The sequence below is a fragment of the Puribacter membranae genome, from assembly GCF_055380425.1.
Genome location: NZ_AP040167.1, coordinates 1,492,094 through 1,953,466 on the forward strand (window position 1 = coordinate 1,492,094; position 461,373 = coordinate 1,953,466).

Annotated in this window: 422 protein-coding genes, 12 tRNA genes, 1 other RNA gene, 6 pseudogenes and 2 riboswitches (2 of these 443 only partly in view); of the genes and pseudogenes, 170 read left to right on the top strand and 271 right to left on the bottom strand. The window is 53.6% G+C overall.

Translation table 11 applies throughout. From position 1 onward, the window contains the following. Together ndk and ACZ41M_RS07220 are read right to left on the bottom strand one after the other, a co-directional pair. Positions 1-284, bottom strand: partial view of a nucleoside-diphosphate kinase gene (ndk, locus tag ACZ41M_RS07215; RefSeq protein WP_464731807.1) — the 5' portion only. 121 nt of this gene lie to the left of the window's left edge; the window shows 284 of its 405 coding nt (coding positions 1-284); the start codon lies at positions 282-284; its stop codon lies off the left edge, out of view. A 627-nt stretch (positions 285-911) separates the two neighbouring features. Beyond that, positions 912-2,072 carry an ammonium transporter gene (locus tag ACZ41M_RS07220; protein ID WP_464732181.1) on the bottom strand — a complete coding sequence of 387 codons (1,161 nt, stop codon included), beginning with the start codon at positions 2,070-2,072 and terminating at the stop codon, positions 912-914. Between the two features lie 337 nt (positions 2,073-2,409). Here ACZ41M_RS07220 and ACZ41M_RS07225 point away from each other — a divergent pair, with 337 nt between their 5' ends. The 5 genes from ACZ41M_RS07225 (at position 2,410) to ACZ41M_RS07245 (ending at position 6,387) form a co-directional block, all read left to right on the top strand. Then, positions 2,410-2,742, top strand: coding sequence for a YbjQ family protein (locus tag ACZ41M_RS07225; protein WP_464731806.1), 333 nt, complete (start codon positions 2,410-2,412; stop codon positions 2,740-2,742). Between the two features lie 2 nt (positions 2,743-2,744). Further along, positions 2,745-3,233: a YbjQ family protein gene (locus ACZ41M_RS07230; protein ID WP_464731805.1), complete on the top strand. Its 489-nt coding sequence runs from the start codon at positions 2,745-2,747 to the stop codon at positions 3,231-3,233. A 17-nt stretch (positions 3,234-3,250) separates the two neighbouring features. Further along, complete coding sequence (locus ACZ41M_RS07235) at positions 3,251-4,084, top strand: M48 family metallopeptidase (protein ID WP_464731804.1); 834 nt, start codon at positions 3,251-3,253, stop codon at positions 4,082-4,084. Positions 4,085-4,092: 8 nt separating this feature from the next. Then, positions 4,093-5,391: an MFS transporter gene (locus ACZ41M_RS07240; protein WP_464731803.1), complete on the top strand. Its 1,299-nt coding sequence runs from the start codon at positions 4,093-4,095 to the stop codon at positions 5,389-5,391. A 105-nt stretch (positions 5,392-5,496) separates the two neighbouring features. Further along, positions 5,497-6,387: a Tim44 domain-containing protein gene (locus ACZ41M_RS07245; protein WP_464731802.1), complete on the top strand. Its 891-nt coding sequence runs from the start codon at positions 5,497-5,499 to the stop codon at positions 6,385-6,387. Positions 6,388-6,510: 123 nt separating this feature from the next. Here the strand turns inward: ACZ41M_RS07245 and gcvP are convergent, their stop codons facing one another. The 4 genes from gcvP to gcvT all read right to left on the bottom strand — a co-directional run bounded on the left by gcvP (position 6,511) and on the right by gcvT (position 11,561). Continuing rightward, entirely contained in the window at positions 6,511-9,342 is a 2,832-nt protein-coding gene (gene gcvP / locus ACZ41M_RS07250) for an aminomethyl-transferring glycine dehydrogenase (RefSeq protein WP_464731801.1), read from the bottom strand. 48 nt (positions 9,343-9,390) lie between these two features. Continuing rightward, positions 9,391-9,921: a hypothetical protein gene (locus ACZ41M_RS07255; RefSeq protein ID WP_464731800.1), complete on the bottom strand. Its 531-nt coding sequence runs from the start codon at positions 9,919-9,921 to the stop codon at positions 9,391-9,393. 77 nt (positions 9,922-9,998) lie between these two features. Beyond that, a complete protein-coding gene (gcvH, locus tag ACZ41M_RS07260) occupies positions 9,999-10,379 on the bottom strand; it encodes a glycine cleavage system protein GcvH (protein ID WP_464732180.1) in 381 nt (126 codons plus the stop codon). A gap of 78 nt (positions 10,380-10,457) precedes the next feature. After that, the gene (gcvT, locus tag ACZ41M_RS07265; protein WP_464731799.1) at positions 10,458-11,561 is read right to left on the bottom strand and encodes a glycine cleavage system aminomethyltransferase GcvT; all 1,104 of its coding nucleotides are present in this window, start codon (positions 11,559-11,561) and stop codon (positions 10,458-10,460) included. 61 nt (positions 11,562-11,622) lie between these two features. Continuing rightward, a riboswitch (glycine riboswitch) is annotated at positions 11,623-11,741 on the bottom strand. Positions 11,742-11,754: 13 nt separating this feature from the next. Then, positions 11,755-11,853: riboswitch (glycine riboswitch) on the bottom strand. A 487-nt stretch (positions 11,854-12,340) separates the two neighbouring features. On the opposite strand from gcvT, the gene ACZ41M_RS07270 reads away from it, so the two are divergent. From ACZ41M_RS07270 to pta, 3 genes are all read left to right on the top strand, one after another. Further along, entirely contained in the window at positions 12,341-13,102 is a 762-nt protein-coding gene (locus ACZ41M_RS07270; RefSeq protein WP_464731798.1) for a GNAT family N-acetyltransferase, read from the top strand. Between the two features lie 413 nt (positions 13,103-13,515). Further along, on the top strand, positions 13,516-14,730 hold the full coding sequence (locus tag ACZ41M_RS07275) for an acetate kinase (RefSeq protein WP_464731797.1): 1,215 nt from the start codon (positions 13,516-13,518) through the stop codon (positions 14,728-14,730). 76 nt (positions 14,731-14,806) lie between these two features. Continuing rightward, positions 14,807-16,309 (top strand): phosphate acetyltransferase, encoded by a 1,503-nt coding sequence (pta, locus tag ACZ41M_RS07280; protein ID WP_464731796.1) that lies wholly within the window; start codon positions 14,807-14,809, stop codon positions 16,307-16,309. An 87-nt stretch (positions 16,310-16,396) separates the two neighbouring features. Here pta and ACZ41M_RS07285 read toward each other — a convergent pair whose 3' ends face one another. Together ACZ41M_RS07285 and ACZ41M_RS07290 are read right to left on the bottom strand one after the other, a co-directional pair. Further along, on the bottom strand, positions 16,397-16,774 hold the full coding sequence (locus ACZ41M_RS07285) for a hypothetical protein (RefSeq protein ID WP_464731795.1): 378 nt from the start codon (positions 16,772-16,774) through the stop codon (positions 16,397-16,399). Positions 16,775-16,792: 18 nt separating this feature from the next. After that, a complete protein-coding gene (locus tag ACZ41M_RS07290; protein ID WP_464731794.1) occupies positions 16,793-17,344 on the bottom strand; it encodes a VUT family protein in 552 nt (183 codons plus the stop codon). Between the two features lie 208 nt (positions 17,345-17,552). Here ACZ41M_RS07290 and ACZ41M_RS07295 point away from each other — a divergent pair, with 208 nt between their 5' ends. Together ACZ41M_RS07295 and ACZ41M_RS07300 are read left to right on the top strand one after the other, a co-directional pair. Further along, complete coding sequence (locus ACZ41M_RS07295) at positions 17,553-18,548, top strand: hypothetical protein (RefSeq protein WP_464731793.1); 996 nt, start codon at positions 17,553-17,555, stop codon at positions 18,546-18,548. 21 nt (positions 18,549-18,569) lie between these two features. Next, the gene (locus ACZ41M_RS07300) at positions 18,570-20,162 is read left to right on the top strand and encodes an NAD(P)H-hydrate dehydratase (protein WP_464731792.1); all 1,593 of its coding nucleotides are present in this window, start codon (positions 18,570-18,572) and stop codon (positions 20,160-20,162) included. A gap of 21 nt (positions 20,163-20,183) precedes the next feature. Here the strand turns inward: ACZ41M_RS07300 and ACZ41M_RS07305 are convergent, their stop codons facing one another. The 7 genes from ACZ41M_RS07305 to ACZ41M_RS07335 all read right to left on the bottom strand — a co-directional run bounded on the left by ACZ41M_RS07305 (position 20,184) and on the right by ACZ41M_RS07335 (position 28,985). Further along, positions 20,184-20,963 carry an alpha/beta fold hydrolase gene (locus ACZ41M_RS07305; RefSeq protein ID WP_464731791.1) on the bottom strand — a complete coding sequence of 260 codons (780 nt, stop codon included), beginning with the start codon at positions 20,961-20,963 and terminating at the stop codon, positions 20,184-20,186. A 205-nt stretch (positions 20,964-21,168) separates the two neighbouring features. Continuing rightward, positions 21,169-22,710, bottom strand: a complete 1,542-nt coding sequence (locus tag ACZ41M_RS07310) for a phospholipase D family protein (protein ID WP_464731790.1) — start codon at positions 22,708-22,710, stop codon at positions 21,169-21,171. A 44-nt stretch (positions 22,711-22,754) separates the two neighbouring features. After that, positions 22,755-24,230: a 4-hydroxy-3-polyprenylbenzoate decarboxylase gene (gene ubiD / locus ACZ41M_RS07315; protein WP_464731789.1), complete on the bottom strand. Its 1,476-nt coding sequence runs from the start codon at positions 24,228-24,230 to the stop codon at positions 22,755-22,757. 44 nt (positions 24,231-24,274) lie between these two features. Continuing rightward, positions 24,275-24,679, bottom strand: coding sequence for a hypothetical protein (locus ACZ41M_RS07320; protein ID WP_464731788.1), 405 nt, complete (start codon positions 24,677-24,679; stop codon positions 24,275-24,277). 7 nt (positions 24,680-24,686) lie between these two features. Beyond that, a complete protein-coding gene (locus tag ACZ41M_RS07325) occupies positions 24,687-26,732 on the bottom strand; it encodes an ABC transporter ATP-binding protein/permease (RefSeq protein ID WP_464731787.1) in 2,046 nt (681 codons plus the stop codon). A gap of 276 nt (positions 26,733-27,008) precedes the next feature. After that, entirely contained in the window at positions 27,009-28,433 is a 1,425-nt protein-coding gene (locus ACZ41M_RS07330; protein WP_464731786.1) for a DASS family sodium-coupled anion symporter, read from the bottom strand. Positions 28,434-28,661: 228 nt separating this feature from the next. Next, complete coding sequence (locus ACZ41M_RS07335; RefSeq protein WP_464731785.1) at positions 28,662-28,985, bottom strand: hypothetical protein; 324 nt, start codon at positions 28,983-28,985, stop codon at positions 28,662-28,664. A 261-nt stretch (positions 28,986-29,246) separates the two neighbouring features. On the opposite strand from ACZ41M_RS07335, the gene hemA reads away from it, so the two are divergent. After that, complete coding sequence (gene hemA, locus ACZ41M_RS07340; protein ID WP_464731784.1) at positions 29,247-30,629, top strand: glutamyl-tRNA reductase; 1,383 nt, start codon at positions 29,247-29,249, stop codon at positions 30,627-30,629. 139 nt (positions 30,630-30,768) lie between these two features. Then, positions 30,769-31,848 (top strand): peptide chain release factor 1, encoded by a 1,080-nt coding sequence (gene prfA, locus ACZ41M_RS07345; protein ID WP_464731783.1) that lies wholly within the window; start codon positions 30,769-30,771, stop codon positions 31,846-31,848. Between the two features lie 76 nt (positions 31,849-31,924). Here prfA and ACZ41M_RS07350 read toward each other — a convergent pair whose 3' ends face one another. From ACZ41M_RS07350 to ACZ41M_RS07380, 7 genes are all read right to left on the bottom strand, one after another. Continuing rightward, positions 31,925-32,440, bottom strand: coding sequence for a C40 family peptidase (locus tag ACZ41M_RS07350; protein ID WP_464731782.1), 516 nt, complete (start codon positions 32,438-32,440; stop codon positions 31,925-31,927). A gap of 341 nt (positions 32,441-32,781) precedes the next feature. Beyond that, positions 32,782-33,048, bottom strand: a complete 267-nt coding sequence (locus ACZ41M_RS07355; protein WP_464731781.1) for an oxidative damage protection protein — start codon at positions 33,046-33,048, stop codon at positions 32,782-32,784. Positions 33,049-33,075: 27 nt separating this feature from the next. Further along, entirely contained in the window at positions 33,076-34,431 is a 1,356-nt protein-coding gene (gene argA, locus ACZ41M_RS07360; protein ID WP_464731780.1) for an amino-acid N-acetyltransferase, read from the bottom strand. A gap of 243 nt (positions 34,432-34,674) precedes the next feature. Then, entirely contained in the window at positions 34,675-36,333 is a 1,659-nt protein-coding gene (recN, locus tag ACZ41M_RS07365; RefSeq protein ID WP_464731779.1) for a DNA repair protein RecN, read from the bottom strand. 18 nt (positions 36,334-36,351) lie between these two features. Beyond that, entirely contained in the window at positions 36,352-37,272 is a 921-nt protein-coding gene (locus ACZ41M_RS07370) for an NAD(+)/NADH kinase (RefSeq protein ID WP_464731778.1), read from the bottom strand. A 91-nt stretch (positions 37,273-37,363) separates the two neighbouring features. Continuing rightward, the gene (gene mgrA / locus ACZ41M_RS07375; RefSeq protein WP_464731777.1) at positions 37,364-38,353 is read right to left on the bottom strand and encodes an L-glyceraldehyde 3-phosphate reductase; all 990 of its coding nucleotides are present in this window, start codon (positions 38,351-38,353) and stop codon (positions 37,364-37,366) included. A 68-nt stretch (positions 38,354-38,421) separates the two neighbouring features. Continuing rightward, positions 38,422-39,105, bottom strand: coding sequence for a Dph6-related ATP pyrophosphatase (locus tag ACZ41M_RS07380; RefSeq protein ID WP_464731776.1), 684 nt, complete (start codon positions 39,103-39,105; stop codon positions 38,422-38,424). Positions 39,106-39,267: 162 nt separating this feature from the next. Here ACZ41M_RS07380 and hrcA point away from each other — a divergent pair, with 162 nt between their 5' ends. From hrcA to ACZ41M_RS07395, 3 genes are read left to right on the top strand one after another with little or no spacing between them, the layout of a single operon-like run. Next, positions 39,268-40,290: a heat-inducible transcriptional repressor HrcA gene (gene hrcA / locus ACZ41M_RS07385; RefSeq protein WP_464731775.1), complete on the top strand. Its 1,023-nt coding sequence runs from the start codon at positions 39,268-39,270 to the stop codon at positions 40,288-40,290. 35 nt (positions 40,291-40,325) lie between these two features. After that, entirely contained in the window at positions 40,326-41,360 is a 1,035-nt protein-coding gene (hemH, locus tag ACZ41M_RS07390; RefSeq protein ID WP_464731774.1) for a ferrochelatase, read from the top strand. A gap of 44 nt (positions 41,361-41,404) precedes the next feature. Continuing rightward, on the top strand, positions 41,405-42,655 hold the full coding sequence (locus ACZ41M_RS07395; RefSeq protein WP_464731773.1) for a multidrug effflux MFS transporter: 1,251 nt from the start codon (positions 41,405-41,407) through the stop codon (positions 42,653-42,655). 50 nt (positions 42,656-42,705) lie between these two features. On the opposite strand, the gene rapZ is transcribed toward ACZ41M_RS07395, so the two are convergent. Genes rapZ through ACZ41M_RS07410 form a run of 3 tightly spaced genes read right to left on the bottom strand, consistent with a single transcriptional unit; the run spans position 42,706 to position 45,093 of the window. After that, positions 42,706-43,593 (bottom strand): RNase adapter RapZ, encoded by an 888-nt coding sequence (rapZ, locus tag ACZ41M_RS07400; RefSeq protein WP_464731772.1) that lies wholly within the window; start codon positions 43,591-43,593, stop codon positions 42,706-42,708. A gap of 30 nt (positions 43,594-43,623) precedes the next feature. Further along, positions 43,624-44,589, bottom strand: a complete 966-nt coding sequence (gene hprK, locus ACZ41M_RS07405; RefSeq protein ID WP_464731771.1) for an HPr(Ser) kinase/phosphatase — start codon at positions 44,587-44,589, stop codon at positions 43,624-43,626. Positions 44,590-44,619: 30 nt separating this feature from the next. Next, positions 44,620-45,093, bottom strand: coding sequence for a PTS sugar transporter subunit IIA (locus ACZ41M_RS07410; RefSeq protein ID WP_464731770.1), 474 nt, complete (start codon positions 45,091-45,093; stop codon positions 44,620-44,622). A gap of 307 nt (positions 45,094-45,400) precedes the next feature. Here ACZ41M_RS07410 and ACZ41M_RS07415 point away from each other — a divergent pair, with 307 nt between their 5' ends. Beyond that, complete coding sequence (locus tag ACZ41M_RS07415; protein WP_464729991.1) at positions 45,401-46,072, top strand: IS1595 family transposase; 672 nt, start codon at positions 45,401-45,403, stop codon at positions 46,070-46,072. 27 nt (positions 46,073-46,099) lie between these two features. Here ACZ41M_RS07415 and rplI read toward each other — a convergent pair whose 3' ends face one another. The 6 genes from rplI to trhP all read right to left on the bottom strand — a co-directional run bounded on the left by rplI (position 46,100) and on the right by trhP (position 49,260). Beyond that, on the bottom strand, positions 46,100-46,552 hold the full coding sequence (gene rplI / locus ACZ41M_RS07420; protein WP_464731769.1) for a 50S ribosomal protein L9: 453 nt from the start codon (positions 46,550-46,552) through the stop codon (positions 46,100-46,102). Positions 46,553-46,584: 32 nt separating this feature from the next. Next, positions 46,585-46,860, bottom strand: a complete 276-nt coding sequence (gene rpsR / locus ACZ41M_RS07425) for a 30S ribosomal protein S18 (protein ID WP_464731768.1) — start codon at positions 46,858-46,860, stop codon at positions 46,585-46,587. Positions 46,861-46,888: 28 nt separating this feature from the next. After that, entirely contained in the window at positions 46,889-47,200 is a 312-nt protein-coding gene (gene priB, locus ACZ41M_RS07430) for a primosomal replication protein N (protein ID WP_464731767.1), read from the bottom strand. Between the two features lie 13 nt (positions 47,201-47,213). Then, a complete protein-coding gene (gene rpsF, locus ACZ41M_RS07435; RefSeq protein ID WP_464731766.1) occupies positions 47,214-47,594 on the bottom strand; it encodes a 30S ribosomal protein S6 in 381 nt (126 codons plus the stop codon). A gap of 98 nt (positions 47,595-47,692) precedes the next feature. Beyond that, a tRNA-Ser gene (locus tag ACZ41M_RS07440) sits at positions 47,693-47,786 on the bottom strand. 136 nt (positions 47,787-47,922) lie between these two features. Then, a complete protein-coding gene (gene trhP, locus ACZ41M_RS07445; RefSeq protein WP_464731765.1) occupies positions 47,923-49,260 on the bottom strand; it encodes a prephenate-dependent tRNA uridine(34) hydroxylase TrhP in 1,338 nt (445 codons plus the stop codon). Between the two features lie 197 nt (positions 49,261-49,457). Here trhP and ACZ41M_RS07450 point away from each other — a divergent pair, with 197 nt between their 5' ends. Beyond that, entirely contained in the window at positions 49,458-50,900 is a 1,443-nt protein-coding gene (locus ACZ41M_RS07450; RefSeq protein WP_464731764.1) for a dihydrolipoyl dehydrogenase, read from the top strand. A gap of 255 nt (positions 50,901-51,155) precedes the next feature. Here ACZ41M_RS07450 and ACZ41M_RS07455 read toward each other — a convergent pair whose 3' ends face one another. The 3 genes from ACZ41M_RS07455 to sbcB all read right to left on the bottom strand — a co-directional run bounded on the left by ACZ41M_RS07455 (position 51,156) and on the right by sbcB (position 55,150). Next, positions 51,156-52,658, bottom strand: a complete 1,503-nt coding sequence (locus tag ACZ41M_RS07455) for a CoA-acylating methylmalonate-semialdehyde dehydrogenase (RefSeq protein ID WP_464731763.1) — start codon at positions 52,656-52,658, stop codon at positions 51,156-51,158. A gap of 106 nt (positions 52,659-52,764) precedes the next feature. Then, positions 52,765-53,640 carry a 50S ribosomal protein L3 N(5)-glutamine methyltransferase gene (prmB, locus tag ACZ41M_RS07460; RefSeq protein ID WP_464731762.1) on the bottom strand — a complete coding sequence of 292 codons (876 nt, stop codon included), beginning with the start codon at positions 53,638-53,640 and terminating at the stop codon, positions 52,765-52,767. Positions 53,641-53,656: 16 nt separating this feature from the next. Then, a complete protein-coding gene (gene sbcB, locus ACZ41M_RS07465) occupies positions 53,657-55,150 on the bottom strand; it encodes an exodeoxyribonuclease I (protein WP_464731761.1) in 1,494 nt (497 codons plus the stop codon). A 154-nt stretch (positions 55,151-55,304) separates the two neighbouring features. Here sbcB and rsmB point away from each other — a divergent pair, with 154 nt between their 5' ends. From rsmB to ACZ41M_RS07485, 4 genes are all read left to right on the top strand, one after another. Next, on the top strand, positions 55,305-56,942 hold the full coding sequence (rsmB, locus tag ACZ41M_RS07470) for a 16S rRNA (cytosine(967)-C(5))-methyltransferase RsmB (RefSeq protein WP_464731760.1): 1,638 nt from the start codon (positions 55,305-55,307) through the stop codon (positions 56,940-56,942). Between the two features lie 92 nt (positions 56,943-57,034). Further along, on the top strand, positions 57,035-57,625 hold the full coding sequence (locus ACZ41M_RS07475) for a DUF4390 domain-containing protein (protein WP_464731759.1): 591 nt from the start codon (positions 57,035-57,037) through the stop codon (positions 57,623-57,625). 22 nt (positions 57,626-57,647) lie between these two features. After that, the gene (locus tag ACZ41M_RS07480) at positions 57,648-59,945 is read left to right on the top strand and encodes a sensor histidine kinase (RefSeq protein ID WP_464731758.1); all 2,298 of its coding nucleotides are present in this window, start codon (positions 57,648-57,650) and stop codon (positions 59,943-59,945) included. 64 nt (positions 59,946-60,009) lie between these two features. Continuing rightward, entirely contained in the window at positions 60,010-60,768 is a 759-nt protein-coding gene (locus tag ACZ41M_RS07485) for a response regulator (RefSeq protein ID WP_464731757.1), read from the top strand. A 63-nt stretch (positions 60,769-60,831) separates the two neighbouring features. On the opposite strand, the gene ACZ41M_RS07490 is transcribed toward ACZ41M_RS07485, so the two are convergent. Together ACZ41M_RS07490 and ACZ41M_RS07495 are read right to left on the bottom strand one after the other, a co-directional pair. After that, complete coding sequence (locus ACZ41M_RS07490) at positions 60,832-61,695, bottom strand: sterol desaturase family protein (RefSeq protein WP_464731756.1); 864 nt, start codon at positions 61,693-61,695, stop codon at positions 60,832-60,834. Positions 61,696-61,733: 38 nt separating this feature from the next. Further along, a complete protein-coding gene (locus ACZ41M_RS07495; RefSeq protein WP_464737489.1) occupies positions 61,734-62,375 on the bottom strand; it encodes a YdcF family protein in 642 nt (213 codons plus the stop codon). A gap of 104 nt (positions 62,376-62,479) precedes the next feature. Here ACZ41M_RS07495 and ylqF point away from each other — a divergent pair, with 104 nt between their 5' ends. Together ylqF and nhaA are read left to right on the top strand one after the other, a co-directional pair. Then, the gene (gene ylqF, locus ACZ41M_RS07500; protein ID WP_464731754.1) at positions 62,480-63,433 is read left to right on the top strand and encodes a ribosome biogenesis GTPase YlqF; all 954 of its coding nucleotides are present in this window, start codon (positions 62,480-62,482) and stop codon (positions 63,431-63,433) included. Positions 63,434-63,457: 24 nt separating this feature from the next. Then, positions 63,458-64,645 carry a Na+/H+ antiporter NhaA gene (nhaA, locus tag ACZ41M_RS07505; RefSeq protein ID WP_464731753.1) on the top strand — a complete coding sequence of 396 codons (1,188 nt, stop codon included), beginning with the start codon at positions 63,458-63,460 and terminating at the stop codon, positions 64,643-64,645. Between the two features lie 81 nt (positions 64,646-64,726). Here the strand turns inward: nhaA and ACZ41M_RS07510 are convergent, their stop codons facing one another. The 14 genes from ACZ41M_RS07510 to xerD form a co-directional block, all read right to left on the bottom strand. Next, positions 64,727-66,778 carry a UvrD-helicase domain-containing protein gene (locus tag ACZ41M_RS07510; protein ID WP_464731752.1) on the bottom strand — a complete coding sequence of 684 codons (2,052 nt, stop codon included), beginning with the start codon at positions 66,776-66,778 and terminating at the stop codon, positions 64,727-64,729. Positions 66,779-66,895: 117 nt separating this feature from the next. Continuing rightward, on the bottom strand, positions 66,896-67,855 hold the full coding sequence (locus tag ACZ41M_RS07515) for a hypothetical protein (protein ID WP_464731751.1): 960 nt from the start codon (positions 67,853-67,855) through the stop codon (positions 66,896-66,898). A 104-nt stretch (positions 67,856-67,959) separates the two neighbouring features. Beyond that, positions 67,960-68,625: a class I SAM-dependent methyltransferase gene (locus tag ACZ41M_RS07520; protein WP_464731750.1), complete on the bottom strand. Its 666-nt coding sequence runs from the start codon at positions 68,623-68,625 to the stop codon at positions 67,960-67,962. A gap of 16 nt (positions 68,626-68,641) precedes the next feature. Next, positions 68,642-69,742 (bottom strand): tRNA 2-thiouridine(34) synthase MnmA, encoded by a 1,101-nt coding sequence (gene mnmA / locus ACZ41M_RS07525; RefSeq protein ID WP_464731749.1) that lies wholly within the window; start codon positions 69,740-69,742, stop codon positions 68,642-68,644. A gap of 1 nt (position 69,743) precedes the next feature. Further along, positions 69,744-70,232, bottom strand: a complete 489-nt coding sequence (locus ACZ41M_RS07530) for an NUDIX hydrolase (protein ID WP_464731748.1) — start codon at positions 70,230-70,232, stop codon at positions 69,744-69,746. 153 nt (positions 70,233-70,385) lie between these two features. Then, on the bottom strand, positions 70,386-72,302 hold the full coding sequence (feoB, locus tag ACZ41M_RS07535; RefSeq protein WP_464731747.1) for a ferrous iron transport protein B: 1,917 nt from the start codon (positions 72,300-72,302) through the stop codon (positions 70,386-70,388). Continuing rightward, positions 72,299-72,598: a FeoA family protein gene (locus ACZ41M_RS07540; RefSeq protein WP_464731746.1), complete on the bottom strand. Its 300-nt coding sequence runs from the start codon at positions 72,596-72,598 to the stop codon at positions 72,299-72,301. The genes feoB and ACZ41M_RS07540 overlap by 4 nt, the downstream gene beginning before the upstream one ends. Before the next feature lie 373 nt (positions 72,599-72,971). Beyond that, entirely contained in the window at positions 72,972-73,697 is a 726-nt protein-coding gene (locus ACZ41M_RS07545) for an ABC transporter ATP-binding protein (RefSeq protein ID WP_464731745.1), read from the bottom strand. Positions 73,698-73,705: 8 nt separating this feature from the next. Continuing rightward, entirely contained in the window at positions 73,706-74,482 is a 777-nt protein-coding gene (locus tag ACZ41M_RS07550) for an ABC transporter ATP-binding protein (RefSeq protein ID WP_464731744.1), read from the bottom strand. Positions 74,483-74,493: 11 nt separating this feature from the next. Next, a complete protein-coding gene (locus tag ACZ41M_RS07555) occupies positions 74,494-75,645 on the bottom strand; it encodes an ABC transporter permease subunit (protein WP_464731743.1) in 1,152 nt (383 codons plus the stop codon). Between the two features lie 12 nt (positions 75,646-75,657). Beyond that, positions 75,658-76,572, bottom strand: a complete 915-nt coding sequence (locus ACZ41M_RS07560) for a branched-chain amino acid ABC transporter permease (protein WP_464731742.1) — start codon at positions 76,570-76,572, stop codon at positions 75,658-75,660. A 262-nt stretch (positions 76,573-76,834) separates the two neighbouring features. Next, positions 76,835-78,049 (bottom strand): branched-chain amino acid ABC transporter substrate-binding protein, encoded by a 1,215-nt coding sequence (locus tag ACZ41M_RS07565; protein ID WP_464732179.1) that lies wholly within the window; start codon positions 78,047-78,049, stop codon positions 76,835-76,837. A 281-nt stretch (positions 78,050-78,330) separates the two neighbouring features. Next, positions 78,331-79,044: a VTT domain-containing protein gene (locus ACZ41M_RS07570; RefSeq protein WP_464731741.1), complete on the bottom strand. Its 714-nt coding sequence runs from the start codon at positions 79,042-79,044 to the stop codon at positions 78,331-78,333. A 186-nt stretch (positions 79,045-79,230) separates the two neighbouring features. Beyond that, the gene (xerD, locus tag ACZ41M_RS07575) at positions 79,231-80,151 is read right to left on the bottom strand and encodes a site-specific tyrosine recombinase XerD (RefSeq protein WP_464731740.1); all 921 of its coding nucleotides are present in this window, start codon (positions 80,149-80,151) and stop codon (positions 79,231-79,233) included. A 484-nt stretch (positions 80,152-80,635) separates the two neighbouring features. Between xerD and ACZ41M_RS07580 the strand changes: the two genes are divergently transcribed. Continuing rightward, the gene (locus ACZ41M_RS07580; protein ID WP_464731739.1) at positions 80,636-81,604 is read left to right on the top strand and encodes a TerC family protein; all 969 of its coding nucleotides are present in this window, start codon (positions 80,636-80,638) and stop codon (positions 81,602-81,604) included. 78 nt (positions 81,605-81,682) lie between these two features. Here the strand turns inward: ACZ41M_RS07580 and ACZ41M_RS07585 are convergent, their stop codons facing one another. The 6 genes from ACZ41M_RS07585 to ACZ41M_RS07610 form a co-directional block, all read right to left on the bottom strand. Continuing rightward, positions 81,683-82,177 (bottom strand): methylated-DNA--[protein]-cysteine S-methyltransferase, encoded by a 495-nt coding sequence (locus ACZ41M_RS07585; protein ID WP_464731738.1) that lies wholly within the window; start codon positions 82,175-82,177, stop codon positions 81,683-81,685. Beyond that, positions 82,174-82,410, bottom strand: coding sequence for a helix-hairpin-helix domain-containing protein (locus tag ACZ41M_RS07590; protein ID WP_464731737.1), 237 nt, complete (start codon positions 82,408-82,410; stop codon positions 82,174-82,176). The genes ACZ41M_RS07585 and ACZ41M_RS07590 overlap by 4 nt, the downstream gene beginning before the upstream one ends. Before the next feature lie 95 nt (positions 82,411-82,505). Next, on the bottom strand, positions 82,506-83,747 hold the full coding sequence (locus ACZ41M_RS07595) for an exo-beta-N-acetylmuramidase NamZ family protein (RefSeq protein ID WP_464731736.1): 1,242 nt from the start codon (positions 83,745-83,747) through the stop codon (positions 82,506-82,508). Then, positions 83,744-84,340: a DOMON-like domain-containing protein gene (locus ACZ41M_RS07600; RefSeq protein WP_464731735.1), complete on the bottom strand. Its 597-nt coding sequence runs from the start codon at positions 84,338-84,340 to the stop codon at positions 83,744-83,746. The genes ACZ41M_RS07595 and ACZ41M_RS07600 overlap by 4 nt, the downstream gene beginning before the upstream one ends. Positions 84,341-84,372: 32 nt before the next feature. Then, positions 84,373-85,359, bottom strand: a complete 987-nt coding sequence (gene ispH, locus ACZ41M_RS07605; protein WP_464731734.1) for a 4-hydroxy-3-methylbut-2-enyl diphosphate reductase — start codon at positions 85,357-85,359, stop codon at positions 84,373-84,375. Beyond that, on the bottom strand, positions 85,359-85,832 hold the full coding sequence (locus ACZ41M_RS07610; protein ID WP_464731733.1) for an FKBP-type peptidyl-prolyl cis-trans isomerase: 474 nt from the start codon (positions 85,830-85,832) through the stop codon (positions 85,359-85,361). Before ACZ41M_RS07610 ends, ispH begins: the two co-directional genes overlap by 1 nt. Before the next feature lie 121 nt (positions 85,833-85,953). Here ACZ41M_RS07610 and radC point away from each other — a divergent pair, with 121 nt between their 5' ends. The 4 genes from radC (at position 85,954) to ACZ41M_RS07630 (ending at position 88,213) form a co-directional block, all read left to right on the top strand. Further along, positions 85,954-86,643, top strand: coding sequence for a RadC family protein (radC, locus tag ACZ41M_RS07615; protein WP_464731732.1), 690 nt, complete (start codon positions 85,954-85,956; stop codon positions 86,641-86,643). Between the two features lie 356 nt (positions 86,644-86,999). Next, a complete protein-coding gene (gene rpmB, locus ACZ41M_RS07620) occupies positions 87,000-87,233 on the top strand; it encodes a 50S ribosomal protein L28 (protein ID WP_464731731.1) in 234 nt (77 codons plus the stop codon). A gap of 11 nt (positions 87,234-87,244) precedes the next feature. After that, complete coding sequence (gene rpmG, locus ACZ41M_RS07625; RefSeq protein ID WP_114562497.1) at positions 87,245-87,400, top strand: 50S ribosomal protein L33; 156 nt, start codon at positions 87,245-87,247, stop codon at positions 87,398-87,400. A gap of 198 nt (positions 87,401-87,598) precedes the next feature. Next, positions 87,599-88,213, top strand: a complete 615-nt coding sequence (locus tag ACZ41M_RS07630; RefSeq protein WP_464731730.1) for a lytic transglycosylase domain-containing protein — start codon at positions 87,599-87,601, stop codon at positions 88,211-88,213. Between the two features lie 59 nt (positions 88,214-88,272). Here the strand turns inward: ACZ41M_RS07630 and ACZ41M_RS07635 are convergent, their stop codons facing one another. The 8 genes from ACZ41M_RS07635 to ACZ41M_RS07670 all read right to left on the bottom strand — a co-directional run bounded on the left by ACZ41M_RS07635 (position 88,273) and on the right by ACZ41M_RS07670 (position 93,427). Then, complete coding sequence (locus tag ACZ41M_RS07635) at positions 88,273-89,199, bottom strand: LD-carboxypeptidase (RefSeq protein WP_464731729.1); 927 nt, start codon at positions 89,197-89,199, stop codon at positions 88,273-88,275. A gap of 45 nt (positions 89,200-89,244) precedes the next feature. Then, positions 89,245-90,846, bottom strand: coding sequence for an ABC-F family ATPase (locus ACZ41M_RS07640; protein ID WP_464731728.1), 1,602 nt, complete (start codon positions 90,844-90,846; stop codon positions 89,245-89,247). Between the two features lie 78 nt (positions 90,847-90,924). Continuing rightward, positions 90,925-92,478: a SurA N-terminal domain-containing protein gene (locus ACZ41M_RS07645; protein ID WP_464731727.1), complete on the bottom strand. Its 1,554-nt coding sequence runs from the start codon at positions 92,476-92,478 to the stop codon at positions 90,925-90,927. A 185-nt stretch (positions 92,479-92,663) separates the two neighbouring features. Further along, positions 92,664-92,740: transfer RNA gene (locus ACZ41M_RS07650), tRNA-Asp, on the bottom strand. Positions 92,741-92,767: 27 nt separating this feature from the next. After that, positions 92,768-92,843: transfer RNA gene (locus ACZ41M_RS07655), tRNA-Val, on the bottom strand. Positions 92,844-92,952: 109 nt separating this feature from the next. Beyond that, positions 92,953-93,029, bottom strand: a tRNA-Asp gene (locus tag ACZ41M_RS07660). A gap of 36 nt (positions 93,030-93,065) precedes the next feature. Beyond that, a tRNA-Val gene (locus tag ACZ41M_RS07665) sits at positions 93,066-93,141 on the bottom strand. Between the two features lie 13 nt (positions 93,142-93,154). Further along, positions 93,155-93,427 carry an HU family DNA-binding protein gene (locus ACZ41M_RS07670; protein WP_464731726.1) on the bottom strand — a complete coding sequence of 91 codons (273 nt, stop codon included), beginning with the start codon at positions 93,425-93,427 and terminating at the stop codon, positions 93,155-93,157. A gap of 424 nt (positions 93,428-93,851) precedes the next feature. Here ACZ41M_RS07670 and argH point away from each other — a divergent pair, with 424 nt between their 5' ends. Both argH and ACZ41M_RS07680 read left to right on the top strand, forming a co-directional pair. Beyond that, complete coding sequence (gene argH / locus ACZ41M_RS07675; protein WP_464731725.1) at positions 93,852-95,276, top strand: argininosuccinate lyase; 1,425 nt, start codon at positions 93,852-93,854, stop codon at positions 95,274-95,276. 248 nt (positions 95,277-95,524) lie between these two features. Continuing rightward, on the top strand, positions 95,525-95,827 hold the full coding sequence (locus ACZ41M_RS07680) for a metal-sensing transcriptional repressor (protein ID WP_464731724.1): 303 nt from the start codon (positions 95,525-95,527) through the stop codon (positions 95,825-95,827). Between the two features lie 111 nt (positions 95,828-95,938). Here the strand turns inward: ACZ41M_RS07680 and ACZ41M_RS07685 are convergent, their stop codons facing one another. The 15 genes from ACZ41M_RS07685 to ACZ41M_RS07755 all read right to left on the bottom strand — a co-directional run bounded on the left by ACZ41M_RS07685 (position 95,939) and on the right by ACZ41M_RS07755 (position 111,311). After that, entirely contained in the window at positions 95,939-97,729 is a 1,791-nt protein-coding gene (locus tag ACZ41M_RS07685; protein WP_464731723.1) for an acyl-CoA dehydrogenase, read from the bottom strand. 335 nt (positions 97,730-98,064) lie between these two features. Then, positions 98,065-98,994 (bottom strand): electron transfer flavoprotein subunit alpha/FixB family protein, encoded by a 930-nt coding sequence (locus ACZ41M_RS07690; protein WP_464731722.1) that lies wholly within the window; start codon positions 98,992-98,994, stop codon positions 98,065-98,067. A 37-nt stretch (positions 98,995-99,031) separates the two neighbouring features. After that, the gene (locus ACZ41M_RS07695; protein WP_464731721.1) at positions 99,032-99,784 is read right to left on the bottom strand and encodes an electron transfer flavoprotein subunit beta/FixA family protein; all 753 of its coding nucleotides are present in this window, start codon (positions 99,782-99,784) and stop codon (positions 99,032-99,034) included. Positions 99,785-100,248: 464 nt separating this feature from the next. Next, entirely contained in the window at positions 100,249-100,974 is a 726-nt protein-coding gene (locus ACZ41M_RS07700) for an HAD family hydrolase (protein WP_464731720.1), read from the bottom strand. Positions 100,975-101,112: 138 nt separating this feature from the next. Further along, entirely contained in the window at positions 101,113-101,634 is a 522-nt protein-coding gene (locus ACZ41M_RS07705) for a MerR family transcriptional regulator (RefSeq protein WP_464731719.1), read from the bottom strand. A gap of 112 nt (positions 101,635-101,746) precedes the next feature. Then, the gene (locus ACZ41M_RS07710; RefSeq protein ID WP_464732178.1) at positions 101,747-102,067 is read right to left on the bottom strand and encodes an integration host factor subunit alpha; all 321 of its coding nucleotides are present in this window, start codon (positions 102,065-102,067) and stop codon (positions 101,747-101,749) included. 103 nt (positions 102,068-102,170) lie between these two features. Continuing rightward, positions 102,171-104,630, bottom strand: coding sequence for a phenylalanine--tRNA ligase subunit beta (gene pheT / locus ACZ41M_RS07715; protein ID WP_464731718.1), 2,460 nt, complete (start codon positions 104,628-104,630; stop codon positions 102,171-102,173). Between the two features lie 529 nt (positions 104,631-105,159). Beyond that, positions 105,160-105,789, bottom strand: a complete 630-nt coding sequence (locus ACZ41M_RS07720) for an FMN-binding negative transcriptional regulator (RefSeq protein WP_464731717.1) — start codon at positions 105,787-105,789, stop codon at positions 105,160-105,162. 66 nt (positions 105,790-105,855) lie between these two features. Further along, positions 105,856-106,905: a phenylalanine--tRNA ligase subunit alpha gene (gene pheS, locus ACZ41M_RS07725; RefSeq protein ID WP_464731716.1), complete on the bottom strand. Its 1,050-nt coding sequence runs from the start codon at positions 106,903-106,905 to the stop codon at positions 105,856-105,858. A 186-nt stretch (positions 106,906-107,091) separates the two neighbouring features. Next, positions 107,092-107,448, bottom strand: coding sequence for a 50S ribosomal protein L20 (gene rplT, locus ACZ41M_RS07730; protein WP_464731715.1), 357 nt, complete (start codon positions 107,446-107,448; stop codon positions 107,092-107,094). 27 nt (positions 107,449-107,475) lie between these two features. Next, positions 107,476-107,673 (bottom strand): 50S ribosomal protein L35, encoded by a 198-nt coding sequence (gene rpmI, locus ACZ41M_RS07735; protein WP_464731714.1) that lies wholly within the window; start codon positions 107,671-107,673, stop codon positions 107,476-107,478. Between the two features lie 207 nt (positions 107,674-107,880). Then, positions 107,881-108,390, bottom strand: a complete 510-nt coding sequence (gene infC, locus ACZ41M_RS07740) for a translation initiation factor IF-3 (RefSeq protein WP_464731713.1) — start codon at positions 108,388-108,390, stop codon at positions 107,881-107,883. Between the two features lie 159 nt (positions 108,391-108,549). Further along, the gene (gene thrS / locus ACZ41M_RS07745) at positions 108,550-110,466 is read right to left on the bottom strand and encodes a threonine--tRNA ligase (protein ID WP_464731712.1); all 1,917 of its coding nucleotides are present in this window, start codon (positions 110,464-110,466) and stop codon (positions 108,550-108,552) included. A gap of 191 nt (positions 110,467-110,657) precedes the next feature. Then, positions 110,658-110,734, bottom strand: a tRNA-Val gene (locus ACZ41M_RS07750). Positions 110,735-110,813: 79 nt separating this feature from the next. After that, positions 110,814-111,311, bottom strand: coding sequence for a disulfide bond formation protein B (locus ACZ41M_RS07755; RefSeq protein ID WP_464731711.1), 498 nt, complete (start codon positions 111,309-111,311; stop codon positions 110,814-110,816). A gap of 140 nt (positions 111,312-111,451) precedes the next feature. Between ACZ41M_RS07755 and purD the strand changes: the two genes are divergently transcribed. After that, positions 111,452-112,723 carry a phosphoribosylamine--glycine ligase gene (purD, locus tag ACZ41M_RS07760; RefSeq protein WP_464731710.1) on the top strand — a complete coding sequence of 424 codons (1,272 nt, stop codon included), beginning with the start codon at positions 111,452-111,454 and terminating at the stop codon, positions 112,721-112,723. Positions 112,724-112,731: 8 nt separating this feature from the next. Further along, positions 112,732-113,436, top strand: a complete 705-nt coding sequence (gene nadD, locus ACZ41M_RS07765) for a nicotinate (nicotinamide) nucleotide adenylyltransferase (RefSeq protein ID WP_464731709.1) — start codon at positions 112,732-112,734, stop codon at positions 113,434-113,436. Between the two features lie 453 nt (positions 113,437-113,889). On the opposite strand, the gene ubiA is transcribed toward nadD, so the two are convergent. From ubiA to ACZ41M_RS07800, 7 genes are all read right to left on the bottom strand, one after another. Continuing rightward, positions 113,890-114,738, bottom strand: a complete 849-nt coding sequence (gene ubiA, locus ACZ41M_RS07770) for a 4-hydroxybenzoate octaprenyltransferase (RefSeq protein WP_464732177.1) — start codon at positions 114,736-114,738, stop codon at positions 113,890-113,892. 23 nt (positions 114,739-114,761) lie between these two features. Then, complete coding sequence (locus tag ACZ41M_RS07775; RefSeq protein WP_464731708.1) at positions 114,762-115,721, bottom strand: LysR substrate-binding domain-containing protein; 960 nt, start codon at positions 115,719-115,721, stop codon at positions 114,762-114,764. A 20-nt stretch (positions 115,722-115,741) separates the two neighbouring features. Continuing rightward, positions 115,742-117,832, bottom strand: a complete 2,091-nt coding sequence (gene recG / locus ACZ41M_RS07780; RefSeq protein WP_464731707.1) for an ATP-dependent DNA helicase RecG — start codon at positions 117,830-117,832, stop codon at positions 115,742-115,744. A 172-nt stretch (positions 117,833-118,004) separates the two neighbouring features. After that, positions 118,005-119,219, bottom strand: coding sequence for a PQQ-dependent sugar dehydrogenase (locus ACZ41M_RS07785; RefSeq protein WP_464731706.1), 1,215 nt, complete (start codon positions 119,217-119,219; stop codon positions 118,005-118,007). A 32-nt stretch (positions 119,220-119,251) separates the two neighbouring features. Next, positions 119,252-120,733, bottom strand: a complete 1,482-nt coding sequence (ccsB, locus tag ACZ41M_RS07790) for a c-type cytochrome biogenesis protein CcsB (RefSeq protein ID WP_464731705.1) — start codon at positions 120,731-120,733, stop codon at positions 119,252-119,254. A gap of 79 nt (positions 120,734-120,812) precedes the next feature. Then, positions 120,813-122,918 carry a cytochrome c biogenesis protein ResB gene (locus ACZ41M_RS07795; protein ID WP_464731704.1) on the bottom strand — a complete coding sequence of 702 codons (2,106 nt, stop codon included), beginning with the start codon at positions 122,916-122,918 and terminating at the stop codon, positions 120,813-120,815. A gap of 262 nt (positions 122,919-123,180) precedes the next feature. Next, positions 123,181-123,993 (bottom strand): c-type cytochrome, encoded by an 813-nt coding sequence (locus ACZ41M_RS07800; protein WP_464731703.1) that lies wholly within the window; start codon positions 123,991-123,993, stop codon positions 123,181-123,183. 281 nt (positions 123,994-124,274) lie between these two features. Here ACZ41M_RS07800 and yihA point away from each other — a divergent pair, with 281 nt between their 5' ends. From yihA to gshB, 3 genes are all read left to right on the top strand, one after another. After that, complete coding sequence (gene yihA / locus ACZ41M_RS07805) at positions 124,275-124,931, top strand: ribosome biogenesis GTP-binding protein YihA/YsxC (protein WP_464731702.1); 657 nt, start codon at positions 124,275-124,277, stop codon at positions 124,929-124,931. Between the two features lie 131 nt (positions 124,932-125,062). Continuing rightward, a complete protein-coding gene (gshA, locus tag ACZ41M_RS07810) occupies positions 125,063-126,352 on the top strand; it encodes a glutamate--cysteine ligase (protein WP_464731701.1) in 1,290 nt (429 codons plus the stop codon). An 82-nt stretch (positions 126,353-126,434) separates the two neighbouring features. After that, positions 126,435-127,379 carry a glutathione synthase gene (gene gshB, locus ACZ41M_RS07815; protein WP_464731700.1) on the top strand — a complete coding sequence of 315 codons (945 nt, stop codon included), beginning with the start codon at positions 126,435-126,437 and terminating at the stop codon, positions 127,377-127,379. Positions 127,380-127,417: 38 nt separating this feature from the next. Here gshB and ACZ41M_RS07820 read toward each other — a convergent pair whose 3' ends face one another. The 6 genes from ACZ41M_RS07820 to hutU are packed head-to-tail and all read right to left on the bottom strand — an operon-like array spanning position 127,418 to position 133,866. Then, on the bottom strand, positions 127,418-127,837 hold the full coding sequence (locus tag ACZ41M_RS07820; RefSeq protein WP_464731699.1) for a DUF6691 family protein: 420 nt from the start codon (positions 127,835-127,837) through the stop codon (positions 127,418-127,420). After that, positions 127,837-128,301 (bottom strand): YeeE/YedE family protein, encoded by a 465-nt coding sequence (locus ACZ41M_RS07825; protein WP_464731698.1) that lies wholly within the window; start codon positions 128,299-128,301, stop codon positions 127,837-127,839. Before ACZ41M_RS07825 ends, ACZ41M_RS07820 begins: the two co-directional genes overlap by 1 nt. A 58-nt stretch (positions 128,302-128,359) precedes the next feature. After that, positions 128,360-129,586 (bottom strand): imidazolonepropionase, encoded by a 1,227-nt coding sequence (gene hutI, locus ACZ41M_RS07830; RefSeq protein WP_464731697.1) that lies wholly within the window; start codon positions 129,584-129,586, stop codon positions 128,360-128,362. Further along, on the bottom strand, positions 129,579-130,544 hold the full coding sequence (gene hutG, locus ACZ41M_RS07835; protein ID WP_464731696.1) for a formimidoylglutamase: 966 nt from the start codon (positions 130,542-130,544) through the stop codon (positions 129,579-129,581). The genes hutI and hutG overlap by 8 nt, the downstream gene beginning before the upstream one ends. Positions 130,545-130,592: 48 nt before the next feature. Beyond that, positions 130,593-132,152: a histidine ammonia-lyase gene (hutH, locus tag ACZ41M_RS07840; protein ID WP_464731695.1), complete on the bottom strand. Its 1,560-nt coding sequence runs from the start codon at positions 132,150-132,152 to the stop codon at positions 130,593-130,595. A gap of 19 nt (positions 132,153-132,171) precedes the next feature. Next, positions 132,172-133,866, bottom strand: a complete 1,695-nt coding sequence (hutU, locus tag ACZ41M_RS07845) for a urocanate hydratase (protein WP_464731694.1) — start codon at positions 133,864-133,866, stop codon at positions 132,172-132,174. A 190-nt stretch (positions 133,867-134,056) separates the two neighbouring features. On the opposite strand from hutU, the gene hutC reads away from it, so the two are divergent. After that, entirely contained in the window at positions 134,057-134,764 is a 708-nt protein-coding gene (gene hutC, locus ACZ41M_RS07850; RefSeq protein ID WP_464731693.1) for a histidine utilization repressor, read from the top strand. 20 nt (positions 134,765-134,784) lie between these two features. On the opposite strand, the gene ACZ41M_RS07855 is transcribed toward hutC, so the two are convergent. The 3 genes from ACZ41M_RS07855 to ACZ41M_RS07865 are packed head-to-tail and all read right to left on the bottom strand — an operon-like array spanning position 134,785 to position 137,107. Next, positions 134,785-135,669 (bottom strand): 1,4-dihydroxy-2-naphthoate polyprenyltransferase, encoded by an 885-nt coding sequence (locus ACZ41M_RS07855; RefSeq protein WP_464731692.1) that lies wholly within the window; start codon positions 135,667-135,669, stop codon positions 134,785-134,787. A 46-nt stretch (positions 135,670-135,715) separates the two neighbouring features. Beyond that, on the bottom strand, positions 135,716-136,279 hold the full coding sequence (locus ACZ41M_RS07860) for a YqiA/YcfP family alpha/beta fold hydrolase (RefSeq protein WP_464731691.1): 564 nt from the start codon (positions 136,277-136,279) through the stop codon (positions 135,716-135,718). Positions 136,280-136,315: 36 nt separating this feature from the next. After that, positions 136,316-137,107, bottom strand: a complete 792-nt coding sequence (locus ACZ41M_RS07865) for a FadR/GntR family transcriptional regulator (RefSeq protein WP_464731690.1) — start codon at positions 137,105-137,107, stop codon at positions 136,316-136,318. Between the two features lie 372 nt (positions 137,108-137,479). Between ACZ41M_RS07865 and ACZ41M_RS07870 the strand changes: the two genes are divergently transcribed. The 4 genes from ACZ41M_RS07870 to ACZ41M_RS07885 all read left to right on the top strand — a co-directional run bounded on the left by ACZ41M_RS07870 (position 137,480) and on the right by ACZ41M_RS07885 (position 142,347). Then, on the top strand, positions 137,480-138,280 hold the full coding sequence (locus tag ACZ41M_RS07870) for a (Fe-S)-binding protein (protein WP_464731689.1): 801 nt from the start codon (positions 137,480-137,482) through the stop codon (positions 138,278-138,280). Then, positions 138,277-139,014 (top strand): LutC/YkgG family protein, encoded by a 738-nt coding sequence (locus tag ACZ41M_RS07875; protein WP_464731688.1) that lies wholly within the window; start codon positions 138,277-138,279, stop codon positions 139,012-139,014. Before ACZ41M_RS07870 ends, ACZ41M_RS07875 begins: the two co-directional genes overlap by 4 nt. Beyond that, on the top strand, positions 139,011-140,468 hold the full coding sequence (locus ACZ41M_RS07880) for a LutB/LldF family L-lactate oxidation iron-sulfur protein (protein WP_464731687.1): 1,458 nt from the start codon (positions 139,011-139,013) through the stop codon (positions 140,466-140,468). Before ACZ41M_RS07875 ends, ACZ41M_RS07880 begins: the two co-directional genes overlap by 4 nt. A 226-nt stretch (positions 140,469-140,694) precedes the next feature. Next, a complete protein-coding gene (locus tag ACZ41M_RS07885) occupies positions 140,695-142,347 on the top strand; it encodes a lactate permease LctP family transporter (RefSeq protein ID WP_464731686.1) in 1,653 nt (550 codons plus the stop codon). Positions 142,348-142,429: 82 nt separating this feature from the next. On the opposite strand, the gene mpl is transcribed toward ACZ41M_RS07885, so the two are convergent. Both mpl and ACZ41M_RS07895 read right to left on the bottom strand, forming a co-directional pair. Next, the gene (mpl, locus tag ACZ41M_RS07890; RefSeq protein WP_464731685.1) at positions 142,430-143,800 is read right to left on the bottom strand and encodes a UDP-N-acetylmuramate:L-alanyl-gamma-D-glutamyl-meso-diaminopimelate ligase; all 1,371 of its coding nucleotides are present in this window, start codon (positions 143,798-143,800) and stop codon (positions 142,430-142,432) included. A 176-nt stretch (positions 143,801-143,976) separates the two neighbouring features. Then, complete coding sequence (locus ACZ41M_RS07895) at positions 143,977-144,933, bottom strand: NAD(P)H-dependent flavin oxidoreductase (protein WP_464731684.1); 957 nt, start codon at positions 144,931-144,933, stop codon at positions 143,977-143,979. Between the two features lie 376 nt (positions 144,934-145,309). Here ACZ41M_RS07895 and aceE point away from each other — a divergent pair, with 376 nt between their 5' ends. The 3 genes from aceE to lpdA are packed head-to-tail and all read left to right on the top strand — an operon-like array spanning position 145,310 to position 151,225. Beyond that, the gene (aceE, locus tag ACZ41M_RS07900) at positions 145,310-147,991 is read left to right on the top strand and encodes a pyruvate dehydrogenase (acetyl-transferring), homodimeric type (RefSeq protein WP_464731683.1); all 2,682 of its coding nucleotides are present in this window, start codon (positions 145,310-145,312) and stop codon (positions 147,989-147,991) included. 24 nt (positions 147,992-148,015) lie between these two features. Continuing rightward, a complete protein-coding gene (gene aceF / locus ACZ41M_RS07905; RefSeq protein WP_464731682.1) occupies positions 148,016-149,371 on the top strand; it encodes a dihydrolipoyllysine-residue acetyltransferase in 1,356 nt (451 codons plus the stop codon). Between the two features lie 12 nt (positions 149,372-149,383). Beyond that, entirely contained in the window at positions 149,384-151,225 is a 1,842-nt protein-coding gene (gene lpdA, locus ACZ41M_RS07910; protein ID WP_464731681.1) for a dihydrolipoyl dehydrogenase, read from the top strand. A gap of 63 nt (positions 151,226-151,288) precedes the next feature. On the opposite strand, the gene ACZ41M_RS07915 is transcribed toward lpdA, so the two are convergent. From ACZ41M_RS07915 to ACZ41M_RS07925, 3 genes are all read right to left on the bottom strand, one after another. After that, on the bottom strand, positions 151,289-151,864 hold the full coding sequence (locus ACZ41M_RS07915) for a hypothetical protein (RefSeq protein WP_464731680.1): 576 nt from the start codon (positions 151,862-151,864) through the stop codon (positions 151,289-151,291). A 102-nt stretch (positions 151,865-151,966) separates the two neighbouring features. Next, entirely contained in the window at positions 151,967-153,061 is a 1,095-nt protein-coding gene (locus ACZ41M_RS07920; RefSeq protein ID WP_464731679.1) for a Cj0069 family protein, read from the bottom strand. Between the two features lie 111 nt (positions 153,062-153,172). Further along, a complete protein-coding gene (locus tag ACZ41M_RS07925; RefSeq protein ID WP_464731678.1) occupies positions 153,173-154,042 on the bottom strand; it encodes a DMT family transporter in 870 nt (289 codons plus the stop codon). Positions 154,043-154,199: 157 nt separating this feature from the next. Here ACZ41M_RS07925 and dinB point away from each other — a divergent pair, with 157 nt between their 5' ends. The 4 genes from dinB (at position 154,200) to ACZ41M_RS07945 (ending at position 156,712) form a co-directional block, all read left to right on the top strand. Continuing rightward, on the top strand, positions 154,200-155,273 hold the full coding sequence (gene dinB / locus ACZ41M_RS07930; protein WP_464731677.1) for a DNA polymerase IV: 1,074 nt from the start codon (positions 154,200-154,202) through the stop codon (positions 155,271-155,273). A 223-nt stretch (positions 155,274-155,496) separates the two neighbouring features. Next, positions 155,497-155,826, top strand: a complete 330-nt coding sequence (locus ACZ41M_RS07935) for an ElaB/YgaM/YqjD family protein (protein ID WP_464731676.1) — start codon at positions 155,497-155,499, stop codon at positions 155,824-155,826. A 96-nt stretch (positions 155,827-155,922) separates the two neighbouring features. After that, on the top strand, positions 155,923-156,384 hold the full coding sequence (locus ACZ41M_RS07940; protein ID WP_464731675.1) for a phage holin family protein: 462 nt from the start codon (positions 155,923-155,925) through the stop codon (positions 156,382-156,384). Next, positions 156,377-156,712, top strand: a complete 336-nt coding sequence (locus ACZ41M_RS07945; RefSeq protein ID WP_464731674.1) for a hypothetical protein — start codon at positions 156,377-156,379, stop codon at positions 156,710-156,712. The genes ACZ41M_RS07940 and ACZ41M_RS07945 overlap by 8 nt, the downstream gene beginning before the upstream one ends. 38 nt (positions 156,713-156,750) lie before the next feature. Here the strand turns inward: ACZ41M_RS07945 and lpxC are convergent, their stop codons facing one another. The 16 genes and pseudogenes from lpxC to ACZ41M_RS08025 form a co-directional block, all read right to left on the bottom strand. Then, the gene (gene lpxC, locus ACZ41M_RS07950) at positions 156,751-157,719 is read right to left on the bottom strand and encodes a UDP-3-O-acyl-N-acetylglucosamine deacetylase (protein ID WP_464731673.1); all 969 of its coding nucleotides are present in this window, start codon (positions 157,717-157,719) and stop codon (positions 156,751-156,753) included. 408 nt (positions 157,720-158,127) lie between these two features. Further along, positions 158,128-159,444 carry a cell division protein FtsZ gene (gene ftsZ / locus ACZ41M_RS07955; protein WP_464731672.1) on the bottom strand — a complete coding sequence of 439 codons (1,317 nt, stop codon included), beginning with the start codon at positions 159,442-159,444 and terminating at the stop codon, positions 158,128-158,130. A gap of 83 nt (positions 159,445-159,527) precedes the next feature. After that, a complete protein-coding gene (ftsA, locus tag ACZ41M_RS07960; protein WP_464731671.1) occupies positions 159,528-160,814 on the bottom strand; it encodes a cell division protein FtsA in 1,287 nt (428 codons plus the stop codon). After that, entirely contained in the window at positions 160,811-161,596 is a 786-nt protein-coding gene (locus tag ACZ41M_RS07965) for a cell division protein FtsQ/DivIB (RefSeq protein ID WP_464731670.1), read from the bottom strand. The genes ftsA and ACZ41M_RS07965 overlap by 4 nt, the downstream gene beginning before the upstream one ends. A gap of 15 nt (positions 161,597-161,611) precedes the next feature. Beyond that, positions 161,612-162,586, bottom strand: coding sequence for a D-alanine--D-alanine ligase (locus ACZ41M_RS07970; protein WP_464731669.1), 975 nt, complete (start codon positions 162,584-162,586; stop codon positions 161,612-161,614). Between the two features lie 10 nt (positions 162,587-162,596). Further along, entirely contained in the window at positions 162,597-164,012 is a 1,416-nt protein-coding gene (gene murC, locus ACZ41M_RS07975; protein ID WP_464731668.1) for a UDP-N-acetylmuramate--L-alanine ligase, read from the bottom strand. Positions 164,013-164,033: 21 nt separating this feature from the next. Beyond that, a complete protein-coding gene (gene murG, locus ACZ41M_RS07980) occupies positions 164,034-165,134 on the bottom strand; it encodes an undecaprenyldiphospho-muramoylpentapeptide beta-N-acetylglucosaminyltransferase (protein ID WP_464731667.1) in 1,101 nt (366 codons plus the stop codon). Next, entirely contained in the window at positions 165,131-166,357 is a 1,227-nt protein-coding gene (gene ftsW / locus ACZ41M_RS07985; protein ID WP_464731666.1) for a putative lipid II flippase FtsW, read from the bottom strand. Before ftsW ends, murG begins: the two co-directional genes overlap by 4 nt. An 82-nt stretch (positions 166,358-166,439) precedes the next feature. Beyond that, complete coding sequence (gene murD, locus ACZ41M_RS07990; RefSeq protein ID WP_464731665.1) at positions 166,440-167,942, bottom strand: UDP-N-acetylmuramoyl-L-alanine--D-glutamate ligase; 1,503 nt, start codon at positions 167,940-167,942, stop codon at positions 166,440-166,442. A gap of 21 nt (positions 167,943-167,963) precedes the next feature. Further along, positions 167,964-169,130, bottom strand: coding sequence for a phospho-N-acetylmuramoyl-pentapeptide-transferase (gene mraY, locus ACZ41M_RS07995; RefSeq protein WP_464732176.1), 1,167 nt, complete (start codon positions 169,128-169,130; stop codon positions 167,964-167,966). Between the two features lie 31 nt (positions 169,131-169,161). After that, a complete protein-coding gene (locus ACZ41M_RS08000; RefSeq protein ID WP_464732175.1) occupies positions 169,162-170,589 on the bottom strand; it encodes a UDP-N-acetylmuramoyl-tripeptide--D-alanyl-D-alanine ligase in 1,428 nt (475 codons plus the stop codon). 72 nt (positions 170,590-170,661) lie between these two features. Beyond that, positions 170,662-172,179: pseudogene (locus ACZ41M_RS08005) on the bottom strand (UDP-N-acetylmuramoyl-L-alanyl-D-glutamate--2,6-diaminopimelate ligase); the annotation flags it as partial. Then, on the bottom strand, positions 172,179-173,924 hold the full coding sequence (locus ACZ41M_RS08010) for a peptidoglycan D,D-transpeptidase FtsI family protein (RefSeq protein WP_464731664.1): 1,746 nt from the start codon (positions 173,922-173,924) through the stop codon (positions 172,179-172,181). The gene ACZ41M_RS08010 and the pseudogene ACZ41M_RS08005, both read right to left, overlap by 1 nt. Then, on the bottom strand, positions 173,921-174,262 hold the full coding sequence (gene ftsL / locus ACZ41M_RS08015) for a cell division protein FtsL (RefSeq protein ID WP_464731663.1): 342 nt from the start codon (positions 174,260-174,262) through the stop codon (positions 173,921-173,923). The genes ACZ41M_RS08010 and ftsL overlap by 4 nt, the downstream gene beginning before the upstream one ends. A gap of 36 nt (positions 174,263-174,298) precedes the next feature. Beyond that, the gene (rsmH, locus tag ACZ41M_RS08020) at positions 174,299-175,231 is read right to left on the bottom strand and encodes a 16S rRNA (cytosine(1402)-N(4))-methyltransferase RsmH (protein WP_464731662.1); all 933 of its coding nucleotides are present in this window, start codon (positions 175,229-175,231) and stop codon (positions 174,299-174,301) included. A gap of 5 nt (positions 175,232-175,236) precedes the next feature. Then, positions 175,237-175,665, bottom strand: a complete 429-nt coding sequence (locus ACZ41M_RS08025) for a division/cell wall cluster transcriptional repressor MraZ (RefSeq protein ID WP_464731661.1) — start codon at positions 175,663-175,665, stop codon at positions 175,237-175,239. A gap of 442 nt (positions 175,666-176,107) precedes the next feature. Here ACZ41M_RS08025 and ACZ41M_RS08030 point away from each other — a divergent pair, with 442 nt between their 5' ends. The 5 genes from ACZ41M_RS08030 to ACZ41M_RS08050 all read left to right on the top strand — a co-directional run bounded on the left by ACZ41M_RS08030 (position 176,108) and on the right by ACZ41M_RS08050 (position 180,136). Continuing rightward, positions 176,108-176,728: a YqgE/AlgH family protein gene (locus ACZ41M_RS08030; protein WP_464731660.1), complete on the top strand. Its 621-nt coding sequence runs from the start codon at positions 176,108-176,110 to the stop codon at positions 176,726-176,728. Then, positions 176,728-177,150, top strand: coding sequence for a Holliday junction resolvase RuvX (gene ruvX, locus ACZ41M_RS08035; RefSeq protein ID WP_464731659.1), 423 nt, complete (start codon positions 176,728-176,730; stop codon positions 177,148-177,150). Before ACZ41M_RS08030 ends, ruvX begins: the two co-directional genes overlap by 1 nt. A 96-nt stretch (positions 177,151-177,246) precedes the next feature. Then, on the top strand, positions 177,247-177,816 hold the full coding sequence (pyrR, locus tag ACZ41M_RS08040) for a bifunctional pyr operon transcriptional regulator/uracil phosphoribosyltransferase PyrR (RefSeq protein WP_464731658.1): 570 nt from the start codon (positions 177,247-177,249) through the stop codon (positions 177,814-177,816). Next, positions 177,813-178,835 carry an aspartate carbamoyltransferase catalytic subunit gene (locus tag ACZ41M_RS08045; RefSeq protein WP_464731657.1) on the top strand — a complete coding sequence of 341 codons (1,023 nt, stop codon included), beginning with the start codon at positions 177,813-177,815 and terminating at the stop codon, positions 178,833-178,835. Before pyrR ends, ACZ41M_RS08045 begins: the two co-directional genes overlap by 4 nt. Further along, positions 178,832-180,136, top strand: a complete 1,305-nt coding sequence (locus tag ACZ41M_RS08050) for a dihydroorotase (protein ID WP_464731656.1) — start codon at positions 178,832-178,834, stop codon at positions 180,134-180,136. Before ACZ41M_RS08045 ends, ACZ41M_RS08050 begins: the two co-directional genes overlap by 4 nt. A gap of 142 nt (positions 180,137-180,278) precedes the next feature. Here the strand turns inward: ACZ41M_RS08050 and ACZ41M_RS08055 are convergent. From ACZ41M_RS08055 to ACZ41M_RS08070, 4 genes are all read right to left on the bottom strand, one after another. Continuing rightward, positions 180,279-180,372 (bottom strand) — tRNA-Leu (locus ACZ41M_RS08055). An 8-nt stretch (positions 180,373-180,380) separates the two neighbouring features. Beyond that, a tRNA-Cys gene (locus ACZ41M_RS08060) sits at positions 180,381-180,454 on the bottom strand. A 101-nt stretch (positions 180,455-180,555) separates the two neighbouring features. Continuing rightward, positions 180,556-180,631: transfer RNA gene (locus ACZ41M_RS08065), tRNA-Gly, on the bottom strand. Between the two features lie 188 nt (positions 180,632-180,819). Next, complete coding sequence (locus ACZ41M_RS08070; RefSeq protein WP_464731655.1) at positions 180,820-181,320, bottom strand: YhbY family RNA-binding protein; 501 nt, start codon at positions 181,318-181,320, stop codon at positions 180,820-180,822. A gap of 235 nt (positions 181,321-181,555) precedes the next feature. Between ACZ41M_RS08070 and ACZ41M_RS08075 the strand changes: the two genes are divergently transcribed. The 3 genes from ACZ41M_RS08075 to ACZ41M_RS08085 all read left to right on the top strand — a co-directional run bounded on the left by ACZ41M_RS08075 (position 181,556) and on the right by ACZ41M_RS08085 (position 186,556). Beyond that, a complete protein-coding gene (locus ACZ41M_RS08075) occupies positions 181,556-182,188 on the top strand; it encodes an RlmE family RNA methyltransferase (RefSeq protein ID WP_464731654.1) in 633 nt (210 codons plus the stop codon). A gap of 150 nt (positions 182,189-182,338) precedes the next feature. After that, entirely contained in the window at positions 182,339-184,465 is a 2,127-nt protein-coding gene (gene ftsH / locus ACZ41M_RS08080; protein WP_464731653.1) for an ATP-dependent zinc metalloprotease FtsH, read from the top strand. A gap of 42 nt (positions 184,466-184,507) precedes the next feature. After that, entirely contained in the window at positions 184,508-186,556 is a 2,049-nt protein-coding gene (locus ACZ41M_RS08085; protein ID WP_464731652.1) for a chorismate-binding protein, read from the top strand. Here the strand turns inward: ACZ41M_RS08085 and ACZ41M_RS08090 are convergent. The 40 genes from ACZ41M_RS08090 to cysK all read right to left on the bottom strand — a co-directional run bounded on the left by ACZ41M_RS08090 (position 186,534) and on the right by cysK (position 219,437). Further along, entirely contained in the window at positions 186,534-187,832 is a 1,299-nt protein-coding gene (locus tag ACZ41M_RS08090; RefSeq protein WP_464731651.1) for a hypothetical protein, read from the bottom strand. The genes ACZ41M_RS08085 and ACZ41M_RS08090 overlap by 23 nt on opposite strands. Positions 187,833-187,855: 23 nt before the next feature. Next, a complete protein-coding gene (pyrE, locus tag ACZ41M_RS08095; RefSeq protein WP_464731650.1) occupies positions 187,856-188,524 on the bottom strand; it encodes an orotate phosphoribosyltransferase in 669 nt (222 codons plus the stop codon). Positions 188,525-188,553: 29 nt separating this feature from the next. After that, positions 188,554-189,327: a twin-arginine translocase subunit TatC gene (gene tatC / locus ACZ41M_RS08100; RefSeq protein ID WP_464731649.1), complete on the bottom strand. Its 774-nt coding sequence runs from the start codon at positions 189,325-189,327 to the stop codon at positions 188,554-188,556. Positions 189,328-189,414: 87 nt separating this feature from the next. Beyond that, positions 189,415-189,912 carry a Sec-independent protein translocase protein TatB gene (gene tatB, locus ACZ41M_RS08105; protein WP_464737490.1) on the bottom strand — a complete coding sequence of 166 codons (498 nt, stop codon included), beginning with the start codon at positions 189,910-189,912 and terminating at the stop codon, positions 189,415-189,417. 45 nt (positions 189,913-189,957) lie between these two features. Next, complete coding sequence (gene tatA / locus ACZ41M_RS08110) at positions 189,958-190,182, bottom strand: Sec-independent protein translocase subunit TatA (protein WP_464731647.1); 225 nt, start codon at positions 190,180-190,182, stop codon at positions 189,958-189,960. 33 nt (positions 190,183-190,215) lie between these two features. Further along, the gene (locus tag ACZ41M_RS08115; RefSeq protein ID WP_464731646.1) at positions 190,216-190,584 is read right to left on the bottom strand and encodes a histidine triad nucleotide-binding protein; all 369 of its coding nucleotides are present in this window, start codon (positions 190,582-190,584) and stop codon (positions 190,216-190,218) included. 56 nt (positions 190,585-190,640) lie between these two features. Next, complete coding sequence (locus ACZ41M_RS08120) at positions 190,641-190,958, bottom strand: phosphoribosyl-ATP diphosphatase (RefSeq protein WP_464732174.1); 318 nt, start codon at positions 190,956-190,958, stop codon at positions 190,641-190,643. A 2-nt stretch (positions 190,959-190,960) separates the two neighbouring features. After that, a complete protein-coding gene (gene hisI / locus ACZ41M_RS08125) occupies positions 190,961-191,392 on the bottom strand; it encodes a phosphoribosyl-AMP cyclohydrolase (RefSeq protein ID WP_464731645.1) in 432 nt (143 codons plus the stop codon). Positions 191,393-191,452: 60 nt separating this feature from the next. After that, positions 191,453-192,223 (bottom strand): imidazole glycerol phosphate synthase subunit HisF, encoded by a 771-nt coding sequence (gene hisF / locus ACZ41M_RS08130; protein WP_464731644.1) that lies wholly within the window; start codon positions 192,221-192,223, stop codon positions 191,453-191,455. After that, complete coding sequence (hisA, locus tag ACZ41M_RS08135; RefSeq protein ID WP_464731643.1) at positions 192,223-192,969, bottom strand: 1-(5-phosphoribosyl)-5-[(5-phosphoribosylamino)methylideneamino]imidazole-4-carboxamide isomerase; 747 nt, start codon at positions 192,967-192,969, stop codon at positions 192,223-192,225. The genes hisF and hisA overlap by 1 nt, the downstream gene beginning before the upstream one ends. A gap of 52 nt (positions 192,970-193,021) precedes the next feature. Then, a complete protein-coding gene (gene hisH / locus ACZ41M_RS08140) occupies positions 193,022-193,660 on the bottom strand; it encodes an imidazole glycerol phosphate synthase subunit HisH (protein ID WP_464731642.1) in 639 nt (212 codons plus the stop codon). 14 nt (positions 193,661-193,674) lie between these two features. Beyond that, on the bottom strand, positions 193,675-194,298 hold the full coding sequence (locus tag ACZ41M_RS08145) for a MarC family protein (protein WP_464731641.1): 624 nt from the start codon (positions 194,296-194,298) through the stop codon (positions 193,675-193,677). A gap of 6 nt (positions 194,299-194,304) precedes the next feature. Beyond that, complete coding sequence (gene hisB, locus ACZ41M_RS08150) at positions 194,305-194,916, bottom strand: imidazoleglycerol-phosphate dehydratase HisB (RefSeq protein WP_464731640.1); 612 nt, start codon at positions 194,914-194,916, stop codon at positions 194,305-194,307. Positions 194,917-195,018: 102 nt separating this feature from the next. Further along, complete coding sequence (gene hisC, locus ACZ41M_RS08155) at positions 195,019-196,125, bottom strand: histidinol-phosphate transaminase (protein WP_464731639.1); 1,107 nt, start codon at positions 196,123-196,125, stop codon at positions 195,019-195,021. 153 nt (positions 196,126-196,278) lie between these two features. Beyond that, positions 196,279-196,773: a hypothetical protein gene (locus tag ACZ41M_RS08160; protein ID WP_464731638.1), complete on the bottom strand. Its 495-nt coding sequence runs from the start codon at positions 196,771-196,773 to the stop codon at positions 196,279-196,281. Then, positions 196,766-197,482, bottom strand: a complete 717-nt coding sequence (locus ACZ41M_RS08165; RefSeq protein ID WP_464731637.1) for a DUF3800 domain-containing protein — start codon at positions 197,480-197,482, stop codon at positions 196,766-196,768. The genes ACZ41M_RS08160 and ACZ41M_RS08165 overlap by 8 nt, the downstream gene beginning before the upstream one ends. 48 nt (positions 197,483-197,530) lie before the next feature. Beyond that, entirely contained in the window at positions 197,531-198,844 is a 1,314-nt protein-coding gene (gene hisD / locus ACZ41M_RS08170; RefSeq protein ID WP_464731636.1) for a histidinol dehydrogenase, read from the bottom strand. A gap of 25 nt (positions 198,845-198,869) precedes the next feature. After that, positions 198,870-199,544 carry a GNAT family N-acetyltransferase gene (locus ACZ41M_RS08175; RefSeq protein ID WP_464731635.1) on the bottom strand — a complete coding sequence of 225 codons (675 nt, stop codon included), beginning with the start codon at positions 199,542-199,544 and terminating at the stop codon, positions 198,870-198,872. Positions 199,545-199,561: 17 nt separating this feature from the next. Beyond that, positions 199,562-200,221, bottom strand: coding sequence for an ATP phosphoribosyltransferase (hisG, locus tag ACZ41M_RS08180; protein WP_464731634.1), 660 nt, complete (start codon positions 200,219-200,221; stop codon positions 199,562-199,564). A 136-nt stretch (positions 200,222-200,357) separates the two neighbouring features. Next, positions 200,358-201,692: a UDP-N-acetylglucosamine 1-carboxyvinyltransferase gene (gene murA, locus ACZ41M_RS08185; RefSeq protein WP_464731633.1), complete on the bottom strand. Its 1,335-nt coding sequence runs from the start codon at positions 201,690-201,692 to the stop codon at positions 200,358-200,360. Between the two features lie 64 nt (positions 201,693-201,756). After that, complete coding sequence (locus ACZ41M_RS08190) at positions 201,757-202,017, bottom strand: BolA family protein (RefSeq protein WP_464731632.1); 261 nt, start codon at positions 202,015-202,017, stop codon at positions 201,757-201,759. Positions 202,018-202,038: 21 nt separating this feature from the next. Continuing rightward, the gene (locus ACZ41M_RS08195) at positions 202,039-202,800 is read right to left on the bottom strand and encodes an ABC transporter permease (protein ID WP_464731631.1); all 762 of its coding nucleotides are present in this window, start codon (positions 202,798-202,800) and stop codon (positions 202,039-202,041) included. Beyond that, the gene (locus ACZ41M_RS08200; RefSeq protein ID WP_464731630.1) at positions 202,797-203,804 is read right to left on the bottom strand and encodes an ABC transporter ATP-binding protein; all 1,008 of its coding nucleotides are present in this window, start codon (positions 203,802-203,804) and stop codon (positions 202,797-202,799) included. The genes ACZ41M_RS08195 and ACZ41M_RS08200 overlap by 4 nt, the downstream gene beginning before the upstream one ends. Before the next feature lie 231 nt (positions 203,805-204,035). Beyond that, positions 204,036-204,608 carry an MlaC/ttg2D family ABC transporter substrate-binding protein gene (locus ACZ41M_RS08205; protein ID WP_464731629.1) on the bottom strand — a complete coding sequence of 191 codons (573 nt, stop codon included), beginning with the start codon at positions 204,606-204,608 and terminating at the stop codon, positions 204,036-204,038. A 119-nt stretch (positions 204,609-204,727) separates the two neighbouring features. Then, positions 204,728-205,861, bottom strand: coding sequence for an MlaA family lipoprotein (locus ACZ41M_RS08210; protein WP_464731628.1), 1,134 nt, complete (start codon positions 205,859-205,861; stop codon positions 204,728-204,730). A gap of 31 nt (positions 205,862-205,892) precedes the next feature. After that, on the bottom strand, positions 205,893-206,411 hold the full coding sequence (gene mlaD / locus ACZ41M_RS08215) for an outer membrane lipid asymmetry maintenance protein MlaD (protein WP_464731627.1): 519 nt from the start codon (positions 206,409-206,411) through the stop codon (positions 205,893-205,895). 26 nt (positions 206,412-206,437) lie between these two features. Continuing rightward, a complete protein-coding gene (gene mlaE, locus ACZ41M_RS08220) occupies positions 206,438-207,223 on the bottom strand; it encodes a lipid asymmetry maintenance ABC transporter permease subunit MlaE (protein WP_464731626.1) in 786 nt (261 codons plus the stop codon). Next, complete coding sequence (locus ACZ41M_RS08225) at positions 207,220-208,014, bottom strand: ABC transporter ATP-binding protein (RefSeq protein WP_464731625.1); 795 nt, start codon at positions 208,012-208,014, stop codon at positions 207,220-207,222. The genes mlaE and ACZ41M_RS08225 overlap by 4 nt, the downstream gene beginning before the upstream one ends. Before the next feature lie 163 nt (positions 208,015-208,177). Next, complete coding sequence (locus ACZ41M_RS08230) at positions 208,178-208,597, bottom strand: F0F1 ATP synthase subunit epsilon (protein WP_464731624.1); 420 nt, start codon at positions 208,595-208,597, stop codon at positions 208,178-208,180. Between the two features lie 104 nt (positions 208,598-208,701). After that, positions 208,702-210,081: a F0F1 ATP synthase subunit beta gene (gene atpD, locus ACZ41M_RS08235; RefSeq protein WP_464731623.1), complete on the bottom strand. Its 1,380-nt coding sequence runs from the start codon at positions 210,079-210,081 to the stop codon at positions 208,702-208,704. Between the two features lie 388 nt (positions 210,082-210,469). Next, entirely contained in the window at positions 210,470-211,348 is an 879-nt protein-coding gene (gene atpG / locus ACZ41M_RS08240; protein ID WP_464731621.1) for a F0F1 ATP synthase subunit gamma, read from the bottom strand. Positions 211,349-211,366: 18 nt separating this feature from the next. Beyond that, positions 211,367-212,908: a F0F1 ATP synthase subunit alpha gene (gene atpA / locus ACZ41M_RS08245; protein ID WP_464732173.1), complete on the bottom strand. Its 1,542-nt coding sequence runs from the start codon at positions 212,906-212,908 to the stop codon at positions 211,367-211,369. A gap of 69 nt (positions 212,909-212,977) precedes the next feature. Beyond that, a complete protein-coding gene (locus tag ACZ41M_RS08250; RefSeq protein ID WP_464731620.1) occupies positions 212,978-213,511 on the bottom strand; it encodes a F0F1 ATP synthase subunit delta in 534 nt (177 codons plus the stop codon). Positions 213,512-213,524: 13 nt separating this feature from the next. Continuing rightward, positions 213,525-213,995, bottom strand: coding sequence for a F0F1 ATP synthase subunit B (locus ACZ41M_RS08255; RefSeq protein ID WP_464731619.1), 471 nt, complete (start codon positions 213,993-213,995; stop codon positions 213,525-213,527). 126 nt (positions 213,996-214,121) lie between these two features. Then, positions 214,122-214,364, bottom strand: a complete 243-nt coding sequence (atpE, locus tag ACZ41M_RS08260) for a F0F1 ATP synthase subunit C (protein WP_464731618.1) — start codon at positions 214,362-214,364, stop codon at positions 214,122-214,124. A gap of 77 nt (positions 214,365-214,441) precedes the next feature. Continuing rightward, the gene (gene atpB / locus ACZ41M_RS08265; RefSeq protein WP_464731617.1) at positions 214,442-215,296 is read right to left on the bottom strand and encodes a F0F1 ATP synthase subunit A; all 855 of its coding nucleotides are present in this window, start codon (positions 215,294-215,296) and stop codon (positions 214,442-214,444) included. A 9-nt stretch (positions 215,297-215,305) separates the two neighbouring features. Continuing rightward, positions 215,306-215,641, bottom strand: coding sequence for an ATP synthase subunit I (locus tag ACZ41M_RS08270; RefSeq protein WP_464731616.1), 336 nt, complete (start codon positions 215,639-215,641; stop codon positions 215,306-215,308). A 306-nt stretch (positions 215,642-215,947) separates the two neighbouring features. Then, the gene (locus ACZ41M_RS08275; RefSeq protein WP_464732172.1) at positions 215,948-217,483 is read right to left on the bottom strand and encodes a YifB family Mg chelatase-like AAA ATPase; all 1,536 of its coding nucleotides are present in this window, start codon (positions 217,481-217,483) and stop codon (positions 215,948-215,950) included. 98 nt (positions 217,484-217,581) lie between these two features. Continuing rightward, entirely contained in the window at positions 217,582-218,286 is a 705-nt protein-coding gene (locus tag ACZ41M_RS08280) for a class I SAM-dependent methyltransferase (protein WP_464731615.1), read from the bottom strand. A gap of 161 nt (positions 218,287-218,447) precedes the next feature. Further along, the gene (gene cysK / locus ACZ41M_RS08285) at positions 218,448-219,437 is read right to left on the bottom strand and encodes a cysteine synthase A (RefSeq protein ID WP_464731614.1); all 990 of its coding nucleotides are present in this window, start codon (positions 219,435-219,437) and stop codon (positions 218,448-218,450) included. Between the two features lie 375 nt (positions 219,438-219,812). Here cysK and ACZ41M_RS08290 point away from each other — a divergent pair. The 4 genes from ACZ41M_RS08290 (at position 219,813) to pth (ending at position 222,403) form a co-directional block, all read left to right on the top strand. Continuing rightward, positions 219,813-219,889 (top strand) — tRNA-Gln (locus ACZ41M_RS08290). Between the two features lie 195 nt (positions 219,890-220,084). After that, positions 220,085-221,041 (top strand): ribose-phosphate pyrophosphokinase, encoded by a 957-nt coding sequence (locus ACZ41M_RS08295; protein WP_464731613.1) that lies wholly within the window; start codon positions 220,085-220,087, stop codon positions 221,039-221,041. Positions 221,042-221,182: 141 nt separating this feature from the next. Beyond that, on the top strand, positions 221,183-221,737 hold the full coding sequence (locus ACZ41M_RS08300) for a 50S ribosomal protein L25/general stress protein Ctc (RefSeq protein ID WP_464731612.1): 555 nt from the start codon (positions 221,183-221,185) through the stop codon (positions 221,735-221,737). 75 nt (positions 221,738-221,812) lie between these two features. Beyond that, positions 221,813-222,403: an aminoacyl-tRNA hydrolase gene (pth, locus tag ACZ41M_RS08305; protein ID WP_464731611.1), complete on the top strand. Its 591-nt coding sequence runs from the start codon at positions 221,813-221,815 to the stop codon at positions 222,401-222,403. 113 nt (positions 222,404-222,516) lie between these two features. On the opposite strand, the gene ACZ41M_RS08310 is transcribed toward pth, so the two are convergent. The 6 genes and pseudogenes from ACZ41M_RS08310 to ACZ41M_RS08335 all read right to left on the bottom strand — a co-directional run bounded on the left by ACZ41M_RS08310 (position 222,517) and on the right by ACZ41M_RS08335 (position 229,337). Further along, positions 222,517-223,605 (bottom strand): baeRF3 domain-containing protein, encoded by a 1,089-nt coding sequence (locus ACZ41M_RS08310; protein ID WP_464731610.1) that lies wholly within the window; start codon positions 223,603-223,605, stop codon positions 222,517-222,519. 172 nt (positions 223,606-223,777) lie between these two features. Then, a complete protein-coding gene (locus ACZ41M_RS08315) occupies positions 223,778-224,824 on the bottom strand; it encodes a DUF475 domain-containing protein (RefSeq protein ID WP_464731609.1) in 1,047 nt (348 codons plus the stop codon). Positions 224,825-225,013: 189 nt separating this feature from the next. Beyond that, positions 225,014-225,895 (bottom strand): succinate--CoA ligase subunit alpha, encoded by an 882-nt coding sequence (sucD, locus tag ACZ41M_RS08320; protein ID WP_464731608.1) that lies wholly within the window; start codon positions 225,893-225,895, stop codon positions 225,014-225,016. 42 nt (positions 225,896-225,937) lie between these two features. Next, positions 225,938-227,080, bottom strand: coding sequence for an OmpA family protein (locus tag ACZ41M_RS08325; RefSeq protein WP_464737502.1), 1,143 nt, complete (start codon positions 227,078-227,080; stop codon positions 225,938-225,940). 42 nt (positions 227,081-227,122) lie between these two features. Continuing rightward, positions 227,123-228,277, bottom strand: a pseudogene (sucC, locus tag ACZ41M_RS08330) (ADP-forming succinate--CoA ligase subunit beta); the annotation flags it as partial. A 391-nt stretch (positions 228,278-228,668) separates the two neighbouring features. Then, positions 228,669-229,337, bottom strand: coding sequence for a DUF2889 domain-containing protein (locus ACZ41M_RS08335; RefSeq protein ID WP_464731607.1), 669 nt, complete (start codon positions 229,335-229,337; stop codon positions 228,669-228,671). A gap of 188 nt (positions 229,338-229,525) precedes the next feature. Here ACZ41M_RS08335 and ACZ41M_RS08340 point away from each other — a divergent pair, with 188 nt between their 5' ends. Both ACZ41M_RS08340 and pyk read left to right on the top strand, forming a co-directional pair. Next, complete coding sequence (locus ACZ41M_RS08340; protein WP_464731606.1) at positions 229,526-231,034, top strand: DEAD/DEAH box helicase; 1,509 nt, start codon at positions 229,526-229,528, stop codon at positions 231,032-231,034. Between the two features lie 96 nt (positions 231,035-231,130). Then, entirely contained in the window at positions 231,131-232,549 is a 1,419-nt protein-coding gene (gene pyk / locus ACZ41M_RS08345; protein ID WP_464731605.1) for a pyruvate kinase, read from the top strand. A 72-nt stretch (positions 232,550-232,621) separates the two neighbouring features. Here pyk and ACZ41M_RS08350 read toward each other — a convergent pair whose 3' ends face one another. From ACZ41M_RS08350 to apbC, 9 genes are all read right to left on the bottom strand, one after another. Continuing rightward, a complete protein-coding gene (locus ACZ41M_RS08350; protein WP_464731604.1) occupies positions 232,622-234,235 on the bottom strand; it encodes a peptide chain release factor 3 in 1,614 nt (537 codons plus the stop codon). Between the two features lie 105 nt (positions 234,236-234,340). Then, positions 234,341-235,468, bottom strand: a complete 1,128-nt coding sequence (locus ACZ41M_RS08355) for an NAD(P)/FAD-dependent oxidoreductase (protein ID WP_464731603.1) — start codon at positions 235,466-235,468, stop codon at positions 234,341-234,343. A 108-nt stretch (positions 235,469-235,576) separates the two neighbouring features. Continuing rightward, positions 235,577-235,687: a cytochrome bd-I oxidase subunit CydX gene (gene cydX, locus ACZ41M_RS08360; protein ID WP_464731602.1), complete on the bottom strand. Its 111-nt coding sequence runs from the start codon at positions 235,685-235,687 to the stop codon at positions 235,577-235,579. Between the two features lie 29 nt (positions 235,688-235,716). Further along, positions 235,717-236,853, bottom strand: coding sequence for a cytochrome d ubiquinol oxidase subunit II (cydB, locus tag ACZ41M_RS08365; protein WP_464732170.1), 1,137 nt, complete (start codon positions 236,851-236,853; stop codon positions 235,717-235,719). Positions 236,854-236,863: 10 nt separating this feature from the next. Then, positions 236,864-238,399 carry a cytochrome ubiquinol oxidase subunit I gene (locus ACZ41M_RS08370; RefSeq protein ID WP_464731601.1) on the bottom strand — a complete coding sequence of 512 codons (1,536 nt, stop codon included), beginning with the start codon at positions 238,397-238,399 and terminating at the stop codon, positions 236,864-236,866. Next, positions 238,396-238,620 carry a cytochrome oxidase putative small subunit CydP gene (gene cydP, locus ACZ41M_RS08375; RefSeq protein ID WP_464731600.1) on the bottom strand — a complete coding sequence of 75 codons (225 nt, stop codon included), beginning with the start codon at positions 238,618-238,620 and terminating at the stop codon, positions 238,396-238,398. Before cydP ends, ACZ41M_RS08370 begins: the two co-directional genes overlap by 4 nt. Before the next feature lie 342 nt (positions 238,621-238,962). After that, a complete protein-coding gene (locus ACZ41M_RS08380; RefSeq protein ID WP_464731599.1) occupies positions 238,963-239,460 on the bottom strand; it encodes an Rrf2 family transcriptional regulator in 498 nt (165 codons plus the stop codon). Between the two features lie 90 nt (positions 239,461-239,550). Beyond that, on the bottom strand, positions 239,551-240,027 hold the full coding sequence (locus ACZ41M_RS08385) for a hypothetical protein (protein WP_464731598.1): 477 nt from the start codon (positions 240,025-240,027) through the stop codon (positions 239,551-239,553). A 155-nt stretch (positions 240,028-240,182) separates the two neighbouring features. Then, a complete protein-coding gene (gene apbC, locus ACZ41M_RS08390) occupies positions 240,183-241,262 on the bottom strand; it encodes an iron-sulfur cluster carrier protein ApbC (protein WP_464731597.1) in 1,080 nt (359 codons plus the stop codon). A 141-nt stretch (positions 241,263-241,403) separates the two neighbouring features. On the opposite strand from apbC, the gene metG reads away from it, so the two are divergent. Further along, entirely contained in the window at positions 241,404-243,461 is a 2,058-nt protein-coding gene (metG, locus tag ACZ41M_RS08395; protein ID WP_464731596.1) for a methionine--tRNA ligase, read from the top strand. 78 nt (positions 243,462-243,539) lie between these two features. Continuing rightward, a tRNA-Thr gene (locus ACZ41M_RS08400) sits at positions 243,540-243,615 on the top strand. Between the two features lie 357 nt (positions 243,616-243,972). Here ACZ41M_RS08400 and ACZ41M_RS08405 read toward each other — a convergent pair. Both ACZ41M_RS08405 and ACZ41M_RS08410 read right to left on the bottom strand, forming a co-directional pair. Next, a complete protein-coding gene (locus ACZ41M_RS08405; protein ID WP_464731595.1) occupies positions 243,973-244,659 on the bottom strand; it encodes a sulfite exporter TauE/SafE family protein in 687 nt (228 codons plus the stop codon). 362 nt (positions 244,660-245,021) lie between these two features. After that, a complete protein-coding gene (locus ACZ41M_RS08410; protein WP_464731594.1) occupies positions 245,022-246,650 on the bottom strand; it encodes a M10 family metallopeptidase in 1,629 nt (542 codons plus the stop codon). Positions 246,651-246,903: 253 nt separating this feature from the next. Between ACZ41M_RS08410 and ACZ41M_RS08415 the strand changes: the two genes are divergently transcribed. The 6 genes from ACZ41M_RS08415 to ACZ41M_RS08440 all read left to right on the top strand — a co-directional run bounded on the left by ACZ41M_RS08415 (position 246,904) and on the right by ACZ41M_RS08440 (position 253,609). Beyond that, positions 246,904-248,571: an ABC transporter substrate-binding protein gene (locus ACZ41M_RS08415; protein WP_464732169.1), complete on the top strand. Its 1,668-nt coding sequence runs from the start codon at positions 246,904-246,906 to the stop codon at positions 248,569-248,571. 202 nt (positions 248,572-248,773) lie between these two features. Beyond that, on the top strand, positions 248,774-249,796 hold the full coding sequence (locus tag ACZ41M_RS08420) for an ABC transporter permease (protein WP_464731593.1): 1,023 nt from the start codon (positions 248,774-248,776) through the stop codon (positions 249,794-249,796). A 167-nt stretch (positions 249,797-249,963) separates the two neighbouring features. Next, entirely contained in the window at positions 249,964-250,635 is a 672-nt protein-coding gene (locus ACZ41M_RS08425) for an IS1595 family transposase (protein ID WP_464729991.1), read from the top strand. A gap of 63 nt (positions 250,636-250,698) precedes the next feature. Further along, positions 250,699-251,625, top strand: coding sequence for an ABC transporter permease subunit (locus ACZ41M_RS08430; RefSeq protein WP_464731592.1), 927 nt, complete (start codon positions 250,699-250,701; stop codon positions 251,623-251,625). Continuing rightward, complete coding sequence (locus ACZ41M_RS08435; RefSeq protein WP_464732168.1) at positions 251,625-252,644, top strand: ABC transporter ATP-binding protein; 1,020 nt, start codon at positions 251,625-251,627, stop codon at positions 252,642-252,644. The genes ACZ41M_RS08430 and ACZ41M_RS08435 overlap by 1 nt, the downstream gene beginning before the upstream one ends. After that, on the top strand, positions 252,641-253,609 hold the full coding sequence (locus ACZ41M_RS08440) for a peptide ABC transporter ATP-binding protein (RefSeq protein ID WP_464731591.1): 969 nt from the start codon (positions 252,641-252,643) through the stop codon (positions 253,607-253,609). Before ACZ41M_RS08435 ends, ACZ41M_RS08440 begins: the two co-directional genes overlap by 4 nt. Positions 253,610-253,754: 145 nt before the next feature. Here the strand turns inward: ACZ41M_RS08440 and ACZ41M_RS08445 are convergent, their stop codons facing one another. From ACZ41M_RS08445 to ACZ41M_RS08515, 15 genes and pseudogenes are all read right to left on the bottom strand, one after another. Continuing rightward, a complete protein-coding gene (locus tag ACZ41M_RS08445; protein WP_464731590.1) occupies positions 253,755-253,946 on the bottom strand; it encodes a 2-hydroxymuconate tautomerase in 192 nt (63 codons plus the stop codon). 19 nt (positions 253,947-253,965) lie between these two features. Further along, the gene (dmpH, locus tag ACZ41M_RS08450) at positions 253,966-254,754 is read right to left on the bottom strand and encodes a 2-oxo-3-hexenedioate decarboxylase (RefSeq protein ID WP_464732167.1); all 789 of its coding nucleotides are present in this window, start codon (positions 254,752-254,754) and stop codon (positions 253,966-253,968) included. A 13-nt stretch (positions 254,755-254,767) separates the two neighbouring features. Next, positions 254,768-255,802 (bottom strand): 4-hydroxy-2-oxovalerate aldolase, encoded by a 1,035-nt coding sequence (dmpG, locus tag ACZ41M_RS08455; protein ID WP_464731589.1) that lies wholly within the window; start codon positions 255,800-255,802, stop codon positions 254,768-254,770. Between the two features lie 26 nt (positions 255,803-255,828). Further along, on the bottom strand, positions 255,829-256,746 hold the full coding sequence (locus tag ACZ41M_RS08460; protein ID WP_464731588.1) for an acetaldehyde dehydrogenase (acetylating): 918 nt from the start codon (positions 256,744-256,746) through the stop codon (positions 255,829-255,831). A gap of 129 nt (positions 256,747-256,875) precedes the next feature. Beyond that, the gene (gene dmpE, locus ACZ41M_RS08465) at positions 256,876-257,658 is read right to left on the bottom strand and encodes a 2-oxopent-4-enoate hydratase (protein ID WP_464731587.1); all 783 of its coding nucleotides are present in this window, start codon (positions 257,656-257,658) and stop codon (positions 256,876-256,878) included. 22 nt (positions 257,659-257,680) lie between these two features. Further along, positions 257,681-259,135, bottom strand: coding sequence for a 2-hydroxymuconic semialdehyde dehydrogenase (locus ACZ41M_RS08470; protein ID WP_464731586.1), 1,455 nt, complete (start codon positions 259,133-259,135; stop codon positions 257,681-257,683). An 85-nt stretch (positions 259,136-259,220) separates the two neighbouring features. After that, on the bottom strand, positions 259,221-259,670 hold the full coding sequence (locus ACZ41M_RS08475) for a GlcG/HbpS family heme-binding protein (protein WP_464731585.1): 450 nt from the start codon (positions 259,668-259,670) through the stop codon (positions 259,221-259,223). 60 nt (positions 259,671-259,730) lie between these two features. Next, positions 259,731-260,675 carry a catechol 2,3-dioxygenase gene (locus ACZ41M_RS08480; RefSeq protein WP_464731584.1) on the bottom strand — a complete coding sequence of 315 codons (945 nt, stop codon included), beginning with the start codon at positions 260,673-260,675 and terminating at the stop codon, positions 259,731-259,733. A 10-nt stretch (positions 260,676-260,685) separates the two neighbouring features. After that, positions 260,686-261,042, bottom strand: coding sequence for a 2Fe-2S iron-sulfur cluster-binding protein (locus ACZ41M_RS08485; protein ID WP_464731583.1), 357 nt, complete (start codon positions 261,040-261,042; stop codon positions 260,686-260,688). A 9-nt stretch (positions 261,043-261,051) separates the two neighbouring features. Continuing rightward, a pseudogene (locus ACZ41M_RS08490) lies at positions 261,052-262,104 on the bottom strand (2Fe-2S iron-sulfur cluster-binding protein). Positions 262,105-262,165: 61 nt separating this feature from the next. Further along, positions 262,166-262,516: a phenol hydroxylase subunit P4 gene (locus tag ACZ41M_RS08495; RefSeq protein ID WP_464731582.1), complete on the bottom strand. Its 351-nt coding sequence runs from the start codon at positions 262,514-262,516 to the stop codon at positions 262,166-262,168. A gap of 12 nt (positions 262,517-262,528) precedes the next feature. Continuing rightward, positions 262,529-264,079: an aromatic/alkene/methane monooxygenase hydroxylase/oxygenase subunit alpha gene (locus ACZ41M_RS08500; RefSeq protein WP_464731581.1), complete on the bottom strand. Its 1,551-nt coding sequence runs from the start codon at positions 264,077-264,079 to the stop codon at positions 262,529-262,531. Between the two features lie 15 nt (positions 264,080-264,094). Continuing rightward, entirely contained in the window at positions 264,095-264,364 is a 270-nt protein-coding gene (locus ACZ41M_RS08505; RefSeq protein WP_464731580.1) for an MmoB/DmpM family protein, read from the bottom strand. A 28-nt stretch (positions 264,365-264,392) separates the two neighbouring features. After that, the gene (locus ACZ41M_RS08510; RefSeq protein WP_464731579.1) at positions 264,393-265,376 is read right to left on the bottom strand and encodes a ferritin family protein; all 984 of its coding nucleotides are present in this window, start codon (positions 265,374-265,376) and stop codon (positions 264,393-264,395) included. Continuing rightward, positions 265,366-265,668, bottom strand: a complete 303-nt coding sequence (locus ACZ41M_RS08515; protein ID WP_464731578.1) for a phenol hydroxylase subunit — start codon at positions 265,666-265,668, stop codon at positions 265,366-265,368. Before ACZ41M_RS08515 ends, ACZ41M_RS08510 begins: the two co-directional genes overlap by 11 nt. A gap of 216 nt (positions 265,669-265,884) precedes the next feature. Between ACZ41M_RS08515 and ACZ41M_RS08520 the strand changes: the two genes are divergently transcribed. Both ACZ41M_RS08520 and ACZ41M_RS08525 read left to right on the top strand, forming a co-directional pair. Next, positions 265,885-266,781, top strand: a complete 897-nt coding sequence (locus ACZ41M_RS08520) for a LysR family transcriptional regulator (RefSeq protein ID WP_464731577.1) — start codon at positions 265,885-265,887, stop codon at positions 266,779-266,781. 161 nt (positions 266,782-266,942) lie between these two features. After that, complete coding sequence (locus ACZ41M_RS08525) at positions 266,943-268,241, top strand: DUF937 domain-containing protein (RefSeq protein WP_464731576.1); 1,299 nt, start codon at positions 266,943-266,945, stop codon at positions 268,239-268,241. 470 nt (positions 268,242-268,711) lie between these two features. Here ACZ41M_RS08525 and ACZ41M_RS08530 read toward each other — a convergent pair whose 3' ends face one another. Beyond that, complete coding sequence (locus ACZ41M_RS08530; protein WP_464731575.1) at positions 268,712-270,160, bottom strand: S41 family peptidase; 1,449 nt, start codon at positions 270,158-270,160, stop codon at positions 268,712-268,714. Positions 270,161-270,373: 213 nt separating this feature from the next. Further along, a complete protein-coding gene (gpmA, locus tag ACZ41M_RS08535) occupies positions 270,374-271,120 on the bottom strand; it encodes a 2,3-diphosphoglycerate-dependent phosphoglycerate mutase (protein ID WP_464731574.1) in 747 nt (248 codons plus the stop codon). Between the two features lie 186 nt (positions 271,121-271,306). Here gpmA and ACZ41M_RS08540 point away from each other — a divergent pair, with 186 nt between their 5' ends. From ACZ41M_RS08540 to ACZ41M_RS08555, 4 genes are read left to right on the top strand one after another with little or no spacing between them, the layout of a single operon-like run. Next, positions 271,307-271,717 carry a rhodanese-like domain-containing protein gene (locus ACZ41M_RS08540; RefSeq protein ID WP_464731573.1) on the top strand — a complete coding sequence of 137 codons (411 nt, stop codon included), beginning with the start codon at positions 271,307-271,309 and terminating at the stop codon, positions 271,715-271,717. A 3-nt stretch (positions 271,718-271,720) separates the two neighbouring features. Beyond that, on the top strand, positions 271,721-271,987 hold the full coding sequence (grxC, locus tag ACZ41M_RS08545; protein WP_464731572.1) for a glutaredoxin 3: 267 nt from the start codon (positions 271,721-271,723) through the stop codon (positions 271,985-271,987). Positions 271,988-272,027: 40 nt separating this feature from the next. Beyond that, positions 272,028-272,474, top strand: coding sequence for a protein-export chaperone SecB (gene secB, locus ACZ41M_RS08550; RefSeq protein ID WP_464731571.1), 447 nt, complete (start codon positions 272,028-272,030; stop codon positions 272,472-272,474). Between the two features lie 12 nt (positions 272,475-272,486). Further along, positions 272,487-273,503 (top strand): NAD(P)H-dependent glycerol-3-phosphate dehydrogenase, encoded by a 1,017-nt coding sequence (locus ACZ41M_RS08555; protein WP_464731570.1) that lies wholly within the window; start codon positions 272,487-272,489, stop codon positions 273,501-273,503. On the opposite strand, the gene ACZ41M_RS08560 is transcribed toward ACZ41M_RS08555, so the two are convergent. The 6 genes from ACZ41M_RS08560 to ACZ41M_RS08585 all read right to left on the bottom strand — a co-directional run bounded on the left by ACZ41M_RS08560 (position 273,490) and on the right by ACZ41M_RS08585 (position 279,949). Further along, positions 273,490-275,121: a GMC oxidoreductase gene (locus ACZ41M_RS08560; protein ID WP_464731569.1), complete on the bottom strand. Its 1,632-nt coding sequence runs from the start codon at positions 275,119-275,121 to the stop codon at positions 273,490-273,492. The two genes, ACZ41M_RS08555 and ACZ41M_RS08560, sit on opposite strands and share 14 nt — an antisense overlap. Before the next feature lie 369 nt (positions 275,122-275,490). Continuing rightward, entirely contained in the window at positions 275,491-276,270 is a 780-nt protein-coding gene (locus tag ACZ41M_RS08565) for a DUF2971 domain-containing protein (RefSeq protein WP_464731568.1), read from the bottom strand. 247 nt (positions 276,271-276,517) lie between these two features. Then, positions 276,518-277,654, bottom strand: coding sequence for an aminotransferase class V-fold PLP-dependent enzyme (locus tag ACZ41M_RS08570; protein ID WP_464731567.1), 1,137 nt, complete (start codon positions 277,652-277,654; stop codon positions 276,518-276,520). Between the two features lie 102 nt (positions 277,655-277,756). After that, the gene (gene ttcA, locus ACZ41M_RS08575) at positions 277,757-278,656 is read right to left on the bottom strand and encodes a tRNA 2-thiocytidine(32) synthetase TtcA (RefSeq protein WP_464731566.1); all 900 of its coding nucleotides are present in this window, start codon (positions 278,654-278,656) and stop codon (positions 277,757-277,759) included. A gap of 87 nt (positions 278,657-278,743) precedes the next feature. Next, the gene (locus ACZ41M_RS08580; RefSeq protein WP_464731565.1) at positions 278,744-279,145 is read right to left on the bottom strand and encodes a dihydroneopterin aldolase; all 402 of its coding nucleotides are present in this window, start codon (positions 279,143-279,145) and stop codon (positions 278,744-278,746) included. Positions 279,146-279,154: 9 nt separating this feature from the next. Continuing rightward, positions 279,155-279,949 carry an SDR family oxidoreductase gene (locus ACZ41M_RS08585; protein WP_464731564.1) on the bottom strand — a complete coding sequence of 265 codons (795 nt, stop codon included), beginning with the start codon at positions 279,947-279,949 and terminating at the stop codon, positions 279,155-279,157. Between the two features lie 46 nt (positions 279,950-279,995). On the opposite strand from ACZ41M_RS08585, the gene ACZ41M_RS08590 reads away from it, so the two are divergent. The 4 genes from ACZ41M_RS08590 to ACZ41M_RS08605 all read left to right on the top strand — a co-directional run bounded on the left by ACZ41M_RS08590 (position 279,996) and on the right by ACZ41M_RS08605 (position 283,237). After that, positions 279,996-281,234 carry a class I SAM-dependent methyltransferase gene (locus ACZ41M_RS08590; protein ID WP_464737491.1) on the top strand — a complete coding sequence of 413 codons (1,239 nt, stop codon included), beginning with the start codon at positions 279,996-279,998 and terminating at the stop codon, positions 281,232-281,234. 17 nt (positions 281,235-281,251) lie between these two features. After that, positions 281,252-282,205 carry a D-2-hydroxyacid dehydrogenase gene (locus ACZ41M_RS08595; protein WP_464731562.1) on the top strand — a complete coding sequence of 318 codons (954 nt, stop codon included), beginning with the start codon at positions 281,252-281,254 and terminating at the stop codon, positions 282,203-282,205. A gap of 1 nt (position 282,206) precedes the next feature. Next, positions 282,207-282,656, top strand: a complete 450-nt coding sequence (locus ACZ41M_RS08600) for an N-acetyltransferase family protein (RefSeq protein ID WP_464731561.1) — start codon at positions 282,207-282,209, stop codon at positions 282,654-282,656. An 80-nt stretch (positions 282,657-282,736) separates the two neighbouring features. Beyond that, positions 282,737-283,237 (top strand): REP-associated tyrosine transposase, encoded by a 501-nt coding sequence (locus tag ACZ41M_RS08605; protein WP_464731560.1) that lies wholly within the window; start codon positions 282,737-282,739, stop codon positions 283,235-283,237. A gap of 105 nt (positions 283,238-283,342) precedes the next feature. Here ACZ41M_RS08605 and ACZ41M_RS08610 read toward each other — a convergent pair whose 3' ends face one another. After that, a complete protein-coding gene (locus ACZ41M_RS08610) occupies positions 283,343-284,005 on the bottom strand; it encodes an acetyltransferase (protein WP_464731559.1) in 663 nt (220 codons plus the stop codon). Positions 284,006-284,118: 113 nt separating this feature from the next. Then, positions 284,119-285,639 carry a B12-binding domain-containing radical SAM protein gene (locus tag ACZ41M_RS08615; protein ID WP_464731558.1) on the bottom strand — a complete coding sequence of 507 codons (1,521 nt, stop codon included), beginning with the start codon at positions 285,637-285,639 and terminating at the stop codon, positions 284,119-284,121. A gap of 56 nt (positions 285,640-285,695) precedes the next feature. On the opposite strand from ACZ41M_RS08615, the gene ACZ41M_RS08620 reads away from it, so the two are divergent. After that, positions 285,696-286,085, top strand: coding sequence for an ACT domain-containing protein (locus tag ACZ41M_RS08620; RefSeq protein WP_464731557.1), 390 nt, complete (start codon positions 285,696-285,698; stop codon positions 286,083-286,085). A 9-nt stretch (positions 286,086-286,094) separates the two neighbouring features. On the opposite strand, the gene ACZ41M_RS08625 is transcribed toward ACZ41M_RS08620, so the two are convergent. Beyond that, a complete protein-coding gene (locus ACZ41M_RS08625) occupies positions 286,095-286,565 on the bottom strand; it encodes an Lrp/AsnC ligand binding domain-containing protein (RefSeq protein ID WP_464731556.1) in 471 nt (156 codons plus the stop codon). A 123-nt stretch (positions 286,566-286,688) separates the two neighbouring features. On the opposite strand from ACZ41M_RS08625, the gene putA reads away from it, so the two are divergent. Continuing rightward, on the top strand, positions 286,689-290,216 hold the full coding sequence (putA, locus tag ACZ41M_RS08630; protein WP_464731555.1) for a bifunctional proline dehydrogenase/L-glutamate gamma-semialdehyde dehydrogenase PutA: 3,528 nt from the start codon (positions 286,689-286,691) through the stop codon (positions 290,214-290,216). Between the two features lie 338 nt (positions 290,217-290,554). Here the strand turns inward: putA and ACZ41M_RS08635 are convergent, their stop codons facing one another. Both ACZ41M_RS08635 and ACZ41M_RS08640 read right to left on the bottom strand, forming a co-directional pair. Continuing rightward, on the bottom strand, positions 290,555-291,736 hold the full coding sequence (locus ACZ41M_RS08635; protein WP_464731554.1) for a branched-chain amino acid ABC transporter substrate-binding protein: 1,182 nt from the start codon (positions 291,734-291,736) through the stop codon (positions 290,555-290,557). Positions 291,737-291,885: 149 nt separating this feature from the next. After that, entirely contained in the window at positions 291,886-292,677 is a 792-nt protein-coding gene (locus ACZ41M_RS08640; RefSeq protein WP_464731553.1) for a class II glutamine amidotransferase, read from the bottom strand. A gap of 232 nt (positions 292,678-292,909) precedes the next feature. Here ACZ41M_RS08640 and ACZ41M_RS08645 point away from each other — a divergent pair, with 232 nt between their 5' ends. Beyond that, positions 292,910-294,025, top strand: a complete 1,116-nt coding sequence (locus ACZ41M_RS08645) for a TRAP transporter substrate-binding protein (RefSeq protein WP_464731552.1) — start codon at positions 292,910-292,912, stop codon at positions 294,023-294,025. A gap of 128 nt (positions 294,026-294,153) precedes the next feature. Here the strand turns inward: ACZ41M_RS08645 and ACZ41M_RS08650 are convergent, their stop codons facing one another. Both ACZ41M_RS08650 and ACZ41M_RS08655 read right to left on the bottom strand, forming a co-directional pair. After that, positions 294,154-295,989: a TRAP transporter large permease gene (locus ACZ41M_RS08650; protein WP_464731551.1), complete on the bottom strand. Its 1,836-nt coding sequence runs from the start codon at positions 295,987-295,989 to the stop codon at positions 294,154-294,156. A gap of 18 nt (positions 295,990-296,007) precedes the next feature. Beyond that, positions 296,008-296,622: a TRAP transporter small permease subunit gene (locus tag ACZ41M_RS08655; RefSeq protein WP_464737492.1), complete on the bottom strand. Its 615-nt coding sequence runs from the start codon at positions 296,620-296,622 to the stop codon at positions 296,008-296,010. A 355-nt stretch (positions 296,623-296,977) separates the two neighbouring features. Here ACZ41M_RS08655 and pyrC point away from each other — a divergent pair, with 355 nt between their 5' ends. Genes pyrC through ACZ41M_RS08680 form a run of 5 tightly spaced genes read left to right on the top strand, consistent with a single transcriptional unit; the run spans position 296,978 to position 300,997 of the window. Continuing rightward, positions 296,978-298,030, top strand: a complete 1,053-nt coding sequence (pyrC, locus tag ACZ41M_RS08660) for a dihydroorotase (protein WP_464731549.1) — start codon at positions 296,978-296,980, stop codon at positions 298,028-298,030. After that, a complete protein-coding gene (locus ACZ41M_RS08665) occupies positions 298,030-298,215 on the top strand; it encodes an NF038104 family lipoprotein (RefSeq protein ID WP_464731548.1) in 186 nt (61 codons plus the stop codon). Before pyrC ends, ACZ41M_RS08665 begins: the two co-directional genes overlap by 1 nt. 9 nt (positions 298,216-298,224) lie before the next feature. Then, complete coding sequence (locus ACZ41M_RS08670; RefSeq protein WP_464731547.1) at positions 298,225-299,085, top strand: DUF3025 domain-containing protein; 861 nt, start codon at positions 298,225-298,227, stop codon at positions 299,083-299,085. A 35-nt stretch (positions 299,086-299,120) separates the two neighbouring features. Continuing rightward, positions 299,121-300,344 (top strand): bifunctional glutamate N-acetyltransferase/amino-acid acetyltransferase ArgJ, encoded by a 1,224-nt coding sequence (argJ, locus tag ACZ41M_RS08675; protein WP_464731546.1) that lies wholly within the window; start codon positions 299,121-299,123, stop codon positions 300,342-300,344. Positions 300,345-300,367: 23 nt separating this feature from the next. Then, positions 300,368-300,997: a hypothetical protein gene (locus tag ACZ41M_RS08680; RefSeq protein ID WP_464731545.1), complete on the top strand. Its 630-nt coding sequence runs from the start codon at positions 300,368-300,370 to the stop codon at positions 300,995-300,997. A 51-nt stretch (positions 300,998-301,048) separates the two neighbouring features. On the opposite strand, the pseudogene ACZ41M_RS08685 reads toward ACZ41M_RS08680, so the two are convergent. Then, positions 301,049-302,160: pseudogene (locus tag ACZ41M_RS08685) on the bottom strand (IS3 family transposase). A gap of 81 nt (positions 302,161-302,241) precedes the next feature. On the opposite strand from ACZ41M_RS08685, the pseudogene ACZ41M_RS08690 reads away from it, so the two are divergent. From ACZ41M_RS08690 to ACZ41M_RS08740, 11 genes and pseudogenes are all read left to right on the top strand, one after another. Further along, positions 302,242-302,526, top strand: a pseudogene (locus tag ACZ41M_RS08690) (hypothetical protein); the annotation flags it as partial. 148 nt (positions 302,527-302,674) lie between these two features. Beyond that, positions 302,675-305,890 (top strand): autotransporter outer membrane beta-barrel domain-containing protein, encoded by a 3,216-nt coding sequence (locus tag ACZ41M_RS08695; RefSeq protein ID WP_464731544.1) that lies wholly within the window; start codon positions 302,675-302,677, stop codon positions 305,888-305,890. Positions 305,891-305,950: 60 nt separating this feature from the next. Then, the gene (locus ACZ41M_RS08700; protein WP_464731543.1) at positions 305,951-306,460 is read left to right on the top strand and encodes an OmpA family protein; all 510 of its coding nucleotides are present in this window, start codon (positions 305,951-305,953) and stop codon (positions 306,458-306,460) included. A 246-nt stretch (positions 306,461-306,706) separates the two neighbouring features. Then, the gene (gene rfbB / locus ACZ41M_RS08705; protein ID WP_464731542.1) at positions 306,707-307,765 is read left to right on the top strand and encodes a dTDP-glucose 4,6-dehydratase; all 1,059 of its coding nucleotides are present in this window, start codon (positions 306,707-306,709) and stop codon (positions 307,763-307,765) included. Beyond that, positions 307,755-308,669, top strand: a complete 915-nt coding sequence (gene rfbD, locus ACZ41M_RS08710) for a dTDP-4-dehydrorhamnose reductase (RefSeq protein WP_464731541.1) — start codon at positions 307,755-307,757, stop codon at positions 308,667-308,669. The genes rfbB and rfbD overlap by 11 nt, the downstream gene beginning before the upstream one ends. Before the next feature lie 14 nt (positions 308,670-308,683). Then, positions 308,684-309,571 (top strand): glucose-1-phosphate thymidylyltransferase RfbA, encoded by an 888-nt coding sequence (rfbA, locus tag ACZ41M_RS08715; protein ID WP_464731540.1) that lies wholly within the window; start codon positions 308,684-308,686, stop codon positions 309,569-309,571. 81 nt (positions 309,572-309,652) lie between these two features. Next, complete coding sequence (locus ACZ41M_RS08720; protein WP_464730024.1) at positions 309,653-310,597, top strand: IS30 family transposase; 945 nt, start codon at positions 309,653-309,655, stop codon at positions 310,595-310,597. A 74-nt stretch (positions 310,598-310,671) separates the two neighbouring features. Then, complete coding sequence (locus ACZ41M_RS08725; protein ID WP_464731539.1) at positions 310,672-311,571, top strand: ATP-binding protein; 900 nt, start codon at positions 310,672-310,674, stop codon at positions 311,569-311,571. A gap of 78 nt (positions 311,572-311,649) precedes the next feature. Further along, entirely contained in the window at positions 311,650-312,084 is a 435-nt protein-coding gene (gene mutT, locus ACZ41M_RS08730) for an 8-oxo-dGTP diphosphatase MutT (protein WP_464731538.1), read from the top strand. A gap of 161 nt (positions 312,085-312,245) precedes the next feature. Beyond that, the gene (ggt, locus tag ACZ41M_RS08735; protein ID WP_464731537.1) at positions 312,246-314,003 is read left to right on the top strand and encodes a gamma-glutamyltransferase; all 1,758 of its coding nucleotides are present in this window, start codon (positions 312,246-312,248) and stop codon (positions 314,001-314,003) included. Positions 314,004-314,165: 162 nt separating this feature from the next. After that, positions 314,166-315,977 carry an ABCB family ABC transporter ATP-binding protein/permease gene (locus ACZ41M_RS08740; protein ID WP_464731536.1) on the top strand — a complete coding sequence of 604 codons (1,812 nt, stop codon included), beginning with the start codon at positions 314,166-314,168 and terminating at the stop codon, positions 315,975-315,977. Positions 315,978-316,002: 25 nt separating this feature from the next. On the opposite strand, the gene ACZ41M_RS08745 is transcribed toward ACZ41M_RS08740, so the two are convergent. The 5 genes from ACZ41M_RS08745 to rsmD form a co-directional block, all read right to left on the bottom strand. Further along, positions 316,003-316,788: a ChbG/HpnK family deacetylase gene (locus ACZ41M_RS08745; protein ID WP_464731535.1), complete on the bottom strand. Its 786-nt coding sequence runs from the start codon at positions 316,786-316,788 to the stop codon at positions 316,003-316,005. Further along, a complete protein-coding gene (locus tag ACZ41M_RS08750; protein ID WP_464731534.1) occupies positions 316,785-317,207 on the bottom strand; it encodes a GtrA family protein in 423 nt (140 codons plus the stop codon). The genes ACZ41M_RS08745 and ACZ41M_RS08750 overlap by 4 nt, the downstream gene beginning before the upstream one ends. Further along, entirely contained in the window at positions 317,204-317,575 is a 372-nt protein-coding gene (locus ACZ41M_RS08755; protein WP_464737508.1) for a hypothetical protein, read from the bottom strand. Before ACZ41M_RS08755 ends, ACZ41M_RS08750 begins: the two co-directional genes overlap by 4 nt. Further along, positions 317,494-318,153 carry a glycosyltransferase family 2 protein gene (locus tag ACZ41M_RS08760; protein ID WP_464731532.1) on the bottom strand — a complete coding sequence of 220 codons (660 nt, stop codon included), beginning with the start codon at positions 318,151-318,153 and terminating at the stop codon, positions 317,494-317,496. Before ACZ41M_RS08760 ends, ACZ41M_RS08755 begins: the two co-directional genes overlap by 82 nt. A 230-nt stretch (positions 318,154-318,383) precedes the next feature. Next, positions 318,384-318,998 (bottom strand): 16S rRNA (guanine(966)-N(2))-methyltransferase RsmD, encoded by a 615-nt coding sequence (rsmD, locus tag ACZ41M_RS08765; RefSeq protein ID WP_464731531.1) that lies wholly within the window; start codon positions 318,996-318,998, stop codon positions 318,384-318,386. A 129-nt stretch (positions 318,999-319,127) separates the two neighbouring features. Here rsmD and ftsY point away from each other — a divergent pair, with 129 nt between their 5' ends. The 3 genes from ftsY to ACZ41M_RS08780 are packed head-to-tail and all read left to right on the top strand — an operon-like array spanning position 319,128 to position 322,554. After that, positions 319,128-320,459: a signal recognition particle-docking protein FtsY gene (gene ftsY / locus ACZ41M_RS08770; RefSeq protein WP_464731530.1), complete on the top strand. Its 1,332-nt coding sequence runs from the start codon at positions 319,128-319,130 to the stop codon at positions 320,457-320,459. Between the two features lie 2 nt (positions 320,460-320,461). Continuing rightward, entirely contained in the window at positions 320,462-321,052 is a 591-nt protein-coding gene (locus ACZ41M_RS08775; protein WP_464731529.1) for a hypothetical protein, read from the top strand. Then, on the top strand, positions 321,049-322,554 hold the full coding sequence (locus ACZ41M_RS08780) for a Ppx/GppA phosphatase family protein (protein ID WP_464731528.1): 1,506 nt from the start codon (positions 321,049-321,051) through the stop codon (positions 322,552-322,554). The genes ACZ41M_RS08775 and ACZ41M_RS08780 overlap by 4 nt, the downstream gene beginning before the upstream one ends. Before the next feature lie 234 nt (positions 322,555-322,788). Here the strand turns inward: ACZ41M_RS08780 and deoD are convergent, their stop codons facing one another. The 4 genes from deoD to deoC all read right to left on the bottom strand — a co-directional run bounded on the left by deoD (position 322,789) and on the right by deoC (position 327,091). Next, positions 322,789-323,523, bottom strand: coding sequence for a purine-nucleoside phosphorylase (gene deoD, locus ACZ41M_RS08785; protein WP_464731527.1), 735 nt, complete (start codon positions 323,521-323,523; stop codon positions 322,789-322,791). A gap of 7 nt (positions 323,524-323,530) precedes the next feature. Further along, a complete protein-coding gene (locus tag ACZ41M_RS08790; RefSeq protein WP_464731526.1) occupies positions 323,531-324,790 on the bottom strand; it encodes a phosphopentomutase in 1,260 nt (419 codons plus the stop codon). A gap of 180 nt (positions 324,791-324,970) precedes the next feature. Next, positions 324,971-326,287 carry a thymidine phosphorylase gene (gene deoA, locus ACZ41M_RS08795; RefSeq protein WP_464731525.1) on the bottom strand — a complete coding sequence of 439 codons (1,317 nt, stop codon included), beginning with the start codon at positions 326,285-326,287 and terminating at the stop codon, positions 324,971-324,973. A gap of 33 nt (positions 326,288-326,320) precedes the next feature. Beyond that, the gene (gene deoC, locus ACZ41M_RS08800) at positions 326,321-327,091 is read right to left on the bottom strand and encodes a deoxyribose-phosphate aldolase (RefSeq protein WP_464731524.1); all 771 of its coding nucleotides are present in this window, start codon (positions 327,089-327,091) and stop codon (positions 326,321-326,323) included. A gap of 360 nt (positions 327,092-327,451) precedes the next feature. Between deoC and deoR the strand changes: the two genes are divergently transcribed. The 3 genes from deoR (at position 327,452) to ACZ41M_RS08815 (ending at position 329,691) form a co-directional block, all read left to right on the top strand. After that, the gene (gene deoR, locus ACZ41M_RS08805) at positions 327,452-328,222 is read left to right on the top strand and encodes a DNA-binding transcriptional repressor DeoR (RefSeq protein WP_464731523.1); all 771 of its coding nucleotides are present in this window, start codon (positions 327,452-327,454) and stop codon (positions 328,220-328,222) included. A 277-nt stretch (positions 328,223-328,499) separates the two neighbouring features. Next, positions 328,500-329,372, top strand: coding sequence for an RNA polymerase sigma factor RpoH (rpoH, locus tag ACZ41M_RS08810; protein WP_464732166.1), 873 nt, complete (start codon positions 328,500-328,502; stop codon positions 329,370-329,372). A gap of 79 nt (positions 329,373-329,451) precedes the next feature. Next, the gene (locus ACZ41M_RS08815; protein ID WP_464731522.1) at positions 329,452-329,691 is read left to right on the top strand and encodes an accessory factor UbiK family protein; all 240 of its coding nucleotides are present in this window, start codon (positions 329,452-329,454) and stop codon (positions 329,689-329,691) included. A gap of 149 nt (positions 329,692-329,840) precedes the next feature. Here ACZ41M_RS08815 and ACZ41M_RS08820 read toward each other — a convergent pair whose 3' ends face one another. Next, positions 329,841-331,199, bottom strand: coding sequence for an agmatine deiminase family protein (locus tag ACZ41M_RS08820; RefSeq protein WP_464731521.1), 1,359 nt, complete (start codon positions 331,197-331,199; stop codon positions 329,841-329,843). 116 nt (positions 331,200-331,315) lie between these two features. Here ACZ41M_RS08820 and ACZ41M_RS08825 point away from each other — a divergent pair, with 116 nt between their 5' ends. Beyond that, the gene (locus ACZ41M_RS08825; protein ID WP_464731520.1) at positions 331,316-331,666 is read left to right on the top strand and encodes a hypothetical protein; all 351 of its coding nucleotides are present in this window, start codon (positions 331,316-331,318) and stop codon (positions 331,664-331,666) included. A gap of 19 nt (positions 331,667-331,685) precedes the next feature. Here ACZ41M_RS08825 and ACZ41M_RS08830 read toward each other — a convergent pair whose 3' ends face one another. The 3 genes from ACZ41M_RS08830 to ACZ41M_RS08840 all read right to left on the bottom strand — a co-directional run bounded on the left by ACZ41M_RS08830 (position 331,686) and on the right by ACZ41M_RS08840 (position 334,618). Continuing rightward, entirely contained in the window at positions 331,686-332,141 is a 456-nt protein-coding gene (locus tag ACZ41M_RS08830) for a DUF494 family protein (RefSeq protein ID WP_464731519.1), read from the bottom strand. A gap of 267 nt (positions 332,142-332,408) precedes the next feature. Continuing rightward, entirely contained in the window at positions 332,409-333,602 is a 1,194-nt protein-coding gene (gene dprA, locus ACZ41M_RS08835) for a DNA-processing protein DprA (RefSeq protein WP_464731518.1), read from the bottom strand. Continuing rightward, entirely contained in the window at positions 333,599-334,618 is a 1,020-nt protein-coding gene (locus tag ACZ41M_RS08840) for a hypothetical protein (protein ID WP_464731517.1), read from the bottom strand. Before ACZ41M_RS08840 ends, dprA begins: the two co-directional genes overlap by 4 nt. Positions 334,619-334,703: 85 nt before the next feature. On the opposite strand from ACZ41M_RS08840, the gene def reads away from it, so the two are divergent. Together def and fmt are read left to right on the top strand one after the other, a co-directional pair. After that, on the top strand, positions 334,704-335,213 hold the full coding sequence (gene def, locus ACZ41M_RS08845) for a peptide deformylase (protein WP_464731516.1): 510 nt from the start codon (positions 334,704-334,706) through the stop codon (positions 335,211-335,213). 9 nt (positions 335,214-335,222) lie between these two features. Then, positions 335,223-336,185 carry a methionyl-tRNA formyltransferase gene (fmt, locus tag ACZ41M_RS08850; RefSeq protein ID WP_464731515.1) on the top strand — a complete coding sequence of 321 codons (963 nt, stop codon included), beginning with the start codon at positions 335,223-335,225 and terminating at the stop codon, positions 336,183-336,185. A gap of 64 nt (positions 336,186-336,249) precedes the next feature. Here fmt and ACZ41M_RS08855 read toward each other — a convergent pair whose 3' ends face one another. Beyond that, positions 336,250-337,038 (bottom strand): gamma-glutamyl-gamma-aminobutyrate hydrolase family protein, encoded by a 789-nt coding sequence (locus ACZ41M_RS08855; RefSeq protein ID WP_464731514.1) that lies wholly within the window; start codon positions 337,036-337,038, stop codon positions 336,250-336,252. A 453-nt stretch (positions 337,039-337,491) separates the two neighbouring features. Here ACZ41M_RS08855 and ACZ41M_RS08860 point away from each other — a divergent pair, with 453 nt between their 5' ends. The 10 genes from ACZ41M_RS08860 (at position 337,492) to ACZ41M_RS08905 (ending at position 347,217) form a co-directional block, all read left to right on the top strand. After that, entirely contained in the window at positions 337,492-338,106 is a 615-nt protein-coding gene (locus ACZ41M_RS08860; RefSeq protein ID WP_464731513.1) for a c-type cytochrome, read from the top strand. 484 nt (positions 338,107-338,590) lie between these two features. Then, a complete protein-coding gene (locus ACZ41M_RS08865; RefSeq protein WP_464731512.1) occupies positions 338,591-338,947 on the top strand; it encodes an ArsR/SmtB family transcription factor in 357 nt (118 codons plus the stop codon). A gap of 31 nt (positions 338,948-338,978) precedes the next feature. Beyond that, on the top strand, positions 338,979-340,460 hold the full coding sequence (locus ACZ41M_RS08870) for an efflux transporter outer membrane subunit (protein ID WP_464731511.1): 1,482 nt from the start codon (positions 338,979-338,981) through the stop codon (positions 340,458-340,460). Positions 340,461-340,531: 71 nt separating this feature from the next. Next, complete coding sequence (locus ACZ41M_RS08875; RefSeq protein ID WP_464731510.1) at positions 340,532-341,764, top strand: EmrA/EmrK family multidrug efflux transporter periplasmic adaptor subunit; 1,233 nt, start codon at positions 340,532-340,534, stop codon at positions 341,762-341,764. 106 nt (positions 341,765-341,870) lie between these two features. Continuing rightward, positions 341,871-343,514 carry a DHA2 family efflux MFS transporter permease subunit gene (locus tag ACZ41M_RS08880; RefSeq protein ID WP_464737493.1) on the top strand — a complete coding sequence of 548 codons (1,644 nt, stop codon included), beginning with the start codon at positions 341,871-341,873 and terminating at the stop codon, positions 343,512-343,514. Positions 343,515-343,547: 33 nt separating this feature from the next. Beyond that, the gene (locus ACZ41M_RS08885; RefSeq protein WP_464731509.1) at positions 343,548-343,790 is read left to right on the top strand and encodes a hypothetical protein; all 243 of its coding nucleotides are present in this window, start codon (positions 343,548-343,550) and stop codon (positions 343,788-343,790) included. A 78-nt stretch (positions 343,791-343,868) separates the two neighbouring features. Then, positions 343,869-344,960, top strand: a complete 1,092-nt coding sequence (ychF, locus tag ACZ41M_RS08890) for a redox-regulated ATPase YchF (RefSeq protein ID WP_464731508.1) — start codon at positions 343,869-343,871, stop codon at positions 344,958-344,960. A 72-nt stretch (positions 344,961-345,032) separates the two neighbouring features. After that, entirely contained in the window at positions 345,033-345,671 is a 639-nt protein-coding gene (locus tag ACZ41M_RS08895) for a LysE family translocator (protein ID WP_464731507.1), read from the top strand. A 255-nt stretch (positions 345,672-345,926) separates the two neighbouring features. Further along, entirely contained in the window at positions 345,927-346,799 is an 873-nt protein-coding gene (locus ACZ41M_RS08900; protein ID WP_464731506.1) for an EamA family transporter, read from the top strand. Positions 346,800-346,827: 28 nt separating this feature from the next. After that, positions 346,828-347,217 (top strand): DUF599 family protein, encoded by a 390-nt coding sequence (locus ACZ41M_RS08905; RefSeq protein ID WP_464731505.1) that lies wholly within the window; start codon positions 346,828-346,830, stop codon positions 347,215-347,217. Between the two features lie 6 nt (positions 347,218-347,223). Here ACZ41M_RS08905 and ACZ41M_RS08910 read toward each other — a convergent pair whose 3' ends face one another. Continuing rightward, entirely contained in the window at positions 347,224-348,960 is a 1,737-nt protein-coding gene (locus tag ACZ41M_RS08910; protein WP_464731504.1) for an AmpG family muropeptide MFS transporter, read from the bottom strand. 38 nt (positions 348,961-348,998) lie between these two features. Further along, the gene (locus ACZ41M_RS08915) at positions 348,999-349,787 is read right to left on the bottom strand and encodes an exodeoxyribonuclease III (protein WP_464731503.1); all 789 of its coding nucleotides are present in this window, start codon (positions 349,785-349,787) and stop codon (positions 348,999-349,001) included. Positions 349,788-350,163: 376 nt separating this feature from the next. On the opposite strand from ACZ41M_RS08915, the gene ACZ41M_RS08920 reads away from it, so the two are divergent. The 5 genes from ACZ41M_RS08920 to ACZ41M_RS08940 all read left to right on the top strand — a co-directional run bounded on the left by ACZ41M_RS08920 (position 350,164) and on the right by ACZ41M_RS08940 (position 359,639). After that, positions 350,164-352,629 (top strand): glycogen/starch/alpha-glucan phosphorylase, encoded by a 2,466-nt coding sequence (locus tag ACZ41M_RS08920; protein WP_464731502.1) that lies wholly within the window; start codon positions 350,164-350,166, stop codon positions 352,627-352,629. Between the two features lie 190 nt (positions 352,630-352,819). Then, positions 352,820-354,883 (top strand): 1,4-alpha-glucan branching protein GlgB, encoded by a 2,064-nt coding sequence (glgB, locus tag ACZ41M_RS08925; protein WP_464731501.1) that lies wholly within the window; start codon positions 352,820-352,822, stop codon positions 354,881-354,883. Between the two features lie 47 nt (positions 354,884-354,930). Beyond that, positions 354,931-356,202: a glucose-1-phosphate adenylyltransferase gene (gene glgC / locus ACZ41M_RS08930; protein ID WP_464731500.1), complete on the top strand. Its 1,272-nt coding sequence runs from the start codon at positions 354,931-354,933 to the stop codon at positions 356,200-356,202. A gap of 98 nt (positions 356,203-356,300) precedes the next feature. Then, positions 356,301-357,968: a glycogen synthase GlgA gene (gene glgA / locus ACZ41M_RS08935; RefSeq protein ID WP_464731499.1), complete on the top strand. Its 1,668-nt coding sequence runs from the start codon at positions 356,301-356,303 to the stop codon at positions 357,966-357,968. 30 nt (positions 357,969-357,998) lie between these two features. Next, positions 357,999-359,639 (top strand): alpha-D-glucose phosphate-specific phosphoglucomutase, encoded by a 1,641-nt coding sequence (locus tag ACZ41M_RS08940; RefSeq protein ID WP_464731498.1) that lies wholly within the window; start codon positions 357,999-358,001, stop codon positions 359,637-359,639. A gap of 87 nt (positions 359,640-359,726) precedes the next feature. Here the strand turns inward: ACZ41M_RS08940 and ACZ41M_RS08945 are convergent, their stop codons facing one another. The 3 genes from ACZ41M_RS08945 to ACZ41M_RS08955 all read right to left on the bottom strand — a co-directional run bounded on the left by ACZ41M_RS08945 (position 359,727) and on the right by ACZ41M_RS08955 (position 363,206). Further along, on the bottom strand, positions 359,727-361,397 hold the full coding sequence (locus ACZ41M_RS08945) for an NAD-dependent malic enzyme (RefSeq protein WP_464731497.1): 1,671 nt from the start codon (positions 361,395-361,397) through the stop codon (positions 359,727-359,729). A gap of 118 nt (positions 361,398-361,515) precedes the next feature. Further along, positions 361,516-362,262: a hypothetical protein gene (locus tag ACZ41M_RS08950; protein WP_464731496.1), complete on the bottom strand. Its 747-nt coding sequence runs from the start codon at positions 362,260-362,262 to the stop codon at positions 361,516-361,518. Positions 362,263-362,282: 20 nt separating this feature from the next. Continuing rightward, positions 362,283-363,206, bottom strand: a complete 924-nt coding sequence (locus tag ACZ41M_RS08955; RefSeq protein ID WP_464731495.1) for an alpha/beta fold hydrolase — start codon at positions 363,204-363,206, stop codon at positions 362,283-362,285. A 309-nt stretch (positions 363,207-363,515) separates the two neighbouring features. On the opposite strand from ACZ41M_RS08955, the gene ACZ41M_RS08960 reads away from it, so the two are divergent. From ACZ41M_RS08960 to ACZ41M_RS08970, 3 genes are all read left to right on the top strand, one after another. Further along, a complete protein-coding gene (locus ACZ41M_RS08960; protein ID WP_464731494.1) occupies positions 363,516-364,475 on the top strand; it encodes an AEC family transporter in 960 nt (319 codons plus the stop codon). Then, the gene (locus tag ACZ41M_RS08965; RefSeq protein WP_464731493.1) at positions 364,475-365,029 is read left to right on the top strand and encodes an AAA family ATPase; all 555 of its coding nucleotides are present in this window, start codon (positions 364,475-364,477) and stop codon (positions 365,027-365,029) included. Before ACZ41M_RS08960 ends, ACZ41M_RS08965 begins: the two co-directional genes overlap by 1 nt. A gap of 389 nt (positions 365,030-365,418) precedes the next feature. Further along, positions 365,419-366,747, top strand: a complete 1,329-nt coding sequence (locus tag ACZ41M_RS08970; protein WP_464731492.1) for an ammonium transporter — start codon at positions 365,419-365,421, stop codon at positions 366,745-366,747. A gap of 64 nt (positions 366,748-366,811) precedes the next feature. Here the strand turns inward: ACZ41M_RS08970 and ACZ41M_RS08975 are convergent, their stop codons facing one another. Further along, complete coding sequence (locus tag ACZ41M_RS08975; protein WP_464731491.1) at positions 366,812-367,156, bottom strand: hypothetical protein; 345 nt, start codon at positions 367,154-367,156, stop codon at positions 366,812-366,814. Positions 367,157-367,247: 91 nt separating this feature from the next. Here ACZ41M_RS08975 and ACZ41M_RS08980 point away from each other — a divergent pair, with 91 nt between their 5' ends. Together ACZ41M_RS08980 and ACZ41M_RS08985 are read left to right on the top strand one after the other, a co-directional pair. Continuing rightward, positions 367,248-367,856 carry a glutathione S-transferase N-terminal domain-containing protein gene (locus tag ACZ41M_RS08980; protein WP_464731490.1) on the top strand — a complete coding sequence of 203 codons (609 nt, stop codon included), beginning with the start codon at positions 367,248-367,250 and terminating at the stop codon, positions 367,854-367,856. Between the two features lie 140 nt (positions 367,857-367,996). Beyond that, on the top strand, positions 367,997-368,773 hold the full coding sequence (locus ACZ41M_RS08985) for a ferredoxin--NADP reductase (RefSeq protein ID WP_464731489.1): 777 nt from the start codon (positions 367,997-367,999) through the stop codon (positions 368,771-368,773). A 274-nt stretch (positions 368,774-369,047) separates the two neighbouring features. Here ACZ41M_RS08985 and ACZ41M_RS08990 read toward each other — a convergent pair whose 3' ends face one another. From ACZ41M_RS08990 to ACZ41M_RS09005, 4 genes are read right to left on the bottom strand one after another with little or no spacing between them, the layout of a single operon-like run. Further along, a complete protein-coding gene (locus ACZ41M_RS08990) occupies positions 369,048-370,442 on the bottom strand; it encodes a TolC family protein (RefSeq protein WP_464731488.1) in 1,395 nt (464 codons plus the stop codon). A gap of 32 nt (positions 370,443-370,474) precedes the next feature. Next, positions 370,475-370,684 (bottom strand): YgaP family membrane protein, encoded by a 210-nt coding sequence (locus tag ACZ41M_RS08995; protein WP_464731487.1) that lies wholly within the window; start codon positions 370,682-370,684, stop codon positions 370,475-370,477. Between the two features lie 21 nt (positions 370,685-370,705). Further along, positions 370,706-374,044 carry an efflux RND transporter permease subunit gene (locus ACZ41M_RS09000; RefSeq protein WP_464731486.1) on the bottom strand — a complete coding sequence of 1,113 codons (3,339 nt, stop codon included), beginning with the start codon at positions 374,042-374,044 and terminating at the stop codon, positions 370,706-370,708. A gap of 27 nt (positions 374,045-374,071) precedes the next feature. Beyond that, complete coding sequence (locus ACZ41M_RS09005; protein ID WP_464731485.1) at positions 374,072-375,130, bottom strand: efflux RND transporter periplasmic adaptor subunit; 1,059 nt, start codon at positions 375,128-375,130, stop codon at positions 374,072-374,074. A gap of 127 nt (positions 375,131-375,257) precedes the next feature. Here ACZ41M_RS09005 and ACZ41M_RS09010 point away from each other — a divergent pair, with 127 nt between their 5' ends. Then, positions 375,258-375,620, top strand: a complete 363-nt coding sequence (locus ACZ41M_RS09010; RefSeq protein ID WP_464731484.1) for an ArsR/SmtB family transcription factor — start codon at positions 375,258-375,260, stop codon at positions 375,618-375,620. A 71-nt stretch (positions 375,621-375,691) separates the two neighbouring features. On the opposite strand, the gene ACZ41M_RS09015 is transcribed toward ACZ41M_RS09010, so the two are convergent. The 3 genes from ACZ41M_RS09015 to ACZ41M_RS09025 form a co-directional block, all read right to left on the bottom strand. Continuing rightward, positions 375,692-375,886 carry a YgaP family membrane protein gene (locus tag ACZ41M_RS09015; RefSeq protein ID WP_464731483.1) on the bottom strand — a complete coding sequence of 65 codons (195 nt, stop codon included), beginning with the start codon at positions 375,884-375,886 and terminating at the stop codon, positions 375,692-375,694. Positions 375,887-376,007: 121 nt separating this feature from the next. Then, positions 376,008-376,358: a carboxymuconolactone decarboxylase family protein gene (locus ACZ41M_RS09020; protein ID WP_464731482.1), complete on the bottom strand. Its 351-nt coding sequence runs from the start codon at positions 376,356-376,358 to the stop codon at positions 376,008-376,010. 138 nt (positions 376,359-376,496) lie between these two features. After that, the gene (locus tag ACZ41M_RS09025) at positions 376,497-377,063 is read right to left on the bottom strand and encodes a PadR family transcriptional regulator (protein ID WP_464731481.1); all 567 of its coding nucleotides are present in this window, start codon (positions 377,061-377,063) and stop codon (positions 376,497-376,499) included. Between the two features lie 135 nt (positions 377,064-377,198). Here ACZ41M_RS09025 and ACZ41M_RS09030 point away from each other — a divergent pair. The 3 genes and pseudogenes from ACZ41M_RS09030 to ACZ41M_RS09040 all read left to right on the top strand — a co-directional run. Continuing rightward, a pseudogene (locus ACZ41M_RS09030) lies at positions 377,199-379,211 on the top strand (oxidoreductase); the annotation flags it as partial. 162 nt (positions 379,212-379,373) lie between these two features. Further along, a complete protein-coding gene (locus ACZ41M_RS09035) occupies positions 379,374-380,660 on the top strand; it encodes an enoyl-CoA hydratase-related protein (RefSeq protein ID WP_464737503.1) in 1,287 nt (428 codons plus the stop codon). A 32-nt stretch (positions 380,661-380,692) separates the two neighbouring features. Then, the gene (locus ACZ41M_RS09040; protein WP_464731480.1) at positions 380,693-381,430 is read left to right on the top strand and encodes an SGNH/GDSL hydrolase family protein; all 738 of its coding nucleotides are present in this window, start codon (positions 380,693-380,695) and stop codon (positions 381,428-381,430) included. A gap of 865 nt (positions 381,431-382,295) precedes the next feature. Here ACZ41M_RS09040 and ACZ41M_RS09045 read toward each other — a convergent pair. From ACZ41M_RS09045 to ACZ41M_RS09065, 5 genes are all read right to left on the bottom strand, one after another. Next, on the bottom strand, positions 382,296-383,375 hold the full coding sequence (locus tag ACZ41M_RS09045) for a DUF927 domain-containing protein (protein ID WP_464737504.1): 1,080 nt from the start codon (positions 383,373-383,375) through the stop codon (positions 382,296-382,298). Continuing rightward, entirely contained in the window at positions 383,338-384,156 is an 819-nt protein-coding gene (locus tag ACZ41M_RS09050; RefSeq protein WP_464730411.1) for an integrase core domain-containing protein, read from the bottom strand. The genes ACZ41M_RS09045 and ACZ41M_RS09050 overlap by 38 nt, the downstream gene beginning before the upstream one ends. Positions 384,157-384,200: 44 nt before the next feature. After that, positions 384,201-385,442, bottom strand: coding sequence for a DUF927 domain-containing protein (locus ACZ41M_RS09055; RefSeq protein WP_464731479.1), 1,242 nt, complete (start codon positions 385,440-385,442; stop codon positions 384,201-384,203). Continuing rightward, a complete protein-coding gene (locus ACZ41M_RS09060; RefSeq protein ID WP_464731478.1) occupies positions 385,393-385,683 on the bottom strand; it encodes a hypothetical protein in 291 nt (96 codons plus the stop codon). Before ACZ41M_RS09060 ends, ACZ41M_RS09055 begins: the two co-directional genes overlap by 50 nt. 110 nt (positions 385,684-385,793) lie before the next feature. Further along, on the bottom strand, positions 385,794-386,054 hold the full coding sequence (locus ACZ41M_RS09065) for a helix-turn-helix transcriptional regulator (RefSeq protein WP_464731477.1): 261 nt from the start codon (positions 386,052-386,054) through the stop codon (positions 385,794-385,796). 254 nt (positions 386,055-386,308) lie between these two features. Between ACZ41M_RS09065 and ACZ41M_RS09070 the strand changes: the two genes are divergently transcribed. Together ACZ41M_RS09070 and ACZ41M_RS09075 are read left to right on the top strand one after the other, a co-directional pair. Next, positions 386,309-386,593 carry a hypothetical protein gene (locus ACZ41M_RS09070; RefSeq protein ID WP_464731476.1) on the top strand — a complete coding sequence of 95 codons (285 nt, stop codon included), beginning with the start codon at positions 386,309-386,311 and terminating at the stop codon, positions 386,591-386,593. Between the two features lie 23 nt (positions 386,594-386,616). After that, entirely contained in the window at positions 386,617-386,982 is a 366-nt protein-coding gene (locus ACZ41M_RS09075; protein WP_464731475.1) for a hypothetical protein, read from the top strand. Between the two features lie 639 nt (positions 386,983-387,621). Here ACZ41M_RS09075 and ACZ41M_RS09080 read toward each other — a convergent pair. From ACZ41M_RS09080 to hpf, 4 genes are all read right to left on the bottom strand, one after another. Further along, complete coding sequence (locus ACZ41M_RS09080) at positions 387,622-388,992, bottom strand: tyrosine-type recombinase/integrase (protein ID WP_464731474.1); 1,371 nt, start codon at positions 388,990-388,992, stop codon at positions 387,622-387,624. Between the two features lie 285 nt (positions 388,993-389,277). Beyond that, positions 389,278-389,362: transfer RNA gene (locus tag ACZ41M_RS09085), tRNA-Leu, on the bottom strand. Positions 389,363-389,420: 58 nt separating this feature from the next. After that, positions 389,421-390,962: a glucose-6-phosphate isomerase gene (gene pgi / locus ACZ41M_RS09090; RefSeq protein ID WP_464731473.1), complete on the bottom strand. Its 1,542-nt coding sequence runs from the start codon at positions 390,960-390,962 to the stop codon at positions 389,421-389,423. 264 nt (positions 390,963-391,226) lie between these two features. Continuing rightward, the gene (hpf, locus tag ACZ41M_RS09095; RefSeq protein WP_464731472.1) at positions 391,227-391,544 is read right to left on the bottom strand and encodes a ribosome hibernation-promoting factor, HPF/YfiA family; all 318 of its coding nucleotides are present in this window, start codon (positions 391,542-391,544) and stop codon (positions 391,227-391,229) included. A 378-nt stretch (positions 391,545-391,922) separates the two neighbouring features. On the opposite strand from hpf, the gene ACZ41M_RS09100 reads away from it, so the two are divergent. The 3 genes from ACZ41M_RS09100 (at position 391,923) to ACZ41M_RS09110 (ending at position 394,908) form a co-directional block, all read left to right on the top strand. Continuing rightward, positions 391,923-393,590 carry an AMP-binding protein gene (locus ACZ41M_RS09100; RefSeq protein WP_464731471.1) on the top strand — a complete coding sequence of 556 codons (1,668 nt, stop codon included), beginning with the start codon at positions 391,923-391,925 and terminating at the stop codon, positions 393,588-393,590. Positions 393,591-393,719: 129 nt separating this feature from the next. Continuing rightward, positions 393,720-394,044: RNase P RNA component class A (gene rnpB, locus ACZ41M_RS09105), an RNA gene on the top strand. Positions 394,045-394,113: 69 nt separating this feature from the next. Next, positions 394,114-394,908: a class I SAM-dependent methyltransferase gene (locus ACZ41M_RS09110; RefSeq protein ID WP_464731470.1), complete on the top strand. Its 795-nt coding sequence runs from the start codon at positions 394,114-394,116 to the stop codon at positions 394,906-394,908. Between the two features lies 1 nt (position 394,909). On the opposite strand, the gene ACZ41M_RS09115 is transcribed toward ACZ41M_RS09110, so the two are convergent. Beyond that, complete coding sequence (locus ACZ41M_RS09115) at positions 394,910-397,009, bottom strand: cation:proton antiporter (protein WP_464737494.1); 2,100 nt, start codon at positions 397,007-397,009, stop codon at positions 394,910-394,912. An 87-nt stretch (positions 397,010-397,096) separates the two neighbouring features. Between ACZ41M_RS09115 and ACZ41M_RS09120 the strand changes: the two genes are divergently transcribed. The 7 genes from ACZ41M_RS09120 (at position 397,097) to ACZ41M_RS09150 (ending at position 403,475) form a co-directional block, all read left to right on the top strand. Further along, positions 397,097-398,080, top strand: coding sequence for a KpsF/GutQ family sugar-phosphate isomerase (locus tag ACZ41M_RS09120; RefSeq protein WP_464731468.1), 984 nt, complete (start codon positions 397,097-397,099; stop codon positions 398,078-398,080). Positions 398,081-398,165: 85 nt separating this feature from the next. Next, positions 398,166-398,792, top strand: coding sequence for a KdsC family phosphatase (locus ACZ41M_RS09125; RefSeq protein ID WP_464731467.1), 627 nt, complete (start codon positions 398,166-398,168; stop codon positions 398,790-398,792). Beyond that, positions 398,792-399,421 (top strand): LPS export ABC transporter periplasmic protein LptC, encoded by a 630-nt coding sequence (gene lptC / locus ACZ41M_RS09130; protein ID WP_464731466.1) that lies wholly within the window; start codon positions 398,792-398,794, stop codon positions 399,419-399,421. Before ACZ41M_RS09125 ends, lptC begins: the two co-directional genes overlap by 1 nt. A gap of 68 nt (positions 399,422-399,489) precedes the next feature. Continuing rightward, entirely contained in the window at positions 399,490-400,080 is a 591-nt protein-coding gene (gene lptA, locus ACZ41M_RS09135; protein ID WP_464731465.1) for a lipopolysaccharide transport periplasmic protein LptA, read from the top strand. Next, complete coding sequence (gene lptB, locus ACZ41M_RS09140) at positions 400,077-400,856, top strand: LPS export ABC transporter ATP-binding protein (RefSeq protein ID WP_464731464.1); 780 nt, start codon at positions 400,077-400,079, stop codon at positions 400,854-400,856. The genes lptA and lptB overlap by 4 nt, the downstream gene beginning before the upstream one ends. A 192-nt stretch (positions 400,857-401,048) precedes the next feature. After that, positions 401,049-402,068 (top strand): UDP-glucose 4-epimerase GalE, encoded by a 1,020-nt coding sequence (gene galE / locus ACZ41M_RS09145; protein ID WP_464731463.1) that lies wholly within the window; start codon positions 401,049-401,051, stop codon positions 402,066-402,068. Between the two features lie 129 nt (positions 402,069-402,197). Then, the gene (locus ACZ41M_RS09150) at positions 402,198-403,475 is read left to right on the top strand and encodes an aspartate kinase (RefSeq protein WP_464731462.1); all 1,278 of its coding nucleotides are present in this window, start codon (positions 402,198-402,200) and stop codon (positions 403,473-403,475) included. A 77-nt stretch (positions 403,476-403,552) separates the two neighbouring features. On the opposite strand, the gene ACZ41M_RS09155 is transcribed toward ACZ41M_RS09150, so the two are convergent. After that, the gene (locus tag ACZ41M_RS09155) at positions 403,553-404,773 is read right to left on the bottom strand and encodes an MFS transporter (protein ID WP_464731461.1); all 1,221 of its coding nucleotides are present in this window, start codon (positions 404,771-404,773) and stop codon (positions 403,553-403,555) included. A 226-nt stretch (positions 404,774-404,999) separates the two neighbouring features. On the opposite strand from ACZ41M_RS09155, the gene uvrA reads away from it, so the two are divergent. The 3 genes from uvrA to ACZ41M_RS09170 are packed head-to-tail and all read left to right on the top strand — an operon-like array spanning position 405,000 to position 409,541. Then, positions 405,000-407,867, top strand: a complete 2,868-nt coding sequence (gene uvrA, locus ACZ41M_RS09160) for an excinuclease ABC subunit UvrA (RefSeq protein WP_464731460.1) — start codon at positions 405,000-405,002, stop codon at positions 407,865-407,867. Positions 407,868-407,915: 48 nt separating this feature from the next. Next, positions 407,916-408,539: a lysophospholipid acyltransferase family protein gene (locus tag ACZ41M_RS09165; protein ID WP_464731459.1), complete on the top strand. Its 624-nt coding sequence runs from the start codon at positions 407,916-407,918 to the stop codon at positions 408,537-408,539. 21 nt (positions 408,540-408,560) lie between these two features. Continuing rightward, positions 408,561-409,541 (top strand): phosphatidate cytidylyltransferase, encoded by a 981-nt coding sequence (locus ACZ41M_RS09170; protein ID WP_464731458.1) that lies wholly within the window; start codon positions 408,561-408,563, stop codon positions 409,539-409,541. A 9-nt stretch (positions 409,542-409,550) separates the two neighbouring features. Here the strand turns inward: ACZ41M_RS09170 and ACZ41M_RS09175 are convergent, their stop codons facing one another. Beyond that, positions 409,551-410,477 carry a DMT family transporter gene (locus ACZ41M_RS09175; RefSeq protein WP_464731457.1) on the bottom strand — a complete coding sequence of 309 codons (927 nt, stop codon included), beginning with the start codon at positions 410,475-410,477 and terminating at the stop codon, positions 409,551-409,553. A 402-nt stretch (positions 410,478-410,879) separates the two neighbouring features. On the opposite strand from ACZ41M_RS09175, the gene dapD reads away from it, so the two are divergent. The 4 genes from dapD (at position 410,880) to dapE (ending at position 414,461) form a co-directional block, all read left to right on the top strand. Next, positions 410,880-411,704: a 2,3,4,5-tetrahydropyridine-2,6-dicarboxylate N-succinyltransferase gene (gene dapD, locus ACZ41M_RS09180; protein ID WP_464731456.1), complete on the top strand. Its 825-nt coding sequence runs from the start codon at positions 410,880-410,882 to the stop codon at positions 411,702-411,704. Positions 411,705-411,732: 28 nt separating this feature from the next. Continuing rightward, the gene (locus tag ACZ41M_RS09185; RefSeq protein WP_464731455.1) at positions 411,733-412,650 is read left to right on the top strand and encodes a DUF5655 domain-containing protein; all 918 of its coding nucleotides are present in this window, start codon (positions 411,733-411,735) and stop codon (positions 412,648-412,650) included. Positions 412,651-412,677: 27 nt separating this feature from the next. Beyond that, on the top strand, positions 412,678-413,022 hold the full coding sequence (locus ACZ41M_RS09190; RefSeq protein WP_464731454.1) for an arsenate reductase: 345 nt from the start codon (positions 412,678-412,680) through the stop codon (positions 413,020-413,022). Positions 413,023-413,300: 278 nt separating this feature from the next. Then, positions 413,301-414,461: a succinyl-diaminopimelate desuccinylase gene (dapE, locus tag ACZ41M_RS09195; RefSeq protein WP_464731453.1), complete on the top strand. Its 1,161-nt coding sequence runs from the start codon at positions 413,301-413,303 to the stop codon at positions 414,459-414,461. Here dapE and gluQRS read toward each other — a convergent pair. Continuing rightward, the gene (gene gluQRS / locus ACZ41M_RS09200; RefSeq protein ID WP_464731452.1) at positions 414,441-415,397 is read right to left on the bottom strand and encodes a tRNA glutamyl-Q(34) synthetase GluQRS; all 957 of its coding nucleotides are present in this window, start codon (positions 415,395-415,397) and stop codon (positions 414,441-414,443) included. The two genes, dapE and gluQRS, sit on opposite strands and share 21 nt — an antisense overlap. Before the next feature lie 63 nt (positions 415,398-415,460). Here gluQRS and dnaE point away from each other — a divergent pair, with 63 nt between their 5' ends. Beyond that, on the top strand, positions 415,461-418,967 hold the full coding sequence (gene dnaE, locus ACZ41M_RS09205) for a DNA polymerase III subunit alpha (protein WP_464731451.1): 3,507 nt from the start codon (positions 415,461-415,463) through the stop codon (positions 418,965-418,967). 132 nt (positions 418,968-419,099) lie between these two features. After that, positions 419,100-419,978: a cupin-like domain-containing protein gene (locus ACZ41M_RS09210; protein WP_464731450.1), complete on the top strand. Its 879-nt coding sequence runs from the start codon at positions 419,100-419,102 to the stop codon at positions 419,976-419,978. Positions 419,979-419,988: 10 nt separating this feature from the next. Here the strand turns inward: ACZ41M_RS09210 and ACZ41M_RS09215 are convergent, their stop codons facing one another. Together ACZ41M_RS09215 and ACZ41M_RS09220 are read right to left on the bottom strand one after the other, a co-directional pair. Continuing rightward, positions 419,989-420,165, bottom strand: coding sequence for an AbrB family transcriptional regulator (locus ACZ41M_RS09215; protein WP_464737505.1), 177 nt, complete (start codon positions 420,163-420,165; stop codon positions 419,989-419,991). 297 nt (positions 420,166-420,462) lie between these two features. Further along, positions 420,463-421,074: a hypothetical protein gene (locus tag ACZ41M_RS09220; RefSeq protein WP_464731449.1), complete on the bottom strand. Its 612-nt coding sequence runs from the start codon at positions 421,072-421,074 to the stop codon at positions 420,463-420,465. A gap of 211 nt (positions 421,075-421,285) precedes the next feature. On the opposite strand from ACZ41M_RS09220, the gene ACZ41M_RS09225 reads away from it, so the two are divergent. Next, positions 421,286-422,500: an MraY family glycosyltransferase gene (locus ACZ41M_RS09225; RefSeq protein ID WP_464731448.1), complete on the top strand. Its 1,215-nt coding sequence runs from the start codon at positions 421,286-421,288 to the stop codon at positions 422,498-422,500. Positions 422,501-422,507: 7 nt separating this feature from the next. Here ACZ41M_RS09225 and ACZ41M_RS09230 read toward each other — a convergent pair whose 3' ends face one another. The 6 genes from ACZ41M_RS09230 to ACZ41M_RS09255 all read right to left on the bottom strand — a co-directional run bounded on the left by ACZ41M_RS09230 (position 422,508) and on the right by ACZ41M_RS09255 (position 428,059). Continuing rightward, entirely contained in the window at positions 422,508-423,443 is a 936-nt protein-coding gene (locus tag ACZ41M_RS09230) for a glycosyltransferase (protein WP_464731447.1), read from the bottom strand. A 64-nt stretch (positions 423,444-423,507) separates the two neighbouring features. Further along, entirely contained in the window at positions 423,508-424,632 is a 1,125-nt protein-coding gene (locus tag ACZ41M_RS09235; RefSeq protein WP_464731446.1) for an acyltransferase family protein, read from the bottom strand. Between the two features lie 9 nt (positions 424,633-424,641). Then, a complete protein-coding gene (locus ACZ41M_RS09240) occupies positions 424,642-425,670 on the bottom strand; it encodes a glycosyltransferase family 2 protein (protein WP_464731445.1) in 1,029 nt (342 codons plus the stop codon). An 18-nt stretch (positions 425,671-425,688) separates the two neighbouring features. Further along, positions 425,689-426,543 carry a UTP--glucose-1-phosphate uridylyltransferase GalU gene (galU, locus tag ACZ41M_RS09245; RefSeq protein ID WP_464731444.1) on the bottom strand — a complete coding sequence of 285 codons (855 nt, stop codon included), beginning with the start codon at positions 426,541-426,543 and terminating at the stop codon, positions 425,689-425,691. Between the two features lie 18 nt (positions 426,544-426,561). Continuing rightward, positions 426,562-427,275, bottom strand: coding sequence for an ABC transporter ATP-binding protein (locus tag ACZ41M_RS09250; protein WP_464731443.1), 714 nt, complete (start codon positions 427,273-427,275; stop codon positions 426,562-426,564). A gap of 13 nt (positions 427,276-427,288) precedes the next feature. After that, the gene (locus ACZ41M_RS09255) at positions 427,289-428,059 is read right to left on the bottom strand and encodes an ABC transporter permease (protein WP_464731442.1); all 771 of its coding nucleotides are present in this window, start codon (positions 428,057-428,059) and stop codon (positions 427,289-427,291) included. A gap of 170 nt (positions 428,060-428,229) precedes the next feature. On the opposite strand from ACZ41M_RS09255, the gene ACZ41M_RS09260 reads away from it, so the two are divergent. Beyond that, the gene (locus ACZ41M_RS09260) at positions 428,230-429,087 is read left to right on the top strand and encodes a symmetrical bis(5'-nucleosyl)-tetraphosphatase (protein WP_464731441.1); all 858 of its coding nucleotides are present in this window, start codon (positions 428,230-428,232) and stop codon (positions 429,085-429,087) included. Positions 429,088-429,149: 62 nt separating this feature from the next. Continuing rightward, a complete protein-coding gene (locus tag ACZ41M_RS09265; RefSeq protein WP_464731440.1) occupies positions 429,150-429,881 on the top strand; it encodes an Eco47II family restriction endonuclease in 732 nt (243 codons plus the stop codon). Here the strand turns inward: ACZ41M_RS09265 and dcm are convergent. The 3 genes from dcm to ACZ41M_RS09280 all read right to left on the bottom strand — a co-directional run bounded on the left by dcm (position 429,775) and on the right by ACZ41M_RS09280 (position 433,266). Continuing rightward, complete coding sequence (gene dcm, locus ACZ41M_RS09270) at positions 429,775-431,103, bottom strand: DNA (cytosine-5-)-methyltransferase (RefSeq protein ID WP_464731439.1); 1,329 nt, start codon at positions 431,101-431,103, stop codon at positions 429,775-429,777. The genes ACZ41M_RS09265 and dcm overlap by 107 nt on opposite strands. A gap of 73 nt (positions 431,104-431,176) precedes the next feature. Next, positions 431,177-432,085, bottom strand: a complete 909-nt coding sequence (locus tag ACZ41M_RS09275; RefSeq protein WP_464731438.1) for a pseudouridine-5'-phosphate glycosidase — start codon at positions 432,083-432,085, stop codon at positions 431,177-431,179. Positions 432,086-432,135: 50 nt separating this feature from the next. Next, positions 432,136-433,266 carry a carbohydrate kinase gene (locus ACZ41M_RS09280; RefSeq protein WP_464731437.1) on the bottom strand — a complete coding sequence of 377 codons (1,131 nt, stop codon included), beginning with the start codon at positions 433,264-433,266 and terminating at the stop codon, positions 432,136-432,138. Between the two features lie 205 nt (positions 433,267-433,471). Between ACZ41M_RS09280 and clpB the strand changes: the two genes are divergently transcribed. Continuing rightward, positions 433,472-436,063 carry an ATP-dependent chaperone ClpB gene (gene clpB / locus ACZ41M_RS09285; protein ID WP_464731436.1) on the top strand — a complete coding sequence of 864 codons (2,592 nt, stop codon included), beginning with the start codon at positions 433,472-433,474 and terminating at the stop codon, positions 436,061-436,063. A 135-nt stretch (positions 436,064-436,198) separates the two neighbouring features. Here the strand turns inward: clpB and ACZ41M_RS09290 are convergent, their stop codons facing one another. From ACZ41M_RS09290 to ACZ41M_RS09305, 4 genes are all read right to left on the bottom strand, one after another. Then, positions 436,199-438,073 carry a calcium-binding protein gene (locus tag ACZ41M_RS09290; RefSeq protein WP_464731435.1) on the bottom strand — a complete coding sequence of 625 codons (1,875 nt, stop codon included), beginning with the start codon at positions 438,071-438,073 and terminating at the stop codon, positions 436,199-436,201. Between the two features lie 199 nt (positions 438,074-438,272). Next, positions 438,273-439,193 (bottom strand): low temperature requirement protein A, encoded by a 921-nt coding sequence (locus ACZ41M_RS09295; RefSeq protein WP_464731434.1) that lies wholly within the window; start codon positions 439,191-439,193, stop codon positions 438,273-438,275. 9 nt (positions 439,194-439,202) lie between these two features. Further along, a complete protein-coding gene (locus tag ACZ41M_RS09300; RefSeq protein ID WP_464731433.1) occupies positions 439,203-439,373 on the bottom strand; it encodes a hypothetical protein in 171 nt (56 codons plus the stop codon). Positions 439,374-439,425: 52 nt separating this feature from the next. Then, complete coding sequence (locus tag ACZ41M_RS09305; protein WP_464731432.1) at positions 439,426-439,716, bottom strand: hypothetical protein; 291 nt, start codon at positions 439,714-439,716, stop codon at positions 439,426-439,428. 261 nt (positions 439,717-439,977) lie between these two features. On the opposite strand from ACZ41M_RS09305, the gene argS reads away from it, so the two are divergent. From argS to ACZ41M_RS09370, 13 genes are all read left to right on the top strand, one after another. Then, complete coding sequence (gene argS / locus ACZ41M_RS09310; RefSeq protein ID WP_464731431.1) at positions 439,978-441,636, top strand: arginine--tRNA ligase; 1,659 nt, start codon at positions 439,978-439,980, stop codon at positions 441,634-441,636. Positions 441,637-441,753: 117 nt separating this feature from the next. Continuing rightward, positions 441,754-442,539, top strand: a complete 786-nt coding sequence (locus ACZ41M_RS09315; RefSeq protein WP_464731430.1) for an SPOR domain-containing protein — start codon at positions 441,754-441,756, stop codon at positions 442,537-442,539. A 70-nt stretch (positions 442,540-442,609) separates the two neighbouring features. Beyond that, entirely contained in the window at positions 442,610-443,278 is a 669-nt protein-coding gene (locus ACZ41M_RS09320) for a thiol:disulfide interchange protein DsbA/DsbL (protein WP_464731429.1), read from the top strand. Between the two features lie 199 nt (positions 443,279-443,477). Continuing rightward, positions 443,478-444,242: a thiol:disulfide interchange protein DsbA/DsbL gene (locus ACZ41M_RS09325; RefSeq protein WP_464731428.1), complete on the top strand. Its 765-nt coding sequence runs from the start codon at positions 443,478-443,480 to the stop codon at positions 444,240-444,242. Positions 444,243-444,400: 158 nt separating this feature from the next. Further along, positions 444,401-445,222, top strand: coding sequence for an SDR family oxidoreductase (locus ACZ41M_RS09330; protein WP_464731427.1), 822 nt, complete (start codon positions 444,401-444,403; stop codon positions 445,220-445,222). Positions 445,223-445,242: 20 nt separating this feature from the next. Next, positions 445,243-447,033, top strand: coding sequence for a bifunctional isocitrate dehydrogenase kinase/phosphatase (gene aceK / locus ACZ41M_RS09335; protein ID WP_464731426.1), 1,791 nt, complete (start codon positions 445,243-445,245; stop codon positions 447,031-447,033). 11 nt (positions 447,034-447,044) lie between these two features. Further along, complete coding sequence (mltB, locus tag ACZ41M_RS09340) at positions 447,045-448,364, top strand: lytic murein transglycosylase B (RefSeq protein ID WP_464731425.1); 1,320 nt, start codon at positions 447,045-447,047, stop codon at positions 448,362-448,364. 9 nt (positions 448,365-448,373) lie between these two features. Then, positions 448,374-449,444, top strand: coding sequence for an asparaginase (locus ACZ41M_RS09345; RefSeq protein WP_464731424.1), 1,071 nt, complete (start codon positions 448,374-448,376; stop codon positions 449,442-449,444). A gap of 18 nt (positions 449,445-449,462) precedes the next feature. After that, a complete protein-coding gene (locus tag ACZ41M_RS09350; protein WP_464731423.1) occupies positions 449,463-450,260 on the top strand; it encodes a sulfite exporter TauE/SafE family protein in 798 nt (265 codons plus the stop codon). 147 nt (positions 450,261-450,407) lie between these two features. Next, positions 450,408-452,351: a tRNA uridine-5-carboxymethylaminomethyl(34) synthesis enzyme MnmG gene (mnmG, locus tag ACZ41M_RS09355; protein ID WP_464731422.1), complete on the top strand. Its 1,944-nt coding sequence runs from the start codon at positions 450,408-450,410 to the stop codon at positions 452,349-452,351. Further along, complete coding sequence (gene rsmG / locus ACZ41M_RS09360; protein ID WP_464731421.1) at positions 452,344-453,051, top strand: 16S rRNA (guanine(527)-N(7))-methyltransferase RsmG; 708 nt, start codon at positions 452,344-452,346, stop codon at positions 453,049-453,051. The genes mnmG and rsmG overlap by 8 nt, the downstream gene beginning before the upstream one ends. Before the next feature lie 25 nt (positions 453,052-453,076). Continuing rightward, positions 453,077-453,841 (top strand): ParA family protein, encoded by a 765-nt coding sequence (locus tag ACZ41M_RS09365; RefSeq protein ID WP_464731420.1) that lies wholly within the window; start codon positions 453,077-453,079, stop codon positions 453,839-453,841. 12 nt (positions 453,842-453,853) lie between these two features. After that, complete coding sequence (locus ACZ41M_RS09370; RefSeq protein WP_464731419.1) at positions 453,854-454,762, top strand: ParB/RepB/Spo0J family partition protein; 909 nt, start codon at positions 453,854-453,856, stop codon at positions 454,760-454,762. A 143-nt stretch (positions 454,763-454,905) separates the two neighbouring features. On the opposite strand, the gene ACZ41M_RS09375 is transcribed toward ACZ41M_RS09370, so the two are convergent. The 3 genes from ACZ41M_RS09375 to ACZ41M_RS09385 are packed head-to-tail and all read right to left on the bottom strand — an operon-like array spanning position 454,906 to position 455,679. Next, positions 454,906-455,133 (bottom strand): LapA family protein, encoded by a 228-nt coding sequence (locus ACZ41M_RS09375; protein WP_464731418.1) that lies wholly within the window; start codon positions 455,131-455,133, stop codon positions 454,906-454,908. A gap of 28 nt (positions 455,134-455,161) precedes the next feature. Beyond that, on the bottom strand, positions 455,162-455,473 hold the full coding sequence (locus ACZ41M_RS09380) for a hypothetical protein (RefSeq protein WP_464731417.1): 312 nt from the start codon (positions 455,471-455,473) through the stop codon (positions 455,162-455,164). Between the two features lie 35 nt (positions 455,474-455,508). Continuing rightward, positions 455,509-455,679 (bottom strand): DUF6693 family protein, encoded by a 171-nt coding sequence (locus tag ACZ41M_RS09385; RefSeq protein WP_464731416.1) that lies wholly within the window; start codon positions 455,677-455,679, stop codon positions 455,509-455,511. Between the two features lie 115 nt (positions 455,680-455,794). Here ACZ41M_RS09385 and ACZ41M_RS09390 point away from each other — a divergent pair, with 115 nt between their 5' ends. Beyond that, a complete protein-coding gene (locus ACZ41M_RS09390) occupies positions 455,795-456,385 on the top strand; it encodes a 3'-5' exonuclease (RefSeq protein WP_464731415.1) in 591 nt (196 codons plus the stop codon). On the opposite strand, the gene ACZ41M_RS09395 is transcribed toward ACZ41M_RS09390, so the two are convergent. The 5 genes from ACZ41M_RS09395 to rnpA form a co-directional block, all read right to left on the bottom strand. Further along, positions 456,386-456,787 (bottom strand): cytidine deaminase, encoded by a 402-nt coding sequence (locus ACZ41M_RS09395; protein ID WP_464731414.1) that lies wholly within the window; start codon positions 456,785-456,787, stop codon positions 456,386-456,388. 116 nt (positions 456,788-456,903) lie between these two features. Continuing rightward, positions 456,904-458,427 carry a BCCT family transporter gene (locus tag ACZ41M_RS09400; RefSeq protein ID WP_464731413.1) on the bottom strand — a complete coding sequence of 508 codons (1,524 nt, stop codon included), beginning with the start codon at positions 458,425-458,427 and terminating at the stop codon, positions 456,904-456,906. 356 nt (positions 458,428-458,783) lie between these two features. Beyond that, positions 458,784-460,442 carry a membrane protein insertase YidC gene (gene yidC, locus ACZ41M_RS09405; RefSeq protein WP_464731412.1) on the bottom strand — a complete coding sequence of 553 codons (1,659 nt, stop codon included), beginning with the start codon at positions 460,440-460,442 and terminating at the stop codon, positions 458,784-458,786. Between the two features lie 143 nt (positions 460,443-460,585). Next, positions 460,586-460,882 (bottom strand): membrane protein insertion efficiency factor YidD, encoded by a 297-nt coding sequence (yidD, locus tag ACZ41M_RS09410; protein ID WP_464731411.1) that lies wholly within the window; start codon positions 460,880-460,882, stop codon positions 460,586-460,588. Between the two features lie 4 nt (positions 460,883-460,886). Then, positions 460,887-461,373, bottom strand: partial view of a ribonuclease P protein component gene (gene rnpA / locus ACZ41M_RS09415; RefSeq protein ID WP_464731410.1) — the 3' portion only. 38 nt of this gene lie beyond the right edge of the window; only the last 487 of its 525 coding nucleotides appear in the window; the start codon falls outside the window, past its right edge; its stop codon occupies positions 460,887-460,889.

Sequence of the window (461,373 nt, forward strand, 5' to 3'; positions counted from 1 at the left end):
GGATTGGTCGCGCCCATCAATTCGCGGTTTTTGGCAACGGCGTTTTCGCCTTCCAACACCTGAATCATCACCGGACCGGAGATCATGAATTTCACCAAGTCGCCAAAGAAAGGACGCTCTTTGTGTACTGCGTAGAAGCCTTCTGCATCGGCTTGGCTCAAATGTTTCATTTTCGCTTCAACGATTTTCAAGCCCGCGTTTTCAAAACGGCTGTAAATTTGACCGATGACGTTTTTTGCCACTGCGTCCGGTTTGATGATAGATAAAGTGCGTTCGATTGCCATGTTGCCATGCTCCTGTACAAATAATGAATGAATAACTGCTGAATCAAGCCGCAACCCATGCCTCGCATGGATTCACGTTGAATGATGATGACCGATGGGCGATTCCGTAAAAAACCGATCAGCCGTGCTTAAAATCACTTGCAACTGTTTAAAAAATAGACAAAATGCCTTTAAACAACGCCGCGCATTATACCACAGCATTTATCCGCAAAGCATTGAATTAACGACCAAAGCCGATTTTTTTGCCCACTTTTGCCACCCCATTCTTCACATCTTTTTGCAGGCTATTTAAGGAAGCACGGAACAATCCAAACCAGTCTGCGTTCTGAGCAAAAACATTCAGAACGCGGCGCAGGATAGGGGTCGTAGTTATTCTACGACAGCCCCTATGCTGCAACAAAGTTCTGGATGCTTTTTGCCAGAACCCGAAGGGCTGGTGATTGGCGCGTGATTAACTTTGTTGTGACACTTGTCTAGGGAATGACCATAGACTGCGCGCCACGCCTCGTTACTCATCGCGCCAACCAACCAGCGCAGACGGTAGGGGTTATTCCGTGCTTCCTTAAGCTCATAAGGGTACAAAAAAGCCCCGAGTGCAATCGGGGCTGATGCAGTATAAGTATTCGCTCACGCATCCGAAGTCGAGGCAATTTTGTGAATGCTTAAATCCGCGCCGTTATATTCCTCTTCGTGCGTCAAACGAATGCCCATCGTTGCCTTGAGCGCACCATACACCAGTGCACTGCCCAACACCGCGACCACAATACCCAACAGCGTACCGAACAATTGAGAGAAAAAGCTCACGCCGCCCAAGCCACCGAGCGCCGTTTGCCCGAAAATCCCCGCAGCAACGCCGCCCCAAGCGCCGCACAGACCATGCAAAGGCCACACACCGAGTACATCGTCGATTTTCAAGCGGTTTTGCGTCAGGGTAAACATATAGACAAACAAGGCACCCGCAACCGCACCCACGAACAAAGCCGCGATGGGGTGCATCAAATTCGAACCGGCGCACACTGCGACCAAGCCTGCCAAAGGACCGTTGTGGATAAAACCCGGGTCATTTTTGCCCGCGACCAAAGCCGCCAACGTCCCGCCCACCATCGCCATCAATGAGTTCACCGCGACCAAGCCGGAAATGTCGGCGATTTTTTGTGCGCTCATCACGTTAAAGCCGAACCAGCCAACCGTTAGCGTCCACGCGCCCAAAGCCAAAAACGGAATATTGGACGGCGGATGCGCCGCAACACGCCCTTCTTTCGAATAGCGTCCACGACGCGAGCCGAGCAACAGCACCGCGACCAAGCCCATCCAGCCGCCGACCGTATGCACCACGACCGAACCGGCAAAATCCTTGAACTCCTCGCCAAACCATGCCTTGAACACGCCCTGCACACCCAGATTGCCGTGCCACACCATACCCTCAAAAATCGGGTAAATCAGTCCGACCAGCAAGGAAGTTGCGATCACCTGCGGCAAAAATTTCGCGCGCTCGGCAATCCCACCGGAAATAATCGCCGGGATCGCCGCGGCAAACGTGAGCAAGAAGAAAAAGCGCACCAGCTCCACGCCGTTATTCTGCACCATCGTCTGTGCGCTGCCGAAAAAGTGCTCACCATACGCAATGCCAAAGCCAACCAAAAAATACGCCAAAGTGGACACGCAAAAATCCACCAAGATTTTCACCAGCGCATTCACCTGATTTTTGCGACGCACCGTACCCAGCTCCAAAAAAGCAAAGCCTGCGTGCATCGCCAGCACCATTACAGAGCCGATGAGCAAAAACATCACATCAACGCCACTTTGCAACTGTAAAAATTGACTAATACTCACCGCTTGATTCGATGACTCCACCATAGGCTCCTTATCCAGACATTCAATCCACACCTCGCGACAGCGAGATTCCAATCAACGCGTGCATGGTAAATTCATGTCGGAGCACCCAACAGCCCAAAATAACACAAGGCCGCGTCTAAATCGGTGCAACTGATGTATTTTGAAATATTTTGGTGCAACCCCTCGCTTGTTCAGGAAAAACCATTGCCATGCAATCCCACAACCCCATAGCGAAACAAAACAGACCGAGGAATGTATAATGAACCCATCATTCAACCAAGGAAAACCCATGCTACTGAGTAATTTAGAAACCCTGCCCGAACACCGCATCGTCAAACATCTGGGTCTGGTGCAAGGCTCCACCGTGCGCAGCAAACACGCCGGACGCGACCTCATGGCCAGCGTGAAAAACGTGTTCGGTGGCGAATTGCGCGGCTACACCGAGTTGCTCGAAGAGTCACGCAAAGAGGCCATCGCGCGCATGCAGGAACAGGCACGCCAACTCGGCGCCAACGCCGTTTTAAATATCCGCTTTTCCACCTCGGCGATCACCGCCGGTGCAGCCGAGATTTTTGCCTACGGCAGCGCCGTGGTGATTGAACCGCTCCACTCGGCAGATTAAACATGGATGCACTGTTTCAATTGATCGTCTTTATCGGCATGATGCTGCTCGGCTTTTTCTTTGGCCGACGCGCCGAGCGCAAACATTACCAAAGCATTTTGGCGCGCGAAGAAGCCTTGCGCCACATCCTGCTCACCAGCGTAAAAGAGCCGCCCGCCGAACTACAAAACGCACAATTGGTGATGGGCAGCGTCGTGGTCGCATCGGATTATTTCAAGCAATTCGTCGCGTGGCTGCGCAGCCTGTTTGGCGGACACGTCGCCTCATTTGAAAGCCTGCTGGATCGCGCACGACGCGAAGCGATTTTGCGCATGAAAGAAAACGCCCAAAAGCAAGGCGCAAACATCATCTACAACGTCAAATTCACCACCGCCTCGATCAACAAAGACGCCTCCAGCTCCTCAACCGTGGAAGCCATGGCATTCGGTACGGCAGGCTATCTGCCACCGTCCGAAACGCCAGCGACAGACCGCACCACCGCCACTGCCTAATAAACAACACCGATACCATGCAGATTGAAAATCCCAAACTCGACGAGCGACACAACCCCAACATCACGCACGAGCCGGCCTCGCGCGAACTGTGGCAACTGTTGGTGCAAGTTGGCTTGCTTTTGCTCATCCTATTTGGTCTTGCGCGCGCATTGGCTTGGGGCATCGGCCAATATTTACCGTATGCCTATGAACAACGCTACCTCGCGCCGCTGGCGCAGGCTTTGCTCGAAGGCACGCACACGGACGACAAACTACAAGGTCTGGCCGACCAACTGGCGCGCAACATGAATCTACCCGACGGGATGCAGGTCAAAGTCCACGTCAGTCCCGAGCCGGACGTAAACGCATTCGCCACCTTCGGCGGCAATATCGTCGTCATGCAAGGTTTGCTCGAAAAAGCCCCGACCGAGCAGGCACTGAGCATGGTATTGGCGCATGAAATGGCGCATTTGCAGCACCGCGATTCACTCAAGGCTGTCAGCCAAACCGCAATGCTTCAGCTCGCCCGCGCTGCGATTTTCGGCCAACAAAGCGCGATCGACCAAAGCCTCATGCTCGGTATGCTCTCCTACAGCCGCGAGCAAGAAACTGCCGCCGACGAAACCGCGCTCGGCACGCTACACGCGCACTACGGCACGGTCGCGGGCGGCATCGAGATGTACCAGCTTTTGGCGGACGAAGAGAGTAGCCACAGCACACGCCGCTGGCTACCGCAATGGCTCGCCACCCACCCCGATACCGCACAACGCCAAACCCATCTGCGCCAATACGCCCAAAGCAAGGGCTATCCGACCGAAGGCAAAACCACGCCGAATCCGTGGTTCAAGGCCAAGACGCCCCAACCATAAACCACCGCATGAATCGCGTTTCACGACCTGCCGCTACGCTGTGGCACAAATACCTATTGATTGCCGGGCTGTATCTCGCGCAAGGATTGCCCGGCGGTCTGATCGCCTACACCCTACCCGTGCTGATGCGCGAGCAAGGCGCGGCACAAATCTGGATTTCCGCATTTAGCCTGATCGGTATTCCGTGGTCGGTGAAATTACTTTGGTCGCGCGTGCTGGATCAATCACCGAGCAAGGCGAGCTACATCGGCTTATCCTTCATTCTGACTGCTTTATGCTGGCTCGCTCTGAGTATTCAGCCGATCGCCACCGCATTTACCGAGCAGAAAACCACCCTGATGGTATTGATTCTGCTGTTAATGGCCAATTTCATCATGGCCAGTCAAGACATCCTCACCGATGGCCTGACTGTGCGCCTGCTGAACGATGAAGAGCGCGGCTTTGCCAACAGCCTACAAGTGGTGGCCTACAAGCTGGGTATGCTTATCAGCGGCGGCCTATTTTTGAGCCATTACTCCGAGTTGGGCTGGCAAAGCGGTATGCAATTGATTGTGCTGATTTTGGCGATGGGTTATCTGCCGGTGCTGTATCAATTGTGGTGGCGACGCGATGCGGCATTGCACCATTCGCTCCGCTCAACGAGTCAAACGCAGTCACCGTCCGAACACAAGGCACAATCATTGTGGCGCATCATCCAAGGCTTTGTGCGCACAACGGGCGTGCCGTATTGGCTGCTGCTGTTGATCGCGTACAAACTGCCCCACGGCTTGATTTCCACCGTGGTACGCCCTTTTGCCGTGGATTATGGCATGAGCAAAGCCACCATCGGTCAGGCTGCGAACTATGCGATTATTTTTGGCGGCATCGCGGGACTATTCGCCGGATTTTTATGGCGTTGGCAGCGCAAGCATTATCAAAAACTGCTGCTGTTGCTCGCCTGTATGCAACTGCTATCCAATATGGGCTATGCCGCCTTGACCTATCTGCCGCCCACGCCGAGTCTATGGTGGGCAGTCAGTTTGTTTGAGCCGGTGGTGGACACCATGTCCACCGTCATTTTATTTGCCGCAATGATGCATTATGCCCGCCGCGCCTACGCCGGCGTGGATTACACCTTCCAAGCCACGCTATTTGTCATCGCTGCCAGCAGTATGCATCTGATTGGCGGCTGGCTGACCGACGCTTTCGGTCACCGTGCGGTCTTTGGGATGGCAATGCTGCTATCGCTGGTGACAATCGGATTGATCTTGAAACCATTGCAGCATTTTGGTTCTGACGACGCAAACGAGCAGCCTGTGATGGAGTAAATCAAGCCGCTATTTGGGCAGCGCATACGGGTTTAAACAACTTCAGATACAATGCCCACATTGCTCAATCCAAATGAGCTGTTTTTTGATACAAGGAGTCTATGAGTGAAATCATTGTTTAAACATGCCGTTGTCGCCTTCAGCGTCGCCGTAATCAGTTTAGTGGGCGTGATCGATGAGGCGCAAGCCGCTCGACTGGGAGGTAAAAAATCCAGCGGTATGCAGCGCACCACGCAGCAAACCACCCCGAATTCTGCCCAAAATCCAACGGCCAACACGCCTGCGCGCAATCCGCAAGCGAACGCCAGCACACCCAACAACGCCCAAAAACCCAGTGCCGCTCGTCGCTGGATGGGGCCGTTGGTCGGCATTGCCTCTGCTTTGGGTATTGTCGCCTTGCTCTCGCACTTTGGTCTGGGCGAAGGCTTTGCCAGCATGGTCACTTTATTGTTAATGGTATGGCTCGGTTTCATGTTGTTGCGCATGGCGTTGAACCTGTTTCGTGCAAAACAACCGCAAGCGGCAGGAGCCCACGGTTACAACCGTTCAGCCGAACCAAGCGCGCGCAGCTCATCACCGTTTGCAACCGACACCGGCTCCACCGCTCAAACCCAAGTGACGAGCACGGCCAGCCATGTCAATCAAGATGAATTTTTGCGCATTGCCAAAAGCTTTTTCATCCGCCTGCAAGCGGCCAATGACAAAAAGGATCTTGACGATTTGCGCCGTTTCCTCACGCCGGAAATGTTCGCCGAGGCACAATTGCAAATCATGGAACGCGGCAACACTGAGCAAACCACCGAGATCACACAATTGAACGCCACCGTGTTAAATATCGTCACCGAAGGCACGCACGATATCGGTTCCGTGCGCTTTACAGGTCAAAGCAAATGCAGCGATCAGGTCATGGCGGAGCCTTTCTCCGAAGTGTGGCACTTCACCAAATGGAGCAACCACCCTGACCAATGGTCATTGGCGGGCATTCAGCAAGACTAAAAACCACTGTGCGTACAATGTAGATACAAGGTATGCCAAGCAAAAGGGGCAAAACCAATGGTTTTGCCCCTTTTGCTTGTGATGCGGACTTACGATAAACCATCTGCCCAATAACGCATTGCCTTAATATTCGCTCACCGGCACACACGCACAGAACAAATTGCGGTCACCGTAGACGTTATCAATGCGCGCCACAGGCACCCAGTATTTGCTCTGACGCAAGCTGTCCACCGGATAGGCGGCTTGTTCGCGGCTGTACGGGTGCGCCCAGTCGGCGCTCATGAGCATTTGCGCAGTATGCGGCGCGTGTTTGAGCGGGTTGTCATCCTTGCTGATTTCGCCTTTTTCGACTGCGGCGATTTCGGCACGAATGGTTTTCATCGCGGTGATGAAACGATCGAGTTCTTCCAGCGGTTCGGATTCGGTCGGCTCAATCATCAGCGTGCCCGGCACGGGGAAGCTCATGGTCGGTGCGTGGAAGCCAAAATCCATCAGGCGTTTGGCAATATCATCCACGGTGATGCCCGCCGTGTCTTTCACGCCGCGCGTATCGAGAATACATTCATGCGCCACCAATCCGTTGGCACCCGAATACAGCACCGGAAAGTCGTCTTTGAGCGCGTGCGCGATGTAGTTGGCCGAGAGCATGGCGACTTTACTCGCCTCGGTCAAACCGGCTGCGCCCATCATGGCGATGTACATCCAGGTGATCGGCAATACGCCCGCGCTGCCATACGGCGCAGAGGATACGCCGCTGATGCCGTTCGGATTGCGCTCGTAACCAACGCTGGTGAGATTCGGCAGAAACTCGGCCAAATGCGCGCCAACAGCAACCGGCCCTACGCCCGGACCGCCACCGCCATGTGGAATAGCGAAGGTTTTGTGCAAATTCAGATGCGATACGTCGCCGCCAAACTGCCCCGGCGCGCACAGACCGACCATCGCGTTCATGTTCGCGCCATCGACGTAGACTTGACCACCGTGTTGATGCACGATGTCGCAGATTTCGGTTACGCGGGTTTCAAACACACCGTGCGTGGACGGATAGGTGATCATCAGCGCGGCCAAGTGATCACTGTGCTGTTCGGCTTTGGCGCGCAAATCATCCACGTCGATATTGCCTTTATCATCGCACGCCACGACCACCACTTGCATATTGGCCATCGACGCTGAGGCCGGATTCGTGCCGTGCGCAGAGGATGGAATCAGGCAGATATTGCGGTGCGCTTGACCACGGCTGGCGTGGTATTTTTGGATAATCAGCAGACCGGCGTATTCGCCTTGCGAACCAGCATTCGGCTGCAAGCTCACCGCCGCGTAGCCGGTACATGCAACCAACATCTGCTCCAATTCGGCAATCATGCTGCGATAGCCTGCGGTCTGCGCATCGGGCGCGAACGGGTGGATATTGGCAAATTCCGGCCAAGTGATCGGCAACATTTCCGAAGTCGCGTTCAACTTCATGGTGCATGAGCCGAGCGGAATCATACTGCGATCCAGCGCCAGATCTTTATCGGCCAATGAGCGCAAATAGCGCAGCATGGCGTGCTCGGAATGATGCGAGTTGAAAATCGGGTGGGTCAAATAGGCACTGGTACGTGCCAACTCGGCAGGAATGCTATTGAGCGACGGCACTTCATTCAGTTGCGCCGCGCCAAACAGCGCCAACACCGCATTGACCGTATCCAAATCGCTGGTTTCGTCAAATGAAATACCGACGTGCTGCGCATCGATCACGCGCAAATTCAGACCTTTGGCATACGCGGCCGCATGAATGTCTGCGGCGTTGTTGACGCTCACCATCAACGTATCAAACCACGTTTGATTAACCAGCTTCACACCGTGCGCGGTCAACTGCTGCGCCACCGCCGAAGTGAGCGCATGCACCCGCTGGGCGATTCGTTTCAAGCCATCCGCGCCGTGATACACCGCATACATGCTCGCCATAATCGCCAGCAGAGCCTGCGCGGTACAAATATTTGAGGTCGCTTTTTCGCGGCGAATGTGTTGTTCGCGGGTTTGCAGCGCCAAACGCAAGGCTTTTTTGCCCTGCGCATCGACCGATACGCCAACCAAACGACCCGGCATGCTGCGTTTGAACGCATCACGCGTTGCCATGAATGCGGCGTGCGGACCACCGAAGCCAAACGGCACGCCGAAGCGCTGCGAATTGCCAATCGCAATGTCCGCGCCCCATTCGCCTGGCGCTTTGAGCAAAGTCAAGGCGAGTAAATCGGTCGCGGCAATGATGGTTTTGCCCTGCGCATGGAGTTTTTCCGCCCACGCGCTGTAGTCAACGGTCTCGCCACTCGCGCTCGGGTACTGTACCAGCACGGCGAAACAGTCGTTGTTCAAACTTTCCTCGCCGCTGACGCAGGTGCGCACCTCGATGCCCAGCGGCTTGGCGCGGGTTTCGATGATTTCGCGGGTTTGCGGGAAAATGTCTGCGGCCACATAAAACACGTTTGAATCGCTTTTCGATTGGCGCATCGCCAAGGTCATCGCCTCTGCCGCCGCCGTGCCTTCGTCCAGCATCGAAGCATTGGCAATGTCCATCCCCGTCAAATCCATCACCATCTGCTGGTAATTGAGCAAGGCTTCCAAACGACCTTGCGAAATTTCCGGCTGATACGGCGTGTACGCGGTGTACCACGCCGGATTTTCGAGGATGTTGCGCAAAATCACCGCAGGCGTATAGGTACCGTAGTAACCCTGCCCGATCAGGCTGGTGTTCACGGTGTTTTGTGCGGCGTGCGCGCGCAAACGCTTGAGCGCGGCTTCCTCAGACAAGCCCGCGCCGAACGCGCCCAAATCAAAGTCTTTGCGGCGAATATTCACAGGAACGACGGCATTAATGAATGCGTCCAAGGTATCGTAGCCCAAGGTCTTGAGCATCTGCGCCTGCTCGGTTTCGTTCGGACCGATGTGGCGATTGGTGAAAGTGGTGGAGGTCATGATCAAACACACCTTAAAAAATAATTAACAAATTGAATAGATTTGGACTTATTCAGAACCGTCGATGATTTCAAGCTTCACTTCGGGAAATTTCGTATCTTTAGGTAGATCTGGATACAATAATTCGGTCAACTTGGGATTTTTGGCTAAACCCGACCCTTCGACAAACTTCCAAACACCATCACTGTTTTTAACAGCCAAAAAGAAACCATTCATTCTTCCTGTGTGGTTACTCATCGACATAGTCTGCACTTTAGGTATTAAGCGGAACACTCGGTTCTGCCCTTGGATCTCGGGCCATGGCTTTTCAAATTGGAGCTCTTTAACAACGGTGCCATCCTCTGTGAGGGCTTGCATAGCGGCACTCGTCATGGCATAAAAAGTCTTATATCCAACGAGATTTTTGATGGCATCGTCGGTATAGTCAACAACACCTTGTGCGTTATTTTGTTGAACAAACACACCGATCTCATGAGCGCGCTTCATCATCACTTCCTCATCTGCAGAAGTGCTTTGCGCGTGCGCCGTCAGACCAAAACTCAACAACAGCCATATCACCAAAAGCTTTAATGTACGCATCAATCCATCCTATTGATCGCAACAGAACCTCATATGCAGACAAGGTATTGACTGCATATGAGTGTAAAAAACCGCAATTACGCGTTTTCCGCTTCGTATTGTTCGGCGGTCAACAAGCCTTCTACATCCGCCGGATTGGCCGCTTTGATTTTGAACATCCAGCTACCGAAGGCGTCGCTGTTGACGTTTTCCGGCGTGTCAGCCAACGAGTCGTTGGTCTCGACGATTTCACCGGAGATCGGCGCGTAGATGTCGCTGGCGGCTTTAACCGATTCGACCACGGCCACAGCTTCTTCGGCCTTGACCACGCGGCCGACTTTAGGGAATTCCAAAAATACGATGTCGCCCAAGGCTTCTTGTGCGTGGTTGGAAATGCCGACGGCAAATACGCCGTCGCCTAAATCCTGAACCCATTCGTGGCTGGATGCGTATTTCAATTGTGCGGGTGAAGTCATGATGTTCTCCTCTTTGTTGGGTGTGTTGATTCAATCAATCAGTTACTGCTGATGTTGGGTTAAAAAATTAAATAATCAAATTTAAACGGTTGCCAAAATAGCGCCATTGCGCACAAACGGCAGCTTGACCACTTTGGCATCCAATTGTTTGTCGCGAATCGCCACCTGTACGGTATCGCCCAGTGCGACGCCCACCGGCACGCGCGCGATGGCAATGGATTGCTGCATGGTGGGGCTGAAGGTGCCGCTGGTGATTTCGCCTGCGCCGTGTGCGGTATGGACCACTTGATGTGCGCGCAAAACGCCTTTGTCGAGCAGAATCAGACCAACGACTTGCGCCGTTGCGCCATCCTTGACCAAAGCGGTTTTGCCGATGAAATCGCGTTCGGATTTGAGATCCACCGTCCATGCCAAACCTGCGTTCAGCGGGCTAACGGTTTCGTCCATGTCTTGACCGTATAAATTCATACCGGCCTCCAAACGCAAAGTGTCGCGCGCGCCCAGACCCGCCGGTTGGACACCTGCGGCGACCAATGCGTCCCAAGTGACTTCGACCAAATGGGCGGGCAAGGCAATTTCAAAGCCATCTTCGCCGGTGTAGCCGGTGCGTGCGATCATCCACTGTGCACCGTCGTTGTCGACGAACGCAGCGTTGAACGGTTTGAGCGATTCGGATGCAGCTTGGATAAACGGCAGGGCTTGCCACACTTTGGTGCGGGCATTCGGGCCTTGTACCGCGATCAGTGCCATATCGGGACGCGGGGTGATGGTTAAACCGTAAACACCGGCGCTATTTTGTTCATTCAGCCAAGCGATGTCTTTGTCTGCCGTGCCGGCGTTGACCACCAAGCGGAAGTAGTCTTCAGCAAAAAAATAAACGATCAGATCGTCAATCACGCCGCCTTCGGGGCGCAACATGCATGAATACAGGGCTTTGCCGGAGGTTTGTACTTTATCGACGTTGTTCGCCAAAACATAACGCAAAAAGTCGCGCACTTTGGCTCCGTGAATATCAACCACGCGCATGTGCGAGACATCGAACATCCCTGCATCTTTACGCACGGCGTGGTGTTCTTCGATTTGCGAACCGTAGTTCACGGGCATATCCCAGCCGCCAAAATCAACCATACGCGCACCGGAGGCGATGTGCTTGGCATGCAATGGGGTGTGTTTGAGTGTAGACATGGTATTCGTCCAAAATAGGTCATAAAACATTTGCAACGATGGCCACGCCATCACCGCACGGATTCCCTATTCTGTCCCTGATACCTGAGAGATTGTGGCAAATGCAGCATTTGCGCGCCCCTTCGGTGGTTTTGCCTGCGCTATACCGCTGCGCCGAAAACGCTCTCCAGAAATTATTCCAACCCGTTTGGGTTTCAACCTGCCAGTCCTTTTGCCTGAGAGTTTTTGGGGTACACCTTCGGCGATCACGCGGCTCAAAACGCACGGCGCAATGCTCTCCCAGCAGGTGGCGTAACTCTATCGGTAAAGGTTGTTTTTGTCAATTCGTGTATCCGGTTTCACGACGCTTTCGGGCGTACTGACACGTCCGATCGCGATTTTACGCCGATGAACCACTCGCTCATCATCGAATCATCTTCCTGTGTGTCAACGAATGTGACTTGATTGGCATTGCTTTAGACAACTCAACCAGACCATTGAGCAATAGGATATGCAGCGCAACACCCCATCCATGATTCATAAGCATTTTTTAGACCACGTCATTGGGCAAACCGAGTGGATATCGTTCTATACAACCGAATTGCCGACACATTGTCATTAAATCGAAAGCGAAAATCACAAAATAAGTGGCGCGGAACTGATAAAATACACGACTAAAAATACCGATTACAGATGGCAGGTCAAAAATCGCAGATGTCATGGTCAAACGTCGTGAATGCACTATCCCATCGATTAACCACGTACAGCCCATCCGCACAGAGGAGTGAACCTTGGTTCCTATGAATACCGCACAACAACAAACCATAAACGCGCCGTTGGAACCGTTTTCCGTTCACTGGGCACAAACCACCGCTGAAATTGAAGAAGTACAACGCCTGCGCTATAACGTCTTCGCCGACGAACTGGGCGTGAAATTACAGGGTGAACACGGTTTGGATCGTGACCAGTTTGACGCCTACAGCCGCCACCTCTATGTGCGTGACAACCAAACCGGCGAAGTCGTCGGCACCTATCGCATCATCACGCCCGACGTGGCACAAAAAACCGGTTGGTACACCCAACAAGAATTCGACATCTCCGACCTGCTCCAATCCGACGAAGCATCCACGCTGATGGAGGTCGGACGCGCCTGCGTGCACAAAGACTTTCGCAACGGCTCAGTGGTCTTGCTCCTGTGGAAAGCCACGCTCAATTTTGCCAAAGAAAACGGCTACACCATCATCATGGGCTGCACCAGCGTACCGATTGGCGCGCACGCACCGGCGATCGCTGATGTCAAAGAATTACTCAAAGAATCCGGCGCATTTACCGAGCGCTTTCACATCACGCCACACATTCCGTTCACACCCGAGCAACAAACGGCGGTCCATCCCGACGTCAAAGTGGTTTTACCGGCTTTGTTCAAAGGCTATGTGCGTTTGGGCGGTAAAGTCTGCGGCGAACCGGCCTATGATGCGGACTTTCACTGCGCCGATTTTTTCACCTATTTGCGCATGGACGACGTATCCCGTAAATACGCCCGTCATTTTGAGGTCGCTTAAAAACAAGCGCTTCAAAACATACATAAATAAAAATCTTCTGACGCATATCCATCAGATCACACAAAAACACACGCATTAAAGGCTGCAACACAGTGAACACTCTCAATAAAACGCCGTCATGCCCACGCAAGCGGGCATCCGGTTGTGATTCTAATTTATTGTTTTTAGTGGCGATTCCGGACACCTGCTTATGCAAGTATGACGGCATACTTCTTAAATCGTGTACTGAAGTTTAATATGACCCTATTGATCAACCATCTGAAACACAAGCATTTGTTTTATCAGGATTTTTTCATGCTCATTCTTAGTAAGTAGTCCGTAAGTATCGGCATGCTACTATTTTTCAGTTTCTATGGCCAAAAGTCCAATCCATTCTGCGTTTACGCATCATTATCTATTACAAGGAGAACCTCATGATTTTAGTCATCAATTGCGGCAGTTCATCGGTCAAATTTGCGGTCATGGAACCGCTCGAACAGGTCATGCTGGTCAGCGGTTTGGCCGAAAAATTGGGTAGTGACAACGCAGAAATCGCCATCAAAATCGGCGAAGAAAAAGAAGTGTACAAACTCGGCAATGCCGCGCACACCGAAGCGCTGGCCAAATTGGTTGAGGTCTTGAGAGCCCACGGCTTGCTCGAAAAATTGACCGCAATCGGTCATCGCACCGTACACGGCGGCGACTATTTCAGCGACTCTGTGCTGATTACGCAAGAAACGGTCGACAAAGTCACCGAATGCAATGCCTTGGCGCCATTGCACAACCCTGCCAACCTGCTCGGTATCGCAGTCTGCGCGGAGCAATTGCCCAACTTGCCACAAGTCGCCGTATTCGACACCGCATTCCACCAAACCATGCCGGACTACGCCTACCTGTACGCCACGCCGCGTTCATGGGAACGCGACCACCATGTGCGTCGCTACGGTTTCCACGGCACCAGCCACCGCTACATCACGCAAAAAACCGCTGAATTGCTCGGCAAACCACAGTCCGACCTGAACATCATCAGCGCCCACTTGGGCAATGGTTCGAGCGTTGCCGCCGTAGTAGGCGGTAAAAGCGTGGACACCTCGATGGGTTTCACACCATTGCCGGGTTTGATCATGGGCACGCGCACCGGTGACATTGATCCGGCCATCATCACCTATATGATGGAGCGTCTGAACGTTTCTGCCGAAGCGGTATTGGATTTGATGAACAAAAAATCCGGCTTGCTCGGTATTTCCGAGTTGACCAACGACTGTCGCGAGTTGACCGAAGCGGCGAACAAAGGCAATTCCGCAGCACAATTGGCATTGGACATGTTCTGCTATCGTCTGGCCAAATACATTGCCGAATACATGGTTCCGTTGCAACGCATTGACGCGCTGGTGTTCACCGGCGGCATTGGCGAAAACTCTGCCATCATCCGTGAAAAAGTATTGGGGCATCTGCGTTTCCTCGGCTTCATCGTTGACGCTGCGGTCAATGACAAAACCTACGGCGGCAAAACCGCTGTCATCACCACCGCCGGCAGCACGCGCGCGATGGTCGTGAACACCAACGAAGAACTGATGATCGCGCTCGACACCTACCGTCTGACCCGCACCTCGGGCAAGGCAGAGCATGTGAGCTTTGAAAACTATTGATTGAATGAAACGGGTGCGTGAACCTTGATACAATCAAGTGTTCACACACCCTTATTTTTTGACAAAGGACACTAAAATGTATGCATTGTATGTCGCGCCAATGGGCGCAGGTTCGGACATGAAACCCGTGGTGAACGGCTTGGTCACCGAATTACAAAATACAGGCTTAAAAGTCACCCCATTCAAACCGATTGGCCAAGGCGTTGCGGTTGAAAAAGCCGCGCAATTACTCGCCACTGGCAACAGCGACCAATTGATGGAAGACATTATCGTCGCCTACTACGCCGCCGCAGCCGACGCACAAGTCGTCGTGGTTGAGGGTGTGGTCGCGGATTTTGAACAAGCCGGCGCACTCGCGCCCTACGCCGCACAATTGAACGGCCAACTGATTCGCAATCTGCAAGCCGACGTCGTATTCGTCGCAGCCAAACCAGAGCACGTACAAGCCATCTGCACCGATTTAGCGGTACAAAACCTGCACGTTGCCAAAGGCAAAGTCATCGGCTCAATTGACCAAACCGCCGCTGTCGCCAGCGCATTGAACATCGCTGACATCAAAGCGCGCGCGACTGCCGAGACCGAACAATTCTTCTCCCCACCCGAGTTCCGTCACCTGCTGATCGAAAAAGCACGTCAGGCCAACAAACGCATCGTACTGCCCGAAGGGGACGAACCGCGCACCGTCAAAGCCGCCATCATCTGTACCGAGAAAAAAATCGCGCGTTGCGTTTTGATGGCCAAACGCGAAGATGTCGAGCGTGTTGCCGCCGAACAAGGCTTGACCGTACCGGCAGAACTCGAGTGTATGGATCCGGCATTGACCCGTGAAAACTACGTTGCCTCATTGGTCGAAATGCGCAAAGCCAAAGGTATGACGCCAGAAAAAGCACTGGAAGAATTGCAAGACACCGTGATGCAAGGCACCGTGATGATGGCTCTGGACGAAATCGACGGTCTGGTCTCCGGCGCGGTACACACCACCGCCAACACTGTGCGCCCAGCACTGCAAATCATCAAAACCGCGCCGGGTGCGAACATCGTCTCCAGCGTATTTTTCATGCTCATGCCCGATCAAGTGCTGGTCTACGGTGACTGCGCGATCAATCCGAACCCAACCGCTGAACAATTGGCCGACATCGCAATTCAATCCGCCGACTCCGCCAAAGCATTCGGCATCGAGCCGCGCGTCGCGATGATCTCCTACTCCACCGGCACATCGGGCGCAGGCCCTGAAGTGGAAAAAGTGGCCGAAGCGACCAAAATCGCGCAAACCCAACGTCCTGATTTGGCGATTGACGGCCCGTTGCAATACGACGCCGCCTCGGTCGAATCGGTTGGTAAATCCAAAGCACCGAATTCCAAAGTCGCCGGTCGCGCCACCGTGTTTGTCTTCCCAGACCTGAACACCGGTAACTGCACCTACAAAGCGGTACAACGCTCGGCCAACGTGATTGCGGTTGGCCCGATGTTGCAAGGTCTGCGCAAACCGGTGAATGACTTGTCACGCGGTGCACTGGTGGACGACATCGTCTTCACCATTGCATTAACGGCGATTCAAGCGGTACAAAAATCAGCTTAATGATTGATTAAACTGCTTAAAAACGATAGGGGCGCATCACAGCGCCCCTATTTGTTTTTCCTATGTGTGTGTTTCTCATCGAAACACTTACGAACCCGCACACACCCGAATATTTTGCCCCATGCTCAAGCCGTTGTAGCGAATACGACCGACGCACTCGACCGGCACTTCGAGTACCCGCGCGCATTCGGCGGCAATGGTTTGCACGAAAAATTCCATATCGCGCACCACTGTGTGGCCGATGTAGGCTTTGATGTAGGCATCCAGTGCGAACAATTCGAGAATGCGCTCAGTCGGTGTGTAGGCAATACTCAGGGTGCTGCCGTGCGCGGGATTTTGGCTGCGCAGACACAGGATCGGCAGGTCAATCACATGCTCAATCTGGGTCTGCAATTCGGGCGCAGCGTTGCTAATGGTTTTCAGCGGCGCAGCGACGTGCGCGGAATCGTGTGTTTGCCAAGTCATAGCTTTAAACCGATCTATTTATACGGCCAATTTAGCCGCGCCGCTGCGCTTTTTTAAGCCGAAATGCACCGCCAATGCCACCAACGTCGCCACAATCGCTTTAAAAATCAAATCGGCATAGACGATTTGCACCATTTCCGCCGTGCTCATGATGCCGTAAAACGCCAGCAAGGTGAACAAAATGGTATCCAGCGGAATGCTGATCGCGTTGCTCGACAACGCGCGCGTGAGCCAAGAGCGCTGCATCATATTGTGGTAAATCACGGTATCGGTCAACTCGCTGATCAAAATCGCGCTGAATGAGGCAAATAGAAAACGCAGTCGATGCGGCTCGTCTGCCATCAAAAACCAGCCTGCCGTGGCATTCACCAGCAAAGCCAAGGCAATGGCAAGATACACCGCCTTCAGGCCAAACATGTGCAGACGATCGCGCAAGGTAAACACCGCACCGAAAAACAGCGTACCGATGCTGAGCAAACCGTAGCCGCCGGGCAGCGTAATGAAATGATTCAAAGTAAGGTTAGCGAGCAAAATCGCCAAGACATATAAAGCAGTCCAAATGACAACCATGATAGAGACTCCAAAGTCCGCAAAATAGGCGGAGGGAAAATTAAGAAAGCCCGACGGAAACAGTCCGAAAGCGGCGCGAATTGTAACACAAACTGGACTCAAAGCCAGCACAAAGTCAGCGCATACCCACAAGATGCGCGAAGATTCGCGCGCAGAGCGATGGAGGCGGCGTATAATAAAAGTATGATTAAACCGCTTGGAGGATCTCATGAAACACAGCAAACAACTGTTTATACACTACACCACCCTGTGGGCGCGATTGTTGCAACAGGCGGCCGGCTCATCCGATCCTGCGACCTATCTGCTCGAACACGACGCGCGCACGCCGCTGTTTTATTTGGAAGGCATGAGCCGCGTGCTGATGAGCGCACAAGATGACAAAAAAATGGCGCGCCTGAACGAGCAGTTTAAAGCGCTCGAAGACGGTTTGGGCGTGATGGATTACTACACGGGCTTGCTCAAGGATTTCAAAAAAATCAAGCAGTTACCTGAATTTCAACAAAATTTGGAAACCCATCGCACGATCGCCGCCGCGCAAATGAATACTCTGTTGGAGCAATACGGTTGGCTCGATAACTTCGACACCACCGCAACCGATGGCGCCGAGGCGCAATCTGATCGCCTGAAAAAAATTCAAAAGATGTACAAAAAAATCGACTGGCTCAGTGATAAAAAAATGCGCAAGGCATTGAAAAAGCACTACAAAGGCGCGCTGGCCGAGTTGAAGCAACAACTCAAACGCCCGATCACAGAAGTTGAGCGTGACATGCATGAGCTGCGCCGCGACGTGCGCTGGTTGAGCATCTATCCGCAGGCGTTCAAAGGTTTTATCAACCTCGCGCCGAGCGAACCGATGCCGGAAGCATTTGCCAAATACGCGACCGAGACCATCGTCCAATCACCGTTCAATCAATTGCCGCAGGTTGAGGGCATGACGCACATCCTGTATCTGAATACCCATGCGTACTACGCCATGAGTTGGCTGATCGCCGAACTCGGCGCACTCAAGGATCAAGGACTGCGCCTGCTCGCATTGACCGACTGGCTGGTTGAGCATAAAAAACTCTCGCCATCGCAGGCCAATCAAGCCGTCGTGATGATCATTGGCAACGATCAATTGGGTGTGGAAAAACTGTTGGCAAAAGCGCAAGAAGCCGTGGATCAAATCCGTCAAGATAAAGTGTTTTCACAACTTTTAGCGTAAATTGTTTGGAAATAACCCATTGTGAATCCAGCCAACGCGTCCATACTGACCGCCGCGCAAATGCGCGCGGTGGACAGCGCCACCATTCACGACGAACCGATTGCCTCGATAGACCTGATGGAGCGCGCGGCATTGGCCTGCGTGGACTGGCTGCTGGCACACATGCCGAGCAACACGCGCTACCACATATTTTGTGGACTGGGTAATAACGGTGGCGACGGTCTGGCGATCACGCGATTGTTACGCGCGCGTGGTCAAACCGCATGCGCCTATCTGATTGACCACAGCACCGGAGATGCGTTGATGAGCGCCATGAGTTCCGACGCTGCGAACAATTGGCAGCGTTTACAGACGTTGGCAAACCAACAGAACGCCTCCACAGAGCATATCATTGAATGCATGATTGAGCGCATTCAGCACATAGCCGAGTTACCCGAACCCTGCGCATTCACTGAGCGCGATTGCCTGATCGATGCATTGCTGGGAACGGGTACGACGCACGCGGCGGAGGGGTTGTTGGCACAGGTGATTGAGCGTCTGAATGCACACACCGCGGCCGCACTCATTGCCATTGATCTACCCTCGGGTTTACTGAGCGACGCGCATACGCCTGCAGATTGGCCAGTGATACACGCCACACACACTGTGACCTTTGAATGCGCCAAGCCCGCCTTGCTCTGGCCGGAGAATGCCGAGCGCGTCGGCGACTGGCAGATTTTACCCATCGGCTTGAGCCAGCAAGCCATCACCGCGCAACACAGCGCGATGCAATGGGTGACGAGCGAATGGGCGCAAGCACAGCGCACAGCACGCGGCAAGTTTGCGCATAAAGGCACATTCGGCCACGCATTGCTCATCGCGGGTGCGCACGGAACCATCGGCGCGGCGATTTTGGCGGCGCGAGCGTGTTTGCGCAGCGGTGTGGGATTATTAACCGTTCACAGTTCGAATTGCGGCTATACGTCACTGCAAACCGCCGCGCCCGAGGCCATGGTACACACCGATGCGAATGAGCGCGTTTGGAGCGAGACCATTAATGCCGCGTCATACGACGCCATTGGAATCGGCTGCGGCATCGGTCAATCTGCCGAAACCCGCCATGCCTTGCGCGCGTTATTGCACAGCCTCGCCCAACAGCCCAAACCACCCAAGCCTCTTGTTCTGGATGCCGACGCATTAAATATCATGGCGAGCGAGCCGGATTTATTGGCATTGCTACCACCGAACAGCATCCTCACGCCGCACCCGAAGGAATTTGAGCGCTTGGTCGCGCATTTGCATTGGGATATCTCAACCAACGCGCTGCGCCAGCAGGCACAACTCATGTTTGCACAGCGCTACGATGTGATTATCGTACTCAAAGGAGCGCATACCTGCACCGCCCTGCCCGACGGGCGCAGTTTTTACAACACCACGGGCAACCCGGGTATGGCCAAAGGCGGTAGTGGCGATGCGCTCACTGGTGTGATTTTGGCGCATTTGGCACAGGGCTATGCGCCAGACATCGCCGCAATTTTAAGTGTCTATCTACATGGCGCAGCGGGTGATCGGGCGGCTGAGCTATTCGGCCAAACAGCGATGTTACCCAGTGATTTGATTGCGTGCTTGCGCTAAAGCGCAAGGCTCCACGCATTCTTAGTCCGCATCAGGCGTGCGTGCCAACCACTCACGTACAATGCGATTGAATTCATCCGGCGCATCCACCATCATCCAATGCCCCGCACGCATAGCGGTGACCTGACTGTTCGGTAGAGCAGCAATTTTCTGCGCCCACTCTGGCGCAAAGAACTGAAACGGCTTGCGCGTGCCATAGACAAACAGCATCGGACAAGGCGGGATGAACTCCGCTGATGACCGATAGCGCGCCTTGCCGCCGAACCACGCCTGAAAATAAGGGAAATTCATACCCTCATGAATAGATTCAGGCGCAGCAGGCGCGCGTAAAACCCGTGCAATCCGACGCGTGAGCGGCGTCGCCCAACGGCGCGGCAAACGATAGGACACAGCCAGCGGTAATTGATAACCCAACATCATCAACTTGTGCTTGAGCGGCAAACGACGCGTAAACGCCTCCGACGTATCGCCAATATCCAGACCGATCAGGCGCGCTACACGCTCAGGATGAGCGCGCACATAAGCATAAGCAAAAACCGCACCCCAATCATGCGCCATCAAAATCACGGGGCGATCACTCACAGACCGAATTGACTCATCCAACCACGCCACCACCTCATCCATGCTCAACGCCCGACTTTGCTCATCCGCGGCAAAACCCGGCAAGGTGAGCCGCACACAGCGATAATCCGCCTGTAAATCCGCCACCTGCCGCGCCCACAGCGCGCCAGTATCCGGCCAGCCATGGAGCATGACGATGGTGTCTTCGCCCTGCCCATCAATTTGAATATGGGTATTCATAGGATGTACTCCACTCAATCTCCTAAGCATTAAACAGCGAAAATGCAGCAATTCTTATTCACTACAATCCCGAATCCACTCACCACCCATCAACTTTAATGTTCATGCAGTAGAAAATCTCAGGCAAACAGCGTAAAAGCTCAGTATTTACTGAGCATGTGAGACGTTAGAAAAGCCATCGTAATATTGCTTTGTTACCCGCCGCTCAGAGCATCCGCTCCAAAGGCAGCCACGATAAAAATTGCACCCACGCCCGTTTGAGCACACCTGTTTCAGGCTCGTGTTCGAGCATGATATCTTGTCCTTGCGCTGTACGTGTTTGCCACGTCAGATTGCCTTGTGCGTCTTGCTTGACTTGATAGGCAAGGTCAGGCATTTGTGCGTGCAGTTGCGTCGTCATATTTTGCGCCAGTTGCGGATGTTCTGCCACGATCCCCATTTCGGTATTGAGCCGAGCCGAGCGTGGATCTAAATTAAAGGAGCCGATAAAAACACGCTGACCGTCCACGGAGAATGTTTTGGCATGTAAACTTGACGCTGAATTACCAGTCAAAAATCGATCACGACCTACTTTGCCGGATACCGTTTTTTTCAACTCGAATAGCTGCACTCCTGAATCCAAGAGCGCGTGGCGATATTTGATATAGCCGGAATGAACGATTGAGACATCCGTCGCATCCAATGAGTTGGTCAGCACCGATACGTGAACCCCCTTGGCACGAAGCTCCTTAAATGCGTCCACCCCTGATTGCGTAGGAACAAAATAAGGAGAAACCAAAAGCAACTCACGTTGAGGCTCTTGCAATACCTCTTTAATCTTTGCACCAATGGCGGTTTCGGGGTTATCCAAGCCCAAACCTTTTGCCGGATCATCGCTGATTAAACGGATGGGCACCCAATCAAATGCGACACTGCCGTTTTGTAGCTCAATGCCTAATTGTGATTGATGTAAAGCCTCGATATAAGCGCGCGCTTTAGTCGTTTCTTGCTCTTGCACACTCAAATCAAGCGCTTGCTCGGGTACATCTTTGGTCACAATAGAGGCCAAGGGATAGACCGAAGCGCTATACCAATAGCGATTAAAATCGGCCGTTATCTCGGGTACGACTTGCCCTGCCACCAAAGCATCCAAATCCACAAACTGCGTGCCGTCACCCACCTCAAAATACTCATCGCCCACATTGCGCCCACCCACCACGCTCACCTGATTGTCCGCAGTAAACGATTTATTATGCATACGGCGATTCAAGCGCGGAAAATCGGTTAAATAACCCAGCGCACGAAAATCGCGATTAACAAATGGATTGAACAGACGAACTTCAATATTCGCATGGCGATCCAAAGTCTGTAACGTCGGATCCATACCTCGCGTGTTATTGTCGTCCAACAACAAACGCACCCGTACCCCGCGATCAGCCGCCTGTTTCAAGGCGTGAAACAGCATCTTGCCGGAGATATCGTTATGCCAAATATAATATTGAACATCCAAGGTATGTTGCGCAGCGGCAGCCAGCGAAGCACGCGCCACAAAAGCATCGTAGCCGCTGCCCAAAGGATACAAACCCGACAAATTCGGATGCGCGTTCACACTCGGCGCCAAAGCCCGCGACAAAACAGAATCCTTATTCTGGTGTGCAGGTTCGGTATTTTGAGACTGCTCAAACGCAGGCAATCGGCTCATTGCACTCCAAACAAACAAACCGGCAATCAGCACCGCCCCAGTCAATAACCATTTGTTTTTTCGCATCACTCAACCCTTTTTCGAATCATCACGCCACGGCTGATCGATAATCACAACCCCAAATCTGCCCAGAGTCCGTCAATTTTACTTTTCACCGCCGCATCCATGACAATCGGCGTACCCCACTCGCGCGTGGTTTCGCCCGGCCATTTATTGGTCGCGTCCAGCCCCATTTTCGAACCAAGCCCCGACACCGGAGAGGCGAAATCGAGGTAGTCAATCGGTGTGTTGTCCACCAGCGTGGTGTCGCGCGTCGGATCCATGCGCGTCGTGATCGCCCAGATGACTTCATTCCAGTCGCGTGTGTTGATGTCGTCATCGACCACAATGATGTATTTGGTGTACATGAATTGGCGCAGGAACGACCACACGCCGAACATCACGCGTTTGGCGTGACCGGCGTATTGTTTTTTGATCGACACGATCGCCATGCGGTACGAGCAGCCTTCCGGCGGTAGGTAAAAATCGACGATTTCGGGGAATTGTTTTTGCAGCAGCGGCACAAACACTTCGTTGAGCGCCACACCAAGCACAGCTGGCTCATCCGGCGGTTTGCCGGTGTAGGTGCTGTGGTAAATCGGATTTTTGCGCATGGTGATGCGCTCAACGGTAAACACAGGGAAAGTTTCCTGCTCGTTGTAGTAACCGGTATGATCGCCAAACGGCCCTTCGAGCGCGGTTTCGTTCGGGTGCAAAACACCTTCGAGTACGATTTCGGCATTCGCGGGGACGGTCAAATCATTACCGATACATTTCGTCAAAACCGTACGGCCGTGGCGCAGCAGTCCGGCGAATTGATACTCGCTCAATGTGTCAGGCACAGGTGTGACCGCACCGAGTATGGTCGCAGGGTCACAGCCGAGCACAACGCTGATCGGGAACGGCGTATTCGGATGCGCGAGACAATGATCGCGAAAATCGAGCGCGCCACCGCGATGCGCGAGCCAGCGCATGATGAGTTTATTGCGCCCGAGTACTTGTTGGCGATAAATACCGAGGTTTTGCCGAGCTTTATGCGGCCCTTTGGTCACGACCAAGCCCCACGACAGCAGCGGCGCGATGTCACCCGGCCAGCAGTGCTGGATCGGCAGTTGTGTCAGATCGACGTCGTCACCTTCGAGGATGATTTCATGCACCGCCGCGTGTTTTTCCATTTTCGGACGCATGTCCCAAACCGCTTTGGCCATTTCACCCAGCTTGCCGATTTCTTTCAGCCCTGCGGGCGGTTGCGGCTCTTTCAAATTCGACAGCAGTTGACCAATCGCGCGCAGCTCGCTCACATCCTGCGCACCCATGCCGAGTGCAACACGACGCGGCGTGCCGAATAAATTCGCCAAAACGGGGTAGTCGTATTTTTTGCCTTCATGCACGACGTTTTCATAGAGCAGCGCCGGCCCGCCCTTGCGCAAGGTGCGGTCGCCAATCTCGGTCATCTCCAGCACCGGTGAAATCGGCTGGTGGATGCGTTTGAGTTCACCCATTTTTTCGAGTTGGGTCATGAAGTCACGTAAACCGGTGTATTGCATAAAACAAATCGTCCACAAAATTGAATCGTCTGATAAACAGGCTTTTACTTCATCTTAAATACTGAAAAATAACCGAGAATCGCTGTCGTCATTATCGCAATGAGAACATCCATACTCACAACGCTTAGCGTCATTTTTTCATCAGCCAACGGATTGACCAAGAACCAAAGATAACTGGCAAAGGCGCTGAAACCAATCAGTAACACATAGTTAACCATCGGCTTTTTGAAGCGCAACACACTGGCAAATATGCCAACAATCAGTGCAGGCACAATCGCCAAGACATAACCACCAATAGCAAACACAGGCAGCGAAAGCAGCATCAATGCAAACAACTCAACAGATGACAATCCTGGCTGATTGAAAAAAGACACTCCAAGCAAAAAACCCAAGAAAATCAAAGTCCCTAAGGGTGGCGCGAGCAATGTGAACAGCAATACTTTCTTCATCTCACCATCAAATCACAGACTGAATCGGTTTAAAGCTACCCGCCCCGTCTTTTTCCAAATGCAAACGTTTGTGGTGGAACTGCGTCAACTGCGGGTGGTGCGACACGCTGACCAGCGTCATATCGGGCAAAAATGCCAGCATGGTTTGGTACAGTGTTTTCTCGTTTTCCTCGTCCAGTGCGCTGGTGGCTTCGTCCAAAAAGACGTATTGCGGCCGTTGCAAAAACAGTCGGGCAAACGATAAACGCTGCTGTTCGCCGCCGGAGAGCAGCCACGACCAGTTATTGTGCTCATCCAGCCGCCCAGCCAAATGCGATAACTGCGCCATTTCCAGCGCGGTTTCATACGCCGCGTCATTGAACCGCTCCGGCGCATCGGGATAGGACAGCGCCTCGCGCAATGAGCCGATTGGCATATAGGGTTTTTGTGGCAGGAACAGCATTTTGCCTTTGCTCGGCACATCGATATGGCCTTGGCCAAACGGCCACAGATGCGCAACCGCTCGCAAAATCGTGCTTTTGCCCGAGCCGGATGCGCCGGTCACGAGCCAACGCTCGCCCTGAGTGATTTGCCAGTCCAGATCAACCACCTGCGGCAGTTCACTCAAACGTCCGTCTTCGGTCTTTTGCGGGCGCGCCAGCGTCGCGTGGGTCAGCGCCACGCCGCCGACATTGTTCACCGCGACGTGCAGATTCGACTGGGCGTGCAGTTGATCCACTCGATTTAAATCTTTATCCAGATTGAAAATCCGCGTGCTGGAGCCGCGTAATTCCGCCCAAGTACTGTAATTATCAATGAACCAACTGAGTGCCTCGCGCAGCTCGCCAAAGGCGCGCAGCACCTGCATGATCGCGCCAAAAGTGATTTGCCCCGAAAAATAGCGTGGCACGGCAACAATCACCGGGAAAATAATCCCAATTTGTCCGTAAATATTTTGAGAAAAACCCAGCGCCTTAATGCGGTACATATAGTGATACCAGTTGGCGCGGATGATGGTGAAAAAATGACGCGCGCCGCGCAGGTGATGCGCATCGCCTTGCAAAAAGCTGATGCCCTCCGCGTACTCGCGCGCACGAATCAGGTGGTAACGAAAATCAGCGTTGTAGCGTTCGCGCAGTACATTGATTTTCACCAATCGGCGACCGATAAAGTGAATCGCCACCGAGCCGATGATGGTGTAGACAATCACCGCCCAAAACATATAGTCGGGAATGTGAATCGCATGGCCGAATACGGTGGTATCCAAATCGCCAGACAGTTTAAGCATGGCTTTGGAGTATTCATACACCGACAACGAGGCCAAATAAAAACCAAAAAACAGCCCGATCGCCATATCGGTCAGGCGGTTTAAATCCTCGGCAATTCGTTGATCGGGGTTGTCCTGACCGTGAATTTGCTCCAGATGATAAAAACGATTTTGTGAAAAATAGCGCTCACTGAACTGCTCGGTGAGCCATGTGCGCCAGCGAATTTGTAGTAACTGGCTGAAAAAGATGCGATACACGCCGACCAAAATTCCTGCGAAGGCCAGCTTGGCAAACCAAATCAGGCCGGGGATAAACGCCGCAACGTTTTTATTTTTCACATCCTCCCAAAACACGCCCGACCATTCGATCAGCTCGACACCGATTTTCACATTGATCGTTGCCAGCAACAGCACCAAAAACGACAAACCCCATGCGTGAATACGCTCGGCGCCGATTTTCGTATAGCGCAGCAGCCCATAATACACCGCCCCAATCGCTGCCAATGCAGCCAGCACCGCAAAAATGCGCTTGGCAAACGAACCCCATGCGCCCGCACTCAAAGCCGCATCAGTAGCGATCACATAGGTACGCGCCCAGTTGTACACCGCGTCATTGGTCACCAATAAAATCAGCGCCAAAATCAATAACGTGGCGATCAGCAATGCACCAACGCCCCCCCAATATTGACTGGCAAAGCGCACAATATCCTTGAATTTGGCCAAACTGGCACTGTCCAAAGCAGTTTCATTCTGCCGGACATCCGGCAAAGGCTGCTCGATCCATGCCAACTCGTCATCTGTGTTCAAAGCGCTATGAGTTTTTTTTGTCGTTGTCATTCTGTGTTATTCAGCTCAGTGGGTTGATTATCGTCAATGCGCCGATCGCCGGATCGGCAAGCATTCAGCCTGTTTGGGACAAATTGGAGCAAATTGCACTATTGGGGGCAGATTGTACCATGCCCATTCAGCCGTGTTATCAAGGAAATCGGGCTGATAGGAGCGTTAATCCCGGCCGTCATCATAAAAAATCCGAGGCTCGCCAAAGCCTCGGATTGTTTGTCTCATACGAACTCGTTTGCCGCATCAAGCGATCATGCGATACACCAGCAAAATCCACGCCGTACCAACGGTCAAAAACAGCACCGTATTGAGCAGCGTCACCAAGCCGCCGTACCAATAAATCTCGCTGGTGGTCAGGTAGCCACTACCGGCAAACAGCACATTGGCACTGGAGCCTTGCGGCGTAATCGCGGAGTTAAAGTTGGTGGCGAGCAGCAGCATCATGGCCAACAGCGTCGGATTCACACCCGAAGCGATACCCACCGCTAAAAACACGCTGAACAGCGCCATCATCTGTGCGGTCTGGCTGACAAACAGGTAGTGGATCAGCACATAGCCGACCACCAAAATCACATACACCCAGACCCACGGCATGCCGGTAACGTAGTTGGTCAAAATTTTGCCCGCGTAGCTCATAAAGCCCGAGCTATTCAATCCGGTGCTGAGTGCGTACAGCAGAGCAAACCAAATGAAGGTGGTCAAAGCCGTACCTTGCTTTTTCAAATCATCGTCATTAAACGCTTTGGCAATCAGCAATATCGCCAAACCGAGCAAAGCAACGGCGGTGCGCTCAATGTTCAGATTCGGGAACATTTTGTTGATTTGGTCGGTGAACGCCCAGCAAAACACCATCAGCACAAAGATCAAAGCCGTGAGTTTTTCCAAACGCGACATCGGCCCCAACTCAGCCAGCATTTTTTTCGCCATGATCGGCGCTTGCGGTGTGGCTTTTAATTCCGGCGACATCACTTTGAACAAAAACCACGGGATCAGGATAAAGCCGGCAATGGAAGGCACCAAGGCATACAGTAACCAACTGAGCGGCGTGATGTTGACGCCGAGCGCCCTGGCCATTTCCACACCGGCCAGATTCGCCGCCATCGCCGTCACCCACATCCCTGAGGAAATGGTCAACCCGGCAAGCGAGAGCATCATCAAATAGCTGCCCAAGCGTTTTTGCGTGCCGCGCTCAGGGTCGGAGCCGCTGTCCATCGCCAGCGACAACGCAATCGGATACAGCACGCCCGAGCGCGCGGTGTTGCTCGGGAACGCAGGCGCCAAAATCATGTCCGTCGCCATCAGCGAGTAGCCCAATCCGAGGCTGGACTTGCCAAACCATTTGATCATCGTCAGTGCGATGCGTTTGCCCAGACCTGTTTTAACCACCACATTGGAAATCATAAAGGCGACGACAATCAAAATCACGAAACCTTGCGAAAAGCCCTCATAGGCTTTGGCTGCGGGCATGGCTTTGGTAAACACCACCACCGCCGTGGCGATCAAAGAGGCCGCCAAAATCGAGGTCGCGTTGATAATGATGGCCAAAATCGCCGCGATAAAGGCCACGAAAATATGCCATGCCTGATCGGTTAAGCCCGCCGGATGCGGCACAAACCACAAAATCACCGCCAGAATCAATACCCCGATCAATTTTACCGACTGACTCATGATGAACACTCCTTGTTATTTGAATTTATGCGAGTCTTTTTGGGCAGAAAAAGGGGAACGAAGCCCCGCTGCCCAGTTGTTATTCTTATGAAACAGCATACATCGTAGCACCATGACGGTGCAAATTCAAAGTCAATCCAACCAAAAGAAACGGCGGTTTTATGCCGATTTACCAATAAAACCGAGAGAATAGAAAATTATCGCGAAAAGGTCATTCCGCCAACCGCCTCAACGGTTTTTCGCCTTGCTTGACGTGGTACGACGATCAGTTTTTGTGGTTTTATGGGATTTGCCCGCTTGATTCGCACCGGTTCGGCTGCCGATGACCACTTTGGCTGCGATCAGCGCCGCCAGAGCCGTCACCGCCAACCCGAGGGGATCGGAAGGAAAAAACAGTTGTGTCAACATGCCCAATTCGCCAACGATCAGGCTGAACAGGCACGACCACAGCGCGATGGATTTGTACGCTACCGGCGATTGATTGGTTTTTTGCACCACCTTCGCGACAATCAGGCCGACGATGATGAGCCACAACTCTTGTTGAAAAAACATGTCACACATTCCTTGAGGATATTGAGGCAAACATTCGGCCGTCATTGAATTGGCGACATCAGACATAAGCCCATGCGCCTGCACAGTTTCTCGAATAAAGAGGCATGATTGCGCATAGCCGTTTGCTCATTTGGCGGGTATAATACCAAGTTTCGTCAAAGCCTTCTCGGGCTTTTGGTTGATTGGGCGCAAAAAGCATTGGATCATCACCTAGTTTTCGCCCCCCTGTTTTCGTCCTCTATCGCAGTCACACATCACTTTATGGCTTTGTTCGTTATCGGCTTAAATCACACCACCGCTCCGCTGGCCTTGCGCGAGCGGATCGCGTTTGCGCCGTCCGAGCTGAACCATGCGCTGCCTGAGTTGCAAAACAGCCTGAACGACCCCAACGACACACAGGCGAATCAGCCCCCTGCGCAACTGGCCGTATTGTCCACCTGCAACCGCATGGAGGTGTATCTGAGCCATGCACACGAACACAAGCACCCGGAGCGCGCGATTTTGCAGTGGCTGGCGACCTACCACGATGTGCCCCTGAGTGAGTTGACCGAGCACATGTATATTTTGCAAGACGAATCCGCGCTCAATCACGCGTTCGCCGTCGCCAGCGGCATGAACTCAATGGTGCTGGGTGAGCCGCAAATTTTGGGACAAATGAAACAAGCCGCACGCATCGCGTTCGAGGCCAACACCATGGGCAGCGAGCTGCGACACTGGTTTGAAAAAAGTTTCGCCGTGGCCAAAGACGTGCGCACCAACACCGCGATTGGCGAACACTCCGTATCCATGGCCGCCGCTGCGGTCAAACTGGCCAAACGTGTCTTCGAAGACTTTCACCGCCTGCATGTGCTGCTGGTCGGCGCAGGTGAAATGATGGATGTCGTCGCCGCACACATCGTCGGTGCGCAGCCGAAAAGCCTCACCGTCGCCAATCGCTCGCTCGAGCGCGCGCAGGCATTACTCGCCGCGCACCCGACGCCCAATGCACAAGCGATTCGCCTGACCGAACTGGCCGAACAATTGGCACGCTTTGACGTCGTGGTCACCTGTACCGCCAGCACCCTACCGATCATCGGTCTGGGCATGGTCGAATCGGCGATCAAAGCACGCCGTCGCCGTCCCGTGGTCATGGTGGATCTGGGTGTACCGCGCGACATCGAGGCAGCCGTGAGCCAGTTGGACGACGCCTACGTCTACACCGTGGATGATTTGTCCAACATCGTTGCACACAACAGCGCACAGCGCACTGCCGCATTGGCCGACGCGCAAAAAATCGTGAACGCGCAAGTACAACAATTCATCGAAGAACAAAAACGCCGCACCCACCGACCGCGCGTCCTGAATCTGCGTGCGCGCGCCGAACGCGTGCGCCAAAACGAATTGGAACGCGTCTTAGGCTCGCTCAACAGCCTGCAAGAACGCGGCGAGTTATCAAGCGAAACGCACAAAACCCTGCAAAATCTCTGCGCGCAACTATCGCAACGCCTGACCAACAAACTCTTGCACGAGCCGACCGTCGGCGTGCAAAACCCCGACGAAACCGTGCGCCAAGCATGGCAACTGGTCTCCAACCACTGGCTCAACGATCCGCACACAGAGCCGAGCAATGACACCCCCGCCAACAATGACAATGGCGAGCATTAGCCAGTCTGCTCAGTCCAAACCATTTCGTATTATTGCGTACCACAGTGCCCATCGTATCATCTGACGCAGCCTATTTAAGCCCCAGTGGCGCGCACGCTTTGACCCCACGAACCGCAACTCAACCCCAATTCAGACGCTTATGAAACCCTCCATGCGCGACAAGCTCAATCAACTGATTGATCGCCACCTCGAAATCAACCAATTGTTGCAATCACCCGACGTCACCGACGACATCGACAACTACCGCAAACTCACGCGCGAGCTATCCGAAATCACGCCCGTGGTCGAAACCTTTCAACAATACACACAAACCGAAGCCGACATCATCAGTGCCGAAGAGATGCTCGCCGATCCCGAGATGAAAGCCTTTGCCAATGAAGAGATTCAAAACGGCAAAGAGCGTCTGGAACAATTGCAAGTGCAATTGCGCACCATGCTGATCCCCAAAGACGAAAACGACACGCGCAACGTCATGCTCGAAATTCGCGCCGGAACGGGCGGCGAAGAATCCGCACTGTTCGCAAGCGACCTGCTGCGCATGTACAGCCGCTACGCCGAGCGACGTGGCTGGCGCGTCGAACTGATGAGCGAATCACCGTCCGATTTGGGCGGCTACCGCGAAGTCATCGTCGAGCTGTCCGGCACCGACGTATACGCCACCATGAAATTCGAGTCCGGCGGCCACCGCGTTCAGCGCGTCCCCGAGACCGAAACGCAAGGCCGCATTCACACCTCCGCCTGTACCGTCGCAGTCATGCCCGAAGCGGCCGAAGTCGGCGAAGTCGAACTCAATCCGGCGGATTTGCGCATTGACACCTTCCGCGCGTCCGGCGCAGGCGGTCAACACATCAACAAAACCGACTCCGCCGTGCGTATCACCCACATCCCGACCGGCACTGTGGTCGAATGCCAAGACGACCGCAGCCAACACCGCAACAAAGAAAAAGCCATGAGAGTCTTGGTGACGCGCATTCGCGACGCACAGGTTCAGGCGCAGCACGCCGAGCAGGCCGCCACGCGCAAATCGCTGGTCGGCTCGGGCGATCGCTCAGAGCGCATCCGCACCTACAATTTTCCGCAAGGACGCATCACCGACCACCGCGTCAATCTGACGTGGTACAAAATCGATGCGATGATGGAAGGCGACTTGGACGATATGTTCAACGCTTTGGCCGCAGAATATCAGGCCGAACAGTTGACCGCATTGGGCGAGGATTGAGCAGGATTCATTCGGTCGCTCATCAAACAAAAAACCCGACGCGACGTCGGGTTTTTATTGATACTGCAAACGGGTATTACATACCCTTAGGCATATTGTCATAGAACGCCGACTTGCTGGCCGGAGCGCTCACACGACGCACACCCGTGAATTTGGTTTTCCAGTAGCCGGATTCCAAAGTGTCAAAACGCACACGCGAGCGCGAATTCGGCGCATGAACAAACATACCATTACCGACATAAATACCCACATGCGAATTGCTAAAGCCACGGGTATTGAAAAACACCATGTCGCCCGGACGCACTTCCGAGGTCGCAACGCGCTCACCCATTTGCGCTTGCTGCGCCGCCGTACGTGGCAAATTTACACCGACTGAAGATTTGTATACGTATTGAACATAACCGCTGCAATCCAGACCGGTTTCAGGGTTGGTACCGCCAAAACGGTATTTCACACCAATCAATTGCATGGCTTTGCCAAGTAATTTTTGTGCAAAACCATCATCAGCAGCCATTGCCGACGTGCTGCCCAAGCTCAAACTCAGAGCCGTTGCCACGACCGCAGCCGCTTTCATCCATTGTTTTAAAATCATTTGTTCTTCCTACGGCCACTGTTGCACCACGACGCGACAGAAAAAGTGTTTCGCGCCAACACACAGCAGCTTTGTTGTTCGATACGAACCACCAACCTCCCAATCGGCTTCGTTCGCTCCATCAACCTCTAAAAATTACGCCAAAATCATAGACTTAGCAAATTAACTGGGCATTTTACTCCCCCAAAAGAGGGTTGTCAAACCGAAGGCCGATTTAATTGCCTCTTTTGCATGAAAGTTTGGTTGCAAAACCGAGCATAATCATCAAAACAATCGGCTCACCCGATGCCGGATGAGCCGATAATTTTTGATTAAAATCAAAAAGTTGCGTAAAAATCAGATTACTGCGGCACATAACCGGCGGCAGCGTCCGCGCCATCACCAAAGAAAAAAGCTTCGCATTGTTTGAGCAGATACTGACGTGCGCGCGGATCGAGCATCGACAGGCGGTTTTCATTGATCAGCATGGTTTGGTGTTTGAGCCATTGCTGCCAACCTTCTTTGGAAATATTCTCAAAAATCTTTTGTCCCAATGCGCCCGGCACCGGTGGAAAATCCAGCCCTTCGGCCTCAGTACCCAAACGCAAACATTGAACCATGCGAGCCATAGTCACTCCCCTTTATTTTGAAATGGATTAAATTTTCTTCACAAAAATTTGTGAACGACGTTGCCAATTATAAATCTTCTGCCGATTATCGGGCAAATCATTGACCGTACCGGGCACAAATCCGTGCTTGAGGAACCAATGCGCGGTACGCGTGGTCAGCACGAACAATGCTTTCATACCCTCGCGACGCGCACGCGCCTCAATGTGTTCGAGCATCCGCTCGCCAAAACCCATGCCTTGCATCGACGGATCGACCGAGAAACAGGCCATTTCACCCATTTGTTCTTCTTTGAACGGATACAGCGCGGCACAGCCGAAAATCACATTATCGTACTCAAGTACGCTGAAAAATGGTAATTCGGCCTCTAATTTTTCGCGCCCGCGCGGAACCAGCGTCCCATCCTGCTCCAACGGAGCGATCAATTGCAAAATCCCGCCCAAATCATCGACCGTGGCCACACGCAGACTTTCCAAACTGTTCTGCGTGACCATACAGCCAACGCCATCGTGTTGGAACAATTCGAGCAACACACCGCCATCGAGCTTGGCCGGTACGATGTGCGCGCGCGGTACGCCCGCGTTGACCGCATCGCACACCGCCGCCAGCGTCTGGCGCAGGAAGCTGCCCACCGGCAAGGTTTCTTCCAGAGCCTCGGCCTGACGCACGTCCAAGGTTTGAATCTGTTCGCCGTGCTCATCCAGTACATCCTCGTGCGAGAGAATGATCAGTTTGTCGGCATGAATCTGACTGGCGACCGCTGAGGCCAACTCCGGCGTGGAGAGGTTAAACACCTCGCCCGTCGGTGAGAAGCCCAAAGGTGAGAGCAACACCACCTGATCGGCCTTGAGTTGCGCCTCGATCGCTTCGCGGTTGACCTTGCGCACCACGCCCGCGTGTTGGTAATCCACGCCATCCAGTACGCCAACCGGTTTCGCGGTGATGAAGTTGCCCGACACCACATGGATGGATGAGCCGGCCATCGGCGTATTCGGCAGCCCTTGGCTAAACGCCGCCTCGACCGACAGACGCACCGCACCGCAGGCCTCTTTGACCGCCTCCAGCGTATCGGCACTGGTGACGCGAATGCCGTTGACGAATTCGGATGGAATCTGGCGCAGCATCAATTGTTTTTCAATCTGCGGGCGGGCGCCCGGAATCAGCACAATGCGCATACCCATCGCAATCAGCAGGCTGACATCGAACACCAAATCCTGCAAATCGCCGTTGTCAATCAATTCACCGCCAAAAGCAATGACAAAGGTTTTGTTGTGAAAGGTATGTACATACGGCGCGACATCGCGCAGCCACTGCACGAACTGATGCGGCAGTACCGTTCGCATTTCTGCCACGGTAGTTTCAGTAGCGGGGGTGATCGGGGTCATGGGCATATCTATCGAATGAGCGGTAACAATTCAGCAGGCAAAACGAGTGCAAATGAGTGCATTGAGCACTGCCGCGCGGCCATCAGGTATCAAAGCAAATATAAAAATGGATTGAGGGCGAAGACTTTGTATTGTAAAACAAAGCGTTTTAAAAAGTGGATATTTTCCGACCGATCGCATCTATCTTTCGGCGAATGATCTATCTCCGCGTAGAACAGCAGTCCAACAAACAACGCCTGCGCCTTAGCCCAAACGCGCGCCGAGCATTTCCTGTGCGTGCTCACGCGTGGCGCTGGTGATGGTCACACCGCCCAACATACGGGCGATTTCGTCGATGCGCTGCGTCTCATCCAGCACATCGATGGTCGAATACGTCGCACCGTTCGCCGTGGCTTTCGAGACGCGCCAGTGGTGCGTCCCCTGCGCCGCCACCTGTGGTAAATGCGTCACACACAGCACTTGGCGACTGGCGCCAATTTGTGCGAGCAGTTTGCCCACGACCTCGGCGACTGCGCCGCCAATACCCGAATCCACTTCGTCAAAAATCAGCGTCGGCACCGGATTGACCGCGCTGGTGATCACCGACAAAGCCAAACTGATGCGTGCCAATTCGCCACCGGAGGCGACTTTGTGTAAAGCTTGCAGCGCCACGCCCGCGTGACCGGCCACTTGAAATTCAATCGCGTCCATGCCGAACGCCGATGGCGCTGCGTCGCTGATCGCGATATCAAAGCGCCCGCCGGTCATGTTCAGCGTCTGCATGCTCGCGGTTACGGCTTTGGCCAATTGTTTCGCGGCTTTTTGCCGCGCTTGGCGCAATTTGAGGGCATGTTGCTCAAACGCGGCGTAGGCATTTTGCTCGGCCAATTGCAGCGCGTCCAAATCCATGCCGTGTTGCAATTGCGCCAGTTGACTTTGCAAATCGTGCCAATGCGCGTGTAAATCCTCCGGCTCCACCCGCAATTTGCGCGCCTGCTCGTGCCACGCGCTCATGCGACGGTCGATTTCGTCCCAACGCGACTCGTCTAAATCGGCGCGCTGGCTGTAGTGATTAAGTGCATGACCGGCCTCTTGAATCTGAATCAAAGCCGAATCCAACAATTCAAGCGTTTCGTTCAGCCGTTCATCCAGTCGCGCCAACGCCGATACCGCATTCATCTGCTCGCGTACTTGGTCAGCCAGCGCGCGGTCATCCTCCACCAAAGCGTGCGCCGCCGCCGAACTGCCTTGGATCAAGGTGCTGGCATGTGCCAAGCGCGAATGCTCGGCGGACAGCGTTTCCCACTCGTCCGCCTGCGGCGCGAGCGTGTTCAGTCCATCCAATTGCCAGTTGAGCGCGTCGATGCGCTCACCCATGTGGGCGCTGTCCTGCTCGGCTTGCACACGCGCTTTTTGTACGTGTTGCCAGTGTTGGTAGGCGGCGCGCACGGCGACACGCAGCTCGCCCAGTTGCGCGTGGTTGTCCAGTAAATCGCGTTGTGACACGGGTTTGAGCAGTAATTGATGCGCGTGCTGGCCGTGAATGTGTACCAGTTGCTCACCCAAATCGCGCAATTGCGTCAGGGTCACACTCACACCGTTGACAAACGCGCGGCTCTTGCCCTGGGTGTCAATCGTGCGACGAATCAAGAGTGTATCCGCTTCATCCCCACTCAATTCCTGCTCGTCCAGCCACGCGGCGACTTCCTTTGAAATGCTCAATTCGGCGGTGATGTCGGCCTTGTCGGCGCCCTGCGCGACCAAACTTGCATCGGCGCGCTCGCCCAACAGCAAGCCAATCGCGTCAAGCAAAATCGATTTGCCCGCGCCCGTCTCGCCCGTGAGTACGGTAAAGCCCGACTCGATGTCCAAATCGAGGGCTTTCACAATGACGAAATGACGCAGACTGAGACGCACCAGCATGGTTAGCTCACTATTGAATTACAGAGGACGCGACGGATTGAGCTGCCAATTGAGTTTTTGGCGCAAAGTCGCAAAGTAGTTGTACGACAGCGGATGCCAGAACACCGCCTGATGCGGCGCGAGGCGGATGTGCAGTTGATCGCCCTGCACCGCGTAGGAAAACACTTGGGTATCGCAGTGAATCGCCGCTTCGCGTTTGGATGTAATTTCAAGCTGAATCCGACACGAATTCGGCAGAACAATCGGGCGATTGGACAAAGACTGCGGCGCCACCGGCGCAAGCGTGATTCCCGCCAACTGCGGGTGCAAAATCGGGCCGTTGGCTGCCAGCGAATACGCGGTCGAACCGGTCGGCGTGGCGATGATCAGCGAATCGGCGCGCTGGCGGTACATGAACTGCTCATTCACATTCACGTTCAGCTCCAGCATCCCTTCGACACTGCGCCGCGCCACCACCACGTCATTGAGCGCGGTTCCGGTGAACAGCACTTCATTCTCACGCACGACTTTGACCTGCAACATATCGCGCGCTTCCACCTCAAAACGCTTGTCTACGAGGATTTCGCGCAAAGCATTCGGCGCATCGGCCAGTGCAATATCGGTAATGAAGCCCAAATGCCCCTGATTCACGCCGATCAACGGCAAACCATACGGCGCGACCTCGCGCGCCACGCCCAGCATCGTACCGTCGCCACCGACCGAAATCAGCACATCAGCGGTCTGCGCGATCTGATCAAGCTCCACTCGCGGGTAATCGGTGAGCTGGAAATAATCATGCGTGCGCGCCTCAATCACCGCCTGCTTGCCCAAATCCGCAATGATGCGCAACACCTGCAACAGCGGCTCGGGCGAAGTGTCCGGCGCAAGCCGACCCACCACGGCGACCGTGCGAACGTCTAAATCATAGGAGCAATGGGGAAGGGTGCGGTTTGAATTCATGCGCGCATTGTAAAGCATTGCGTCAGTCGAAACAATCTGAACGCGGTACGACGTCGCGCAAAGCCAACTCAATGCAACCCAACGCGCTCATTTACGCCAAAATCGCCTCAATCGCACTCAACTCATCCGCCGCGAAGTCCAAACGCTGCAAGCACGCCAGCGAATCACGCAACTGCTCCGCACTGCTCGCGCCAACCAACACCGAAGTGATGCGCGGGTCTTTGAGCAGCCACGCCAGCGCCATTTGCGCCAGACTTTGACCGCGCGCCTGCGCCAACTCATTCAGCGCCCGAATCTGCGCCAATCGCGCCTCGGTAATTTGATCGCTTGTCAGAAAACCATGCGCCTTACCCGCACGCGAATCGGTCGGAATGCCGTGCAAATAGCGATTGCTCAACATCCCCTGCGCCAACGGCGAAAATGGAATGCAGCCAACGCCTTTATCCGCCAGCACATTGAGCAAACCCTCCTCCACCCAACGGTCCAACATCGAATAACGCGGCTGATGAATCAGACACGGCGTGCCCAATTCGCGCAGCATGTCGATCGCCTGCGCAGCCAACGGCGCAGGATAATTCGACAAACCGACGTACAACGCCTTACCCTGCCGCACCATCAAATCCAGCGTACTCATGGTTTCGTACAGCGGCGTGTCGGGATCGGGGCGATGATGGTAAAAAATATCCACATAATCCAGCCCCATGCGTTTCAAACTCTGATCCAAACTGGCGACCAAATACTTTTTCGAGCCAAAATCCCCATACGGTCCATCCCACATGGTGTAACCGGCTTTGGACGAAATAATCAATTCATCCCGATACGGGCGAAAATCGCGTTTGAGGATGGCGCCGAAGTTCTCCTCCGCCGAGCCGGGCGGCGGCCCGTAATTATTCGCCAGATCAAAATGCGTCACACCGCAGTCAAACGCCGTGCGCAGGGTCTGCCGATAATGCTCAAAGCTGTCCACGCCGCCAAAGTTGTGCCATAACCCCAAGGAAATCGCAGGCAGCTTCAACCCGCTGCGACCGCAACGGCGGTATTGCATGTCCTGATAACGATGTGCTTGTGCCTGATAGTTCATTGATATGCTCCCAATAAATGAAGTGATTAACAAATGCTCTCACCTCTTGGTGAGAGACTGAAATACAGTCACAGTAATAAATCCGTAAACACAAAACCGTCGCGCGCCACCGTTTCGCCCAGCGTAAAATCCACCGCCTGCGCAAACATGGGCCCGTCAAAAGCAAAGCTGTGAAATTCGCCGTTTTCACCGCACGGATCAACATCTGCGGGCAAGTCGCGCAACAGCGTTGCATCGAATATACGCCCCGCAAAGTCTTTGGACAATTGTTTCGGGTCAACACAGGTCAGCACCGATCGCAAACCCGCCACCACCATCGTTTGTGACAGTTCACGCGTATCCGAACCCCAGAGCGGGAAAATCGGGCTGATGCCCGTACCCTGCAAGCGCTCCTCTCGGTAGCGGCGCACGTCTTCGAGAAACAAGTCACCAAAGGCGAAATGCGTCACGCCCGCCGCCCGCGCCTGAGTGACGAATTCGCTCATGACTTGCGCGTATTGCTCGTTACTGCACGGATAGGGAATGTAGATGATCTGCAACGGCAAACCCAAACGGTCGGCCTGCCGTTGCAGCAGCTTGACGCGCACGCCGTGCATGGCGACGCGATTGAACGCTTGGTTCACTGTGCAAAACAGCCCCGCCAGTTCGATCTGCGGGTCTTGACGCAAGGTGTGCAGCGCCCACGCGCTGTCTTTGCCACTGCTCCATGACAGTAGGGTTTTGTGTTTGCTTTCGTTGATTGCATTGTGCATCGCTGTCCTTTGGGCGCAGTGTTTGGTTGCACTGTGTTTGGTTGCGCCGTATTTTGTATTGATAACATCGGCTCACACTATCACTGCGTGCGCGGTATTGTCAATCACACATCCCGCCAGTTTGTTACAATACGTCATACTTTTTTATGCACTTGATTTGACATGAGCTTAGACGAACGCGCCAGTCGGCTGCTAACCACTTTGGTACATCAGTACATCGCACAGGGCACGCCTGTGGGATCGCAGATGCTCACGCACAGCGCGGGGCTGGCGCTCTCGCCCGCAACCGTGCGCAATGTGATGGCCGAGCTGGAGCATCTGGGATTTATCACCAGCCCACACACTTCGGCCGGACGCATTCCGACACCGGCGGGCTATCGTTTTTTTGTGGACAGCATGATGACGGCAGGGCAATTTGCCGCCGAGGACACCGCTGAGTTCGCCACGCCGGAATTTTCCGCCGACACGCCAACGCGCATGGCGAACCAAGCGGCGCAAACATTATCGCAGTTATCGCAATTTGCGGGCATCATTGCCACGCCGAAACGCTCGCAGGTATTCGGCCACATTGATTTTCTGCAACTCTCGCCCAACCGCATCCTCGTGGTGATGGTCACGCCGGAGGGCGATATTCAAAACCGCTTGTTGCAGTTGAGCCAGAGCTTCACGCCCAGCCAATTGGTCAGCGCGGCGAACTATCTGAACAGCCACTACACCGGTAAAACCTTTGAGCAGATTCGCCTCGAACTCACGCACGAATTGCACCACCTGCAACGTGACGTGTCGTTTTTGATGCAGCAGGCACTCGCACAGTCCGAAAGCAGCGCCCACGACGACGAAACGCTGATCGTCAAAGGCGAGCGGCATTTGCTCGACGTGTCTGAGTTCACCAACAATATGGAACGGCTGCGCATGACCTTTGACCTGTTTGATGAGAAAACACGCTTGTTGCAGCTGCTCGAACACACGCGCACCGCAGGCGGCGTTCAGGTATTTATCGGCGGCGAATCTGAGGTTTTGCCGTTTGATGGCGTGTCGCTGATCTCCGCGCCGTACACGGTCAACAACCAAGTGATCGGCACGCTCGGCGTGATCGGTCCGTCGCGCATGGCGTACGAAAAAGTGATTCCGCTGGTTGATGTGACCGCCAAATTACTCTCGCGTGCGATGCAAAATTTCAATTGATTGAATTCATTTAAACCCAAAATACAAAGCTTTTCATGTCCTCACGCATAACCCAAGCCATTTTATTGATCAATTTAGGTTCACCCGATGCACCGACTGCGCCTGCGATTGCGCGCTATTTGGCGGAATTTCTCGGTGATCGCCGCGTGGTCGATATCCCCAAATGGCTGTGGTATCCGATTTTGCACGGCATCATTTTACGTCGCCGTCCGGCGCGGCTCGTACCGCTGTATGAGATGATTTGGAACCACGACGTCGCGCCCGAAAATGGCGCACCGCTCAAGGCCATCACGCAGGCGCAGGCGAGCGCCTTGCAGCAGCATTTGGACGCGCATCACGGCGCGCAGGCATTCAAAGTATATTGGGCCATGCGCTACCAAAATCCCGCCATCGGCGCGGTACTGCAACGCATCGCTGATGAAGGCATACAGGAAGTCATCGTCCTGCCGCTGTATCCGCAGTACTCGATGACCACCACCGAAACGGTGTTTGACGAAATAGATCGGCAGATTCGCGCGCGTGGCTTGACGCTCCAACAACGGCGCATCACCGAGTACCCCACGCATCCGCAGTACATTCAGGCTTTGGTTCAGTCGATTCAGGCATATTGGCAAACGCACGGGACGCCGGATTTTGCTGCCGGTGACCGAGTTTTACTCAGTTTTCACGGTTTGCCTGAGCGCAATGTCCGCCTCGGCGACCCGTATCAGGCGCAGTGCAATGCCACGCACCGAGCGCTGACCGAAGCCCTACGCGATGCACTCGGCGTACCGCCCTCTGCGGTGCATATTGCCTATCAATCGCGCTTTGGCGCGCAAAAGTGGATCCAACCGTATGCGATGGAGGCGCTGACGCAGTTGGCACAATCGGGCGCACGTCGCGTGGACGTGCTGTGTCCGGGTTTTTCCGCCGACTGTTTGGAAACATTGGAAGAGGTCGCGCATCAGCTCAAAGCGGTGTTTTTAGAAGCGAGCGGCGCACAGTACCACTACATCCCGTGTTTGAACACGGACAGCGCGCACATCGAAATGATGGCACAATTGACGCAAGCAACCTCATCGACCCCATAGATTGAATCAGATCTCAGCTAAAGAACAACAATAGAAAGTTTCCCTTGCCGTTTAAAACCTATCCGAACGAACACATCGGCCGCCTCGAATTCATCATCCTAATTGCATTGATGATGGCGATTGGCGCTCTGTCGATTGACACCATGCTGCCTGCGTTTCCGCGCATGACCCATGATTTTGGCCTGCAGGCCGAACAAGCCAACCATATTCAATGGGTGGTCTACGCCTATATGATCGGCTTTTCTTTTGCTCAGTTGATTTACGGTGCGCTCGGTGATTATTTCGGTCGTCGACCGATAGTCCTGCTCGGCTTGAGCATTTTTGCGCTGGCTTCGATCGGCGCCGCGCTTTCGCCCAGTTTTTACTTCCTGCTCGCCATGCGTGTCCTGCAAGGGATCGGGCTGGCCGCGATGCGCGTGCTCACCGCCGCGATGGTGCGCGACCGCTTTTCGGGACACGCGATGTCGCAGGTGATGTCGATGATTATGATGGTGTTCATCATCGTGCCGATTATCGCGCCGAGCTTGGGGCAATTGCTGTTGTTTCGCTTTGAGTGGCACAGTATTTTTTGGGGCTTGCTGTTGTATGCCGTGCTTTTGGGCGCGTGGTTTACCTCGCGCATGCCGGAAACGCTGGATCCGAATTTTCGCCGTCCGATCTCACTCGCCAGCATGTGGGACAGTCTCAAACAATGCGTTCACAATCGTTCGACCTTGGGCTATGCGACCGCGGTCGGTCTGATGCAGGGTGTGCTGATGGCCTACATCGGCTCGTCCGAGCAGATTTTTCAGCGCGATGTGTACCAGCTCGGCGAGCACTTTCCGCTGATGTTTGGCGCGATTGCCATGTCGATGGGCTTGGCGGCGTTCACCAACTCGCGCTTGGTCGCGCGCTTTGGCATGCGACGCATGGCGCACAGCGCGCTGTGGCTGTTTTTAACGCTCACCAGCGTTTTGACGGTGTGTGCGTGGGCTTTCAACGGTCATCCGCCGATTGCTCTGTTTGCCCCCTTATTGGCGGCGTGTTTGTTCTGCTTTAGCATCATGATGCCGAATTTCAACACGATTTCGCTGGAGCCGATGCGTGCGATTGCTGGCTCCGCATCATCATGGACCGGTTTTTACACCAGCTTGATCGGTGCGATTTTGGGCAGTTTGATCGGGCAGGCGTTTAACGGCACGGTGCTGCCGTTAGCGCTTGGTTACTGGCTCATCGGCCTGCTGGTGTTGGCCACGGTATTTTGGACGGAACGACGCTTGCCACTGCATTTGGGTTCGGACGACGCGCATCACTGATGTGCGCATCGCACTCTATAAAAAAATCGCTCCTTTAAGGGAGCAATTTTTTAATGTGCATCTATAGTTTTCATGGTTCGATGGCGCACCAATACTTGATTTTCGTGTAAAAAACCGTTTGCAACCATGCGCTGCGCCAAAGTCTGCGCAATATACACCGAACGATGTTGTCCGCCGGTACAGCCGATGGCGATGGTAACGTAGCTGCGGTCATCCTGTTCAAATTTCGGCAACCAGCGTTGCAAAAATTGCTCAATGTCCCCAATCAGTAATTCGGTATCTGACTGCGCTTGCAAAAACGCCTGTACCGGCGCATCCAAACCGGTCAACGGCCGCAAATTCACATCATAAAACGGATTGGATAAAACCCGCGCATCAAACACAAAGTCGGCATCCAGCGGGACACCATGTTTGAAGCCGAACGACTGAAACAGCACGGTCAATCGGTCATTTGGCAAGCTCAACACCTCGTGGATGTACTGTTGCAGTTGCTTGGCTTTCAACTGACTGGTGTCAATCACCACCGATACCTCAATCAACGGCATCAGGCGCGTGCGCTCCAGATCAATGCTGTCCTTGAGCGACTGATCGGCGCCATCAGCGGACGCTGCCAAGCGTGATAAAGGATGACGTCGACGCGTTTCGGAATATCGCTTAACCAAAGCGCTGTTATTGGCGGTCAAAAATAGGCTGTGTACCGCCTGACCTTGCGCGCGCATGGCCACAATCTGATCACGCAGTTTTTCAAAATCCGCAGACGAGCGCGCATCAATGCTGATCGCCAAGCGCGGATACGTCGCGCGATTCATTTCTGCAACCAAGGATTCCAACAAATTGGCTGGCAAATTGTCGACGCAGTAGTAGCCCATGTCCTCCAAATGCCGCAAGGCCACGCTTTTGCCTGATCCGGATAAACCGGTGATGAGTACCAAATTCATAATCAATACGCGCTTTTTGCCCGATAAAATTTAAATTTCGCCCTGTATATTGTGGCTGGATCGATCCACACGCGTCTCATCCATCGCCTGTCGTTGGCGCATCATGAATTCTTGCAAAGTGTTAATCCCGCGCAATTTGAGCACCGTATCGCGCACAGCCGCCTCGACCAAAACCGCCAAGTTACGCCCTGCCGCGACCGGCAACACCACTTTGTGAATATCCACCCCCAAAATGTTTTCGGTCAAATGCTGCATCGGCAAGCGCTCGTATTTCGTATCCATCTCGTTGCGCTTAATCAGTTGGGTAATCAGACGCAATTTGATTTTGCGGCGCACCGCCGTTTCACCAAAAATCGTTTTGATATCCAGCAAGCCAATGCCGCGCACTTCCAACAGATTTTGCAATAACGGCGGGCAACGACCTTCGATAAAATCCGGCGCGACACGCGCGAAATCCACCTGATCATCGGCCACCAAACCATGTCCGCGCGAAATCAACTCCAACGCCAATTCGGATTTACCCAACCCCGATTCGCCCGAGATCAGTACACCCACGCCCAACACGTCCATCAGCACACCGTGGCGCGAGCAGCGCTCGGCAAACAGGCGGTTAAAGTACACGCGCAAATATTCAATCACCCGCGCAGACGTTTCTGCCGAGCAAAACAGCGGAATCACATGCTCTTCACACCATTGAACCAAAAAATTCGGCGGTTCTACGCCATCGGCCATGATTAAGGCTGGCGGCTCGCCGTGGTGCAAAAAGTCGTTGAGGTATTCGAGCCTGCGGGTTTCACTCAGCCGGTCAAAAAAATCACTCTCCGCTTGCCCGATCACCTGAATGCGCGAAGCGTGAATCAAGTTCAAATGCCCGACCAGCTCTGCCGATCCGGCGTGCGAATCGGACAAAATACGAAATGCGCCATCCAATCCCGCACGCCACTTGAGTCCAAGCGGCGCTGAAACATCGTTGTATAAAGTAGCGATTGATTGCATGGCAAATCCTGTCTGCGAAATCAGGAGCGCTTACGCCAAACTGCGACGAGCCGGTTCCCAAGTTTGTACCCGTTGCAGCACCTCACCGGCAGACTCTGCCGCCATCAAGGTCTCGCGGTTATTTTTATCACTCAGAAACTCGGCCAACTCCGACAGAATCTCCAAGTGCTGCTGCGTGGCCTGCTCAGGCACCAGCAAAAACACCATCAGGCTCACCGGCTGCGCATCAGGCGCATCAAACGCCACCGGCGTATTCACACTCACCACGGCGGCCACAGCTTCTTTCAAGCCCTTGATCCGTCCATGCGGAATCGCCACACCCTTGCCCAGCGCGGTCGAACCCAGACGCTCACGCGCCAACAGGCTGTCAAACACTTTCGAGCGCTCCACGCCCTGATTGTTTTCAAACAAAATGGAGGCGTATTCAAACACGCGCTTTTTGCTGGACGCATCGACGTTTAGCTCGATGTTTTGAGTCGGTAAAAGCTTGGCAAGTAAATTCATAAATCTGCCTTTAATTGAGTAAATATTAAGCTGATGTAGAAGGTGCATTATAGCCATGCACCGCCATAAACACAATGAAAAGCCCTTGTGCTTTGCGCGACGATTTTCCGAATCAATACAATCCGCCCAAACGCCCGTCACAAGCGCCATCAAACCTCAGTGAGCAACCACAATCACCCAAAACAAAACCCCGCTGTTATGACAACAACGGGGTTTTAACAACAGGGTGCGCTCTTGCGCAGTTCATAAATGGATAGGGTCTTAGGAAGCAAACGCATTAAAATAAGCGCTAAGCTCTTGAGACCAAATGAAAAACAAGTACTTCAACCATTCAAAAATTAGCGAAGCAAAGTTTCGTCAGATTTTAAGGTATTTTGCTCTAGATTTGACAGCAACCGAATGTGCCGCATTAAGCGGTATATCCGTCCGTTCAATCAACAGCATATACCTCAAGATTCGTCGTCGCTTGGCGATTGTTTGCCAGCAAGCCTCACCGCTTAAAGGCGAATTAGAAGCCGACGAATCTTACTTTGGTCCGCATCGAGTACGTGGTAAACGCGGACGAGGTGCTTCAGGTAAAACCATCGTGTTTGGCTTGCTCAAACGCGATGGAAACATCTACACTGAGATTGTGCCGAATGCTTCAAAAGCCAGTCTGCAAGCTATTATCCGTGGAAAAGCAGATATTAATAGTATCATTCACACCGATGGCTGGCGTGGTTATGATGGCTTGGTGGATATCGGCTTTGATAAACACTTTCGGGTCAATCACGGTGCAGATGAGTTTGTGAATGGTTCTAATCATGTAAATGGGATAGAATCATTCTGGAGTTATGCCAAACGTCGTTTGATGCAGTTTAACGGCGTTCCGAAAAACACTTTTTTACTACACTTGAAGGAAACTGAATTTAGGTTTAATCACCGTAAGACTGATTTATATAAAGTCATTCTTAAATTACTTCGTGATCAACCTTTGTAGCATTCTGCTTCCTAAGACCCATGGATATTAAGCCAATTCAGGAACAACGTTCAAAGCGATGGTTGCGTTCACATCGGTAAACAAAGCCACAGCCACTGAGTATGCGCCGACGGCTTTCACATTGCCTTCGATCACGCGAACTTGTGATTTAGTCACTTCAAAGCCTTTGGCTTTCAATGCTTCAGCGATATCCGCATTGGTGATCGAGCCGAACAAACGACCATCTACGCCCGCTTTAGAAGCGATCTCAATGCTCTCGCCTTCCAATTTTTCAGCAACTGCTTGCGCCGCCACCAATTTTTCGGCTTGAACTTTTTCCAGCTCTGCACGACGCGCTTCAAACTCAGCCATCGCTGTTTTGGTCGCACGACGCGCTTTACCTTGAGGAATCAAATAGTTACGCGCGTAACCGTCTTTGACTTTGACCACGTCGCCCAATTGGCCAACGTTCAATACTTTTTCCAATAAAATAATTTGCATGATTTATCCTTTCGTTATCCAATACGCGAGCATTATTTGTGGTTGTCGCAGTATGGCAACAGAGCCAAGAAACGCGCACGTTTGATGGCAGTGTTCAACTGACGTTGATAAATCGCGCGAGTACCGGTCAAGCGCGCCGGAATGATTTTGCCGTTTTCAGCGATAAAATCTTTTAATGTATCAACATCTTTGTAGTCGATTTGTTCAACACCGGCAACGGTGAAACGGCATACGCGTTTGCGTTTGAACAATGGGTTTTGTTGTTGACGGCGTTCTGGACGACCGTTTTTGCTACGTGGAGCTGCCATGATGCATTTCCTTTTTCAAAAATTTCAATTAATCAATCACCGGGCTGATGTGCGTGATGTGCAACCGTAATTTGACACTTTTTAAGCTTTTGCGGTTTAAAAATCCTTGTACCTTGTAGTATGCACCCACCGTACAAGCATCCACCGCCACCGCCGCATCCCCCATTGCCACAGCGGCAATTTCAAACTGGGTTTGGCGCGGGCTTCCGACTTCTGTTTGCATCGAATCGTGCGTTAACACCAACTCGACAATCGGACAACCGGCTAAATTTTTGCGCATCGGTGTTTTGTCCACCAAACACGCTTCTAATGTCAATCGATTTACGTGCGACGCGCTCATCAGCCGTCACATATTACTGAGCAGATTCTTCGGCTGAAGCAACTGGTTTGTCAGCAGACTTTTCAGCGGCTTTCTCAGTTGACTTGAGCATCACAGACGCGCCAGTTTCGGCTTTGTCCAACTTAACAGTCAAATGACGCAAGATCGCATCATTAAAGCGCAAGTTGTGCTCCAACTCATCCAATGTCTCTTGCGAGCATTCGATGTTCCAGCACAGGTAATGTGCTTTGGCCAATTTTTGAATCGGGTAAGCCAATTGACGGCGACCCCAGTCTTCAAAGCGATCCACTTTGCCGCCTGCCGCAGTGATTTGAGTCGTGTAACGCTCCATCATCGCAGGGACTTGCTCGCTTTGGTCAGGATGTACGATCAGTACAATTTCATAATGACGCATAGATTCTCCTTGTGGATAAAAACCCTCCGACGCGTCGTTGCCGGTAGGGTAAGAAAGAAAACGGTGATTGCCAAACAGCAATCACCGCAATCGCTAACTGGCGGAGACGGAGGGATTCGAACCCTCGATACAGGTTTAAGCCCATATGCTTCCTTAGCAGGGAAGTGCCTTCGACCTCTCGGCCACGTCTCCTAATCTCACACTGGTTTGACCCTGAGTGCAAAATAGACCGTAATTATAGTTAAAAACCATCGCTCAAGTCAATTAAATCCGAATGATCTTGAGCAATGTTGGTATTTGGCAATGTTTGAGTGTCTGTTTATGGCCATTACAGAATCACGGTCAACAGCGCTTTGTCTTTGCCTTGCATATTCGGAATCGCGACAATGTGTCCGCCTCCGGCGGCTTCCTGTACCGCAATGCCTTCTTTGCGCATTTCGCCCAAGGTCACGATTTGATTGCCCGACGGATGGATGATTTCGAGCGTATCGCCCACGCGGAATTTATTTTTCACGTCAATGGTTGCCCAGCCATCGGCGTCTACGCTCATGACATCGCCGACGTATTGGCTGGTTTTCGCGCTGGAATAGCCGCTAACGTAGTTTTGCATCTCGTGCGATTGGTGACGCTCAAGGAAACCATCGGTGTAGCCGCGATTGGCCAGCCCTTCGAGTTCCGCGTATAGCTCGGGGTTGAACGGACGACCGGCGAGCGCATCGTCAATCGCGCGACGGTAGGTCTGCGCCGTGCGTGCGACGTAGTACAAAGATTTGGTGCGGCCTTCGATTTTGAGCGAATCCACGCCGATCTTGATCAATTTTTCGACGTGTTGTACCGCGCGCAAATCTTTTGAGTTCATGATGTAGGTACCGTGTTCGTCCTCCATAATCGGCATCATTTCGCCGACGCGCGTGGCCTCTTCGATCAGATAGACTTTATTGGCGAGCGGATGGCGTTTGATTTCGGTGGAGGAGAAGCTGTCATTGGCTTCATCCCACGCTTGTTGCACGTCAAAATTGATTTTCTGCACATCGCCCGCGTCGGTGTCGGCGGTGTCGTGCATTTTGTAGTCCCAGCGACATGAATTGGTGCAGGTGCCTTGATTCGGGTCGCGGTGGTTGAAGTAACCGGATAGCAGGCAACGCCCTGAATAGGCAATGCACAGTGCGCCGTGCACAAACACTTCCAGCTCCATATCGGGGCATTCTTGGCGAATTTCGGCGATTTCATCGATCGACAATTCGCGCGACAAAATGATGCGCGACACGCCCATTTTTTGCCAAAATTTCACGGCCGCGTAATTGACCGTATTGGCCTGAACGGACAGGTGAATCGCCTGCTCCGGCCACTTTTCGCGCACCATCATGATCAAACCCGGATCGGCCATAATCAACGCGTCGGGCTTCATGGCGATCACCGGCTCAATGTCGGCCATATAGGTTTTGATTTTGCTGTTGTGCGGCAGCAGATTGGAAGCGACGTAGAATTTTTTGCCGCGTGCGTGCGCCTCAGCGATACCCGTTTTCAGTGCATCGAGCTTGAATTCATTGTTGCGCGCGCGCAGCGAATAGCGTGGTTGCCCCGCATATACGGCGTCGGCGCCAAAATCATAGGCGGCACGCATCTTGTCCAGCGTACCCGCTGGAAGTAATAGTTCGGTTTTCATGTCATCGTCCTTAGCAAGAGGAAGGCCGGGTTAATTCCCTGTTGAGCCTGTTTCAAATGAGGCGGGCATTTTAGCACACATGGCCGGATGCTTATTGCGGGCATTTGATGCGCTTGACTCCACATTCCCTCTTGACAAGGTCTGTATGATGAAACCAACTAAACACGATTGATATCAATAAAAATGAGGGAGTTCGTATGAAAACAATCCATGCAGAAGTGGTGATTTTAGGTGGCGGAACGGCGGGAATGGGCGCGTATCGCGCCGCACGCGCCCATACAGAGAATGTGTATTTAATTGAAAACCACGCCTTTGGCACGACTTGCGCGCGCGTCGGCTGTATGCCGTCAAAACTACTGATTGCTGCGGCTGAAGCCGCGCATCAGGCGCAGCACACCGCACCGTTTGGCGTACATATTGAGGGTGCGGTTCGCATTGACGGTACAGAAGTCATGAGCCGTGTGAAATCCGAGCGCGACCGCTTTGTCGGTTTTGTCGTGAGCGATGTTGAGGAATGGCCGGCGGACAAACGCATCATGGGGACTGCCCAATTCATTGACGCGCACACCATCCAAGTGGACGAACACACGCGCATCCACGCCAAGCGCATCGTGATCGCTACCGGTTCACGCCCGCACATCCTGCCCGAATGGCAGGCGCTGGGCGACAAATTGATTGTCAACGACGATGTCTTTGACTGGAACACTTTGCCCAAACGGGTAGCGGTGTTTGGACAAGGCATCATCGGCTTGGAACTGGGGCAAGCACTCGCGCGACTGGGTGTACAGGTGGATATTTTTGGTCGCAGCGGCAATTTGGGCGGCATCACCGATCCCGTGGTATTGGCCGAAGCCAAAACCATTTTTCACGAAGAATTGAACCTGCATTTGAACACGAAAACCCATGTAGATTTGGACGAACAGGGGCAAGTGGTGGTGCAGTTCGAGGAGAATGATCAAAGTCACCAAATCACGGCGGATTACCTACTGGCCGCGACAGGACGCACGCCGAACACGGACAACATCGGTCTGGAACATTTAAACATTGAAATGGAGCGTGGCGTACCCAAAGCCGATCCGTTGACCATGCAAACCAGCATCCCGCACATTTTTATCGCCGGTGACGCCTCTAATCAATTGCCCCTGCTGCACGAAGCGAGCGACCAAGCGCGCATCGCCGGTCATAATGCGGGCGGCTTTCCTAACATAGAGCCGGGCTTGCGCCGCAGCCCGATCGCCGTGGTGTTCAGCGATCCGCAAATTGCCGTGGTCGGCACGCGTTTTGCGCAACTGGCAGCACAATTTGACCTCCCGAATGAAGTTCTGATCGGCGAGGTATCCTTCCGCAACCAAGGGCGCAGCCGCGTGATGTTGAAAAACAAAGGCCACCTCCGCGTGTATGCCCAGCAAGGCACAGGTTTATTTTTAGGAGCGGAAATGGTCGGCCCTGCGGCGGAACACATCGCGCACCTGCTCGCATGGGCGCATCAGCAAAAAATGACCATCCAGCACATGCTCGACATGCCGTTTTACCATCCGGTGATCGAGGAAGGTCTGCGCACCGCCCTGCGTGACGCGCACAAGCAGCTCAAATTAATCACATCAGCGGACGAAGCACGCGAGCATTGCCCGGGCGAATAATGCTCAGTGACTCCTGAGCGCACGATCAAGCATAAAAACCCGCTCATCTGAGATGAGCGGGCGAGTTCATTCAAACCGATTTAAGAAAACGCGGAATAAAATGTTTTTCAGCTCAAGAATTGATATAGGTAAGCACAGCTGACAGCATCCGCAATTTTAATATTTTGATTTTGTTCAAATTTTGTCAGGGTTTCCCTGACAAAATTTCCAATGCTAAGCACGGAAAAAGTAGGGTTTTACTTTTTCCGTAGTGCCTTAACTGGTGGTCGGCATGATAAAGGCATTGCCTTTTTGCGTCGTGCTGGACCAGCGTTGCGATACCGCCTTGACCTTGGTATAAAAACGCACGCCTTCCGTGCCGTACACATGATGGTCACCAAACAAACTGCGTTTCCAGCCGCCAAAGCTGTGGAACGCGAGCGGTACCGGAATCGGCACATTCACGCCCACCATGCCCACTTGCACGCCATCAACGAACGCACGCGCCACCGCACCATCGGCGGTGTAAATACTCGTGCCGTTGCCGTATTCATGATCATTGATCAATTTCAATGCCGAGGCGAAATCCGGTTCGCGCACCACGCACAGCACCGGGCCGAAAATTTCTTCTTTGTAAATCGTCATCTCCGGCGTGACGTGGTCAAACAGCGTACCGCCCAGGAAATACCCCGCCTCATTCACAATCGGATGCGCACGACCATCGACCACCAGCGTCGCGCCCTCTTTCTCGCCCTGCTCGATGTAACCCGCGACTTTCGCTTTATGCGCCGCTGTGATCAACGGCCCCATGTCTTTACCGGTGTCTTTGTTATCCGCGCTGATGCCATTGCCAATATTTAAGGTGCGCGCACGTTCGGCCAAGCGATTGACCAACTCATCGGCCACATCACCCACCACCACCGCAACCGAAATCGCCATGCAGCGTTCGCCCGCCGAGCCATACGCCGCGCCGGTCAAGGCATCGGTCACCGCATCCATATCCGCGTCCGGCATGACGATCATGTGGTTTTTCGCACCGCCCAGCGCCTGCACACGTTTGCCGTGCGAAGCCGCCGTTTCATAAATGTACTGCGCAATCGGCGTGGAACCGACGAAGCTCACAGCCGCCACATCCGGATGCGTGAGCAAGGTATCGACCGCAACTTTATCGCCGTTGACCACGTTAAACACACCATCAGGCAAGCCGGCTTGCTTGAGCAAATCAGCCAAAAACAAACTCGCCGACGGATCGCGCTCGGACGGTTTCAGCACAAAAGTGTTGCCACAGGCAATCGCCATCGGGAACATCCACATCGGCACCATCGCCGGGAAGTTAAACGGTGTAATCCCCGCGCACACGCCCAGCGGCTGGCGGAAGCTGTACAGATCAAAATCCGCCGCGACTTGGCTGTTGTACTCGCCTTTCATCAATTGCGGAATGCCGGTGGCGAACTCGACCACCTCAATGCCGCGCTGAACCTCGCCCATCGCATCGGAGAATACTTTCCCATGCTCGCGTGTAATCAATGCGGCCAATTTTTCCGCGTTTTGATTGAGCAATTCGTAAAACTTAAACATCACGCGCGCGCGTTTGAGCACCGATTGGTGCGACCAGCTCGGGAACGCCGCTTTTGCCGCCGCAACCGCCGCGTTTACATCAGCCACATCGGCCAACGCCACCTGAGCGGTGACTTCGCCCGTCGCGGGATTGAATACGTCTTGGGTGCGTGAATTTGGGGAGCGGACTGTTTGCCCGTTGATGTAATGCGAAATTGTCATAAAACTTCCACTCATGTTATTTGGTTAATAATGGCCTAATTATGCTGAATTTTATGCAATATCAATAGAGCCATTTTCTGTGTCGTAGTCACAACAACTCAGCCAATCACGATATTTTGTGTAAATCGTTGTACGTCAGCAAAAACACCCCGTCCTCCGAACCGCTGATATCGAGCCACGTCAGCGGGAGATGTGAAAATGCGCGCATGGCGTGTTCGTACTCGTTGCCGATTTCCACCACCAAAATACCGTTGGGTTTGAGGTAATTTTTCGCCTGCGCCACAATCGTGCGCACCAAATCCATGCCGTCTTCACCACCGGCCAGCGCGATGTGTGGCTCGGCACGGTATTCGTCGGGCAAGGCCGCCATACTTTTGCTGTTCACATACGGCGGGTTGGAAAAAATGATGTCGTACTGTTTCCCTGACGGAATCGCTTGGTACAAATCCGATTCGATCAGTTGTACCCGATCCGTCAGTTTGTACTGCGCGACATTCTGCCGCGCGACCGCCAACGCGTCGGCGGAGATATCCACCGCATCGACCTGCGCATCGGCAAACACATCCGCCGCCATGATCGCCAAACAGCCCGAACCGGTGCATAGCTCCAGAATATCGGTGACCGCATCGGGATCCACCCACGGTACAAATTCATCCAGAATCACTTCGGCAATGAAGCTGCGCGGCACAATCACGCGCTCATCGACATAAAATTTGTAGCCGTATAAATACGCTTCATGCGTCAGATATGCCAGCGGTACTTTGCTCTGACAGCGCATCGCGACCAAGCTTTCCAAACGCGTTTGCGCATCCATCGGATATTCTGTGTGCCAATCCGGCTCTAAATCAACTGGCAAACCGGCACAAAACTGCGCCGCATACACCGCTTCATCGTAGGCATTGCTCATGCCATGACCGTGATACAAATCGGCTTGGGTCAACTGTTGTTCAGCCTGCAAGACCACTTGTTCAAAGGTTGCCATCCCTGCTCCTCATTGATTATTCCAGCCCGTCGGCCAAGCTTTGTCCGTATTCATATACGGTTTGCAGCAGCGCTAATTGATCGGGCTGATCGCTGTACTGTTGCCCCAATTCATTCAACTGCGCCAGCCACACATCCATCTGCCCATCACCGATCAGGCGCTGCGCGCGCCAGTCGTGCCAACGCGCCTGCTCATCCGCCGAGAGTGTGTGCGGGAAGTGCCGCGCGCGGTACAACCACCACAATTCGACCAAACGCGCGTCTTTGAAATTCGGCTGCTTGCCATTCGGCTGCATGTCTCGTGGCTGACGCTGCGCATCCATCGCCTGCTCCGCAGCGCGATAATCGCTGTCCGGTACAAAACCGCCGCCGTACAGCATTTCCTCGGCGCTGCGCCCCGCGTCGTCATACTCACGCTCAAACACCGCCGCCCAGTCGATTTTTTGCAGCGCGGCAAAATGCCGAACCGCGTTCGACTCGTGCTGCTCCACCGCTTCCCAATCCACGCCACAAGCGGCCGACTGCGTGTCGTTCAAGGTCTTTAACTGCGCAATCACGACGGGTGATTTATTGATGTGAATCGTTTTGATCGGTAAACGCGTCAAGCCGCGCTCGCCCAACTCCGCCGCAGACGTGAACAGGCGCTCGCGAATCTGTGCCACCGACAAGCCCAGCAACAGCGCCGGATCGGCGGCCAAATCCCAAACAATCAACTCGTTTTTATTGGTCGGATGCGGCGCAAGCGGATACACCACCGCAAGGTAGCGCCGTTCCGCACCAAACATTCCCGAAACATGCAAAAACGGCTTCGGTGATTTTTTTAAGTCAAACGGCCAGCCGATTTCGTCCTGCACCGCCTTTTTTTGCCGCAATTTCAGCGCAAATTCAAACAGACGCGGTTGCGTGTTTCTTAACAATCGCGCAAACGCAATCGTCGCACGCACATCCGAGAGCGCATCGTGCGCACTCTCATGCGCGAGGCCATTGGCCGCGGTCAAATGCTCCAAACGCAAACTGGTTTTCCCCGTTTCCGCATCGGTCGGCCAAACAATCCCCTCGGGGCGCAAGGCATACGCGCAGCGCACCACATCAATCAAATCCCAGCGGCTACAACCGTTTTCAAACTCGCGTTTATACGGCGGGAACAAATTGCGCCACAGCATAAAACGCGTCACTTCATCATCAAAACGAATCGTGTTATAACCCACGCCGATGGTATCCGGCGCAGCCAACTCACGCACAATCGTCTGCGCAAACTGCGGCTCCGGCACGCCACGCTCATTGCACAACTGCGGCGTGATGCCGGTAATCAGTGTCGATTCGGGCGAGGGCAAATAATCCGTCGGCAACTGGCAATACAGCATCAGCGGCTCGCCAATTTCATTCAAATCCATATCGGTGCGCACGCCCGCGAACTGCGCAGGGCGGTCTTTGGCAGGCGACAGGCCGAAGGTTTCGTAGTCGTGCCAGAAAAAAGTAGAGGAGGTTGAGGTATTCGTATCGGTTTTCATGCGCGCATTTTAGCCCAAACTGTGCGGCGCCATCCGTGGATTCAGCCGATTCCGTGGAATATCCACCCAACAATACATCCCTGACAAGCAACCGCGTGATTTATAATGGGGTTTTGAACAGCAAAATACCTTGCCAACCACTCAATAGGCCAACATGAACACCGAATCCAAACGCAGCACCCTCAGTCTGAAAGACAAACCTGCCACAAAATCAACCGAGGGTAAAGCCAAAAAACCGCTGCGCAGCGGTGCGAAATACGCACCCAAAAAGCCGAATGCGCCTCGCACAAATCATGCCGCAGGCGCAACAGCTCCGACCGGCGCGCGCGGAAAACCACAGAACAGAACATACGATAAACCTCGCAATTCTGCTGCGACTACTGCGGCGCGAGCTCACACCAGAACCCCCAACACAACCCATGCGGAGAAACCCGCGGACAGCGCCCGCTTGGACATTGACAAGCTGCACGTCTACCGCCTGCCGCCGAGCGGATTGGCCTATCAGATTTCATGGGCGGCGCATTTGCTGGTCGCGGTGGGAGAAGGCTATTCCCTGCAACAACTGTTTGCCCAGATTCGCATGGATGAGCAGGCACGCCCGAACGTACAACGCCTGACCTTTGACGCACTGCGTCACTGGGGCACGACGCAGTTTTGGCTCAAAAACCACATTGCCACCCCGCCTGCCGAATGGATTCAGGCCGTGCTCTGTGTCGCGCTGACGCAACTGTTGTTGCAAGAAGAAAACGAATTCACGCTGGTCAACGAAGCCGTGTTGGCGATTGACAACAATAAACCCCACGCCAAAGGCATGGTGAACGCGATTTTGCGGCGCTTCCTGCGCGAGCGCGAGGCGTGGCTGGCTCAGGCGCAAGAAAACGAAGTCGCGCGCTACAACCATCCGCAATGGTTGATTGACCTACTCAAAGCGCAGTATCCGAACGATTGGCAAGCGATTTTGCGCATCAACAACAGCCATCCGCCGATGACCTTGCGCGTGAATACGCAACAATACAGCGTGCCGCAGTATCAAGACATGCTCACCGCCGCCGGTCACGGCAGCCAACCGTCGGATTTGTCGCCACAGGCCTTGTTGCTGGATACGCCCTGCGCCGTGACGGCTTTGCCCGAGTTTGCCAAAGGCGCAGTCTCGGTGCAGGATGCGGGTGCGCAATTGAGCGCGCAGTTGATGGATATTCGCGCAGGACAACGCGTGCTGGACGCTTGCGCCGCCCCGGGCGGCAAAACCGCACATTTGTTGGAACAATACAACGACATTGCCTTGACCGCGATTGAAAAAGACCCCGCGCGCGCGCAGCGCATCCATGACAACCTGAATCGTCTGGGTTTATCCGCACAGGTTTTGGTGGTGGATGCAAACAATGTGCATCAGTGGTGGGATGGTCAGCCCTTCGAACGTATTTTGCTCGACGCGCCGTGTTCGGCCAGCGGTATCGTGCGCCGCCACCCCGATATTCGCTGGCTGCGCCAAGCGGATGATTTAGACAGTTTGGCTCAACAACAGAGCGCACTTTTGCGTACAATGTGGAAAGTATTGGCAGTCGGCGGACGTTTGGTGTATTGCACATGCTCCATTTTTCTACCAGAATGTGATGGCATTATTGAGACGTTTATGCAACATACGCCCAACGCACGTCGCGTGTACCCAAGCGTATTGACGCAACTTCAGCAAACCGAACGCATCGGTCAGCTATTGCCCAATACGCAAGCGGCACGCAACCACGATGGATTCTTTTACGCTGTGCTGGAAAAAACCGATACACTTGGATAAAGTACGGCGTATACAATACCGATGAGCGGCAGAATAGCGACTCATCGGAATCAATCAGAGATCATTGAGCGGATGAAATGACACAGTTTTGGATGAAGGCACTCAGACACAAAGCGGCACGCGACAGCGTGTACGGTTTGGTCTGCGCGTTCATTCTGTCTATCGGCTTGCTCGGCGCTGCAAGCAGCGCCCGCGCCGACATCACCACCCAATACGCCACCATGACACGCCAATCCGATGGCGTCTACGCGCTCAACGCCGACTTTCGTCTGAATATGCCACAACAGCTACAGGACGCGATCAACCACGGCACACCGGTGTCGTTTCAAGTGGAATTCCGAATCAATCGCCCGCGTTGGTATTGGTCAAACGAAAATTTAGTATCCACCAGCCGCGAACAACGCATTTCGTTCAACAGCCTCACGCGCGAGTACCGCGTCAATTCCGGCGTCAATCAGTACCGCTACAACACGCTCAACGAAGCCCTGCTCAATGTCTCCCGCGTCAGCCAATGGCGCGTGCTCTGGCCGAATCAGTACAGTGCTGGCGAGCCGCTCGAAGGCTCGGTACGCATCAACCTCAACACCTCCAGACTGCCGCGCACCTATCAGCTCAACTCTCTGACCAACCAAGGTTGGGGCTTGAACTCGGGATGGTATACCTTCAATTTCACACCGCGCTAATCAGGAACTGACGGATTAGCATATGGCCAAACATTTCAAAGCACTGCTGGTTCTGATTATCGTGCTCGGCGTCTCCCTGCTGATCGCACTGGCATTGGCCACGCGCAGTACCGACTCGTTCGCATACAATTACACCACTCTGCTGTACCTGAACATCGCCGTGATTTTCACCATGTCAGCCTTGCTGCTCATGCTCGGCTACTGGCTGTTTCAGCGTTGGCGTAAAAATGTCTTCGGTACGCGGCTGCTGACGCGTTTTGCCTTTTCATTTGTCTTGCTCGCCGTGGTTCCCAGCGTCTTGCTGTTCTTCATCTCCACCCTCTTCGTCTCGCGCACCATCGACTCATGGTTTGGCTTAAAGCTCGACAGCGCACTCAACGCCGGTATTGATTTTGGCCGTGATCGACTGCTGCGCACGCGCGATTTGACGCAGGAGCAGTTGGCGCGTTTGGTCACCCAAAATCCCAACGCCTTGAACAACCCCAACAATGCCGAAGCGCAAGCTTGGCTGCAAAGTAACGGCTGGCGCACCATTTTGGGCATCAACGCACAAGGCGTCATCACCTGGCGCATTGACCAAACCGGCAGCGATGAGGCCAATATCACCCAGCATTTGCCCATCTTTAATCAAGACACTTTGAGCAAAGTCGGCACGCAGTGGGTATTGATAGAGGACGATGCGGACAACCTCATCGACCCGAACGACACCGCCGTACCACGCCAATACATTCACGCGATTCAAGCGCTCGGCACCTCCGCCAAAACGCCGCAGACAACCCGCTGGATTTACGCGCAAAAGGTCATGCCGAGTGATTTCTCCAGTCGCGTGCGCGATATTCAAAACGGTCTGCGCGACTATCAGGCCACCGAAGTCTCGCGCATCAGCCTGCGCCAACTGTATCGCGTCACCTTGGGCATCATTTTATTGGTGACTTTGCTGGCTGCACTGGCTGCAGCATTCCTGATTGCGAACCGCATGATTCAGCCGATTCTCTGGCTGGCGCAAGCCACACGCCAAGTGGCTTCAGGACATTACGCCCTCGTGCCGCAGCGCGTCAAAGGCTCGGACGAAATGCTGCAATTGGTTGACTCCTTCGGCGACATGGCGCAAAAACTCAACGTAACCCAAACAACCTTGGCACACAACCAGCACGAGCTTGAATCGGCCAAAGCCTACTCCGAAGCGGTGCTGGACAACCTCTCATCCGGCGTTCTGGTATTCAACCAAAACCTGCAACTGCAATCGTTCAACCAGACCGCGCAACGCATGTTTCACACCGATTTGACGCAATACGTGCAGCAAAACCTGCGCGACATCGAGCCGCTGTCCGCGCTGCAATCGGCGATTGAAAATCAAATGCAGACGCAATCGACACCGGAGACCGGTGTGCAAAACGACGCTTGGCGCATTCAGCAATCGCTCGCCAATCCGGCCTCGCCGCACCACGACGACATGACCCTATCGATTCAAGGCTCGCGTTTTTTGGCACAGGACGAAACCTACAGTTGGGTGCTGGTATGCGACGACGTCACGCCGATCATTTCCGCACAGCGCACCTTGGCGTGGGGTGAAGTAGCGCGTCGTCTGGCACACGAAATCAAAAATCCGCTCACGCCGATTCAACTCTCCGCCGAGCGCCTGAATGTCAAACTGTCGAAAAAACTCGATACCGACGGCCAAGCCTTTCTCGAAAAAAGCACGCGCACCATCGTCAATCAAGTCGCCGCACTGCAAAACATGGTGGACGAATTCCGCGACTACGCGCGCACGCCCGAAGTACAATTCGCCCATGTCGATTTGAACCATTTGATCGAAGAAATTCTCACGCTCTATGAAAGCGGGCAAAACCAACGCTACCGAATCGAAATGCAATTGGAAGCCGGACTGCCCGGCATTTGGGCGGATGCACAACAACTGCGCCAAATCCTGCACAACCTGATTAAAAACGCCATCGAAGCCTACCCGAGCAATGCCGACGGCTTGCCGATCATCCAGATTCAGACCGAAGCCACCACCTTGCAAGCGGACAGCCTGATGCCGACGCAGGCGGTCAAACTCACCATCCGCGACAACGGCAGCGGCTTTGCCGAATCCGTATTGGCACGCATGTTCGAGCCGTACAATTCCAACAAAACCCACGGCACAGGACTGGGCTTACCCATAGTGAAAAAGATTCTTGATGCGCACCACGCACAGATTCGCATCAAAAATATCGTGGAAAAAGACAAAGACGGGCAGATTTTGGGAGCGCAAATTGGTATACTATTTCTCAACCTCACGCACGAAGACGCACACACAACGAGCGCACAGTTGCTATAATGCGACCCATGCAATCAACGCTCTATCAACAGCAGATGACGATCAGTAAGAAAACGGTACAACCATGGCAAACATTTTAGTAGTTGACGATGAGATGGGCATTCGGGAGTTGCTCTCAGAAATTCTCTATGACGAAGGTCACGTCGTAACACTGGCGGAAAATGCCGAACAAGCCAGACAAGTGCGCCAACGCATGCGTCCTGATTTGGTACTGCTGGACATCTGGATGCCCGACACCGACGGCGTCACCCTGCTCAAAGAATGGGCACTCAACGGTCAACTGACCATGCCGGTCGTTATGATGAGCGGCCACGCCAGCATAGACACCGCTGTGGAAGCCACGCGCATCGGCGCATTGGACTTTTTGGAAAAGCCAATCACGTTGCAACGTCTGCTGCACACCGTCGCGCAAGGCCTCTCGCGTTCATCCGCGCCCGACATCAAAGAAGTCGTCACGCAGATGTCTGCTCCGTCGATCAAAGCCAAAGCGGAACACGGCGCACAGTCAGCCGAACACCTGAACAACAGCACCGACACATCTGAGATTTCACTGACACAAACCCATACTCTGGGCGAATCGGCACCGGGTTTGGTACAAACCACCTTACTCTCACCCACCGAGCAGTTGTTGGCAAATATTGACTTGACCTTGGATTTACGCGAAGCACGTGATCGCTTCGAGCGCATCTATTTCGAGTTTCATCTGGAACGGGAAAATGCCAACATCACCCGCGTCGCCGAACGCACCGGCTTAGAACGCACACATTTGTACCGCAAACTCAAACAATTGGGCATTCCGATTGTCAAAGCCAGCAAACGGTAAAGCGACGCATCGACCACAAAAACGGCAAGCGTGTGCTTGCCGTTTCTTTTATTTCTTCCGTGATTATTTCTTCCGTAACTCAGAAGGCGACCAATCGGGGTGATGCCACAGATAACGAATATCCTTATTGCGCCAGATCGTTTTGATTAAATCAGCCAGCTCCTCAAAAATCATCACGAACACATGATTCGTGCGCACCGGACGACTTTTAACGCCGTATTCAATCGTTCCCGCGTCGCGCTCATCGACAAACGTGCCAAACAGCCGATCCCAAATAATGAACACGCCCGCGTAATTGCAATCAATCTGTTTTTCGCCACAGCCATGATGCACGCGGTGATGCGACGGTGTATTGAAAATCAACTCAAACCACTTGGGCAAGCGCTCAACCGCGCGCGTATGAATGAAAAACTGGTAAAACAAATTCAATTCATACAACAACGCCACCACGCGAAAATCCACGCCTAAAAAAGCAAACGGCGCCCAGACGACAAAGCCGATGCCGAACAGCGGAATCGGTGCAAGCAAAGACTGGCGCAACGCCACACCGAAATTAAAATGATTCGAGCTGTGGTGAATTTTATGCGACACCCATGCAAAACGCATTTTGTGCGCCACCACATGAAACAGCCAAAAACAAAAATCTTGGAAAATGAAGATCAGCACATAGGTCCACCAATGATATTGGATATCCAGTTGCAAACCGTGATGCTGCACCCACGTCGCCAGCGCCCCGACAAATAGGATGATGTACACCGCATCGGTGGACTTATACAGCACCGAGCTCATCATATTGGCCAAGGTTTCACGCACATCGTACGCATCCTTACCCTGCCGGATCAGCACGCGATTTTCCCACCACATCAGCGTGATGAACACAACGCCAAAACCCATAATAATCAGCAAGGCATGAATAATTTCCTGCATCGTATCCTCTATTGTCTATTGTTTATTGTTTAATTTAATCAAATACCAAACACCGCATACGCCCAGCGCGTCCACAACTCGCGCCAAATAAATTTGGCCTGATGCCACGGCGAGCGATACACCGAATAAGGCGTCGGCGCAGGCACCACCGGCAAGTCCAAATCGCGCGCCATCGCCTGCGCCCGCGCCAAATGCCAGCGATCACTGACCAAAGCCACCTGCGCAAAACCCTGCGCATTCACAATGGCTTGTGCCTCACGCAGATTCTCCAGCGTCGTGGTGGAGCGCTGCTCAATCCAAATGCGCTGCGTCGGCACGCCGCGCTGCACCGCATAATCACGCGCCAAAGCCGATTCCGACTGCTCTCGCGCAGGATCTTTATCACGAAAACCGCCGGTGAAAATCACCGCGCCGACTTGCCCTGTTTGGTACAGCTCAATCGCGTAATCAACCCGCGCACGCAAGGCATTCGACATCACATTATCTTTGGTTTTTGCACCCAAAACCAGCGCTGCACGTTGCTCCAGCGGCACTTCAGTCAGATGGCCACTCAACCGATAGGGCGGGTAATCCTGTATAATTGCACGGATTGTCAGAATCACGCTCAATGCTGTCAACAGTATAAACAGTACAAAAACCCATATCCACCATTGGCGACGTATCGTTAAATTGAGATTCATGGATCAATTGTAAAGGATTCTCAATCGTCTTCACAATAAATCAACAACGATACCGTATTATGGTGCGTCGCCCATCCCTTAAATTTTCAACACGGACAAACAGCATGGCAATTCAATGGTTCCCCGGACACATGAACTCGGCGCGCAACAAGGCCGCCGAGACCATGGAAATCACCGACTTGGTGATTGAGGTCGTGGACGCCCGTTGTCCGATGGCTTCGAGCAATCCGATGGTAGAAGAAATGCGCCTGTTTCGCCAGCGCCCCTGTCTGAAAATCCTGAATAAAGCCGATTTGGCCGACAGCAAGGTGACGCAACAGTGGCTGGACGCGCTGAACGCACAGAAAAATACCCGCGCCATTGCGATGAACACCAAAAATCCGGGCGCGGTCGGACAAATCCTGCCGACCTGTCGCCAGCTTGCGCCGCACCGCAATGACGCGACCAAACCGCTGCGCATGATGATTATGGGCGTGCCCAACGTGGGCAAATCCACTTTGATGAATGCCCTACTCAAGCGGCGCGTGGCCAATGTCGGCGACGAACCGGCGGTGACAAAAACCCAGCAGCGCATCGAATTATCCAGCGACATGGTTTTGACCGATACGCCGGGCATGCTCTGGCCGAAAATCGAGCTGGACAGCGACGGTCTGATGCTCGCCGCCAGCCACGCGATTGGCGTGAATGCGTATTTTGAGGACGAAGTAGCGATTTTTGTCGCAGAAATATTGCGTACACGCTATCCGCAAGCACTGAAACAGCGTTACAAAATCACGCAGGCTGCTGATTTGGACGACGTGGGCGTGATTGAGCAAGTCGCGGCCTACCGTGGCTATCGCGCCAAGGGCGGCAAAATTGATTTTGAGAAAGCCGCGCATACGCTGTTGCAAGACTATCGCGATGGCGCGCTGGGCGGCATCAGCCTCGAAACGCCCGACAGCCGCGCACAGATTATGGCCGAACACGCCGAACAGCAGCGCATCAAAGCCGAACAAAAAGCCGAACGTGAACGCAAACGGCAAGAGTTTTTAGAAAACAACCGCCGCAGCAATCTTTAAATTAAATCAAGGAGAACAATAAATATGCGTACAAAAGTCACCCATTTATTTAAAGAGTTTTTATCGAATGAGCAATCATCCGGTATCGTTCTGATCATTGCGACGATCATCTCTTTGCTGATCGCCAATTCAGGCATTGGCAGCAGTTATGTTGAATTTTGGCAAACCAAAGTCGGTACGAACGCCGGCGGCGTGTATCTGAATCTGTCGGTGGAACATTGGGTTAACGATGCCTTGATGGCGATTTTCTTCCTATTGATTGGGCTGGAAGTGGAACGCGAAATCTACATTGGCGAATTATCCAATCTGCGCAATGCGATGTTACCGATTTTTGCAGCGATCGGCGGGATGCTGGTTCCGGCAGGGTTTCACTATTTTTTCAATGCGGGTACGCCAACCCAAGGCGGCTTCGGCATTCCGATGGCAACCGACATTGCGTTTGCGCTCGGCGTTTTGGCGCTGCTCGGCGACCGCGTGCCGATGAGTTTGAAAATTTTCTTGACGGCGCTGGCGATTATTGATGATTTGGGTGCGATTTTGATCATTGCACTGTTTTATGTGGGCGATTTCTCAGCCACCTATTTTGGCTTGGCGATGGCGATTTACGTACTGCTGTTGGTGTTTAACCGCATGGGCATCACCCGTTTGTGGTTCTACTTCATCCCCGGTATTTTCATGTGGTATTTCATGTTGCGCTCGGGCGTGCATGCGACCTTGGCCGGTGTGCTGTTGGCATTCGCCATTCCGTTTGGCAACGGTGACAAGCATTCGCCGTCGTATCACTTGCAACACGCCCTGCATAAGCCGGTCGCATTCATCATCATGCCGATTTTCGCCTTGGCCAATACCGGTATCATTTTGTCGGGCAACTGGTTCAGCGGACTGGGTTCGGACAACAGTTTGGGGATTATGAGCGGTCTGTTACTCGGCAAACCGATCGGCGTGGTGTTGATGACTTGGATTGCGGTGGCCTTCGGCATTTCCAAATTACCCGATTCGATCAACTGGCGCCACATCATCGGCACCGGATTTTTGGCGGGGATTGGTTTTACCATGTCGATTTTCATCACGCTGCTGGCTTTTGATAATGCCGCGACGGTGCAAATGTCAAAAATCACCGTCTTGCTTACCTCACTGTTGGCCGGTGTCGCTGGGTTTTTGATCCTGCGCTCCGCACCCAAAGTGACGGAGGAAGTGGTCGAAGAAGGTTAATTAACTCAGCAAGAACAACGGGAAGCTTCGCTTCCCGTTTTTTTATATATTGTTTCGGCATGCCGTTTTGGCCTATCGCCATTATTTTTCCTCGGGGAAAATCTCCTGCTGCCCCGCTTGTTTGGCCAGCATATTTTTCAGCATTTCGATGCGCTGTTTCGGTGTCATCTGCGGTTTGGCGGAGTGGTTGTCATGTTCATGCAAACCGTGTTGCATTTCTTTGATGAAACGCGAGGCTTGGCGGTTTTCAAAATCGCGCCCACGGCGGCGTTTTTGACACCAGGTGATATGCAAACTCAGGCGCGCGCGCGTAATGCCGACATACATCAGCCGCCGCTCTTCCTCAATGCGCAAGGGGCTTTCGAGCAACTCGTCGCGCGGCATGTGCGGCAGCAACCCTTCCTCCACGCCCACCAAAAACACATGTGGGTATTCCAGCCCTTTGGCTGCGTGCAGTGTGGACAGCCGCACCGCGTTGTCCTCGCCTTCGCCTTTGTCCATCATGCTGATCAGCACCATCGATTGAATCACCGCAGACAGCGCCAAATCGTCTTCTACCGCGCGGCGTTTGACCCAGCCAATGAAGTCGCTGACGTTGCTCCATTTGCTCTGCGCTTGCCGCTCGTCAAAGTGGTCGTATAAATAACGCTCATAGGCGATGGTTTTGAGCAACTCATCCAGCAGCGCGCCGGCCTCTTCGCCTTTGGCATGCTCGGCTCGCGCTTCAAAGGTGTTAATCAACTCGCCAAATTCATGCAAAGGCTCCAACTGCCGTGGCGTGGCGCGATTGGCAAAGCCCAACTCAAACAACGCCTCAAATAGGGAAGTGTTGCGCTCGCCCGCATAGTTGCCCAGCAGCTCTAATGTGGCCGCGCCGACACCGCGCTTGGGCGTAGTCACCGCGCGAATGAAGGCCGGATCATCCTTGACATTGTTCATCAGGCGAAAATACGCCATCAGGTCGCGAATTTCAGCGCGATCGAAAAACGATTGTCCACCCGACATCACGTACGGAATGCGCTCCTTACGCAAAAACTGCTCGAATACGCGCGCTTGATGATTGCCTCGGTACAAAATCGCGTAATCGGAGAATTTCGCCTGATGCGAGATTTTGTGCGCTTGCAGTCGCATCAACACATTTTGCGCCTCCAGCTCCTCGTTCTCCATCGGGATCACGCGAATCGCCTCACCCTCGCCGTGTTCCGACCACAGTTTTTTCTCAAACAGCTTCGGATTATTCGCAATCACCGCGTTGGCCGCATTCAAAATCCGCTCGGTCGAGCGATAATTTTGCTCCAGTTTGATCACCTTGATCTGCGGAAAATCGGTTTGCAACAATTTCAAATTGTCCAAGGTCGCACCGCGCCACGCATAAATCGCCTGATCGTCGTCGCCCACGGCGGTGAACATCGCGCGCGTGCCGGTCAGCAGCTTGATCAGCTCATACTGCACCGTGTTGGTATCCTGATACTCGTCCACCAAAATATAGCGGATTTTCGTCTGCCAGCGCTCGCGTACCTCGTCGTTGCTGCGCAGCAACTCCACCGGCAAACGAATCAAATCGTCAAAATCCACCGCCTGATACGCCTGTATCGTCGCGTTATAATTCACATACACGCGCGCAAATTGCAACTCGCGCTCATCGGCCGCGATACGCAGCGCCTGCTCGGGCGTGACCTGCGCATTTTTCCACAGTGAAATCGTGCCCTGCATGGCTTTGAGCAAGGCTTTGTCCGTGGTGGCGCTCAACTCCTGCAAAATTGAAAAACAGTCATCCGAATCAAGGATGGAAAATTTCTCCTTCAGACCCAAATGCTTGCCCTCGGCGCGCAAAAATTTCACGCCGAAGGAGTGAAAGGTTGAGATATTCAGATTTTTAATTGATGCATCCGAGACATTGCCTAATAGCTTTGCCACGCGCTCGGCCATCTCCTTGGCCGCCTTGTTCGTAAAGGTCACCGCCAAAATATGCTTGGCCTCGTAACCACAATCCTGAATCAGATGCGCGATTTTGCGCGTGATCACCCCCGTTTTACCACTGCCCGCACCGGCCAGAACCAGACACGGCCCGCCCATATAATCCACGGCAGCCTGCTGTTGGGGGTTGAGGGTGTTTTTTGTTTGCTTACTCATAAATCCAATAAAAAACACTCGCAGAAAAACCCCGAGTGTCTGTCCAATAATATGCGCTATTTTAAACGAGGCGGCGTGGGTTTGCCCACCCAAATAGAGAAAAGAAACGACGATCGGCTACTGCAAAAAACCGGATGCCAAAATCGCCAATCCGACCCAAAGCAAATACACCGCATTCATCATGCCCGAAAACGCATTCACATAAGCCAAGCGCTGCGACGTAGCACCTGCCTGTGCCACCATGGCAGGCAGCAAAGAACTCGGCGGCATGGCGGCCAACACCCCAAACACCAGCCAAACAGGATGCGTCCAATCAATCCACCGTACTGCCAGCACCATGATCGACAATACCGCAAGCAGACGTACCACCCACAGACCGAGCATATCGTAAGCCAAGCTGAACCAACGCACCTTTTGAAAACGCAAGGACAAAGCAAAAAACGCCAAAAAAGAAAACAACCACTTGCGCTCCGCTTGCGTCGCCGACATTAGCTGTTCAAGCTGCGGAATGTGCGCGCTCACCGCGAAGTAAACACCCACAACCAATAGCGTAATCACCGCATAATTATTGAGCAATTGCCGCCAACGACCGGCCACAATCGAAACAGATGCAGCGCTGCGATACGAACGTCTGATCCATACCGTCAACACCGTTAGCAAAGCCACAAAACTACCCAAATCAACGAACACAAACCACTTCAGATACTCATACATTCGCCCGGACGAAGCCGTCAACAGCAAAATAATGATCGAGCCACGGCTCCCCCCGCCAAAGGTCGCACTCATCAGTGCCAAATCAGGTGAAAAGCGCTCTGTGCGCTGCGCCAAACCAAGTCCCAGCAACAGCACCACACAAGGCAAAGCAAAACCGATCACAAAAGCCAATAAAAAATCAGCAGGCTTATTCACCAACCTCAGCGACTCGATGACAAACAGCGGTAAAAGCACCTTCAGCACTGCAAATTCCGCCCATTGCGCGAGCTGAATTGCTCGGCTTTTGGCAAAAAATCGAACCAAAATCGCGGCCACAATAGCCAAAACGATTGGCCATAAAATAGTTAATAAACGATCAGCCATTCACCACCAACCATGATATTCGACATCAAGCCCCCAGCTATGTGTAACGACCAATCTATTGGTACGGATCATACGACCCACGCTAATTCAGGTCACAAACGCTATTACGCGACACTCGCCCAGTAAAAATAACGCGAGCCGGGCGCACCATGGGTTTGTCCATGATACGCATTGACCCGATGCAACCAATCGCCCTGCACCTCTTCAAAACCCGCGCAGCGCAGCATATACGCCAGCGTCGCACGCGTCTGCACGCACGCCAAAGGCAAAGCATCCACCAACGAATCATCCGACCAGCTCGTTCGCGACCAAATACCCTCGATGATCAACACACGCCCGCCCGGACTCAGACGACTGCGCAAATCAGTAAACGTAGCGATCGGATCGGGGAAATAACACGCCGACTGGCGCGCGGCGATCAAATCAAACCCGCTCAAACCCAAATCCTGCAACTGCTCCGCCGCTCCCACCACAAAATCCATCGGTGGCAAATCAGCGTTGTCGCCATGCACACGCGCATGCTCCAGCATCGTCGCCGATGGCTCCACTGCCGTCACGGCATATCCGTGTTTGGCCAAAAATCGTGAAAACACCCCCGTGCCTGCGCCCAAATCCAAGGCGCGTCGATGAGTCGCATCAATAGAAAAAACCGCAGACAAATCCGCCGCCCATGCGTCGAATTCGTCTGCGGCAATCGAGTGTCCATCCTGCGCTTCGTAATCGGAGGCGCCGACGTCGTATAGGGCGTTGACGCGCTGTTGTTGTGTCATGATGATGTGAGCGACGTCAAAGTGGAGATAAATCCGCATTTGCCGATGCAATTACCCCGCCGCCCAAACACACCTCACCATCATACAGCACGGCGTATTGCCCCGGAGTGACCGCCCACTGCGGCTCGGGGAAATTGAGGGTGAAGTGTTGCGCATCCTGCACGGTCAATCGGCACGGCGCATCGCTCTGACGGTAGCGGGTTTTGGCGGCAATATCCAAATTCTGCGGCGCATGACCGGCGATCCATGAGGCGTCTTCGGCGTGCAACTGCGTGGACAATAAGGCCGGATGGTCGTGCCCTTGCGCAACGTAGAGAATGTTGTTTTCAATGTCTTTGTGCGCAGCAAACCACGGCTCGCCGGTGCCTTTTTTGTCGCCACCGATACCGATGCCCTTGCGTTGTCCGTAGGTATAGAACGACAGACCGACGTGCTCGCCGACGGTGCGTCCGTCCAGCGTTTTCATCGGTCCTGGATGCGTCGGCAAGTAGCGATTGAGAAAATCGCGGAATGGACGCTCGCCGATGAAGCAAATGCCGGTGGAGTCTTTTTTCGCGGCATTGGACAGGCCGAGCTGATGCGCGATATCGCGCACTTGGGTTTTCGGCATTTCGCCCAGCGGAAACAGGGTTTTGGACAACTGCGCTTGATTCAGACGATGCAGAAAGTAGCTCTGGTCTTTGCTCGCGTCCAAGCCTTTGAGCAGTTGATAGTGGCCATTCACTTCGCGCACGCGCGCATAGTGGCCGGTGGCGATCAGCTCCGCGCCGAGGCTCATGGCGTAGTCGAGAAAGGCTTTGAATTTGATTTCGGCGTTGCACAGCACGTCGGGATTCGGGGTGCGTCCTGCGCTGTATTCGCGCAGAAATTCGGCAAATACGCGGTCTTTGTATTCGGCGGCGAAGTTGACCGCTTCGATGTCCACACCGACGGTATCGGCGACCGATGCGGCATCAATCCAGTCCTGCCGCGAGGAGCAGTACTCGGAGTCGTCATCGTCTTCCCAGTTTTTCATGAAAAGACCGATGACCTCGTAACCCTGTTGTTTGAGCAACCACGCGGTGACGGATGAGTCCACACCGCCTGACATGCCCACGACGACGCGCGGCTTGCTCATTTTATTGTCCTCGTAAATCGGTCAACTGCTCTAAATCAAGGCGGCGACCGGCTTGATAATCGCGCAGACATTGCGCCACGATTTTGTTGCGATGCATGGATTCGTTGGCCATGATTTCGTCGTAGGTCAGCCATTCCGCGCCGATGATGCCTACATCCAAATCATGTGACACGGCATTTTCGCTGACTGTACCGATGAAGGTGAAACGCAAATAGGTGATATCTTTGTCCCAGCGATCCGATACATAAATGCCGAGCAGTGCACTGGGTACAAAGGCGTAACCGGACTCTTCCAAAACTTCGCGTTGAACCGCCTCGATCAGGCTTTCGTTGGCCTCCCAGTGTCCGGCGGGTTGATTGATTTTGACGCCGCGACGGGTTTCTTCGCGCACCATCAAAAAGCGCTTTTCGTCGCCAAACATGCGTTCAACCACAGCGGCCACAGTCACATGCGGCGTCCAAACGGGGAAATTTCTACGGATTTTGTGCATATCGTTCACTTTGCAGGGTTCGTTCACGACGGGCGTGAACCAATTTAAATTAACCGCTTATTTTACCACACTCGCCTGTTTCAAAGACATGACAGACGTCAGAACCCTGCTGATAGTGACCCGATACGTGTACAAATGGCACCACTTTTGAGCTTACAACCACGCAAGTGCAACACGATAAGTGATGAACGAGGCCAAATACGCCAGCACGAACAAATATCCCATCGTGATCAACGGCATTTTCCAGCCGCCGGTTTCGCGCTTGATCGCCGCAATCGTCGACAAACACTGCGGCGCGAACACAAACCACGCCAAAAGTGAATACGCCGTCGCCAGCGACCACTGCTGTGCAATGATGGACGACAGTGCAGCACCCGCATCATCGCCTGCGATCGAATACACCGTGCCCAGCGCGCTGACCAGCACCTCACGCGCCGCCAATCCGGGAATCAGCGCCACACTGATTTGCCAATTAAAACCAATAGGCGCGAACACATAATTGAGCACATGGCCGATCATACCGGCGAAGCTGTACTCAATCGCCGGCCCCGTCGCGCCATCCGGCGCGGTTGGGAACGAAGCCAAAAACCACATGATAACGGTCAAGGTCAAAATAATGCCACCGACCCGACGCAAAAAGATCGCCACGCGTTGCCACAGACCGAGCAATAAGTTTTTCCAACTCGGCGCATGATAATCCGGCAACTCCAGCATCAAGGTGCGACGGTGTTTGTTTTGCCCAAACCACTGCAACACCCACGCCACCACAAACGCACCGATAATGCCCGCGAAATATAGGATGAACAAAGCCACGCCCTGCGCGTTTACACCCCAGCCGAACTCACGCGCCGGAATAAACGCACCGATCAGCAAGGCATATACCGGCAGCCGCGCCGAGCAGGTCATCAGCGGCGCAATCAAAATCGTCACCAAACGATCGCGCGGATTGGCAATCGTACGCGTCGCCATGATCCCCGGAATCGCGCAGGCAAAGCTCGAAAGCAGCGGAATAAACGAGCGTCCCGACAGACCCACCGTCCCCATCACGCGATCGAGCAGCAGCGCCGCGCGCGGCAAATAGCCCGTTTCCTCCAACAGCAAAATAAAGAAAAACAGCACGATGATCTGCGGCAAAAACACCAATACCCCGCCGACACCGGCCACCAAGCCATCCACCACAAAGCTGCGCAAGATGCCGTCAGGCAACAAACCGCCGAGCCACTCGCCAACCGTCGTGGTAGCCGTTTCGATCAAACCCATCGGCCATTCAGACCACGAAAAAACCGCTTGGAAAATCACAAACAGCAACAAAGCCAGCGTGACCGAGCCGAACAGCGGATGCAACACCCAGCGATCAATCTGATCCGAAAGTGTCATCGGCATGGCTTGTTCCAAATTCAATTCGCGCAAAATCGTGCGTACCTGCGCCTGATCGTCATGATGTTCTGTATGAGGATTCTCGTGCGAGGCTACGCGTAGGTCGCCCCCATGCTCTGCATGCTGATGAAGCGGATGCGCGGGCGGCGGCGTGAGCTGTTTCACATCCGATAAAACCGTGACCAATTCGCCCACGCCACCGTTTTTCACTCCGACCGTTTCCACCACAGGCACACCGAGACGACGACTCAATACCGCTTTATCAATCGTGATACCGCGTCGTTTCGCCACATCGCTCATATTCAACGCGACGATCATCGGGATGCCCAAACGTTGTACCGACAACACCAGACGCAAACCTCGGCGCAAATTGGTCGCATTCAGCACGCAGACCACATAATCGGGACGTTTCTCACCACGCGCTTTGCCCGCCAGCACATCGCACGTCACCTGCTCATCGGGTGAGCGCGGATACAGGCTGTAGGTGCCGGGCAAATCGAGAATACGCAGGGTTTGTCCAGACGGCGCGGTAAAGCGCCCTTCTTTGCGCTCTACCGTGACACCGGCGTAGTTCGCTACTTTTTGACGGCTGCCAGTCAAAGCATTAAAAATCGCGGTCTTGCCGCAATTGGGATTGCCCACCAAGGCAACCAAAGCACCGCTGGGAAATAAATGAATCGTTTGTTCGGTCATACGCGGCTTTCGGAATTCGGTTCGACAGAGTCTGTATTTGCATCATGATCCAGCACGTCTACCCAAATGCACGCGGCCTCCTCGGGATGCAACGCAAAGGTCGAGTGACCGATGCGCACCACCACCGCGCCTTTGCGCAGCAGTGAGCGCCGACGAACGGTGACGTGTTCACCTTGTAAAAAGCCGATTTCCTCCAGCCACGGTTGCCAATCGCGCGCATCGGTAGGCACGCGCAGTTGTCGGATGATCAGATCCTGACCAACCGGCGCTTGGTTTAAATTGAGTAATGAAGTCATAGTCGCTTGCTGCCAGCAGGCATGTGGTGCTTACATAATGGTGGCATTACGAGAGGTCAGTCGAGGTAAAGGCGGCCTTCTTCGGTGATTGAATGCGAGCAAGTGCATGAAGCAGAATAATCAACCAGAACGATCCAACGAACCATCAATCCGCGCAATACCCTCTGTAACGCCAAGGTTATTTTCGACGCTATTATAGCGCAAGCGCGCCTTGATATAAATGCAAATTATTATCATTAACCGTGTTGTTGTTTGGGTTTATGCCAAAAAACAACGTTTGTTCATGAACAGCACCTCGTCGCTCCCCAATAAGCAAAACCCCCACAAACAGGTGGGGGTTTTGTTGACCAATCAGACTTGAATCTATCAAAGATCAAGCGCCCAGATAGGCCTCTTGAACCTTCGGATCGCTGAGCAATGCCTGCGCATCACCGGTCATAATCATATTGCCCGAATCCATCACATAGCCACGGTCTGCCGCTTGCAGCGCCAGATTCGCGTTTTGTTCCACCAAGATTACGGTCATGCCCTCTTTGGACACTTTATCAATCACTTGGAAAATAGTTTCGGTCAACACAGGCGACAAGCCCATAGACGGCTCATCGAGGATCAACAGCTTCGGTTGGCTCATCAGCGCACGCGCCATCGCCAACATTTGCTGCTCACCACCGGACATCGTACCGGCCAATTGGTTCGCACGCTCTTTCAATCGTGGGAATGTGGTAAACGCATAGTCCACACCGCGATCAAACGCCGCTTTGTCGTCGTGCAAATACGCGCCCATTTGCAGGTTTTCCACGATGGTCATGCGTGCGAATACACCACGCCCCTCCGGAACCATGACCAAACCTTGCTTGAGCAATTCCCACGTCGGGATGCCTTTGATCGATTTGCCTTGGAAACTGATGTCACCGTTTTTGTACGGCAGCAAGCCCATCAATGCCTTGAGCGTCGTCGTTTTGCCCGCGCCATTCGCACCGATCAGCGTGACCAGTTCACCTTGATACACATCCATATCCACGCCTTTGACCGCTTGGATACCGCCGTAGGCCACTTGCAGACCTTTGATGCTCAATAAAGGTTGTTGATTTGTATTCATAGCTGTACTCATGCGTGATGCCCTCCCAAATACGCCTCGATCACTTTCGGATCTTTACGCACATTTTCAGGCAGACCTTGTGCCAAAATTTTGCCGTAATCCAATACGGTCATTTCGTCGCACAAGCCCATAACCAGTTTCACATCGTGTTCGATAATTAAAATCGTCACGCCGTCATTGCTGATTTTGCGCAACAATTGGGTCAACTCGACTTTCTCGGTCGCGTTCATCCCCGCTGCCGGTTCATCCAAAGCCAATAATTTCGGTTCAGTCGCCAAAGCGCGGGCGATTTCCAAGCGGCGTTGATGACCGTAGGACAGATTTTTCGCCACGTAGTCGTGGTATTTGCCCACGCCCACATAGTCGAGCAATTCCATCGCACGCGCACGAATCGCTTTTTCTTCATCGCGCACGGATTTCAAGCCCAAAATCGAGCCGAGCACACCACCGTGCGTGCGCACATGACGCCCGACCATGACGTTTTCGACCGCCGTCATTTGACCGAATAAGCGGATGTTTTGGAAGGTACGCGCAATACCGGCTTTGGCCACTTCATGCACCGCGGTCGGCTCGTACGGCTTGCCATCCAAAATAAATTCGCCTTGATCCGGCTCGTACAGACCGGTGATTACGTTAAAAAATGTGGTTTTACCGGCACCGTTTGGCCCAATCAGGCCATACACGGTATTTTTCTTCACTTCGATGCCCACATCGGACAAGGCTTTCAAGCCACCGAAGCTTTTATGTACGCCCTTCACTGAGAGCATGACATTGTTTTGACTCATCATTCTCTCCTTCACGCGACGGTTTTGGGTTTATTGGCGACATTTTTGCTGATGTCGTCATCTTTTTTATCATTGCGCTCCGGCGTTGGCCACAATCCTTTCGGACGGAACAACATGATCAACACCATACACAAGCCCAAAATCAACTGACGCAAAATCGCGGTATCGATCAACAATTTACCAAACACCGCCTTTTGCATCGGCTCAACGGTAAAGCGCAGAAACTCGGGCAAGAAATACAGCACGACCGCACCCAAAACCACGCCCGGAATGTGCCCCATACCGCCCAAAACCACCATGGTCAGCACCACGATCGACTCCATGAACGAGAACGATTCCGGTGAAATGAAGCCTTGGAACGCTGCGAACATACCGCCCGCCACACCGCCGAAGGTAGCGCCCAAGGAGAAGGCCAGCAATTTCACGTTACGCACGTTAATACCCATCGCCTTGGCCGCAATATCATCCTCACGCAGCGCCATCCACGCACGACCCAAGCGAGAGTATTGCAAACGATAGCAAACAAAGATTGTGACCGCAGCCAAAATTAGGAATAAGTAGTAGTACAAAAATTCCTTGGTGAACTGAATACCGCCAATGGTTAACGTTTTATCCAACGGATAGCCAAAGATACTCACGGGATCAATACGATTAATCCCACGCGGACCGTTGGTCAAGTTGAACTCGTTTTTACCCAAGTTGTTCATGAAAATACGGATGATTTCACCAAAGCCCAAAGTCACGAGCGCCAGATAATCGCCACGCAATTTCAAAATCGGCGTACCGAGCATAATCCCAGCAATCGCCGCCAAACCAGCGCCCAGTGGAATAATCACCAGCAGCGGAATATGCAAGCCATCAGGGAAATGTTGCTGAAAAAATGCAAAGTTATCCGACAAATGCGACGATGACAGCAAAGCCACCATGTACGCACCCACCGCATAAAACGCAATGTAACCCAAGTCCAACAGACCGGCAAAACCCACCACAATATTCAAACCCAGCGCCAGCATGACATACAGCAAAGCCATATCAATAATGCGCACCCAAGTCGTACCACCCAACTCTCGGGCGATAAATGGCAAAACAGCCAACAAAACAATGCACAAAATCACCCCAATCATGGAGTCTTTCGGGCTTAATTTTCGTAAAAATCCCATCATATCCTCCTCGACTTAAGCGCGGTCTGCGACACGTTGACCCAACAACCCGGACGGACGGAAAATCAGCACCACCACCAGTACGACAAACGCGAATACGTCTTCATACTCCGCACTGATATAGCCTGCGCCCATCGCCTCGACCAGCCCCAAAGCCAAACCACCGACCAATGCACCCGGAATATTGCCAATACCGCCCAAAACCGCCGCGATAAATGCCTTCATCCCCGGGATAAAGCCCATATAAAAATGCACTTTGCCACCATAATTCGAAGCGAACAAAATACCCGCCACCGCAGCCAAAGCCGCACCAATCATGAAGGTAGCAGAAATAACGCGGTTTGGATTCACGCCCATTAAAGCGGTTACATTCACATTCTCAGAAGTCGCGCGCATCGCCCGACCCAGCTTGGTATGGTTCACCAAAACAAACAGGCCGCCCATCATAATCACCGACACAATCATGATGATAATCTCACGCATGGTGATACCGACATTGCCAAACAAATTGATGCGATCTGCAGGGAATACATCAGGGAATGGGAAATGCTCACGCCCCCAAAACTGCATGGCCAAAGCTTGCAAAATGAAAGACACACCGATTGCGGTGATCAGCGGCGCCAATTTCGGCGCATGACGCAACGGACGATAGGCCAAACGCTCAACCAAGAAGCTGGTGATCATACATGCCACCATCGCGGCCAAGGTCGCGATCAATAACGCAAGCACGGGCCCCAAGCCCGCTTTGACCAGTAAAGTAGTAACCGTCATCGCCACCATCGCGCCGATCATGAATACTTCACCGTGGGAAAAGTTAATGATGCCCAAAATACCATATACCATGGTATATCCCAGGGCAATCATGGCGTACAAGCTCCCCTTAATCATGCCATTAATGAACTGTTGTATAAACAGATCGAATGCACTCATCGTCGCACTCCTCTTTTTTTAATAAAAACCCTATGATATGGCGAGCATATCGTCGTGATTTGTGTGTGATACAGACTGTTGCAAAGAAATGTGGAACGGGTGACGGGACAAAAATTATTATGTTGTTGTCTCTACCCAGCCCTTGCAAAAATCCCATCTAAAAATAATAACGGTGAATCGCCTCTGCCCCAAAGCCCTGAACACAAATTCAAGCTCAATGGAGAACCCCAGCATTATTCAATGCTGGGGTTATTTGGAGATATTACTTAATGATGTCAACAACTTCCAACTTGTCTTTTACTTCAAAAATGGAGATTGCACCACCTTTGATGTCACCGATTTGATCAAATGCGATTTGACCAATCAGACCTTCGAAGTTGACTTTTTGCATTGCCGCAGCAATCGCTTCTGGGTCAGTTGAGTTAGCAACCTTCATTGCTTCTACAATCGCATAAGTAGCGTCATAGGAGAATGGAGAATAAATCTGAACTTTTTGACCTGGGAAAGCTTTTTCGTAGTTGGCAACAAAGTCTTTGCCTTTAGCCATTTTTTCCAAAGGCATACCGGCTACCGAGCAAACAGTACCTTTACCAGCTGCAGCGGACAACTCAACGAATTTATCGGTACACGCGCCATCAGCCGCAACCAATTTCGCAGTCAAGCCCAACTCTTTCATTTGTTTGACCAATGTCGCTGCGGTGTCGTCCATACCGCCCCAGAATACGAAGTCCGGATTCAAGCCTTTGATTTTGGTCAACACAGCTTTGAAGTCGGTGGTTTTGTCGGTTGCCGCTTCGCGGATGGCCACAGTAGCGCCGCCCTCTTTCATGGTTTTTTCCACTTGATCGGCCAAACCTTTACCGTATTGAGTCGCGTCATCCAAAACCGCAATGGTTTTGCCGCCTTTACCCAACATGTATTTAGCCAATGCAGGACCTTGTTGCGCATCGGTCGCCACTACGCGATATGAGCTAACAGAACCTTTAGGAGTTTTGTTGCCTTTGAGGGTGTAGTCAGGGTTGGTTGAAGAAGGAGAAACCTGTACCAAGCCGGCTGTAGCATAAACGCTGTTCGCTGGGATAGAAACGCCTGAGTTCAAGTGACCCACCACGCCCACGACTTTAGCATCCACCAGTTTTTGCGCTACCACAGGACCTTGCTTCGGATCGCCCGCGTCGTCTTCACCGACCATGGCCAATTTCACTTTTTTACCGCCGATAACCAAATTGCCTTTGGCATTGATTTCGTTCACGGCCAGTTGTACGCCGTTTTCATTGTCTTTGCCCAAGTGTGCGATACCGCCGGTTTTCGGTGCACCGCTACCGATTTTTACGCAGACTTCGTCAGCCGCCAATTTACCACAGGCGCTGTCGCCGCCAGCGGCTGCGCCGCCTGCTGCTTTATCTGCGCCGCCGCCACAAGCTGCCAAAGCAATTGCGGCGGTCAAAGGCAATAATTTAAACATGTTGTGCATCAGTTTTCTCCAAAAGTTAGATTCAAGTACAAAATAAATACTTAATCATATAAATATAGTTAAAGTGTCGTGTTTAATTGACCAGTACAGCAAACGCGACATGGCGAGATTATTATTCAGCCCTTGATGAAAAGCAAGCCGAAATTGCACAATTTCGCCACTTTTTGTCATGGCGTGGTGCGTTATTGATGCAAAATTCCGCAAATGTGCGCAACAATAAATAAGCCCGAATCGCATGGCGCGGTTTCGGGCTTATTTTGCTGCGTATGGCGAATGAAACTTACTTATTTCACCCCTTCTTTAGAAACGACATTCTGAGTCTTATTCTGCTTGCTTGATTTGTGGGTGAACAACCGCCACAACACACCAGAAACCACGGGGACAAATGCTGCGGCGAAACCAACCAAAGCGATCGTGCTCAAATGATCGCGAACCGCAATATGATAGCCAAACAGATTGACCTCCAGCGAGCCAAAGAAATAACCACCCCACACAAAGGTAATGACCCAAAGCACCGCGCCGATGATATTCCAACGTTGAAACTTCGCCATAGTCATATTCGAGATACCGGCCACAAACGGCACGAAAGTACGAATCACCGGCAAAAACCGCGCGATGACCAAGGCCTTACCACCATGCTTTTCATAAAAGTCATGGGTTTTACGCAAATGTTCATGCGAGAACCACGGCGTGTCGATTTCATAAGCCTTATTCCCGACTTTTCGACCAATCCAATAATTCACGGTATTGCCCAACACTGCGGCAGAAATTAACAAAAACGTCAGCACCCATGCATTCATCAATCCGTCTGCAGACAAGGCGCCCGCCAAAAATAATAAGGAATCGCCCGGCAAAAACGGAAAAATTACCAAGCCGGTTTCACCGAAGACCACCGCAAACAAAATCGCGTAAATATAGTTACCGTACTGCAAAATCAAAGAACGCAACTCCTGATCAATGTGCAGCATCAAGGTTAACAAACTGTGTAGGGTTTCCAAAATAATCCTTGTGATAAAAAGTTCAACGACGCACGCTCAAACATATATTCAAGCATATGTTTAAACGCATATTCAAACGCGCGCATCATAACACAGCGCAGTCCGTTGATTATGAATGGATTAAGGACAGAAAGCCCCTATCGTCTGTGTCGAGAGCCATGGTTTTCCACGCGTCCTTATGCGTCCTTATAATTGCCCGCGTGGATGATGTTGCGCATGCACATTTTTCAAACGTTCCTGCGCCACATAGGTATAAATCTGCGTGGTCGATATATCCGCATGCCCCAACAACATTTGCACCACGCGCAAATCTGCCCCATGATTGAGCAAATGCGTGGCAAACGCATGACGCACCGTATGCGGCGAAATCAGGCTCGCAGGAATGCCCGCCGACAACGCATATTTTTTAATCACATGCCAAAACATCTGCCGCGTCATCGCACTGCCGCGCGCGGTGACAAACACCTCATCGCACGAGCGTCCGCGCAGCAGCGCGATGCGCGCCGTGTCCAAATACTGCTTGAGCGTCTCGCCCGCCTCTTCGCCAAACGGCACCAAGCGGGTTTTATTGCCCTTGCCCGTCACGCGTACCACACCGTCGTTCAGACTCACATCCAACATACGCAAGCCCACCAGCTCGGACACGCGCAAACCACTGGCGTACATCAGTTCCAGCATTGCGCGGTTGCGCACGCCCAAATCAGTTGCATCGGGCGCGGCCAGCAGCGCCTCCACTTGCGCCTCAGACAGATTTTTCGGCAAGCGTGCCGTGGGTTTGGCCAGCATCAGCCCCGCAGTCGGATCGTCCGTGCGCAGATTGCTTTGCAACAACCACTGGTAAAAACGTTTGAAGCAACTGATTTTGCGATTACTGGAGGTGCTTTTTTTGACGGTTTTGCTGGTGAACAATTCAGCCAAATACGCCTGTAAATCTGCCGTGTCCGCTTGCACCAACGATTGGTGTCGCACGTGCATAAAACGCGCCAATTGCCGCATATCCGAGCCGTAGGATGCGAGCGTATTTTCGCTCAGGCCGTGCGCCAGCCACAGTTGGCTGGTGAACTGGTCGATTAAATCCTCATCGTTGGGGTGCATGGCAGATGGCATGGCTATTCAGTATGTGTAATAAACAAAAATAAAAAGCATGCGGCGATTATCCCACAGTCCGCCGCGCATCCGAACCATTTACCCAAAATAAGCCCCCTAAAAGTTGACTAAATTAATCAACTTTAGTATCATTTCGTCATCAAAGGGAGTAGCCCCTAAAGCAATGCGTCGTCAATACAGTGCTGTTTTTTCTTCGCACTCGGCGTATTGTGCGTTCAACGTTTCGCTGTTTTCAAAAATGGCGACACATCTCGGCAACCATGCCTTGATGTGACAGCACATGTGACACCGTACGCGGGCAAGACTTTGACTTGTTTCTGATGACAACAGGTCAGAGTTTGCCGTATGTACTTATCCGAGTTCACACATCCTCACTCATACACCTGTTTCCGCATCTGAAGCGCATTCAAACCTAACCTTTTGAAACAGGAGTTGTCATGCAACACACACATCTATTCTCGTTCCCTCACCGCACGGAGGTGCTATGACTTTAACCAGCATTGGCACGCCGACGATGTGGGTCGGCTTTATCATCCTCGTCTTAATTGTTTTGGCCATTGACCTGTGGGGCTTAGGCGGTAAAAAAGCGCACCGCGTCTCACAAAAAGAAGCGCTCGCCTGGACCATCGTCTGGATTCTGCTGGCGTTTGCTTTCGGTGGCGCATTGTGGTGGTATCTGCTGCAACAAGGCCACGACCCTGCTTTTGCCAAAGATAAAACCATGGAGTTTTTCACCGGTTATCTGATTGAAAAATCGCTGTCGGTGGATAATATTTTTGTATTCCTGATGATTTTCAGCTTCTTTGCCGTACCGCCTGAGTATCAGCGTCGCGTGTTGCTCTACGGTGTGTTGGGCGCAATCATCATGCGTGCGATCATGATTTTTGCCGGCGTCGCATTGGTGACCAAATTCCACTGGCTGATGTATGTATTTGGCGGATTCTTGCTGTTAACCGGTTTGAAAATGCTGTTCATGGCCGATAAGGAATCCGATTTGAACAACAATCCGTTGCTCAAATGGCTGCGCTCGCATTTACGCATCACCAATGAATTTCACGAGGAAAAATTCACCGTGCGCATCAACGGCGTGCTGTGGTTCACCCCACTGTTTTTGGTGTTACTCATGGTCGAGCTCTCGGATTTGATCTTCGCGGTGGACAGCATTCCGGCGATTTTCGCAATCACCACCGATCCGTTCATCGTGTTCACCTCGAATATTTTTGCGATCATGGGCTTGCGCGCGCTGTACTTCCTGCTGGCTGACTGGAACGAACGTTTTCACCTGCTCAAATACGGTCTGGCCATCGTCTTGCTGTTCGTCGGTACGAAAATGTTGCTGCTGGACATCTACAAAATCCCGACCAATGTCTCGCTTGGCGTCGTCGGCGCGATCATTGGCAGCTCGATGATCATCAGCTGGATGCACACCGGCAGAAAGCACAATACCGAGTAACCAGCGCATAAGATTGCGCTTCATATAAAAAAACGGCAGATCATTCTGCCGTTTTTTTATTGCTCTGTTTTCGGTGATTTATTCGTACACAATGCCCTCGTGTGCCAATAACCAGCGTTTCACGCCGATATAAAAACCATCATCATGCTGTGCAAAACCGCCAATGCCATTCGCACCGACCACGCGGTGGCACGGCACGATCAACGGATATGGATTTGCGCCGCACGCACCGCCGACTGCTCGTGGCGCACCGCATTGAATGAGTTGCCCCACTTGTTTGTAGGTGAGCACTTGCCCCGCTTCCAATCCGCTGATCACGCGCCAAACTTTTTTCTGAAATGCCGTACCCTGATCCTGCAAGGGTAAATTGAAATGAAACGATGGATTCGCAATATACGACTCAATCTGTCGGCACACACGTTGAGCCAAATCACAATCAGACGCCAATTCCTGTGTGTGCGACGGTAAATACACCAATTCCAGCACATGCGTACGCGCGTCATTCAAACGCACACCGATCGCACCAAATGGCACATGAAGAATGGCGTTATAAGCCGTTGCTAAAGGATTCATGATTGTTCTTTTGCCAAGTCAATAATGGCATTAATGGCGGAACGTGCTTGCGGACTATTGTGCCAACAAGTTGACCCCATGCGCTCAGAAATCGCGCGAGTAATCACCGCCGCGTCTTCATCAACCAGCTGACGCAAGGAAGAAAAACCCAACTCCTCCAAGCGTCGAACCACCGTTGGTCCCACGCCTTTCAACGCGCACATCAAGTTAAACTCATCCTCGGGAAAAGGCATAACACACTCCTTTTGAAATTAATGATGATGGCGCAACATCATCAAGATGGGCAGCCCCGCGTAATCATGTGACTCGCTTTCTGCTCAACTCCCACTTACCGATACAACTTAAATTCCTCAGTCTCTTTAAGCCAACGCGCCTCGTCCACGCTTGCCAAATGTTCCAAATCCGCAGGCGTAGTCGTCGCATCATCCACCCATTCGCGCAACAGTGGCGAGCCATTGATGAGATCAATGGCGAGGCGGTCAAATTCGTATTCATACCCAAAATCACGCCACAGCGGATAGTCTGGGTGAACCGTGCGAATGGCTTTGAATGCCAACGCCATCAAGCGCCACGGGCGAAACGCCTCATGATCGTACGCCGGATGATCGACGTGAATTTGTATCCCTTGGCACAGTTGACCTTGATGTTTGTGGAAGGTTGGCTCAAACCAGCAGGTGCGTAAAATACAACCGTTTAACCACTGCGGTGCGGTTTTTTGCATATACGCCAAGACCGCCTGCGCATTGATATCTGGCGCACCGAATAATTCCAACGGTCGTGTCGTACCGCGCCCTTCAGACAAGATCGTACCCTCCAACATCACCGTACCCGCATAAGCGCGCGCCATCGACAAATTCGGCGCATTCGGACTCGGATTGATCCAGCTGCGTTGGTGTTGTGGCCAACCATAATCCGGCGCCGACTGCGTATCCCAGCCCTGCATCGGAATCACGCGATAATCCACATCTAAATGGAAGGTGCGCACAAACCAGTGCGCCAATTCACCCAAGGTCAAACCATGCCGCATCGGCATTTCGCCCGCACCGACAAAGCTTTCCCAACCTGCGCGCAAGCTCAACCCCTCAACGGGACGCCCCGCCGGATTCGGCCGATCCAAAATCCAAACCGATTTACCATGCTTCGCCGCAGCTTCCAGCACATAGCGCAAGGTCGTGATAAACGTATAAATACGACAGCCCAAATCCTGCAAGTCCACCAACAGCACATCAAAGCTCGCCATCATCGCATCGGTCGGCCGACGTACTTCGCCATACAGACTAAAAACAGGAATACCATGCGCAGGATCGGTGTAATCAGGCGACTCCACCATATTGTCCTGTTTGTCACCGCGCAAACCATGCTGCGGGCCAAACGCCGCTGACAGCTTGATTTCAGGTACTTTCGCCAATGCGTCCAAGGCGTGATCCAGCTCCGGCGTGACCGACGCCGGATGCGCCAAAAGCGCCACTCGGCGACCGCGCAACTCGCGCTGCAAAGCGCTGTCGGACAGCAGTCGATCCAGTCCAAATACTGTGTTCTGAGGGTGAGATGTGTTGAGGGTTGAATTCATAGTGTGTTTATCAATGTTGATACGTGCAAGGGTAATAAAAATTGTGTGCGTACATGAAAATCGGGCTTTTCAAGCTCATCGTGTCGAATGGCCCAATAGCTTTTGCGATGATCTGTGGTTTCCATAATGGCGGACAAACCGATCTGCCACGTTGGATGCTGTGGCCACCGAGACAACAAATCTGCGGGCGAAACCGTTGCCGTCAGTTCGAATCCCTGCGCATGCTGTTTCAATGCGATGCTCGGCGCTGACGAACACTGAAAAGACTCATCCCGAATCCGATAATCATTGAACCGATACACCGCCCAGCAGCCTGAAGGCGCAAAATTAAATTCAAAATAATCGTCCGCGCCCGGCACAGAAACAAAGGCTTCGCAACAGGTATGCTGCCACAGATTATCACACGCGACGGGCGCAGTTGGCGCTGGCAACGCAATACCGATTGCGCGCTGCTGATCGGATTGAGGGTGCGGTTGATAACGGCAGTGAAACGAAAAAACCAAAAATCCATCGGCGCGTACAGCAACACCCGCCTCAACCGCCATCGGAATGGCGGGAATATACGCGGGGTGATGGTGAAGCGTCAGCATCATTAAATAGAAAATCGGTGGGGTACGCGCACGGATTACAGCGACTCGACCCGCACCTCAATGCTTTGCAAACCGCTCAAACCTTTGGGCAGCGGGAAACGCACGGATTCCTCGACACCCTCCAGCACGCTGACCGAGCGCGCGCCCAATTCTTTGATGCGATCCAGCACCGACTCGACCAACACTTCCGGTGCCGACGCACCGGCCGTCACGCCGATTTTACGCGCATTGGCAAACCACGCCGGTTGCAGATCATTCGCATTGTCCACCATATACGAAGCCACGCCCATTTTCTCGGCCAGCTCGCGCAGACGATTCGAGTTTGAGCTATTCGGACTGCCCACCACGATCACCACCTCCACCTGCGGCGCGAGTACTTTCACTGCGTCTTGGCGATTTTGCGTGGCGTAGCAAATGTCCGCTTTTTTCGGCTCAGTGATCAGCGGGAATCGGGTTTTCAGCGCCTCAATCACGCCCTTGGTATCGTCCACCGACAGCGTGGTCTGGGTGACGTAGGCCAGATGATCCGGCGTTTTCACCTGCAATTTGGCGATGTCCGCTTCGGTTTCGACCAAATAAATACCGTCCGCGACCTGCCCCATCGTGCCTTCCACTTCCGGATGTCCTTTGTGGCCGATCATGATGATTTCAAAGCCACGCTCGCGCATGCGCTTGACCTCGACGTGCACCTTGGTCACCAGCGGGCACGTCGCATCGAAAATATGCAAATCGCGTCGTTGCGCTTCGGCACGCACCGCCAGCGATACGCCATGCGCGGAGAAAATCACGGTGCTGCCATCGGGTGCTTCGTGCAGCTCCTCGATAAACACCGCGCCTTTATTTTTCAAATCATCCACAACATATTTATTGTGAACGATTTCGTGGCGCACGTAGATCGGCGCGCCGAATTGCTCCAATGCGCGCTCGACAATGCTGATGGCGCGATCAACACCGGCGCAAAATCCGCGCGGCTGTGCCAATACAATAGATGCGTCCTGCATCATGGATGATTTATCTGACATCACAACACCCCAATCACTTTGAATTCTAAACGCAATGGCTTGCCCGCCAATGGGTGGTTAAAATCCACCACCGCGCCACTTTTATCGTCGTTCCAGCCCATGAATTGCCCGCTCATACGGTAACCGTTCGGCATGGCAAATTCCACGAAATCGCCTTCGCCAAAAGTATCTACCTGCGGATTGCCCTCGAGCAACAACTGACGCGAAACCACTTGGCGCAGTTCCGAGTTATAGTCGCCAAACGCCTCATCCGCCGCCAGGTCAAATACCTCATGCGCACCCTCGCTCAAACCCAGCAGTTTCTCCTCCATAAACGGCGCGAGCTGTGCCTGACCGACGGCGACCGTTGCCGGATTGCCGTTAAACGTCGTTAAAAAATCGCTGATTTCCTGCCCATTGGCATCCAAAACCGCCAAGCGGTAATGCAACGTCACGTGCGAATGCGCCTCAATGGCTTGCTTAAACTCTGACATTGGTGTTTAATCCTGTAAAAAAGAGACACGGAACCCGTCCGATTTCTAAAAAGTCATTGAATCATAAAGGCAGCGCAACACAACTCACTCGCCCTATTTTCACAGCAGGATTATAAACGATATGTCCATCACCGATTGGCCTGTTCACGACCGACCGCGCGAGAAATTGCTCAACAGCGGCGCCGGAGCCTTGACCGATGCCGAGCTACTCGCAATTTTCCTGCGCGTGGGCGTTCACGGCAAAAGCGCGGTCGATTTGGCACAAGAATTGATCACACATTTCGGTACGCTGGCGCAACTGTTCGCCGCGCCTTTGGACGAATTGTCGCAAATCAAAGGCATGGGACAAGCCAAATATGTGCAACTGCAAGCCGTATTTGAAATGAGCCGCCGCGCACTCGCCGACAGCGCCAGCCAACACACGGTCATCGCCGATTTGCCCGCACTCAAAACCCTGATTCAATTGCATTTACGCAACGCCGCGAGCGAGCAATGCATCGCCCTGTTTCTCGACCCATCACTGCGACTGATACACATCGAAACCCTATCCGAGGGCACGCCGACCACGCTCAATCTGCATGTACGCACGCTGGTACAACGCGCACTGAGCGTGAATGCCCACGCCATCATCCTCGCGCACAATCATCCGAATGGCAGCGCACAGCCGTCCGAAGACGACATTCATACCACTCAGGCATTACAAGAGCACCTACGCCCGCTTGGGCTGTACTTGATTGACCACTTCATTGTTGCCGACGGGCAAACGCCGTACAGTCTGGCCGAAAACGGCTGTATAAGCACATTATTTTGAGCACCGCCCCATGTATTGATGCGTATTTGGATCAAATCCTATGCCAATATCGCCACACTTTCAGCACGAACGCGACGAAGCACTTGTTTTCAAAACCAAATTCCCGTATAATTGCGCGTTCTGGAAACACTTTTTGCCATATTCACCCTACAGTCGCGGCAATACGTACATTCATCGTACGCGAATTCACTGAGGGCTGGACAGATTCACCGGCGAAGTGTGCGAACCTTTAAATTAACCGAATCACTTTGACTTGAGTCGTTCACGTTGTTCTAAGCAGTCGTCTCGACTACGCGACACCAAAACAACGATTTAACCGCCATCGGGTCATATTCACAAGCATCAAAGGAACTTTCATGGCACGCGTATGTCAAGTAACGGGTAAACGCCCAATGTCTGGGAACAATGTTTCTCACGCGAACAATAAAACCAAACGTCGCTTTTTGCCAAACTTGCAAAGCCGTCGTTTTTGGGTAGAGTCAGAAAACCGCTACGTGCGTTTGCGCGTATCAAACGCCGCTTTGCGCACCATCGATAAAAACGGCATCGACGCCGTATTGGCCGATTTGCGTGCCCGTGGCGAAATCTAAGGAGAACCATCATGCGCGATAAAATCAAACTCGAATCCACTGCAGGTACCGGTCACTTCTACACGACCGATAAAAACAAACGCAACATGCCAGAAAAAATGGAAATCAAAAAATTTGATCCCGTGGCACGTAAGCATGTGATCTACAAAGAAACCAAAATCAAATAAATCATTGATGACTTGATTCTGTTTCTGGGTAAAAATGACCTGCGAAGCACCTGTAAAAACCACCTGAGAAGGTGGTTTTTTATTTCGCCCTATACACACTTTCGCCAACGATCCGCACAGAAAGTATATGATTTTCCGCTACAATACGCGTTTTGATATGGCGCAAGCAAGCCAACGAACCATCTATCGCAAACCATTATGACCCGCATACAGACCAACACTCCGCGCAAGCACATCCAGTGGCTACTCATGGCCACTTTGGTGGCGTTGGGCCTGTTCATCCTCTGGCCGATCTTGCGTGAGTTAGGCTATCGCTCGGGCGATGACGCGATCGCATTGCGCGTATACGAATGGCGCGACGAATTGAAGCTTGAGGCATTGGAACAACAATACGATCTACCCAAAGGCCTGCTGTCCGCCGTCATGCATCAAGAATCCGCTGGCAACCCGACCGCAGAGAGCTATCGCGGCGCCCAAGGATTGTTTCAATTCATGCGCGCCACCGCGAAAGACATGGGCCTGGATGATCGCACGCACCCGCAGGACTCTGCTCAGGCGGCGGCCAAATACCTGAATATGCTGTATTTGCGCTACAACAAAAATCTGGAGCTGACCTTGGCCGCCTACAACTGGGGTTTGGGTAACGTTGACCAGTATATCAAACCGAACCCCCGCAGCAAAAACAGCAAGACCAAAAAGAACGACGATGGCGAGAGCAATTACAGTACATTTCGCCTGACCAAGATGCCGAACGAAACGCAGAATTACATCTCGCGCATCAAAATGTTGCGCACCACTTATTATCTGCGCTGACCATTTCAGCCACAAAAAAAGCAAGCCTGCGGCTTGCTTTTTCTACGCTCGATGCGCACTTACTCGCAACGAATGGCTTTGACTTTCAGCTCGTAACCTTTTTCCGCCTCAACCAATAACTGCGCGTTTTGACCAACCGGCAAGGTGACTTTATCGCGCACATGTCCAAACGGCAAACCGGTCAGAATCGGCACGCGGCACCGCGCGCGCAAATGCGCCACCATTTCATCAAAATTGTAGCCATTGTCGCTGTCGTACAATTGATAACCATTGAACTGGCCGAGCACAATCGCTACCTGGCTTTCTAAAATCCCCGCGTCGCGCAATTGATACAGATTGCGCTCAATGCGGTACGGATGCTCGTTAATATCCTCTAAAAACAAGATACCGCCCTTAATATTCGGCAGATACGGCGTACCGACCAATTGATTGATCATGGTCAAATTGCCGCCCCACAAAATACCGTCGGCTTCAAAGCGATACGGCTGCGGCCGTTTCACCGTGATGATATCCTCGCCCGCTTGAATCAGATTCCAAAAATGCTTGAGCATGAATGGCGACGGCGTTTCCGGCCCAAAATCAAAACTGAGCATCGGCCCATTGTACGAGGCGCAGCCGGTTTTAGCGTAGTACGCCAAATTAAACGCAGTAAAATCACTGTGTCCCATCAAACACAACTTCGTCTGCGCAATGCCGTCAAAATCAATGTGCTCCAACAAACGCGACAGGCCGTAGCCACCGCGCAAAGCCATTACCAAATTGGGGCGTTTGGCTTTGATGTCCTCGCTCGGATTGATAAATCGAGTCAATGCATTGATTTCATTCAAACGCTCTTCATCCGTTCCGGCGAACCGCTGCATCTGACGCAAAGCGCACGCCTGACCGGTCACGCGCCAACCTTGGCGAACAAAATAATCCACGCCACGCGCGATGGCATTGCGGTCTTGCGGATTACTCGACGGCGCGATCAGTTGCAATACGGGCATGATGATCTCCTGCTTTATTGAGTTGATGGCATTATTTTACGCCACTTACCCTTCAATTCCCTGACTGTCCAAATATTCTTCGTAATCGCCTCTGTAATCCACAATCTGACCATCCCCCTTAACCTCGATGATGCGTGTGGCGACATTACCAATGAATTGACGGTCGTGCGAGACGATGAATACCGTTCCGGCGTATTTTTCCAAAGCCAACTGGAGCGACTCGATCGACTCCATATCCAAGTGATTGGTCGGTTCATCGAGCATCAATACATTGTGACGCCCCAAAATCAAGCGACCAAAGCTCATGCGGTGTTTTTCACCACCGGATAAAACACTCACCGGCTTGACCACGTCTTCACCGGAGAACAGCAGTTTACCGAGCACGCCGCGAATCACCTGATCGTCGTCACCCGGCTGACGGTAGTTGCCCATCCATTCCATCAGGTTTTCGCTCGAATCAAAATGCTCGGCCACATCTTGTGCCATATAGCCAATGTCGGCATTTTCCGACCATTTGACCGTACCGCTGTCCGCTGCCAAATCACCCTCAAAGATACGCAACAAGGTGGTTTTACCCACGCCATTGCCACCGATGATGGCAATTTTGTCACCCGCTTCAATCATCGTGGAGAATTTGCTGATGATCGGACGATCAAAGGTTTTGCTGATATGCTCCACCTCAACCGCCAAACGATGCAACGGTTTATTTTGCTCAAAGCGAATAAACGGATTTTGGCGCGATGATGGTTTCACCTCAACCGTATCCGCCTTGATCTTCTGAATCATTTTTTGACGGGAAGTCGCTTGTGAGGCTTTCGATTTATTGGCCGAGAAACGCGCCACAAACTCTTGCAGCTCGGCAATACGCTCTTTCGCCTTGCTGTTTGCTGCCATTTGGCGCGCGCGCGCCTCCGCCGAAGCGAGGCTGTAATCGTCGTAGTTGCCAGCATACACGGTCAGCGTGCCATAGTCCATATCGGCCATGTGCGTACAGACCGCATTCAAAAAGTGTCGGTCATGCGAAATAATCACCATGGTCGAGTCGCGCTCATTGAGCACACCTTCGAGCCAGCGAATCGTATCGATGTCCAAGTTATTGGTCGGCTCGTCCAACAGCAACACATCAGGATTGGAGAACAATGCCTGCGCCAACAGCACACGCACCTTTAAGCCCGGCGCAACGGCGCTCATCAAGCCTTGATGCAATTCCAACGGCAAGCCCACACCCAGCAGCAGCTCGCCCGCGCGCGCCTCAGCCGTGTAGCCATCGTACTGCGCAAACACGCTCTCCAGCTCCGCCGCGTGCATATAGTCGTCCTCGGTCGCCTCCAGATTCGCATAAATCGCATCGCGTTCGGTCATGGCCTGCCACATTTCCGTGTGCCCCATCATCACCACGTCCAGTACGCGCATATCTTCGAACGCAAACTGATCCTGACGCAATTTACCCAAACGCACGTTTGGCTCGATCACCACTTGACCGGAGGATTGCTCCAGATCGCCACCCAAAATTTTCATAAAGGTTGATTTACCGCAACCATTCGCACCGATCAAACCGTAACGATTGCCCTCACCAAACTTCACATTGATGTTTTCAAACAATGGCTTTGCGCCAAACTGTTGAGTAATATTGACTGCTGATAACACACACACTCCATCCGACAAACTGATAAAAAATCCAAAACAAAACACGCTAAATGAGCCATTTAGCGTGCATCGTCCAACTTATTCCTGCGCGACCTTAATACGTTCGGGATACAACTTCACCCCCATGCGCTCACGCAACGCCGCCATATACGCGCTCGCCGCCAAATTTTCATTCGGCGTATTCCACACGCTTTGCGCCCACTGCGTCATTTGTGCCAATTGCGGCGGCGGCAAAGACTCCTCTTTCACCACGCGAATCAGATCCACGCGATCGGTGTCCGCCACCACGGCCAACGCAGGCAAATTCGCCAGCGGCAGATTCATCGCCTTCACCGCAATCGCCGGTGTCGCCACGTCGCTACCGAGCCAGCTTAAATACTGCGCATTGCCAATGGACGCACTCGCCGACTGATTGGCCAGATTTTTCTGCGCGTCTTCGCTCGCTTTGGCCACAGCCGCCTCACGACGCAATTGCTGCTCAACCTCGGCCTTCACCTCATCAAAGCTGCGCACGCCCGCCGGACGATAGTTCACCACACGTGCCACCAACAAATCACCCGTCGGTAACGCCATCACCGGCGCAATGTTTTTTGATTCCGCTTGTGTCGCGTTGAGCAAAGCCTCGCGGACTTTTGGATCTTGGAACACCACCGGTTCATTCGGCATCGCTTGACGCAGAATGCCTTTGCCCTGCTCGACCTTCGCATTAAACATGTTTGCCAATGCGGTCAAATCCTGTGGCGCTTTGGTGATCTGCGCATCCAAGCGCTCCGCCAATTTCTTTTGCACCACTTTTTCCAACACCACTTTGGACTGATTCGGATCTTGACGCACCTTCGCCAACTGCTCCGGTGTCGCATCGGCACCAAACACCGCCTTAATATCCTCATCACTTAAACTGGATGCGGCGCCACCGCCACCCGCAACCGGAATCACAGCGTAATCCACATCGAACGCATCCGGCACATTGAACTGCGACTTGTGCTGGTCGTAATAAGCCTGAACCTGATCGGGCGAGACCGATACCTGCGCCATATACGGCGTCAAATCCACCGATTTAATCTCCACCAAGCGTGCGCGACCAAAGAATTTGGTCATAAATTCGGCGCTCACCGGCAAATTCAACGCACGGTAGGCCGGAACCACTTGCTCTTTCACCAAATCCGCACGAACACCCGCCTGATGCATCGCCGGTGTCAAACCCTGCTGTGCCAATGCAGCTTTATACGCCGCCTCATCAATGCCACCTTGTGCATTTTTCGGCATGCCCTGCATCTGCGCAAGCGCTTGAACCAACTCCGCATCACTGACCGTCATTTTGCCGCTCGCGAGCAAATCCTCAAACAACACGTCATTGCTCATTTGCGTCAGAAACGCCGCTTGCGCTTCCGGTTTTTGATAATACGCGGCATCAAAATGATCACCCATCTGCTGGCGCGCATTGTCCACGAAACGACGATAGCTCGCGTTAAACTCCTGCTGTGTGATTTCGCGCTCGCCCACTTTGGCCAAAGCCGTGTCGCTGGCAGAGCTATTAAATGAAGCAACGCCGGTCAAAACAAATGCCGGCAAGATCAGCAAAAGCAAAATAAATTGGAGCCAACGTTGATGTGTTCGCACAAAATCAAACATAACAAACCCTTAATAAATATGGATGCCGCCCAATACGCATAGACACGCGCAAGCACGCAGTAACACACAAACCATACGAGCTTGCCAAAATGCAATCACCGATCGCCATGCGGCCAAAGATAAGCTCGTATTATAAAGGAGCACAAGAAAAAAGGCGAACCGAAGTTCGCCTTTGATCGATTTATTGGCGGAGCGGACGGGACTCGAACCCGCGACCCCCGGCGTGACAGGCCGATATTCTAACCAACTGAACTACCGCTCCAATATTCATCGCCAGACTCAATATGCGTGGTGGGTGTTGAGAGGGTCGAACTCCCGACCTACGCCTTGTAAGGGCGCCGCTCTACCAACTGAGCTAAACACCCGCATATTGTTCTGCTATTTCCCAAAAACCTCTTGGATTTTTGAGAACAAAAAAACGAGCTAAACTCGCTTTTTTGCACGCACACTTAAACTGCTCTGTGCGTTTTGTTTTGGCGGAGCGGACGGGACTCGAACCCGCGACCCCCGGCGTGACAGGCCGATATTCTAACCAACTGAACTACCGCTCCAAAACCGTTTGTACTGCTATGTCACTTTTTTAAGACTGGTGGGTGTTGAGAGGGTCGAACTCCCGACCTACGCCTTGTAAGGGCGCCGCTCTACCAACTGAGCTAAACACCCAATCTTAAAATAATTAGTTTACAGCATCTTTCAATGCTTTACCAGGACGGAATTTAGGCACTTTAGCTGCCTTAATTTTGATTTCCGCGCCAGTTTGTGGGTTACGACCAACACGCGCTGCACGTTTGCCCACAGAGAAGGTACCGAAGCCAACCAAAGTTACAGTACCGCCTTTTTTCAAAGTTTTCTTAACCGCTGTAGTTACAGCGTCTAATGCACGACCAGCCGCGGCTTTTGAAATTTCTGCTTCACCAGCAATGAAATCCACCAATTCTGACTTATTCATTTATTAATCTCCACCAGCTAAGTTATTGCAATCCCCGATGTCACCAATCGTTCATCCAGTACAGCGAGGGCTATAGGTCATTCACAACGGGGCGAATTTAACCATAGTTTTCGCACGCCCGTCAAGCGATTTGCCAATTTTTATTTTCGCCCAAGCCAGCAAGCACAGGACTTTACAGCCAAAAACGCCCTGAAACCTGCTTAAAATCAGGGGCTTAGCTTTCACATTAACACCTTATTCGAGTTTTCAAGCACGCCCCTATTTTTTTCTGCTTGCCGCACCTGTTGCGCTGATAAAACACCCGTAATGAGCAATTTTAAATCGCTTGATGATGCCGTGCTGCTATGTTTTACGGCGCTTTTGCTTTAGAATGAAGGTTTATTTTTGCCATTCCCATAGATAGAAATTTGACAGAAAGTACCGCATGAGTCATTCCAATCATTCTCAATTGCACAATAAGTCTGCCGGCTGGTCCGCACTGTTTTCCGAACCGATGAGCGAGCTGGTCAAACGCTATACCGCATCGGTATTTTTTGATAAGCGCTTGGCCTTGTTTGATATCCAAGGCTCGCTCGCACATGCACAAATGTTGTCCGAGCAAAATATTATTTCTGCGCAGGATTTGGCGGATATTCAGCGTGGATTGACGCAAATTCGCGCGGAAATTGAGGCGGATCAATTTGAATGGCAGTTGGATTTGGAGGACGTGCATCTGAATATCGAAGCACGATTAACGCAGTTGGTCGGTATGGCGGGCAAACGCTTGCACACCGGCCGCTCGCGCAACGACCAGGTGGCGACCGACATTCGCCTATGGCTGCGCGCGCAGATTGATGACATCGTGGTGGCGCTGGGCAATTTGCGCAGCGGCTTGCTGGACGTGGCCGAGCGCGAGGCGGCCACCATTTTACCGGGCTTCACACATTTGCAAGTGGCTCAGCCGATCACCTTTGGCCATCATTTATTGGCGTATGTGAATATGTTTGCGCGCGACGCCGAACGTATGCTCGATACCCGAAAACGAGTCAATCGTTTGCCGCTGGGCGCAGCAGCATTGGCAGGGACAACGTATCCGATTCGCCGCGAACGCGTGGCGGAGCTGTTGGCTTTTGACGGTGTGTGCGAAAACTCGCTGGATGCGGTATCGGATCGGGACTTTGCCATTGAATTTTGTGCCGCCGCGTCTTTGATCATGATGCATGTCTCGCGCTTATCCGAAGAGTTGGTCAACTGGATGAGCCCACGCGTTGGCTTCATTGATCTGGCCGATCGTTTCTGCACCGGCTCCTCCATCATGCCACAAAAGAAAAATCCCGACGTACCCGAATTGGCGCGCGGTAAAACCGGACGCGTTTACGGCGATTTGATGAGCCTGCTCACATTGATGAAGGGCCAACCGCTGGCCTACAATAAGGACAACCAAGAGGACAAAGAGCCATTGTTTGATGCCGTAGACACCGTACTGGAAACCCTGCTGATTTTCACCGAAATGGTACAGGGCATCACGGTCAAGGCTGACAATATGCGTGCGGCAGCGTTGCAAGGCTTCTCGACCGCCACCGATTTGGCCGACTACTTAGTGAAAAAAGGCTTGCCATTCCGTGATGCACACGAAGCGGTCGCGCATGCGGTCAAGATATGCACGCAAAAAGGCTGCGACTTGGCGGATTTGACGCTCGATGAATTGCGCTCGGCCACCGACTTATCCACCGAACAACAAGCGTTGATTGAAGCCGATGTATCGCATTGTCTGACGTTGGAGGGCAGCGTTGCCGCGCGCAACCATATCGGCGGAACAGCACCAGAGCAGGTGCGTACCGAGATTCAAAAATGGCGCACGCGTCTGTGAAACATCAAGAACACATCTGATGAATACAAAAAGCGGAGTACTCCTCCGCTTTTCTTTTTGTTCACATCAGCATTTAAAATCAATTAAAACCACCTAAAAGTACGCTCGTTTCATTTTTTTCGGGTATTCAATTGCGAACGACAGCAATAAACAATATACTTATTCGCATTAAGCACCGTGGCGAGATTTAATTATCCAACGTCATTTTTAGTCATTACTACATTTCACCCAACCAAGCGAATACAATCATGCCCCATTCGATAGAAGACAAAAAACGCGCCATTACACGCCTGCGCCGCATCAAAGGCCAAGCAGAGGCGCTGGAGCGCGCTGTTGCCGACGGCGTCCAATGCGGCCCCCTGCTGCAGCAATTAGCCGCCATACGTGGCGCCATCAACGGCCTGATGGCCGATGTGCTTGAGGGGCATCTGCTGGAGAGCTTTGGCCACGCCGACTGCTCCATCACCGACATCAAAACCAATCCGGATCACGAACGCATCCACGACACCATTGATGAAGCCGTCACCTTGATTCGTTCCTACCTCAAATAATTCTGCGCTGACAAAGTAACGAACCCAAGCGTCGCACATCATAAAAAAAGCAAGCGTTGATTCACGCTTGCTTTTTTACATCATGGACTGAAATGCTCAGTCATTCACGCATCAGAACTGCGCCACGTCAAAATTACCCGCGCCCTCGCCCGCGTGCAAAATCGCCTGTGTCAGCGCCTGCGCCTGCGGCAACAAAGCTTGGATATAAAACGCGGAGGTTTGCACTTTGCTGTTCAAGAACACCGTATCGTTATTGCCCGCATCCAATTGCGCCTGCGCCGCCAATGCCGCGCGCGCACTGTGCCACGCGCTCACGACCAAACCGGCCAATTTGAGGTACAGCACCGAGCCGGCAAACACGTTGTTCGGTGCGGTTTTGACGTTCGCCAAGACAAACGCCACCACTTCGCGCAGATTTGCGTTTGCCTGCGCCAATGGCGCGGCCAAAGCTTTGAGCGCATCGTGCGCGCTCGCTTGCAACTGCGCCACCGTCGCGTCAATGTGCGTGCAGAATTGCTCGGCCACGGCGCCGCCATCGCGCGCGGTTTTGCGCCCCACCAAATCGTTTGCCTGAATCGCGGTCGTGCCTTCGTAAATCGGTAAAATACGCGCGTCGCGGTAGTATTGCGCCGCGCCGGTTTCCTCGATAAAGCCCATACCGCCGTGTACCTGCACGCCCAGACTGGCCATTTCCACCGATTGTTCGGTCGAGTAGCCTTTAACCAATGGCACCATGAATTCAAACTGCGCTTGCGCCTGCGCACGGGTCGCTTCGTCCGCATGACGATGCGCGATGTCGTTCAAACCGGCGGTGTGCAGCGCCATCGCACGACAGGCTTCCACGGTCGATTTCATGGTGAGCAGCATGCGTTTGACATCCGGATGGTGAATGATCGCCACCGCTTCGCGCGCCGAGCCATCCACCGGACGACTTTGCACGCGCTCTTTGGCGTATTGCACCGCCTTTTGATACGCACGCTCCATGATGCCGATGCCTTGCACACCGACACCAAAACGCGCCGCGTTCATCATGATAAACATGTATTCGAGGCCGCGATTTTCTTCGCCGACCAGCTCACCGAGCGCACCACCGTTGTCACCGAACTGCAACACTGCCGTCGGGCTGGCTTTGATGCCCAATTTGTGCTCCAACGACAGGGTTTGCACGTCATTGGCGGCCCCCAGACTACCGTCTTCGTTAATCAGGAATTTCGGTACGATGAACAGCGAAATGCCTTTGATGCCTTCGGGCGCATTCGGCGTGCGCGCGAGCACAAGGTGCATGATATTGTCGGTGTAATCATGGTCGCCAAAGGTGATGAAAATTTTGGTACCAAAAATTTTATAGCGACCATCGGCTTGCGGTTCGGCACGCGAGCGAATCAGTGCCAAATCGGAGCCGGATTGCGGCTCGGTCAGATTCATCGTGCCGGTCCACTCACCGGAAATCAGACGCGGGATGTAGGTTTGTTTTTGCGCGTCGCTACCGGCAGTCAGCACCGCTTCAATCGCGCCGTCGGTGAGCAAGGGGCACAGGCCGAACGAGGTATTCGCGCCATTGATCATCTCATTACACGCCGTGGCGATCAGTTTAGGCAAATCTTGCCCACCCACGGCTTCAGGGTGCGACAGACCTTGCCAGCCGCCTTGCACATATTGCTCAAACGCGGCTTTAAAACCCGGACTGGTGGTGACTTTGCCATCCTTTAGGAATGACGGCTGCTCGTCACCCACGCGGTTGGTCGGTGCGATCACGTCCTGATTGATTTTCGCCGCTTCATCCAAAATCCCCGCGACGGTGTCCATGTCTAAATCCATCGCCGTGTCCTGCATGATTTGTGGCATCTGGGCAATGTGTTCCAAGGCAAACAACATATCTTTTTGGGGTGCGATGTAGCTCATGATTCAACCTTTTTTAAAAATGTGCATCAAGTAACAACGACTTTTTCGTCATTCAATCAGCCATAAATGGCTCTGCTGTTTTAAGAAAACGCGGAATAGTATGTTTTTCAGCTCAAACATTGATATGGGCAAGCATACTTGACTGCATCCGCAATTTTAACATTTTGATTTTGTTCAAATTTTGTCAGGGTTTCCCTGACTAAATTTCTAATACTCAGCACGGAAAAAATAGGGTTTTACTTTTTCCGTATTTCCTTAAAAAAGTCCAGCGCCATGCGGTCACTGGACTTGTTTGCTATGTTTTGCTTTATGTGATTTGTACGCTCATTCGATCATCAAACCGCCGCGGTCAACTGCGGTACGATTTCAAACAAATCGCCGACAATACCGTAATCCGCAATTTGGAAAATCGGCGCGTCCGGGTCTTTATTGATCGCCACGATGACTTTGGAATCCTTCATACCCGCTTGGTGCTGAATCGCGCCGGAAATACCCACCGCAATGTACAACTGCGGCGCAACGATTTTACCGGTTTGACCGACTTGCAAGTCATTGGCCACAAAGCCCGCATCCACCGCAGCGCGTGACGCGCCCATAGCGGCATTGAGTTTATCAGCCAAAGCTTCGATGATTTTGAAATTCTCAGCGCTGCCCAAACCACGGCCACCCGATACGACCACATTGGCCGAAGTCAACTCAGGGCGATCTGATTGGGCCACTTCGCGTGATACGAATGTCGCACCGTTGCCTGCCGCTTGCACCGCTTGCGCCTCAACCGCAGCCGAGCCACCGCTCGCTGCCGCAGCATCAAAGCCGGTGGTACGCACGGTGATGACCTTGATCGGGTCAACCGATTGCACGGTCGCCATCACGTTACCTGCGTAAACAGGGCGCACGAACGTATCGGCCGATTCCACCGCCACGATTTCGGAAATTTGCGCCACGTCCAGTTTGGCCGCCACGCGTGGCAACACGCTTTTCGCCATCGAGGTCGCCGGTGCAACGATGTGGCTGTATTGGCTCGCCACACTCAAAATTTGTGCCGCTACGGCTTCGGATGTTTGCTCGGCCAAAGCCGCGTCGTCAAAGCTCAATACCTTGCTCACGCCTGCGACACCTGCTGCCGCTTGCGCCACCGCGCCGACGCCGCTACCGATCACGGCCACATGAATGTCGCCACCGATTTTTTGCGCCGCAGTCACGGCATTTAAAGTTGCGCCTTTGAGCGCTTGATTGTCGTGTTCTGCAATTACTAAAACAGTCATTTTGTTCTCCTATTCATTCCGCTGATTACGTCAACGATCAACCCAGCACTTTGGCTTCGTTGCGCAGTTTTTCAACCAAGGTCGCTACATCCGGCACGATCACGCCCGCGCTGCGCACTGGCGGCTCGGACACTTTCAAGGTTTTCAAACGCGGCGCCACGTCCACGCCCAATGCGTCCGGCGTGGTGGTGTCCAACGGTTTTTTCTTCGCTTTCATGATATTGGGCAAGGTCGCGTAGCGCGGCTCGTTCAAGCGCAAATCCGCCGTTACAACGGCTGGCAAACTCATGCTGATGGTTTCCAAACCGCCGTCGACTTCGCGGGTCACGGTGGCTTTGCCATCGGCAACGACCACTTTCGAGGCAAAGGTCGCTTGCGGAATGTCCAACAAGCCCGCCAACATTTGGCCGGTTTGATTCGCGTCGTCGTCAATCGCTTGTTTGCCCATGATGACCAACGATGGATTTTCTTGCTTCACCACCGCCGCCAATAGTTTTGCCACCGCCAAAGGTTGCAATTGCTCGGTGGTTTCGATCAAAATCGCGCGATCCGCGCCCAGCGCCAAGGCACTGCGCAGAGTTTCTTGGCATTGCGCCACGCCCGCAGAAACCGCTACGATTTCAGTTGCCACACCTGCTTCTTTCAAGCGCACGGCTTCTTCCATCGCGATTTCATCAAACGGATTCATCGACATTTTTACATTCGCAATGTCCACATCCGAACCATCGGCCTTCACACGAACCGAAACGTTGTAGTCAACCACGCGTTTGACCGGTACTAAAACTTTCATATTTCGCCCCCATCAATAGGAATCTATAAAATCAAGCCATCGACGATGGCCGGTTTGGATCGAACAAGCGGTCATTCGGCTGTCCATCAGCCTAAACCCCTCACGAAATCGCACATGCATTATACGCATTTTTGTAGGCATTCTGAGTCGCCTCGCGCTCCAATCCCAGCAAAAAAACTTAAATGCATCCCGAGCGATGATTCATACATCGCCATCAATCCGAAAAATAGCACACTCGTTCTTTTTTTTCAAATGTTTTTTTATTTTTTCACCATTTATGAAAGTTTTTTAAAAATTGGAACCATTTTCATAAAAAACTACGGCACACATTGGCTCCATACCGTCCAATCCACAAACACCATCAGCAAAAAACCCCGCTCATTGGCGGGGTTTATTTCTAAGCAGTGCAGAGGAGTGGCATCAATATCAATAGACCGCCATACGCCCAATCGGATGAAGCGACCTCAGCCCAACAGTAAACGCCCCAATTCCTCAACACTGTGCGCCACGGCACTCGGTTTACTCGCCAGCAAGTGGCGGTAATCGTGCGCCCCGTAGGTCACGGCAATGCTGCTCATGTGCGCGTTGTGCGCCATGTCAATGTCATAGCTGGTATCACCGATCATCACGGCGGATTCAACCGGCACATCCAGCTCCGATAAAATCTCATGCAACATCAACGGGTGCGGCTTAGAGACCGTTTGATCGGCGGTTCGGGTGGCGATAAACAACTTTTTCAACTCAGGACGCGTTTCAAACACATGGTTCAGCCCTATGCGCGACTTACCCGTGGCCACCGCCATATAGCGGTTTTGTGCACGCAACCTTTCCAGCAACGACCACACGCCATCGTACAAACTGACCTCCAATTCGGCGGTAAAGTAATACTGACGATAGCGCGCCATAAACGCCTGCATTTCGCTGTCGGACAAGGTGCGGCCGACCAAGCCGTTGGCCGCTTCGGCAAAGCCCAAACCGATCAGTTGCTGCGCTTGTTGCTTGGTGTATTCGCCCAAACCCAACTCGCTCGCCGCGCGACACAGGCTCTGTGAAATCATGGCAGTGGAGTCGAATAGCGTGCCATCCCAATCAAAAATAATCAGTTTGCTGTGCGCGAACGGTGGCTCCGTTGCGGTTGAAATGGATTCGGCGGATGGTTGATGCAATGAGTTGTGTGATGAATGAGACATCAGGTTTTTCTCCCGTTTTGTTTATTATGATGACGCTGGCACGCACCGTGCTTTTCACTCAAAAAGCGTCCAGCAACGCCAATGGCGTCCCATCAAAAAGATCGCCGATGGGCTGTTAGGCAAACTTCCTGAAGATATTTATCCGCGCAGCAAGGCACTGATCGCGCGCAATTCCTCCAGCACGCCGTTCATATCGGATACATCCGCCGGCTCCACCCATGCTTGCGTGGGCGCGGGGGTATCGTGCGCGATGTGGGTGCTTGGGTCGGCGGCGGTGTACGCAGCCGTTGATGCCGACGTGATTTCGCTTTTGCTGGCGCCCTTTGACGCAGAAGCGGCCACATCGGGCGGTGATAATTCAAACGACATCACATCTTCGGCCGCTTTTTGCTCCAATTGCAAACGCGCACCGGCGATGGTGAAGCCTTGTTCATACAGCAGTTCGCGGATTTTACGCACCAATTGTACCTCGTGCAATTGGTAATAGCGACGATTGCCACGCCGTTTCATCGGCCGTAGCTGCACGAATTCTTGCTCCCAATAGCGCAGCACATACGAGCGCACGTCACACAGCTGGCTGACTTCACCGATGGTGAAGTAGCGCTTGGCCGGAATCGGCGGCAGGTCGCGGGTGAGCACGTAGCCTTGGGGTTGCGTCATGGTTGTCCTATGGGTGTCGCGCGCGGATGCGCTCAGGTGACACGGTTCGGTTATTATTGTACACAATCAATGTGTTGCTGGGGCGTAAAACCGTCGTTATTAACGAGGCGAGTTAGACGCTCGCGCTCACCACACCGGATTTTTCAACCTGTTCTTTGAGTTTTTGACTGGCGTGAAAGCTGACCACGCGGCGCGCACTGATGGGCACGACTTCACCGGTTTTCGGATTGCGCCCCGGACGCGAGGCCTTGTCACGCACGGAAAAATTACCAAAACCCGATAATTTGACCATATCGCCTGATTCCAAACCCATACGGATTTCCTCAAAAAACGCTTCGACCATTTCTTTGGCTTCGCGCTTATTCAAACCCACTTGCGCAAACAGCAATTCGGCCAACTCGGCCTTGGTCAAGGTGAATGAGCCGTCCTCCATTTTGGCTTCTTCGATCAGTTCGTTGAGCGTGTCTAAAATCAGTTTATCGTCTTGGTTCATACCGCATCCTGCTTTGATTGTATTTATAAAATGTCCGCCTTAGTTAGCGCAAACGTGCGCCCAGTTGGCTCTGTAATGGTTCCAAAATCTGCGCCATCACCTGCTCGATTTGCGCGTCTTGCAAAGTGCTGTTCATGTCCTGCAAACGCACCCGATACGCCATGCTTTTTTCGTCCGGCGCGACGCGCTCGCCTTGATATACATCGAACAATTCCACCGACTGAATGATCGCGCACTCTGCACTGCTTTGGCGCAAATTGAAGATAAGTTCTTGAATTTGCTGCGCTAATATATCACGTTTCACGATAATCGCCAAATCGCGCGTGACCACTTGCTGTTTAGACACCGCCTGCGCCACCGGCAATTGACGGGCAAACACCGCCTGCGCATCCAACTCAAACAGAATCGGCGCACGCGGCAAATCGTGCGTTTGCTGCAAACGTGGGTGCATTTGCCCGAGCCAGCCGATTGCCTGCCCGTTCAAAAACACTTTGGCGCAGCGCCCCGGATGCGCCGCCGGATGAGCAAACGCCTCAAACGCCAACGTCGCAGGCGCGAACAAGCGCTCCAAATCGCCTTTGACATCGAAAAAGTCCACGTCAACGGTTTTCGCCGACCACTGCTCCGGCTGTACCGAACCATACGCCAACCCGGCCAAACGCAACGGTTGCGCGATATTCGGCACGGTCGATTCGGTCGCCTGTACGCTCGCATCACGGTGGAATACTTTCGCAATTTCAAACACACGCACGCGGTTTTGTGAGCGCGCCAAATTGGTTTTCAAATTGTGCACCAGCGAGCCGATCAACTGCGTGCGCATCACCGCCAGCGACGCGGCAATCGGGTTGAGCAATTCAATCGCCACCTGCTCCGGCACAGCAAAATCACGCTCCAATGCGGGATCGACGAAGCTGTAGTTCACCACCTCTTGATAATCCATCGCCACCAGCGCATCGCGTACCGCGTCCGCCGGACGCACCGCCTCGGGGCTGTCCAGCACCGTCAGGCGCGCCAACGGTGCGTGGGTCGGAATGTTGTTGTAACCGAACAGGCGAACAACCTCCTCGATCAAATCCTCTTCGATCGCCATGTCAAAGCGATACGACGGCGCCTGAACGTGCAGCACCTCACCGCTTGGCGTGTGTTCGCGCTCAACCTGCAATTGCAAACGTGACAAATCCGCCACCATTTGCTCGGCGGGAATCTCCACGCCAATCACTTTGCATGCACGCGCCACGCGCATTGAAACCGTTTCGCGTTGGGGCAGCTCGCCCACCACTTCGGAAACCGGTCCGATTTGTACGGGGTTTTCGTCACCCTCACCACCGCAGATTTGCTGCACCAAAGCCGTGGCGTACTCCAACGCCTCGATTTGCCCCATGAAATCCACACCGCGCTCAAAACGATGCGCCGCATCCGAGGTGAATTTGTAGCGGCGGGTTTTGCCCTGAATCACCTCAGGTGCGAAAAACGCCGCCTCAAGGAAAATATTCTTCGTGGACAATTCCGCCTTGCTGTCCCAGCTGCCCATCACGCCCGCCATGCCGACCGCTTTTTCGTCGTCGGCGATGACCAGCACATCGTCCTGCATTTCGTGGGTTTGCTCGTTCAGCAACTTGATCGACTCGCCGGCTTTGGCCATGCGCGCGGTCAAACCGCCGCTCAAACGATCCAAATCATAAACGTGCATCGGCTGACCGAGCGTGAGCATGACGTAATTGGTGATGTCCACCAGCGCGGAAATCGAACGATGACCCGCGCGCTCCAAGCGCTGAATCATCCACTGCGGCGTAGGCGCAGCCGCATTCAGATTCTTAATCACACGCCCCGTGAAGCGACCACACGCCGTCGGCGCGTCAATGCGAATCGGTAAAGTCGCGTCGCAATTCGGCGCCACCGGCTCGATCACCAACGGCGTCAACGACACCGCTTTTTCACCGCCGACCAGCGCACACACGTCGCGCGCCACGCCGCGCACCGACAAGCAATCCGCGCGGTTCGGCGTGAGTTTGATCGTATAAACCGTGTCGTTCAGATTCAAATAGCTGCGAATGTCCTCGCCCACCGGCGCCGCATTGTCACCACTCGCCGGCAATTCATACAAACCGCTCGCGTCGGGGTTAATCCCCAATTCCTTGGCCGAACACAACATCCCGCTGGACGCCACACCGCGCAATTTCGCATTTTTGATTTTAAAATCACCCGGCAATACCGCACCCACCGTCGCGCACGGCACACGAATACCCACACGCGCATTCGGCGCGCCACAAACGATTTGCAATGGCTCGGCTTGACCGATATTCACCTTGCACACATTCAATTTATCCGCATCAGGGTGTTTGTTGCACTCGATGATCTCACCCACGACGACACCCGTAAACGCGGGCGCGGCCGGCGCCATCTCCTCAACTTCCAAGCCCCCCATGGTCAATACATCCGCGAGCGCCTCGCTGGAAATATCGGGATTAATCCACTCGCGTAACCAATTTTCTGAAAATTGCATGTTTTCTCCAATCGAAAAAAGTACCAATCGACTTTTTTCGGTTTAAAACCCAATCTAAATTTTTTAGCGTCGCCTGCAAAGCCCATTACTCAACGCTTCTCAATACTTATCGTCATCCCCGCGCAAGCGGGAATCTACAAAAACCATTATCCATCCAACCATCACTGGATTCCCGCTTGCGCGGGAATGACGGCTGATATTTAAATACCGATCCGACCCAATGCGAATCAACTCGGATACGATATTCAATATTTACTTGTTCGGCGCAAATTGCTCAATCATCCGCACCATCGTTTCATTCTGTCCGCCAACTTCACTGCGCAACTGAATTCAATACTTCGTCATTGCGGGCTTGACCCGCAATCTCCTTGCCGCACCTCAAACACAATGAATTATTTCGGTGCAAATTGCTCAATCATCCGCGCCATCGTTTCATTCTGTCCGCCCACTTCACCGCGCAACTGAATTCAATACTTCGTCATTGCGGGCTTGACCCGCAATCTCCTTGCCGCACCTCAAACCCAATGGATTATTTCGGTGCAAATTGCTCAATCATCCGCGCCATCGTTTCATTCTGTCCGCCCACTTCACTGCGCAAGCCCTGACAGACCGTCTCGCGGTTGGTCTGCGGATGGTTTTGACTCACCTTCCACTTACCCACCACCTGCTTTACTTCAATTTCTATCCCTACCAACGCGCGCAAATTCGCCGCAATATACGCCTCGGACGCGTCATTCAAACCCCACGGCGTCGGCATCTGCTGCTCATGCTCGGCGGTCAAATCGGTGAGCAAGGTACGCAACCACGCCTCATCCTCATGCACCACCAATCGCCCCGACACATGCACCGCCGCATAATTCCACGTCGGTACCGCTTTGTGATCCACCGCTTTGCTCGCATACCAGTTCGGTGAAATATACGCATCCGCGCCTTGAAACACCAGCAACACATCCGAGTTCGCCGCCTGCCACATCGCATTCGCTCGCGCCACATGCCCACGAATCAACCACGCATCGTTTTTGCGCTCCACCAACAGCGGAATATGATTCGCCTGCAAACCTGCTTCGGTGTGCTGCACCACCGCCGCCAGCGGACATGCTTGCATCAGCGCAAGACATTCATCGGCGTCATTGACTGCAAAATGTTTGGGGATGTACATCGGACACCTTCAGTGTTATCTACTGCGTTTTTATCGCGAGCCAATCTTCGTTGACTTTTTCACGAATTAATTAAATTGAGCCAAAAACCGCAAATCATTTTCGTAGAACAGACGCAAATCATTCACGCCGTAGCGCAACATTGCCAAGCGCTCCAAGCCCGAACCGAAGGCAAAGCCCATATACTGTTCGGGATCAAGGCCAAAATTGCGAATGACGCTCGGATGCACTTGCCCCGCGCCGGAAATTTCCAGCCATTTACCCGCATTCGGCCCTGTGCCAAACGCCATGTCGATTTCAACCGACGGTTCGGTGAACGGGAAGTAGGACGGACGGAAACGCACTTGCAAATCGGTGGTTTCAAAGAATTTTTGTAGGAAATTGGTGTACACGGCCTTGAGGTCGGCAAAGCTCACCGACTCGGCAATCCACAGCCCTTCGACCTGATGAAACATTGGTGAATGCGTCGCATCGGAGTCCACGCGATAGGTGCGCCCCGGCGCGATGACTTTGATCGGACTGCCGGCTTTGAGCTCGCCCGACTGCATTTTCGCCACTTGGGTACGCGCATAGCGCACCTGCATCGGCGAGGTATGCGTGCGCAGCACCAGCGGATGGCCGCGTTCGTCTTTGTCGGCTACGTAGAAGGTGTCTTGCATCGAGCGCGCCGGATGATTTTCAGGGCTGTTCAATGAGGTGAAGTTGTACCAGTCGTTTTCAATCTCAGGCCCGTCCGCGACGTCAAACCCCATGGAGCGGAAAATCGCTTCGACGCGACGGGTGACGCGGCTCACGGGGTGAATACCGCCACGCGCCAGACCACGTCCGGGTAAGGTGACGTCCAGTTGCTCAGTCGAGAGACGTTCGTTTAGCTCAGCATCGGCGAGCGCTTGACGCGCTTCATTCAGCAGTTGTTCCACTTGCTGACGCACGGCGTTGACCTGCGCGCCACGCACTTTTTTCTCTTCCAAGGCCAAACTGCCCAGCGCCTTTAGCTCGCGGGTCAAGCTGCCCTCTTTACCCAAAAATTTGGCTTTGACATCTTCCAAGTCCGCCGGACGTGTAGCAGCTTTGAAGGCGGTGCGCGCCAATTCAACTATTTGATTTAAATCGCTCATGAAACCCTCATCGGATATGAATTATTGCGGATTGATTGTTTTAAAACGCTCGACAGTCATACCAAGCGGCTTAAAGCAATGAACCCAAACGCGGTTGTACAACAAAAAACGAGGCAAAACCACACGGCTTTGCCTCGCCTTTTTCAACGTTATTGTTACGATAACAACTTCGTTTACCCAATCGACTTACGCCAATGCGGCTTTAGCCTTAGCAACAATCGCGGCAAAAGCCGGTTTGTCAAACACAGCCAAATCGGCCAAGACTTTACGATCCATTTCGATCGCGGCTTTTTTCAAGCCGTAGATGAATTGGCTGTAAGTCATGTCGTTTTGACGTGCCGCCGCATTGATACGGGCAATCCACAAAGCGCGGAATACACGTTTTTTATTGCGACGATCGCGGTAGGCGTATTGACCTGCCTTCATCACCGCCTGTTTGGCGACGCGATAGACATTATTACGACGACCACGGAAACCTTTTGCGAGGTCTAAGACTTTTTTATGACGGGCCCGCGCTGTGACCCCACGTTTGACTCGAGGCATAGTATGCTCCTTTGTTTATGTTAGGGTTTAAGCGTAAGGCATCATCGCGCGGATTGCTTTTACATCAGAATCCGCTACGTTGGTAATACCGCGCAATTGACGTTTGTTTTTAGTGGTTTTTTTGGTCAGGATGTGACGTTTGAACGCTTGACCGCGTTTCACGGTGCCACCCGGACGAACCACGAAGCGCTTTTTGGCGCTGCTTTTGGTCTTCATTTTAGGCATAACAACTCCGTTTTTTCATATGAATCAAGGTGGTTTTGCGTGTACAAAACACTTGTTAACCCCATTCACTTTTTATGTCGAATCCACCACAGGGCATAGCCTGCCGTGGTGTTTTCGTTGATTTAAACCGTCCTGAACAAGGCTCCATCGGGTTTAAATTGGGGCAATACGCTGATCGGTACAACTGATCAGCGCGTCGCATCATTCTTATTTCTTGCGTGCCGGCGCCAGCATCATCACCATCTGACGACCTTCGAGCTTGGGCATGGATTCAACTTGAACCATCTCTGCCAGCTCTTCGCGAATTCGTTCCAACTGACGCATACCGATTTCCTGATGCGCCATTTCACGTCCGCGAAAGCGCAAGGTGACTTTGACTTTGTCGCCATCTTCGATAAAGCGCTTGATGTTACGCATTTTCACTTGGTAGTCATTTTCATCGGTACCCGGGCGCAACTTAATTTCTTTAACCTGAATAATTTTTTGCTTGGCGCGCGCTTCGGCGGCTTTTTTCTGTTCTTGATACTTGAACTTGCCGTAATCCATCAAGCGACACACCGGCGGCGTGGCATTCGGGGAAATTTCCACCAAATCGGTATCGGCTTCTTCGGCCATTTTCAGCGCTTCACGCCCCGACATGATGCCGATAATTTCGCCATCCGTACCAATCAATCGCACTTCACGTGCAGTGACTTCACCATTGATGCGATGTTGCATCTTTGCTTGCGTAACGATACTTTACTCCTGTCTAATCGATATTTTGGTAAGCAAAAAAAGCCCAAACGCTGTGTTTCAGCGTTTAAGCAGGCGATATGCTTACGATTGTGCCTCAGTTTGCCCGCTGTCGCGACCCAATTCTGTCGCGCCCATACGATTTTACGCCTCGACACCTTTTCGCTCGACATCGCGCACAATGTGTTCGATGAAGGCTGACACCGGCATCACGCCCATATCTTGATTGCCTCGTGCTCGCACGGCAACGGAATGGGCATCGCGCTCTTTGTCCCCAACCACGAGGATATAAGGCACTTTTTGCAAACTGTGTTCGCGAATTTTATACGTAATCTTCTCATTACGCAAATCTATTTGCACCCTAAGTCCTTGTTTTTCCAACTCTTGTGCCACTTGCGCGACATATTCGGCCTGAGATTGGGAAATATTGGCGATCACGACCTGCACCGGCGCGAGCCAAGTCGGCAATGCACCGGCATGGTTTTCGATCAAAATACCGATGAATCGTTCCAACGAGCCGACAATCGCGCGGTGTAACATCACCGGCGTTTGGCGTTGATCGTTTTCGTCAATATAGGTCGCGCCAAGGCGCTCCGGCATGAAGTAGTCGACCTGCATGGTTCCGCACTGCCACGAACGGCCGATGGAGTCTTTCAAATGGTATTCGATTTTCGGCCCGTAGAATGCGCCCTCGCCCGGCAGCTCTTCCCACGTTACGCCGGATGCGCGAATCGCTTCGCGCATGGCGTTTTCCGCCTTGTCCCAAGTTTCGTCGGAACCGATGCGGTCGCTCGGACGCAACGCCAATTTGATCGCGACGTCATTAAAGCCGAAATCCGCGTAAACCTTGCGAGTCAATGCGTTGAACGCCGCCACTTCGGACTGAATCTGATCCGGCGTACAGAAAATATGACCGTCGTCTTGGGTAAAACCGCGCACGCGCATGATGCCATGCAGCGAACCAGAAGTTTCGTTGCGGTGGCATTGACCGAACTCGCCAAAACGCAACGGCAAATCTTTGTAGCTGTGCAGTCCGTGGTTGTAAATCTGAATATGCCCCGGGCAGTTCATCGGTTTGAGCGCGTAGCTGCGGTTTTCCGACTCAGTGGTGAACATATTTTCTTTGTAGTGTCCCCAGTGACCGGTTTTCTCCCACAGGCTGCTGTCCAAAATTTGTGGCGCTTTGACCTCTTGGTAGCCGTTTTCACGATACACGCGGCGCATGTATTGCTCGACCTCTTGCCAAATCGACCAGCCTTTGGCGTGCCAGAACACCAAACCAGGGGCTTCTTCTTGCATGTGGAATAAGTCCAGCGCCTTGCCCAGTTTACGGTGATCGCGCTTTTCTGCCTCTTCGAGCATGTGCAGGTAGGCCGCCTGGTCCTCTTTTTTCGCCCAAGCCGTGCCGTAAATGCGTTGCAGCATTTCATTTTTTGAGTCGCCGCGCCAATACGCACCCGCGACTTTCATCAATTTAAACACCTTCAGCTTGCCAGTAGACGGCACGTGCGGTCCGCGGCATAGGTCAATGAATTCGCCCTCGCGGTACAGGCTGATTTTTTCGCCCGCCGGAATCGCGCCGATGATTTCAGCTTTGTAGTCTTCGCCCTGCGCCTTGAAAAAAGCGACCGCCTCGTCGCGATCCCAGACTTCGCGCGTGACTGGCTCGTCTTTTTTCGCCAATTCCGTCATTTTGTTTTCAATCGCGACCAAATCCTCCGGCGTGAACGGGCGCTTGTAGGCAAAATCGTAGTAAAAACCGTTCTCAATCACCGGCCCGATGGTCACTTGCGCATCGGGATACAGCGATTTGACCGCATACGCGAGCAAATGCGCGGTCGAATGACGAATGACGTCCACGCCATCGGCGTCTTTATCGGTGATGATTGCGAGCTGCGCGTCGGCATCCATCAGGTACGAGGTATCCACCAACTCGCCATTGACTTTGCCGGCCAGCGCGGCTTTGGCCAAACCGGTGCCGATGCTCTGCGCGACTTGAGCGACCGTGACCGGCGCGTCAAAACTGCGAACCGAACCGTCTGGGAGCGTGATGTTTACCATGATAATCCTCTGTTTAAACCATTAAAAAAACGAGCGTTGATACAAAAAAAGACCCACTTGCGTGAGTCTTTTACCTAATTTTACATGCTGCCCAAGGCGACTCACCGCGTCACAATTATCGTTGTGCCCGTTGTTGTGGTGATCGCGGTGGTGGCGCTGATAAACAACATCATAAATTCAATCAAAATTTTTGGTAGGCGATATTGGATTCGAACCAACGACCTCCACGATGTCAACGTGGCGCTCTAACCAACTGAGCTAACCGCCTATACAGGAAAGGTGCGCATTATAGCACGCTGCAAACGTTTTGACAAATATCGCTCACGAACGATGTATCTAAAAACGCATCAACGCCGCCTGAACCACAAAACAAACCATAAAAACGCCGTCACCGACAAGGTAATCAGCCCCCACATCGGAAAGGACAAGCCGAAAATCAGTGGCAGTTTGGCATTGCAAAAACCACTTGCAGCGAACATCTCCGGCCACCATTGTGCCATTGGCAGACGATTGACAAAATTCTCCACCGGATCAATGCCGCACTGCGCCGAGGGTCGCATCAAAATCGACACGTGGTACGCCGCCACCGCAGCCCCAGCCAGACCCGATAACGCCGCCAAAAAATCCGCCCAGCGCGGCAATCGCCCCAGCAGCAGCCCGAACAAGGCAAACAAGCCCATCACCCAAAAACCATAGCGCTGCATCACGCACAGCGGACACGGCGCAATGTCAAGCCAGCGCTGCAAATACTCCGCAGCCGCCAGTGGCGCAACGCACATCAGCAGCAGAGCGGCATACCACAGGCGGTATGAGATTGGTCGTTGACTAAAACGCAATTTTCCCATCGAATCTCTTTCTGTATCAATTTGCCATCAATCTGAATATTCTTAGCGCAAACACGCGCAACTGTACAAGATATTTCAGACCGACTCCAGATAAACCAGTAAAATAACGCTTGTTTTTGCAAAAATTTAGGATAAACGCAATGAAAGTATTGGTCATCGGATCGGGTGGGCGCGAACACGCCTTGGCATGGAAACTGGCACAATCGAACAAAGTGAGTGCGGTGTTTGTGGCACCGGGCAACGCCGGCACGGCAAAACTGCCGAAAACCGCCAACATCACGCAGGTGGATAACGCCGCACTGGTGCAATTTGCCAAGACCAACGCCATTGACCTGACCGTGGTGGGCCCCGAAGCGCCGCTGGCCAAAGGTGTGGTGGACGCATTTCGCGCCGAAGGATTGGCGATTTTCGGCCCGACCAAAGCCGCCGCGCAGCTCGAAAGCTCCAAAGCCTTTGCCAAAGACTTCATGGCGCGTCACAACATCCCAACCGCCTTCTACGGCGTCTTCACCGATGCACAAGAAGCACATGATTACGTGAACCAACACGGCGCACCGATTGTCGTCAAAGCCGACGGTCTGGCCGCAGGCAAAGGCGTGGTGGTTGCCATGACCGAAGCCGAAGCACACAAAGCAATCGACGATATGCTCGGAGGCAATCGCCTCGGCGATGCCGGTGCGCGCGTGGTCATCGAAGAGTTTTTAGCGGGCGAAGAAGCCAGCTTCATCGTGCTGTGCGATGGCGAGCACGCGCTGCCATTGGCCACCTCTCAGGATCACAAACGCCTGCTGGACGGCGACCAAGGCCCGAACACTGGCGGCATGGGCGCGTATTCGCCTGCCCCCGTGGTCACACCTGCCGTATACGAGCGCGCGATGAACGAAGTGATTTATCCAACGCTAAACGGTATGAAAGCCGACGGCATCGTATTCACCGGCTTTTTATACGCAGGCCTAATGATTTCACCCGACGGCTCGATCAAAGTATTGGAATTCAATTGCCGTATGGGCGATCCAGAAACACAGCCCATCATGCGCCGCCTGAATTCCGACCTGTTTGATGTGCTGTTGGCGGCGACGCAAGGCACACTCAACGAAGTGCAATTGGATTGGAGCAACAACGTCGCGCTCGGCGTGGTGTTGGCCGCCGAAAAATACCCGGACACGCCGCGCATCGGCGACGTACTGAGAATCGCAGAGGACAGCGACACGTGCGTGACCTTCCACGCCGGCACACAAATCAACTCCGAAAATATGCCCGTCACCAGCGGCGGCCGCGTGCTGTGTGTCACCGCCACCGCACCGACCTTGCGCGAAGCGCAGGCGCTGGCCTACGCGCACATTGAAGACATCCGCTTTACCGGCATGCAGTACCGTAGCGACATCGGCTACCGCGCCGTGGATTTGATCTGAATGCAATGATGAGTGCCGCCGAACATACGCCATCCGTGATTTTATTCGGCGGCAGCTTCAATCCGCCGCATCGGGCGCATTTTCGCATCGCCCACGCAGCATTGGATGCATTCGCTCCTGCGTGTATGCAAATCATCCCGAGCGGCCAACCGTGGCAAAAGCCGCACGTCGCGCCTGCCGAGCACCGTTTGGCCATGCTGCGATTGGCTGTGGTCGACGATCACGCGGATTGGTCAGCCCATGGACAGGCAAATCATACGAGTGCGTATCCGATTACCATCAATCCGTTGGAAATCGAGCGCGATCAGCCCTCCTACACCATTGATACCGTGCGCACACTGCGAAAATCCGCGCCCGACACACGCTTTATTTGGCTGATCGGCTCCGACCAACTGGCCAATTTTCACACCTGGCGCGACTGGCGCGACATCCTCACCTACACCCACATTGCGGTGGCGCAGCGCGCAGGGCACGAGATCAGCTACGAACAACTGAGCGATCCACAACTGTGCGATTACTACCGCCAAAACCACTGTGAGGTCTCAGATTCAGTTTGGCGCCAACAACGCAGCGGCCTCTTCATCGAGTTCCCCGCACCAGCCATTGCCGTCTCATCGACACAGATTCGCGCACAAATCCGCACCGGTCAGACCACACCGGACATCACAAAAAGTGTAGAAAAATACATACTCGAACACGATCTATACAAATAATCCAAAATTTTATGTTGCGTCGCAACATAAAACAATAATCGTTAATGACATAAATACATTAAAAAAATATTCATAACTCATTGATTTAATTGAAAATACAATCAAAATATCTTAATCCAACCAGATACGCCTCGACTGAAATCGTTTTATTACACTGCGACGCAACAACGAAAGATACAAAACACCGCTTGTCAAGCCAAAAAACCCTTGATATAGTCACGGCACCTTCACACACGCAAGTGTTTGAGCATGTCGCAAATCGATTGACTCACGCCTGATAGGCGTTCACTTCGCAACAGTCGGTTTGAGCATATCGCTGAATTCGTAAAGAAGTTTGGCAGGAGACAACCCTAGCAAGCATGTACTTGCTAAAAAACAATAAGAAACAAAAGGCGACCCCGAAACGGGTCGCCTTTTACATTCATATGGGATCGCTTTCAACCTATCGCATCCCTACCAAGTCCCCAACACCACTCCCGCAAACACCGCCACACCGAGCCAGTGATTGTGCAAAAATGCCTTGAAACACGCCATGCGCTCGCGCCCACGAATCAAGGTGTAATGGTACGCCGCAATGCCCATAGCCACCAACAAGCAGACAAAATACAACTCATTCCAACCCGCTTGCATCCCCAGCAGCCACATCATCACGAAAAACAGCGCATAGCAAATCATCACCGCCGCCACATCGTATCGACCAAAGGTAATCGCTGAGGTTTTGATACCGATTTTCAGATCATCGTTTTTATCGACCATGGCATATTCGGTGTCATACGCAATCGTCCAAAACACATTGGCGATCAGCAGCCACCACGCCACTGCCGGAACCTGCCCCTGCACCGCCGCAAACGCCATCGGAATACCAAAACCAAAGGCAATGCCCAAATATGCCTGTGGAATCGCGAAGAACCGCTTGAAAAACGGATACGAACCCGCCAAGATCGCCGCCACCAAGGACAATTTCACACTCAACGGATTGAGAAACAGCAGTAAAAACGCAGCCATCAAAGTCAGAGCCAAAGCCAGCAGCAACGCCTCACGCGTTGTCACCTTGCCCGAAGTCAGCGGACGATTGACGGTACGCTCAACGTGTCGGTCAAAATCACGGTCGGCATAGTCATTAATCACGCAGCCGGCCGAGCGCATCAGTACCGTACCCAGCACAAAAATCACGATCAATTTAAATGACGGCCAGCCGCCCGCCGCCCACCACAGCCCCCACAGCGTCGGCCAGAGCAACAATAAAATCCCAATCGGTTTATCCAAACGTGCCAACTGCACGTACAAACGCAAACGCTCCACAACACACCCATTCATTTAAACAATCACACAGCCATCGGCGTGTGCAACATCTGCACGCCATGCAAACCGCTTTCGCGCACCGCTTGCGCCAGCGCACGACACGCCGCCTCACGGCTGAAATTTTTACGCCAGATCAGCACCACGCGACGATGCGGCACATGCGTATCGGACTTTTTGCCATGCACCAGCGGTACATACGACAGCGGATAGTCCTCGCTTTGGATTTTTGGCACGGCCAAGGCGGGCAGAACGGTGATACCAATCCCTGCCGCCGCCATGTAGCGCAGCGTTTCGAGCGAAGAGCCTTCAAAATTGCGCTGCAAACCATCTTCTTCCACCTTGTACAACGGCGCATCCGGCGTCGCTTCCAACACATGATCGCGGAAACAATGCCCTGCGCCCAATACCAGCAAGGACTCTTTGCGCAGCTCATGACTGTTGATCTGCGCCTTTTTCGCCAGCGGATGCGCCTGCGGCAAAGTCACGAAAAACGACTCATCGTACACGGGTTCGACTTCCAAACCCGCCTCGGCAATCGGCAGCGCCAAAATCGCCGCATCCAGCCGCCCCTGTTTCACCCATTCGATCAAATGGTGCGTGTACTCCTCCTGCACGATTAGCGGCATCTGCGGGTAATGTTTAAACATATGCGACATCAGGTGCGGCAACAGGTACGGCGCGATGCTGTAAATCACGCCAATATGCAGCGGCCCGGCCAACGGGTCGCGCCCATGCACGACCATATCCTTGATCGCCGAGACCTGCGAGAGCACCTGTTGCGCCTGCGCCACCACCTGCTCGCCGACGGCGGTCACGCTCACATCCTGCATGCTGCGCTCAAACAAAGTCACACCCAATTCCGCTTCGAGTTTGCGAATCGCCACCGACAGCGTGGGTTGACTGACAAAGCACGCCGCCGCCGCACGGCCAAAGTGTTTTTCGCGCGCCAGCGCGACCACATAGCGCAATTCCGTTAAAGTCATCACCCCTCCTTGTATTTATTTTAAACCGACAACAATTCCGCGCGATTACCGAGCCAACGTTGCAAATGCATGTGCGCGGCATTGACATCATTCGCCATCAGCCAATCGGCCGCATCACGCGCCAACTCCAGCAGTGTCACATCGGTTTCCAAATCGGCAAAACGCAACAGCGGCAAGCCGGACTGACGCACGCCGAGAAACTCACCCGCACCGCGCAAATGCAAATCGCGCCGCGCCACCTCAAAGCCATCGGTGGTCTCGTACATCACCTTGAGCCGCTCTTTCGCAATCGGCGAGAGCGGCGTTTCAAACAGCAAAATACACTGACTTTTCGCCGCACCACGCCCGACACGCCCGCGCAATTGATGCAACTGCGCCAAGCCAAATCGTTCCGCGTGCTCGATCACCATCACGCTCGCATTCGGCACATCCACACCCACCTCGATCACCGTGGTCGCGACCAATACGTCCAGTTCGCGCGCTTTAAATTGCGCCATGACTTCGCGCTTCTCCGCCGCCTTCATTTTACCGTGAACCAGACCGACCCGCGCGTGCGGCAGCTGCGCACTGAGATTCTCAAACGTATCAATCGCAGTCTGCAATTCCAACGTTTCCGACTCCTCAATCAGCGGGCACACCCAGTACACCTGCTTGCGCTCAGTCACATCCTGCGCCACTTTCGCCACCACCTCGTCGCGTCGCCGCACGTCGATCAACTGCGTTTTCACCGGCGTGCGATTCGGCGGCAACTCGTCAATCAGCGCCACATCCAGATCGGCAAAGTACGACAGCGCCAGCGTGCGCGGAATCGGCGTTGCACTCATCATCAACTGATGCGGCGCGTATTGATCCGCACGCTTGCGCCCCACGCCGAGCACGCTTTCGCGCATTTTGCTGCGCAGCGCCAAACGCTGCTTCACACCAAAACGATGCTGCTCATCAATCACCGCCAAACCCAGATCATAAAAACGCACACCCTCTTGAATCAGCGCGTGCGTACCGACCACGATTTGGATTTCGTTGCGCTCCAGCGCCTCGTACACCTTTTGTTTATTCTTTTTCGTCACGCTGGAGGCCAGCCACGCCACCGTCACGCCCAGCGGCGTGAACCACTCGTTCAGTTTATAAAACAACTGCTCGGCCAAAATCTCCGTCGGCGCCATCACCGCTGCCTGCAAACCCGCGCCGACACACTGTGCGCAGGCCAAACCCGCCACCACGGTTTTGCCCGAACCAACATCGCCTTGCAGCAATCGATGCATCGGCAAGTTTTGTTGCACATCATCGCGTATGCTCGCCCATGCGCGCTGTTGCGCCCCCGTGAGCGTGAAACTCAATTGGGCTAAAAAACGCTGTACCAGCTCATTGTCCGGCAGACTGGGCGCGACCTCCTGCAAACGCGCCGCGCGCGCCTGACGCAGGGACAACTGCTGCGCCAATAACTCTTCAAATTTAATGCGCGCCCACGCCGTATGCTCGCGCTCGATCAAGGCATGCGGATGCACGTCCGGTGGCGGCGCGTGCAACAATCGCACCGCATCCTGCAAACTGCCCCACTCCGGTTGCAGAACATGCGCGGGCAAAATCTCTGGCAGCGCCACCGTTGCCAACGCACGCTCAATCAATTTGCGCCACGTCGGCTGCGTCAGCCCCTCCACCGTCGGATAAATCGGCGTGAGCGTCTGCGCCACCGGCGTATGCTCGGACACCTTCTCCACGCGCGGATGAATCATCTCCGTGCCAAAAAAGCCATGCCGCGCCTCGCCTTTGACCCGCAGCAATTGACCCGGCTTAAACGCAGCCAACTGCGAGCTGTAAAAATTCACATAACGCAGCACCAAAACCTCGCCCGCTGCGTCCTGCGTGGTCACCACCAGCTGACGGCGCGGACGGAATTTCACCTCATGTTCGATCACCGTCACCTGCGCCTGCGCAAACTCACCCAAACGCAGACCCGACACCGGCGTGATGCGCGTCTCATCCTCATAGCGCAGCGGCATGTGCAGTAAAATATCCTGATCGTTGCGCACGCCCGCTTTGGCCAATTTTTCAGCCAAAGACGGAGTGATTTTCAATGCGGCGGAAAAGCGCGCGGCGACGGTATTGTTCATAGCATCGAATTTTACTGTATTCAACCGCGCGCTAAAACCCAAAGTGCCGAAAAACGCGAACTATTTATTCAGCCAGGTTAATTGATATTGGCTATGACCCAACCCGTTCAAATGCCCGAGCACCTATCACGCACAGGCAAAGTTGCTGCACGGCAGGCGTATTCGATACCCATCAGCGAATATTGGATAGCCGCAACAATGCATCGTTGCGATCGTCGGTGATGTAGATTTTGCCCGACGGTGCGACGCGCGCTTCCACCGGCGCGCCCATCGGCTGGCTCGCGGTGCGTCCCCATGCCGAAATCACGTCACTGGTTTTGCCTGCGGGACGTCCGGCGGCATTGGCACCGATGGCAATCAGCCGATGACCGGTATCACGATAACCGTGCAAGGCGATGAGGTAGCGTCCGCGCAACGCAACAACGCTGCCGTCATTCGGATAGCGCGTGATGCCAAGCGGCGCGCTGTGTGCGGGCAGCAAACCCGTCGGTGCGATTTTTTGGCGACACACCGCCGCATGGCTGCGGTATTCGGGACTGGCGCGGTTGTTGTCAAAGCAATACGGCCAGCCGTAGTCGCCGCCCGCTCGAATCACATTCAATTCGTCATGCGGCAGGCGCGCGTCGCTCAATCGGCGGTCCGCTTGGTGAATGTTGTCGCGGCCATTTTCGGTCGCAATCAGTTCGCCTTGCGCGCTCCACGTCATGCCCATGGCGTTGCGCAGACCACGCGCATAGACGGTGGTTTTCGGTTGATTCAGCGGCGAGGTGATTTTCCAAATAGAGGCCGTTGCGCGCGCGCCGCTCGATTCTGCGCAAGGAAACTGCGGTGGCGTGCCGTTGGCATTTTCACAATTATTGGTTTTAGCGCCCATGCTCAGGTAGATGTTGCCATTGTTATCCAACAGCAGCTGTTTGAGCGGATGATGACCGTCGTCGGGCAGGCGATCAACGACGACTTGCGGGGTGATTTTGCCCGCGTCATTGAGGGATTGAGGATTCACGCGAATGATGCGGCTGGCTTCGCCGATGTACACCCAGCCGTCTTTGCCGAGCTGTATGCCGTGCGGCCGATCGAGTTTATCGAGAATCGTACTGCGTTGGTAGCGACCATTGTGCCAAGTCAAACGCGATAGTCGTCCGCTGTTGCGCTCCCACGCGCCCATTTCCGTGACCCAAATGTCGCTATCGGATAACGGCAGCACGCCGCGTGGCATTTTTAAGTCAGACGCCACCACGCCGACGCAGGTGCCACTGGGTGTTTTAACATTGACCTTGGACAAACCGTCGCACGCACCCGCCGACGGGTAGGGATTGCCCGCCTGCGCAATGCCAGCCCAGAGCACGCACAGTACGCCACTTCCGAGTAAATATGAGCGTTTTTTCATGATTCCCCCGAAGTGTTAAGTCCATCAAATGGTTAGAGCGCGCCGTAGGAATGTAAACCGGAAAGGAAGATATTCACGCCCAAAAACGCAAAACCGGTAATCAGCAGCCCAACCAGCGCCCACAGCGCGCTGCGCGTACCACGCATACCCGCCATCAGGCGCAAATGCAACCATGCGGCATAGTTCAGCCAGACGATCAGCGCCCATGTTTCTTTCGGATCCCAGCTCCAATATTTACCCCACGCATCGGCCGCCCAAAGCGCACCCAAAATCGTGGCGATGGTGAAAAATACGAAGCCGATTGCAATGGCTTTGTACATGATGTCGTCCAACACGGCAAAATCCGGCAGGCGTTTGGCCAAAGCCTTGCGCCCCAACAAAATGAAGCCGACCGCCGCCAGTCCCGTACCAAAATACAGCGCCCAGTAAGTCGAAATATATTCGGCGGTCACGCCTTTGCGGAACACCAGCGGCTCGATGAACAGCAATGCGCCGAGCACCCACAATGCGATGGTCAACCAGCGTGTGCGGCGTGCGTGACGCGCAGTCGCGGTAGCAAGCGCTTGCTCCGCGCCCGGAGCGTCCGCCTCCCCAGCCTTAGGCAATGCGCCGTAGGCCGATTGAAACGCCGGAGGCAGTTCGCTAAACGGCGTACCCACAAATTTGACCAAATAGGCAAAACCCACCATCGCGGCAATGGAGAATGTACCGTAGCCGACGAAATTCGCCGGTACGTGAATTTTCATCCACCACGATTGCAGCGCCGGAATCAGCGGCTTGATTTCGTGTTGCCCGCGATCAAGGCTGTACCACAGCAAAAAACCAATCGCCGCGACCACCACCAGCATCACGAACGCGCCCAATTGTTTCGTATCGTAATGCTCTTCGTAATATAGATAAAACGCCGTGGTCAGCAACGCAAACAGGATGAACACCTCGTACAAAGTCGACACCGGAATATGTCCGACGTCCGGCGCGATCAGATAGCTTTCGTACCAGCGCACCATCAATGCCGCCGAACCCATAACCAAACCGGCGTAGGTCAATTTACTACCCAGCCATGATATCGTGGTCAATTTTGGCCAAATCAAGCCAACCCAATACGCCACAGTCGCCAAGATAAACAGCACGCTCATCCACATCACCAGCGGTTGGCTGGCGAACATATATTTCAGCCCAAACACCGTTTCGCCGCGCGTCAAATCACCGCCGTACCACGATACCGCAAGCAAACTGATCGCTGCCACTACGGCAAAAATCCATTGCAACGGGCGCCAGAACCAGCCCAGCAAAACGATGGACAGCACGCTGAACACCAAGATGACTTCCTCGTACACATCCATCAAGTCACGATTTTTCAGGCCACCATAGGTAAACAGCGCGATCATCAGAACAGCGAACACGCCGTCGCGCCAACCCAAGCTCGACCAAAACGATGGTTTGCGCGTCGAAGCGTGTTGATGCACCGTCAAATCAATCGGCGTGAGATTGGGGTTGTTTACACTTGATCCCATGAGTCCATCCTTTAAATATTGCTAACGTTTAAACCACATCAAACTGAACATTCTAATGCGCGAGGCTACCGCGCTCTGCCTATGATTGCGTCGTCGGCGCAGACTCCTGCCGAGTCGATTCACCCTTCGCGCTATCCACACCCTCATTCACCGCACCAGCCACCTCGTTTTGCAGGCTTTGCCAATGTTGCAAATAATCATACGTTCGGCGTGTGCTGCTCATTGCCAAGGTCACTTGGTTGCCTACGCCATCCGGTGTAATGTGCAACCACACGCGGCGTTCGCGAATGAAAGCCATCGCCAACGTACCGATCACCAACATCAGCGAGCCAAGGTAAACCCACCATTGACCGGGCGAGCGCGTGGCCTGCAAGCCGCTGGCCTGTTTAATATCCATCCCTGCCAGTTCAACCAATACCGGCGAGCCGAAATTACGGTACTCGGACAGGCTATACAGCGCCATGCGCGTGAATTTTTGATGCTGCTCATCCCACGTCAATTCGGGCAATTGCGCTTGCGCGCGCGCTTCTTGCAAACCTTCCCACAATGCACCTTCGAGCAAACGCACGATTGATGTCGCGATTTTATCACGCTCTTGCGCAGAGACCGTAGACTCGATTTGCTGCCCCAAGGCTTCCAGTCCGCCGTTGGCATACGCATCCAAGGTTTTCAGCACCCCGCGCACCATTTCCTCGGTCGGCACATTGGAATTGACGTAACGCGCGGCGTAGCGTTGGGCAATTTTCATGCGCATCTGCGGATCGGCCAGCGCCGCACGCAAGCGCATGAAATCACCCACACCCATATTGTCGTCCGCCGGAATGCGGAAATAGCTGAAATCCTGCTCCAGACTGTCGCGCTGTGCGCTGATGATGACCGGTACACCGTCAATATCGACTGGCGACGCATATTGAATATACTCCGACGCATTGCCGCTGTCGTCACGCAACACGTAAGTTACGCTCGGACCGAAATTCTGAAACTCTTTTTTCTCGCCAGTCGGACGCATGGCGTGACTGAACATATCTTTGGCGCTTGGATTCGTGGCCTCATTGATCGGAAACACATTGATCGGTTTGAACTCGCGCCACTCAAGGGTGTAGTTTTTATTATTGAACGGAAACTCGCTTTTCCCGCCGACTTTGGCATCCAACGCCTTGCTCTCGCTGTGTGCGCCGAACAGCGGATGCACCTTCAAATGCATCATGGTCTCGTTCGCGTCAAAGCTGGCCTGATACAGCGCCACGCCTTTGTAGCGCAGCGGATGATTCACGCTGATGGTTTGGCTGAACTGCTCGCCGGTTTCCTTGTCCTGCACCGTCACTTCAGAGGCAAAATGCTTGGGCATACCGGTGCTGTAATATTCGACAATGAATTTGTCCAAGCGCACCCAAAACGGTAAATCCTGTAATAAAAATGAATTTTGGCTGTACGGCAATTCGACGAAATCCGCCGCTTGTCCTTCGGCAATGCGCACCGTGCCGCGATAGCTCAAAGTCGCATCCGACAGCACACCGCTGGCGGGTACGTCTTTATATGTCGTCGCATTTGCCAACGGTTTTTTACCCATGAACCAGACCTGCGCGCGAATCGACAGCTCCGAATCCATCAAACCGCCCAAACAAATCACCACAATCGCCAGATGCGTGAAAATATAACCCAAGCGATTGAACCGGCCGCGTTTGGCCGCGAAATACACACGCTTTTGCCCATTCGCCTGCGCTTGGCTGGCGCGCACCTGATAACCCAAACGCTCGAACAATTGCGCCATGCGCGCGGTCAACGTATCGACGTCCTGCGCCGAATGCCACTGCGCATGTTCCTTCATGTGGCGCAGGCTGTTGGTGCGATTGTGCAGTTTGAAACTGTGCATATCGTGCAGCATTTTCGGTGTATTGCGAATCAAACAAATGCTGGTGGACGCCAGCAAAAAAACCAGCATCGCCACAAACCACGCTTGATTATACACATCGTGTAAGCCCAAAACCTCGAACACACCCGCCCAAAAAGCGCCAAATTGATCAACATAGTTCAAACGGCTTTCATTTTGTTTGATGATCGTGCCAATCGCACTGGCAATGGCCACCACCGTCAGAATACTGACGGCAAAACGCATGGAGCCGATAAAATCCCACAAGCGCGAAGCAAACGAGGAAGCGGATGATTGAGAACGGTTTGAGCTCATTAAAAATAATGTACTTATTTAGTATAAAAGGGACACAGCAGGGTGTGTATTTCGGCGGCGGCATTGTCTCACCAACACCTGAAGAAACCCTGACAGGCGCTTATTTTCAGACACAACGGCAGAGATTTTAGCCATAAAAAAACGGGCAGTCGAAACCGCCCGTCATTGTAGCTTGTCACACGCGAAAAATTGTGTAGTTAATCAGTATATGCGCGCTCATACCACACAGCACTTCGCGAGACTGAATGCGACCTTGGAATGATTAACGCACACCCGCCATGTAGTCGGACACGGCTTTGATTTCCGCATCAGTCAGGCGCTTGGCGATGTCCTGCATTTGGTTTTGCGGACTGTTGGTGCGCACATCCTCGCGGAAGGCTTTGAGCTGCTGTACTGAATAGTCCGCAAACTGACCGGAAACGCGTGGGTATTTGTTTGGAATGCCCGCGCCGGTTGGGCTGTGGCAGCCTGCGCACGCTGGTACGCCTTTGCTCACGATACCACCGGTGTAAATGCGTTTACCCAAGTTTGAGCTGGCCGGATCGGGATTGGAAGCAGATGCCGGAACGAGCTTTTGTGTGTTGAACCACAACGCCAAGCTTTTCACGTCGTTATCAAATTGTTTCGGATCTTTGGACAGCAATTCGACCTGCGCACCCATCGTTGAAATGGTCGCATTGCCTTTGTCATCGAGCATTTTGCCACGCAAAGGCTCTTTGGCACCCTCTGCCGTTTTAAAATCATGCATTTGTTTTTCCAAATAGGCCATGTGTTGGCTGGCCAATTTCGGTTGCAGTGGCACAACGCTGTTACCGTCGGCATTGTGACACGCCGCGCACAGACCTTCGGCGATCATCTTACCGCGCTCAACGCCTACCGGCATATTTTGTACTTGTTCAATGGAGAACGGTGCCGCAGCGGCCGCTGGTGCAGCTTCTGCAACCGCAGGCGCAGGAGCTGCCGCAGCAGGAGCGGCTGCTGGAGCCGGCGCAGTGGCTTGTTGAGCGATGGCTACACCTGAAATCACAGCAACGATGCCTGCTGTTGCCAACAAATATGCATAAGAACGTTTCATAATTAGATCCATACTAAAGAGAAAGGTGGGACGGCTATTTTGAACCGAAGTTTAACAACCGAGATGTGACAACCGAGGCTGAATCAAATCAAGGTCAATTTTGGATGATTTGGGACAAACGCCGCGACCATCCGCCACGATTTATACAAAATTGCCGTTTTGCTCATTTGGCATTGTACAATAGAGCCGCCAAGAAACCAACAAATATCCTTAATTCTTACATGGATACTGGCTACATTGCGCAGCGTTGCCACCCATTTCCATTATCTGAAAGTTTTTTCATGTCGATTTTGCACCACAGTCAGTTTTTTACCACAGTAAATCACTATCAGGATTTACCGAGCGAGCCCTATCCTGAGGTGGCCTTCGCGGGACGCTCGAATGCGGGTAAATCCAGCGCCATCAATGTGCTGTGCAATCAAAAGCGTCTGGCGTTTTCGAGCAACACACCGGGCAGAACCCAGCACATTAACTATTTCACCGTGGGGCGTCGAGGTGAGACCTACGGCTATTTGGTCGATTTGCCTGGCTACGGTTATGCGCAAACACCGCTGTCGGTGAAGGAACATTGGAACCGCCTGCTGTCCAAATATTTGCAGGAACGCGATCAGCTCAAAGGCTTAGTTCTGATGGTGGACATCCGTCGCGGGCTGACGGAATTGGACGTGCAAATGGTACAATGGTTCGTGCCGTTGGCTCGACCGATTCATGTGCTATTGACCAAATGCGACAAATTGACGCGCAACGATGCGAACAAAACGTTGTTTGCCGTGCGCAAACAGTTGCAGGAGTTAGCTGGCGACTGGGGTACGGTGCAACTGTTCTCCTCAACCAACCGAGTGGGACTGGAGCAAGCGGGTGAAATCATTGGACAATGGATCATGCAAGCGCGACCGGAATCCAACACGACCGAATCGGGGCGCACCGAGCCAAACTGACATACAGTCGCATTGATTCAGCCGTTCTTAAAGCACTCTTGAGTTTAGAAAAATCGCCCCAATGTGAAGCACAAACCAAACATCAAATCAATTAAACTCATACCTCACTATACTATCCCTTAGGACAAATCATGGTTCCTCATCTCCGCACCGCTCTGAACGGCCCGCTTTTTGAACTCGAAAAATTGCTCTTGGACGCCACTCCGATGATTGAGCGCTGGTTCCGCTTGGAATGGCAGGAGCACACACCACCGTTTTACAGCTCGGTGGACGTGCGCAACGCAGGTTTTAAAGCGGCGCCGGTGGACACCAATTTATTCCCGGGCGGCTTTAACAATCTGGCCGAAGAAATGTTCCCGCTGGCCACACAAGCGGCCATGGCGGCGATTGAAAAATACTGTCCTGACGCGAAAAACCTGCTGATCATCCCCGAAAAGCACACGCGCAACCAGTTCTACCTGCAAAACGTCGCGCAACTGTCCAAAATCATGCGCCTGACCGGCCTGAATGTGCGCCTTGGCTCGCTTTCACCTGAGATTACCGAGCCAACCACACTGGAATTGGCCAACGGCGACACCCTCACGCTGGAACCACTGGAGCGCAATGGTCGTCGCCTGACCGTGGGCAACGGCTCGTTCGACCCCTGCACGATTTTGCTCAACAACGACCTGTCCAGCGGCCAACCGCTGATCCTCGAAAACATTCGTGAACAACACCTCCTACCGCCGTTACACGCAGGCTGGACCGTGCGTCGCAAATCCACGCACTTCACCGCCTACGATGAAGTGGCGAAAAAATTCGGCAAATTCCTCGGCATTGATCCATGGCTGATCAACGCCTACCACACCAGCCTCAAAGGCGTGGATTTCCACGAGCGCGTGGGTGAAGATGAGTTGGCGAGCGCCGTCGAAGCCACATTGAAAAAAATCACCAAAAAATATAAGGAATACGGCATCAAGGACGACCCGTTCGTCATCGTCAAAGCCGACGCCGGCACCTACGGCATGGGCATCATGACCGTGCGCAGTCCCGATGATATTCGCGCGCTCAACCGCAAACAACGCAACAAAATGGCGGTCATCAAAGAAGGTTTGGAAGTACAAGACATCCTGATTCAAGAAGGCGTACCGACGATCGAGCGCTGGGAAGGTCACATGGCCGAGCCGGTGGTATACATGATCGATCGCTACGTCGTCGGTGGCTTTTACCGCGTCAATTCGGAAAAAGGTCACGACGAAAACCTCAACTCATCCGGCATGCGTTTTGAGCCGCTGTCCTTCATTCCCGAGTACGAGCACGACCCAGAAGACAGCAACACCCTGTACAACCGCTTTTACCAAGCAGGCGTGGTCGGGCGACTGGCCATGCTCGCCGCTTCATTAGAGTTAGAGCGCACCGACCCGGAACGCGAAGAAGTCTAACCCCCTATCCCTCAAAGCCCCTCGCCCACTGGCGGGAGAGGGGTTAGGGAAAAGGCAAACAACCGAATCCGAGTGAAATACCATGGACATCCTCTTTATCGCCGACCCGCTGAGTCAATTCAAAATCCACAAAGAAACCACCTACGCAATGATGCGCAGTGCGCAAGCGCGCGGACACCGGATTTGGACGTGTTTGGCCAATGACTTACGCTCGGATGGCGCGGTACGCGCACACGCCCAACGCATCGAATTGATCGAACCGGCCTCGCAAACACATTGGCATAACGTCATGGAGCAAAGCGAGCAAGCCTTGTCCGAATACGACGCCGTCATCATGCGCAAAGACCCTCCGTTTGACGTCAACTACGTCACCGACACGTGGCTACTGGATGCCGCCGTGCGCCAAGGCGCCCGAGTATTTAACTCGCCCTCAGCAATTCGCAACCACTCTGAAAAAGTCTCGATCTTAGAATTTCCCGAGCTCACCGCGCCGACGCTGATCGCCAGCGACAAAACCAGCTTCCAACGCTTTCATGCCGAGCATCACGACATCATCCTCAAACCACTGGACGGCATGGGCGGCGCAGGCGTGTTTCGCGTGACCGAAAACGGCATGAACCTCGGCTCGGTGGTTGAAGTGCTCAGTGAAAACGGCGCACGCCCAATCATGGGGCAAAAATTCCTACCCGAAATCGCGCAAGGCGACAAACGCATCCTCATCATCGGCGGGCAAATCGTACCGCACGCGCTCGCGCGCATCCCACAAAACGGCGAAGTGCGCGGCAATATGGCCGCCGGAGGCAAAGCCATCGCGCAAGCCATGTCTGAGTCCGACTGGCGCATCGCACAAACCCTCGCCCCGATTCTGTGGCAACGCGGGATTTTATTGGCCGGCTTGGATGTGATTGGCGACTGCCTGACCGAAATCAACGTCACCAGCCCGACCGGGTTCCAAGAGATTTACAACCAAACAGGGTTTGATGTGGCAGGATTGTTTATTGAGACGTTGGAGCACGCGGTTAAATAACGCTTCACGCCAAGCACATCTGATAAAAAACAATCAACTTAATCTCGTGCGCTTGATGCCTGCGCCCACCAGCCGTGCACACCCGCGCCGATAAAAATCGCCGCCAGCACCACCAGCATACGCCAGTTACCCGTCCCTAAGCCCGCGAACGCAGGCGCAGGACACACGCCGCAAATTCCCCAACCGAGGCCGAACAGCACGCCGCCGAGCGCCGTTTGGCGGGTCAATTGAAAGGGACGCGACTCAAACGCATCGCCCGACAAGGAGGCTGCACGCCAACGCGGTACGAGTTGAAACACCAGCAGATTCACGCCAACGGCCACACCCAAGACCAGCAACAACCCCAAATCCTGAAACGTCAAAAACGCCAGCACAGTTTCAGGCCGAATCATGCTCGAATACGCCAAGCCAAAACCAAACAGCACGCCACTCGCCAGCGTCCAAAGCACCTTCATCATCACACCACCCCCAAAGCATTCATCAGAAGCGCGGTCACAATCGCCGTACTCAAAAATACCGCCACCATCCACATGGAGCCAACGGACAACGAAGCCATGCCGCAAATCCCATGGCCCGAGGTACAACCACCGCCCAAACGCGCGCCAAAACCGATGAGCAATCCGCCCACCGCCAGTCGCCACGTCGCAATGTCCGAGCCCTCCACCGGCAGACCGGCGAGCACGTACACAACGCCGCCCAGCAGCATACCGAGCGCATAGATCGCCCGCCAGTTGCGCGAATCGCGTAATGATGATTGTTGGAAAAACGGTAGCCGTGAGAACCACGACCACGTTGCACTGAACACGGTACTTGCGCCACCGAGCCGACCGGTGGTGACGAACAGCACCGCCACGCCTACACCGATGGCCAAACCACCGACGAGGTATCGTTCAAAACCATAGGGGAAAAATTCGTGCCACATACGCTACGCACCTCAAAGAAACAAAGGAGCGCAGGCTATCACACTTTCGCGAGGGCAATCAATCCACAGCGTGCACCTGCCCGCCACACACCGTAGCGACGCAAGGATTCAGCCCCATGGCGTAACTCAAATCCGCCGGACGCGCGATGTCCCACAGCGCAAAATCCGCCGCATAACCAACCGCCAATTGCCCAACCGAGTCCTGCAACCCCAACGCGCGAGCCGCATGACACGTCACCCCCGCGAGCGCCTCCTGCGGCGTTAGGCGAAACAGCGTACACGCCATATTCATCGCCAGCAAAATTGAAGTCAGCGGCGAGGTACCCGGATTACAGTCGGTCGACACCGCCATCGGCACGCCCGCCGCACGCAGCGCCGCAATCGGCGGCAACTGCGTTTCACGCAGAAAATAAAACGCACCGGGCAACAGCACCGCCACCGTACCCGCCTGCGCCATCGCCGCCACGCCCACCTCACTCAAATACTCCAAATGATCGGCAGACAAACCACCGCAGCGCGCGACCAACTCAGCGCCACCCTGATCGGACAACTGCTCGGCGTGCAGCTTCACCGGCAAACCCTGCGCTTGCGCTGCGGCAAACACCCGCTCGGTTTGCGCGGCTGAAAAACCGATGCGCTCGCAAAATGCATCGACCGCATCCACCAAACCCATGCGCGCCAACGCCGGCAACATCTCCTCCACGATATGCGTCACATACGCATCCGAATCACCCTCAAACTCCAATGGCACCGCATGCGCACCCAAAAAAGTCGTGCGCACACGCACACCATAATCCATGCCCAGACGACGCGCCACGCGCAGCATTTTGGCCTCATCCGCCAGCGTCAAGCCGTAACCTGATTTGATTTCCAACGTGGTCACACCTTCACTGAGCAAACGTCGCACACGCGGTACACTCTCCGCATACAGTTGCGCTTCACTCGCCGCTCGCGTCGCGCGCACCGTCGCACGAATGCCGCCGCCTTGACGCGCGATTTCCTCATACGCCACGCCGTTAAGCCGCGCTTCAAACTCATCGCTGCGACTGCCCGCATACACAATGTGCGTGTGACAGTCGATCAAGCCGGGCGTGATCCACGCGCCTTGAGCATCGTGCACCGTCTGCGCGCGCCAACCGACAGGCAAATCCGCCTGCGCGCCCACCCACGCAATGGCACCGTCACGCACCGCGAGCGCACCGTGTTCAATCGCACCATAATCAGCGCCGACCATCGTCGCCAAATGCGCGTTCAGCCAAATCGCATCCCACTGTGCTTCACTCATCTTTTTTCTCCAGCCGTGAAACCATGCGTGCCGCCAGACGTGCCACCACTCTCGCCGTATGTCCGTCCACATCAAATTCGGGGTTGAATTCGGCCAAATCCGCCACGCGCAATTTCCCCGAAGCACACACGCGATCCGCCACCGCCTCGACCACCGCGAGCGGCACGCCCAGCGCCGACGGCGCGCTCACACCGGGCGCAACCGCAGCGGGCAAAACATCCAAATCAATGGTTAAATAAATCGCATCCAGCGGCGCGATAAACGCCTCCACCTGCGCCAAAATCTCTGGCAAATGGCGCTCCTGCATCTGCTCATCCAATCGCCAATTCGCGCCCAACGCACCCGCCCGTTCAAACAGCGCCGCCGTATTCGCAAACTCGCTCACGCCCAAGCACAGGTAGTGAAACGCCCAGCCGCGCCGCGCGCACTCGTTCGCAATTTGTAAAAACGGCGTGCCGGACGAAGCGCGCTCATCACGCCGCAAATCAAAATGCGCGTCCAAATTGATGATGCCAATATTCGGCGCACGCTCAGCGTTGCGACTCAAATGCTCGGCCAAACCGCCAAAACTGGCGTAGGCAATTTCGTGTCCGCCACCCAAGCCGATGGGGAAAACGCCTTGAGCCAACAGCGCCGCCATGCGCGCTGAAAACTCAGCTTGCGCCAACTCCAGCTCATCGCCGATGCACCGCACATCGCCCGCATCCCACAACGCACCCGCCTGACCGGACACCGGAATATTCGCCAGAAATCGCCGAATCTGCGTCGGTGCAGCGCGTGCGCCGATGCGCCCGTGGTTGCGCTGTACACCCGCGTCACACGCAAACCCCAGCAACGCCACGCCGCCACGGCTGTGTTCATCCGCCAACGCGATGCGCTGATGCCAGCGCGCGCCCAGCTCGCCTTCGAGCGCATCCACGCGCCCCTGCCACACCGAGCGATCCACTGCCTGATTCATGCCTGCTCCTTTGTCATTCACTGAGCCATTCGATGCGCCGACGTTCAATTACGCCGACACCACGTCCGCAAATAATTCCGCACAATGCGCCACCAAGCCACCATACAGCACCAGTCCTTTGGCCGCCTCAATGTCCGGCGCGAACAATCGGTCTTCGCCATAGCGCGTCACCTGCGTGCGCAACAATTCGTGTGCCTGCTCCAAGCACGCCGAACTGCGCAGCGGGCGATGAAAATCAATACCCTGCGCCGCCGCGAGCAACTCGATGCCGACGATAGTCGCGGTGTTGTGCGCCATCTCGTGCAAACGCCGTCCGGCGAAAGTCGCCATGCTCACGTGATCCTCTTGATTGGCCGAGGTGGGCAAGCTGTCCACGCTCGCCGGATGCGCCAGCGATTTATTCTCCGAAGCCAACGCCGCAGCGGTGACATGCGCGATCATAAAGCCCGAGTTCACACCCGGATTATCCACCAAAAATGCCGGCAAACCCGACAAAGTCGCGTCAATCAACAGCGCCACACGACGCTCGGACAGCGCACCGATTTCCGCAATCGCCAAGGCCAAATTATCCGCTGCGAACGCCACTGGCTCGGCGTGGAAATTACCACCGGACAAAACATGTACGTCCTCTTGCTCACGGAAAATCAGCGGGTTATCGGTCACGGCGTTCGCCTCGATCAACAGCGTGCGCGCGGCGTTGTGAATCAAGTCCAAACACGCGCCCATCACCTGCGGTTGGCAACGCAAGCTGTACGGGTCTTGCACACGATCATCTTCCACCTCATGCGAGCGGCGAATTTCACTGTCGGTGAGCAAACGGCGATACAGCCGCGCGCTGGCGATTTGCCCCGCTTGTCCGCGCACCTCGTGAATACGCGGGTCAAACGGCGCGTCGCTGCCTTTGGCCGCATCAATCGCCATTGCGCCGACCACCACGCCCGCTTGATACAGGCGTTCAGCCATGAACAAGCCCTGCAACGCGAGCGCGGTCGAGACCTGCGTGCCGTTAATCAGCGCCAAGCCTTCTTTCGCCGCCAGCACCACCGGCGCGATGCCCGCTTGCGCCAGTGCGGTTTTCGCATCGACCAGCGCACCGTTTACAAACACCTGTCCTTCGCCCATGATCGCCAGCGTCATGTGCGACAGCGGCGCGAGATCGCCCGACGCACCGACCGAGCCTTTGGCTGGAATCAGCGGCGTGATGCCCGCGTTAAAAACGGCGATCATGCTGTCGATCACTTCCGCGCGAATGCCGGAGTAGCCGCGCGCGAGGCTGGCGATTTTCATTAGTAAAATCAATCGCACCACCTCAGGCGAAAGCGCCTCACCCGTTCCGACGGAATGCGACAAAATCAAATTGCGCTGCAACTGCATCAACTGCTCGGACGGAATGCGTTTTTTCGCCAACAAACCAAAACCGGTGTTGATGCCGTAGGCTGCCGCATCGCGTGATAAAACCTGCTCAATCGCCTGCGCCGAGGCATGGATCGCATCGTAGGCCTCATCGGCCAAGCGAATGTGCATCGGCTGCTGCCATACTTGGCGCAGCTCGGCCAAAGTCATGCGCCCCGGTTGGATAATGAGTGTGTTTGCTGTGTGTTGGGTCATCGTTAATATCCTCTTTTAATTATTTGATCATGGGCAAATTCAAACCGTTGCGCTGTGCGCAGGCAATCGCGCTGTCGTAGCCCGCGTCAGCATGACGCATCACACCCGAGCCGCAGTCATTGACCAGCACGCGCGCCAAACGCTGCGCCGCCGCATCCGTACCATCGGCGACAATCACCACGCCGGAGTGCTGCGAGTAGCCCATGCCGACGCCGCCGCCATGATGCAGCGACACCCACGTCGCGCCGCCTGCCGTATTCAGTAACGCGTTGAGCAATGGCCAGTCGGACACCGCGTCCGTGCCATCCTTCATGCTTTCGGTTTCGCGGTTCGGCGAGGCGACCGAGCCGGTATCCAGATGGTCGCGACCAATCACAATCGGCGCTTTCAGCTCTCCGTTTTTCACCATTTCATTGAATGCCAAACCGGCGATGTGGCGTTCACCCAAACCGAGCCAGCAAATGCGCGCCGGTAGTCCTTGAAACGCGATGCGCTCTTTCGCCATGTCCAGCCAGTGATGCACGGATTTATTTTCAGGGAATAGCTCTTTGATCTTCGCATCGGTTTTGTAAATATCCTCGGGATCGCCCGACAGCGCCACCCAGCGGAACGGCCCTTTGCCCTCACAAAACAGCGGACGAATATAGGCGGGAACGAAACCGGGGAAGTCAAACGCATTGCGCACGCCTTGATCGAAGGCGACTTGGCGAATGTTGTTGCCATAGTCCACGGTCGGAATGCCCATCGCGTGAAAAGCCAGCATGGCTTGCACGTGCTGCGCGCACGATTGCGCCGCCTGCTCGCTCAGGCGCGCGTGTTGTGTGTGATCGGCTTGTGCCGCTTTCCACTGTTCGACCGTCCAGCCGACCGGCAGATAACCGTTGATCAAATCATGCGCCGAGGTTTGGTCGGTGACCAAATCGGGCTTGATGCCGCCCTGCTGTGCGCGTTTGACCAACTCGGGCAAAATCTCCGCCGCATTGCCAAGCAAGCCAATGGACACCGCTTCGCCGCGCTCACAGTGATGTTTAACCAGCGCCAGAGCGTCGTCCAAATCCTTCGCCTGTTTATCGAGATACCGCGTGCGCAGGCGAAAATCAATGCTGCTTTGTTGGCACTCGATGTTCAACGACACCGCGCCCGCGAGCGTCGCCGCCAGCGGCTGTGCGCCACCCATACCGCCCAAACCGGCGGTCAAAATCCAACGCCCCGTCCAGTCGCTGCCAAAATGCTGACGCCCCGCCTCGACAAAGGTCTCATACGTACCCTGCACAATGCCCTGCGAGCCAATGTAAATCCAGCTACCGGCGGTCATTTGGCCGTACATGAACAGTCCCTTGCGATCCAGTTCGTTAAAATGTTCCCAATTCGCCCATTTCGGCACGAGGTTCGAGTTCGCCAGCAGCACGCGCGGCGCATCGGTATGGGTTTTGAACACACCGACCGGTTTGCCCGACTGCACCAACAGCGTTTCATCCTCATTCAGATTTTTCAGCGTCGCCAAAATCGCGTCATAGCACGCCCAGTCGCGCGCCGCACGACCGATGCCGCCGTACACCACCAAATGCTGCGGATTCTCCGCGACTTCGGCGTCCAAATTATTTTGAATCATGCGGTATGCCGCTTCGGTCAGCCAGTTTTTACAGTTCAGCTCCGTACCGCGCGGGGCGCGAATCACGCGCGTGGTGTCCAAACGGGGATCGTGTATGCTCATGGTGTGCTCCTGATTTTTATGGGGTGTTATGGGGCATATCCACGATGGTGAAGATCATGTCCTCGCATCGCGAAAATTTGTATAGACAACTTTAATTAGGTTTGAATCAGATGTCAATACTTATTTCTGCACCCGATGAAGCAATTTTGTACAATGCGAATATGAAACGAACCCACACCGCAGAACCCATATGACGCAAGAGCCCCACATTCCCGCCTTTCAGCGCATCAAAAATCTCATCCTCGAATCCATCCAAACCGGCGTGTGGAAACAGGGACAAGCCATTCCATCTGAGCTCGCACTGGCCAAACAATTCGGCGTCTCACGCATGACCGTGAACCGCGCCATGCGCGAGCTGACGCAGGAGCAAGTGCTCACGCGCGTGCAAGGCTCCGGCACCTTTGTCGCACAACAAAAATACCAAACCACGCTGGTCGAGATCAACAGTATCGCCAAAGAAATCCGTGCGCGCGGCCATGCGCACCGCAGTGAATTATTTTTACTGGAAAAAAGCAAAGCGAGTGAAGCGCTCGCCGCTGAGTTCGGCGTCGCAGCGAACACCTATTTGTATCACTCGGTGATGCTGCATTTTGAAAACAACGAACCGATTCAGGTCGAAGAGCGCTGGGTCAATCCGAGCGTCGCCCCCGAATACCTGCAACAGGATTTTTCACGCACCACACCCAATGAATATTTATTAGAAAATGTGCCGCTACAATCCGGCGAATACACCGTCGAAGCCCTGCCCGCACCGGAGGCCATCGCCGAGATGCTGCACATCAAAAAGCACGAAGCGTGCTTGGTGTTGCAACGCAAAACCCTGTCCATGAACCAAGTCGCCACACTGGTGACCATGTGGCACCCAGGTGCGCGCTATCAGTTTTCGGGGAAAATTTAGTGGCGGAATGGTAGCGCTGATCACGGGAACAGCAGCGCCCCCATCAACAATACCGCAAAAACCCATTGCAACTGGGCGGTCGCCGCGAGCAGCGCATTAAATGCCACCCCTTGCGCCGCACAAAACCGTCGATAGAGCGCAACGGCCAGTACGCCCGCGATCACGGGCCATGTCATCCGCCAAGCGAGATTCGTTTGCACGGCGAACCACGGCAGCAATACAAACGGCAGCAGCAGCTCAAGCGCATACACTGTATTCATCGCCGAGCGCCCCAAACGCACGGCGAGTGTGCGTTTTTGCACCACCGCATCGGTCGGAATATCGCGCGTATTGTTCACCGTGATGACCGCGGCGGCAAACGAGCCGAGCATGACACCGGCGAGTAGCGCCGCAAGCGACAGCGAAAAAGTCTGTAAATAATACGTCCCGCCCACGGCTGCCACGCCAAAAAACATCAGCACAAACAATTCGCCCAGCAGTGAATACGCGATCGGCCAACGCCCACCGGTATACGCCCAGCCGGAGATCAACGAGGCAATACCAATCAATAAAATCGGCCAGCCGCCCCACGCCACGAGCGCCGCCCCCATCAGCAATGCCAGCGCAAACGCCGCGCGTGCACCGCGTCGCACGGCACGCGCCGACAGCCACGCCTGCGCGGTTGCGCGCGGCGGGCCGAGACGCTCGGCAGTGTCTGCGCCGCGCTCAAAATCACCGACATCGTTGTACAAATTCGTACCGATTTGAATCAACATAGCCGCCAACAACGCTGCCAGCGCCGGCCACCACAACAGATGGCCTTGCTCAAAATAAGCCAAAGCCGTTCCGAATACAACCGGTACGGCACAAACCGATAGCGTTTTGGGCCGTATCGCCAGCCACCAAGCCGTGCATGGTTTCATCATCTTTTTATATCACAAAGTGAGCGCTGCACATCGAAGAACGCCCGTATCATTCACCCTGTACAAACCGCATTAACTCATCCAAATGCCCGCCAAAATCACTCATGGCGTGATCACCCTCGGGCACAATGATCTGTCGCGCAGCGATCAAATGACGGCGCATCTGTTCCGGGTCGAGCACTTCGTCGGCCAGCCCGATCAAAGCAAGGAAGCGCTCAGGATGCGTTAACGTCGGCGTGTAGTACGGTTTGAGTTGATCAACGTAATGACCGTTGACCTCTAAATCCAGCTCGTCTATCTCATAGCGCTCATGATTCTTGGACTCTTCCATATCGACCCACGGCGTAATCGCGGGATTGATCAGCCCGCAGCGCAAGCCATATTTTTCAGCCAAGTACAGCGCGTAAAATCCGCCGAGCGAGGAGCCGCACACGGCGGTGATGGCGTGCTGTGCAATCAGTTGTTCACACAGTTGAATCGATTCGAGCGGTGAAATCGGCAACTGCGGCATGATCGGCGCATTCAGGCCATTCTTTTGACAATACTGCGCCACCGTCAGCGCTTTATCCGACTGTGGTGACGAACGAAATCCGTGCAAATATAGTAAACGCACACGCCCTCCTTTGATCTTGTGATGGTTGCATGATGATTATTTGCCCGAGCGCAATTTTTTGACTCGGTCTTTGTGCGCCAGTGCTTGCGCGCGCGATTCGCGGGCGCTGTGCGCACGCGCCTGACGCAGGGTGGATTCGACATAGGCGATGTGCGCCTGCGCCTGCGCCGTAGCACGTGCCGCGTCACGCGCGGCGATGGCGTCATAGATGGCTTGATGCTGCGTACGCAATTTCTGCTTGTCGCCGCCCGCGCTGAACATATTGGCCAGATTTTTCTGCGTATGGCGGTGCAACATGGTCAGCAGGCTGTTGGACAGATGGCTAAATAGGACGTTGTGGCTCGCTTCGGCAATGGCTTGGTGAAAGCCGACATCGGCTTCGGATTGCTGCTCCAGATTGTGCGTCTGCGCCGCCACATCCATCTGCTCCAAACACGAGCGAATGCGTTCCAAATCGGTTTCGGTCGCGCGCTCGGCAGCCAGCCCCGACATCATGCTCTCGAATGCACGGCGAAATTCGAGTACGTCAAATTCCATGTAGTCGTGGCGCGAGAGCAGGCTTTGCCACAGCGATAAAAAGTCCGAGTGCAATCGCTCGGATACATAATGTCCGCCGCCGTGCCGCGTTTCAATCAGGTTGCGCGCGGCCAATGTACTCAGCGCGCCACGCACGCTCGGGCGTGAGACACCGTAGTCCTCAGCCATCTGTCGCTCGGACGGCAAACGTTCGCCGACCGCGTACACGCCGTCTAAAATGAGTTGCTCCAAACTCTGCGCGAGCTGCTCAGAGAGTTTGCTGGAGTGAATCCGAGGGGTTTGGGAAGCCATACGATGCCGACGCCTTTATCAATATATTTCGACACTGCCACACAACAATCATGCGGATATGTTGCAGCGCACACTTTATCGCTCATTATAGTTTTTCGCAGCGCGGGTATAAAGCCTTAAATGCTGCAAATACGCCTTCCACGCAGAGACACCACACCCGCATGCACATAATTTCACTCAAATAGGGAGAGAATAGTTGACCAATTGGGTAAAAATCTTGTACATTATCGCTCACGCTTTTTAATTGGTATGACCAATTTACCATAAAATACAAAATCATTCTGCATGAATCACCGTGTCACGTGTCGCGCCGTTTCGTTTCACCGCCCACGATGAACCCATGCACCGACGAAGCGATGATAGGAGACCACCATGCGCATGGACATCAATGCCACTGCTGCACCGTCAGTAACACCTGCGACACCTGTAGCACCGCCGAGCGATGTGTACCTGTTCGGCACTTGCGTGTTGGATATTTTCATGCCCGAAGCGGGCATGGACGCGATCACCCTGCTTGAAACGCAAGGCATCCGCGTGCATTATCCGCAGGCGCAAAGCTGCTGCGGCCAACCGGCCTACACCTCGGGGCATCCGCAAGAGGCGTTTGAGGTCGCGCGCCAGCAATTATCCCTGTTTGGGCAACCGTGGCCGATCATCGTGCCATCCGGCTCGTGCGGCGGCATGATGAAGCACCACTGGCCGACCTTGTTTGCCGATAGCGAATATGCCGGCGCCGCCAACGATATTGCCAGCCGCGTGGTCGAATTCTCCCAATTTTTATTGCACACGTTAAATTATCAACCTCAGGACAAGGGCACGCCGATCAACGTCGCCGTACACACCAGTTGCACTGCGCGTCGTGAAATGGGCGTGCATGAATCCAGTTGGGCGCTGGTTGAGCGCCTCGCCAATGTCACCCGCGTGGTGCACGACCACGAATCCGAATGCTGCGGTTTCGGCGGCACCTTCTCGATGAAACACCCGAATATCTCCGGCGCGATGGTCAGCGATAAAGTCGCCGCGCTCAAGGCCACGCAAGCGACCGAAATCATCAGCGCAGACGCAGGCTGTATGCTCAACATCGGCGGCAAAATCGCCAAAGACGAGCCGAACATGCCGCGACCGAAGCATTTGGCAACGTTTTTACTCGAACGCACGGGAGGCAAAGCATGAGCACTCCTTTTGACCTCAAACGCACATCGCAAACCGCGCGCGAACGCATTTTTGCCAAACTGAACGCCTCGCAGCGCGCGCCGATGCCGGAGCCGGATACCGCCGCTTACTACGCACAAGCCACACCGAAATGGTCGAATGAGATTGACCGACTGAAGCACTGGGCGCGCACCATGCGCCGCTTCAACACGCAGATTCATTGGGTCAATGCAGACAATTGGACAGAAGCCTTGTGTGCGGTGGTGCGCGACAAGCAGATTGGCAACATCCTATTGCCGATGAACACCGCTCATGGCCAAGCGGCGCATCAAGCCTTGGCTCAACACGCGCCCGAAATCCAATCCTGCGGTTTTGAACGTCCGATTGAGGATTGGAAAGACGAATTGTTTGATCGGGTTGACGCGGGCTTCACCAATATTTGCGCCGGCATTGCCCAGACCGGCACGCTGCTGCTGTGGCCGGATGCGCAGCAACCGCGCAGCATGAGCTTGGTGCCGCCGATCCACATTGCGCTGTTTGACACCACGACGCTGCACGATGATTTTTTCAGCGCGATGCAGTCGCTGAGACTGGCGCACAACACGCCGAGCAATCTGGTGTTGATCTCCAGCCCATCCAAAACCTCGGACATTCAGTTGACCTTGGCCTTTGGCGCACACGGACCGCGCGATTTGGTGGTGCTGGCGCAATTGCCCGCGCATATTGCGCTGGCCGACGTGGAGGAAGCCGCATGAAAACGCAGACGATTCATTTTCACCCCAAAGCGCACCCCAAAAGCGAAACCTTCAAAGCCAACGCCTCCGACGCACTGGCCGATGCGCCGCTGCGCAAAAGTCTGCGAACGGCGATGGACGGCCTGATGGCTAAGCGCAAATCCGTCCTGTCCGACGAGCACGAACTGCAAACCCTGCGCGATTTGTGCGAACACATCCGCCAGCGTTCACTGGCGCAATTGCCCGAGCTGCTCACACAGTTGGAAACGAACCTGACACGTTTGGGCGTGCAGGTGCATTGGGCGGAAACCACCGAACAGGCCTGCGCCATCATCCATCAAATCATGTTGGATAAAAACAGCACCTTGATGGTCAAAGGCAAATCGATGGTCAGCGAGGAAATCGAGCTAAACCACTATCTCGCCGAACGCGACATCGAGGCCATCGAGAGTGATATGGGCGAATACATCGTGCAAATGGCGGGCGAAAAACCGACGCACATCGTCATGCCCGCGATTCACAAAACCAAGGAGCAGATCAGCACGCTGTTTCACGAACACCTGCACACCACCGAGACGCACGATGTGGACGAGTTGATCCAAATCGGTCGTCACGCGCTACGCAGTGTTTATCGTCGTGCGGACGTGGGGCTGTCAGGTGTGAATTTCGCCGTCGCCGAGACCGGCACGCTGTGTTTGGTTGAAAACGAAGGCAATGGCCGCCTGTGCACCACCGTGCCACCCGTGCATATTGCGATCACAGGCATTGAAAAAGTCGTGGCGAAACTCTCCGACGTCGTGCCGCTGTACAGCCTGCTCACGCGCAGCGCGGTCGGCTTGGACATCACCACCTATTTCAACCTCATCACCGGCCCGCGTCGCTCGGGCGAGCTGGACGGCCCGCAGGAAATGCACTTGGTGCTGCTGGACAATGGCCGCACGCAAGCCTACGCCGACGAGCAAATGCGCAAAACCTTGCAATGCATTCGCTGCGGCGCGTGCATGAACCACTGCCCCGTGTACAGCCGCATCGGCGGCGCGGCCTACGGCACAACTTACCCAGGGCCGATCGGCGAAATTATTTCACCGCACATGATGGGATTGGAGGCGACCCGCGATCTGCCAACCGCCTCCAGTCTGTGCGGCGCGTGTGCCGAGGTCTGTCCCGTGCGCATCCCGATTCCGGAGCTGTTGATTCGCCTGCGTACCGAGGCGCAACGCGCGCCCGACGAGGTGGTTGAGCACGCCGTGCGTGGCCAAGGCGCATCGCACACATTGAGCGAGCAGATGGCTTGGCGCGCCTTCACAGGGATTTTCGCGCACAGCAAACGCTACAAACTGTTCAGTTGGGCCGCGACCCGTTTTCGCGCCCTCACGCCGAGCCAAAAGGCATGGGCGCAAAACCACACGCCGCTCAAACCAGCGGCAAAAACCTTGCACCAACTGATGGCTGAGCGCGAGCGACAGAATCCATAAATGCGCATCCGCACCAGCCAACCGAATTGACGGGGGTGTGTCGTGGCGAATCACATAGGGCAGACGACCCAAATCACACACACCACGGCACGCCCCGTTCAATCTGCGTCGTTGTTCATCGCATTTCGCACCGACGGCGTAGTCACACAACACCTAAACAGCAGTCTTGGCAGTACCACCGCAGTTATAGGTGAATTTTATATGTAGCCCTAAAGGAGACTCTTTCATGCAAACTTGGTTGCAAAACTACACGGCCGTCGGGGACAGCTTATGGCTGACTGCGGCGATTGCCGTCCTACCGATTGTGTTTTTCTTCGTTGCGCTCGCCCTATTGCGTTTAAAAGGCCATGTCGCAGGTTTTTTCACCTTGCTCATTGCACTGGGCGTCGCAATTTTCGCCTATAAAATGCCGGTCAGCATGGCGGTTTCTGCCGCTCTGTACGGTTTTGCCTACGGCTTGTGGCCGATCGCATGGATCATCATCACCGCCGTATTTTTGTACAAAATCACGGTCAAAACCGGTCAGTTTGACGTGATTCGCGCCTCGGTCGTGTCAATCACCGAAGACCAACGGCTGCAAATGCTGCTGGTCGGTTTCTCCTTCGGCGCGTTTTTAGAGGGTGCGGCGGGCTTTGGCGCACCTGTGGCGATTACCGGCGCGCTGTTGGTCGGGCTGGGCTTTAATCCGCTGTACGCCGCCGGTTTGTGCTTGATTGCCAATACCGCACCCGTGGCATTCGGCGCGATGGGCATTCCGATCACCGTCGCCGGTCAAGTGTCCGGCCTCGACCCGTACCACATCGGTCAATTGGCCGGTCGCCAACTGCCGATTTTGTCGGTGATCGTGCCGTTTTGGTTGGTTGCGATGATGGATGGCATGCGCGGCATTCGCCAAACATGGCCGGCGATTTTGGTCGCGGGCGTGTCGTTTGCGATTACTCAGTTTTTGACCGCCAACTTCATCGGGCCGGAATTGCCGGACGTGACCTCGGCCTTGGTCAGCTTGATCTGTTTGTCGCTGTTCCTGAAAAAATGGCAGCCGGAAGAAATTTTCACCTTCGATGGCATGCGCCAACCCAAACTGATCGGCTCCGCTGCCAAACAGTACACCACCGGCCAAGTGATCAAGGCATGGTCACCGTTTGCGATTTTGACCGTGTTCGTGACCATCTGGACGATCAAACCGTTCCAAGCGTTTTTGGACAGCTTCAGCACGTTTAAATTTGCGTGGCCGGGTTTGGATAAATTGGTGTTGAAAGCCGCACCGATTGTCGCCGCACCCAAGCCGTATGAAGCGGTGTACAAATTGAACCTGCTCGGCGCGGTCGGCACAGCGATTTTGCTCTCTGCCATCGTCTCGATCATCATTTTGAAAATGAAACCGGCGGACGCACTCAAAACCTTCCGCGAAACTCTGTACGAATTGCGCTTCCCGATTTTATCGATTGGCTTGGTATTGGCCTTCGCCTTCGTCGCCAACTACTCCGGTTTGTCATCGACATTGGCCTTGGTTTTGGCGGGCACAGGCGTCGCGTTCCCGTTCTTCTCTCCATTCCTCGGCTGGCTGGGCGTGTTCTTAACCGGATCGGACACCTCGTCCAACGCGCTGTTCGGCTCCTTGCAGGCGTCCACCGCACACCAAATTGGCATTGACCCGAATCTCACCGTCGCGGCCAATACCACCGGCGGCGTGACCGGCAAAATGATTTCACCGCAGTCCATCGCCGTGGCGTGTGCCGCCGTCGGCTTGGCAGGCAAAGAATCGAACCTGTTCCGCTTCACGGTCAAACACAGCCTGATTTTGTGTACGATCGTCGGCATCATGACGGTGTTACAAGCGTATGTGCTGCCGTGGACTTTGCATTTGTTTACTAAATAATAACCACATCAACACAAAAACAAAGGGGCTGAATCATTCAGCCCCTTTTGTATGTCACTCATTGTATGTCACTCAACTGCACTCAATCCAAGGCATCCAGCAGCTTTTGATGCACGCCGCCAAAGCCTCCGTTGCTCATCACCAAAATCTGATCGCCCGCACGCGCCTGCGCCTTGACCGCCTGCACCAACTCAGTCAGATCATCAAACGCACGCGCCTTTTCACCCAGCGGCGACAAAGATTCGGCCAAATCCCAGCCGAGTGCATCCTTGCCCTCGCTTGCTCCGTAGCCAAATACCAAATCCGCGTCACGCAAAGATTCAGGCAGTTGCGCCTTCATCACCCCGAGTTTCATGGTGTTGGAGCGCGGCTCCAGTACCGCCAAAATACGCGCTGAACCAACGCGTTTGCGCAGCCCTGCAACCGTGGTGGTGATCGCCGTCGGATGATGCGCGAAGTCGTCGTACACCGTGATGTCGTTGACCACGCCTTTGATCTCCATGCGGCGTTTGGGCATACGGTAGCGCGCAAACGACTCAATCGCGGTTTTCGGCTCCACACCCACATGACGCGCAGCGACAATGGCGGCCAAGGCATTCAGGCGATTGTGCTCGCCCGTGACATCCCAGTGTACGCGCCCTTGTAGCTGCCCTTCAAACAACACGTCAAAGCTGTCGTCCGCACCGACATTGGCGATCTGCCAATCGGCTGGCACACGCGCATCAGCAAAGCGCGTAATCGGCGTCCACGCCCCTTTGGCGAGCGTTTCATCCAGCGCGGCTTCATGCGCATTGGACACGATCAAACCATTATTCGGAATCGTGCGCACGAGGTGGTGAAACTGCGTCTGAATCGCTGCGAGGTCAGCGAAAATATCGGCGTGATCGAATTCCAAATTATTCAAAACCGCAGTGCGCGGACGGTAATGCACGAATTTACTGCGCTTGTCAAAAAACGCGGTGTCGTACTCGTCCGCCTCAATCACGAAAAACGGATCGTCGGTCAAACGCGCGGAAATGCCAAAGTTATTCGGCACGCCGCCAATTAAAAAACCCGGGTTCAGTCCTGCATCTTCGAGTAGCCAAGCGAGCATCGAGCTGGTGGTGGTTTTGCCGTGCGTACCCGCCACCGCGAGCACCCACTTGTCGCGCAGAACGTGTTCACCCAACCACTGCGGGCCGGAAATATACGGCAAGCCCTGATCCAAAATCGCCTCCATCAGCGGATTGCCGCGCGACACCACATTGCCAATCACGAATACATCCGGTTTGAGGTCAATCTGCGCGGCATCAAAGCCGCTGATGAGTTCAATGCCTTGCTCTTCTAACTGCGTGCTCATCGGCGGATAAACGTTTGCATCGCAGCCGGTGACGCGGTAGCCCGCCTGTTTCGCAATGGCGGCGATTCCGCCCATAAACGTGCCGCAAATGCCGAGAATGTGTATGTGTTGCATGCCAGTATCCGTGTGATTGGTGGGGTTCAAATAAGGCGATATTGTAACGCATCGCGGTGATTAAAAACATCGCAGGCGGCATTGGTGACTGTGTTGACAAGAAAATGGCATGTCCGTGACATGCCATACTCTACATACTCTACATACTCTAAATAAAGGAGCCGTTGCTCAAAAGATCATAGACCCAGACGCGCACGCGCTGCGCGATACTCCGCTTCCAGTTGATCGACCAATTGCGCCGTCGGCAAAATTTCGTCAATCACCGCAACGCCTTGTCCCACGCCCCAGATGTCCTTCCATGCTTTGGCAGCGGTATTGCCGCCCGAGCCGAAGTTCATTTTCGATTTATCCGCCACGGGTAAGTTATCAGGATCCAAACCTGCAGCGACGATGCTCTGACGCAGGTAATTGCCATGCACGCCGGTGAACAGATTGGTGTACACCACATCCGACGCGCTGGCCTCGGTGATGCCGTGTTTGTAGCCCTCGGACGCATTCGCCTCGGCGGTGGCAATAAATCGCGTGCCCATATAGGCCAAATCCGCACCCATCGCCTGTGCCGCCAGCACCGCCGAGCCATTGGCAATGCTGCCGGACAACACGATCAGGCCGTCGTAAAACTGGCGAATTTCACCGACCAAGGCAAACGGGCTGAGTGTACCGGCATGACCGCCCGCACCCGCCGCCACCAAAATCAAGCCGTCCACGCCCGCTTCCAGCGCTTTTTTCGCATGGCGTGCATTGATCACGTCGTGTAGCACGATGCCGCCGTAGGCATGTGCGCCGTCGATCAACTCTTTCGGCGGTGCTTGCAAGCTGGTGATGAACACGGGTACTTGGTGCTTCAAACACACCGCAATGTCCTCGGCCAAACGCCCGTTAGACGGATGTACGATTTGATTGACCGCAAACGGCGCAGGCTTTCCACCCGCAGCACGATCAGCTTCCAAATCGGCTTTCAATTCCGTGAGCCAAGCATCCAGCGCACCATCGCCACGCGCATTGAGCGCGGGAAACGAGCCGACGATACCGGCTTTGCACTGTGCTTTGACCAACTCAAGGTTGGACACGATGAACATGGGCGAGCCAATAATGGGCAAACGTAGCTGGGACAATGCGTGCGGCAAACTCATAAGGTCTCCTGAAATGATAGTGTTCAATGGCTGGGCAAAATACCTGCCACCACGGCCAATTTTTGAACGACCGTTCGGCGATTATAAACACAGCGCGCACCCGCGACAACCATAAATCAACCATAAAGAATGGGTACAGTAGCCAAACGAGTATACAGAAATGCGAAAAAAGCCACCTTCGTTGTCTATTTCGCGCTCACCACCTCCTCCATCGGTTAAATTTTTATATTATGAAATTAAAAATCGTAAAATGGAAAATAGCTTGCGCCATTAGTCACATTCACATACAATTATTTGAGTAGAATAGATATCTGCTGTGGCATCACACATCCAATCATAAATCGGAGCCAACGCCCATCTCTAAAGGAGCCATCACATGACCGCACTACAAGCCGAAGTCAATAAAAACTTTCTCGATACCGATCCGCAAGAAACGCAAGAGTGGATTGAAGCGCTGGACAATGTCATCGACAACCACGGCTCCGAACGCACCGCGTATCTGATTGACCAACAAATCGCGCATGCCCGTACCAACGGCGTTTTGCACGCATTCCATACCGAAACGCCGTACATCAATACCATCAGCGTGGAGCAGCAACCTCCACTGCCGGGCGATCAGGGCATTGAGCACAAAATCCGCTCGTATGTACGCTGGAACGCCATGGCGATGGTTCTGCGCGCGAACAAAACCACCAACGTCGGCGGCCACATTGCCTCATACCAATCCGCCGCAACCCTGTACGAAGTTGGCTTTGGCCACTTCTGGCACGCACCGTCAGCCGAGCACGGCGGCGATCTGATTTTTATTCAAGGTCACTCTGCGCCGGGCGTATATTCCCGCGCCTTTTTGCTCGGTCGTCTGACCGAAGAGCAATTGGTCAATTTCCGCCAAGAGGTTGATGGCAAAGGCATTCCGTCCTACCCACACCCTTGGCTGATGCCTGATTTTTGGCAATTCCCGACGGTATCGATGGGCTTGGGACCGATCATGGCGATTTACCAAGCGCGTTTCATGAAATACCTGCACAGCCGTGGCTTGATTGATACCGAAAACCGCAAAGTTTGGGCGTTCTTGGGCGACGGCGAAACCGACGAACCCGAATCACTCGGCGCCATCGGCATGGCCGGTCGCGAAAAACTGAATAACCTCGTGTTCGTCATCAACTGTAATTTACAACGTCTGGACGGACCGGTACGCGGCAATGGCAAAATCATTCAGGAGCTCGAATCCGAATTCCGTGGCTCCGGCTGGAATGTCATCAAAGTCGTCTGGGGTCGCAAATGGGATGCGCTGTTCGCCCGCGACAAAAAAGGCTTATTGGTCAAACGTTTGGGTGAAATGGTCGATGGCGAATTCCAAACCATGCGCGCGAAAAACGCACAGTACATCCGCGACACCTTATTCAATACGCCTGAGCTGAAAGAATTGGTCGCCGACTGGGACGATGACGACATCTGGGCGCTCAATCGCGGCGGCCACGATCCGTTCAAAATCTACGCGGCGTTCAAAGCAGCCACCGAATCGGTTGATCGTCCGACCGTCATTCTCGCGCATACCATCAAAGGCTACGGCATGGGCGGCTCGGGCGAGGCGCAAAACTCGACCCACCAACAGAAAAAAATGCACATCGACGACGTGCGCAATTTCCGCGACCGCTTCTCGATTCCAGTGTCCGACGAAGATTTGGAGAAACTGCCATTCGTCACCTTCCCTGAAGGCTCGCCTGAATTGGAATACATGCGCAATGCGCGCCAGAAACTTGGCGGCTATTTGCCACAGCGTCGCAGCACCTCCGACGAATCGCTGGTGATTCCTGAATTGGGCGCGTTTGACTCCTTCCTCAAAGCCACCGAAGAAGGCCGCGAAATCTCCACCACCATGGCGTTTGTGCGCATCCTCGGCCATTTGCTCAAAGACAAAAACCTCAAGGATCGCATCGTCCCGATCGTACCGGACGAATCGCGCACCTTTGGTATGGAAGGCTTGTTCCGCCAACTGGGCATTTGGAACCAAGAAGGTCAAAAATACCTGCCGCAAGACCACGAACAATTGATGTTCTACAAAGAATCCAAAACCGGTCAAGTATTGCAAGAAGGCATCAACGAAGCGGGCGCCATGTGTGACTGGATTGCTGCGGCGACCTCGTACTCAACGCACAACCTGCCGATGATTCCGTTCTACATTCTGTACTCCATGTTCGGCTTCCAACGCATTGGCGACTTGTGCTGGGCGGCGGGCGATATGCGCGCGCGCGGCTTCATCCTCGGCGGCACAGCCGGTCGCACCACGCTCAACGGCGAAGGTTTGCAACACGAAGACGGCCACAGCCTGCTGCTCTCATCCACCGTACCAAACTGCGTATCCTATGACCCAACATTCTCCTACGAGTTGGCCGTGATTATGCAAGACGGCTTGCGCCGTATGTACCGCGAGCAAGAAGACGTGTACTACTACATCACCGTGATGAACGAAAACTACGCCCATCCGGCCATGCCAGCAGGCGCGGAAGCGGACATCCTCAAAGGCATGTATTTGTTCCAAGCGGGTGCGAAAAACGCTGCGAAGAAAGTTCGTTTGATCGGCGCCGGCACGATTTTCAACGAAGTCATCGCCGCTGCACAATTACTCAAAGACGACTGGGGCGTGGACGCCGATTTGTATTCCGCACCAAGCTTCACCGAATTGGCACGCGAAGGCCAAGCGGTTGAGCGCGAAAATATGCTCCACCCGACCTCGCCGCGCAAACTCTCGCACGTCGAAACCCTGTTGCAAGACTCCGACGCACCGGTGATCGCCGCGACCGACTACATGCGCGCCGTGGCCGAGCAAATCCGCGCCTACGTGCCATCACGCTACACCGTGCTCGGTACCGACGGTTATGGCCGCTCCGACACCCGCGAAAAACTGCGTTACTTCTTTGAAGTGAACCGTCAGTGGATCACGGTTGCCGCACTCAAAGCACTGGCCGATGACGGTGTTATTGCCTACGAAGAAGTAGCCAAAGCCATCGCCAAGTACAATTTGGACGTCAACAAACCGGCGCCGTGGACTGTGTAATTATCGTCATAGAGAGGAAAAATCATGAGCAATCTCATCGAAGTCAAAGTCCCCGATATTGGCGACTATAAAAACATCCCTGTGATCGAGGTATACGTCAAAGCCGGCGACAGCGTCGCCGTCGAAGACACGCTGGTCACACTCGAGTCCGACAAAGCGACACTGGACGTGCCGTCATCGCACGCAGGCGTGGTCAAGGAAGTCAAAGTCGCTGTGGGCGATAAAATTTCCGAAGGCTCCGTAGTCGTGATGCTTGAATCCACAGCCGCCGCAGCCGCAACAACCGATGCCGCCCCTGCGCCAGCACCTACGCCGACTGCCGAAGCCGCTGCGCCAGCGCCTGCCGCACCGGTGGTTCAAGAACAATCGGCTGAAGCAAAACCAGCCGTGGCAACACCCGCAGTGACCAACGCCGACAGCGCGCCTGCCTATCCTGCACAACCGCTATCGAAAAACACCTACGCTTCACCATCCGTGCGTCATTTTGCACGCGAGTTGGATGTGAATTTGGACAACGTCGCAGGCACAGGGCCGAAAAACCGCATCACGCACGAGGATGTGCGCGCCTACATCAAAGCGGTCATGAACGGCGCAGCCGCTTGCCCAACGACGAATGTGGCTCAATCGTCCGCTTCGCTTGGCGGCGGTTTGGATTTACTGCCGTGGCCACAAATCGACTTCACCAAATTCGGCGAAATCGACGTACAGCCATTGTCACGCATCAAGAAAATTTCAGGTCAAAATCTATCGCGCAACTGGGTCATGATTCCGCATGTGACCAATAACGAAGTCGCCGACGTGACCGAGCTGGAAGCCTTCCGCGTACAGCTGAACAAAGAGCACGAAAAAGCGGGGATCAAATTCACCATGCTCGCATTTATCATCAAAGCCTGCGTGCAAGCCTTGAAAAAATTCCCTGAGTTCAACGCCTCTCTGGACGGCGATAACCTCGTCTACAAAAAATACTACAACATCGGTTTTGCCGCCGACACACCGAACGGCCTCGTCGTTCCGGTCATCAAAGCAGCCGATACCAAATCCATTTCTGAAATCGCGGTGGAAATGTCCGAGCTGGCGAAAAACGCGCGCGAAGGCAAACTCAAACCGACCGATATGCAAGGCGGCTGTTTCTCCATTTCGTCACTCGGCGGCATTGGCGGCACCTCATTCACCCCGATCATCAATGCACCTGAAGTCGCCATCCTCGGCGTTTCGCGCTCAAGCATGCAACCCGTTTGGAACGGCTCTGAATTCGTACCGCGCCTGATGTGTCCGTTGTCACTGTCCTACGATCACCGCGTGATTGATGGTGCAGCAGCGGCGCGATTCAATGCCTATCTCGCCAGCGTATTGGCCGATTTTCGCCGTGTGCTGATTTAAAGGGAGCACCTTATGAGTCAAATCATTGAAATCAAAGTCCCCGACATCGGCGACTATAAAAACATCCCCGTCATCGACATTTATGTCAAAGTCGGCGACACCATCGCGGTTGAAGACGCATTGGTCACGCTCGAATCCGACAAAGCCACTTTGGACGTACCGTCCTCGCACGCAGGTGTGGTGAAGGAAATCAAGGTCGCTGTGGGCGATAAAATTTCCGAAGGCAGTGTGGTTGTACTGTTGGAAGCCGCTGAAACAGCCGAAGCGACCTCAACACCCGCACAAACGACCGAAAGCAAACCAGCCGAAACGCCAGCAGCATCTGCCGCAGCACCCGCAGCTTCTGCACCCGCCAGCGCGCCCGCACCTGCGGCCAGCACATACAATGGCAACGTGGACATCACCTGCGATATGCTGGTACTCGGCGCAGGCCCGGGCGGCTATTCCGCTGCATTCCGTGCTGCCGATTTGGGCATGGATACGGTTTTGGTGGAACGCTACGCCACCTTGGGCGGCGCGTGTCTGAATGTCGGCTGTATTCCGTCCAAAGCCCTGTTGCACACCGTCACCATCATGGAAGAAGCGCTGTCCATGAGCAATCACGGCATCAGTTTTGCCGCGCCACAAGTGGATATCGACAAACTGCGCGACTACAAAAACTCAGTGGTCGGCAAACTCACCACCGGCCTCGCGGGCATGGCAAAAATGCGTAAAGTCAATGTCGTACGCGGCATCGGCTCCTTCATCGATGCACACCATTTGGAAGTCACAGAAACCACTGGTACCGGCTCAGAAACCACCTCGGTGAAAAAAGTGATTCGCTTTGAAAAAGCCATCATCGCAGCAGGCTCGCGCGTGGTCAAATTACCGTTCATTTCCGAGCAAACATACGCCGACCCACGCATTGTGGATTCGACCGGTGCGCTCGCCTTGCCATTCATCCCGAAAAAAATGTTGGTCATCGGCGGTGGGATTATCGGCCTCGAAATGGGCACGGTATACTCTGCACTCGGCGCCAAGATCGACGTGGTAGAGATGATGGACGGCCTGATGCAGGGCGCGGATCGTGACCTCGTCAAGGTCTGGCAAAAATACAATGCGCATCGCTTTGAAAACGTCTATATCAACACCAAAACCGTGGCGGTTGAGGCCAAAGACGATGGCATCTACGTCACATTCGCCAAGGCCAATGAGCAATCCACCGCACCGGCTGAAGCCCAACGTTACGACTTGGTGTTGGTCGCCGTCGGTCGTGCGCCGAATGGGCTGCTGATCGGCGCGGACAAGGCTGGCGTGGCGGTGAGCGAACGCGGTTTCATTAACGTGGACGCACAAATGCGCACCAATGTACCGCACATTTTCGCCATCGGTGACATCGTTGGCCAACCCATGCTCGCGCACAAAGCGGTACACGAGGGCCACGTCGCCGCCGAAGCCGCACATGGCGAGAAGGCCTACTTTGACGCGCGTCAGATCCCATCGGTCGCCTACACCGATCCCGAAGTCGCATGGGCGGGCGTAACCGAAGACCAAGCCAAAGCGCAAGGCCTGAACTACGGCAAAGCGATGTTCCCGTGGCAAGCCTCGGGTCGCGCGATCGCAAACGGACGTGACGAAGGTTTCACCAAACTGATTTTCGACAACGACAGTGGTCGCATCATCGGCGGGACGATTGTCGGCACCGGCGCAGGCGATTTGATTTCCGAAGTCTGCTTGGCGATTGAAATGGGCGCGGACGCAGTGGACATTGGCAAAACCATTCACCCGCATCCGACACTGGGTGAGTCAATCGGCATGGCGGCGGAAATATTCAAAGGTACTTGTACCGATGTGCCGCCACAACGTAAGAAATAGGATTGACCTCACAAAAAAACGCCACCGAATTCGGTGGCGTTTTTATTCAGTTTGATTACGCTTCTATTGTACACGTCGCAAATCTGAAACGATCTGTAACAAATGCTTTTCACTCACACGGCTCCAAACATTGTATAAGCAGCTTTGCCCTGCCACCCTCACATAGGCCAAATACGCGGGGCCAACCCCGCCTTCCAAACCATATCCCATGCGGCTGCCATCAGCCCATGCTTTTTGTTTTGGCCACGCATATTCAGTAGTATTACCAACCGAGGTACCCGTTCCGGCCACACCATAGGCGCTTTTTAAGCTTGTTGTATCGTATGCCACTGCCCATCCACCCGAAAATTGTGCGCGACGCACTCCTGCACCGCTAACTTGCGCCGCACTGTCTTTGGGTAAAGCCAACAGTGCGCAACTGCGCCGATTTTCGGCCTTTTTCCATTCATTCAAATAAACCGGCGCAATCTGCTCTTTACTAACCGTTTGCCCCCAAGGAGGCGTCGTCAGATTGTGTGACGGACTACGATCAATCTCAGGTTGAGATTGGTTTTTAGGAGACTCCACCGAAGCGCACGCCGACAGTGCAAGCGCCACCGAAGCAACCAACATTTGGACCATAAAGATTTTTTGACGCATCGCTCACCCCCATTTATTACTATCAATGATGTTTCAGTATAACAGAGTCGCGCCAACCATAGGTCTGTTGAGCCTACCGCCAGCGACATCCAGCCAATCAAACTAAACCCAATGTGCATACGCCCACTGATTATCACTGGCAAATGCAGACCAGCGTTTATTCACCACCGATTCAGCATCGAGCAGTCGCAGCACTTCATCGGCAATCGCATCACTCAATTCAAGGTGTGTGGAAAAGCCCACACAAGACGCATTGATTTCGCCAAGTACATAGCGATCCGCACCGTTGTGATCAGTGTCGAGAATAAAATCCGCCGTCCAAATCAAAGGTAAATCATAGTCACCCAGTCGCTCGCGCAACTCGGGCAGCGAGCGACGAATCACCGCCACCAAATCCGGCCACTGCTCCGGCGTGTCGTAGCGATATTGCGCGCCGGAAAACAGCGTGGCGGAGAAAGCATCTGGCGTATCGGCCGGTTTTTTATGCACGATATTGACGACTTGGTCGCGCAGCATCAACACACGGATTTCACCTTCCTTAATGCGCGGTAAAAATGGCATATCGAGCAGCATGCCGTTCGCACCTTCGAGATAGCGAATGCAAAATTCCAAAAATTCTTGCAGGGATTTTTCTTCGGTATGGTTGTCTTTCGCTTCAGTGAGCTTGAGGCGCGCATCCCATGGAATATCGTCGTGGTATTGCTCTGGATGCAGCACCTCCACGCGCCAGATGCCTTCGCCGGTCGAACCGCGATTTTGTTTGATCACACGCACGCCGCGTTTAAGTGTTTTTGGCAAATTGTCTTTGAGCGCATCGAAGTGGTAGTAGGTGTAGACGTCTTCCGGTACGAACGCCGTGCCTTTGAGTCGTTCAATCGCGCTTTTCGCACCGTAAGCGATCATCGCGTCGGGATGTGGTAAGCCTTTGACACCCTGCATCACCAGCTCGCGTAGCATTTGAAAATATCCGACCTCGTTCCCCAAATTACCCGGATTGACACGACTGATGTAAGCATCGGCTTTGGTCAGGGTGTGCCGATAGATTTCACCTCGATTGACATCATCATAAAAAATAATTTCAGCCGTCCAGCCGCGCTGTTTGAGTGCATCAATAATCGCTTTGGAGTCCTTGCGAAAGCCGAACTCGCCTTTGTCCGTGCCCCCGCGTGCTTCAAAAATAACCACATGATTTTTCATCCGTTCCTCCTTTGAAAGGATATGCAGATGAAAAATATAATCGGCTTTTATGACCCAACCATGACAGATGACATCTGTGTCATATGATTTCGTTAAACTCAATCCGCGCGGTTACCCCGCATACGCAATTAAACCAATCGCCCCCAACGCCAGCGCGATACCGATTTTTTGTAGCGCATTGGTGCGCTCTTTGAGCAACCCAATCGCCAGCGCGATGGTGAACAGCGGGTACAGCGACACCAACACGCTGATGATCGAGACAAACGCACCCCGAAACGCATAATACATCGCCACATTCGCCACCACATCCAGCACACCGACCGCAGCAGCATAGCGCAGCAGCGATGCGTCATGCGACATACGGACGTGACCGAAACGCAGAGCGATCAACAGTGTCACCACCGACGCCGTGGCTTTGCCCGCAAACATCGGCCATAGTCCGGCTCGGTTTTCACCGATTTGATGAATCAGAATAAAGCTCAAGGCAAACGCAACACCCGTGCCAACAGTAAACAGCAAAACGCGCCGATTCAAGCGTTTCGGCTGCTCGCTAGCCAACAGGTGCGGCGCAGAATGTTTCCCCTCCTGACTGATCAGCACAATCGCCACCACCGCGAAGGCAATGCCCGCCAGCACACCGACACTTAACTGCTCACCCGTCATCAAACCAAACAACACCGGAATCAACGCAGCCAGCACCGAGGTGATCGGCGAAACCACGCTCATCGTTCCCTCAGCCAGCGCGGTGAAAAACCACCAACCCGCCAATGCCGAAGTGAGACCGGAGGCCGCGCCAAAGGCAATCGCGCGCGTATCCCAATCACCGCCGATCAGCCACGACAACAGCAGCAAAACCACGGCTGAGACTGGAAATGCCCACAAAACCACTTGCAGCGCCGGATGTCGGCGCGCGGCCAAACCACCCACAAAATCACTCACCCCATAAGCGGCCGCAGAAACCAAAGCCAAAATCAAATTCATACCGATTCTTTCAAATATTCGCCCATTGAGTATCGATTAAGTATCAATTAAGCGTCAAAACAGTGGGGGCAAACATAGCATAGATTCATCCGAATCACCTTGGAATTTCACTATAAAATGCAGTCTTGACTGAACACATCTGATCTCAATACGCTTTATGCCCGCCACGCCCACCGTTCGCAAAATCATCCACTTTGACGCCGACTGCTTTTACGCCGCCGTGGAAATGCGCGACGATCCGTCACTGCGCGGCAAACCGATCGCCGTCGGCGGAACCACGGCGCAACGCGGCGTGATTGCGACCTGCAACTACGAAGCGCGCGCATTCGGTGTGCGTTCGGCACTGCCGACCCGCCGCGCGCTGGAGTTGTGTCCGCAGTTGATTTTGCTCAAGCCGGACTTTCCACGCTACCGCGCGGCATCGCAGGCGATTTTCCGCATTTACCGCGATTATTCCGAGCTAATCGAGCCGCTATCGCTGGATGAGGCGTATGTGGATGTGAGCACTTGCTCTGCGCATCGCGGCAGCGCGACGCTGATCGCTCGTGCGATTCGTGCGCGGGTACACGAGGAAGTCGGCTTGACGGTTTCAGCCGGTGTCGCGCCGAATAAATTTTTGGCCAAAATCGCCAGTGACTGGCACAAACCGGATGGATTATTCGTCATCCGACCGCAGGATGTAGATGCATTTGTACGCGAATTGCCGGTAGAAAAACTATTCGGCGTCGGTCCGCGCACGGCGGAGAAAATGCACCGACTCAAATTATTCACCTGCGCCGATGTGCGCGAGCGCGATTTACCGTTTCTGATCGCGCAGTTTGGTAAACTCGGCTCGTCTTTGTATCAGGCGGCACGCGGCATCGACTCACGTGCTGTGCACCCACAGCGCCTGCGAAAATCAATCAGCGTCGAAACCACATTTGCGCATGATTTGCATGGCTTTGCGGATGCGACCACCCCCTTAGGCGAGTTGCACGCCGATTTATTGACGCGAATTGAGCGCCATCGCGCTGAAGCCTTGGTGCAAAAAACCTTTGTCAAGCTGCGCATGGCGAATTTTAAAATCCATACGCTGGAGATGAACAGCAACGATCTGTCACGCCCGCATTTTGAACAACTGCTCGCCAGCCTGTGCCAAAAACACGTCGGCGCGATTCGCCTGCTCGGTGTGGGCGTGCGCCTGCGCGAGCCGGATGGCGCGACGCAGTTGGATTTACTGAGTACATCGTGATCGTTAGCGCACACAATCAACGCACCCGAGCATCGACAAACCGACCTGCCGTTTTTAACCATTTTTGAACCAGGGCTTTATGTTAGAATGAATTTAGACCTTTGAATTGACAGAGATTTTTCAATAATCAAAGGCACTTAAAGTACCATCTAAAGCACCGCTTTAAGTTGCATTGCGTAGTCCTTCCCATGTGTGTCATAACCACCTCAGAAAGGAGTTCATCATGCCTGCTACACTCAAATCAGAACACGACCTCGTGCAAGAAAAAGAACGCTTGATCGCGGACATTCAACAATTATTGACCGATGCCCAAGGCATACTCACCGATGCGAGCGAGCACGCGGACGATCATGTGAGTCGATTGCGCGCGAAACTATCCGACAATGTGGACAAGGTCAAAGACTCATTGCATTCGGCCAAAAAACACACCCGCAAAAAGGCACGCGAAGCCGCCGATGCGACCGATGAGTACGTACACGACAATCCGTGGCAATCGGTTGGTGTCGCTGCAGCAGTCGGCTTTTTGCTCGGCTTGCTGGTATCCCGCCGCTAACATCGCGACGCTTAGATTATCCATGTCATCACGGCGCAAGCGTGGCTCTACGCCACACTTACGCCTACGCCGTCATTGATCTCATAGGAGCAGCCCTTGGCACAAACCACAGAATCCGATCACAGCAAGCCGCACAACCCAACAGGCGGCGCATCCTCAGCGTTTGAATCCCTCACCTCGAAAGTGGGGGCTTTGTTGCTCAATCGCATGGAACTACTGTTGCTGGAGGCTGGCTCGGCCAAACACACGATTTGGGCTGGCGTGGTTTTGAGTTTATTGGGTGTATTGTCGGTGTTCATGGCCGCGCTATTCACCCTGATATTGATTATTCTGGTGGTGCCGGAATCATGGCGCATCGGTCTACTCGGCGGTTTTTCGTTGTTTTTTATACTGTTCGCTTTGCTCGCATTTGGGTGGGTGCGTCGTGCGGTTCGCGCACCGTGGTTCGCCTCCAGCATGGGCGCGGTCAAAGAGGATTGGCAAACCTTAACCGAGCAAGTACCGCCGGTTCAAACCACTGAGCGTCGCCCATCGGTTCAGGAGAACGCCCATGAATAAAGCGGAATTGAATGCACGCAAAAAACGGCTGCTGTTGGAAGGCGAAGTTCTGCGCCTGCAACTGCTCAAAGACAAATTGCAGTTTCAGCACAATCTGCGCGCCAGCCACGCGGATGGCGCACTCAATATTCGAGGTTTGCGCGGCATACGGCGCTTGTTCAACCAAGGTTGGCTCAATCAGCCGCAGATTTTGAACACGGCTTTGTTGCTGTTGACCCGTTGGTTACCTGCCAAGCGCAACAGCCTGCTCACACGACTGCTCGTGCCACTGCTGCGCGGCCTCATCGTATTAAATGCGTTGAGAAAATCTAACCGCCCGCGCTCGTAACTTCAGCTCAAACCACACACAGCGCACTACCGATGAATTTATGACGCTGCGCGCACGGTCGCCTTCGATGCGAGCGCGTCGCCGTGGATGCCCGCATAGCTCGGCGCATCCGCCTCATCCGCAAACGTCACGTATTCATAGTTCGCTTCGTCGGCCAACACCGCGCGAATCAGTACATTATTCAACGCATGGCCGGATTTGTACGCCGTATATGCACCCAAAATCGGCGCGCCAATCACATACAGATCGCCAATCGCGTCAAGGATTTTGTGTTTGACGAATTCGTCGGTATAGCGCAGCCCTTCGGGGTTGAGGATTTTGTATTCGTCCAGCACAATCGCGTTGGCCAAATTACCGCCTTGCGCCAGTCCCAAGCCACGTAAAGCTTCCACATCCTGAATAAAGCCAAAAGTGCGCGCACGGGAAATCTGCCGCACATACGCATCACCGGTGAAATCGATCTCGCAGTGCGTGCCGGTATCGTCAATCGCCGGATGGTGAAACTCGATATCGAACAAGGCTTTAAACCCAAAATACGGATCAAGGCGTGCGCGCTTGTCACCCTCGGTCACTTCCACCGATTGCTTGATGCGGATGAAGCGGCGCAATTCGTTCTGCGCGACCAAACCGACGCTACTGATCAAATAGACAAAGCTCGTGGCGCTGCCATCCATAATCGGAATCTCCGGCGCATTGACCTCAATGATGATGTTGTCCACGCCCAGACCGGCGAGCGCCGACATCAAATGTTCAATGGTCAACACGCGCGCCGCAGGGTTCGCCGGATGCGCCAAGGTCGTCGCCATACGCGTGTCGATCACGTGTTCGGGCAGACAGGTAATATCAAGGTTGGCATCCACATCGGTACGGCGAAACACCACGCCGGTATTGACCGGTGCGGGCTTGAGGGTCAGTTTAACCTTGCGCCCTGAATGCAGGCCGATGCCCGTGGTTTCAATTTCCTGCGCAATGGTTTTTTGTACGATGGAATGAGCGGTTGTTCCCATGGCGGCTCCAAAAATTTCTTTGTCAATTAAGGAAATGCGGAATAACCCCTACCGTCTGCGCTGGAGATTGGTTTGGGTTGTTCCATGCTTCCTTAAATATCAATCACACTGTAATGATACCGTAAAAAAACAAACCCCATCACGATGGTGATGGGGAAAGAACTACTCAATCAATAGTTATTATCGGAAATCGAAACAGCGAATCAAGCGCTCAGACGACAGCAGAATAGGGTTACTCGCAACAGAACTCACCGACACGACGGCATCGGTAAGGCGATGGTGAAGGGGACACCACAACCATACCGACGCGACGATCCGGTGCGCGCCGCAGCTAACGGCTGAAACTGCTGAACGAGCTTGACTTCATAGTGCGAACTCGTCGTTCACCTGAGTTCGCGTTAGTCCGCCTTAGTCTGCTTGGCGGCGCAAAAATGCAGGCACATCCAAGTCCTCAAAGAACGCATCGCCGTTCACCGCACGTTGTTGTGTGGCTTGTGGTTCGCGTTGACGCGCCCAAGTCGGCACGTCCAACTCGTTGTAGTCGCCAAAGGTTGGAATGCTCGTGCGACGTGGTGCGGGTTCAGCCACGTTTTGTACGCTCGGCTGTACCCAGTCATTCACCGCAGATGGGGTCACTGCCGCATGGGCATTTGCATAGGCCGCAGACTGGATGGATGCGAGGTCTTCTACCGGTGCTTGAAAGGCAGGCGCCGCCGCAGCCGGTGCGCTGTGCAACACGCGTGTGCCGACATTATCGGTTTCTACCGCGCGCGCGCCGCCCAAACCGGTTGCCACCACGGTCACACGCAGTTTGTCGCCCAAGCTGTCGTCGTACACGAAACCGTAAATCACAGTCGCGTCATCAGAGGCGCTTTCACGGATGATGCTCACCACTTGGCGGGTTTCACGCGCTTTCAAGGTGTCGTGTGATGCGGAGATATTGATCAAAATACCGCGCGCACCGGCCAAATTCACGCCATCGAGCAACGGGCTGGCAACGGCTTCTTCCGCTGCAATGCGCGCACGATCCGCACCGGAGGCGGTCGCTGTACCCATCATCGCGCGGCCTTGTTCGCCCATCACGGTTTTCACGTCGTTAAAGTCGACGTTGATGTGACCATCGACGTTGATGATTTCGGCAATACCGGCTACGGCGTTGTTCAACACGTCGTCGGCAGCTTCAAATGCTTCTTCCATGCTGATGTCGTCGCCCAAAATTTGTTCGAGTTTTTCGTTCAAAATGATGATGAGCGAGTCCACTTGCTGTTCCAATTGACGCAAGCCTTCTTCGGCCACGCGCATACGGCGAGGGCCTTCGTATTCAAATGGTTTAGACACAACCGCAACGGTCAAAATACCCAATTCTTTCGCCACTTCCGCGATCACCGGCGCCGCACCTGTGCCCGTGCCACCGCCCATACCGGCGGTGATAAACACCATATTCGCATCGCGCAGCATATCGGCAATGCGTTCGCGGTTTTCTTCCGCCGCCGCACGACCGACTTCCGGTTTTGCGCCCGCGCCCAAACCGGACTCGCCCAGCTGCAATTTATTCAACGTCGAAGAGTGACGCAATGCTTGCGCATCGGTATTGGCGACGATGAATTCCACCCCCTGTACGCCTTTGGTGATCATGTGTTGGATGGCATTGCCGCCTGCGCCACCAACGCCAACCACTTTAATGACTGTTCCTTCTGGCGCTTCATTTAACATTTCAAAGCTCATGGTTTTCCCCTTTAAAGTGTTCCGTTACCGGAACGTGATACACAATTAAAACTACTTAAAACTAAACCCATCGCAAGTGATCGTCAGAATGTTTTGACGAACCAATCGCGCATGACTTTCAAAATCGAACGCTTCGTACCATCGTTCGCTGATGATTTTTCCGCTGCTTTTTTGCGCGAAACGCCACCACCACGGTGATCGCTCAAACGTGCTTCGACTTCGCCACGCTTTTCACGCGCCGACATCAGCAAACCCACTACCGTTGAGTAGCGCGGGTTGCATACGATATCGGCCAAATTGCCGTCGTACATTGGCTGGGCAATGCGCACCGGCTTCATAAATACTTCTTCGGCCAACTCGGTCACGCCCGGCAACAAGCTGGTACCACCGGTCAATACCACGCCCGAGGCGATCAGGTGTTCAAAGCCGGCTTCTTGCAAATTGCGTTGTACCAGTACGAATAACTCTTCCAAGCGCGGCTCAATCACAGCGGCCAACGATTGACGTTTCACACGACGCGCCACGCGATCGCCCACACCCGGAATCTCAACCACGCTCTCGGACGGCACCATGCCTTGCTTGGCCACGCCGTAGCGCAGTTTCAATTCCTCCGCTTCGGCGGTCGGCGTGCGCAGGGCCATCGCAATATCGTTGGTCACTTGATCGCCCGCAATCGGAATCACCGCCGTGTGGCGAATCGCGCCATCAACGAACACCGCGATGTCGGTCGTACCGCCACCGATGTCCACCAATGCCACGCCGATGTCTTGCTCGTCTTGGGTCAAAGTCGCGGTGCTGGAGGCCAAAGGCTGCAAACGCAAGTCGGACACTTCCAAGCCACAGCGACGGATGCATTTAACGATGTTTTGCGCCGCAGACACCGAGCCGGTGATGATGTGTACTTTCACTTCCAAGCGCATGCCGGTCATGCCGATCGGCGTGCGAATACCGTCTTGGTCATTGACTTTGTACTCTTGTGGCAAGACGTGCAAAATCTGTTGATCCGCCGGAATGCTGACCGCACGCGCGGTGTCGAGCACGCGCTCGATATCGTTTTGCGTGATTTCGGTGTCTTTCACCGCGACCATGCCGCTGGAGTTGAAGCTGTGAATATGGCTGCCCGCGATACCGGTGCACACGCTGCGCACGGTGAAGCCTGCGCGCAGTTCCGCTTCCTTAATCGCATACTGAATGGTTTGAATCGTTTCTTCGATATTCACCACCATGCCGCGCTTCATACCACGCGACGGGTGGTGGCCGATGCCGATGACATTGAATCCATTGTTCGGCAAAACTTCGGCAATCATGGCCACCACTTTTGATGTACCAATGTCCAACGCCACAATTAAATCTTTAGTCGGTTCGCTCATAGTTTTCCACCTGTGTTAATCATCGTCTCTGTATTCACACGATGCAATTTTTCGGAACGCATCGCAAATCCGTTGGGGTAGCGCAGGTCAATGTAGCCGCCTGCCTCCCCGATGTTGTCTTTCACAAAATCACCCGATTTGATCAAGCGCTGTACCCGCTCTTCAATCGCCGTCGGCGTGTCCGCACGTCCCATTTCAATCACCAAGCCATTGCTCAATGTCACCTGCCAGCTATAACGTTGTGACAGGCTGACTTTTTTCACTGTCCACCCCAAAGGCGCCAACCACTGCTGAAACAAAGGCAACTCTTGCGCCATCAAATTGGCCGCCTCGTCCGGCCCCTCAGTTTCCACCAGTTTGGCGCGCTGCGCCTCATCTACCTGTGCGTGGAACAACTGCCCCTCGGGGCTGAGATAGCGGTCTTTCCAAATCGCCAGCGGCTGATGCGCCGCAATACTGACCTCGATTTCATGCGGCCATACTCGGCGAATCGAGGTGCTTTTAACCCAAGAAATTTGTTGCAAGCTGTCCTGCACTTGGTACAAATTCATCGAGAAAAAACCACCGGCCAAACCGTGATCCAAATTACTCTGAATCAGATCATGCGTTTGCTTTTGATCCAACTGCTGCACATCGCCGACAAAACGAAACTGATTGATCGAAAAGTACGGACGCTGCAACAGCCAGCCCACGCCTGCGACGAACAGCAAGGCACAGGCCGCCCACACCATCATGCGGGTGACTGCTTGCATCAAATCGAGATCGTCCCAAAACGCTTGCATACCAAACTACCTTGTTTATTTATTCCGCTCAGGCGTGCGCTGCACATGCAGGCGCGCATCGGCCAAAATCGTCAAAACCAAATCTTCGTAACTCATACCTGTCGCACGCGCCGCCATCGGCACCAGCGAGTGATCGGTCATGCCAGGAGCGGTATTCATTTCCAACAAAAACGGCTCTTGGTCGCTGTCACGAATCAATACTTCCCCACGTCCCCAGCCCGCACAACCCAATGCGCGGTACGCCTGTACAAACATGCTTTGAATGCGCTGCGTCAAAGCATCCGGTAGCTCTGCCGGACACACGTACTGTGTATCGTTCGATAAATATTTGTGTTCAAAATCGTAGTTGCCATTCGGCGCTTTGATCTCCACCAGTGGCAAGGCATGCGCGCCGCTGCTCGAACCCAATATCGCGCAGGTCACTTCGCGTCCTTCAATGCATTGCTCAATCAAAGCGTGCGTGTCGTAGCGCCATGCCAATTCACACGCGGCCTGCAGTTGATCGGCAGTAGAAACTTTGCCCGCGCCGACAGTAGAACCTTCGAGTGGCGGTTTGACAAACAGCGGCAAACCCAGTTGCGCCACAATCGCGTCCGTGTCCACCTGTTCGCCACGCGCAAGCACCACGTATTTCGGCGTTTGCAAACCGTGTTGCAACCAAATTTGCTTGGTGCGTACCTTGTCCATCGCCAAGCTGCTGGCTAACACCCCACTGCCGGTGTACGGAATGCCGAGCAATTCCAGCGCGCCTTGCACCGTGCCATCTTCGCCAAAGCGACCATGCAAAATAATGAACGCACGGTCAAAACCTTCACGTTTCAGGTCAAACAGCTCACGCTCTTTGGTATCGAACAAATGCGCGTCCACGCCCTGTTTCACCAGCGCCGCGTGCACCATCGTGCCCGATTTGATCGACACTTCGCGCTCGGCGGAAATCCCGCCGTACAGCACCGCTACTTTGCCCAGTTGTTTCACGTCGATATTCATCATGTCCCCAATCTCACGCCTGACCCAATAATTCCACGACTTTTGCCGCCACACCACCGATCGAACCTGCACCCATGGTAATTACGATGTCACCGTTCTGCACATAGTCGGCAATCGCCTGCGGCATCTGCGCCACCTGCTCAACAAATATCGGCTCGACCTTACCCGCGACACGCAAAGCGCGTGTCAATGCACGACCATCCGCCGCAACAATCGCCGGTTCGCCTGCCGAATACACTTCACTCAACAGCACGCCATCCGCGCCCGAGAGCACACGCACAAAATCCTCAAAGCAGTCGCGCGTGCGGGTGTAGCGGTGCGGCTGGAATGCCAGCACGATGCGCTGATTCGGAAACGCACCACGCGCCGCGCTCAAGGTCGCCGCCATTTCCACCGGATGATGACCGTAGTCGTCAATCAGGGTGAACTCACCACCGCCTCGTTGCTCAGGTACTTTCACCTGACCGTAGCGCTGAAAACGACGACCCACGCCATTGAACTCCGCTAAAGCTTTCAAAATCGCCGCGTCATCCACATCCACCTCGGTACCGACAGCGATCGCCGCGAGCGCGTTGCGCACATTGTGTAAACCCGGCAAATTCAGCGTCACATCCAACACCGGCAACTCTTCGCCAAAGCCCGTGCGGCTGACTTTGAAGCGCATTTTGCCGTGCGCATCAACCACGTCATACGCGCGCACCTGTGCGTCCTCGCTCAAGCCATAGGTAATCACCGTTTTTTGTAAATTCGGTACGATTTCGCGCACATTCGCATCATCAATACACACCACCGCCGCGCCGTAGAACGGAATGCTGCGGGTAAACGCCACAAACGCGTCTTTCAGTTTGTTAAAGTCGTGCCCATAGGTGTCCATGTGGTCTTGGTCAATATTGGTAATCACCGCAATCACCACCGACAAATGCAGGAACGACGCATCGGATTCATCCGCTTCAGCCACGATGTAGTCACCTTGCCCCAAACGCGCATTCACGCCCGCGCTGGTCAATTTGCCACCGATCACGAAGGTCGGATCCAAACCGCCCTCACCCATCACACTGGCAACCAAGGAGGTCGTGGTGGTTTTGCCATGCGTGCCGGCAATGCCGACCCCATGACGAAAACGCATCAACTCTGCCAACATCACCGCACGCGGCACGATCGGAATCTTGCGTTCACGCGCCGCGACCAATTCAGGGTTGTCCTCAGAAATCGCGGTGGACACCACCAATACATTGCTGTTTTGCACATTCTCTGCCGCGTGCCCCAGGTACACCGTCGCACCCAGACTGCGCAGGCGTTTCACATTCGCACTCTCAACCGCGTCCGAGCCGGACACCCGATAGCCCAAATTCAAAAGCACCTCGGCGATGCCGCTCATACCCGCGCCACCAATGCCGACAAAATGAATGTTTTTGATGTTATGTTTCATTTTTTGCTTTCAGTTCAAATTTTATAAATCCCGCACACCGGCGACCTGCAAACACACTTTGGCCACATCCGCCGTTGCATTCGGCTTGGCCACCGTGCGTGCATTCGCCGCTTGTTGGCTCAGTTGTTCGCGGTTCAAACCGCGCAACAGCTCCGCCAAATGCGCCGGTGTCAATTGCGTTTGCGGCAACAATTGCCCCGCACCCGCATCCACCAATAATTGTGCGTTCGAGGTTTGGTGGTCATCGACCGCCGCCGGAAACGGCACCATGATGCTCGCCACGCCCGCCGCGGCCAATTCGGATACCGTCATCGCGCCCGCGCGGCAAATCAACACGTCCGAATCAGCGTACAAAGCCGCCATATCGTCCACGAACGGCACGCATTGCGCCTGTACACCAGCCTCTTGATAATTGCGACGCAGCGCATCAATCAACTTTTCACCCGCCTGATGCACCACTTCGGGACGCTCGTTGTCACTCAACAACGCCAGTGCTTTCGGCACATTTTCGTTCAAAGCCTGCGCGCCCAAGCTGCCGCCGATCACCGCCAATTTCAATGCGCCTGAGCGCGTGGCAAAACGTTCTTGCGGTGCGGGCAAATCAGCAATCACGCTTTTCACCGGATTACCAACCCATTCGCCATCCTCAAACACGTTTGGAAAACCGGTCAGTACGCGAGCCGCCATCTTGGCCAACAATTTATTCGACATACCCGCGATGGAGTTTTGCTCATGCAACACAATCGGAATACCGGTTAATTTCGCGGTCAAGCCACCCGGCACGGTGATGTAACCGCCCATGCCGAGCACCACATGCGGACGCACTTTTTGCAACACTTTGCGCGTCTGTACAATCGCTTTGAGTAGGCGAAATGGCGCCAGAGCCAAAGTTTTCACACCCTTGCCGCGCACACCGCTGAAATCCACACTATTAAATTCATAGCCGTATTTCGGCACGAGACGCGCCTCCATCGAATCCGCCGCACCACCGAGCCATGACACTTTGTGCCCCGCATCTACCAAAGCCTGCGCCACCGCCAGCCCCGGCATGATGTGACCACCGGTGCCACCGGCCATAATCAAAACGGTCCGAGGTCGTTGTGTTTTATTCGTGTTACTCATACCGGTTCTCCACGTTTCAAGCGGCGGTTTTCATAGTCCACACGCAAAACAAACGCCATCGCCAAGCAGTTGAACAGCAAAGCACTGCCACCATAGCTGATAAACGGCAAAGTCAGACCCTTGGTCGGCAACATCCCCATATTCACACCCATATTGATAAATCCTTGCACACCCAGCCAAATACCCACGCCTTGCGTGGCCAGCGCTTGAAAATTGCGCTCAAACGCCATGGACTCGCGTGCCACCATAAAAATTCGTCGTACCAACACCACAAACGCCAAAATCACCACCCAAACGCCGAGCAAGCCGAACTCTTCGCCGACCACCGCCATAATAAAATCGGTATGCGCTTCGGGCAGATAAAACATTTTTTGCACTGAGCTGCCCAAACCTTGTCCCCACAACTCACCACGGCCAAAGGCGATCAAGGACTGGGTCAACTGATACGCGCCGTTTTGCGCGTTCTCATCTTTCCAAGGATCCAAATATGCAAAAATCCGTCTCGCACGCCACGGCGTCACGATCACCAGCGCTGCAAACGCAGCCACCATGCTGGCAAACAAGGCGCCGAACACTTTAAAATTCACACCGCCCAAGAAAATCACACCCATGGTAATCACCGCGATCACCATCAACGCGCCCATGTCCGGCTCCAACAGCAACAGAATCGACACCAAGCCAAGCACCACGATCATCGGCAACACGCCTTTGTTGAACACGCGCAGATCTTGGTTTTTGCGCACGCAATAATCCGCCACATAAATACACGCCGCCAATTTCATCATCTCGGACGGCTGAAAATTCATAAAGCCCAAAGGCAACCAGCGCCGCGCACCATTCACACGCAAACCCACATGCGGAATCAGCACGATAATCAATAAAAACAGCGCGATCAAAAACATCACCGGCGCGAGTTTTTGCCAATTGTCACTGCTGACGTTGAATGCAAAAATCGCCACGCTAAAGCCCACCGTCAAGCTCAAACCATGCCGAATAAAAAAGTGGTAGCGCGAATAATTGTGAAACTTCGGCGAATCCGGCAAAGCGATACTGGCCGAATACACCATAATCAAACCGAAAAACATCAACAAAATCGGAATCCACAGCAGCACCGGATCAACCTCTTGCCAAGCCTGCGCGCGCAAACGGCGAACGCGGCGTTCATAGCCGTCATTCCTTTGCTCTGCTCGTCGCTCCAAGCCCAACACATCCAATATTCGCATAATGCCCGTTATCCCTACACTCAAATAAAATGAATCAGTCTTAAATCACGGTAAAGTAGTTGTTTACTTTTACCGTATCGGTTTATATCTGACCGCAATCTTGCGCCCATTCGCGCACCGTGCTGACAAACACCTCAGCGCGGTGTGCGTAATTTTTAAACATATCCAAGCTCGCACACGCCGGTGACAACAACACCGCCTGACCGCTCTGCGCGTTCTGCGCCGCATGCAGCGTGGCGGACTCGAGCGTATCGAATGATTGCATCGCCACGCCGGTGCCTTGCCATGCCTGCGCGATGGTATCGGCGTCTTTACCAATCAAACACACGAAGCGCACATGCGCTTTCACCGCATCCGTCATCGGCGTGAAATCCTGCCCTTTGCCGTCGCCTCCTGCGATCAATACAATCGGCTGCCCCAATCCTTCAATCGCCGCCAACGTCGCGCCGACATTCGTTCCTTTGGAATCGTCGTAAAAATCCACGCCATTCACGTTTTGAATCCACTGCACGCGGTGCGGCTCGCCCACATAATCGCGCAGACCGTGCAGCAATTTCGCCAGCGGCAAATCAATCGCGCGGCACAGTGCCAGCGCGGCCAAGGCATTCATCGCATTGTGACGACCGCGAATGCGCAGGGCATCGGTTGGCATCAAGCGTTGCACGCTAATCGGTGCGACGACTTCCGCCTGACCGCGTTTTTTCTTCTCAACGCCGCTCTCATCCGCCACTGCCACACTGAGCCATTCCATCGTCGCCGCGCTGTGGTTGCCTTCGCGCCACAGACCATATTGACCCACGGCAGTCGGCACGCTCACGCCAAAACTCAGCACGCGCGAATTTGGCTTGGCCATCGCATTCACGGCGGCATCATCACGGTTGAGCACCTGCACGGTGTCCGCACCGAAAACCTGCGCTTTGGCCTGCGTGTATTCCACCATATCGACATGCCAATCCAAATGATCTTGCGACAGATTCAGCACTGTCGCCGCATCTGGGTTAAAGCCGATGGCATTGCTTTGCGCAAATTGCAATTGGAAGCTGGACAACTCCAGCACCCACACCTGCGGCAGCGCATCCTGCTCCAGTGCACCACACAGCGCATCCAACATCGACGGACTGATATTGCCCGCCGCCAGCACGCTCACACCTGCCGCCTCACACAGATGACGGGTCAATGAGGTCACGGTGGTTTTGCCATTGGTGCCAGTCACCGCCAATACTTTCGGCTTGTAACCGTTATAGCCGTTATGCGCGTGCAACTCGCTCAATGCGCGGCTAAACACCGCCAATTCACCCAATACCGCGATACCACGCGCATTCGCCTGCTCAATAATCGTTTTGAGCGGCTCGGCGTGCGGACTCAAGCCCGGACTGAGCAGCACTTCGCTCACGCCATCCAAATAGTCTGCTGAAAAATCACCGCAATGCACGGTCACATCGGGATAGCGTTGCGTGAATGCAGGCAAAGCCGCCGGTGATTGGCGCGAGTCGTACACAGACACAGGCGTGGACGAACGCGTCGCGTAGCGCACCATCGCTACGCCCGACTCACCCAAACCGATCACCAACTGCTTTTGTGTCATTGCCTGATATCCCACATTCAATTAACGAAGTTTCAAACTGGCCAAACCGATCAGCACCAACATCATGGTGATAATCCAAAAGCGCACCACGACTTGCGTTTCGCGCCAACCTTTTTGTTCAAAGTGATGGTGCAGCGGCGCCATCAATAAAATTCGTTTACCCACGCCATAGCGTTTTTTGGTGTACTTGAAATAAACCACCTGCAAGGCCACCGACAACGTTTCCACCACGAATACACCGCCCATGATGAACAGCACCAATTCCTGACGCACAATCACGGCGATCGTACCCAGCGCACCGCCGAGCGCCAACGCACCCACGTCGCCCATAAATACCTGCGCCGGATACGCGTTGAACCACAAAAAGGCCAAACCTGCACCCGCCATCGCCGCGCAGAACACCAGCACTTCGCCCGCGCCTTTGATGTGCGGCAGGAGCAGATAACGCGAGTAATTGAAGTTGCCTTCCACATAGGCAAAAATTCCCAGCGCCACACCCACCATCACGGTCGGCATAATCGCCAAGCCATCCAAGCCGTCGGTCAGGTTGACCGCATTACTCGTACCCACAATCACGAAGTAGGACAAAATCATGAAGCCGAATACGCCCAGCGGCATACTCACGGTTTTGAAAAACGGCACGATCAAGTCAGCTTTGTTCGGCAGCGGCATGGTCATACCGCTTTTGAGCCATTCCCAAAACAGACCGAAGGTTTGCAGCTCCGAACCCGCAGATACCGAAAACGCCAAACCCACCGCCGCAATCACGCCGATGATGGTTTGCCACATATATTTTTCGCGGCTGGGCATACCGTTCGGGTCGCGGTTCACGATTTTGCGGTAATCATCCGCCCAACCGACCCAGCCAAAGCCCATGGTCACCAGCATCAAAATCCAGATAAAGCGGTTGGACAAATCCGCCCACAACAGCACAGAAATACCAATCGCGATCAAAATCAAGACACCGCCCATGGTCGGTGTACCCTGCTTGACCAAATGCGTTTGCGGCCCGTCGGTACGCACCGCTTGACCAAATTTCATCTCCGCCAGACGACGAATCACGCGCGGCCCTGCCACCCAACCAATAATCAAGGCCGTGCCCATCGCCAGCAATGCACGCAAAGTCAGATAATTGAACACAGCGAAAAAGCGCAGTTCCGGTGACAATTGTGAGAGCCATTTGGCCAATTCCAGTAGCATGTGTGTTCCTTTTCAAACTTTATTGTTCTGTTGTTTCCGGTACGCCGCTTGCCTGAGCCGCCTGCGCTTGATTCATTTCGAGCAGTGCATCCACCACGCGTTCCATGCCCATAAAGCGCGAACCTTTGACCAAAATGGTGTTCGCGCCGCCTTGAATGTGCGCGCGCACCACATCGGCCATCGCCGTCACATCGTTAAAATGCTGCGCACCAACGCCAAACGCCTGCGTCGCCTGACGCATCATCTCACCGGTTGCCAGCAGCACATTCACGCCGCATTGCGCCGCATGCGCACCAATCTCCGCGTGAAAAGCATCGCCATCATCACCGACTTCACCCATATCGCCGAGTACCAAAATTTTGCGCCCCGCTGCATTGGCCAACACGTCAATCGCCGCCAACACCGAATCGGGATTCGCGTTATACGTATCATCAATCAAAATCACGCTCTCGCCCAAAGCAGGCAAGCGGTGCGTTTGCAAACGACCTTTGGCCGGTACGAAATTCGCCAGCCCTTTGGCGACCGCGTCCAGCGGCACACCCATCGCGGTGGCGGCGGCACACGCTGCCAAAGCGTTGTGAACATTGTGCACGCCCGGAATATTGATCTGCGTGGTGCATTGCCCCATCGGCGTGATCAACTGCACGGTCGAGGCGTACAGGCCCAATTCGTAGCGCGCGCTATACGCCGCGTGCGCCGCCGGATTCAGGCTAAATTCATGTGTCGCAACACCACGCGCCTGTGCGCGCTCGCGCCAGATCGCCGCGTAGGTATCATCAGCAGGGAAGACCACCGCTCCGCCATCCGTCACGCTGTCAATCACATCGGCGTGCTCGTAGGCAACGGCTTCGACGGTTTGCATGAATTCTTGGTGCTCGCGTTGGGCATTGTTGATGACTGCCACGGTCGGCGCAACGACCGGTGCCAATTGCGCGGTCTCGCCCGGATGATTCATACCCAATTCAATCACCGCCGCACGGTGGGTTTTTTTCATTTCCAACAAGGTCAGCGGCAAGCCAATATCATTGTTCAGATTGCCGCGCGTGGCCAAATAGGCGTCGTCAAATGCCGCACGCATGATTGCGGACAGCATTTCTTTCACCGTGGTTTTGCCGTTGCTGCCCGTCACCACAGCCACTGGCACGTCAAACTGTGAGCGCCAGCTTTTCGCCAAATCCTGCAAGGCCTGATGCGTGTTGTCCACCACGATGTGCGGAATCGCAAAGCCTTCCGGCACACGCTCGGCCAACACTGCGGCGACTTGCCCCGGCTGTAATTTCGGCAAAAAGTCGTGTGCATCGAAACGCTCGCCTTTAAGCGCAATCAATAAATCGGTCGGCTGCATGGTGCGCGTGTCAATCGAAACACGCTTGAAGGAAACCGTTTGTCCGTTGATTTCGCAAGAACCCATAGTGTCTTCAGCGCTGCCTTCAGAGGTAACGGCAATGTCGTTGTTATCCGTTGTTTCGCTTACCGTTTGATTGGTCGCCATTGTTTGCCACAAAGCCAGCGCCTGCTCGGCCTGCACCAAATCCGAATACGGATGCTTCACGCCCTGCACGTCTTGGTACGGCTCGTGTCCTTTGCCTGCGATCAAAATCACATCGGATACCGCGGCCTGCTCCACCGTACGATTGATCGCGCTCGGTCGATGCACTTCAGCGCGTACCTGCTCGTTCTGCGTCATGCCCGCCAAGATATCGCGCACGATCTGATCGGGGTCTTCGGTGCGCGGATTGTCCGAGGTCACGACGACGCGGTCGGCAATTTTCTGCGCAATTGCGCCCATTTGCGGCCGCTTGCCCGGGTCGCGATCACCACCGCAGCCAAAAACACAGGTCAACTGGCCACCACGTTGATGGGCAATCGGCAGCAGCGCGGTCAAAGTTTTTTCCAAGGCATCCGGTGTGTGCGCAAAATCGACCACGACCAGCGGCTGACCGTCACCACCAAAACGCTGCATGCGTCCAGGTGCTGCCGCAATATCGGCGCAATCGGCCACACATTCAGCGACATTCAAGCCCAAGCCCATGCACACGCCCAACACGCCGAGCGTATTCATGACATTGAACTCGCCAACCAAACGCGAACGAACGCGATGCGTCATACCATCGACATTCAAGGTGAATTGGGTCAATGCGCCGGATTGATCGATCTCGCTGGCTTGTAAATAATGTTTCACGCCATTGGGCTGCGGGTTCAAGCCGTAGCCAATCACAGTCACACCGCATTGCTCGGCGATTTGCGCATAGCGCAGGCCTGCTTCGTCATCGGTATTGATGACTGCGGTTTTGAGCGTACTCCATGTGAACAGACGCGCTTTGGCGGCTTCGTAGCTCGCCATATCGCCGTGGTAGTCCAAATGGTCGCGCGACAGATTGGTAAACAGCGCAATTTCATACGCAACGCCATTCACACGCCCTTGTTCCAAAGCGTGCGAGGACACTTCCATCGCCATGGCTTTAGCGCCTTGTGTGCGCATGTCGGCGAGGTAGCGGTGTACTTCAATCGCAGGCGGCGTGGTGAAGCCGGTTTCCTGCATCGCATCAGGGAAACCAACACCCAGCGTGCCCATAATGCCGCACGGCAGATGGTGTTTGGCCAAAATCTGAGCGAGCCATTGCGCGCTGGAGGTTTTGCCATTGGTGCCGGTGATTGCGATCATGCGCATGGTGTCCGATGGCTTGCCATAGTAGCTGTGGGCAATGTGCCCCGCTAAAATATTGAGCTGCGGTACGACGCGCGCCGGAATCGTGAGCGGCGGCATGGTTTTGCCTTCTTGCCACAGCACGGCGCCTGCGCCGTTTTGCACCGCCGCGTCCACATAAGTGCGTCCGTCGTGTTTGTCGCTGTTCGGTGAGAGCGGATCAAACGGGTAGGCAACGAAGGCATCACCCGACTCGATCTTGCGACTGTCGCTGGACAGGTGTTTTTTCTGCTGTGCATAGCTGCCCAAGGCCGATAAAACCTGTGTTAGTACGGTCGCTTGCAGTGCGCTGAGTTGATTGGCTCGGGTATTCATGGTTTGGGTTTTCATTACATGGCCTCCTCGATGCCGCCGTCTTGATTGATCGAGGTTTTATACGGCGCGTCCGGTGTGACCGACAAAGTACGCAAGGTTTCCGACACAATTTGGCTGAAAATCGGCGCGGCGACCACACCACCGTAGTGGCCGTTCGCCGTCGGATCATCCACCATCACCGCCACGACAATGCGCGGCTCGCCCACTGGCGCGAGACCGGCAAAGGTCGCAACGTATTTATTTTTGTTGTAGCCATTGCCCTCGACTTTATAAGCCGTGCCGGTTTTACCCGCGACGGTGTAGCCGATGACCTGTGCGCGCGGCGCCGTACCACCCGGCTCGGTCGCCATGTGCATCATGGTGCGCATTTCTTTGGCGGTTTGCGCGGAGAAAATCCGCTGACCGGGCACCGGATCTGGGTTGTCGCGCTTGATCAAAGTCAAATCGATGATTTCGCCATCACGTGCAAACACGGTGTAAGCGTGCGTTAACTGCAACAGTGAAATGGCAATCCCGTGACCGTAGGACATGGTGGCTTGCTCAATCGGTTGCCAATTTTTGTAAGGACGTACCAAACCGGCAGCCACGCCAGGAAAACCAATTTTGTATGGTTTGCCAAAGCCCAACACCGTGAAACTATCCCACATCTCTTTAGGCTCAAGCATGAAGGCGATTTTGCTCGTACCAATATTTGAAGATTTTTGAATCACTTGCTGCACTGTCAACGTACCGTTGGCGTGCGAGTCGCTGATGGTCGCATCGCCAATGGTCATTTTGCCGCCACCGGTGGCAATCATCGTTTGCGGCTTGACTTTGCCTTTTTCCAGCGCGAGTGCGACAGAAAACGGCTTGAGCGTTGAGCCTGGCTCAAAAATATCGGTCACGGCGCGGTTACGAATCAAGTCCCGATCCATGTTTTTGCGCAAATTCGGGTCGTACGAAGGGTAGTTGGACAAAGCCAAAATCTCACCAGTGCGCGTATCAATCACCATCGCAGAGGCGCTTTTCGCACGGTGATGATCCACCGCTTCGCGCAGCGCAGTATGCACGATGTATTGCACACGCGCGTCCAAAGACAGATACACATCCTTGCCCGGATGCGCCTCGGTCATCACGCCTTCGTCCTCAATCACATTGCCCAGACGGTCGCGCAGCACTTTGCGCGCGCCGGGTTGACCTTGGATTTCTTTGTCGTAAACGGCTTCCAAGCCCTCTTGGCCTTCGCCTTCGATATTGGTAAAGCCCGTTAAATGCGCAAAAACCGCAGCTTGCGGATAATCTCGTTTGACTTCTTTTTGACTGTAAACGCCGGGGATTTTCATCTCTTTGATCTGATCGGCGATTTCTTGCGGCACTTGCCGTCGCAGATAGACAAAGCGTTTATCATCCCGCGCCACTTTTTTCCGAATCTCGGCGACGCTGATTTCCAATAATTTGGAGAGCTGGTTTTCCTGCGCCGAAGTCATTTTGACCTCTTCGGGAATCACCCAGATGGCGCGCGCAGGAATGTTTGAAGCCAAAACCACACCGTTGCGATCATAAATCTTACCGCGCGGCGCGGGGATTTCGAGCAAACGCGAGTAGCGCGCTTCGCCCTTGCCCTGCAAAAACTCGTTGTCCAGCAATTGAACCTTAATCGCCCATAACGCCAATGACGCCAGCGCAAAGGTCAACACCGCCAACATCAGGGTTGAGCGCCACGCTTCCAAAGGAAAGCTATTTTTGTTATTTTTTGCGGGGGCATTGGATGACCAGTTCATGGCTTGGCTCCCGCAGTCGTTGCAGCAGGTGCAGTAGATGCCGTAGCGGTAGTACCCGCATCAGCCGCACTGGTTTTCGGTGTCATATAGTAGGTCACGCTCGGATCAACCCGCTGCATATCCTGACGACTGACCACTTCGGCGATTTTGTCGTTCTTCGCGGCTGAAACCTGCTGAACCTGGCGCGTGCTCCATTCAATCTGCAATTGTTGCTCATACGCACGCGCTTGCTCGAGCTGCGTATTGAGCACGCGGGACTGATGGCGCACGTTGATCACCATCATTGCCATCACAATGACTGCGCTCAACAGGACGATGGAACTGCGCCAGCTATACATTAATATTCAACCTTTTACTCAAATCACCCGCAGGTGTTACCTATTCATTGTTTCTGCTTTTTCCGCCACACGCAAAATCGCCGAACGCGCGCGCGGATTGCTCAAAATTTCTTGCTCACTGGGCTTTTGCTTGCCCAGATCACGCAGCGGCAAACTCGGCAACTGCGCATCGGTCAACGGCAAACGCGCCCAATCCTGCGAATGTCGGCTGTGCTGCGCGATGAAACGCTTTACAGGCCGATCCTCGAGCGAATGAAAGCTAATCACCGCCATCCGTCCCTTTGGCTTAAGCAATGCCAACATCGCCGTTAATGCCGCATCCAAATCGCCCAACTCGTCATTGACTGCAATCCGAATCGCCTGAAACGTACGCGTCGCCGGATGCTGGCCTTTTTCAAACTTGCGAACCTGCCCTGCCACCACATTCGCCAAATCCAGCGTGGTTGTGAACGGCTGTTGCGCACGCCGTGCGACAATCGCCTTGGCAATCGGCTTGGCAAAGCGCTCTTCGCCATAATCGCGAATCACGCGCGCCAGCTCCGCCTCATCCACACTGCTCAGCCACTGCGTCGCTGTCAGCCCGCGTGTGTTGTCCATGCGCATGTCCAGCGGCCCGTCTTGACGAAAGCTAAAACCCCTTTTAGCTTCGTCAATCTGCGGCGAGCTCACGCCCAAGTCCAACAAAATCCCATCCACGCTCTGTGCCGACAAATGCGCCGACATGGTTTTAAAACTGTCATGCACCACATGCACGCGCGCATCATTTTTAGCCAATTCCTGCGCTGTTTGAATCGCGCGCGGGTCTTTGTCAAACACCCACAACTGACCCTTTTTACCCAACTGCGACAGGATCAAGCGCGAATGACCGCCTCGCCCAAACGTCCCATCGACATACACTCCGTCGGCCTGAATAGCTAAAGCGTCCACCGCCTCATTGAGTAAAACGGTGATGTGCGTTGGCGTATCCATACTCGTCAGAAAGTGAAGTTTTGGATGATTTCTGGCTTTTCACCTGCCAGTTTTTCATCCTCGATTTGCTCGCTCAACTGCGCATTCCAGATTTCAAAATGCGAGCCATTACCCAGCAGCTCGACGTTTTTGTCCAATTGGGCTTTGGCGCGCAAAGCCGGCGGAATCAAAATACGCCCTGCGCCGTCCCAAGTGACCGGCTCGGCGTTGGAAAAGTAAATCCGTCGCCAAACGCTCAAGGCCGATGGCCAAGTGACGATCTGCGCCGCCATTTTTTCCCAAACCGGCAAAGGCAGCAGCAGCAAGCACCCCTCAGGGCTGCGCGTAATGTACAATTGACCCTCACACTCAGCCATGAGCGCGTCACGGTGCTTAGCCGGAATCATCATCCGACCTTTGGCATCCAGCGTAAGAGGAGAATTACCGATATACACGTTGAACCCTTTTGCTTGTTTGATGGTACTTTGGGTCTAAATCGAAGGAGAATTTCTATTTTTTCCCACTAATAGACACTTTTTACCACGTTTTTCACAACTTTACGGCATGGCATCCATTCAGTCAAGCCAAATGTCGTTTTCCTCAATAAAGACAATGGGTTAGCACACTTTTTCTCAAAAATTCATGAAAAATTTTCTTATTAAAAACAAGGCGCTACGATAGGTTGTAAAAGTAAGCATTTAAGAAAAATATTTTTTGCATCAAACACACGCCCCCTCACATATCGGAAACCGTTTTCATGAGGCGCACAAAATTCCTAGAATGACTCAACAAGACACCAACGCCTTGATTTTTGCCACGCTGCCTCGATATAAACAATCAACCCAGTAAAAAATCATTGATCTACAATACACCGCCGCAACGCGTTACAATAAAGCCATGAGCAAAACCAATACCTCCGGTACATCCAGCAGCAACAGCACCGCACACACCCTGAATCTGGCCGGTCAGTTTCTGATCGCCATGCCAAACCTATCAGGCGACACCTTTGAGCGCACGGTGGTGTATCTTTGTGAGCATTCGGCCAACGGCGCGCTGGGCTTGATCGTCAACCGCACCGCCGACGTCAAGGTTTCAGAAATTTTGAACAAATTAGCCGCCGAGGACAGCGACATTCACTACGCGCCCTCAAACCGCGCCGATCAAGCAGTATTGCTCGGCGGGCCGGTACAAACCGAGCGCGGTTTCGTTCTGCACGCGCCGTTTCAGCAGTACACATCCACCGTGCGCATCAGCGAGCGCCTCGGCTTGACCAGCTCACGCGACATTTTGGAAGATTGGGCGCAGGGACAAGGGCCCAAGCATATGCTGCTGGCCTTGGGCTATGCAGGCTGGAGCGCCGGGCAATTGGAAGCAGAGTTGGCACGCAATGCGTGGCTGACCGTTCCGGCGGACGAACATGTGCTGTTTGAGACCCTGCCGAGTGAGAAATACAGCCAAGCCATGCGCCTGCTGGGCATCAACGAAACCATGATCAGCGATACCGCCGGACACGCGTGATGAATACGGCGCAAACCCTCATTGGTATTGATTACGGTTTAAAACGCATTGGCGTCGCCGTCGGCAACACCCTGACGCAGCACGCCGAGCCGCTGGAAATCATCCCCAACACCGACTTTCCGAGCGTGCTTGCGCGCCTGCAACGCCTGATTCAAGAATGGCAGGCCAACGCCTTGGTGCTCGGTCTGCCGCGCCACCCGGACGGCACGGCGCACACCATGACGCAGGCTTGTATGGATTTTCACGCGCAACTGTCGCAAGCGGTGTCGCTGCCCATTCATTGGGTGGATGAGCGTTACTCCTCCGCGGTTTTGCCCAACCAAACCCGACAAAATGCACGCGGCCAAACCCGTGCTGTGACGCAGGACGACCGCGCAGCGGCGGTGATATTGCAGCAGTATTTGGATGAGTTGACACATTAAACCGCCCAATCGCACCTGCCGTACACTGCATTTTTAGCCCAAAAATCAAACCAATCGGATAGAATAGCGAGCAATCCCTCTTTTACGGTGTTTGCCATGTCCCATCTCTCCGATTTCGACGCGCCCAACTCCCACATACCCGACGCAGAGCATCTGTATGGTCAATTGTTCAAACAATTGCACGAGCTGTTTAGTCGCGCCGCACAGCCCCCTGCGCTGATCGGCATCCATCGGGGCGGCGCATGGCTGGCCGAACGTTTGCACCACGACCTCGGACTGATCGAGCCATTCGGCACGCTGGATATTTCTTTTTACCGCGACGATTACGCCACCAAAGGCATTAGCGCGAACATCAAGACCACGCACATTCCCTTTGACATCGAAAACCGCGTGGTGGTGCTGTGCGACGATATTTTGAACAGCGGCCGCAGCGTGCGCGGCGCACTCAACGAGTTATTTGAATTCGGCCGTCCGGCAAACGTTTTACTCGCGGTATTGTACGATCGCGGCGGACGCCAACTGCCGATCGCCGCTCAAATCATGGGCGGCGCAGGCGAATTCGACCCGGCGTACAAGCTGGTGTTGGAACGCGACGCATCCAGCCGATTCTGCTTCCGCATTCCCCGACGAATTGACCCAACCGAACCATCCAAGGAGCTTTTATGACCGCTCACAATTCCATCAGCCCACGCCCCGTACCGTGGGCTGATTTACGCAACGCGCGCAATCCGCAGATGACCAGCGACGGGCAGCTGCAACACCTACTCAGCCTCGAAGGGCTGTCACGCGACATGCTCACCCACATACTCGACACCGCCGAGTCATTCCTCTCACTGAACGACCGCGATGTGAAAAAAGTACCCCTGTTGCGCGGCAAATCGGTATTCAATATTTTTTTCGAGAACTCAACGCGCACCCGCACCACCTTTGAAATCGCGGCCAAACGCCTATCCGCCGACGTAATCAATCTGAACATCGAAGCCTCCTCCACCAGCAAAGGCGAAACGCTGCTCGACACCATGGACAATCTCGCGGCAATGCACGCCGACATGTTTGTCGTGCGTCACAACCAAAGCGGCGCCCCCTACCTCATGGCCGAGCACCTGAACCAACTCGGGCGCAAAGACATCCACATCATCAACGCCGGCGACGGTCGCCATTCGCACCCGACGCAGGGCCTGCTCGACATGTACACCATCCGCCACTACAAAAAAGATTTCACGCAACTGCGCGTTGCGATTGTCGGCGACATCCTGCACTCGCGCGTCGCGCGCTCCAACATCCACGCGCTGACCACACTCGGCGTGCCCGAAGTGCGTGTGATCGGCCCGCAAACCTTGCTCCCAAGCGGACTGCGCGAAATGGGCGCGCACGTTTACCATGACATGAACGAAGGCCTGCGCGACGTAGACGTGGTCATCATGCTGCGCCTGCAACGCGAACGGATGCACGGCGCATTACTGCCTTCTGAGGCCGAATACTTCAAACACTACGGCCTGTCGCAAGACAAACTCAAACTCGCCCGGCCCGACTGCATCGTCATGCACCCCGGTCCGATCAATCGTGGCGTCGAAATCGCCTCTGACGTCGCCGACGGACCGCAAGCCGTGATACTGCCGCAAGTGAGCTTCGGCATAGCGATACGCATGGCCGTAATGGCGATTTTAGCAGGAGGCAAAGCATGAGCACCGCAGCACACACCGCATTGATCATTGAAAACGCCCGATTGATACACACCGCCGGCACACAAGCGCACACCGATGCGCACAGCTCCACCGTCTACGTGCTGAACGGACACATCGTCGGCGTCGACCAAAAACCTGCCGACTTTCCCGAACAGGCCGAGCACATTGACGCGCAGCACCGGCTGATGAGCTTCGCGCTGGCCGATTTGGCCGTGCGTCTGAGCGAGAAAGGCGGCAACCGCAACGACGTCATGGCCGACGTACTCCATGCCGCATTGCGCGGCGGCGTCGCCCACGTCGCCTGCCTGCCTGACGCCAACCCGATTCTGGACGAGCCACGTTTGGTCACGCAAATCAAACGCCAAGCCGAATCGCTCGATTTAGCCGAAATCTACCCGCTCGGCGCGCTCACGCAAGAACTCAAAGGCGAACAACTGGCCGAAATGGCCACACTGGTGGAGCACGGCTGCATCGCACTCAGCCAAGCCGATGAACCAATTCGCAACACACAGGTATTGCAACGCGCGCTCGCCTACGCCGCCAGTTTTGGCCTACCGGTTTGGCTGCGCGCCAACGACAGCTTTTTAGGTGGCGGCTTCGCCGCATCCGGCGCCTACGCTTCGCGTTTAGGGTTATCCGGCGTACCGGTTGCCGCCGAATCCATCGCCCTGTTCACCCTATTTGAATTATTACGCGGCATGGGTAAAAACGCACCGAAAGTCCACATCTGTCGCATCTCCAGCGCACGCGCGGTCGAACTCATCCGCGCCGCCAAAACCGAAGGACTGAACATCACCTGCGACGTCAATATGCACCACCTACACCTGATCGACTCCGACATGGGCTACTTCAACGCCCAAATGGTGTTCACCCCGCCGCTGCGCTCCGCCGCTGATCGCACCGCTCTGTGCACGGCCGTTTTGGACGGTACGATTGACGCCATCGTCTCCGATCACACCGCCGTCAACGCCGACGCGAAACATCTGCCGGTCGGCCAAACGCAAGCAGGCGCAGTCGGCGTGCAATGGCTACTCAACAGCGTGCTGCATTTTGCCCAAGAAAATCACGCCGATGCGGCGCACGCTTTGCGTGCCGTGGTTGCCGAACCATACGCTGTTTTGGGCTTGAATGCGCCTGAATGGGTCAATGGCGCTGCCGCCAACTTCGTGATTTTCGACGACAGCACGCATCAAACCATTAACGAATCGTACATCCAAGGCCGACACCTCAATACACCGTGGCTCGGCTACGAATTGAGCGGCACAATTACACAGGTGATTCACCACGGGCGTATGATTTAACCCGCCCACCCAAACAAAAGCCCCGCGCATGTATATGGGCGGGGCTTTGTTTATATCTCACTCAAACACCAATAAAAAACCCGCACAACTCAATGTTTCTGCGGGTTTGTCTATTGCTTAAATGTCGCTGGGTAACTCAGCGTGGTGCCCGGGGCCGGAATCGAACCGGCACGCCCCTTATTCAGGTAAGCGGCGGATTTTAAGTCCGCTGTGTCTACCAATTTCACCACCCGGGCAACATTTGTGGAGGCGGGGGCCGGAATCGAACCGGCGTAGACGGCTTTGCAAGCCGCTGCATAACCATTTTGCTACCCCGCCAATGTGACTTGGCATGCGCTTCGCATTTTAACTGATTTTAAAACGCACTGCTGTAAGAATAAAGGGAAGCGGACGTATTACGTTGCTTCCCTTTGAAAACTTGGAGCGGGAAACGAGGCTCGAACTCGCGACCTCAACCTTGGCAAGGTTGCGCTCTACCAACTGAGCTATTCCCGCGCTACAAGAGATTGAAATTATAGGATTGATTCCAAACTCTGTCAAGCATATTTTTAAATTTGATGTGTATTTTTTACAAAAAACTCATGCGTAATCGGGATGATTTTGCCACGCGTATGATAAGTTTTTGTTTTTATTGGTTTTGTTTTCCAATGCGCTATTTTTATTCAAAAGCAATTAAATCGCACTTAAGCCATGCGTTTTTTCGCACTCACGGTTTTTTTCTTAGCGCGTTTGACATTGCCGCCTTGCGTGACGCGCTCGTTGCCTTTGACCAGAACCTGTTTGGCACGCGGACGCTGATGGGGAACCTCTTGTTTGACGATGGTGACGCGACGCACGCCCGCGCCTTTGGTCTTGGTTCCGGTTTCTCCGGCCAAACTTTGTGCCAAAGTGGTTTTTTTCGCCGCGCTGCTTTCGGGGCGGTAGATCACCAGCAGTTTGCCGATGTGTTGTACCAGCGCGCAGTTCAATTTTTCGCAAATGGCTTGCGCATAGGCGGTGCGGGTTTCTTTGTCGTCGGAGAAGACGCGAATTTTGATGAGCGTGTGCGCATTCAGCGTACGCTCGATTTCAGTCATGACCGATTCGGTCAATCCGGCGTCACCTATCATGACCAACGGTGATAGTTCGTGTGCTTGCGCGCGTAAAGCCGAACGCTGCGCTGAAGATAAGGTTAAAATACTCATGGTTACTTCCGATGTCGATATATGGATGTTGCGTGCGGTTTGTGTGATTGTTATTGTCGTGAACACAAGCGCTTAAAGCAAATACGAATACGCCGCAGCAGGTGCTACGCGGCGCGTCGGGTAACATTATCGCTGAATTTGCGCCGTTTAGGCGGTTTTTTATCGCCAAAGTCGCACAAATGGCGCAATTGCAACCCGCTCATGATTTTCCCTAATTTCTCTAACGCATGGTTTTATGAAGAAAAATAAATCGAATCCCTCTTGGGTACACGCCCACATCAATGATCCTTATGTGAAAATGGCACAAAAGGATGGTTATCGCGCGCGCGCGGCGTATAAGCTCAAGGAAATCGATGATGAATATCACTTGATTAAAAGCGGCATGGTGGTGGTGGATTTAGGCTCCACACCCGGAAGTTGGTCGCAGGTGGTGCGTGAAAAGCTGGCGCATCAGGGACAGATGAATGGCCGCATCATTGCGCTGGATTTGTTGGAAATGGAGCCGATTGCCGGTGTGGACTTTATTCTCGGCGATTTTCGTGAGGATGAGGTACTGACGCAATTGCAAAATTTAGTCGGCGATGCGCGCGTAGACCTTGTTTTATCGGACATGGCACCCAATCTATCGGGTATCGCTTCGGTGGATGCGGCACGCATTGAGCATATTTCGGAGCTGGCCTTGGATTTCGCGCAAAATCATTTGCAACCGAATGGCGCGCTGCTGATTAAAACCTTTCACGGCGGCGCGTTTGACTCGATTGTGAAGCAGTTCCGCGCGATGTTTAAACAGGTACACATCCGCAAGCCAAAGGCCTCGCGCGACAAATCGGCGGAGACCTATGTTTTGGGGCGCGGATTGAAAGGGTAACAGAGGTAACAACGGCGATGCGGTAAACCGAGAGGTCGATTTTTCTGCATGATTGAATGTGAATTTTGCCTTACAATGCTTCGCTATTACATTGTATTGATGATTAAAAAATAATATCTGCGATGAAGTTGATCGCTTAGGAGTAAGAATTTGAAGAACAACGCTTGGACGCGCTGGCTATTTTGGGCACTGGGTTTGATGCTGGTGTGGTACACCTTTGGTCAGGTGGAGCAGTCAAACAAAGGCAAAATGCCCGAGGTGAGCTATAGTGAATTCATGACCAAAGTCAAAGCCCACGAAATCAAAGAAGTGGAAATTAAGGGCAATGAGCTGACCGCCACACCAAACGAAGGCGCGAAATTCACCTTGGTCGCGCCGAGCGACGATGCGCTGGTGGGCACACTGCTGAGCAACAATGTCAAAGTGACCGGTCGCCAAGTCGAAGGCACAAGCTTCTGGCAAAACCTGTTGTTCTCTCTCTTGCCAATTTTATTGCTGGTTGGGCTGTGGTTCTTCATGATGCGTCAGATGAACGGCGGTAAAAGCGGCGTGATGTCGGTCGGCAAATCGAAAGCGCGCTTGCAAGACGACAGCGCGAAGAGCGTCAATTTTAATGACGTTGCCGGCTGTGACGAGGCCAAAGAGGAAGTGAAAGAAATTGTCGACTTCCTCAAAGACCCGCAAAAATTCCAAAAGCTCGGTGGCAACATTCCACACGGCATCCTGCTGGTCGGGCCGCCGGGTACAGGTAAAACGCTGCTCGCCAAAGCGATTGCGGGCGAAGCGCGCGTGCCATTCTTCAGCGTATCCGGCTCGGATTTCGTCGAAATGTTTGTCGGCGTGGGCGCATCGCGCGTGCGCGACATGTTTGACCAAGCCAAAAAACACGCGCCATGTATCGTGTTCGTCGATGAGATTGACGCGGTCGGTCGCCATCGCGGCTCAGGCACGGGCGGTGGTAATGACGAACGCGAACAGACATTGAACCAAATGTTGGTGGAAATGGACGGCTTTGAAGGCAACTCCGGCGTGATCGTGATCGCTGCGACCAACCGCGCCGATGTACTGGACAAAGCCTTGCTGCGTCCGGGTCGTTTTGACCGCCAAGTCTACGTCGGCCTGCCGGACATTCGTGGCCGCGAGCAAATTTTGAACGTACACATGCGCAAAGTACCGGTCGCCAAAGACGTTGACGCCTCGGTGATCGCACGCGGTACACCGGGCTTTTCTGGCGCGGATTTGGCCAACTTGGTCAACGAGGCCGCGCTGTTTGCCGCCCGTCGCAACAAGCGTTTGGTCGAAATGAAGGATTTTGAAGACGCCAAAGACAAAATCTTCATGGGGCCGGAGCGCCGCTCCACCGTCATGCGTGAGGAAGAGCGTCGTGCCACCGCCTATCACGAATCCGGCCATGCCGTGGTCGCTGAACTATTGCCTAACGCCGATCCGGTACACAAAGTCACCATCATGCCACGCGGTTGGGCGCTGGGCGTGACATGGCAATTGCCGGAGTACGACAAATACTCCAAATACGCGCACAATATTCTCGACGAAATCACCATCCTGTTTGGCGGACGCGCCGCGGAAGAAGTTTTCCTAAACGCGCGCAGCACCGGCGCATCGAATGACTTTGAACGCGCCACCGCCTTGGCACGCGACATGGTCGCCCGCTTCGGCATGACCGATGCGCTGGGGCCGATGGTGTACGTGGACAACGAAAACGGTCCGGGCGGTATGAGTTTCAACCGCGCGGTGTCCGAAGACACTCAGCAACGTGTCGATGCCGAAATTCGCCGTATTTTGGACGAACAATACGCCTTGGCCAGACGCCTGCTCGAAGAGAATCGCGATAAGGTAGAAGCCATGACCAGTGCTCTGATGGAATGGGAAACCATTGATCGTGAGCAGGTACAGGACATCATGGCCGGCCTGCCGCCGCGTCCGCCAAAACACGCCGAGTCAGGCGCGGGCAACAGCGATGCCAATACACCGGCGGCGCAACCACAAGATTCGAATACCGAATCCTCACCGGCTGTATCGCCAACGCCCGTATTGGTTGGCGCGGCAGGCTCTGCCAACTTGGCCGAATCTGCTGAGTCCGCCGAATCCACCCAAGCCGCGGCAGACTCATCAACGGACACCGATCCAACCGAGCCGAAGGATGAGCGCCCCAATACACCGTTCAATACGCGCCCTCATGTGGATACAAACAATGCATCCAACGATGCAGGTGTGCGCCTCCCATCCGGCTCCAGCGGCAAGCCGCCTTTATTCTGAGGCTGACCACTCAAAAAAAGCCACTGCAAGGTGGCTTTTTTTGTGCCGCTTCGTCACAATATCGCCATGTCCGATATTCAACCGCTTCCGCACCTTTCGACTCGCCCGCCGTCCGCGCTGAGCGCCCTGCTGTTCGACTCCAACGAGACCGACGCCCGCTGCCGCCTGTACGAGCAGGCCGAGCGTGTGTGGCTATGTCCAGCAGACAGTGCTGCCGCCGATATTCACCGCGCCCTCCACGACATCGAGCAAGCGGCGCATGACGGCGCATTCATCATATTGAGCCTATCATTTGAGGCCTACCGCGCATTCTCCAGCGCCACGCATTTACCCGAAATCATCAAACCACAAGTGGACGAGGAGCTACCGCGCACACCGATATTGCAGGCGGTTGCATTCCGTTCGCTGCGCTTATTGGATAAAAATGCGGCTTTGGCGTGGCTGGATGCGCAGGCCAATCCGCACACCCAAACGCATCTGTCCACACCGACAGCGGCAATTTCTGCGGCGCAATTTCACGCCAATATTGCCGAAATACGCGAGCGCATCGCCGCCGGACAGACCTACCAAGTCAACCTCACCTTCCCGTATCGCGCACAACTGCGCGCCTTTGTTCCAAATGACGAAAGCTCTGCGGCGCACCCGAACAACAACGATAGCGTCCTGTTCGCCACGTTTGCGCAACTGGTGCGCGCGGTGAATGTGCCCTATGCCGGACTGCTGCTGCTCCCTGAAAACAGCTTGCTGTCTTTTTCGCCCGAACTATTCTTTGAGCTGGACGGATTGCAACTGCGCACCCGCCCGATGAAAGGCACCGCGCCTCTGGGCGCAACGCCCGAAGAAACCGCGCGCATCGCCGACGCATTGGCCAATGACGAGAAAAACCGCGCCGAAAACCTGATGATTCTCGACCTGCTGCGCAACGACGTCGCGCGTCTGCCGCAAACCCGCGCCGTACACGTGCCCGAACGATTCCACGTTCAATCCTACGGCTCGATTTTGCAAATGACTTCGACCGTTCAGGCCGAATTGCGCGCACAGCCGTCGCTTCTGGCGCTATTCGACGCGCTGTTCCCTTGCGGCTCCATCACCGGTGCGCCCAAGCACGAAACGCTGCGCATCATCCAAGGCATTGAACCCTACGCGCGCGGTGCGTACTGTGGCGCCATCGGCTACATTCAGCGCGATGCCAACGAACCAAGCCTGTTGCAAATGCGTATGAATGTCGCGATTCGCACGTTGGAAACCCGCGCCACACCGATCATCGAGCCGTATGGCATAGCGCGCTGGCCAATCCAATGTTCGGTCGGTGCAGGCATTACCTACGACTCGGAGGCAGAGGCGGAGTGGCAGGAATGCGCGCTCAAAGCCCAATTCCTTGCCCGCCACACCGCACCCTTTGAGCTGATCGAAACCATGCGCTTGATTCGCGAACCCGTTACTGCCCGGGTGCAACAATGGCGCGTACCTGAGGAATATTTAAACGCACATCGCGAGCGCATGATGCGCAGTGCGCAGATATTGAACTTCGTGTGGAATGAGGACGCATTTTCGGCCTGTTTGGAGCAGGCACGGCAGCATGCGCAAGCCCTCGCGGCAACTTCACCCAAGGAAAGCGCCCTGCGTCTGCGCATCAGCTTAAATTCGGATGGCACATTTACCGCGCAGTTGGCGCCATTGGAAGCCTGGACCACGCCGGTACCGTTTGCCGTTTACCCCGAGCCGATGCACAGCGCCAACCCCATGCTCGCGCACAAAACCAGTATGCGTGCGGCCTACAACCACGCGCTGGCGCAAGCCAAGGCCGAGGGACTATTCGATTATGTATTCGTGAATGAACGAGGTGAAATCACCGAAGGCGCACGCAGCTGCATACTGCTGCAATTGGATGGCGCATGGTACACCCCACCGCTGGCGAGCGGGCTATTGCCCAGCGTGGTGCGCACTTTAGAATTGCGCAACCCTGAGAAAAGAATCCGTCAGCAAAAACTGACTTTATCGGACCTACACCGCGCCGAACAGATTCTACTCGGTAATGCTGTGTATGACTGGCTGGAAGCTCAGCAGCTTAGGTCGGACATTGCACCTTGAGCAAGTATTCCCTGTTCAGTTTCTGCGTATAACGCCGCGGAATATGCGCCCGAATCGTATTGTTCTGTACCACTGCGGGATAACGGCAAATCTGTTGTTCCGCTCCATCCACGTGATGCCATAGGCTCCAGTACACAGTGGTTCCATCTGGCGCATTCACAGGCGCATCAAAAAAAGTAATGCCTTCGGCATCACCGATACTGCGTTCGCCTGCTTGTGCCTCCAGCGGAAATGCCCGCGCATTCAAAAAGCCAAACTTTGAATCATGTTGTACAACGTGATCGCGCATATACGGCCAAACATATTCGCGCAAAAAATACTGATCGGCAAAGCGTTCATCCGGTGACGTTTTGGTCAAATAATCTCCTACCATTTGACTCATCGGAGGTAAAGCGCCTCGAACGCAGCCCCATAGCCCAGCCAAAACCAACTCGGTATGGCTACCCGCATCGCGCATCATATGAAAAGGCTGTTGACTACACACCCAATCCTCTACTGCCAAGGCTTCACGCTTTGACACCACTGAATCAGCATCCCGAAAAATCACTCGACTGACATTTGGATCATCATAAGCCGCGAAACGCCACATTGCGCCAGGCCAAGTTTTGACCTCATCATCGACCAGCATGATTTGTGCCCCGTGTTCCCGCAGTCTCGAAAGAATAAACTCTGGCACACTGTCATCGACATAAAATCGGCAACGCCAATCGGGATACACGCGCTTTTGCTCGATGACGTTGAGCACGGCGGTTTCACAATACTTTGAGTCTGAACCAAACAGCGAAAACGCAATGATGCGCTCACCCGCTATCTCTGGTTTGGACAAAGCGCTCACATCCCACGCGAAAGGCGCGCGCAAACCAAAGCGCTGATGACGCATGGTCAATGCGGTCAAGCCATATTGGCGTGTATGATCCGTCTCACCCTGCGCGCCATAAGCATGAGCCAAGCCATCATAAGCCGCTAACAAATCCGGGTCGAGTGCCAATGCCCGCTGGCAGCAGTCAATTGCCACATCCCATTTTTGCAAGTACACTGCGCAGGTCGCCGCGTCGGTCCAGACCGAAGCAATGCGCGGGTGCTGTTTGACAAAATCAAGCGCCGTCTGTAAAGCCTGCTCGTACGCACCGCGTTCATATTGCGCCAAAAATTGTGCTTGCCACTGATCGGGACTCAAATTTTTTATGGCCAATTGTTTGGCAAAAAATGGATGTTGCGCCGCTTGTGTGCGCTTTTTTGCATGATTGTGGCCGGATTTTTTAGGCGCGCGAGACATTGTGAATCACTTATTTCAATTCATTAAACGCCATAGCGCTCACGGTAGGCTTTCACCGCCGCTTGGTACTGCACCAAATCCGGCGAGGACTGCGCATCCAAATAGCTCATCAAATCGCTCAAGTTGGCAATCGCGAATACCGGGATCCCAAAATCCCGCTCCACCGCCTGAACCGCAGAAAACTCGCCCACCTCGGTCGCATTGCCACTTTTTTCCATACGATCCAATGCAATCAGCACCGCCACCGGCGTTGCTCCCGCCGCGCGCAGCATCTCGACCGATTCGCGTACCGATGTACCTGCCGAAATCACATCATCGACGATGACCACACGTTTGCCTTCCAACGGCGCGCCGACCAGTACACCGCCTTCGCCGTGGTCTTTGGCCTCTTTGCGGTTGTAGGCATACGGCACATTGTGCCCTTTTTGCACCAACGCCATCGCGGTGGCCGAAGCGAGCGTGATGCCTTTATATGCCGGGCCAAACAGCGCATCAAATGCAAAGCCTTGCCCCATGCGTTCGATCAATACCTCTGCGTAGCCATTGGCCAGTTGCGCCAAACTCGCGCCGTCGTAGAACAATCCGGCATTAAAAAAATAGGGCGACAAACGCCCCGCTTTGGTTTTGAATTCGCCAAAACGCAACACGTCCTGCGCCAATGCAAATCGAATAAAATCGTGTGCTGTACTCATGGTTATTACCTGTTTTAATTCAATTGGATTTATGCCGCATCTGTCGCATCTTTGGGCACAGCAAAGCGCGCCGCCCAAATACCGACCTCATACAACAAACACAAAGGGATCGCCAGCAGCAGCATGGAGACTGCATCCGGCGGCGTGACCAGTGCCGATACGGCAAACGCACCGACGATCATATACGGCCGCCACTCTTTGAGCTGTTGAATCGACACGAAACCGAGCTTGACCAGCACCACCACCACCACCGGCACCTCAAAAGCCAAGCCAAATGCTAAAAACATCGCCAGCCCAAAACTCAAATAGCGATCAATATCGGTCGCCATCTCCACGCCATGCGGCGTAAGGCTGGCCATAAGTTTAAACACCGTCGGAAAGACGATGAAATACGCAAACGCCGAACCGACCAAAAACAACAGATACGAGGACACCACCACCGGCACGACCAATTTTTTCTCGCGCGCATACAAACCCGGCGCGACAAACGCCCAAACCTGATACAACACCACCGGCAAGGCGACGACAAACGACACCCACAGCACGAATTTAATCGGCACGAAAAAGTTCGAGGTCACTTCGGTAGAAATCATGCGTGCGCCTTCGGGTAGGCTGCGTACCATCGGCGCGGAAAACAGCTCGAAAATGCCGTTGCGCCAGTAAAACAAAGCCACGAACACGATCAACACGGCCGCCGCGCTGCGAATCAGACGATCGCGCAGCTCAACCAAATGCGCCATCCAACCATCCAAGCCAATCGCTTCGTCATCCTTTTGTTCGGGGGTGTTGAGTTTTTGAACCATAAATAACTTCAATTATTGAATCGTGCGGATCATGCGCGAAAATGGGGAATTAGGGAAAATTCAACAAATGGGGACAAATCGGCCTTTTTAAAAAAAACCGCGCGCGCGTGTTGATTTCTGATGCGCCCGATGAATCGACATACGCGCCGCCTCAGTTCGCACCCGTTTGGGTAAACGTTGCTGCGCCTTATACCACTGCGGGGTTTTACCCAATTTGACTTGCCAACTGGCGCGACCGGTGCGCCGCGCCCGCGCAATGGCCAAAGCATTTTGATAGGCACTGTTGTCCACCGGCTTACCCAGAGACAAGCTTTCATAGCCTTGCTGCAACTCATCGTGCGTGTCCTGCCACGACTGGCGCATCTGCTGTTCCGCCGAACGAATCTCACTCTGTACCGATTGAGCCATACCCTTGATTTCATTCAATTCAGCGGTATTCATCTCGCGCGTGACCTCGTCTTTGACCGTCTGAACATAACGCTGCGCGCGACCAAACAGCGCGCCGGCAATACGGGCGACTTTTGGCAAACGTTCCGGCCCCAAAACAATCAGCCCGACGATCGCGAGGATGAAAATTTTGGACAAACCCAAATCAAACATAGCGTATGTACTCGGCTAAAATGCGGTCAATTACGCGGAATGGCTTTTGTCTTTTTGTTCGGCGTTGATGGTTTTGTTATCCTCCAGCGCCTTGCCCACTTGACCCGCTTTTTCTTCCTCGCCCTTCATGCCTTCTTTAAAGCCGCGCACCGCTTCACCCAAGTCGCGTCCGGTGTTGCGCAGTTTTTTCGTGCCGAAAATCAACACGATGACCAACAGCAAAATAATCCAGTGCGTTAAGCTAAATCCACCCATGTCGTACTCCTCAATCTGTTTAAAATCAATCTGTTACTGAGCATTGGCAAAGCCGCGCCACGGACGCGGGCCTGCCAAAATGTGCAAATGCATATGATACACCTCTTGCCCGCCGGCTGGGCCGACATTCATCAGCACGCGAAAGCCGCCCTGCGGCAAGGCCGGTGCGCCATTGTCCAGTGCGATTTGTGGCGCGAGCGCCATCATGCGCCCAACCATCGCCGCACGTTCGGGCGTCTGACAGTCCGCCAGCGTCTCGATGTGTGCTTTGGGAATCAATAAAATATGAATCGGCGCGGCGGGATTGATGTCCTTGAACGCAACGAATTCATCATCTTCATACACCTTACCGGCAGGGATTTCACCAGAAACGATTTTACAAAAAATGCAGTCTGCACTCATATTGACCTCTATTTTTAATCCGAGTTAGTAAACACCAACTTTCAACATACCTTCGATTATTCGCTGCGCGAGGCTTTCTCCACCAAGCCCGACAAGCCCTCACGACGCGCCAATTCGTCCGCCACATCGGCCAACGTTAAATCATACTGGGCCAACATGACCATCAGATGAAACAGCAAATCCGCCGACTCGTACACGATCTGTTCGCGGTTTTCGTCTTTCGCTGCGATCACGACCTCTGTCGCCTCTTCACCGATTTTTTTCAAAATGCTGTCCGCGCCTTTGTGAAACAATTTGGCAACGTACGAACTGTCGGGGTTCGCGGTTTTGCGCGATTCGATGGTCGCGCTCAGTTGTTCAAACACGCTTTGCATATTCATAAACGGCTCTCAGTTGGCGGCATATCTGAATTCTCAACATCCGACGCATAAATCAGCGCAGGGTCTTTGAGCACCGGCTCGGTCACTTCCCAAGCCTGCGCATCAAAGTTAAACGATTCAAAAAAGCAGCTGTTACGCCCCGTGTGACACGCAATCCCGCCGACCTGCTCCACCGTCAGCAGCAGCACATCCTGATCGCAGTCCATGCGCAGGGATTTGACGTGTTGCACATGGCCGGACTCTTCGCCTTTGAACCACAGTTTGCGGCGCGAACGCGAAAAATACACCGCCTGGCGCAGCTCCATGGTTTTTTGCAATGCCTCACGGTTCATCCACGCAAACATCAAGACTTTATGCGTTTCATGATCCTGAACAATCACAGGAATCAGCCCCTGATCGTCCCACTCAATCCGATTGAATCGTTCCACTATAATACCTATTTCTCAAAATCGAAACATAAAGTTATCATTCACTAACTTTATTGCTCATTACCGAACACAAATTCCCTGCTCGGCCATAAATGCCTTCGCTTCTTGCACCGTATAGGTGCCGAAGTGAAAAATACTCGCGGCCAACACCGCATCGGCGCGACCATCCTTAATCCCATCCACCAAATGCTGCAAATTGCCCACGCCACCGGAGGCAATCACCGGAATGCGCACCGCATCCGCTACCGCACGCGTCAATGCAAGGTCAAAGCCGCATTGCATACCATCGCGATCCATACTGGTGAGTAAAATCTCACCTGCGCCCAGCGCATCCATTTGCCGCGCCCATTCAATCGCATCAATACCCGTGCCCTTGCGCCCGCCATGCGTAAACACTTCCCAACGCGGGGCATCATCCGGCGAGCCAGCCACGCGCTTGGCATCAATTGCCACCACGATGCACTGCGAGCCGTATTTATCACTCGCATCCCTGACCAACTGCGGGTTAGCGACTGCGGACGAGTTCATCGACACCTTATCCGCGCCTGCATTGAGCAAACGCCGAACATCCTCAACCTTGCGCACGCCACCACCGACCGTCAGCGGAATAAACACTTCCGAGGCCACATCCTCGATGATGTGCAAAATCAAATCACGATCGTCCGAGGTCGCGGTGATGTCCAAAAAAGTCAGCTCATCCGCACCCTGCTCATTGTATCGGCGCGCGATTTCCACGGGATCACCCGCATCGCGCAAACCGACAAAGTTCACGCCCTTGACCACGCGACCGGCAGTCACGTCCAGACAGGGGATAATTCGTTTCGTTAACATTATGCCAAGCCCAATAGCTCATCCGCGCGCGCCTGCGCCGCTGCGAAATCCAAATCGCCTGAGTAAATCGCGCGACCGCAGATCACGCCCTCGATGCCTTCGTCGGTCACGGCGCAGAGGTTTTCAATATCCGCCATATTCGACAGGCCACCCGATGCGATCACCGGAATGGTCGAAGCCTGCGCCAATTTGACCGTCGCGTCGATGTTGATGCCTTGCAACATGCCATCCCGACCGATGTCGGTGTAGATGATCGAATTCACACCGTAGTCTTCGTATTTTTTCGCCAAATCGGTGACTTCGTGCTTGGTGATTTTGCTCCAGCCGTCGGTCGCCACTTTGCCGTCCTTCGCATCCAGTCCGACGATGATGTGGCCGCCAAAGGCAATGCATGCCTCTTGCAAAAAGCCGGGGTTTTTCACCGCCGCCGTACCGATGATGACGTAGCTGATGCCCATGTCGAGGTAACGTTCAATCGTTTCCAAATCACGAATGCCGCCGCCGATTTGCACCGGAATATCGTCGCCAACCGTGTCCAAAATCGCTCGAATCGCCGCTTTATTCACCGGTTTTCCGGCGAACGCACCATTCAGATCAACCAAATGCAGGCGACGCGCGCCTTGCGCCACCCAGTGCGCCGCCATTTGCTCCGGCGCATCGGAAAACACCGTCACGCGATCCATTTCGCCTTGTTGCAAACGCACGCATTGGCCGTCTTTGAGGTCGATGGCTGGGATCAACAACATATCTTTCTCTCTTTAAATCTATGGGTTAAAAATTCGCTACGTCGGAAATACGTTAAGGTTTCCAGCCCGCAAAATTGCGGTAAATCTGCAAGCCCAAATCACCACTTTTTTCTGGGTGAAACTGGGTCGCAAAAATATTCTCACGTGCCACCGCACAGGTGAATGGCGCACCATACACCGATTCGCCGACCGTCAAATCCGCGTCAAACGGATTCACGTAGTAGCTGTGCACAAAGTAGTAGTGCGTATTATCGGGGATATTCGCCCAGAGCGCATGTGGACGCGTTTGCTTGACCGTATTCCAGCCCATATGCGGCACTTTGAGCGGCGCACCGTTTTCATCGCGCGCATCGTCCACGCGAAACCGAACCACCTCACCGGCGAACCAGCCCAAGCCGTGCGAATTGCCCTCCTCCGCATGACCGAACAGCATTTGCTCACCAACACAAACGCCGAGCAGCGGTTTGTTTTTCGCACCTTCGCTCAAAGCGTCGAGCAAGCCACTGGCACGCAAATTCGCCATACATTCGGGCATCGCGCCCTGTCCGGGCAAAATGATGCGCTCCGCCGCACGTACCACCTCAGGCTCGTGCGTGATGCGCACATCGGCCTCGGGCTCTGCAGTTTTCATCGCCTGCGCCACACTGCGCAGATTGCCCATGCCGTAATCTAAAATTGCAATTAAATTCATACCACTCATTCACATCATTTGGCCAGCGCCGGAATCATCGTCGTCAATCCATCCACGATAAACTCCACCGCCACCGCCGCGACCAGCAAACCCATGATTCGCGTCGCAATATTAATCCCAATGCGTCCCAACGTGCGCGCGATCGGCTGCGCCATCTGCAAGGTCAGCCACACCAGCCCCGCGATCACCACGCCGCTGCCGATAATCACCGCATAATCCATCGTGCGTTTCGCATTGTGCGCCATCACAATCACGGTACTCATCGCACCCGGACCTGTGAGCAACGGAATGCCCAGCGGCACCACACCGATGGTGTGTTTATGCTCCGCCTCGTCGCGCTCCTCCAGCGTGGTGCGTGCGCCGCCGGGTTGCGCGTTCAACATATTCAACGCCATCAGTAAAATCAACAAACCGCCTGACACCTGCAAAGATGCCGTGGAAATCCCAAAAAACTTAATGATGTGCTCGCCCAGCAGCGCACACACCACAATCACCGCAACAACGGTCAATGATGCCGCACGAATCGCATTTTTCTTTTGCACCTTTGTAAAATCGTGCGTCAAGCTGATGAACATGGGCAATATACCCAGCGGGTTCACCAGCGCGATTAAGGCGACGAAAACTTTGAGATAATCCATGAATATTTACCCGACCAAAGTCCCTTTGGTTGAGGCGACCTGATCCGCCGCACGCGCGTCAATCGCCACCGCCATGCGCAACGCACGGCCGAACGCCTTAAACACCGTTTCGATCTGATGATGCGCATTCACACCACGCAGATTGTCGATGTGCAATGTAACCTGCGCGTGATTGACAAAACCGCGGAAAAACTCACCGGTCAAATCCACATCAAAATTCCCCACACGCGCACGCGTGTACGGTACGTGCAATTCCAGCCCCGGACGACCGGAAAAATCAATCACCACGCGCGAGAGCGCCTCATCCAGCGGCACATACGAGTGACCATAGCGCACCATGCCCTTTTTATCGCCGACCGCTTTCGCAAACGCCTGACCGAGCGCAATCCCGACATCCTCCACCGTGTGGTGGTCGTCAATATACGTGTCGCCCGTCGCCTTCACCGTCAAGTCCATCAAGCCGTGACGCACAATTTGATCCAACATATGATCCAAAAACGGCACTCCGGAGTCCAAATGCCCCACGCCCGTACCATCCAGATTCAACTCAACTTCAATCTGCGTCTCTGAAGTATTGCGCACCACATGCGCTGTGCGTTGGATTTGCGTTGCACCCATTTTTTCCCCCAATATCAATTCACTATTCATTCGCAGGGGCGCATGGCTGCGCCCCTATCTCTATCTATTACACGCCTGCGCTGAATGAAGCGCTGATCCTATTCACACCGACAACGACGCGAATAAAGCCGCCAGCATCGCCGCATTCTCCTGCGGCGTGCTGATCGTGATGCGCAGACAATTGTGCAGCAGCGGATGCGCCGCGCTCATATTCTTAATCAAAACGCCGCGCGCCTTCATCCCCGCGAATACCTGATCCGCACTCAACGTGTCATCCAAACGCACCAGCACAAAATTCGCCGCCGTCTCATACACGCGCAACTGCGGCAATTTCGCCAGCTCAGCGCACACCATCGCACGCTCGGCGCGAATCGCCGCCGCCTGCTCGTCTAACACATCCGCATGACGCAGCACAAAAGTCGCCGCCGTCTCGGTCAACACATTCACATTATACGGTGGACGCACCTTATCCAGCTCAGAAATCAACGCTGCACTGCCCGCCATATAACCCAGACGAATGCCCGCCAAGCCCAATTTACTCACCGTGCGCATCACCAGCAGATTCTCAAACTCTGCCAAAGCCGACATCCAAGTCGCCTGCGCGAACGGCTGATAAGCCTCATCCACCACCACGATGCTGTCGCGAGCCGCTGCAACCACGCGGCGCATGGCTGATTCGTCAAACAAATTCGCCGTCGGATTATTCGGGAACGGCAGATACACCAGCGCCGGATGGTGCTGCTCAATCGCCGCGATGAACGCCTCCGCATCCAGCGAAAAATCATCCGCATTCAGTGGTATTTCCACCACATTCAAATGATTGAACACGCCTGAGAGTTTGTACATCACAAAGCTCGGCGCAGGTGCGAGCACCGTCACAGCATCGGATAACTGCGCACCCTTTTTAGCAATCGCCTGCGATAGGATGGCAATCAACTCATCCGAGCCATTGCCCAACAAAATCTCTTTATCCGCCGGAATCTGCGCGTAGCGGCGCAATTCATCCTTGAGCGCCGTGTACGTCGGAATCGGATAACGATTCATCGCCACCTGCGCCAATTCCTGCGCCAACTGCGCCTTCAAATCATCCGGCAGGGTGTACGGATTCTCCATCGCATCCAGTTTAATCAAACCCGTCGCATCAGCAACGTGGTATGCGCCCATGGAGCGGATTTCGGGGCGGATGCGATAAACAAAAGAACTTATCATAAACTGATACTCTTCCTAAAATTCATAAATTTTCTTGAAATTTCAATATTTGACACAATCTTTGATTTGCAATAGAATGACGACAGCTCATCAACCACAAGTATCTTGGTAAGAGTTGAAGGAGTAACGGGGCCGTCCACTTTGTGGGCGGCTTCAGCCTTTTAATGCCCAGTATTGTTCATATTTACTCTTGAGTTTTTTACGTTGATGATTATACTCAACCAAATATGCTGTCCAAGGCAAGACGTAATCACCCCTATCTGCTACCACAAGAACATAACTAAAATCGGTTAACGATATTACAAAACGTTCTTCGCTCCCCCTCTTTTCCTTCCACCAGAATACTTCTGATGTTTGGTCAGGCTTTTTATTATCAAACTTTTCCATCATTACTTTAAGCCAAGAAATTCTTTCACAACGCCGAATATTTGGTATTCGATCTTCCTCAACATGCCCCTCGGAAATCATATGCCAAAAAGTAGCGCTTTTATTGTCATATTTCGGATGTTTCTTTAAAGAGACCCTTTGCCCTGTACTCCACTTTGGCTTGGTAACTTCAAAATCCTGATAGAACTGCGCATATATTTGTTCCAAATATTTTGGCCAATCACCGTTGAACTTTATTAACGCAGGAAGCCAATCATTCATAATCAGATTTCCCCTGCCGGCTTTGCCATTGAAATAAATTAAACTTCGACTCCTGCCTTAATGTAGAGCGATTTAAATCATATCTAGAACGTTGTTTTATGCGTTCAATTAGTCTATTCTTGGCTAAACTCGCAGATAAACCCCTATTTACGTACCCTACTGCACCTATTAATAAATCAGCAAGTTGTAGCTGTTCTACTGCATGCGATTCAATTACTTGAACTCTCTGGATAATATTCCGATCGAAATCATATTGACTATTACACAACACCTCATGTAATTTACAAACCTTGAACCCACTTCTTGTGTCCTTTTTATCCAAATAAATACGATAACTCGCTTCTGGATTAAGGATTGTATTAATCAAAAGAAACATCATTTTGTAATACCAATCATCGTGAGTTTGTGCAAACTCATCGTGTATTAATCCATTCTTATTTGCAATGACCGCACGAAAGAACAAATCATCATCATCAAAAAAATAATCCACCACATCTAAGTAAAACAATAGTTTGGTTTCCGATACTTTGTTCCATTTAATCTCAAAGTTAGCAGGTAACTTATGTTTCTGCTTAATTTCACGCAGACGTATTGAAATTTCTTTAGTCTTTTCTAATGGACACCGAATCAAACCCAGAGTCATGACCGGCGATTGGTCATTTAACAAATGTCCCGATTCATCGCAATAAATATTAAAAATTTTTGACATATTCTTGTCCTAATGATCTTTGGCTAGAAAGCAGAAAAGTTTACTCAATCAAGCCAACCGAAACTCCGCACTCCGCGCATGTGCGGTCAAGCCTTCGCCATGCGCCAGCGTGGAGGCGATTTGCCCGAGGGTTTGTGCGCCGGCTTCGGACACTTGGATCATCGAGGAGCGTTTTTGGAAGTCGTACACACCGAGCGGCGAGGAGAAGCGCGCCGTGCCGGAGGTCGGCAGGACGTGGTTCGGCCCTGCGCAGTAGTCGCCGAGTGACTCGGAGGTGTACGCGCCGATGAAGATCGCACCGGCGTGACGAATTTGCGCAGCGTAGACGTTGGCCTGCGCGCTATCGGCCACAGAGATTTCCAGATGCTCGGGTGCAATACGATTGGCGATTTCACATGCTTCGTTCATGTCACGCGTCTGAATCAGGATGCCGCGATTTTGCAATGAGGTACGGATGACTTCGGCGCGCGGCATTTCGGTAATCAGTCGGTCAATCGCGGCTTTGACCTGTTCGATGTAATCGGCGGACGGACTGAGCAAAATGGATTGCGCCAGTTCATCATGCTCGGCTTGCGAAAACAAGTCCATCGCCACCCAATCCGCCGGTGTAGAACCATCGGCAATCACGAGAATTTCGGACGGACCGGCGATCATGTCGATGCCGACCTGACCGAACACGCGACGCTTGGCTTCGGCGACAAAGGCGTTGCCCGGACCGACGATTTTATCCACGCGCGGCACGCTGCCCGTGCCGTAGGCGAGCGCAGCGACGGCCTGTGCGCCACCGATGGTGAATACGCGATTGACACCGGCGACGAACGCGGCAGCGAGTACCAATGGATTGCGCACGCCATCTGGTGTGGGCACAACCATGATGATGTCCTGCACGCCCGCGACATGCGCGGGAATGGCGTTCATCAATACAGACGAAGGATACGCGGCTTTTCCGCCCGGCACGTAGATGCCGACGCGATCGAGCGGGGTAACTTTTTGCCCCAGCACCGTGCCGTCAGCTTCGGTATACGACCACGATTGGCCGCTGGCTTGGTTCTGCGCGACGTGGTAGTCACGCACGCGCTGTGCAGCAGCGTGTAGTGCATTTTTTTGCGTGTCGTTCAATCCGTCAAACGCGGTTTTGAGATCATCCTGCGTAAGGGTGAGTTCGCTCATTGCGGACACGTTGACACGATCAAAACGGTTGGTGTACTCGATCACCGCCGCATCGCCACGCGCACGCACGGCGGCGATGATTTCGGTCACGGCGTTTTGTATGCCTGCGTCGGTGCTGTCGTCAAATGCGAGGCGCTGCGCGAGTGCCGTATCAAAATTGGCGTCCTGTGTGGACAAGGTTAAAACGTGCATGGCTTACTTTCAGTATTGCTGTTGATTATTTTGCTGTGTGCGCTGTATGTGCGGCGTGCGCGGCTTTATTCGCGCCGCGTTCTATGAGAAATTGTAAATTGCGTTTGACCGCTGGCCATTCGTTCGCCGTGATGGAGTAAACGGCGGTGTCGCGCACCAAGCCCTGCGGCCAAATCTGATGCGCGCGCAAAATACCGTCCAACTGTGCGCCAAGCCGTTCAATCGCGCGGCGACTGGCTTGGTTCAGCCGATGGGTGCGAAACTCCACCGCCAACATCGGTGCGCTGTCACGTTCAGGCCATTGCTCAAATGCGTATTGCAGCATGAGCAGCTTCACACGGGTGTTGAGCCCGGTGCGTTGCGCGCTTTTCGCGTACCACGTTGAGCCAATCTCTACGCGCTGATAGTCGGCGGCTTTGACGATGTTCATGAAGCTGGTCATACCCACCGGCACAAAGCCGTTTTCGGTACGCTGCTTGATGGTCAACGGTACCATGCTCTGTGCGGCGTACAGCCCCAAGCGACGCTCAATCTCGGCATCCATATGCTCAGGGCGCGGCACGCCGGTGTACCACAGTTGCCACAGTTCGCCATCGGCGCAGGCGGTCTGTAATGCAGCGCTGTGCTCGGGGCGCGTGAGTTCGAGACGCACGTGTTCATCGGCTAAAATATGCTGATTCCATGTGGTTTCGAGACTCATGATGCGCTCCTTGTGTTTTATGTCCGCTCGCTCACCGCCTGCTCAAACGCCTGCATCAGCGGGCGCAGACGCGCGGCTTTGAGTTTGAGTGAGGCTTGGTTGACAATCAGGCGCGAGGAGATGTCACAAACGTGTTCGACCTCAACGAGGTTGTTCGCACGCAGTGTGCCGCCGGTGCTGACCAGATCGACAATCGCGTCGCCCAGACCGACCAATGGGCCTAATTCCATCGAGCCGTAGAGTTTGATCAGATCGACGTAAACGCCTTTGGCGGCGAAATGTGCCTTCGCGGTTTCGATGTATTTGGTGACCACGCGCAGACGCGCTCCTTGCTTGACCGCCGCGTCATAATCAAAGCCATTTTGCACCGCGACCGACATGCGGCATTTGGCAATTTGCAGGTCAATCGGGCTGTACAAACCTTCCATGCCGGATTCGAGCAGGACGTCTTTGCCCGCCACGCCGAAATCTGCCGCGCCGTAGCGCACGTAGGTTGGCACATCAGAGGCGCGTACGATGAGCACCCGCAATTGCGGGTCGTTGGTCGGGATGATAAGTTTTCGGCTGGCTTCGGGAGCCTCCAGCACTTCAATGCCCGCCGCGCGCAGCATCGGCATGGTTTCCTCGAAAATACGTCCTTTGGACAACGCGAGCGTGAGCATGTTTGAATCGGTCATGATAATCACAAGATAAACAGGTCAGGATTCAAGCGTTTGCAAAACGCATCACCTCACCGTTTCATCCCTTACTCCTCTGTTTCATTTCTAATTTTAAAAGCACGGAAAAAGTAGCTTTTTACTTTTTCCGTATCGTTTAAATATCGTCTTCAGTCGCACCGGTGACGCGCTCGATGTTCGCGCCCACGGCGTTGAGTTTTTCTTCCATGCGCTCATAGCCGCGATCAAGGTGGTAAATGCGGTCAACGATGGTGGTGCCTTCGGCCACCAATCCGGCAATCACCAACGAGGCCGAGGCGCGCAAATCGGTGGCCATGACCACCGCACCGGAGAGTCTGTCCACGCCGTGCGTAATCGCGGTATTACCCTCGATTTCGATGTTCGCGCCAAGGCGGTTCATTTCCTGTACGTGCATGAAGCGGTTTTCAAAAATGGTTTCAGTCACGCGCGATGCGCCTTCCGCAATGGCGTTCACCGCCATAAATTGCGCCTGCATATCGGTGGCAAAACCCGGGTATTCGGTGGTGCGCAGATTGACCGGCTTCGGACGGCCTTCCATTTTCGCGCGGATCCAGTCTTTGCCGGTTTCAATCTGAACGCCCATTTCGCGCAGTTTGTCCAGCGTGGCATCCATGATGGTCGGGTCAACGTGGGTCAGGCGAATTTCACCGCCCGTCGCGGCCACGGCGCACAAGAAAGTTCCCGCTTCAATGCGGTCGGAGACAACGGTATGCGCCACGCTGTGCAGGCGCTCCACGCCGTCAATCACCAAGCGATGCGTGCCGATGCCGCTGATGCGCGCACCCATTTCGACCAACATATTGGCCAAATCGGTGACTTCCGGCTCGCACGCGGCATTTTCCAAAACCGTTTGTCCATGCGCCAACACCGCTGCCATCAGCAGGTTTTCCGTCCCCGTGACGGTAATCATGTCGGTGGTGATGCGTGCGCCCCCCATCAAGCGACCGCCCGCACCGTATTCGCCGGTCGGCTGGCCGTTTTCGTCCAGAATCGGTGCTTGCGCATGGATGTAGCCGTGTTCAATATTGATGCGCGCGCCCATCGCTTGCAAGCCTTTGATGTGTTGATCGACCGGACGCGCGCCAATCGCGCAGCCACCGGGCAAAGACACCCACGCTTCGCCAAAACGCGCGAGTAAAGGTCCTAACACCAAAATTGAGGCGCGCATGGTTTTGACCAAATCATAGGTCGCTTTGGTGCTGATCGAGCCATAAGCATGAACAGTGATTTTGTCATGCTCCAGCGGCGAGACGTCCACGCCCAGCTCGCGCAGCAATTTCATCGTCGTGCGAATATCGCGCAGATTCGGCACATTGCGCAATTGCACGGGATCTCCGGTCAACAGCGTCGCGCACATGATCGGCAGCGCCGCATTTTTTGCACCGCCCACGCGGATGTCGCCGTTCAAACGCAATTGTCCTGCTCCGCCGGTGATTTTGAGTTGTTCCATGTTTGATCCTGATTATGATGAGATTTGATGACGTTTTGATGTCTGCGCATGATGCGCCATTGAATTATTTCGCCTGCTCGGCCGACCACTCGTCAGGCGTGTAGGTTTTCATCGACAGCGCGTGAATCGGCGCGTCGCTGCCCAAAATTCGCTCGCCCAAAGTGGCGTATACCGCGCGTTGGCGCGCGATGGTGCGTTGACCGGCAAAGCTCGGCGAAACAATGGTGGCGTAAAAATGCCTGCCGTCGCCGTTCACCTCAATGTGGGTGCATTCCATACCGGCGGTGATGAATTCTTTAATCTGTTCGGGGGTTGGGTTTTCCATGAATACGGCTCCAAAATATCATTAATAACGAAGTTTATAGCCACGCGCCAGCAGTCCCATAACCATCGCCGAGACCCCCACCAACGCGAGCAAAACAATGCTCAAACTGAGCCACGGACTCACGTCCGACACGCCGAAAAAGCCGTAGCGAAAGCCGTCTATCATATAGAAAAACGGGTTCAAATGCGTGGCTTTTTGCCAAAAGCTCGGCAAGCTGTGAATCGAGTAAAACACGCCGGACAAGAAGGTTGCTGGCATGATGATGAAGTTCTGAAACGTCGCCAATTGATCGAATTTTTCCGCCCAAATACCTGCCAGCAGACCGAGCGTACCCAACAAGGCCGCACCCAGCACCAAAAATGTCAGCATCCAGCCCCAATGAGCCAAGCCGGAAATATTCACAAACCACATGGTACTGAGCAACACGCCCAAGCCAACGGCAATTCCGCGCACCACCGCCGCACTGACATAACCGACGAAAATCTGTATCGGACGCAACGGCGTGAGCAATAAAAACACCACGCTGCCCATGACTTTGGATTGAATCAAGGACGACGACGCATTGGCAAAAGCATTTTGCAGCACGCTCATCATAATCAAGCCTGGTACCAAAAATGCGGTGTACTCAACGCCTGCTGGCGAGGGCGCGCGCCCCGACAAAGCATGACCGAAAATCAGCAAATACAAAAACGCGGTCATCACCGGGGCCGCTACGGTCTGCACGCCGACTTTCCAGAAACGGCGAATTTCTTTTAAAAATAAGGTCCAAGTGGCGTACATCATTGACCTCCTTGCGCACTTTGTGACGCGTTTTGTGTCGGATTTTGCACAGGATTTTGTACCAAGCGCACAAACACATCCTCCAAATCCGCCTGCGTCACCGAGACATCTTCCAGCTCGCCGCCGGCGATGCGCACGCTCGCCAAGGCACTTTCAACCTGATCGGCGCTGTTGAGCGTAAAGCTCAAGCGCTTGTGCAATTGCGCCGGATCATCTGACGTGACTGCGCCGAACGCGGCAATCGCCTCCGGCAAGGCGCTCAAGCGAATGCCGTTGCGCAATTTGATGTGCAAACGCACGCCCGCCAACTGCTGCAACAGCGTCGAGGTGCGATCCAACGCGGCGATTTGCCCTTGCTTGAGAATCGCAATGCGCTCACACAACTGCTCGGCCTCTTCCAAATAATGTGTGGTCAGAATGATGGTGTGGCCTTCGCGGTGCAGACGCGATATAAACGCCCACAATGACTGGCGCAACTCCACATCTACGCCCGCCGTCGGCTCATCCAGAATGATGACTTTGGGACGATGTACCAAGGCTTGCGCCACCAGCACGCGGCGCTTCATGCCGCCGGACAAGGCGCGCATATTGGTGTCGGCTTTGTCGGTCAGACCGAGGTTTTCGAGCAGCTCGTCAATCCACGCATCATTGTTTTTGATACCAAAATAGCCCGATTGCCAACGCAAGGTTTCGCGAACGGTGAAAAACGGGTCGAACGATAATTCCTGCGGCACCACGCCGAGCACGCGACGCGCCTGTTGATAATCACTGACCACGTCGTGCCCCATGACGCTCGCGTGACCGGAGGTAGCGCGACTCAAGCCCGCCAAAATGCTGATCAGCGTGGTTTTACCCGCGCCGTTCGGTCCGAGCAGGCCGAAAAATTCGCCTTGCTTGACCTCAAAACTGACGTGATTGAGCGCCAAAACACCTTGATTCGCCCCTTGGCCTGAACTCTGGCTCGGGTAGTGTTTGACAATATTCGCGATCTGTATCGCTGGATTCATGATGTGCCTGATTTTTAACTTTTTAACAAGGTTGTATTATAAACGCAAATGCCCCTTACTTCCCCCTTTGATTTGCCTTTGCTTGTCCTTTGATCGCCCATTGATTGTCCTTTTAACCACCGATTGGGCGTAATTTTGCTGAGATTTCAACAACAGCAAATAAGACGGCAAACCATGCAAAAAAACCCACCGAAGTGGGTTTTGGAAACGTGCAAACCGCTATCCGGCCAATTATTTCGTTTTGGCTTTCAAATCAGCGATCAAGGCGGGTACACCACCTTTGTTCACCGCGTTTTTAAACTGACCGCGGTAGGTATTCGATACTTTGACGCCATTGATCGCCACGTCATACGCGCGCCAGCCGCCTTGGTTTTCCATGTAGTAAATGACGGTATCGGTCGAGCCGTTATTGTGCTTGACGATGGTTTTGACCTCGTTACCTTTGGCCGGATACACGTCAATCGCAGTCACAGTGTTGTTCACCAGCTTGCCCGAGTAGGTGCTGACGAAGTAGCGACGCATCACTTGCATCAATTCCTCTTGTTGCTGCGGCGTGGCTTTATTCCAAGCAGGACCGACGGCGCTGGCTGTCCAGCGGCGGAAATTGACTTTGGGCATGATGTTGGCATCAACATAGCTCGCCACCGCCGCTTTATTGCCGGATTTCAAACCGGAATTGGTGCGCAAATCCTTCAGAATTTGATTGCTCATACTGAAAATGACGTCATCCGCCGGCGCTGCCTGCGCCACTGATGCGCCCGCGCCCAAGGCGAGAAAGCCCATGATCATCACACTTTTTTTCATCCAACTCATTAATTTCATCTTTAACCTTTCTTTTTCCTGAAAAACATACTTTTTGCTCAGGTTGAGTGCTTGTTAACGCACCACCCAAAGCTTTCGTTGACTTTTGATGATGTACCCGATTATTGAATCACGGCCGAACGCGGTGCCAATTCGAGCTTACGTGGCACGTTGCCATCGTTGCGCTCATTGTAACTGCCATCCTCGTCCTTGATTTGCGCCAAACGCCGTTGCAGCCACGCGTCGCGCACCATCACATACGGATCCAGCGCGGACTGATCGACCACATCGGAGGCTTCCAATAAATTGGTGCGCGTATCGAGCATTTTATAACCTTGCAAACTGTTGCGCAGCGGTACATTGGTCACATAGCCGATCGGATTGGCCAAAAAATCCACGGGTTTGCTCAACGCATCACGCACGGTAGACGGTCCGAGCACAGGCAAAACCACATACGGTCCGGACGGTACGCCCCATACGGCCAAGGTTTGGCCAAAATCTTCTTGATGCTTCGGGATGCCCCATGCGCTCGCTACGTCAACACAACCGCCAATGCCCAAGGTGCTGTTGAGCAACAATCGCCCGATGTCTTGGAGCATCGCTTTCGGCTTGCCCTGCAACAAATTATTCACCGCAGTATACGGCTCGCCCAGATTGCTGAACATATTCGAGGCACACAAGCGCGGACCTTCCGGCACCAGCTTTTTATAGCCTTTGGCAATGGGTTTGACTGCGGCCTTATCCACCGCCTCGTTGAGCGCGTATACATTGCGGTTCATGCGCTCATACGGATCGGCGAACTCTTCGTCCATCACATCGGCTGTATCAGTTAAAACGTCCGTTGAGGTGTCAATGGCCGTATCCGTTGCGGCATCTGTTGCAGCATCTGTTGCGTTTTCCGCCGAGACAGCGGCTGCCGTTGCTTCTGTCGCCGTTTCTGTCACAGCCGCCGTGTTTGTAGCCTGCTGTGCAACGCCATCGTTCATCGCCACAAGAGCGGATGAATCAGCACCGGATTTGGGTGCATCCGCTGATGGCACGCTGACATCCTGCGTGGTCGCATTCAGCGCAAACGAAGCGGGCGGCGTGCTTTCTGCGGCATACACCTGTGTCAGTAATACATCGTTCGCCGCATGAGTGGCATTCGCCGCACTTGAGCCGACGGCCAACTGAGGTAACTCGTCGGCTTGCGCCACACCGCACAGAGCCAATCCCACCGCTAAGGTGAGCGCCGATAAAGGTTGTTTCGCGTTCATCATGACTCCTGATTATTGACTGCAGATGGCATCACTGCTTCACATCCGTGCCGCCGGCGCTGCCCGCCGTATCTGATTTGGCAGACGATTCCATTTGTTTCACGCCGAAGTTTTTGATCAAATCTTCCAACTGCATCGCTTGCTCGGTTTCGATTAACTCGCCCCCGTCGGCGATCATATGCTCGGCATCCGCGCCTTGATTAATGCCGATGAACTGTGCGCCCAGCAGCCCCGAGGTGTACACCATCACTTGGCTGTCCTGCGGCAACTTCACGCCTTTGTGAATGTCCATCACCACTTTGGCTTTATATTCGCCTTGGTCATCAAACAGTTGAATATCGCGCACGCGACCAATTTCAATGCCGACCATTTTCACCGGCGCATCTTTTTTCAAAGAGCCGACACCGGCAAAATTGGCACTGACGCGGTAGGTTTCGTGCGAGGCGTTCCAGCTTTTACCACCGACCAAAAACGTCAGACCAACCACCGCCAGCGCGCCAAGAATGACAAACACGCCCACCCAAATATCAATTTTTCTTTGCTGTATCACATTACCACCTATGTTGTATCGACCGATCAATGGAACATCAACGCGGTCAAAATGAAGTCCAATCCCAATACCAAGAGTGACGATTTCACCACCGTGCGTGTGGTTGCCTGCGCCACACCCTCTGGCGTGGGTCGCGCTTGCGAACCTTCATACACCGCCAAAAAGCTGACCATCAAGCCAAACACCACACTTTTTACCAAACTGCCCTTCACGATGTCGGCATACACATCAACGCCATCGTGCATCATATTCCAAAACGCTCCCGCATCCACGCCCAGCCAGCGCACCGCGACCAAGTAGCCGCCAAATACGCCAACAATCGAGAAAATCATCACCAGCACCGGAACGACAAAGCCGCCCGCCCAGAAACGCGGCGCATACACGCGCTCCAGCGGATCCACGCCCATCATCTCCATCGCGGACAACTGTTCACCCGATTTCATCAGACCGATTTCCGCCGTGATTGACGTTCCCGCCCGTCCTGCGAATAAAATGGCCACCACCACGGGCGAGAGTTCACGTACCAAGGACAGCGCCACCATCAATCCGACCATCGCCTCAGAACCAACGCGACTCAAGGCGTAATACGATTGCAACGCCAGCACCGCGCCAATGAAAAAGCCCGACACCACCATAATCAACAGGGAGTAATTACCCAAAAAGTGGATTTGCTGAAGCAATAAACGGAAACGCGTAACGCATACGCCCACCTTTCCCAACAGCGCCACAAACATCCGCGTCGCAAAGCCCAAACCGCGCACTATTTTTCGCGTATCTTGCCCAATCTGCGCCGCTTGATCTAACCAGCTCATACTTGACCTCGCGCTTGATGTGCCGCATGCGTCGTCACGGCGGGCGCACTGTGCTCAAGGCGCTCTTCGCGCCCGTGAATGAAGCGACGCACAAACGGATCGTTTGAGAGCAATAACTCATCGGGCGAACCCTGCGCCACAATGCCCGACTGATGCATGATGTAAACATAATCACAAATCGCGAACGTCTCATGTATGTCGTGCGACACCACAATCGACGCAGCATTCAGACCATCCGTCTGCTCGCGAATCAAATTCGCAATATTGTCCATCGCAATCGGATCCAGACCCGTGAATGGTTCGTCAAACAGCATGATTTGCGGATTTTGTGCAATCGCCCGCGCCAACGCCACGCGCCGCGCCATCCCGCCGGAGATTTCCGCCGGCATCTTATACGCCGCATCCGCCAAACCAACTGCCTCTAATTTTTCAAACACCCGCGCTTTGATTTGCGATTCGGATAAATCCGTGGTTTCATGCAGCGGAAACGCCACATTCTCATACACACTCATATCGGTGAACAGCGCACCGAACTGAAACAGCATCCCTATCTTGGTACGCAAGCGTCGCAAATCCGCCGCATTGTCATACGGCAATGGCGCACCCAGCATCATGACGCGCCCTGAATCGGGACGCAACAAGCCGGCCACCAAACGCAACAGTGTGGTTTTGCCACAACCCGAAGGCCCCATCACTGCCACCGCCCGTCCCTGCTTCACAGACAAGGAGACATTGCGCACAATCGGCTTGGTGGGTGAGTAGGCAAAAGAAACTTGGTCTAATTCAATCATTCGTGCATTATAAAGCATATCCGTGTAGCCATTTCCTTAGCGCGCCACAACGTGCCACAACAATGGCCTGAAAACAACAAACCGCCCAAAGCAGGCAGTTTGTTTCATCGAATCGAATTCGCAATACATCAATGCCGTATTGCGCCATCCGATGTTAATTGGCTTATTTATTGAGTTTTTTGCGCAATTTTTCCAATGCGGCCAATTGAGCCACCGCAACCGACAATTCCGATTGCGCACGTGCGTAGTCGATATCAGACGCTTTGTCTTTCAGATCTTCCTCTGCACGCTGTTTCGCTTCCAGGGCACGAGCCTCATCCAAATCATGACCACGAATCGCAGTATCCGCCAAAATCGTAACGTGATTCGGTTGAACCTCCAAAATGCCACCAGCAACGAACACCAGCTCCTCATCCGCACCATTTTGAATGCGCACTGCACCCGGACGGATGCGGGTAATCAAAGGGGTATGCCCCGGCAAAATACCCAACTCACCGGTTTCACCTGGCAAGGCAATAAACTCGGCCGCTCCTGAGAAGACCTCTGCTTCTGCGCTCACCACATCTACTTGGATTGTACTCATACTGTTTCCTAAGCTTGTACCGCTATATTCCGCTCACATGTGTGTGTACCGAACTCAGCACACACCCATGTGCTTGCAACGACTATTTGGGTTGGCTAATGCCATTAGCCCATTTTCGCCGCTTTTTCTACCGCTTCGTCAATGCCACCAACCATATAGAACGCTTGCTCTGGCAAGTGGTCGTATTCGCCGTTGATAATGCCTTTAAAACCACGGATGGTTTCTTTCAATGACACGTATTTGCCTGGCGAGCCGGTGAAGACTTCCGCAACGTGGAATGGCTGTGACAAGAAACGTTGGATTTTACGCGCACGACCAACCAGCAATTTATCTTCCGGCGCCAATTCGTCCATACCCAAAATCGCAATAATATCGCGCAATTCTTTGTAACGCTGCAATGTTGCTTGTACGCCACGTGTGACAGAGTAGTGCTCTTCGCCAATCACATTCGGGTCAATCTGACGGCTGGTTGAGTCCAAAGGATCAACCGCTGGATAAATACCCAAAGAAGCAATATCACGGCTCAACACCACGGTCGCATCCAAGTGACCAAATGTGGTCGCTGGCGATGGATCGGTCAAGTCATCCGCTGGTACGTATACGGCCTGAACCGAAGTAATCGAACCTTTTTTAGTCGAAGTAATACGCTCTTGCAAACGGCCCATTTCTTCCGCCAAGGTCGGCTGATACCCCACCGCTGAAGGCATACGACCCAACAACGCAGATACTTCAGTACCGGCCAAGGTGTAACGGTAAATGTTGTCCACGAAGAACAATACGTCACGACCTTCGTCACGGAAGTATTCCGCCATGGTCAAGCCGGTCAAGGCCACACGCAGACGGTTTCCTGGAGGTTCGTTCATCTGACCGTATACCAGAGATACTTTGTCCAATACGTTGGAGTCTTTCATCTCGTGGTAGAAGTCATTACCCTCACGAGTACGCTCACCCACACCTGCAAACACTGAGAAACCACCATGTTGTTTGGCGATGTTGTTAATCAATTCCATCATGTTCACGGTTTTACCTACACCCGCACCGCCGAACAGGCCAACTTTACCACCCTTGGCAAACGGACAAATCAAGTCAATCACTTTGATGCCGGTTTCCAACAATTCTGTTGATGGGCTCAATTCGTCAAATTTCGGCGCCAAAGCATGAATAGAACGTTTTTCATCAGTCACGACCGGACCCGCTTCATCAATCGGGTTACCCAAAACGTCCATAATACGACCCAAGGTACCTGTACCCACAGGTACCATGATCGGTGCACCCGTGTTTTTCACGGTCACGCCACGGCGCAAGCCGTCTGACGAACCCAAACAAATTGTACGAACGATGCCATCGCCCAACTGTTGTTGAACTTCCAAAGTCAACGCAGAGCCATCCATGACCAGTGCGTCATAAATTTTCGGCATGTTATCACGCGGAAATTCAACGTCAATTACCGCACCAATACACTGAACGATTTTACCTTCTACCATTATTTCACTCTCAATCATGAATTAACTAAAATTCCCGTGACATCTTTGAACTCGTCATCGAGTTGGCGTCACACCACATGCTACTTGCCAAAAACTATTTAACTCTTGGCATCTTTTTTGTTTATCTTGTTCAGACAAACCGTTCATCTGCTCACGCAGGACAGCGACCATGTGCTCTCGATCACTTTTATTACGCATCATTGGGCATATTTCCAAAACCTTCACCCAATCCTCGCACACAGATTCCGAACTGTGGCGCACAACTGAATGACTACCCAAATCATTTTCCGCCTTTTTTTGGCAAGCGGCTAACCCGCCAACCAAGCCCACCATCGTCATACCAAACAGAATGCGCGCGAGCTGTGAGCACACACGCCGATGATCGGGTTTATACCGCAGCCGCGCCACCAACAATCTCTGACAGCTCTTTGGTAATCGCCGCTTGGCGTGATTTGTTATACACCAATTGCAATTCGCCAATCACGTTCTTCGCATTGTCTGAAGCTGCTTTCATGGCCACCATACGCGCAGATTGTTCGGATGCAATATTTTCAGCAACGGCCTGATAAACCAATGCTTCGATATAACGCACCAACAACTCGTCCACAACCGTTTCAGCCGATGGCTCGTAGATGTAATCCCAAGAATAATCTTTTTTCTCAGCATCGGTTTGCGCCAAGGTGCTTTTTGACAAAGGAATCAATTGCGCCACCACTGGCTCTTGCTTCATGGTATTGACAAATTGCGTATACGCGAGATAGACCGCATCCACTTCGCCCGCCAAATAAGCATCAATTTGTACTTTAACCGCACCAATCAACTCATCCATATGGGGGACATCACCAATATGAGTGCTTTCTGACACCACATCCGCACCAATTCGGTTCAAAAACCCTAGACCTTTACTGCCAATTGCGGTCATTTGCACCTTGCATCCGGCATCATTCCAGTCTTTCATTTGGGTGGTTGCGGCACGCAAAATATTGGTATTCAAACCACCGCACAAACCTTTATCCGTCGTGACCAAAATCAAGCCCACATTCTTAATCTGAGCACGCTCGGTCAAAAATGGATGCTGATATTCTGAATTGGCAGCACTCATGTGTGCTGCGATATTACGCACTTTGTCTGCGTATGGACGAGCCATACGCATACGCTCTTGCGCTTTACGCATTTTTGAAGCGGCGACCATTTCCATGGCTTTTGTGATCTTTCGCGTATTTTGTACGCTTTTGATCTTTCCGCGAATTTCTTTCATGCTGGGCATGGCTTAATCCTATACCAATTAGAACGCTGAGTTTTGTTTGTAGGCTTTGATTGCGTCATGTAAAGCGGCTTCGTCTTCTTTGCCTACTTCTTTTTTCGCTTCAATACCATCAATCAATGCGCCATAACTTGTTTTCAGGAAGTCAACCATGCCTTTTTCAAATGGCAGTACATCTTTGACTTCAACATCATCCAAGTAGCCGTTATTAGCGGCAAACAGTGATGCAGCCATTTCCCAAACTTGCAGCGGTTTGTATTGCGGCTGTTTCAGCAACTCAGTAACGCGGCGACCACGTTCCAGCTGTTTGCGGGTTGCCTCGTCCAAATCGGAAGCAAACTGTGCAAACGCAGCCAACTCACGATACTGCGCCAAGTCGGTACGAATGCCACCGGACAGCTTTTTGATCGCTTTGGTTTGCGCCGCACCACCCACACGCGATACGGAAATACCGGCGTTAATCGCTGGACGGATACCCGCATTGAACAAGTCGGTTTCCAAGAAAATTTGACCGTCGGTAATGGAAATCACGTTGGTCGGTACGAATGCGGTTACGTCACCTGCTTGGGTTTCAATTACTGGCAATGCGGTCAGTGAGCCGGTTTTGCCTTTGACTTCACCATTGGTGAATTTCTCAACGTAGTCTTCGTTCACGCGAGCCGCGCGTTCGAGTAAACGGCTGTGGAGATAGAATACGTCGCCAGGATACGCTTCACGTCCTGGAGGACGGCGCAACAACAATGAAATTTGACGGTATGCCCAAGCTTGCTTGGTCAAGTCATCATAAATAATCAAGGCATCTTGACCGCGATCGCGGAAGTATTCACCCATAGAGCAGCCGGCATACGGTGCCAAGTATTGCATAGCCGCAGAATCCGAAGCGGATGCCGCCACAATGGTGGTGTATTCCATTGCACCATGTTCTTCCAGCTTACGAACCACATTCATAATAGAAGAGGCTTTTTGACCAATCGCAACATAGATACACTTAAGGTCTTTGCCCTTTTGGTTGATAATGGTATCCACCGCAACCGCTGTTTTACCCGTTTGACGGTCACCAATAATCAATTCACGTTGGCCACGACCCACTGGAACCATCGCATCAATCGCTTTCAAACCGGTTTGCACAGGTTGATCAACTGATTTACGCCAAATCACGCCCGGCGCTACTTTTTCGATAACGTCTTTGTGTTGCGCATTGACAGGGCCTTTACCATCAATCGGATTACCCAAGGCGTCAACAACGCGACCGAGCAATTCAGGACCGACCGGAACTTCCAAAATACGACCTGTACATTTTACGATATCGCCTTCGGAAATACCTTCGTACTCACCCAAAACAACGGCACCCACCGAATCGCGCTCCAAGTTCAATGCCAAGCCAAAAACGTTGCCGGGAAATTCCAACATTTCACCTTGCATCACATCGGCCAAACCGTGGACACGACAAATACCGTCCGTTACAGAAACGACCGTGCCTTGCGTGCGCAAGTTAGCAGAGTCGTCCACACCTTGAATTCGATTCTTAATCAATTCACTGATTTCAGAAGGGTTCAGTTGCATGCTCATTGCTCCAAATTTATTCACCACTGCCAATCCCTTGATTGACAGATCTATTGCTGCTCTACGTGTTTATACCGTCAAAGCAGACTGCATGCGTGCCAATTTTGCACGCACAGACATATCCAACACTTCGTCACCAACCGTTACGCAAAAACCACCAATCAGGTTGCTGTCCACCGAGATTTCCGGCTTGAGCTTTTTGCCCAATTTTTTCTCCAAAGCGACAACCAACTCATGCGTCTCTTGTTCACTCATCGCATGCGCGCTAACGATATGCGCATCAGCAGAGCCTTCGTACGCATTTTTATGATCCAAAAATGCCTCATAAACCGCCGGCAACGCACCCACTCGACCTTGCATGACGATGGCGCTTAAGAAATTTTTATGTGATTCCGAAGAAGGCTTTAACACTTCTTCAAAAAGCGAAACCAATTGATTCTTCGCCACTTTGGGGTTATGCGCCAATTGACGAATTTGCTCCTGACCGACCAATTGCGCCGCATTTTCTAAAAACGCAGCCCAGCCAGACAGGTTGTTTTCTGCCTTCGCCACATCAAACGCGGCTTGTGCGTAAGGACGGGCGATGGTTCCGATCTCAGCCATATCTCACCCGCCTTTACAGTTGTGCTTTGTATTGCGCCAACAAGTCCGCATGGTTGTCCGCATTGATTTCACGACGCAAAATTTGCTCAGCACCAGCGACCACCAAGCCAGCAACTTGATCACGCAATGCATCTTTGGCACGAACCACTTCTTGCGAAGCATCGGCCTGAGCCTGCGCCAAAATACGTTGCGCTTGTTCAGTAGCATCGGTTTTTGCTTGAGCTTCGATCGCTTGCGCGCGCTTTTCCGCTTCCATCACGATATTTTGTGCATGCTCGCGTGCTTCACGCTCAAAGCTGACAGACTGCTCTTTTGCCGCCTCTAAAGCTTTTTTGCCTTGTTCAGCAGCAGCCAAACCGGCCGCAATTTTCTCACGACGCTCATCAATCGCCTTAATCATTGGCGGCCAGATGAACTTCATGGTGACCCACGCCAAGGTGAGGAACACCAAGGTTTGGATAAATAATGTTGCATTAATATTCACGACATCATTCCTTTAATTACGCAAGCCAATTGAATTGGATTGCGATAGACACTTACCGCACGTCATGCGCGATGCAAACCACTGCACACCGACACACGCGAGCGGCACTCAACGAATCTCTGTTGATTAGCCTTGGAATGGGTTTGCGAACGCGAACATCATAGCAATACCAACACCGATCAAGAAGGCCGCATCAATCAAACCAGCCAACAGGAACATTTTGGTTTGCAATTTATCCATCAATTCAGGTTGACGAGCAGATGCTTCGATGTATTTACCACCCATCAACGCAATACCCAAGCATGCGCCGATTGCACCCAAACCGATGATCAAACCGCACGCCAAAGCTACGAAACCAACTGCACTCATTACAAACTCCTTTTATTTAAAAAAAGTAAAGATAAAAACATCAAACAAAATTACCAACTGGGTTAGGAATCACCCAATTAATGCGCATCATGAGCTTGACCCAAATACACCAGAGTCAACATCATGAAAATAAAGGCTTGCAACAGGATGATCAAGATATGGAAAATCGCCCAAATCGAACCAGCAATCCAATGCCCCAACCCTAAACCAATGCTCATGCCCAGATTATCCCAGCTCCAAGCTGTACCCATCAAGGCAATCAACAAGAAAATCAATTCGCCAGCAAACATATTACCAAACAACCGCATACCGAGCGAGACTGCTTTTGCTAAAAATTCAATAATATTCAGCAATAAGTTAAATGGCGCCATAGCAATACCAAATGGCGCGCTGAACAACTCATGAACAAAACCACCAGCACCTTTAATTTTGAAGCTATAAAACAACATCAACAGCAACACACCAAACGACATGCCAATCGGGGCATTGATGTCAGCGGTCGGCACGATGCGGGTATACGGCAACGGCAGATGCAGAACGCCAATCAACCAGCCAGCCAAATCAACCGGAACCAAGTCCAAGGCGTTCATCAACACAACCCAGAAGAACACGGTCAAAGCCAAAGGCGCAATAAATGTACGATCACCATGAACGATCGAAGACGATTGCTCTTCAACCATTTCAACCAGTGACTCCACCGCCGTTTGTACGCGATTCGGCGTATCGGAGGTAACTTTGCGCGCCACCCACATCAAAAACAGCAAACCAATCAAACCCGTCAACACAGAGAAGAAAATCGTATCCAGGTTGATGTATGAAAAATCAACGATGTTTTTTTGCGGCTCGCCCGTTTGCGTCAAATTGGTCAAATGGTGAACAATGTATTCCTTCGCATTCGCGGGGGCGTGATGTCCAACTTCTGCGCTACTCATAAAAATCCTTTATTCTTTAACCGTACGCAACAACCCGAAATTGTGCGCCTTTAACACGACAATCAACCCCGCCCAGTAGGCAATCGGTTGAATTTGCGAGCCAAACTGTCGCCATACAATAACGGCCGCGACAATCGCCACTAAAATCTTAACGCCTTCACCAACAAAAAACCGATACACAACCGCTGTCGGCGACGCGGCCAAATACAGCGCAAACACAGCATTGGGCAAAATGGCGATCACACTACCAATCAATGCTGACCAAAGCGCTTGCTGGCCGAAAAAAGCCGACACCGCAACCACAATCGCCGCAAAAATCACTTGGACAAGAACAGCAAAACCCATATCATTCCAATTCTTTCGCGCCGACATCGCGGACTTAAACCCAGCAATACGATGCTTTGTAGGCTGACAACGTCATTATTATGTGCGCACAACCTTACCACTTTCTTTCAGTTTAAACAGAAATCTCAAATATGGATAAATTGCACGCCACAAAGTCTTTAAATTGTACCGACGCCTCTCCACAATGTCAACGCTATCTATGGCTTTTGCTCGGTTAATTCATCAATATTGACCACAACAAACATCATTCTACCTTTAAAAACGCCTAAGCGTAAAACTCAAGCACATCCACAAGCATGCCGCTCATCACCCATCGGACAACAATCCTCTGCGATATTGTATGGCCTGCGCGACATGACTGGCTTTGATCGTATCGCTACCCTCCAGATCTGCCACACTGCGCGCTACACGCAAAATTCGGTGATAGACCCGCGCCGACCAGTTGAACTGATTCATGGCCTTAACCAACAACTGCCGCCCCGCATCATCCGGCGTGGCAAATTCATCCATTTGCTGCACCGACAGACGCGCATTCAAGCACTGTTGCCGCGCCATTTGCCGCTCAAACGCTCGCACCACGCGCTCGGCAACAGTCGCACTGGATTCGCCCGTCGGCGCTTGGTGCAAATCCGCAGCCTCTACTGCCGGCACCTCGACCTGCATATCAATTCGATTTAAAAACGGTCCGGATAGGCGCGATTGATAGCGCGCAATTTGATCTGGCGTGCAGTGGCACGCCTTTTTCGGATGCCCTTGATAACCGCACGGACACGGATTCATCGCCGCGACCAATTGAAACGCCGCAGGATAGGTTACCTGTCGCGCGGCGCGCGAAATATGAATTTCCCCAGACTCCAACGGCTCGCGCAACACCTCCAACACTTTGCGATCAAACTCGGGCAGCTCATCCATAAACAGTACGCCACGATGCGCGAGCGAAATCTCACCCGGCCTCGGCGTCGAACCACCGCCAACCAAAGCCACTGCCGACGCGGTATGATGCGGCGAGCGATAAGGGCGGACGCGCCACATCTGCGGCTGAAATTGCCCCGCGCTGCTGAGTACGGTTGCCGACTCCATGGCTTCTTGGTCACTCATGGGCGGTAAAATACTTGGCAAACGCGCAGCCAACATGGATTTTCCCGTACCCGGCGGCCCGACCATCAACACACTGTGACCGCCTGCCGCCGCAACTTCCAAGGCGCGCTTGACCGCCGTTTGACCGCGCACATCCGCCCAGTCCAGCGCATAATGCGGCACTAACAGCGCACTTTCGGAAGACACCACAGGCTCCTGCGTATCGGGCGAGCGCAATTTGGCGCACACGTCCAGCAAGGATTTAGCCGACCAAATGTGTGCGCCGCTGACCAATGCGGCTTCGGCGCAATTGGCTTCGGGCAAAACCACAGTCGGCGTGGCAGCGGGCGCAGAGACCGCGGTCTGCGCTTCGCGGACAATACCGTAGGTCATCGCCAAAGCACCCGTGATCGGGCGCAGTTCGCCCGAGAGGGACAACTCCCCTGCGAATTCGTATTGCGCTAAATTTTTCACCTTGAGCTGACCGCTGGCGATCAAAATACCCAACGCAATCGGCAGATCAAACCGCCCCGACGCCTTCGGCAAATCCGCCGGCGCCAGATTGACCGTGATGCGCTTGGCGGGAAAATCCAATAGCGCATTTTGTATCGCCGAGCGCACTCGATCCTTCGACTCCTTGACTTCGGTTTCGGGCAAGCCCACGATATTGAACGAGGGCAAACCCGCCGCCAAATGTACTTCCACCGTGACGCGCGGCGCGGCCATGCCGAGCAACGCGCGCGAATTAATGACCGCCAAACCCACGAAATCGCCCTTTCTACTTATATTCAATGAACAAGCCTACACATTATTGCTCATGCTCGCTTGCAACGCACTTAATGCACCAAATGCATCCCTAAATTTTAGACTTTTTCCACCACAATTCGCGTCTGCACGCCATCGCGCAAGGGCTCGCAGGAAATCAGCTTAAACCCACCACTCTCCAGCATAAAAACAATGTCTTCGGGATGGTAGCGGTTGTGTTCCAAAAAGTGCTCAAATGCATCTTCAAGATCGGCGCGCGTTGTTTCGTCACACCACATTTGCGTATCGGGGTAACGGCGTTGCAAATAATCGCGCAGCGGTCGACGCACCACATCAATAACGCACATCCGCCCACCCACTTTGAGCCACTGATGCGCGGCCTTAAACATCTTGATCGGCTGCGTCAACTCATGCACCACCATATTCGCCATCACCATTGCCGCTGAGCTCGGCGCAATGTCGGCGCTCGGCTCGTTCAAATCATCCACGATAATGCGTCCATTACGCGGCAATTCCAGCGGATCAGCCAGCATATACGGCGCGACCTCAATACCGATCACCGACGCGTCGGGGTAGCGCTGCGCGCACGCCTGCACAAACTGCCCAATGCCTGCGCCCAAATCGACAATCGCATCACCTGCTTGATAATGAGTCGCAACCTGCTTGTCCCAAAAATCCCAAAATGCCGCGTCGTGACGCTGTTCAAAATTTTGCGTGATGCGTTCGCGCGCCACTTCACCATCACCACCGTGGTGTTTCAAAATACTGGCTTGCGTGGCCTGAATGGAAGCTGTTTGGCTCATGATATCCCCGTGCAAATCAAATCATCTGTCAAAACATATTCGACGAATTATAGCCGAGCCGCTTGATTGAACGATAAGAATTAACAGACCTATTGGAGCACATTTTTGCCATCAAAAAACCCGCTCGAGCGAGCGGGTTGATTGTGCAATCTATCAATCTATTATTCCACCGGCAAACCGGTCACCGGATCAAATTGCCCTTCAAACAACACCGCGCTCAAATAGCGCTCGCCCGAATCCGGCAAAATCACCACAATGGTTTTGCCCGCGAGCTCCGGTTGTTTGGCCAAACGCACCGCTACCGCTAACGCCGCGCCGCCCGAAATACCGGCGATGATGCCCTCTTCTTTGGCCAAACGACGCGCGTATTCAATCGCATCCTCGTTCGTCACCTGTTCGATTTGATCCACCACATTCAAATCCAAAGTGTCCGGCACAAAGCCCGCGCCGATGCCTTGGATTTTATGCGGGCCGGGTTGAATCGGCTCGCCGTTGCGCGTTTGCGTCAGCACCGGACTCGCGGCAGGCTCCACCGCCACCGACCACAACGGTGCTTTGCGTTCGTTTTTAAAATAACGCGAAATACCAGTGATCGTGCCGCCCGTACCCACACCCGCAACCAAAATATCCACTTTACCGCCGGTCGCATTCCAAATTTCCGGACCGGTGGTCGATACGTGAATCGCCGGATTGGCCGGATTTTTGAACTGCTGCAACAGCACATATTTATCGGGATCGGATGCGGCGATTTCCTCCGCTTTCGCAATCGCGCCTTTCATGCCCTTTGCGCCCTCGGTCAACACCAATTTTGCACCATAGGCCGCGAGCAATTTGCGTCGCTCCACGCTCATGGTGTCCGGCATGGTCAAGGTAATCGGAATACCGCGCGCCGCCGCCGCAAAAGCCAAGGCGATGCCGGTGTTACCGCTGGTCGGCTCGACCAACTCTTTGCCTGCCGTCAGGACACCGCGTTGCTCCGCATCCCAAATCATCGCCGCACCGATACGGCACTTGACCGAATAGGCCGGATTGCGCCCCTCAATTTTGGCCAAAACCGTGGCCTGCGCGCCCTCTTGCTCGGTAATGCGGTTGATGCGCACCAAAGGCGTCTGACCAATCGACTGCGTGTTGTCTGCAAAAATCTGTGTCATGTGAGTTCTCCTGAAATAATCCTTAAATACCCGAAGGCAGCGCTCAGTCACCGCCACGCTGAACCTAAAAACTGTTTGAGCGATACTTTATATTAAAATTACCGATATAGCAATATTTTCTTAATTCTAATTTAATATATAAAATCAAGCAAAATCATCTTCGATTTTATGGAAACCGCCTGTTTACACGCGCTCATTCAGCAGCTCTCAGACAGCCCCCACGCCACAGGATTTTTATAGAAAAAAGCAACACACCCGCGCGACAGAACCGCCCGGGTGTTGCCTATAGGCCGCAAACCAATCATTTTGTATCAATTTTTTCACAACCCCTCTTGCAATTTATTTTCGAGTCGGGCTATAATTTCGTTCTCGCGTAGAGGAGTCGCCAAGTCGGTTAAGGCACTGGATTTTGATTCCAGCATTCGAAGGTTCGAATCCTTCTTCCTCTGCCAAAAATAAAGTTAAATTGCCCGCAGTTCCGTATAAAAGCCTCGGAGGCGGGCAATTTTTTTTGGTACACTCACATAACCCTTGGTATTTTTGGCTGAGGCGTTTTTTCACGAAGCCCTCTTCTTGACGCTATCGGTGGCGATGCGGAAGTCTTGGTGAAAGAACTCTTCCAAAAAAACTTCCATAGGATTTGCACCATGTCCACAAATGAACTCATGATTTTCACGGGGAATGCCAACCCCAAGCTGGCTCAGGATGTTGCTGATTACCTGCGTGTTCCATTGGGCAATGCCAAGGTTGGACGTTTTTCAGACGGCGAAGTGACTGTCGAAATCAATGAGAATGTCCGTGGTCGCGAAGTGTTTATTTTGCAATCAACCTGCGCACCGACCAATGAGTCGTTGATGGAAGTGTTGATTATGGCCGACGCACTGCGTCGCGCGTCGGCAGGACGCATCACCGCTGCCATGCCGTATTTCGGCTACGCGCGTCAAGACCGCCGTCCGCGCTCTGCGCGTGTGGCGATCACGGCCAAATTGGTGGCGAATATGCTTGGTGCTGCCGGTGTGGATCGCGTGATGACCATGGATTTACACGCCGATCAGATTCAGGGCTTTTTCGACGTGCCGGTGGACAATATTTATGCCTCGCCAATTTTATTGAGCGACGTGGTATCCAAGCAGTTTGAAAATTTGCTGGTGGTTTCACCGGATATCGGCGGTGTGGCGCGTGCGCGTGCTTTTGCGAAGCAATTGGAATGCGACTTGGCGATCATTGATAAACGCCGTCCGAAAGCCAATGTGTCGGAAGTCATGAACATCATTGGTGAAGTGGAAGGCCGCTCATGCTTATTGATCGACGACATGGTGGACACTGCCGGCACGATGTGCAAAGCGGCGGAAGTGTTGAAAAGTCGTGGCGCCATTCATGTATCGGCCTACTGTACACACCCCGTGTTGTCCGGTCCGGCGATTGAGCGCGTGAATGCGTCGGTACTGGATGAATTGGTGGTTACCGACACCATCCCGTTGTCGGCTCAGGCCGCCGCCAGTAGTAAAATCCGCCAGCTCAGCTGTGCAAAATTATTGGGCGAGACGATTATTCGCATCGCCAAAGAGGAATCGGTCAGCTCCTTGTTCAGCGAAGTCATCTGATTTTCATCTGACTTTTGAACAGGCGCCGACATATTTTGCGCGGTGGGTGTTTTGAACACGCGCCGCACAAACCATCTGGTCGCGGATGGACAGATTGATTTGAAATCGTTCAAATCATTTTTTATTTTTTGGAGCATATTTATGAAAATTACTGCAAATAGCCGTGCCCTGCACGGTACGGGTGCGAGCCGCCGTATGCGTCGTGAAGGTAAAGTACCTGGCGTCGTTTATGGTTCATCAGGTGCCGCTTTATCAATCGAATTGGATCACAACACTTTGTTCCACGCTTTGCGTAAAGAAGGCGTGCGCTACTCCGTTTTGGATTTGGAATTGGACGGCGCGGTGGAGCAAGTGATCGTGCGTGACGTACAAGTTCACCCATTCAAACCAATGGTTTTGCACATTGATTTGCAACGCGTGAATGCAGACGAAGCCGTTGTGGCCAAAGTACCGTTGAAATTCGTGGGTGGCGAAAACTCACCGGCAGTGAAATTGGCGTCTCAACGTGTGCGTCCTGCGGTATTCAACTTGAAAGTCTCTGCATTGCCGAAAAACTTGCCGAGCGTATTGATCGTGGACACTTCCAAACTGGAAGCCAGCCAAGCGATCAAAGCCAGCCAATTGACCTTGCCAGAAGGCGTATCTTTGGTCTTGGGCAAACAAAAAGACATCACTTTGGCAACTGCGGGCAAGTAACCCCAAGGTTTCACTGTGTTATCATGGCAGCCCACCGTTCGCGGTGGGTTGTTTACTTTTTAGACTCTCACCATCATGGCAGATACCACCAAACTCATCGTCGGACTGGGCAATTACGGAGCGGAATACGAGGACACGCGGCACAACGCGGGCTGGTGGCTGCTCGATGACATCGCGCGTGAATACGGCACAACCTTGAGCACGCAATCGAAGTTTCACGGCTTGGCCGGACGCGCACGCATTGCCAACACCGATGTTTGGCTGCTCAAACCGATGACGTATATGAATCGCTCGGGTTTAGCCATTGCCGCATTGGCCAATTTTTACAAAATCCTGCCCAAAGACATCCTCGTGCTGCACGATGAATTGGACATTCCCGCAGGCACGGCAAAAATGAAAATCGGCGGTTCCACCGGCGGTCACAACGGCCTGAAAGACACGCAAGCGAAACTCGGCACGCCCGATTTTTGGCGACTGCGCATTGGCATTGATCATCCGCGCAACAGCGGTACACCGCAGCAACCTGTAGTCGACTATGTACTCAAGCCACCCAAACAAGCCGAACGCGAAGCGATTGAGCAATCCATCGGCAAAGCGCAAACCATCATTGCCGATTGGGTCGCAGGCGACGTAGAAAAAGCCATGCGTCTGCTGCACCAAAAATAAAGCCGCCGATGACTCAGCCCCACATGAAAAAAAGCGTACAGCTCACACTGTACGCTTTTTGTTGCCATGCGCATAAACTCATCATTGCCGCTGAATCATGCGCGTAAACCCCATCAATAACGCGGCTTCAAAGCAATTTTACCGAGCGACTTGAACTGATCTTGCTGGGTAAAGACCGAACGCCCACCTTTGGCGACGACTTCCCAAGCAATCACACTGACAATATCGTCAATCGCACCTGGAACGGTCGGATCATCAATGAAATCAAAGGTACGCTCATCTTTCATCATCACCGGCTGCGCAAACGACTCATGCACAATCAACAGATCAGCACGACCATCGATGGCGGCCTGATAAATCTCCTGCAAATCAGTCAACACACCCGTGCCAGCGACCGCTTCCTGCATTTCCTCAATCGCCTTGGCACGACGCTCTTTTTGCAGCGGCTCAATCACATCAACCCACGCCTGCTTGCCCAAATCATGCTCGGCCATCGCGTTATAGTTAATCGCGCTATGCCCCACATAAACGGCAGGACGATCCGCGACATGCATCAAGTGACTGTTGTTTTGCTCAGTTGAAATCACCACACACGGCAGCCCCATTTGGTTGTACACCTTAACCAAAGCCTTATCGACCTTATTAAAATACTCACGCAGCATATTGTCCATCAGACTGGCCTGACTGCGTTTGTCGCTGTGCGTGATGTAGTGCGGATTCGCTTTGAATGGAAAATCATCGTTACGAATCTCCTCCACGATAGCGTCGTTAATCACCTCGTACAGCTGCACGCCGCCTTGCGACAGCACCATCAACAGGTACGACTCACTGCGGTTATACGCCTTGATCGCATCGCGCACCGCGAAGCGATCATCAATATACACGCCTTGCATCGTGGTTGGCCAAGTCGATTTCAGCATTTCCTTGGTGTCGTTCGACAAAAAAATGTGCAGACTGTCCAGATTATGTTGAATGTCAATTTGCTCAGGCAACGCGCTCAAGTCATCCAAAATTTTTGCAACCGGACGCTTGCCAAATTCATCAATCAAGCGCTTTTCCGCTTCCGCGCACAGGTTTTTCAATAAAATCGCGTCCTGCGCATTGTCAGGATGGGTACGGTGCGTGTTCAAGGAAATAGTCACACACGGATTGTTTTTCTCAGACGCCAGACGCGCCAAACGGCTCAAACGATCTACACTCATACAGACCTCCTTATCATAAAGTTGGATGAAGTCAAACTGCTGCGGGTACTCCTTTTCAAAAACTCAATCAATTCTTTTATTCAACTTCATTATAACCAATCAGTATGGACAAATGAGGCATAAAAAAACGCTCAAAATTCACAATCTTGAGCGTTTCTATCAACAATTCACCTTAACGGCTCGCTAAATCACGCCGCCGTGCAATCAAGGACGACCAGAACGACAACGCAATCAATATCAAACCGATCAGCCCCGTCACCACCTCGGGAACCTCAACGATCGAACTCAAAAACATCAATGACGCCAAGGCCAAAATCGCCCAATGCGCGCCATGCTCCAAATAACGATACTCGCTCAAGGTATCACGCTCAACCAAAAACACCGTCAAACTTCGTACCCACTGCGCACCAACCCCCAGGCCCAGCATAATGACAAAAATATCCTTACTGATCGCAAACGCGCCGATCACCCCATCAAAACTAAAAGAAGCATCCAGCACCTCCAGATACATAAACGCTCCGAGCGAGGCGGAAAAGCCCTTTTTCACCATCTGTGTCGCTTCGCTATAATCGTTTCCGCCGCCAAAGGCATCACTCAAGCTACCCACAAACACATAAATCACCGTGCCCATCACGCCTGCCAACAACCCCACATAACGCTTTTCAACCGGCAACGCAAAAATAACCAGCAACAGCAACAGCAATGTAATCCCAACCGCCATCATAGACAGTCGTCCCAATTGCGCCAAGCGGCGCTCTAAGCCGCCCAACCAATGAATTTCGCGTTCATGATCGAACAACCACGTCAGCGCCACCATCAGCAAAAACGAACCACCAAACAGCATCACCTCCACATGATGCAAATGCAGTTGATGGCTGTATTCATCGGGGTTATACACCGCCATATGGTATACCTGAGCAAACTCCATACCCGTCGCGAATGCCACAATGACAAAAGGCAAAACCAAACGCACCCCAACCACGGCAATCAAATACCCAATGGTCAAAAAGGCCACGCGAAACGCCGGACTCTGGCGTTTCAAGACAATCGCATTCACGACCGCATTGTCAAACGAAATGGACACCTCAAACACCACCAAAATCAACACGGCTAATACAGCTGACCAAGCCGCCATCTCATTAAATCGTCCACCGACAAAATAAGCCGCCACCAAAGCTGAGAAGGTAATCAGCCACGCACCCCAAAATTCACGAAACATCACGCTCAAAAATTGAATTACTCTCACAAAGAACCTTTATTTATTATCAACTTCATTGACGAATGGATTAAAAACCGCTCGCCCTGATTCCCCACTCGAAACGGGCGATGAGCCAAAACGGAGCTTTCTCAACAACCTCAAAGGCATCCTCGGATGCCTTTTCTCAATCCGACGCACGCGTAAAAAACATCACAACTTCGATTGAAGCAAGCGCCCCATTTCCGACGGATTGCGGGTAACGGCAATGCCGCAGGCATCCATGATCTCCAGCTTTTCCTGCGCCGTGCCCTTGCCACCCGAGATAATCGCGCCCGCGTGCCCCATGCGTTTGCCCGGCGGCGCAGTCACCCCTGCGATAAATCCGACCACCGGCTTTTTCATATGCTCTTTGATCCAGAGGGCGGCTTCCTCTTCGTCGCCGCCACCGATTTCGCCAATCATCACCACGGCATCGGTGTCTGGGTCATCATTGAACATTTTCATAACATCAATGTGTTTCAAACCATTGACCGGATCACCGCCAATGCCAACAGCAGTCGATTGCCCCAAACCAAGCTCGGTCAACTGCGCCACCGCTTCATACGTCAAAGTTCCCGAGCGCGACAATACACCAATGCGGCCTTTGCGGTGAATGTGTCCCGGCATGATGCCGATTTTCAATTCATCCGGTGTGATCACACCCGGGCAGTTCGGCCCGAGCAACAGGGTTTTGCGGTTTTCACGACGCATGCGGTCACGCACGGCCATCATATCGCGCACCGGAATGCCTTCGGTAATGCACACCACCAAATCCAAATCCGCCTCAACCGCTTCCCAAATCGCATCGGCAGCGCCCGCCGGCGGCACATAAATCACCGACACGGTGGCGCCGGTTTGCGCTTTGGCTTCGGCCACCGTGCCATAAATCGGCACACCCTCGAAGTTTTCACCGGCTTTTTTCGGGTTTACACCGGCGACGAAACATTCTTTGCCATTGGCGTATTCACGACACATACGGGTATGAAATTGACCGGTTTTGCCGGTCATCCCTTGGGTGATGACCTTGGTATTCTTGTTGATTAAAATACTCATGATGTCCTCTAATCTTTCAAAATAGCTTCACTCAGCCATGTTTCATTGAGCCGGCATGAATTCAACGCGACGGTTGCGTGCACGACCATCGTCGGTGGCGTTGTCGGCAATCGGTTTGTCCGCGCCGTAGCCTTTCGCCGTCAACGCATTCGCGGCAACGCCTTGTTTCACCAAATAGGCCACTACCGCTTTGGCGCGCGCATCCGACAGCGCCACATTGGCTGCTGCGTCACCTGTATTATCGGTATGACCGGAGATTTCCCCTTTGAGACCGTCCTTTTTCGCGCCGGCGGCAAATTCATTCAAACCGGCTTTATCGGCCTCAGGAATCACCGACGAGCCGGTGGCGAAATTGACTTTCAACAGCACGGCGCCCGCAGAGGCTTTCGCGCCTTTTACCATCAGTTTGTCGTCCAAGCTCACACTCGCGCCCAGACTGGCCAATATCGCTTTTGCCTTAGCCAGCAATTCATCTTTGGTCGCTTGATCGGCCACTTCACCGCTCAAGCTCAAACGATTACCCGCAAAAACAATACTCGCGCCTTTGGATTTGAACAAATCCACTACCGCCGCATCCAAGCCTTTGGCCGGTGCAGGTACTGCCGGAGGTGGCGGTACCGCACCCGTCGCAGCTTGTCCCTGAGCATTGGATGCCGCTGGTGGCAAATCATTCGGCTTTTTCTCACCGCACTGACTCAACAACCAGCCCAACAGCAAGGCCAACGGCAACAGCCACCAAAAACGTTTCACCCAGCTCGCGCTGGCTTTCGCGCCTTGCGCGCTCACGCCCAATGCCGTTGCGCCAGCCGCGGTCACACTCGCGGCTGCGCCGCCAACCGCTTTGTCCGCGCCGGACACCACATCTTTGAACGCATCAACCGAGCTACCGGCAATGTCGCTCACCGCCTCAACGGCCTCTCCGGCCAAACCTGCAACGCCGCTGGTGGCGGACTTGGCAATATCCACCGAACCTTCGGCAACATCACCTACGGTACCCACCACGCTGCTGACCACGGATTTGGCGGCTGAAACCGAGCTTTCGGCAATATCCCCCACAGCTTCCGCCGCTTCTTCAGCCAGATCAACCACGCCGGTGGCTGCGGTTTTCAAAACACCCACGACCTCTTCCGCCGCATGGCCGACTTTATCACCCACGCCTGCCACTACACCGGCGACACCGGCCATACCCGCCAAGCCAGCGAATTTACCATCGGAATCAACTGCATTGGCTGCAGCAACCACCTGCTCGGCCGCCTGCGCCATCGTGTCCGCAGAAATAATCGGCAAACCGGACTCGGCCAGAATTTTCTTGCCCAGCTCTTCATTCGTGCCTTTCATGCGCACGACCAACGGCACTTTCAAATGCACCTGCTTGGCCGCCGAAACCACACCCTCGGCGATCACGTCGCATTTCATGATGCCGCCGAAAATATTGATCAAAATCGCTTTGAGGTTCGGATTTTTGAGCATGATTTTGAAGGCTTCGGTGACTTTTTCCGTACTCGCGCCACCGCCCACATCGAGGAAGTTCGCTGGTTCGCCACCGTACAACTTGATGGTATCCATCGTGGCCATTGCCAAACCCGCGCCATTAACCAAACAACCGATATTGCCATCGAGCGAGATGTAGGACAGGCCGTATTTGGAGGCTTCGATTTCCGCCGCGTCTTCTTCGTCCAAATCGCGCATTTCGGCGATTTCCGGGTGACGGAACAAGGCGTTTGAATCGAAATTCATTTTCGCGTCCAACGCAACCACTTTGCCCTCGCCCGTGGTAATCAACGGATTGATTTCCGCCAAATCGGCGTCGGTTTCGACAAAGGCCTTGTACAAACCTTGTAACACGGTACGCGCACCACCGACCGATGCCTCCGGCATACCCATTTTGCGCGCCAAGTCGTCCGCTTGTTCATCGGTGATGCCGGTGATCGGATCAACGTAAAGTTTGTGAATCAATTCCGGTGTATGTTCGGCGACTTCTTCGATGTTCATGCCACCTTCGGACGAGGCCATCACGCAGACTTTTTGTGAGGCGCGATCCACCAGCATGCCGAGGTAGTATTCTTTTTGAATGTCCGCGCCCTCTTCAATCAGCAGGCGACGTACTTTTTGCCCCGCCGGACCGGTTTGGTGCGTGATCAATTGCATGCCCAAAATTTGCTCGGCGTATTGTTTGACTTCATCCATGGATTTGGCGACTTTGACACCGCCGCCTTTACCGCGACCGCCCGCGTGGATTTGCGCTTTCACAACCCAAACCGATCCACCCAGCGCCTGCGCGGCTTTGAGCGCATCATCCACTGAAAAAGCAGGAATACCGCGCGGTACGGGCACACCGTATTTTTTCAGAATTTCTTTACCTTGATACTCATGAATCTTCATGACAAAAACTCCTTCGAGTCATTGATAGTACATACAAAACGAGAGCATGCGCGCTCATCGGCACGCATGCTCGGAACGTGTGAATCCTAGCGCAAACATTCTACCTCATTGCGTTATCAATATACGCCTTTTTCATGTGGATTTAAGGAAATACGGAAAAAGTAAAACCCTACTTTTTCCGTGCTTAGTATTGGAAATTTTGTCAGGGAAACCCTGACAAAATTTGAACAAAATCAAAATATTAAAATTGCGGATGCTTTCAAGTATGCTCGCCTGTATAAATGCTTGAGCTGAAAAACAAATTTATTCCGCGTTTCCTTAAACACATTGAATTCAATGGTCAAAATCTACCCAAAAGCCGTCCTACATCAGCATGAAGTGCGCGGCTTTTTTAGTCGGACGACTCAGTTTTCGGCTGTTTATACCACTTCGGATAATAGAGTTTGACCGCCTCCGAACCTTCGGCCAGCGCGTGGCATTTATCGATTTGGAATGGCCGACCCGCCTTCTCCTCGCCCACCGCATTGCGGTGGCGTACATTCAACTCGACCGCGACGCCCTGAATGACCACGGTGGGCAGGCTGTTGGCCAATTCGGTCAAATGCGTACAGCCTTCCACGCCCTCGAATAGTTCGCGAATCGCCGGACGAAAGCCGTTGACGATATTCAATCCCACCATTTTTTGATAATCCGGCGCGATGGTCTGACATTGCGCCAAATACGGCGCGCCCAAAGTTTTGGCCTGCACCGCGACGATATTGAACGCATTATCCACCGTCACGCGCAAAATCATATTGTGCAGCGGCTCGGCAGGCGCGCGCAGCGAGCTGGCCAAGGTGAACGGATAGCTTTTGCGATCCTGCATCTGTGCTTCGATGTCCCAAAGCCCGTCCTCACGCTCAAACACCTCGTAGCAAAAACTGCGACGGTGTTTCAAGGTACGCGCCACCGGCTCGCCCATCGTCTCGATCTGTGAGCGCGTGATGTCTGCGGCGGCTTGGGTCAGTGGCGTGCTGTCGCCCATATGGATGGCGCCGTCTGCTGATAATGGATGATTCATTCCGTTCCTTTGCAATTTAAATCGTACAGTCGTGCTATTTTAGGCGATTTTTGGCAAAAAACAAGATACATCCACAAAGCTTCGTCCAAACACGTCGGCGCACGCCCGTTCAGGAAAAGCCTCTATCGGCAGCGCGTGAATCGGCTACAATAGCGGCTGTATTGATTAGAAAACAGAATTCACACGACATGAGCAACAACACCCATCCGCCGAGCCAGAATGAACCGATCATCGCGCCAACCACAGCACCGACCACGTTTGTCGAATTTGGCTTGGACGAGCGCATTCTGCGCGCCATCCATGATGCGGGTTACACCACGCCCACGCCGATCCAGGCGCAAGCCATTCCCGTGGTATTGGCCGGACACGACGTGATGGGCTCGGCGCAGACCGGTACCGGCAAAACCGCCAGTTTCGTGTTGCCGATTTTGCAAAAAATCCTGCCTTTGGCCTCCACCAGCACCTCGCCCGCGCGCCATCCCGTGCGCGCACTGGTGCTGTGCCCAACGCGCGAATTGGCGGTGCAGGTCGCGGACAACGCACAAACCTACGCCAAGCATACGCCGATTCGCACTGCCGTGGTGTTCGGCGGCGTGGACATCAAAACGCAAACGCCCGCCGTGCGCGCCGGTGTTGAATTACTCATCGCCACGCCCGGCCGACTCTTGGATCACTTGGAACAACGCAACGTCAACCTGAACCAAGTGCAGTATTTGGTCTTGGACGAAGCTGACCGCATGCTCGACATGGGCTTTTTGCCCGATTTGCAACGCATTTTGAATCTCCTGCCGAAACAGCGCCAAACGCTGCTGTTTTCCGCGACCTTCTCCGGCGAAATTCGTAAACTGGCCGAATCCTACCAAAACCAACCGATTCTGATTGAAACCGCACAGCGCAACGCCACCGCGACCAACGTCACGCAAGCGATGTACCGCGTTCAGGACAAAAACCACAAACGCAGTGCGCTGGCGCAATTGCTGCGCCAAGAATCGGTCGAGCAGGCCATGATTTTCGTCAACACCAAAATCGAAGCCCGCGATTTGGCACGGTTTTTGCAACGCGCTCAGGTCAATGCGCGCGCGCTGCACGGCGACCAAACGCAGACCGAGCGTTTGGCCACGCTGGACGAGTTTAAAAACGGCACCGTACCGATTCTAGTCGCCACCGACGTCGCTGCGCGGGGCTTGGACATTGCCGACATGCCGTGCGTGGTCAATTTTGACCTGCCGTACAACGCCGAAGACTACGTGCATCGCATTGGCCGCACCGGTCGCGCCGGTGCGAGCGGACGCGCGCTGTCCTTGGTCACAGAGGACGATGAGCGACTGCTGAGCGCCATTAAAAAACTGACCAAGCAGGAATTCGAGCTGCGCACCGTGAGTAAACCGGAACGTACCCGTACTCGACCAACATCGGAGCACAACGATCATGGCAGTGCCGAAGCGCGCATTCGCAACATCGAGAAAAGCGCGCCGCACCGCCGAAGCGCGATTGACGAGGATGAGCTCAACTACCTGCGTCGCCAGATGAGCGTGTCGGACGATCCGTTCTTTTCACAACCGTACGTAGCGAGCAGCGAAGCGAATCAAACCCATTCAAAACCTGATTTGGCACACACCCATTTGTCCAGCCGCATGCCGCTGGTAAAAACCAAAAAACCGGTCGCCGCGCTGTTTCAGATGAACAAGAAGAAGTAAGCATCGACATCATGATGACATAATGACCGACTAAAATTCGTCTATTATGATAACGTTTACCTACCAACAACAAACCCCACACAACAAAGGAGCCCCATGAGAGACACCAAAATTGTTGCCACGCTTGGCCCTGCATCCACATCCGAAGAGGTTTTGCGCGACATGATTCGCGCCGGCGTCAACGTGGTTCGTATCAATTTTTCCCACGGAACGGCGCAAGAGCACATTGACCGCGTCAATACCGTGCGCAAAATTGCCGAGGAAGAAGGCATCCACATCGGCGTATTGGCCGATTTGCAAGGGCCGAAAATCCGCATCTCCAAATTCGAAGACAAAAGCGTGTTTTTGGCCAACGGCAGCACCTTCGTTTTTGACAAACAGGCCGATGTTCCGGGCGATGCCAGCCGCGTCGGATTAGATTTCCCAGACCTGATCAAAGACGTCCATGCGGGCGACATCCTTCTGCTGGACGACGGTAAAATCCGTATGCGCGTGGAGAACAACACCGGCGACGCGCTCGAATGTATCGTGGAACAAGGCGGTAAACTGTCGGACCGCAAAGGCATCAACAAGCTCGGTGGCGGCCTGTCCGCTGCAGCATTGACCGCCAAAGACATGGCCGACATTTTAGTCGCCGCACAATTTCAAACCGACTTTCTCGCCGTGTCATTCCCGAAAAGTCGTGCCGACATGTATATGGCACGTGAACTGCTGCGCAACGCCGGCGGCGACGCACTGCTGATCGCCAAAATCGAGCGCGCCGAAGCCATTCCCAACCTCGAAGAAATCCTCGAAGCCTCTGACGGTCTGATGGTGGCACGCGGTGATTTGGCCGTAGAAGTGGGCGATGCCAAAGTACCGGCGCTGCAAAAAATGATGATCCGCAAAGCGCGCGACATGAACAAACTCTCGATCACCGCCACACAAATGATGGAGTCGATGATCACCAGTCATGTGCCAACGCGCGCGGAAGTCTCCGACGTTGCCAACGCCGTATTGGATGGCACCGACGCGGTGATGCTCTCGGCGGAAACCGCCTCGGGCGAATACCCCGTCACCACGGTGCAAACCATGGCTCAGGTCTGCGACGAAGCAGAGCTGTCCTCGCGCGTTGATCTGGATCGCGAATTACGCGACTACGTCTTTACCCGCGTGGACGAATCCATTGCCATTTCGGCCGTCTTTGCCGCGCACCATCTGAATGCCAAAGCGATTGCCGTGATGACCGAATCCGGCTCCTCGGCGCTGTGGATGTCACGCCACAACATCAACACACCGATTTACGCATTCAGCAAAAACATCCGTACCCTGCGTCGTCTGAGCCTGTACCGCGAAGTTACCGTGATGGACTTGTTGGACAAAGACATGCTGCCATACGAGGTTGCCAACACCGTACAAAAGATTTTGTCTGAAAAAGGCATTGTGCAAAAAGGCGACACCATCGTGATTACCCGTGGTTCAACCATGGGGAAAAGCGGTAGCTCCGACACCATGCAGATTCGCAAAGTGATGTGATTGCATGACGCATTATCGTTATCCGTAAAAAAGCCGTTGCAACTCGCAACGGCTTTTTGATGGATGAGCGCCTCACGCCCCGCTCAGATTCACCGCATGTTCGCGCGTTTCGTGGAACACCAAGTCGGGGTAGCGCTCCTTCATCATGTCCAAATTCACACGGTGATTGGCCAGATAGGTCAAATTGCCCGCCGCATCTTCGGATAAATTATTCATCTGCGCTTTTTCAAACTCAGCCAATTGGGTTTTATTCTCCGACGACACCCAGCGCGCGATGTGGGTGGACGGCGTTTCAAACATGACTTCCACACCGTATTCGGCTTGCAAGCGGTGCGCCACCACGTCAAACTGAAGCACGCCGACCGCGCCAAGCACGATGTCCGAACCGTTCATTGGTTTGAACACCTGCACCGCGCCCTCTTCGCCGAGTTGCTGCAAACCTTTTTGCAACTGTTTGATTTTCAGTGGATTTTTGATGCGCGCAATGCGGAATAATTCCGGCGCGAAAAATGGAATGCCGGTGAACGCCAACATTTCACCTTCAGAAAAGCTATCGCCAATCTGAATATTGCCATGATTCGGAATGCCGATGATGTCGCCCGCGAATGCCTCCTCGACGATTTCGCGTGCGTGCGACATGAAAGTTACGACCGAGTTCGCCGCCACATCGCGGTTCAAGCGCAAATGTTTCATTTTCATGCCGCGCTCGAATTTACCCGAACACACGCGCAAAAACGCAATGCGGTCACGGTGCTTCGGATCCATATTCGCCTGAATTTTGAATACGAAACCGGAAAATTTGCCTTCCGTCGGCATGACTTCGCGCGCGGTCGCATCGCGCCCCGCAGGTGCAGGCGCCCACTCCAGCAACGCATCGAGAATCTCGCGCACACCAAAATTATTGATCGCCGAGCCGAAAAACACCGGCGTCAGGCGACCGGCCAAAAATTCGTCCAAGTCAAATGAATGCGACGCGCCCTGTACCAACTCGATGTCCATGCGCAACTGCGCCGCTTCATCGGCAAACAGCTCGTCCAAACGCGGATTGTCGATGCCCTTGATGACCTCCAAATCGAGTACGATTTTTTCCGTCCCCGCCTCGAACAGCAGCACCTCATCGCGCAATAAATGGTAAACCCCCTTGAAGTTTTTACCCTTGCCAATCGGCCACGTCACCGGCGCACAGTTGATTTTCAAAATGCTTTCAACCTCGTCAAGCAAATCCAAGGGATCGCGCACTTCGCGGTCACATTTATTCATAAACGTGACAATCGGCGTATGCCGCAAGCGACACACATCGAGCAATTTGATGGTCTGCGTCTCCACACCTTTGGCCGCGTCAATCACCATCAACCCCGAATCCACGGCGGTCAGCACGCGATACGTATCCTCGGAAAAGTCTTGGTGACCGGGCGTATCGAGCAGGTTGACAAAATGGTCTTTGTACTCGAACTGCATGACCGAGGACGCGACCGAAATGCCGCGCTGCTTCTCAATCTCCATCCAGTCGGAGGTGGCGAATTTACCGCCCTTTTTGCCTTTGACCGTACCCGCCTCCAAAATCGCGCCGGAGAACAGCAGGAGTTTTTCCGTGAGCGTGGTTTTCCCCGCGTCGGGGTGGGAAATGATGGCGAAGGTGCGGCGATGCTCGACTTCGTGACGAATTTGGTTCAGATCAACAGACATAATAAAAGCGCGAACGCGCAAGTAGCAAAAAACCGCCATTTTACGTGAGATTGACCTCACTCGTGGCGGTTTTGGCAGCGGACTTCCCTCGGCAAAGCGGGATGATCAGCGGTATTGGCGCAAATACCACCATTCAAACGCACGCTTGAGCCAATGGAACAGCCGCATCGGCGGCAAAGCAATCGCGCGGCGCTCACTGCGCAACACCAGCGCGCCTTTATTCACCGAGTCAATGATGCACATCAACTCAACCTTAAAGCGCGTATCGGCAGGCTGCCCGTTTAACTCCGCCCACAGATTTTTCGCAGCGGCGACTGCTTGCAAATCAGCGATATGCGCTTGCTTGGGCATCCAATCCGGCCCGGGGAAACTACCCGAATCACCAGCGACGTAAACGCAACTCATGCCCTCGACCTTGCAATGCGCATCCGCCTGCAGCAAACCACCGGCCGAGCGCGGCAAAGTCGTGTTATCAAACCACGCATTGCCCGTCATGCCGGGCATAAACAGTATCAAATCGGCCTTAAATTCGCCGCCCTCGGTGCACACTTTGTCCGCCTCAAAGGCGACCATCTTATGCCCCAAATGCGTCTCAATGCCGCGCTTGCCCATTTCCGCCAACAAGCCCGACATCGCTTTCGGCCCCAAGCGGTTGCCCGGCTGGGCCGCCGGACTGAAAAACAGCAGATGAAAGCGCTCACGTCGCCCTTGTTGACGCAGCAGGGTATCAATGCCAAACAAAAATTCAAACATCGGCCCGCCGCGCATCGCACTCGGCTCATTGGGATTACCCGCAAAGCCGACGGCAATCGTGCCGGAATCCATCGACTGAATCCGATCGCGAATTTTTTCCGCCGCATCAATCCCCTCGCACGGCGTGATCGCGTGCTCAATACCCGGCAGCTTTTTAATAAAACGCCCACCCGTAGCAATCAGCAGCCCGTCGTTCACCACATCGCCCTGATCCGTATGCACCACGCGACCATCCGCGCTCACACCGGTCACGTTCGCCTGATGAAAACGCACGCGATGCCGCGCAAAAAACGACTGCAACGGCACGATCAAATCCTCGCGCGTGCGCAAACCATTCGGAATCCAAATAATGCCCGGTAAATAATGCAGCTCCGCACGCGGCGCAATCAAGGTGATTTCCACCTCTTGACTCAATTGGCGCAATTGTTTGACCGCTTTCAAAGCCGCAAAGCCCGCACCGACAATGGTAATGTGTTTCAAAATGTCTCCGTACCAATCTTATATACAACATAGGGCGGACACAAAATGTCCGCCTCATTCGGTTATCTTCAGCAAACGCCGCACGCCATGATGTGCGGCAATCGACTCTTAGTGCCTGTCATTATGCTGATTATCGGCTTGATTTTCAAACCACAACGCGCTCATGGCAGCAAAAACCACCGCCAAAGCCACACCGAGAATCCAAGTAAAGTACCACATAGTCACCTCTTTTCAATCATCGAATCGATTTAGTACAACGCCTTGTCATTGGCCTTGACGTACTCCACAGTCACTTTGCCGCGCATCACTCGATACGCCCACGAAGTGTAGGTCAAGATAATCGGCACGAAAATAATCGCGACCCACAGCATGACATTAAGCGTGTATTTACTGGATGCGGCATCCCACAATGTCAAGCTCATGGTCGGATTGTCCGACGATGGCATTACGAATGGGAACAATGCCACACCCGCCGTCAGAATCGTCCCCACAACCGCCAACGACATGGTGACAAAACCGAGTAAGGTGCGGTGTTTACTTTGCAACGCCAAGGTAGCCAAAACACACAGATATACCAGCGCCGGGAATATCCATAAAGCAGGCATCGATGCATAATTGGTCAACCAGCCACCCGGAACCATCGCCACCTGCTTCATCAGCGGGTTCATCGCCAGATTCGGATCGCTCATAGTCACAATGCGCATCCCTTCCATTTGCGACACCCACACACCGGCCAGCGTAAACGCCAGCAAATTCACGACACCCGCATACAAGTTGATCTTCTTAACCCGAGCCTGAATTACGCCTTCGGTGCGGTGCGCCAGATAGGAACCGCCTTGAAGCATCAGCAAGGTCAAACTGACCACACCCACCAACAAGGCAAACGGATGAAGCAACTGAAAGAAATTACCGCTGAAAAACGCGCGCATGGTGTCATCAATTTTGAACGGCACGCCTAAAAACAAATTACCGAAGGCCACACCGAACAACAAGGAAGGAACCGCACTACCTATGAAAATCGCCCAGTCCCAGTTGTTGCGCCAGCGATCACTGGCGATTTTTGAACGGTATTCAAACCCTACTGGACGGAAGAACAAGGCCGCCAACAGCAACAACATCGCCCAGTACAAACCCGAGAAGGCAATCGCATACACAAACGGCCACGCCGCAAAAATCGCGCCGCCCGCGGTGATGAACCACACCTGATTGCCGTCCCAATGCGGCGCAATGGTATTGATGACCGCGCGGCGCTCCAAATCGTTTTTACCAACAAACGGCAGCAACGTGCCCACGCCCATATCATGTCCATCCATGATGGCAAAACCGATGAGCAACACGCCGATCAACAGCCACCAGATTAATTTTAACGTCATGTAATCCAACATCATCGGCTCCTTATTTCACTTGTTCGGTCAAAACAGTCGGACCCAAGCGTGCGTATTTGATCATCAAATACATTTCCACAATCATTAGGCCGGTATAAAACAGCACAAAACCTGCCAACGATGCCCATACCTCACCGGCAGAAACACTGGAAGCAGACAAATGCGTCGGCAAAATACCATTCACCGTCCACGGCTGACGACCATATTCAGCCACAATCCAGCCCAAGCTTGTCGCTATCCATGGTGCCGGCAGCATCCACACAGCAAAGCGTAAAAACCCCTTTTTCTCGTGAATCACATTGTTCGCCGACGCCCAAAACGCATAAATAAACATCGCGATAAAGGTAAAGCCCAATCCAACCATGATACGGAAACCATAGAACAGTGGCGCAACCTTTGGCACGGTGTCATGCGCCGCTTGGCGGATCATCTCCGGCGTGGCTTGATTCAAATCACTGGCGTATTTTTTCACCAACAAACCGTAACCCAAATCATCCTGGTGTTGCAGCATGATGCTTTTCGCCTCAGCATTGCTTTGATCTTTTTTGTACGCCTCCAATGCCAATACGCCTTTCACGCCGGACTCAACACGCGTGACATTGCGCTCACGAATCTCCTTGATCCCCGGCAAAACCTCATCGGTGGAGCGCGTCGCAATCAAACCCATCGCATACGGAATGTGAATCGCCCAATCATTTTTTTGCTCCGCTTCATTCGGCCAAGCGATTAAATTAAAGCTCGCTGGCGCTGGCTCAGTTTCCCACATTCCTTCCATCGCCGCCAATTTAGCTTGTTGAAACTCGCCCACCGCATAGCCAGACTCGTCACCCAACACTACCACACTCAAGGCCGAAGCCAAGCCAAAAGCAGAAGCAATGCGAATTGACCGTTTGGCAAATTCGACATACTTGCCTTTGAGCAAATACCAAGCCGAAATCGCCAACACAAACACCGAGCCGGTCACATAGCCTGCCGATACGGTATGCACGAATTTACTCTGCGCCACAGGATTGAACAAAATCTCTGAAAAACTGGTCAACTCCATGCGCGTGGTGATCGGATTAAACTCAGAGCCGACCGGATTTTGCATCCAGCCGTTGGCGATCAAAATCAACACCGCAGACAAATTACTCGCCACAGCTAATAAAGCAGTTACCAATAAATGCTGCCCCTTGGACAAACGATCCCAACCAAAGAAAAATAACCCGATCATGGTTGACTCAAGGAAAAACGCCATCAACCCTTCGATCGCCAGCGGCGCACCAAAAATATCGCCGACATAATGCGAGTAATACGCCCAGTTGGTACCGAACTGAAACTCCATCGTAATCCCAGTGGTCACACCGAGCGCAAAGTTAATCCCGAACAACTTTCCCCAAAACTTCGTCATGTCCTTGTAAATCTGCTTACCCGACAGTACATAGGTCAACTCCATCGCGACCAAAATGAATGACAACCCCAAGGTCAAGGGTACAAAAATAAAGTGATACAGCGCCGTCACAGCGAACTGTAACCGCGCGGCATCCACCGCACCGGCATCAATCATGGTTGTTTCTCCTTACTATTTTGAACAGGTTGATTCGAAATCGGGTGAGCGCAGTGGGATGAACTGCTGTAGAGACAATCCAAATTGTCTTGGTTGACTTTAACTTTATACGGCTGGATGAACGCCAGCCATAGCGCGTATAAAACCGCTATTTTCAGCAATACTATCGCCAGCAAATGCCAGCCCAAATTCAGTTTTCGCACATGCAAAAAATGCTTCATAGACACCTCCCCCGACGCGCCCAAGAGGATGTACGCATACACGCCTCGACCTCGGTTTTCGGATGAAATTCAGTTGAAATACTGAATAAATAGTAGCACGCATTTTCTCCGAATTTTCTTTTATATTTGCACTTGATATATCAATATAATTTATTTTTATTATAAATTTTTGTTACACGAATATATTTTCTATTTAAAAAACAATAAGTTATTAAAAACCCACTTCGTTTATTTGTTTTTAAAAAAAACTGAAATATTAGAAATGCATAAAAGCAACACCAAAAAAGCAGGGGCATGAAAAGCCCCTGCCGACAACACAATATCCGATCAAAACAGTTGGTTTTATGACGCAAATCTCATCACGCTCAATAAAGGTGTGGCATTACGAGTGGTATTCTGTGAATGCAAATGCTGCGTGCGTACCATGCTGGTGTGTTGATCAAGCAAATCGGCCAAAGACACGCCTTGCAAATACTCCAGGATTTTCTGGTTCAGATGATTCCACAAATAGCGATCCAAAAAACCATTGAACCCCAAATCATCCGCCTGTTCAGCCGACGATTTATCCAGCGACTCACCCGATGCCGGATCAACCACCGTGATAATGTGCGCGATAGAGATATCGTCTGCGGGCTTTGCCAGCACATAGCCGCCACCCGGCCCACGCACACTTTTGACCAAGCCGCGCCGACGCAGTTTGCCAAACAGCAGCTCTAAATAAGACAGGGATAATTTTTGCCGCTCGGCAATCAATGACAGGCTAATCGGCGTCGCGCCGTCGTATTCGGCCAACTCCAGCAGCGCCATCACGGCGTAACGCCCTCGGATAGTTAATTTCATGCGAACTCCTTAATCAATGCGTATAGACAGCGAAATGCAATCGCGGCGCATGAGTCATCATGCGCACCGACGTTTCGTCAACGGATTAGATTAAAAAGCGAGAGGCGGCGCTCGTGGCCGCGCGTGCCACTGCCGTAAGAAGGATTGAAATGCCTGCGTCTGCGGTACCGGCGCGATGAGTTGCGTCGTCGGCAGACCAAAGACAAGCACCAGCGCCAACGGCAGCACCGTGGCTAAAACACTGGTCCAACAGAATTCGCAACTACCGAATGGACTGGTAAGATTCGGGGCGTTTTTTGCCGCAGCGCTTGCGCTACCGGATGCGCCGATTGACTCAGCGCCAATGATTGAATTAACCTTGGCGTTGGCTTTTAGCAATGGCAAGCCACCATCCGCCTCATCGGCCACCCAAACGGTCTGAATGCCCATGGCCGAACACAGTTGCACAAAGCGACCACCCGGCGACATTTTGGCCAAAATTTGGTAAATCGGCACCAATGCCAACGCCAAAAACAGGATCATCAGTCCTGTGGCGATGCGTTGACGGGTGCGTTGGCGAATGTGCATGATGATGAATAAAAGTCGAATGAACTGTGGATCAATCGTGTTCTATTCTATCACCATTGACCTCAACACCCAAGCCAAACAGCCCAATCCCCAACCGATCATGCACCCAATCATTCGCCTCGCTCATGCGCTGTGCGAATACACCCATCAGCGCGTCATTGTACGGCTGAAGACACACGGATTTTATGCGTCAAATCTTTCGGACGACGCGCCAGCGCCAGACCGACTTGTCGCGCGATGGCGGCATAGTGTTGCGCATGAACGCCGCTCGGATCAGCCGCGACGCTCGGCTTGCCCGCATCCGCATTTTCGCGAATCGCCATCGCCAGCGGCAGTTGACCAAGCAGCGGCACATGGTAGTCTTTGCTCATCGCTTGCGCACCACCTGCGCCGAAAATCGCTTCTTCGTGACCGCAGTTCGAGCAGACGTGCAGCGCCATATTCTCAACGATGCCGAGCACCGGAATATTGGTTTTCTCAAACATGACCAAGCCTTTGCGCGCATCCATCAGCGCCAAATCCTGCGGCGTGGTGACGATGACCGCACCGCTGACCGGAATTTTCTGCGACATGGTGAGCTGAATATCGCCCGTGCCCGGCGGCATATCGACGATGAGGTAGTCCAAATCGTTCCACGCGGTTTGGCTGAACAGTTGTTGCAGCGCCTGCGACACCATCGGCCCGCGCCACGCCATCGGTGCGTCGTTGTCAATCAAAAAGCCGATGGAGTTGGCCTGAATGCCGTAGCGCTCGTGCGGAATCATCAGTTCCTGCTCATTCAGCTCGGGCTTGCCATCCACGCCCAGCAGCGTCGGCACGGACGGACCGTAAATGTCTGCGTCCAGTAGGCCGACGCGCGCGCCTTCAGCAGCGAGCGCGAGCGCGATGTTCACAGCGGTGGTGCTTTTGCCCACGCCACCTTTACCCGACGCAACCGCAATCACGTTTTTCACATTCGGTGAGACATTCGTGCCCGCTTGCGCCAGATGCGCGTCAATTTTCGTATCCAATTGGATACTCAGCGGAATGCCGGCGGCTTTTTGCAGCCGCTCGCGCAAATCGGCGTGCTGACTCGCGCAAGCGAATGGCAAAACCAGATGCAGTTTGGTTAAATTGCGATCGACTTCGAGTTTTTTAATCGCGCGCAGTTCGCCTAAAGTGGTGGCGTTTTGTTGCTCATTGCCCGCCAATGCAGGCACTTCGTTCAATCGGTTCAATAAATCGTCGTGGCTCATATCTGCCCCTATGGTAAAATTGTGCACTTTTTCTTTTTTCTCAAATGGGTGAAATTGTACTCGGTATTGCGCATGTGTGTCGTGCGCGAAAGTTGAGCGTCACCCATGCGTACTACCATCATTCAAACAGAATACATACCTATGACCGCATCACGCCAAATTTTAGTCACCTCCGCCCTGCCCTATGCCAATGGTCAAATCCACATCGGCCACCTCGTTGAGTACATCCAAACCGACATCTGGGTGCGCTTCATGCGCCTGCAAGGCCACGAAGTCTACTACGTCGGCGCGGACGACACGCACGGCACGCCAGTGATGTTGCGCGCGGAGAAAGAGGGACTGACGCCGAAACAGTTGATCGACCGCGTTTGGATCGAGCATAAACGTGACTTCGATGCGTTTGGCATTTCATTCGATAACTATTATTCAACCGATTCCGAGGAAAATGAATACCTCTGTCGGACGATGTACCTGCGTCTGCAAGAACAAGGGCTGATCGAAGCGCGCGACATCGAGCAGTACTACGATCCGATCAAAAATATGTTCCTGCCGGATCGCTTCATCAAAGGCGAATGCCCGAAATGCCACGCCAAAGACCAGTACGGCGACTCCTGCGAAGTCTGCGGCACGACCTACTCGCCAACCGATTTGCTCAATCCGTACTCCGCCGTATCGGGTGCAACGCCTGAGCGCCGCACCTCAACGCACTACTTTTTCAAACTCTCCGACCCGCGTTGCGAGCAATTCCTGCGTGGCTGGGTACAGGGTTTGGCACAGCCGGAAGCGACCAATAAAATGCGTGAATGGCTCGGCGAAGGCGACGAACACAAGCTCTCGGACTGGGACATCTCGCGCGATGCGCCGTATTTCGGCTTTGAAATTCCGAACGCGCCGGGCAAATATTTCTATGTCTGGCTGGACGCACCCGTCGGCTACTACGCCAGCTTCAAAAACCTGTGTGCGAAAAAAGGCTTGAATTTCGACGAGTGGACAAAAGCCGATTCGACCACCGAGCAGTACCACTTCATCGGCAAAGACATTCTGTATTTTCACACGCTGTTCTGGCCGGCAACCCTGAAATTCTCGGGTCACCGCACGCCAACTAACGTATTCGCCCACGGCTTTTTGACCGTGGACGGCGCGAAAATGAGTAAATCGCGCGGCACGTTCATCACCGCCGACTCCTACATCCAGACCGGCATGAATCCTGAATGGCTGCGCTACTACTTCGCGGCCAAACTCAACGCCAGCATGGAAGATTTGGACTTGAACCTCGATGATTTCATCGCACGCGTCAACTCCGATTTGGTCGGCAAATACGTCAATATCGCCAGCCGCGCATCCGGCTTTTTGCTCAAACGCTTCGGCGGCAAAATTGACGATGCCGCCATGAACGACGAACTGCTGCTGCAACTACGCGCCGCCAGCGCGACCATCGCCGAGCTGTACGAAGCGCGTGAATACGGCAAAGCCATGCGCGCCATCATGGAGCTGACCGACGCGGTGAACGTATTCATCGACACCAACAAGCCGTGGGAACTGGCGCGCGTCGAAGGACAAGACACCGAACTGCACCGCGTATGCAGCATCTGCCTCGAAGCATTCCGTATTTTGACCGTTTACCTTTCGCCCGTATTGCCCACTGTGGCGGAAAAAGCCTACGCCTTCCTCAACATCGCGTCACAAATGTGGACAGACGTGGCTACACCATTGAGCAGCGTCAATGCCATCAACGCCTACAAACACATGCTCACGCGCGTTGAGCCGACCCACGTTGACAAACTGCTCGAAGCCAACAAACAATCCTTGCAAGCCACCGACAGCGCCGTGGTTGCCGCCGAGATCGAGCCAATCGCCGACACCATCACCATTGACGATTTCGTTAAAGTCGATCTGCGCATCGCCAAAATCCTCGAATGCAAAGCCGTAGAAGGCTCGACCAAACTGCTGCAATTGACCTTGGACGCAGGCGAAGGCAAAACGCGCAATGTGTTTTCCGGCATCGCCAGCATGTACCAACCCGAAGACCTCGTTGGCAAACTCACCGTACTGGTCGCCAACCTCGCGCCGCGCAAAATGAAATTCGGCATCTCCGAAGGCATGGTACTCGCCGCCTCTGCCAAAGACGGCTCGGACAACAAAGGCATCTACATCCTCGAACCCATCGCAGGTGCAGAACCCGGAATGCGGATTTCATAAACAGTCCCGACAAAAACCGCAAAAACACCGAAACGCACTTGCACCAACTCAATGTTTCTGTGTATAATGCGAACCTTCGCCGGTTTAGCTCATCTGGTAGAGCACCTGACTTGTAATCAGGGGGTGGTGGGTTCAAGTCCTGCAACCGGCACCAAATACAAAAAAGCCCAGTTAAAAACTGGGCTTTTTTATGCTGATTAATACAACTTCATACCAATTACCGCTGCGGCTCAATTACAAGCTCAAAGATCATAAAGCACTGCAAAAGCAGGTTTCATAAGACATATCCGCCAAACACAAAAAGCTGCAAAGAGCAAATCCGCCGCATAGAGCGCATTTCCTGAGATACTGAGCCTCAGTTTGCTCTTAAGATTTTAACGGACACAACCAAAACACACTTCTCTAGAGTAACTTAGTTGAAGACAATTGGCCAACTCCGCTGATACCAACTTTAATCGACAGGGCGAGCAAAATAATGTAAATGGTATTTTTGAAGAAGCTGTTACTAACGCTATTTCTGAGCCTGATCCCCAAAAAAAGAAACAATATCGAGGTAAATGTAACCAAGCCATATGAAAACAACTTCTTGATAATTAAAGCCAATGATATTTTGACCCAAAAACAGAATCTGAATAATTTTGCCAAATAAATAGCAGAGATTACTCGACTTCACAATCTCATGTTTGTCATCGGTTTTTGAAAATAAATACATCATCAAGATCGGCGACATGGCATTTGTCGCCCCTCCCACAACACCTGCTAAAAATCCAAAAGCCAGAGTGTTGCCAATACCCGTATTGATTTTAAACTTCTTAATGAAGCCTTTATGACTCAGATATTCACTTGCAACATATAAAAACGTCACCGCGGACATGGCGATATACATGATACCGGCCGACACAATGATGAGTAATTGAATGCCAACAACACCTCCGATAATGCTTGATAGTATTAATAGCCGATATTTTTTGAAATAAAACAGCGCTTCCTGTACAAATCTTTGTTTATTATTTGAGGACAAAACAATAAGGTTCACTATTAAACTCGGAAAAGCCATCATTGCAATGGCCTGGGGCAATGTAAATGCCAGTGATAGAGAAGTGGTTCCTATCATTGGATAAGCCATTCCACTAATTCCGTGCAACAAGGAGGCAATAGCAAAAATGAATATTTGGATGATGTCTGTTGATAAATTCAATTTTGGGCCGCCCTTGCTCCGATACGAAGTCTATTCATGTCTGATATGGCGTGCCGCGCATCGTTACTCACGATACCGCTTTTGACTTTAACCATGTATTGAAATCCCCCTAAATCTATATCGTTCATTTTTAAGAGATAGTTTAGCGCATCAATCTTTCATAATGCTGTCAAGTTGCTTTAGCGTATTATTGGACAAAGCGCGAAACCCAGCCAAGCACTCATTTTCGATTCTGCAAGAAACAAACTCGAAATAGATGCCTGACTCTGTGGTCAACCTTTGTTAAATTGTATTCAATTGCGCAATAAGTCAAACACGAAAAAGCCCAGCAAAATGGCTGGGCTTTTTATCGTTTTTATTAATCACACTATCACAAAATCTGCCGCAGTAAGCATGGGGTGAACAGTCGTTCCTAACACAGCAAACGCTACCGAAGCGCCGGCTCCACTACCATCCGCATCATAGCTCAACGCACCCGTAGTGGTGTTGTAGCAAATAAAATCATTACTGTCCGTAGCAATACCCGTTGCATTGGCGCAGAAATTGGCTGTAGCTAAGGCACCCAACGTTGTCAGTTTGGTAAAGATGGCATTTTCTAACTGAATGGTGTCATCAGTCACATTAAAGTCAGTAATAGTGTCTTTGTTACCCATGGCACTGAGTGCGGTATTAAACACAAAGGTATCTAATCCGGCACCTCCGTTCAGTGTGTCATTCCCACCCATACCATTCAAGATATCATTTCCAGCCGCGCCGTACAGCTGATTACCACTCGCATTACCACTTAGGGTGTCGCCATAGGCTGAACCATACAGGTTTTCAATATTGAGTATGGTATCTGTACCTGAGCCACCAGTCGCTTGTGCTGTCGTCAAATTCAGATTCACATTCACCCTTGATCCTGCATAGGCGTAGGAAACTCCATCCACTCCTGAGCCACCGTCCACTCGATCACTGGCTGTACCCGTGCCAACATAAATCAAGTCATTACCCAAACCGCCCGACAAGGTATTACCTGAACTATTACCATACAGCTTATCTGCACTACTCCCGCCAATTGCGGCCTCTATAATCACCCCATTGGCAATGGTATATCCACCAATAATTCCTGTGCCATAGGATACATAGCCCCCCGCATTCGCACCGATCAGGGGTGCGGCGCGCAGATCAATTGTGCAGGCAACATTAGATCCTTCATTGCTAATCGTATCCGTTCCACCTGCATCCCAAATGCACGACCAATAGCTTCCGACATCGTTGACTTTTGGCAATCGATACACATCATTTCCCGTTGCGGTGCTTGTATTCACCCCGTACAATTTTTGCAAAGCAGCTATATCCAGCGCCATGAGCGTACCTTGCCAACCGTAGTCGTAATATTCGGAGTAGTGACCTTTCCAACCATCGTTATAGCTCATGGTGGTCCAAATCCCTTGATTCATCTCATGGGTCCCCAATGGGTTATCGGACGTAACGCCAGGAAACTTGGTTGCATCGGCATCACCACCTCCATCATGAGGATGCGCCAACCCCATTGCGTGACCCAATTCATGGATAATGGTGACATAGCCGTAGGCTCCTTTATCCAAATAGCCCCAGCTTGCACTATCTTGATTAAAATACCCATAAGTACTGGGATAAATATTCTCCGGTATTTCATGTAGCCCTAAAGAATTCTCACCCATCGCACTTGAAGGCGCCTTCCACCATTTTAGATCTGTTGTCTCTGCTGTAGATTCGGCAAATTGTAAATTGCATACGCTGGAGTAATTCGCCAACGCCATTCGGAAAGCATTCTTTTCGGCGTCAGTCCATATACCACCAATAAAAGCACCGATAGAACTTTCTGATGAAAACAAAAGACCAGTGCCAAATGAATAAGTAATAGCGGTAGGACTGGTCGCATATGACCAGCCGCACCCCCAAATCAGTGAGTCCAAATAAACATTACCGTAACCACTGCCTGCGATAGAACCATTTTGCGTCGCCATTTCGTCCTCTATTACAAAAATGAAAATAACACCACTTCGCTATTGTTTTGGCATCCATTTACTGGACACCACTTCACAATATCGACACATTTTACCGATGTTTGGGCAATAAATGCACGATTTAATGACACAATCATCAATACGTGAGTTCCAAATTAGCTTGAACATAAGTCCCTGACGGGGTATATTGCATCCATCAGCGCGTATTTATCGGTATCGTTTATGAAAATGCGTTCTTTTTATTTTTCTCTTTCTGGAGGTTGGCATGTTGAAACAAACTTTGAAATACACCGCCATCATGGCGTGCATCGTCGGTTTGGCGGCTTGCGGTGGCAACAGTGGCAAATCAGGTTCTGCTGAAAAATCAGCAGCAGGCGGCGCAAGCGCAGACGGTAAGAAAACCTTGGTGTACTGTTCCGAAGGCAGCCCTGAGGGTTTTGATCCGGCGCAATACACCTCTGGCACCACGTTTGACGCCACCACCTACACGGTGTACAACACCTTGGCGCAATTCAAACGCGGCGAAACCTCAGTTGAGCCAGGTTTGGCGGAGAGCTGGGATGTATCGCCCGATGGTAAAACCTACACCTTCCACCTGCGCAAGGGCGTGAAATTCGGCACCACCGACTATTTCAAACCGGCGCGTGATTTCAATGCGGACGACGTGGTGTTCTCATTGAGCCGTATGGTCAACAAGGATTTCGCATTCAACAAAGCTTATCCAGCCGAGTTCCCATATGCTTCAGACATGGCATTGCCTGATAATGTTACCTCCATCACCAAAGTGGACGACAACACCGTTAAAGTGGTGTTGAAAGACGTAGACGCAGCCTTCATTCAAAACATCGCCATGCCTTTCGCCGTGATGCACTCGGCGGAATACGCCGCGCAACTCGAAAAAGCGGGCAAAGCCAGCGATCTGAACGTATTCCCTGTCGGCACAGGGCCGTTCACCTTCAAAAACTACCAAAAAGACACACAAATTCGCTTCGTGAAAAACCCAGACTACTGGAACAAGGACGACGTGAAAGTCGACAACTTGGTGTTTGCCATCACCAAAGACTCCTCTGTGCGCGCACAAAAAGTCCAAGCAGGCGAATGTAACGTCTCCGCCTATCCGAAAACCGCTGAAATCGACGCAGCGAAAAAATCCGGCAAAGTCACCGTACTGGATCAACCGGGCTTTAACGTTGGCTACCTCGGCTACAACGTAGAAAAAGGCCCATTGGCGAAACTCGAAGTGCGCCAAGCACTCGACATGGCGATCAACAAAGACGCAATTTTGCAAGCGGTATACCAAGGCGCGGGCGTGAAAGCGACCAATCCGATGCCGCCAACCCAATGGTCATACAACGACAAGCTCAAAGACGCGCCGTATGACGTTGAAAAAGCCAAAGAATTATTGAAAAAAGCCGGCGTACCGGAAAACTACGAGATCAACCTGTGGGCGATGCCGGTACAACGTCCGTACAACCCGAACGCCAAACTGATGGCCGAAATGGTGCAAGCGGACTGGGCAAAAGTCGGCGTGAAAGCGAAAATCGTGAGCTACGAATGGGGTGAATACCTCAAGCGTGCGAAAACCGGCGAACACGACGCGATCATCGTTGGCTGGACGGGTGACAATGGCGATCCGGACAACTGGCTCGGCGTGTTGCTCAGCTGTAAAGCGATTAACGGCAACAATTACTCGCGCTGGTGTAACAAAGATTTCGACAAATTGGTGACGGATGCCGTGCGCATCACCGACAAGGCCAAGCGTACCGACATGTACATGAAGGCGCAGGAAATCTTCAAACACGATTTGCCTTGGACCACCATGGCGCACTCCGTCGTGACCGTATTCACCACCCCCAACGTATCTGACTTCAAAATCAGCCCGTTTGGCGCAATGAATTTCCAAGGTGTTGACGTGAAATAATGCCTCGGGCAAACGGATGATACTACTGAATGTTTCGCTGTTTGCCCAAAATAAAAAGCCACTTCCGAATGATTGAGCCAAAACTCAATGATTCGGTGCAGTGGCTTTTTCCATATTGTTAATCATGACGATCGCTGTGTAGGACTTGAGCTAAAAGCAGCGTGCTTCGGCTCCCGTTCAAAACGCAGCAAAAGGTTTTGACATGCTGTCTTTTATTATTCGTCGTCTACTGTTGCTGATTCCGGTGTTCATCGGCCTGACGCTCTCGACATTTACCCTGATTCGTTTGGTTCCGGGTGACGTGGTTGAGGTCATGATGGGTGAACGCGCGGTCAATCCGGAGTTGCACGCCGCCGCGATGAAGCGTTTGGGGCTGGATAAGCCGCTCTTGGTGCAGTATTGGGACTATCTGATGCGTCTGTTGCATGGCGATTTTGGTAAATCGTTCCGCGACCAAATGCCGGTGCTGAATGATTTTTTTGCCCACTTTATTCCGACTTTGGAATTGGCATTCTCGGCCATGCTGATCGCTTCGATTATTGGCGTCACGCTCGGCATCATCGCTGCACTGCGGCGAGGCAGTTGGCTCGACTATACGCTGATGACCGGCGCTCTGGCGGGCTACTCCATGCCGATTTACCTGCTCGGGCCGATTTTGACCGGTATTTTCGCGCATGCTTTGGGTTGGCTGCCGGTGTCGGGCGTCATCAGCGTGACAAAGTTTTTGGATGTGGAGCCGTGGTATGGTTCGTGGCTGCTCGGTGCACTGTTTTCCGATCAGCCGGGCGCCTTTAGGGACGTCTTGTCCCATTTTGTCTTGCCGTCTATTGCACTAGCAACCATTCCTCTGGCGACGATTGCGCGGATGACGCGCTCGGCAATTTTGGAGGTTCTGGGCGAGGATTATGTGCGTACGGCGAAGGCGAAGGGGCTGTCGCCGCGCCGCATTATTTTGGTGCATGTGCTGCGCAATGCTTTGATTACCGTGGTGACGGTGATCGGTTTGCAAATGGGTACGCTGCTCGCCGGTGCGATTTTGACCGAGACGATTTTCAGTTGGCCGGGGGTCGGTAACTGGTTGTTGGATGGTTTCCACCATCGCGATTATCCGATTGTGCAAAACGGTATTTTGCTGGTGGCGTGTGCGCTGATGATCGTGAGTTTGTTGGTCGATGTTTTGTACGGTTTGATCAACCCACGCATTCGCACCGCGAATAATCAATAAGGGTCTTAGGAAGCAAACGCATTAAAATAAGCGCTAAGCTCTTGAGACCAAATGAAAAACAAGTACTTCAACCATTCAAAAATTAGCGAAGCAAAGTTTCGTCAGATTTTAAGGTAGGGTCTTAGGAAGCAAACGCATTAAAATAAGCGCTAAGCTCTTGAGACCAAATGAAAAACAAGTACTTCAACCATTCAAAAATTAGCGAAGCAAAGTTTCGTCAGATTTTAAGGTATTTTGCTCTAGATTTAACAGCAACCGAATGTGCCGCATTAAGCGGTATATCCGTCCGTTCAATCAACAGCATATACCTCAAGATTCGTCGTCGCTTGGCGATTGTTTGCCAGCAAGCCTCACCGCTTAAAGGCGAATTAGAAGCCGACGAATCTTACTTTGGTCCGCATCGAGTACGTGGTAAACGCGGACGAGGAGCTTCAGGTAAAACCATCGTGTTTGGCTTACTCAAACGCGATGGAAACATCTACACTGAGATTGTGCCGAATGCTTCAAAAGCCAGTCTGCAAGCCATTATCCGCGGAAAAGCAGATATTAATAGTATCATTCACACCGATGGCTGGCGTGGTTATGATGGCTTGGTGGACATCGGCTTTGATAAACACTTTCGGGTCAATCACGGTGCAGATGAGTTTGTGAATGGTTCTAATCATGTAAATGGGATAGAATCATTCTGGAGTTATGCCAAACGTCGTTTGATGCAGTTTAACGGCGTTCCGAAAAACACTTTTTTACTACACTTGAAGGAAACTGAATTTAGGTTTAATCACCGTAAGACTGATTTATATAAAGTCATTCTTAAGTTACTTCGTGATCAACCTTTGTAGCATTCTGCTTCCTAAGACCCTCAATAAATACTCCGATGGTTCGTGATTTTTGAAGGATAGTTTATGTCTGGTAACACCATCACTCCAAGCGCGCTCAACCCTTCACGCAGCGGCTCGCCAACGATGCCGTCGCAGTGGGAGTTGTTTTACCGCTCGTTCGTAGCCAATCGCGGCGCGGTTTTGGGCTTGTTCGCTCTGCTGATTTTGGTCTTTGTCGCGATTTTTGCCAATGTCTTGGCGCCGCACAATCCGTTGGAACTGTACACCGGTAAGGAGCAATTACCGCCCGCATGGTTAGAGGGTGGTGACGCGCGCTTTTTCCTCGGTACCGATGATGCGGGGCGCGACACGCTCTCGCGTGTGATGCACGGGACGCGTTACTCGCTATTCATTGGTTTGGCCGCGACGCTGTTGTCGGCGATCGTCGGCGTTTGCCTTGGTTTGGCCGCTGCGTTTTGGCCAAAGCGTCTGGGGCGCGTGGTCATGCTGTTCAACGATATTTTGATGTCGTATCCGAGCCTGCTGCTGGCGATCGTTATCGCTGCGATTTTAGGGCCATCGATGACCAATACGATCATCACGATTGCGCTGGTGTGTTTGCCGCCGTTCATCCGTTTGACTCGCGCAACCGCGATGGTGGAGTTGCAACGCGACTATGTCACCGCCTCGCGCGTGATGGGCGCGGGCACGCTGCGTTTGCTGTTCGTTACGATATTGCCAAACTGCCTTGCGCCGCTGATCGTGCAGGCAACCATGATTTTCTCCTCCGCTATTTTGGAAGCAGGCGCAATCGGCTTTCTCGGCTTTGGCGTACAACCACCGCTGCCTGAGTGGGGCGCAATGCTCGGTACGGCGCGCCAATACATTCAGAGCAATATCTGGATGGCGATTTTCCCCGGCTTGGCGGTGTTTATCTCCGCCTTAGCGATTAATTTGATGGGCGACGGTTTGCGCGACGCGCTGGATCCGAAGCTGAAACAGGTGTCATGATGACGGCGAATAATCCATTATTACAAATCGATAATCTGTGCGTCACCTTTGGTAAGGCCGAGCGCGCCTTTCGCGCCGTCGATCAGGTGTCGCTGTCGGTCAACGAGGGCGAAATCCTCGCCATCGTCGGCGAATCCGGCTCCGGCAAATCGGTGTCAATGATGGCCGTAATGGGCTTGCTGCCCGACAGCGCGACCATCACGGCGAATCAGTTATTGTTCAACAACACCAATCTGCAAACCATCAGCCCGGCAGCACGGCGCGCGATCATCGGCAAAGACATTTCGATGATTTTCCAAGACGCCATGACCAGCCTGAATCCGAGCTTCACGGTGGAAATGCAAATCGGCGAAGTGCTGCACGCGCATTTGGGTTTGCGCGGTGATGCGGTACGCACGCGCATTTTGGAGCTGCTCGATCAAGTGGAGATTTCCGACGCGAAAAACCGTCTGAACGTCTACCCGCATCAGCTCTCCGGCGGCATGTGTCAACGCGTCATGATTGCCATGGCGATTGCCTGCGAACCAAAGCTACTGATCGCCGATGAACCAACCACCGCGCTGGACGTGACCGTTCAGGCGCAAATTATGGATTTGTTACAGCGCCTGCAAGCCGAGCGCAATATGGCGATGATTTTGATTACACATGACCTCGGATTGGTCGCACAAAATGCGCACAACGTCGCCGTCATGTATGCCGGCCAAGTGGTGGAAACCAGCACCGTGCCGCATATTTTCGAATCGCCCGCTCATCCATATACCGAAGCATTGCTCGCAGCGATTCCTGATTTTTCCAATGGCGCAGAGCGTTTACAAAGCCTCTCCGGCGTGGTTCCGAGCCAATACGACCGTCCGGCAGGCTGCCTGCTCTCGCCGCGTTGCCCCTACGTACACCAAGCCTGCCACACGCCGCCACCCATGCAAAACACAGCGTTTGGGCAAGTGCGTTGCGTCAGCAACTCATTGGAACAACTACACACATACCGTACGCAATCAGGCGACGAAGGAGTAAGCGCATGAGCGCCATAGTACTGGAAGCCAAAAATTTAGCGCGCTACTATCCGGTCTCGCAAGGGTTCGGACAGGGCAAAAAATACGTCAAAGCCCTCAATGGCGTGTCCTTCACGCTCGAAGCGGGCAAAACACTGGCAGTGGTCGGCGAGTCCGGCTGTGGTAAATCCACCTTGGCGCGTCAACTGACATTGATCGAACACCCAACCTCGGGCGAACTGCTGATTAACGGTCAAGGCGTGACCCAACTCTCCGGTGCACAACTAAAAGCGTTGCGCACCGAGATTCAAATGGTGTTCCAAAACCCCTACGCCTCGCTCAATCCGCGTCAATCCATCGCCTACCAACTCACCGAGCCGCTGACCATCCACACCTCGCTGTCCAAAGCCGAAAAACACGAACGCGTGGTCGCCATGATGAAGCAGGTCGGCCTGCGTCCCGAGCATGCCTCGCGCTATCCGCATATGTTCTCCGGCGGGCAACGCCAACGCATCGCGCTCGCACGCGCCATGATGCTCAATCCGAAAATCGTCATCGCCGATGAGCCGACGTCCGCGTTGGACGTATCGATTCAGGCGCAGGTGTTGAACCTATTCATGGATTTGCAGGCGCAATTTCACACCGCCTATGTGTTCATCTCACACAATCTCTCGGTGGTGCAGCACGTCGCGCACGACGTGATCGTGATGTATTTGGGCAAAGTGGTTGAACACGGTAAAAAAGAAGATATCTTCGAGCGTCCTTTGCATCCGTACACCAAGGCTTTACTCTCGGCTGCACCGACGCTCAAAGCGAAAAAGGAACAGATCAAACTCTCCGGCGAGCTGCCCAGCCCGCTCAATCCACCTTCCGGCTGCGCACTGCATCAACGTTGCCCGCATGCAGTTGAACGCTGCGCGCGCGAAGAACCGGCGTTGCGCTCATTCGCGGGGCAACAGGTCGCTTGTCACCGGATTGAGGAAATCAACGGATAAGTTTGCCAGATACAATCCGCCTAAAAATCCGATGCCACAAAGCATCGGATTTTTTCAATTGAATGACGAGATCGTACACGGCGCGCCATTGCAATCGGGGCATCCAATATGCCCCAGACCGCACAAACAGCGCCTCTTAAATCGATTACCGCCCCAAATCCAAAGCACTCTCGCCCGCAATGCCCCAGTTCTCCTTCGGCACGTCGTGAATCCATACGCGGATGTTTTGCTTCGGCGCACCCACCGCGCGCTCCAGCGCCTCGGTGACTTCCTTGATCACCGCACGTTTTTGTTCTTCGGTACGACCCTCAATCATATAAATTTGTGCAAATGGCATGATTTTCTCCTCGAATCATTTATTTAAATTGACAACGCACCGTGCCTAAATGTTGGATATCCAAACTGACCGCATCGCCTTTTTTCACCGATACCGCTTCGGTAACACCGCCGGATAATACCAGACTACCGGCCGGCAGGCTTTCGCCGCGCGCCGCCAAGTGATTGACCAGCATCGCCACCGCATTCGCCGGATGATTCACCACGGCCGCGCCTGCGCCCAGACCGACCACTTGATTATTGATGCGCATGACCACGCCCATCGTCTGTAAATCCAATCCTTGCGGCGGTTTGACCACGCTGCCGACGATGAAACGCGACGATGAGCAGTTGTCCGCGATCACGCTTTTCAGATCGAATTTGAAATCACGGTAGCGCGAGTCAATCACCTCAATCCCCGCCATGATGAGCTCGGTTGCCGCCAACACATCACCCACATGACAGCCCGGGCCTTTGAGCTCGGCTTTGGTGACAAAGCATATTTCCGGCTCGACTTTCGGATGAATCAGCTCGTCAAACAACACGTCGCCCCCATCCGCCACCACAAATTCATCCACCAAAAAACCGAATACCGGATTTTCCACGCCCATTTGTTTCATTTTCGCGTGCGAGGTCAGACCCGCTTTGTAGCCAACGATTTTTGCGCCGCGCTTGAGTTTACGCGCTTTGATCGTATCCTGAATCGCATACGCATCGTCCCAAGTCATGTCGGGAAACTCGTCGGTGATTTTCAATGTATCTTGTGCATTCAGCTGACAGTTTTCCAGATGTTCGGCTAATTTTTTAATGTCTTTTTTATTCATTTTAATTGTTTCCTTTCGCTCACGCATTTGCCTGCTGGCGTTGCTTCGCCATGGTGATGGCGGTATCTTCGATCATGTCCTCTTGACCGCCGACCATACCGCGACGACCCAATTCAACCAACAATTCACGCGCCGGAATGCCGTATTTTTTCTCCGCGCGTTTGGCAAACAGCAGGAACGATGAGTACACGCCCGCATAACCGAGTGTCAACGAGTCACGATCCACGCGGATGATGTGATCCATCATCGGCACCACGATGTCTTCGGCCACATCTTGAATTTTGAATACGTCCACGCCGGTTTCAATGCCCATGCGATCACACACGGCAATGAACACTTCCATCGGCGTATTGCCCGCACCCGCGCCCAGACCTGCGGCAGCCGCATCAATGCGATTCGCGCCCGCTTCCACGGCGGCCAGTGAGTTGGCAATACCCATCGCCAGATTGTGATGGCCGTGAAAGCCCAGCTCAGTCTCAGGCTTGAGCGCAGCACGCACAGCCTCCAAACGCACTTTCACATCGTCCGGCAGCATATAGCCCGCCGAGTCGGTGACGTAAATACAGTTCGCACCGTAGCTCTCCATCAATTTCGCCTGCGTGACCAAACCTTCCGGCGTGTTCATATGCGCCATCATCAGAAAGCCCACCGTGTCCATGCCCCATTGACGCGCCATGCTGATGTGCTGCTCGGACACGTCCGCTTCGGTGCAGTGTGTCGCCACGCGGATGGTGTGCACGCCCAAATCCTTGGCCATACGCAGATGATCGACCGTGCCTATGCCCGGCAAAAGCAGCGCGGACACTTTCGCGTTTTTCATCAGCGGAATCACGGTGGACAAATATTCTTCGTCGCTGTGCGCCGGAAAGCCGTAGTTGACCGAGCTGCCGCCCAGACCGTCGCCGTGCGTGACTTCAATCAACGGCACACCGGATTCATCCAAACCGACCGCGACATTGCGCATTTGTTCCAACGTCATTTGATGTCGTTTCGGATGCATGCCATCGCGCAATGTCATGTCGTGAACGGTGACTTTTTTACCTTTTAAATCCATAGTATTCTCCTTCAGTTCACGCGCGATTACGCTTGGGCAGCAGTGGGTACGGGTACGAATTGACCGGTCAAAATTTCGCGCGCGATTTCCTCGGCGGTCTGTGCCGCGGCAGCGGTCATGATGTCCAGATTGCCCGCGTATTTCGGCAAATAGTCGCCGAGACCTTCAACCTCAAGGAACACCGACACGCGCTGGCCGTCAAACACCGGACCATTGACCAAGCGATAGCCCGGTACATATTTCTGTACTTCAGCAATCATGGCGTGTACCGACGCGGTGATTTCTGCCTCTTTCGGCTCACCCTCGACCAAACAATGCACGGTGTCGCGCATAATCAGCGGCGGCTCTGCCGGATTGATGACGATGATGGCTTTGCCCTTTTTCGCACCGCCGATTTTTTCAACCGCGCCTGCCGTGGTTCGGGTGAATTCGTCAATGTTTTTGCGTGTGCCCGGGCCAACGCTGCGCGAGGAAACCGTCGCGACGATTTCACCGTAGCTCACCGGCTGCACGCGCGAGACCGCTGCAACCATCGGAATCGTCGCCTGACCGCCGCAGGTAACCATATTCACATTCATTTCTTTTTTACCGATGTGCTCGGACAGATTCACCGGCGGCACGCAATACGGCCCGATCGCCGCAGGCGTGAGGTCAATCATGACCACGCCCAATTCATTCAGTTTGCGCGAGTTTTCCGCGTGCACATAGGCGGAGGTCGCATCAAACGCAATTTGTACCCCATCGCGCGCCACATACGGCAGCAGGCCGTCTACGCCTTCGGCGGTGGTGTTCAAACCCATTTCCTTGGCACGTTTCAGACCGTCCGACTCAGGGTCAATGCCAACCATCCACACCGGCTCCAGCACCTCGCTGCGTTTGAGTTTCGCCAGCAAATCCGTGCCGATATTGCCCGGCCCGATCAGGGCGCATTTGATTTTGCTCATGTTTTTTCCTTTAGCTCTAACTTTAAAAGCGATGATCAAAGGGACGCAGACGAGGCGCATTGCTGCAGACAGTACACGTAAAGTACGACAAAGCAATGCAACAAAGTATGAGCCCTTTTGACATCGCTTTTATCCGAAGCGAACGGCGCAAGTACCGATCCCATTGATGCTCATGCGCAGATAATCGCCCGCAACCACCGGAATCAACGGCGCCAAACTGCCGGATAAAATCACTTCGCCTGCTTTGAGCGGGATGCCGAGGCGACCGAGCGTATTTGCCAGCCACGCCACTGCATTCACCGGAGAGCCGAGCGCCGCTGCGCCCGCTCCGGTGGCGACGATCTCGCCGTTTTTCTCCAGCACCATGCCGCAGTTGATCAAATCCACTTCCGATGGTTTGACCAATTCGTTACCGAGTACAAACGCGCCGCAGGAGGCGTTGTCCGACACGGTGTCTTGAATTTTGATTTTCCAATCCTTGATGCGCGAATCGACAATCTCAAAACACGCCATCACGCCTTCGGTCGCGGCCAGCACATCGGCGTTGGTCACGCCCGGACCGATCAAATCTTTTTTTAAGACAAAGGCAATTTCGCCTTCGGCGCGCGGCGCAATCATTTTTCCGGTTGGAATCGCCGCACCTTCGGCGAACACCATATCATCCAGCAGATAGCCAAAATCCGGCTGGTAGACGTTGAGCATACTCATCACCGCTTGGCTGGTCACGCCGATTTTTTTACCGATCACGCGCGCGCCGCGAGACAGGCGGTGCGACAGCATCGCGACCTGCACCTGATACGCGTCCTCGATGGTCATATCGGGGTATTTTTCGCTCAACGGCGCGATCGGTTTAACCGTGGTCAGCGCCTGATCCAGTGCCTTGCCCAATTGGTTGATGGTTTTTTTATCCATGATGGTTTCTATCCTTATGCGCTTACAGTTTGACGCAAACGTTCTTTAATTCGGTGTAAAACTCCAGCGAATGCACGCCACCTTCACGCCCAATGCCCGAGTGTTTCGCGCCGCCAAACGGCGTGCGCAAATCGCGCAGGAACCAGCTGTTGACCCACGCCAGACCCACTTTCATGCGCTGCGCCACGCGGTGACCACGGCTGATGTCGCTGGTCCACACGGCAGTGGCCAGACCGTATTCGTTGTCATTGGCCTTTTGCAAAACCTCTTCCTCGGTGTCAAACGGCGCGATGTGGCAGCATGGACCGAACACCTCTTCCTTAATCACACGCGCGGTTTCCGGCAAGCCAGTCCAAATCGTTGGCTGCACCCAGCAACCGTCGTTCAAATCGCCTTTCATCTCTGGCACACCGCCACCAGTGACGAGGGTCGCGCCCTCAGCTTGAGCCAACTCATAGTAGGACAGCACTTTGCGTTGATGCTCTTTGCTGATCAGCGGCCCCATATTGGTGCTCGGATCATCCGGCACGCTCAGAACCAAATTCTCCGCACCTTTTTTCATCGCCGCCACAAACTTGTCAAACAACGGACGCTCGACGTACACGCGCTCGGTACCCAAACACACCTGACCACAGTTGGCAAAAGCCGAGCGCATCGTGCCTTCGATCGCCGCATCAAAATCACAATCGGCGAACACGATCGCGGCGTTTTTACCGCCCATTTCCAAGCTCACCGGACGCGCGCCTTTGGCCGCTGCCTTCATGATGACCTCGCCGGTGCGGGTTTCGCCGGTAAACGTAATCGCGTCCACATCGGGATGGGTGGTGACAAACTCACCCGCAGAATTCGGGCCAAAGCCATGCACCACGTTGTACACGCCCGCCGGAATGCCCGCTTCGTTCATCACTTCGCCGAGCAACGCCGCGGTTTGCGGGGTTTCTTCGGACGGCTTGACCACCACGGTGTTGCCGCAGGCCAATGCAGGCGCGACTTTCCACGTCATCAACAGCAATGGTAAATTCCACGGGCAAATCACGCCGACCACGCCAACCGGACTGCGGTAGCCGTAGTTAATCGCGGTTTTGCCGTCCGGTGTCGGGGTTTCAAAAAACTCGGTGGCGACGTTTTTCACCACATCGGCAAATACTTTAAAGTTCGCCGCGCCACGCGGAATATCAATGTGGCTGGCCAAGCTCATCGGCTTGCCGGTGTCGGCGCACTCGGCCGCGAGAAATTCGTCAAAGCGGCGGTTGATGCCATCGGCCAGTTTCATCAGGCGCTCGGTGCGTTCGGCGACGGTCAAGCGTCCCCACTCGCCGTCCAGCGCCGCTTTCGCCGCCGCGACTGCTGCGTCGACTTCGGCTTTGCCCGCTTCGTGTACCTGTGCGATGACCTGATTATTCAGCGGCGAGCGTTTTTCAAACGTCTTGTTTGTGGCGACATATTGCCCATTAATAAAGTTCAAAATTTCTTTCATGATCCATCCCAAAATAAACAATAAAACCTGTCGTTAAACCACCCTACGCCCATGTTCAAGACGTCACCCGCACATAGATGAGCTGCTACGAAGCAGACAACGCCACGATCGCGTCCAACCCCGCCTGCGCAATCATGCCGTCCTGCGCCTCGGAAGCACCCGACACGCCAATGCCGCCAATGCGTTGCCCATCCAGCACAATCGGCAAACCGCCACCAAATCCCACAAAACGCGCGCGCCGTACGATGCCTTCGCGCACCGCCACTGAGTCGCTTTGCAAGGCTTCGTGCCACTGCACGGTCGGCAGACCAAAGCTCACGGCGGTGTAGGCTTTGTCAATCGCAATGTCGATCGAGTGTAAAAATGCCCCCACTTGGCGGATGAAACCAGCCAGATGTCCGGCGTTGTCCACCAGCGCGATATTCACCGCCACGTCCAAATCCTGCGCCTTTTTCAGTGCCGCATCCAAAGCGGCCTGAACCGCTTCGGGTGTGATGCATGCGAGCTGTTGTGCGACTGGTTTTTTGACCTGCATAAGCACTCCTTGCTTTCACCTAAAATTTCGCCTCAAGTTCCGTCTCAATTTTCGCCGGAATCAGGTATACACCTCAGTGAACGATGGCACCAATACGCCGGTGTGGTAGAAAATCCCCGAAGCCAACTCGTCTTCGGTCCAAGTGGTCACCGGACGATCCGGTTGCGCCAAGTAGCCCAAACCGGCGAAGGTTTCATTGCGGTTGCCCGATGGGTCAAAGAAGTAAATCGTTTCGCCGCGCGTGATGCCGTGACGGGTCGGTGCGACGTCGATTTTGACCTTATTTTTCGCCATGACGTCCGCTGCTTTGAGCACGTCGTTCCACGAATCGAGAAAAAAGGAAATGTGGTGGATGCCCATTTTCGGCCCGCCGACAAAAGCGATGTCATGCGGCGTGTTGGTGCGAGTCATCCAAGTCGCCAATTGGAATGCGCCTTCCGGTCCCACAACGATTTGCTCGACCAAATAAAAATCCAAACAGTTTTTCATGAATTCGGTGGTTTCGGCGACTTTATTCACGCCTTCAGCCGGATTGAATTCACACATCAGCAAGCAGTGATCGAGCCAATGCACGCCCGCGCCGCGAATATCGTCCGGCCACGGATCAGGATTGGTGCTGCCCACATCGGTGCCGACAAATTCTTTTTGTGCATACAGGCGAAAATCATGACCGCTCGGCAATTGGAATTGCAACATGCGGCCGGTGAATGGCAATGTACCTTCGTTTAACATTTGTGTTTTCACACCCGCTGCTTCCACGCGCTGTTGGAATGCATCCAGCTCGCTGTCTTTTTCAACCTTAAAAGCGACGTGGTTAAAGCCCGCCTGATCGCTCGGCGTGAGGATCAGCGAGTATTTGTCCCACTCGTCCCAGCATTTCAGATACACATTGCCGTCGGCATCTTTGTGTGTGGTTTTTAACCCCAACACTTTTTCATAGTGCTGAACCGCTGCATCCATATCCATGACTTTGATGCTCACATGACCAATTCGTAAAACGCCCATTTTCGTCTCCTTATTTAGATAATTGATTTTGCTTGGTAGCAAAACCTTTAAAAAACGGTTTTTCAAAACTGCCCATCACCACCAATTCCAAATCGGTTTTGGGGGTTGCGCGACAGGCCAACGTGCAGCCCATCGCTTGCTCCTGCTCGCTCACATGAGCGCGACTGACCGGCCCGATGTGTTCCACTTCACCCGACAGCACCCGCACTTTGCAGACGCCACAGCCGCCGTTGTCACAGCCAACCGGTATGCCGCGCCGCCCCAGTCGCACCATGCCAGCCAATAAGGTTTCCGTCATGGCGCATGGATAGGATTCACCGGTTTGTTGCAGGTGAATCGTGACCTTAGGGCGAAAATCCCACACCATCGTTCGACCTCACAGATGTTTGAACAAGGGACTGCGCACCTGCTGCGCATCAGCCGCGGAAATGAATTTTTCCGTGTAGATGTCGCGCTCGTACAGTCGCCCCTGCATCAGCGTGCTGATACACGATTCGATCATCAGCGGCGGGCCACACAGGTAGGCTTTGTGCCCACGAAAATCATTGTTAAATTTCGCTTTGGCCGCGTCGTGTACAAACCCGCGAAAGCCATCCCACGCATCCGCCTCATCCACCGCCGAGAGTGCTGGTACATAGGTGAAGTTCGGGTGTTGCTGCGCCCACTGCACAAACAGATCATGGTCATACAGCTCATCGCGTGTGCGCGCGCCGTACACCAAGGTTATTGGCAAACAACAACCCTCTTCGAGCAAATCGGCAATCATGGATTTCGGGCTGGACAGGCCGGAGCCACCCGCCATGAAAATCAAAGGTACTTACGCCGATTTGCGCGTGAAAAAGCGTCCGTAGGGGCCGACCACTCTCACATGTTCGCCCACTTTCAAATCGTTGTGCACATAGCCGGTGATTTGCCCGCCGGGAACCTGTTTGATGTTCAACTCAATCAGATCACCTGAGGATGGCGAATTGGCCAGAGAGAACGCGCGCGCATCCAGCTCGCCCACCGTCAGATTGACGTATTGACCCGCTTGGAATTGCATCGGCTTGTCCAAACGTATCCAAACGCCCTTAATCGTCGGTGTGAGGTTTTCAATGCGTTCAACCACGCCGTCAAAGTCATCAATCGGCAGATTGAGCGCATCGGGTTCTTCGTCGATATCCGCCTCGATCACCACGTCAGACTGGAGCGTGGCGCAGCAAGCCAGACACTTTTGCTCCTCACGCTCATAATCCATCAGCGCGAAATTCGAGGCCTGACCGTGATCGACTTCGCCATCGGTGATTTGCACCTTGCAAGTTGCGCACAGGCCGTGACAGCAGGCGTGCGGTAGATAAATACCTTCGCGCAAGGCCGCATCCAAGATGGTTTGTCCGTCGTTGACCTCAATCGTGCGGCCCAAGGGCTCAATGGTTAAGCTGTAACTCATGGTGTTCTCTCGTACAACGTGGTTAACAATGAATGAAATGGTGTGGTTGCTCGTTGATCGTTTAGCTATACGACCCCTTGATGCCGGTCAAACCAGGCGTACGAAAGCGAATCACGTCTTTGTGTTTCAAGCCGTTTTCCGCCAAGGTTTTGCTGTAATCCGGCTGCCATGGCTGCCCAGATTTGAACCACTCGGCTTTGCTCCAGTCCACTTGGGCAAAATCCGGGTGATATCCGAAAAAGTCTTTGAACGGACCCTCGCACATCACGCCGAACGGTAAATCCGGCGGCAGCGGTACGCAAAACGGCGCACAGAACATCAAGTGATCTTCCCAGCCGATATACAACAACGGCGCAGGGAATTTGTCTAACGAATCTTTCGCAGCGAATTCATACGGTTTTTTCGTGTTCATCTCTCACCCCCATTAGCTGTTGCTGGTGGCTGCGTTGCGCCACATATTGAAGTTCTTCTCGTCTTCCGAGCCTTTGTAGTCGAAGTTATCGCGACCCACGTTGATGTTGTAATACGCCAGTACGGCCATCAATGGATCAAAACCTTCGGCGGTCGGATCGGTGCCTTCGTTAAAGCAATTGCCTTGATAAATTTGATGCACCGGCAGCCACGACTGGATGTATTTTTCCGGCTCGTTGTCAAAAATATGCTTACAACCGTCGGAACAGAAATGGTATTTGTCGCCTTTGTAGTCCGATTCGCGGTAGGCGATCTTGGTCGGGTCACCCGGCTCGGTGAAGAACATCGGAATTTGGCAGGTTTGGCACAGCATCGGCAAAGTTTTGTTGTAGAAACGATTGCCTTTGGCTTCTTCTTCCGCCCAGAATTCATAACGCGGACGGTAATATTGATCGAAAGTATCCGGATATTTCGAGGCCAACCAGTCCATATCTTCTTTGCTCGGCGCCCACGCGTGGAAGTTCGAAGCGGCGGAGTAGTTGTAGAACACCGCCCATGCTTGATGCGACAGATGATCTTTTTCCTTCTCGATCTGGTCAATCCATTGCGGCGGACGGATGCCGTAGCGCGCAAGGTCTTTGAACAGCGCACCGCCGTTTTCTTCGTAGTACACTTCCCACGCCTCTTTCCAGCTCATCACGCGCTTCGGCAGCATGTAGTCCATCATCATCGCCACGAGGGTCAACATGCGGTAGCCACGCCAGTTCCATTTGTCGATCCATTTTTGTACGATCGGCACGTTGTCCGGGTCTTGTTCCAAAATGAATTTGATCAATTCCAAACCGAGCGTCATGTGACGCGCTTCGTCTGACTGCGCCGAGAAACCAAAGGTCATGGTCGCCATATCGCCGTTGTACGCCGCACCGGAGACAAACGGCACGAACAGCAAGTTGGTCAACACGTATTCAAACGAGAAGCCAATGGCCACGAGGAACTCGAATGGCCCTGCGGACACGGCGTCTTCAAAGAAGGATTTCGGCACGGATAAATACCACACGCGGTCGTGCATGTGATTCCAGTCGTGCATGCCGTTGTAGTATTTGTTGTAGTTGCTCATCGCGTGAATCTGCGTGGTCGAGTGACGGATTTCGTCAAGCGCCTGCATCATGCAGGCTACGCGCGGGCCTGCGCCGGGCAAGCTACGCGCGGCATGCGCAAAGCCACGGTGCGCCATGTATTCGAGCGGTGATACGCCATTCAAAAACAGTTTGAGCGTGTTGATGTAGCGCGCATCCGATACAGTCAAATGACCGTTGCTTTGGCTAAAGGCGTCCATGATGGCGTACAGTTTGCGCTCTTTTTCCGCCTGATATTTCCAATACGCATCCATGGTCAGACGGAACGGGTCTTCCCATTTGTCCCAGTCATGAATTTTGATGCCTTCGAGTTCGGCGTACGGATAGACGGCTTCTTTCGATTGATAGGTGGTGTCCCACGCCAAGCCGCGCGTCATGTAGATATAGCGTTCTTTCAAACCCAATTTGCTTGATGTTTTTGCATCCATTTCCCACTCCTTAAATCAGTCGTTCCAGCTCAAGGTGAGCTCGTCATCGGTCTCGTCAATATGACCGGTCAGGGTAATCAGGTACACGTGCAACTCTTGTAAATCGAACTTGCGACCGAGTTGCTCTTCTACCGTTTCGCGTTTGACGACCATGCTTTTTTCGGCATTGATTTTTATCATGCCGGGATGATCTTCGTATTCGGCGTGCGGGTTGTCCGCCAAAATCGCTTCGACCAAACCGTGCGTCTCATTGGTTTTTTGCAAAGCTAAAAATACTTTGGACATATCTGTCTCCTGTAACAGCGTGACCGAATCACACGCCTAATTTTTGTAAACGCGCGCTCAATTGTGCGCGGCCATCCGCCACTGCCTGCGCACCCGCATCGCCGAGCGCCAATTGCGCCAATGGCAACAGGGCTTGCGCTGCGCTGTCGGCGTAGTGTTGCACCCACGCTTTGAGCGTTTCTGCATTTTCGGCGGATTCAGCCGCTGCGATTTTGATTTGCGCATCAACGAATTTCACGGTTTCGGCATACCAGTCGTTTTGGAAACGCACCATCAGCGACAGGCCTGTACCCAGTTTTTCGCTCATGTGATGCTCGTACACGCCATAAATCAGTGGGAACAGCAGGCCATCGAGCACCAAGTTTTGCGCGACGAACAGCTCGAACCAGTCTTGCACCACGAAGCTATCCTCAACGTATTTGCGCAAACCTTGCCATGCCGCATCGTTCAGCCATGCCTGTTTGCCCTGCTCAATCGCTTCGGGACCAGCCACCAACAAGCCCATGCGCGTGATGTATTGCGCAATCGCCAATTGATCCATGCCCAAAAACAAGCACGGCTGGGTGATGATCGTGCCGTAACCGTAGGCGCACATCGCTGCGTTGTTCATATTGCTGCCCCACGCGACATGACGTAACGGCACCATGACCGCGAGTACATTCGCTTTGTCCGCATCCGACCAGCGTTCCACCAAATTGCGTGTCTCTACGAACTCGAAATCAGCCTCGGCGGTTTCCTGCATTTTCGCGCGGGCGATTACGTAGCTGCCGTAGTAGAACTGGCGCGGGTCGCGGAAACTGTACCAATCCTTCATCTTGATCTTGGTGCGCGAAGCGTCAAACACCTCGTGCTCAGGATCCCAATACGGACGATAGTGGAAATTGGTGACCGCCTGCACGTCATAGGACGCCTCTTGATAACGGCTGGCGGGCTTGTCCCCAAAACGCCGCGCAATGTGGTCGTAGGTTTGGCGCAAAGGCTTGATCTGAACGGTTCTTAAATCAATCTGCATTTTTGTTCTCCTCCAAAGATGCTTTGACAGTTTGTTGGACATCCCGCAAACGCCAGTGCAATTCGCCCTCAGGCTGATGCACAACCGGCTTATTCGCTACGCCATCCTCGCTCGGTAAAAATACCACTTGGTTGCGTGCGCAAAATTCGATGAATGCCAACGCGGGCAAAATCAACTCAACAAAGATTTCAGGCTCACCCACGGAGAACTCAAAACTGATTAAACCATTGGCGCGAATATCAGCAACGCGCACCCATTTTCGATTCGGATCAAACGTATTTGGATGGTTCATGGCTTGTCTCCATTTCGGGTTATACCCAACCCATTGAATTGTATTTATCGGTATTGATGTTCTTGGAAGATACGCCATTCAACAATACCTGTAAAATTCATTTTTTGGATAGTACAATACCGATTAGGTATTTATAAGAAAACTCATCCGACCGATTCAGGTAGATGCAAGCCAGCCGCCGCACAATGGACTCATCGCAATCAAGGAGACAAAGCCATGTTGGAACTCAGGCAAATCAAGTATTTTCTGGTGCTGGCGCAAGAGCTGAATTTTTCGCGCGCCGCCGAACGGCTGTTCATCACCCAGCCGCCGTTGACGCGGCAGATTCAGCAATTGGAAGAACACTTGGGCGTGCAACTCTTCCTGCGCAATAACAAAAGCGTCACGCTGACCGTTGCCGGCAAATCTTTCCTCGAAGAAGCGCAGAAAATCATGGTGCTGGTACACGAATCCGAAAACCGCACGCGCTTGGTCAATGACGGCAAAGTCGGTTTGCTCAACATCGGTATTTTCGGCTCGGCGATTTTTAACGACATCCCGCAACTGCTGCTGACCTTTCGCACGCGCTATCCCGAGGTCAACATCGGCCTGTACCAGATGAGCAAGGCCGAACAAATTCACGCGCTGCGCACCAATCAAATCACCATCGGTTTCAACCGCCGTCTGCCGGTGGAACAAGACATCATGGTCGAAACCGTCTACTTCGAGCCACTGATCGTCGCCATTCACGCCAACAGCGAACTGGCGCAGTACGAGCGCATTCACTGCCAACATCTGCAAGGCAAGCCGATCATCCTCTACCCGAACGCCACGCGCCCGAGTTTTGCCGACACTGTGATTGCCTTTTTGCGCGACAACCACGTCGATGTGCAATACACGCAAGAGGCGCCCGACGTCGTCACCGCGCTGGCGCTGGTGTCCTCAGGCTTTGGCGCGTGCATCACGCCCGAATCGGCCAGCCGTTTGAGTTTGCCCAATGTGTTGTACCGCAAAATCGATATTGAACCGCAACCCACGGTTGAGCTGGCCTGCCTCTACCGTCGCGGTGACGACAATCCGGTATTGCACAATTTTCTGGATGTCATTCGCCACTACAAACATCAGGATATTTGACGCCGCCGTTGAGTCCTTTTGAACCCGCTCAAAAAAATGGGCTCACCTTGCAAACTGATTGGAGTTTCTGTGTATTATGGGCTCATTCGTGCCCATAATTCGCATGAAATATTGATCGTTCGATCGTTTTTGTTATCCGTATGTTCCTGAAAGGGTAAATCATGTCTGTAAACTTATTGGACTTAGCCAAATCATCACTGACCCCCATCTTGATCTCCAAAGCCGGTTCTTTATTCGGCTTGGATGAAGGCATCGCCTCCAAAGCACTGGGCGCAGTATTGCCGACTTTATTGTCCGGCGTATTGAATAAATCATCCACACCGCAAGGCGCGGACAGCTTGCTCAACGCCATCAAAGACGACAGCGTCGACAGCAATATCGTGAACAACTTATCCAGCCTGCTCGGCAGCGAATCCGGCGTGCAGACATTGGGCACGCAAGGCGGTAAATTGCTCGGTTTCCTGTTTGGTGACAAAGCCAGTGGCTTGGGCGAACAAATCGCCAGCATCGCCGGCGTTTCTGCCGAATCCTCCACTGGCATCAAAGGTCTGACCGCATTGGCCGCACCGGCATTGTTCGGCCTGCTCAAAAACCAAGTACTGGGTAGCAACCTGAATGCATCCGGCCTGAGCGCCCTGCTCGCCAACCAAATTCCATATCTTGAAAAAGCATTGCCTGCGCAAGTGGCTCAATGGCTCGGCTGGGGTTCGCTCGGCAGTTTCTTTGGCGGCATCGCCTCCAAATTCGGCAGCGCTCTCGGCGCCGCAGGCAGCGCCGCCACAGCGGCTACTACCGCTGCAACCGCTGTGGGCAGTACCGCTCTGGACACCGGCAAAAAATCCGGCGGCATTCTGAAATGGCTGATTCCATTGCTCCTATTGGGCGCAGTCGCTCTGTGGGCATTGCGCTCATGCGGCGCACCGAAGCCACACGATGCACCACCTCCTCCGCCACCGGCACCGACTGCGGGTGCAACGCCAGCAGCGCCTCCTGCGCCACCAGCCGCTCCTGCCGTACCATTTGATGCCAAGGCCGCCATTGCCGCCGCGCAAGGCAAATATGACGCCGCACTCAAGGCGCTGGAAGGTTCCGGTAAGTGCGATGCGCCTGCTTTGGCCAACGCCTTGAGCCTGTATGTGGTCAATTTCGCCTCAGGCTCGGCCGCTTTGCCAATCGGTGACGTAGCTGAGTTAAAAAAAGCCGTTCCGGCGTTGAAACTGTGTGCCAAAGACAATGTGAAATTGGTTGTGGTCGGTCACACCGACAACGTCGGTAACCCTGCGGCCAACCAAAAATTGTCCGAAGCGCGCGCCAACGCACTGAAAGCCTTGTTCGTGGGTCAAGGCTTGCCAGCCGCCATGTTCGCCGCCAGCGGTAAAGGCGACACGGAACCGGTGGGCGACAACAAAACCGAAGAAGGTAAATTCAAAAACCGTCGCATTTCGTACAGCGCGATGTAATTGAATGTTGAAAACCAAACGGAGCGATAATTCGCTCCGTGAGGCTATTGACAAAGTGGCACATACACCTAAACAAAGCTCCGTCATTGCGTTCCGCGAAACTTCGCTACGCTCGTTTTATCGAAACTTCGCTACGCTCGTTTTCCCGCATGATTTTATCGGGAATCCAGATAGTGACTCTAATTAAAGGTTTTTATTAGAATTTCTGGATACCCACTTGCGCGGGCATGACGGCATTTTCCTTAGATTTTGCAACAAATTGCAAGACAGAGAGTTTGTCAGCAGTCTGAAACGCAGTGATGATTCGCTCCGTTTTTATTTGTCCTTCGTTTCATTTAATGGATGCGGTCAATAAACCAACCCATCCATTGCCTTTCATACGAGACTGTGACTCGCTTGTTTAGCCGCTGCAACACTTGTAAAAAAACGGAGCGACATCGCGCTCCGTTTTTCGGCTTCATCAAACCAGCTTATGGTTTGTTAGCAGCATCCTTACTCACAGTCGCCTGTAATTTTTTCGAGACCTGCACCGCTTCGCCTTTCAAGTGTTTGATCGCTTGATTCAGCGGGAAGTCATTTTCACTGCCGTAGCGGAATGGCGGCTCATTCGGATCTTTTTTCGGCTCGTCTTCTTCCTTGGCCCATTCGTCCCACAAATCGCGCTTCTTGTCGGTGGCGACACCGCTGTCGTTGGACAAATGGTTCGGTAAATCCGACTCGCGCGAATAGTGAACCGTACGCGCATCGGCAAAATCATCGACGAAAATATCCGGAATCACACCACGCGCTTGCAAGGAGGTGCCATTCGGCGTGTAGTAACGCGCAACGGTGAGTTTCACACCGGTTTTTCCTTGACGATCGAGCGGCATCACTTGCTGCACCGAGCCTTTGCCAAAGGTTTGGCTGCCCATGATGGTGGCGCGTTTGTAGTCTTGCAATGCACCCGCGACAATCTCAGATGCCGAAGCGGAACCACCGTTGACCAAAACGACCATCGGTACGTTTTTGTAAACTTCCGGCAATTCGGCGAGGAAATCACCGACTGCATGCGAGTAGTCCGACGGCACAGATTTGTATTCGCGGTTCGGCGAGTTCAGGCCGCGCGAGGATACCACCACTTTGTCGCGCGGGATGAAGGCCGAGGTCACGCCAATCGCAGTTTCGAGCGAGCCGCCCGGGTCATTGCGCAAATCGAGCACGAGGCCTTTGAGTTGACCTTGGCTGTTCATTTCTTTGAGTTTGCTGACGAAATCTTTGAATGTCGGCTCTTGGAACTGCGTGATGCGAATCCATGCGTAGCCCGGCTCAACCATTTTGGCTTTGACCGATTGGGTTTTGATCACTGCGCGGGTGAGGGTTTTCAAAATCGGTTTGCTCTCACCGGTGCGCATGATGGCGATGCGTACTTCCGTGCCTTCTTGACCGCGCAGACGTGAGACCGCTTCGGTCAATCCGCGCATTTCGCTCACGGGTTTGCCGTCAATCGAAACGATCAAATCGCCCGAAAGGATGCCTGCTTTGAACGCCGGACTGTCTTCAATCGGTGCCACGACCATGACGCTGCCGCCTTTGCCCGGCTGAACCTCCATGCCGACGCCGGAGAATTTACCGGAAATGCCTTCTTTCAGCTCTTTGAAGTCTTTTTCATCAAAGTATGAGGAGTGCGGATCCAATTCTTTGACCATGCCGGAGATGGCGTTTTCAATCAATTTCTTATCCGACACTTCATCGACGTAGTTGTCTTTGATGAGCGCCATCACCTGCGAGAATTTCTGGATGTCCTCGATCGGCAATGCGCCCACGCCTTGCTGTTTGTCCGCATAGGCGGTCAAGCCCACACTGAGCAATACCCCAGCAACCGCGCCACTCAAAACCAAGCCTGCTTTTTTCATTGAATCAACCATTTCCGTAATCGACATGTGACATCCTTTTTGCGCGCACGCATCCATGTCCGTTAATCAAGTGTGTATGCAACGTTTTAAACGCATTTTGTGAAACGTAAACAAGTCATTGTTTTCACAATGACTTGTTCGCAGAGTGTAAACCAGATTTGTGTACATTCTCTGCAGACGCGTTATTGTACACAAAAAGCGGCAAACCTTGATGGGCGCGCTGGTTTTTGTTGCTCAGGTTTACTTGGCTTTGCCTTGGTTGGCCACCGCTTGCATCGCTGCGGCAATGGCGTCGGCGTCGCCCAAATAGTAGCTGCGAATCGGTTTGAAGTTTTCGTCCAATTCGTAGACCAGCGGTTGAGCGGTCGGGATGTTCAGATTGACGATGTCGTCGTCGCTGATGCCATCCAAATGTTTGATCAAGGCCCGCAAGCTGTTGCCATGCGCCGCGATTACCACTTTTTGACCTGATTTAATGGTCGGAACGATGGTCGATTCCCAGAATGGTACAACGCGCGCGACGGTGTCTTTCAGACATTCGGTCAGTGGCAATTTTTCTTTCGGCACGTTTGCATAGCGCGGATCGTTCGCCGGATTCATCGGGCTGTCTTCCGGCAGCGGATTCGGCGCGATCGCGTAAGCTCGGCGCCAAATCAACACTTGCTCATCGCCGTATTGTGCGGCGGTTTCGGCTTTATTCAGGCCTTGCAGCGCACCGTAGTGACGCTCGTTCAAATGCCAATCCGGGCGCACTTGAATATACGCTTGATCCATTTCATCCAACACGCCCCACAGCGTATGAATCGCGCGTTTCAATACCGATGTGTAGGCCACATCAAATTTAAAACCTGCTTCTTTGAGCAATTTACCCGCGCGTACCGCTTCGGCTTTACCATTCTCAGTCAAATCCACGTCCACCCAACCGGTGAAACGGTTTTCCAGATTCCATTGGCTTTCACCATGACGAAATAATACCAGTTGATACATAGCTACCCCTCTTTTCTAACGTGAGACAAAAATGGTATCCCGGTCGGCGCACAAACACTCTCTCTGCAAGGTGGGTGACGGCCAAGGGCATTCTACTTTATAATGCCAACCACACGGATAATGCCGAAGCATCATTAAAACAGCCGTATTTTACCGCAACCCCGCATCAAACGACAGGATAAAATTGTGGACTTTATTTTACAACCAACCAATCTGGCGCTTTTGGCCATCGCCATCATCTCTGGCCTCATGCTGTTGCAACCGGCTCTGCTCAAGGGTAAAGCCAAGCATGTCAATACCACCGAAGCCACACAACTGATCAACAAAAAAGCGCAGGTAATCGATGTGCGTACGCCCGAAGAATTCGCGCGTGGCCACATTCGTCAATCCAAATCCATTCCGCTCTCCAATTTCATCGAGCAATTGCCGTTGGCCAAGCTCAAGCAAGACAAACCCGTGCTAATCGTATGCGAGAGCGGCATGCGCGCACGCCGCGCCGCTAATATGCTGGACAAACAAGGCTACACCGACGTAGCGGTTTTAGATGGTGGTGTTCGCTCGTGGCAAGAAGCGCAACTCCCTCTGGTGAAAGGCTAAACCATGCAACACGTCCTCATGTACTCTTCCACCGTGTGCCCGTACTGCATGCGCGCAGAAATGCTGCTCAAACAACGCGGCGTCACCGAAATTGAAAAAATCCTGATTGATCGTGATCCGAGCATCCGCGACGCCATGATGGCGCGCACCGGTCGCCGTACCGTGCCACAAATTTACATTGGCGAGACGCACGTCGGCGGATTTGACGATCTGTCCGCGCTGGATCGCGAAGGCAAACTGCTGCCGCTGCTGAACCCAGCATCCGCCTGATTTTCATCACACATCCTTAACCAACCAAAAAAGGCAAAAAATGACTGAGCAAGCACAACAACCCACATTCGATCTGCGTCGCGTCTACCTCAAAGACGCCTCACTGGAAATTCCCAATGCACCTGCGGTCTTCCTCGAAAACGAAGCGCCAAAAGTCAACATCGAAATCAGCATTGAAACCCGCGCATTGGACAGCGACGCACACGAAGTGGATGTGACCGCAACCCTGAGCGCGACCTCAAACGACAAGACCTTCTTCTTGGTGGAAGCCAAACAATCCGGCGTATTTGAAATCACCGGCATCGAAGGCGAGCAGCTCGACTCGATTTTGAACATCGTCTGCCCGTCTATGCTGTTCCCATACCTGCGTGCCAACGTGACCGACCTGTTGACCCGCGCGACCTTGCCACCGCTGTACTTGAACGAAATCAATTTCGAACAAATCTACCACAGCAAACGTGAGCAAGAAGCCGCGACCAAGCAATAATTCATCGTTCGCATGAACATTGCCGTACTCGGCGCCGGCGCATGGGGAAGCGCGATTGCTTCCTCATTCGCCGCTACGAAACAACACCACGTCACACTCTGGGGACGTGAAGCCGATGTGATCGCTCAACTGCAGCACCATCGCATCAATCAGCGCTATTTACCGGATATCACACTGGATGCGTCGTTGCGCTACAACGACGATTTGGACGCCGTTTTATCGGCGCACCACGCGCCCGACGATTTGCTCATTCTCGCCACCCCGATTGCCGGTCTGCGCGATATTTGCCGCAAAATCGCCGCACACAATCAACAGACCAACGGCATGCCTGCCGCTGTGATCTGGCTGTGCAAAGGCGTGGAGCGTGACACCCACCTGTTTCCGCATCAAATCGTGCGTGCTGAATTGGCTCGCAACACACCCTTTGGTGTACTGTCCGGCCCCTCCTTCGCACAAGAAGTCGCGCAAAAAATGCCTTGCGCCTTAGTTCTGGCCTCGCACTTTGACGCGCTCGATTTGCGCTTCGTGCAACAACTCTCCAATCCCTATCTGCGCATCTACCACAGCACCGACGTCATTGGCGTAGAGTTGGGCGGCGCGCATAAAAACGTTCTCGCCATCGCCGCCGGCATCAGCGACGGCCTGAAACTGGGCATGAATGCACGCGCGGCACTGCTCACACGCGGCATCGCCGAAATGCGCCGCTTTGCCAACGCCCTTGGCGCCAATCCCGACACGATTTCCGGTCTGACCGGCGTGGGTGATTTGATTTTAACGGCCACCGGCGATCTATCACGCAACCGAACCGTCGGCCTGCAACTGGCCACAGGTAAAGCCTTGGACGACATCACCGCGCAACTCGGACACGTGGCCGAAGGCGCACTGTGTGCGCACGCCATGCTCGCATTGGCGCATGAGCACAACGTCCGCGCACCGATCACGCAAGGCGTGTGTGCGATTTTAGACGGCGTCGCTCCGCAAAAAGTGATTGAACAATTGTTGGTTCGCGACGCGATCAGCGAACATTGAGTTCATTTTTCGGCGGCACTTGCGCCATCACATACTCGCTGATTGCGGTAATCGACAGCGACGGATTTACGCCTGGATTGGCCGAGATTATCGAGCCGTCGCACACATACGCGTTTGCATAACCAAACACCCGCCCCTGCGCATCAATCACGCCCTGCGACGCATCCGCGCCCATCACCGCACCGCCGAGCACATGCGCGGTCGAAGCGGTATCGAATAATTGCTCGGTGAACAGCGTGTAGGCCTTGCCATCCATTTGCTCTGCGTATAGCTTGGCCAACTCTTCGGCGCGGGGAATATAAGCCTGCGGCCGCTCGCCCACATCCAATTCCGTTTTCAAAAAACCAAAACGATTGAGTTTAAACTGCAAGGTCGAATCCAGATGCTGCATGAACAGCATCACTTGGCTTTGCTTTGCCCAGTCTTTGGCAAAGGCGATTTGCAGATATTTTGTCGGATGTTTCAACCACTGCTGCACCATTTTTCCCAAACGCGTCCAAACGTTCGCACCATAGGCCATTGGCGCATGCGCCACCCGCCACGCGCCCGAACCGGCACCGTAGCGCACCGGCTCCAAATGACTATGCTCGTCGGTGTGCAGCACCGAACCAATCGCGATACCTTGACTGAAATCGGTATCGGTTTTTTCGGTCGCAATCGTAATCAGGCATTCGTTGTTGCTGCGAACATCCTTACCCACGCGATCGGACAACGCAGGCATGGACTGCTTATGCTTCAAAGTGAGCAGTAACTTGCTGGTGCCCAAAGCCCCCGCCGAAAACACCACGCCACGCGTTTTGATGATCTGAGTTTTGGGGCGAAACAGCGCGCGTGGCAAGCTCCATTCACGCGAATCACGCACGTGGATTTCGTAACCCTCCGCACCGTGTTCTCCCATCGGTTTCACGTCATGCACCAAGGTTTCCGCCAAAATCGTCGCGCCACGCTTTTGCGCCAAATACAAATAATTTTTGTCCAATGAGTTTTTCGCATTGTGCCGACAGCCGGTCATGCACGCGCCGCAATGCAGACAAGGCGCGCGATCGGGGCCTTCACCGCCGAAATACGGATCGGGTACGGTTTGCCCAGGTTTTTGCCCTTCGCGCGCGAAGAAAATCGACACCTTGGTCGCGTGAAATTCGTCTTCGCGGTTGATTTTTTGCGCGACGCGCTGAAGCATTTCGTCGCCCGCGCATAGCTTCGGATTCACCTCCGCGCCGAGCATGCGATACGCCGTATCATAAAACGGCGGCAGCACGTTTTCCCAGTCATTCAATCCCGCCCAACTGCCGGTTTTAAAAAACGCTGGTTTGGGAATCGGCAACGTGCAGGCGTACACCAGCGAACCACCGCCCACGCCCGAACCGGACAAAATATTCAGATGACGGAAAAAACTCAAACGCATAATGCCCGTCCATTTGAGCGCGGGCACCCATAGCCAGCGATTCATCTGCCAATTGGTCTTAGGAAAATCTTCCGGCCGATACCAGCGCCCTTTTTCGACCACCAGCACCTTGTAGCCCTTTTCGGACAGACGCAAGGCGCTGACCGATCCGCCAAAACCACTGCCGATGATGACGAAATCGTATTCGGTATTGAGCAAATCGATGGCGCGCATGAGGTCTCCTATTTGATTAAAATCATGTAACTTAATCAATCTTAGCTGAGTTTGTTTGGATTTAATAGATAAAGACGCAAAAAACCCGCAACTCTGCGGGCTTCTTTATTGGCGGATAATCAGCTCATTGATACAGCTCCTCAATCCATGCCCAATAAGCTCAAACGAAAGGTTTTGTAATCCGCCGGTTTGTTGCATTACAGCAGTACGCCAGTCATTGATGTCATCATTCGCGCATAGAAAACCAGTTTCTTATCTCCTTGGGTAAGTCGGTTCCGATAGTACGAGTTATTTTTTGGCACTTAACGTAGCGCTAACTGGTGCTGCGCGGCTTTATCGCGCAGCGGGTTGAGCGCCATGTTAAGTTTCTTAGACGTAGCCGCAATCATAGCGATTGATTCTGCACATTCCAATATTGATAGCCCGAACGCCGGTCATGTTGAGTTCGTTGCACTTTGGCCCTAGCCAGATTTCAGGTATCACCACAGCCATAGAGGAGATGGGTTCATCGTCCTCCCAAAAATTCGCTTCGACATATGGGACGATAGTCTGGCCAGATACCCGAGTTAATATTTCCTTGTACTCAACGCAGCGAATGGCTCGAACTTCTTGTTCCTCGACGAAAGCAGGATTCTTCAAAGCGATCAAGTCTTCGACAAGCGAGTAAAAACCCTGTCGTTGATCGTGAATCCATGTCATGAATTCATTCTCGTAAATATATTTTTGCCTTGCTTGGTGGGTTGCTTCAACAAGTTGGAGGTGCTTCTCAACCAAAGTCAGTGCATATGATTCCTGCGATTCGTACTGGCACGGGACTAACTGAATTTTTGCGAAATTAAGAAATTTCTCGCTAAACCCCAAAGCAAGACCAGTCGCATCATCCGCATAAGCCCGCCATTGACTTAGTATCTTGGGAGAGTGTGATAAGCTCAGAACACAATGATGATTGAACTGATCGTGCCAAAGAAATGCACGCTCAAATGATGCACGCAGATTTTCTGGAAGAGCCGCAATGAAATGGGTGTAACCCTGTTTTAACTCACGCTTGTCGTTTAAGAATCGGTAGTCCGTTAGCCAAACTCGACGGGATCCGATGATCCCATGTCCCCCAGCGACACTTGTGTAATGGTAGTAGATGGCATCCGACATACTTGAAACTTAACTATACTTATGCGTCAATATGACACATGACATGATTTTATAACGACGTATAACATTCCGACTTGGCAATTAGCTCATTAATTAAATAAGTTAACAAACAATATCAGTACGTTATACAAGCTAAACATGGACAAGTTCTTCATCCATATATTTCATCAACGATCTCATTGGGCGCATTAGAAAACGTATTTTTGCTGGTCTTAACCGCCCAATGAGTTCATTGACCGTTCTTTGGCTATCCTTTCGCCAACACTTCAGTCAATGCAGTTTCAAATCGCGCCACCGTACCGTCCACATCGTTCAGTTTGTCAATGCCGAACAGCCCCAAGCGGAAGGTTTTGTAATCTGCTGGCTCGTCGCACTGCAACGGCACGCCGGCGGCGATTTGCAGGCCTTGTTCAACAAATTTTTTGCCGTTTTGGATGGCATCGTCGGTGGTGTAGTACACGGCTACGCCGGGCGCTTGGTAGCCTTCAGCGGCGACGCTAATCAAGCCTTTATCCGCCAACAGCGCGCGTACTTTTTGCCCTAATTCGATTTGGCGTGCGCGCAGATATTCGAATCCAGCTTGCTCGGCCAATTGCATCATGTCGCGGAAGTATTTGATCGAGTCGGTCGGCAGAGTGGCGTGGTAGGCATGACCGCCGTTTTCGTAGGCTTGCATGATTTGCAGCCATTTTTTCAGATCAACCGCAAAGCTGTTGCTCGTGGTGGCATTGACTTTGGCAAGCGCCGCGTCGTTCATCATGACCATGCCGCAGCACGGTGAGCCGCTCCAGCCTTTTTGTGGCGCGCTGATCAGCACATCCACACCGGTGGCCTGCATGTCGACCCAGATCGCGCCGGAGGCGATGCAGTCAAGGACAAACAAGCCACCGACCGCGTGTACCGCGTCGGCCACGGCTTTGAGGTAGCTGTCGGGCAAAATCATGCCGGAGGCGGTTTCGACGTGCGGCGCGAATACGACGGCGGGCTTGATCTCGGCGATTTTGGCCACGACTTCGTCAATCGGTGCGGGTGCGAATGGTTGCTGCGAACCTGCGTTTGCTTGGCGCGCTTTCAACACGGTCACATTGGGCGTGATACCGCCCATTTCGATAATTTGTGACCAGCGAAAGCTGAAAAAGCCGTTACGAATTACCAAGCATTGTTCGTTTTGAGCCAATTGGCGCGCGACCGCTTCCATCGCATACGTACCGCCACCCGGGATGAGCGCAACGGCTTTGGCGTTATAGACTTTTTTCAAAGTTGCGGAGACATCGTTCATCACGCGCTGAAACTGCGCGGACATGTGATTGAGCGAGCGATCGGTGAATACCACCGAGTATTCGAGCAAGCCTTCGGGATCAATATTGGGTAATAGTGCGGACATGGTGGTTCCTATCAGTCAATTAAAAATCAGGGTATTGTCTCTATTTTAGCCGACTACGCGGCGCTTGCGCGATTAATTGAGCGCGGCAGAGTTGCAAGGAAATCAACGCAGCAACTGAATGGTTTGCTCGGTAAAGCCCGTCTCGTTCGCCTTATCGCTTACAGTCACAGCGCACGGTTCCTCGTCAAACGCAATGTCACCCTCGGCGACGGCGGTATGAACCGTTAGATTTTTGAAGTCGAACAAATCGGCGTCCATCAAATGCGACGGCACGACTGTGCCCATGGCGCGCGCCATATTCTCGACCCAACCCTTTTTCTTGCTCCATTCGGCGATCATGGCTTTCATCGCTTGGCGTTGCAGATTTTCCTGCGAGCCGCACAAATTGCACGGGATGATGGGAAACTGCTTGACCTCGGCGTAACGCGCCATATCCGCCTCGGCGCAGTATGCCAGCGGGCGAATGACGACGTGCTTGCCATCGTCAGACACGAGTTTGGGCGGCATGGCTTTGATTTTCGCGCCGTAAAACAGGTTGAGCAAAAAGGTTTCGAGGATATCATCACGGTGGTGACCGAGGGCGATTTTCGTCGCGCCCAATTCATCCGCAACACGGTACAAAATCCCGCGACGCAGGCGCGAGCACAGCCCGCAGGTGGTTTTGCCTTCTTCGATCACGCGTTTAACGATGGAGTAGGTGTCTTGCGTCTCGATGTGGTACGGCACGCCGACGCTGTCCAAATAATTGGGCAGAATCTCTGCCGGAAAGCCCGGTTGCTTCTGATCCAAATTGACCGCAACCACGTCGAAATGAATCGGCGCACGTTCACGCAGTTTGAGCAGCACATCGAGCAGGCCGTAGCTGTCTTTGCCACCCGACAGGCAGACCATGACTTTGTCGCCATCCTCGATCATATTGAAGTCGCCAATTGCCTGACCGACCAGCCGCGTCAGGCGTTTTTCGAGCTTGTTGTTTTCGTATTTTTGTTTCTGTTCGTTCATATTCAAGTTTTTATACTAAATTTTGTCAGGATTTCCCTGGCAAAATTTCTATTTTCGAAAAAAATAGGGGTTTACTTTTTCGATCTATTAAAAATACCACGCCCCTACGCCAATGGCGTCGCAGTCGCGGTAAATATCGGTTTTCGCGCTGGCAATGTACACCGCCACGATCGCTTTTTTGCGCAAAATCTGTTGTGCGATGTGATCGCACAGGGTTTCTTGCAACTGCACATGCTCGCCCTGCGTCTGCTCAATCACCGAGTTGCGGATGTAATCATAGTCAATCACCTCATCCAAACCATCGTGCGTCGGGCTGGCGTTTTCGCGTTTGACATACGCCACCACATTAAACACCATCGGCTGTGCACCGAATTTTTCATGGTCGTACACGCCGATTTTCACGTTCAAGCGCAAATTGCGCACATAAATGCTGCGGCACGACTCGATCAGCGCGGTGCGCTCGGGCGACAAAGGATGGGTAATCAACATGGTTGGCTTTCAAGGAAGAAACATCACATCGCGCGCCGAGGCGGTCAAATGCTGACCGCCATCGACCATCAAGGTCGTACCGGTCATGCTCGGCGCGGATAAAATATACAGCAGAGCGTGCGCCAAATCCTCCGGCGTCGAACCGCGCTGCAAAATCGTTTGGTTGTGCTTTTGCGCAAAATCCGCGTCGGACTGCTCGCCCGAGCGCAAGCTCAAGCCGGGGGCAATACCCATCACGCGAATGCGCGGTGCGAGCGCCTGCGCGGCCAATACGGTGCCCTGCGCCAGCGCGGCTTTGCTCAAGGTATAGGACAAAAAATCGGGGTTCGGATTGCACAATTTCTGATCGAGCAAATTAACCACCACGCCCGTGTGCTCAGGCGGCAATTGCTGCGCCAATTGCTGCGTCAACAGCATCGGCGCAAAGGTGTTCGCCCGCCAATGCTGCTCAAACAATTCGACTGACAACGGCGCCTGCTGCGTCAGCGCATCGTACTCGAACATCGACGCATTGTTCACCAGCACGCCGATCACGCCCAATTGCGCACACGCCTGCGCGAGCAACGTCCCCGCGCTGGTTGCATCGTCCAAGTCCGCCTGCACCGCACACGCGCGTACGCCGAACGATTGCAGCTCCTGCACCAGTTGCTCGGCCTGCGCCTGCGAATGACGGTAATGCACCGCCACGTCAAAACCCGCGCGCGCCAAGGCCACACACAGCACGCGCCCAATGCGCTGCGCCCCGCCGGTCACCAGCGCGGTTTTGGGTAAAGAGGAGGCAAATGCACAATCAAGTGGCGACATAGTATCAGTCGTTTAAAAAAGAGTGGACGCAGGCAAATGCGTTAAAATGTCATGGACGCTATTTTACTTGAAAAACACCATGATCAACCCGCAGAAAACACAGCCTTCTCAACTGCCCACACCCTCCTCAGCGCAAACCGCGCGCTCGGCACAATTGATCGAGCAGATCAAGCAGCAGATTGCAGCGCAGGGCGGCTGGATGGGTTTTGACCAATACATGAACGCCGCTTTGTACACCCCTGGTTTGGGCTACTACGCGAACGAGCTTTCGCCGTTTTCGATGTGGGCGGAGCAGGGTGACTTCGTCACCGCACCCTTGCTCACGCCACTGTTCGGCGCAACGCTGGCCGAGCAGGCGCTGGAAGTATTTGAGCTGCTGGAAAATGAACCGCCGTGCATCCTCGAATTCGGCGCCGGCACGGGGCGATTGGCCGCCGATATATTGCGCCATTTGGCCGAACGCGGCATCGCCGTGCGCTACCAGATCATGGAACTGTCCGCGACCTTGCAGGCGCAACAGCGCGCGACCATCCACGACGCATTGAGCACCATTGAGCACACGCATCAGATCGAATGGCTCGGCGAACTGCCGCACGCATTTGTCGGACTGATGATTGGTAACGAAGTACTGGATGCCATGCCGGTGCGTCTGATCGGTATGGATAACAGCCTGAGCTTTGAGCGCGGCGTATCGGTTGAACACGATCAACTGGTATGGCAAGACCGCCCCTGCGCCGAAGAATTACCCATGCCCGCCGACTGGCGCGAAGCGTTACGCACCAGCCAAGCGCACTATCTGTCCGAGACACACGAGCAGCAAATTGCCTTTATGCACGCGCTGGCGCACAGTATGCAACGCGGCGTGATAATCATGATCGACTACGGTTTTCCGGCACACGAGTACTACCACCCCGAGCGCAGTCGCGGCACCATGATGTGCCACATCCAGCACGTGGCGCACGACGAGGCGCTGTATTATCCCGGGGTGCAGGACATCACCGCGCATGTGAATTTTTCTGCGCTGCTGCCTGCTGAGGATGCCGATTGGCAGGCCATCGGCTACACTTCTCAGGCGAATTTTTTACTGAATAACGGTATTTTGAATTTACTTGCACAGATTGAACCCGAGCAGCAGCGCGTCCATGCCAACCGCGTACAACGCCTGCTGTCCGAGGCGGAAATGGGCGAGTTGTTCAAAGTTATGGCATGGAGCAAAGGACTGGATTTTGCCGAGGATGAAACGCTGCAGGGATTCATCCGTGGAGATCGTTTGCATCGACTATAACCACAAAGGGAGGTCAAATGACTGGACTGATTTTATCCAAAGACGCCGCGCGCTTTGCCGAGTTGGCGCGCGCACAGCAAGCGGATTTCACCGCACATACGGCGCACAATCTCACCGAGCTGGAGGCGCTGAACATCACACAAACAAACGACGTACAGTGGCTATTGGCCGAGCCATCACTGGCCGCCGCCGTTTTACCGCAGTTGCCCCATCTGCGCTGGCTGCAATCCACTTGGGCGGGCGTAGAGCCGCTGCTCGCCTTGCCGCGACGTGATTACACGCTGACCAATATTCGCGGCGTATTCGCACCGCTGATGGCCGAATTCATCCTCGCACACGCGCTCGCCTACGAGCGCCACGTCATCGCACATCACCATGCACAGCAACAGCGCCGGTGGTTCAACGACGGTCGCAGCTCAACCGTCGGCACACTGCGCAGCAAAACCCTGCTGCTGCTCGGCGTAGGCAGTATCGGCGCAGGCGTGGCGCACACCATGCGCCAAATGGGCATGCGCGTGTTGGGGATTGCCCGCCAGCCTCGTGCGGTCGCGGACATTGAACAGGTCGGCACATTCGCACAGCTACCCGAATTCCTGCCGCAAGCCGATTACGTGATCAACACTCTGCCCAATACCGCGCAAACCCAAGACTTCATCAACGCCGCATTTTTTGCCCAGATGAAGCCCACCGCCGTATTCATCAACGTTGGTCGCGGGCAAGCGGTCATCGAGAACGACCTCGCACAAGCCCTGCGCGACGGCGTGATCGCCCATGCGATACTCGACGTATACCGCGTCGAACCGCTGCCAGACGATCACGTGTTTTGGGACACGCCCAACCTCGTACTCACCTCGCACACCTCCGCGCCGAGTTTTCCGCAGGATATTTTCAAGGTATTTTGGGACAATTACCAACGCTACACTGCGGGGCAAACGCTGCACCACATCGTTGATTTTGCGAAAGGATACTGACATGTTCACCATTCGACCACTCGAAAACACCGCCGAAGACCACGCGCAATGGCTCGAACTGTGGCGCGGGTATTTAGACTTTTACGAAAGTGAAGTCAGCGCTGAAACCACCGCACACAACTGGGCGGGATTTCACGATCCGAGCAGCCCGCTGGACGCGCTCGCCGCCTTTGACGCGAATGGCAAAATGCTCGGCATCGTGCAGACGGTGATGCATGAATCCACATGGTCCGTCGCACCGCGTTGCTACCTGAATGATCTGTACACCATCCCCGAATCACGTGGACAAGGCGTTGGCCGCGCCCTGATCGAAGCGGTCTATGCTATGGCCAAAGCACGAGGCTGCGCCAAAGTGCATTGGTTGACGCATGAATCCAATGTCACTGCGCAGTCGCTGTACGACCAACTCGCGGTGAATGAAGGGTTTATTCAGTATGTGCATGCGTTGTAAAAACAAAGAAAAACGTAGGTCGCCATGAGCGCAGCGAATCGCGACGTATGGAATATCAAATCCAATGAGCGCCACACAAAATGATTAACTACCGACGCGCCTATCATGCCGGAGGCATTTACTTTCCCACCCTCAATCTGTTGGAACGTACGAACAATCATCTATTGATTGATCAGATTGATTTACTCAAAAAAGTGGTGATGGAAGTTCGAAAACGCTACCCCTTTGAAATCCATGCTTGGGTGGTATTGCCCGAACACATGCACATGCTCATGGGCTTGCCCGAAGGTGATGCGGATTTCTCGCAAAGGGTACGATTGATTAAGTCAAATTTTTCACGCCGGATAGCGACAAATGAATTGAGAAGTACCGTTCGGGTGCGACATCAAGAACGTGGCATTTGGCAAAGACGCTTTTGGGAGCACTTAATCCGAGACGAAGCCGATTACCGCGCGCATATGGATTACATTCATTACAATCCGGTCAAACACGGTTGGGTAGCACAGGTCAAAGATTGGCCGTATTCAACCTTTCACCGATGTGTCCAAGAAGGGATTTACCCAGAAAGTTGGGCGGGTTAAATTGCCCCTCAGCCGTGTTATATTGAACACCCATACGTCGCGATTCGCTGCGCTCATGGCGATCTACGGCATCGAGGCTACGCGCTCTTGAACCCCAACAGAATGCTACAAATAAACATCCCCCTCTTGTCTCTGCCGAATTACTCGTGCAGGAGAACCATAAGCCACAGTGTGTGAATGTACCGGCTGCAATACCAACGCGCCAGCACCGATAACAGAGTGCGCTCCGACTGAAACCCCGTGAATCAACGTAGCTCCGATACCAACCGCGGTGAATTGACCAATTCGACAATTTCCTCCCGTAGTCACACCGGGAGCAAGACTGGCAAAATCTTCCAAGACCGCATCATGTGCCAAACTGGCCTTCGTATTCACAATGCAATGTTGTCCAATCTTCGCACCCGCATTGACACAAGCACCAGCCATAACAACCGAGCCCACCCCAATCACTACACTTCGAGCAATAACAGCATGAGGATGAACCACCGAAACAAAAGTCAATTCTGGGCACAACGCTTGAATACGCTTTACCATGCGAAAACGAACAAAGTTATCACCAATAGCAACCACCACCCCATCAATCCAATGGCTTTCCACCAACGAGGGTAAATCCTCCTCCGTACCCAAAACGGTATAGTTCATCATCGAATAACCAATAGGGCGAAATGAATCAACCAAGCCAACGATTTGAGTTTGCCCATTCAATTCGAGTATGTCGATAATCAATTTAGCATGACCTGACGCACCAACAACGATGACCTTGTCCATATATTGTTCCTTTGAACATCAAAACGCTCAAGCAGGTGAGTGCAACGAACGAAACATAATCGTACATTTTGCTCTGTTAAAAATTCGAGCCTGCATGCAATGTAGTCATTTGTCTAACTCAAATGCCTCTCCTGCCGTGTCTGCCCATGTCCGCCCGCTTGCGTGCGCGTCTGCACGGTGAGGCCGCGCGTCATCCACGGCAGTTTGCCTTGTGCGCCGCTGGCGATGTAGTCGTTGGTGACGGCGCTGCGAATGGCGTCGTGTTCGTCCTCGGCTGAGGTGCTGATGAGCCATTCGGCCACGGCGATGTAGAGTTTTTCCAGCGGGATGCTGTGACTACGTTGCCACTGGTTTTTTAAATATTGCGTAAGCTGCGCGAAACGTTCATACGGCTGGTGCTGAACGATCAGCGGCAGTGTCTGCGCGAATCGGCCTGAGTTGGCAATGTGGTCCCAGTATTTGGCAAACAGTTTAAAGTCACTCAGTTCGTCGCACGTGACATCGCGATTTTCAATGATGTCGTACGGCGGTTCGGGGTTGTAATTCATGCGAAACTCGGGCGTATGGCGCGTGATCGGCGTGCCGCGCAGACGTTTTAAAATTCCGAGCTGTATTTCGTGCGCGCCCCATGTGTAGAGTTCGTTAAAGCCACGCGCAAAGCTGTCCATGGTCTCGCTTGGTAATCCGGCGATCAAATCGACGTGTAAATGCGCGGCGCTGTGCTCGCGCAGCCAGCGGATGTTGTCCTGCGCTTTGACGAGGTTGGTTTTGCGCGATATATGGCCTTGCACGGTGGTGTTGAGCGTTTGAATGCCGACTTCAAACTGTAAACTGCCCGGTGGAAATTGTGCAATCGCGTCCTTGAGCATCGCGGGCAGATGGTCGGGCACGACTTCAAAATGTACGAACAGCGGGTCATCGGGCTGCGTATGGATTTTTTCGAGGAAAAAATCGAGGATGCGTCGTCCGGTTTCGGGTTTGAGATTGAACGTGCGATCAACGAATTTGAATGTCCTCGCGCCGCGCTGATACAGTTTGTCCATCTCATCCAAAAATGGTTCGAGCGGGAACGCCCACGCGGTTTTGTCCAGACTGGATAGGCAAAATTCGCATTTAAACGGACAGCCGCGCGAGGCTTCGACGTAGATATTGCGTTTGGCCAAATCGTGATCGGTATACAGGTGATACGGCAAAATCAGCTCGTCCAGTTTGGCCTGCTCGCCCACATGCACTTTCATCAGCGGTTTGGGGCCGTGCAAAATCTGTGTGAGCAGACGCGGCAGGGTGATTTCACCCCAGCCGGTGATGACGTAGTCGGCGAGTTTGCAGATGGCTTGCTCTTCCACTTCGTAGGATACTTCGGGGCCACCGACGATTAGCACGACTTCGGGTGCGCGTTCGCGCAGCGCGCGCATGAGCGCGAGCGTTTCGTTTACATTCCAGATATACACGCCCAGCCCGATGACGCGCGGTTGCGACGAGAGCAGTTCGTCGCACATTTGCTCAATCGGGGTTTTGATGGTGAATTCGATCATGCGCGTGTGCGCCTGATGCGCGCCGAGATTGGCCAGCAGGTAGCGCAGGCCGAGCGAAGCGTGCGAATAGCGTGCATTTAAAGTGGTCAGGATAATCATGGCCCGCATTATATCGTGATATATTAGGCCGTATCATTTGATTAAAAGAGCACACAATGACCCGTTCTATCACCCTGAGCCGCCTACCGAATATGTACGCGATCACACGCCAAGCGCCCGACCGACCATTCCCTCTGTGGTCCAACGGCGCTGGCTTGGTTTCACTCACCCGCACGAAAAACGAGCTGTCCATCGTCTGCGAGCAGTCGCGCGTGCCGCACTCCATCCAGTCATCGACCGATTGGATTGCATTTGCACTCGAAGGCTCGTTTGGTCTGGACGAGCCGGGCATCGTGCTGTCGGTGATTCAACCTTTATCCGAAAACGGCATCGGCGTATTCATGATCTCCACCTACGATGGCGACCACCTGCTGATTCACCACAAGGATTTGACACTGTCCATCAACTTGCTCACCGCAGCGGGACATGTCGTTAAGGATGCATAAACTCATCAACTACGCCACGCCCAAATCCTTCACCGCCTGCATCACGATGTAGGTTGAGGTGTGGCGCACATACGGCAGGCTGGAAATGCGCTCAGCGAGGATATGCCGATAGCTGTTCATATCGCGGCTACGCACCTTGAGCAAATAATCAAAATTCGACGCGACCATGTGGCACTCCTCGATTTCATCGATTTTGTGCGCCGCTTGGTTGAATTCTTGCAACGCCGCCGCGCTGGTATTACTCAACGTCACCTGCACAAACGCGAGGTTCTCGCCCATCAGTTTCCCGTTATCAATTACCGCCGCGTAGTAGCGAATCACGCCTTTATGCATCAGCCGCTCCACGCGCGCCTGTGTCGCAGTGGGTGACAAGCCGACACGCTCGGCCAAACGCGTGTTGGCAATGCGTGCATCGGTGCGCAGGATGTCGATAATCTGAACATCAATCCGGTCAAATTCTCCGCTCAATTCGCCATTCATAGTTAATTCATCTATTCAAAATAAAAATAATTAATAATTTAACCACACAATTTAAATATTTTGGCGAATTTAATCAAGACAAATGTTTACACTTCGGGCATCAATGATCGATTCGGAGTATCCATGAACACCCCAAACCCATACACACCTGAGCAAACCTATCACGCCCTGCTGCACGCCGATTACCAGCACGAGCCTACCATCGTACGCGAACGCATCGGCCAAATTGACTGGAACGGCATGGCGCGCGAGCAAGTCTCCGAGCATGCGCAGGAGCTGGTTCAATCCGTGCGCCAGATCAAAACACCGAGCTGGATGCAAGCGATGCTCAATGAATACCAACTCTCGAACCCCGAAGGTCTGGCGCTGATGAGCTTGGCCGAAGCCGTATTGCGCGTACCCGACGTGGCCACGCGAATGGCGCTGCTCGAAGACAAAGTCGCCGATAAAGACTGGGCAGCGCACAAAAACCAATCGGACAGCACCGTGGTCAACGCCGCTACGCGCGGCTTGATCCTGCTCGAACAGGTGCTGGATGAGCAGCGCAGCGCGAGCGTCATTGGCACGCTGAAAAACCTGATTCGCCGCGTGGGCGAACCGGTGATTGACAAAATTCTTGCGCAGATTTTGAAACAGCTCGGCGGTCAATTCGTCCTTGGACAGACGATTGAAAACGCCTTGGACAACGCCAAACTGCTGCAAGAAAAAGGCTATACCTACTCCTACGACATGCTCGGCGAGGGCGCGAAAACCAAGGACGACGCACGGCGCTATTGGGAATCCTACCGCGATGCGATCATCGCGATTGGCCAGCATTGCAAGCGCGAAAACATCGCCGAAAATCCGGGTATTTCGATCAAACTGTCCGCACTGCATCCGCGCTACGAAGTAGCACAAACCGAAACCGTGATGAGCGAATTGTTGCCTGAAGTGCTCAAACTCGCGCATCTGGCGGCGGATTTCAATATGGGGCTGAACATCGACGCGGAAGAAGCTGAACGACTCGAACTGTCCATGCTGATTATCGAACACATCATGCGCGACGAAACGCTGCGCGAGTGGAAAGGTTTGGGCATCGTGGTGCAGGCGTACAATCCGCGCGCGCCGTATGTGCTCAAGCATCTGTATGCATTGGCGCAAACCCACGATCGCAACATCATGGTGCGTCTGGTCAAAGGCGCGTACTGGGACGCGGAAATCAAGCGCGCGCAAGTGCTGGGGCTGAACACATTCCCCGTATTCACGCGCAAATCGTTCACCGATGTGTCATATCTGGCGTGCGCACGTTTGCTGTTGTCCATGAATGACCGCATCTACGCGCAGTTCGCCACGCACAACGCCCACACCGTGAGTGCGATTTTGCATTTGATTAACGATCAGAAGCACTTCATCCACTACGAATTCCAACGCCTGCACGGCATGGGCGAGGCGCTGCACGAAATCGCCAAAAATCAAAACCTGTACCGCTGCCGCATTTACGCACCGGTCGGCCACCACCACGATCTGCTGTCGTATCTGGTGCGCCGCCTGCTGGAAAACGGCGCGAACGGCTCGTTTGTACATCAGATCGCCAACCTCGACATTCCTGCGGCGGACGTTGCATCCGACCCGATTGCCCGCGCCGAACGCATTTTGGCAGCGAGCGACGAGCCGGTCGAAAACCCCGTGCGTCCGGCGGCAGAACTGTTCCGTCAACGCCAAAATTCGCGCGGCTTTGATCTGAGCCAACGTGTGGTTTTAGACCAATTGATGGCTGAACGCGCACAGTATTGGCAAAGTCGTCCCGCCACTCAGGCAGAGGGCGCACAGCGGATGGCCAGCCACAATCCGGCCAACACCGCCGACATCATCGGTCACGTCGTGCGCACCGAACCGCAGCAAGTGCCAGAGCTGATGGCGCGAGCGCAAGCAGCGCAAGGCGCGTGGGCGCAACGCCCGGTGCAAGAGCGCGCCGAGATTTTGGAGCGCATCGGACACTTATTCGAGGCCAACACCACCGAGCTGCTCGCCTTGCTCACGCGCGAAGCAGGCAAATCGTGGGCGGACGCGGTGGCCGAGCTGCGCGAAGCGGTGGATTTTTGCTACTACTACGCCGCGCAGGCACGCCAGTTGTACACACAAAATCCACTCGAATCACGCGGTGTCATGGTCTGCATCTCGCCGTGGAACTTCCCGCTGGCGATTTTTGCCGGACAAATTGTCGCCAGCCTCGTCATGGGCAACGCGGTGATTGCCAAACCGGCTGAATTAACGCCATTGGTCGCTGAACGCGCGGTGCAATTGATGCACGAAGCGGGCGTGCCGCAAGACGCATTGATCCTCGCGCAAGGGCACGGCGCTGGCATCGGCGCAGCGCTGACCTCGCATCCCGACGTGGCGGGCGTGTGCTTCACCGGCTCCATGCCAACGGCGCAGCGCATTCATCGCGCCTTGGCCGACCACACCGCGCCGAGTTCGTTGCTGATTGCCGAAACCGGTGGCTTGAACGCCATGATCGTTGACTCCACCGCCTTGCCAGAGCAAGCAGTGCGCGACATCATCACCAGCGGTTTCCAAAGCGCGGGGCAGCGCTGCTCGGCGCTGCGCATGCTGTACGTACAAAAAGACATTGCCGACAAACTGCTGACCATGCTCAAAGGCGCGATGGATTGCCTCGTGATCGGTGACCCGGCGGACTTGACCACCGACGTCGGTCCGGTGATTGACGAAGTGCCGCAGAAAAAATTGCAAAGCTATATTGACCAACGCCAAGCGAACGGCCAAGTGCTGCACCAAAAAGCCGTTCCGACTGAACACGCCGCACGCGGTCATTTCATAGCGCCGACCTTGGTTCAGGTCAACGGCATCGCCGATCTGGGCGAAGAAATGTTCGGCCCAATCGTACATTTTGCGACCTTTGACGCGCACGATTTGGAAAAAATTTTGGACGACGTACACGCACAAGGCTACGGCCTGACGCTCGGTCTGCACACGCGCATTGAGCGCCGTGCGCAGGAGCTGACCGGTCGCGCGCACGTGGGCAATATCTACGTCAACCGCAACCAAATCGGTGCGGTGGTCGGCTGCCAACCCTTCGGTGGCTGTGGCTTGTCAGGCACTGGCCCGAAAGCGGGCGGACCGTTGTATCTGACCGCGCTGGCACATCTGCACGAGGACGACAACGCCACCTACACCGACATCCTGACCGCACGACAACTGCCGTGGGACGGCGTGTCGCTTGACAGCCCGACCGGTGAGCGTAACATCTACCGCGTGCGTGGTCGTGGCGAGGTGCTGTGTCTGGGGCCGAGTCTCAAGGATGTGGAGCAACAAATCGTGTTGGCTGCCGCCACGCACAACCGCGCCATCGTGCCGCATTTAATGCTGGAGGAGGCGCTCAAAGACGCCCCTGAATTGGCGCGCTACACCCGTGCGGCGCATGAGTTGAGCGACGCGAGCATTGCCGCCTTTTATGATTTTGACGCGGTGGCGTATTTCGCCGACGATGCACGCGCGCGTGAGATTCGTGAAGGATTATCGAAAATGGAAGGCGCGATCATTCCGTTGATTTCGTCCAACACGCGTCTGCATGATTGGGTACACGAGTTTCATGTCTGTACCGACACCACGGCGGCGGGTGGCAATGCCGAATTACTGGCCTCGCACAGCTAAGGCGCTACGGAAAAAGTAAAAACCTACTTTTGCCGCGCTTGCTGAAAATAAAAATCCAAATCACACAAAGAAAAACCCCAAGCATTCGCTTGGGGTGAGACTGTTTACAAAATGGCTGTTACGCCAAAAACAAAGTTCCGTCATTCCCGCATGATTTTAGCGGGAATCCAGTTTGTTTTCTAACCAATTGTTTTTATTGATTTTCTGGATACCCGCCTACGCGGGTATGACGGTTTTTTTTCTTAGGTTTTGTACCGAATTTCAATATCAATAGGGTTTGTCGGCAATCTAACCCCAAGCATTCGCTTGGGGTTTTTATTGGGATAAGCCTTCAACCATCAACGGGCTTTATCAATCGGCACGAATTCCTTACCCTTTTGTTCCAAAATGGTAATCATGCTGTCTTTGCGCTCGCCGCTTGGTTCAAACGCGATGTTGCCGCTCAAACCTTTGGCTTGAATGCCTTCCATCGCGGCAGCGACTTTGGCCGAGTCGTCGGTTGTACCGGCTTTTTTGATCGCTTCGACCACGGTATAGACCGCATCGTAGGCAAACGGGGCGAAGCCTTGCATTTTTTGCCCGTTAAAGCGTTTTTCAAAACGCTCTTTGAACGCGGCGCCTTCCGGCATTTCAGACAACGGGACACCGGTCACCGAGCAGAGCGTGCCAACGGACGAGTCGCCGGCCAAGGTGATGTAGTTGTCGGTACAGACCGCATCAAACATCAGGATTTTTTGTGTCAAGCCGAGCTCACGCGCTTGTTTGGTGAACGTGGCCGCGGTATCGTCCAAACCACCCCAGACCAGCCCGTCCGCACCGGTTGATTTGACTTTGGTCAAAATGGCTTTGAAATCGGTGGTTTTGTCGGTGGCCGCCTCACGGTACACCACTTCCATGCCGAGTTCTTTGGCCTTGGCTTCGAATTTATCGGCCAGACCTTTGCCATAGGTCGTCGCGTCGTCAATGATCGCTACTTTTTTGATGCCGATTTTGTTGGCGTAGGCAGCCATTGCCGGCCCTTGCATCCCATCGTGCGCCACCATGCGGTACGCAGAATTGGACCCGCTGGCGGTTTTCATTGCTTTGGCCACGACGTCGGGGTTACTCGCGCTCGGCGTGATGGTGAATAGGTTGGCTTTGGCATACACCGGATTGGCCGCCATGGTCACGCCAGAGTTGTAGTGACCGATCACGCCCAATACTTTGCCGTGATCGACAATTTTTTGCGCGGCAATTGTGCCTTGTTTCGGATCGGCGGCGTCGTCTTCGGACAATAACTCAATGGTGTATTTTTTGCCGCCGATTTCTACGCCGCCTTTGGCGTTGATGTCTTCAACAGCCAAACGTGCGCCGCTGTCGTTGTCTTTACCTGCCGTGGCTGTGCCGCCGGACAAAGGCGCGACACTGGCCAGATAAATCACGTCTTTGCCACCGGCAGAGCCGCCGCCTTTATTACATGCGCTCAAACCGCCCACCAGCGCGATCGACAAAATGGCAACAAGGCTGATTTTTTTATTCATGTACGTCTCCTATTATCGATTGAAATATGGATGATGCGAACCACGGTTCATTGGTGTGACCAGTGATTCCGCATAATGGCAATATATACCGAATTAGAAAATCTGTTACATATTTAATTGGTGCAGCGCAGCACGGACAGTACTTCTGTTTAGGCGTTGCGGCAGGCGCACGGCTGACCGTCTTTGAACACGATGAATTCGTTCTGCGCCATTTTATGCCAGGTTTCGTTGTCGGTCAGCGGCTGGGTGGCGATCACCGCGACGCGGTCATCGGGCGTGGTGTGTTCGGAAAAATCAATGCTGACGTCCGCGTCCTTCAGGTGCGCATCGGCAAACGGGTGCTGACGCACGATGTAGTGCAAATCGGTAGAGCAGTGCGCCCACATCGCTTGACCATTGGACAAGCAAAAATTGAATGTGCCGTGCTGCGCGATCTGCGCGACGATGCCATCGAGCGCGGTGGTGATTTCAGCGACTGACGGCGGATTTTTTGCCGTCGCGTTGGGATAGGATGAGCGCAAATGGTGCAACAGCGCGCAAAACGCCGCCTCGCTGTCGGTCACGCCGACCGGCTGATACAAGCCGTCCTCGGGCGCGACAAAGTCCACCAGATTGCCGTTGTGTGCAAACACCCAATGCCGTCCCCACAACTCGCGCATGAACGGGTGACAGTTTTCCAGCGCGACCACGCCTTGCGTTGCTTTGCGGATGTGCGCGATCACGTTAAGCGATTTGATCGGATACGAACGCACCAAATCCGCCACGGGCGAGCTGATGGACGGCTGACTGTCAATCAGCAAGCGACACGCGCGATCCTCGAAAAACGCAATGCCCCAACCATCCGAATGATGATCGGTCAAGCCGCCGCGTTTGGCAAAGCCTTCAAACGAAAACACGATGTCCGTAGGGGTGTTGCAATTCATTCCGAGCAATTGGCACATATCTGATCTGTCGCTATCGAGTTAAAAACCGTTTTATTATAAAAAGATATGACAAATTGATGTCAGAAATTCACCTGCACTGTGTTAAAATTTTCTGCGCAGTTTGGGTGCAATTTGATTATTTAACCGAAATTGCACGATGAAGAGAATAAATTGCCTCGTTTACACGCAATTAAACGCATTAGCCGCGTCGAGGCGAACCGATATTAAACGCAACAAGGAGCATTGCACTATGGAACGTCGATCATTTTTGAAAAAAGCCGGTGTCACAGCAGGCGCGGGTTTATTGGCCGCCTGTTCGGGTAAAGGAGTCACCGCCGCAGCCGGTGGCAGCAACGAAAAAGTAGAATGGACGCTGGCCTCCAGCTTCCCCAAATCCGTGGATGCGATTTTCGGCTCCGCTGAAAAATTCGCCGCCCGCGTGAAAGAATTGACCGGTGGCAACTTCACCATCCACGTCAAAGCCGCCGGCGAAGTCGTTCCGCCACTCGAAGTCTTGGGCGCGGTACAAAACAAAACCGTGCAAATCGGTCAATCCGCCTCCTACTACTACTTTGGCAAAGACGCCACATTTGCCTTTGACACCGCCATTCCGTTCGGCCTGACCGCGCGCCAGCACGTCGCATGGATGATGCACGGCGGCGGTATGGAGCTGATGCGTGAGTTTTTCAAGCAATACAACATCGTCAACTTCTTGGGCGGCAACACCGGCACGCAAATGGGCGGCTGGTATAAAAAAGAAATCAAAACCCTCGCCGATCTAAACGGCCTCAAACTGCGCACCAGCGGCTTTGCCGGCAAAGTCATGTCTAAATTAGGCGTAGTACCGCAGCAATTGCCTGCCGGTGAAATTTACACCGCGTTGGAAAAAGGCACGATTGACGGCGTGGAATGGGTTGGCCCATACGACGACGAAAAACTCGGCTTTTACAAAGTCGCACCGTTTTACTACTACCCCGGCTGGTGGGAAGGCGGCGCGAATCTGTCGTACTACGTCAACGCCGAAGAATACGCCAAACTGCCGGAGAGCTACAAAGCCGCTATCGCCGCCGCCAGCATGGAAGCACAAATTGAAGTGCAATCCAAATACGACGCCAGCAATCCGGCCGCCATGGCCAAACTGCTCGGTGAAGGCGCTAAGCTGCAAAAATTCTCCGACGAAATCATGAGCGCCGCCTTCAAAGCCACGCAAGAAGCCTGTGCCGAAGAAGCCGCCAAAAATCCGAATTTCAAAAAGATTTTCGATAGCTGGCTCGCTTTCCGCCACAACGAAATGCAATGGTTTGGCTTGGCCGAGCGCGCGTACGCCGAGTTCGCCGAAAGCCATCCGTGGAAACCGGGCGCTTAATCGAGTCGTCTTCGTCCGCAACCATCTCGCGCTCATTCGCACTCAGCCTATGGGCGTAGAAGTAAAAAACGCATCCTTTCGGATGCGTTTTTTGTTGCCTCAACCGTACTGCTTCGTACTGCTTCGTACTACTTGCTCGGCACGAAATCAAATGCCGGTGAGCCAGCTCCAGCACCTGTTTTTGGCGCAGGCGCGCTGGCATTGGGTGTGCTGACTGTAGGCGCAGTAGCTTTCGGTGCCGCAGCAGGCGCGCTCGGCTGCGCCGTTGGTTGCGCGGCATTCGGCGCCAAATCCAAAGTCGGTGCAGGAGCTGCCTTCGGTGCGGTCTGATTCACATTCAGATCCAACGGCGTTTGTACCGTCGGGCTACCCGTAGCGCCTGCACCAGCGGCCACCGCTTTTTTATTGGTGTGAATGATGCTCGGTACAAACAAAATCAACGCCACCATCGCCAACTGAATCAACACAAACGGAATCGCGCCGATGTAAATATCCAGCGTGCGAATCGCCTTATCCGCGACCGAGCGCAGATAAATCAGCGCAAAGCCAAACGGCGGATGTAGGAACGAAGTTTGCATATTCACCGCCAGCAGTACGCCGAGCCAGACCAAATCAATCCCCAACTTTTCCGCTACCGGCGCAACCAAGGGCACCAAAATAAACGACAACTCAAAAAACTCAAGGAAAAACGCCAAGACAAAAAACAAAATATTGATGAAAATCAAAAAGCCGATTTTGCCGCCCGGAATATTGCTGAGCAAATGCTCCACCCAGACATTGCCGTTATAGAACTGAAACACCGCGTTGAACACACTTGACCCGATCAGAATCAAAATCACAAAGCTGGTCAGTTTCAAAGTCGAATCCATCCCTTGACGCAGCAAACTCAGATTCAAGCGACCTTTAGCCATCGCCAAAATCACCGCGCCAAGCGCGCCCAAGCCACCACCCTCGGTCGGCGTCGCAATGCCCAAACCAATCGTGCCCAGCACCAAAAAGACCAAGGCCAGCGGCGGAACGAGTACGAACACCACGCGCTGCGCCATGTCGCTCAACATATTCCACTTAAACTTCGCATCCAGTTTCGCCAAAGAATATAACACGACGATCACACCCGCGAGCACCAAAATAAACGCGCGGTTGTACGACTCCTCCGCATTCACCGCGCCGAGCAAATGTTTGCCCTGCGCCACATCCTGCGTCGCCCAATGGTACACGCCCACCGCCAAAGCCACGCCGATTGCCACGATCAAAATCAAGGAACCCACGCCCGAACCACCACGCGCGGTGCGCTTGAAGGTGCGCGCCGATTCAGGCAAAGCAGGAACCCATTTGGGCTTAAAGATTGAAATCATGAAAATATACAGCGCATACAGCCCCATCAGCATCAGGCCGGGTTTAAATGCCGTCTGATACATATCGCCCACCGGTACATTCAACTGACTGGCCAACACGATCAACACCAACGACGGCGGAATGATCTGCGCCAACGTACCCGAAGCCGCAATCACCCCCGTGGCCACGCGATCGTTATAGCCATAACGACGCATCAGTGGCAAAGAAATCAAACCCATCGCAATCACACTCGCTGCAACCACGCCTGTGGTGGCCGCCAACAAACCGCCGACCAAAATAATCGCATAGGCCAGACCGCCGCGCACCGGGCCGAACAGTTGCCCGATGGTGTCGAGCAAATCCTCGGCCATGCCCGATCGCTCCAATATCAGCCCCATAAAGGTAAAAAACGGCACGGCCAGCAGCGTATCGTTCATGATCGCGCTTTGGAACACCCGCCCGGGCAGCGCCTGCAAACTGTTGGGATTATAAATACCGAGCGCAATACCAATCACCGCGAAGGTAAAACCGGTCGCCGCCAACGAAAACGAAATCGGGAAACCCGACAACAGAAAAAACACCAAGCCGACGAACATCAGCGGGGCGATATACTCAATCAAAAATTCCATGTGTGTACTCTATTGTGATTATTGCTTCGGGGTTTGCGTCGCAGCTGTGTCCGCCTGATGTGCCACAAACTCATCTTCCGGTGCCTGTGAACGGCGACGCAGTTGGCTAAACGGAATTAAGCCTTTGAAATACGCCACGCGTTTGATCAACTCTGAAATCGCCTGCACGATCAGCAGTGCAAAGCCAATCGGAATCAGCAATTTAAACGGCCACAACGGCAAAAAGCTATTACCCGTGGTTTCGCCGGAATGCCATGAAAAGCTCAAAAACGACAAACTGTGGTAAAAAATCAAAATCGACACCGGCAGCAAAAACAGAGCGAATCCGATCACATCCATGATCGCCTGTTTGCGCTCGCTCCAGCGCGAGGACAGCAGGTCAATGCGCACGTGCTCGTCCAAACGCAAGGTATACGCCGCGCCGAGCAAAAACATCGCGCCGAATAAAAACAACTGCGTTTCCGACATCGCATTGGCATAGGTTTTGTAAAACGCACTGGTGTCGAATAATTTGCGCAAAATGGCGTTGAGCGAGCACACCAGTACCGCCAACAGAACCGTCCACGACAGATAGCGCCCGATTCGTTCATTCAGTGCGTCAATGAAGCGCGAAATCCGCAAAAGCGTTTGCATAAATCCCTCTTGTTTCATGTAAATAGATCATTGGATTTTTGATGGTCGGCTGAAAACCGAGACAAGATGACCGCCGTTGGCGCCCTAATTCTGATGTGAAATCAAGACCGTAGATCAAAAATCGAGCGGATGATTCTAACACCGGACTGAAACCACGACAACACAAAAAGCCCAAACACTACGAAACATGCACTTAATTCGCCGCAACCTCGCCGAAATATCACCGAATAGCCGATAATTTTAAAAACCCATCTTGAGCGCACAGCGGCACGGACTTGGCAATTTCACCCGACTCGGGTCACGTTATCCGATAAAATGACGTCATTATTTTTTTAAACTCAAACGCGAAACGACCATGAACGCACCCGTCCATTTAGACCTCATTGCGCCAGACGACTGGCATATTCACCTGCGCGACGGCGACGCACTGGCTACCACCGTGCCGCACGCCGCGCGCCAATTCGCCCGCGCCATCGTCATGCCGAATCTCAAACCGCCGGTAACCAACGCCGCTCAGGCGCGTGAATACGCACAGCGCATCATGACGTACGTACCGGCAGGCGTGAATTTTACACCGCTAATGACGCTGTATTTGACTGACCGCACGACGGCGCAGGACATCCAAACCGCGCATGAAGAAGGACTGGTCAAAGCAGTTAAACTCTACCCCGCAGGCGCAACCACCAATTCCGACGCGGGCGTGACCGATCTGGCGCACTGCGACGCGGCGCTGAATAAAATGCAAGCGCTCGGTATGCCGCTGCTGGTACATGGCGAAGTGACCGACGCCGAGATTGACATTTTTGACCGCGAAGCCGTATTCATTGATCGCGTGCTGATTCCATTGCGCGCGCGTTATCCGCAGCTCAAAATCGTCATGGAGCACATCACCACCGCGCAGGCGGCGCAGTACGTCGCCACCGCCGAGGACGGCATCGCCGCGACCTTGACCGCGCATCATCTGCTGTACAACCGCAATCACATGCTGGTCGGCGGCATACGCCCACATTATTTCTGTCTGCCGATTTTGAAACGCGAAACGCATCGCGCGGCTTTATTGAGCGCCGCGACTTCTGGCAATCCGCGCTTTTTCCTCGGTACCGACAGCGCGCCGCACGCGCAGCCGACGAAGGAAACCGCCTGTGGCTGTGCCGGTTGTTACACCGCCTCGCACGCCTTGGAGCTGTACGCCAGCGCATTTGCGCAGGCGAACGCATTGGACCAGCTCGAAGGCTTCGCCAGTCTGCATGGCCCTGCATTTTACGGTTTGCCGATCAATACGCATCGAGTCCGTCTGAGCGCCACACCATCCGCCGTACCCGCTGCGTTTGACTATCTGGGCAACGACACACTCGTACCGCTGAACGCTGGCGAAACGCTGGCGTGGACGTTTGAAGGGCAGATTTAATGCGCACCGTACGATGGCTTCTGATCAGTTTGGCTGCATTGAGTCTGAATGGCTGCGCCGTGATCGCGGTTGCTGATGCGGCTGTTTCGGTCGCCGCCACAGCGGTTAAAACCACGGCAAAAGTAGCGGGTGCGGTGGTGGACGCCGCAATCCCCGATGGCGATAAAAAAGACGAAGACGAGTAATTCAATGTCATGCCGTTAGCATTCTCCGAAGCCTGTCAAATCAATTGGTTGGCGCCGTGGCTGGCGCACCTCGCACCGCGTTTTCCGACGCACACACCGGAGCAATGGGCGAATGCACCCGATCTGAAAATCGCGCTCAACGCCGCCGTGGACGAACTGCGCGCGCAGGGTTTGCCGATGCTGACCGGCCAAGGTCAAGCACTGCACTTCATCGCGCAAGCCGATTTACCCGAAGGCGTCGCCTACGAAGCCCACATCGCACAAACCGGCGGCGTGCCGACGCGGTTGAATCTGCACGATTTTTTCAACGCCTCGATTTGGCTCACCTTTCCTCTAACCAAAGCGGTGCTCAACGCCCGCCAATTCGAGCACATCGCCACGCACGGCGTGACGCATCAACGCGGCATGGCGCGCGACGCGCTGACGCTGTTTGACGAAAATGCCGCGCTGTTGGTCACATCCAATCCCACCATTGCCAACGCATTGCGTGCATTTGACTGGCACAACGCCTTGGTCGCGCCGCGCGCGCTGTGGGAGAACGTGTATGAACCGCGTGCGGATGCGCAAGCGGCCGTGTATTTATTCGGTCACGCACTGATGGAGAAACTGACCGCACCGCGCAAACCGATGTGCGCACACACTTGGGTGATTTTAGTTGAACCCGATTGGTTCGCATTGAGTTTGACCGAGCGTTTCATCCAGCTGGATCAACGTTTATCCGAGCAACTGCGCACCCATCCATTCCACACCCACGATTTTTGCCCGCTGCCCGTTCTCGGTGTACCGCATTTTTGGCAAGACAACGCCGATGCAAGCTTTTATAATGACACGAACGTCTTTCGTGCAGGTCGCCTGCGTGAGCGTACTTGATTTTCGCCTCCACTCACCCCTATTTTGGAATCGTCATGGCCGTTAATTTCCCCAACATCACCGCCGATCAACTCACGCCCGTCGCAGGCATCGAACTGGGCTTCGCGCAAGCAGGCATTCGCAAAGCCGATCGCAAAGACCTGCTCGTCATCCGCCTGTCCGAGGGCGCGAGTGTCTCGGGCGTATTCACCACAAACACCTTTTGCGCCGCACCGGTGCATGTGTGCAAACGCCACCTGCTGATTAACAACGGCATCCGCGCCTTGATCGTCAACACCGGCTGCGCGAACGCAGGCACCGGCGAGCAAGGACTGCGCGACGCCGAAACCACCTGTGGCGAATTGGCCAATTTACTGAACATCACCGACAGCCAAGTCCTGCCATTCTCCACCGGCGTGATTCTCGAACATCTGCCGATGGACAAACTCATCGGCGGTCTGCCCGACGCCATCGCCAATTTAACCGAGGACAACTGGTACAACGCCGCGCAAGCGATCATGACCACCGACACCCTGCCCAAAGCGGTGAGCAAACAGATTCAAATCAACGGCCAAACCATCACCATCACCGGCATTTCCAAAGGCGCGGGTATGATCAAGCCCAACATGGCAACCATGCTCGGCTTCATCGGTACCGACGCGCTCGTACCGCAAGCCGACCTCGACGCCATGATGCGCCGCATCGCCGATCAGTCGTTCAACTGCATCACTATTGACGGCGATACCTCGACCAACGACTCCTTCATCGTTATGGCCAGCGGCGCGTCGGACGTGGCGTGCAAAGCCGGATCGGTCGAATTTTCCCAGCTCGAAGCCGGACTGGTGGCCGTGGCGCAGGAATTGGCGCAACTGATCGTGCGCGATGGCGAAGGCGCCACCAAATTCATCCGCATCGCGGTGGAAAAAGCCGCCTCTGTCGCCGAAGCCAGAACCGTGGCCTACAGCGTCGCGCATTCGCCTCTGGTCAAAACCGCGTTTTTCGCCAGCGACCCGAATTTGGGGCGCATCCTCGCCGCCATCGGCTACGCGCAGGTGGACGGACTGGATGTCAACGCCATTGACGTTTATCTGGACGACATACACGTCGCCACCGCAGGCGGTCGCCACCCGAGCTACACCGAAGAGCAAGGCCAAGCCGTGATGAACCAAGCGGAAATCACCGTGCGCATCGTGCTCAATCGCGGCTCGGCCAATGCCAACGTCTGGACCTGCGATCTGTCGCATGACTACGTGAGTATCAATGCGGATTATCGGAGTTAATAATCTATTATCAGGAGTTACTCATGGATGTCAAATTCCATTGTTTACAGGTACTAATAAATGATGATTACGTAACATTAAATCAATTACAGCCATTGATAGACCTGAAGTACGAGCAAACAGAAGAAACTCATTTCCGATCAATGGAATGTCTAACAATTGAACCTCAATTCATCAGACTATATTTCCAATCTGGAGATCCTAGGCCATGGAATCCCAAGCTAGTGGACATCAGAACTCGGGCCACAGTAGATAACTCTCGGAAAAAAGATCAATTTGAGCCTAAATTACACTATGGACTACTTGATTTGGAGAGAAGCCAAGTATGGCTTCCCCATGTTGTTAAAAGCATTTTTAAAGAAGCAATTCTTTCACAACACAAAAATGCTTCTTTTAAAGAAATATTAGATGAAGATGAGTTTTTCAATACGATACAATCATTAAATCAAATGAAATTCGGCATCGCTCCAGATCAACTTCTTAATTCAATTAGTGATTTATCTCAAGCACTTACAAATGATGCAAATGGCTATGGTGCAAATTATGCTGAATTAGTTATGACTTTCAACAAAAACGAATCAATTACTGACAGAGTAAAATCTCTTTTCAAAAAAGCCATCAACCAAAAGTCCTCTTTTAAAAAGATTGGGTAATACCCCCTAAAAGGGCGGCATCTAAAAGTAGAATCAACACAAGTCCTGCGTTTAGTGCAGGACGCGTGAGTTTGTTAAAGCCATCATACGCGTTTGCGCTGGAGTGAATCCACCGAGCGACATATGAGGACGGTTGTTATTGTAACACCACAGCCACTGTGTCGCCTCGATTTGAGCGTGTTCGAGTGACTCAAATAATGTCTGATTGAGCAATTCATAGCGCATGGTTCGGTTAAAGCGTTCAATGTAGGCGTTCTGCTGTGGGTTTCCAGGTTGGATGTAGAGCAGTTTAATGTCGTGCTTTTGCGCCCATTGTTGGTAGTGGTGGCTGATGAATTCAGGGCCGTTGTCCGAGCGTATCGCTTGAGGTTTACCACGCCATTCAATGAGTTGGTCGAGATAGCGCGTCAGCGTGGTTGCGGGGATTGAGAAGTTGATTTCTGCCAACAACCCTTCTCGGTTGTGGTCGTCAATGACGTTGCATGAGCGGATGCTGCGCCCATCCTCGAGGTTGTCGTGGGTGAAGTCGATTGACCACGTCACATCCATTGCGTCGGGCACTTCGAGTGGTTGCGGTGTTTCTCGGTCAAGGCGTTTGTTGGGAATCAGGCGCAAGTTGAGCCCGAGTTTGCAGTAAATGCGGTAGATGCGTTTGTGGTTGTATTTCCAGCCCAAGACGTTGCGGATGTGCAGGTAGCATAATCGAAAGCCCCATGTGTTTTGTCCTTTGGTGGTGGTCAACTCGATCAGTTTAGCGGCTATCATGGCGTTGGCTTGCGCGCGCGTTGGGATGTGGCGAAAGCGTTTTTCTGAGATACTCATGAGTTCGCAGGACGCACGGATGCTGATGTTTTTATCGTTGTGCAGTTGTTGCGCCATCTCTTTACGAGATGACGCGCTTACTTTTTTGCAAGGCACTCCTTGAGGATGTCGGTGTGCAGCTGGGATTCGGCATAGAGTTTTTTCAGGCGCGTGTTCTCGGCTTCTAAGGCTTTGAGGCGGCTCATGAGGTTTGCGTCCATGCCTGCGTATTTGCTGCGCCATTTGTAGAAGGTGGCACTGCTGATGCCATGCTCACGACACAGTGCGGGTACGGGTACGCCTGACTCGGCTTGTTTTAGAATGCTGGCGATTTGGCTGTCGCTGAATTTGGATACTTTCATGTAAAACTCCTTTGGGTTAGTTTAAAGGGTTCTACTTTTAGGTGCTGGCTTTTTTAGGGGGTATTACCAAATCAACCCTTAGGTTATATTAATTGGGCTTATTTATCTCCAGAGCAGGAATTGGCGTATCTCAATCGAACTCAGCCATATGAATTTTTTACACAATTCAATCGACCTGGACCAGACAAAAAAGTATGGATTCTGTCTTGGTTTTGTGTTCCCCAAATGCATCATCAACTCGTTATGCGTACAGCCATTAAAAGATATATTTTTCCAAGACAGACAGTATATTTTGCGTACCATAAAACGCCTGACGACCAGAAAATTATGGTGAAATCGCTCAAGGGATATAAATTTACAGGGTAATTTTTATACAAATTGTTTGTAAATTAACTAATAAAACTAAGTAAAATTTAACAAAAATTAACATTAAAAGAGTAATTAATAGAATTTAGAACGCGGTAGCATATTTACATCGACATATTGATTGTCTTTTGAGTATGAAGGGTAAATTGTGAATAAAATCTATAAGTCTAAGTGGAGTCGGGTGACGCAAACTTGGGTAGCGACGTCAGAGTTGACCAAAGGAATGGGAAAAGCTGCCGCAGTTGTTTCGTTGATGGCGTTGTCCAATAGTGCTTTTGCTGCCGATTGTGTGGCCGCTGCGGATGGCTCGTATTTGCCAGGCAATACAATTCCCTCGTGTAACAATGTGGTGGCTGCAACGACCACACAGTCGGGTACAGCGGGCTATTATATTTTAACGCGTTCTCGTCTGCATGAAACCTTGACCGTAGGGGATAGCACTGTTACGGCAAATGTAACGGGAGGATATGCTGGCGTTGGTAACCAGTACGCCACGGGTGCTTCTGGCGCCGCAATTAATACGGGTAACTTAACTTTCAATGTCAAGGCAAATGGTGGTGTTAGTGGTATAGGTACACATTCAAATGTGAATATGACCACAAAAAATGTGATTTTGAACCTGACGGATAATTACACAGCGGGCACTAACAGCAGTGGGAATGTTGCACAGTACGGTGTTTTGACTGGTTCTACGGTGGATTCTGGTGAACGTGCTACCTATAATGGTCAGTATTCAACAATTACCACTGAGAATTTAACGATTAATCAAACGGCAACGGGTGGTAAGGTCAATCCGATTTTGAATAATGGCATACGCGCGATTCAAGGTGCCAATCAAAATTTGGGCAATGGTTCTGCTGGACAAGTGATTGTCAATGGTAATTTGGACATGACACTGACAGGTAATCGCTCAATTGGTATCTATGTTTCGGGCAATCAAAGCAATCATGGTGATGCAACCGCTGCTGGCGCGAATGGTTCTCTCACTCCCAAGGTGATACTCAATGGTGATGCAAATATCACCATTAATAAGGGTACGGATAGTTCTCTTATTGCTTGGGATAGTCATGGCGTTAAATTGGGTAAAGTTCGCTATGCAGGTGAGGGTGCTGGGATTTTGGAATCTCATGGGAAGCTAACCATTGACACGACCAAAGCATTGCAAGGTAGTGGGATTAAGATGATGCGCAATTCAATTTTTGACGCATCGGATGCAAAAGCCAGTACTGAAATCAAAACGAATGGTTATGCATTGGAAATTGGTGGGCATGATGATGGTTCAAGAAGCACAGGGACATTTGAACAAGCTGCATCAAATGGTGTGACAGCGAGTTTTAATAACGCAGTGTTTACCACCAATGGCACCAGTATTGACCTATTGATTACAGCAACAGGTACGCGTCGCGACTTGATTTTTGTGGATCAAGGGCAGGTGGATACCAAACTTAATTTTACGGGTGCAAATACCAACCTAACCGCCAACGCCAACGGCTATATTCTCAATGTGAGTGGGAACTATACAGCACCTAACTATTCATATTATTCAAATACATACGATGCTTCTGGGGTTAAATTACAGGGGCAAAATCTGTTTCAAGGCTCATCCGTTACTTTCAATGCGAGTGATGCGGGAAGCATGACGGGTTTGGTTTATAAAGGGTTGGTAAAAAATACGCAAACATTGGATTCAAGTAAAACGCCGACACTTAATTTAAATCTAAGTAATGGTTTTACGTGGAATTTGAATGCAAATGCGTCGGCTCCGAATGGTGATAAAACCACTGCACTTTTTGATACTGCTACTATATCCAGCGGTGCTGTTATTAATGGCGCATTTGACGACGCTGGTAATAATAACTACATCCTGTCTGGTAACGTCGTGAGCAATGGTGGTGTGATTAATTTGGATAATGCAACCCATGCAAAATACAACGATGTTTTAACAATTAATGGCAATTACAGTGGCTCAAATGGCGCATCTGTCCGCATGAATACCTTGTGGAATGCACCTGGAGATGCAGCCATCACTGTTGCCGAGGGAGGTGCTGATTCGGAATCCGATGTGTTGCATATTATTGGAACTGCAGATGGTCAAACCTCAGTTAACCCGATTGCTGCGGATGGAACGGTAAACATCATAGATGGTAGTGTTCAGCAAATTGCCTCAATAATCAATACGGTGCCTGTAGTGGTCGTTGATGGTGCTAATGCAGCAGGAACTTTTGTAGGTGTTGCAAAAACCACAGGTGCAACGGAAGTTCAATTGGCCAGCCGAGAAGCTGCAAATGGTGGTCGGGAATATTATTGGACGATGTCCGCCAAAATAGATCCAGTTAATCCCGTTAAACCTCCTATTTATACACCAACCGTACCAGCGTATGTGCAAATGCCCGTGGTTGATATGGAGCTTGGTTATACAACCTTGGGTACTTTGCATGAGCGTCGTGGTGAAAATCAAACCTTGGCTTGGGATGAGTGTGGTACTTGCGGCTCCGATGCAAAAGGTCAGACATGGGGACGGATATTCGGTAAGCATCTTGAACAAAACGGTAAAACCCGTTTGAATATGGACACGGATATGTATGGTTTTCAGTTTGGGCATGATTTTAAAATTAAGCGCACAGATGAAGGTGGTCATCGCCTAATGGGTGCTTATCTTGCATATGGCCATGCTAACACGGATTTTTCTGATAGTTATCGCGCAGAAAATGGTATTGTCAGTGCCGACAAGTACACAGGCAATGGTAAAACCAATGCTGTGAGTTTGGGTGTGACCCATACGCGTTATGCGCCCAATGGCAGTTATTTGGACTTGGTGGGACAACTGTCTTATCTGCGAAACAAATACAACTCGCGCGATGGTTATCAAGCCAGTCAAAATGGTTGGGGTGCTGCATTGTCTGCTGAAGTGGGTCGTCCATATGCCATCAGCAAGCATACTGCAGGTGAAGCGGGTTGGTTATTGGAGCCACAAGCACAATTGATTTATCAATATGTGGGTTTAAACGACTTTAACGATGGTGTTCGTCAAGTGAATGAGAAAGGACAGCATGGTTTGCGCGGTCGAGTGGGGGTGCGTTTGGCGCACAATGCCCAAGCTTCTGAAAAAAATTACCAGACGAAAACTTTCTATGCGGTCGCCAATGTATGGCATGACTTTATCAATTCCAAATCAGTAGGGATTGGTCGGGATAATCTGAGTGAAAAGTACGCGTCCACTTGGGGTGAGGTTGGAGTGGGTGTGCAGTTCCCAGTGGGTAAGCACAGTTATCTTTATGCGGATGCACGCTATGAGCGTGATTTGGGTAGCAGCAAGCGTGAAGGTTATCGCGGCACGATTGGTTTTAAACACACTTGGAAATAACCTTATCTGAGTAACAAATAAGCACTTCATCAATCCATGAAATGCTTTAATGGGGTAAAAATGAATATGCAGAATAAATTAATCGCTGTTGGTTTGGTTTTGTCACTCAGTGGCTGTGCGGGGGTACGCGATGTCAATCACAAATGGTGTCCTCCTGAGGTCGTCGCTCCAGTTGTTGTGACAGAGCGGGTGAATTTAGCGGCTGATGCGTTGTTTAACTTTGATAAGGCGTCATCAACTGACTTATTACCAGCAGGAAAAGCGACTTTGGAAAAGTTGGCAGCAACGCTGAAAGATGGTTATGTACAGGTCGACAAAATTACTTTGATTGGCCATACCGATCGTTTGGGTAATGATCAATATAACTATCAATTGGGTTTGCGTCGTTCAGAAACGGTTAAAGTTTACTTACAAGGTTTGGGTGTGACTGCGCCGATAACCACATCAAGTGCGGGTGAAACCCAGCCGATTACCAATTGTGAAGGAGTCAAACCGACACCTGCACTTAAGGCGTGTTTACAACCTGATCGTCGCGTTGCGGTTGAGATTACAGGTGTACGTAAAAAATAATAATGGTTCTCTTTTCGTTTGTATCTAGGTTACGCATCATTTTTGGTGTGATTTGAAAATCATTAATACTTAAAAGCCCAATGTTTAGTTGGGCTTTTTTATCAAACAAGCAAGGGGTATCATAAGAAACATAAATGTTAGGTGTCTATTTGATAAAATGCGGCTGAAAGTAACATTGCAATGGTGTATGCTTGATACATACATCACCGTTATGGTCGTTTAATGGCACATTTTTGAGGTTTTTTAATGATATTGGTTACAGGTGGCGCGGGATTTATCGGTGGTAATTTTGTGTTGGATTGGTTGGCAGGTTCAGATGAGCCGGTCATCAATTTGGATGCACTTACGTATGCGGGTAATTTGCATACTTTGGATTCGTTGAAAAGCGATGGGCGACATGTGTTTGTGCATGGCGACATTGGTGATACTAAGTTGGTATCTCAATTACTGAAGCAATACCAACCACGCGCAGTGGTGAACTTTGCCGCAGAATCGCATGTCGATCGCTCGATTCATGGGCCAGCAGATTTCATACAAACCAATGTCTTGGGTACATTTAATCTACTGGAGTCGGTGCGGGCGTATTGGACTGACTTGCCTGAACCTCAAAAATCCGAGTTCCGCTTTTTGCACGTCTCGACGGATGAAGTGTATGGTTCGCTGGAAAAAAACGATCCGCCGTTCACAGAAACCAATCGTTACGAGCCAAACAGCCCCTATTCGGCGAGTAAAGCGGCTTCTGACCACCTCGCGCGGGCGTGGCACCATACCTATGGTTTACCTGTGCTGACCACGAATTGCAGCAACAATTATGGCCCCTATCATTTCCCTGAAAAATTGATTCCACTGGTAATTCTCAATGCGCTCGCGGGCAAGCTTTTGCCGATTTATGGCGACGGGCAGCAAATCCGTGATTGGCTGTATGTGCGTGATCATTGCAGTGCGATTCGCAGAGTGCTTGAAGCGGGGCGTTTGGGTGAAACCTACAATGTCGGTGGTTGGAACGAGAAGGCGAATTTGGAGGTGGTGAAAACCATTTGCACCTTGCTCGATGAAATGCAACCCCGTACAGATGGTCAATCGTATGCAGAGCAAATTACTTTCGTGACCGACCGCGCGGGGCATGACCGCCGCTATGCGATTGATGCGCGTAAATTAGAACGTGAGTTGGGCTGGAAACCCGCTGAGACTTTCGAGTCGGGCATACGCAAAACTGTTCAATGGTATTTGGACAACACTGAATGGACGAGCAATGTGACCACGGGTGCGTATCGTGAGTGGACGGAGAAGCAATATGGTGCGTGATTTAAAATTACCGAAAATCTTAATCACGGGTGCAGACGGGCAAGTTGGTTTTGAGTTAAAGCGCACGCTCGCGCCTTTGGGTGAAATCATTGCCTTGGTGCGCGCGGATTTGGATTTATCTGATGCGGTTGCGACATTGGCTATATTGGATAAATATCAGCCCGACATCATCGTCAATCCCGCTGCTTATACCGCGGTGGATAAAGCCGAGTCGGATGTGGATATGGCTTATGCTGTGAATGCCCAAGCAGCAGGCGTGATGGCGCGTTGGGCTCAGAAGCATGGTGCCATGTTAATTCATTATTCGACCGATTATGTGTTTGATGGTACGAAGTCGGGTGCATACATTGAGAGTGACCCGATTGCACCGCAGTCGGTGTATGGCGCGAGCAAGGCACAAGGTGAGCAGCTCGTGCGCGAGGCGTGCGCAGCGCATTTTATTTTCCGCACCAGTTGGGTGTTTGGTGCTTATGGTGTGAATTTTCTCAAAACCATGCTCAATTTAATGAAAACTCGCGACGCACTCAATGTGGTCAACGATCAATTTGGCGCGCCCACCAGTGCATTTTTACTTGCGGATGTGACCGCACATGTACTGCGCGATGCGTGGTTAAAGCGTCAAAATGGTGAGTTGCCCGCTTACGGTACGTATCATTTGACCGCGAGTGGTTCGACCAGTTGGCATGGCTATGCGCAATATATCGCAACTTTGGCAGAGCAGGCAGGTGTTGTGTTAAAAATGAGCAGTTCGCAGATTAAAGGCATCCCCAGTTCGGAATATCCAACGCCCGCCAAACGTCCCGCCAACTCTTGTTTGGACACCCGTTTGTTACAAAATACTTTCGGGTTGCACTTGCCTGACTGGCAAGATGCTGTGCGTCATGCGTTCACTTTGATTCAATAAGACGAGGGTAAAAAATGAATAAACACCTTAACCTCAACCCTCATCAGCGCAAAGGCATCATTCTTGCGGGTGGCTCGGGTACGCGCCTATATCCAATCACTCAAGCAGTCAGTAAGCAATTACTACCTGTGTATGACAAGCCGATGATCTACTATCCTTTGGCGGTGCTCATGCTGTCTGGCATACAGGAAATTTTGATTATCAGCACACCACAGGACATTGGTCGCTTTGAAGAATTACTCGGTGACGGGGCGCGTTGGGGGCTGAAATTGAGTTATCAAGTGCAACCCTCGCCTGATGGTTTGGCACAGGCTTTTTTGCTGGGTGAGGCATTTTTAGATGGGTATCCCGCCGCTTTGGTGTTGGGTGACAATATTTTCTTTGGCCATGATTTGCAAGTTTTATTACAAGATGCCAATAGCCAAGGGCATGGTGCGACGGTGTTTTCCTACCATGTGCATGACCCAGAGCGTTACGGTGTGGTTGCATTTGATGAGCACAAAAAAGCGGTGAGCATTGAAGAAAAGCCCCTTGAACCAAAATCCAATTTCGCGGTCACAGGACTGTATTTTTACGATGCAGACGTGGTCAAGCACGCTAAAACCATTGAGCCCTCTCCCCGTGGCGAACTCGAAATCACCGATTTAAATAAAATTTATTTAGAAAACGGTACATTGCACGTACAAACCATGGACAGGGGGTTTGCGTGGTTGGACACAGGCACGCATGATTCTTTGCGCGATGCTTCGACCTTCGTGGCAATGATACAAAAACGCCAAGGACAACAAGTCGCCTGTGTTGAAGAAATTGCATACCGCATGGGTTACATTAATCAAGAGGCATTGGTTGCGTTGGCTCAACCGTACCTGAAAAGCGACTACGGTCAGTATTTCTTAAATTAAAGTACGAAGTGCAACAAAAAAATCGGTAAGAGAAGTCAAGGTGAGTACACTTGACCCTCTCTACGCCAATAGAAAGTTGCCATGACACAGTACACCCACCTCAACCAAACAGAGCGTAACATCATAGCGAACATGAGCGCAAGCGGACACAGACTAAAAGCCATCGCCGAAGCGATAGGGCGAAACAAATCGAGCATTTCGCGAGAATTGCAACGCAATCGCAGCAAGCGTGGCTACCGTCCAAAACGCGCTCAAACCCTGTCCGAACTTCGTGCTCTGAATAGCCGAAATGCGAAGCGCATCAGCTCAGATATATTCAACGTTGCCACCCAATACCTAAACGACGAATGGTCACCAGAGCAAATTGCTGCGGCGTTACCGATTAGTCACACCACCATTTATAGTCGCGTCAGAGCAGACAAGAACCAAGGCGGACAACTTTACAAACAACTGCGCTGTGCCAAAAAGCGGCGTAAAGCCTATGGCAAATCCTACTCAACCCGAGGGCAAATACCCAACCGACGCGACATCAGCGAACGACCTGCCAGCGTTGAGACCCGTGAAGAGCTGGGACACTGGGAAGGTGATACAGTCATTGGCGCACATCACAAACAAGCCATCGTCACATTGGTGGAGCGCATGACTGGCTTGACCCTCATCGCCAAGGTTGAACGCAAAACCGCCGAGTTGGTGCGAAAAGCCTGCATAGAATTGCTCACACCATTCAAGGAACATGTCCATACCATCACATTCGATAATGGCAAAGAGTTTGCAGACCATGCCTTGATTGACCAAGCGATTGGATGCACGACTTACTTTGCTAAACCATACTGTTCTTGGCAACGCGGTTCAAATGAGAATACAAACGGTTTGATTCGGCAATACATTCCCAAAAAGGCTTCGATGGCGCACATCGATGCCGATTTCTTGGATACAATCATGCAGAAATTAAACAACCGACCGCGTAAACGGCATGGGTTTATTTCTCCTGCAAGTCTTTTTAACAGCGTTGCACTTCGTGCTTGAATTCACCGTTTATAAAATTATTGAAATTATTCTTTAATTTCGTAATACAAAGCGCAAAGTAATTTTCTTAGACTATGGATACCGAGCTCCTAAACCAAACCCTCGCGCAACTCTCCGATACGCTCGAACGCGCGCAACTGCTGCTCCCGCGCACCACGCAGGACGTTGATTGGAGCGCGCAGGCATATGTCTGGCAAGTGCGCTACGGACGCGGCTTTTTACAGGCGCTGCACCAGCCGCGTTTGCAGGAATTGGACGACCTGCTCTCGATTGACCGGCAAAAACAAGCCGTATTGGACAATACCGAGCAATTCGTGTGCGGCTTGCCCGCAAACCACGTGCTGCTCACCGGCGCGCGCGGTACGGGCAAATCCTCGCTGGTACGTGCTTGCTTGGCACGCTTTGGCGCGCACGGTTTGCGCGTGATCGAAGTGGATCGCCTCGATTTGCACCACCTGCCCGAAATCGTCGATCTCGTGCGCGAACGCGCCGAACGATTCATCGTATTTTGCGACGACCTCACTTTTGACGCGCAAGACTCCGGCTACAAAGCGCTGAAAACCATCCTCGACGGCTCGTTCAACGGCTACGCCGAAAACGTCCTCGTCTACGCCACCTCCAATCGCCGCCACATGGTGCCCGAATACGACACCGACAACGTCGGCTACAGCCACCCGTCCGATCACGAGCTGCATCCCTCCGAGACGGTTGAGGAAAAAATCGCCCTGTCCGAGCGCTTCGGTCTGTGGCTCAGTTTCTACCCGTTTAAGCAAGACGACTATCTCACCATCGTCGATACCGCCGTGCGCCGCCTCGGCTACACACCTGCGAATGACGCCGAGTTTGAAGAGATGCGCACCGCCGCATTACAATTCACACTCGAACGCGGCTCACGCAGTGCGCGCATCGCCCAGCACTTTGCACGGCAATGGGTCGGACAAAAACAACTGCACACACACCGCAACGCAGAGTAGCGCTCTATCCCGCCACCCAACCATCATTCCCACCCGCGCGGAAATGAGCGAACCATAAACAGGCAAAGAAACAGACGCATGAACACACCCGCTAAAATCATCGACGTCGTGGTCGGCGTACTGCGCAACGCCCATGGCGAATACCTATTCGCCCAGCGTCCCGAAGGCAAACCCATGGCAGGCTACTGGGAATTTCCCGGCGGCAAAGTAGAGGTGGGCGAAACCCATTTCCAAGCACTACAACGCGAGCTGATCGAAGAGCTCGGCATCACCATCACCAACGGCACACCGTGGCGTACCATCGAACACGTTTACCCGCACGCCCATGTTCTGCTCCACTTCATCATCGTCACCGCATGGGATGGCGAACCGCATGGCCGCGAAGCGCAAGCGCTGCACTGGCAAAAACTCATCGTCACCGACGATGGCATCGTCCGCACGCCCAGCACCGAGCCAATTTTACCGGCGACCTTACCACTGCTCGCTGATCTGGCACAGCTAGCCTCACACTAAACGAATTGCCCGCCCCCATTCACCAAACCCAAAATGAAATCAAGCTGATCTCATTTTAGTGCCGCCCCGTTCGTGATTTTCTGCTATCGTGCCATCAGCGTGCACGCATGTCCATGCGAAACGCTCTGTCTAAATATTATAAAATCAATCAAGGAGCCACTATGAGTCCGACTCGTCACCGCATTGCTTTAGCCCTGTTTGCCACATTGCCCTTCTACGCGCTCAATGCGCAGGCCTTTGACTCGGCCACACCCGAAATCGCCACGGATGTCGCGGCCAATCAAAGGAGTGTACACGCCGAGAAATTCATGGCCGCCACAGCCAATCCGTATGCCACCCAAGCGGCCTATGATATTCTCAAAGCCGGCGGCAGCGCGGTGGACGCCGCCATTGCCGCGCAAATGGTGTTGGGGTTGACCGAACCTCAGTCGTCGGGGGTGGGCGGCGGTGCATTCTTGTTGACCTTTGATGGCAAACGGGTGCGCAACTACGATGGTCGCGAAACCGCGCCGGCGAAGGTGGACGAAAACCTGTTTCGAACGCCCGCCAAGGCTGATATGGCTTTTTACGATGCTGTGATTGGCGGACGCTCGGTCGGTGTGCCGGGCGCAGTGGCGATGTTGGCCGCCGCCCACCAACGCGAGGGCAAATTGCCGTGGGCGAAATTATTTCAGCCCGCAATTGATTTGGCGACGCGCGGATTCATCATTTCACCACGCATGAGCCAGTCCGTGCAGGCGGATAAATATCTGATGAAAGACCCGACGGCGCGCGCGTATTTTTACCAAGCCGACGGCGTTACCGCCAAACCGGCCGGTACGCTGCTACAAAACCCTGAATACGCGGCAGTGCTCAAGGCCATCGCCCAACACGGTGCGAAAGCGCTGTATACCGGTCCGATTGCTCAGTCCATCGTGGACAAAGTGCACGCGCACCCGAGCAATCCGGGTTATTTGAGCATGCAGGATTTGGCCAAATACCGACCGAAAATCCGCACGGCAGTGTGTGGCAAATACCGCGATTACACGGTCTGCGGGCCGGCTGCGCCCAGTTCCGGCGGGGTTGCGGTGTTGCAAACATTGGGACAGCTCGAACGTTTCAATCTGAGCACCCTCAAACCCACATCGACGCAAGCCATCCATTATTTTTCCGAAAGCGGGCGACTGGCCTTTGCCGATCGCGGCAAATATTTGGCCGATCCTGATTTCGTCTCTGTACCCTCTAAAGGTTTGATTGATCCGAGCTATTTACAACGCCGCGCCGAGCTGATTCGTGCCGATCAGTCCTTGGGTACGGCGGTGGCGGGCAAGCCTGCCGGTGCGCCATTGGCTTTGTTAGAAACGCCGTCGCCTGAGCGCATTTCCACCTCGCACATTTCGATTGTCGATGCACAAGGTCGCGCCGTATCCATGACGACCTCGGTCGAAGACGCCTTTGGTGCACGCCAAATGGTCAACGGCTTTTTGCTCAACAACCAATTGACCGATTTTAATTTCTCACCGATGGACAAAGACGGCACATTGATCGCCAATCGTGTCCAGCCAAACAAACGCCCGCGTTCATCCATGGCGCCGGTATTGGTGTTTGACGAGTCAGGTAAAAGGCTACAAATGGTTGTCGGCTCGCCCGGCGGCTCGCGCATCATCGGTTACGTAGCGCAGACCTTGGTCAATCTGATTGACTGGAAAATGGATCCGCAAACAGCGGTGAATATGCCGCATTACGGCAGCCGCAACGGCCCGAAAACCGAAATTGAAAAAGGTACGGCGCTATCAGAACAAACCGGCGCATTAACGACCCTCGGGCATGAAGTGGTTGAGGCCGAAATGACCAGCGGTCTGGCCGCCATCGTCAAAATCCCGCAGGGCTACGCCGCAGGTGTGGATGCGCGGCGCGAAGGGGTGGCCAAAGGTGATTGAGCGTTTGGCTTAGGCTGTGTTCATGATTGGCGGCATCAATGAGCGAGGATGGCAACATCCTCGCTTTTTAGCGCATTTTGCCCAAGTACCGCGCCCACAACGCCGCACGTCCGTATCCAACTGCGAGTAGAATCGCGCTTTTAAGCTCATCACTCTTTCCTTATGCGCCACCATTCCTCTTCCTTGCCGCCCAATGAGTCCTCGAACAATCCGCGCCGTTCGGACTGGGACACCATTCGTTCACTCTGGCCGTATATTTGGGCGAGTAAATACCGCGTTTTGATCGCGCTGTCGGCGCTGATTTTGGCGAAACTGGCGAATCTGGCGATTCCGACCACACTCAAGCACATTGTCGATGCGATGACGCCGAACCCGACCGTGCAGGCGGTGTTGGTGGTGCCGGTGGCGTTATTACTGGCGTACGGAGCGCTGCGTGTGTCGCAAACGCTGTTCAATGAGTTGCGCGAGATTGTGTTTTTTCAGGTGGTGGAGAATGCGGCGCGTACGGTGTCGTTGAAGGTATTCAATCAATTGCATCATCTGTCGCTGCGTTTTCATCTGTCGCGTCAGACGGGCGGCCTGACGCGTGACATCGAGCGCGGTAATCGCGGTATCCGCACGCTGATTGGCTTTTCGTTCATGACGATTGTGCCGACGCTGATCGAGGTGGTGATGGTGTTGGGCTTTTTGTGGGTGAAGTACGATGCGGTGTTCGTCGCGATCACGGCGGCGGCATTGGCGGGCTACATCGGTTTTACCGTGTGGATTACCGAGTGGCGCACGCAGTATCGCAAGCGTATGAATGAGATGGATTCGAAGGCAAATCAGAAGGCGATTGACTCACTGCTTAATTTTGAAACGGTGAAGTATTTTAACAATGAGTCGTTCGAGGCCAAACGCTACGATGAGGGTTTGAAACAGTTTCGCGTCGCGGCGATTGAGTCGCAAAATTCGCTGTCTTTGCTCAATCTCGGCCAGCAGATGATTATCTCGGTCGCATTGATTGCGATTCTCTGGTATGCCACACGCGACGTGGTGGCAGGGCGCGCGACCGTCGGCGATTTGGTGTTGATCAATACCTTGATGTTGCAGTTGTACGTGCCGCTGAATTTCCTCGGCGTGATGTACCGCGAGATCAAGCAGGCGCTGATTGATGTGGACAAAATGTTCACGCTGCTGGATGCGCCACACGAGATCACCGATGCGCCGAATGCGGCGGCGTTGCAGGTCTCCCACGGTCGCGTGGAGTTTCGCCATGTGGATTTTGCCTACAACGACAACCGGCCGATTTTGCACGACGTGAGTTTCACCATCGAGCCGAACACCACCACGGCGGTTGTGGGTAAAAGCGGCGCGGGTAAATCGACCCTGTCGCGCTTACTGTTTCGATTTTATGACGCGCAGAGCGGCGATATTTTGATTGATGGTCAATCGGTGCGCGCCGTGACGCAGGAAAGCCTGCGCCAAGCCATCGGTATCGTGCCGCAGGACACGGTTCTGTTCAACGACACACTGGGCTACAATATCCGCTATGGCCGCCCCGATGCGAGCGACGAGGAGGTGTTGGCGGCAGCGCAGGCCGCGCATTTGGATGGGTTTTTGGCACGCCTGCCCGAAGGTCTGGACACGCAAGTGGGTGAACGCGGGCTGAAAATCTCCGGCGGGGAAAAACAGCGTGTGGCGATTGCGCGCACTTTGTTGAAAAACACACCGATTTTGGTGTTTGACGAAGCGACCTCCGCGCTCGATACCCACGCGGAAAAAGCCATCCAGTCGGCATTTGATGAAGCCGCACACAACCGCACCACGCTGATCGTCGCGCATCGACTCTCCACCATCGTGCACGCGGAGCAAATCCTCGTGATGGACGACGGACGCATTGTTGAGCGCGGCACGCATGCGGAATTATTAGCGAAAAAGGGCGTTTACAGCGAGATGTGGGCGCAGCAGCAGCGCGAGCCGATGAGCGAATAATAGTTTGCATCCATTCAGAGTCAGCTCACGCATGAGATATCTCTGACCACGACTGCGCTTCGCAACAGAACTCATCCCACAGTTGACCAAATGTGTCACTGCTCAGCCACTCCCATTCTTGCTCACGTGCCGTTTTGATGCTGTCTTGCCAGTGCGCATCTGGCAAAGCAGGATGGCACATCAGTACCGTACCGCGTTCAGGCGCTCGACTCAACCATTCGCGCCAGTAATCGGCCAAGCGCGCTTGATCCGCCTGAAAGTCATACACGCCGCCAAACCAATTATTCTGGCGAATGCCACGCTGCGCGCACATGCGGTTCAACGTGCGTCCACCCAACGCATGAATCAAGCGCGCTTTAAAGTCGCCCTGTATCGCTTGGGTACTGCGTATTGGGATCATGGGAGAGGTGTAGCGCCGGCTCAATTCCTCCAGCAATAATGCTCGCACTACAGGAAATTGATGAACGTGCTGATGCCCATCCACAAAAGCCGGTGCCGCACTCATCGTGGCTTCAAATGCATCGAATTGCTGCACGATGAGCTGCCGCAATTGCGCCCGACCCCATAGACGTAACCAACTACGCGCCATCACTGCCTTGAGCGAACCTTGACAAACCAAGCCTGTCAAATCCAAGTGCAGGCCAATATCCACATTTAGACGCTGTAATTGCACCACCTCGCTGGGCCGAATCGCACCCGCACTCATAAAGCTGGTCGCATGAATGCGTCGCATCTGCGCCAAACGCAAGACCGCTTGATTCACCGCGTCGGACAAACCCAAATCATCTACATTGAGGGTAATTTTTTTCATGAAGCGGTGTTTTGAGGAGAATGAGGGCGGCGAAACGCCCAAAATTTGGCCAAAGCGAAGGTCATCAGCGTGACCAATAAAGTCACGACAAACCAAATGCTGCGGTAATGATCATGCCCAAAGACGGTTAAACCCATGGTAAACAGTGACTGATTAAGCAAAAACCCACCGATCGAGCTCAGCAACCAACGCCACAAACTTGGCAGCCAATGACGTTGCGCCGAGTTTGCTCGAAAAGTCCAACTCAGATGCCCGTAAAAACTCACGCAAAACGCGCACACAAACGCCAGCGGATTTGCCCAAAACGGCGCAATACCGCCCCACTGCACCAACAGCACCAACACCGCGAAATGCGTCAGCGCGGCGCACGCACCGACAATGGCAAAAAACAGCGCTTGCTTTCGAGTCGTCTGGCTCATGTTGACGAATCGCCTTCCCAAATTTGGTCAATCACATACAAAGGACGCTGCTTCACCTCGTCATAAATCCGCCCGATGTATTCACCAATCACGCCCAAACAGATCAATTGCACACCGGCGGAAAACATCAGACCGGCAACCAAGGTCGCCCAACCAGCAACCTCCTTACCGAAAAACAGCGTATCAAATACAATATAAAAACCATACATCAGAGACAAAACCGAGACGACCAAACCCATGCGCGAAATCCAGCGCAAAGGTTTTTGTGAAAACGAAGTAATACCAATTAAGGCCAGCTCAAACAAACTGGCGTAATTAAACTTGCTCTCGCCATCCTGACGCTCATGCGCCTCAAACGGAACATACACGGTTTAAACCCGACCCAAGCGTATAAACCCTTCATGAAGCGTTGACGCTCGGGCAAAGCCAACAACGCATCCACCACTTTTCGACTCATCAAGCGAAAATCACCCGCGTTCGGCTTAATCTCATAGCGATGGGTGTCCTGCATGAAATGATAAAAACCGCGTTTCAAACTGCGTGCCAGCCAGCTCTCATGCGAGCGATTGGCCTGCACACCGACCACCATATCGATTCCTTGCTGATTGAGCGCCAACATCTCTTGCAGCACCGAAATCGGATGTTGTCCATCCGCATCCATCATCGCCACAATGCGCCCCTGCGTATTGGCCAAACCCGCACTCAGCACCGCTTCTTTGCCAAAATTGCGCGACAACTGAACCAAGCGCAAGGTAATGTGCGCCGGACACACGGCCAAATGTGCTTGAAACACCTCGCGCAGATTGTCGCGGCTACCATCGTCCACGATCACAATTTCCTGCTGATCGGGCAACTCCGCCAGTGCGCAATACAATGACGGCAAAAATTGATCCAAAATCGGCGCCTCATTGTAGGCGGGAATGACAATACTCAAATAAATGCTCATGGACTCAACTCATTTTTTCGCAACACACGCATGGCAGGTTGATCAGCGTACTCATTGTCTGAAAACAACCAACAATAATCAAAGGGGCTATTTTGCTTGCAGGATAAACTGCTACGAGGAAGATAGCATCTCCCATACTTTTGGTAAACCCCTTTCGGTAAACCCCTTTCGACAAACCGCTTGGCATCGCCCTAAAGAAACACTTCGCTCCTCCAAGCGATCAGGAAAGCTTATTGTCGCTTCCACAAGCCATACAGCGTCTGCTGGGTTTTGCCCTCGCGCACGCAAGCCCAGCCGAATTGGCTCAAAACCGTCCAATCGAAGCCTTTTTCAACCTCAACGTACAACAGCGTGTCTTCAACGCACAGCGGCGCAATCAGCGGCAAAGTGCGCGCCAGCCAGTCCTGTCCGAACGGTGGATCAAGGAATATCACATCAAAATAGATGTTTTGCTCGGCAAACTGCGCCAATACCTTGAGCGCATCATCGGCCAACGCACGTACTTGCGCGATGCCCGCGTCTTGCTTTTGCCAATGTTGCAGGATATTGCGGATGTTTTCAACGGCGGGCTTGTGGTTATCAATCAATACCACGTCGCGCGCACCACGGCTGACGCATTCGAGGCCAAACGCGCCACTTCCGGCGAACACGTCCAAAACCTGTTGCTCGGCAAACTGCCCGCCCCAAAAATGATTGAGCCAGTTAAACACCGTTTCGCGCACGCGATCACCGGTCGGGCGCAATCCCTCGTGCGTCGGCACGGGCAATAATTGCCGCCGCCACTGGCCTGCAATGACGCGAATCTGTCCTTGGGTCGTTCGATGAGGGGGTGATTTTGGGCGCATGTTGGAATATCTGCGTGAATCTGTGTTAAAAGGCAACGCAGTCAATGATTTATCGGCGATGTGATTGTCGCGCTCGGCTGCTTTGCGTACAATGGGCGCATTATACCGTAGTGAGTTCAGATCAAAATTATGTTTAACTTTTTCCGCCGCAAAAAATCCGCCGAAACCGCCCCGATAGACGAATCATCCGTCATTGAGGTCATCGACAATGCACCGACCGAGGCCGATGCCACCTTGGCTCTGAACGAAGCCGCGATTGCGCCGATTACCGAGCCGCTCGTGGAAGAATCACTGAGCGAGGCAGCCACTGATGCTCCGACCGCAACTCCGACCACAACTCCGGCCAATGCAGCGGCAAACGACGGCAGCGCACCTGAGATCAAAACCAGCCTTGCTGATATTTTCAATCGCGCCTTGGACGATCAATTGGCGCAGATTCCTGCAGACGAGCCGAACGCCGAACACCGCGCAGATGGCGCAGACAACGCATATGCACGCGAAGAAACCTTCATCGCACCACAACCTGAGACACAAGACAAACCCAGCGCAGAGCAATTTTCCCAGCGCGGCTGGCTGGCGCGACTGCGCGCCGGACTGAGCAAAACCGGAACGAATTTGCGCCATGTGTTTGTCGGCGTACGCGTGGACGAAGCCTTGTTTGAATCGCTCGAAGACGCCTTGCTCATGGCCGATGTGGGCGTGAACGCCACTGAAAAAATCCTCTCTGCCGTGCGTGCGCGGGTGAAAAAAGAGCGCATCGAGGATGCGCAAGGCGTGCGCAACGCCTTGCAAAGTGTCTTGATCGAACTGCTGCGTCCATTGGAAAAAGAATTGGACATTGACGCGCATCGCCCACTGGTACTGATGGTCGCGGGCGTGAACGGTGCGGGTAAAACCACCAGCATCGGCAAACTCACACACCACCTGCAAGCAATGAACAAAAAGATCATTCTCGCAGCGGGCGACACCTTCCGCGCAGCGGCGCGTGAGCAGCTCGCCGTCTGGGGTGAGCGCAACAACGTCACCGTGATCGCGCAGGAATCCGGCGATCCGGCGGCGGTCGTATTTGACGCCATCGCCTCGGCGCAGGCCAAACAATTGGACGTGGTGATTGCCGACACAGCCGGACGTCTGCCCACGCAACTGCACCTGATGGACGAATTGAAAAAAGTCAAACGCGTGGCCGACAAAGCCCTGCCCGGCGCACCGCACGAAATCATCCTCGTACTGGACGGCAATATGGGGCAAAACGCATTGGCGCAGGTCAAAGCCTTTGACGAAGCCATCGGACTGACCGGCCTGATCATCACCAAACTCGATGGCACGGCCAAAGGCGGCGTACTCGCCGCACTCGCGGTCGAGCGCAACTTGCCGGTGTACTTCATCGGCGTGGGCGAAGGCGTGCAGGATTTACAAACCTTCGACGCCGAGGAGTTTGCACAGGCGTTGCTGGGAGAATAACGATGCCCCGTTTGATCAAACGGTGGGCCGCTCTGACTTATTGCTTCTTGCTTTGCATCGTAACCCCAGCGCTATATGCACAAGATCAATCAAATGATTGGCAACCCAGCGAAGGATTGGTTGATTATTTTGTGCAGGATCATCAATTAGATCATATACAAGCCTACAAAACAGCATCTGCCACCGAGATAAACTGCTCTGACCTCATGGGGCAAGACGCGAAATTAATGCAAGCAGTCATTCAAGTCAGTCATGATTCGGAGTGGGGCGAGCGCCGCGTATTGGTATTGGAAAAAATGTCAGACTGGTTCTCCACCGAGGCAGGCAAAAATATTCTTTTACGTCAAAAAGCGCTGCTCAATAGCTCAATGAGCGCCCATGCAATTGCTCATGAAAGAGAATTATTGAATATCGAGTTAGAAAAAACGCTTGATTTGTATCCCTCTGAGTTGGATTTTTTGCTGAATACCATTCCCTCTGACAATACAAGGTCTACAATGCGCTTAACGAAGGCGCTCATTGACTTTATTGATCGCCATGAGCATTGCGCCCAAGCGCTGTTAATTCATTATCCTGACAAACCCACCTTATGATTAAAAACGGACAAATTTTAGCCACCGTCGATATGGGCTCCAACAGCTTTCGCCTCGAAATGGCGCGGCTGGAGCATGGTCAACTGGTGCGCATTGATTACTACAAAGAACCGGTGCGCCTCGGTGCGGGCTTGGACGAAAATGGCAATCTAACACCGGCAGCCATTGCTCGCTCGGTTGAATGTTTGGAGCGTTTCGCCGAACGTTTGCGCGGCGTAGCGCCGTATGCGGTGCGCGCGGTGGCAACGCAAAGTTTGCGCAGTGCGAAAAACCCCGAGGATTTTCTCAAACCGGCACAGGCCGCGCTCGGCTACCCGATCGAAATCATCGCGGGGCGTGAGGAAGCACGATTGATTTATCTGGGCGTATCACACGATTTACCGAAGGACGGCGAGCATCGTTTGGTGGTGGACATTGGCGGCGGCTCGACCGAGGTGATTCTGGGCAGCAATTTCACGCCGCATGAGTTAAATTCATTTCGCATCGGCTGCGTATCGCACACGCTCAAATTTTTCCCTGACGGTCGCCCGACCAAACGCTCATTTGAAAAGGCGGTCATTGCGGCATCGGCAACCTTTGAAGAGGGCAAAGCCGCCTTTGGCGCGCAGCACTGGAAATACGCGGTCGGCTCATCCGGCACGATCGAGACCATCGCCGAATTGTGTGTGATGCTGAACAAAGACAGTCCGGGCAAAGAACACACAACCTATCCGATCACGCGCGAACGCATGAATCAACTGGTACAACTGATGCTCAACAAAGAGCCGAGAAAATGGCCGTTCGCCGACACCATGCGCGAGCAACGCGCGCAGGTTTTGGCCGGTGGTCTGGCGGTGTTGATGGGGCTGTTTCACGCGCTGGACGTGCAGGAAATGCGTCCGTGTTACAGCGCGTTGCGCCAAGGCGTGATGATCGATTTACTCGAACAATTGCGTGGCGGCAATACGCGTCTGGACGTGCGCAAGCAAACCATGATGCGCCTGATGAAACGTTACAGCGTGGATATGACACAGGCACAGCGCGTGCATGCATTGGCCATGGCGCTGTACGCGCAAATTGCACCGAATGCAGACGATTTGGCGCGCCAACGCCTCAGTTGGGCGGCGATGACACACGAGATCGGCATGGCGGTGTCGCACGACGGCTACCACCGTCACGGCGCGTATTTGATGGCGAATACCGATTTGGCGGGCTTTTCACGCTTTGCGCAAAGTTATTTGGCGGATTTGATTGGTGCGCAAGTCGGTGGTCTGCGCAAACACAGCGCGATTTTGAGCAGCAACGTTGATTTCCCCGCGCATGTGTTGTGCTTGCGGCTGGCGGTGATTTTGGCGCATGCGCGCGTGGACATTGATTTGCCACAAGCGCCGCTGAAATTCAAAAACCAAAAAATCCAATGGCAGATTGAACGCCCGTGGCGCGAAGCCCATCCGCTGACCAGCTATTTGATCGATGAAGAATGGCGTGCGTGGGATAAAGTTGGGTTTAAAGCCCAAGCATAGTCATTATTACCCACACGCAGCCGCAACATCTCGTGCTTTTTAACAGAGCGCTCTCGTTTTAAAAAAATGCGGAATAAATATGATTTTCAGCGCAAGGATTTCTGTAGGTAAGCATACTTGACAGTATCCTCAATGTTAACGCTTTGATTTTGCTCAAACTTTGTCAGGGTTTCCCTGACAAAGTTTCCAATGTTAAGCACGGAAAAAGTGGGGGTTTACTTTTTCCGTATTTTCTTAAAAACTATGCGCATCCTGCCGATCGCCAATCAGCACCGACTCCAACGCAATAATCATCATGTCGTTGAAACTGGTTTGGCGCTCCGCGGCCGACACCTGCTCCTGCGTGCGGATGTGGTCGGACACGGTACAAATCACCGCAGCCTTGGCGCCGTACTCAGCCGCCAAGCCGTAAATACCCGCCGCTTCCATTTCAATCCCAACAATGCCGTACTGCTCCATCGTGTCAAACAGACTGGTATCGGGGTTGTAGAACAAATCCGCTGAGAAAATATTGCCGATGTGCACCGGCGTGCCGTGCGCTTTGGCCGCCTCGACCATCGCCTGCACCATATAAAAATCGGCAATCGCGGCAAAATCATGCCCTTTAAACCGCGTGCGATTGACTTTGGAGTCGGTGCAGCCGCCCAAGCCAATCACGATGTCACGCACATGGATATCGCGTCGCACCGCGCCGCACGAGCCGACGCGAATGACTTTTTTCACGCCAAAATCGGTGATCAATTCTTTAATATAAATCGAACACGACGGAATGCCCATGCCATGCCCCATGACCGAAATCGGGCGGCCTTTGTACGTGCCGGTGTAGCCGTACATATTGCGGATGTCGCACACTTGGCGCACGTTATCCAAATACGTTTCGGCAATGAATTTTGCACGCAGCGGATCGCCCGGCATGAGCACCACGTCGGCGAAATCGCCCATTTCGGCATTGATGTGTGGGGTGGCCATGTGATTGTTACTCCTTTAATAAATCGGTTCCGTACGCCATCGGCGTGGTACCAAAATAACGCGCCAGCGTCTGCCCAATATCGGCAAAGGTTGTGCGTGCGCCCAAATTGCGCGGCACAATGTTTTTGCCATACAGCAGCACCGGCACATGCTCACGCGTATGATCCGTGCCGCGCCACGTCGGATCGCAGCCATGATCGGCGGTCAACACCACGATGTCGTCCGCGCCGAGCAACGGATACAGCTCAGGCAAACGCGCGTCGATGTACTCCAGCGCCGCCGCGTAGCCTGCGACATTGCGTCGATGGCCGTAGGCGGAGTCCAGATCAACCAAGTTGGCGAATATCATGGTGTTGTCCTTCGCCGTGCGCACCGCCGCCAGCGTTGCGTCCAACAGCTCGGCCAAGCCGGTCGCTTTGACCTTGTGCGTGATGCCGACGTTGGCATAAATATCGGCGATCTTGCCGATGGAAATGACTTCGCCGCTGCGCTCTTCGACCAGTTTTTGCAAAACCGTCGGCGCAGGCGGCTCCACCGCATAATCGTGGCGGTTGCCCGTGCGTTCAAATTCACCCGCGCGTTCGCCGACAAACGGCCGCGCGATCACGCGCCCGATGTTGTAATCGTTCAGCTCCTCGCGCACGATTTCGCACAATTCGTACAAGCGTTCCAAACCAAAATGTCCCTCGTGCGCGGCGATCTGAAATACCGAATCCGCCGAGGTGTAGAAAATCGGTTTGCCCGTGCGGATGTGCTCCTCACCCAGTTCATCCAAAATCACGGTGCCCGAGGAGTGGCAATTACCGAGGTAGCCGGGTAACTGCGCGCGCGCGACGATGCGATCAAGCAGCTCCTGCGGAAACGAGTTGGTTTTGTCGCTGAAATAGCCCCAGTCAAACAGCACCGGCACGCCCGCCATTTCCCAGTGACCGGACGGCGTGTCTTTGCCGGAAGACAATTCAGCTGCATAGCCATACGCGCCGATCAGCTCGGCATTCGGATTCAATCCCGTCGGAAACTGCCCCGTCGCTTCGGCATTCGCCTGTGCCAAGCCGAGTGCGGTCAGATTAGGCAAGTGCAATGCCCCCGTGCGCACCGCATCACCATACAGAGCGCCGTACTGCGCGGCACGCTGGTCGCATTCGCCGCGCGCGCATGCCTGTGCAATGTGGCCGAGCGTGTTCGCGCCCGCATCGCCGAATGCCGCTGCATCCGGCGTCGCACCGATGCCAAATGAGTCCAACATGAGAATAATGGCTCGTTTCATCGTCTTCCTTTTTCAATATTAGGAGTCAAATGTCAAACCCAAATGGGTTACCAACAGGCTATTAACATTCAATCAACCCCCGTCATTCTCGCGCAAGCGGGAATGACGGCTTATTTTTTAAGATCCTATAGCATTTGCATGCTGTTTTAATTCTGTTTTAAGCGCGCAAATTCTATTGTATCAACGAATGATCTGATAAATCTCCGGCGTCGGTGTATACGGCTGTTCATCAATCGTCACCGCAGCCAAAAATGCCTGCGCCGCTTGTTGCCACGCCGCTTCGTCTTTGGCATGAATCACGGTCAGCGGCGTATGCGCATCAACCTTTGCGCCCAAAGGCAATACTTGGTCAAAACCAACACGCAAATCAATCACGTCGGTGGCGACGCGACGACCGCCGCCCAAGCCAATCACGGCAATGCCGACACTGCGCGTGTCCATCGCGCGCAAAGTCCCTGTCTGCGGCGCGAACAGCGGTTTGATGACCGGCGCGGCTTCAAAGTAGTTGGCGTAGTTTTCGACGAAGTCCGCCGGACCGCCTTGTTCCACCACCATACGCGCGAAGTATTCCGCCGCTTTACCGCTGCGCAGGGCGTGTTCGAGCTGCGCGTTCGCATCCGCTTTGTCTTTGGCCAAGCCACCGTTGATGAGCAGCTGTTCGCACAGCGCCATATTCACAGCGTGCAGGCGCGGATTGATTTGCTCGCCGCGCAGATAGCGCACGGCTTCGGCGACTTCGAGTGCATTGCCCGCGCTGGAGGCGAGCACTTGGTTCATATCGGTGAGCAGGGCGGTGGTTTGGCATCCTGCGTGGTTGGCGACATCAACGATGGATTGCGCCAGCGCTACCGAGTCCTCGTAGGTCGGCATGAACGCGCCGTTACCGACTTTCACGTCCATCACCAAGCTGTCCAAGCCTTCGGCGAGTTTTTTCGACAGAATGGACGCCGTAATCAAATCAATCGACTCAACGGTCGCGGTGATGTCGCGCGTGGCGTAAATGCGTTTGTCGCAGGGCGCCAAATCGCCGGTCTGGCCGATGATCGCCGCACCGGCGGTTTTAACGATGTGGCGCAACTTTTCAGGGTCGGGGAAGGTGTCAAAGCCCGGAATCGCAGAGAGTTTGTCCAGTGTGCCGCCGGTATGCCCCAAGCCGCGCCCCGAAATCATCGGCACATACGCGCCGCAAGCCGCGACCATCGGCGCGAGCATCAGCGAGACCACGTCGCCCACGCCGCCGGTGGAGTGTTTGTCCACCACCGGACCGTTCAATTGCAGGTCTTTCCATTCCAGCACGCGCCCCGAGTCGCGCATGGCGAGGGTGAGGGTGGTGCGCTCTTCGATGTTCAGTTTGTTGAAGAAAATCGCCATGCACATCGCAGCGATTTGCCCTTCGCTGACGCTATTATCGGTCACGCCGCTGACGTAGGCGCGAATGTCCTCGGCGTTCAGTATGCCGCCATCGCGTTTTTTCTTGATGATTTCTTGTGTGAGCATGGTGTTCTCCTTATTCTGTGTTCAAAATGATGTTCAATAATTGCTGTGGTTGATCGTGGTATCGGTGTCGTTCAACGTTGCCAATAGATTGTTCAGCAAACCCGATGCGCCAAAGCGGAATATTGCCGGTTTGACCCAGTCTGCGCCCATGATCTCGCGCGCCAAATCGAGGTATACCATCGCGTCCTGTACCGTACGCACGCCGCCTGCGGCTTTAAAGCCCAAATTGCGACGCCCGCTGGCGCGGATGGTTTCGATCATATAGCGCGCGGCTTCCGGTGTGGCGTTGATGTTGACTTTGCCGGTGGATGTTTTCAGAAAATCGCCACCCGCGTCAATCACCAATTCGCTGACCGAGCGAATGACGCGCTCGCTCACCAATTCACCCGACTCGATGATGACTTTGAGCAAGACATCGCGCGCATGGCAGACCTCGGCGCAGGCCGCGACCAAATCACGCCCGACCATCATATCGCCATCCAAATACGCACGGTACGGGAATACCACGTCCACCTCGTGCGCACCCGCCGCCACGGCGGACTCGGTTTCGCGGATCGTCAAATCCACATCGGCACCACCGTGGGGGAAATTGGTCACGGTGGCAATTTTAACCGCGCTGTCCGCACCCAGTGCGTCGTGCGCCACGCCGATAAAGCGCGGATAAACGCACACCGCAGCGGTGTGGCCGAACGGCGTCACTGCGTTCGCACACAGTTGGCGGATTTTCTCATCGGTGTCGTTGTCCTCTAAACTGGTTAAATCCATCAGTGTCAAAGCGCGTTGTGCATACTGTTTGATATCCATGTGTACTCCAGTCCATTTAAAAATGATTCTGCCATCGCCTCCCACCATTTCACTGCTCGGGATAAAAAACGCCGGTTGCTTATTATGATGGTTCTTTGCAATGCCGGCGTCAACTGATTCTCTGTACTCAGCACCTTGTTTTTCAAATACTGATGGCTCAACGAGTCATGGAGAATATTATTTTTATGTCCACATAGTATGTGAATCCAATAACATTTTCAACATATTTTGATATAGAAATCACAATTTGATGGTTTTTCCTAAATATTTCAAAAATCAGCGATATTGTTTGCATTAATTTTGTTATTTTGATAACATTTTTGGCAGGCAAATTGCCTTTTCCCCACACCTCGACAAGCCATGGAACTCACCCGCCGAGAAGAGCGCCTCAAAAAAATCGCTCAACAACTCAAACGCACCGGAAAAATTCATCTGAAAGAGGTCGCCGCGCAGCTCAACGTCTCGGAAATGACCATACGGCGCGACATCCATGCCGAGCCATGCGAGATCGTTTTGCTGGGTGGCTATTTGGTCTCCCAACAGAACAACAGCAGCGTCAGCCACTACTTTGTCTCCGACCAGAAAAACAAGCTGGTGGCTGAAAAACAACGCATCGGCGCACTCGGCGCACGGCTGATCGAGCCGGAAGACACCGTATTTTTCGACTGCGGCACCACCGTACCGTATCTGATCGACGCGATTGATGACAACATCGCATTCACCGCCATTTGCTACTCGCTCAACACCTTTTTAGCCTTGCAGGACAAGCCCAAATGCCGCGTGATTCTGTGTGGCGGCGAATTTAAGGGCGACAACTACATTTTCAGCAGCATCGGCCCGCGCAATGAGCTGGACGACCTACGTCCGAACAAAGCCTTTATTTCCGCTGCGGGCATCAGTTTGGATTTTGGCGTGACCTGCTTTTATCTGGAGGAGCTGCCGATGAAGCAACGTGCGCTGGCCAGCTCGCAGCAGCGTATTTTGATCGCCGATCACAGCAAATTCGGGCAAACGCGTGCCGCTTACATCGGCGCGCTGGACCAATTTGACCTGCTGATTACCGATCGCGCGCCCGAAGCCGTATTTAGCGAATACGCACAGGCCAATGGCATCGAACTGCTCACGCCATAGGCCATTTTCACTGTATTCAACTTAACAAAACTTTACACCTTATCCACGATTGTCCCACGCTTTCGCCATACTCTCACCACGATAATTCTTTAGTATATTAGTCAACTAATCGCACACCAACGCGTTAATTAATAGCGCTGATCGCGTTTTAGCACTCTCGATAAAAGAGTGCTAAAATACCATCAGACAAACCGATGCCAGCCTCTCACGCGGCATCATCGAGTTGATGGGATACATCAACCGCATGGAGAACAGAACAGATATGACCACATACGCAATGAGCCCTTATTCAGCCAAATACAACCAATTGCTCGCAGTGCCGAGCTTGGGTGATTTGGACGCATACACCCGCGCGGTAAACGCGGTGCCTATGCTCACGCCTGAACAAGAGTACGAGTTTGCGATGTCTTACCGCGCAGACCCGAACAACTTACAGGCCGCACACGCATTGGTGGTGTCGCACCTGCGCATGGTGGTGTCGATTTCGCGCAACTACATGGGCTACGGCCTGCCGCAAGGCGACTTGATTCAAGAAGGCTCGATCGGCCTGATGAAAGCGGTGAAACGATTTGACCCGACGCGCGGCGTGCGCTTGGTGTCGTTCGCCATCCACTGGATCAAGGCGGAAATCCACGAATACATCATCAAAAACTGGCGCATGGTGAAAATCGCCACGACCAAGGCACAACGCAAATTGTTTTTCAACTTGCGCAGCATGAAAACCGGCGAACACATGACGCAGGAAGAGGTGCATAACGTCGCCAAAGTCCTGCGCGTCAAACCCGAGGAAGTGATCGAAATGGATCAACGCCTGACCGGTCGCGACATCGCGATTGACGGCGGCATGAACGACGACGAAGATGCCGTGGCGATGGCGCCGATTGCCTACTTGGCCGACGAGACACAGGAGCCGACGCAGGTTTTGACGCGTGCCGAGAGTGACCGCTTACAATCATCCGGTTTGAGCGCCGCGCTGGACGTGTTGGACGAGCGTTCACGCGACATCATCGAAGCGCGCTGGTTGGCCGATGACGAAGGCAAAGGCCAAACCCTGCACGATTTGGCCGACAAATACCACGTCTCTGCCGAACGCATTCGCCAAATCGAAGCGGCGGCGATGAAAAAAATGCGTGCGCATTTGGCGCAATAAAGCGACAAAAATCAACGATAATACGGCGTGGGCGCAAACCCGCGCCGTTTTCGTTTTAAGTCAATCAAAGAGGACACACATGAACAGCCCGTGGAGCAAAACCGCACAAGACACCGTCGAACAATGGGTACAAAACTCGCCGCTGCGCGATTTGAGCCAAAACGCCAAGACCTTTTTGATCGGCGCACTGCAAAAAATGGACGTGGTCACGCGCGAAGAATATGACGTGCAAGTGGCCTTGCTGGCACGCACGCGCGAAAAATTAGAAGCATTGGAACAGCAGGTCGCTGAATTGGAGCGCAGTCTCGCGCAAAAATAAGCCGTGCGTGACGGCCAACCAACTGTCCGTAGCGAGTCAAAGCCTTGTCGCGACAAAAAGCGAAAGACCACTTGAATAAGCCCATCTATTCAAGCACACGGCACGAAAAAAGAGGCTGATCGCCTCTTTTTTCAATGCTCAGCGTCCGCTCAAACCCGAATCTGTTGTTGCGTGGCGCAATGGATCGTGCCACCACCATTGGCCAAGCCATCCGTGGTGATTTGCATCACACGACGATCGGGATAGAGCGCTTGAATCTGTTCAAACGCACGCAAATCCGCCGCCGCATCGCCAAAGCGCGCCATCAGCACGCATTGATTGGCCAGATAAAATCCGACATAGCCTGCGGCAAAGCCGTCCGCATTGAATTTGGATTTGCCTGAACTCCAATTGCGCGCCACCACGGTTTTCTCCACATCCTCAAAATTCGGCGTATCCAAGGCAATGGCGCGAATCGGCCGTCCTTGCGCGTCAGTGGCGGCGGACAAAATGCGTTTGTGTTCCTGCGTGGCATGATAATCGGACGAGTCGGGGTCATTGTCCAAGGTGTAAACGACCTGCGCCGGCCCCACGAAGCGCGCGTAAAAATCAATATGGCCGTCGGTAATTTCCTTGGCGCGCACGCCGGGCAGCCAAATGACTTTTTTAATGCCTAAAATCCGCGCCAATTCGGCTTCCACATCCGCTTTGCTTTTATTCGGATTGCGGTTCGGATTCAAAATACAGCTCTCGGTGCACAGAGCCGTGCCTTGCCCATCCACTTCGATGCCACCGCCTTCCATCACCAGCCAGGTGCTGATTTTGGTCGCACCGGTTTGGCCGATGATGAAATCCGCAACCCGTTGGTCTTCGGTCACGCGTTGATCGCCAATGCCGTTTTCGGCTTTCTCCGGATCTTTACGCCAGCCCGACGCGCCGGTGTCCTCCTGCCCCCAACCGTTGAAATTGAAATTCACCGCGTACAGATTTTTGTCCGCCGGTTGACCCACGGCATGCACGAAAACCGGCGCGGTATCGCGCGTCCACAAATCATTCACCGGCTGAATGAGCAGCTCAATCGCACCCGCCGCCTCTATCGGCGGCAGGGCCTTGCCACCGGTGTAAACCGCGCTTTCCTCATATTGACCGACAGCGCCGCTCACCGGCTCTGCGCGAATCTGCGTCAGAAAATCCAAGGCTTCTTGTTTGTCCTTTTCATTGCTCACCAGCATTTTCACGGGTTCGAAACGCGACAAATTGGCCGCAATACGCATCAAATCTTTACGCGCGATCGAGCGACTCGCGCCGTAATTGCCGCTCGTGCCCCACGCGGCGGCAGTCGCACCATACGCCATCCATGTGGCGCTGTGGGGTTCGCCCTCATCGGGCATGAGGTAGCCGCCGCGGGCACCCGCGGATGCCGTGGAAGACGTCTGTTCTGCGCCGTCAGCGCACGCCACGATGGGCAGAATGGACAGAGCGCCCAGCCCCTGAATGAATTGTCGCCGTGATAAACGCGTGCTTGCCATCATGTCTCCTTGTGATTTATTTGACTCCATGCGGCGCATTATACACACGCTCAAACCGCTTTGTTTGTGGGCTTTATGGTATGATCCGCGCTGTTTTCACCTATTTGGACAGCACCATGACGCAATCACAATTACGCTTTAGCGGCGACATCAAGGACTACCGTCAACCGATGGTGACCTCGCTCGGGATTATCTTGGGTTTTTTGCTGAATTTTTTGGCGACTTGGTCGGCGGAAAATGAAGCCGGAGCCGCGATTCAGACGACATCCGATTGGCTGATTGTGATCACGCTACTGGTTTCACTATTAGGGATGCTGTGGGTGCTTTACCGTGTGTTGAATAACCGTTTGGCCTCGCCCGACACCTCGTCCGAGCAGGTGGCGCGCTATTATCAAACGACATTTAAGCTGTACATCACCAGCGTTAGCTTGGCGTTTTTGGGCGTGATTATTTCGTTATTTTTCTAAATTGCACTGTCGATGTGGATCAATGGCACAAATCGCTGTCAGACTCATCCAGCATGGCGTGCAACAGCGCATCGTCAATGCTTTGCTCATCCGCCCATAAAATCGTCAGCACCAAGGCTTTGAAATGCTCAACGCTGTTCGGCACCACCGGCAACATCATGCAGCGTTCGATGATGCGCTCGCGCTGCTCGGCACTGATGGACGCGCCATGCGCCAAACTGCTGAGAAAATTCAGATTGTCATCACCCAAATGCAGCCGCTCGGCGCTGTGGTAAATGCGGTGGCTGTGCGCGTGTGTGGCGTGAACCACCTCAATGCCCAAGGGCTGGCGCAACAGTTCAACCCATGCAATCGCCGCGCGCACTTCGTTTTCCTCGAAGCCTTCGTACGCCAAACGTCGCGCGAGCGTCGCCGCGTCGGGGCATTGCGTAATGCCTGCGTAGTTTTCGAGTAGGTAAAAGAAGATATCGGCCACGTTAAAATCCTTTGCAACTGGAGGCTGAGAATGAATGTGCGTTGGTCTGACACAAGGGCAACGCGGGCGTATTTTAACCGAAAACCAACTGCGCCGCCGAATAAATCCCGATCAATGGCTCCCTTAACCTTCAATTTTTAAGGATTGCGATTCCCATCCCATAATCCGATGCGTCATTGCGGTTTTACCCCCGCAATCTTCTTGCGAACAGATGGCGTATGCAGTACGATATGACACCTTATGTTAAATGGAATGCCAGATCCATCCTTAACTCAGCCGCGCATACACATGACCGGCTCGCTTTTCAATCTCGCCTTGTAACTCCAACCCCATCAGCTCGGCCAATAGTTCGCCAACGTCCAAACCGGTGCGCGCCGCCAGCGTGTCAATGTCGCACGGATCGTGCCCCAGCGCGTTCAAAATGGTTTGCGCCGCCGCAGAAACGTCGCTTGCGCCTGAGTCCGTATGAGCAACCGAAACCGCCTCATTTTCTGCCGCCGAAATCACTCGCGTGTGCAACGGCACACGCAATTCGTCCAAAATATCCTGCGCGCATTCGACCAATTTCGCACCCTGCTTAATCAAGGCGTGACAGCCTTTGGACAGCGGTGAGTGAATCGAGCCGGGGATGGCGAACACCTCGCGGTTTTGTTCCAGCGCCTGCCGCGCGGTGATCAACGAGCCGGATTGCAGCGCCGCTTCCACCACCAAGACGCCTTGCGACAGGCCGGAAATGATGCGATTGCGTCGTGGAAAATGCGTTGGCTGCGCTTTTGCGCCGAGCGGAAATTCACTCACAATCAAACCGTGCTCGGCAATTTCGTAGGTCAATTTTTGATTGCGCGCGGGGTAAATGATGTCGCAGCCTGTCCCAATCACCGCGATGGTGGAGCCGGCCATACTCGGCGCACGGCGGTAGGCTTGGAGCGCGCCTTGATGCGCGGCAGCGTCAATGCCGAGCGCGAGGCCGGAGATGATGTGGCAGCCGCCTTGCGCCAGCTCTTCGGCGAACCACTCGGTGTTTTTGATGCCCTGCGCGGTGGCGTTGCGACTGCCAACGATGGCCAAGGCGCGCGACGCACCGGAAGTATTGAGTAACTCAATCCGCCCTTTAGCGTACAACAGCGCGGGCGGATCACTGGTGGTTAGCAATGCGGACGGATATTGTGGACAAGCCAAGGTGATGAGGTGGTTGTTCGGCTGTGCGAGCCACGCCAGCGTGCGCTCGATTTGCTGTTGCAACGCCTCGTCCGGCTCGCTCAATAAATTGCGCGTGACACGCTCAGACACCACACGCATCAGCGTGCCGTAGCTTTGCGCGAAGATTTGTTCGGGCAGGCCAAAATGCGTGAGCAGCAAGCGCGCAGTCACATCGCCCACGCCCTCGGTCGCCAATAGCCGCAGCCACGCAGCGATTTCCGCTTCATTGAGTGAGATAGCAACGCGTGGCTCGACGGTCATGGCGCATCCGCTGCGGCTGAAGTGAGTCGTTTTAAATACGCGCCGCGCACAACTTCGCGCTCGGCATTCTGAATCTGTATGATGCTGTAACGCGGCAACACCTGCACGATGCGCACCTGTGCGCGTTGGCGCGTGACCTGCGTATTTTTTTGTGCCGCATCGATCATCTCAACCAACGCCCAGCGCTGCTCCGGCGTCACGCCGTGCTCCGCCCCTTGATCCATGATCGCAATGCTGTTGTGCGCACCAATCAGGCGGGCATTGGACGCGGGTAAAAACCCGAGCAAACGCGCCTGCGTGCTGGGCGCACTCGATGCGCTCAACAGGGTTGGCGCGGATGATTGAGGCGCCGTCAACTGCACACACATCCGCGGCACCACCTGGTCACCGCGATCAACCTCTTCCACAGCCTGCGTAATCCGCAGCGGCGCGATGAATTCACGCGTCGCGCTATTGCTGCCCGACGATTCAACCGACAAACGCGCATCCCAACGTGCCTTGGCGATCAGGCGTACAAAGCGCCCCAGCGTTTTGCCATTCATATCGTTGATCGGCTCGCCCGCGCGCACCAATAAATACGGCTCACGTTGTGCCAAACGGCTCAACTGCGCCGCGTCCGATACCGACGAGTGCCAGCGAATCAGCACGCTGTCGTTTTTCGCGCCCAAAAACCGCTCCGCATCCGCCGGCGTTAGCGGCAAACTGCGTGCGGCGCGGTTGCCTGCCTGAGGTTGATTCAACTCATGTTGCTTGAACTCATGCGGCTCAAACCACCATTGGCCGTAGGCATCACCGCCACCGTGCGCTTGCACGATGCTCGGTTGCAATTGGAACACCTCGGCGCAGGTCATTGACTGCGACAAGTCCGTTGCCGCAGTCTCGGCGTGTGCCGAAAACATACAAGCGCCGAATAAAATGGCTGCGATGCGCTGCCGAGCAGCGGGCTTGGAAAGGGCTGTGGTAAAATGCGTGGATAAATTCATGGTGTGCGGATTGGTCAATGAGTCATCGGGCAAACGCGCATCCGACGGCCCACCTTGGCGCAGCAAACGGAGCGAGCGCAGGGTGGGCGCATTATTCTACAAGAGATGGTAAAGAATTATGGCGGTATTGTCTATTTTAAAGTTCCCTGATCCGCGTTTGCACACCGTTGCCCAACCGGTCAGCACGTTTGACGCAGCATTGCAAACCACAATCGACGATATGTTTGAGACCATGTACAGCGCCAAAGGCGTAGGCTTGGCCGCAACGCAGGTGGACATTCATCGTCGCATCGTCGTCGTGGATACCTCTGAGGAGCGCGATCAGCCGCTGGTCTTCATCAATCCCGAAATCGTCGCACAAAGCGTCGAACAAAAAGAGTGGGAAGAAGGCTGTCTGTCCGTACCCGAAATTTACGAGACCGTCACCCGCCCCGATCGCGTGCGCGTGCGCGCGCAGGATGCAAAAGGCGAATTTTTTGAAATGGAGTGCGACGAACTGCTCGCCGTGTGCATTCAGCACGAAATTGACCATTTGAACGGCAAAGTATTCGTGCAATACCTCTCCAACCTCAAATTAAACCGCATCAAAAACAAAATTAAAAAACAACAGCGCGAAGCGCAACAATAAAGGCTGCCCATGAACGTGATTTTCGCCGGCACCCCCGTTTTCGCCGCCCGCGCCCTATCCACCATCATCGACGCGGGATTTAACGTCCCGCTGGTACTGACCCAACCCGACCGTCCGAGCGGGCGCGGCATGAAACTCACGCCCAGCCCCGTCAAGCAAGTGGCGCTACAACACAACATTCCCGTCGCACAGCCGATTTCCCTGCGCCTGAACGGCAAATACCCCGAGGACGCGCAAGCGGCACGCGCGCAAATCACCGCTGCGCAAGCCGACGTCATGATCGTTGCCGCCTATGGTCTGATTTTGCCGCAAGACGTGCTGGATTTACCCAAACACGGCTGCATCAATATTCACGCCTCGCTGCTACCGCGCTGGCGCGGCGCCGCACCGATTCACCGCGCAATTGAATCAGGCGACACCGAGACCGGCATCACACTGATGCAAATGGACGCGGGGCTGGACACTGGCGATATGCTCGCAATCGAACGCCTGCCCATTACCGAACAACACACCACCGCGACATTGCACGATGAATTGGCCGAAATGGGCGCGCGCATGGTGGTGGACTATTTGCGTCAACTGCGCGACGGCGCTGCGCCGCAAGCCACGCCGCAGCCAACTGACGGCGTCAGCTACGCCGAGAAAATCGATAAGGCGGAAGCAAAAATCGATTGGACACAATCGGCACAGGCTATCGCGCGCAAAGTACGCGCGCTTGATCCCGCGCCCGGCTGCGTGTGTACCTACATGGAACAACCGCTCAAAATTTGGGCGGCACAAACCGACGAAACCCTCAGCAAAGAGCACGCTGCCGGAACCATCATCGGCGTGGACAAGCACGGTGTGCGCGTCGTCTGTGGCGACGGCTCGGTGCTGCGCATCACCCAGATGCAAAAGGCGGGCGGTAAGCGCAGTCCCGCACATCAAGTGGCCGAAAGCCTGAAACTCGCCGTACAGCAGCAATTGAATTAACGACAGATGGTGTCAAAAAAACAAAAAGCGAGCCGAGGCTCGCTTTTTTCTTGCTCATGATCAATTAACCACGTTGTGCGGCAAACGCTCGGCACGCATCGCCGTACAATTGGAAAATCTTGATCCACAACGGGTTTTCATGCGTTTTCCATTCGGGATGCCATTGCATACTGAGTGTGAAGTGCGGCACGTCGGAGCAGTACATGGCCTCGATCAAGCCGTCTGGTGCATGCGCCAGCGGCGTCAAGCCTTTACCTAATTGTTTGATACCCTGACCGTGCAAGGAGTTGACCATAAATTCGGTTTGACCCAGCGCATTGGCAAACCATGTGTCCGGCACCAATTGCACCGGATGGTGCGGTCCGTACATTTCGTCCAGCGGAATGTCGCTGCCTTTTTCACGGTGATCCATTTTGCCTTCGGTCTCGTGTACTTTTTGGTACAGATTACCGCCACGAGAGATATTCAGCTCCTGATGCCCGCGACACACACCCAAAAACGGCAAACCGCGCTCCATCGCCTTCGGAATCAGCGCCGAGTTAAATAAATCGCGCTGTGGGTCTTGCCCAATATCAGGGGTTTCGTGTTCTTCACCATACAAAGAAGGCATGATATTGGTCGATGCGCCTGATAAATACACGCCATCGGCCATATCCAAATACTGATCCAAATCATCCGCGCCGTAGCAGGTTGGAATCAATAGGGGAACGCACTCGGAAAAACGTACGATCGGATCCGAATATTTTTGCCCCAGTACCTGATAATTCAGGCCGGATAGTTCGCGATCACCCATGGTGATCAACACCACCGGTTTGCGTTTGCCATTTGTCTTTGTATGATTGGAAATACTCATGTCTCACCTATTGTCATTTGCGATGGACATACTGTAGCTGAAACGCAAACCGAGTTGACAGCACCACTTGAGCACGACCCAAGCATACACTCCGGCACGCAACAAACACGAAAAACCACTTTATTTTCATGGTATTAACAGGTGGCGATCATTCATTCAGCCATTTTGCGCCCAGGTCAGTTATGTACAAAATGTGGCGTTATGCCAACCAAAATGCAGGTATTTATGGAATACCTGCGCCAAAAACATTCATAAACCATTTATTTTTTAAGGTTTTGGGCTTACAATAAGAACGTTTTAGGCTACCTGCTATATGCCTTGCTGGCTTGGGCAGAAACCGTTGATCTGCATAGCATCGAGCAGAAGCAGCGCGCGCAGGTAAGTAACACCGTGTTTGCTCTGTGGTTAAATAAGCAAGCACCTCAATAGGTAATGGATACATAGGACTTGGATATGACTCAATCTCAAAACCCGCACACCCCAACCAACGAGCAAGACGAACATCTCTCGGAAACCAGTGCAAACGTAATTACCTTAATCGCATTGGCCGTTGTCACCGCAGTTGTTGGTATCCTATATTTCTTGGCGCAGGTAGTCAGCTCGAACGCCATGGCACAAACCCGCGCCGCACAAATGGAAGAACAAATTGTTGAGCGTCTGCGTCCGGTGGCCGGCTTTGAAATGGGCGCAAGCTCCAAAGGCCCGAAAACCGGTGAAGAAGTGTACAACAGCCTGTGTACCGCATGTCACGCCGCAGGTGTAGCTGGCGCGCCGAAAATGGGTGATGCAGGTGCATGGGGCGCACGTATTGCGCAAGGCCAAGCCACATTGTTCAAACACGCCATCGAAGGCTTTACCGGTAAAACCGGTGTGATGCCTGCCAAAGGCGGTAATCCTGCCCTGAGCGATTTGGAAGTGGAACGCGCTGTTGTCTTCATGGCCAACAAGAGCGGTGGCTCTTTGGCCGAACCCGCAGCACCTGCTGCTGACGGTGCCGCTCCGGCAGATGGCAAAGCCGCACCCGCCGCTGGTGCAGCAGCCCCTGCAGCCGATCCTGCGAAAAAATAAAGGCATCGCATCCAACGATGCGCGCCTTCACCCCTTGATCACCTCGTTTTAAGATCAATTCGGGACAAAATTACAACACCTTGCCGAGATTATGCAATCTCGGCATTTTTTTATATCCCCATGGAGATAAATGGGATTGAAAGTCAGCTCAAATCATCATATACTGCAAAAAGGCGTATGCCTCCCCCGTTTTTCCTCCCTAAACGGGGCGATCGTCCAACGACGATATTTTTTACCCCGAGTTTACTCGGGGTTTTTTTATATCTTTTGATTAAAACGCCACCATACCGAGTGCAAAACTCCGCGTGTGTGAATACCAAGATCCCCCATCAAAAACCCGAAGACAATTTGACAACTATCGAATTGTTTTTTAGAATTGCCAGCCATGAGCACCGGATTTGTGCCCGCTCTACAACCCTTTCCGTTCAAACCATCTGGTTGATAGCGGCACTCTTCTCCCGAAACATTCAAGCGCAAAGTACCGATGGAAACAGACATCAAACTACTGGCACGGCAGTTCAAAGCATTATCCAATGAACACCGCTTGGCCTTATTCATCACCATCCTCACGCACGAGCAGGAGCACGGACGCGAGCACGGCTGCCTGATCAGCGACATGGTGTCGGGCTGGAAAATCTGCGCGCCCACCGTATCGCATCATGTGCGCACACTCGAATCGGCACAACTGATCGATGTGGAAAAAAAAGGCAAATACATCTTGGCACGCATCAATCTGGACTCCTATCGCTTGATGCTGCGCCTTGGCCGTGTGCATCCGATTGATGAACACATGGCACAATGGCTGAATCCTGAATCGACACCGATCGCCTCTTCTATTTAAATTCAACCTCAAACCCAACTCAAAGGTGTTTATGAAACACGCCATCCTATCCCGAACTGTGCGTTTATCCAGCATGGCACTGGCCATTGCCGCACTGTCTGCCTGCGCCGTCATGACGAGCAAACACGAGCCGCTGGCACAGGTCAATAACGACGTCCTGAATTTGCCCACCACCTCTGATCAAACCTTGGCGCAGTGGCCGCACGAAGGCTGGTGGCGCGCGTACAACGATGCGACATTGAACCGACTGATTGAGCAAGCACTGGCCGACGGACCCAGTTTACAGGTTCTGGCCAAACGCGCCAAAACCGCGCAGAGCAACGCCGACGCCGTGCGCAAATCGCACTATCCGGCGGGGCAAATCAAGGCCACTTGGACCGGGCAAAAATTCTTTGACGCCAATGTCGACGCCTATCAACAGAATTTGCAAGGATATTTGCAGCAAATGGGCATGAGCGGCGGCATCCCCGACCAAGGCATGGAGCAAACCGACATTTCTGCCGGTCTGTCGTGGGACTTGGATTTATGGGGCAAAAACCGCGCCGCCTACAATGCCGCGCTGGGACAAAGCCGTGCTCAAGCGCTGGAGTACGAAGCGGCACGCCAAGGCGTGATCACGCAAATCGTCGGCTTGCATGCGAATATCTCGGCTCTGCAAAGCCGCCAAGCGATTTTGCGCCAAATGATCGCCCTGCAAACCACGCTCAAACAGCGCTGGCTTGAACGCGAACGCGCAGGTCTGCAACCCGTGCAAAACAGCGTGCAGACCGACATCATGATTGCACAGATGGAGCAGCTCTCCGCCGGTCTGAATGCACAACACGAGGTACTGCGCGCGCAACTGGCCGCACTGGTTGGCCTGACGCCGCAGCAATTACCCCCGATCAGCGCAAGCGGTACATGGGCGACCTTGCGTTTACCCAATCACTTGAGCACCAATATTTTAGGCTCGCGCCCCGACATCGCCGCCGCACGTGAGTACATCACCGCAGCGAGCGAACAGGTGAAATCGGTACGCGCCGAGTTCTACCCCGACCTCAACCTGAGCCTGTTTACCGGTTTGCAAATCATCGGCTTGGACGATATTTTGCGTTTTAGCGGCAAAAACATGGGCGTCCGACCGGCCATCACGCTGCCGCTGTTCAGCAGCGTTCAGCTCAATGCCAAGCTACGCATCCAGCAGGCGCAGTTAGACACCGCCATCGCGCAATACAACAAAACCGTATTTGAGGCCATCTCCGACGCGGCGCAACAACTGGCACAACACCGCCAAACGCAAGCTCAAGTCAGCCAGCAAGCGCGCATTGTCAAAAACCAGCAAAAATTGGCCGACCTGGCGCGTCAGCGTTACCAAGCTGGCATGACACCGCAGATGGAAACGCTCGGCTTACAAGCAGCCGCCTTGAGCGCGCAAGACGCGCTGTACGCCAACTACGCCGCACGGCGTTTGCAAGAAGCGCGACTGGCCAACAGCTTGGGCATTGAATTTTCCGCCATCGTCGACAGCCAGTAATGACGTTTATGGCACCTATTACAGCGATCAAATCAATCACCACCGCATAACCATCCTGACACGAGGAATTTATGAGTAACGCAGAACAACACGACATCAACACCGCGTCGGCATCAACACCCTCAGATGCGCAACAGGTGCAACAAGCGCAACAACAGCAAGACGCGCAAAACCAACGCAAACGCAAAACCGGCCTGACCATCGCCATCGCGCTGTTCCTCATCGCCGGCTTGGCTTGGTTGGCCTACTGGTTCTTCTTTTCGCGCCACCACGAAAGCACCGACAACGCCTACGTTTCCGGCAATATGGTGATGGTGAACGCACAAACCATCGGCACGGTCGAGACCATCTTGGCCGATGAAAACCAAGAGATCAAAGCCGGCCAAGTGCTGATCAAACTCAACCCGACCGACGCGCAAGTCGCCCTGAGCCAAGCGCAAGCGCAGCTCGCGCAAGCCACGCGCCAAATCCAAAACGCATTCAACAGCGCGGGCGTAGCCAATGCGCAATTGAGCCAAGCACGCAGCGCGGTACAAATCGCACAAGATGCGGTCAATCGCCGCGCGAAACTGGTCGGCACGGGCGCAGTGAGCAAAGAGGAATACGATCAAGCGCGCAATGCCTTGATTCAAGCGCAAGCCGCCTACAAAACCGCGACCGAACAAAGCAAAACCGCAACCGCACAAATCGCCGGCACGACCCCGCAAAGCCATCCCGCCATTGAAGCGGCCAAAGCAGCATTTCGCAGTGCCTACATCAACAACAAACGTCTGGCCGTGCTCGCGCCGATTGACGGCGTGGTGGCCAAACGCAGCGTACAAGTCGGCCAGCAAATCGCTCCGGGCGCACCGTTGATGACCATTGTCGCGGCCAATCAAGTGTGGGTGGAAGCCAATTACAAAGAAACACAATTGGCGAATTTGCGCGTCGGTCAGCCGGTCGAGTTGACCTCGGATGTGTACGGCAGCGGCGTGAAATTCAACGGCACGGTGCAAGGCATCGGCATCGGTACGGGCGCGGCATTCTCCGTCCTGCCTGCGCAAAACGCCACCGGCAACTGGATCAAAATCGTTCAGCGCATTCCGGTGCGCGTGACCATCGACCCCGAGCAATTGAAACAGCATCCCTTGCGCGTCGGCATGTCCATGCATGTGAGCATCGACACCCGCGATCGCAGCGGCGCGGTATTGGGCGCGGTGACCGGCACGCAAGCACCGGCGAATCTGCAAACCAATGTCTACAACCAAGATGAGGCCGAAGCCAATCAGATGGCCGATCAGATCATTCAGCAAAACCTGCGTTGAGCAATGGGTGATCAATGATGAGATGACACGCAAGCACCGTGAACGGCGTAAATCCGCTCTGTGACTGCGGCTCACTCATTACAGACTGAAAATTTTAGGATCATTCATGAGTTCAAATCACGCAGAACCGATGAATCAGAACGAAGTGCACGACAAGGCACACAACAAGGCGCACGACAAAGCGCAGACCGATACCACTCCTGCAAGCAGCAGTCACGCCAGTACGGTACTGCCGCCGCTGCACGGTGCGCCCTTGGTATTCTTAACCTTGGCCACGGCCTTGTCCACCTTCATGGAGGTATTGGACACCACGATTGCGAACGTGGCTGTGCCGACGATTTCCGGTTCGATGGGCGTCTCCGCGCGCGAAGGCACGTCGATCATCAGCTCGTACTCGTTGGCCGCAGCGATTGCTGTCCCGCTGACCGGCTGGCTCGCGCGGCGCTTCGGCGAAGTGCGCTTGATGATCGCGTCGGTGCTGTTGTTCACCTTGTTTTCGGTGCTGTGCGGTTTGGCACCGAACTACGACATGCTGGTGTTTTTCCGTCTGATGCAGGGTTTGGTCTCCGGCCCGATGGTGCCGCTCGGCCAATCCATCATGATGAACAGCTATCCGCCGGAAAAACGCGGCGTCGCGATGGCTTTTTGGGCGATGACGGTGGTTATTGCGCCGGTCGTCGGGCCGGTGCTGGGCGGGTATATCACCGAGGAATATTCGTGGCATTGGATTTTCTATATCAACGTGCCCATCGGTTTATTCTGCGCATACAGCATTGCTACTTTGCTCAAAGGGCGCGAGTCGAAAACCACCAAGCAGCCGATTGATATCATCGGTTTGAGCCTGCTGGTGATCGGTGTCGGTAGCCTGCAATTCATGCTGGAACACGCCAACGATCTGGGCTGGTTCGAGTCGAACAAGGTCATCATTCTGACGATTTTTGCTGTGGTCGGCTTGGTGTTGCTGACCATTTGGGAGTGGTATGAGCGAAATGCGGTGGTGGATTTGCACCTGTTGCGCAGCCGTAATTTTGCCATCGGCGTGAGTTTGCAAACGATCGGGTTTACCATTTTCTTTGGTAATATGGTGGTGGTGCCGCTGTGGTTGCAAACGGTCATGGGCTATGATTCGTTCCACTCGGGTCTGGCGGTCGCGCCGGTGGCGGTGTTCTCCGTGTTGTTCTCGCCGGTGATCGGCATGAATATGCACAAGGTGGATTTGCGCTATTTGGTGATTGCGGGCTTTGGCTTGTTTGCCTTCGGTAGCTGGTACTCGAGTCTGCTCACGCCGGATGCGACCATGAATCAAATCATGATCGGGCGGTTCTTGTTCGGCATGGGCATTCCGTTTTTCTTCATTCCGCTGGGCGCACTGATTATGGAGGGGCTGCACGGCGAGGAGTTGACGCACGCGGCGGGGCTGTCGAACTTTTTGCGCACGCTCGGCGGTGCGATTGGCACGGCGGTTTTTGTCACGCTGTGGACGCGGCGCACGATTTTTCACCACGCACGTCTGACCGAAAATGCCGTACCGGGTACACCAGCGTATGATCAGTTGATGAGTCAGCTCGGCCACGCGGGTATGAACAGCACGCAGCGCTACACGCTGCTGGATGGTCTGATCAGCCAACAGGCGGCCACGCAATCGACGCTGGATATTCTGTATCTGACCGGTGTATTATTCTTGGTAATGATTATTTTCGTGTTTTTTGCCAAACCCGTTAAAGGCGCAAGTGCCACCGGCGGACATTAAACCAACATGAAACCAACATTAAGAGAACAAGTTATGACGACGGAAAAACCGGCACACATTGTGCGTTTTGAAAAACTACGTGAACGCGGACGCTGGCTGTATATCGCGACGACCGCCGGCTCGGTTGCCTTGGTGATTGGTGCGATTCAGTGGTTCAATGGTCATTTTTCATGGGAAAGTGTTTCGCTCTACGCGTTCGCGGGGGCAGCGATTGCGCTGGTGGACTGGATGGTTCTGGCCAAACGCTACAACGATTACCACAACACCAAGCTCTGACCCAAATACCAAACACATTCTAAACCCTGAGTAAAGCCGTTATAATAGCGGCTTTACAGTTTTATAGACGAGAACATCATGACACTTCGCTGCGGTATCGTTGGCCTGCCCAACGTGGGAAAATCCACCTTATTCAACGCCTTGACCAAAGCCGGCATTGCCGCTGAAAACTACCCGTTTTGCACGATTGAGCCGAACGTCGGCGTGGTCGAAGTGCCCGACGCGCGCATGAATGCACTCGCCGACATCGTTAAACCACAACGCATGCAATACGCCACGGTTGAGTTCGTCGACATCGCCGGTCTGGTCGCGGGCGCATCCAAAGGCGAAGGGCTGGGTAACCAATTCCTCGCCAACATCCGCGAAACCGACGCCATCGCGCACGTCGTACGCTGTTTTGAAGACGAAAACGTCGTCCACGTCGCCGGTAAAATCGACCCGATTTCCGACATCGAAGTGATCAACACCGAACTGGCGCTGGCCGATTTATCCACCGCCGAAAAAGCCCTGCAACGCCAGCAAAAAACCGCGCGCGCGGGTGACAAAGACGCCGCGAAACTCGTGAGCGTACTCGAAAAAATCATCCCGACACTGAACGAAGCCAAAGCGATTCGCAGCCTGAATCTGGACGAAGAAGAACTCGCGTTGCTCAAGCCGTACTGCTTCATCACCGCCAAACCAACCATGTACGTGGCCAACGTATTGGAGCACGGCTTTGAAAACAACCCGCACTTGGCAGCCGTTCAAGCCTACGCGGAAAAAGAACACGCACCGGTCGTGGCCGTGTGCGCCGCGATCGAAGCCGAAATCGCCGGTCTGGATGACGACGAAAAAGACATCTTCCTCGAAGACATGGGCATGCACGAACCCGGCCTGAACCGCGTGATTCGCGCCGGCTACACCCTGCTCGGTCTGCAAACCTACTTCACCGCAGGCGTGAAAGAAGTGCGCGCGTGGACCATCCACATTGGCGACACCGCACCGCAAGCAGCGGGCGTGATTCACACCGACTTCGAACGCGGCTTCATCCGCGCGCAAACCATCGCCTACGATGACTTTATCCAATACAAAGGCGAAGCGGGCGCGAAAGAAGCGGGTAAAATGCGCGCTGAGGGTAAAGACTATGTGGTCAAAGATGGTGACATATTAAACTTCCTGTTTAATGTATAAACCCTGTTGAAAGCCCATCCATCCGATGGGCTTTTGTTTGCATTACTATTACTTTTTCATGAGGAGCAACCCATGAATGAATGGCTCAGTTTGCTCGGCATCGCCAGCGCACTGGCGGTGGGTGCGGTCAGTCCGGGGCCGAGTTTCGTGGTGGTGGCGCGTACCGCCGTCAGCGCGGGACGCGCACAGGGTGTCGCCACAGCATTCGGCATTGCGCTCGCGGGGGCGATTTTCGCGACGGTTGCTTTACTCGGTTTGCACAGCGTTTTGCTCGCCGTGCCCAAGCTATTCATCGGGTTGAAATTATTCGGCGGCGCGTATTTGCTTTATCTGGGTGCGCGCATCATTCGCGGCGCGACGCAGCCTTTGACCGTGGATGCGTCCAACAGCGCCAACGCTTCACGCAGCCGCTCATTGCTAAACAATGGGCGCAGCGGGTTCATCACGCAAATCGTCAACCCCAAAACCGCCATTGTCTACGCCAGCGTATTCGCGGCGTTTTTACCCGCGCACACGAGCTGGTTGTTCAATCTGGCGACCGTCTGCGTGGTCTTTATGATTGAATTGATTTGGTATGTGGTCGTTTCGCTGTTGCTCTCGACCGCTGCGCCACGCGCGGCATATTTGCACCATAAAAAGTGGTTGGATCGCATCGCGGGCGGCGTCATGGCGGCGCTGGGCGGTAAATTACTGACCTCGGCCTTGCGTTAAAGGGATTGTAGCAATACGTCGGGGTGCGCGCGGCTGTCCGCCGCACACCGCTAAGCAGACGACGCCATCACCGATTGCAAATAAGGGATGCACCGAGCAGCAAAAATCATTATCATGCCAACTCGCTGCTGCTCGCTCATGCGTATAGCATAGCCATTGACGCTCGATGATTCGGGCGTTTTGTTTGTAGCGCACTGAGCATTTAGGCAGCCGTAGGCAGAATAATCCAAAGAAACAAAATAAGGGAAGTAAACGATGACGTATTTGATTTTGGCGGTGTTGTGCAGCGTGGCGGTATCGATTTTTCTGAAAATGGCGCGCCGCCAGCACATCGATATGGGGCAGGCGATTGCCATGAATTATGTGATGGCGACGGCGTTGACTTGGGCATACCTCAAACCCAATGTGGGCGCGCTCAATACTGGCACTTCGGCCATAGCGCTGTTCGTCGCACTCGGGATTTTATTGCCATCGGTGTTTCTCATCATGTCCAAAGCGGTGGATTACGCGGGCATTGTGAAATCGGACGCGGCGCAGCGTTTATCACTGTTCATCCCGATCGTTTGGGCGCTGCTGTTTTTTGGTGAACAGTTAACGCAAGCGCGCGGCTTGGGCATCGTTTTGGCTTTTGCCGCCTTGTTGTGTTTGTTGTACAAGCCTTCGGGCGCAGGCGGGCGTGGCAGCGCACGACAAATCGTTTTGCCACTGCTCGGCGTGTGGCTCGGCTACGGCGTGATTGATATTTTGTTCAAGCAGGTGGCGAAAACCGGCAGCGCCTTCGCGGGTAATTTGCTGGTCGCATTCATCCTCGCCGGTGTGCTGATGTGGCTGTATTTGCTGTTCAAACGCACGCGCTGGTCAGGTAAAAGTTTGCTCGGCGGCCTGTTGCTGGGTGCGCTCAACTTTGGCAATATTTTGTATTACGTGCGCGCGCATCAGGCGTTCAAAAACGATCCGACGCTGGTATTCGCGGGTATGAACATCGGTGTGATTACGCTCGGCACCTTGGTCGGCGCGCTGTTGTTCCGCGAAAAAATCTCGCGCGTGAACGCAGTCGGCATTCTGCTGGCGATTGCCTCGATTGTCAGCCTGTTTTATTTGAACAAATGGCTGCCGCAGTTGGCGTAAAATAGACGGGCAAACATACGGAGCAGACATGAAAGAAAACGAATTAATTGAATGGCTTGACCACATCGGTCACTCGTCCGGTGGCGCGATCACCATCGTGCAAACCATTCGCAACGCCATCATGTCTGCCAGCATCCTCGCCTCGGTCGCGTTGATTGCGCTCATGGGCGCGCTGGCTACCGCGCACAATCGTCCCGATTGGGCGATTTTCGGCACCATTTTTCTGCTGATACTGAGCGCGACCTGCTCGGCCATTTCGATCGGATTTCTGGCGCGCTTGAGCTTTCAAACTCAGTTCAAAGGCGTATCTTTGGACTTGACCGCCCAACGTATCCGTTACGCACTCAGCCTGATTTGGAGCGCGGTGGTGTTGTTTATCTTGGCCTTGCTGGTGGCGGCGTTGGAATTGTGGTTGTGATCAAAGTTACGCCAACTGCTTAATTCGCTGTCGCATATGCCACAACAGCAATAAGCCCGGCAAAGCCATCACCGTGGCGAAAATAAAGAATTTCGACCAGCCCAAATTCTCCGGCTCGGCCAAAACCCCCGCGACCGGCCCCACATAAATACGTCCCAGCGAAGCCAAAGCCGACAACAGCGCGTAGTAAGTCAAACTATGACCGCCACGCGACAAAGCCATCAGCAGCGCCACAAACGCCGCCGTCCCCATTCCGCCGGTGATGTTCTCAAAACACACCACAAACACCAGCAGCAAATCAATCGGCGTATCACCGGTTAACTGATCATTTCCGGTCAAAAACCGTGCGACTTCACCGGTCGGCAAATTAAAATGCCCCCACGCATCTTTACCAAACTCCGCCAACAGCCAAAAGCCCATATTCGACAGCGCCTGAAGCACCCCAAACAACAACAACGAGCGAAACAACCCCAAACGCAACATCAGCACGCCACCCAAAAACACACCGCCGATGGTGGCAAACATCCCCAGCATTTTATTGACCAAACCCACTTCCGTCTGCGTAAATGCCGCGCCTTTTAACAAAAACGCCGTGGACAAAGTCCCCGCAAACGCGTCGCCCAACTTATAAAACACCAGCAAGCCCAAAAACCACCACGCCGCATCACGGCTGAAATACTCGCCCAACGGCTCCAGCAGCAACTCGAATTTCGACCACTTGGCACCAAAATACGCCGCCGGAATCGTCACCGACAAAATCACCAAGGTTTCAATCAGATTGATCCATTTGCCCGCATTGGCCGCACTCATGCCCGCAAACCATGATTGCACGATCGGATTGAGGACGTAGAATATCGCTTGGCCGACGAAAACACCCAGCACCACGCCCAACAGCATATACATAAAGCCATTGACGTCCTTTTGTCCGCTAAAGCGCGTCCAGCGACTCAAAGCATTGACCAAGGTCAAGCTCAGCAACAACGAAGCCACCACCGGAATAAAGCCCCACGTCCCCGACAACTGCGGCACGGCCCAGCGAAAACCACGGTACAGCGCGACAAAGCTCAATACCGCAGCCAAAACCACCATCATAAACAACATAAAATCGCGGCCTTTTTGCGCATCGCTTTGCTCCTGTGGAATCAGCGGCGTGAACAGACTAAACACCGCCATCGCCAACATAATCAAAGCCATATACTGATAGACCTGCGACCAGCCGATGCTGTCCGCCAAAATAAAGGCAATACCACCGGACACAATCATCGCCAAACGATAGCCAAAAACGCCCACACTCGCAGCCAAACCGCGCTCTTCAGACGGAGAAATATCTGTTCGATACGCATCAATCACAATATCTTGCGATGAGGAGAAAAAAGCCACCAATAATGCCAAACCGGCGAACAAATAGGTTTGCTCCGCCGGATTGATTCGGCTCATCAACGCAATGCTGCCCGCCAAAAACAACTGAGTGAGCACCAACCAACCGCGTCTGCGCCCAAAAAACGGCGGCTCAAAACGATTCATCAGCGGCGCCCAGATAAATTTATACGCATACGGTTGTGTCACCAGACTAAACATCCCGATCGCCGCCATGGTCATCCCTGCCGTGGTCAACCATGCCTGCATCGCTTGGCCGGTCAGCGCGAGCGGTAAGCCCGAAGCAAACCCCAAAACCAATAGGCTGGTCAGTCGCCACAGACGAGAATTTAAAAAAGAGGGGCGAACGAGGATGGACGAGTTCATGAAAAAACCTTCGTTAGAATAATCGTTTGATCTGCTGTTTAAAAATCACTCAATGCAAAACCATAATCCATAATGATCGGCGCATGATCGGAAAATTTCTGACCGGTATAAACGCTGGTGGTGTGCATGGCTTGCGCGACGTCGTGACTGGCGAGTTGATAATCAATGCGCCAACCGACGTTGTTTTCATACGCACGGCCACGGTTACTCCACCACGTATATTGCTCCGTTTCCGGGTGCAGCCGTCGATAGGTGTCGCACAAGGTGCATTCATCCAAAAACTGGCTCAGCCACGCGCGCTCTTCGGGCAAAAAGCCGGAGTTTTTCAGATTGCCTTTCCAGTTTTTCAGGTCAAGCTCGTGATGCGCGATATTAACGTCGCTGCAAATGATGATTTCACGTCCTGCCGCACGCAGCGCCTGAATGTGGGGTAAAAACAACGCGAGAAAGCGGTATTTGGCCTCTTGTCGCTCCGGTGCGGACGAGCCGGACGGAAAGTACACCGACATCACCGACAGCTTGCCAAAACGCGCCTCGACGTAGCGGCCTTCACGGTCAAACTCGCCACCGCCGTCAAAGCCGATGATGACCTCGTCGGGCTGATGACGGGAGTAGAGGCCGACGCCGCTGTAGCCTTTTTTCTCAGCGTATTGGAAATAGCCGCGCAGACCGGCAAATTCGGCAAAATGGGCTTCCACCACGTCCGCCTGCGCTTTGAGTTCCTGCACGCAGACAATATCGGCGGATTGTTGCGCCGCCCAATCAAAAAAGCCTTTGGTATTGGCGGAGCGAATGCCATTTAAATTGGCGGAAATGATTCGTGTCATGATATTGTGTTGTTAAATGTGTACACTTACTGTTTGAACCGAGCTTGAATCAGCGTTTGCTCTTCATTTGCTCTGCATTGGATCTTTTGGGGCTTGATTGTAACCGAATTTGTGGCACGCAACGACCTTCGCGCGCCAGTAATCGGCTTGATTCGGCTACAAATCCGGCAAATTGGCTCGTAGCGCAGCCATATGGTCGCCCGATTTGGGTAAAACGATGCCCTATCGATGAACCGATGGAAATGACTCAATGTAATTAGCCTATATAAATCAAACGCTTGCTGCATCATGTTTTTATACCCAAGCCTTCATCTTTCTATATAATAAGCCCTCATCGTGATCGCGAAAACGATTACATATTGTGAAAGGATAGTGAATGAATCTCAAATCCAACTTGCAGGAAAATGTTTCTGTACCGAATACCGATTCTGAATTTTTAAAAGCCGAAATTTTATCGAAGCTCGCCTACGCGGTCGGCAAAGATCCGTTGACTGCGAACAGCAGCGATTGGCTGACCGCCACCATTTTGGTCGTGCGCGACCACATCGTGGATCGCTGGATGGCGACCACCCGCGAAAACTACCGCGCTGAGAAAAAGCGCGTGTACTACCTCTCGCTCGAATTTCTGATTGGTCGCCTGTTGCGCGACGCCATGAATAACTTGGAGCTGACCGACGGCATCAGCAAAGCCCTGTCTGAATTGAACGTGGATATCGATTTCATTCGCGAACTGGAGCCGGATGCGGCTTTGGGCAACGGCGGTTTGGGGCGTTTGGCCGCGTGTTTCATGGAATCCATGGCCAGCATCGGCGTACCGGCGTATGGCTACGGCATTCGTTACGATCACGGCTTATTCCGCCAAGCGATCGAAAACGGCGCGCAAATGGAATACCCTGAAAACTGGTTGAATTTTGGCAATCCGTGGGAGTTCATGCGCCGCGAGGCCAATTACCACATCGGTTTTGGCGGTACGGTTGAGGTCATCACCGAATGGGACGGCGCCACTACCTCGGTGTGGCATCCGGCGGAAGTCGTGCGCGCAGTTGCATATGACACGCCAGTGGTCGGCTGGCGCGGCGAGAGCGTCAATACCTTGCGTTTGTGGCGCGCGCGCGCGACCACGGAAATCAAATTGGATATTTTCAACAGCGGCGACCACGCCGGCGCATTGTCTGAAAGCAACCGCGCACGCAGCATTTCGCGCGTCCTGTATCCGGCGGATGCGAGTGCGGAAGGCCAAGAATTGCGCCTGCGTCAGGAATATTTCTTCACCTCGGCGTCTTTGCAAGACATCATGCGTCGCCACCTGCAGCAGTACAGCACGCTGGACAATCTGGCCGACAAAGTGGCGATTCAGTTGAACGACACACATCCGGCCTTGGTTGTGGCCGAATTGATGCGCTTATTGGTCGATCAGCACAATATGAAGTGGGAAAAAGCGTGGGAAATCACCCAAGCGGTGGTGTCCTACACCAACCACACCTTGCTGCCTGAGGCATTGGAGCGCTGGTCGGTCAATCTGATGGAGCGTATGTTGCCGCGCCACATGCAGATCATTTATGTGATCAACGCGCGTTTGCTGAACCAAGTTAAGAGCCAATTCCCGAACAACGACGCGCTGCTGGCTGCGGTTTCTCTGATTGATGAGCACGGCGGTCGTCATGTGCGCATGGGTAATTTGGCCTTCGTCGGTTCGCACAAGGTCAATGGCGTGTCCGCCCTGCACTCGGATTTGATGACCAAAACCGTATTCCGCGAACTGCATCAGGTGTTCCCTGATCGCATTTGCAACAAAACCAACGGCATCACGCCGCGCCGCTGGCTGATGCAGGCCAATCCTGAATTGACCGGATTGCTGCGCGAGACCATCGGCGACGCCTTTTTGGACGACGCAAGCCGCCTGAAGGATCTGATTCCATACGCGGATGATGCGGCCTTCCGTGCGAAATTCCGTGCGGTTAAACAATCAAACAAAGCGCGTTTGGCGCAATTGATTCAAGACCGCGTCGGCGTTCAAGTCAATCCCGAAGCCATGTTTGACGTGCAAGTCAAACGCATGCACGAGTACAAACGCCAGCATTTAAATATTTTTGAAACAATCGCTTTGTACAATGACATCCGTGCCAACCCGCATAAAAACTGGGTTCCGCGCGTGAAAATCTTTGCAGGCAAGGCCGCGGCGAGCTATTGGCAAGCCAAATCCATCATCCGCCTGATCAACGATGTGGGCAATGTGATCAACAACGATCCGACCGTGGGCGATTTGCTCAAAGTCGTGTTCATCCCGAATTACAACGTCTCCACCGCCGAGATCATTATGCCGGCAGCGGATTTGTCTGAGCAGATTTCCACCGCCGGTTTGGAAGCGTCCGGCACGGGCAATATGAAATTCGCCCTGAACGGCGCCTTGACCATTGGTACGCTGGACGGCGCGAACGTTGAGATTTTGGAACACGTCGGTGCCGACAACATCAAGATTTTCGGCATGACCGCGCAGGAAGTCGAAGATTTACGCGTTCGCGGTTACAACCCGCGCGCCACGATCGAATCGATTCCGGCGCTCAAAGACGTGCTGGATGCGGTCGCCGGCGGTGTGTTCTCGCCGAACGATCAGCACCGTTACAGCGGTCTGGTTGATTCGATGTACAACAGCGACCATTTCCTCGTTGCGCCGGACTTCGTGAGCTATGCGCAGGCGCAGCGCGAGCTGGATACGTTGTGGTTGGATCAAGACCAATGGCAGAAAAAAGCGGTGTTGAATACAGCCAATATGGGCTGGTTCTCATCCGACCGTACCATTACCGAGTACGCACGTGAAATTTGGGGGATTCCGGTCGCCTAAAATCACACCGCAGGCCAATGCAAGAGCGGCGGCCTGCACCAAAATAGAATGACCTTGAATATAGGTTGAACGTATATTGAATATGTGCCCCTCTGCCAACGCAAAGGTTGGCAGAGTCGGCTCAAAGGTGTACACTAACCCTATAGACATTGCATTCAAATGAGTGTCTCCTAAAATACTGGGGGTAGTTATGTCCAAACAGGTTCACAAGCCGCAAACCGAGGTTATTTTGCCATCGGTCACGATGGAGAGCGGCGAACTTGTGCCTAACCGCTCATCCGATGCCAGCAGCGCATACCCCACCTTTTTGGGCGAAATGGATCGCTATTTATTCGCCCAAAGCACTCACTTCAATCTTTACGAAAAAATGGGCGCACATGTGCGCGACGGCGGTACGTATTTCACCGTCTGGGCGCCGAATGCATCTCAGGTATCCGTTGTCGGCGATTTCAATCACTGGGATATCCATGCCAACGTCATGCACCGCCACACCGATAGCGGTTTGTGGGAATTATTCATCGAGGGCATAGGCGAAGGCGTCGTATACAAATTCGCCGTGCACGACGCGCATGGTCATCTGCTGCCGCTCAAAGCCGATCCGTATGGCTTCGCCGCAGAAATGCGTCCGGCCAATGCGTCCAAAGTATTCGACATCCATCATTTCGCGTGGAACGACGCCGATTATCTGGCGCAACGTGACCAAGTCAACCCGTATATTCAGCCGATCAGCATTTATGAAGTGCATTTGGGTTCGTGGCAGCGCGATGAAAACGGTCTGTTCCTCTCCTACGACGAACTGGCCCAACGCCTGATCGCCTACGTCAAAGATTTGGGCTTTACCCATATTGAAATTATGCCCGTGTCCGAGCATCCGCTGGATGCGTCTTGGGGATATCAGCCGGTAGGCATGTACGCGCCGACTGCGCGCTTTGGTTCGCCCGACGGTTTTGCGCGGCTGGTCAACCACGCGCATGAAAACGGCATCGGCGTGATTCTCGACTGGGTTCCGGCACATTTTCCGACCGACGCACACGGCTTGGCTATGTTCGACGGTACAACGCTGTACGAACACTCGGATCGCCGTCGCGGTTTTCATCCCGATTGGAATACGGCGATTTATGACTTTGGTCGCGGCGAAGTGGCGGGATTTCTCATCAACAACGCCTTGTTCTGGCTCGAACACTACCATCTGGACGGTCTGCGCGTAGACGCGGTGGCCTCCATGCTGCACCTGAACTATTCGCGCTCGGAAGGCCAATGGGAGCCGAATCAAGAGGGTGGCAGCGACAACATCGAAGCCATTGCCTTTATCAAAAAACTCAATCAAATCATTCACGAGCGCGTGCCATCGGCGCTGATGATCGCCGAAGAATCCACCTCATTCCCAAAAGTGTCGCAGCACCTGATGCACGGTGGGCTGGGCTTTAATTTCAAATGGGATTTGGGCTTCATGCACGACACGCTGGACTATTTCAGCCTCGATCCGGTATTCCGCAAATACCACCACGACAAGTTGACCTTCAACCAAATGTACGCCTACAGCGAGCATTTTGTTTTGCCGCTGTCGCACGATGAAGTGGTTCATGGCAAAAGCTCCTTGATTCACAAAATGCACGGCGACGACTGGCAAAAGTTCGCCAATTTGCGCGCGTATTACGCCTATATGTGGGGTTATCCGGGTAAAAAACTGTTGTTTATGGGACAGGAGTTCGCCCAACGCGCCGAATGGAACGAAAATCAAAGCTTGGATTGGCATTTGACCCAATACCACGAGCATGCCGGCGTACAACGTTTAATCAGCGATTTGAACCATCTGTACCGCGCTTCACCTGCGTTGTACGAGCGCGAGCACAGTTGGGACGGCTTTGAATGGCGCGTGGTTGACGACCGTGATCAGTCGGTGATTGCGTGGTTACGCCGCGCCCACACGAGCGACCAATTGATGCTGGTGGTGTCGAATCTGACGCCTGTGCCGCATCAAGGCTACGAAATCCGCGTACCGCAAGCGGGCGTTTGGCGCGAAGCCCTCAATACCGACGCAGCAATTTACGGCGGTTCGGGCATGGGTAATTGGGGACAGGCGCTCGCGCAGACGCGCGCATGGCCGCAACTGCATCCGGCTCCGAAACAAGCCGATGCGCCGCTCAGCCTTGCGCCGCACCGACCGGTGCATACGCCGCCGTTGTACATCGAACACGTTTTAAGCTTATGTTTGCCGCCGTTGGCAACCCTGATTTTTGAGTGGCGCGCTTGACTCAATTCCAAACAGTTTGCGCGAAATATTTGATAAAGGAGAACAAAATGACCAGCAAACCATCCAGCCGGAGTTATTACCCGCATTTGGCACAGGAAGCCATGGCTTTCGTACTGGCCGGTGGACGCGGTTCGCGCCTGTTGGAATTAACCGATTCGCGCGCCAAACCCGCCGTCTATTTCGGTGGCAAAACCCGCATCATTGACTTCGCCTTATCCAACGCGCTCAACTCAGGTATTCGCCGCATCGGCGTGGCCACGCAATACAAGGCACATAGCCTGATTCGCCACATGACACAAGGTTGGACCTTCCTGCGCAAAGAGCGTAACGAGGGTTTTGACATCCTACCGGCGAGCCAACGGATTGACGAAGAATCATGGTACCAAGGCACTGCCGACGCGGTGTATCAAAACATCGACATCATCGAGGGCTACGCGCCGAAATACATCGTGATTCTCGCCGGTGACCACATTTACAAAATGAACTACGAAATCATGCTGGAGCAGCATGTCGCCTCCAAAGCCGACGTGACCCTCGGCTGCGTGGAAGTACCGCGCATGGAAGCCACCGGCTTTGGCGTGATGCACGTCGATGAACACGACACCATCATTGATTTTGTAGAAAAGCCCGCCGATCCGCCATGCATTCCGGGTAATCCCGATCAAGCCTTAGCCTCCATGGGGATTTACGTCTTTGAGACCAAATTCCTACTCGATATTCTGCGCCGTGACGCGGCTGATCCGAATTCTGAGCACGACTTTGGCAAAAATATCATTCCGTATTTGGTCAAAAATGGTAAAGCCGTAGCGCATCGCTTCTCCAATTCCTGCGTGACCAACAAAGACGAGCAGACGCACTACTGGCGCGACGTGGGGACGATTGATGCGTATTGGGAAGCCAATATCGACTTGACCGCCACCGTACCGCAATTGAATCTGTACGATCAAAACTGGCCGATCTGGACGTACAACGAAATCACCGCACCGGCCAAGTTCGTCCACGACGAACCGGGACGTCGTGGCGAAGCCATCAACTCCATGGTCTCCGGTAACTGCATTATTTCCGGCGCAACTTTGAATCACTCACTGTTATTCACCGGCGTATTGGTGCGCTCGTACAGCACCGTGACCAACTCGGTCATCCTGCCCGAAGTGATTATCCACCGCAATGCTCACCTGTCCAATGTGGTGGTAGATCGCGGTGTAGTCATCCCCGAAGGCATGGTCATTGGCCAAGACCCGGAACTGGATGCCAAACGCTTCCGCCGCACCAGCAAAGGCATTTGCTTGGTGACGCAAAAAATGATTGATGCACTGTAAAAGCCGTCAATCAGCGCGCATGTAACCGAATGACGGGCAAACCATGCCCGTCCGGTGAGCTCATGCGCGATTTTCACATACTATTCTAAGGGAGTCCTATGGTTCGCAAACAAACCCCGACCGAAACAACCGCTGCAACTGAAACGGCTGATACATCTGAGATCACCAGCGCCACTGTCGCTGACACGACGCCGGCAAGTAAGCCGAAACGCAGCCGCGCTGCCAGCGCAGCCAAAACCGATAAAACTGAGGGTAAAACCACCAGCAAACCGCGTGCCGCGGCATCGAAAAAAGTCGTGCGTAAAAAGTCCGCACCCATTCAAGTTTTAGCCGCCGCCTCCGAAATCTATCCGCTGATCAAAACCGGTGGTCTGGCCGACGTCGTCGGCGCATTGCCTTTGGCGCTGGAATCGCAAGGCGTGCATGTGAAAACGCTGGTTCCGGGATATCCGCGCGTGATGCAGGCGCTGCATGAATTGAGCGGTGACGACGCGCCGAAATTATGGTTGGAAACCCATGGTTTTTTCTGGGGCGACGCCCGTCTGTGGTCGGCGACCGTACACGGCATGGATTTACTGGTGCTGGACGCGCCGCATTTATACGCCCGCGACGGCAATCCGTATTTGGATCACGAAGGCAATGATTGGTGGGACAATCCGACTCGCTTTGCCGCACTCTCATTGATGGCCGCGCAATTGTCATGGGGCGCGTACGAGCACATCGACTATCGTCCCGACGTGTTGCACGTGCATGACTGGCAAACCGCGTTGGCGCCGACTTATTTGCATTATTTGGGCGCAGGCAAACACCGCCCGAAAACCGTGATCACGATCCACAATCTGGCGTTCCAAGGCCAATATTCCGCACACATGTTTGGCTTCCTCGGTCTGCCCGGTCATGCCTTTTCCACCGAGGGTGTGGAATACTACGGCGGCGTGGGTTTCCTCAAAGCGGGGATTTTGTTCAGCGATCAGATCACCACGGTCAGCCCAAGCTATGCGCAGGAAATCACCACCATCGGCGGCGGTATGGGCTTGGACGGTCTGTTGCGCTCACGCGGCTCGGCACTGAGCGGCATTGTCAACGGCATTGACACCGACATTTGGAATCCGGCGAAAGATCCCGCATTGGCGGCGAACTACACCGCCAGCAAACTCAAACAGCGCAAAATCAACAAAGAAGCGGTGGAGAAACATTTCAACATTCCGCACAGTGATGCGCCATTGCTCTGCGTGATCAGTCGCTTGACATGGCAAAAAGGCGTGGATCTGCTGATTCAGAGTTTGGACGCCATCGTCGCCATGGATGTGCGCGTGGTCGTGCTCGGCTCGGGCGATCCAGGCATGGAAGCGGCGCTGTATGCGGCACACCACAAACATCCGACCCACGTCGCGGTGCACACCGGCTACGACGAACAACTCTCGCACCTGATGCAGGGCGGCTGTGACGGCATTCTCGTGCCGAGCCGTTTCGAGCCATGCGGTTTGACTCAACTGTACGGATTGCGTTACGGTTGCGTGCCGATCGTCACGCGCGTGGGCGGGCTGAACGATACCGTCGTTGATGCCAATCACGCTGCCGTGAGCGCGGGCGTCGCCACTGGCATCCAGTGCCACGACGTGAGCGCCGACGGGATCATCCACGCGGTCGCACGATTCAATCAACTGTATGCCCAGCCGAAACTATGGCAAGGCATTCAAAAAGCCGGAATGGCCACCGACGTTGGCTGGACGCAATCGGCTTTGGCCTATAAAAACCTGTTTTAATCATCACTTTGACTTTGGGACAGCATAAGAATGAATATCATCACCCACACCACCGCCCCATTTGACGGACAAAAACCGGGTACCAGCGGTCTGCGCAAAAAAGTAACCGTGTTTCAACAACCGCACTATTTGGCGAACTTCGTCGCCTCGATTTTCGCGGCGGTCAAGCCCGAAGACGGCTTTGCCGGCAAAACGCTGGTGATCGGCGGCGACGGTCGCTTTTACAACGACACCGCGATTCAACTGGTCATCAAAATGGCGGTGGCGCAAGGCTTCGCGCGCATCCTCATCGGTCAAAACGGCATCCTGTCCACGCCCGCCGTATCGCACATCATTCGCAAATACGGCGCATTTGGCGGCGTGATTCTCTCGGCCAGTCACAACGCGGGCGGGCCGGATGGCGACTTCGGCATTAAATTCAATATGAGCAACGGCGGCCCTGCGCCGGAAAAAATCACCGACGCGATTTACGCCTATTCGCAAACCGTCAGCAGCTACACTGCGGCCGATTGCGCCGATGTGGATTTGAGCCAACTTGGCACGACGATGATCGGCAACGTCAGCGTCGAGATCATCAACTCCGTGACCGACTACGTTGAGCTGATGCAAGAGTTGTTCGATTTCGATGCGATTCGCGCGCTGTTCGCCAGCGGCTTCACCCTAAAATTTGACGCCATGCACGCCGTCACCGGTCCGTATGCACACGCGATTTTCGAGGACCTCCTCGGCGCAGCCAAAGGCTCGGTATTCAACGGCACGCCGTCCACCGATTTCGGCGGCCATCACCCCGACCCGAATCTGGTGCATGCCAAAGAACTGTACGATTTGATGATGAGCGCCGACGCGCCTGACTTCGGCGCCGCCTCCGATGGCGATGGCGACCGCAACCTCATCATCGGTCGCGGCATTGCCGTCACACCGTCGGACGCATTGGCGATCCTCGCGGCCAACGCCCATCTCGCACCGGCCTACGCAGGCGGCATCAGCGGCGTGGCGCGCTCCATGCCAACCAGCGCAGCGGTCGATCGCGTCGCGCAAAAACTGGGCGTGGAATGCTTTGAAACCCCAACCGGCTGGAAATTCTTTGGCAATCTGTTGGACGCAGGCCGCATCACACTGTGTGGCGAAGAATCGGCAGGCGCCGGCTCCAACCACGTTCGCGAAAAAGACGGCCTGTGGGCGGTGTTGTTGTGGCTGAATATTTTGGCCAAAACCCGCATATCGGTCAAAGAGCTGCTCGAAAATCACTGGGCGCAGTACGGTCAAAACTACTACACGCGCCATGATTTCGAGGAAATCGAAACCGACAAGGCCAATCCGGTGATGGCGCACATCAAGGCGCAATTACCCACGCTCGCGGGCAAACAATTCGGCTCCCTGACCGTGCAATCCGCCGATGATTTTAGCTACCACGATCCGATTGACGGTTCGGTCTCGCACAATCAAGGGCTGCGTGTGTTGTTCACTGACGGCTCGCGTATCGTCTACCGCCTATCTGGCACGGGCACGGTCGGTGCGACCATTCGCATGTACATTGAGCAATACCAAGCCGATCCGAGCAAGCATGGCGGCGATACTCAAACCGCATTAGCGGAGCTAATCCAAATCGCGTATCAAATCTCGGACATTGCCGCCTTGACCGGTCGAACCGCACCCAATGTGATTACCTAATCCTATTGCATCGACCCAAAAGCAGAAAGGCGACCATTGGTCGCCTTTTTATTTGCTTACATGTGTCACACACCACACCTTTGCGAATCAATCATTATCCGGCACAAAAATCGGATAAATCGGCGTCCAGTTGTGTTTGGCCAAACCGGCTTCGATCTGCTCTTTGCTGTGTGTGGCTACGCCGGTTTCAAACGCGGCTTCGGCTACGGCGCGTGCCACCACGGTGGTGACGTGCTCCAGATCGGAAATCGGCGGGAACACCGCGCCCTGTGCAATGCGCGCAATCGTCACCTGTGTGGACAGAGCAATCGCTGCGGCGGTCATCATCTCCTGATTGATTTTGCGCGCGCCCGAGGCGATCACACCCCAGCCAATGCCAGGGAATACGAAAGTGTTGTTGCCTTGGCCAATTTCATAGACCTTGCCTTTCCACTCCACCGGCGCAAACGGACTGCCGGTTGCCACTGTTGCCGCACCGTCACTCCAACACAGCGCGTCATGTGGTAAAACCTCGGTCAGATCGGTCGGGTTCGACAGGGCGAATACGATCGGATTGGGCGTATTTTCCATCACCGCTTCGATCACACGTTGATTGAACGAGCCGCCTTGACCGGACAAACCCATCAGCGCGGTGACTTTCGCATTGCGAATCGTGTCCATCATATTCGGATTTTCAGTTGCGTAGCTCCAGCCAACGAGTTTTTCACGATCGTGCGCGAAAGGCAGTTTGTACGGTTCCAGACCTTCGCGGTCGCTCAAAACCAAACCGCGCGAGTCGAGCACATAAATGCGTTCTTTTGCCTGCTCTTCGGTCAAACCGACGTGGATCAGACCGTGCATGATTTGCGACGCCACGCCAATGCCACCCGCGCCGGCGCCGCTGACGAGGAACACTTGATCGGCCAGTTTGCGGCCTTGTTCGGTCGCGGCGAGCAAACCACCCAGCGCCATCGCACCCGTGCCCTGAATGTCGTCATTGAAACTCGGAATCGTATCGCGGTAACGCTCCAGCACGTCAAACGCGGTCGATTTACTGAAATCTTCCCACTGCACCATCGCTTCGGGGAAGCGTTTTTTGAATGCGGTGACGAAAGCATCGATCATCTCGTAATATTTCGCGCCGCGGGTGCGCGGTTGGCGCACGCCGAGATAAAACGGGTCTTCGAGCAATTTTTTATTGTTCGTACCAAAGTCAAACAGCACCGGCAAGGTCTCAATCGGGCGAATGCCTGCGGCCAAGGAGTACAAAGTCAATTTACCGATACAAATTGCAATCCCGCCAAAACCCTGATCACCAATACCCAAAATCCCCTCGGCATCAGTCACCACCGCCAGCTTGGTCGTGCCCGAATAGGTGGACAAAATATCGTCCAAATCACGGTAATTCGACTCAGTTACCACCAAACCACGCGGCTCGCGGTAGATGTGGCTGAACTCCTGAATCGCTTCGCCCACAGTCGGGGTATACACGATCGGCAGCATCTCTTCCAAATGATGCTTGACCAAAGAGTAGTACAAAATTCGGTTGTAGTCCTGCAATTCGCGCAGGTACACATATTTTTCAAGGTTGGTTTTGCACGAAGAAAATTGCTCGTACTGGCGCTCAACTTGCTCCTCCAGCGTCTCGATACGCGGCGGCAAACGGCCTTCAATATGGAACGCGCGGCGCTCCTCGGCAGTAAAGGCAGTGCCTTTATTGAGGAAAGGATCTTTGAGTAAATGACGACCTAAGGCTTTGACACGAATGACTTCTGGCATGAGTAACTCCATAACATAAAAACCATGTCATTGTAAACCTTCCGAAAAAGCTCATGTTTGCTTTTTTGGTTCGCTCATTTCCTCATACGCCAACAAACAGCTCATCCATCGGAATCGCTCATCGAATGGATGATAAAAGCGGTTTCAGCCATTCCATCGCCAATGCCAACGCCAGTGCACCACCCAAAAACAGCATCATGGCGAACAACACGGCCAGAACCACCTTGAGCACACCCCAAGCGCTTTTGTCGTCAAAGAACTGCACTACGGCAAATACCAAATACGCATTGCGCGCGATCAAGGCCGGCCATATTGACGTATCAATACCCGTGGCAAAATGAAACAACGCAAACCCAGAGGAAATCAAAAACCCCTGCGCCAGCAAATACACAAACAGCGTAGCAAATTCCCATACGTTGTAACCACTGTTACGGAAAAACACAAAACGCAAGACCGCAGCAAGCAACATGGCCTGAATGATTTGGGTCGCAACGGGATTATCGAGCGCCCACTGGCAAAGCATATTGCCATCACATTGCACCATTTCATTGGCCAAATCGGTCGTCCATTTGGCTACCGCCGCCGTCAGCACCAAATACGGCAATGGTCGGGTAAGCACCTCGCGGTCAGTCTGAATAAAGGTACGAATCCGCTGCCCCGGCGCGATAAACAGCCCCAACAAGGTCTGGCGAAAAATCTTGGTCAGCCAATACTCCACTTTATTTTCCTCCAAAATCGAGGAATCAATGCGTTTAATTGCCAATTTCTTACCACACAGCGGGCAATACGGATGACCTTCCAAATGTTCGCAGGCCACTGGTTTTTTAAGCGCAGAGTGCCAGATTTGACTCATTTGTTTGCGCATCACTCGTCTCCTGTTGGTTTTTATAAGTAGGTTCGTAGAAAATCCAATAATAGCCGTTGCAACTGCGGATCGGTATAAAACTTCGCCTCGGCGTGATCGGCGGCAATCAGACGCAATTGGCTCGGTACACCGGCTTTTTGCAACGCCGCATGCATCGCCTGCGACTGTACAACGGCCACCACGCAATCCTGCCGCCCGTGCAGCAGCAACATCGGCGGATCACCCGCATCGACATAATGAATCGGGCTGGCCAATAATGCGCGCTGTTGCTGCTCAGGCGTATCGAGATTGCCGCCGCCGAGCAGACCGTATTCAGCCTCGTTCGGCTTATTCGGGTCGTACACCCACGGATTTTTGCAGCCCTGATCAATGCGTTCACCCGCCAAACGGCGCACATCGGCTATGCCGTAGTAGCTCACCGCGGCTTTGACTCGACTGCTGAATGCGGCATTGCCCAAATCGCCTTCCAAGCTCGGCTGGTCAGCGCTGACCGCGAGCAGTTGCGCCAAATGCGCACCCGCCGATTCGCCCGCCACCGCGATGCGCTCGGGGTTAATGCCCAGTTCGTTGGCATGGGCGCGCAAATAGCGCACGGCGGCTTTCACATCGTGAATCGGTGCGGGGAATACGCCTTCCGGCACGAGGCGGTAGTTCAGCGACGCGACGGCATAGCCATTGCGCAGCAGCAGGTGTAGGAATTGTTCCAGCTGCATATGCGTGCCGCCACGCACCCATGCCTTGTCCCCGATCATCCATGCGCCACCGTGGATGAACACGACCAATGGCCGACGATCTTGCTCGCTTGCATTCATCGTCGCATCCGGCAGATACACATCCAGCATCTGCGCCGGATTGGGCGTTCCGGCGTAGGCCAAATCGGCATATGCGGGGGCGACGGATGCAAGCGCCGTTGATGCGGCGGTAGTCGATTCTGACGCAGGCATAACGCGCTCCAAAGCGCTGTGCGCCGGTTTGCACGCGGACAGCACCGCGCAAAGCAGTAGGACAAAGGGGATTTGAAATTTCATGAAACAGTGGAGAGTGGACGAATATAAACGGTTCAATATACACATTCCCGCGCGCGGCTTCAAGCCGCATATTGAGCCACACTACTCTGCATACCAGCCGAGCATACCCACGCGGGGCTGATTTGGTGCGTCGGAGGTGTTATCATGCCGCTGGTGGGCGTTTGACAGTGCTTTGACTGCACGCATAACCACGCGCCACGCACCCGCATTATTTGAAGGATGTTCATGTCAGGCTCGTTTTGGCACGCCTTGGTGTTTGCCTTATCCGTCACATTGCCCAGCATTTTGCTGTTGGCGTTGGGTTATTTTTTGCGCCGCAGCGGGCAGGTGGATGCGCGTTTTTGCGATCAGGCGTCGAAAATCGTGTTTCGCTACTCCTTGCCCGCCCTGCTGTTCTTCAGCATTTATGGCAACAAGGTGGATTTTGGCTCGCAAATTCCGCTGATCGCTGCCGGCGCCGTCGCCAGTTTAATTCTGTTTTTCGGTGCGGAACTGATCGCCGCACGCACGCTCATGGCCGCCACCGACAAAGGCGTGTTTGTGCAGGGCGTGTACCGCGCGAATACGATGATTGCCGGACTGGCGTTCATTGCCAATGCGTATGGTGCCGAAGGCGTCGCCGTCGGCGCGGTTTATGGCGGCGCCATGACCTTGCTCTACAATGTATTGGCGGTGATTACATTGAACCAAAATGTGTCCGGTTCGCGCCGCGTGCAAGCGGGTTATTTTGCCAAGCAACTGTTGACCAATCCGCTGATCGTCGCCATTTTGCTCGCGCTGGCGGCCAAAGCCGTCGCGCTGCCGGTCTCGCCGCTGTTGGTACAAACCGGCGGTTATTTGTCGGCGGTGGCACTGCCTTTGGCCTTGATCTGCGCGGGCGCCACGTTGAATGTGCAATCGCTGTTCAGCGTGTCCAGTATCGCGCTCTGGGCCAGCATTGGCCGTCTGATCGCCGCGCCACTCATCGCCGTGTTGGTCGGACTGGCCTTTGGCTTGCAGGGTTTGAATATGGGCGTGCTGTTCATGATGATGGCCACACCGGTCGCCGCTGCGAGCTATGTCATGGCCAAAGCGATGGGCGCGAATGAAGTCGCCGCCGCCAATATCATCGGCATCACCACCGTGGGCGCCATGCCGGTCGCGGCAGGCGGTATTGCGCTGTTGCGCGCAGTGGGTTGGCTGTAATGTCCAAACTGCGCACCATCGCCATTCTCGGCCCCGAAAGCTCGGGCAAAAGCACGCTGTGCGCGCAATTGGCAACGCATCTGAATAGCGTTTGGGTGCGCGAATATGCGCGTGAATATGTCCCCGCGCGCGCTGGCGCATACGATGAGGCCGATCTGCTCGCGATTTTGAACGGACAAAACAGCCTGATTCACGCGGGTATCCTCGCCGCACAGCAGAGTGGCGCGTCGTACTTGATCGCTGATACCGAAGCCACCGTGCTGGCGGTCTGGGCGCAGGCGGCATTGGGCTATGTGCCGCCGGAAATCGAACACGCTTGCGCAACGCAAAGCTTCACCGATTATCTGCTGCTCGCGCCTGATTTGCCGTGGCAGGCCGACCCACTGCGCAGCGCGCCCGAACTGGCGCAGCGTCAGGCGATTTTTGTGCAATACGAAACTTGGCTGGCGCGCTACCGGCGCCCGTACACGGTGGTCAGCGGCCACGGCACAGCGCGTTTGCACAACGCGTTGCGTGCGTTGTCTCTATCGATTGTGCATGATTCAGCGCAGTGAAACACGATTGTGGAAATTTTGCGCCACCCTAAGGGCTTTTTGAAAAAAATTTGCCCATGCACCAAAAAAATGCGTTTTGACAATCACACGCTCATTCATCCACCGCTCGCACCAAACGAGCGCACAAGTTCTGAACCCAACGCATCCGATGCACCAGCGTAAAGCAAAAATACAATAAATTCAATCACTTACAAACACTATTCAACAGGCCGCTTGCTTTACAAGCGGATTTTTTTCACTCACACTTCGGCCATGTTTGCTCAAAATCAGCGACGGCGAGCCAAAAATGAACGCAAAAATGAATGCGAAGGTCTCGGCTCCAATGGTCTGCTTTTGGGTATGGCAACAGGTTCATTCATCAAATTGCAAAGCCTTACAGGAGAATGTGTATGAAACGTTATGGAATGCCTTTGGTATTGCTGCTGGCCACGGTGGCGAGCGGTGCTGCTTGGGCGCAAACTTCGACCGAGACGCCGCCCGCGCCGGAGACCATCAAAGCCGTGGTGGATTTCGCCGACACCGCCTTTATTTTGATCGCGTCCGCCTTGGTATTGCTGATGACGCCCGCGCTGGCCTTTTTCTACGGCGGTTTATCGCGCAGCAAAAGCGTGCTAAACACCATGATGATGTCGTTCGCCGCGATGGGCGTAATCACGCTGGTGTGGGTGGCGGTCGGTTACTCGATCGCGTTTGGCGACAATCCGATGGGCGCATGGTTCGGTAGTTTTCACAACGTCATGCTCGCGGGCATGGACAGCAGCAGCACCGCAACCACCTTTGACCCGACGCATTTGATTCCGAAATATGTGTTTGTGATGTTCCAAGCGACCTTCGCCATCATCGCCGCCGCGCTGATCAGCGGTGCGCTGGTCGATCGCATGAAATTCGGCGCATATTTGGCCTTTATCACGTTGTGGAGTATCTTTGTGTACAGCCCGGTGGCGCACTGGGTGTGGGATGCGTCCGGCTGGTTGTTCAATCTGGGTGCGCTGGATTTTGCGGGTGGCACGGTGGTTCACATCAACGCGGGTGTATCGGCGCTGGTGGCGGCAAAATTGCTCGGCCCGCGTTTGCAATCAACCCGCAACAGCGCGATTCCGCACAATATTCCGTTTGTGTTGCTCGGTGCAGGCTTGCTCTGGTTCGGCTGGTTTGGTTTTAACGCGGGCAGCGCCTTGAGCGCGAACGGCTCGGCAGGCTTGGCGATGCTGACCACGCAAGTGGCCACCGCCGCCGCCATGCTGGTCTGGTTGATCTGGGAACGCGCCACCGGCCACGCCATGAGCGCCGTGGGCGCCGCAACCGGCGCGGTGGTGGGTTTGGTCGCCATCACACCGGCCGCCGGATTGGTCAGCCCGGCGTATGCGATTTTGATCGGTGCGATTGGCGCGACGGCGAGCTTCTGGGCGGTACAAAACAAACGTCGGTTTAAAGTGGATGATGTATTGGACGTATTCGCCTGTCACGGCGTGGCGGGCATTGTCGGCGCGATTCTGACCGGCGCGTTTGCCTTCTCCACCGGTCAAGGCAAAGGCACGTTCGAGCAAGTCAAAATCCAATGTATCGGCGTGGGCGCAACCATTGTTTACGCGGCAATCGGCACATTTATCATCCTCAAACTGATTTCACTGGCGGGCGGTCTGCGCCTGACCAAAGACGAGGAAATGGAAGGCATCGACATCGTGTGTCACGAAGAATCGGCGTATACCAACAAATAACCCCTTGCAACTGCCGCACAAAAACGCCCTGTTGAAATAAACAGGGCGTTTTTATATCGAGTCATTAGGGTGCTTCGTAGAAAATATAAGAGGTTGAATAATCGCTGATCTCAAAATACACGCGACGCTCGCCCGGATCCACTTTGCCATTCAGATTCAGGTCAATCACGCCGTAGCCATAGCGATACGAACGCGCGCTGCCGTCGCTCGTGCCCATCGCGGTGGACATTTTGTCAATATTCATAAAGCGTTTGACCAAGGTATTGCCCGCATAGACTTCTAAAATACCGTTCGTCCCCGTCCAGTTTTGGATACTGCGGCCAATTTGGTTTTGCGTCTCCTGCGTACAGGCGCTGGCAAAGAGTAAAGGCGTGGCCAATACCATGACCCATTTAGATAATGTTTGCATTTTTCGCTCCTACGGCGTTTAATTCACAGACTGCACTGATTGGCGGCATTATAGTGCAAAGCCCACGGATTTTTTTGTGAAAGGACGTTTTATGCCACATTTGACTTTGATCGGTTCCTTGACCAGCCCGTATGTGCGCAAAATTCGGATTATGCTGACGGAGAAAAAGCTGCCCTACGACTGGATTTTAGACGATGTATGGGGACAAAATCCGCACGTCGCCGCGCACAATCCGCTTGGCCAAGTACCGTGCCTGCTGATCAACCAAAAAGACGCCGTGATTGACTCACGCGTCATCGCCGAATATCTGGAACTGCTCGCGCCCATGCACCTGCCGAGCGAACCCATGCAGCGCATCGAAGCGCTCAAATGGGCAGCGCTGACCGACGGCTTGATGGATGCGGCGGCCAAATACCGCGTGGAGCAACTGCGTCCCGGAGCCTTGCAATGGCCGGATTGGTTGACGCGGCAACGCGGCAAACTGCATGCCGGACTGAGCGTGATTGAAACGCAGCTCGCCACACATCCGTGGTTGGCCAACGATGCCTACAGCGTCGCCGATATTGGTCTGATGTGCGTGCTTAACTTCATTGATTTTCGTCAACCCGATTACGCATGGCGCACCGATTTTCCACACACGGCGCAATGGGAAGCACACTTGGCGAGCCAAGCGGCATTTGCCGAGAGCTTACCGCGCTGAAACAATATACTTATTAGGCATAAGTAAATACGTGTTGGTTGTTTAACACAGTTGACCGCCCATACAGGGAAAAAGCGCTGAAGAATCCCGACAAAAATAGTACAATATGACTTTCATTTATTTCTGTCGCGAATAAAAAAATGTCAAATATTTATTACGAAAAAGTGACCAGCGTGCACCACTGGAACGACACGCTGTTCAGCTTCACCTGCACCCGCGATCCGGGACTGCGCTTTATCAACGGCCAATTCGTCATGATCGGTCTGGAAGTCGAAGGCCGGCCGCTGATGCGCGCCTACTCGATTGTCAGCCCGAACTACGAAGAACAACTGGAGTTCTACTCAATTAAGGTACAAAACGGCCCGCTGACCTCGCGCCTGCAACACCTCAAGGTTGGTGACGAAGTATTGGTCAGCAAAAAAGCCACCGGCACGCTGGTACAAGACAACCTGCTGCCCGGTAAAAATCTGTATCTATTCTCGACGGGAACGGGCTTGGCGCCCTTCATGTCCATCATCCGCGATCCGGACGTGTACGAACGCTACGAAAAAATCATCCTGATCCACGGCGTGCGTTATGTAAGCGAGCTGGGCTACCACGACTACATCATGAAAGAATTGCCGAACAACGAATACTTCGGCGAAGAGATTCGTGAAAAATTGATTTACTATCCAACTGTCACACGCGAGCCGTTTTACAACCAAGGTCGCCTGACCGACTTGATTATCAGCGGCAAACTGACCGACGACATCGGCATGCCGCGCCTGAACCGCGAAACCGACCGCGTATTGATCTGCGGTTCGCCATCGATGTTGCAAAGCTGCTGCGATATGCTCAACGACATGGGCTTTACCGAATCGCCGCGCATGGGCGAGCCGGGCGACTACGCGATTGAGCGTGCGTTCGTTGAGAAATAATGGTTTGACCGCAAAAAAAGAGCCTGATGCTATCAGACTCAGATTGCTGACAAACCTTCTCAGTACTTAAAATTCGTACAAAATTCAAGAAAAATACCGTCATACCCGCGAAAGCGGGTATCCAGAATGCTAATAAAAGCAACCAGTTAGATTTATGACTGGATTCCCGCTTTCGCGGGAATGACGGAGCTTTAGTTTATAATAAGACTTTGCCAACAGCCTTAGCCTGATGCTATATCAGGCTCTTTTTTTGTCACTTCACATGAATCGTGGATTACGGTTTATCCGCTACCCACTGACGTATCATCCCCTCATCCAGCGCCTGCACCAGCGCACCGAGACGCAGACGGCTCATGACGTACTGCTGCTTGGCTGATTCGAGATTAATGCGCACTTGGGTGTTTTGGTTCTGCGCGTTGAGCACGTCCAGCACGGTGCGATGACCGACTTCTTGTCCGGTTTTGGTCGCGTCTAAACGCGCGGCGCTGGCTTTGAGCGCGGCGCTCAGGGCGCTCACTTGCAATTGTGCGGTTTGTGCGCCGAGCCATGCGGCGTTGATGTTTTGCGCGACGTGTTCCTGCGTGCGTTGTAAATCCATTTGCGCTTTTTTGAGCGCTGCTTGCGCTTCTTGGTACTTCGCGCTGTTGTAGCCGCCGGTGTACAGCGGTACAGTCAGTTGCACGCCGATCATGCTGTTGTTTTGTTGGTTTTTGGCTGCGCCATAGTCTCCATCGCCGCTGAGTTTTTGTCGACCGATTTGTCCAAGCAAATCTACGGATGCGGAAGCGCCGATCGCGTACTCCTGCGCTTTGGCCTGCGCATTGCGCACCGTCAATGCCTGCATCTGTATGTCCATATTGTTCTGCTGCGCTTTGGCTTGCCACACCGCGAGCGGCTCTAATTTGGGCAGGGGTTGGCGCAGTTGCAATGCGTTGGGCAAGGCGGCGGGGATGTGGCCAATGGCGTCTTGCAGCCGTTGTAATTTGATCTGTAAGTCGCTTTGCGCGCCGTAATGCGCCGCTTGGATTTCAGCCAGTTGCGCTTGGGATTCGTACACTTCGGTGATCGGCCGATTGCCAATGTCGAAGCGGTATTGCGCTTCCTCTGCCGAGCTTTGGGTGGATTTGAGCTGCGCACTGAGCAACTGCAATTTTTGCTGCGCCAGTTGTGCGTCAAAATAGCGTTCCGCCGTGCGCACGATAAGCGCTTGTTCCGCACCTTGACGTTGCAAATCGGTTATCTGCGCACCGAGTTTGAGCTGTTGGCTCTGCGCGCGCCGCGCCGGATTGAACAGCGGTTGTTTCGCGCTGACCGCCCATTGCGTCATCGTGCTGTTGCGGATGGATGTGTTGAAATCCGCCGCTTGATGGAGCATCCCCATGCTCGGTGCGGAAAACTGTGCTCCGGCGGTTTTCGTCTCATTGCTGGCTTTACCCGCCGATGCGATGAGCGCCACCTGCGGCCGCCATAGGCTGCTCGCCAGCGCGCGCAAAGCATCGGCGCTGTCCGTCAACGTGCTGGCGGATAGATACTCTTTATCATGCAATTTGGCTGAAGCGATGGCCTCAGACAAGCTCAAATCATCCGCATACGCCACGCCCGACCACACCAAGGTCAGCCCCAACACCAGTCGGCTCAAGCGAATAATCCCTACTGTTCGATTCGGCATATCGAGGTTCCTCACAACTGAATAATCGGGCTTTAGCAACCGCTAGGTACGCCCAGTTTGCGCAAAATCGTTTCCAGCAAACACCACTTCGTGAATGCGCTTTGCAATAAATTGGCACCGACAAAAGCGGTGAACCACAACCAGTTTTGACTCACGAAAATCGGGCTACTGGGCACGCCCAACGCCAAAGACAACAACACAAACAAACCACCGAACATCCGCACCATTTGCCATGAACGCATCTTTTTCTCCTTAAAAATCCATTAAATATCCGCATCCGCCACGACTTCGTATTTTTTGCGATACGCCACGTAATACAGCAGCGGAATCACCACCAGCGTCAAAATCGTCGATACAAAAATCCCGAAAATCAGTGAAATCGCCAAGCCGTTAAAAATCGGGTCGTCCAAAATGAAGAACGCGCCCATCATCGCCGCCAGTCCCGTGAGCATAATCGGCTGCGCCCGCGTGATCGCCGACTCGATGATGGCCTGCGCGAACGGCATACCCTGAGCGGTTTGCAAGCGAATAAAGTCCACCAGCAAAATCGAGTTGCGCACGATGATCCCCGCCAGCGCAATCATGCCGATCATGCTGGTCGCGGTGTACTGCGCACCCAGCAGCGCGTGTCCCGGCATCACACCGATGATGGTCAACGGAATCGGCGCCATGATAATCAGCGGGGTTAAATACGAGCCGAACTGCGCCACCACCAACAGATAAATCAAGATCAAACCGACACCGTACGCCAAACCCATATCACGGAAGGTTTCGTAGGTGATCTGCCACTCGCCGTCCCATTTGATCGAATAGCCGCGATAGGTATCGTCCGGCTGTCGGATGAAATAATCAGTCAATTGACCGCCATCGGGCGTGGTGATTTTGGCGATATCGCCGCGCATACCAAACATGCCGTACAACGGACTGTCGATTTTACCCGCCATATCACCGACCACGAAATTCACCGGTAGCAAATCTTTGTGGTAAATCGGCGCTTCGCGCAGCGTGTCGCTCACTTGGACCAACTCACGAATCGGCACGCTTTGCCCCTGCGCGTTGCGCACGGTCATTTGCAACAGCGCATCCAAATTGCCTTGCTTGTCCGCAGGCAATTGCAGCGTCACCGAATCGGGGTATTTGCTGTGGTTGCGCAAATACGTCGCCGCTTCGCCCGCCAAACCAGCGCGCAGCGTGCCGACGATGCTTTGTTGCGAAATCCCCAGCAGCGCGGCTTTACGGCGATCCACGGTCAGCACGGTGCGCGGCGCACTGGCCGGTGTGCTGTCATCCACATCGACCACGCTTTCGGTTTGGGCAAACACGGCTCGCACTTGTTTCGCCACCTGCGCGCGACCCGCATCATCCGGCCCGTATACCTCAGCCACGATCGGCGCGAGCACCGGCGGCCCGGGCGGTACTTCCACCACCTTCACATTCGCACCGTAACGCGCCCCGATTTTTTGCAATTCAGGCCGCAAGCGGGTGGCGATTTGATGGCTTTTTTCCGAGCGATGGTGTTTATCCTGCAAATTCACGATCAATTCACCGACCTCGCCGCCACTGCGCAGGTAATATTGACGCACCAAACCATTGAAATTGATCGGCGCGGCAGTGCCCGCGTAGGCTTGATAATTGGTCACTTCAGGCACCGTTCCCAGATACGCGCCCAATTCGTGCAACACCGCCGAGGTGTCTTCCAGCGCCGTACCCGCAGGCATATCGACCACGATTTGGAACTCAGATTTGTTGTCAAACGGCAGCATTTTCAATTGCACCAAACCCAACACTGGCAAAATCATCGACAGCGCAATCAAACCGAAAATTCCCAAGCCGAGTTTAAAGCGGTTCTTCGCGCCGTTTTTCACATCCAACAGCGGACGGAAGATTTTTTCAAACCACGGACGCAGCTTGTCCGACAATCCCGCATGATGCGACGGCTCTTTGTGCAGCCACAGACGTGCCATCCACGGCGTCACCACAAAAGCAATCGCCAGCGACAACAGCATGCCCATGCTCGCATTGATCGGAATCGGGCTCATATACGGCCCCATCAAACCACTGACGAACGCCATCGGCAGCAACGCGGCGATCACGGTCAAGGTGGCCAAAATGGTCGGGCCGCCGACCTCATCCACCGCGCGAGGAATGATTTTGTCTAGGATATTCTGGCTTCGGCCGGATGCTACCGCATCCTTAACATTGCTTTCACTCATTTCATGAGTAGCAATGTTAGCCTGCGCCGAAACGTGCATCGCCAAATGTCGATGCACGTTTTCCACCACCACAATCGCATCATCCACCAGAATCCCAATGGAGAAAATCAGTGCGAACAGCGACACGCGATTGAGCGTAAAGCCCCACGCCCACGAGGCAAACAACGTCGCCATCAGGGTCAGAGCAACCGCCGCACCGACAATCGCCGCCTCACGCCGACCGAGCGCAAAGTACACCAGCGCCACCACCGAGAGCGTGGCGAAAATCAGTTTCTGGATCAATTTCACCGCTTTATCGTTCGCGGTCGCGCCGTAGTTGCGCGTCTCAGCGACCGAGACATCCGCCGGAATCACGGTGTTATGTAGTTGCTCAACGCGACTCATGACTTGATTGGCCACATCAATTGCGTTCGCACCCGGCTTTTTCGTGATGCTCATGGTGACGGCGGGGTATTCGCCGAATGCCGCATTCGCCACGTTCGGGTCATACGCCGTTTGCCCGTACCACACATAATGCGACGGTGGCGGCGCACCATCGCGCACATTCGCTACGTCGCGCAAATACACGGGGTTACCGTTGGCAACGCCGACAATCAGCTCGGCGACATCCTGTGCATTGCGCAGATGCGCGCCGGTTTCGACATACACCGTTTGTTGACCGCCCAGCAGATTTCCAATCGGCGCCCCCATATTGGCCGACTGCAAAGCGCCGCGCACCGCGTTCACATCCACGCCGCTACCGGCCATGCGCGCCGCATCCAGCTCGACCATCACCGCGCGCCCGGGGCCGCCGATGGTTTTCACCTCGCGCGTCCCATTCACTCGCTTGAGTTCGGTTTCCAGACTGTTTGCGACCCGCTCCAATTCATGCACATCGGTCTGCGGATTTTTGCTGTACAAGGATAGGGTAACGATCGGTACGTCATCAATGCCTTTGGGCTTGACGATGGGCGGCAGCACGCCGAGTCCTTGCGGCAGCCAGTCGGTATTAGAATTAAGCGTGTCGTACAAGCGCACCAATGCTTCGGTGCGCGGCACACCGACTTTGTATTGCACGGTAATCACCGCCACGCCCGGATTGGACACCGACATGACGTGCTCAATATCGGCAATCTGCCCCAAAACTTGCTCGGCTGGCGTGGCAACCATGCGCTCAACGTCCTTAACCGACGCCCCGGGAAAAGGAATCAATACATTCGCCATGGTGACGTTGATCTGCGGCTCCTCTTCGCGCGGCGTGACCAGCACGGCGAACACGCCCAACAGCAGGGCGATCAAAGCCAGCAGCGGTGTGATTTGCGCACTTTGGAAAAACGCCGCAATCCGCCCCGACACGCCCATTTTTGGGTTCGGCTCAGGGGTTTGTGGGTGCATTTCTGTTTGACTCATGGTGACTTCCTTTTGAATGCACGAATGTTATTGACTCGCAGGCGCACGGGTTTCCGCATCGGATGCCGCAGCAGCGGAATGCGGATCCACAGCGATTTCGTCATCCGGCAGCAGCCCGCTCAACACCTGCACCTGCTCGCCCTGCGTTTGCCCCAAGCGCACTTGGCGCATGAGGAATACGCCTTGCGCCGATTTCACATACACCGCGTTGATTTCGCCACGGCGCAGCACGCTGGTGTTCGGAATCCAAAGCGACGCGGCATTCACTGCATTCGCCGCATCCGTTGATGGCGGCAGATCGACCCACACGCGGGCAAACGCACCCGGCACGAGGTCAATATTGGTTTGCTTGAGCGGCAATCGAATCGTGCCGCTGTGCGTGCGTGCATCCACCGCAGGCAGAATCTCCATCGTCGCCGGAACCAGCCATTGGTTTTCCTCGGTCATACCCGCCAGTTCCACTCGCGCCGTCATGCTTTTGCTCAGACGGGCCAATTGCGTTTGCGGCACTTGTGCGCTCACGCGCATCGCCGACGGGTCAAAAAGCTGCATCAGCGGCACACCCGGCAGCGCCATTTCACCTAATTTCGCGTTCACCTCGGTCACCACGCCGGAAAACGGCGCTTTGATGCTGAAATAGCCCGATTGCGCCGTGGCTGCGGCCAGTTGTACTTTCGCCTGCTCCAGCGCGGCTTTGCTGATGTAATTTTTGCGGTACAGCGCCTCTTGGCGCGCATACTCATTGCGCGCTGCCGCCGCAGCCTGCTCTGCCGCCATGCCGTCGATGCGCAACAGCAGTTGTCCTGCGCTCACGCGATCACCGGCACGCACGCGAATCTCCACCACGTTGCCCGCGACCTGCGCCGCAATCACGCTCTGCCGTACCGACTCGACCACGCCATCAAAACTGGCTTGATTCGTGTGCGCACCCGCAGTGACGTTGAGCGTGGCAATATGGCTCGTTTTGGCCGGCTCAAGCTGGGCCTCGGGTGCTTTTTTCCCCAAAAACCACCATGCGCCGAGCGCCAATATCACAACCCAAGCCACGGCCAAAGCCACCCACCACACTTTGCGATTTTGTTTCATAAGCCACCTCATTCAATCATTCAAATCATTATACACTATTTAATTAATTAGTTAATTAGTTGTTTTGCTATGATAAATAAGATTTGTTCAGACACGTTTTTCAGCAAATTCAGGTAAGATGAGCGCCATGAAAACGACCGCCAAAGAAATGACCCCCGCCACCATCCAAGCCGTCGCACGCTACTTCCATGTGCTGGCCGACCCGACGCGCCTGACGATTTTGAACGAACTGCGCCAATCCGAACGCAACGTCGGTGAATTGGCACAGCTTTGCGGCTACACGGCGGCCAATATTTCGCGACATCTGTCCCTACTGGCGCAGCAAGGCGTGGTCAGCCGAACCAGTCAAGGCAACAGCGTGTACTACCGCATTGCCGACGCGGCGGTGTACGAGCTGTGCGATGTGGTCTGCGGCAACATCGCCACGCATCTGCAAAAACAGCAGGAAGAGCAGCAAAACCTTTTGGCCGAAGTGAGTGGTCACCGCTGAGCCGACACGTTCGCTCACAGAGGAAACAAAAAAGCCCACGGCATGCGTGGGCTTTTTCACATAGTTAAAAATTACTTCTTATCCACCGGACACGTATTAATACCCAGCAATGAGTACAAAGCGCAACGGCTAAACACGCCGGTCAACAGGGGAACAATCCCGATATAACCCCATGCGCCGATGTTGCCAGTTGCCGCCAAAGCAATCAATACGATACCAATGACGATGCGCAATACTTTATCAATACCACCTACATTTGGACTCATAGCCTTCTCCTTTTTTCAAAAAATCATCAAACAAACTCAAGGCCTTACGCGACAATGGGCAGGATCACCGCAGTGTCAAGACCATTCTACCGCCAAAACCACACCATCAGTCAAAAGCGCTTCAACTTTGCGCACTGAATTCGGCAAACGCCGCCAACGCATTGGCCGCGTACATCAATGATGGGCCACCGCCGAGATACACCGCCATATTCAGCGTTTCGTTCAGCTCCTCCTTACTCGCGCCCAAACGCACCAAAGCCTTGACATGAAAACCAATGCAGCCGTCACAGCGTGTCGCCACCGCAATCGCCACGGCGATCAACTCCTTGGTTTTCTCATCCAACACATTGGTTTTGGTCGCAGCGCGTGCCAGTTCGCCAAAGGCTTTCATTACCTCCGGCGACTCTTGCCGAAACGGCGCCAACTGCTGATTAATCTCACTGGTCAGTTCACGATAAGACGGGATAGCCACACTAAGCTCCAAAACGAGTTGATTACGATATTTTTATATTAGCATAAGTTTATTCGATTTGGTTCTAAAAGAAAAAACCCCTTCGCGTCAGCAAAGGGGTTGTGTGTTCAATGGCGTTTTCCAACGCAACATGACCGACTATGGTGATTCGGGCGCCTCCAAAATCGCCAAAGCCTTTTGACAAATCTCAATCCAAAAGCCCTCATGCTGTATCCCCGAGGCCAAAACCAAATTCTGCAAAGCCTGTTTACGCGTCGGCTCAGCGCCCTGCTGACGGCTTAAATCACGCTGCTCAAATTCACGGTACAAGGCCAATTGCTCCTCGTGCAAGCGCAGGCGACGGCGCAGCTCCTGCACCAAACCCGTGGTTGAATCCGCATCCACGGAACCCAACACCGCTTCGGCACGCAGACGCACCATCAGCTCATTGCGCAGCGGCTGTGGATCCATGTTTGTGCCGACCCAGCGACTCAACTCATCCTGTCCCGCAGGCAAAATCTGATACGCGCGTTTGCGGCCACGCCCCGATTCGGCGGGCAATGAAGCGATCCAGCCGAGCGCCTCCATCCGCGCCAATTCGCGGTAGATTTGCTGATGCGTCGCGTGCCAAAAATAGCCGAGCGAGCGGTCAAAGCGCTGCGCCAAATCCGAGCCGGAGGCGGAGCGCCCGACGAGGGCGGTTAAGAGTGCGTGAGGTAAAGACATGGCGAAATTCTAAAGGACAGGATTTTTTTATGCAACCAGTTGCATAAAATAAAAAACCTCGCTATGATTTTGCAACCAGTTGCATAAAAATGCAAAGCACTAAAAATCATACCAATCATTGCAGAAGGAACGACCATGAGCCACTACCCACTACTCAATCGCCCGCTCGATCTGGGCTTCACCACCCTGAAAAACCGCGTCATTATGGGCTCCATGCACGTCGGGCTGGAAGAGGTTGAAAACGGTTTTGAGCGCATGGCCGCATTCTACGCCGAGCGCGCACGCGGCGGCGTCGGCCTGATGGTCACCGGCGGCATTGCGCCGAACGACCGCGCACGCCCCATGGCGGGCGGCGCGATGCTGACCACCGAGGAAGAGGCCGCACATCACCGCATCGTCACCGATGCCGTACACGCAGCGGGTGGCAAAATCGCCATGCAGATTTTGCACTTTGGCCGCTATTCCTACCAGCCGAATCTGGTCGCGCCGAGCGCCATCCAAGCGCCGATCAACCCGTTCGTACCGCACGAATTGACGAGCGAAGAAGTCGAGCAAACCATCACCGATTTCGTCAACTGCGCCGCGCTGGCACAAAAAGCCGGTTACGACGGCGTGGAAATCATGGGCTCGGAAGGCTACCTCATCAACGAATTCATCGCCGCGCGCACCAATCAGCGCACGGACGAGTGGGGCGGCACGTATGAAAACCGCATCCGCTTTCCGATCGAAATCGTGCGTCGCGTGCGTGAGCGCGTCGGTACGAATTTCATCATCATCTACCGTTTATCCATGCTCGATCTGGTTGAGGGTGGCTCTACTTTTGACGAAGTGGTGCAACTGGCCAAAGCCATCGAGCAAGTCGGCGCCACCATCATCAATACCGGCATCGGCTGGCACGAAGCGCGCATCCCGACCATCGCCACTGCCGTTCCGCGCGGCGCGTTTGCCTGGGTGACCAAACGCCTGATGGGTCAAGTAAACATTCCGCTGGTCGCGACCAACCGCATCAATACGCCCGAACTGGCCGAGCAATTGCTCGCCGACGGCACCTGCGACATGATCTCGATGGCGCGTCCGTTCCTCGCCGATTCGCAGTTCATGGTCAAAGCGCGCGAAGGCCGCGCCGACGAAATCAACACCTGCATTGGCTGTAACCAAGCGTGTTTGGATCACACCTTCGCGGGCAAAGTCACGTCCTGCTTGGTCAATCCGCGCGCCTGCCACGAAACGATTTTAGAAATCAAACCGACCGACACGCCGAAAAACATCGCCGTGGTCGGCGCGGGTCCCGCTGGTTTGGCCTTTGCCACCACCGCCGCCGAACGCGGCCACCGCGTCACCTTGATCGAAGCCTCGGACAAAATCGGCGGACAATTCAACATCGCCAAAAAAGTGCCGGGCAAAGACGAATTCAACGAAACCCTGCGCTACTTCGCGCGCCAAATCGAACTGCGCAGCGTGAATTTGCAACTGAACACCCGCGCCACCGTCGAGATGCTCACGCAAGGTCAATACGACGCCATCGTGCTCGCCACGGGCGTGGTTCCGCGCACACCGCCGATTGACGGCATTGACCACCCGAAAGTATTGAGCTATCTGGACGTATTGCGCGACGAGCAGCCCGTCGGCAAACGGGTCGCTATCATTGGCGCCGGCGGTATCGGCTTTGACGTGGGCGAATACATCACGCACCACAGCACCGACGACAATCCGGTGGAAGCGTTCTACACCGAATGGGGCGTGGACACGAGCTACGCGCAGGCGGGTGGTTTGCGCACGCCGCACGTTCCGACGCCACCGCGCCAAGTGCATTTGTTGCAACGCAAAGCCAGCAAGGTCGGCGAAGGACTGGGTAAAACCACCGGCTGGATACACCGTGCCTCGCTCAAAGCGCGTGGCGTCGATATGCAGTCCGCCGTGCAGTACGACCGCATTGACGACGATGGCCTGCACATCACCGTGGCGGGACAAGCGCACACCTTGCCGGTGGACAATGTGATTGTCTGCGCAGGGCAGGAGCCGCTGCGCGAATTGCAAGCAGGCTTGGAAGCCGCCGGTTGCACCGTTTACCTGATCGGCGGCGCGGATGTCGCGGCAGAGCTGGATGCGAAACGCGCGATCAAGCAGGGCACGGAGCTGGCTGCGAACTTCGATCTGGAGAAAAAAGACGACGCGCCTGCCAACAACGCACCCGCGTTGTCCAAACAATCCACCGTCAAAAACTTGCTCGCCAACGATGCCGCCAAAGCCATTTTGGAAAAACACCTGCCGGGCTTTTCCACGCACCCGCAGTTAGCCATGGCCGCCGAAATGCCGCTCGCAACCGTAGCGCAATTCGCACGCGGCTTGATCAGCGACGACGTGCTGAACGCCATTGACACCGAGTTGCAAGCTTTATCGCAAGCCTCGCCACAAGCGTCTCAAGCCGAAACAGCAGCAAAAACCTCGGCGTCCACCTCGGCATCGCAGACAGAAAGCAACGAATATTTCAGCCTCAGCGTGGAAGCAGGCGTCGCACATTTGCAACTGACCCGCGCCGACAAACTGAACACCATGACACCGCAGTTTTTCCCGCTGCTGCGCGACGCGGTACGCCAACTGGACGAGTCCGGCGAAACCCGCGCCTTGGTCATCAGCTCGACCGGCAAACATTTTTGCGCCGGCATGTCACTGGACGTATTCGCCGGTCTGGGCGAAGCATTCAGCACGCAAACGCCACGCGCGCGTTTCGGCTTTCAAAACGCCTTGTCGCAGTTAATGGACTGCTTCAATGTGCTTGAGCAAGCACGCTTCCCCGTCATCTGCGCGGTTCAAGGCGGCTGTATCGGTGGCGGTTTGGACTTGGCCGCTGCCTGCGACATTCGCGTATGCTCGGCAGATGCGTTTTTCTCGATTCAGGAAACGCAAATCGGCATGGTCGCGGATTTGGGCGTATTGCAACGCCTGCCGAAAATGATTCCGCTCGGCGTGGTACGCGAAATGGCCTACACCAGCGAACGCATGCCCGCCGAACGCGCCTTGTCCGTTGGGCTGGTCAACGCCGTTCTGCCCGACCATGACGCGCTGCTCGCGCACGCACTCAAACTGGCGCGCCGCATCGCCACCCAATCGCCCGCCGCCGTCGCCGGCTGCAAAACCGCGATCAACCACGCGCGCGATCACGGCGTGACCGAATCACTGCAACACATGGCCGTGCTGCAAAGTGCGATTTTTGATCCGGCGGAAATGGCCGAAGCCGTCGCCGCGTGGCAAGGCAAACGCGACGGGCAATTTGCACCCTTGACACCGTTGGCCGATCTGTATCACGCCGCCGCAGCGCAATCCGACGCAACGCAAGCCTCGCCAACACCCGCAGCAACGCCGCAAGCAGTGCCACAAGCAACCCAACCGAGCTATTCAATCGAATCCACCGTCCAAGATTTGCTCGACTATGCGCCAGCAAGTGCCTTACTCGAACAGCACCTGCCGGGTTTTTCCACGCACCCGCAGCTTGCAATGGCAAAGTCCATGTCATTGACCACGGTGGCGAAATTTTCCGGCGGGATGATTACCGATGAACTGCTACAAAAAGTGGATGCCGCACTCAAGGCGCTGTAAATGGTTGCTGTAAAAAAGATAGCGTGATCTGCATGAAAGCCAAACAGACGGCAGAAACACTGGCTTTGCTGGGCTTGTGGCCCGTACTGCTGCCACAAGCGCTGTACACACACGCGGTCACGCCTCGCTTACCCGAACCGGACGGTGCGCGCGAGGGGCAATGCGGCGACAGCGCCAAACCGCCGCTGCGCCTGCTGATCGCGGGTGACTCCGCCGCAGCGGGCGTGGGCGTGGCGCATCAAGATCAAGGCTTGTGCGGACGACTGGTGAATGTCTTGGCCGATGACTTTCATCTGACGTGGCAACTGACCGCACAATCCGGTTACACCACGCCGGATTTACTGCGTCGGCTACACGACATCCCCGCACAAACATTCGATGTCGCCGTATTGTCCATGGGCGCGAACGACGTTCTCTCGCGCCGACGGTGTACCACGTGGATCGCGCAACAAACCGAGCTGATCGAATTGCTGCGCAGCCGTTTTGGCGTGCAGCACATTGTATTTTCCGCTGTGCCGCCGCTGCATGCGTTTCCGGCTTTGCCGCAACCCTTGCGCTGGTTTTTGGGACTGCGCGCGCAGAATTTCAACGCTGCGTTAGCCAATCTACTGCAAACCCATCCCGAGCATCAATTGTTTCAAATGCAATTTGTTCAAAGGGAAAGCGTGCTCGCATCAGATGGCTTTCACCCGGGCTGGGGCACGTATTTGTATTGGGGCTACGAGGTGGCACAGCGCATCAAGCGCTGGTATTCCAATTCAATCAACTGAACCGGCTTATTCTGCACGTATTGCACGCGCATTACGGCTTGATGGACATAAAAAAATCCCAGTCGTTTGACTGGGATTTTTTGAATTTGGTGCGAGGGAGGGAATCGAATTATCCTCTGAAAACCTTATAAATAGGCAATGTTAATTTTTAAAACTGAAATCTGATACACAATCTGATACACACTTTTAAAAATGGGTAGGCAATTTCACCCAAAACCCGACTTCTACCACCCAAAAAAACAGGTGAACAAAAACACCTTCACCACGTCTAAAGATTATCCAAAAAGCAACAATCTAATTCCAAGGTAAAACATGGGTTCGATTCCCTTTTAGGAGATAGAACCCACCACGGCCACCCAAACCCAGTTTTTTCATCGTCACGCACGCCCAAAACCCACCCAAAAACCGCAACACCTCTAAAACCCGCACCAATTCAGTATTTAGATACACAAACCCAGTAAAGTTCACGGTTGGAATGAAGCGAAACGATAAAAACCCAGTTAATTAGCGGCTTCCAGCGGTATTGTGCCTTTTGATACTTGTTGCCCTTGGCTACTTACATTTTTTTTTCGTGTCAGCGTGTCAAACTCAAAAATCGGGCTGTAACCCGCGCCAATACTGGGATTTTTTGACACGATTTTTTTCGTGTCGTAAAAAATGATTTTCGTGTATCGTGTCAAATTATGGCCGTCGGATAGACAACTGGGGCTTGAATTTCACAGATTTTGGAATTGGTGAAATCTACGAAATAGAACCCCCGATTGCTTATCTAAAACCATCACATCCAACTGCTACACACCCATATCACCCATACAGAAAAACGCACCCATTGGATGCGCTTTTGTCTATGGCGATACTGACCACGCTACTCAATAACCGCCGTCTTGAATAAATAACATCGTTGTGTACGGTCAGAGGCGGGCAAACGACGCGATACAGTGAACTCCTTGCCACCGCTACTACCCTCAATAACGCCACGGTCTAACAACAGCCGCGCCACTGTTTTAGGCTTGAAGCCTTTGCATATTTCCTGTTCAAACACTTCACGCATCACAAACCAATTCAAAAAACAGTTGTCCGAGTTTTCCACCCATTCACCATCTTCTTTCTTGTAGGTCTTGGCTGGCTTTCCTTCGCTGTCCACCAGTCGCTTATAGCCTGCCATGTTTGAGGTTTTCGGGGAATGGTCATCCATCACCCTGTGCCACCATTCAAAACGTGAGTTTTGATGCGATTCAAACCACGCCCGCACCTGTGCCAAGGCCTTGGCTTCCTCCGAGTTGCCCGCACCGCCACGCTCGTTCAACCAATCTTCAAAGCACATAAACGCCGCCACCTCGGCTTCTCCTTGTTTCCAGCCGGTCACACCCGCGCGCGTCGCCAATTCACCCGCCACGGCCACCAATGCAAAGCGCTGCACCACCCGCGCCACCTGACCATGCGCGCCCGCCGGTGTCCAGTCCTTTGCCAATCGCTCAATATCGGCGCGTATGGTGTCCCTGATCGTGTCCAATTGCGGCTGTAACCATTCGATGAAAGCCACGCCCGCCGTGCCATAGTAACGCCGTGTCACTTGTTTCAGGCGGTCACTCATGGCCGCACCCTCTGCACCGCTGTACCGTTCAAATATACTGCCTTGCCCGCCGTCCGCTTCGTTCACATTCGCACGGATATTCACCAGCCGCGTTTCCTGCCCCGCTTTGATCGACTTGCCCACCTCATACAGAATGTCATTCAGGCTCTTTTCCCCGCTGGACAGATACATTAAACGCCATTCCAGCACGGGACGCACGCCCGCACCGGCACGCAAGCCACGACCTTTACCCATCTCATTGCCGAGCATATACACCACTTCGCCAATGGTGCGCGGGTCAGATACTTGGCCGATTTCATCTAATATGTAAGAATTAATCGGGTTGTTTACAGTTTGTTTGATAAAAGTAATTTTGTAGTATCTCGTAGGGGGTTAAGTTATTTAATGATTTGTGAGGTTTAACGGTATTGTAAAAGTTAATGAAGCGATTAAGTTCAATTTGTCGGTGCAACGGGTCTTTAAATTGAATTTTCTCGTGCCACATTTGCATCAAGGTACGAATGACTCGCTCAGCTTTGCCATTGGTTTGAGGTCTGGCGATGCGAGTAAAGCGCTGCCCGATGTTGTGCTGTGCGCAGGCTTGAACAAATGCGTGATGGGGTGTACCTCTATACTCCTTGCCGTTGTCTGAGTAAATGTAGTCTATCTCATAAGGGCATTGAGCCAGCAGATGTTCCATCAGGAACTGCGCAGAACTGAATTGGGTTTTATCGGGCAGGATGGCGGCGTAGAGTTCGCGCGAGTAGTCGTCTATCGCGACGAACAGATATTCGCGAGGTTGCGTGTTGTTTTGCCCTTTGATTAGGGGCAGACGTTTGGTGTCAACATGTACCATTTCGCCGGGATAGGATTTGTTATACCTTTGAGCTTCACGCTTGAGTCGAGCTTGGATACTCAACTCAATTTTAGCCAATCGTTTAAGCCCATATTGGATCGAACGATAGCGAGCATTGGTGCTGTCGCTCGGTGCAAATTGTTGTAAACGCGCTTTTTTCAGCGCTGAATAGATGGTAGGGCGACTTACTCGGTAGTGTTCTGCCAAGTGCGTCACCTTCCATTGTCGACCTTGATATAAGCGCCATATTTCCTCTCGGTCTAACGGGGTTAGGCGGACTCGTTTGTGCATATTCATTTCAGTATTTTCTCCGAAAATACTGTAAACAACGCGTTAATTTTTTACATCAATACCAGCAGGGTATCGCTGTACTGCGCCGCTGTGGATTCAATCGCCGTACTGGTGTTATTCCACGTTCTCATGAATTTATGCGAGCCAAATACCGACGATGCGACGTATAGCATGGTGGATTTACCGATCGAACTATCCCCGACAAAGTGAAAGCCTCCCGATTGAATCCCCGTCGGTTGTAGTAGCACACCGGCAAAGGCACAGGCAATGGCAAACACCACGCGCGAATTGCCCACACAGTGCGCGGCTACGTGTTCCTGCCATTCGGCCAACGTACCCGATTGCGTAAAGGGTGAACGGCCACCCACATCGGACTGAAACAAAATGCGTTCTTCATCCGTTTCCCCTATGGTGCGGTCAGGCAAGACAAACGCCCCATCAAACCAGCCCACGCGCTCGGTACAACGGGCGTAAGTGTCAACAACACAACCGCGTATATAACGAATCAATAAAGGCCGCACTTCATGATTCGGGTTCATATCCAGCCCCATATCGAAAAGCCGTTCACGAACAGAAACAGCGTCACCGGCCAGCATCCTCGATGGCATAGCCCACTTTTTTGCAGTCCCCAAAGGATCGTCAAACTCCAAGACATAGCCCCAGCCATTTTCATCTTCACCGCGCACCTTCGCCGTAACCCGCAATGGCGTACAAATCCACAGAGGTTTTTTGGCCTCACCCTTGTTGTCTAACCCATGATACCAAACCCCCTTATCGTCACAGGTGAAATGCGAACCTCCGACAAAGCGGCCATTACTGCCACGGCCTGCGCTGGCTACGCCGCTTTTTGCTTCGTCCGAGGCATTGGCCTTGGTTTCGCTTTTGGGCGTGCGTGGTGGGCTTTCCTGCGGTTCTGTGGACGTGCCAGACGGTGACACATTGGCCGCCTCTGCATAGGCTTCTACGGGAATAGCGTCATCGGTGTGCGTCGGTTCAGTCTGTGCAGGGGAGGGCGTGGACGATGGCGCGGGGGCAGGTACAAACTCATCCAGACAGGCCATAATCTGCGCCTTGACCGCTTCAAGACCCGCATCACCCAAACGCACGCCCAAATCGTTAAAATCCGATTCATCCGCTTCCAACCCCTCAGGAATGCACACCATCGCACCGACCAGCGCCGCCGCTTTGTGCGCCGCCTCCACGCCGGTATTGTGGCCGGTCTTGGCTTCGGTTTCGGTGTCGTTATCCGCACCGATCAATATCCGCGCCGCTGGGTAGGATTGTCGTAACAATTGCGCTAATCGCCTCCGACAAATCAAAAGCATCATCCACCAGCCGCGATATAAACGTTTTCAATATGGCCGCATCATCTACCGACAAACGCACCTCTGAAAAATCCCCCGTGGACAGCATCGGATAACGACGCGCCAAAATCAATACAGGGTCATCGTTATCTAAACGCTTTGACCGCGCTACAAATGAATCCAAAGACACAGACGAACAACCCCGTAACACAGCACCAAAATCACGCATAATAAATCCTTTCAACTCAAACCCGCACCAACGCGGTGTGAATGTAATTCCATGGGGAAGGCGGAGGATTCACACCATCACCCACGCCCACCCATTGCCAATAGTCCGATTTACGCCGCATCGTTCGCCCCCTTTGCTTCATCACGCAATTTCGGGGCAAGATAGTCCATCGGGTCAGCAATCCACCGGCGAACCTCACCCGCGTCCCACATGGTGCATCGCACGCTGAACCGAATCGGCGGCGGGGCTTTGCCCTCATGCGACAATTTCCGCCACGTCTCACGGCTCACCGGCAAAAACTTGGCGAACTGTTTCCAGCGCAGTTTCCCCACGGTGGGCAATTCGTTAATATCCACGTTATACGTCTTCATCTAAAAAGCCTTTCAATTGGTTTACGAAAGTAACGCCGTGCGTCACGGGGCGAATGGTGCTTGATTGCCTAAAACCGCTCCACCCGCTATTTTGCACTTAGCCAAACACCTGATTTTGTAAGGGTTGCCGCGCTACGGGCGAATCTTTGCACTGGTGGCAAAAGATTACCCCCCCGCAAAAAATAAACTACGCGCAAACCCTGATTCTGTGGGCTATAATGGGCAATATGTGGGGATTGTGAAAGGGCGTGCGTATGGAAAATGAGGAAGAAAAGGACTGGATTGCGAAGCTCAAAAAATTCAAGCTATCACATCTATTAAATCCATCTTCTATTGTTATCGGTGCATCAATTTTGGCTTGTATGCTGGCACTAAGTGACCCATGGCAGGGCTTTGATCATTTTCTGACATCAGGCTTGATTTACTTTGGTTTGATGTTCGTTGTATTCATTGTTATCAGTCCTTTACTATTCCCGATTGCCTTAGCGATAGGGGCGGCAGAAGGTATATTTGACGCATTCAAATCAAAATCAGATTAATTAAGGCCGACCATTTTTTAACCATGTCCAAACGCAAAAAGCACCGCAAACACGAATACACCCCACCCGAACAAGACAAGCCTTTAGCGGCCGCTCAAATCATTACCGCATCGGCAATGGCCGCCGTATGGTTTGGTGGGGCTTGGTACTACGCCGGTGGCTCGTGGGGGCTGTGGTTTATTCTGGTGATTGTCTTGATGCCCTTCATGTATCTATTCACGCCAATCTTTGCGGCCATCGGCTTAATCATCACCATCATCATAGAATCACTCAGCCGGAAATTGGCCGCATCTCGCAAAGTTCAACACATCAACACCTCACGCCCCTACGACCTCGCAGAGATTCGCCAAAAGGCTCGACAGGCCGCCGGACTGTCCGACGAAGCCTAATACCACGAGGCCAGCCGCAAACTAAACTGATTCAGCGGCCAAACAACCGAGCCGCACACAGGCCACACAAGCCATCAAAACGCCGCGCCATAGGGCGTGCGCACCTTCTACCGAATATCGCCTTACCATCGTCCGATATATCTCAGCCAAACGCACCCAATCACCCGAAAAGCCCTTCAATACAAGCCATAACTAAACCAAATCATAGTTTTTCTATATAACCCGAGGTTATTATTGCGGGTGCGACGACCCGCAGTTTGAAGAATAACGCAGGGACCCCGCCGCCCTATCCATTTGACACGGTTACACGAAAATGACACAAAAATAAATGTGTGTTTCGTGTCAAACACAATCTATATAATTCAAATACTTACGCGCTATTTTTGCCATTGACACGATTACACAAAAATTATTCACTGTTTCGGCTGGTGAAAATACACCCAAACACGTAAACCCTTGACCATCAAGGATTACAGATACAAATCACACGCCCACCGTGAACTTTACTGCGCACCATAAACTAATCCCAGTAAAGACGTGGCTTATCCGGCCATATACCTTTACTGGGATTCATCACCACGCACGCCCATCCGTCGCGCCATGTGCCTCTGTACCACTTCAACCCGCGTGGCTACGGTGCTAACTGACTACTTTTAGTTTTGACCGTTTCACTTTATCAATCGGCTTTTCATCACGACCGCCATCAGGCAATGTATTGATCTGTTCATTCAGCGGTATCTCACGCATAGTACGCTTGCCCGCTCGCACATCATCCAAACAATCAGCCCATACCTGCATCATGGCAATGCGCTCAGGAATATGCAATTTAGCCCCGTAGGCACGTTCTACCTCGCTCTCTTTGATATGGGATAACTGCACCTCTGCCAAGTCACTGGGATAGTTCAGATAGTTCACAAGCCCCTTTTTAGCCAAACCTCTGAACCCGTGAACGTCTTGCTTATCCTTATACCCCATCCGCTTCAAAGCACCTACCAACGACGCTTCATTAATCACGCCCGATTTAGATACATTCGATGGGAAAAGGTGAACACCGCCACCACTGATAGCATGAAGTTCTTTGAGAAGCGCAATCGCTTGGCGGCTCAACGGCACATAGTGAATCGTACTTTTTTTCATGCCGTATATCTTTTGCCCTTGATCGTCATAGACAGCGGCGGGAACTGTCCACAGCTTGTTTTTTAGGTCAAAATCAGCCCACCTTGCCCCTCTTAACTCAGCATTACGGACAAAGGTTAAGGCGATCAGTTGCAAAGCAATACGGTGTAGCACGTTGCCATCATACGCGGCAATATCGCGCAACAGTTGCCCCGCTTCTTCTAATGGCACATGAATATGGTTCTGAACTGGTCGCGCGGGGATAATCAGCGTTAAATCAATCGAGGCCATCGGGTGAGCGCTGATAATCGCCCGCACAATGGCATAATCAAACACCTTGCGCAAATAAGTGGCGACACGGCTGGCCACATCATACGCACCGCGCTTCACCACACCATCAATGACGCTCACCACCACATCAGGCGTAATCTGACTAATCGGCAATGTACCCAGCTTCGATAAAGCGTTTTTTTCTAAAAATCGCCAAACACGCAAAGCCTGCTTGTCCTGTTTCCCCACTCGCCACACATCCCACCATGTGCGTGCCACCGCCTCAAACGTATTACTTTGAGCCTGCACCGTCACCACTTTGCTTTTAGTGCGCTCATGGGCAGGATTGATGCCCTGCTTAACCAATTCGCGCGCTGCCTTGTGTAATTCGCGTGCCTCAGCCAATGAAACAGTCGGATAAGCACCAAACGACGCGCGCGACGCACGCCCGCCAATGCGGAAACGATAGAACCATAACCACGAGCCACCATCTTGCCTCTGCAACGACAAACCGAGACCATCGGGAATATTTTTCTGGATGTTTTCTTTTTCAGCAATAATCGCCGCCTCAACCTCTGCAATGCGTTTCTTTAGCTTACTGTCATTTAGTGGAATAGTTGCCATTTGGAAAGCCCTATATTTACTGGTATTTCCATGAATTTGTGTATCAGATTCATGCCTTTTTCAGTGTTGAGTATAATCTGATACACAATCTGATACACAATTTATTTTGTACCCACGGTTTGCAAGGGTTGCCCATGGTTGACAAAAACAACGTATTTTCAATGGTTTTAGCAGGAAAAAGCGCTGAAAACCGCATAAAACGGACATATAGGCGACAAAAAACCCGCAAAACGTAGCGTTTATGCGGGTTTCTTTGGTGTTCTATGGTATCTATTGCTAACCATTTGGTGCCGAGGGAGGGAATCGAACCCTCACTCCTTTCGGAACCGGATTTTGAGTCCGGCGCGTCTACCAATTCCACCACCTCGGCGTGAGATCGACATTATGCCGAATCTCCTATGCATGCGCAAGTGTTTTTTACAGAACTGTTACTTTTTCATCGCGCCGAACATCACTTTGCCCAGTTCCACGCCCCATTGATCGAAGCTGTTGATGTCCCACACCACGCCTTGCAGGAAGGTTTTGTGTTCGTACAAGGCAATCAACGCGCCCAGAGTGCGCGGCGATAGGGTGTTCAAATGCAGTCGCGAGCTTGGCTGATTGGCCGGAAAACGGCTGTAGGATGGTTTTTTCTCCCATTCGATGCGCAAACTGTCCGGCAGGGCGGCGATGCCATAGGCGAGCGCGTCCGATTGTGCTTGTGCAAACAACAGCAAATCGGCTTCGCGGCTGTCCCCTGCGTAAGCGGACGGCAGGCTTGGTTCAATGCTGATGATGTCGAGCGGTACGCGCACACGCCCTTGGTGCAGCAGTTGGAAGAAGCTGTGCTGCGTGGTCGTCCCCAAACCGCCAAACAATACGGGTGCGGTGGCGTAATCAACCGGTTCACCTTGTTTGTTGATGGATTTGCCGTTGGACTCCATTTCCAGTTGTTGCAAGTAGTCGGGCAGGTAGCGCAGACGCTCGGCATAGCTGATCACGCCGTGAACTTGCGCGCCATGGAAGTTGGTGTACCAGATGCCGAGCATGGCGAGCATGGCGGGCATGTTGTTGACAAACGGCGCGGTGAGGAAGTGTTCGTCCATTTCTTTGGCGCCATCGAGCAGTTGTTGGAACTGCTCCGTGCCTAAAGCAATGGCGATGGACAGGCCAATCGCCGACCAGAGCGAGAAGCGCCCACCGACCCATTCGGGCAGGGTGTAACAGCGTTCGGGCAAAATGCCCCATGCGCCGGCGGCCTGAGTGTTGTTGGAAGTAGCACAAAAATGCGCGTGTTTGACGCCTTGATCGTCAGTCATCGGTACGCCGTAGTGCGCGCACAGCCATGCGTGCGCAGAGGTCGCATTGACCTGCGTTTCCATGGTGGAGAAGCTTTTTGAGGACAGGATGAACAGGGTGGTTTCGGGGTCAACTTGATCCAAGACACGTTGCAGTTCAACCGGGTCAATATTCGCCACGAAATGTACGCGCGGCGTGGTGTTCTCTGCCAACGCATGGCAAATCAAACGCGGACCTAAATCAGAGCCGCCAATGCCGAGATTGACCACATCGGTGATGGCCTTGCCCGAGTGGCCAGTGATTTTGCCGGCACGCACCGCGTCGGCAAAGGCAAAAAAACGTTCGCGTGTCGCGGCAACTTCGCTCGGAATCGCACCATTCGTGCCTTGATACGAGCCGCGCAAAGCGACGTGCAGCACCGCACGATTCTCAGAGGTATTGATCGCTTCACCCTCAAACATGCGCTTTTGCCACGCACGCCATGCCTGCTCATTGAGCAACTGTTCAAACAACATCAGCGTCTCATCGGTGATGTGGTGGCGCGAGTAGTCCAATTCGATTTGGCAGGTGCACATGCGGTAGCGATCGGGGCGCGTGGGATCGGCTTGGCGCAATTGTTCCAAACTGTGTTTTTTCAAATCGCGGTGATGGGAGGTGAGGGTTGCCCAAGCGGCAGTTTGTGTGGGACTCATGAGACATCCTTTGGTTGACGGGTTGTGTGCAGTGCACAATAAAAACCAAAAATCTGTTATTTTTTATCCGCGCGCCGATGATAAAACGTGGGGAGTGAAACACTAAAAACATCGTGCCATCAACCCAATTCCGATAAGTAGCAGACGTGCTTTTTTCGCGTCTATTTTAGCGAAAAAAGCCTGCTCGCGCCCAGCTATCTGCACATGAAAAAAACCTGCGAGAAACAAATCGCAGGCTTTGTTGGCTAAAAACGCAAGAACAGCTTATTCAATGGCGCGTTTGCCATTGTCATGCGGCACTTCGATGCGTTTCTTTTTGTGTTTGGTGACCTGTTTGTCCAGCTTGTCCACCGCAAAATCAATCGCAGTGTAGAGGTCTGTTTGCGAATCCTCCGCATGAAAATCCTGCCCGTCCGAGCGTAAAAGCAATGAGGCTTTTTGAATGTGTTTTTCAACCGAGAAGATGGCTTTGATTTCCACCGCGCGATCAAAATGGTGTTTGACCCGCTCCAGTTTACCAACCAGATGTGCACGGATAGCCGGTGTGACTTCAACGTGATGGCCTGTAAGTTGTACGTTCATACGAACCTCCTTTGAATCAGCGAATCGTCCCGAATTTTCAGCACTCGAAGCGATCGCTTGTTGAAAAACCGTTGGGCGATGATGACAGAAACAACACCTCGCGCTTGCCCACAGGATACCACGATGTGACACGATGTGCCAGCGGTGTAGGCGCGCTTGTCCGCTGCAAAGGACGGGGCATGTTGACAACATGCAGGAAACAGCGACAAAATCAGGCAAAACCCTTCAAACTGTTCAAAAACCAGCCAAAAAACACGGTACAATCAATTCATTGAGCCGAAAAAATAAACCAAAAAAGCGTAAATAATGCTATATTGAGAAAATTTGGTGCATTGCACAAATAAAAATCCACAATATATCCACACAGGAGCAAACTTTATGAACAAACCTTGGCTCAGTCAATACGGCGATATTCCGGCTGAAATCAATATTCATCAATTCACCTCCATCGCCGCTATCTACGAGGACTCGTTTGCCCGCTATCCCGAGCGTCCGCTCGCGATGAGCATGGAAAAAACCCTGAGCTACACCGAGGTCAAAAATTATTCGGAACAAGTCGGCGCATGGCTGCAACAGCGCGGCCTGCAAAAGGGCGACCGCGTGGCGGTGATGATGCCCAACTGTCTGCAATACGTCGTGGCGGTTGCCGCGATTTTGCGCGCCGGTTTCTGTGTGGTGAATGTCAATCCGCTGTACACCACCGACGAATTGGCGCATCAGCTCAAAGACTCCGGCGCTAAAGCGATTTTCATTCTGGACAACTTTGCGGTGACGTTAGAGCACGCCTTGCCGCACCTGCCCGACATGCAACACATCATCGTCAGCAAAATGGGCGATTTTCTCGGTTTCAAAGGGCGCATTGTCGATTTCGTCTTGAAATACGTCAAAAAAATGATTCCGGCATGGAAAATTGACAACGCCATCTCATTCAAACAAGTACTGGCCGAGAGCCAAAATCTCGCCATGACGCCGGTCACCTTGACGCATGACGATTTGGCCTTTTTGCAATATACCGGCGGCACGACAGGCGTGGCCAAAGGTGCGATGCTCACGCACGGCAACCTCGTGGCCAACGTGTTGCAAATCACCGAATGGTGTAAAGCCGCGTTCGACGGCATGAGCGAACAGGAGCAACCGGTCTTTTTACAGGCATTACCGCTGTACCATATTTTCGGCTTCACCGCCGGCGCGATGTACTGTATGCACATCGGTGGCCAAGCGCTACTGATCGCCAATGCGCGCGACATCCACGCCATGATTGGCGATTTGCACAAACACAGCGTGCATGTCTTCCCTGCGGTGAACACCCTGTTCAATGCCTTGCTGCACCACCCTGAATTCAAAAAAATCGATTTCTCCAAACTGCGCGTCGCCTTGGGTGGCGGCATGTCGGTGCAACGCTCGGTGGCCGAAGAATTCTACGCGCAAACCGGAAAACCGATTATCGAAGCCTACGGCCTGTCCGAAACCAGTCCGGGCGCATTGTTCAATCCTGTAACCGCGACGCAATACACCGGCTACACCGGATTGGCCTTGCCATCCACCGACATCGCGATTCTGGACGACGATGGCAACGAAGTGCCACTCGGCCAGACCGGCGAAATCTGTATTCGCGGCCCGCAAGTGATGGCCGGCTACTGGCAACGCCCCGATGAAACGGAGAAAGTCATGACCGCTGACGGCTATTTCCGCTCCGGTGACATCGGCGTGATGAACGAGCAAGGCTATGTCAAACTGGTGGATCGCAAAAAAGACATGATTCTCGTCTCCGGCTTTAACGTCTATCCGAACGAAGTCGAAGACGTCGCCGTGGCTTACCCGAAAGTCCTCGAAGCCGCCGCCGTCGCCATCCCGCACGAGCACTCCGGCGAAGCAGTCAAACTGTTCATCGTCAAAAAAGACGACAGCCTGACCGCAGAAGAGTTGCAAAACTACCTCAAAGAACACCTGACCGGCTACAAACGCCCGAAAGTGATCGAATTCCGCACCGACCTGCCGAAATCCAACGTCGGCAAAATCCTGCGCAAAGAATTGCGCGGACAATAATCCAATAAAAACTCTCCACAGCAGACCAGCCGCCCATGTGTTCGCACATGGGCGGTTTTGGTTTTTAAGGAAGCACTGAACAACCCAAACCAGTCTGCGCTTCCTTAACGGCATGGTACAATGCAGGTTCATGTCCACCAGACAATCGCTGGCGTTGATTGGCAACAATCGCGCGGGAGGAAAGTCCGGACTCCACAGAGCACAATAGCGGCTAACAGCCGTCCGCCGAAAGCCTTCGGGTATAAGGCGAGGAATAGGGCCACAGAGACGAGCGTATTAAGTTACGGTGAAACGCGGTAACCTCTATTGGGAGCAACATCAAATAGGCACGCAGTGACGCGGCTCGCTGAGCGTGCGGGTAGATGGCTAAAGTGGTGCGGTAACGCATCATGTAGAGGAATGATTGTCGTGGGGCGACCCATTACAGAATCCGGCTTATCGGTGGGCTTGAATGATTCAGTCGGGTGTGCAAACGCAGGTTTGCACACCTTTTTCTATCTGCGTCAGTGTCAATGGGGGCATCATGACGCACAAAAACATCTACGATCTCGGCGGCGAGCAATACGGCTTTACCCGCTCGGCGGACCCGTATTTAACTGCCAAAATCTTCGATCTGCTCCACCCCCATTCGAGCGGTATGCACTTGGACATCGGCTGCGGCACAGGCAACTACACGATGGCGCTGGCTACCAAAGGCTTGAACTTCACCGGCATCGATCCCTCCGAGAAAATGCTCGATGTCGCCCGTGCCAAAGCCCCAGATATCCCGTGGCGGGTCGGCAGCGCCGAAAACATCCCAGCCGACAATGACACGTTTGACAACATCATTGCCACCCTGACGCTGCATCACTGGGACAACCTCGATACCGCGTTCGCGGAAATACATCGCGTGCTCAAAACCCAGGGCAAAATCGTCATTTACACCTCATGCCCGAGCCAAATGCAGCACTATTGGCTCAACCACTATTTCCCCGATATGCTGGCGCATTCCATCGCACGCATGCCCTCGCTCACTCAAGTGCGCGCTGCGCTGAACCAAGCGCAATTGACCGTCGTGCATAGCGAACCGTATTGGGTTAGCCGCGACGTACAGGACCGCTTTCTGTACGCGGGCAAGGAGCGTCCCGAGTTGTATTTCAATGAGCAATATCGAAAAGGCATTTCGTCCTTTAACGCATTGGCCAATCAAACGGAAATTAAGGCGGGTTTGCAGGCATTAAAAAACGATCTTGAAACACAGCGTTTTGACGCCATCAAACGCCAATACGACGCATCCGTCGGGGATTACACCTTTTTGGTGGCGCAAAAGCAGCGCTGAATCACACTTCCCCGTTCAATGCCTGCGCAGCGTGCAAGGTGTCTGCCGCACTGCCAACAAAGCAAATTTCGTCGCCTTCACGCAAAATCGGATCGGCCGCCAAATCCAGCCCTTCCAAACCGCGCACAATGTGTTTGACCTGCACCCGCCACGGCTCCAGCGGCAGACTACTGAGCGGTTGATCGAGCCACAGGCTGTCGTCGGATAACCGAGTGACAAAGGTTTCGCCCTCGACGAGGCCTTTTTTGCCTTTGCCGTCCTTTTTCATGATCGCTTCAGGCGTCGCGCTGGTGGTACCAAACGGGTCGGATTCTTCGTCAAAATGTTGGCGCAGCAGATCGTAGCGTCCGCGTCGTTGTTCGGCGATGAAGCTGAGCACTTCGCTCGGCGATTTACCCAGCGTGATCAGGGTCTGCGTGGCCAAAACCAAGCTGCCTTCGAGAATCTCGGGTACAACAGCGACCGCTCCGGCTTGTTGCAATTGTTCCAAATACGCATCATCCAACGTACGCACGATGACCGGCACATCGGGGTTAAGCTCGCGCATGTGGTGCAATACATGCAATGCCGCGCGTGGTTCAATATGGGTGACGACCACGGCGCGCGCACGGCTGGCGCCGGCAGCCGCGAGCGACTCCTTGCGCACGATGTCGCCGTAAACCACATCATGACCTTTGAGCACGCCTTTTTGCACACGTTCAGGATCGCTATCAATACCAATATAGGCGGTGTTTTGCTCGCGTAATAACCGCGCCAGACTGCGCCCACTGCGTCCAAAACCGCCAATAATCACATGGTCGTGCGCATCAATGCTGTGTTTGGCAATATCGGTCAATTGCAGCGATTGCAGCAACCATTCGCTGCGAGTGAAGCGAAACACGATTTTATCGGCATATTGGATGATGAACGGCGTGAGGAACATCGACAGGATAATCGCTGCCAGCACCCATTGCGCGACCTCGGGGTTGAGCAAACCATTATTAATTTCCAGACTCAACAACACCAAACCGAATTCACCCGCCGGCGCCAAAGCCAAACCGGTGCGAATGGCCGTGCCGGTCGTACTACCGAACCAATAAGCCAAAGACGCGACAATGGCAAATTTCGCCAACAAAAACAAAACCAAAACCAGCAAAATCGCCAGCCAATTCGCCAACACCACCGAGACATCCAACTGCATGCCCATGGCAATAAAAAACAAGCCGAGCAAAATATCCTTAAACGGCAGAATATCCTCCTCGACCTGCATTTTGTACTCGGTCTCGGAAATCAGCATACCGGCAATGAACGCCCCCAAAGCCAACGACAGTCCCGCCATTTCAGTCAGCAAGGCAAAACCCAACGTCATCAAAAACAGATTGAGCATGAACAGCTCGCTGGAGCGGCGACGCGCCACGATCGTCAACCATGCATGCATCGGCTTTTGTCCCAAACCGAGCAACAGGGCAAGTACCACCACGGTTTTCAGCAGTCCGACCACCACCTGACCATAGACCGCGCCGCCGGGCTGCGCCAACGCGGGAATCAAAATCAGCAGCGGTACAACCGCCAAATCCTGAAACAGCAGCACACCAAAAATATTGCGTCCATGCGGCGTGTCCAACTCCAGCCGCTCGGTCAGCAACTTCATCACGATCGCCGTAGACGACATGGCGAGCACGCCACCAAGCGCGAACCAGCTCGCGCCGGACATATCCAAATTGGCGGGCAAGACATAATTCATCAACAAGCCCAAGGCCGCACACACCAGCATACTGCCTACAACCTGCGCCGTACCCAGCCCAAGCACCACTTTACGCATGGACTTGAGCTTGGGCAGGGAAAACTCCAAACCGATGGTAAACATCAAAAACACGATACCCAGTTCGGAAAAATGCCGCACAGCTTCACGGTCGGGCAAAAATCTCAGCACATAAGGGTCAATCAACACACCAACCGTCAAATACCCCAAAATCGGCGGTAAATGAAGGAAACGAAACACGACCACTGCCGCCACGACAATGGACAAAAACAAAACGATCAGCGGCAAACCCTGCATGAGAACCCAATAGAAAATGAAAAACCAGCTCAAGCGCAATGCCGCAGAATCAAGCACTTGCATTGTGAGCGTGGGATAAAAACGTTATACTTCAGGAAGCGCGGAATAACCCCTTCCGTCTCCTTTGATAATAACAAAATTAACCCTCTTTTGAGCGAGAATATGCAGCAACACGAAATATTGGACGCCGCCCGCGAAGTATTGCACCTCGAAGCCACCGCGCTGATCGATCAAGCCGCGCATTTGGATGAGTCATTCATCCACGCGATTGAGCTGATCTTGCATTGCAAAGGCCGCGTGGTGGTCTCCGGCATGGGCAAATCCGGCCACATCGCACGCAAAATTGCCGCAACCTTGGCCTCGACCGGAACGCCGGCATTTTTCGTTCACCCGGGCGAAGCGAGCCACGGCGATCTCGGAATGATTACGCCGGATGATGTGGTATTGGCTCTATCGAATTCGGGGAAAAGCGACGAACTACTGGCCATTTTACCCATCGTCAAGCGCTCGGGTACCAAGCTCATCACCATGACCGGCAATATGGATTCGGAAATGGCCAAGCTTGCCGACGCACATTTACATGTGTACATCAAGCGCGAAGCTTGTCCGCTCAACCTCGCACCGACCGCGAGCACCACTGCCGCCTTGGCTCTAGGCGACGCGTTGGCGGTGGTATTGTTGCGCATCCGTGGTTTTAACGAAGAGGACTTTGCCCGCTCGCATCCGGGCGGCACATTGGGTAAGCGATTGCTCACTTATGTGCGCGACGTCATGCGCACCGGCGAGCAGATTCCTTCGGTATCAACCGGCGCGAGTCTGATTGACGCCTTGGCGGAAATTACCCGTAAAAATCTGGGCATGACCGCCATCGTCGATGCGGACAACCATGTTTTAGGGGTGTTGACCGACGGCGATATTCGTCGCCTGCTGGAAAAAGGCGTGGATGTGCGTGGTCTGACTGTGAACGAAGTGATGTCAAAAACGCCGTACACCATCAGCGCAGATGTGCTCGCCGTGTCGGCGGTTGAGTTGCTCCAGCGCCACCACATTAACCAGATTTTGGTGGTCAATGCCGACCATCAACTCACCGGCGCGCTGAACGTGCACGACCTGTTCGCCGCCAAAGTCATGTAAACATGATACGGAAACGGAAGGTAAATGGACTAAACTGTATTTGCCTTCATTAAATTAAATGAATGCCATTTTAATCGGACGCCCTATGACTGATCGCTCCAGTTTTGCCCTGACCAACGATGCACTGTACCGACCCGTCGGCGCGATGCCGAATGACGACGTGATCGCACGGGCGGCGCGTGTACGTTTGCTGATTTTGGACGTGGATGGCGTGCTGACCACCGGCTATTTGGACTACGACGACGCGGGCGAAGCGACCAAGTCATTTTATGTACAGGACGGCTTGGGGCTGCAATTGTTGCGTCAACAGGGCATTGTTCTGGCGATTATCAGCGGGCGTGATTCCAAAGTCACAGCGGCGCGGGCAGCGGATCTGAAAATCCACCACGTGCTGCAAGGCGCTCAAGACAAAGGCGCGGCTCTGGCGCAATTACTCGACACCGTCGGCATCACCGCCGATGAGTGCGCCTACATCGGCGACGACGTGATTGATTTGCCGATTTTGCGCACCGTCGGCTTCGCCGTGAGCGTGCCAAACGGACACTTTCTCGCCCGCACGGCGGCGCATTGGGTCACCGCGCAGAGCGGCGGCGCAGGCGCAGTGCGTGAGCTGTCCGAGTTGATTTTATACGCGCAGGACAAACTGCTGCCCGCGTATGCAGCGTATTTGGCTCTGCCGAGCGCGGACAAGCCGACATTGGAGATTGTCTGATGGCTCCCTCCCGTTACAATGGTTGGCGTTATTGGCGTCGATTCAATCTACCGAACCTCATCTATCTGCTGCTGTTGATCGCAATCATGGCGCTGAGTTACTGGTATGTGCGCAAGGACACCAATCAGCAAAGCGAACCGGTCGCCAAGCCGACCGATCGCATGGATGGTTTTGCCGAGCAGGCGGAATTGACCCAGACCAGTAAAGACGGCTCGCTGTTGTACCACGCGTCCATGACAGGCATAGAACATTTCGGTAACGACGACATCAAAGGCAAAACCGTGTATTTGATTACCACCAGCGACAAACAGCCGCGCGTGACGGTCAAAGCCGACCAAGCCGTCTGGCGCAGTCAAGCGCAGACGGTCGATTTAACCGGGCAAGTCGTGCTCACGCGCGAAGCCGAGCCGAACAACACCGACAGCCGCACGATGATACTCACCACCGATGCCATGACGGTGGATATGGCGCGCGGCTTGGCCAGCAGCAACGAAGCATTCACCATGAAGCAAGGCGACAGCGTGCTCACCGGCAAGCGTTTTCGCTACGATTACCAATTGCGCGATTTGAGTATGGGCGGGCCGGACGGCGGACGCATCAAGGCGCAAATACTGAATAAACCTAAGTGAACGGTAGCGCAGACGACCAGACCACCGCCGCAGACACGCTCATAGAACACAGGACACAGGACACAGCCATGCAACGTTTTTTAAACCTTTTCTCGCGACACCGACCGTCACGCCAGCCGCAACTGCTGCTGTTGACGTTGACCTTATTCTTGAGCGCACCGATCAGCCTGAGTCATGCGCAATCGGCCACATTGAATGATCGCAATCAGCCAATCACCATCGAGGCCGATACCGTGACGTACAGCGATGTGACGCAAACCAGCGTATTCTCCGGTCGCGTGATTTTGACCCAAGGCTCAATGCAAATTCAGGCGAACACGGTTGAAGTCGTGATTGATCCGCAAGGTTATCAATACGCCACGGCTAAAGGCGGCGCGAATGGCTTGGCGCGGTTTCGCCAGCAACGCGACGGCGCGAGCGACTGGATGGAAGGGCAAGCCGAAAACCTGTTGTACGATGGAAAGACCAACGTCATCAGCTTGGCCAAACGCGCACAGGTACGCCGCGTTGATAGCAAAGGACAATTACTCGATCAAATTCGCGGCGAGGAGCTGACTTACAACCAGCTCACCGAAGTGTTTGAGTCGAACGTCAACCGCAAAGGTCGCACCCACGTCATCATCACCCCACGCTCACAAGATGCGCGAGGTGGCCAATGAACGCCGCCACGCCCGTTAATCCATTGACACATCCGCGCTCCGAGCTGGCCGCCGCGCACCTGCAAAAACGCTACGGCAAACGCACGGTGGTCAAGGACGTCTCGTTCTGCGTACGCAGCGGCGAAGTGGTGGGTCTGCTCGGGCCGAACGGTGCGGGCAAAACCACCTGTTTTTACATGGTGGTGGGCTTGGTCGGCGCCGACAAAGGCGATGTCACCATTGACAACATCAGCCTCGTGCGCCAACCGATGCATGTACGCTCACGCCACGGCCTGTCGTATTTGCCGCAAGAAGCCTCGATTTTCCGCAAACTGACGGTCGAGGAAAACATCCGCGCCGTACTGGAACTGCAACGTGACGACAATGGCAAACGCCTGAGCCGCGCAGAAATAAATCGCCAATTGCACCAACTGGTGGCCGATCTGCAAATTGGTCACATTCTGCAAAGCCCCGCGCCTGCATTATCCGGTGGCGAACGCCGCCGTGTGGAAATCGCCCGTACGCTCGCGACCAACCCACGCTTTGTACTGCTTGACGAACCCTTCGCCGGCGTTGACCCGATTGCCGTGATTGACATTCAGCGCATCATCCAGTTTTTGACCGAGCGCGGTATCGGCGTGCTGATCACCGACCACAATGTGCGCGAAACGCTCGGCATTTGTGACCGCGCCTACATCATCAGCGACGGCACGGTACTGGCCGAGGGCGATGCGGATGCCATTGTGAACAATGAAGCCGTGCGCCGCGTGTATCTCGGTGAGCATTTTTCGATGTAAGGTTACGAAAAAAGTTGGTTGTTACTTTTTCCGTATTGGATCGTCACCATTTTCGCCAGCATTTCCCTGACGAAAATGAAACCAAATTAACGTTTGACACAAAAGCACCTGAACCCTCCGTCCTACGCCCGCGAATTTTAAGGAAAAGACGCCCTTTCAGGCTTGTCGCTTTCATCTTTTTAGGAGAACTCTATGGCGAATATTTTACTCACCGGTGGAACCGGATACATCGGCGCGCACACCGCCGTCGTTTTGATCGAATCGGGGCACACGCCGATTTTGCTGGATAATTTTTGCAACTCCAGCCCGAAAGTGGCCGAGCGCATTGAGCAAATCACCGGCGTATTGCCCAAAGTCATCGAGATGGACGTATTAAACACCGCCGCCTTGACGCAAGTGCTGCGCGACGAGCGCATCGAAGCCGTGATTCATTTCGCCGCGCTCAAAGCGGTCGGTGAATCGGTTGCCAAGCCGCTGGCGTATTACCACAACAACGTCACCGGCACGCTCAGCGTGCTGGACGCGATGACGCAAGCGAATGTCAAACACATCGTCCTGAGCTCATCGGCCACCGTGTATGGCGAAAAAGGCGTGCCGCCGATGCGTGAGGACGCGCCGTTGTCCGCGACCAACCCGTATGGCGAAACCAAAGTCATGATGGAGCGCATCATCACCGACGTAGCGCACGCGCAGCCTGATTTGCGCTACGCCATGCTGCGTTATTTCAATCCGGTTGGCGCGCATCCGTCGGGGTTGATCGGCGAGCATCCGCGCGGCATTCCAAACAACCTCATGCCGTACATTCAGCAGGTCGCGGTGGGCTTGCGTGAGCAGCTGTCCGTATTTGGCAACGATTATCCGACCGCCGACGGCACGGGTGAGCGCGACTACATCCACGTCATGGATTTGGCGCGCGGTCACGTGCTGGCGGTGGCGCGCCTGCTTGCGGGCAATGACTCGTTCACCGTCAATCTGGGCACAGGCGAACCGGTGACTGTGTTGCAAATGGTGCAGGCGTTCGAGCAGGCTTCGGGACAAAAAATCCCGTACACCATCGCGCCGCGCCGTCCGGGTGACGTGGCCTCGGTGTACGCCGATCCGAACTTGGCCAAAGAACTGCTGAATTTTGCCACCGAGTACGGCGTGACCGATATGTGTCGCGACGCCTGGGTGTGGCAAAGTCGCAACCCAAACGGCTATGAATCGGCCTAAAATCCACGATTTTTAACAATATAGGCCGCAAACACGCGGCTTATATTGAGTTTTCGCCCTGCATACTGTATTTTAACGGGTTGGAATTAATCGTTTTCACAAACAGCAACGCAGAAAGTCAGGTTCAAAATGTCATTAGTGGTACACAAATACGGCGGCACCTCCATGGGGTCGGTTGAGCGCATTCAAAACGTCGCGCGCCGTGTTGCAACATGGGTTAAAGCAGGTTATCAAGTCGTCGTCGTGCCCTCCGCCATGTCGGGCGAAACCAATCGTTTATTGGCTTTGGCCAAGGAAGTGAATCCAAACGCCGCCGATCTGTGCCCGCGCGAAATGGACATGATCGCCGCCACCGGCGAACAAGTCTCGGTCGGTTTGCTCGCCATCGCCTTGCAAAGCATTGGTATTGACGCGGTCAGCTACACCGGCTGGCAAGTACCGGTACGCACCAACGACGCCTTCATGAAAGCGCGCATCGAGTCGATTGACGGCACGCGCGTGCGCAAAGATCTGGACGCGGGTAAAGTGGTCATCATCACCGGTTTCCAAGGGGTGGATCAGAACAACAACATCACCACGCTCGGTCGTGGCGGCTCCGACACCTCCGCCGTGGCGGTGGCAGCGGCGATCAACGCCGATGAATGCCTGATCTACACCGATGTTGATGGTGTGTACACCACCGACCCGCGCGTGGTTGAAAACGCGCGCCGCATGGACAAAATCACCTTTGAAGAAATGCTCGAAATGGCGAGCTTGGGCTCCAAAGTATTGCAAATTCGTTCGGTCGAGTTCGCTGGCAAATACCGCGTGAAAACCCGCGTGCTGTCCAGTCTGACCGACCCGGAAATCGACGTCAGCGTTGAAGCCAACTCAGGCACATTGATTACCTTTGAGGAAGACAAAAACATGGAAAAAGCAGTTATTTCAGGCATCGCCTTTAGTCGCGACGAAGCCAAAATCACCTTGGATCAAGTACCCGACACCCCGGGCGTGGCATTCGGCATTTTGGGCCCGATCGCCGCCGCAAACATTGATGTGGACATGATCATCCAAAACCAAAGCAAAGACGGCACCACCGACTTTTCATTCACCGTGAATCGCTCTGAGTACAACAAAGCGATGGAGCTGGTGAAAAACACCATTGCACCTGCCGTTGGCGCGGTTGCGGTGATTGGCAACGACAAAGTAGCCAAGGTCTCTGCCGTCGGCATTGGCATGCGCTCGCACGTCGGCGTGGCCAGCAAAATGTTCGATACTCTGTCACAAGCAGGCATCAACATTCAAATGATCTCCACCTCGGAAATCAAAATCTCCGTGATTATCGAAGACAAATTCATGGAATTGGCCGTGCGCGAACTGCACCGCGTATTTGATCTGGAAAACGAAGTCAGCACAGATTCGGTTTAATCCGCGCGATTGATCTTCGCAAACCAGCCATAAAAAACCCGACGCATGCGTCGGGTTTTTTACGATTTGCTGAGGAATTACAGCGTTTTTTGCACCATCGCGCGTGAAAACACCTGATGCACGACCAGCCACAACACCGCCAAAACCGCCGTACCGACAAAAACCCCGCGCGTCTGCCAATGATTGTTCAGCCACGCGCCGAGCATCGAGCCAACAAACAAACCCAGCGCCTGAATCGTGTTGTACACGCCCGAAGCCGCGCCTTTGGTCGCCGGATGCGTGAGTTTGGACAACAGCGACGGCTGCGTCGCCTCCAACACATTAAACCCGGTGAAAAACAGCAGCAACGCACCGGCAATCCAATACATACTCGCACCGGCCTGCGCCATCAAAACGACTTGCGACAGCGCGATCAGCGCAATCGCCCAGCGCATGATTTCAAACATCTTGCCATATTTTTCCGCACGAATAATCAGCGGAATCATCAGCGCCATGCTGATTAAAATCACCACCAGATACAGCCATGTGCTTTGCTGATGCGACACATTCAGCGCCAATAATTGATGCGGAATCACCACCCACATCGCCATCTGCACCGCGTGCAGCACAAACACACCCAGATTGAGCAGCCATTGACGCGAATCACTCAGCACTTGTCGCATCGCTTGGCCACTGGTGATCGGCGCAGCATTTTGTTTCGCCAACGGAATGCTCCAAATCAGGCCAATCGCGACCAGCGCCAACGCAGCGATCAGCAGAAAAATCCCGTTCATACCGATGCGGTCGAACAGCAACGGCCCGAGCACCAAAGAACCGGCAAACGTCAGCGCAATGCTCATGCCGATCATCGCCATCGCGCGCGTGCGCACCGAGTCGCGCGTGGTATCGGCGACCATCGCCACCACCACGCTGGAAATCGCACCGGCGCCTTGCAACGCCCGCGCCGCCGCCAAACCATAAACCGTCTGCGCCGTCGCTGCCCAAATGCTGCCCGCCGCAAAAATCAGCAAGCCGAGGGTAATCACCGGTTTTCGGCCAAACCGATCCGAGGCCAAACCGTAGGGAATGTACAAAAACGCCTGCGTCAGGCCATACGCGCCCATCGCCAAGCCAATCGCCATACCCATTTTTTCGGGTGTACTCACCGCGCCGCCGCCCAAAGGCAAGGTCAACGCATACGGCGCCAGCACCGGCAACACGACAAACAGCCCAAACATACGCAAGGCAAACACCAGCGCCAGCCGCACGCTGATCATGCGTTCCTGCGCGCTCAATTGATTCAAATCAGAAGAAGCCATACAAAGCGATCATTTAATATACAGACAAAGTGCAGACAGGCTGCAAACGCGCATCTTAACAGTTTTACCCACCCTCCCGCCATAATTGATACAAATGCTTACAAAGACACCGCACCCACATTTTCCCCGCTACTCCTGATTTTTCGCCCATCCCATGCATGACAGAAGGGTTGGAAAAAGGTTATAGTAGTGGATTGAATGCAACCGAGATGTGCGCACATAGCTTATGAACGAAATCAAAATCCGTGGGGCGCGAACCCACAATCTGAAAAACATTTCGCTGGATTTACCCCGACAAAAATTGGTGGTCATCACCGGCTTGTCCGGCTCGGGCAAATCGAGTTTGGCGTTTGACACGCTGTACGCGGAAGGGCAGCGCCGCTACGTCGAAAGTCTGTCGGCGTATGCGCGGCAGTTTTTACAATTAATGGAAAAGCCCGACGTCGATTTGATTGAGGGCTTGTCACCTGCAATTTCGATTGAGCAAAAAGCCACCAGCCACAACCCGCGCTCCACCGTCGGTACCGTGACCGAGATTCACGACTATCTGCGTTTGCTGTTCGCGCGCGTGGGCACGCCGTATTGCCCGCACCACCATTTGCCACTGTCGTCGCAAACCGTCTCGCAGATGGTCGATACGGTGTTGGCTTTGCCCGAGGACACACGCTTGATGATTCTCGCGCCGGTGGTGGTCAATCGCAAAGGCACGCACGAGGATTTATTCGCCCACATGCAGGCGCAAGGCTTCGTGCGTTTTCGCGTGCGCTCCGGCGGCGGCACGGCGAACGAGGCCGTCGCGCAGATTTACGACGTGGACAATTTACCCACGCTCAAGAAAAACGACAAACACACCATCGAGGTGGTGGTGGATCGCGTGAAAGTACGCGCCGACCTGAAACAACGCCTCGCCGAGAGCTTTGAAACCGCGCTGCGTTTGGCCGAAGGGCGCGCGCTGACGGTGGATATGGACAGCAACGCCGAGCAACTGTTCAGCGCGAAATTCGCCTGCCCCGAGCCGGATTGCGATTACGCGATTGCCGAATTGGAGCCGCGCCTGTTTTCGTTCAATAATCCGATGGGCGCTTGCCCCGAATGCGACGGCTTGGGTCACGTCACCTTTTTCGATCCCAAACGCGTGGTCGCCTTTCCATCCTTGTCGCTCGCCTCGGGCGCAATCAAGGGCTGGGACAAGCGCAATGCGTATTCATTCAGCATGATGCAGGGTTTGGCGGGATTCTACGACTTTGACATCGACACGCCGTTTGAATCATTGAGCGATACCGCACAGCAAAGAATTCTCTACGGCTCGGGGCGCCAGACCATTCCATTCACCTATTTGTCGGACAAAGGCCGCTCCGTGGTGCGCGAGCACACGTTTGAAGGCGTGATTCCAAATCTGGAACGACGCTACAAAGAAACCGACTCAGCCACCATCCGCGAGGAGTTGGCCAAACTGCAAAACATCCAACCGTGCCCCGCGTGTGACGGCACGCGCCTGCGCGAATCCGCACGCAATGTGCGCGTGGGCGAGGACGATGCGGCGCGTACCTTGCACGAAATCAGCCATTTGGCGCTGCGCGATACGCTGGCGTATTTCCAGTCGCTCGAACTTTCCGGCGCGAAGCGCGAAATCGCCGACCGCATCATCAAGGAAATCACCCTGCGCCTGCAATTTTTGAACAACGTCGGGCTGGATTACCTCTCGCTTGAACGCAGCGCGGACACGCTCTCGGGCGGCGAAGCGCAACGCATTCGCCTCGCCTCGCAGATTGGCTCAGGCTTAACCGGCGTGATGTACGTGCTCGACGAGCCCTCCATCGGTCTGCATCAGCGCGACAACGACCGCCTGATCGGCACGCTCAAACACCTGCGCGATTTGGACAACACCGTGATTGTGGTTGAACACGACGAAGACATGATCCGCGCCTCCGACTACGTGGTGGACATGGGGCCGGGCGCAGGCGAGCACGGCGGCCAAGTGGTGGCGCAAGGCACACCAAGCGAAGTGGAAAACCACCCCGATTCGGCCACCGGCCATTTCCTCTCGGGCAAACGCAAAATCGCCGTACCGGAAAAACGCCGCGCCAAAACCGAAAAAGAATTGGTGATCAAAGGCGCGCGTGGCAACAATCTGAAAAACGTCGAACTGCGTCTGCCCGTCGGCCTGATGACCTGCGTCGCAGGCGTATCCGGCTCGGGCAAATCCACACTGATCAACGAAACGCTGTATCTGGCCGCCGCACGCCAGATCAACCGCGCCTCGGAGGAGCCGTCGCCACACGACGAGATTCACGGCTTGGAACATTTCGACAAAGTGATTAACGTCGATCAGTCGCCGATTGGCCGCACCCCGCGCTCCAATCCCGCGACCTACACCGGCCTGTTCACGCCGGTGCGCGAATTGTTCGCTCAAGTACCCACTGCGAAAGAGCGCGGTTATCAACCGGGCCGTTTTTCGTTCAACGTCAAAGGCGGCCGTTGCGAAGCCTGCGAAGGCGATGGCGTGCTGAAAGTCGAAATGCACTTTTTGCCCGACGTCTACGTCTCGTGCGACGTCTGCCACGGCAAACGCTACAACCGCGAAACACTGGAAGTGCAATACAAAGGCAAAAACATCCACGAAGTGCTCGAAATGACTGTGGAGCAGGCGCATGAATTTTTCAACGCCGTCCCAACCGTGGCGCGCAAACTCAAAACCCTACTCGATGTCGGCCTCGGCTACATCACGCTCGGTCAGTCCGCCACCACGCTCTCCGGTGGCGAGGCCCAGCGCGTCAAACTCGCGTTGGAACTGTCCAAACGCGACACCGGCCGCACGCTATACATCCTCGATGAACCGACAACCGGCTTGCATTTTGCCGATATTGAGTTACTATTGTCAGTCATTAACCAATTATCCGCGCACGGCAACACCATCGTCATCATCGAGCACAATTTAGACGTGATCAAAACCGCTGATTGGATCATCGACATGGGCCCCGAAGGCGGCGCAGGCGGTGGTCAAATCATCGCGCAGGGCACACCGGAGGAAGTCGCAGCGAATCCGAAGAGTGTGACCGGCGTGTATTTAAAACCGTTGTTGGCCAAAGGTTAACACCGACCCAGAGCAGTCGGCAAAACGCGATACGGCATAGGAATAGATATGTGGGTTTCCCATTTTTTACAACTTTTGGCACGAATTTTGGTCGGCGCATACCCGCGCTGGGTCGGCAGTCAGCCGAACCACAACCAGCGGATTTACATCGCCAACCACACCAGTCACATCGACACCGTGGCGATTTGGGCGGCATTGCCCGAGCATTTGCAAAAGCACACGCATACCGTGGCGGCGTGGGACTACTGGGCGAACAATAAATTCAAACGCTGGCTCACCACCAACGGTCTGAATGCGGTCTACATCAAGCGTTCGAAAGAAGATGCCAACGGCGAGGATCCGCTGCAACCGCTGTACGACACGCTGGCGAGTGGCGAATCGCTGATTATTTTTCCCGAAGGCACACGCAATAAAGGCGAAGTGCCGCAGCCGTTCAAGTCGGGCATTTATCATTTGGCCAAACGCTTTCCGCACGTCGAATTCATCCCCGTTTATCTGGAAAACCTCAGTCGCATCATGCCCAAAGGTGAGTTTTGGCCGGTGCCTTTGGCCTGTACCGCACGTTTTGGCAAGCCCTTTTATTTGCAAGAGGGCGAGGACAAGGATGATTTTCTCGAACGCGCCCGTCAGGGTGTGATTTCTGCACGCGCACCGCATGTTGCCAGCAATTAACTCTTTTTAAGCGATTTTTCCATGAATTGGTCTGACTGGTCTGAATACGAACGCTTCATCCTGACTTTGCTGGTTTTAACGCTGTTGGTTGGTTTGGGGCACATCATCACTTATTTTTCGCTCAAGTATGCGGAGAAAAACCATAAAAAGGTGCGACGCGTGTTTCTCATGCGCACGCAACGCTATCTCGGCTCGTTCTGGTGGATGTTTTTGATCGCGATTTTGACCGGCTTGTTCGGCCTGGTCGGCGGCCTGATCGCCAGTATGATGCTGTCCTTTATCGCGCTGCGCGAGTTCATCACGCTCACGCCGGTGAAAATCGGTGACCATCGGGCGATTTCTCTGGCGTTTTTCGTGGTCTTGCCGCTGCAATATATTTTGATTGGCTTTTCGGAGTTTGGGCTGTTCACCGTACTGATCCCCGTTTATGCGTTTTTACTGCTGCCGGTGATTAGCGCGACGCGGCAGGACACCGATCGCTTTTTGACGCGCAACGCATCGGTGCAGTGGGGACTGATGGTCGCGGTTTATTGTATCAGCCACATGGTGGCGATTTTGAACATCGAAACTGTGAGCCATTTTTCCAATGGCCGCCGCGCTTTGTTTCTGCTGTTTTTCCTCGTCTTGGTGCGCTCGGCTGCGCTCGTGCAGCACGTTGCGGATTATTATTTCCGCGACGGCTCCATGCGCATTGCCGAGAAAATCCATGATCGGGTGACGTGGAACGGTATGTGGGTCAGCGCAGGCGTGACCGCGACTCTGGCCGCCTCGTTTTTCTGGTTCACGCCGCTGCGTCCGTGGCAGGCATTGATCGCCGGTGCGCTGATCGCTATGTCGTCAGTGCTCGGGCGCGTGGTCATGCGCGCCATCGCCATCAGCATGGGTGTACGCGATTGGGGTGAGGTCACGGGGCGCAATCAGGGTGTGTTGGATCGACTCGACGGCGTGGTCTACGCCGCGCCGGTGTTTTTCCACTTCGTGCAATTCATCACGATTCGTTAAGATTGACAGCTATTCGCCAGAACCCACATGGTGCGGCACCTCCTGTTCCTCCTGCACGCCCCACCAGTTGGCAATGAAACTGGCCGAGGCAATCAGCAGACCGCCAATCCATGCGCGCGTGCTCATCAATTCGTGAGCAATCAGCGCGCTGGAGACCGCACCGACCACCAGCTCAAACGGGAAAATCACCACTGCCTGATGCGAGGTTAAGTAGCGCAGGCCGAATTGATAGGCTTTGTAACTGAGCATCAGCAATGCGCCCATCAGCACAATCACCGCCAACGCCGAACCGACATACTCCGCGCGCGGCCAATGGGGACCCGTTTCAAACAGCAGCCAAACCGAACCCACCACAATCGCGCCCAAGCCAAATAAAAACGCCTGAAACTCCGGTCGCATTTTCGACACATGGCGGATGTTCACATTCATCACCGCCGAAGCCACGCCCGCACCCAAACCGGCCCATTCGGCGGCGTTGGCCGGCACAGGCAGCCCCAAACGCGGCTCGTACAACATCACCATCGCGCCCAACAAACCCAGCGCAATACCCGTCCAGCCCGCCCAATTGGTGCGCTCGCGAAACACCAGCGTCGCCAGCAAACCCGTCCACACCGGCATCAGGTAAAACAACAGCATCACCCGCATCACCTCGCCGTGCAACATCCCCCAAGTGAAGCCCAAATTACTGAATGCCGCGCACAACATGATGAGCCACAACTGCCGCTTCGGCGTCACGCGCCACTCACTGAGCAAAAATTCACGCGCGAAAAACGCCGCGATCGCCGTTGCCACCAGCGCAATCGAAATGCCCACGCTCATGCCGCTCATGCCCCACGCATACAAATAACGGAATGCCAGCCACGACAAGCCCCAAAAAGAAGCGACGTACAATAAGGCCAAGCGAGCAACGATCAACGTGGAACGGGAAGGAAACAAAAGCGGAGGCATAACAACTTTCACAAAGCAGCGTCAGGAGACGACCATAAGCGGGCATTGTACCATTTCACCCATGAGCACCCATGAACACCCATTCTGCACACAGACCCGCAACAAATCCCCGCCTCGCACCAGATTCAAAATCCAAACACCGCGATTGCCATTATAATAACGGCTGTTTGCAACAACTGAAGCGCTTGGCAAGCGAATGCGTGCTTCAACAAAGCATCGCCATTGCGTTCCGCGAAGCTTTCGCTACGCTCGCTTCATTACTTTTTATATGCGCTGAACACCTGCCTACGCGGGCATGACAGCACCGTTTTTAAATTTTTGTACTGAATTTTAATCGAAGAGAGGGTCAGCCATCTGACTCTCCCACCTCACTTATTCATAGGACACGCCATGAACACATTAGAACAAATCATCGACGCCGCTTGGGAACAACGCACTGAATTTTCTCCAAAAACCGCTCCCGCCGAAGTACGCGAGGCCGTTGCACAAGTCCTGAGCCAACTCGACGCCGGCACACTGCGCGTCGCTGAGAAAAAAGACGGTCAATGGCACGTCAACCAATGGGTGAAAAAAGCCGTGTTGCTCTCATTCCGTTTGGAAGATAATGCCGTGATGCCAGCCGGCGGCTACACCCAGTTTTACGACAAAGTACCGTCCAAGTTCGCCAACTACACCGAGGCCGATTTCGCAGCCGGTGGGTTCCGCGTGGTACCGCCCGCGGTCGCGCGACGTGGTTCATTCATCGGCAAAAATGTGGTTTTGATGCCATCGTACGTCAACATCGGCGCGTATGTCGATGAAGGCACCATGGTCGACACATGGGCGACCGTCGGCTCCTGCGCGCAAATCGGTAAAAACGTCCACCTGTCCGGCGGCGTGGGCATCGGCGGCGTCCTCGAACCGATGCAAGCCAACCCAACCATCATCGGCGACAACTGCTTCATCGGCGCGCGCTCCGAAATCGTCGAAGGCGTGATCGTCGAAGACAACTGCGTCATCAGCATGGGCGTATACATCGGCCAATCGACCAAAATCTACGACCGCGCCACCGGCGAAGTGACCTACGGTCGCGTACCCGAAGGCTCGGTGGTCGTTTCCGGCTCACTGCCATCCGCCGACGGTAAATACAGCCTGTACTGCGCCGTGATTGTGAAAAAGGTGGACGCACAAACCCGCAGCAAAACCAGCATCAATGAATTGTTGCGCGGGGAGTAAAACCCAATATTACTAGGGTCTTTATATCATGAGCGAAATCAAAATCTTCAATTTAACCACTTCAGGAGCATTTGAGCTCAAAGGTGAGGGCTCCGATTTAGAAAAACCTCTGCAAATAAAAATCGAACGTCATCTAGAGTTATTGCTTGGTGTGCGTTTTTTGTCTAGCGAATACTCTACTGGGCCTATTCATGGGGGGCGTATTGACACACTTGGTCTAGACGAAGATAACTGCCCTGTCATTATTGAATATAAGCGTGCAGTAAGTGAAAATGTGATTAATCAAGGCCTATATTACCTTGACTGGCTGATGGATCATCAAGGAGAGTATGAACGTTTAGTGCATAAAACATTAGGGGCTAATATTGCAGATGAAATAGATTGGACGAGCCCTCGTTTAATTTGTATAGCCACAGATTTTACAAAATTTGATGCTCATGCAATAGCTCAAATTGACCGCAACATTGACTTAGTACGTTATAAACTATTTGGGCAGGATCTGTTTTTATTGGAAAATGTAAACAGCCGAACAAGCTCTCGTAAAATCGCCGTATCACCTTATGAACAATCGCTTACAAATCATCCCTCGAAGAAAACTCACGATAAATCATATGCCGAATGGGTAGAGAAATTATCTTCGGAAACTCGCACGTTATTAGCCAGTATTGAAGATTACTTACAAGCTCTAGGCGATGACGTAGTACGTAAAGAATTAAAACTATATGCCGCTTTTAAGAGACTAAAAAACTTCGCTTGCGTAGTCATTAATTTGAATGAAATTTTGCTTTATTTGAACCTAAATCCAAGCGCGATCGAGTTGCCAAACATTGGCGAAGATGTAAGCCAAATTGGTCATTGGGGAACTGGCGATGTATTGTTACGCATTAAATCATACGAAGACTTTGAGCAAGCAAAGCCAATCATTATCAAGGCTTATGAAGGTTAAAACATCTATTAGGATTTCTCGCACACCATGATTAGCATCTACGGCATCCCCAACTGCAACTCCGTGAAAAAAACCCGCGTTTGGCTGGAAGAACACGGCGTTGATTACCAATTCCACGATTTCAAAAAATCGGGGATTGATGCAAAGACTTTGAATCAGTGGCTTAAAACCATTCCGCGCGACGTGTTGGTGAATAAAAAAGGCACGACGTGGCGCGGCCTATCCGCAGAGGAGCAAGCACTCGCAGCCACGGACAAAGGCGCAATCGAACTGATGCTGACCAAAACCAGCGTGATCAAACGCCCCGTCGTCGTCACCGACGGCGATATGTGGGTGGGGCACGATGAAGATCAATTAACCACGCTAAAGTAGCTTTTGTACGAAGCACGCTATTGACCGCAAGTATCTGCCGCTCATCACGCCAATGAATGCTTCGTATGTGCAGGAGGTTTGCTGTTTGAGCGTTTGCTTTATAAACGCGAGTTTCAAACCGACCGCATTGAGCGTTCATTGATGTGCGAGATGGCGGCTAGACCTTTTTGCTTACTTTTTGGGTCATGCCAAAAAGTAAGCGCCACGCGGCGGAGAGCGTCAAAATTTAATTCAATCCAATACCCGCTTTGGGAATAGCAGAAAAACCTAACAATACCATGACCAACACCACTTTCGATCTCACCTGCGACCTCATCCGCCTGCGCTCCGTCACGCCTGACGATGCACGTTGTCAAGAACTGATCAAATCCCGTCTAGCGCCGCTGGGCTTTGAATTCACCAACATCGTGTCCGGCCCCGATGATTTTCGCGTGACCAATTTGTGGGCGCTTCGTCACGGTAGTCGTGGTGCGTCAACAAACGCCAAAACCTTCGTCTTCGCCGGTCACACCGATGTGGTGCCAACGGGGCCGGTGGAAAAATGGGCGAGCGATCCGTTTGAGCCAACCATACGCGACGGCTTGCTGTACGGGCGCGGCGCAGCGGACATGAAGGCTTCGATCGCCGCATTCGTCACCTCGATTGAACAGTTTTTGCAGACGAATCCGAACCCGCAGCACAACATCGCGCTGCTGATTACCAGCGACGAGGAAGGCCCCGCGAACGACGGCACGGTGAAAGTCGTGGAGTGGCTGAAAAACAACGGGCAAATGCTGGACTGGTGCATCGTCGGTGAGCCGACTTCATTGGAAAGCTTCGGCGACATGATGAAAAACGGTCGTCGCGGCACGATGAGCGGGCGCTTGACCATCAAGGGCAAACAAGGCCACATCGCCTATCCGCAGCGCGCGAAAAATCCGATTCACCTGTTCGCACCCGCGTTGACTGAATTGGTCGCGACCGTGTGGGATGAGGGCAACGAATATTTCCCGCCGACCTCATGGCAGGTCTCGAACATCCACGCGGGCACAGGCGCGAGCAACATCATTCCGGGCGAATGCGTGGTGGATTTCAATTTCCGCTTTTCCACCGCCAGCACAGCGGAAGGTTTGCAGCAGCGCGTGCATGCGATTTTGGATCAACATGGCTTGGACTACGCGCTGAATTGGGTGATCGGCGGACATCCCTTCCTCACGCCTGCGGGAGAGTTATCCCATGCGATCAGTCAAGCGGTACACGCCGCTTCGGGCAAAACGCCGGAATTGTCCACCACCGGCGGTACGTCGGACGGACGCTTCATCGCCACGATTTGCCCGCAAGTGATCGAGTTCGGCCCCGTCGGCAAAACCATTCATCAGATCGACGAATGCGTCGCGGTGGCGGATTTGCAGCCGCTCGCGGATGTGTACACAGGGGTTTTAACGGCTTTGGTGAAGTAAAACCTGCCGCCAAAAATCCGCTAAATCAGCACAGTCAAAATCCATTCCACCGAGAAAGTGCCACGCGTGTTGCAAAGCGGCGAGCGGATTGAGCGCGTCCAATTCGGGCGCTTGTTCGCTTTTCGAGAGTTTTTCGCCGTGCACATTGGTCAGCAGCGGCACATGGCTGTATTGCGGCGCGGGGTAGCCGAGGGCGCGTTGCAGCGCGATTTGCCGCGCAGTGGAGCCAAATAAATCCGCGCCACGCACGACGTGGGTCACGCCTTGCGCCGCATCGTCCACCACCACGGCGAGTTGATACGCCCAGTCGTCGGTGTCCTGCGCACCGCGCCGAATCACGAAGTCGCCGCTGGTTTCGGATAAGCGCTCGGTGTTGATTGACCCCGCTTCGTCCGTCCAAGTAATTATTTCATCACCCACATCAAAGCGCCACGAGCGTATGGCGGCATCGTTGACGACGCTGTTGGCCCTACCGTTGCGACAGGTCCGCGGGTAATGCGCCACGCCGAGTTGCGCCTGCTGCTCGGCAATTTGCTTGCGCGTACACGCGCAGGGATACACGCGCCGATGCGCGCGTAGTTGTTCAAATGCCGCACGGTAGGCGTCGAAGCGCTCGGTCTGCCACAGCACCGGCTCATCGAATTGAAAACCCAACGCGCACAAAGTCGCCAACTGATGCGCGCCGATGGCGCGCGTGCAGCGTGACTGATCGACGTCTTCCATGCGCACCCGCCACACACCGCCGTGCCAGTGCGCGTGCAGATAGGAGGCGAGGGCGGCGATGAGCGAGCCTTGATGCAGTTTGCCGGACGGCGAGGGGGCAAAACGACCGATATAAACGCCGTGATGTTGCTGCGCGCTCGCCCACGCCTGCGCCAACCACGTATCGGGGCGAATCAGTTCGGACAGCGGTTGTGCAGTTTCGGCGGCGGGCATTGGGTATAATGGCGGTCTGTTTTGATATTCAGTTCGCCCATTTTAACGTATTCACCGCCACTTATGAACGCTCCCGCCTTTGTCCACCTACGCATGCACAGCGAATTTTCCGTCACCGACGGCATCATTCGCGTGGGCGACGCGGTGAGCAAAGCGCGCGCGGATGATCAAGCGGCGCTGGCGATGACCGATTTGATGAATACGTTCGGGCTGATTAAGTTTTATAAAAAGGCGCGCGACAAGGGCATCAAGCCCATCCTCGGCGCGGACGTGAACATCGTCAATCCGGACGACGAACGCGCGCCGTTTCGCCTGCTGCTGCTGATCCAAAACACGCAGGGCTACAACCGCCTGTGCGATTTGATCACGCGCGCCTATGTGGTGAACAATCAACGCAATTACGCGCAAATTGACGCCGAATGGCTGCTGAACGAGGCCAATGACGGCCTGATCGCGCTGTCGGGCGCGCACGATGGCGAAATCGGTCAGTTGTTGCTCAAGGACAAAACCGCACAGGCGCAAAGCGCCTTGCAACAATGGCGCGCCGCATTCAACAACCGCTTTTACCTCGAAGTGCAGCGTCTGGACACGCCTGAGTCGGAGGCACAAACGCTGCTCGCAGCGCAACTGGCGGCGCAGACGCACACGCCGCTGGTGGCGACGCACGCGATTCAATTTCTCAACGCCGAAGACCACCGCGCGCACGAGGCGCGGGTGTGCGTGGCGCGCGGCGATATTTTGGCCAATCCGCGTCGGAAAAATGCGTTCGAGCCATGCCAATATTTGCTCACGCAGGCCGAAATGCAGGCGCGTTTTGCCGATTTACCGAGCGCATTGGCGAACTCGGTGGCGATTGCGCAGCAGTGTAATTTGAGCTTGGAGTTGGGCATCAACCGCCTGCCGGATTTTCCCACGCCGAATGGCGAATCGCTCGACGAGTATCTGCGCATCGTGTCGCGACGCGGTTTGGAAGCGCGCTTGCGCAAGCTGTACCCCGACGCCGATGTGCGCACCGAGCAAGCGCCGCGTTACCACGAGCGTTTGGAGATTGAACTGAACACCATCGTGCAGATGGGTTTTCCGGGTTATTTTTTGATCGTCGCTGATTTCATTCAGTGGGCGAAGGACAACGATGTGCCGGTCGGCCCCGGGCGCGGCTCGGGCGCAGGCTCGTTGGTGGCGTATGCGCTGCTGATTACCGACCTCGATCCGCTGGCGTATGACCTGCTGTTTGAACGATTCCTCAATCCCGAGCGCGTCTCCATGCCCGACTTTGACATTGACTTTTGCCAGGACGGGCGCGACCGTGTGATTAACTACGTCAAGCAACAGTACGGGGTTAGCTCGGTCTCACAAATTGCGACGTTTGGTACTTTTGGCGCAAAAGCGGTGGTGCGCGACGTCGGGCGGATTTTGGACATGCCGTACAGTTATTGCGACGGGCTGTCGAAACTGATTCCGCATGAGCCGACCAATCCGTGGACGCTCGCGCGCACGCTGGCCGAGGAGCCGACTTTCAAAGAACGCGTGGAGCGTGAGGATGAGGCACAGGCGATTGTCAAACTGTCCGAGCCGCTCGAAGGACTGACGCGCAACATCGGTATGCATGCGGGTGGCGTATTGATCGCGCCGGGTAAAATCACCGATTTTTGTCCGATGTATTGCGCACAGGGCACGACCGACGTGGTCAGCCAGTACGACAAAAAAGACGTGGAGGACATCGGCCTCGTTAAGTTTGACTTTTTGGGGCTGCGAAACTTGACCGTGCTCAAACGCGCGGTGATGTATCTAAAACAATTGCATCCCGATCAGGCGTCGTTCGAGCTGGATCAACTCACGTTGGACGACCCGAATGTATTCGAGGTATTCACGCAGGGCAATACGACCGCGGTGTTCCAATCCGAGGCGCGCGGCGCGAAGGAATTGGAGAAAAAACTCAAGCCCGATTGCTTTGAGGACGTGATTGCCTTGATGGCGCTGAACCGCCCGGGGCCGCTCGGCTCAGGCATGGTGGATGACTTCATCCAGCGCAAAAGCCAGCAAAAAATCAAAGGCAAAGGCGAAGACGCGTGGTATTTCCACCCGAAACTCAAGCCGGTGCTCGAATCCACCTTCGGCGTGATGGTGTACCAAGAGCAGGTGATGCTGGTCGCGCAGATTCTGGCGGGCTACTCGCTCGGCGGCGCGGATTTGTTGCGGCGCGCGATGGGTAAAAAGGATAAAGACGAAATGGCGCGTCAGCGCGCGATTTTCGTCGAGGGCGCGCAAAAAGTAAATGGCGTCGAAGCTGGCTTGGCCACGCACTTATTCGAGCTGATGGAAAAATTCGCCGACTACGGTTTTAACAAATCGCACTCGGCCGCCTACGCACTGATCGCCTACCACACCGCGTGGTTCAAACACTACTACCCCGCCGAATTCATGGCCGCCACCCTGTCGCTGGACATGGACTACACCGACAAGGTGCAAACGCTGTACCAAGACAGCGTGGAGCAAAACGGTCTGACGATTTTGCCACCCGATATCAACAGCTCCAACTACTTTTTCGAACCGTTTTTACGCGAAGGCGAAAACCACGCCAAAACCATCCGCTACGGTCTGGGCGCGGTCAAAGGCACGGGGCAGTCAGCGGTCGAAGCCATCACCAACGAGCGCGCGGCCAATGGCGCCTTCGCCAGTTTCTTCGACTTCTGTATGCGTGTGGACAAAGCCCACGTCAACCGCCGAACCATCGAATCTCTGATCAAGGCCGGTGCGTTTGACCAGCTCCACGCCAACCGCGCCAGCCTGCTGGCCAGCGTTGACGCAGCATTGCAAGCGGCCACACACGCCGCCGACAACGCGCACCAAAACAGCCTGTTTGACGACGAGCAAACCCTTGGCGAGCAGTGGCAAACCGAGTTGGAAAACGTTGAGCCATGGACGCTGCGCGAGCAACTCGCACACGAAAAAGTCGCGCTCGGCTTCTACCTCTCCGGCCATCTGTTTGACGAATACGAGCAAGAAGCGCGACAAATCGCGCCGACCAAGCTCGCCAATCTGCACCCGAGCCACGACCTCGTGACCATCGCCGGCATCATCACCTCGGTGCGCTGGCAAAACACCGAACGCGGCAAGCGCGTGTTCATCACGCTGGACGATAAAACCGACCGACTGGAGCTGCTGATTTTCGCCGAAGAGGCTGAACGCTACGCGCGATTCATCAAAGAAGAGCAACTCGTGTTCATCCAAGCCGCCGTCTCACCCGACAAATACAACGGCGGCGACAATCTGCGCATCAACTGCAAACGCCTCATGGATCTGACCCATGCGCGCGTGGCCAATGCCAACGCCCTGCTGATTGACCTCGATTTGCGCAACGCAACTCCCGCCGGTTTTGACGTCAGCGCATTCAAAAAACTCCTGAGCCAGCACTTCGACCCGGAAGGGCTGAACATCACGCTGCGCACGCGCGTGGATGGCGCCTCAGCGGAAATCAAACTGGGCATGGATTGGCAAATCACCCCGACCAACGAGCTGCTGACACAGTTGAAAAAACTGCGCGGCGTGAAACAGGTGGCGTGGGAATAAGTAAGAGGCGTTTAAGGAAACACTTACTGTTGCAATCATGCCAAATGACCCAGCGATTTTTAGCGCCCACCGCCATCGCGTCATCAAAAATTCACTAAAATATACTTTTCAGCATTGCAATGAGATGGTTATATGGGCTTTAAACTAACGCCAATTGACGTAGTGGATGACATCAACCGCGAAGAATTCGTCGAAAAATATCTGAAACCACGCCGCCCGCTGGTGATTCGCAATATGGCGCGGCGCTGGCCTGCATTTGAAAAATGGTCGCTGGATTATATGAAATCCGTCGTGGGCGACATCACCGTACCGCTGTACGACAGCAGCAAGGCCGACCCCGCCGCGCCGATCAATGCGCCGAGCGCGCAGATGAAGTTCGCCGACTACATTGATTTGATCCAACGCGAGCCGACGGATTTACGCATTTTCCTGTTTGACCCGATCCAGCACGCGCCCAGCCTACTTGACGACTATGTGTCACCGAAGGACTTGATGGGCGGCTTTCTCGACAAACACCCGACGATGTTTTTCGGCGGCATCGGTTCGGAAACCTTCCTGCACTATGACATCGACATGGCGCATATTTTCCACACGCATTTTGGCCGAAAACACATCATTTTGTTTGACTACAAATGGAAAGAGCGCCTGTACCGCATCCCGTATGCAACCTATGCGTTGGAGGACTACGATGTGGAGAACCCCGACACGACGCGCTTTCCGGCGCTGGACGGCGTGGAAGGCATTGAATGCTTTTTGGAGCGCGGCGACACGCTGTTTATGCCCAGCGGCTGGTGGCACTGGATGAAATATCTGGATGGCTCATTTTCGATTTCCCTGCGCGCGTGGGACGAAAGCTGGGCGGTAAAGGCGCACAGCCTGTGGAATCTGCTGATTCAGCGCAAATTCGACGATGTGATGAAAGCGCGTTTCCAACAGCGCTACATGAGCTGGAAAGAGGGCAAAGCCATTGAACGCGCCAACGCCGCATTGGCACAGGGTTTGCCACGTTAAATGTGCTGCACTAATCACCTTTATCACGCACAAACACCGGCGTAATGTGCAACACCATCAGCCGCAGCAAATGATGCGACAGAATAAACATCACATTCATGCCTGCGGCGAGGGTAACGGTCGCCACCGTTTCGATCGCACCCGGAATATACGACACCATCAGCGCGCGAAACTCTAAATGCAGCAGCTACGCCGCACCCGCGGCAAATAACGCCGTCACCACTATGGCAATGAATAACACCATCACACTGCTGCGCCCGTGACGCAGCACGTCCGCCCAGCGCAAATCCGCCAAAATCTAACCGATCAATACACTGATCAGCAATGTCCCGAGTAGCAAGCCATGCGACAGATGCAGCAATTCCAGACCACAGCCACTCAATGCTGCGATGGTACAAAACAAGAGGAAATGATACCTATACACGATATGACGTAAAAATAATGACTTAGAATACATTATGAACAGTAATTAAATCTGTACGAATTACCCAACCGTCCTTAATAAAAGAACCAGCATCACAGACAATACACTTAAACCTATGACTGAGCCGGCAACCAATAATGTTTCAACCATAACAGCTTTGCACTTAGATTTTAACTGCGCTATAACGTTAATTGAGAAAACCGAAAATATCGAGATTGCCATCAATAGCAGCCATTGATACACATTCGATATTCCATCCAATAAAAATGCAGCAATTGGGTTAAATCCAAATACCCGTAGGTGACTCACTACGGTTTCTTTTCCAAATGCAGCATAAAGTTCAGGAATTGGATCAGCACTTACTGAAACCGTTAAACACTTGCTGTTATTGCTAACGCATGGTTCAAAATTAACTTTACCTTCTTCAGAAATATGCCAGCCAGATGGCGCGCCTATTTCATACCAATGACCAAACTTCATGATAAAGGCATTTTTCGGCTCAAGAAACCCAAAGTATTTTCCTTTAATAATCGCGCCATCCCAAATCGTTAAGCAATCATCTTGAGTAAAGCAAACGAAATCCCTGCGATCTACTTGAATAATCCATATGAGCAGTAACAATATGGAAAAAAGAATCTTAAGCGCAAACAATAAAATGAATTGACGTTTCATAGACTTATCATAATGTTGACGAATTAAATATCGTGGTAGTGTAGTATAAATTGAGTGCATAGAGCCTCAAACATTGTCGTGTAGACAGCTTAAACCAACAGATTCCGCGTAAATATTCTAGTTAGCAACAAACCCTATACGGTACAATATACCGATTCCCTTACCAACCGTTTTCGCGTTGGTCGTGTTTATTTTTTCCGTAAATCGCTCGATGTTATTAACGCTCATTGGTGCCTTGATCGTCAGTTTCGCCGTGACCATTTGGTTACTGCGCTATCAGCACGTCCATTCGCATCTGACGCACGATCATCATTTGGGTGGGCCGCAAAAATTCCACGTTCACAGCACGCCGCGCGTCGGTGGAATTCCGGTCTTTTTCGGCCTGATGATCGGTGCGCTGATTTCGGTCAACGTCGCGCCGATCCGCTGGCAGTGGTGGGTGGTGTTCATGATGACGCTGATTCCGGCGTTCATCGCTGGCTTGGCGGAGGATTTGACCAAAAAGGTGGGGCCGCGCGATCGACTGCTGGCGAGTTTTTTCTCCGCGGCGTTGGCGTGGTGGCTGCTGCACGCGCGCATTGATTTTGTCGCTGTGCCGGGCTTGGACATGCTGCTGGCGATTCCGGTCGGTTCGTTGCTGTTCACGATGTTTGCGGTCGGCGGCGTGGCGCACGCGGTGAACATCATCGACGGTTACAATGGTTTGGCGGGCATGGTGGTGCTGATGGTGACGGCGGCGATTGCGTATGTGGCGTTCAAGGTCGCGGATTATCAAGTGCTCGCCGTGGCGTGCGCGCTGTTCGGCGCGACCCTGGGTTTTTGGGTGTGGAATTTTCCGCGCGGTATGATTTTTGCGGGCGACGGCGGGGCGTATTTGTGGGGCTTTGTGCTCGGCGTGCTGTCGGTGTTGCTGATCGAGCGCAATACGGCGGTGTCGCCGTGGTTCCCGCTGGTGTTGATGCTGTATCCGGTGTGGGAAACGCTGTTTTCGATTTATCGCAAAAAATTTGTTCGCGGCCAATCGCCCGGCACACCCGATGGCCTGCATTTTCACATGATGGTGTACAAGCGCCTCGTGCGCTGGATGGTGCGCGCAGATGATGCGCATGTGCGTACGCAACGCAACTCGATGACCGCGCCGTATTTGTGGGGGATGGCTTCGCTGACGGTGATTCCGGCGGTGCTGTTTTGGTCCAACACGCGCGCTTTGATGTGGATTGCGTTGTTTTTTGTGCTGCTGTACATCTGGCTGTATCGGCGCATGGTGACCTTCCGCTCGCCACGTTGGCTGGTAATGCGCCGTGATTCGTGGCGCGAACGCGTGGCCGAGCAATTGGTGCGCCATCAGCGCAAGAAAAATCAATTGCGCACGAAAAAGGATGTGGGCAAACCGATCGACCCACGCATGTTGGGGCGCGACGAGTAAATAGCGATTAGTTCGACATCGCGCCAAAGCGCCCGCGCAGTCCGTCTTTCAAACCGCGCCACAGTGCAGGCACGCCCAAATTTTTCTCTTTGAACATCGCCGCACGCACCATTTCTTTGACCACCAAAACGCCGGTAAATGCATGGTAACTAACGCGCAGCAGCGCCCGCGCCCATGCGCGTGGTTCGCGTTTGAGCAGCGTCTGAATCAGTAAAAAGCGATTGCGGATGTGAAAGTAGCGATACATATCACTCGCGCGGTACAGTGAGCGCACGCCAATATCAATATTATCGTGACCGCGCTGGCGAATCAGGGTGTATGCATCGCAGTAGGCAACCTTGAAAAACTCGGATGCGCGATAGCCAAACTCGGTGTCATCCCACGCGAGAAAGTAGCGCGTATCGGCGTAAGCAATGCGATCAAATACACGGCGGTGAATCAACGCACCCTCAAAGCACGCGACATTGGTGTACCAAATATCGCCGCCATTTTGAAATACGCTGTCGGGATAGGGGCGACTAAAGCCAATCCACGGGATGAAGGTGCTTTGCCAGTAGAACGGCGAGCCATTCGGATTGCTGCGCCGCCCGTGCAGCACGTCGGCGCGGTCGGTGAATTGGAGCAAATCGGCCAATGCGTTTTCCCGCGCCAACACGTCGTCGTCCATCACCCAAATCCAGTCGTAGCCAGCCTCGTGCGCGAGCTGCATACCGTGCGCAAAACCACCTGCGCCACCGGTGTTGTTCGGGCTGTGAACGATGTGCCAGCGCATAGCGGGATGTTGCGCCGCCAGCGCATCCACTGCGGTTTGCGTATCGTCGGTGCTGGCATTGTTCACCACCACGATGCCATCCAATGTGCGCGACTGCGCGAGCAGCGTTTGCAGGCATTCGATCAACCACGCACGGCGGTTATAGGTAACAACAACGGCACAAACCTTCATATTTATTCTTTAATGTTCCATGTAAAAGCCCGCCAAGGCGGCGGGCTTATTGTAAACCATTCAATCAGCCGATTTTCCAATTGAATTTTTCGCGCAGGGTGAAGTAGGTTTTTTCCAAAATCACCACCAGAATCAACACCACCACCAGCACCAACACTTTATCCACCAGCATCATGATGCCTTGATTGTGTTGGAACACGTTCAGCCATTGCAACAGCATCAAAATCGGCGCGTGAAACAGAAACACGCTCAATGAGTATTTGCCCAAAAATTTGAACGGCGCGGTCGAGAAGATTTTTTGCGACAGGCTTTCCGGTTTGGTCAACATAATCACGAACAGACCGCCAAACAACAACATCATGTAATCTTTGGCCGAGTGCGGGCTGTCCGGACGCCAGAGGATGTACAGTATGGCGATCCACACCAGCGGCTCCAGTACCGCCCATTTTTTTGACCAATGGATTTTCGACACTTGGGTGAAGATAAACGCACCGACACAGGCATCCATGAAGAAGCGCAACAAACCCGCGACCACGAAACTGTTGTATTCCTGAACATGCACTTCGAGTGAGCTGTAATCGTGTTGCAACAACACCCAGAAGAAGAAACCGAAAAACGCAGTGATCCATGCGGCTTGCGCTTTGAAACGGCTCAACACAGCGAACAATACCGCGCCACCAAACACCTCAACCGACAATGACCAGCCCGGGTAGTTGTAGTTGATTTCATAATGCTGGATGCTGAAAGCTTGCAGCAAGAAGATGTTTTTAAACAAGTTCAGCGAAAAACCTTCGGTATGATAGTTTTTAATCGCCGCATCGAGCAGGCCATAATTACCGTCAAAACTGCCGCGCATCACCGCCATCACTGCCATCAGCGCAAACACCAAGAATACCGAAAACAGGTAATGCAGCCACAGGCGATCGGCGCGTTTGGTGATGTGATCGACCACCACCGCAGGATCCCACGGCTTGGGTTTGAGCGCGCTCAACGCAATGAAAAAGCCGGAAATCATGAAGAAGATTTCAAGCAAATTATACAAACCGGTCCAACCAAAACGACCCCATGCATTACCGGTTGACCAGTGGTTAAGGACAATCATCAAGGCCATCAGGCCGCGAACGCCATCAACGGCGTCCAGGCGCGCCTTTTTAGCCGGCACGGCGGGTGCTACTGCTGTTTGAGACATATGCAACTCCTATTTTTTTGGAAATAAAGTTCGTTTTGCTTTGAGTGCGATTTGATACAGTCTCGGGCTGTAATAGAGTAAGAACAAGGCCAATGTCTGGCGGCGATCCAGCAGCCGTGCGACTTTGGGCCATTGAGTGAGGGCGATTTTACCAAACATCTGTATGTGCGTGTCCTTAATTCGACGGCACGCGCCAAAGGCGTCGGGAATCTCGTGACGGATGGCATCCGCGCACGCCCACAGATAGGCTTTGCAGGTCAGGCCGAAATATGCTTGGCTCAATGGCGCGCCCATCGGCTCGGCCAATTGCAAGCGATCGCGCAGCATGCCGACGGTGGTGAGAAAATCCATGCTTTTTTTCTCGTTCCACACCTTCATGATCGAGTTTGGATTTTGTCGATAATACACCACTTGATCGGGTTCGTACCACACCAGCTTGGCGCGTGAGAGCAGCGGTGTCGTGGTCGCCACATCTTCCATATACAGGCGCGGCGGGTAGGGCACTTGCAGCAATAACTCACGTTTGGCGATGAAGCGCCACGCGTAAAAAGTCTGCGCGGTGATGTAGCTGGCCAATACTGTTTGATCGACGGTGATTTCGGCCTTCGGCTCGAATTTGAAACCCTGCATGCCCCATGCATGGTCTTTTTCGTACCAATAGCTGCCGAAAAAGATCATGTCCATGTTGAGGTTTTTCACGTCTTTTAACACCTTGATGAAGGCCTTTTTATTGACGTAATCGTCCGCATCCAGCGTAAACACGTATTGCCCACTCGCAATTTGAATGCCATGATTGCGCGCACCGCTCAAGCCCTGATTTTCAGGCAGGGTTTCGATGCGTACCGGCACTTCGCTGTGGCTGGCCCAGCAGCGTTGGTAAATCTCGTGCAGCCGCGCGGTATTGGCCGCGTCCGAGGCGTCGTTGATGATGATGATTTCATACGGCGCATCTTGAATACAGGCGTCTAAAATGCTTTGTACCGCGGTATAAATGTATTTACCGGCATTGAAATATGGAATAACGATGGATAACAGCACACAAACCCCAACAACTGATTAACGACCACCGCGTTTGAGCAATCCCAAACCAAAGTGTAAATTGGCCTCTAAAAACCCGGCTTTGCTGCCGCAGTCAAAGCGTTTACCTGAAAAAGGCATACCCAAAATTGCGTCGGTCTTGAGCAGTTCGCTGATACCATCGGTCAACTGAATCTCACCGCCCGCGCCACGCTGGGTTTTTTCGAGCAGTTGCATGATTTTGCCGCTCAGGATGTAGCGACCGACCACCGTCCAGTTGCTCGGCGCGTCTTCGCGTTTGGGCTTCTCAACGATGCCCTCTAACTCCAGCGGCATGACATGCTCGTCTTTGGGCTTGACCACGCCATATTGATGTACATCATCCCAGCTGACTTGCTCCAGCGCAATCACGCTGTGGCCTGTGCGCTGATAGACCTCATTCATCTGTTGCAAACAACCCTTTTGATAACCATCGATCAAATCATCCGGCAACAAAATCGCAACGTGTTCCTCCGGATGCACCAACGGCGCACCGCAATGTACGGCATGCCCCAAACCCAAGGGTTCGGCTTGGCGGATATAAATGCAATTCACATGCGAAGGAATGATGTTGCGCACGATTTCCAACGCTTCTTTTTTTTGCTTGGCTTCCAACTCGGCTTCCAGCTCAGGATTGCGATCAAAGTAATTGGCGATCGCCTGTTTGGAGCGTCCCGTAATGAAAATCAGGGTGTCGCATCCGGCTTCGACCGCTTCGCGCACCGCATAGTCAATCACCGGACGATCTACCACGGTGAGCATTTCTTTCGGAACGGATTTAGTGGCCGGCAAAAAGCGCGTACCCATACCCGCCACAGGAAAAATGGCCTTACGTAGTGGTTTAGTCGTGCTCATCGTGTCCCTCTCTTTTTATTAAAAAATGGTTTCAACAATCTTGCCGTGCTCCAAGCGAATCGCCCTGTTACACACCCGTTCAATCATACCCATATCATGCGAGGCCAAAACCATCATCGAGCTGCGATTGAGCAAATCATTCATACGCGCCGCTGCTTTTTCACTGAACGCCGCATCACCGACCGAGAGCCATTCGTCCATCAAAATAATGTCCGCATTGGTACTGGTTGAAACCGCAAACCCCAGTCGCATCGACATACCCGATGAATACGTGCGCATCGGCATATACAGATAATCACCCAAATCGGTAAATTCGGCAATATCTTTGATCTTTGTTTCAATTTCCGCCTTGGTCATGCCCATCAAAATACCGCGAATCACGATGTTTTCATAACCACTGGCTTCGCCGTCCATGCCCAAACCAATGTCCAGCAAACTGGCAACTGTTCCGTTGACTTCCAATTCTCCCGAAGTCGGCACATACGCACCGGCCAACACACGCAGCAGCGTGGATTTGCCCGAGCCGTTATGCCCGACCAAACCCAAGCGATCGCCCGGTTTTAAATCCAAATCAATACCATCCAACGCGCGAATCACCACATGCTTTTTCGCATCCTGCGCGATTTTGCCACCGGTGGCCGCCTGAATGATCTGCTTTTTCAGCGAACGGTTGCTGCTGTTATAAATTGGAAACTCAACACACAAATCGCGGGCTTTAATATAAGTACTCATGTTTTCGCCCTCCTTACAACCAGTACGCCACACGTTTTTTAAACGTCGCCTGCGACCACAAAGCCAACAAGGTACACACCACCGCCGACGCGATCATCCAATACCACGACACCATCTGCGGCGCGTGACCGGTCAACGGCCCGCGCACAATCTCCAGCGCATGGAAAAACGGATTGTTGCCCGTCACATACGACTTATCGACCGGCAACAAATGCGGCTGCCAAAAGATCGGCGTCAAGAAATACACAATCTGCATGATATTCTGAATAATCGGCGGAATATCACGAAAACGCGCGCACAGATACGCAATCGGCACCGACAGCATCAACAGCGTGTAGCTCAACAACAAAAAGCCCAGCACAAACTGCCCGATCAAAGGCTTGACCGCACCGCCGAGGTAAATATACACCCCGATCATAATCACAAAGTTATGCGCGAGAAAAATCAAATTACGCGCCCACAGACGCAGCAAATACACCGGCAATGGCAAATTGATCTGGCGAATATAGCCCTCAAACTGCGAAAAGCCCGAGCACGCCTCATTGATCTGCGCCGAAATAAAGCCCCACATAATCGTCCCCGCCGCAAAAAACGGCAAAAACGTCGGAATATCCACCTTAAAAATATGCGTCCACAAATACCCCAGCGCCAAAATCATGATCGCTGTGGACAAGGTGATCCAAAACGGCCCGAGTACCGAACGGCGATAGCGCTGACGAATGTCATACCACGCCAGCAACAGCCATTGATTGGTCGAGCGAAAACTTTTAATAAAATCAGACATACTGCCTCAAAGAAATACCTAAACTTTGAGATTTTACGCCAACCGCAAGCCCAGTCATATAAAAAACGCAGAAAAAAAGCAAAAAAAGCCCGATGCCCGTGCCGACGTCACTCAATTGGCACAAAACACCGCTACAATGACATCATCGCAACCCAAAACCATAGAAAACGATGCAGCACATTCACGACCGTTCGCGTTCCAAGCCCAACCCAAGTCAAAACCAGACCAAGCCCGATTTTTATGTCATCGGCGACGTTCAAGGCTGCGCCGAACCGCTCGCCCGACTGCTCGCACAGATTCCCGCGCACGCCGATGTCTGGTTCTGCGGCGATCTGATCAACCGAGGCCCCGACAACCTCGGCGTACTGCGCCAAGTGCGGGCGCTCGGTAGCCGCGCGCGCGTCATTCTCGGCAACCACGACATCCACCTGCTCGGTGTCGCCGCCGGCGTGCGCACGCAAGGGCGCTCCGACACATTGGACGACATCCTGCTCTCGCCCGACTGCGAGGACTGGCTCAACTGGCTCCGACAATGGCCGCTGGCGCACTACGAACACGGCATTCTCATGGTGCATGCGGGCGTCATGCCACAATGGAGTTTGAGACAGGTTTTGCAGCATTCCCATGAAGCGCGCACCATACTCGCGGGCGACGACTACATCGAACACCTCAAAATCCTGTTTGGCAGCTCACCGAACTACTGGAAAAATACGCTGCGTGGCGCCGAACGCCTGCGCGTCATCATCAACGCCTTCACCCGCATGCGCGTCTGCGCGCCCGACGGCACGATGGATTTTCAATTCAAAGGGGAAATCGGCGACGTACCCGACGGCCTGCTGCCGTGGTTTCGCCTGCCCCAGCGCAAAACCGCCGACCAAGCCATCATCTTCGGCCACTGGTCGGCGCTGGGACTACATTACGAAAACAATACCATCTGTCTGGACACCGGCTGCGTCTGGGGACAAGAACTCACCGCCTACCATTATCCAAGCGGTGAGGTGATTAGCGTTCCGGCGAAAACCAGATAACCTATTTACGTGAGTATTCTCATCCGTTATCATGCCTTAACAAAAAACAATGGCAGCGAAATATGACAAACCAATTAAACTGGATTACAGATTCCGACTTAGAATCGTGCGTGCGTGAAGTGATTATCAAAGGGCTACAAGGCATACAAAAATCTAAAAAAGACATCGCTCGCAATAGCCTTGACCCGTTTTCCGCCCTATTTGACGCCAGCCTGCAAAGCATCACACTAAGTGAGTGGCTAATTTCTGAACAGCGACGACAAGCTCAAAAAACATTGCAAAATGCCTTGGGGCATTTTCATCAATCGATCTTATCTTGTGTTCAAGATTGCTATATTCCAGATGAAAACTTTGTTGATCTGGTCAATGATAATCGACAAATAGTTGCCGAGATCAAGAATAAATACAACACAGTTAAAGGTTCAAACCTTAAGGATGTCTACGACGAGCTGAATCAAGCAATCAATGGTAAAACCTCTAAATATCGAGGATACACAGCCTATTATGTGACCGTTATTGCCTCAAGGCCCGAACGGTTTTCGCATCCGTTCACACCGTCCGATAATGCCAGCGGAACAAAAAAGCCGTTACAGGAACGTATTATCGAAATAGATGGCGTCAGTTTTTATGAATTGCTCACCGGAGTGCCGGATGCGCTGTATCAACTGTATGAAACCTTGCCTAAAATCATTCAAAAAGTTTTGTCTGAACCGCCGAGGAGCGCAGCAAAAAATTCTGCGCTAATTCAAGACCCTCATTTTGCAACGTTTTTTGCGCAGACCTTCGCTCAATAATTTCCATGGTTTCCGAATCTAAATTTCCCTCAAGCATGGCTCGAACGCATCGACCGATGTGAAAAGCCAAGTTGACCGGAACAGCATTACCTATTTGTTTGTATTGAGCATTCACCGAACCAGAAAACTGCCAACTATCGGGAAAACTTTGGATTCGTGCATATTCGCGCACATTCAAAGGGCGTGTTTCCGATGGATGGCAACGCTCCGTTTGCTTTTGCGCAGGATTACAGGTCAACGTCAATGACGGCTCATCCCATGACAGACGACGAGCCATACCCGTTTTACCGCCGCCATGGAAATAGCTTGCGCCCATATACTCCCTTTGAAGCGAGTCTGGCAAATCACGCCAATAACCACCTTCGGGAATTTGTTCCATGATCTTTTTCTTTTTATCCGTATATTTGACACCCTCACTGTCAGGTATTCGATGAAGAGCCGAACGCAAAGGGACAATGTACGATTGTTCTTTCGGAAAAGCGAAATCGGTGACAAAATCTTTATGCAAACCGATAATCACCAAGCGTTCTCGCTTTTGCGCAACATCAAAGTATTGCGCTCTTAACACACGGTAGCAGGTATCATAACCCAGCTCATCCAGTACGCTAAGCATAGTCTGAAGCGTTTTTCCGCCATCATGATTTAATAGCCCACGAACATTCTCTCCCACAACTATTTTGGGGCGCGTCTGCGCAATACAACGCGCAAATTCAAAAAACAATGTGCCGCGGGTATCTTCAAAGCCCAATCGATGTCCCGCGTAACTAAATGCCTGACATGGAAAACCACCCGTCACAACATCTGCTTGATAGCCTTCAAAATCAACTTGACTAATATCTGAATGAATAACCGGCCAATCAGGGCGATTCAAACTCAAAGTCTCGGTTGCCGTTTTATCGATCTCCACCAACAAAGAATGCTCAAAACCCGCATTCTCAAAACCCAAAGCCAAGCCTCCCGCTCCGGCGAAAAGTTCAATTGAGCGAAAGTTTGTATGATTCGGCACACTCAATACTTCAAAGTGCTGTACCTGTTGATTTAATTGCTGGAGATGGACGCGCTTAACTTCCTCTACCGAAAAAACTCGGTAATTATGCTGGTCTCGATGTGACTTAATCAACCCTTTTTTTTCCCAACGCCTGATCGTATCTGAGTGTAAACCTAAGGTTTGTGCGACTTGCGCCACAGAAAGTAGAGTAGATGAGTTAGTTATATTTTCCATTAGTACCCCTTGCATAATGCAAGGGGTACTTTATTGTTTTTGTGAGGAAAAATCAACTACTTTTAAATTATTTTTACTTCGCTAATTCTACCGCCAGCTCCGCACCCAGCACCGCATTGTTTTTCACCAACGCGATATTGGTGTCCAAGCTACGTCCGCCAGTGAGCTGCTTAATGCGTGCGAGCAAAAACGGCGTGACCGCTTTGCCATTGACGCCTTGCGCCTCGGCTTCGCGCAGCGCCTGCTCGGTCATCGCGTCGATTTCGGTTTTGGGCATGGCATCGGCTTGCGGAACCGGATTGGCCACGACCACGCCGCCATTCAAACCGAGCTGCCATTTGGTGCGAATAAAGTCGGCTAATTCAGCCGCGCTGTCGAGTTGAAAATCGGCGTTCAGGCCACTTTCGCGGGTGAAAAAGGCGGGAAATTGTGCTTGCCCGACACTCACCACCGGCACGCCATGCGTTTCCAAATATTCCAGTGTCAATGGCAAATCCAAAATCGATTTCGCGCCCGCACAAACGACCGCCACCGAAGTGTGCGCTAACTCCTGCAAATCCGCCGAAATGTCAAAACTGGTTTGCGCGCCGCGATGTACGCCGCCAATGCCACCGGTGACGAACACGCGAATGTCGGCCAGCTCGGCGCAAATCATGGTGGCGGCGACGGTGGTCGCACCAAGTTTTTTCTGGCTCAGAACATAGGGCAAATCGCGACGACTGACTTTGAGCACGCCCTCGGTATTGCCCAATTGTTCGAGCTGCGGATCCGACAAACCGACGCAGATTTTGCCATCGATGATCGCAATGGTTGCCGGAACTGCGCCACCGTCGCGGATGATTTGTTCGACTTCACGCGCGGTTTGCACATTTTGCGGATAGGGCATACCGTGTGAAATGATGGTGGATTCGAGCGCGACGACGGGTTTGCCTGCGGCGCGCGCAGCGAGGACTTCTTCGGAAAAATGTAACAATGATTTCATGGCGCTTCCTTTGTGGTGAGGTATTTTGATGGGTTGTTATTCAATGCGAACTAATCAATGGCTTCGAGCATCTGCACATTTAAATCGGGCAACACGCTTTGCTCGGCTTGCACGGTGAGGGCGGAGAGGGCGACGCCGCGACGCGCGGCCAAAGCTAAATCATCGGGCGCGTGATACAGCGACCAACACACCGCCGCAGAAAAAGAGTCGCCCGCGCCGGTCACGTCGCGCACGGTGACGACTGGCGCGGGGATGTGGTTCAGAACACCGCCATCGCCATGATGATCATTGTCGCTGTACTCGCTGTACGATGCACCTTGTGCGCCGCGCGTGACAATGATGCGACGCACGCCTTGCGCGTGTACCTCGCGGCAGGCTGCGGTGATGTCCGCTTCGGTATTCAAGACTCGACCAACGCGCGCGTGCAATTCGCCGACGTTCAAAATCAGCAGGCTCAGCCCATTTAAATCCGCCGGCAAATTCGCCATTTTTGGTTCGGACACGGCGACAATGACCAAGGGCGCGGCGCTCGTCTGCGCATCCTGCAGCAATTGCGCCACACTCTCGGCGGGTAAATTCAAATCCGCCACGATCAGACTGGCCGCCGCGCGCTGTGCCGCGCACTGGCGCAGCCATTCGGGCGTCTGCTGCGCGCACACATCCATATGCGCCAACGCGAGCACCATTTCGCCCGAATCGTCCAAAACAGCGGTATAGGTGCCGCTGTTCACACCGGCCACCGCCAAACAGCCGCCGGTATCCACGCCGCAATCACGCAGCGCGGCCAGCAAGTGCGCACCGGCGGGATCTTGGCCAACGACGGTCAGCAGCTGCGTCGGAGCGCCGAGCCGAGCCAAATTCTCCGCCACATTGCGCGCCACACCACCGAAGGTTTCCTGCACGCGCACGGGATTCGACGTACCCATTTGCAACGGCGATGTGGTACGCATTTTGCGGTCAATATTTGCACCGCCAATACAAACAATCGGGCGCTGCGCCTGCGGCAACACATAAGCGCGCCCCAAAATCAGCCCCTCGCGCGTGAGTGCCGAGATGTGTCCGGCCACCGCCGAACGCGAAATGCCGACCTGCTCAGACAGCTCCTGCTGCGACAAATAGGGGTTGCGCTGAATCAGCGCGAGGATGCGTTGCTTGGGCGTGCCGAATTCATCTGTCATCATTTTTGTTTGCCTCATAAACTTTTGTTCATTATATTAAACTTTTGTTTGATCTCTGTCAAGTGTGCAAGCGCTTTGTAGAACACTCATCCGTTTTGCTTAAAAAAATAATCAATCTCTTCTTGAAAAGAAACGCCTTCATCCCCAAATATTTTTCAGCAACAGACCATTGATTGGTTCTGGAATACATTGAAAATAAAGGTAAATCATGAATTTAGATAAATTAACCAGTAGTTTCCAAAGCGCGCTGCAACGCGCGCAGGGTTTGGCCAGTGAAAAAGGCCATTCGTCGATGGATGCAGCGCATGTTTTGTCGGCGATGTTGGATGATTTGGACAGCAGCGTGCCTGCTTTATTACGCTATGGCGGCGTGGATCTGGCGCGCGTGCGCGCCGAGGTGAAAAAGGCGGTGGAGGGCTTGCCCGTGGTGGAATCCTCGGGCATGCCGATGCTGTCCTCGGACTTGGCACAGACCCTCATGCGCGCAGAGCAGCACGCGCAAAAATACGGCGACAGCTATGTCGCGTCCGAGATGTTATTGCTCGCCTTGCTGGACGAGAAGAGCAAACACAGCCTGAAAAAAGTATTGAACGGCATGGGCCTGAATGAAAAGACCCTGTTGGCCGCCATTGAAAGCATTAGAAAGGGGAAAAACGTGGACAACCCAAACGCAGAAAACACCCGTGAAGCATTGAAAAAATACACACTGGATTTGACCGAACGCGCCCGCAGCGGCAAGCTCGATCCGGTGATTGGCCGCGACGACGAGATTCGCCGCACGATCCAGATTTTGCAACGTCGCAGCAAAAACAATCCGGTGCTGATCGGTGAGCCGGGCGTGGGTAAAACCGCGATCGTTGAGGGTTTGGCGCAGCGCATCGTCAACGGCGAGGTGCCCGACAGCCTGAAAGACAAGCGCATTTTGGTGCTGGACATGGCGGCATTGCTGGCCGGTGCGAAGTACCGTGGCGATTTTGAGGAGCGCTTGAAAGCCGTATTGAACGAGGTTGAGCAAGACGCCGGTCAAACCATCATGTTTATCGACGAGATTCACACCATGGTCGGCGCGGGCAAGGCCGAAGGCGCGATTGATGCGGGCAATATGCTCAAACCGGCATTGGCGCGCGGTGATTTGCACTGTATCGGCGCAACCACGTTGAACGAATACCGCGAGTCTTTGGAAAAAGACGCCGCGCTGGAGCGCCGTTTCCAAAAAGTCATGGTGGAAGAACCCAGCGTGGAGTCCACCATCGCGATTTTGCGCGGCTTGCAGGAGAAATACGAAGTGCATCACGGCGTGGAAATCACCGATCCGGCGATTGTCGCGGCGGCCACTTTGTCCAACCGCTACATCACCGATCGCTTTTTGCCGGACAAAGCGATTGACCTGATTGACGAAGCCGCGGCGCGCATCAAAATCGAGATTGACTCCAAACCCGAGTCGCTCGATAAACTCGACCGCCGCCTGATCCAGCTCAAAATTGAACGCGAAGCAGTCAAGCGCGAGACCGACGACGCTTCGAAGCAACGTTTGCAGTTGATCGAAACCGAAATCACCGAGGTGGAAAAAGAGCTGGCTGAGCTGGAGGAAATCTGGCGCAGCGAAAAAGCGCAGGCGCAGGGCAGCGCGCACATCAAAGAACAAATCGACGCCTTGCGCGGCGAAATGATCGAACTGCAACGCCAAGGCAAGCTCGATAAAGTGGCGGAAATCCAATACGGCAAATTGCCGCAATTGGAGCAGCAATTGGCGCAAACGGAATCCGCCGAAGCCGAGCAAAGCGCGACCGATAAACCGCGCCTACTGAAAACCCAAGTCGGCGTGGACGAAATCGCCGAAGTAGTCAGCCGCGCGACCGGCATTCCGGTCTCGAAAATGATGCAAGGTGAGCGCGAAAAATTGCTCGAAATGGCCGCACACCTGCACAAGCGCGTGGTCGGTCAGGACGAAGCGGTGCGCCGCGTCGCCGACGTCATCACCCGTTCGCGTGCCGGTCTGTCCGACCCGAACAAACCGTACGGCTCGTTCCTATTCCTCGGCGCGACCGGTGTGGGCAAAACCGAGCTGTGCAAATCCTTGGCGCAGTTCCTGTTTGATTCGGAAGACCACCTGATCCGCATCGACATGTCCGAGTACATGGAGAAACACTCGGTCGCACGTCTGATCGGCGCGCCGCCGGGCTACGTCGGCTACGAATCGGGCGGTTATCTGACCGAGCAAGTGCGACGCAAACCGTACAGCGTGATTTTGTTCGACGAGGTAGAAAAGGCGCATCCGGACGTGTTCAACGTGTTATTGCAGGTACTGGACGATGGCCGCATGACCGATGGTCAAGGGCGCACGGTCGATTTTCGCAATACCGTGATCGTCATGACATCGAACCTCGGCTCGCACGAAATCGCGCGCTTGGCCGATATGGGCACGCCGGACGACGCGATCAAGGTCGCGGTGATGGAGGAAGTGAAGCAGTATTTCCGCCCTGAATTCATCAACCGCATTGATGAAGTCGTGGTGTTCCACAGCCTCAAAGCCGAGCACATTCAAGGCATCGCGAAGATCCAATTGGAACGTTTGGCTGCGCGTCTGGCCGATCAGGAAATGATTCTGCACGTGACCGACGCGGCGCTGGCCGAGGTGGCGAAAGAGGGCTTCGACCCGACGTATGGCGCTCGCCCGCTCAAACGTGCGATCAGCCAGTTGATCGAAAACCCATTGGCCCGAGCAATTTTGGCAGGGCAGTACGCGCCAAAAGACACGGTGACGGTGGATTACCGCGACGGCAAAATCGTGTTGGCGTAACTCGAAACGCATATCGAGCGCCATCGTTATCTAACCACCATACAAACAGCGGGGCGGCCGAAAGGCCGCCCCTGTTTTTATACTGGGTATGATTTTGTTGGCACAGAACTCGCGCTCTTATTTCTCGTACACCTCTTAGCCCACGATAATCGCCGAGCTATACAAAACCTCTTGCAACAACGCGTCGTGTACAGTCAGATGGAAATTGCCTTGTGCAATGACTACATCGTTCGCCACCTGATGCGCCGCAGCACCCAAGGCCGCCGTTGAGCCAAAAACCGTATGGGCAAACAGCAATCGGTCATGGTCACCGTTGGCTTGATTAAAGTCCATGATGTGCGTGTTGTTCGCAGACGCGCCCAAACGGAACACATCGTCGCCCACACCACCGTAGAGCTGGTCATAGCCTGCCGAGGCATACAGCACGTCGTTACCTTCCGCGCCGTACAGCGCATCGTTGCCCGAGCCGCCTTTGAGCGCATCATTGCCTTCGCCGCCGTGCAGCAGGCTACCGCTGCTGAGCGCTGTCAACACATCGTTGCCGTCTTGGCCAAACACCGCTTTGCCCGAAAGCACATCGTTGCCAGTGGTGCCTTCGGTGGCTTTTCGATAAGCGACATCCTGATCAAACCACGAAATCAGCGAACGATTGTCTTCCAAGCCGCTCGCCGTCACATCATAAGGACGCGTCCAGCTGAGCCACTCGTTTTCAAACGAAATCTGCTCGACACCCTCGGCTTGCTTCAAACCTGTGCCGTTATGCGCGTTAAAAAACAACGTGCCGTCGGACAATCGGTACACATCCCAGTCCGATTGGCTTCCCTCTAAACGCAGATTGTCCTTACCCGCGCCGCCATCAACACGATCCGCACCCGCACCAGTTTTGATCGTATCATTGCCCGCACCGCCGTAGAGATAATCGCCCGCCACGCCGCCTTGCAACAAATCATCGTATTGAGAACCGATGATAAATGCTGTCGTTCCATAGTGGTCTGATGTGACGGTCTGTTTGTCCTGCACCCACGTGATGCCGCGCGACAGAGCGGACAAATTCGCCACAATGGTGGTGCTGTCGCGTTCCATGAATTCATAAAACGGATTATTCGCAATACGCAGCGTCGCATCGCTGAATACGCCGTCAATATGCGCGTACCACGCCACCGGAATATTCGCAATCGAGAAGGGCGTCAGGCTCCACAGCGGCGAGGCGTACATATCGTCAAACAGCACAATATTATCGCGCGTGGAGTCGTACCTATTGTCCGGATTAACCAAGCCCGGATCGCCCGCCGCAATGGCATCCTGCCACGTCGCTTCGTCCCCGACAATGCGGTAGACCACGTCATTTTCATAACCATAATTGAGCACCACGCCCGGCGCATCACAGATCAACGGTGAAGCGCAGCCCACATAGTTGGCATCGGCAAAAAAGCCACCGACCAATGATTCGCGGTATTCCGCCATCAAATTCGCCATGCCGCCACCCAAGCTATAACCGGTGACAATCACATCATCGGCACCCAAGCCATTTTTCAGCACAAAATCACGCACCGCCGTCAGCAAAGGCGCCATATTCGGCGCCAACTCACCTGTGTTCAACTGAAAATAATCCACGATATCCACCGGCGAATTCGTCCCTGTGAACGACACCGCCACGCGGGTCAAATTACCCTGCGCATCGTACTCACCGAGAATTTTCGCCTGCGGCCCACTGAGCGTCTCGCCGGTGATCGGACTGGCAATGATATACTGCCCCCACGAATCCACCGCACTGGCGGGCAAGGATAAATCCGTCGGCGTCAGTTCACGCCAACCATCGGGCAAACCGGCATTGACCACATTCGGATACAAACCGCTGTTAAGAACCGCATCACTGATCGATTGCACCATCGACTCTGTAGGCAAGCCAGCGATTCCCGCGATATTGGCATACGTCGCCAAGCGGTACGCCGTCGTAAAAAGCTCGACCGACTCCTCGGACGAGTATGACTTATAGTCAAACATTCCCATCGTTTTGTCTCCTGTTCAATATACTTTTGTTATATCGCAGCGTGGCTGAAACGAACGTTCGTCCCACTGCGTTTGGCGAGTGTAATTTAAATCCATTCGGATCACAACCGACCAGACGCAAAACGGGCGACCCACTGAGTCGCCCGATCATTTGGCACGCGCTAAAGTAGCCCGCACGTATGTTTCATTCATATCGCGCTTACTGGCGCAGCCCCACTATTTCCGCCAAGCCAACCACGTCCGCACCATCAACGCCGACACCAAAATCAAGCCGATGGCGATGTTCAGCGCATCGGTGAACAACGGCGTGGTCAACACAGCCAGAGCCGCCAGCGGAAAGACCCTGCGCATGTCCCAAACGAAAATCCACCTGCGCAGCCAAACCAGCGCCAGCAGCGGCCGCCGAGGCGAACACAAAATAATGCCCGTAACCCCAGTAAAACGCGGTTTTATAATTATTCAAACGATGCGCCACGCCTTCCTCTTCAAAATAAATCCACCACATACAAAAGATCACCAGCAGCGCCCCCAAACACGCGAGCATAAAGTTCACATCGAGAAAATGCTCAACGATACCGCCTTGCACCGCCTTGGCCGTGGACAAAATAGACTCACCCAATACGATCAAAGTCAGCAAACCATAACGCTCGGCAATGTGGTGCGGATGCCATGGCGTCATCACCGCCTTTTCCGCCCACATCGGCACCAGCAGCTCAAACACCACCAACAGCAAGAAAATCGGCAAAAAGGTTGATGGTGTGCCAAAAAATACCAAGGCAAACCAGCCCAATTGCATGACAAAAATACCCAGCGCATAGCGCGTGGTCGCGGAACGCAGATGCGGATTATGCCGTCCGGCGCGCAACCATTGCAAAACCGACACGATACGGATAACGGTATAACCCAGCACCATCGGCAGCCAATGCCCCTCAAACGCACTCTCAGCGCCGGCGGCAATCATCAATGCACCCGCCATCTGCACAAAAACCGCGATGCGATACGGCACATCATCGTTATCAAAGGCCGAGGCGAACCATGAAAAATTCATCCACGCCCACCAGATGGACACAAACACCATCAGATAGCTGACCACGCCGTGCGCCGCGTGACCATTGGCCAAGGCATGATGCTATTGCCCCGCTGCGGCGGAAATCGCCACGACAAAAACCAAATCGAATAATAATTCCAAGGTAGAAGCCACGCGATGCGACTCGTTCGGCGAACGTGCCAACATTTTGCGCCATGCGGGTGTGCAATCGGCGATGCGTGTGGATTCTGCTGTGTGGGGGTGATGGCTCATGGTGCTATCCCGACAAATGATAGGTTATTGATATTATTATGTTGCGGCGAGTTTAGTCGTCATCCAAGGTGATTTCAATGCCGCCCAGATATTTCGCCAAAAAATTATAAATCAGGGTCAGCAAAAACGATCCGGCAAAGACCAACACTAAATTAATCGCCACCGCCGACCACACGGTCTCGGCGGTCAAACCGGCAAACGCTTGTTTCAAATCAAATCCGCTGGACACGGTGGTGAATAAAAAACCGAACAAAAATACAATCAATGCGGTGACGGTGTACATCACGGTCAGTAAAATGCTGCTGTGCAGCGGGTTGATGCGAACGATGTGACGCGTAGTCATGAATGGCCTCGAAATCAATAAATGGAAAATCGGTGGATGTGGGACGCGACAGAACAACCGGACAAGCGATAGAGCCTGTCGCGTGCGCCATTATACTGTTAGCTCGGCGCAATTGCATCGCTCAAAAGATGCACCCAGAATACATGGTCTCACGCCGCAAACAGGGCAATCACAGCGTGATTCAGCACATCAATCGCCGCGCGAATAGAGCGATACCCGAGTATAATGGCGGCCTACACATTTTTCACCGAATCTAAAATTATGTTAAGCCAAATTCGCACCCGTATTGTTGACAGTTTCACCACCGCACTCAAAACCATAGCGCCAGACACGCAGGTCACGCCGACGCTGGAGCGCCCGAAACAGGCTGCGCACGGCGACGCCGCGTGCAATATCGCCATGCAGTTGGCCAAACCGCTGGGCAAAAACCCACGCCAACTGGCACAGGAGCTGATCGACGCCATGCCGGACAACCCCTACATCGGCGCGCTGGAGATCGCCGGTCCGGGCTTCATCAACATTCGCCTGACCGACGCGGCCAAACAATCGGTGATTCAAACCGTGATCGAAACGGGTGTGCAATTTGGCACGTCCAGCGCGCACGCCGGTGAACGCGTCATGCTCGAATTTGTGTCGGCCAATCCGACCGGCCCGCTGCACGTCGGCCATGCGCGCCAAGCGGCGCTGGGCGACATTCTCGGCTCGGTGTTAAGCCATCAAGGTTACGACGTTCACCGCGAGTTCTACTACAACGACGCAGGGCAACAAATCGCCAATCTGGCCATCTCGGTGCAAGCACGTGCCAAAGGGCTGGGCGTAGACGATCCGAGCTTTCCGGCGGACGGCTATCGCGGCGACTACATCATGGACATCGCGCAGGCGTATTTGGCGGGCGAGACCGTCAACGGCGTGTGCGCCCAAGGCGACGTGGCGGATTTGGACGCGATTCGCGAGTTCGCCGTTGCGTATCTGCGCAACGAGCAGGATTTGGATTTGAATGCCTTCGGTCTGAAATTTGACGAATACTTCCTCGAATCCTCGCTGTACACCAGCGGCGCGGTTGAGCAAACCGTCGCGCGCCTGACCGAGCAAGGCCATACTTATGAAGAGGGCGGCGCACTGTGGCTGCGCACCACCGACTTTGGCGATGACAAAGACCGCGTGATGCGCAAAGCCGAAGGCGGCTACACCTATTTTGTGCCGGACGTGGCGTATCACATCAATAAATGGAGCCGTGGCTTTCACAAAGTCATCAATATCCAAGGCACCGACCACCACGGCACGATCGCGCGCGTACGCGCCGGTCTGCAAGCGTCCAATGTCGGCATCCCACAGGGCTATCCCGACTACATCCTGCACAAAATGGTAATGGTGATGAAGGGCGGTCAAGAGGTAAAACTCTCCAAACGCGCCGGTTCCTACGTCACCCTGCGTGATCTGGTGGGCTGGACGAATAAAGACGCAGTGCGTTTCCTGATGATTTCGCGCAAAGCCGACACCGAATTCGTATTCGACATCGACGTCGCCGTCAGTCAATCGGACGAAAATCCCGTGTACTATGTGCAATACGCGCACGCACGCATTTGCTCGATTTTGGAAAAAGCCGGTATCGAGGTCAATGGCACCGACGCCGCAACCCTCGCGCCACTGACCGCCGCCTCAGAAATGGCGTTGATGCAACAAATGAGTTTGTACCCCGACACCTTGGCCGTGGCAGCGGACGATCTGGCGCCACACCACGTCGTGTATTACCTCAAAGATTTAGCGGCAGCAGTACACAGCTTCTGCGGCGGCAACGAGCGCGTACTCACCGACGATCTGGCTTTGAAAACCGCACGCGTGCATTTACTCAGCGCCGCACGTATTGTTTTACAAAACGGACTAAAATTACTCGGCGTCAGTGCACCAAATCGCATGTAATGCGTTATACCGTCGCTATATCCGCTCTATATCCACTACAGAATTTCACCACACTATTGCCTTAAATTACAGATTAAATAGCTAAACAATTGATTTTGAGCATTTTTTGGAACCACTATGACCGACAACACCCACGCTTCCCGTACCTCTGGCCGCAATGCCGGCTCGGCTCTCAACATCGGCATCGGTATGCTCATCGGCCTGATCGTCGCACTGATCGTCGCCTATTTCGCGATGTCGGGCGGTCCGTTCCGCGATAAAGCCAATACCAACAGCCTTGCGCCAACCACCGGCAGCACCGACCCGAACGCACCGCTGTACGGCAATCAAACTGCGGGCGGCGTAGTCACAACCCCCAGCAACGACCCTGCGGCCAATGAGCAGGGCTCCGGCACCGGCGTATTGATGAGCGGCCAAGCCCCTGCCAATACGGGCTTAAGCCAAAAGCCAGCCACCAATGATGCCGCGATGGCCGACGGCGACGCGGCAAGCAAACCGAAGAAAAGCGACGACCCGATTGGCGACCTGATTAGCAACAAAACCAAACCTGCAAGTGACAACAGCGCCGCTGACGGCAGCAAAGCAGCGCCCAAAGCAGACACAAAAACCGCTCCCAAAGCACCGAGCACGGACACACCCAAGACGGTGAAACCCGTGACCGCACCCGAGGCGGCCAATAAAAAAGGCAACTACACCATTCAGGCGGGCAGCTTTGCGGACGAGCAAAATGCACAAAAATTGAAAAAACAACTGGCAACCCAAGGACAATTGGCGACCGTTACCAAAAAGCAAACCAGCGACGGCACGATTTACCGTGTGCGCGTGGGCAGCTATGCCTCGGCTAAAGACGCACAAGCAGCCAACCAAAAAATCAAAGGCGTGGTGCTGGACATGACACCCTGAACCATGCGAATGGACAGCGTGATTTAAACTGATTTGGCCTACGAAACTGCTTGTAACATACAGGACAGACATGAAAAAAACCATGATTCACTGGCTCGGCGCGTCGCTCATCGGCGCGTTTTTCGTCTGCGCGCCCATCACAGACCTGCACGCACAGTCAGCAGCAACAGCCGACGAATGGCAACCCGGCGCCGACGTGCTGACACTCAGACAAGCGGGCAAAGTAGAGACCAACGCGCCGCTCAACACCGTTGAAGTGGTTGAGTTTTTCAGCTACACCTGCCCGCATTGTGCCCACTTCGCCCCAAAATTGACCGCTTGGCGCGCACAGCAGCCCGACAACGTTCGCCTGATTTATCTGCCGGTCAGTTGGCGTGCGGATATGCTCGCGCCACAACGTTTGTATTTCACCTTGGCTCAACTCAACCGACTGGATTTGCACGAGCAGGTATTCGCCGATTGGAACAACGATCCGAAAAGTCTCGCGACAGACGCGACGGTGTTACGCTGGGCGCAGCGCCAAGGCTTTGACAAAAAAACCTGGCAAAGCACCTACAACAGCGCCGTCATCACGCGCCAAGTCCGTGCGGCGCAGCAGGCATTTCGCCGCTTTGAGCTACGCGGTGTACCGAGCGTGGTGGTCAATGGCCGCTATGCGCTGATTCCGAGCGAACAGTTGTTTGACACCCTCGATCGCCTTGTCGCACACGAGCAGCAGCACACAAATGCACAGCCGTGAAAAACCAGCGATAATGACGCATCCTTTGACGCATTCCTGACTTCGTTCCCTTTATTAATTAAATGGGTAACGTGCGATAGATTCATAATATGTATCAAATTTCTGGATAAAATGCCCGCCTTGTCGGTTGTTTGAAACCCTTCATCTAACCACTGGCACATCCGTTAAACGCGGTATGAAACCGTCCCAACACCCAAACATGACACGAAAGGTTGATATGTCCATTGCTTTGCTCGCCTCCTTGGCTCAATCCACCCGCCGCGCAACACTGATCGGCGCACTCTCTGCCAGCACCTTATTGTTTGCGTGTAGCAAATCCGACATCGTCACGCAACCGAGCAACAGCAGCAGTGGTAGCGCGAACACCACGGCCAGCGCACCCGCACAACCGACCTTCACCGCCGAGAGCTTTTCACCCAAAGGCCTGACCCTCACCGAGGGTAAAGACTACACCAAGCTGCCCAATCCACAACCGCCGAAAGACGGCAAAAAAGAAGTACAAGAATTCTTCTGGTATGGCTGCAGCCACTGCTACAAGCTCGAACCAGCGGTTCAAGCATGGAAAAAAACTTTACCATCCGACGTGCGTTTCGTGCGCTACCACGCGCAGTGGAATGCCGCCATGCAGTCGCACCAACGCATCGCCATGACCCTGCAAGCACTGGGCAAATCGGACGCGCTGGATGACAAAGTTTTTGCCGCGATTCAGGATCAAGGCCGCGCTCTGACGGCTGAGGACAAAATCAGCGAATTTATGGTTGAGAACGGCGTGGACAAAGCCGCCTGGGACAAAGCGTTCAAAAGCTTTGAGGTCAATGCCAATATCGTGACCGCCGATGCGTTATTCAAAAACTATCAGTTGGAAGGCGTGCCCGCACTGATCGTCAATGGCAAGTATGTGGTTAAGGGCGATACGGCGGAGGCCTTAAAAGTCGTGAATAAATTGCTGGAAGAAGGCAAATAATTTCGCGATTCAGCATAACAGCAAACAGGGCGCACATTGCGCCCTGTTTTTTATCAAGCCATCGCCATTAATAATTTTGCCAAAACGCATCGCAACCCACGCAGAAGCACATACACGGGTTAAAATAGCGCATCACACATTTGCAAATAAGGATCATCATGGCATTTACCGTTTTTATCACCGGCGCATCCAGCGGCATCGGCGCAGCACTGGCACAGGAGTACGCCCAAAAAGGGGCAGTGGTTGGCTTGGTCGGGCGTCGCCGCGAGGTTTTGGAGGATGTTCGTGCGCGCATGAATCATCCGGAGAACCATGAAATTTATGCGGCGGACGTAACGGTCGAAACCGAGCTGCACGATGCGGCGCGCGCGTTCATCGCCAAGCACGGCGCGCCCGATGTGGTGATTGCTGCGGCGGGTATTTCGGTCGGCACGTGGACGGAATATTACGAGGATTTGGCGCACATTCGTCGGGTGTTTGAAACCAATGTGTTTGCCATGGCAAGCACGTTTCACCCGTTCATTGCGCCGATGAAGGCGGCGAAAAAAGGCTCGCTCGTCGGCATTGCCAGCGTCGCGGGGATACGCGGACTGCCCGGCTCGGAGGCATACTGCGCCTCAAAGGCGGCAGTGATCAGTTATTGTGAAAGCCTGCGCGGCGAGCTGCGCGACTCGGGCATCTCAGTATTGACCATTTCACCGGGTTATGTGGCGACACCTTTAACCGCGAAAAATCCGTATCAGATGCCGTTTATCCTTCAGCCTGACGAGTTTGCGCGCCGCGCGGTGCGCGTGATTGAGCGCAAATGCTCATACGCGGTGATTCCGTGGCAGATGGGAGTTGTGGCGAAACTGATGCGCGCGTTGCCGAACCCGTTGTTCGATAAATTGTTTGCAGGCAAAAAGCATAAGCCGCGTGCGCATGAGCTCAATCCAAACAGCTCGACAGCCGATGATAGCGCACAGCATCCTTCTTCATAAGCACACAACAGCAGAACACCATGAACACTTTATCCGCTACCGAACTGGCCGAGGCACGGGCTTTATCTGAAAAAGTATTGGACGGTTTTAACCGCCACTACGCACGTTTTCGCGAATGCGCGCGCGCCGCGAAAGTCTCGTTTGAAAAGGGCGACTGGCCGCACATCCAAAAACTGGTGGCCGACCGTATCGAGTACTACGACGAGCGCGTGGCTGAAACCGTGCATACACTGGCAGCCAACGCGCAGGTGCATCCAAACAACAAGGCGTTTTGGCACGAGGTGAAAAATCATTATGTCGAATGCCTGATGAATCACAAGCAGCCGGAATGCGCGGAGACCTTTTTCAACTCGGTCACGACCAAGGTGCTCAAGGCGGAGTATTTCCACAACGAATTCATTTTCAGCCGTCCGATCATTTCAACCGAGTACATTGACTCGGAGTCGGTGACGTACAGCAGTTATTATCCGATTCGCGATGGCTGGCACAAAGCGCTGGTGAAGATGTTCAACGATTATCAGTTGGCGCATCCGTTCACCGATTTGAACCGCGACGTGGCGACGATCATCGATCGCTTGCGTCATTTGGACAAGGTGGTGTTTAAACATCCGCGTCCGAACCTGCAAATTCAAGTGGTCAGTTCATTGTTTTACCGCAACAAGGGTGCGTATATTCTGGGCAAAGTGATCAACAGCTTTTTAGAGTATCCGTTTGTGATTCCGATTTTGCACGACCAAGAGGGCGGCTTGGCAGCGGACACCATCATTCTCGACACGCGCCACATCAATTCGCTGTTCTCATTTAACCGCGCGTATTTCATGATTGATTGTGACGTGCCATCGGCGGTGGTGAATTTCCTGCACTCGATTTTGCCGAGCAAACCCAAATCCGAACTGTACAATATGATCGGCCTGCAAAAGCAGGGCAAAGCGCTGTTTGCGCGCGATTACAAACAACATATGCGCCACTCAACCGACGAATTCATCCTCGCACCGGGGATCAAAGGCTTGGTGATGCTGGTGTTCACACTGCCGTCGTTCCCATATGTGTTCAAAATCATCAAGGACATCATTTCGCCACCGAAAGAGGTGGATAAGGAAATGGTGCAGCAAAAATACCAACTGGTGAAAAAGCACGATCGCGTCGGACGCATGGCCGACTCGCTGGAATTTTCCAACGTGAATTTCCCGCGCAGCCGCATGTCGCAAGAGTTAATCGATGAAATCCTGCGCATGGCACCCAGCGAAATCGAGCTGACCGACAACGAGGTCATCATCAAGCACGTTTACATCGAGCGGCGCATGGTGCCGCTGAATATGTATTTGCAGGACGCAACCGAAGCAGGCGATTTAACGGCGAAGGACAATGCGATTATCGAGTACGGCAACGCACTCAAAGACCTGATCGCCGCGAATATTTTCCCCGGCGATTTGCTGTTTAAAAACTTCGGCGTGACGCGCGGCGGCCGCGTGGTCTTCTACGACTACGACGAAATTGAATATTTGACCGATTGCCGTTTCCGTCCGATTCCGAAACCGCGCTACGACGAGGATGATGTCGCCGGCGAGATTTGGTTCTCGGTGGATCGCTTTGACGTATTTCCTGAAGAGTTCGCGAAATTTTTATTGACCGACCCCGAGGTCAAAGACGTCTTCATGCGGTATCATGCGGATTTACTCGACTGGCGTTATTGGAAAGAGCACCAAGAGCGCATCCGCGCCGGTCACATTGAGGATTTTTACCCGTATCCCCATCATTTACGCTTTGCCGAATCCGGCTACGCGGAGTTTCACCCCGAACACACCGAATAACAGGAGGAATTATGTCACGCACACGCACCACATTGGCCGTATCCATCGGCCTCATGCTCGCCGCCTGCGGCACCATCGGCACAGCCAATGCCGCACCGGACGCATCCAACAACACGACCAGCACCTCTGCGACACTGGGCAACAACTACGCCGAGCGCGCTGATGTACAGAAATTCGTTGAGCAACTCAATGCCAAATACGACTACCCTAAAGCCGATTTGCTCAAAGCCTTCGCTCAAGCTGAACGCATGGACACCGTATTGCGCCAACTCGAGCGCGACAAACCCGACCCGAATTTCAAGAAAAACTGGACCACGTATCGCTCGCGCTACATCGAGCCGATTCGCATTCGCGCCGGTGTGAATTTCTGGAAAAACAACGCCGCGACCCTCAGCCGCGCCACGCGTGAATACGGCGTACCCGAATATATCATCGTCGGCATCATCGGCGCCGAAACCATCTACGGTCGCTATATGGGCGACAACAATATTTTCGACGTACTGACCACGCTCGCGTTTGACTATCCGCGCCGCTCAGCCGAATACAAAGAATTCCTCGAAGAATACATCATCCTCACGCGCGAGAACAAAATGCCGCTGCGCTCGGTCACCGGCTCCTACGCCGGCGCGATTGGCATTCCGCAGTTCATGCCCGACTCATGGCGCGACTACGGCGTCGATTTTGACGGCGACGGCAAAGTCGATCTGCGCAACAGCAATGCCGACGCCATCGGCAGTGTGGCCAATTTCCTCAAAAATAAAGGCGGCTGGCAAAAAGGTTTGGACGTGATTTACGCCGTACAGTTTGACCAAAAACCGAAAATCGCCGACGCGCTCAAATTGCCGATCGAACCGTCCAAAACCATCAGCGAACTCAAACCGTATGGCATCAGCTCACCGGAAAGCATTCCAGCCGACGTCAAACTCTCGCTGATTGACCTGCCAAACGGCGACAATCCGGCGCAATACGTACTCGGCTCGAAAAACTTCTACGCCATCACGCGCTACAACAAGAGCTATATGTACGCCATGTCCGTATACGAGCTGGGCGCGGCGGTGAAGAAATCCTATGATGCGGGTGGCGCAAGCACCAAAGCGCCTACGCCAGCAGCAAAACCCGCGACGAAACCGGCTGCAAAGCCTACAACCTCATCGACCAAACCAGCCAGCACTGCGACTAACACCAAGGCCAGCACTTCGACCAGCAAAACCGCAGTCAAACCTGCCGCTACGGCCACACCGAAAGCAAGCACAAAAACCGCCCCCACCGCAGGCAGCAATGCCGCCAAGGGCGTTGATCCGAAGAAAAAAGTGGTAACGCCCAGCAAATAAACCAACACCATGAGCCAAAATCGCGTCCACATCATCTTCACCGGCGGCACCATCGCCATGCGTACCAACGCACACGGGCAATTGGTGCCCGCCAACAGCGGTGACGAGCTGATCGCCGCCATTCCGGCATTGGCGCACGCTGCCGCGCTGAGCACACACCAGTTGAGCAATGTTGCCTCAGCACACCTCACCACCGAGCATTGGCTGCAATTGCGCCAAGCCATCATCACCGCCTACGCCGATGACACCATCTGCGGCGTGGTGGTGGTACAGGGCACGGACACGCTGGAAGAAACCGCCTTTTTCCTGGATGCCTCATTGAGCAACGAACAATTGCACGACAAACCGATCGTACTCACCGGCGCCATGCGCAGCGCGGACGAAGCCGACGGCGACGGGGCGGACAATTTATTGAACGCGGTACTCGTCGCGCAAGACGCCGCCGCGCGTGGTCGTGGCGCGATGGTTTGTATGTATGGCCGCATCCACACCGCACGTCATGTGCGCAAACTACACACCACACGCACCGATGCATTCGGCTCTTTGGAGCACGCGACTTTAGGTGAAGTTCGCAGCAGCCACACCGACAACGCGCGTACCGTACTCTTTCACAGCTCGGCTGCCCGAGCACTGCCCAGCATTGCACTCAGCGAGCCATCATCCGCTTTTTACAGCCAGCCCATAGAACTGCCGAGGGTTGATATAGTAAGCGCTCACATTGCTTGTGACTCATTGTTTATCGATGTATGCATCCAATCTGGCTCTGCCGCCATTGTCGTGCAAGCGCTCGGCGCAGGCAATGTCAATCCGAGCATCAGCGCGGCGATTGAGCGCGCATTGACGCAGGGCATTGCGGTCATCATCGCTTCACGCTCGCCACTGGGCGAGACCGAACCGGTCTACGGTTACATCGGCGGAGGACAGTCGCTGCTCAAAATGGGCGCGGTCATGAGTCATGATTTACCGGCGCACAAAGCACGGATTTATGCGCAACTGTTGCTCGCACAAGCGGGCGCAACCGCTGCACCATTGACCGTGGTGCAATCCGGTTTTGATTTACTCAAAAGCCCCGTTCACTAATTCACTCAACAATCGCTCATGCCAGACATTGCTCAACAATTACTCTCGCCCGAATTGTTTCTGCTGTTGCCACTGGCTTTTTTGGCGGGACTGATTGATTCAGCGGTTGGCGGCGGCGGATTGATTCAATTACCGGGGATTTTCTCGATCTACCCGAATCAAGCACCCACCATCTTGCACGGCACCAATAAGCTCGCAAGTTTTTCCGGCACCTCGGTGGCCACATGGCGTTACGCGCGACATGTCCGCCTGCGCTGGCAGATGTTGTTCGGCGCAGTAGTCATGGCATTGATCTTTTCCTATCTCGGCGCAAAAACCATTCCGTATTTGCCAAAGGAATATTTGCGCCCCATTATGTTGGTGTTGATGATTTTGATGGTGATCTACACCTTTCACAAAAAAGATATGGGTCATGTGCATGAGCCAAAATTTTCACAAAAGCACGAAATATTCGCCGGTTTGGCCCTAGGGGCTACCATAGGCTTTTATGATGGCTTTTTTGGTCCGGGCACGGGATCGTTGTTGGCTTTTGCGTTTGTCAAATGGTTCGGCTTTGATTTCCTGAGCGCAACCGCACATTCCAAAGTGGTGAACTTATCAACCAATTTTGCCGCGCTTGCATTCTTTGTGCCACATGGTTATTTGCTGTGGGGTATCGGTTTGGCGATGGGCGCAGCGAATATTTTAGGCGCCTTGGTCGGTACGCATGTGGTGACGCGCTACGGTTCACCGCTCATCCGAAAAATATTGATCGTGGTTTTATGTGTGATTATCAGCAAATTTGCCTACGACACGGTTTTACCATTCATCAGTTAAACATTTCCGCCGATTGTTCCACGTGAAACAATCGACAAAAAACCCACTCATTCATCTAAAACCCGATGTTTCACGTGAAACATCAATCGGGTAAAAATCGTTCTGCGTTATAATATCATCTCAAAAACAAATAACGCATTGAACAAAATGATTTTTTCCAAACATTATGATGTCATCGTCATCGGCGGCGGCCACGCAGGCACCGAAGCCGCACTGGCGGCTGCGCGCATCGGCTGTCAAACCTTATTGCTCACCCACAACATAGAAACACTGGGGCAGATGAGCTGCAATCCCTCCATTGGCGGCATTGGAAAAGGGCACTTAGTCAAGGAAATCGATGCGCTCGGCGGCCTGATGGCGCGCGCCACCGATCTGGGCGGCATTCAATTTCGCATCCTAAATTCGAGCAAAGGCCCCGCCGTACGCGCCACGCGCGCGCAAGCGGATCGCCTACTGTACAAACAAGCAGTGCGTACCGCCTTGGAAAATCAGCCCAATTTAGACTTATTCCAGCAAGCCGCCGCTGATTTGGTGGTTAATGGCGATCGCGTCAGCGGCGTCCTGACCGAACTCGGGATTCAGTTCAACGCCACCTGCGTGGTGCTGACCGCTGGCACATTCCTAGGCGGTAAAATCCATGTCGGATTACAAAATACCCAAGGTGGCCGCGCAGGCGATCCCGCTTCGGTCAAACTATCCGAACGTTTGAAAGAGTTAAACTTGGGGCAGGGCAGACTCAAAACCGGCACGCCGCCGCGCATTGACGGTCGCACGATTGACTTTGCGCGTATCACCGAGCAGCCCGGCGACTTAGACCCTGTACCGGTATTCTCCTTCATGGGGCGGGCGGAGCAGCATCCGCGCCAAGTGCCATGCTGGATTACACACACCAATGAGCGCACCCATGAGATCATCCGCGGCGGCTTGAGTCGCTCGCCAATGTATACCGGCGTGATCGAGGGCGTCGGTCCACGCTATTGCCCATCGATTGAGGACAAAATTCACCGCTTTGCCGACAAAAATCAGCACCAGATTTTCTTGGAGCCAGAGGGACTGACTACAAACGAGTTTTACCCGAATGGCATTTCCACCAGTTTACCGTTTGATGTGCAAATTGATTTGGTTCGCTCGATGGTCGGCTTGGAAAATGCCCATATTTTACGCCCTGGCTATGCCATTGAATACGACTACTTCGATCCACGCGGGCTGAAAGCCACGTTTGAGACCAAAGCGATTGACAATCTCTACTTCGCCGGCCAAATCAATGGTACGACCGGCTACGAAGAGGCCGCCGCACAAGGTCTACTCGCGGGTGCAAATGCCGCGCGCCGCGCACAAAACAAAGATGAATGGCGCCCGACGCGGCACGAATCCTACCTCGGCGTACTGGTGGACGACTTGATCACCAAAGGGGTGTCCGAGCCGTACCGTATGTTCACCAGCCGTGCCGAATACCGTCTGAGCCTGCGCGAAGACAACGCCGATGTGCGCCTCACACCGATTGGCCGCGAACTGGGCTTGGTCTGCGATGAGCAATGGGCGTATTTCGAGCGCAAACGCGAAGCGATCGAACGCGAGAAGCAGCGACTCAAATCCACTTGGGTGCATCCGAACAACTTCTCCGCTGAGGCCGCGCAGCAATTACTTGGCAAAGCGATTGAGCGCGAATACAATCTGGCCGATTTGTTGCGCCGCCCGAATGTCACATACGACGCCTTGATGAATGTAGACGACGCACGATTCCAACCCGAGCAAGCATTGCACGACGATGCGATAGAAAACAAACTCATCCGCGAGCAGGTAGAAATTGACATCAAATACGCGGGTTACATCGAGCGGCAAAAAGAGGAAATCAGCAAGCACGCCAACCACGAAACCACGCATATTCCAAAGGGACTGAATTACCAAGAAGTCAAAGGTCTGTCGAATGAAGTGAAACACAAACTGAGCGATCACTCGCCCGAAACCATCGGTCAAGCGGCGCGGATTTCGGGTGTAACGCCGGCGGCGATTTCGCTGCTGCTGGTGCACATCAAACGCCTGAATCAGAGCCAAGCGCTCAAACCAAACACGGAGCAGGGCGATGAGTAAAGCCGGTATCATGCGCTTTGACGCCACCCGCGCACGCGAATTATTGACCGATGGCGTGACCGAAATGACGCTTGCAATAAATCAGGGACAGATTGATGCGCTGCTCGAATACCTGTCATTGATGGCCAAGTGGAACCCCGTCTATAACCTCACTGCGATTCGTAAAACCGACGAAATTGTGAGTGCTCACTTACTGGATTCTTTAGCTATCATCGGTCTACTTGACGCATGGCTGGCCAACAAACCCAAGACAAAAATCCTGGATGTCGGCACGGGCGGCGGTTTGCCCGGTGTGGTTTTGGCCATCATGCGCCCGCAATGGTCCTTGACCCTGATTGATCCGGTGCACAAAAAAACCGCGTTCTTACAACAGGTCAAAGCGCAATTGCAGTTGGACAATCTAACGGTGATTAACGGTAAAGTCGAGGACTTACCAACCGAGGCACAATTTGACCTCATCACCAGTCGCGCATTTTCCAGCCTGATCAATTTTGTTCAATTGTCCGAACACGTTTTGCAGGCGGACGGCTGCTTCGCTGCGATGAAGGGCGTCTTCCCGAGCGAGGAAATGGACGCCTTGCAGCAAGCTTTTGAGCACCAATGGCAGATTGAGCCGCACGAAATTCACGTCCCGCAACTGAATGCACAGCGACATTTGGTTAAAATCAGCAGAACCAACCCCTCGCATCATCCGAAATAACCCAAAGACACGAAAAGGCACAACCATGACGAAAATCTTCTGTGTGGCCAATCAAAAAGGCGGCGTCGGCAAAACCACCACCACGGTCAATCTCGCGGCAGCACTCGCGCAGCTCGGCCAACGCGTTTTGCTGATCGACCTCGATCCGCAAGGCAATGCCACCATGGGCAGCGGCGTGGACAAACACAGCTTACCCTCCACCGTCTACCACGTCTTGCTCGGGTTAAAAGAGATTCAAAAAGCCATCATCCAGCCACCCGAAATCGGCTACGCGCTACTCGCCGCGAATCGTGATTTAGCAGGCGCAGAGGTAGAACTGGTAGACTTTGACCGGCGTGAATACCGCCTGCGCGACGCATTGGCACAAGTTGCCGACCAATACGACTACATCCTCATCGACTGCCCGCCATCGCTCTCCATGCTCACGCTCAACGGCCTATGCAGCGCGCAAGGCGTCCTCATCCCGATGCAATGCGAATATTTCGCACTCGAAGGGCTGTCCGATTTGGTCAACACCATCCGCACCCTACACAGCAACCTCAACCCCGATCTCGAAATCATCTGCCTGCTGCGCGTCATGTTCGACCCGCGCATCACCTTGCAACAGCAAGTCTCGGCACAACTGAAAACCCACTTTGGCGACAAAGTATTCGACACCGTCATTCCGCGCAACGTGCGCCTGGCCGAAGCTCCCAGCTACGGCCTGCCCGGCGTGATTTACGACCGCAGCTCACGCGGCGCGCAAGCCTACCTCGAATTCGCCCAAGAACTGCTCAACAAAAAACTGTAAACGGAACCCATCATGGCAAGCAAACCCAAAAAAGGCGGCCTCGGTCGCGGACTCGACGTCCTCATCGGCGCATCGCACCAAATGAATGTGCAACACGCCGCCGAACACCAACAAGCCGAAGCCAACCCAGCCGGACAACTCACCATGCTATCGCGCAAACAAATCCAGGCTGGCAAATACCAACCGCGCACCCACATGGACGAAACCGCACTCAACGAATTGGCCGAATCCATCAAAGAACAAGGCCTGATGCAACCCATCATCGTGCGCACCATCGCCGAAGGGCGCTACGAAATCATTGCTGGTGAACGACGCTACCGCGCCGCAGGCATCGCCGGACTGGACGAAGTCCCCGTGCTCATCAAAGAAGTGGACGACAAAAACGCACTCTCACTCGCCCTGATCGAAAACATCCAGCGCGAAGACCTCAACCCACTCGAAGAAGCACAAGGCCTGCAACGCCTCATCCGCGAATTCGACTACACCCACGAAACCTGCGCCCAAGCCATTGGTCGCTCGCGCAGCGCCGTATCCAATCTACTGCGCCTGCTCAACCTCGCGCAACCGGTGCAAACCATGCTCCTTGCCGGCGACATCGAAATGGGACACGCCCGCGCCTTACTCTCGCTCGACTCGGCGCAACAAATCATGCTCGCACAAGAAATCGCCAACCGCCGCCTCACCGTGCGCGACGCCGAAAAACGCGTGGCGCAACTGCTCAAAGGCGAGGGCGACAAACCCGCCAAAGTACGCGTCATCTCCGGCGACATCCTACACCTGCAAGAACGCCTGTCCGACGCCCTCGGCGCGCAAGTCGCGATCAAAGTCGGCGCCAAGAATCAAGGCAAAATGGTGATCCAGTTTGGCAACTTGGATGTGCTGGATGGCATCATTGCCAAGATGGTGGGGGAGGCAGAATAAACGCCACGCAAAAATACGATGGGTGGCGTGACCCACCCGAATCGAATAGTGGGGGGCGATTAGCGCAGCATAACCGTCCAAACTTTCGCCCCAAAACAGGCGCACGATTATGCAATGACATTGCTAATTGTAGTTACACAGCCTTACTTCACTGTTGGCTTTTTTACGCCGCGCGCCAAAGACCGAACCAACGAAAGCACCAAACCACCGGTCAACATACCCAAAAGGTAAATCAACAACGCCAACACCGACAGCGGCAAGCTCATGCTTGAGGAGAGAAAAGCCACCGTCACATGCCCAAAGTTTTGTACCACAAAAATCACTACAATCAATGTCAGTACAGCAATCAACGCCAGATAAAGGTTTCTCATTTTCCCCTCCATAAAAAAGCGTACCTACTCACGACATATATCTGCGCCACACAAACACCACGAACCGATAAAGCAGATAGGCGATAATAATTGCCCACGGCAAAATCAAAAAGGCCGTACCCATGAGTACGCCATCCCATAGCTGATGAAGCGTTTGCCCAATCGGCAACCCAAGGATTTTAACCGTACGCTGCATCAGCAGAAGCGTTAGATCAGACAAGCTGGTGACAAATTGCCGCGTCTGCTCACTCATCCATGATTGCAGCCAATACAAAGGCGTTAGGAACACGCCCAAAAAAATAATCACCCACAGCGAGAATTGAGAAATGATGGTTTTCATCGTAAATTTAGCAAGAATAAAGACGAGCGCAGAACTTACGGAATCTCATGAATTTCCGTCTTGTTGATGATCAAACGCAGAAAGTAATAGATAAAAAACGGCAGCGCCAAGCCAAAGGTAACCACCACCAAAACCGTCCAAACCAAAGTTTGTACCAAAACATCACCGATGTTCAGGGTATTTACCAATTTGTACTTTGTCATCATTGCGCTCCATAAAAAGATTGTGGTGGAATTTTTCTCCATCTTAGCACACCGGTATCTACCTTTGGGTGGCATTGAATCGCTTATAATTGAGCCTCTTTTTCTATCGAATCACATCATGGCCAAATCCGAACTGTACTTCGTCACCGATATTGAAACCGACGGCCCGATTCCCGGGCCGCATTCGATGCTGTCATTTGCCTGCGTGGCGATGAATACAGCGGGCGAATCGGTCGGTGAGTTTTCGGTGAATTTGGAGACCTTGCCCGATGCGCAGGCGCATCCAATCACGGCGGCATTTTGGCGCAGTGAGCCGCAGGCTTGGGCGGCGTGTCGTGAGAATCCGGTTGCACCGGAGCAGGCGATGAAGGCGTATGTGGCGTGGGTTTACGATCTGTGCGCGCACCACAGCGCGCCGGTCTTCGTCGGTTATCCGGCAGGTTTTGATTTCACTTTTGTGTTTTGGTATTTGCAGCGCTTCACGGGCGGTTCACCGTTTTCATGGTCGGCGTTGGACATGAAAACCTTTGGCATGGCCTTGAGTGGTTTGCCATTCAAGCAGACGATCAAGCCGAAATTGCCCGCCGAGTGGCTGCCAGAGAACCTGCCACACACGCACATTGCTCTGGACGATGCGCGTGAGCAGGCGCATATTTTTGCGCAGATGTTGCGCGCATGGCAACAATCACACGACAATCAAAACAGTTAATCACAAATACTCTGGACCAAAGCTTTGCGGCAGCAGGGCTTCCAAGGTGGTTTCCAATCGTTGCTCCGAATCACAAATGCTCACGCATTTGGCATTTTTACCAAATTCGCGAATCACTTGACGACACGCGCCGCATGGCGTGGTCGGCTCGCCTGTTGGCGTGTACACGACCACCTGCGTGATTTCGGTGGCGCCTTCGGAAATCGCTTTGAAAATCGCGGTGCGTTCGGCGCAGTTGGTCAGGCCGAACGAAGCGTTTTCAATATTCGCGCCGGCAAATATTCGCCCGTCACTGGTTAAAATCGCCGCACCTACCGCAAAGTGACTGTACGGCGAATAGCTTGTGTTGGCGGCTTGCTTGGCCGTGGCTTCAAGTTTTTCTTGTAATGTGTGATCGCTCATGGCAATTCCTTGTTATCAAAATAATTATGGGATGAAGTTTGATTGTACACGCGCGGCGCGCATAAAAAAACCTCAAACCGAGTTCGGTTTGAGGTTTCATTCAGTGCATGCGTTATTTAATCACTCGGATGCAACAAACGCTCCATCTTCTTGCGCAATTGTCGTTCGCGTACCTCATGTGCCTGCCAATCCTGCCGTATCGCCCGTACCAGCGCGATCGCCATCAGCACCAGCACCAAGCTGAACGGCAGGGCAAACACAATGGTCGCCGTTTGCACCGCCTTCAGACCACCGGCCATCAGCAACACCAAAGCAATGCCCGAGACCAATACACCCCAAATGATCTTGGTACGATTCTTCGGATTCACATCGCCATCGGTGCTCATAGTCGCCAAAACCAAGGTCGCCGAGTCACCCGAAGTGATGAAAAACACCAAAATCAAAATCGTTGCCAAAATCGAAGTCAGCCAAGCCAGCGGCAGCTCACCCAACAAAGCAAATAAAGCCTGTGAGCTATTTTGTCCGGCCACTTCGGCCAAACCCGAACCATTGAAAATCTCACTGTGCAAAGCTGCACCGCCGAACACACTGAACCACGCAAAGCCCAGTAACGTTGGCGCAATCACCACGCCGAGTAAAAATTGGCGAATCGTGCGTCCACGCGAAATGCGCGCGATGAACAAACCGACGAACGGAGACCACGCAATCCACCACGCCCAGTAAAACACCGTCCAGTCGCCCACCCATGCCGAATCACGGAACGGTGTCAGGCGCAAACTCATGCGCACCAATTCACTCAAATACGCACCCAGCGTCGAGGTCAAGGTGTCAATAATCGCCACGGTCGGCCCGAAGACAAATACCAGCAACGCCAAAAAAGCCGCCAGCAGCAAATTGGCCTGCGACAACCACTTCACCCCGCGATGCACGCCCGTGACCGCTGAAATCAAAAACAGCGCCGTGACCACCACAATAATAACCGCCTGCCAAAACACCGACACCGGCAAACCGAATACCGTGTTCAAACCGCTGTTGATCTGCGACGCGCCCATACCGAGTGACGCCGCCACACCAAAGGCCGTCGCCACCACCGCCATCACATTAAACACCGGTGAGAGCTGCTGCGCCCAGCGCCACGGCAAGGTGCTGGTAGCCGAGCTGACCAAGGCCTTGCTGCCGTGACGGAATTGAAAATACGCAATTGACAAGGCCACCACGCCATAAATCGCCCACGGATGCAAACCCCAGTGGAAGAATGAATAACGCATCGCCGCATTTGCCGCCTCCGGCGTACCGTTGGCGATACCCGGCGGCGCACTGCGGTAATGCAGCAGCGGCTCCGCCACGCCCCAATACACCAAACCAATCCCCATACCGGCGGCAAACAACATTGCAAACCATGACAGCAGCGAAAACTCCGGCTCCTCATCCTCCGCGCCCAGCTTCAAATCACCGTAGCGACTCAAGGCCAAAAAAGCCGACAACAGAACCAGGCCAAACACCACCCACAAATACAACCAGCCAAAGTTTTTGGTCGCAATGACCAAAGCCTGATCAAACGTGCTGCCCAATGAAGCCGGAGCAATCAGCCCCCACAGCACAATCAGAGCAATCAATCCCGCTGAAATCAATAATTGCATCAATTATTCTCCTTTTTAACAATGGCGCTCATTTCGATCAACGGACCGAACAAAAAAATGGCTAAGGAAACGCAAGCCGCACACGCCGCAGATTTTCAAAGACAGTCGGCACACACTTTCTCGTATGTATAATCATCGGTTGCCGACAGCAGGGGGCTATGCTAACAAGCGAATGGGGACATTTCGCGGAGGGGATAGAGTGGGCGCAGACACATTTTTGGAGATCAAGCCACACAAATGTGAAGCCAGAAAAAGACACGATCCGTCAGCGCGCAATCGCAAGCACCATGAAAAAACCCCGCATAAGCGGATGTTATGCGGGGTTTTCCAAACAAAGCAATATAAACAACGAGTGATTACTGACCGTATTTTTTCGTCACCACCCATTGTTGAACAATGGAGAAAATATTGCTGACGACCCAGTACAATACCAAGCCTGCAGGGAAGAAAAAGAAGGTAAATGCGAACATAAACGGCATAATCCACATCATTTTTTCCTGCGTCGGGTCAGCCGGTTTCGGATTCAACCACGTTTGCAGCAACATCGTCGCCACCATCAACACCGGCAAGATGTACCACGGATCCGGTACGGACAAATCCTTAATCCAGCCAATCCACGGTGCGCCACGCATTTCGACCGAAGATTGCAATACATAAAATAAGGCAATGAACACCGGCATTTGCACCAAAATCGGTAAACAGCCACCCGCCGGATTGACTTTCTCGGCACGATACAAAGCCATGGTCTCTTGATTCAACTTCATTTTGTCGTCGCCGTATTGCTCTTGCAACATCTTGATTTTCGGCGCTAATTTACGCATTTTCGCCATCGATTTATAGCTCGCCGCCGCCAATGGGAAGAATGCCAATTTCACCAAAATCGTCAAAGCCACAATCGTCCAACCCCAGTTCGGGATAAAGCTATGCAAAAAGCTCAGGAACCAGTGCAGCGGTTTGGCAATGATGGTCAACCAACCGTAATCCACCGACAAATCCAAGCCCTCGGCGATGCCCGCCAATACTTTTTGATCTTGCGGACCGACGTACAGTTGAGAATTAAAGCTGGTTTTCGCACCCGGCGCAATCTCGCCCAAACTGATGCGTTCACCCACACGATACACGCTGTCCAGCGGTGTGCTGCCACTTTGAATCACACCGGTGTAGAAGGTACGCTCGCGCGTTTCCGGTACCACCCACGCGCTGACAAAATAATGTTGCAACATTCCGACCCAGCCGGTTTTGGCTTGCGTGGTGTAGTCTTGCTTACCTTTGGCGATGTCCTCGAAGTGCACTTTCTTGAATTTATTGTCTTCGTTATACACCACCGGACCGGTGTAGGTCACATAGAACTGCGAATCACCGATTTGTGAACCGTCACGCACCAACTCCATATACACATCCGGTTTGATCGCTTGTGCCGAGCCGTTTTCGACTTCGTAATTCACATCCATCAAATAGCTGCCGCGTTTGAGCGTGTAGGTTTTTTTCAAAGTCACGCCATTATTTTGCGCGCTCAGTACCAGCTTGGCCTCGTTTTGACCCTCTTGCAGCACAGCAGATGGCGTATCGGCGGTAAATTGCGTGGTGTGATCCAGCCCCACATCGGTCAGACCACTGCGTCCGGCGTACATCTCATTCGGCGAAATCACATCAGGATTTTGACTTTTCGAGTTGAACAACACCGTGTTCAACGCGTAATTTTTTGAGTTGAAAAACTGTTTGAGCATGGCATACTGCACCACGCCGCCTTGGGTATTGATATTCAACTGCAATACGTCGTTTTCCAACACCAACGGCTGGCCGGATAGGCTCAACGCACCGGTTGGCGTTGCCGTACCGCTGGCACCGGCTGCCGGCGCAGCATTCGCAGGCGCCGTGCCCGTATTGGTCGTCGCATTTTGTGTGGTCTGAACCGCAGTTTTCGGCGCAAGCGATGCTTGATAATTGCTCCACAGCAGAATCAATGAGGATGCGAATATCAACCACAACATCGTGCGCGGGTTAAAATTTTTCATAAACGGTCTCTTCTATAATATTCCGGCCCAAGCCATCTTGAGCCGACAAACTGAACAATCAAAGCGGCAATTATACCAATACTCCGGCGGCTTTCGGCGGGTTTTCATCGACGCAATACCCGATGATTCGCCTCGCTTGACCTTCAATGGCAGCCGCAGTCGCCATGATCCGAATGTTTCGGTGCCTTTTCAGGCACCGGATCCCAACCACCCGCCGAACCGGGATGACAACGGCCAATGCGCCGAATCGCCAACCACGAGCCTTTGAGCACGCCGTGCCGTTCGATCGCAATCAAAGCATAACGCGAACAAGTCGGCTCAAAACGGCAATGATTCGCCATCAATGGACTGATGGCCAATTGATACACCCGCACCAACAACAATAAAATGCGTTTGAACAGATTGGAAAGCGCTTGTATGCTGGTTTGTAAGAGATTCATCGGCTCAATTCTCGCCTTTGACTTGATTGGGTACGATATTAGCGGACGTCTGCGTTGGTCGAGCCATTGAGCGTCGACTCATCTGCACGGCAAAATCCTGCCCCTGTACAAATAAATCCGCCAATTGCGCCGCCCATTGACGCTTTTGGTTTGGACTGAGCGGCACACCGTTGATCGAACGATTCAAACGCACGACCCACAGACCGGCACTCAATTGTCCCGCATTTTGTCGAAAATGCTCACGCGCCAAACGTTTGATCAGATTACGTCGTACCGCGTGCTTGGCAAAACGCTTGGACACCACCAAACCAAGTTGCGGCCAAGCCTGTGTTAAATCGCTATCGGGAGAGTGATTGGATGAAGTTTTTTGCGCGCCCGCACGATGCGCCATAAAATGCAGCACGAAGTCATCGGTGCGCGCACACACGCGCATGCGCAAAGCGGATGCAAATGCATCCGCTTTAGTGATTTTGCGTGTTCGGGGCAAACCG

Excerpts from the sequence above, each read along its gene's own strand:
- fmt (WP_464731515.1), top strand. The coding sequence starts at position 335,223 with ATGAACGTGATTTTCGCCGGCACCCCCGTTTTCGCCGCCCGCGCCCTA.
- glgC (WP_464731500.1), top strand. The coding sequence starts at position 354,931 with ATGACCAGCAAACCATCCAGCCGGAGTTATTACCCGCATTTGGCACAG.
- rplT (WP_464731715.1), bottom strand. The coding sequence starts at position 107,448 with ATGCCTCGAGTCAAACGTGGGGTCACAGCGCGGGCCCGTCATAAAAAA.
- aceE (WP_464731683.1), top strand. The coding sequence starts at position 145,310 with ATGACCGCACTACAAGCCGAAGTCAATAAAAACTTTCTCGATACCGAT.
- ACZ41M_RS08740 (WP_464731536.1), top strand. The coding sequence starts at position 314,166 with ATGCGCCACCATTCCTCTTCCTTGCCGCCCAATGAGTCCTCGAACAAT.
- argJ (WP_464731546.1), top strand. The coding sequence starts at position 299,121 with ATGGCCGTTAATTTCCCCAACATCACCGCCGATCAACTCACGCCCGTC.
- mutT (WP_464731538.1), top strand. The coding sequence starts at position 311,650 with ATGAACACACCCGCTAAAATCATCGACGTCGTGGTCGGCGTACTGCGC.
- ACZ41M_RS07225 (WP_464731806.1), top strand. The coding sequence starts at position 2,410 with ATGCTACTGAGTAATTTAGAAACCCTGCCCGAACACCGCATCGTCAAA.
- ACZ41M_RS07685 (WP_464731723.1), bottom strand. The coding sequence starts at position 97,729 with ATGAGCTACATCGCACCCCAAAAAGATATGTTGTTTGCCTTGGAACAC.
- ACZ41M_RS08510 (WP_464731579.1), bottom strand. The coding sequence starts at position 265,376 with ATGCAGATTGATTTAAGAACCGTTCAGATCAAGCCTTTGCGCCAAACC.
- ACZ41M_RS08295 (WP_464731613.1), top strand. The coding sequence starts at position 220,085 with ATGTCCACAAATGAACTCATGATTTTCACGGGGAATGCCAACCCCAAG.
- ACZ41M_RS07970 (WP_464731669.1), bottom strand. The coding sequence starts at position 162,586 with ATGATGAATATCGACGTGAAACAACTGGGCAAAGTAGCGGTGCTGTAC.
- ACZ41M_RS08165 (WP_464731637.1), bottom strand. The coding sequence starts at position 197,482 with ATGTCAAAAATTTTTAATATTTATTGCGATGAATCGGGACATTTGTTA.
- deoA (WP_464731525.1), bottom strand. The coding sequence starts at position 326,287 with ATGCTCACACAAGAAATCATCAAGAAAAAACGCGATGGCGGCATACTG.
- metG (WP_464731596.1), top strand. The coding sequence starts at position 241,404 with ATGACCGCATCACGCCAAATTTTAGTCACCTCCGCCCTGCCCTATGCC.
- ccsB (WP_464731705.1), bottom strand. The coding sequence starts at position 120,733 with ATGGGATCAAGTGTAAACAACCCCAATCTCACGCCGATTGATTTGACG.
- murG (WP_464731667.1), bottom strand. The coding sequence starts at position 165,134 with ATGAGTAACACGAATAAAACACAACGACCTCGGACCGTTTTGATTATG.
- prfA (WP_464731783.1), top strand. The coding sequence starts at position 30,769 with ATGAAACCCTCCATGCGCGACAAGCTCAATCAACTGATTGATCGCCAC.
- ACZ41M_RS08075 (WP_464731654.1), top strand. The coding sequence starts at position 181,556 with ATGAAGAAAAATAAATCGAATCCCTCTTGGGTACACGCCCACATCAAT.
- ACZ41M_RS08865 (WP_464731512.1), top strand. The coding sequence starts at position 338,591 with ATGGAAACAGACATCAAACTACTGGCACGGCAGTTCAAAGCATTATCC.
- ACZ41M_RS09010 (WP_464731484.1), top strand. The coding sequence starts at position 375,258 with ATGAAAACGACCGCCAAAGAAATGACCCCCGCCACCATCCAAGCCGTC.
- ACZ41M_RS07255 (WP_464731800.1), bottom strand. The coding sequence starts at position 9,921 with ATGCGTACATTAAAGCTTTTGGTGATATGGCTGTTGTTGAGTTTTGGT.
- ACZ41M_RS09185 (WP_464731455.1), top strand. The coding sequence starts at position 411,733 with ATGAGCGAAATCAAAATCTTCAATTTAACCACTTCAGGAGCATTTGAG.
- ubiD (WP_464731789.1), bottom strand. The coding sequence starts at position 24,230 with ATGCAATACACCGGTTTACGTGACTTCATGACCCAACTCGAAAAAATG.
- ACZ41M_RS08045 (WP_464731657.1), top strand. The coding sequence starts at position 177,813 with ATGACCGCTCACAATTCCATCAGCCCACGCCCCGTACCGTGGGCTGAT.
- ACZ41M_RS08500 (WP_464731581.1), bottom strand. The coding sequence starts at position 264,079 with ATGGATGCAAAAACATCAAGCAAATTGGGTTTGAAAGAACGCTATATC.
- ACZ41M_RS07510 (WP_464731752.1), bottom strand. The coding sequence starts at position 66,778 with ATGAGTAAGCAAACAAAAAACACCCTCAACCCCCAACAGCAGGCTGCC.
- ACZ41M_RS08750 (WP_464731534.1), bottom strand. The coding sequence starts at position 317,207 with ATGAGCCAGACGACTCGAAAGCAAGCGCTGTTTTTTGCCATTGTCGGT.
- gcvP (WP_464731801.1), bottom strand. The coding sequence starts at position 9,342 with ATGACCTCCACCACTTTCACCAATCGCCACATCGGTCCGAACGAAACC.
- cydB (WP_464732170.1), bottom strand. The coding sequence starts at position 236,853 with ATGTTGGATTACATGACGTTAAAATTAATCTGGTGGCTGTTGATCGGC.
- ACZ41M_RS09385 (WP_464731416.1), bottom strand. The coding sequence starts at position 455,679 with ATGATGACAAAGTACAAATTGGTAAATACCCTGAACATCGGTGATGTT.
- atpG (WP_464731621.1), bottom strand. The coding sequence starts at position 211,348 with ATGCCCAGCATGAAAGAAATTCGCGGAAAGATCAAAAGCGTACAAAAT.
- galU (WP_464731444.1), bottom strand. The coding sequence starts at position 426,543 with ATGAGCACGACTAAACCACTACGTAAGGCCATTTTTCCTGTGGCGGGT.
- ACZ41M_RS07635 (WP_464731729.1), bottom strand. The coding sequence starts at position 89,199 with ATGCCCGTATTGCAACTGATCGCGCCGTCGAGTAATCCGCAAGACCGC.
- ACZ41M_RS07695 (WP_464731721.1), bottom strand. The coding sequence starts at position 99,784 with ATGAAAGTTTTAGTACCGGTCAAACGCGTGGTTGACTACAACGTTTCG.
- ACZ41M_RS07485 (WP_464731757.1), top strand. The coding sequence starts at position 60,010 with ATGGCAAACATTTTAGTAGTTGACGATGAGATGGGCATTCGGGAGTTG.
- ACZ41M_RS08385 (WP_464731598.1), bottom strand. The coding sequence starts at position 240,027 with ATGCACATTCGCCAACGCACCCGTCAACGCATCGCCACAGGACTGATG.
- ACZ41M_RS08990 (WP_464731488.1), bottom strand. The coding sequence starts at position 370,442 with ATGCCGAATCGAACAGTAGGGATTATTCGCTTGAGCCGACTGGTGTTG.
- ACZ41M_RS08505 (WP_464731580.1), bottom strand. The coding sequence starts at position 264,364 with ATGTCCAAAGTATTTTTAGCTTTGCAAAAAACCAATGAGACGCACGGT.
- ACZ41M_RS09125 (WP_464731467.1), top strand. The coding sequence starts at position 398,166 with ATGACTGATCGCTCCAGTTTTGCCCTGACCAACGATGCACTGTACCGA.
- mgrA (WP_464731777.1), bottom strand. The coding sequence starts at position 38,353 with ATGAACTATCAGGCACAAGCACATCGTTATCAGGACATGCAATACCGC.
- pta (WP_464731796.1), top strand. The coding sequence starts at position 14,807 with ATGTATGCATTGTATGTCGCGCCAATGGGCGCAGGTTCGGACATGAAA.
- cysK (WP_464731614.1), bottom strand. The coding sequence starts at position 219,437 with ATGACACAGATTTTTGCAGACAACACGCAGTCGATTGGTCAGACGCCT.
- ACZ41M_RS09370 (WP_464731419.1), top strand. The coding sequence starts at position 453,854 with ATGGCAAGCAAACCCAAAAAAGGCGGCCTCGGTCGCGGACTCGACGTC.
- hutI (WP_464731697.1), bottom strand. The coding sequence starts at position 129,586 with ATGAGTGAAGCACAGTGGGATGCGATTTGGCTGAACGCGCATTTGGCG.
- rpoH (WP_464732166.1), top strand. The coding sequence starts at position 328,500 with ATGAGCCCTTATTCAGCCAAATACAACCAATTGCTCGCAGTGCCGAGC.
- ACZ41M_RS08460 (WP_464731588.1), bottom strand. The coding sequence starts at position 256,746 with ATGAGCAAAATCAAATGCGCCCTGATCGGGCCGGGCAATATCGGCACG.
- ACZ41M_RS09015 (WP_464731483.1), bottom strand. The coding sequence starts at position 375,886 with ATGAGTCCAAATGTAGGTGGTATTGATAAAGTATTGCGCATCGTCATT.
- ACZ41M_RS07935 (WP_464731676.1), top strand. The coding sequence starts at position 155,497 with ATGCCTGCTACACTCAAATCAGAACACGACCTCGTGCAAGAAAAAGAA.
- ACZ41M_RS09150 (WP_464731462.1), top strand. The coding sequence starts at position 402,198 with ATGTCATTAGTGGTACACAAATACGGCGGCACCTCCATGGGGTCGGTT.
- ACZ41M_RS08970 (WP_464731492.1), top strand. The coding sequence starts at position 365,419 with ATGAAACGTTATGGAATGCCTTTGGTATTGCTGCTGGCCACGGTGGCG.
- ACZ41M_RS08230 (WP_464731624.1), bottom strand. The coding sequence starts at position 208,597 with ATGAGTACAATCCAAGTAGATGTGGTGAGCGCAGAAGCAGAGGTCTTC.
- ACZ41M_RS09380 (WP_464731417.1), bottom strand. The coding sequence starts at position 455,473 with ATGAAAACCATCATTTCTCAATTCTCGCTGTGGGTGATTATTTTTTTG.
- ACZ41M_RS07585 (WP_464731738.1), bottom strand. The coding sequence starts at position 82,177 with ATGAATCCTTTAGCAACGGCTTATAACGCCATTCTTCATGTGCCATTT.
- ACZ41M_RS08380 (WP_464731599.1), bottom strand. The coding sequence starts at position 239,460 with ATGAAATTAACTATCCGAGGGCGTTACGCCGTGATGGCGCTGCTGGAG.
- ACZ41M_RS08775 (WP_464731529.1), top strand. The coding sequence starts at position 320,462 with ATGCCCCGTTTGATCAAACGGTGGGCCGCTCTGACTTATTGCTTCTTG.
- hisD (WP_464731636.1), bottom strand. The coding sequence starts at position 198,844 with ATGCACGTTTTAACCTTGTCCACACAGGACGCCAATTTTGATACGGCA.
- ACZ41M_RS08760 (WP_464731532.1), bottom strand. The coding sequence starts at position 318,153 with ATGAGCATTTATTTGAGTATTGTCATTCCCGCCTACAATGAGGCGCCG.
- ACZ41M_RS08995 (WP_464731487.1), bottom strand. The coding sequence starts at position 370,684 with ATGCGTTCATGGCAAATGGTGCGGATGTTCGGTGGTTTGTTTGTGTTG.
- ACZ41M_RS08435 (WP_464732168.1), top strand. The coding sequence starts at position 251,625 with ATGACGGCGAATAATCCATTATTACAAATCGATAATCTGTGCGTCACC.
- hpf (WP_464731472.1), bottom strand. The coding sequence starts at position 391,544 with ATGAACGTACAACTTACAGGCCATCACGTTGAAGTCACACCGGCTATC.
- ACZ41M_RS09350 (WP_464731423.1), top strand. The coding sequence starts at position 449,463 with ATGCCAGACATTGCTCAACAATTACTCTCGCCCGAATTGTTTCTGCTG.
- ACZ41M_RS07480 (WP_464731758.1), top strand. The coding sequence starts at position 57,648 with ATGGCCAAACATTTCAAAGCACTGCTGGTTCTGATTATCGTGCTCGGC.
- gpmA (WP_464731574.1), bottom strand. The coding sequence starts at position 271,120 with ATGTATCAACTGGTATTATTTCGTCATGGTGAAAGCCAATGGAATCTG.
- ACZ41M_RS07590 (WP_464731737.1), bottom strand. The coding sequence starts at position 82,410 with ATGCCTTTTCCCGAGGATGAGTTTAACTTGATGTGCGCGTTGAAAGGC.
- hemH (WP_464731774.1), top strand. The coding sequence starts at position 40,326 with ATGTCCTCACGCATAACCCAAGCCATTTTATTGATCAATTTAGGTTCA.
- glgB (WP_464731501.1), top strand. The coding sequence starts at position 352,820 with ATGTCCAAACAGGTTCACAAGCCGCAAACCGAGGTTATTTTGCCATCG.
- ACZ41M_RS08445 (WP_464731590.1), bottom strand. The coding sequence starts at position 253,946 with ATGCCATTTGCACAAATTTATATGATTGAGGGTCGTACCGAAGAACAA.
- ACZ41M_RS07495 (WP_464737489.1), bottom strand. The coding sequence starts at position 62,375 with ATGAATCTCAATTTAACGATACGTCGCCAATGGTGGATATGGGTTTTT.
- ACZ41M_RS09115 (WP_464737494.1), bottom strand. The coding sequence starts at position 397,009 with ATGCAAGTGCTTGATTCTGCGGCATTGCGCTTGAGCTGGTTTTTCATT.
- ACZ41M_RS08270 (WP_464731616.1), bottom strand. The coding sequence starts at position 215,641 with ATGGGTTTTGCTGTTCTTGTCCAAGTGATTTTTGCGGCGATTGTGGTT.
- ACZ41M_RS07380 (WP_464731776.1), bottom strand. The coding sequence starts at position 39,105 with ATGCACAATGCAATCAACGAAAGCAAACACAAAACCCTACTGTCATGG.
- deoR (WP_464731523.1), top strand. The coding sequence starts at position 327,452 with ATGGAACTCACCCGCCGAGAAGAGCGCCTCAAAAAAATCGCTCAACAA.
- ACZ41M_RS09315 (WP_464731430.1), top strand. The coding sequence starts at position 441,754 with ATGACCGACAACACCCACGCTTCCCGTACCTCTGGCCGCAATGCCGGC.
- ACZ41M_RS09170 (WP_464731458.1), top strand. The coding sequence starts at position 408,561 with ATGAATTGGTCTGACTGGTCTGAATACGAACGCTTCATCCTGACTTTG.
- def (WP_464731516.1), top strand. The coding sequence starts at position 334,704 with ATGGCGGTATTGTCTATTTTAAAGTTCCCTGATCCGCGTTTGCACACC.
- ACZ41M_RS08910 (WP_464731504.1), bottom strand. The coding sequence starts at position 348,960 with ATGAACTCGTCCATCCTCGTTCGCCCCTCTTTTTTAAATTCTCGTCTG.
- ACZ41M_RS07275 (WP_464731797.1), top strand. The coding sequence starts at position 13,516 with ATGATTTTAGTCATCAATTGCGGCAGTTCATCGGTCAAATTTGCGGTC.
- dapD (WP_464731456.1), top strand. The coding sequence starts at position 410,880 with ATGAACACATTAGAACAAATCATCGACGCCGCTTGGGAACAACGCACT.
- lptA (WP_464731465.1), top strand. The coding sequence starts at position 399,490 with ATGCAACGTTTTTTAAACCTTTTCTCGCGACACCGACCGTCACGCCAG.
- ACZ41M_RS07305 (WP_464731791.1), bottom strand. The coding sequence starts at position 20,963 with ATGAATACCCATATTCAAATTGATGGGCAGGGCGAAGACACCATCGTC.
- mnmA (WP_464731749.1), bottom strand. The coding sequence starts at position 69,742 with ATGAGCAAGCCGCGCGTCGTCGTGGGCATGTCAGGCGGTGTGGACTCA.
- cydP (WP_464731600.1), bottom strand. The coding sequence starts at position 238,620 with ATGAAGCATTTTTTGCATGTGCGAAAACTGAATTTGGGCTGGCATTTG.
- ACZ41M_RS07475 (WP_464731759.1), top strand. The coding sequence starts at position 57,035 with ATGAAGGCACTCAGACACAAAGCGGCACGCGACAGCGTGTACGGTTTG.
- ACZ41M_RS08475 (WP_464731585.1), bottom strand. The coding sequence starts at position 259,670 with ATGCAGGTCAAAAAACCAGTCGCACAACAGCTCGCATGCATCACACCC.
- ACZ41M_RS08485 (WP_464731583.1), bottom strand. The coding sequence starts at position 261,042 with ATGGTGTGGGATTTTCGCCCTAAGGTCACGATTCACCTGCAACAAACC.
- ACZ41M_RS08580 (WP_464731565.1), bottom strand. The coding sequence starts at position 279,145 with ATGTTGATTACCCATCCTTTGTCGCCCGAGCGCACCGCGCTGATCGAG.
- rplI (WP_464731769.1), bottom strand. The coding sequence starts at position 46,552 with ATGCAAATTATTTTATTGGAAAAAGTATTGAACGTTGGCCAATTGGGC.
- ychF (WP_464731508.1), top strand. The coding sequence starts at position 343,869 with ATGACACTTCGCTGCGGTATCGTTGGCCTGCCCAACGTGGGAAAATCC.
- ACZ41M_RS08880 (WP_464737493.1), top strand. The coding sequence starts at position 341,871 with ATGAGTTCAAATCACGCAGAACCGATGAATCAGAACGAAGTGCACGAC.
- tatA (WP_464731647.1), bottom strand. The coding sequence starts at position 190,182 with ATGGGTGGATTTAGCTTAACGCACTGGATTATTTTGCTGTTGGTCATC.
- ACZ41M_RS08870 (WP_464731511.1), top strand. The coding sequence starts at position 338,979 with ATGAAACACGCCATCCTATCCCGAACTGTGCGTTTATCCAGCATGGCA.
- ACZ41M_RS08650 (WP_464731551.1), bottom strand. The coding sequence starts at position 295,989 with ATGGAATTTTTGATTGAGTATATCGCCCCGCTGATGTTCGTCGGCTTG.
- nadD (WP_464731709.1), top strand. The coding sequence starts at position 112,732 with ATGAGTGCCGCCGAACATACGCCATCCGTGATTTTATTCGGCGGCAGC.
- ACZ41M_RS09005 (WP_464731485.1), bottom strand. The coding sequence starts at position 375,130 with ATGAAACAAAATCGCAAAGTGTGGTGGGTGGCTTTGGCCGTGGCTTGG.
- ACZ41M_RS07555 (WP_464731743.1), bottom strand. The coding sequence starts at position 75,645 with ATGATGGGATTTTTACGAAAATTAAGCCCGAAAGACTCCATGATTGGG.
- rsmB (WP_464731760.1), top strand. The coding sequence starts at position 55,305 with ATGAACACCGAATCCAAACGCAGCACCCTCAGTCTGAAAGACAAACCT.
- feoB (WP_464731747.1), bottom strand. The coding sequence starts at position 72,302 with ATGACCGAACAAACGATTCATTTATTTCCCAGCGGTGCTTTGGTTGCC.
- ACZ41M_RS08515 (WP_464731578.1), bottom strand. The coding sequence starts at position 265,668 with ATGAACCATCCAAATACGTTTGATCCGAATCGAAAATGGGTGCGCGTT.
- ACZ41M_RS08665 (WP_464731548.1), top strand. The coding sequence starts at position 298,030 with ATGCGCACCGTACGATGGCTTCTGATCAGTTTGGCTGCATTGAGTCTG.
- ACZ41M_RS07925 (WP_464731678.1), bottom strand. The coding sequence starts at position 154,042 with ATGAATTTGATTTTGGCTTTGGTTTCTGCGGCCGCTTATGGGGTGAGT.
- pth (WP_464731611.1), top strand. The coding sequence starts at position 221,813 with ATGGCAGATACCACCAAACTCATCGTCGGACTGGGCAATTACGGAGCG.
- ggt (WP_464731537.1), top strand. The coding sequence starts at position 312,246 with ATGAGTCCGACTCGTCACCGCATTGCTTTAGCCCTGTTTGCCACATTG.
- dcm (WP_464731439.1), bottom strand. The coding sequence starts at position 431,103 with ATGGAAAATATAACTAACTCATCTACTCTACTTTCTGTGGCGCAAGTC.
- ftsY (WP_464731530.1), top strand. The coding sequence starts at position 319,128 with ATGTTTAACTTTTTCCGCCGCAAAAAATCCGCCGAAACCGCCCCGATA.
- ACZ41M_RS08780 (WP_464731528.1), top strand. The coding sequence starts at position 321,049 with ATGATTAAAAACGGACAAATTTTAGCCACCGTCGATATGGGCTCCAAC.
- ACZ41M_RS07580 (WP_464731739.1), top strand. The coding sequence starts at position 80,636 with ATGACTTTAACCAGCATTGGCACGCCGACGATGTGGGTCGGCTTTATC.
- hutU (WP_464731694.1), bottom strand. The coding sequence starts at position 133,866 with ATGAGCATACACGATCCCCGTTTGGACACCACGCGCGTGATTCGCGCC.
- ACZ41M_RS08980 (WP_464731490.1), top strand. The coding sequence starts at position 367,248 with ATGCCACATTTGACTTTGATCGGTTCCTTGACCAGCCCGTATGTGCGC.
- ACZ41M_RS07700 (WP_464731720.1), bottom strand. The coding sequence starts at position 100,974 with ATGTCTCATTCATCACACAACTCATTGCATCAACCATCCGCCGAATCC.
- ACZ41M_RS09000 (WP_464731486.1), bottom strand. The coding sequence starts at position 374,044 with ATGAGTCAAACAGAAATGCACCCACAAACCCCTGAGCCGAACCCAAAA.
- uvrA (WP_464731460.1), top strand. The coding sequence starts at position 405,000 with ATGAACGAAATCAAAATCCGTGGGGCGCGAACCCACAATCTGAAAAAC.
- grxC (WP_464731572.1), top strand. The coding sequence starts at position 271,721 with ATGCAACACGTCCTCATGTACTCTTCCACCGTGTGCCCGTACTGCATG.
- secB (WP_464731571.1), top strand. The coding sequence starts at position 272,028 with ATGACTGAGCAAGCACAACAACCCACATTCGATCTGCGTCGCGTCTAC.
- ACZ41M_RS07775 (WP_464731708.1), bottom strand. The coding sequence starts at position 115,721 with ATGACTTTAACGGAATTGCGCTATGTGGTCGCGCTGGCGCGCGAAAAA.
- ACZ41M_RS08315 (WP_464731609.1), bottom strand. The coding sequence starts at position 224,824 with ATGTTTCGTGAATTTTGGGGTGCGTGGCTGATTACCTTCTCAGCTTTG.
- ACZ41M_RS08090 (WP_464731651.1), bottom strand. The coding sequence starts at position 187,832 with ATGTCTCGCGCGCCTAAAAAATCCGGCCACAATCATGCAAAAAAGCGC.
- ACZ41M_RS07595 (WP_464731736.1), bottom strand. The coding sequence starts at position 83,747 with ATGAATTCAACCCTCAACACATCTCACCCTCAGAACACAGTATTTGGA.
- ACZ41M_RS07490 (WP_464731756.1), bottom strand. The coding sequence starts at position 61,695 with ATGCAGGAAATTATTCATGCCTTGCTGATTATTATGGGTTTTGGCGTT.
- ftsA (WP_464731671.1), bottom strand. The coding sequence starts at position 160,814 with ATGAGCGAACCGACTAAAGATTTAATTGTGGCGTTGGACATTGGTACA.
- ACZ41M_RS09345 (WP_464731424.1), top strand. The coding sequence starts at position 448,374 with ATGAGCCAAAATCGCGTCCACATCATCTTCACCGGCGGCACCATCGCC.
- ACZ41M_RS09235 (WP_464731446.1), bottom strand. The coding sequence starts at position 424,632 with ATGTCTCAAACAGCAGTAGCACCCGCCGTGCCGGCTAAAAAGGCGCGC.
- dmpG (WP_464731589.1), bottom strand. The coding sequence starts at position 255,802 with ATGGATTTAAAAGGTAAAAAAGTCACCGTTCACGACATGACATTGCGC.
- hisH (WP_464731642.1), bottom strand. The coding sequence starts at position 193,660 with ATGAATTTAATTGCAATTTTAGATTACGGCATGGGCAATCTGCGCAGT.
- aceF (WP_464731682.1), top strand. The coding sequence starts at position 148,016 with ATGAGCAATCTCATCGAAGTCAAAGTCCCCGATATTGGCGACTATAAA.
- hutC (WP_464731693.1), top strand. The coding sequence starts at position 134,057 with ATGACGCAAGAGCCCCACATTCCCGCCTTTCAGCGCATCAAAAATCTC.
- prmB (WP_464731762.1), bottom strand. The coding sequence starts at position 53,640 with ATGGCAACCTTTGAACAAGTGGTCTTGCAGGCTGAACAACAGTTGACC.
- pyrC (WP_464731549.1), top strand. The coding sequence starts at position 296,978 with ATGAACGCACCCGTCCATTTAGACCTCATTGCGCCAGACGACTGGCAT.
- ACZ41M_RS09080 (WP_464731474.1), bottom strand. The coding sequence starts at position 388,992 with ATGGCAACTATTCCACTAAATGACAGTAAGCTAAAGAAACGCATTGCA.
- recN (WP_464731779.1), bottom strand. The coding sequence starts at position 36,333 with ATGCTGGTGCGTCTCAGTCTGCGTCATTTCGTCATTGTGAAAGCCCTC.
- ACZ41M_RS07865 (WP_464731690.1), bottom strand. The coding sequence starts at position 137,107 with ATGGCTTCCCAAACCCCTCGGATTCACTCCAGCAAACTCTCTGAGCAG.
- lptC (WP_464731466.1), top strand. The coding sequence starts at position 398,792 with ATGGCTCCCTCCCGTTACAATGGTTGGCGTTATTGGCGTCGATTCAAT.
- atpA (WP_464732173.1), bottom strand. The coding sequence starts at position 212,908 with ATGCAACTGAACCCTTCTGAAATCAGTGAATTGATTAAGAATCGAATT.
- cydX (WP_464731602.1), bottom strand. The coding sequence starts at position 235,687 with ATGTGGTACTTTACTTGGATTCTCGGTGTGGCTTTGGCGGTGGTTTTT.
- ACZ41M_RS07230 (WP_464731805.1), top strand. The coding sequence starts at position 2,745 with ATGGATGCACTGTTTCAATTGATCGTCTTTATCGGCATGATGCTGCTC.
- yidC (WP_464731412.1), bottom strand. The coding sequence starts at position 460,442 with ATGAAAAATTTTAACCCGCGCACGATGTTGTGGTTGATATTCGCATCC.
- ACZ41M_RS08420 (WP_464731593.1), top strand. The coding sequence starts at position 248,774 with ATGCTGTCTTTTATTATTCGTCGTCTACTGTTGCTGATTCCGGTGTTC.
- pyk (WP_464731605.1), top strand. The coding sequence starts at position 231,131 with ATGAGAGACACCAAAATTGTTGCCACGCTTGGCCCTGCATCCACATCC.
- rpsF (WP_464731766.1), bottom strand. The coding sequence starts at position 47,594 with ATGCGTCATTATGAAATTGTACTGATCGTACATCCTGACCAAAGCGAG.
- ACZ41M_RS08860 (WP_464731513.1), top strand. The coding sequence starts at position 337,492 with ATGACTCAATCTCAAAACCCGCACACCCCAACCAACGAGCAAGACGAA.
- rpsR (WP_464731768.1), bottom strand. The coding sequence starts at position 46,860 with ATGGCAGCTCCACGTAGCAAAAACGGTCGTCCAGAACGCCGTCAACAA.
- ACZ41M_RS07630 (WP_464731730.1), top strand. The coding sequence starts at position 87,599 with ATGACCCGCATACAGACCAACACTCCGCGCAAGCACATCCAGTGGCTA.
- ACZ41M_RS08655 (WP_464737492.1), bottom strand. The coding sequence starts at position 296,622 with ATGCAAACGCTTTTGCGGATTTCGCGCTTCATTGACGCACTGAATGAA.
- ACZ41M_RS09400 (WP_464731413.1), bottom strand. The coding sequence starts at position 458,427 with ATGCAATTATTGATTTCAGCGGGATTGATTGCTCTGATTGTGCTGTGG.
- ACZ41M_RS08175 (WP_464731635.1), bottom strand. The coding sequence starts at position 199,544 with ATGAGTCTCGAAACCACATGGAATCAGCATATTTTAGCCGATGAACAC.
- ACZ41M_RS07720 (WP_464731717.1), bottom strand. The coding sequence starts at position 105,789 with ATGTACATCCCCAAACATTTTGCAGTCAATGACGCCGATGAATGTCTT.
- ylqF (WP_464731754.1), top strand. The coding sequence starts at position 62,480 with ATGGCAATTCAATGGTTCCCCGGACACATGAACTCGGCGCGCAACAAG.
- ACZ41M_RS08875 (WP_464731510.1), top strand. The coding sequence starts at position 340,532 with ATGAGTAACGCAGAACAACACGACATCAACACCGCGTCGGCATCAACA.
- ACZ41M_RS09100 (WP_464731471.1), top strand. The coding sequence starts at position 391,923 with ATGAACAAACCTTGGCTCAGTCAATACGGCGATATTCCGGCTGAAATC.
- ACZ41M_RS09250 (WP_464731443.1), bottom strand. The coding sequence starts at position 427,275 with ATGAGTACTTATATTAAAGCCCGCGATTTGTGTGTTGAGTTTCCAATT.
- ACZ41M_RS08160 (WP_464731638.1), bottom strand. The coding sequence starts at position 196,773 with ATGAATGATTGGCTTCCTGCGTTAATAAAGTTCAACGGTGATTGGCCA.
- pheT (WP_464731718.1), bottom strand. The coding sequence starts at position 104,630 with ATGCAATTTTCAGAAAATTGGTTACGCGAGTGGATTAATCCCGATATT.
- ACZ41M_RS08745 (WP_464731535.1), bottom strand. The coding sequence starts at position 316,788 with ATGAAAAAAATTACCCTCAATGTAGATGATTTGGGTTTGTCCGACGCG.
- pyrE (WP_464731650.1), bottom strand. The coding sequence starts at position 188,524 with ATGAGTACAGCACACGATTTTATTCGATTTGCATTGGCGCAGGACGTG.
- ACZ41M_RS08495 (WP_464731582.1), bottom strand. The coding sequence starts at position 262,516 with ATGAACACGAAAAAACCGTATGAATTCGCTGCGAAAGATTCGTTAGAC.
- ACZ41M_RS09230 (WP_464731447.1), bottom strand. The coding sequence starts at position 423,443 with ATGAAGGTTTGTGCCGTTGTTGTTACCTATAACCGCCGTGCGTGGTTG.
- ACZ41M_RS08900 (WP_464731506.1), top strand. The coding sequence starts at position 345,927 with ATGACGTATTTGATTTTGGCGGTGTTGTGCAGCGTGGCGGTATCGATT.
- ACZ41M_RS08470 (WP_464731586.1), bottom strand. The coding sequence starts at position 259,135 with ATGAAAGAAATTTTGAACTTTATTAATGGGCAATATGTCGCCACAAAC.
- argH (WP_464731725.1), top strand. The coding sequence starts at position 93,852 with ATGAGTCATTCCAATCATTCTCAATTGCACAATAAGTCTGCCGGCTGG.
- mltB (WP_464731425.1), top strand. The coding sequence starts at position 447,045 with ATGTCACGCACACGCACCACATTGGCCGTATCCATCGGCCTCATGCTC.
- ACZ41M_RS08960 (WP_464731494.1), top strand. The coding sequence starts at position 363,516 with ATGTCAGGCTCGTTTTGGCACGCCTTGGTGTTTGCCTTATCCGTCACA.
- ACZ41M_RS07710 (WP_464732178.1), bottom strand. The coding sequence starts at position 102,067 with ATGGAGGACGGCTCATTCACCTTGACCAAGGCCGAGTTGGCCGAATTG.
- ACZ41M_RS09275 (WP_464731438.1), bottom strand. The coding sequence starts at position 432,085 with ATGAAATCATTGTTACATTTTTCCGAAGAAGTCCTCGCTGCGCGCGCC.
- pyrR (WP_464731658.1), top strand. The coding sequence starts at position 177,247 with ATGTCCCATCTCTCCGATTTCGACGCGCCCAACTCCCACATACCCGAC.
- ACZ41M_RS07895 (WP_464731684.1), bottom strand. The coding sequence starts at position 144,933 with ATGAGTTTGCCGCACGCATTGTCCCAGCTACGTTTGCCCATTATTGGC.
- rfbB (WP_464731542.1), top strand. The coding sequence starts at position 306,707 with ATGATATTGGTTACAGGTGGCGCGGGATTTATCGGTGGTAATTTTGTG.
- glgA (WP_464731499.1), top strand. The coding sequence starts at position 356,301 with ATGGTTCGCAAACAAACCCCGACCGAAACAACCGCTGCAACTGAAACG.
- ACZ41M_RS09390 (WP_464731415.1), top strand. The coding sequence starts at position 455,795 with ATGGCCAAATCCGAACTGTACTTCGTCACCGATATTGAAACCGACGGC.
- rfbA (WP_464731540.1), top strand. The coding sequence starts at position 308,684 with ATGAATAAACACCTTAACCTCAACCCTCATCAGCGCAAAGGCATCATT.
- ACZ41M_RS09075 (WP_464731475.1), top strand. The coding sequence starts at position 386,617 with ATGTCCAAACGCAAAAAGCACCGCAAACACGAATACACCCCACCCGAA.
- ACZ41M_RS08945 (WP_464731497.1), bottom strand. The coding sequence starts at position 361,397 with ATGCCAGAAGTCATTCGTGTCAAAGCCTTAGGTCGTCATTTACTCAAA.
- dnaE (WP_464731451.1), top strand. The coding sequence starts at position 415,461 with ATGAACGCTCCCGCCTTTGTCCACCTACGCATGCACAGCGAATTTTCC.
- hprK (WP_464731771.1), bottom strand. The coding sequence starts at position 44,589 with ATGCAATCAATCGCTACTTTATACAACGATGTTTCAGCGCCGCTTGGA.
- atpE (WP_464731618.1), bottom strand. The coding sequence starts at position 214,364 with ATGAGTGCAGTTGGTTTCGTAGCTTTGGCGTGCGGTTTGATCATCGGT.
- hisB (WP_464731640.1), bottom strand. The coding sequence starts at position 194,916 with ATGGGTGCAACGCAAATCCAACGCACAGCGCATGTGGTGCGCAATACT.
- hutG (WP_464731696.1), bottom strand. The coding sequence starts at position 130,544 with ATGAATCAGGCAGTGGATCGCTCGGTGTGGCAGGGGCGCGTGGATGCG.
- ACZ41M_RS08950 (WP_464731496.1), bottom strand. The coding sequence starts at position 362,262 with ATGCGCAAACAAATGAGTCAAATCTGGCACTCTGCGCTTAAAAAACCA.
- lpxC (WP_464731673.1), bottom strand. The coding sequence starts at position 157,719 with ATGGGAACAACCGCTCATTCCATCGTACAAAAAACCATTGCGCAGGAA.
- ACZ41M_RS07285 (WP_464731795.1), bottom strand. The coding sequence starts at position 16,774 with ATGACTTGGCAAACACACGATTCCGCGCACGTCGCTGCGCCGCTGAAA.
- galE (WP_464731463.1), top strand. The coding sequence starts at position 401,049 with ATGGCGAATATTTTACTCACCGGTGGAACCGGATACATCGGCGCGCAC.
- ftsZ (WP_464731672.1), bottom strand. The coding sequence starts at position 159,444 with ATGAGCTTTGAAATGTTAAATGAAGCGCCAGAAGGAACAGTCATTAAA.
- ACZ41M_RS08595 (WP_464731562.1), top strand. The coding sequence starts at position 281,252 with ATGACTGGACTGATTTTATCCAAAGACGCCGCGCGCTTTGCCGAGTTG.
- ACZ41M_RS07415 (WP_464729991.1), top strand. The coding sequence starts at position 45,401 with ATGAAAAACAAGTACTTCAACCATTCAAAAATTAGCGAAGCAAAGTTT.
- ACZ41M_RS07825 (WP_464731698.1), bottom strand. The coding sequence starts at position 128,301 with ATGTGGCACGAATTTTTCCCCTATGGTTTTGAACGATACCTCGTCGGT.
- ACZ41M_RS08310 (WP_464731610.1), bottom strand. The coding sequence starts at position 223,605 with ATGAGTGTAGATCGTTTGAGCCGTTTGGCGCGTCTGGCGTCTGAGAAA.
- mnmG (WP_464731422.1), top strand. The coding sequence starts at position 450,408 with ATGATTTTTTCCAAACATTATGATGTCATCGTCATCGGCGGCGGCCAC.
- rsmD (WP_464731531.1), bottom strand. The coding sequence starts at position 318,998 with ATGCGCCCAAAATCACCCCCTCATCGAACGACCCAAGGACAGATTCGC.
- ACZ41M_RS08350 (WP_464731604.1), bottom strand. The coding sequence starts at position 234,235 with ATGTCTGTTGATCTGAACCAAATTCGTCACGAAGTCGAGCATCGCCGC.
- ACZ41M_RS08610 (WP_464731559.1), bottom strand. The coding sequence starts at position 284,005 with ATGGACAAGGTCATCGTTGTTGGTGCGTCAGGTCATGCTAAATTGATT.
- deoC (WP_464731524.1), bottom strand. The coding sequence starts at position 327,091 with ATGGATATCAAACAGTATGCACAACGCGCTTTGACACTGATGGATTTA.
- ACZ41M_RS08120 (WP_464732174.1), bottom strand. The coding sequence starts at position 190,958 with ATGCAAAGCGTGTTTGAACAACTGAGCGCGACCATCGAATCGCGCAAA.
- ACZ41M_RS08975 (WP_464731491.1), bottom strand. The coding sequence starts at position 367,156 with ATGCAAACATTATCTAAATGGGTCATGGTATTGGCCACGCCTTTACTC.
- pheS (WP_464731716.1), bottom strand. The coding sequence starts at position 106,905 with ATGAGCGATTTAAATCAAATAGTTGAATTGGCGCGCACCGCCTTCAAA.
- ACZ41M_RS09325 (WP_464731428.1), top strand. The coding sequence starts at position 443,478 with ATGACACGAAAGGTTGATATGTCCATTGCTTTGCTCGCCTCCTTGGCT.
- ACZ41M_RS07240 (WP_464731803.1), top strand. The coding sequence starts at position 4,093 with ATGAATCGCGTTTCACGACCTGCCGCTACGCTGTGGCACAAATACCTA.
- ACZ41M_RS08115 (WP_464731646.1), bottom strand. The coding sequence starts at position 190,584 with ATGAGTGCAGACTGCATTTTTTGTAAAATCGTTTCTGGTGAAATCCCT.
- gshA (WP_464731701.1), top strand. The coding sequence starts at position 125,063 with ATGGTTCCTCATCTCCGCACCGCTCTGAACGGCCCGCTTTTTGAACTC.
- ACZ41M_RS09255 (WP_464731442.1), bottom strand. The coding sequence starts at position 428,059 with ATGTCTGATTTTATTAAAAGTTTTCGCTCGACCAATCAATGGCTGTTG.
- ACZ41M_RS08820 (WP_464731521.1), bottom strand. The coding sequence starts at position 331,199 with ATGGCAAGCACGCGTTTATCACGGCGACAATTCATTCAGGGGCTGGGC.
- atpD (WP_464731623.1), bottom strand. The coding sequence starts at position 210,081 with ATGGTAGAAGGTAAAATCGTTCAGTGTATTGGTGCGGTAATTGACGTT.
- ACZ41M_RS09060 (WP_464731478.1), bottom strand. The coding sequence starts at position 385,683 with ATGCGTGATTTTGGTGCTGTGTTACGGGGTTGTTCGTCTGTGTCTTTG.
- ACZ41M_RS09110 (WP_464731470.1), top strand. The coding sequence starts at position 394,114 with ATGACGCACAAAAACATCTACGATCTCGGCGGCGAGCAATACGGCTTT.
- ACZ41M_RS08050 (WP_464731656.1), top strand. The coding sequence starts at position 178,832 with ATGAGCACCGCAGCACACACCGCATTGATCATTGAAAACGCCCGATTG.
- ACZ41M_RS07645 (WP_464731727.1), bottom strand. The coding sequence starts at position 92,478 with ATGTTTGATTTTGTGCGAACACATCAACGTTGGCTCCAATTTATTTTG.
- ACZ41M_RS07855 (WP_464731692.1), bottom strand. The coding sequence starts at position 135,669 with ATGATGAAACCATGCACGGCTTGGTGGCTGGCGATACGGCCCAAAACG.
- rsmG (WP_464731421.1), top strand. The coding sequence starts at position 452,344 with ATGAGTAAAGCCGGTATCATGCGCTTTGACGCCACCCGCGCACGCGAA.
- ACZ41M_RS08585 (WP_464731564.1), bottom strand. The coding sequence starts at position 279,949 with ATGTCGCCACTTGATTGTGCATTTGCCTCCTCTTTACCCAAAACCGCG.
- nhaA (WP_464731753.1), top strand. The coding sequence starts at position 63,458 with ATGCGTACAAAAGTCACCCATTTATTTAAAGAGTTTTTATCGAATGAG.
- ACZ41M_RS08895 (WP_464731507.1), top strand. The coding sequence starts at position 345,033 with ATGAATGAATGGCTCAGTTTGCTCGGCATCGCCAGCGCACTGGCGGTG.
- ACZ41M_RS08600 (WP_464731561.1), top strand. The coding sequence starts at position 282,207 with ATGTTCACCATTCGACCACTCGAAAACACCGCCGAAGACCACGCGCAA.
- ACZ41M_RS07945 (WP_464731674.1), top strand. The coding sequence starts at position 156,377 with ATGAATAAAGCGGAATTGAATGCACGCAAAAAACGGCTGCTGTTGGAA.
- radC (WP_464731732.1), top strand. The coding sequence starts at position 85,954 with ATGTCCATCACCGATTGGCCTGTTCACGACCGACCGCGCGAGAAATTG.
- dprA (WP_464731518.1), bottom strand. The coding sequence starts at position 333,602 with ATGACCGTCGAGCCACGCGTTGCTATCTCACTCAATGAAGCGGAAATC.
- rpmI (WP_464731714.1), bottom strand. The coding sequence starts at position 107,673 with ATGCCTAAAATGAAGACCAAAAGCAGCGCCAAAAAGCGCTTCGTGGTT.
- ACZ41M_RS09190 (WP_464731454.1), top strand. The coding sequence starts at position 412,678 with ATGATTAGCATCTACGGCATCCCCAACTGCAACTCCGTGAAAAAAACC.
- ACZ41M_RS08570 (WP_464731567.1), bottom strand. The coding sequence starts at position 277,654 with ATGTCCGCACTATTACCCAATATTGATCCCGAAGGCTTGCTCGAATAC.
- ACZ41M_RS07515 (WP_464731751.1), bottom strand. The coding sequence starts at position 67,855 with ATGGCTGATCGTTTATTAACTATTTTATGGCCAATCGTTTTGGCTATT.
- ACZ41M_RS07370 (WP_464731778.1), bottom strand. The coding sequence starts at position 37,272 with ATGAATTCAAACCGCACCCTTCCCCATTGCTCCTATGATTTAGACGTT.
- ACZ41M_RS07560 (WP_464731742.1), bottom strand. The coding sequence starts at position 76,572 with ATGAGTGCATTCGATCTGTTTATACAACAGTTCATTAATGGCATGATT.
- hisF (WP_464731644.1), bottom strand. The coding sequence starts at position 192,223 with ATGTTAACGAAACGAATTATCCCCTGTCTGGACGTGACTGCCGGTCGC.
- ACZ41M_RS08225 (WP_464731625.1), bottom strand. The coding sequence starts at position 208,014 with ATGATTGAATTAGACCAAGTTTCTTTTGCCTACTCACCCACCAAGCCG.
- ACZ41M_RS07310 (WP_464731790.1), bottom strand. The coding sequence starts at position 22,710 with ATGCGAAAAAACAAATGGTTATTGACTGGGGCGGTGCTGATTGCCGGT.
- lpdA (WP_464731681.1), top strand. The coding sequence starts at position 149,384 with ATGAGTCAAATCATTGAAATCAAAGTCCCCGACATCGGCGACTATAAA.
- ACZ41M_RS08955 (WP_464731495.1), bottom strand. The coding sequence starts at position 363,206 with ATGCCTGCGTCAGAATCGACTACCGCCGCATCAACGGCGCTTGCATCC.
- yidD (WP_464731411.1), bottom strand. The coding sequence starts at position 460,882 with ATGAATCTCTTACAAACCAGCATACAAGCGCTTTCCAATCTGTTCAAA.
- ACZ41M_RS09300 (WP_464731433.1), bottom strand. The coding sequence starts at position 439,373 with ATGAGCCATCACCCCCACACAGCAGAATCCACACGCATCGCCGATTGC.
- ACZ41M_RS08815 (WP_464731522.1), top strand. The coding sequence starts at position 329,452 with ATGAACAGCCCGTGGAGCAAAACCGCACAAGACACCGTCGAACAATGG.
- ACZ41M_RS09260 (WP_464731441.1), top strand. The coding sequence starts at position 428,230 with ATGCAGCACATTCACGACCGTTCGCGTTCCAAGCCCAACCCAAGTCAA.
- hisG (WP_464731634.1), bottom strand. The coding sequence starts at position 200,221 with ATGACCGATTCAAACATGCTCACGCTCGCGTTGTCCAAAGGACGTATT.
- ACZ41M_RS07705 (WP_464731719.1), bottom strand. The coding sequence starts at position 101,634 with ATGACGCAACCCCAAGGCTACGTGCTCACCCGCGACCTGCCGCCGATT.
- sucD (WP_464731608.1), bottom strand. The coding sequence starts at position 225,895 with ATGAGTATTTTAATCAACAAGAATACCAAGGTCATCACCCAAGGGATG.
- ACZ41M_RS07875 (WP_464731688.1), top strand. The coding sequence starts at position 138,277 with ATGAGCACTCCTTTTGACCTCAAACGCACATCGCAAACCGCGCGCGAA.
- ACZ41M_RS08640 (WP_464731553.1), bottom strand. The coding sequence starts at position 292,677 with ATGTGCCAATTGCTCGGAATGAATTGCAACACCCCTACGGACATCGTG.
- ACZ41M_RS07965 (WP_464731670.1), bottom strand. The coding sequence starts at position 161,596 with ATGCAAGCGTTTTGGGACGATCTCGATTTGATGCAAGCAGTCACCCGC.
- ACZ41M_RS08070 (WP_464731655.1), bottom strand. The coding sequence starts at position 181,320 with ATGAGTATTTTAACCTTATCTTCAGCGCAGCGTTCGGCTTTACGCGCG.
- ACZ41M_RS07330 (WP_464731786.1), bottom strand. The coding sequence starts at position 28,433 with ATGAGTCAGTCGGTAAAATTGATCGGGGTATTGATTCTGGCGGTGATT.
- putA (WP_464731555.1), top strand. The coding sequence starts at position 286,689 with ATGAACACCCCAAACCCATACACACCTGAGCAAACCTATCACGCCCTG.
- ACZ41M_RS07550 (WP_464731744.1), bottom strand. The coding sequence starts at position 74,482 with ATGAGTCAAAACAATGTCATGCTCTCAGTGAAGGGCGTACATAAAAGC.
- murC (WP_464731668.1), bottom strand. The coding sequence starts at position 164,012 with ATGAAACATAACATCAAAAACATTCATTTTGTCGGCATTGGTGGCGCG.
- ACZ41M_RS08825 (WP_464731520.1), top strand. The coding sequence starts at position 331,316 with ATGACGCAATCACAATTACGCTTTAGCGGCGACATCAAGGACTACCGT.
- ACZ41M_RS08605 (WP_464731560.1), top strand. The coding sequence starts at position 282,737 with ATGATTAACTACCGACGCGCCTATCATGCCGGAGGCATTTACTTTCCC.
- ACZ41M_RS08190 (WP_464731632.1), bottom strand. The coding sequence starts at position 202,017 with ATGGAAAACCCAACCCCCGAACAGATTAAAGAATTCATCACCGCCGGT.
- ACZ41M_RS08325 (WP_464737502.1), bottom strand. The coding sequence starts at position 227,080 with ATGGCCGGTGTCGCCGGTGTAGTGGCAGGCGTGGGTGATAAAGTCGGC.
- gluQRS (WP_464731452.1), bottom strand. The coding sequence starts at position 415,397 with ATGCCCGCCGCCGAAACTGCACAACCGCTGTCCGAACTGATTCGCCCC.
- ACZ41M_RS08555 (WP_464731570.1), top strand. The coding sequence starts at position 272,487 with ATGAACATTGCCGTACTCGGCGCCGGCGCATGGGGAAGCGCGATTGCT.
- ACZ41M_RS08340 (WP_464731606.1), top strand. The coding sequence starts at position 229,526 with ATGAGCAACAACACCCATCCGCCGAGCCAGAATGAACCGATCATCGCG.
- ACZ41M_RS09050 (WP_464730411.1), bottom strand. The coding sequence starts at position 384,156 with ATGAATATGCACAAACGAGTCCGCCTAACCCCGTTAGACCGAGAGGAA.
- ACZ41M_RS07290 (WP_464731794.1), bottom strand. The coding sequence starts at position 17,344 with ATGGTTGTCATTTGGACTGCTTTATATGTCTTGGCGATTTTGCTCGCT.
- infC (WP_464731713.1), bottom strand. The coding sequence starts at position 108,390 with ATGCAACATCGCATCAATGGTGAAGTCACTGCACGTGAAGTGCGATTG.
- ACZ41M_RS08280 (WP_464731615.1), bottom strand. The coding sequence starts at position 218,286 with ATGAGCCAAACAGCTTCCATTCAGGCCACGCAAGCCAGTATTTTGAAA.
- ACZ41M_RS08300 (WP_464731612.1), top strand. The coding sequence starts at position 221,183 with ATGAAAATTACTGCAAATAGCCGTGCCCTGCACGGTACGGGTGCGAGC.
- rpmB (WP_464731731.1), top strand. The coding sequence starts at position 87,000 with ATGGCACGCGTATGTCAAGTAACGGGTAAACGCCCAATGTCTGGGAAC.
- tatC (WP_464731649.1), bottom strand. The coding sequence starts at position 189,327 with ATGGTTCAAAAACTCAACACCCCCGAACAAAAGGATGACGAAGCGATT.
- hisA (WP_464731643.1), bottom strand. The coding sequence starts at position 192,969 with ATGTTGTTGATCCCAGCCATCGACCTCAAAGACGGCCAATGCGTGCGT.
- ruvX (WP_464731659.1), top strand. The coding sequence starts at position 176,728 with ATGAATACGGCGCAAACCCTCATTGGTATTGATTACGGTTTAAAACGC.
- mlaE (WP_464731626.1), bottom strand. The coding sequence starts at position 207,223 with ATGAGCTGGTTAGATCAAGCGGCGCAGATTGGGCAAGATACGCGAAAA.
- ACZ41M_RS08525 (WP_464731576.1), top strand. The coding sequence starts at position 266,943 with ATGTCTGTAAACTTATTGGACTTAGCCAAATCATCACTGACCCCCATC.
- ACZ41M_RS08670 (WP_464731547.1), top strand. The coding sequence starts at position 298,225 with ATGCCGTTAGCATTCTCCGAAGCCTGTCAAATCAATTGGTTGGCGCCG.
- ACZ41M_RS08635 (WP_464731554.1), bottom strand. The coding sequence starts at position 291,736 with ATGAATAAAAAAATCAGCCTTGTTGCCATTTTGTCGATCGCGCTGGTG.
- ACZ41M_RS08480 (WP_464731584.1), bottom strand. The coding sequence starts at position 260,675 with ATGGGCGTTTTACGAATTGGTCATGTGAGCATCAAAGTCATGGATATG.
- ACZ41M_RS07600 (WP_464731735.1), bottom strand. The coding sequence starts at position 84,340 with ATGATGCTGACGCTTCACCATCACCCCGCGTATATTCCCGCCATTCCG.
- hutH (WP_464731695.1), bottom strand. The coding sequence starts at position 132,152 with ATGACCCAACACACAGCAAACACACTCATTATCCAACCGGGGCGCATG.
- ACZ41M_RS08530 (WP_464731575.1), bottom strand. The coding sequence starts at position 270,160 with ATGTCGATTACGGAAATGGTTGATTCAATGAAAAAAGCAGGCTTGGTT.
- rsmH (WP_464731662.1), bottom strand. The coding sequence starts at position 175,231 with ATGGATACGCCAACGCACATCACCGTTTTACTCAATGAGGCGGTGGAC.
- ACZ41M_RS08920 (WP_464731502.1), top strand. The coding sequence starts at position 350,164 with ATGAATCTCAAATCCAACTTGCAGGAAAATGTTTCTGTACCGAATACC.
- ACZ41M_RS08370 (WP_464731601.1), bottom strand. The coding sequence starts at position 238,399 with ATGATTGATGCCGGTGCGGTGGATGCCGCGCGGTTACAGTTCGCTGTG.
- ACZ41M_RS08210 (WP_464731628.1), bottom strand. The coding sequence starts at position 205,861 with ATGAACGCGAAACAACCTTTATCGGCGCTCACCTTAGCGGTGGGATTG.
- ACZ41M_RS09305 (WP_464731432.1), bottom strand. The coding sequence starts at position 439,716 with ATGACTACGCGTCACATCGTTCGCATCAACCCGCTGCACAGCAGCATT.
- ACZ41M_RS07270 (WP_464731798.1), top strand. The coding sequence starts at position 12,341 with ATGAATACCGCACAACAACAAACCATAAACGCGCCGTTGGAACCGTTT.
- ACZ41M_RS07690 (WP_464731722.1), bottom strand. The coding sequence starts at position 98,994 with ATGACTGTTTTAGTAATTGCAGAACACGACAATCAAGCGCTCAAAGGC.
- ACZ41M_RS09320 (WP_464731429.1), top strand. The coding sequence starts at position 442,610 with ATGAAAAAAACCATGATTCACTGGCTCGGCGCGTCGCTCATCGGCGCG.
- ACZ41M_RS08590 (WP_464737491.1), top strand. The coding sequence starts at position 279,996 with ATGTCATGGACGCTATTTTACTTGAAAAACACCATGATCAACCCGCAG.
- ACZ41M_RS09395 (WP_464731414.1), bottom strand. The coding sequence starts at position 456,787 with ATGAGCGATCACACATTACAAGAAAAACTTGAAGCCACGGCCAAGCAA.
- ACZ41M_RS09165 (WP_464731459.1), top strand. The coding sequence starts at position 407,916 with ATGTGGGTTTCCCATTTTTTACAACTTTTGGCACGAATTTTGGTCGGC.
- xerD (WP_464731740.1), bottom strand. The coding sequence starts at position 80,151 with ATGCCATCTGCCATGCACCCCAACGATGAGGATTTAATCGACCAGTTC.
- ftsL (WP_464731663.1), bottom strand. The coding sequence starts at position 174,262 with ATGTATAGCTGGCGCAGTTCCATCGTCCTGTTGAGCGCAGTCATTGTG.
- murA (WP_464731633.1), bottom strand. The coding sequence starts at position 201,692 with ATGGAACAACTCAAAATCACCGGCGGAGCAGGACAATTGCGTTTGAAC.
- ACZ41M_RS09330 (WP_464731427.1), top strand. The coding sequence starts at position 444,401 with ATGGCATTTACCGTTTTTATCACCGGCGCATCCAGCGGCATCGGCGCA.
- ACZ41M_RS07530 (WP_464731748.1), bottom strand. The coding sequence starts at position 70,232 with ATGCACAAAATCCGTAGAAATTTCCCCGTTTGGACGCCGCATGTGACT.
- argA (WP_464731780.1), bottom strand. The coding sequence starts at position 34,431 with ATGACCCCGATCACCCCCGCTACTGAAACTACCGTGGCAGAAATGCGA.
- ACZ41M_RS07410 (WP_464731770.1), bottom strand. The coding sequence starts at position 45,093 with ATGAATTTACTTGCCAAGCTTTTACCGACTCAAAACATCGAGCTAAAC.
- hisC (WP_464731639.1), bottom strand. The coding sequence starts at position 196,125 with ATGATAAGTTCTTTTGTTTATCGCATCCGCCCCGAAATCCGCTCCATG.
- ACZ41M_RS07755 (WP_464731711.1), bottom strand. The coding sequence starts at position 111,311 with ATGGGAAAATTGCGTTTTAGTCAACGACCAATCTCATACCGCCTGTGG.
- ACZ41M_RS07680 (WP_464731724.1), top strand. The coding sequence starts at position 95,525 with ATGCCCCATTCGATAGAAGACAAAAAACGCGCCATTACACGCCTGCGC.
- ACZ41M_RS07295 (WP_464731793.1), top strand. The coding sequence starts at position 17,553 with ATGAAACACAGCAAACAACTGTTTATACACTACACCACCCTGTGGGCG.
- argS (WP_464731431.1), top strand. The coding sequence starts at position 439,978 with ATGTTAAGCCAAATTCGCACCCGTATTGTTGACAGTTTCACCACCGCA.
- ACZ41M_RS09290 (WP_464731435.1), bottom strand. The coding sequence starts at position 438,073 with ATGGGAATGTTTGACTATAAGTCATACTCGTCCGAGGAGTCGGTCGAG.
- ACZ41M_RS08645 (WP_464731552.1), top strand. The coding sequence starts at position 292,910 with ATGGAACGTCGATCATTTTTGAAAAAAGCCGGTGTCACAGCAGGCGCG.
- ACZ41M_RS08010 (WP_464731664.1), bottom strand. The coding sequence starts at position 173,924 with ATGAACTGGTCATCCAATGCCCCCGCAAAAAATAACAAAAATAGCTTT.
- ACZ41M_RS07335 (WP_464731785.1), bottom strand. The coding sequence starts at position 28,985 with ATGTTTTTTCAACAAGAGTTGTGGCTCATCATCGTCGGCCTGATTGTC.
- ACZ41M_RS08885 (WP_464731509.1), top strand. The coding sequence starts at position 343,548 with ATGACGACGGAAAAACCGGCACACATTGTGCGTTTTGAAAAACTACGT.
- ACZ41M_RS09265 (WP_464731440.1), top strand. The coding sequence starts at position 429,150 with ATGACAAACCAATTAAACTGGATTACAGATTCCGACTTAGAATCGTGC.
- dmpE (WP_464731587.1), bottom strand. The coding sequence starts at position 257,658 with ATGGATAAAAAAACCATCAACCAATTGGGCAAGGCACTGGATCAGGCG.
- gcvT (WP_464731799.1), bottom strand. The coding sequence starts at position 11,561 with ATGTCTACACTCAAACACACCCCATTGCATGCCAAGCACATCGCCTCC.
- ACZ41M_RS07220 (WP_464732181.1), bottom strand. The coding sequence starts at position 2,072 with ATGTTTTTGCTCATCGGCTCTGTAATGGTGCTGGCGATGCACGCAGGC.
- dapE (WP_464731453.1), top strand. The coding sequence starts at position 413,301 with ATGACCAACACCACTTTCGATCTCACCTGCGACCTCATCCGCCTGCGC.
- lptB (WP_464731464.1), top strand. The coding sequence starts at position 400,077 with ATGAACGCCGCCACGCCCGTTAATCCATTGACACATCCGCGCTCCGAG.
- aceK (WP_464731426.1), top strand. The coding sequence starts at position 445,243 with ATGAACACTTTATCCGCTACCGAACTGGCCGAGGCACGGGCTTTATCT.
- pgi (WP_464731473.1), bottom strand. The coding sequence starts at position 390,962 with ATGAGTCCCACACAAACTGCCGCTTGGGCAACCCTCACCTCCCATCAC.
- murD (WP_464731665.1), bottom strand. The coding sequence starts at position 167,942 with ATGACACAAAAGCAGTTGGTGATCGGTTTGGGTGAGTCGGGCGTAGCG.
- ACZ41M_RS08520 (WP_464731577.1), top strand. The coding sequence starts at position 265,885 with ATGTTGGAACTCAGGCAAATCAAGTATTTTCTGGTGCTGGCGCAAGAG.
- ACZ41M_RS09220 (WP_464731449.1), bottom strand. The coding sequence starts at position 421,074 with ATGAAACGTCAATTCATTTTATTGTTTGCGCTTAAGATTCTTTTTTCC.
- ACZ41M_RS09065 (WP_464731477.1), bottom strand. The coding sequence starts at position 386,054 with ATGAAGACGTATAACGTGGATATTAACGAATTGCCCACCGTGGGGAAA.
- ACZ41M_RS08440 (WP_464731591.1), top strand. The coding sequence starts at position 252,641 with ATGAGCGCCATAGTACTGGAAGCCAAAAATTTAGCGCGCTACTATCCG.
- ACZ41M_RS08250 (WP_464731620.1), bottom strand. The coding sequence starts at position 213,511 with ATGGCTGAGATCGGAACCATCGCCCGTCCTTACGCACAAGCCGCGTTT.
- ACZ41M_RS08725 (WP_464731539.1), top strand. The coding sequence starts at position 310,672 with ATGGATACCGAGCTCCTAAACCAAACCCTCGCGCAACTCTCCGATACG.
- sbcB (WP_464731761.1), bottom strand. The coding sequence starts at position 55,150 with ATGAAAACCGATACGAATACCTCAACCTCCTCTACTTTTTTCTGGCAC.
- ACZ41M_RS07610 (WP_464731733.1), bottom strand. The coding sequence starts at position 85,832 with ATGTCAGAGTTTAAGCAAGCCATTGAGGCGCATTCGCACGTGACGTTG.
- ttcA (WP_464731566.1), bottom strand. The coding sequence starts at position 278,656 with ATGAACGAACAGAAACAAAAATACGAAAACAACAAGCTCGAAAAACGC.
- apbC (WP_464731597.1), bottom strand. The coding sequence starts at position 241,262 with ATGAGCCACGACGATTTATTGAACCGATTGAACGAAGTGCCTGCATTG.
- ACZ41M_RS08855 (WP_464731514.1), bottom strand. The coding sequence starts at position 337,038 with ATGAGTATTTCCAATCATACAAAGACAAATGGCAAACGCAAACCGGTG.
- ACZ41M_RS08905 (WP_464731505.1), top strand. The coding sequence starts at position 346,828 with ATGAAAGAAAACGAATTAATTGAATGGCTTGACCACATCGGTCACTCG.
- ACZ41M_RS07870 (WP_464731689.1), top strand. The coding sequence starts at position 137,480 with ATGCGCATGGACATCAATGCCACTGCTGCACCGTCAGTAACACCTGCG.
- ACZ41M_RS08985 (WP_464731489.1), top strand. The coding sequence starts at position 367,997 with ATGTCAAATATTTATTACGAAAAAGTGACCAGCGTGCACCACTGGAAC.
- ACZ41M_RS07235 (WP_464731804.1), top strand. The coding sequence starts at position 3,251 with ATGCAGATTGAAAATCCCAAACTCGACGAGCGACACAACCCCAACATC.
- rfbD (WP_464731541.1), top strand. The coding sequence starts at position 307,755 with ATGGTGCGTGATTTAAAATTACCGAAAATCTTAATCACGGGTGCAGAC.
- thrS (WP_464731712.1), bottom strand. The coding sequence starts at position 110,466 with ATGGTAAACATCACGCTCCCAGACGGTTCGGTTCGCAGTTTTGACGCG.
- ACZ41M_RS07320 (WP_464731788.1), bottom strand. The coding sequence starts at position 24,679 with ATGAAGAAAGTATTGCTGTTCACATTGCTCGCGCCACCCTTAGGGACT.
- ACZ41M_RS08620 (WP_464731557.1), top strand. The coding sequence starts at position 285,696 with ATGACCCGTTCTATCACCCTGAGCCGCCTACCGAATATGTACGCGATC.
- ACZ41M_RS07785 (WP_464731706.1), bottom strand. The coding sequence starts at position 119,219 with ATGAAAAAACGCTCATATTTACTCGGAAGTGGCGTACTGTGCGTGCTC.
- ACZ41M_RS08145 (WP_464731641.1), bottom strand. The coding sequence starts at position 194,298 with ATGGATTATCTCAAAGTTTTCGTCGCCTTAATCGCGCTGGTGAACCCG.
- ACZ41M_RS09365 (WP_464731420.1), top strand. The coding sequence starts at position 453,077 with ATGACGAAAATCTTCTGTGTGGCCAATCAAAAAGGCGGCGTCGGCAAA.
- ACZ41M_RS08940 (WP_464731498.1), top strand. The coding sequence starts at position 357,999 with ATGAATATCATCACCCACACCACCGCCCCATTTGACGGACAAAAACCG.
- ACZ41M_RS08410 (WP_464731594.1), bottom strand. The coding sequence starts at position 246,650 with ATGGCGACGCAAAATGGTTCTATCGCAGGCAGTGGTTACGGTAATGTT.
- ACZ41M_RS09070 (WP_464731476.1), top strand. The coding sequence starts at position 386,309 with ATGGAAAATGAGGAAGAAAAGGACTGGATTGCGAAGCTCAAAAAATTC.
- deoD (WP_464731527.1), bottom strand. The coding sequence starts at position 323,523 with ATGGCCACCCCACACATCAATGCCGAAATGGGCGATTTCGCCGACGTG.
- ACZ41M_RS09025 (WP_464731481.1), bottom strand. The coding sequence starts at position 377,063 with ATGTCTTTACCTCACGCACTCTTAACCGCCCTCGTCGGGCGCTCCGCC.
- ACZ41M_RS08560 (WP_464731569.1), bottom strand. The coding sequence starts at position 275,121 with ATGCGCGCCATCGATTTGCTCAATACCGAATACGATTTCGTCATCATC.
- ACZ41M_RS08625 (WP_464731556.1), bottom strand. The coding sequence starts at position 286,565 with ATGAATGGCGAATTGAGCGGAGAATTTGACCGGATTGATGTTCAGATT.
- ACZ41M_RS09210 (WP_464731450.1), top strand. The coding sequence starts at position 419,100 with ATGGGCTTTAAACTAACGCCAATTGACGTAGTGGATGACATCAACCGC.
- hemA (WP_464731784.1), top strand. The coding sequence starts at position 29,247 with ATGGCTTTGTTCGTTATCGGCTTAAATCACACCACCGCTCCGCTGGCC.
- trhP (WP_464731765.1), bottom strand. The coding sequence starts at position 49,260 with ATGAAAACCGAACTATTACTTCCAGCGGGTACGCTGGACAAGATGCGT.
- ACZ41M_RS09035 (WP_464737503.1), top strand. The coding sequence starts at position 379,374 with ATGCCGCTCGCAACCGTAGCGCAATTCGCACGCGGCTTGATCAGCGAC.
- ACZ41M_RS09375 (WP_464731418.1), bottom strand. The coding sequence starts at position 455,133 with ATGAGAAACCTTTATCTGGCGTTGATTGCTGTACTGACATTGATTGTA.
- gshB (WP_464731700.1), top strand. The coding sequence starts at position 126,435 with ATGGACATCCTCTTTATCGCCGACCCGCTGAGTCAATTCAAAATCCAC.
- ACZ41M_RS07820 (WP_464731699.1), bottom strand. The coding sequence starts at position 127,837 with ATGATGAAGGTGCTTTGGACGCTGGCGAGTGGCGTGCTGTTTGGTTTT.
- ACZ41M_RS08680 (WP_464731545.1), top strand. The coding sequence starts at position 300,368 with ATGGATGTCAAATTCCATTGTTTACAGGTACTAATAAATGATGATTAC.
- ACZ41M_RS08200 (WP_464731630.1), bottom strand. The coding sequence starts at position 203,804 with ATGAATCCAGCGATACAGATCGCGAATATTGTCAAACACTACCCGAGC.
- ftsW (WP_464731666.1), bottom strand. The coding sequence starts at position 166,357 with ATGCGAATATTGGATGTGTTGGGCTTGGAGCGACGAGCAGAGCAAAGG.
- ACZ41M_RS08430 (WP_464731592.1), top strand. The coding sequence starts at position 250,699 with ATGTCTGGTAACACCATCACTCCAAGCGCGCTCAACCCTTCACGCAGC.
- ACZ41M_RS09040 (WP_464731480.1), top strand. The coding sequence starts at position 380,693 with ATGAAAGCCAAACAGACGGCAGAAACACTGGCTTTGCTGGGCTTGTGG.
- ACZ41M_RS08205 (WP_464731629.1), bottom strand. The coding sequence starts at position 204,608 with ATGAAAAAAAGTGTGATGATCATGGGCTTTCTCGCCTTGGGCGCGGGC.
- ACZ41M_RS08030 (WP_464731660.1), top strand. The coding sequence starts at position 176,108 with ATGAGCAAAACCAATACCTCCGGTACATCCAGCAGCAACAGCACCGCA.
- clpB (WP_464731436.1), top strand. The coding sequence starts at position 433,472 with ATGAATTTAGATAAATTAACCAGTAGTTTCCAAAGCGCGCTGCAACGC.
- ACZ41M_RS08195 (WP_464731631.1), bottom strand. The coding sequence starts at position 202,800 with ATGATGTACGCCACTTGGACCTTATTTTTAAAAGAAATTCGCCGTTTC.
- rapZ (WP_464731772.1), bottom strand. The coding sequence starts at position 43,593 with ATGAATTTGGTACTCATCACCGGTTTATCCGGATCAGGCAAAAGCGTG.
- ACZ41M_RS08335 (WP_464731607.1), bottom strand. The coding sequence starts at position 229,337 with ATGAATCATCCATTATCAGCAGACGGCGCCATCCATATGGGCGACAGC.
- mpl (WP_464731685.1), bottom strand. The coding sequence starts at position 143,800 with ATGCAACACATACACATTCTCGGCATTTGCGGCACGTTTATGGGCGGA.
- ACZ41M_RS08425 (WP_464729991.1), top strand. The coding sequence starts at position 249,964 with ATGAAAAACAAGTACTTCAACCATTCAAAAATTAGCGAAGCAAAGTTT.
- ACZ41M_RS09155 (WP_464731461.1), bottom strand. The coding sequence starts at position 404,773 with ATGGCTTCTTCTGATTTGAATCAATTGAGCGCGCAGGAACGCATGATC.
- ACZ41M_RS08915 (WP_464731503.1), bottom strand. The coding sequence starts at position 349,787 with ATGACACGAATCATTTCCGCCAATTTAAATGGCATTCGCTCCGCCAAT.
- hrcA (WP_464731775.1), top strand. The coding sequence starts at position 39,268 with ATGAGCTTAGACGAACGCGCCAGTCGGCTGCTAACCACTTTGGTACAT.
- ACZ41M_RS08720 (WP_464730024.1), top strand. The coding sequence starts at position 309,653 with ATGACACAGTACACCCACCTCAACCAAACAGAGCGTAACATCATAGCG.
- ACZ41M_RS07795 (WP_464731704.1), bottom strand. The coding sequence starts at position 122,918 with ATGAGCTCAAACCGTTCTCAATCATCCGCTTCCTCGTTTGCTTCGCGC.
- ACZ41M_RS07670 (WP_464731726.1), bottom strand. The coding sequence starts at position 93,427 with ATGAATAAGTCAGAATTGGTGGATTTCATTGCTGGTGAAGCAGAAATT.
- ACZ41M_RS08790 (WP_464731526.1), bottom strand. The coding sequence starts at position 324,790 with ATGAAACGAGCCATTATTCTCATGTTGGACTCATTTGGCATCGGTGCG.
- ACZ41M_RS07455 (WP_464731763.1), bottom strand. The coding sequence starts at position 52,658 with ATGACAATTTCGCATTACATCAACGGGCAAACAGTCCGCTCCCCAAAT.
- ACZ41M_RS07545 (WP_464731745.1), bottom strand. The coding sequence starts at position 73,697 with ATGAATACAAATCAACAACCTTTATTGAGCATCAAAGGTCTGCAAGTG.
- ACZ41M_RS07450 (WP_464731764.1), top strand. The coding sequence starts at position 49,458 with ATGAAAACAATCCATGCAGAAGTGGTGATTTTAGGTGGCGGAACGGCG.
- ACZ41M_RS07540 (WP_464731746.1), bottom strand. The coding sequence starts at position 72,598 with ATGACTTCATTACTCAATTTAAACCAAGCGCCGGTTGGTCAGGATCTG.
- ACZ41M_RS07355 (WP_464731781.1), bottom strand. The coding sequence starts at position 33,048 with ATGGCTCGCATGGTTCAATGTTTGCGTTTGGGTACTGAGGCCGAAGGG.
- ACZ41M_RS07520 (WP_464731750.1), bottom strand. The coding sequence starts at position 68,625 with ATGACACAACAACAGCGCGTCAACGCCCTATACGACGTCGGCGCCTCC.
- rpmG (WP_114562497.1), top strand. The coding sequence starts at position 87,245 with ATGCGCGATAAAATCAAACTCGAATCCACTGCAGGTACCGGTCACTTC.
- ACZ41M_RS07880 (WP_464731687.1), top strand. The coding sequence starts at position 139,011 with ATGAAAACGCAGACGATTCATTTTCACCCCAAAGCGCACCCCAAAAGC.
- ACZ41M_RS07915 (WP_464731680.1), bottom strand. The coding sequence starts at position 151,864 with ATGCGTCAAAAAATCTTTATGGTCCAAATGTTGGTTGCTTCGGTGGCG.
- ACZ41M_RS07920 (WP_464731679.1), bottom strand. The coding sequence starts at position 153,061 with ATGAAAAATCATGTGGTTATTTTTGAAGCACGCGGGGGCACGGACAAA.
- yihA (WP_464731702.1), top strand. The coding sequence starts at position 124,275 with ATGTCGATTTTGCACCACAGTCAGTTTTTTACCACAGTAAATCACTAT.
- recG (WP_464731707.1), bottom strand. The coding sequence starts at position 117,832 with ATGAACAATACCGTCGCCGCGCGCTTTTCCGCCGCATTGAAAATCACT.
- ACZ41M_RS08700 (WP_464731543.1), top strand. The coding sequence starts at position 305,951 with ATGAATATGCAGAATAAATTAATCGCTGTTGGTTTGGTTTTGTCACTC.
- ACZ41M_RS09225 (WP_464731448.1), top strand. The coding sequence starts at position 421,286 with ATGTTATTAACGCTCATTGGTGCCTTGATCGTCAGTTTCGCCGTGACC.
- ACZ41M_RS07885 (WP_464731686.1), top strand. The coding sequence starts at position 140,695 with ATGCAAACTTGGTTGCAAAACTACACGGCCGTCGGGGACAGCTTATGG.
- atpB (WP_464731617.1), bottom strand. The coding sequence starts at position 215,296 with ATGAGTAGCGCAGAAGTTGGACATCACGCCCCCGCGAATGCGAAGGAA.
- ACZ41M_RS07350 (WP_464731782.1), bottom strand. The coding sequence starts at position 32,440 with ATGATTTTAAAACAATGGATGAAAGCGGCTGCGGTCGTGGCAACGGCT.
- ACZ41M_RS08565 (WP_464731568.1), bottom strand. The coding sequence starts at position 276,270 with ATGTCGGATGCCATCTACTACCATTACACAAGTGTCGCTGGGGGACAT.
- ACZ41M_RS07800 (WP_464731703.1), bottom strand. The coding sequence starts at position 123,993 with ATGAAACGTTCTTATGCATATTTGTTGGCAACAGCAGGCATCGTTGCT.
- ACZ41M_RS08615 (WP_464731558.1), bottom strand. The coding sequence starts at position 285,639 with ATGATTATCCTGACCACTTTAAATGCACGCTATTCGCACGCTTCGCTC.
- ACZ41M_RS08965 (WP_464731493.1), top strand. The coding sequence starts at position 364,475 with ATGTCCAAACTGCGCACCATCGCCATTCTCGGCCCCGAAAGCTCGGGC.
- priB (WP_464731767.1), bottom strand. The coding sequence starts at position 47,200 with ATGAGCGCGTCGCACGTAAATCGATTGACATTAGAAGCGTGTTTGGTG.
- ispH (WP_464731734.1), bottom strand. The coding sequence starts at position 85,359 with ATGTCAGATAAATCATCCATGATGCAGGACGCATCTATTGTATTGGCA.
- purD (WP_464731710.1), top strand. The coding sequence starts at position 111,452 with ATGAAAGTATTGGTCATCGGATCGGGTGGGCGCGAACACGCCTTGGCA.
- dinB (WP_464731677.1), top strand. The coding sequence starts at position 154,200 with ATGCCCGCCACGCCCACCGTTCGCAAAATCATCCACTTTGACGCCGAC.
- ACZ41M_RS09280 (WP_464731437.1), bottom strand. The coding sequence starts at position 433,266 with ATGATGACAGATGAATTCGGCACGCCCAAGCAACGCATCCTCGCGCTG.